This is a genomic window from Caulobacter sp. GW821-FHT10F06, assembly GCF_058809215.1.
The window spans coordinates 111,570-551,303 of sequence record NZ_JBXASK010000004.1; the positions used below are offsets into that span (position 1 = coordinate 111,570).

At 68.1% G+C, this 439,734-nt stretch carries 391 protein-coding genes, 4 tRNA genes and 10 pseudogenes; 184 read left to right on the forward strand and 221 right to left on the reverse strand.

Going from position 1 to position 439,734, the window contains the following annotated elements:
- Position 1 precedes the first annotated feature (1 nt).
- Positions 2-1,753 carry a flagellar hook-length control protein FliK gene (locus AC1RUS_RS09895; RefSeq protein ID WP_492915528.1) on the reverse strand — a complete coding sequence of 584 codons (1,752 nt, stop codon included), beginning with the start codon at positions 1,751-1,753 and terminating at the stop codon, positions 2-4.
- Positions 1,754-2,157: 404 nt separating this feature from the next.
- Between AC1RUS_RS09895 and flgK the strand changes: the two genes are divergently transcribed.
- From flgK to mnmA, 3 genes are read left to right on the forward strand one after another with little or no spacing between them, the layout of a single operon-like run.
- Complete coding sequence (flgK, locus tag AC1RUS_RS09900) at positions 2,158-4,269, forward strand: flagellar hook-associated protein FlgK (protein ID WP_492915530.1); 2,112 nt, start codon at positions 2,158-2,160, stop codon at positions 4,267-4,269.
- Positions 4,270-4,273: 4 nt separating this feature from the next.
- Positions 4,274-5,197 carry a flagellin gene (locus AC1RUS_RS09905; protein WP_492915532.1) on the forward strand — a complete coding sequence of 308 codons (924 nt, stop codon included), beginning with the start codon at positions 4,274-4,276 and terminating at the stop codon, positions 5,195-5,197.
- 44 nt (positions 5,198-5,241) lie between these two features.
- Positions 5,242-6,447, forward strand: a complete 1,206-nt coding sequence (mnmA, locus tag AC1RUS_RS09910) for a tRNA 2-thiouridine(34) synthase MnmA (RefSeq protein WP_492916282.1) — start codon at positions 5,242-5,244, stop codon at positions 6,445-6,447.
- 118 nt (positions 6,448-6,565) lie between these two features.
- Here mnmA and AC1RUS_RS09915 read toward each other — a convergent pair whose 3' ends face one another.
- The 4 genes from AC1RUS_RS09915 to AC1RUS_RS09930 all read right to left on the reverse strand — a co-directional run bounded on the left by AC1RUS_RS09915 (position 6,566) and on the right by AC1RUS_RS09930 (position 9,808).
- Entirely contained in the window at positions 6,566-6,820 is a 255-nt protein-coding gene (locus tag AC1RUS_RS09915) for a hypothetical protein (protein ID WP_492915534.1), read from the reverse strand.
- 89 nt (positions 6,821-6,909) lie between these two features.
- Entirely contained in the window at positions 6,910-8,919 is a 2,010-nt protein-coding gene (locus AC1RUS_RS09920) for a putative bifunctional diguanylate cyclase/phosphodiesterase (RefSeq protein WP_492915536.1), read from the reverse strand.
- A gap of 152 nt (positions 8,920-9,071) precedes the next feature.
- Positions 9,072-9,314, reverse strand: coding sequence for a hypothetical protein (locus AC1RUS_RS09925; RefSeq protein WP_492915537.1), 243 nt, complete (start codon positions 9,312-9,314; stop codon positions 9,072-9,074).
- Entirely contained in the window at positions 9,311-9,808 is a 498-nt protein-coding gene (locus AC1RUS_RS09930) for a winged helix-turn-helix transcriptional regulator (RefSeq protein ID WP_492915539.1), read from the reverse strand. The genes AC1RUS_RS09925 and AC1RUS_RS09930 overlap by 4 nt, the downstream gene beginning before the upstream one ends.
- A 223-nt stretch (positions 9,809-10,031) precedes the next feature.
- On the opposite strand from AC1RUS_RS09930, the gene AC1RUS_RS09935 reads away from it, so the two are divergent.
- Both AC1RUS_RS09935 and AC1RUS_RS09940 read left to right on the forward strand, forming a co-directional pair.
- Positions 10,032-11,216 (forward strand): acetyl-CoA C-acyltransferase, encoded by a 1,185-nt coding sequence (locus AC1RUS_RS09935; protein ID WP_492915541.1) that lies wholly within the window; start codon positions 10,032-10,034, stop codon positions 11,214-11,216.
- A gap of 151 nt (positions 11,217-11,367) precedes the next feature.
- On the forward strand, positions 11,368-11,637 hold the full coding sequence (locus AC1RUS_RS09940; RefSeq protein ID WP_492915543.1) for a GNAT family N-acetyltransferase: 270 nt from the start codon (positions 11,368-11,370) through the stop codon (positions 11,635-11,637).
- Here AC1RUS_RS09940 and AC1RUS_RS09945 read toward each other — a convergent pair whose 3' ends face one another.
- Positions 11,638-13,026 (reverse strand): M20/M25/M40 family metallo-hydrolase, encoded by a 1,389-nt coding sequence (locus AC1RUS_RS09945; RefSeq protein WP_492915545.1) that lies wholly within the window; start codon positions 13,024-13,026, stop codon positions 11,638-11,640. It abuts the gene before it with no gap.
- 183 nt (positions 13,027-13,209) lie between these two features.
- Positions 13,210-13,713, reverse strand: coding sequence for a winged helix-turn-helix transcriptional regulator (locus tag AC1RUS_RS09950; protein ID WP_492915548.1), 504 nt, complete (start codon positions 13,711-13,713; stop codon positions 13,210-13,212).
- Positions 13,714-13,815: 102 nt separating this feature from the next.
- Here AC1RUS_RS09950 and AC1RUS_RS09955 point away from each other — a divergent pair, with 102 nt between their 5' ends.
- Positions 13,816-14,631 carry an SDR family NAD(P)-dependent oxidoreductase gene (locus AC1RUS_RS09955; RefSeq protein WP_492915550.1) on the forward strand — a complete coding sequence of 272 codons (816 nt, stop codon included), beginning with the start codon at positions 13,816-13,818 and terminating at the stop codon, positions 14,629-14,631.
- Between the two features lie 50 nt (positions 14,632-14,681).
- On the opposite strand, the gene AC1RUS_RS09960 is transcribed toward AC1RUS_RS09955, so the two are convergent.
- From AC1RUS_RS09960 to AC1RUS_RS09980, 5 genes are all read right to left on the reverse strand, one after another.
- Positions 14,682-15,248, reverse strand: a complete 567-nt coding sequence (locus AC1RUS_RS09960; protein ID WP_492916284.1) for an OmpA family protein — start codon at positions 15,246-15,248, stop codon at positions 14,682-14,684.
- A gap of 340 nt (positions 15,249-15,588) precedes the next feature.
- Positions 15,589-15,996: a DUF6491 family protein gene (locus AC1RUS_RS09965; RefSeq protein WP_492915552.1), complete on the reverse strand. Its 408-nt coding sequence runs from the start codon at positions 15,994-15,996 to the stop codon at positions 15,589-15,591.
- 129 nt (positions 15,997-16,125) lie between these two features.
- Complete coding sequence (gene clpB, locus AC1RUS_RS09970; RefSeq protein ID WP_492915553.1) at positions 16,126-18,714, reverse strand: ATP-dependent chaperone ClpB; 2,589 nt, start codon at positions 18,712-18,714, stop codon at positions 16,126-16,128.
- Positions 18,715-18,812: 98 nt separating this feature from the next.
- Complete coding sequence (locus AC1RUS_RS09975) at positions 18,813-19,565, reverse strand: M48 family metallopeptidase (RefSeq protein ID WP_492915555.1); 753 nt, start codon at positions 19,563-19,565, stop codon at positions 18,813-18,815.
- A gap of 70 nt (positions 19,566-19,635) precedes the next feature.
- A complete protein-coding gene (locus AC1RUS_RS09980; protein ID WP_492915557.1) occupies positions 19,636-20,079 on the reverse strand; it encodes a thioredoxin domain-containing protein in 444 nt (147 codons plus the stop codon).
- A 141-nt stretch (positions 20,080-20,220) separates the two neighbouring features.
- Between AC1RUS_RS09980 and AC1RUS_RS09985 the strand changes: the two genes are divergently transcribed.
- The gene (locus AC1RUS_RS09985; RefSeq protein WP_492915559.1) at positions 20,221-20,592 is read left to right on the forward strand and encodes a hypothetical protein; all 372 of its coding nucleotides are present in this window, start codon (positions 20,221-20,223) and stop codon (positions 20,590-20,592) included.
- A gap of 4 nt (positions 20,593-20,596) precedes the next feature.
- Here AC1RUS_RS09985 and AC1RUS_RS09990 read toward each other — a convergent pair whose 3' ends face one another.
- Entirely contained in the window at positions 20,597-21,262 is a 666-nt protein-coding gene (locus AC1RUS_RS09990) for a M23 family metallopeptidase (RefSeq protein ID WP_492915561.1), read from the reverse strand.
- 202 nt (positions 21,263-21,464) lie between these two features.
- Positions 21,465-22,130 (reverse strand): O-methyltransferase, encoded by a 666-nt coding sequence (locus AC1RUS_RS09995; RefSeq protein WP_492915563.1) that lies wholly within the window; start codon positions 22,128-22,130, stop codon positions 21,465-21,467.
- A 92-nt stretch (positions 22,131-22,222) separates the two neighbouring features.
- Between AC1RUS_RS09995 and AC1RUS_RS10000 the strand changes: the two genes are divergently transcribed.
- Entirely contained in the window at positions 22,223-22,855 is a 633-nt protein-coding gene (locus tag AC1RUS_RS10000) for a TetR/AcrR family transcriptional regulator (RefSeq protein WP_492915565.1), read from the forward strand.
- Positions 22,856-22,859: 4 nt separating this feature from the next.
- Here the strand turns inward: AC1RUS_RS10000 and AC1RUS_RS10005 are convergent, their stop codons facing one another.
- Complete coding sequence (locus tag AC1RUS_RS10005) at positions 22,860-23,126, reverse strand: hypothetical protein (RefSeq protein WP_492915567.1); 267 nt, start codon at positions 23,124-23,126, stop codon at positions 22,860-22,862.
- 299 nt (positions 23,127-23,425) lie between these two features.
- Here AC1RUS_RS10005 and AC1RUS_RS10010 point away from each other — a divergent pair, with 299 nt between their 5' ends.
- The 3 genes from AC1RUS_RS10010 to AC1RUS_RS10020 all read left to right on the forward strand — a co-directional run bounded on the left by AC1RUS_RS10010 (position 23,426) and on the right by AC1RUS_RS10020 (position 24,788).
- A complete protein-coding gene (locus AC1RUS_RS10010; protein ID WP_492915569.1) occupies positions 23,426-24,067 on the forward strand; it encodes a LuxR C-terminal-related transcriptional regulator in 642 nt (213 codons plus the stop codon).
- Positions 24,068-24,162: 95 nt separating this feature from the next.
- On the forward strand, positions 24,163-24,363 hold the full coding sequence (locus tag AC1RUS_RS10015; protein WP_492915570.1) for a TetR/AcrR family transcriptional regulator: 201 nt from the start codon (positions 24,163-24,165) through the stop codon (positions 24,361-24,363).
- Positions 24,348-24,788: a TetR/AcrR family transcriptional regulator C-terminal domain-containing protein gene (locus tag AC1RUS_RS10020; RefSeq protein ID WP_492915572.1), complete on the forward strand. Its 441-nt coding sequence runs from the start codon at positions 24,348-24,350 to the stop codon at positions 24,786-24,788. Before AC1RUS_RS10015 ends, AC1RUS_RS10020 begins: the two co-directional genes overlap by 16 nt.
- A gap of 4 nt (positions 24,789-24,792) precedes the next feature.
- On the opposite strand, the gene AC1RUS_RS10025 is transcribed toward AC1RUS_RS10020, so the two are convergent.
- A complete protein-coding gene (locus tag AC1RUS_RS10025) occupies positions 24,793-25,710 on the reverse strand; it encodes an AraC family transcriptional regulator (protein ID WP_492915574.1) in 918 nt (305 codons plus the stop codon).
- 192 nt (positions 25,711-25,902) lie between these two features.
- On the opposite strand from AC1RUS_RS10025, the gene AC1RUS_RS10030 reads away from it, so the two are divergent.
- Positions 25,903-26,943 carry an NAD(P)-dependent alcohol dehydrogenase gene (locus AC1RUS_RS10030; protein WP_492915576.1) on the forward strand — a complete coding sequence of 347 codons (1,041 nt, stop codon included), beginning with the start codon at positions 25,903-25,905 and terminating at the stop codon, positions 26,941-26,943.
- Here the strand turns inward: AC1RUS_RS10030 and AC1RUS_RS10035 are convergent.
- Complete coding sequence (locus tag AC1RUS_RS10035; RefSeq protein WP_492915578.1) at positions 26,910-28,400, reverse strand: alpha/beta hydrolase; 1,491 nt, start codon at positions 28,398-28,400, stop codon at positions 26,910-26,912. The genes AC1RUS_RS10030 and AC1RUS_RS10035 overlap by 34 nt on opposite strands.
- A 163-nt stretch (positions 28,401-28,563) precedes the next feature.
- Here AC1RUS_RS10035 and AC1RUS_RS10040 point away from each other — a divergent pair, with 163 nt between their 5' ends.
- The 3 genes from AC1RUS_RS10040 (at position 28,564) to AC1RUS_RS10050 (ending at position 33,701) form a co-directional block, all read left to right on the forward strand.
- Positions 28,564-30,741 carry a TonB-dependent receptor gene (locus AC1RUS_RS10040; RefSeq protein WP_492915580.1) on the forward strand — a complete coding sequence of 726 codons (2,178 nt, stop codon included), beginning with the start codon at positions 28,564-28,566 and terminating at the stop codon, positions 30,739-30,741.
- A 164-nt stretch (positions 30,742-30,905) separates the two neighbouring features.
- Positions 30,906-33,251, forward strand: coding sequence for a glycoside hydrolase family 95 protein (locus AC1RUS_RS10045; protein WP_492915582.1), 2,346 nt, complete (start codon positions 30,906-30,908; stop codon positions 33,249-33,251).
- 57 nt (positions 33,252-33,308) lie between these two features.
- A complete protein-coding gene (locus AC1RUS_RS10050) occupies positions 33,309-33,701 on the forward strand; it encodes a DUF1801 domain-containing protein (protein WP_492915584.1) in 393 nt (130 codons plus the stop codon).
- A gap of 4 nt (positions 33,702-33,705) precedes the next feature.
- On the opposite strand, the gene AC1RUS_RS10055 is transcribed toward AC1RUS_RS10050, so the two are convergent.
- From AC1RUS_RS10055 to prfA, 3 genes are all read right to left on the reverse strand, one after another.
- Positions 33,706-34,275, reverse strand: a complete 570-nt coding sequence (locus tag AC1RUS_RS10055; RefSeq protein ID WP_492915586.1) for a hypothetical protein — start codon at positions 34,273-34,275, stop codon at positions 33,706-33,708.
- A 67-nt stretch (positions 34,276-34,342) separates the two neighbouring features.
- Positions 34,343-35,104 carry a pseudouridine synthase gene (locus AC1RUS_RS10060; RefSeq protein WP_492915588.1) on the reverse strand — a complete coding sequence of 254 codons (762 nt, stop codon included), beginning with the start codon at positions 35,102-35,104 and terminating at the stop codon, positions 34,343-34,345.
- Entirely contained in the window at positions 35,104-36,174 is a 1,071-nt protein-coding gene (prfA, locus tag AC1RUS_RS10065) for a peptide chain release factor 1 (RefSeq protein ID WP_492915590.1), read from the reverse strand. Before prfA ends, AC1RUS_RS10060 begins: the two co-directional genes overlap by 1 nt.
- Before the next feature lie 319 nt (positions 36,175-36,493).
- Between prfA and AC1RUS_RS10070 the strand changes: the two genes are divergently transcribed.
- From AC1RUS_RS10070 to AC1RUS_RS10080, 3 genes are all read left to right on the forward strand, one after another.
- Complete coding sequence (locus tag AC1RUS_RS10070; RefSeq protein WP_492915592.1) at positions 36,494-38,710, forward strand: putative bifunctional diguanylate cyclase/phosphodiesterase; 2,217 nt, start codon at positions 36,494-36,496, stop codon at positions 38,708-38,710.
- A gap of 122 nt (positions 38,711-38,832) precedes the next feature.
- Positions 38,833-39,966, forward strand: coding sequence for an acyltransferase family protein (locus tag AC1RUS_RS10075; RefSeq protein WP_492915594.1), 1,134 nt, complete (start codon positions 38,833-38,835; stop codon positions 39,964-39,966).
- Between the two features lie 89 nt (positions 39,967-40,055).
- On the forward strand, positions 40,056-40,562 hold the full coding sequence (locus AC1RUS_RS10080; protein WP_492915596.1) for a DUF1993 domain-containing protein: 507 nt from the start codon (positions 40,056-40,058) through the stop codon (positions 40,560-40,562).
- Positions 40,563-40,581: 19 nt separating this feature from the next.
- Here the strand turns inward: AC1RUS_RS10080 and AC1RUS_RS10085 are convergent, their stop codons facing one another.
- From AC1RUS_RS10085 to AC1RUS_RS10095, 3 genes are all read right to left on the reverse strand, one after another.
- Positions 40,582-41,202 (reverse strand): DJ-1/PfpI family protein, encoded by a 621-nt coding sequence (locus AC1RUS_RS10085; protein WP_492915598.1) that lies wholly within the window; start codon positions 41,200-41,202, stop codon positions 40,582-40,584.
- Positions 41,203-41,204: 2 nt separating this feature from the next.
- Positions 41,205-41,678: a molybdopterin-dependent oxidoreductase gene (locus tag AC1RUS_RS10090; RefSeq protein WP_492915600.1), complete on the reverse strand. Its 474-nt coding sequence runs from the start codon at positions 41,676-41,678 to the stop codon at positions 41,205-41,207.
- 189 nt (positions 41,679-41,867) lie between these two features.
- A complete protein-coding gene (locus tag AC1RUS_RS10095) occupies positions 41,868-42,542 on the reverse strand; it encodes a LysE family translocator (RefSeq protein WP_492915602.1) in 675 nt (224 codons plus the stop codon).
- A gap of 95 nt (positions 42,543-42,637) precedes the next feature.
- On the opposite strand from AC1RUS_RS10095, the gene AC1RUS_RS10100 reads away from it, so the two are divergent.
- The 4 genes and pseudogenes from AC1RUS_RS10100 (at position 42,638) to AC1RUS_RS10115 (ending at position 45,439) form a co-directional block, all read left to right on the forward strand.
- The gene (locus AC1RUS_RS10100; RefSeq protein WP_492915604.1) at positions 42,638-44,014 is read left to right on the forward strand and encodes an aminotransferase-like domain-containing protein; all 1,377 of its coding nucleotides are present in this window, start codon (positions 42,638-42,640) and stop codon (positions 44,012-44,014) included.
- A 68-nt stretch (positions 44,015-44,082) separates the two neighbouring features.
- Positions 44,083-44,370, forward strand: a pseudogene (locus AC1RUS_RS10105) (MarR family winged helix-turn-helix transcriptional regulator); the annotation flags it as partial.
- A 317-nt stretch (positions 44,371-44,687) separates the two neighbouring features.
- Positions 44,688-44,999, forward strand: a complete 312-nt coding sequence (locus tag AC1RUS_RS10110) for a GNAT family N-acetyltransferase (RefSeq protein WP_492916286.1) — start codon at positions 44,688-44,690, stop codon at positions 44,997-44,999.
- Between the two features lie 53 nt (positions 45,000-45,052).
- On the forward strand, positions 45,053-45,439 hold the full coding sequence (locus AC1RUS_RS10115) for an OsmC family protein (RefSeq protein WP_492915606.1): 387 nt from the start codon (positions 45,053-45,055) through the stop codon (positions 45,437-45,439).
- 138 nt (positions 45,440-45,577) lie between these two features.
- On the opposite strand, the gene ispG is transcribed toward AC1RUS_RS10115, so the two are convergent.
- The 6 genes and pseudogenes from ispG to AC1RUS_RS10145 all read right to left on the reverse strand — a co-directional run bounded on the left by ispG (position 45,578) and on the right by AC1RUS_RS10145 (position 52,219).
- A complete protein-coding gene (gene ispG / locus AC1RUS_RS10120) occupies positions 45,578-46,717 on the reverse strand; it encodes a flavodoxin-dependent (E)-4-hydroxy-3-methylbut-2-enyl-diphosphate synthase (protein ID WP_492915608.1) in 1,140 nt (379 codons plus the stop codon).
- Between the two features lie 209 nt (positions 46,718-46,926).
- Positions 46,927-47,976, reverse strand: coding sequence for a helix-turn-helix domain-containing protein (locus AC1RUS_RS10125; protein ID WP_492915610.1), 1,050 nt, complete (start codon positions 47,974-47,976; stop codon positions 46,927-46,929).
- Positions 47,977-48,134: 158 nt separating this feature from the next.
- Complete coding sequence (ptsP, locus tag AC1RUS_RS10130) at positions 48,135-50,399, reverse strand: phosphoenolpyruvate--protein phosphotransferase (RefSeq protein ID WP_492915612.1); 2,265 nt, start codon at positions 50,397-50,399, stop codon at positions 48,135-48,137.
- 222 nt (positions 50,400-50,621) lie between these two features.
- Positions 50,622-51,014: a hypothetical protein gene (locus AC1RUS_RS10135; protein ID WP_492915614.1), complete on the reverse strand. Its 393-nt coding sequence runs from the start codon at positions 51,012-51,014 to the stop codon at positions 50,622-50,624.
- Positions 51,015-51,120: 106 nt separating this feature from the next.
- Positions 51,121-51,278, reverse strand: a pseudogene (locus AC1RUS_RS10140) (hypothetical protein).
- Positions 51,275-52,219 carry a DMT family transporter gene (locus AC1RUS_RS10145; RefSeq protein WP_492915616.1) on the reverse strand — a complete coding sequence of 315 codons (945 nt, stop codon included), beginning with the start codon at positions 52,217-52,219 and terminating at the stop codon, positions 51,275-51,277. Before AC1RUS_RS10145 ends, AC1RUS_RS10140 begins: the two are co-directional and overlap by 4 nt.
- A 145-nt stretch (positions 52,220-52,364) precedes the next feature.
- Between AC1RUS_RS10145 and AC1RUS_RS10150 the strand changes: the two genes are divergently transcribed.
- Entirely contained in the window at positions 52,365-53,309 is a 945-nt protein-coding gene (locus tag AC1RUS_RS10150) for a carboxylesterase family protein (protein ID WP_492915618.1), read from the forward strand.
- 4 nt (positions 53,310-53,313) lie between these two features.
- Here the strand turns inward: AC1RUS_RS10150 and AC1RUS_RS10155 are convergent, their stop codons facing one another.
- From AC1RUS_RS10155 to AC1RUS_RS10165, 3 genes are all read right to left on the reverse strand, one after another.
- A complete protein-coding gene (locus AC1RUS_RS10155; protein ID WP_492915620.1) occupies positions 53,314-54,039 on the reverse strand; it encodes a helix-turn-helix domain-containing protein in 726 nt (241 codons plus the stop codon).
- A 24-nt stretch (positions 54,040-54,063) separates the two neighbouring features.
- The gene (locus AC1RUS_RS10160; RefSeq protein WP_492915622.1) at positions 54,064-54,528 is read right to left on the reverse strand and encodes a hypothetical protein; all 465 of its coding nucleotides are present in this window, start codon (positions 54,526-54,528) and stop codon (positions 54,064-54,066) included.
- 226 nt (positions 54,529-54,754) lie between these two features.
- Positions 54,755-56,002, reverse strand: a complete 1,248-nt coding sequence (locus tag AC1RUS_RS10165; RefSeq protein WP_492915624.1) for an aspartate kinase — start codon at positions 56,000-56,002, stop codon at positions 54,755-54,757.
- 210 nt (positions 56,003-56,212) lie between these two features.
- Here AC1RUS_RS10165 and AC1RUS_RS10170 point away from each other — a divergent pair, with 210 nt between their 5' ends.
- The 5 genes from AC1RUS_RS10170 (at position 56,213) to AC1RUS_RS10190 (ending at position 59,455) form a co-directional block, all read left to right on the forward strand.
- Positions 56,213-56,728 carry a hypothetical protein gene (locus AC1RUS_RS10170; RefSeq protein ID WP_492915626.1) on the forward strand — a complete coding sequence of 172 codons (516 nt, stop codon included), beginning with the start codon at positions 56,213-56,215 and terminating at the stop codon, positions 56,726-56,728.
- On the forward strand, positions 56,725-57,093 hold the full coding sequence (locus tag AC1RUS_RS10175) for a hypothetical protein (RefSeq protein WP_492915628.1): 369 nt from the start codon (positions 56,725-56,727) through the stop codon (positions 57,091-57,093). Before AC1RUS_RS10170 ends, AC1RUS_RS10175 begins: the two co-directional genes overlap by 4 nt.
- 12 nt (positions 57,094-57,105) lie before the next feature.
- Positions 57,106-57,864 carry a bifunctional 2-polyprenyl-6-hydroxyphenol methylase/3-demethylubiquinol 3-O-methyltransferase UbiG gene (gene ubiG / locus AC1RUS_RS10180; protein ID WP_492915630.1) on the forward strand — a complete coding sequence of 253 codons (759 nt, stop codon included), beginning with the start codon at positions 57,106-57,108 and terminating at the stop codon, positions 57,862-57,864.
- Positions 57,865-57,993: 129 nt separating this feature from the next.
- The gene (locus AC1RUS_RS10185; RefSeq protein ID WP_492915632.1) at positions 57,994-59,031 is read left to right on the forward strand and encodes a YMGG-like glycine zipper-containing protein; all 1,038 of its coding nucleotides are present in this window, start codon (positions 57,994-57,996) and stop codon (positions 59,029-59,031) included.
- A 130-nt stretch (positions 59,032-59,161) separates the two neighbouring features.
- Complete coding sequence (locus AC1RUS_RS10190; RefSeq protein ID WP_492915634.1) at positions 59,162-59,455, forward strand: glycine zipper 2TM domain-containing protein; 294 nt, start codon at positions 59,162-59,164, stop codon at positions 59,453-59,455.
- A 90-nt stretch (positions 59,456-59,545) separates the two neighbouring features.
- Here AC1RUS_RS10190 and AC1RUS_RS10195 read toward each other — a convergent pair whose 3' ends face one another.
- From AC1RUS_RS10195 to AC1RUS_RS10210, 4 genes are read right to left on the reverse strand one after another with little or no spacing between them, the layout of a single operon-like run.
- On the reverse strand, positions 59,546-59,980 hold the full coding sequence (locus tag AC1RUS_RS10195; RefSeq protein WP_492915637.1) for a DUF1178 family protein: 435 nt from the start codon (positions 59,978-59,980) through the stop codon (positions 59,546-59,548).
- Between the two features lie 9 nt (positions 59,981-59,989).
- On the reverse strand, positions 59,990-60,811 hold the full coding sequence (locus tag AC1RUS_RS10200) for a carbon-nitrogen hydrolase family protein (RefSeq protein ID WP_492915639.1): 822 nt from the start codon (positions 60,809-60,811) through the stop codon (positions 59,990-59,992).
- A 12-nt stretch (positions 60,812-60,823) separates the two neighbouring features.
- Positions 60,824-61,078 carry a glutaredoxin 3 gene (gene grxC, locus AC1RUS_RS10205; RefSeq protein WP_492915641.1) on the reverse strand — a complete coding sequence of 85 codons (255 nt, stop codon included), beginning with the start codon at positions 61,076-61,078 and terminating at the stop codon, positions 60,824-60,826.
- 23 nt (positions 61,079-61,101) lie between these two features.
- Positions 61,102-61,884, reverse strand: coding sequence for a ComFC family protein (locus tag AC1RUS_RS10210; RefSeq protein WP_492915643.1), 783 nt, complete (start codon positions 61,882-61,884; stop codon positions 61,102-61,104).
- On the opposite strand from AC1RUS_RS10210, the gene AC1RUS_RS10215 reads away from it, so the two are divergent.
- The gene (locus tag AC1RUS_RS10215; RefSeq protein ID WP_492915646.1) at positions 61,883-62,794 is read left to right on the forward strand and encodes a methyltransferase domain-containing protein; all 912 of its coding nucleotides are present in this window, start codon (positions 61,883-61,885) and stop codon (positions 62,792-62,794) included. The genes AC1RUS_RS10210 and AC1RUS_RS10215 overlap by 2 nt on opposite strands.
- Here the strand turns inward: AC1RUS_RS10215 and AC1RUS_RS10220 are convergent.
- The 3 genes from AC1RUS_RS10220 to mutT are packed head-to-tail and all read right to left on the reverse strand — an operon-like array spanning position 62,791 to position 64,420.
- Positions 62,791-63,804, reverse strand: a complete 1,014-nt coding sequence (locus AC1RUS_RS10220) for a cupin-like domain-containing protein (RefSeq protein ID WP_492915648.1) — start codon at positions 63,802-63,804, stop codon at positions 62,791-62,793. The genes AC1RUS_RS10215 and AC1RUS_RS10220 overlap by 4 nt on opposite strands.
- Positions 63,805-63,860: 56 nt before the next feature.
- On the reverse strand, positions 63,861-64,037 hold the full coding sequence (locus AC1RUS_RS10225) for a Flp family type IVb pilin (RefSeq protein WP_492915649.1): 177 nt from the start codon (positions 64,035-64,037) through the stop codon (positions 63,861-63,863).
- Positions 64,016-64,420 (reverse strand): 8-oxo-dGTP diphosphatase MutT, encoded by a 405-nt coding sequence (gene mutT, locus AC1RUS_RS10230; protein WP_492915651.1) that lies wholly within the window; start codon positions 64,418-64,420, stop codon positions 64,016-64,018. The genes AC1RUS_RS10225 and mutT overlap by 22 nt, the downstream gene beginning before the upstream one ends.
- Positions 64,421-64,713: 293 nt before the next feature.
- Between mutT and AC1RUS_RS10235 the strand changes: the two genes are divergently transcribed.
- Positions 64,714-66,144: a DEAD/DEAH box helicase gene (locus AC1RUS_RS10235; RefSeq protein ID WP_492915653.1), complete on the forward strand. Its 1,431-nt coding sequence runs from the start codon at positions 64,714-64,716 to the stop codon at positions 66,142-66,144.
- 282 nt (positions 66,145-66,426) lie between these two features.
- Entirely contained in the window at positions 66,427-68,640 is a 2,214-nt protein-coding gene (locus AC1RUS_RS10240; protein ID WP_492915656.1) for a PAS domain-containing sensor histidine kinase, read from the forward strand.
- On the opposite strand, the gene AC1RUS_RS10245 is transcribed toward AC1RUS_RS10240, so the two are convergent.
- The 6 genes from AC1RUS_RS10245 to AC1RUS_RS10270 form a co-directional block, all read right to left on the reverse strand.
- On the reverse strand, positions 68,637-70,187 hold the full coding sequence (locus AC1RUS_RS10245; RefSeq protein WP_492915657.1) for a hypothetical protein: 1,551 nt from the start codon (positions 70,185-70,187) through the stop codon (positions 68,637-68,639). The two genes, AC1RUS_RS10240 and AC1RUS_RS10245, sit on opposite strands and share 4 nt — an antisense overlap.
- Entirely contained in the window at positions 70,184-70,930 is a 747-nt protein-coding gene (locus AC1RUS_RS10250) for an ABC transporter ATP-binding protein (protein WP_492915659.1), read from the reverse strand. The genes AC1RUS_RS10245 and AC1RUS_RS10250 overlap by 4 nt, the downstream gene beginning before the upstream one ends.
- 151 nt (positions 70,931-71,081) lie before the next feature.
- The gene (locus AC1RUS_RS10255; protein WP_492915661.1) at positions 71,082-71,630 is read right to left on the reverse strand and encodes a hypothetical protein; all 549 of its coding nucleotides are present in this window, start codon (positions 71,628-71,630) and stop codon (positions 71,082-71,084) included.
- A gap of 91 nt (positions 71,631-71,721) precedes the next feature.
- The gene (locus AC1RUS_RS10260; protein WP_492915663.1) at positions 71,722-72,192 is read right to left on the reverse strand and encodes a hypothetical protein; all 471 of its coding nucleotides are present in this window, start codon (positions 72,190-72,192) and stop codon (positions 71,722-71,724) included.
- Between the two features lie 1,063 nt (positions 72,193-73,255).
- Positions 73,256-74,695, reverse strand: a complete 1,440-nt coding sequence (gene argJ / locus AC1RUS_RS10265) for a bifunctional glutamate N-acetyltransferase/amino-acid acetyltransferase ArgJ (protein WP_492915665.1) — start codon at positions 74,693-74,695, stop codon at positions 73,256-73,258.
- A 24-nt stretch (positions 74,696-74,719) separates the two neighbouring features.
- Positions 74,720-75,673: a peptidyl-prolyl cis-trans isomerase gene (locus AC1RUS_RS10270; protein ID WP_492915667.1), complete on the reverse strand. Its 954-nt coding sequence runs from the start codon at positions 75,671-75,673 to the stop codon at positions 74,720-74,722.
- Positions 75,674-75,974: 301 nt separating this feature from the next.
- On the opposite strand from AC1RUS_RS10270, the gene secA reads away from it, so the two are divergent.
- Positions 75,975-78,740: a preprotein translocase subunit SecA gene (gene secA / locus AC1RUS_RS10275; protein ID WP_492915669.1), complete on the forward strand. Its 2,766-nt coding sequence runs from the start codon at positions 75,975-75,977 to the stop codon at positions 78,738-78,740.
- A gap of 117 nt (positions 78,741-78,857) precedes the next feature.
- Here secA and AC1RUS_RS10280 read toward each other — a convergent pair whose 3' ends face one another.
- Positions 78,858-80,222 (reverse strand): MFS transporter, encoded by a 1,365-nt coding sequence (locus AC1RUS_RS10280; protein WP_492915671.1) that lies wholly within the window; start codon positions 80,220-80,222, stop codon positions 78,858-78,860.
- Between the two features lie 83 nt (positions 80,223-80,305).
- Here AC1RUS_RS10280 and AC1RUS_RS10285 point away from each other — a divergent pair, with 83 nt between their 5' ends.
- On the forward strand, positions 80,306-81,010 hold the full coding sequence (locus AC1RUS_RS10285) for an ArsR/SmtB family transcription factor (RefSeq protein WP_492915673.1): 705 nt from the start codon (positions 80,306-80,308) through the stop codon (positions 81,008-81,010).
- A 25-nt stretch (positions 81,011-81,035) separates the two neighbouring features.
- Positions 81,036-81,146: pseudogene (locus AC1RUS_RS10290) on the forward strand (hypothetical protein); the annotation flags it as partial.
- A gap of 7 nt (positions 81,147-81,153) precedes the next feature.
- Here the strand turns inward: AC1RUS_RS10290 and AC1RUS_RS10295 are convergent.
- The 3 genes from AC1RUS_RS10295 to AC1RUS_RS10305 all read right to left on the reverse strand — a co-directional run bounded on the left by AC1RUS_RS10295 (position 81,154) and on the right by AC1RUS_RS10305 (position 84,469).
- Positions 81,154-81,753, reverse strand: a complete 600-nt coding sequence (locus AC1RUS_RS10295; protein WP_492915674.1) for a methyltransferase domain-containing protein — start codon at positions 81,751-81,753, stop codon at positions 81,154-81,156.
- Positions 81,754-81,836: 83 nt separating this feature from the next.
- A complete protein-coding gene (locus tag AC1RUS_RS10300) occupies positions 81,837-82,895 on the reverse strand; it encodes a DUF2855 family protein (protein WP_492915676.1) in 1,059 nt (352 codons plus the stop codon).
- A 188-nt stretch (positions 82,896-83,083) separates the two neighbouring features.
- Complete coding sequence (locus AC1RUS_RS10305; RefSeq protein WP_492915678.1) at positions 83,084-84,469, reverse strand: carotenoid oxygenase family protein; 1,386 nt, start codon at positions 84,467-84,469, stop codon at positions 83,084-83,086.
- A 92-nt stretch (positions 84,470-84,561) separates the two neighbouring features.
- Here AC1RUS_RS10305 and AC1RUS_RS10310 point away from each other — a divergent pair, with 92 nt between their 5' ends.
- The 8 genes from AC1RUS_RS10310 to AC1RUS_RS10345 all read left to right on the forward strand — a co-directional run bounded on the left by AC1RUS_RS10310 (position 84,562) and on the right by AC1RUS_RS10345 (position 91,634).
- Positions 84,562-85,167, forward strand: coding sequence for a TetR/AcrR family transcriptional regulator (locus tag AC1RUS_RS10310; protein ID WP_492915680.1), 606 nt, complete (start codon positions 84,562-84,564; stop codon positions 85,165-85,167).
- 96 nt (positions 85,168-85,263) lie between these two features.
- Entirely contained in the window at positions 85,264-86,166 is a 903-nt protein-coding gene (locus AC1RUS_RS10315) for an EamA family transporter (RefSeq protein WP_492915682.1), read from the forward strand.
- 226 nt (positions 86,167-86,392) lie between these two features.
- A complete protein-coding gene (locus AC1RUS_RS10320; RefSeq protein ID WP_492915684.1) occupies positions 86,393-87,532 on the forward strand; it encodes an epoxide hydrolase family protein in 1,140 nt (379 codons plus the stop codon).
- 20 nt (positions 87,533-87,552) lie between these two features.
- Positions 87,553-87,969 (forward strand): GFA family protein, encoded by a 417-nt coding sequence (locus tag AC1RUS_RS10325; RefSeq protein ID WP_492915686.1) that lies wholly within the window; start codon positions 87,553-87,555, stop codon positions 87,967-87,969.
- On the forward strand, positions 87,970-88,998 hold the full coding sequence (locus AC1RUS_RS10330; RefSeq protein WP_492915688.1) for a threonine aldolase family protein: 1,029 nt from the start codon (positions 87,970-87,972) through the stop codon (positions 88,996-88,998).
- 115 nt (positions 88,999-89,113) lie between these two features.
- Positions 89,114-89,803, forward strand: a complete 690-nt coding sequence (locus AC1RUS_RS10335; RefSeq protein WP_492915690.1) for a hypothetical protein — start codon at positions 89,114-89,116, stop codon at positions 89,801-89,803.
- Between the two features lie 137 nt (positions 89,804-89,940).
- On the forward strand, positions 89,941-91,050 hold the full coding sequence (locus AC1RUS_RS10340) for a M48 family metalloprotease (RefSeq protein WP_492915692.1): 1,110 nt from the start codon (positions 89,941-89,943) through the stop codon (positions 91,048-91,050).
- Entirely contained in the window at positions 91,047-91,634 is a 588-nt protein-coding gene (locus tag AC1RUS_RS10345; protein ID WP_492915694.1) for a hypothetical protein, read from the forward strand. The genes AC1RUS_RS10340 and AC1RUS_RS10345 overlap by 4 nt, the downstream gene beginning before the upstream one ends.
- Here AC1RUS_RS10345 and AC1RUS_RS10350 read toward each other — a convergent pair.
- Positions 91,618-93,813, reverse strand: a complete 2,196-nt coding sequence (locus AC1RUS_RS10350; protein WP_492915696.1) for a putative bifunctional diguanylate cyclase/phosphodiesterase — start codon at positions 93,811-93,813, stop codon at positions 91,618-91,620. The two genes, AC1RUS_RS10345 and AC1RUS_RS10350, sit on opposite strands and share 17 nt — an antisense overlap.
- A gap of 163 nt (positions 93,814-93,976) precedes the next feature.
- Here AC1RUS_RS10350 and AC1RUS_RS10355 point away from each other — a divergent pair.
- Positions 93,977-94,087: pseudogene (locus tag AC1RUS_RS10355) on the forward strand (hypothetical protein); the annotation flags it as partial.
- 9 nt (positions 94,088-94,096) lie between these two features.
- Here the strand turns inward: AC1RUS_RS10355 and AC1RUS_RS10360 are convergent.
- The 3 genes from AC1RUS_RS10360 to AC1RUS_RS10370 all read right to left on the reverse strand — a co-directional run bounded on the left by AC1RUS_RS10360 (position 94,097) and on the right by AC1RUS_RS10370 (position 95,833).
- On the reverse strand, positions 94,097-94,732 hold the full coding sequence (locus AC1RUS_RS10360) for a carboxymuconolactone decarboxylase family protein (protein ID WP_492915698.1): 636 nt from the start codon (positions 94,730-94,732) through the stop codon (positions 94,097-94,099).
- Between the two features lie 4 nt (positions 94,733-94,736).
- Positions 94,737-95,261, reverse strand: coding sequence for a VOC family protein (locus tag AC1RUS_RS10365; protein ID WP_492915700.1), 525 nt, complete (start codon positions 95,259-95,261; stop codon positions 94,737-94,739).
- 212 nt (positions 95,262-95,473) lie between these two features.
- A complete protein-coding gene (locus AC1RUS_RS10370) occupies positions 95,474-95,833 on the reverse strand; it encodes a phage holin family protein (RefSeq protein ID WP_492915702.1) in 360 nt (119 codons plus the stop codon).
- A gap of 216 nt (positions 95,834-96,049) precedes the next feature.
- On the opposite strand from AC1RUS_RS10370, the gene rpoH reads away from it, so the two are divergent.
- On the forward strand, positions 96,050-96,946 hold the full coding sequence (gene rpoH, locus AC1RUS_RS10375; RefSeq protein ID WP_492916288.1) for an RNA polymerase sigma factor RpoH: 897 nt from the start codon (positions 96,050-96,052) through the stop codon (positions 96,944-96,946).
- A 139-nt stretch (positions 96,947-97,085) separates the two neighbouring features.
- Complete coding sequence (locus AC1RUS_RS10380) at positions 97,086-97,784, forward strand: alpha/beta fold hydrolase (protein ID WP_492915705.1); 699 nt, start codon at positions 97,086-97,088, stop codon at positions 97,782-97,784.
- Positions 97,785-97,916: 132 nt separating this feature from the next.
- On the opposite strand, the gene AC1RUS_RS10385 is transcribed toward AC1RUS_RS10380, so the two are convergent.
- The 6 genes from AC1RUS_RS10385 to AC1RUS_RS10410 form a co-directional block, all read right to left on the reverse strand.
- Positions 97,917-100,619 (reverse strand): TonB-dependent receptor, encoded by a 2,703-nt coding sequence (locus AC1RUS_RS10385; RefSeq protein ID WP_492915708.1) that lies wholly within the window; start codon positions 100,617-100,619, stop codon positions 97,917-97,919.
- 200 nt (positions 100,620-100,819) lie between these two features.
- Positions 100,820-101,629 carry a response regulator transcription factor gene (locus tag AC1RUS_RS10390; RefSeq protein ID WP_492915710.1) on the reverse strand — a complete coding sequence of 270 codons (810 nt, stop codon included), beginning with the start codon at positions 101,627-101,629 and terminating at the stop codon, positions 100,820-100,822.
- Between the two features lie 89 nt (positions 101,630-101,718).
- Positions 101,719-102,858, reverse strand: a complete 1,140-nt coding sequence (locus AC1RUS_RS10395) for a hypothetical protein (protein WP_492915711.1) — start codon at positions 102,856-102,858, stop codon at positions 101,719-101,721.
- 71 nt (positions 102,859-102,929) lie between these two features.
- Positions 102,930-104,594, reverse strand: a complete 1,665-nt coding sequence (locus AC1RUS_RS10400) for an ATP-binding protein (RefSeq protein WP_492915713.1) — start codon at positions 104,592-104,594, stop codon at positions 102,930-102,932.
- 166 nt (positions 104,595-104,760) lie between these two features.
- Complete coding sequence (locus AC1RUS_RS10405; protein WP_492915715.1) at positions 104,761-106,047, reverse strand: adenylosuccinate synthase; 1,287 nt, start codon at positions 106,045-106,047, stop codon at positions 104,761-104,763.
- 123 nt (positions 106,048-106,170) lie between these two features.
- A complete protein-coding gene (locus AC1RUS_RS10410; protein WP_492915717.1) occupies positions 106,171-106,782 on the reverse strand; it encodes an acyloxyacyl hydrolase in 612 nt (203 codons plus the stop codon).
- Positions 106,783-107,055: 273 nt separating this feature from the next.
- Here AC1RUS_RS10410 and AC1RUS_RS10415 point away from each other — a divergent pair, with 273 nt between their 5' ends.
- The 4 genes from AC1RUS_RS10415 (at position 107,056) to AC1RUS_RS10430 (ending at position 111,541) form a co-directional block, all read left to right on the forward strand.
- Positions 107,056-108,033 carry a threonine ammonia-lyase gene (locus tag AC1RUS_RS10415; protein ID WP_492915719.1) on the forward strand — a complete coding sequence of 326 codons (978 nt, stop codon included), beginning with the start codon at positions 107,056-107,058 and terminating at the stop codon, positions 108,031-108,033.
- 3 nt (positions 108,034-108,036) lie between these two features.
- On the forward strand, positions 108,037-108,270 hold the full coding sequence (locus AC1RUS_RS10420) for a hypothetical protein (RefSeq protein WP_492915722.1): 234 nt from the start codon (positions 108,037-108,039) through the stop codon (positions 108,268-108,270).
- Between the two features lie 172 nt (positions 108,271-108,442).
- On the forward strand, positions 108,443-109,645 hold the full coding sequence (locus AC1RUS_RS10425) for a DSD1 family PLP-dependent enzyme (RefSeq protein ID WP_492915723.1): 1,203 nt from the start codon (positions 108,443-108,445) through the stop codon (positions 109,643-109,645).
- 240 nt (positions 109,646-109,885) lie between these two features.
- Entirely contained in the window at positions 109,886-111,541 is a 1,656-nt protein-coding gene (locus tag AC1RUS_RS10430) for a M28 family metallopeptidase (RefSeq protein WP_492915725.1), read from the forward strand.
- 40 nt (positions 111,542-111,581) lie between these two features.
- Here AC1RUS_RS10430 and AC1RUS_RS10435 read toward each other — a convergent pair.
- Positions 111,582-111,689, reverse strand: a pseudogene (locus tag AC1RUS_RS10435) (hypothetical protein); the annotation flags it as partial.
- On the opposite strand from AC1RUS_RS10435, the gene AC1RUS_RS10440 reads away from it, so the two are divergent.
- From AC1RUS_RS10440 to AC1RUS_RS10455, 4 genes are all read left to right on the forward strand, one after another.
- Positions 111,683-113,071: an L-serine ammonia-lyase gene (locus AC1RUS_RS10440; protein WP_492915726.1), complete on the forward strand. Its 1,389-nt coding sequence runs from the start codon at positions 111,683-111,685 to the stop codon at positions 113,069-113,071. The pseudogene AC1RUS_RS10435 and the gene AC1RUS_RS10440 sit on opposite strands and share 7 nt — an antisense overlap.
- A 186-nt stretch (positions 113,072-113,257) precedes the next feature.
- On the forward strand, positions 113,258-113,560 hold the full coding sequence (locus AC1RUS_RS10445; protein ID WP_492915727.1) for a hypothetical protein: 303 nt from the start codon (positions 113,258-113,260) through the stop codon (positions 113,558-113,560).
- Between the two features lie 61 nt (positions 113,561-113,621).
- A complete protein-coding gene (locus AC1RUS_RS10450) occupies positions 113,622-114,374 on the forward strand; it encodes a DUF72 domain-containing protein (protein ID WP_492915728.1) in 753 nt (250 codons plus the stop codon).
- A gap of 212 nt (positions 114,375-114,586) precedes the next feature.
- On the forward strand, positions 114,587-114,895 hold the full coding sequence (locus AC1RUS_RS10455; protein WP_492915729.1) for a hypothetical protein: 309 nt from the start codon (positions 114,587-114,589) through the stop codon (positions 114,893-114,895).
- A gap of 6 nt (positions 114,896-114,901) precedes the next feature.
- Here AC1RUS_RS10455 and yihA read toward each other — a convergent pair whose 3' ends face one another.
- The 5 genes from yihA to AC1RUS_RS10480 form a co-directional block, all read right to left on the reverse strand.
- Positions 114,902-115,570: a ribosome biogenesis GTP-binding protein YihA/YsxC gene (gene yihA / locus AC1RUS_RS10460; RefSeq protein WP_492915731.1), complete on the reverse strand. Its 669-nt coding sequence runs from the start codon at positions 115,568-115,570 to the stop codon at positions 114,902-114,904.
- Complete coding sequence (gene yidC, locus AC1RUS_RS10465) at positions 115,570-117,432, reverse strand: membrane protein insertase YidC (RefSeq protein ID WP_492915733.1); 1,863 nt, start codon at positions 117,430-117,432, stop codon at positions 115,570-115,572. Before yidC ends, yihA begins: the two co-directional genes overlap by 1 nt.
- A gap of 9 nt (positions 117,433-117,441) precedes the next feature.
- Positions 117,442-117,885, reverse strand: a complete 444-nt coding sequence (gene rnpA / locus AC1RUS_RS10470; protein WP_492916290.1) for a ribonuclease P protein component — start codon at positions 117,883-117,885, stop codon at positions 117,442-117,444.
- 140 nt (positions 117,886-118,025) lie between these two features.
- Complete coding sequence (gene rpmH, locus AC1RUS_RS10475; protein WP_012284717.1) at positions 118,026-118,160, reverse strand: 50S ribosomal protein L34; 135 nt, start codon at positions 118,158-118,160, stop codon at positions 118,026-118,028.
- 237 nt (positions 118,161-118,397) lie between these two features.
- The gene (locus tag AC1RUS_RS10480; RefSeq protein ID WP_492915735.1) at positions 118,398-119,375 is read right to left on the reverse strand and encodes an NADPH:quinone oxidoreductase family protein; all 978 of its coding nucleotides are present in this window, start codon (positions 119,373-119,375) and stop codon (positions 118,398-118,400) included.
- On the opposite strand from AC1RUS_RS10480, the pseudogene AC1RUS_RS10485 reads away from it, so the two are divergent.
- A pseudogene (locus tag AC1RUS_RS10485) lies at positions 119,374-119,529 on the forward strand (hypothetical protein); the annotation flags it as partial. The gene AC1RUS_RS10480 and the pseudogene AC1RUS_RS10485 sit on opposite strands and share 2 nt — an antisense overlap.
- Here the strand turns inward: AC1RUS_RS10485 and AC1RUS_RS10490 are convergent.
- The 6 genes and pseudogenes from AC1RUS_RS10490 to AC1RUS_RS10515 all read right to left on the reverse strand — a co-directional run bounded on the left by AC1RUS_RS10490 (position 119,527) and on the right by AC1RUS_RS10515 (position 124,749).
- Complete coding sequence (locus AC1RUS_RS10490) at positions 119,527-120,579, reverse strand: alpha/beta hydrolase (RefSeq protein WP_492915737.1); 1,053 nt, start codon at positions 120,577-120,579, stop codon at positions 119,527-119,529. The pseudogene AC1RUS_RS10485 and the gene AC1RUS_RS10490 overlap by 3 nt on opposite strands.
- 17 nt (positions 120,580-120,596) lie before the next feature.
- Complete coding sequence (locus AC1RUS_RS10495; RefSeq protein ID WP_492915739.1) at positions 120,597-121,235, reverse strand: TetR/AcrR family transcriptional regulator; 639 nt, start codon at positions 121,233-121,235, stop codon at positions 120,597-120,599.
- A 52-nt stretch (positions 121,236-121,287) separates the two neighbouring features.
- Complete coding sequence (locus tag AC1RUS_RS10500; protein WP_492915741.1) at positions 121,288-122,730, reverse strand: flavin-containing monooxygenase; 1,443 nt, start codon at positions 122,728-122,730, stop codon at positions 121,288-121,290.
- 142 nt (positions 122,731-122,872) lie between these two features.
- Positions 122,873-122,965, reverse strand: a pseudogene (locus AC1RUS_RS10505) (hypothetical protein); the annotation flags it as partial.
- On the reverse strand, positions 122,962-123,213 hold the full coding sequence (locus AC1RUS_RS10510) for a DUF2164 domain-containing protein (RefSeq protein WP_492915743.1): 252 nt from the start codon (positions 123,211-123,213) through the stop codon (positions 122,962-122,964). The pseudogene AC1RUS_RS10505 and the gene AC1RUS_RS10510, both read right to left, overlap by 4 nt.
- Positions 123,214-123,372: 159 nt before the next feature.
- The gene (locus AC1RUS_RS10515; RefSeq protein ID WP_492915745.1) at positions 123,373-124,749 is read right to left on the reverse strand and encodes a flavin-containing monooxygenase; all 1,377 of its coding nucleotides are present in this window, start codon (positions 124,747-124,749) and stop codon (positions 123,373-123,375) included.
- Between the two features lie 177 nt (positions 124,750-124,926).
- On the opposite strand from AC1RUS_RS10515, the gene AC1RUS_RS10520 reads away from it, so the two are divergent.
- Positions 124,927-125,424 (forward strand): ASCH/PUA domain-containing protein, encoded by a 498-nt coding sequence (locus AC1RUS_RS10520; protein ID WP_492915747.1) that lies wholly within the window; start codon positions 124,927-124,929, stop codon positions 125,422-125,424.
- 117 nt (positions 125,425-125,541) lie between these two features.
- On the opposite strand, the gene AC1RUS_RS10525 is transcribed toward AC1RUS_RS10520, so the two are convergent.
- From AC1RUS_RS10525 to AC1RUS_RS10545, 5 genes are all read right to left on the reverse strand, one after another.
- Positions 125,542-128,004, reverse strand: coding sequence for a TonB-dependent receptor (locus AC1RUS_RS10525; protein ID WP_492915749.1), 2,463 nt, complete (start codon positions 128,002-128,004; stop codon positions 125,542-125,544).
- A gap of 224 nt (positions 128,005-128,228) precedes the next feature.
- Positions 128,229-128,681, reverse strand: a complete 453-nt coding sequence (locus AC1RUS_RS10530; protein WP_492915751.1) for a chemotaxis protein CheW — start codon at positions 128,679-128,681, stop codon at positions 128,229-128,231.
- A gap of 164 nt (positions 128,682-128,845) precedes the next feature.
- Positions 128,846-128,965 (reverse strand): cytochrome bd-I oxidase subunit CydX, encoded by a 120-nt coding sequence (cydX, locus tag AC1RUS_RS10535; RefSeq protein ID WP_035043223.1) that lies wholly within the window; start codon positions 128,963-128,965, stop codon positions 128,846-128,848.
- 15 nt (positions 128,966-128,980) lie between these two features.
- On the reverse strand, positions 128,981-130,129 hold the full coding sequence (gene cydB / locus AC1RUS_RS10540; RefSeq protein WP_492915753.1) for a cytochrome d ubiquinol oxidase subunit II: 1,149 nt from the start codon (positions 130,127-130,129) through the stop codon (positions 128,981-128,983).
- Positions 130,130-130,143: 14 nt separating this feature from the next.
- Complete coding sequence (locus AC1RUS_RS10545; protein ID WP_492915755.1) at positions 130,144-131,703, reverse strand: cytochrome ubiquinol oxidase subunit I; 1,560 nt, start codon at positions 131,701-131,703, stop codon at positions 130,144-130,146.
- A 123-nt stretch (positions 131,704-131,826) separates the two neighbouring features.
- Between AC1RUS_RS10545 and cydD the strand changes: the two genes are divergently transcribed.
- From cydD to fixJ, 4 genes are all read left to right on the forward strand, one after another.
- Positions 131,827-133,488 carry a thiol reductant ABC exporter subunit CydD gene (gene cydD, locus AC1RUS_RS10550; protein WP_492915757.1) on the forward strand — a complete coding sequence of 554 codons (1,662 nt, stop codon included), beginning with the start codon at positions 131,827-131,829 and terminating at the stop codon, positions 133,486-133,488.
- A gap of 59 nt (positions 133,489-133,547) precedes the next feature.
- Positions 133,548-135,071: an ATP-binding cassette domain-containing protein gene (locus tag AC1RUS_RS10555; RefSeq protein ID WP_492916292.1), complete on the forward strand. Its 1,524-nt coding sequence runs from the start codon at positions 133,548-133,550 to the stop codon at positions 135,069-135,071.
- 152 nt (positions 135,072-135,223) lie between these two features.
- Positions 135,224-136,693 (forward strand): PAS domain S-box protein, encoded by a 1,470-nt coding sequence (locus AC1RUS_RS10560; protein ID WP_492915759.1) that lies wholly within the window; start codon positions 135,224-135,226, stop codon positions 136,691-136,693.
- Complete coding sequence (fixJ, locus tag AC1RUS_RS10565; protein ID WP_492915761.1) at positions 136,686-137,291, forward strand: response regulator FixJ; 606 nt, start codon at positions 136,686-136,688, stop codon at positions 137,289-137,291. Before AC1RUS_RS10560 ends, fixJ begins: the two co-directional genes overlap by 8 nt.
- 85 nt (positions 137,292-137,376) lie before the next feature.
- Here fixJ and AC1RUS_RS10570 read toward each other — a convergent pair whose 3' ends face one another.
- Positions 137,377-137,787: a response regulator gene (locus AC1RUS_RS10570; protein ID WP_492915763.1), complete on the reverse strand. Its 411-nt coding sequence runs from the start codon at positions 137,785-137,787 to the stop codon at positions 137,377-137,379.
- A 163-nt stretch (positions 137,788-137,950) separates the two neighbouring features.
- Here AC1RUS_RS10570 and fixK point away from each other — a divergent pair, with 163 nt between their 5' ends.
- Positions 137,951-138,586 carry a transcriptional regulator FixK gene (fixK, locus tag AC1RUS_RS10575; protein WP_492915765.1) on the forward strand — a complete coding sequence of 212 codons (636 nt, stop codon included), beginning with the start codon at positions 137,951-137,953 and terminating at the stop codon, positions 138,584-138,586.
- Here the strand turns inward: fixK and AC1RUS_RS10580 are convergent.
- Positions 138,583-139,893, reverse strand: a complete 1,311-nt coding sequence (locus tag AC1RUS_RS10580) for an MFS transporter (RefSeq protein WP_492915767.1) — start codon at positions 139,891-139,893, stop codon at positions 138,583-138,585. The genes fixK and AC1RUS_RS10580 overlap by 4 nt on opposite strands.
- Before the next feature lie 130 nt (positions 139,894-140,023).
- On the opposite strand from AC1RUS_RS10580, the gene motA reads away from it, so the two are divergent.
- From motA to mnmC2, 4 genes are all read left to right on the forward strand, one after another.
- Complete coding sequence (gene motA / locus AC1RUS_RS10585; RefSeq protein ID WP_492915769.1) at positions 140,024-140,893, forward strand: flagellar motor stator protein MotA; 870 nt, start codon at positions 140,024-140,026, stop codon at positions 140,891-140,893.
- 143 nt (positions 140,894-141,036) lie between these two features.
- Positions 141,037-141,384, forward strand: a complete 348-nt coding sequence (locus tag AC1RUS_RS10590; protein ID WP_492915771.1) for a hypothetical protein — start codon at positions 141,037-141,039, stop codon at positions 141,382-141,384.
- Between the two features lie 96 nt (positions 141,385-141,480).
- Positions 141,481-142,743 carry a putative hydroxymethylpyrimidine transporter CytX gene (cytX, locus tag AC1RUS_RS10595; RefSeq protein WP_492915773.1) on the forward strand — a complete coding sequence of 421 codons (1,263 nt, stop codon included), beginning with the start codon at positions 141,481-141,483 and terminating at the stop codon, positions 142,741-142,743.
- On the forward strand, positions 142,740-144,506 hold the full coding sequence (mnmC2, locus tag AC1RUS_RS10600) for a tRNA (5-methylaminomethyl-2-thiouridine)(34)-methyltransferase MnmC2 (protein ID WP_492915775.1): 1,767 nt from the start codon (positions 142,740-142,742) through the stop codon (positions 144,504-144,506). The genes cytX and mnmC2 overlap by 4 nt, the downstream gene beginning before the upstream one ends.
- A gap of 319 nt (positions 144,507-144,825) precedes the next feature.
- On the opposite strand, the gene AC1RUS_RS10605 is transcribed toward mnmC2, so the two are convergent.
- The 3 genes from AC1RUS_RS10605 to cpdR form a co-directional block, all read right to left on the reverse strand.
- A complete protein-coding gene (locus AC1RUS_RS10605; RefSeq protein WP_492915777.1) occupies positions 144,826-146,037 on the reverse strand; it encodes an OmpA family protein in 1,212 nt (403 codons plus the stop codon).
- A gap of 199 nt (positions 146,038-146,236) precedes the next feature.
- Positions 146,237-146,311: transfer RNA gene (locus tag AC1RUS_RS10610), tRNA-Val, on the reverse strand.
- A 97-nt stretch (positions 146,312-146,408) separates the two neighbouring features.
- The gene (gene cpdR, locus AC1RUS_RS10615; protein WP_004616083.1) at positions 146,409-146,765 is read right to left on the reverse strand and encodes a cell cycle two-component system response regulator CpdR; all 357 of its coding nucleotides are present in this window, start codon (positions 146,763-146,765) and stop codon (positions 146,409-146,411) included.
- Between the two features lie 152 nt (positions 146,766-146,917).
- Here cpdR and AC1RUS_RS10620 point away from each other — a divergent pair, with 152 nt between their 5' ends.
- A complete protein-coding gene (locus AC1RUS_RS10620; RefSeq protein WP_492915779.1) occupies positions 146,918-147,856 on the forward strand; it encodes an N-formylglutamate amidohydrolase in 939 nt (312 codons plus the stop codon).
- A 6-nt stretch (positions 147,857-147,862) separates the two neighbouring features.
- On the opposite strand, the gene AC1RUS_RS10625 is transcribed toward AC1RUS_RS10620, so the two are convergent.
- Positions 147,863-149,197, reverse strand: a complete 1,335-nt coding sequence (locus tag AC1RUS_RS10625) for a M1 family metallopeptidase (protein WP_492915781.1) — start codon at positions 149,195-149,197, stop codon at positions 147,863-147,865.
- Between the two features lie 605 nt (positions 149,198-149,802).
- On the opposite strand from AC1RUS_RS10625, the gene typA reads away from it, so the two are divergent.
- Positions 149,803-151,638: a translational GTPase TypA gene (gene typA / locus AC1RUS_RS10630; protein WP_492915783.1), complete on the forward strand. Its 1,836-nt coding sequence runs from the start codon at positions 149,803-149,805 to the stop codon at positions 151,636-151,638.
- 1,217 nt (positions 151,639-152,855) lie between these two features.
- Here the strand turns inward: typA and AC1RUS_RS10635 are convergent.
- Complete coding sequence (locus AC1RUS_RS10635; protein WP_492915785.1) at positions 152,856-155,828, reverse strand: TonB-dependent receptor plug domain-containing protein; 2,973 nt, start codon at positions 155,826-155,828, stop codon at positions 152,856-152,858.
- A 516-nt stretch (positions 155,829-156,344) separates the two neighbouring features.
- Between AC1RUS_RS10635 and AC1RUS_RS10640 the strand changes: the two genes are divergently transcribed.
- On the forward strand, positions 156,345-158,732 hold the full coding sequence (locus AC1RUS_RS10640; RefSeq protein ID WP_492916294.1) for a putative bifunctional diguanylate cyclase/phosphodiesterase: 2,388 nt from the start codon (positions 156,345-156,347) through the stop codon (positions 158,730-158,732).
- A 69-nt stretch (positions 158,733-158,801) separates the two neighbouring features.
- On the opposite strand, the gene AC1RUS_RS10645 is transcribed toward AC1RUS_RS10640, so the two are convergent.
- Both AC1RUS_RS10645 and AC1RUS_RS10650 read right to left on the reverse strand, forming a co-directional pair.
- Positions 158,802-159,050, reverse strand: coding sequence for a GlsB/YeaQ/YmgE family stress response membrane protein (locus AC1RUS_RS10645; RefSeq protein ID WP_492915787.1), 249 nt, complete (start codon positions 159,048-159,050; stop codon positions 158,802-158,804).
- A gap of 164 nt (positions 159,051-159,214) precedes the next feature.
- Positions 159,215-159,685 (reverse strand): GNAT family N-acetyltransferase, encoded by a 471-nt coding sequence (locus AC1RUS_RS10650; protein ID WP_492915789.1) that lies wholly within the window; start codon positions 159,683-159,685, stop codon positions 159,215-159,217.
- A 51-nt stretch (positions 159,686-159,736) separates the two neighbouring features.
- Between AC1RUS_RS10650 and AC1RUS_RS10655 the strand changes: the two genes are divergently transcribed.
- Positions 159,737-160,894, forward strand: a complete 1,158-nt coding sequence (locus AC1RUS_RS10655) for an aminotransferase (protein WP_492915791.1) — start codon at positions 159,737-159,739, stop codon at positions 160,892-160,894.
- A 264-nt stretch (positions 160,895-161,158) separates the two neighbouring features.
- The gene (locus tag AC1RUS_RS10660; protein WP_492915793.1) at positions 161,159-161,689 is read left to right on the forward strand and encodes a GNAT family N-acetyltransferase; all 531 of its coding nucleotides are present in this window, start codon (positions 161,159-161,161) and stop codon (positions 161,687-161,689) included.
- On the opposite strand, the gene AC1RUS_RS10665 is transcribed toward AC1RUS_RS10660, so the two are convergent.
- On the reverse strand, positions 161,686-164,265 hold the full coding sequence (locus AC1RUS_RS10665; RefSeq protein ID WP_492915795.1) for a hybrid sensor histidine kinase/response regulator: 2,580 nt from the start codon (positions 164,263-164,265) through the stop codon (positions 161,686-161,688). The genes AC1RUS_RS10660 and AC1RUS_RS10665 overlap by 4 nt on opposite strands.
- A gap of 79 nt (positions 164,266-164,344) precedes the next feature.
- Entirely contained in the window at positions 164,345-165,109 is a 765-nt protein-coding gene (locus AC1RUS_RS10670; protein WP_492915797.1) for an SDR family oxidoreductase, read from the reverse strand.
- Between the two features lie 178 nt (positions 165,110-165,287).
- Between AC1RUS_RS10670 and AC1RUS_RS10675 the strand changes: the two genes are divergently transcribed.
- From AC1RUS_RS10675 to AC1RUS_RS10685, 3 genes are all read left to right on the forward strand, one after another.
- Positions 165,288-165,839: a hypothetical protein gene (locus AC1RUS_RS10675; RefSeq protein WP_492915799.1), complete on the forward strand. Its 552-nt coding sequence runs from the start codon at positions 165,288-165,290 to the stop codon at positions 165,837-165,839.
- A 78-nt stretch (positions 165,840-165,917) separates the two neighbouring features.
- Entirely contained in the window at positions 165,918-166,400 is a 483-nt protein-coding gene (locus AC1RUS_RS10680; RefSeq protein ID WP_492915801.1) for an SRPBCC family protein, read from the forward strand.
- Positions 166,401-166,489: 89 nt separating this feature from the next.
- Positions 166,490-166,789 (forward strand): hypothetical protein, encoded by a 300-nt coding sequence (locus tag AC1RUS_RS10685; protein WP_492915802.1) that lies wholly within the window; start codon positions 166,490-166,492, stop codon positions 166,787-166,789.
- A 29-nt stretch (positions 166,790-166,818) separates the two neighbouring features.
- Here the strand turns inward: AC1RUS_RS10685 and AC1RUS_RS10690 are convergent, their stop codons facing one another.
- Together AC1RUS_RS10690 and AC1RUS_RS10695 are read right to left on the reverse strand one after the other, a co-directional pair.
- Positions 166,819-167,571 carry an extensin-like domain-containing protein gene (locus tag AC1RUS_RS10690; protein WP_492915804.1) on the reverse strand — a complete coding sequence of 251 codons (753 nt, stop codon included), beginning with the start codon at positions 167,569-167,571 and terminating at the stop codon, positions 166,819-166,821.
- Between the two features lie 75 nt (positions 167,572-167,646).
- A complete protein-coding gene (locus AC1RUS_RS10695) occupies positions 167,647-168,369 on the reverse strand; it encodes an extensin-like domain-containing protein (protein WP_492915807.1) in 723 nt (240 codons plus the stop codon).
- Between the two features lie 82 nt (positions 168,370-168,451).
- Here AC1RUS_RS10695 and AC1RUS_RS10700 point away from each other — a divergent pair, with 82 nt between their 5' ends.
- Entirely contained in the window at positions 168,452-169,843 is a 1,392-nt protein-coding gene (locus AC1RUS_RS10700; protein WP_492915808.1) for an MFS transporter, read from the forward strand.
- Here AC1RUS_RS10700 and AC1RUS_RS10705 read toward each other — a convergent pair.
- From AC1RUS_RS10705 to AC1RUS_RS10720, 4 genes are read right to left on the reverse strand one after another with little or no spacing between them, the layout of a single operon-like run.
- Positions 169,840-170,184: a HepT-like ribonuclease domain-containing protein gene (locus AC1RUS_RS10705; RefSeq protein WP_492915810.1), complete on the reverse strand. Its 345-nt coding sequence runs from the start codon at positions 170,182-170,184 to the stop codon at positions 169,840-169,842. The two genes, AC1RUS_RS10700 and AC1RUS_RS10705, sit on opposite strands and share 4 nt — an antisense overlap.
- On the reverse strand, positions 170,177-170,467 hold the full coding sequence (locus tag AC1RUS_RS10710) for a nucleotidyltransferase family protein (RefSeq protein ID WP_492915812.1): 291 nt from the start codon (positions 170,465-170,467) through the stop codon (positions 170,177-170,179). The genes AC1RUS_RS10705 and AC1RUS_RS10710 overlap by 8 nt, the downstream gene beginning before the upstream one ends.
- Positions 170,468-170,487: 20 nt before the next feature.
- Positions 170,488-171,237, reverse strand: coding sequence for a hypothetical protein (locus tag AC1RUS_RS10715; RefSeq protein ID WP_492915814.1), 750 nt, complete (start codon positions 171,235-171,237; stop codon positions 170,488-170,490).
- 46 nt (positions 171,238-171,283) lie between these two features.
- Complete coding sequence (locus AC1RUS_RS10720) at positions 171,284-173,272, reverse strand: methylmalonyl-CoA mutase family protein (RefSeq protein ID WP_492915816.1); 1,989 nt, start codon at positions 173,270-173,272, stop codon at positions 171,284-171,286.
- Between the two features lie 311 nt (positions 173,273-173,583).
- Here AC1RUS_RS10720 and ccrA point away from each other — a divergent pair, with 311 nt between their 5' ends.
- Together ccrA and AC1RUS_RS10730 are read left to right on the forward strand one after the other, a co-directional pair.
- Positions 173,584-174,855: a crotonyl-CoA carboxylase/reductase gene (gene ccrA / locus AC1RUS_RS10725; RefSeq protein ID WP_492915818.1), complete on the forward strand. Its 1,272-nt coding sequence runs from the start codon at positions 173,584-173,586 to the stop codon at positions 174,853-174,855.
- A gap of 182 nt (positions 174,856-175,037) precedes the next feature.
- On the forward strand, positions 175,038-175,352 hold the full coding sequence (locus tag AC1RUS_RS10730) for a GIY-YIG nuclease family protein (RefSeq protein WP_492915820.1): 315 nt from the start codon (positions 175,038-175,040) through the stop codon (positions 175,350-175,352).
- A gap of 187 nt (positions 175,353-175,539) precedes the next feature.
- Here AC1RUS_RS10730 and AC1RUS_RS10735 read toward each other — a convergent pair whose 3' ends face one another.
- Positions 175,540-175,851 carry a MafI2 family immunity protein gene (locus tag AC1RUS_RS10735; protein ID WP_492915822.1) on the reverse strand — a complete coding sequence of 104 codons (312 nt, stop codon included), beginning with the start codon at positions 175,849-175,851 and terminating at the stop codon, positions 175,540-175,542.
- Positions 175,852-176,798: 947 nt separating this feature from the next.
- On the opposite strand from AC1RUS_RS10735, the gene AC1RUS_RS10740 reads away from it, so the two are divergent.
- The 3 genes from AC1RUS_RS10740 to AC1RUS_RS10750 are packed head-to-tail and all read left to right on the forward strand — an operon-like array spanning position 176,799 to position 179,934.
- The gene (locus tag AC1RUS_RS10740; protein ID WP_492915824.1) at positions 176,799-178,274 is read left to right on the forward strand and encodes a M20 family peptidase; all 1,476 of its coding nucleotides are present in this window, start codon (positions 176,799-176,801) and stop codon (positions 178,272-178,274) included.
- Between the two features lie 47 nt (positions 178,275-178,321).
- The gene (locus AC1RUS_RS10745) at positions 178,322-179,428 is read left to right on the forward strand and encodes a Rieske 2Fe-2S domain-containing protein (RefSeq protein WP_492915826.1); all 1,107 of its coding nucleotides are present in this window, start codon (positions 178,322-178,324) and stop codon (positions 179,426-179,428) included.
- Positions 179,416-179,934, forward strand: a complete 519-nt coding sequence (locus AC1RUS_RS10750; RefSeq protein WP_492915828.1) for a CPBP family glutamic-type intramembrane protease — start codon at positions 179,416-179,418, stop codon at positions 179,932-179,934. Before AC1RUS_RS10745 ends, AC1RUS_RS10750 begins: the two co-directional genes overlap by 13 nt.
- A 5-nt stretch (positions 179,935-179,939) precedes the next feature.
- On the opposite strand, the gene AC1RUS_RS10755 is transcribed toward AC1RUS_RS10750, so the two are convergent.
- Positions 179,940-181,259: a DUF418 domain-containing protein gene (locus tag AC1RUS_RS10755; protein WP_492915830.1), complete on the reverse strand. Its 1,320-nt coding sequence runs from the start codon at positions 181,257-181,259 to the stop codon at positions 179,940-179,942.
- Between the two features lie 194 nt (positions 181,260-181,453).
- Entirely contained in the window at positions 181,454-182,026 is a 573-nt protein-coding gene (locus AC1RUS_RS10760) for an SH3 domain-containing protein (RefSeq protein ID WP_492915832.1), read from the reverse strand.
- A gap of 176 nt (positions 182,027-182,202) precedes the next feature.
- Between AC1RUS_RS10760 and AC1RUS_RS10765 the strand changes: the two genes are divergently transcribed.
- Positions 182,203-183,306 carry an FUSC family protein gene (locus tag AC1RUS_RS10765; RefSeq protein WP_492915834.1) on the forward strand — a complete coding sequence of 368 codons (1,104 nt, stop codon included), beginning with the start codon at positions 182,203-182,205 and terminating at the stop codon, positions 183,304-183,306.
- 58 nt (positions 183,307-183,364) lie between these two features.
- Positions 183,365-184,267: a glucosamine inositolphosphorylceramide transferase family protein gene (locus tag AC1RUS_RS10770; protein WP_492915836.1), complete on the forward strand. Its 903-nt coding sequence runs from the start codon at positions 183,365-183,367 to the stop codon at positions 184,265-184,267.
- Here AC1RUS_RS10770 and AC1RUS_RS10775 read toward each other — a convergent pair.
- From AC1RUS_RS10775 to AC1RUS_RS10785, 3 genes are all read right to left on the reverse strand, one after another.
- A complete protein-coding gene (locus tag AC1RUS_RS10775; RefSeq protein WP_492915838.1) occupies positions 184,167-185,378 on the reverse strand; it encodes a glycosyltransferase in 1,212 nt (403 codons plus the stop codon). The genes AC1RUS_RS10770 and AC1RUS_RS10775 overlap by 101 nt on opposite strands.
- A gap of 151 nt (positions 185,379-185,529) precedes the next feature.
- Positions 185,530-187,857 (reverse strand): GH92 family glycosyl hydrolase, encoded by a 2,328-nt coding sequence (locus AC1RUS_RS10780; RefSeq protein WP_492915840.1) that lies wholly within the window; start codon positions 187,855-187,857, stop codon positions 185,530-185,532.
- Between the two features lie 120 nt (positions 187,858-187,977).
- Entirely contained in the window at positions 187,978-188,604 is a 627-nt protein-coding gene (locus tag AC1RUS_RS10785) for a glutathione S-transferase family protein (protein WP_492915842.1), read from the reverse strand.
- Positions 188,605-188,709: 105 nt separating this feature from the next.
- On the opposite strand from AC1RUS_RS10785, the gene AC1RUS_RS10790 reads away from it, so the two are divergent.
- Both AC1RUS_RS10790 and AC1RUS_RS10795 read left to right on the forward strand, forming a co-directional pair.
- Positions 188,710-190,401 (forward strand): acyl-CoA dehydrogenase family protein, encoded by a 1,692-nt coding sequence (locus AC1RUS_RS10790; RefSeq protein ID WP_492915844.1) that lies wholly within the window; start codon positions 188,710-188,712, stop codon positions 190,399-190,401.
- Between the two features lie 163 nt (positions 190,402-190,564).
- Positions 190,565-192,184 carry a serine hydrolase gene (locus AC1RUS_RS10795; protein WP_492915846.1) on the forward strand — a complete coding sequence of 540 codons (1,620 nt, stop codon included), beginning with the start codon at positions 190,565-190,567 and terminating at the stop codon, positions 192,182-192,184.
- A 15-nt stretch (positions 192,185-192,199) separates the two neighbouring features.
- On the opposite strand, the gene AC1RUS_RS10800 is transcribed toward AC1RUS_RS10795, so the two are convergent.
- The 3 genes from AC1RUS_RS10800 to AC1RUS_RS10810 all read right to left on the reverse strand — a co-directional run bounded on the left by AC1RUS_RS10800 (position 192,200) and on the right by AC1RUS_RS10810 (position 193,750).
- Positions 192,200-192,808, reverse strand: a complete 609-nt coding sequence (locus AC1RUS_RS10800) for a TetR/AcrR family transcriptional regulator (RefSeq protein WP_492915848.1) — start codon at positions 192,806-192,808, stop codon at positions 192,200-192,202.
- Positions 192,809-192,881: 73 nt separating this feature from the next.
- The gene (locus tag AC1RUS_RS10805) at positions 192,882-193,529 is read right to left on the reverse strand and encodes a TetR/AcrR family transcriptional regulator (RefSeq protein WP_492915850.1); all 648 of its coding nucleotides are present in this window, start codon (positions 193,527-193,529) and stop codon (positions 192,882-192,884) included.
- Positions 193,526-193,750: a CC0731 family SpdR-regulated protein gene (locus tag AC1RUS_RS10810; protein WP_492915852.1), complete on the reverse strand. Its 225-nt coding sequence runs from the start codon at positions 193,748-193,750 to the stop codon at positions 193,526-193,528. Before AC1RUS_RS10810 ends, AC1RUS_RS10805 begins: the two co-directional genes overlap by 4 nt.
- Positions 193,751-194,059: 309 nt before the next feature.
- Here AC1RUS_RS10810 and AC1RUS_RS10815 point away from each other — a divergent pair, with 309 nt between their 5' ends.
- Positions 194,060-194,257, forward strand: a complete 198-nt coding sequence (locus AC1RUS_RS10815; protein WP_492915854.1) for a twin transmembrane helix small protein — start codon at positions 194,060-194,062, stop codon at positions 194,255-194,257.
- A gap of 26 nt (positions 194,258-194,283) precedes the next feature.
- Positions 194,284-194,862 carry a cob(I)yrinic acid a,c-diamide adenosyltransferase gene (locus tag AC1RUS_RS10820; RefSeq protein WP_492915856.1) on the forward strand — a complete coding sequence of 193 codons (579 nt, stop codon included), beginning with the start codon at positions 194,284-194,286 and terminating at the stop codon, positions 194,860-194,862.
- Positions 194,863-194,865: 3 nt separating this feature from the next.
- Here the strand turns inward: AC1RUS_RS10820 and AC1RUS_RS10825 are convergent, their stop codons facing one another.
- Positions 194,866-195,141, reverse strand: a complete 276-nt coding sequence (locus tag AC1RUS_RS10825; protein ID WP_492915858.1) for a hypothetical protein — start codon at positions 195,139-195,141, stop codon at positions 194,866-194,868.
- A 231-nt stretch (positions 195,142-195,372) separates the two neighbouring features.
- On the opposite strand from AC1RUS_RS10825, the gene AC1RUS_RS10830 reads away from it, so the two are divergent.
- Both AC1RUS_RS10830 and AC1RUS_RS10835 read left to right on the forward strand, forming a co-directional pair.
- Positions 195,373-196,119 carry an electron transfer flavoprotein subunit beta/FixA family protein gene (locus tag AC1RUS_RS10830; RefSeq protein ID WP_492915860.1) on the forward strand — a complete coding sequence of 249 codons (747 nt, stop codon included), beginning with the start codon at positions 195,373-195,375 and terminating at the stop codon, positions 196,117-196,119.
- Positions 196,119-197,060, forward strand: coding sequence for an electron transfer flavoprotein subunit alpha/FixB family protein (locus AC1RUS_RS10835; RefSeq protein ID WP_492915862.1), 942 nt, complete (start codon positions 196,119-196,121; stop codon positions 197,058-197,060). The genes AC1RUS_RS10830 and AC1RUS_RS10835 overlap by 1 nt, the downstream gene beginning before the upstream one ends.
- Before the next feature lie 92 nt (positions 197,061-197,152).
- On the opposite strand, the gene AC1RUS_RS10840 is transcribed toward AC1RUS_RS10835, so the two are convergent.
- On the reverse strand, positions 197,153-197,287 hold the full coding sequence (locus AC1RUS_RS10840; protein ID WP_492915864.1) for a hypothetical protein: 135 nt from the start codon (positions 197,285-197,287) through the stop codon (positions 197,153-197,155).
- 127 nt (positions 197,288-197,414) lie between these two features.
- Here AC1RUS_RS10840 and AC1RUS_RS10845 point away from each other — a divergent pair, with 127 nt between their 5' ends.
- The gene (locus tag AC1RUS_RS10845) at positions 197,415-198,311 is read left to right on the forward strand and encodes a LysR substrate-binding domain-containing protein (RefSeq protein ID WP_492915866.1); all 897 of its coding nucleotides are present in this window, start codon (positions 197,415-197,417) and stop codon (positions 198,309-198,311) included.
- A 3-nt stretch (positions 198,312-198,314) separates the two neighbouring features.
- Here AC1RUS_RS10845 and AC1RUS_RS10850 read toward each other — a convergent pair whose 3' ends face one another.
- Entirely contained in the window at positions 198,315-199,931 is a 1,617-nt protein-coding gene (locus AC1RUS_RS10850) for an NAD(P)/FAD-dependent oxidoreductase (RefSeq protein ID WP_492915868.1), read from the reverse strand.
- A gap of 86 nt (positions 199,932-200,017) precedes the next feature.
- Positions 200,018-200,584 (reverse strand): elongation factor P, encoded by a 567-nt coding sequence (efp, locus tag AC1RUS_RS10855; protein WP_492915870.1) that lies wholly within the window; start codon positions 200,582-200,584, stop codon positions 200,018-200,020.
- 123 nt (positions 200,585-200,707) lie between these two features.
- Here efp and epmA point away from each other — a divergent pair, with 123 nt between their 5' ends.
- The 4 genes from epmA (at position 200,708) to AC1RUS_RS10875 (ending at position 205,107) form a co-directional block, all read left to right on the forward strand.
- Positions 200,708-201,757, forward strand: a complete 1,050-nt coding sequence (gene epmA / locus AC1RUS_RS10860; protein WP_492915872.1) for an EF-P lysine aminoacylase EpmA — start codon at positions 200,708-200,710, stop codon at positions 201,755-201,757.
- A 168-nt stretch (positions 201,758-201,925) separates the two neighbouring features.
- Complete coding sequence (locus tag AC1RUS_RS10865) at positions 201,926-202,975, forward strand: lysine-2,3-aminomutase-like protein (protein WP_492915874.1); 1,050 nt, start codon at positions 201,926-201,928, stop codon at positions 202,973-202,975.
- Between the two features lie 127 nt (positions 202,976-203,102).
- Positions 203,103-203,981 (forward strand): 3-hydroxybutyryl-CoA dehydrogenase, encoded by an 879-nt coding sequence (locus AC1RUS_RS10870; RefSeq protein ID WP_492915876.1) that lies wholly within the window; start codon positions 203,103-203,105, stop codon positions 203,979-203,981.
- Positions 203,982-204,084: 103 nt separating this feature from the next.
- Positions 204,085-205,107, forward strand: coding sequence for an amidohydrolase family protein (locus tag AC1RUS_RS10875; RefSeq protein ID WP_492915878.1), 1,023 nt, complete (start codon positions 204,085-204,087; stop codon positions 205,105-205,107).
- Between the two features lie 177 nt (positions 205,108-205,284).
- Here the strand turns inward: AC1RUS_RS10875 and feoB are convergent, their stop codons facing one another.
- Together feoB and AC1RUS_RS10885 are read right to left on the reverse strand one after the other, a co-directional pair.
- The gene (gene feoB / locus AC1RUS_RS10880) at positions 205,285-207,180 is read right to left on the reverse strand and encodes a ferrous iron transport protein B (RefSeq protein ID WP_492916296.1); all 1,896 of its coding nucleotides are present in this window, start codon (positions 207,178-207,180) and stop codon (positions 205,285-205,287) included.
- Positions 207,181-207,188: 8 nt separating this feature from the next.
- The gene (locus tag AC1RUS_RS10885; RefSeq protein WP_492915880.1) at positions 207,189-207,506 is read right to left on the reverse strand and encodes a FeoA family protein; all 318 of its coding nucleotides are present in this window, start codon (positions 207,504-207,506) and stop codon (positions 207,189-207,191) included.
- A gap of 192 nt (positions 207,507-207,698) precedes the next feature.
- Between AC1RUS_RS10885 and tipF the strand changes: the two genes are divergently transcribed.
- From tipF to AC1RUS_RS10900, 3 genes are all read left to right on the forward strand, one after another.
- Positions 207,699-208,961 carry a flagella assembly cyclic-di-GMP phosphodiesterase TipF gene (gene tipF, locus AC1RUS_RS10890; RefSeq protein ID WP_492915882.1) on the forward strand — a complete coding sequence of 421 codons (1,263 nt, stop codon included), beginning with the start codon at positions 207,699-207,701 and terminating at the stop codon, positions 208,959-208,961.
- An 83-nt stretch (positions 208,962-209,044) separates the two neighbouring features.
- The gene (locus AC1RUS_RS10895; protein ID WP_492915884.1) at positions 209,045-209,770 is read left to right on the forward strand and encodes a methylated-DNA--[protein]-cysteine S-methyltransferase; all 726 of its coding nucleotides are present in this window, start codon (positions 209,045-209,047) and stop codon (positions 209,768-209,770) included.
- Positions 209,767-210,453: a 2OG-Fe(II) oxygenase gene (locus tag AC1RUS_RS10900; RefSeq protein WP_492915886.1), complete on the forward strand. Its 687-nt coding sequence runs from the start codon at positions 209,767-209,769 to the stop codon at positions 210,451-210,453. Before AC1RUS_RS10895 ends, AC1RUS_RS10900 begins: the two co-directional genes overlap by 4 nt.
- A gap of 157 nt (positions 210,454-210,610) precedes the next feature.
- Here the strand turns inward: AC1RUS_RS10900 and AC1RUS_RS10905 are convergent, their stop codons facing one another.
- Positions 210,611-211,177 carry an NnrU family protein gene (locus tag AC1RUS_RS10905; RefSeq protein WP_492915888.1) on the reverse strand — a complete coding sequence of 189 codons (567 nt, stop codon included), beginning with the start codon at positions 211,175-211,177 and terminating at the stop codon, positions 210,611-210,613.
- Positions 211,178-211,315: 138 nt separating this feature from the next.
- On the opposite strand from AC1RUS_RS10905, the gene AC1RUS_RS10910 reads away from it, so the two are divergent.
- The 8 genes from AC1RUS_RS10910 to AC1RUS_RS10945 all read left to right on the forward strand — a co-directional run bounded on the left by AC1RUS_RS10910 (position 211,316) and on the right by AC1RUS_RS10945 (position 219,748).
- Positions 211,316-212,179: a TIGR01459 family HAD-type hydrolase gene (locus AC1RUS_RS10910; RefSeq protein ID WP_492915890.1), complete on the forward strand. Its 864-nt coding sequence runs from the start codon at positions 211,316-211,318 to the stop codon at positions 212,177-212,179.
- Between the two features lie 54 nt (positions 212,180-212,233).
- Positions 212,234-212,659, forward strand: a complete 426-nt coding sequence (locus AC1RUS_RS10915; RefSeq protein WP_492915892.1) for a MaoC family dehydratase — start codon at positions 212,234-212,236, stop codon at positions 212,657-212,659.
- A complete protein-coding gene (locus AC1RUS_RS10920) occupies positions 212,659-213,600 on the forward strand; it encodes a bifunctional riboflavin kinase/FAD synthetase (protein ID WP_492915894.1) in 942 nt (313 codons plus the stop codon). The genes AC1RUS_RS10915 and AC1RUS_RS10920 overlap by 1 nt, the downstream gene beginning before the upstream one ends.
- 210 nt (positions 213,601-213,810) lie before the next feature.
- On the forward strand, positions 213,811-214,902 hold the full coding sequence (locus AC1RUS_RS10925) for a S1C family serine protease (RefSeq protein ID WP_492915897.1): 1,092 nt from the start codon (positions 213,811-213,813) through the stop codon (positions 214,900-214,902).
- A gap of 155 nt (positions 214,903-215,057) precedes the next feature.
- Positions 215,058-215,285, forward strand: a complete 228-nt coding sequence (locus tag AC1RUS_RS10930) for a hypothetical protein (RefSeq protein WP_492915899.1) — start codon at positions 215,058-215,060, stop codon at positions 215,283-215,285.
- Positions 215,286-215,466: 181 nt separating this feature from the next.
- A complete protein-coding gene (gene ileS / locus AC1RUS_RS10935) occupies positions 215,467-218,427 on the forward strand; it encodes an isoleucine--tRNA ligase (RefSeq protein ID WP_492915902.1) in 2,961 nt (986 codons plus the stop codon).
- Between the two features lie 148 nt (positions 218,428-218,575).
- Positions 218,576-219,082 carry a signal peptidase II gene (gene lspA / locus AC1RUS_RS10940; protein WP_492915904.1) on the forward strand — a complete coding sequence of 169 codons (507 nt, stop codon included), beginning with the start codon at positions 218,576-218,578 and terminating at the stop codon, positions 219,080-219,082.
- A 96-nt stretch (positions 219,083-219,178) separates the two neighbouring features.
- Positions 219,179-219,748 carry a DUF3035 domain-containing protein gene (locus tag AC1RUS_RS10945; RefSeq protein WP_492915906.1) on the forward strand — a complete coding sequence of 190 codons (570 nt, stop codon included), beginning with the start codon at positions 219,179-219,181 and terminating at the stop codon, positions 219,746-219,748.
- Between the two features lie 65 nt (positions 219,749-219,813).
- Here AC1RUS_RS10945 and AC1RUS_RS10950 read toward each other — a convergent pair whose 3' ends face one another.
- From AC1RUS_RS10950 to AC1RUS_RS10960, 3 genes are all read right to left on the reverse strand, one after another.
- On the reverse strand, positions 219,814-220,692 hold the full coding sequence (locus tag AC1RUS_RS10950) for a TraB/GumN family protein (protein WP_492916298.1): 879 nt from the start codon (positions 220,690-220,692) through the stop codon (positions 219,814-219,816).
- Positions 220,693-220,817: 125 nt separating this feature from the next.
- Positions 220,818-221,750 (reverse strand): TraB/GumN family protein, encoded by a 933-nt coding sequence (locus AC1RUS_RS10955; RefSeq protein WP_492915908.1) that lies wholly within the window; start codon positions 221,748-221,750, stop codon positions 220,818-220,820.
- Positions 221,751-221,942: 192 nt separating this feature from the next.
- Positions 221,943-222,947, reverse strand: coding sequence for a TraB/GumN family protein (locus AC1RUS_RS10960; RefSeq protein ID WP_492915910.1), 1,005 nt, complete (start codon positions 222,945-222,947; stop codon positions 221,943-221,945).
- Positions 222,948-223,084: 137 nt separating this feature from the next.
- Here AC1RUS_RS10960 and mutL point away from each other — a divergent pair, with 137 nt between their 5' ends.
- On the forward strand, positions 223,085-224,986 hold the full coding sequence (mutL, locus tag AC1RUS_RS10965) for a DNA mismatch repair endonuclease MutL (protein WP_492915913.1): 1,902 nt from the start codon (positions 223,085-223,087) through the stop codon (positions 224,984-224,986).
- Between the two features lie 168 nt (positions 224,987-225,154).
- Here the strand turns inward: mutL and AC1RUS_RS10970 are convergent, their stop codons facing one another.
- Both AC1RUS_RS10970 and AC1RUS_RS10975 read right to left on the reverse strand, forming a co-directional pair.
- Complete coding sequence (locus AC1RUS_RS10970; RefSeq protein ID WP_492915915.1) at positions 225,155-225,922, reverse strand: MerR family transcriptional regulator; 768 nt, start codon at positions 225,920-225,922, stop codon at positions 225,155-225,157.
- Between the two features lie 53 nt (positions 225,923-225,975).
- The gene (locus AC1RUS_RS10975; protein ID WP_492915917.1) at positions 225,976-226,425 is read right to left on the reverse strand and encodes a VOC family protein; all 450 of its coding nucleotides are present in this window, start codon (positions 226,423-226,425) and stop codon (positions 225,976-225,978) included.
- 149 nt (positions 226,426-226,574) lie between these two features.
- Between AC1RUS_RS10975 and AC1RUS_RS10980 the strand changes: the two genes are divergently transcribed.
- Complete coding sequence (locus AC1RUS_RS10980; protein ID WP_492915919.1) at positions 226,575-226,982, forward strand: VOC family protein; 408 nt, start codon at positions 226,575-226,577, stop codon at positions 226,980-226,982.
- On the opposite strand, the gene AC1RUS_RS10985 is transcribed toward AC1RUS_RS10980, so the two are convergent.
- Together AC1RUS_RS10985 and AC1RUS_RS10990 are read right to left on the reverse strand one after the other, a co-directional pair.
- Complete coding sequence (locus AC1RUS_RS10985; protein WP_492915921.1) at positions 226,979-228,217, reverse strand: hypothetical protein; 1,239 nt, start codon at positions 228,215-228,217, stop codon at positions 226,979-226,981. The genes AC1RUS_RS10980 and AC1RUS_RS10985 overlap by 4 nt on opposite strands.
- Positions 228,218-228,320: 103 nt before the next feature.
- Positions 228,321-228,914 carry a GNAT family N-acetyltransferase gene (locus AC1RUS_RS10990; protein WP_492915923.1) on the reverse strand — a complete coding sequence of 198 codons (594 nt, stop codon included), beginning with the start codon at positions 228,912-228,914 and terminating at the stop codon, positions 228,321-228,323.
- A gap of 115 nt (positions 228,915-229,029) precedes the next feature.
- Between AC1RUS_RS10990 and AC1RUS_RS10995 the strand changes: the two genes are divergently transcribed.
- Entirely contained in the window at positions 229,030-230,337 is a 1,308-nt protein-coding gene (locus AC1RUS_RS10995; protein ID WP_492915925.1) for an acyl-CoA dehydrogenase family protein, read from the forward strand.
- A 182-nt stretch (positions 230,338-230,519) separates the two neighbouring features.
- Positions 230,520-231,038 (forward strand): methylated-DNA--[protein]-cysteine S-methyltransferase, encoded by a 519-nt coding sequence (locus tag AC1RUS_RS11000; RefSeq protein ID WP_492915927.1) that lies wholly within the window; start codon positions 230,520-230,522, stop codon positions 231,036-231,038.
- Here AC1RUS_RS11000 and AC1RUS_RS11005 read toward each other — a convergent pair.
- Together AC1RUS_RS11005 and AC1RUS_RS11010 are read right to left on the reverse strand one after the other, a co-directional pair.
- On the reverse strand, positions 231,035-231,460 hold the full coding sequence (locus tag AC1RUS_RS11005; RefSeq protein ID WP_492915929.1) for a DUF4345 family protein: 426 nt from the start codon (positions 231,458-231,460) through the stop codon (positions 231,035-231,037). The two genes, AC1RUS_RS11000 and AC1RUS_RS11005, sit on opposite strands and share 4 nt — an antisense overlap.
- A 24-nt stretch (positions 231,461-231,484) precedes the next feature.
- Positions 231,485-231,868 (reverse strand): VOC family protein, encoded by a 384-nt coding sequence (locus AC1RUS_RS11010; protein WP_492915931.1) that lies wholly within the window; start codon positions 231,866-231,868, stop codon positions 231,485-231,487.
- Between the two features lie 175 nt (positions 231,869-232,043).
- Between AC1RUS_RS11010 and groES the strand changes: the two genes are divergently transcribed.
- The 7 genes from groES to AC1RUS_RS11045 all read left to right on the forward strand — a co-directional run bounded on the left by groES (position 232,044) and on the right by AC1RUS_RS11045 (position 237,296).
- Positions 232,044-232,334, forward strand: coding sequence for a co-chaperone GroES (gene groES, locus AC1RUS_RS11015; RefSeq protein WP_010918572.1), 291 nt, complete (start codon positions 232,044-232,046; stop codon positions 232,332-232,334).
- 59 nt (positions 232,335-232,393) lie between these two features.
- Positions 232,394-234,040 carry a chaperonin GroEL gene (gene groL / locus AC1RUS_RS11020; protein ID WP_492915933.1) on the forward strand — a complete coding sequence of 549 codons (1,647 nt, stop codon included), beginning with the start codon at positions 232,394-232,396 and terminating at the stop codon, positions 234,038-234,040.
- Between the two features lie 191 nt (positions 234,041-234,231).
- Positions 234,232-234,360, forward strand: coding sequence for a hypothetical protein (locus tag AC1RUS_RS11025; protein WP_492915935.1), 129 nt, complete (start codon positions 234,232-234,234; stop codon positions 234,358-234,360).
- Positions 234,361-234,530: 170 nt separating this feature from the next.
- Positions 234,531-234,662 carry a hypothetical protein gene (locus AC1RUS_RS11030; protein ID WP_492915937.1) on the forward strand — a complete coding sequence of 44 codons (132 nt, stop codon included), beginning with the start codon at positions 234,531-234,533 and terminating at the stop codon, positions 234,660-234,662.
- A 40-nt stretch (positions 234,663-234,702) separates the two neighbouring features.
- A complete protein-coding gene (locus AC1RUS_RS11035) occupies positions 234,703-235,017 on the forward strand; it encodes a hypothetical protein (RefSeq protein ID WP_492915939.1) in 315 nt (104 codons plus the stop codon).
- 105 nt (positions 235,018-235,122) lie between these two features.
- On the forward strand, positions 235,123-236,019 hold the full coding sequence (locus AC1RUS_RS11040) for an intradiol ring-cleavage dioxygenase (RefSeq protein ID WP_492915941.1): 897 nt from the start codon (positions 235,123-235,125) through the stop codon (positions 236,017-236,019).
- 128 nt (positions 236,020-236,147) lie between these two features.
- A complete protein-coding gene (locus AC1RUS_RS11045) occupies positions 236,148-237,296 on the forward strand; it encodes a DUF3089 domain-containing protein (protein WP_492915943.1) in 1,149 nt (382 codons plus the stop codon).
- Here the strand turns inward: AC1RUS_RS11045 and AC1RUS_RS11050 are convergent.
- Positions 237,281-237,437 (reverse strand): annotated as a pseudogene (locus AC1RUS_RS11050) (hypothetical protein). The gene AC1RUS_RS11045 and the pseudogene AC1RUS_RS11050 overlap by 16 nt on opposite strands.
- A complete protein-coding gene (locus tag AC1RUS_RS11055; RefSeq protein ID WP_492915945.1) occupies positions 237,438-237,614 on the reverse strand; it encodes a DUF1328 domain-containing protein in 177 nt (58 codons plus the stop codon). It lies immediately after the preceding pseudogene.
- A gap of 105 nt (positions 237,615-237,719) precedes the next feature.
- Here AC1RUS_RS11055 and cobT point away from each other — a divergent pair, with 105 nt between their 5' ends.
- The 5 genes from cobT (at position 237,720) to AC1RUS_RS11080 (ending at position 242,957) form a co-directional block, all read left to right on the forward strand.
- Entirely contained in the window at positions 237,720-239,648 is a 1,929-nt protein-coding gene (gene cobT, locus AC1RUS_RS11060) for a cobaltochelatase subunit CobT (protein WP_492915947.1), read from the forward strand.
- A gap of 41 nt (positions 239,649-239,689) precedes the next feature.
- The gene (locus AC1RUS_RS11065; protein ID WP_492916300.1) at positions 239,690-240,706 is read left to right on the forward strand and encodes an esterase-like activity of phytase family protein; all 1,017 of its coding nucleotides are present in this window, start codon (positions 239,690-239,692) and stop codon (positions 240,704-240,706) included.
- A gap of 262 nt (positions 240,707-240,968) precedes the next feature.
- The gene (locus AC1RUS_RS11070) at positions 240,969-241,262 is read left to right on the forward strand and encodes a hypothetical protein (protein WP_492915949.1); all 294 of its coding nucleotides are present in this window, start codon (positions 240,969-240,971) and stop codon (positions 241,260-241,262) included.
- A 233-nt stretch (positions 241,263-241,495) separates the two neighbouring features.
- Complete coding sequence (locus tag AC1RUS_RS11075) at positions 241,496-241,780, forward strand: hypothetical protein (RefSeq protein WP_492915951.1); 285 nt, start codon at positions 241,496-241,498, stop codon at positions 241,778-241,780.
- Between the two features lie 181 nt (positions 241,781-241,961).
- On the forward strand, positions 241,962-242,957 hold the full coding sequence (locus AC1RUS_RS11080; protein WP_492915953.1) for a phosphotransferase: 996 nt from the start codon (positions 241,962-241,964) through the stop codon (positions 242,955-242,957).
- 79 nt (positions 242,958-243,036) lie between these two features.
- Here the strand turns inward: AC1RUS_RS11080 and rpmB are convergent, their stop codons facing one another.
- Entirely contained in the window at positions 243,037-243,336 is a 300-nt protein-coding gene (gene rpmB / locus AC1RUS_RS11085; RefSeq protein ID WP_492915955.1) for a 50S ribosomal protein L28, read from the reverse strand.
- Positions 243,337-243,552: 216 nt separating this feature from the next.
- On the opposite strand from rpmB, the gene AC1RUS_RS11090 reads away from it, so the two are divergent.
- Positions 243,553-243,984, forward strand: a complete 432-nt coding sequence (locus tag AC1RUS_RS11090) for a DUF3617 domain-containing protein (RefSeq protein ID WP_492915957.1) — start codon at positions 243,553-243,555, stop codon at positions 243,982-243,984.
- Positions 243,985-244,277: 293 nt separating this feature from the next.
- Here the strand turns inward: AC1RUS_RS11090 and AC1RUS_RS11095 are convergent, their stop codons facing one another.
- On the reverse strand, positions 244,278-244,853 hold the full coding sequence (locus AC1RUS_RS11095) for a methylated-DNA--[protein]-cysteine S-methyltransferase (RefSeq protein WP_492915959.1): 576 nt from the start codon (positions 244,851-244,853) through the stop codon (positions 244,278-244,280).
- A gap of 79 nt (positions 244,854-244,932) precedes the next feature.
- On the opposite strand from AC1RUS_RS11095, the gene AC1RUS_RS11100 reads away from it, so the two are divergent.
- On the forward strand, positions 244,933-246,567 hold the full coding sequence (locus AC1RUS_RS11100; protein WP_492915961.1) for an amidohydrolase: 1,635 nt from the start codon (positions 244,933-244,935) through the stop codon (positions 246,565-246,567).
- On the opposite strand, the gene AC1RUS_RS11105 is transcribed toward AC1RUS_RS11100, so the two are convergent.
- Positions 246,564-248,075, reverse strand: a complete 1,512-nt coding sequence (locus AC1RUS_RS11105; protein ID WP_492915963.1) for an MFS transporter — start codon at positions 248,073-248,075, stop codon at positions 246,564-246,566. The genes AC1RUS_RS11100 and AC1RUS_RS11105 overlap by 4 nt on opposite strands.
- Positions 248,076-248,225: 150 nt before the next feature.
- Entirely contained in the window at positions 248,226-248,750 is a 525-nt protein-coding gene (locus tag AC1RUS_RS11110; protein WP_492915966.1) for a glycine cleavage system transcriptional repressor, read from the reverse strand.
- Between the two features lie 131 nt (positions 248,751-248,881).
- Between AC1RUS_RS11110 and AC1RUS_RS11115 the strand changes: the two genes are divergently transcribed.
- Both AC1RUS_RS11115 and AC1RUS_RS11120 read left to right on the forward strand, forming a co-directional pair.
- The gene (locus AC1RUS_RS11115) at positions 248,882-251,428 is read left to right on the forward strand and encodes a helicase-related protein (protein WP_492915968.1); all 2,547 of its coding nucleotides are present in this window, start codon (positions 248,882-248,884) and stop codon (positions 251,426-251,428) included.
- The gene (locus AC1RUS_RS11120) at positions 251,425-251,709 is read left to right on the forward strand and encodes an RNA-binding S4 domain-containing protein (RefSeq protein WP_492915970.1); all 285 of its coding nucleotides are present in this window, start codon (positions 251,425-251,427) and stop codon (positions 251,707-251,709) included. Before AC1RUS_RS11115 ends, AC1RUS_RS11120 begins: the two co-directional genes overlap by 4 nt.
- Before the next feature lie 129 nt (positions 251,710-251,838).
- Here AC1RUS_RS11120 and AC1RUS_RS11125 read toward each other — a convergent pair whose 3' ends face one another.
- On the reverse strand, positions 251,839-253,926 hold the full coding sequence (locus AC1RUS_RS11125) for a putative bifunctional diguanylate cyclase/phosphodiesterase (protein WP_492915972.1): 2,088 nt from the start codon (positions 253,924-253,926) through the stop codon (positions 251,839-251,841).
- A gap of 242 nt (positions 253,927-254,168) precedes the next feature.
- Here AC1RUS_RS11125 and fdxA point away from each other — a divergent pair, with 242 nt between their 5' ends.
- The 3 genes from fdxA (at position 254,169) to AC1RUS_RS11140 (ending at position 256,659) form a co-directional block, all read left to right on the forward strand.
- Entirely contained in the window at positions 254,169-254,510 is a 342-nt protein-coding gene (fdxA, locus tag AC1RUS_RS11130) for a ferredoxin FdxA (protein WP_492915975.1), read from the forward strand.
- 291 nt (positions 254,511-254,801) lie between these two features.
- Positions 254,802-255,317, forward strand: coding sequence for a CarD family transcriptional regulator (locus AC1RUS_RS11135; protein ID WP_035043469.1), 516 nt, complete (start codon positions 254,802-254,804; stop codon positions 255,315-255,317).
- 436 nt (positions 255,318-255,753) lie between these two features.
- Positions 255,754-256,659 carry a beta-1,6-N-acetylglucosaminyltransferase gene (locus AC1RUS_RS11140; protein WP_492915978.1) on the forward strand — a complete coding sequence of 302 codons (906 nt, stop codon included), beginning with the start codon at positions 255,754-255,756 and terminating at the stop codon, positions 256,657-256,659.
- A gap of 114 nt (positions 256,660-256,773) precedes the next feature.
- On the opposite strand, the gene AC1RUS_RS11145 is transcribed toward AC1RUS_RS11140, so the two are convergent.
- From AC1RUS_RS11145 to AC1RUS_RS11155, 3 genes are all read right to left on the reverse strand, one after another.
- On the reverse strand, positions 256,774-257,133 hold the full coding sequence (locus AC1RUS_RS11145; RefSeq protein ID WP_492915981.1) for a response regulator: 360 nt from the start codon (positions 257,131-257,133) through the stop codon (positions 256,774-256,776).
- Positions 257,130-258,287 (reverse strand): sensor histidine kinase, encoded by a 1,158-nt coding sequence (locus tag AC1RUS_RS11150; protein WP_492915983.1) that lies wholly within the window; start codon positions 258,285-258,287, stop codon positions 257,130-257,132. Before AC1RUS_RS11150 ends, AC1RUS_RS11145 begins: the two co-directional genes overlap by 4 nt.
- 127 nt (positions 258,288-258,414) lie before the next feature.
- A complete protein-coding gene (locus AC1RUS_RS11155; protein ID WP_492915985.1) occupies positions 258,415-259,719 on the reverse strand; it encodes a dicarboxylate/amino acid:cation symporter in 1,305 nt (434 codons plus the stop codon).
- A gap of 72 nt (positions 259,720-259,791) precedes the next feature.
- Between AC1RUS_RS11155 and AC1RUS_RS11160 the strand changes: the two genes are divergently transcribed.
- Positions 259,792-259,868: transfer RNA gene (locus AC1RUS_RS11160), tRNA-Arg, on the forward strand.
- 278 nt (positions 259,869-260,146) lie between these two features.
- On the forward strand, positions 260,147-261,139 hold the full coding sequence (locus tag AC1RUS_RS11165) for an MrcB family domain-containing protein (protein ID WP_492915987.1): 993 nt from the start codon (positions 260,147-260,149) through the stop codon (positions 261,137-261,139).
- A 99-nt stretch (positions 261,140-261,238) separates the two neighbouring features.
- Here AC1RUS_RS11165 and AC1RUS_RS11170 read toward each other — a convergent pair whose 3' ends face one another.
- Complete coding sequence (locus tag AC1RUS_RS11170) at positions 261,239-262,231, reverse strand: hypothetical protein (RefSeq protein WP_492915989.1); 993 nt, start codon at positions 262,229-262,231, stop codon at positions 261,239-261,241.
- Positions 262,232-262,753: 522 nt separating this feature from the next.
- Between AC1RUS_RS11170 and AC1RUS_RS11175 the strand changes: the two genes are divergently transcribed.
- Positions 262,754-263,176, forward strand: a complete 423-nt coding sequence (locus tag AC1RUS_RS11175; RefSeq protein WP_492915990.1) for a hypothetical protein — start codon at positions 262,754-262,756, stop codon at positions 263,174-263,176.
- A gap of 199 nt (positions 263,177-263,375) precedes the next feature.
- On the forward strand, positions 263,376-264,554 hold the full coding sequence (locus AC1RUS_RS11180; protein WP_492915992.1) for a DNA cytosine methyltransferase: 1,179 nt from the start codon (positions 263,376-263,378) through the stop codon (positions 264,552-264,554).
- Position 264,555: 1 nt separating this feature from the next.
- Here the strand turns inward: AC1RUS_RS11180 and AC1RUS_RS11185 are convergent, their stop codons facing one another.
- Genes AC1RUS_RS11185 through AC1RUS_RS11195 form a run of 3 tightly spaced genes read right to left on the reverse strand, consistent with a single transcriptional unit; the run spans position 264,556 to position 269,122 of the window.
- Positions 264,556-265,077 carry a hypothetical protein gene (locus AC1RUS_RS11185; protein ID WP_492915994.1) on the reverse strand — a complete coding sequence of 174 codons (522 nt, stop codon included), beginning with the start codon at positions 265,075-265,077 and terminating at the stop codon, positions 264,556-264,558.
- Positions 265,074-266,747, reverse strand: a complete 1,674-nt coding sequence (locus tag AC1RUS_RS11190) for a DEAD/DEAH box helicase family protein (protein WP_492915996.1) — start codon at positions 266,745-266,747, stop codon at positions 265,074-265,076. Before AC1RUS_RS11190 ends, AC1RUS_RS11185 begins: the two co-directional genes overlap by 4 nt.
- 5 nt (positions 266,748-266,752) lie before the next feature.
- Positions 266,753-269,122 carry an ATP-binding protein gene (locus AC1RUS_RS11195; RefSeq protein ID WP_492915998.1) on the reverse strand — a complete coding sequence of 790 codons (2,370 nt, stop codon included), beginning with the start codon at positions 269,120-269,122 and terminating at the stop codon, positions 266,753-266,755.
- Between the two features lie 63 nt (positions 269,123-269,185).
- On the opposite strand from AC1RUS_RS11195, the gene AC1RUS_RS11200 reads away from it, so the two are divergent.
- The 3 genes from AC1RUS_RS11200 (at position 269,186) to AC1RUS_RS11210 (ending at position 271,612) form a co-directional block, all read left to right on the forward strand.
- Positions 269,186-269,893: a hypothetical protein gene (locus tag AC1RUS_RS11200; protein ID WP_492916000.1), complete on the forward strand. Its 708-nt coding sequence runs from the start codon at positions 269,186-269,188 to the stop codon at positions 269,891-269,893.
- A gap of 326 nt (positions 269,894-270,219) precedes the next feature.
- Positions 270,220-271,308, forward strand: coding sequence for a hypothetical protein (locus AC1RUS_RS11205; RefSeq protein ID WP_492916002.1), 1,089 nt, complete (start codon positions 270,220-270,222; stop codon positions 271,306-271,308).
- A 157-nt stretch (positions 271,309-271,465) separates the two neighbouring features.
- Complete coding sequence (locus AC1RUS_RS11210) at positions 271,466-271,612, forward strand: hypothetical protein (protein WP_492916004.1); 147 nt, start codon at positions 271,466-271,468, stop codon at positions 271,610-271,612.
- On the opposite strand, the gene AC1RUS_RS11215 is transcribed toward AC1RUS_RS11210, so the two are convergent.
- Positions 271,609-271,737: a hypothetical protein gene (locus AC1RUS_RS11215; protein WP_492916006.1), complete on the reverse strand. Its 129-nt coding sequence runs from the start codon at positions 271,735-271,737 to the stop codon at positions 271,609-271,611. The two genes, AC1RUS_RS11210 and AC1RUS_RS11215, sit on opposite strands and share 4 nt — an antisense overlap.
- A 61-nt stretch (positions 271,738-271,798) precedes the next feature.
- On the opposite strand from AC1RUS_RS11215, the gene AC1RUS_RS11220 reads away from it, so the two are divergent.
- Both AC1RUS_RS11220 and AC1RUS_RS11225 read left to right on the forward strand, forming a co-directional pair.
- Complete coding sequence (locus AC1RUS_RS11220) at positions 271,799-272,818, forward strand: YiiX/YebB-like N1pC/P60 family cysteine hydrolase (protein ID WP_492916008.1); 1,020 nt, start codon at positions 271,799-271,801, stop codon at positions 272,816-272,818.
- Positions 272,815-273,903, forward strand: a complete 1,089-nt coding sequence (locus AC1RUS_RS11225; protein WP_492916010.1) for a hypothetical protein — start codon at positions 272,815-272,817, stop codon at positions 273,901-273,903. Before AC1RUS_RS11220 ends, AC1RUS_RS11225 begins: the two co-directional genes overlap by 4 nt.
- On the opposite strand, the gene AC1RUS_RS11230 is transcribed toward AC1RUS_RS11225, so the two are convergent.
- The 3 genes from AC1RUS_RS11230 to AC1RUS_RS11240 all read right to left on the reverse strand — a co-directional run bounded on the left by AC1RUS_RS11230 (position 273,900) and on the right by AC1RUS_RS11240 (position 275,963).
- Positions 273,900-274,427, reverse strand: coding sequence for a hypothetical protein (locus AC1RUS_RS11230; protein WP_492916012.1), 528 nt, complete (start codon positions 274,425-274,427; stop codon positions 273,900-273,902). The two genes, AC1RUS_RS11225 and AC1RUS_RS11230, sit on opposite strands and share 4 nt — an antisense overlap.
- 89 nt (positions 274,428-274,516) lie before the next feature.
- Positions 274,517-274,900, reverse strand: a complete 384-nt coding sequence (locus AC1RUS_RS11235) for an MmcQ/YjbR family DNA-binding protein (protein WP_492916014.1) — start codon at positions 274,898-274,900, stop codon at positions 274,517-274,519.
- A 109-nt stretch (positions 274,901-275,009) separates the two neighbouring features.
- The gene (locus AC1RUS_RS11240; RefSeq protein ID WP_492916016.1) at positions 275,010-275,963 is read right to left on the reverse strand and encodes a hypothetical protein; all 954 of its coding nucleotides are present in this window, start codon (positions 275,961-275,963) and stop codon (positions 275,010-275,012) included.
- A gap of 1 nt (position 275,964) precedes the next feature.
- Here AC1RUS_RS11240 and AC1RUS_RS11245 point away from each other — a divergent pair, with 1 nt between their 5' ends.
- The gene (locus AC1RUS_RS11245) at positions 275,965-277,902 is read left to right on the forward strand and encodes a P-loop NTPase fold protein (RefSeq protein ID WP_492916018.1); all 1,938 of its coding nucleotides are present in this window, start codon (positions 275,965-275,967) and stop codon (positions 277,900-277,902) included.
- Positions 277,903-278,275: 373 nt separating this feature from the next.
- Here the strand turns inward: AC1RUS_RS11245 and AC1RUS_RS11250 are convergent.
- Both AC1RUS_RS11250 and AC1RUS_RS11255 read right to left on the reverse strand, forming a co-directional pair.
- Positions 278,276-279,048: pseudogene (locus AC1RUS_RS11250) on the reverse strand (IS5 family transposase).
- A 75-nt stretch (positions 279,049-279,123) separates the two neighbouring features.
- Positions 279,124-280,218: a hypothetical protein gene (locus AC1RUS_RS11255; protein WP_492916020.1), complete on the reverse strand. Its 1,095-nt coding sequence runs from the start codon at positions 280,216-280,218 to the stop codon at positions 279,124-279,126.
- Between the two features lie 1,069 nt (positions 280,219-281,287).
- On the opposite strand from AC1RUS_RS11255, the gene AC1RUS_RS11260 reads away from it, so the two are divergent.
- From AC1RUS_RS11260 to AC1RUS_RS11295, 8 genes are all read left to right on the forward strand, one after another.
- Positions 281,288-281,977: a Tn7 transposase TnsA N-terminal domain-containing protein gene (locus tag AC1RUS_RS11260; RefSeq protein ID WP_492916022.1), complete on the forward strand. Its 690-nt coding sequence runs from the start codon at positions 281,288-281,290 to the stop codon at positions 281,975-281,977.
- A complete protein-coding gene (locus AC1RUS_RS11265; RefSeq protein ID WP_492916024.1) occupies positions 281,974-284,172 on the forward strand; it encodes a TnsB C-terminal domain-containing protein in 2,199 nt (732 codons plus the stop codon). The genes AC1RUS_RS11260 and AC1RUS_RS11265 overlap by 4 nt, the downstream gene beginning before the upstream one ends.
- A complete protein-coding gene (locus tag AC1RUS_RS11270) occupies positions 284,169-285,071 on the forward strand; it encodes a TniB family NTP-binding protein (protein ID WP_492916026.1) in 903 nt (300 codons plus the stop codon). Before AC1RUS_RS11265 ends, AC1RUS_RS11270 begins: the two co-directional genes overlap by 4 nt.
- A gap of 509 nt (positions 285,072-285,580) precedes the next feature.
- Positions 285,581-286,915 carry a hypothetical protein gene (locus AC1RUS_RS11275; RefSeq protein ID WP_492916028.1) on the forward strand — a complete coding sequence of 445 codons (1,335 nt, stop codon included), beginning with the start codon at positions 285,581-285,583 and terminating at the stop codon, positions 286,913-286,915.
- 524 nt (positions 286,916-287,439) lie between these two features.
- Positions 287,440-290,871: a response regulator gene (locus AC1RUS_RS11280; protein WP_492916030.1), complete on the forward strand. Its 3,432-nt coding sequence runs from the start codon at positions 287,440-287,442 to the stop codon at positions 290,869-290,871.
- A gap of 9 nt (positions 290,872-290,880) precedes the next feature.
- A complete protein-coding gene (locus AC1RUS_RS11285) occupies positions 290,881-291,705 on the forward strand; it encodes a CheR family methyltransferase (RefSeq protein WP_492916032.1) in 825 nt (274 codons plus the stop codon).
- Entirely contained in the window at positions 291,702-292,277 is a 576-nt protein-coding gene (locus AC1RUS_RS11290) for a chemotaxis protein CheB (RefSeq protein ID WP_492916034.1), read from the forward strand. Before AC1RUS_RS11285 ends, AC1RUS_RS11290 begins: the two co-directional genes overlap by 4 nt.
- The gene (locus AC1RUS_RS11295) at positions 292,274-293,413 is read left to right on the forward strand and encodes a hybrid sensor histidine kinase/response regulator (protein ID WP_492916036.1); all 1,140 of its coding nucleotides are present in this window, start codon (positions 292,274-292,276) and stop codon (positions 293,411-293,413) included. Before AC1RUS_RS11290 ends, AC1RUS_RS11295 begins: the two co-directional genes overlap by 4 nt.
- An 11-nt stretch (positions 293,414-293,424) precedes the next feature.
- Here the strand turns inward: AC1RUS_RS11295 and AC1RUS_RS11300 are convergent, their stop codons facing one another.
- Together AC1RUS_RS11300 and AC1RUS_RS11305 are read right to left on the reverse strand one after the other, a co-directional pair.
- Entirely contained in the window at positions 293,425-294,327 is a 903-nt protein-coding gene (locus AC1RUS_RS11300) for an aldo/keto reductase (RefSeq protein ID WP_492916038.1), read from the reverse strand.
- Between the two features lie 29 nt (positions 294,328-294,356).
- The gene (locus tag AC1RUS_RS11305; RefSeq protein WP_492916040.1) at positions 294,357-295,241 is read right to left on the reverse strand and encodes an alpha/beta hydrolase; all 885 of its coding nucleotides are present in this window, start codon (positions 295,239-295,241) and stop codon (positions 294,357-294,359) included.
- A gap of 176 nt (positions 295,242-295,417) precedes the next feature.
- Here AC1RUS_RS11305 and AC1RUS_RS11310 point away from each other — a divergent pair, with 176 nt between their 5' ends.
- From AC1RUS_RS11310 to AC1RUS_RS11325, 4 genes are read left to right on the forward strand one after another with little or no spacing between them, the layout of a single operon-like run.
- The gene (locus tag AC1RUS_RS11310; protein WP_492916042.1) at positions 295,418-297,694 is read left to right on the forward strand and encodes a TonB-dependent receptor; all 2,277 of its coding nucleotides are present in this window, start codon (positions 295,418-295,420) and stop codon (positions 297,692-297,694) included.
- 17 nt (positions 297,695-297,711) lie between these two features.
- Positions 297,712-298,776 (forward strand): LLM class flavin-dependent oxidoreductase, encoded by a 1,065-nt coding sequence (locus tag AC1RUS_RS11315; protein WP_492916044.1) that lies wholly within the window; start codon positions 297,712-297,714, stop codon positions 298,774-298,776.
- Between the two features lie 4 nt (positions 298,777-298,780).
- Positions 298,781-300,052 carry an MFS transporter gene (locus AC1RUS_RS11320; protein WP_492916046.1) on the forward strand — a complete coding sequence of 424 codons (1,272 nt, stop codon included), beginning with the start codon at positions 298,781-298,783 and terminating at the stop codon, positions 300,050-300,052.
- Positions 300,053-300,066: 14 nt separating this feature from the next.
- Positions 300,067-301,149, forward strand: coding sequence for a Gfo/Idh/MocA family protein (locus AC1RUS_RS11325; RefSeq protein ID WP_492916302.1), 1,083 nt, complete (start codon positions 300,067-300,069; stop codon positions 301,147-301,149).
- Here the strand turns inward: AC1RUS_RS11325 and AC1RUS_RS11330 are convergent.
- From AC1RUS_RS11330 to AC1RUS_RS11375, 10 genes are all read right to left on the reverse strand, one after another.
- A complete protein-coding gene (locus AC1RUS_RS11330; RefSeq protein ID WP_492916048.1) occupies positions 301,143-302,495 on the reverse strand; it encodes a hypothetical protein in 1,353 nt (450 codons plus the stop codon). The two genes, AC1RUS_RS11325 and AC1RUS_RS11330, sit on opposite strands and share 7 nt — an antisense overlap.
- An 11-nt stretch (positions 302,496-302,506) precedes the next feature.
- Positions 302,507-303,805, reverse strand: coding sequence for a neutral/alkaline non-lysosomal ceramidase N-terminal domain-containing protein (locus AC1RUS_RS11335; RefSeq protein ID WP_492916050.1), 1,299 nt, complete (start codon positions 303,803-303,805; stop codon positions 302,507-302,509).
- Entirely contained in the window at positions 303,802-305,052 is a 1,251-nt protein-coding gene (locus AC1RUS_RS11340; RefSeq protein ID WP_492916052.1) for an alpha/beta hydrolase-fold protein, read from the reverse strand. The genes AC1RUS_RS11335 and AC1RUS_RS11340 overlap by 4 nt, the downstream gene beginning before the upstream one ends.
- Before the next feature lie 4 nt (positions 305,053-305,056).
- A complete protein-coding gene (locus AC1RUS_RS11345) occupies positions 305,057-305,632 on the reverse strand; it encodes a hypothetical protein (protein WP_492916054.1) in 576 nt (191 codons plus the stop codon).
- A 28-nt stretch (positions 305,633-305,660) separates the two neighbouring features.
- Positions 305,661-307,838: a carboxylesterase family protein gene (locus tag AC1RUS_RS11350; protein WP_492916056.1), complete on the reverse strand. Its 2,178-nt coding sequence runs from the start codon at positions 307,836-307,838 to the stop codon at positions 305,661-305,663.
- A 146-nt stretch (positions 307,839-307,984) separates the two neighbouring features.
- Positions 307,985-311,125 (reverse strand): TonB-dependent receptor, encoded by a 3,141-nt coding sequence (locus AC1RUS_RS11355; RefSeq protein WP_492916058.1) that lies wholly within the window; start codon positions 311,123-311,125, stop codon positions 307,985-307,987.
- Between the two features lie 133 nt (positions 311,126-311,258).
- Complete coding sequence (locus tag AC1RUS_RS11360; RefSeq protein WP_492916060.1) at positions 311,259-312,224, reverse strand: FecR family protein; 966 nt, start codon at positions 312,222-312,224, stop codon at positions 311,259-311,261.
- Complete coding sequence (locus tag AC1RUS_RS11365) at positions 312,205-312,828, reverse strand: RNA polymerase sigma factor (RefSeq protein WP_492916061.1); 624 nt, start codon at positions 312,826-312,828, stop codon at positions 312,205-312,207. Before AC1RUS_RS11365 ends, AC1RUS_RS11360 begins: the two co-directional genes overlap by 20 nt.
- Before the next feature lie 183 nt (positions 312,829-313,011).
- A complete protein-coding gene (locus AC1RUS_RS11370; RefSeq protein WP_492916063.1) occupies positions 313,012-313,578 on the reverse strand; it encodes a cytochrome b in 567 nt (188 codons plus the stop codon).
- Positions 313,579-313,787: 209 nt separating this feature from the next.
- Complete coding sequence (locus AC1RUS_RS11375; protein ID WP_492916065.1) at positions 313,788-316,730, reverse strand: TonB-dependent receptor domain-containing protein; 2,943 nt, start codon at positions 316,728-316,730, stop codon at positions 313,788-313,790.
- 454 nt (positions 316,731-317,184) lie between these two features.
- Here AC1RUS_RS11375 and AC1RUS_RS11380 point away from each other — a divergent pair, with 454 nt between their 5' ends.
- Entirely contained in the window at positions 317,185-318,417 is a 1,233-nt protein-coding gene (locus tag AC1RUS_RS11380) for a glycoside hydrolase family 28 protein (protein ID WP_492916067.1), read from the forward strand.
- On the opposite strand, the gene uxaC is transcribed toward AC1RUS_RS11380, so the two are convergent.
- The 3 genes from uxaC to AC1RUS_RS11395 are packed head-to-tail and all read right to left on the reverse strand — an operon-like array spanning position 318,414 to position 323,121.
- Positions 318,414-319,838, reverse strand: a complete 1,425-nt coding sequence (gene uxaC / locus AC1RUS_RS11385) for a glucuronate isomerase (RefSeq protein WP_492916068.1) — start codon at positions 319,836-319,838, stop codon at positions 318,414-318,416. The genes AC1RUS_RS11380 and uxaC overlap by 4 nt on opposite strands.
- 37 nt (positions 319,839-319,875) lie before the next feature.
- Positions 319,876-321,513, reverse strand: coding sequence for a glycoside hydrolase family 43 protein (locus tag AC1RUS_RS11390; protein WP_492916071.1), 1,638 nt, complete (start codon positions 321,511-321,513; stop codon positions 319,876-319,878).
- Positions 321,514-321,540: 27 nt separating this feature from the next.
- On the reverse strand, positions 321,541-323,121 hold the full coding sequence (locus AC1RUS_RS11395; RefSeq protein ID WP_492916073.1) for a rhamnogalacturonidase: 1,581 nt from the start codon (positions 323,119-323,121) through the stop codon (positions 321,541-321,543).
- A gap of 195 nt (positions 323,122-323,316) precedes the next feature.
- On the opposite strand from AC1RUS_RS11395, the gene AC1RUS_RS11400 reads away from it, so the two are divergent.
- Complete coding sequence (locus AC1RUS_RS11400; protein WP_492916075.1) at positions 323,317-324,348, forward strand: LacI family DNA-binding transcriptional regulator; 1,032 nt, start codon at positions 323,317-323,319, stop codon at positions 324,346-324,348.
- Positions 324,349-324,354: 6 nt separating this feature from the next.
- Here the strand turns inward: AC1RUS_RS11400 and AC1RUS_RS11405 are convergent, their stop codons facing one another.
- From AC1RUS_RS11405 to AC1RUS_RS11450, 10 genes are all read right to left on the reverse strand, one after another.
- Positions 324,355-325,860, reverse strand: coding sequence for a CehA/McbA family metallohydrolase domain-containing protein (locus AC1RUS_RS11405; protein WP_492916077.1), 1,506 nt, complete (start codon positions 325,858-325,860; stop codon positions 324,355-324,357).
- A gap of 107 nt (positions 325,861-325,967) precedes the next feature.
- Complete coding sequence (locus AC1RUS_RS11410) at positions 325,968-328,859, reverse strand: TonB-dependent receptor (RefSeq protein WP_492916079.1); 2,892 nt, start codon at positions 328,857-328,859, stop codon at positions 325,968-325,970.
- Positions 328,860-328,971: 112 nt separating this feature from the next.
- Positions 328,972-329,892, reverse strand: a complete 921-nt coding sequence (locus AC1RUS_RS11415) for a FecR family protein (protein WP_492916081.1) — start codon at positions 329,890-329,892, stop codon at positions 328,972-328,974.
- A complete protein-coding gene (locus AC1RUS_RS11420; protein WP_492916083.1) occupies positions 329,889-330,392 on the reverse strand; it encodes an RNA polymerase sigma factor in 504 nt (167 codons plus the stop codon). Before AC1RUS_RS11420 ends, AC1RUS_RS11415 begins: the two co-directional genes overlap by 4 nt.
- Before the next feature lie 103 nt (positions 330,393-330,495).
- The gene (pelA, locus tag AC1RUS_RS11425; RefSeq protein WP_492916085.1) at positions 330,496-331,797 is read right to left on the reverse strand and encodes a pectate lyase; all 1,302 of its coding nucleotides are present in this window, start codon (positions 331,795-331,797) and stop codon (positions 330,496-330,498) included.
- 22 nt (positions 331,798-331,819) lie between these two features.
- Positions 331,820-334,066: a hypothetical protein gene (locus AC1RUS_RS11430; RefSeq protein ID WP_492916087.1), complete on the reverse strand. Its 2,247-nt coding sequence runs from the start codon at positions 334,064-334,066 to the stop codon at positions 331,820-331,822.
- 166 nt (positions 334,067-334,232) lie between these two features.
- On the reverse strand, positions 334,233-337,358 hold the full coding sequence (locus tag AC1RUS_RS11435; protein ID WP_492916089.1) for a sugar-binding domain-containing protein: 3,126 nt from the start codon (positions 337,356-337,358) through the stop codon (positions 334,233-334,235).
- Positions 337,359-337,383: 25 nt separating this feature from the next.
- Positions 337,384-337,674, reverse strand: coding sequence for an HU family DNA-binding protein (locus AC1RUS_RS11440; protein ID WP_492916091.1), 291 nt, complete (start codon positions 337,672-337,674; stop codon positions 337,384-337,386).
- Between the two features lie 37 nt (positions 337,675-337,711).
- Entirely contained in the window at positions 337,712-338,674 is a 963-nt protein-coding gene (locus AC1RUS_RS11445) for a pectinesterase family protein (protein WP_492916093.1), read from the reverse strand.
- A 171-nt stretch (positions 338,675-338,845) separates the two neighbouring features.
- Complete coding sequence (locus tag AC1RUS_RS11450; protein ID WP_492916095.1) at positions 338,846-342,301, reverse strand: TonB-dependent receptor domain-containing protein; 3,456 nt, start codon at positions 342,299-342,301, stop codon at positions 338,846-338,848.
- A gap of 300 nt (positions 342,302-342,601) precedes the next feature.
- Here AC1RUS_RS11450 and AC1RUS_RS11455 point away from each other — a divergent pair, with 300 nt between their 5' ends.
- Genes AC1RUS_RS11455 through AC1RUS_RS11470 form a run of 4 tightly spaced genes read left to right on the forward strand, consistent with a single transcriptional unit; the run spans position 342,602 to position 348,480 of the window.
- Entirely contained in the window at positions 342,602-343,198 is a 597-nt protein-coding gene (locus AC1RUS_RS11455) for an RNA polymerase sigma factor (protein ID WP_492916097.1), read from the forward strand.
- Positions 343,176-344,123 (forward strand): FecR family protein, encoded by a 948-nt coding sequence (locus AC1RUS_RS11460; RefSeq protein WP_492916099.1) that lies wholly within the window; start codon positions 343,176-343,178, stop codon positions 344,121-344,123. The genes AC1RUS_RS11455 and AC1RUS_RS11460 overlap by 23 nt, the downstream gene beginning before the upstream one ends.
- Positions 344,120-347,212 carry a TonB-dependent receptor gene (locus tag AC1RUS_RS11465; RefSeq protein ID WP_492916101.1) on the forward strand — a complete coding sequence of 1,031 codons (3,093 nt, stop codon included), beginning with the start codon at positions 344,120-344,122 and terminating at the stop codon, positions 347,210-347,212. Before AC1RUS_RS11460 ends, AC1RUS_RS11465 begins: the two co-directional genes overlap by 4 nt.
- 11 nt (positions 347,213-347,223) lie before the next feature.
- A complete protein-coding gene (locus AC1RUS_RS11470; protein ID WP_492916103.1) occupies positions 347,224-348,480 on the forward strand; it encodes a pectate lyase family protein in 1,257 nt (418 codons plus the stop codon).
- Positions 348,481-348,488: 8 nt separating this feature from the next.
- On the opposite strand, the gene AC1RUS_RS11475 is transcribed toward AC1RUS_RS11470, so the two are convergent.
- Both AC1RUS_RS11475 and uidA read right to left on the reverse strand, forming a co-directional pair.
- The gene (locus AC1RUS_RS11475) at positions 348,489-349,238 is read right to left on the reverse strand and encodes a class I SAM-dependent methyltransferase (protein WP_492916105.1); all 750 of its coding nucleotides are present in this window, start codon (positions 349,236-349,238) and stop codon (positions 348,489-348,491) included.
- A gap of 67 nt (positions 349,239-349,305) precedes the next feature.
- A complete protein-coding gene (gene uidA, locus AC1RUS_RS11480; protein ID WP_492916107.1) occupies positions 349,306-351,240 on the reverse strand; it encodes a beta-glucuronidase in 1,935 nt (644 codons plus the stop codon).
- 199 nt (positions 351,241-351,439) lie between these two features.
- Between uidA and AC1RUS_RS11485 the strand changes: the two genes are divergently transcribed.
- Positions 351,440-352,027, forward strand: a complete 588-nt coding sequence (locus AC1RUS_RS11485) for a helix-turn-helix domain-containing protein (RefSeq protein WP_492916109.1) — start codon at positions 351,440-351,442, stop codon at positions 352,025-352,027.
- On the opposite strand, the gene AC1RUS_RS11490 is transcribed toward AC1RUS_RS11485, so the two are convergent.
- Entirely contained in the window at positions 352,028-352,750 is a 723-nt protein-coding gene (locus AC1RUS_RS11490) for a DUF6250 domain-containing protein (protein WP_492916111.1), read from the reverse strand.
- 2 nt (positions 352,751-352,752) lie between these two features.
- Positions 352,753-355,425, reverse strand: coding sequence for an exo-rhamnogalacturonan lyase family protein (locus AC1RUS_RS11495; RefSeq protein ID WP_492916113.1), 2,673 nt, complete (start codon positions 355,423-355,425; stop codon positions 352,753-352,755).
- Positions 355,426-355,705: 280 nt separating this feature from the next.
- Between AC1RUS_RS11495 and AC1RUS_RS11500 the strand changes: the two genes are divergently transcribed.
- Both AC1RUS_RS11500 and AC1RUS_RS11505 read left to right on the forward strand, forming a co-directional pair.
- Positions 355,706-357,631: an ATP-binding protein gene (locus AC1RUS_RS11500; protein WP_492916115.1), complete on the forward strand. Its 1,926-nt coding sequence runs from the start codon at positions 355,706-355,708 to the stop codon at positions 357,629-357,631.
- Positions 357,632-357,721: 90 nt separating this feature from the next.
- Complete coding sequence (locus AC1RUS_RS11505) at positions 357,722-359,461, forward strand: hypothetical protein (protein ID WP_492916117.1); 1,740 nt, start codon at positions 357,722-357,724, stop codon at positions 359,459-359,461.
- Between the two features lie 122 nt (positions 359,462-359,583).
- On the opposite strand, the gene AC1RUS_RS11510 is transcribed toward AC1RUS_RS11505, so the two are convergent.
- From AC1RUS_RS11510 to AC1RUS_RS11580, 15 genes are all read right to left on the reverse strand, one after another.
- Complete coding sequence (locus AC1RUS_RS11510) at positions 359,584-360,684, reverse strand: protein-glutamate methylesterase/protein-glutamine glutaminase (protein WP_492916119.1); 1,101 nt, start codon at positions 360,682-360,684, stop codon at positions 359,584-359,586.
- Positions 360,685-360,690: 6 nt separating this feature from the next.
- Positions 360,691-361,548, reverse strand: coding sequence for a CheR family methyltransferase (locus tag AC1RUS_RS11515; RefSeq protein WP_492916121.1), 858 nt, complete (start codon positions 361,546-361,548; stop codon positions 360,691-360,693).
- Between the two features lie 71 nt (positions 361,549-361,619).
- Complete coding sequence (locus AC1RUS_RS11520) at positions 361,620-362,105, reverse strand: chemotaxis protein CheW (protein ID WP_492916123.1); 486 nt, start codon at positions 362,103-362,105, stop codon at positions 361,620-361,622.
- Positions 362,105-363,790, reverse strand: a complete 1,686-nt coding sequence (locus AC1RUS_RS11525) for a methyl-accepting chemotaxis protein (protein WP_492916125.1) — start codon at positions 363,788-363,790, stop codon at positions 362,105-362,107. The genes AC1RUS_RS11520 and AC1RUS_RS11525 overlap by 1 nt, the downstream gene beginning before the upstream one ends.
- A 32-nt stretch (positions 363,791-363,822) precedes the next feature.
- A complete protein-coding gene (locus AC1RUS_RS11530; protein ID WP_492916127.1) occupies positions 363,823-365,637 on the reverse strand; it encodes a methyl-accepting chemotaxis protein in 1,815 nt (604 codons plus the stop codon).
- 20 nt (positions 365,638-365,657) lie between these two features.
- Entirely contained in the window at positions 365,658-366,152 is a 495-nt protein-coding gene (locus tag AC1RUS_RS11535; protein ID WP_492916129.1) for a chemotaxis protein CheW, read from the reverse strand.
- Between the two features lie 14 nt (positions 366,153-366,166).
- A complete protein-coding gene (locus AC1RUS_RS11540) occupies positions 366,167-368,134 on the reverse strand; it encodes a chemotaxis protein CheA (RefSeq protein ID WP_492916131.1) in 1,968 nt (655 codons plus the stop codon).
- On the reverse strand, positions 368,131-368,496 hold the full coding sequence (locus tag AC1RUS_RS11545) for a response regulator (RefSeq protein ID WP_492916133.1): 366 nt from the start codon (positions 368,494-368,496) through the stop codon (positions 368,131-368,133). Before AC1RUS_RS11545 ends, AC1RUS_RS11540 begins: the two co-directional genes overlap by 4 nt.
- Entirely contained in the window at positions 368,493-368,813 is a 321-nt protein-coding gene (locus AC1RUS_RS11550) for an STAS domain-containing protein (protein ID WP_492916135.1), read from the reverse strand. The genes AC1RUS_RS11545 and AC1RUS_RS11550 overlap by 4 nt, the downstream gene beginning before the upstream one ends.
- Before the next feature lie 256 nt (positions 368,814-369,069).
- Positions 369,070-369,768, reverse strand: coding sequence for a response regulator (locus AC1RUS_RS11555; RefSeq protein ID WP_492916137.1), 699 nt, complete (start codon positions 369,766-369,768; stop codon positions 369,070-369,072).
- Between the two features lie 7 nt (positions 369,769-369,775).
- Positions 369,776-372,457, reverse strand: a complete 2,682-nt coding sequence (locus AC1RUS_RS11560; RefSeq protein ID WP_492916139.1) for a DUF4118 domain-containing protein — start codon at positions 372,455-372,457, stop codon at positions 369,776-369,778.
- A gap of 4 nt (positions 372,458-372,461) precedes the next feature.
- The gene (kdpC, locus tag AC1RUS_RS11565; RefSeq protein WP_492916140.1) at positions 372,462-373,034 is read right to left on the reverse strand and encodes a potassium-transporting ATPase subunit KdpC; all 573 of its coding nucleotides are present in this window, start codon (positions 373,032-373,034) and stop codon (positions 372,462-372,464) included.
- Between the two features lie 28 nt (positions 373,035-373,062).
- Entirely contained in the window at positions 373,063-375,129 is a 2,067-nt protein-coding gene (gene kdpB, locus AC1RUS_RS11570) for a potassium-transporting ATPase subunit KdpB (RefSeq protein ID WP_492916143.1), read from the reverse strand.
- 17 nt (positions 375,130-375,146) lie between these two features.
- Entirely contained in the window at positions 375,147-376,859 is a 1,713-nt protein-coding gene (kdpA, locus tag AC1RUS_RS11575) for a potassium-transporting ATPase subunit KdpA (RefSeq protein ID WP_492916145.1), read from the reverse strand.
- A gap of 12 nt (positions 376,860-376,871) precedes the next feature.
- Entirely contained in the window at positions 376,872-376,964 is a 93-nt protein-coding gene (locus AC1RUS_RS11580) for a potassium-transporting ATPase subunit F (protein WP_492916147.1), read from the reverse strand.
- Positions 376,965-377,227: 263 nt separating this feature from the next.
- Between AC1RUS_RS11580 and AC1RUS_RS11585 the strand changes: the two genes are divergently transcribed.
- The 5 genes from AC1RUS_RS11585 to AC1RUS_RS11605 all read left to right on the forward strand — a co-directional run bounded on the left by AC1RUS_RS11585 (position 377,228) and on the right by AC1RUS_RS11605 (position 381,315).
- Positions 377,228-377,422 (forward strand): hypothetical protein, encoded by a 195-nt coding sequence (locus AC1RUS_RS11585; RefSeq protein WP_492916149.1) that lies wholly within the window; start codon positions 377,228-377,230, stop codon positions 377,420-377,422.
- Positions 377,415-378,560: a DNA cytosine methyltransferase gene (locus AC1RUS_RS11590; protein WP_492916151.1), complete on the forward strand. Its 1,146-nt coding sequence runs from the start codon at positions 377,415-377,417 to the stop codon at positions 378,558-378,560. Before AC1RUS_RS11585 ends, AC1RUS_RS11590 begins: the two co-directional genes overlap by 8 nt.
- A gap of 7 nt (positions 378,561-378,567) precedes the next feature.
- A complete protein-coding gene (locus AC1RUS_RS11595; protein ID WP_492916153.1) occupies positions 378,568-379,296 on the forward strand; it encodes a GIY-YIG nuclease family protein in 729 nt (242 codons plus the stop codon).
- 172 nt (positions 379,297-379,468) lie between these two features.
- Positions 379,469-380,401, forward strand: coding sequence for an iron-containing redox enzyme family protein (locus AC1RUS_RS11600; protein ID WP_492916155.1), 933 nt, complete (start codon positions 379,469-379,471; stop codon positions 380,399-380,401).
- 17 nt (positions 380,402-380,418) lie between these two features.
- A complete protein-coding gene (locus AC1RUS_RS11605; RefSeq protein ID WP_492916157.1) occupies positions 380,419-381,315 on the forward strand; it encodes an NAD(P)/FAD-dependent oxidoreductase in 897 nt (298 codons plus the stop codon).
- Here the strand turns inward: AC1RUS_RS11605 and AC1RUS_RS11610 are convergent.
- The 11 genes from AC1RUS_RS11610 to AC1RUS_RS11660 form a co-directional block, all read right to left on the reverse strand.
- Complete coding sequence (locus AC1RUS_RS11610; protein WP_492916159.1) at positions 381,312-382,559, reverse strand: DUF2252 family protein; 1,248 nt, start codon at positions 382,557-382,559, stop codon at positions 381,312-381,314. The genes AC1RUS_RS11605 and AC1RUS_RS11610 overlap by 4 nt on opposite strands.
- The gene (locus AC1RUS_RS11615) at positions 382,559-383,434 is read right to left on the reverse strand and encodes a DUF1206 domain-containing protein (RefSeq protein WP_492916161.1); all 876 of its coding nucleotides are present in this window, start codon (positions 383,432-383,434) and stop codon (positions 382,559-382,561) included. The genes AC1RUS_RS11610 and AC1RUS_RS11615 overlap by 1 nt, the downstream gene beginning before the upstream one ends.
- 161 nt (positions 383,435-383,595) lie before the next feature.
- Entirely contained in the window at positions 383,596-384,066 is a 471-nt protein-coding gene (locus AC1RUS_RS11620) for a nitrate reductase associated protein (RefSeq protein WP_492916163.1), read from the reverse strand.
- A gap of 11 nt (positions 384,067-384,077) precedes the next feature.
- Positions 384,078-384,848 (reverse strand): uroporphyrinogen-III C-methyltransferase, encoded by a 771-nt coding sequence (gene cobA / locus AC1RUS_RS11625; protein WP_492916165.1) that lies wholly within the window; start codon positions 384,846-384,848, stop codon positions 384,078-384,080.
- Positions 384,841-387,525 carry a nitrate reductase gene (locus tag AC1RUS_RS11630; RefSeq protein ID WP_492916167.1) on the reverse strand — a complete coding sequence of 895 codons (2,685 nt, stop codon included), beginning with the start codon at positions 387,523-387,525 and terminating at the stop codon, positions 384,841-384,843. The genes cobA and AC1RUS_RS11630 overlap by 8 nt, the downstream gene beginning before the upstream one ends.
- Positions 387,518-387,871: a nitrite reductase small subunit NirD gene (gene nirD / locus AC1RUS_RS11635; protein WP_492916169.1), complete on the reverse strand. Its 354-nt coding sequence runs from the start codon at positions 387,869-387,871 to the stop codon at positions 387,518-387,520. Before nirD ends, AC1RUS_RS11630 begins: the two co-directional genes overlap by 8 nt.
- Complete coding sequence (gene nirB, locus AC1RUS_RS11640) at positions 387,868-390,324, reverse strand: nitrite reductase large subunit NirB (RefSeq protein ID WP_492916171.1); 2,457 nt, start codon at positions 390,322-390,324, stop codon at positions 387,868-387,870. Before nirB ends, nirD begins: the two co-directional genes overlap by 4 nt.
- Positions 390,325-390,348: 24 nt before the next feature.
- A complete protein-coding gene (locus tag AC1RUS_RS11645) occupies positions 390,349-391,569 on the reverse strand; it encodes a nitrate/nitrite transporter (protein WP_492916173.1) in 1,221 nt (406 codons plus the stop codon).
- Between the two features lie 268 nt (positions 391,570-391,837).
- Entirely contained in the window at positions 391,838-392,965 is a 1,128-nt protein-coding gene (locus tag AC1RUS_RS11650; RefSeq protein ID WP_492916175.1) for a CmpA/NrtA family ABC transporter substrate-binding protein, read from the reverse strand.
- Positions 392,962-393,540 carry an ANTAR domain-containing response regulator gene (locus AC1RUS_RS11655; protein WP_492916177.1) on the reverse strand — a complete coding sequence of 193 codons (579 nt, stop codon included), beginning with the start codon at positions 393,538-393,540 and terminating at the stop codon, positions 392,962-392,964. Before AC1RUS_RS11655 ends, AC1RUS_RS11650 begins: the two co-directional genes overlap by 4 nt.
- Positions 393,541-393,734: 194 nt before the next feature.
- Positions 393,735-393,811, reverse strand: a tRNA-Arg gene (locus AC1RUS_RS11660).
- 294 nt (positions 393,812-394,105) lie between these two features.
- On the opposite strand from AC1RUS_RS11660, the gene ggt reads away from it, so the two are divergent.
- Positions 394,106-395,794 carry a gamma-glutamyltransferase gene (gene ggt / locus AC1RUS_RS11665; protein WP_492916304.1) on the forward strand — a complete coding sequence of 563 codons (1,689 nt, stop codon included), beginning with the start codon at positions 394,106-394,108 and terminating at the stop codon, positions 395,792-395,794.
- Between the two features lie 15 nt (positions 395,795-395,809).
- Here ggt and AC1RUS_RS11670 read toward each other — a convergent pair whose 3' ends face one another.
- Genes AC1RUS_RS11670 through AC1RUS_RS11700 form a run of 7 tightly spaced genes read right to left on the reverse strand, consistent with a single transcriptional unit; the run spans position 395,810 to position 401,121 of the window.
- Complete coding sequence (locus AC1RUS_RS11670) at positions 395,810-396,490, reverse strand: HTTM domain-containing protein (RefSeq protein WP_492916179.1); 681 nt, start codon at positions 396,488-396,490, stop codon at positions 395,810-395,812.
- Complete coding sequence (locus tag AC1RUS_RS11675; RefSeq protein ID WP_492916181.1) at positions 396,487-396,930, reverse strand: hypothetical protein; 444 nt, start codon at positions 396,928-396,930, stop codon at positions 396,487-396,489. The genes AC1RUS_RS11670 and AC1RUS_RS11675 overlap by 4 nt, the downstream gene beginning before the upstream one ends.
- Positions 396,931-396,978: 48 nt before the next feature.
- Positions 396,979-398,472, reverse strand: coding sequence for a sensor histidine kinase (locus AC1RUS_RS11680; protein ID WP_492916183.1), 1,494 nt, complete (start codon positions 398,470-398,472; stop codon positions 396,979-396,981).
- A gap of 9 nt (positions 398,473-398,481) precedes the next feature.
- Positions 398,482-399,219, reverse strand: a complete 738-nt coding sequence (locus AC1RUS_RS11685) for a TVP38/TMEM64 family protein (protein ID WP_492916185.1) — start codon at positions 399,217-399,219, stop codon at positions 398,482-398,484.
- Entirely contained in the window at positions 399,216-400,271 is a 1,056-nt protein-coding gene (locus AC1RUS_RS11690) for a quinone-dependent dihydroorotate dehydrogenase (protein WP_492916187.1), read from the reverse strand. Before AC1RUS_RS11690 ends, AC1RUS_RS11685 begins: the two co-directional genes overlap by 4 nt.
- On the reverse strand, positions 400,268-400,612 hold the full coding sequence (locus tag AC1RUS_RS11695; RefSeq protein WP_492916189.1) for a DUF952 domain-containing protein: 345 nt from the start codon (positions 400,610-400,612) through the stop codon (positions 400,268-400,270). The genes AC1RUS_RS11690 and AC1RUS_RS11695 overlap by 4 nt, the downstream gene beginning before the upstream one ends.
- Positions 400,609-401,121, reverse strand: a complete 513-nt coding sequence (locus tag AC1RUS_RS11700) for a SixA phosphatase family protein (protein ID WP_492916191.1) — start codon at positions 401,119-401,121, stop codon at positions 400,609-400,611. Before AC1RUS_RS11700 ends, AC1RUS_RS11695 begins: the two co-directional genes overlap by 4 nt.
- Positions 401,122-401,199: 78 nt before the next feature.
- On the opposite strand from AC1RUS_RS11700, the gene metX reads away from it, so the two are divergent.
- The 3 genes from metX to AC1RUS_RS11715 are packed head-to-tail and all read left to right on the forward strand — an operon-like array spanning position 401,200 to position 403,804.
- Positions 401,200-402,354 (forward strand): homoserine O-acetyltransferase MetX, encoded by a 1,155-nt coding sequence (metX, locus tag AC1RUS_RS11705; RefSeq protein ID WP_492916194.1) that lies wholly within the window; start codon positions 401,200-401,202, stop codon positions 402,352-402,354.
- Positions 402,351-403,010 (forward strand): methionine biosynthesis protein MetW, encoded by a 660-nt coding sequence (gene metW, locus AC1RUS_RS11710; RefSeq protein ID WP_492916196.1) that lies wholly within the window; start codon positions 402,351-402,353, stop codon positions 403,008-403,010. Before metX ends, metW begins: the two co-directional genes overlap by 4 nt.
- Positions 403,007-403,804, forward strand: coding sequence for an endonuclease/exonuclease/phosphatase family protein (locus AC1RUS_RS11715; protein ID WP_492916198.1), 798 nt, complete (start codon positions 403,007-403,009; stop codon positions 403,802-403,804). The genes metW and AC1RUS_RS11715 overlap by 4 nt, the downstream gene beginning before the upstream one ends.
- On the opposite strand, the gene AC1RUS_RS11720 is transcribed toward AC1RUS_RS11715, so the two are convergent.
- The 3 genes from AC1RUS_RS11720 to AC1RUS_RS11730 form a co-directional block, all read right to left on the reverse strand.
- Positions 403,740-405,251 carry a phospholipase D-like domain-containing protein gene (locus AC1RUS_RS11720; protein WP_492916200.1) on the reverse strand — a complete coding sequence of 504 codons (1,512 nt, stop codon included), beginning with the start codon at positions 405,249-405,251 and terminating at the stop codon, positions 403,740-403,742. The two genes, AC1RUS_RS11715 and AC1RUS_RS11720, sit on opposite strands and share 65 nt — an antisense overlap.
- Positions 405,252-405,355: 104 nt before the next feature.
- Positions 405,356-405,700 (reverse strand): P-II family nitrogen regulator, encoded by a 345-nt coding sequence (locus tag AC1RUS_RS11725; protein WP_492916202.1) that lies wholly within the window; start codon positions 405,698-405,700, stop codon positions 405,356-405,358.
- Between the two features lie 69 nt (positions 405,701-405,769).
- On the reverse strand, positions 405,770-406,549 hold the full coding sequence (locus tag AC1RUS_RS11730) for a class I SAM-dependent methyltransferase (RefSeq protein WP_492916205.1): 780 nt from the start codon (positions 406,547-406,549) through the stop codon (positions 405,770-405,772).
- 81 nt (positions 406,550-406,630) lie between these two features.
- Here AC1RUS_RS11730 and gloB point away from each other — a divergent pair, with 81 nt between their 5' ends.
- From gloB to AC1RUS_RS11750, 4 genes are all read left to right on the forward strand, one after another.
- Positions 406,631-407,377, forward strand: a complete 747-nt coding sequence (gene gloB, locus AC1RUS_RS11735; protein WP_492916207.1) for a hydroxyacylglutathione hydrolase — start codon at positions 406,631-406,633, stop codon at positions 407,375-407,377.
- Entirely contained in the window at positions 407,374-407,829 is a 456-nt protein-coding gene (locus tag AC1RUS_RS11740; protein ID WP_492916210.1) for a cupin domain-containing protein, read from the forward strand. The genes gloB and AC1RUS_RS11740 overlap by 4 nt, the downstream gene beginning before the upstream one ends.
- A 107-nt stretch (positions 407,830-407,936) precedes the next feature.
- Positions 407,937-408,377: a hypothetical protein gene (locus tag AC1RUS_RS11745; RefSeq protein WP_492916211.1), complete on the forward strand. Its 441-nt coding sequence runs from the start codon at positions 407,937-407,939 to the stop codon at positions 408,375-408,377.
- Between the two features lie 60 nt (positions 408,378-408,437).
- Positions 408,438-409,664, forward strand: a complete 1,227-nt coding sequence (locus AC1RUS_RS11750) for an MFS transporter (protein WP_492916213.1) — start codon at positions 408,438-408,440, stop codon at positions 409,662-409,664.
- A gap of 2 nt (positions 409,665-409,666) precedes the next feature.
- On the opposite strand, the gene AC1RUS_RS11755 is transcribed toward AC1RUS_RS11750, so the two are convergent.
- From AC1RUS_RS11755 to AC1RUS_RS11775, 5 genes and pseudogenes are all read right to left on the reverse strand, one after another.
- A complete protein-coding gene (locus AC1RUS_RS11755) occupies positions 409,667-410,554 on the reverse strand; it encodes a LacI family DNA-binding transcriptional regulator (protein WP_492916306.1) in 888 nt (295 codons plus the stop codon).
- Positions 410,531-410,707: pseudogene (locus AC1RUS_RS11760) on the reverse strand (LacI family DNA-binding transcriptional regulator); the annotation flags it as partial. The gene AC1RUS_RS11755 and the pseudogene AC1RUS_RS11760, both read right to left, overlap by 24 nt.
- A gap of 57 nt (positions 410,708-410,764) precedes the next feature.
- A complete protein-coding gene (locus AC1RUS_RS11765) occupies positions 410,765-411,493 on the reverse strand; it encodes a DUF4908 domain-containing protein (RefSeq protein ID WP_492916215.1) in 729 nt (242 codons plus the stop codon).
- 239 nt (positions 411,494-411,732) lie between these two features.
- Entirely contained in the window at positions 411,733-412,458 is a 726-nt protein-coding gene (locus AC1RUS_RS11770; RefSeq protein WP_492916218.1) for a beta-ketoacyl-ACP reductase, read from the reverse strand.
- 85 nt (positions 412,459-412,543) lie between these two features.
- The gene (locus AC1RUS_RS11775) at positions 412,544-413,719 is read right to left on the reverse strand and encodes an acetyl-CoA C-acetyltransferase (RefSeq protein ID WP_492916220.1); all 1,176 of its coding nucleotides are present in this window, start codon (positions 413,717-413,719) and stop codon (positions 412,544-412,546) included.
- 219 nt (positions 413,720-413,938) lie between these two features.
- On the opposite strand from AC1RUS_RS11775, the gene phaR reads away from it, so the two are divergent.
- Positions 413,939-414,601, forward strand: coding sequence for a polyhydroxyalkanoate synthesis repressor PhaR (gene phaR, locus AC1RUS_RS11780; protein WP_492916222.1), 663 nt, complete (start codon positions 413,939-413,941; stop codon positions 414,599-414,601).
- A 49-nt stretch (positions 414,602-414,650) separates the two neighbouring features.
- A complete protein-coding gene (locus AC1RUS_RS11785; RefSeq protein WP_492916224.1) occupies positions 414,651-414,968 on the forward strand; it encodes a hypothetical protein in 318 nt (105 codons plus the stop codon).
- On the opposite strand, the gene AC1RUS_RS11790 is transcribed toward AC1RUS_RS11785, so the two are convergent.
- From AC1RUS_RS11790 to AC1RUS_RS11805, 4 genes are all read right to left on the reverse strand, one after another.
- Positions 414,965-415,276, reverse strand: coding sequence for a helix-turn-helix domain-containing protein (locus AC1RUS_RS11790; RefSeq protein ID WP_492916226.1), 312 nt, complete (start codon positions 415,274-415,276; stop codon positions 414,965-414,967). The two genes, AC1RUS_RS11785 and AC1RUS_RS11790, sit on opposite strands and share 4 nt — an antisense overlap.
- 150 nt (positions 415,277-415,426) lie before the next feature.
- Positions 415,427-416,695: an acetyl-CoA C-acyltransferase gene (locus tag AC1RUS_RS11795; protein ID WP_492916228.1), complete on the reverse strand. Its 1,269-nt coding sequence runs from the start codon at positions 416,693-416,695 to the stop codon at positions 415,427-415,429.
- A gap of 206 nt (positions 416,696-416,901) precedes the next feature.
- Entirely contained in the window at positions 416,902-417,324 is a 423-nt protein-coding gene (locus tag AC1RUS_RS11800; RefSeq protein ID WP_492916230.1) for a hypothetical protein, read from the reverse strand.
- Positions 417,325-417,420: 96 nt separating this feature from the next.
- Positions 417,421-418,158 carry a glycosyltransferase family 2 protein gene (locus AC1RUS_RS11805; RefSeq protein WP_492916232.1) on the reverse strand — a complete coding sequence of 246 codons (738 nt, stop codon included), beginning with the start codon at positions 418,156-418,158 and terminating at the stop codon, positions 417,421-417,423.
- Positions 418,159-418,214: 56 nt separating this feature from the next.
- On the opposite strand from AC1RUS_RS11805, the gene AC1RUS_RS11810 reads away from it, so the two are divergent.
- The 3 genes from AC1RUS_RS11810 to AC1RUS_RS11820 are packed head-to-tail and all read left to right on the forward strand — an operon-like array spanning position 418,215 to position 421,173.
- Positions 418,215-419,906 carry an ArnT family glycosyltransferase gene (locus AC1RUS_RS11810; protein ID WP_492916234.1) on the forward strand — a complete coding sequence of 564 codons (1,692 nt, stop codon included), beginning with the start codon at positions 418,215-418,217 and terminating at the stop codon, positions 419,904-419,906.
- The gene (locus AC1RUS_RS11815; RefSeq protein ID WP_492916236.1) at positions 419,903-420,802 is read left to right on the forward strand and encodes a hydroxymethylglutaryl-CoA lyase; all 900 of its coding nucleotides are present in this window, start codon (positions 419,903-419,905) and stop codon (positions 420,800-420,802) included. The genes AC1RUS_RS11810 and AC1RUS_RS11815 overlap by 4 nt, the downstream gene beginning before the upstream one ends.
- Positions 420,799-421,173 (forward strand): hypothetical protein, encoded by a 375-nt coding sequence (locus tag AC1RUS_RS11820; RefSeq protein WP_492916238.1) that lies wholly within the window; start codon positions 420,799-420,801, stop codon positions 421,171-421,173. Before AC1RUS_RS11815 ends, AC1RUS_RS11820 begins: the two co-directional genes overlap by 4 nt.
- Before the next feature lie 26 nt (positions 421,174-421,199).
- On the opposite strand, the gene AC1RUS_RS11825 is transcribed toward AC1RUS_RS11820, so the two are convergent.
- The 7 genes from AC1RUS_RS11825 to cysS all read right to left on the reverse strand — a co-directional run bounded on the left by AC1RUS_RS11825 (position 421,200) and on the right by cysS (position 428,436).
- On the reverse strand, positions 421,200-422,126 hold the full coding sequence (locus tag AC1RUS_RS11825) for a glycosyltransferase family 2 protein (protein ID WP_492916240.1): 927 nt from the start codon (positions 422,124-422,126) through the stop codon (positions 421,200-421,202).
- The gene (gene thrS, locus AC1RUS_RS11830; RefSeq protein WP_492916242.1) at positions 422,126-424,108 is read right to left on the reverse strand and encodes a threonine--tRNA ligase; all 1,983 of its coding nucleotides are present in this window, start codon (positions 424,106-424,108) and stop codon (positions 422,126-422,128) included. Before thrS ends, AC1RUS_RS11825 begins: the two co-directional genes overlap by 1 nt.
- Positions 424,105-424,359 (reverse strand): membrane protein insertion efficiency factor YidD, encoded by a 255-nt coding sequence (yidD, locus tag AC1RUS_RS11835; RefSeq protein ID WP_492916244.1) that lies wholly within the window; start codon positions 424,357-424,359, stop codon positions 424,105-424,107. The genes thrS and yidD overlap by 4 nt, the downstream gene beginning before the upstream one ends.
- Positions 424,360-424,411: 52 nt before the next feature.
- A complete protein-coding gene (locus tag AC1RUS_RS11840) occupies positions 424,412-424,873 on the reverse strand; it encodes an iron-sulfur cluster assembly scaffold protein (protein ID WP_492916246.1) in 462 nt (153 codons plus the stop codon).
- Between the two features lie 5 nt (positions 424,874-424,878).
- Positions 424,879-425,340: an SRPBCC family protein gene (locus tag AC1RUS_RS11845; protein WP_492916248.1), complete on the reverse strand. Its 462-nt coding sequence runs from the start codon at positions 425,338-425,340 to the stop codon at positions 424,879-424,881.
- A 761-nt stretch (positions 425,341-426,101) separates the two neighbouring features.
- Positions 426,102-426,863, reverse strand: coding sequence for a 3-oxoacyl-ACP reductase (locus tag AC1RUS_RS11850; protein ID WP_492916250.1), 762 nt, complete (start codon positions 426,861-426,863; stop codon positions 426,102-426,104).
- Positions 426,864-427,044: 181 nt separating this feature from the next.
- Positions 427,045-428,436, reverse strand: a complete 1,392-nt coding sequence (cysS, locus tag AC1RUS_RS11855) for a cysteine--tRNA ligase (protein WP_492916252.1) — start codon at positions 428,434-428,436, stop codon at positions 427,045-427,047.
- A 192-nt stretch (positions 428,437-428,628) separates the two neighbouring features.
- Between cysS and folE the strand changes: the two genes are divergently transcribed.
- Positions 428,629-429,264, forward strand: coding sequence for a GTP cyclohydrolase I FolE (gene folE, locus AC1RUS_RS11860; RefSeq protein WP_492916254.1), 636 nt, complete (start codon positions 428,629-428,631; stop codon positions 429,262-429,264).
- A gap of 116 nt (positions 429,265-429,380) precedes the next feature.
- Here the strand turns inward: folE and AC1RUS_RS11865 are convergent, their stop codons facing one another.
- On the reverse strand, positions 429,381-430,265 hold the full coding sequence (locus tag AC1RUS_RS11865; protein WP_492916256.1) for a DUF817 domain-containing protein: 885 nt from the start codon (positions 430,263-430,265) through the stop codon (positions 429,381-429,383).
- A 59-nt stretch (positions 430,266-430,324) separates the two neighbouring features.
- Between AC1RUS_RS11865 and hisI the strand changes: the two genes are divergently transcribed.
- The 3 genes from hisI to AC1RUS_RS11880 all read left to right on the forward strand — a co-directional run bounded on the left by hisI (position 430,325) and on the right by AC1RUS_RS11880 (position 431,727).
- Positions 430,325-430,732 carry a phosphoribosyl-AMP cyclohydrolase gene (gene hisI / locus AC1RUS_RS11870; protein WP_492916258.1) on the forward strand — a complete coding sequence of 136 codons (408 nt, stop codon included), beginning with the start codon at positions 430,325-430,327 and terminating at the stop codon, positions 430,730-430,732.
- A 1-nt stretch (position 430,733) separates the two neighbouring features.
- On the forward strand, positions 430,734-431,360 hold the full coding sequence (locus AC1RUS_RS11875; protein ID WP_492916260.1) for a LysE family translocator: 627 nt from the start codon (positions 430,734-430,736) through the stop codon (positions 431,358-431,360).
- A gap of 61 nt (positions 431,361-431,421) precedes the next feature.
- Complete coding sequence (locus AC1RUS_RS11880) at positions 431,422-431,727, forward strand: ferritin family protein (protein ID WP_492916262.1); 306 nt, start codon at positions 431,422-431,424, stop codon at positions 431,725-431,727.
- Between the two features lie 124 nt (positions 431,728-431,851).
- On the opposite strand, the gene AC1RUS_RS11885 is transcribed toward AC1RUS_RS11880, so the two are convergent.
- Complete coding sequence (locus tag AC1RUS_RS11885; RefSeq protein ID WP_492916264.1) at positions 431,852-434,332, reverse strand: TonB-dependent receptor; 2,481 nt, start codon at positions 434,330-434,332, stop codon at positions 431,852-431,854.
- Between the two features lie 131 nt (positions 434,333-434,463).
- On the opposite strand from AC1RUS_RS11885, the gene AC1RUS_RS11890 reads away from it, so the two are divergent.
- From AC1RUS_RS11890 to AC1RUS_RS11915, 6 genes are all read left to right on the forward strand, one after another.
- A complete protein-coding gene (locus AC1RUS_RS11890) occupies positions 434,464-435,459 on the forward strand; it encodes an RluA family pseudouridine synthase (RefSeq protein WP_492916308.1) in 996 nt (331 codons plus the stop codon).
- Between the two features lie 95 nt (positions 435,460-435,554).
- Positions 435,555-436,250 (forward strand): hypothetical protein, encoded by a 696-nt coding sequence (locus AC1RUS_RS11895; RefSeq protein ID WP_492916266.1) that lies wholly within the window; start codon positions 435,555-435,557, stop codon positions 436,248-436,250.
- 112 nt (positions 436,251-436,362) lie between these two features.
- Positions 436,363-437,208 (forward strand): MBL fold metallo-hydrolase, encoded by an 846-nt coding sequence (locus AC1RUS_RS11900; RefSeq protein WP_492916268.1) that lies wholly within the window; start codon positions 436,363-436,365, stop codon positions 437,206-437,208.
- Positions 437,209-437,277: 69 nt separating this feature from the next.
- Positions 437,278-437,697, forward strand: a complete 420-nt coding sequence (locus AC1RUS_RS11905; RefSeq protein ID WP_492916270.1) for a PaaI family thioesterase — start codon at positions 437,278-437,280, stop codon at positions 437,695-437,697.
- A 107-nt stretch (positions 437,698-437,804) separates the two neighbouring features.
- Positions 437,805-437,894, forward strand: a tRNA-Ser gene (locus AC1RUS_RS11910).
- 25 nt (positions 437,895-437,919) lie between these two features.
- Positions 437,920-439,620 carry a tetratricopeptide repeat-containing sulfotransferase family protein gene (locus AC1RUS_RS11915; protein ID WP_492916272.1) on the forward strand — a complete coding sequence of 567 codons (1,701 nt, stop codon included), beginning with the start codon at positions 437,920-437,922 and terminating at the stop codon, positions 439,618-439,620.
- Positions 439,621-439,734: the final 114 nt, after the last annotated feature.

Here is a 439,734-nt window from a genome sequence, read left to right on the forward strand (position 1 = left end):
TCTAGATGCGAATGTCCAGACCGCTGTCGTTGGCCATGCGAAGGCCCGGCAGCAGGTCCGAGGGGGAAAGGATGATCGGTTCGTCGTTCAGGGCGGCCTGGAAGGCCTTGCCCGTGAAGGCGCGACGGCTGTCGCCGCCCTCGCCGAAGTTGAAGAAGGCGTTCTGGCCGTTCTGATTGCCGCCCTGGCTCGACACGTCGAAGCTCAGGGCGTTGTCGGCGACCGTGAAGCCGGCCTGCGACAGCGCCTGGCGCAGTTCGGCCGACTTGCCGCGCAGTTCGGCCGCCGCCTGGGCGGTGTCGAAGTTCAGGTGGGCGGTCAGGGCGCCGCGCGCGATCTCGATGCGCACGTCGACCTTGCCCAGGCCTTCCGGCGTCAGGGCGACGTCGAAGCGGGTGGTCTTGGCGTCTAGCTTCTTGAGGATGTCGGCCGACAGCTTGGCCACCGTTTCCGGCGAACCGCGCACCTCGGCGGGGCTTTGCGGCGTGACGGCGGCGTTGGCGGCGATCGGGTTCGACGGGGTCGAGATCACCGGCGCGTCGGTCTTGGGCGCGACATCGGTCGAGGCGCCCAGCAGCTCGGCCGACGCCTGGCCCTGATCGCCCTTGCCGCTGTCGCCCTTGCCCGAACCGGCCTGGTCGGCCAGGGCGGCGGCCTGGACGGCCACGGTGCTGACCGGAACGGCGTCGCCGGTGGCGGCGGCCTTGGGGTCGGCCTGGGTCGAGGTCGAGACAGCGATCTTGACCGGAGTTTCGGCGGCGGCCTGGGCGGCGACGGGCGCGGCGGCCTCGGCGGCGAGCGGCGCGCTGTCGACGACGGCGGAGTCGACCACGACCGGAGCCTCGGCGACCGGGGCGGCGACCTCGGCGACGACGGCGGCCAGCGGCGCGGCGACGGGCGCATCGACGACCGGGGCGGCGACGGGCTCGGCGGTCTTGGTCTGGGCCTGGACGATCGGCTTGGCGGCCGGAGCGGCCATGTCGACGACCTCGGGAACCGCCAGCAGGGCTTCCTGCGGGATCTCGATCTCGGCGGTCTCGACCGGCGCGGCGACGGGCGCCTCGACCTTGGCCTGGGCGATCGGAGCGGCGACGACGGCCGGCGTCTTGACCGGCTGAGCCGGAGCGGTGTCGGCGGCGACGGTCGGCGCGGCCAGCAGGCTGGCGTCGACCGGGGAAGCTTGGACCGGAGCGGTGTCGGCGGTCGCGTCGGCCAGGGCGGCGGCGGCCGCGGCGGCCAGGTCGCCCGTGGCGGGGACCTCGACTTGCACGGCGACGTCCTGGGCGGCGTCGCCGACGGCGACCGGGGTCGGCTCGGCTTGCGGCATCATCGCCGCGACCAGCGCGGCGGCGGCCAGGGCGGCGGCGTCGGCCTGACCAGCGGCGGCGGCGGCGTCAGCGTCATCGGCGTCGTCCGCAGCGGCGTCGCCGGCCTTGGTCGCGTCGGTTTTGGCGCCGGCGGCCTTGGCGAGGATCGCCTTGGCGGCGGCGGCGTCGACCGCATCGCCCTTGTCAGCGTTCTTGGCGGCGTCGGCGCGATCGGCGGCTTTGTCGGCGGCGGCGGCGGTCGCGTCCTTGGCCGCGCTCTTTACAGGAGCGCTCTTGGCCGGGGCGTTGCGGGCCGGAGCGGCCGGCGCGTCATCCTCCGCCGTCACGACGGAGAGCAGCGCGTCGAAGCCGTCCGCACCCTGGCCGCCGGCAGCCGGGGTCGGGCTGACGGGAGAAGGAGCGGTGGTGGCGGCGATCACGGTCATTCGTGGTCCGAGCTCATCGAGGGCGACGGTTCATGACGAACACGTCTGGGTTCGGACCTCCTTCAGCAACCGTCGGGCCAACTCGCATTTATTGCGATATGTGTCTGTATTTATTGCGTTTAATGTCTTGTTTACGGGTTGAATCCGCGCCCTTTGTGGCGCTTTTTGCCGAGTCGATCGGGGTTCGAAGGGCTCTGCTTGCCGCGTCGCCCCGCCGCGCCCCCACTTGGCGCCCTCCTTGCGCAATGGTTCTTGCCGAATAACCGGCGAACGGAACCGAATGCCATGAATTTCAATGGCTTAGCACATTTCGAGGGTTACAACCCCTCCCCCGCCCGGCAAGTTTCGCCGGGCAAGGGCGCCCTGTGCGGTTCGCGGATTGCCGAGCGCGCCGGAGACGACGCATGTCATTGAACGCCATCATGAGTACGGCGAACTCGGGGATGCAGGCGGCCCAGACGGGCCTCCGCGTCGTCTCCGACAACATCGCCAACGTCAATACGCCGGGGTACGTCCGCAAGACGGTCAGCCAGTCCAACCTGATCTCCAATGGGATGGGCGTGGGCGTCAATATCGACGCAATCAAGCGCGCCACCGACCGCTTCCTGCAGTCGGCCAGCCTGAACGCCGTGTCCGACTCCAGCCGCGCCTCCGCGCTGGCCACGGCGATGGACAACGCCCAGGATCTGTTCGGCGACCCCAGCGGCGACAACAGCTACTTCTCGACCCTGGACAGCATCCTGTCGGCCTTCTCGTCGGCCTCGGATGATCCGTCCTCGACCCTGCTGCGCAGCCAGGCCCTGACCCGCGTCGACGACTTCCTCAGCGAGTCCAGCCGGATCACCTCCTCGCTCTCGAGCATGGGCAAGGACGCCGACAACCGCATCTCGACCGATGTCGACCGCGTCAACGACCTGCTCAAGCAGATCAACACGCTGAACTCCGACATCACCCGCGCCAAGGTGGCCGGCGCCGACGCCACAGGCTCGGAGAACGTCCAGAGCGGCCTGATCGACGAGCTGTCGACGCTGATGAACATCCAGGTCAGCCAGCGCAGCAACGGCGGCGTCATGGTGCGCTCGACCGAGGGCCTGGCCCTGGCCGGCGACGGCGCGGCCGTGGTCTCCTACCAGAAGTCCAGCACGGCGACCGGCTTCCTGCAGGTCATCCAGGCCAACGGCTCCGACACGCCCGTGGCCCTGAACATCTCCAGCGGCGAACTGAAGGGCCTGCTGGACCTGCGCAACACCGAGCTGCCAGCCCTGACCGACCAGCTGGGCGAGTTCGTCTCGCGCGCCGCCGAGGAGCTGAACCGCGCCTCGAACGCCGCCTCGTCGGTGCCCGCGCCCAACACCATGGCCGGCCGCAACACCGGCCTGGACGAAGCGACCGCGCTGGACCACTTCACCGGCAAGACGACGATCGCCATCACCGACTCCTCGGGCGTCATCCAGCGCCGGGTCGACATCGACTTCGACGCCGGCACGATGACCGTGAACGGCGCGGCCGGCCCGACCTTCAGCAACACCGACTTCATCGCCCAGCTGAACACGGCCCTGGGCGGCCAGGGCTCGGCCTCGTTCAGCAACGGCGTGATGACCCTGAACGCCTCGTCCGGCAACGGCGTGGCCATCGCCGACGACGCGACCAACCCGTCCAGCAAGGCCGGCAAGGGCTTCAGCCAGTTCTTCGGCCTCAACGACATCATCCAGTCGAACGGCTACTCGCCGTACGAGACCGGCCTGACCGCCAGCGACCCGCACGGCTTCACGCCCGGCGACGTCATCAGCCTGCGCCTGACCGATGTGGAAGGCGGCCGCATCCGCGACGTCAACATCGCCGTCCCGGCCGGCGGCACGATGCAGGACCTGCTGGACTCGCTGAACGCCCGCAACGGCGGCGTCGGCGTCTATGGCACCTTCGCGCTCGACGCCAAGGGCCAGATGAACTTCACCTCTTACAACGGCTCGCCGGTGACCCTGTCGGTGGTGTCCGACGACACCGAGCGGGGCACGGGCGGTCCTTCGATCACCGAGCTGTTCGGCGTGGGCCCCACCGAGCGCAGCACGCGCGGCGAGCGGTTCTCCGTCAACACCCTGATGGAGCAGAACCCCGCCAAGCTGCCGTTCGCCAAGCTGGATCTGACGGCCGCCGCCGGCAAGCCGTCGCTGTCGGTCGGCGACGGCCGCGGGGCCCTGGGCCTGGCCAAGGCCGGCGACACCACCTTGAAGTTCTCGGCGGCGGGCGGCCAGGCGGCCTCCACCACCAGCCTGCTGCGCTACGCGGCGGACTTCGGCGGCCTGATCGCCCGCAAGGCGGCCGCGGCCGAAAGCGCCAAGGACTCCACCGCCTCGGTCGCCCTCGAGGTCCAGACCCAGCGCCAGGCGCAGGAGGGGGTCAATCTCGACGAAGAGCTGATCAACCTCACCACCTACCAACAGGCGTTCAACGCCTCCGCCCGCCTGATCCAGGCCACCAAGGACATGTTCGACGTCCTGACCAATATCGTGGGCTAATCCGATGACCCGTGTCTCCACCGGCTCCAACTACAACGTCATGACCAGCAATCTGATGCGGGCGCAGATCCGCCAGAACACCATCGGCGAGCAGGTCTCCAGCCAGAAGATCGCCAGCGATCTGAAGGGGTACGCCAAGAACGCCGAGGTCCTGACCGGCATGCGCAGCGCGCAGGCCAAGATCGACGGCCTGCTGGACCAGACCAAGCTGGTCTCCAACCGCCTGGACATGCAGGAGACCGGCATCAACCAGCTGGCCGACTCCGCCAAGTCGGCGCGCGAGGCGATCGCCAACGCCATGGCGGCCGGCAACGCCCAGACGCTGATGCAGCAGTTGCAGGCCTCGTTCGGCGACGCTGTGCAGGGGCTCAACACCAAGTCCAACGGCAAGTACGTGTTCGGCGGCGCCCAGACGGACATCCCGCCGACCTCGGCCACGACCATGGCCGACCTGACCGCCGCGGCGGCCACCTCGGACCTGTTCCACAACGACGACTACGTGCAGACCAGCCGCATCGACGAGCAGACGTCGGTGAAGGTCGGCGTGCTGGCCGACGACCTGGGCACCGGCGTCTTCGACGCGTTCAAGCAGGTCCAGGCCTTCGTCGACGCCAACGGCCCGTTCACCGGCAACCTGACCGACACCCAGACCCAGTTCCTCAAGGGCATGCTGGGCACGTTCGACACCGCCTATACCGGCGTGGTCACCGAGCAGGGCAAGAACGGCCTGGTCCAGAAGCGCTTCGAGTCCGCCCAGGTCGACCTGCAGGACCAGGCCGACACCCTGACCGGCATGGTCGGCGGCATCGTCGATGTCGACATGGCCGAGGCGGTCACCAAGCTGCAGGCCGCCCAGCTGGCCGTGCAGGCTTCGGCCCAGGTGTTCTCGACCCTGCAGGCTTCTTCGCTGCTGAACGTCCTGAAATAGGGCCAAACCTCGCAAATCCGGCTCCGAGGGGCTATATGGCCGCGATGGACGCCGATCTCGCCCTCTCTTCGCCCGCCGCCGAAGCCGCCCTGTCCGACCGCGCGGTCGAGACGGCGCGCCAGGCCGTCGGCCTGCCTGCCGGCGCGCGGGTGGTGGTGGCGATGTCCGGCGGCGTGGATTCCACCGTCACCGCCGCCCTGCTGCATCGCGCCGGCTACGACGTCGTCGGCGTCACCCTGCAGCTCTACGACCACGGCGCGGCGATCTCGAAGAAGGGCGCCTGCTGCGCGGGCCAGGACATCCTGGACGCCCGCATGGCCGCCGAGCGCATCGGCATCCCGCACTACGTGCTGGACTACGAAAGCCGCTTCAAGGAGCAGGTGATCGAGGAGTTCGCCGACGCCTATCTGCGCGGCGAGACGCCGATCCCGTGCGTGCGCTGCAACCAGACCGTCAAGTTCCGTGATCTTCTGGACGTCGCCCGCGACCTGGGCGCCGAGGCGATGGCGACGGGGCACTACGTCCAGCGCGGCATGTCGGGCAACCGGCCGCAACTGCGCCGGGCCGGCGATCCGTCCAAGGACCAGAGCTATTTCCTGTTCGCCACCACGCGCGACCAGCTGGACTTCCTGCGCTTCCCGCTGGGCGACATGCCCAAGAGCGAGGTGCGTCGCGTCGCCGCCGAGCTGGGCCTGGCCATCGCCGACAAGCCCGACAGCCAGGACATCTGCTTCGTGCCCGAGGGCAAGTACACCACGGTGATCGACCGCATTCGCCCGCAAGGCGCCCTGCCCGGCGAGATCGTCCACATGGACGGCCGGGTGCTGGGCAACCACGAGGGCGTCACCCGCTACACGATCGGCCAGCGTCGGGGCCTCAACGTCGCCGTCGGCGATCCGCTGTTCGTCACCCGCCTGGACGCCGACAAGCGCCAGGTGATCGTCGGTCCGCGCGAGGCGCTGCTGACGGCCTCGCTGGTGCTGAAGGAAGGCAACTGGCTGGGCGGCCAGGACAGCCTGGAAGAGGCCGCGCAGGCCGGCCAGCCGGTGCTGGCCCGCGTCCGCTCGACCCGCGAACCCGTGCCGGGGCGTCTGGCGATGGTCGACGGCGACCTGCGCGTGGTGTTCGACACCCACGAGGAAGGCGTCGCGCCCGGCCAGGCCTGCGTGCTCTACGATCCCGCCGACCCCGACCGCGTGCTGGGCGGCGGCTTCATCGCCTCGACCGTGCGGGCGGAGCTGGCGGTCTAGGCGCTCCGTCGGAGCATGATCCTCGCCCTTCGACAGGCTCAGGGTGAGGATCAGATCAAGCGTCGCAGTCGAACCTCATCCTGAGCCTGTCGAAGGACAAGGATCGTCAGCGCCGACGTCAGTTCGGCTTGGGCTTGGCCATCTCGGGATGGCTGAACAGCACCATCTCCGGTCCGTTGACGAAGCCGTCCTTGTTGGTGTCGGCCTTGGCGAAATCGGCTGGCGCGTTGCCGAACTTCACCCATTCGGCCTTGTCGATCTTCTGGTCCTTGTTGGTGTCGGCCGGGTGGATGAACTTGCCGGGCGCAGCCAGGCTGGCGCTGGCGGCGCCCAAGGTCGAGACGGCGGCCAGGGCGAGGACGAAGAGACGCATGACGGAGGTCCTGTCTGTGATCGGGACCTGCAAAGTGACCCCGCGCCGTGACGGAAAGACGGCGGCCGCGTCACCGAGCGGCAACACCCCTACCCCAGCCCCTGCAACCCGTCCTCGTCGAACCAGATCCGGGCGGCGCGTTGGGCGGCGCTGAGCTTGGCGTCGCGCTGGGCGATGGCGCGGCTGGTTTCCTCGCCCAGATATTCGGCCACGAAGCTGGCCGGCATCGGGCGGGCGAAGTGGTAGCCCTGCATGACGACGCCGCCCAGCGAGGCCACCTTGTCGAGCTGCTCCTGGGTCTCCACGCCCTCGACGATGCAGTCGATGCGCAGGTTGCGGCACAGCTCCAGCACCGTCTTGACGATGTCCTCGCTGGCCCGGTGGTGCTCGATGTCGGAGATGAAGCTGGCGTCGATCTTCAGCTTGTCCAGCGGCAGCAGCCGCACGTGGCTGAGGCTGGAATGGCCGGTGCCGAAATCGTCCAGGGCGGTGTGGACACCCAGGGCGTGGAAGGTCATCAGCGCGGCGCGGGCCTGGTCAAAGTCGCAGACGATGGCCGTCTCGGTGATCTCGAAATCGATGCGGTGCGGGGCGACGTGGCTGGCCAGCACGATGTCGACGATGCGACTGACGGTCTCCATCGAGGCGATGTCGCGGGCCGACAGGTTGATCGACACCCGCATGTCCATCGGCCAGGTCCGCACGGCGGCCAAGGCCTTGGCGACCAGCACGCAGGTGATCTCGGTGATCTGGCCCGAGCGCTCGGCGGCGTTGATGAACACGCTGGGCGGCACCTCGCCCAGCTCGGGACTGGACCAGCGGGCGAGGGCCTCGAAGGCCACGGTGCGCTTGGCGGCGGTGTCGATGATCGGCTGGAAGTGGATGTGCATCTCCGCCTCCAGGTCGGCGCGGCGCAGGGCCTGCTCGACCCGGCCCAGCTCGCGGATGTCGGCCTCGTGGCGCTCGTCGAACACCACCGCCGAGCCCTTCAGGCTCTGCTTGGCGTGATAGAGGGCGTAGTCGGCGCGCTCGAACAGCTGCTCGCTGGTCTGGCCGCCAGTGGGATAGGCGCAGAAACCGATCGAGCCGCCGATCTGGGCGGTGACGCCCGGCAGGCGATAGGGCGCGCGCAGCAGCTCACACAGGTCGCGGCCCAGGCGTCGCATGCCCTCGGCCGACATCGGCGCGTCGATGATCAGGCCGAACTCGTCGCCGCCCAGGCGCGCGGCGAACAGCGGCGGCGAGGCGAAGCTCTGCAGACGGCGGCCCACCTCGACCAGCAGCCGATCGCCCGTGGCGTGGCCGAAGGCGTCGTTGACCGGCTTGAAGCCGTCCAGATCGATGACGCCGACCACCAGGCTGCGCTTGTCGCGCTTGACCCGGGTCATCTCGGCGTCGAGTTCGGTGAAGAAGCGGCGGCGGTTGGGCAAGCCCGTCAGGCTGTCCAGATTGGCCAGACGGTCGTTCTCGTCCGACAGCTGCTGGGCCTGGACGGCCTTCTCGATCAAGGCCCCGCGCGACTCCACCAGGTCGGCGAATTCCTTGTAGTGGGTCAGCAGGATGACGATCATCACCGCGGCCACCACCACCACGTTCATCGCGATGGCCTGGAACACCGGCTGGCCGGTCAGGGCGAAGAAGGCCGTCATCGGGCCCAGCACCAGCAGGGTGACGATCAGGGCGGCGGCCCGGATGTGCATCAGGCAGAAGATGCAGGCGATCACGGTGATGGCCATGTAGAAAGCCACGTGAGCCTTCTGGTAGGCGTCGCCATAGGCGTACAGCGAAAGCGACCAGGCCGTGAAGGCCACGGCCATGACGGCGGCCGAGCCGAGCGTGCCGCCCAGCATCTTGGAGGCGCGCTCCAGGGTCATGACCTGGTTGCGCAGGCTCCACCAGCCCAGCATCCGCCAGCTGCTGGCCAAGGTCAGGATCAGCGGCCCGCTGATGGTCAGGGCCTTGGGCGCGGAGTTGAAATGGGTCAGGGCCAGGGCGACGGCGTTGACCAGCACCACGACGTACATCATCGGCACCTGACGCGAGAAGGCTGTGGCCTGCGCGATCAGAAGCTCTGGCCGCTCCTGCTGGATCGCGAACATGTTCGCGATTCTTCTGAGCATGGTCATCTATGGCGTCCCCCAGATCGAGCTACTGTAGGGAGCCAAGAACTAAATATTTGGTAAGCTCAACTGGACCTGAAAAACGAAGGTTTTCAATTAGACCACCTTGGTCGTGTGCAGAAACGGGGCCGTCAGGGGACCGATTTCACCTCATCGAGGCCGTCCGCCATCTCGTCGAAGGTCATGCCGATCTTGAACAGGCAGTAGCCGGTCTCGTCGACCAGGCGCGCCACGTCGGGGTTGGTGTCGGCCCGTTCGCGGGCGATCGTGAAGCGCCAGTCCTCGGCCTTGGCTTCCGCCGGAAAGGCCGCGCCCGCCGCCGTCACCAGCCGGAAGGCCGGCCGGGCGCGGTGGACGTGGAAGCGGTAGCTCATTCGGCGGCGATCTTCACCGCTTCCAGGGCCTCGCCGACCGTCAGCGGATCGTCGTGGACCACGCGGCTGAGGTCGCGGCCGTCGACCACCTCACCGCAGGCCTCGCAGGCGATGCGCGGGTGGAAGTCGCAGCCGCAGCCCTTGTGCACGAAGTGCACCGGACCCTTGCCGACGCCATAGACGTGCTGGTCGCCCCACTCGGCCATGGTCAGCAGCACCGGCGAAAGGGCCCGCCCCTTGGCGGTCAGCACATATTCCTGGCGCGGCGGACGCTCCGAATAGCGCCGGGCCTCCATCACGCCGTGGCTCACCAGGCTCTTGAGTCGCGCGGCCAGGACGTTGCGGGCCACGCCCAGGCGCTCCTGCCACTGCTCGAAGCGCTTCACCCCGACGAAGGCGTCGCGGAGGATCAGCAAGGTCCACGGATCGCCCACGACCTCGAGGGTGGCGGCGATGCTGCAGCGTTCGTTCGTATAGTCGGCGGTGCGGCCCATTTGCGGAGGTTGAGGCGTTCCGCGAGGGAAAGCAAGAGAGCGTTGCGTTTGAGGATGAACGGTACTAGGTTTTTTATCACAACTGACTCTCTCGGTTGCGACTTGGAAGGCGGCGGCCGACGATCCGCTCGTCACGTCGCCTCCCCTTTGCGCAAACCGCTTGCGCATCGATGCGCCGTCAGGGCCTATTCCGCCCCGAATTCATCAAATCCGGAGACCGTCTATGTCCGCCGATCCCGTCGTCATCGTCTCGTTCGCCCGCACGCCGATGGGCGGCTTCCAGGGCGCGCTGGGCGGGGTCAAGGCGACCGAGCTGGGCGCGACCGCCGTAAAGGCGGCGATCGAACGGGCCCGCGTCTCGGGCGATCTGGTGGAGCAGATCATCATGGGCTGCGTGCTGCCCGCCGGCCTTGGCCAAGCCCCGGCGCGTCAGGCGGCGATCGGCGCGGGCTTGCCCAAGTCGGTCGAGGCCACGACGGTCAACAAGATGTGCGGCAGCGGCATGCAGGCCGCCATCATGGCCCATGACGCCCTGGCGGCCGGCAGCGCCGAGATCATCGTGGCCGGCGGCATGGAGAGCATGACCGGCGCGCCCTACCTGATGACCAAGCACCGGGGCGGGGCCCGCATCGGCCACGACCAGATGTGGGACAGCATGTACCTCGACGGTCTCGAGGACGCCTATACGCCCGGCAAGCTGATGGGGGCCTTCGCCGAGGATTCGGCGGCGACCTACCAGTTCAGCCGCGAGGCCATGGATGACTACGCCACCAAAGGCCTGATGAAGGCCAAGGCCGCCATCGAGGGCGGGGCCTTCAAGGCCGAGATCACGCCCGTCACCGTCGTCACCCGCAAGGGGACCGAGGTCGTCGAGCAGGACGAGCAGCCGCTGAAGGCCGATCCCGCCAAGATTCCGACCCTGCGCCCGGCCTTCAGCCGCGACGGCGGCATCACGGCGGCCAACAGCTCCTCGATCAGCGACGGCGCGGCGGCCCTGGTCATGACCCGCGAGAGCGTCGCCAAGCGCCTGGGCCTGCCGATCGTCGCCCGCGTGGTCAGCCACGCCGCCCACGCCCACGAGCCGGGCCTCTTCACCACCGCCCCCGTGCCGGCCATGAAGAAGGCGCTGAAGAAGGCCGGCTGGGACGTCGCCGAGGTCGACCTGTGGGAGGTCAACGAAGCCTTCGCCGTGGTGGCGATGATCGCCCAGCAGGAGCTGGGCTTCGCGCCGGAGAAACTGAACGTCAACGGCGGCGCCTGCGCGCTGGGCCATCCGATCGGCGCGTCCGGCGCGCGGATCCTGTGCACCCTGATCTCGGCGCTACAGGCCCGGGGCGGCAAGAAGGGTGTCGCCAGCCTGTGTATCGGCGGCGGCGAGGCCACGGCGATGGCGGTGGAGCTGGTCTAGCCACAAAAGATGCTCCCCCTTTGGGGGAGCTGTCGCGGAGCGACTGAGGGGGTCCTCAACAGTCTAGGCCGGAGAGGACCCCCTCCGGCCCTTTGGGCCACCTTCCCCAAAGGGGGAGGATCATATTCAGCGATCCAGGCGTTCCCTCACCATGACCGACACCTTCCGACACAACCCCGAACTGAGCCGCTATGAGCTCGAAGTCGACGGCCTGCTGGCCTTCGCCGACTATCAGCGCAGCGGCCACCGCCTGGTGATCCCGCATGTCGAGGCCGATCCCGCCCTGCGCGGCAAGGGCGCGGCGGGACGACTGATGGAGCAGGTCGCCAGCACGGCGCGCAGCGAAGGCATGCGGATCACTCCGCTCTGCTCCTACGCCGCCGCCTGGCTGAAGCGGAACGATCCGGACCTCGTCGCCTAGCTATTTGGCCGGGGCCGGCGCGGGCGCCGGCGGCGGGCTCTCGAACGATCCGGCCGGTCCCGGGAACACCACCGGGCTCTCCCAGCCGTCGGCCGTGACCGACGAGACGCCGAAGAACCAGTCGTCGATCACCACGTCCTTCAGCGTCGTCGCGGTTCCGGTCGGAACCCAGCGGCTGAAGCGCCAGGTCGGCTCGGTCGTGCCGCGCCACCACACCCGATGCCCCGCCGCGCCCGGCGTCGCCGTCCACGAGACCTTGGTGTCAGGGCTTACCGCACCCTCGATCTTGACGCCCTGCGGCGGCGTCGGGGCCGAGGCCAGCGAGGCCATGGCCACCGCGTTCAGCCGCGTGACCTGGGCCAGATAGGCGAAGTCGACACCCTCGATCACGTCGCCATAGGGCTTGCCGTTCTCGGTGCGCAGATTCTGGTGCTGGCGGTCGTAGTTCTCGGCCGCTTCGGTCACCCGCACCGCCGGATAGCCGGCTTCCAGCAGCGGCACCTGGTCGCCGCCCCGGCCGTAGCGGTCGGTGCGATAGACCATCACCACGTCGAAATTGGTCAGGTAGCGGTCTGCCAGGCCGTCCAGGTAGCGGGCCAGGTTGCGCGAGGGGCTGTCGACCTCGCCGCCGTTATAGCGCCGGCCGTTGGCCTGCTCGGGCGTCTCGACCGCCTTCGTGCCTTCGGAGAACACTCGCACCTGGGTGTTGTTGATCACCCCGCTCTGACCGTGGCTGTTGCCGACGATGTCGTTGTTGAGGTCGGCCTCGACCTTCCAGCCGTTGGCCTTGGCATAGTTGGCCAGGACCTTGCCGCCCAGCAGGCCCTGCTCCTCGCCCGACAGGGCCGCGAACACCAGGGTGGCGGGGAACTTGTGCTTGGAGAGGATCCGCGCCGCCTCGATCACGGCGGCCACGCCCGAGGCGTCGTCATTGGCGCCTGGAGCGTCGCTGGTGAAGTCCATGACGTCGGTCACGCGGCTGTCCAGGTGGCCGGCGATGATGATCACCCGGTCCGGATCGCTAGTGCCTTTCTGGATGGCCAGGACGTCCATCACTTCGGTGGGGTTCGGCACGCGGCGACCGGTCACCGTCTCGGACGGCGTCTCGATGGTCAGGCAGCCGCCGCAGTCCTTGCTGATCGTCTCGAACCGGGTCTTCACCCATCGCCGGGCCGCGCCGATGCCGCGCGTGTCCGACTTGGTGTCCGACAGGGTGTGACGGGTGCCGAAGCCCACCAGCGAGCGGATCGTGCTCTCCAGCGCCTTGGCGTCGACATCGGCGGCGATCACCCGCAGCACCGGCTGATCGGTCGAAGGCGCGGGCGTCTCGGCGGCGAGCACGGGAGAAGCCAGGAACAGGCCGGCGGCGAGGACGAGGGGCAGACGCATGGCGACTCCGGGAAAACCGAGGGCCGGACGTTGCCGCCAGCTTGGGCATTGAGCAAGGGCCTTGCGCGCAACGCCCCCGCACAATCCTTGTCATCCCGGCTGAAGAGCCGGGACCGCCGGAAGCTCGGAGTATGCCGTGGTCCCGGGTCTCCGCTGCGCTGCGCCCGGGATGACAAGTCCTAGCTAGATCGCCACCTTCCGTCGCTCCGCCAGGAACGCCATGCGCTCCAGCGTGTCCGGTCTGGCCGACGGTCCCGCCGCCAGGGTGAAGTGCTCGGGCCCGATCGGCTTGCCGCTGACCTTGTCGACCAGGATCGGCTCGGCCGCCGCGCCGGTCTGCACGTCGACCAGCTGGCTGGCCACGCCCTCGGGGAAGAAGTGGCGGTTGCCGAAGGCCAGCATGGCGCTGAGCACCGGCAGGAAGTCGCGGCCCATCGGCGTCAGCAGATACTCGAACCTGGGCGGCCGCTCCTGGTAGCGGCGCTTCTCGATCAGCCCGTTTTCGACAAGACCGGCCAGGCGCTTGGTCAGGATATTGGGCGCGACCCCCAGGCTTTTCTCGAACTGGTCGAAGCGGGTCAGGCCATGAAACGCGTCACGCAGGATCAGCAGCGTCCAGCCGTCGCCCACGCGATCCAGCGTGCGGCCGACGGGACATTGGGTGGGCGGGCGTTGCGAACTGGCCATGAAAGAAAAATAGGGCAGTCACTTGCGATTAGCAAGTTACCTCCCAGTTATCGTTCACGCCGGACCGATAGGGCCTCGGCAAACTTCTCAGGGACTATCCAGATGAGCACTTCCAACGCCAAGGGCACGGCTGTCGTCACCGGCGCATCCACCGGCATCGGCGCGGTCTATGCCGACCGCCTGGCCAAGCGCGGCCATGACCTGATCCTGGTCGCCCGCGACGAAACCCGCCTGACCGCCCTGGCCGAGCGCCTCCGCGCCGAGACCGGCGTCAAGGTCGAGGTGATCCGCGCCGACCTGACCAGCAAGACTGACCTGAAGGCCCTTGAAGAGCGCCTGGCCAGCGACACCGCCATCGAGGTGCTGATCAACAACGCCGGCATGGCCGGCTTCAGCGGCTTCGCTTCGGCCGACCGCGACGGCCTGGACACCATGATCCAGCTGAACGTCACCGCCGTGACCCGCCTGGCCGCCGCCGCCGCCTCGAACTTCGTCCCGCGCGACAAGGGCGTGATCGTCAACATCTCGTCGGTGGTCGGCCTGCTGCCGGAGTTCAAGTCGCCGGTGTACGGCGCGACCAAGGCCTTCGTGACCTACCTCACCCAGGGCCTGCGCGAGGAGTTCGGCGCCTCGAACGTGCGCCTGCAGGCCGTGCTGCCGGGCGCCACGCGCACCGAGATCTGGGAGCGCTCGGGCATGGACATCGACGCCATCGACCCGGAAACCGTGATGGACGTCGCCGACCTGGTGGACGCGGCCCTCGAGGGCTTCGACCAGGGCGAGCTGATCACAATCCCGTCCCTGCCCAACGCCGGCGATTTCGACGCCTACAACGCCGCCCGCCTGAAGCTGGCCCCGAACCTCTCGCGCCGCCTGCCGGCCGACCGGCTCCGGACCAGGAAGTCGGTCGCGGCATAAGGGAAAACACCGTCGGCGCGGGAGCTCACGCCCGCGCCGACGATCCCCCGTTAGGACAGCACCATCACCACCACGCGGCGGTTCTGGGCGCGGTTCTCGCGGGTGTCGTTGGGGACCACTGGGGCCTCCTCGCCGTACGAGATGGTGGCCATGCGGTTCAGGGCGATGCCGTGCTGGCTGAGATACTTGCGCACCGTCTCGGCGCGCTTCTCGCCCAGTTCCTCGTTATAGGCCGGGCCGCCCGAATTGTCGGTGTGGCCCTGGATCTCCAGATAGACGTTCTTGTTCTCGCCCTTCAGCTTCTCGGCGAAGTCGTTGAGGCGCTGTTCGGCCTCGGGCGAGAGATTGGCGACATTGACCGGGAACTTCACCGAGTCGTCGCTCAGCACCATCGAGTACATGAACTTGCCCTCGGCCAGCTTGCCGGCGGCGGTGGCGCGCTCCAGGGCCTCGCGGGAGGTCTTGTCTAGTTCGCCGATCTGGGCGTCGTGCTGGGTGACCCGGGAGTCGACGGCGCCGACCTGGGTGTTGACGTACTTCTTGGTGGCGCAGCCGCTGACCGCCAGGCCGGTCATGACCAGGCCGGTGACGGCCGCCATCTTCAGGGTTCGCATCATCATGGGTGGAGGTCTCGCAAGTTGATCCGGGGCCGCGCCGGAACGCGACCAGGCAGCTAGGCCGCCAGCTCATCTTGGCCGAAAATGGGCGTGTTCTGGGCCGCTTTGGCGCCAAGCTTTACCATTGGAATCAACGACTTCTATATCCGCGCGCAAGCGCAGGAGCCGCCATCGGGTTCCACAAAAATATCTGCGATTTTCGCGTTTGTCGGGCGCTCGACAGACCCGCCGACACCGTTTCGGCCGCCCGTTCACCCCATGTTGTAGACCTCGAGTCCCGATGCAAGCGCAGCCGGGATTCGACAATTCAGAAAGTTATCCACAGGGCAGCGCTGTCCCCCTAAGGCCGCGCTTTCTTGGGCAGGGCCGCGACCTCTTCGGTGGTCAGCTTGCGCACAGAGGAGACCGGGCAGGTTTGCAGGCCTGGGCCGGCGTTGCGGGTCACGATGTCGAGGCCGGCGGTCGGGCCCTCGCAGATGAAGGACTGGCCGCGCGAGGCCAAGCCCAGGGAATGCACCCAAGACAGGTCGAAGCAGTTGCCGAACATCTGGAGCTGATAGACGTCGCGCACCCCGACCCGGACATAGAGGTTGTGGTCGTCGGCGGCGGCGAAGTTGTTGGCGCTCTGGGCGTGGAAGCAGGCGCGCTCGGGCTTGGGCGGCTTGGACATCTTCGCGGGCTCGGCTTGAGCCGCTGAGCTCAGGGCGACGGCCGCGACGGCGGTCAGGGTGGCGAAGGTGCGGTTCATGGGTGGTCTCCGAGGCGGCGCGAAGACTGCCGCCTATCACTCGAACGCGCCAGTCCGTGACCTTGCGCCTCGGCGTAGCTTTCGGACGCCGGGCGGGCGTCCCGTTCGGAACGCCCGCCTCAACTTGCCCTACTGCAGCGTCGCCTTGCCGATCGCGAGCGCCCCGTCCTGGACGCCGACGGAGATCACGCCGCCGTCTTCCAGTTCGCCGGCCAGAAGGCGACGGGCGATCGGGTCGACCAGTTCCTTCTGGATCACGCGCTTCAGGGGTCGCGCGCCGTAGACCGGGTCGTAGCCCTTGTCGCCCAGCCAGTTCAGGGCCTCGGCGTCCAGCGCCAGGGTCATGCGGCGGTCGGTCAGCAGCTTTTCCACCCGTTGCAGCTGGATGCGGACGATGTCGGCCATGTTCGCGCGGCCCAGCCGCTTGAACAGGATGATCTCGTCGATCCGGTTGAGGAACTCGGGGCGGAAGTGGCCGCGCACCACGTTCATCACCATCGGGCGCACCGCGTCGACATCTTCCCCATCCTCCTGGTTGGCCAGGAATTCGGAGCCGAGGTTGCTGGTCATGATGATCAGCGTGTTGCGGAAGTCGACCGTGCGGCCCTGGCCGTCGGTCAGGCGACCATCGTCCAGCACTTGCAAGAGCACGTTGAAGACGTCCGGATGGGCCTTCTCGACCTCGTCGAACAGGACCACCTGGTAGGGACGCCGACGCACGGCCTCGGTCAGCGCGCCGCCCTCGTCATAGCCGACATAGCCGGGAGGAGCCCCGATCAGGCGGCTGACCGAGTGCTTTTCCATGTACTCGCTCATGTCCATCCGGGTGATGGCGTGCTCGTCGGCGAACATGAACTCGGCCAGGGCCTTGGTCAGCTCGGTCTTGCCAACACCGGTAGGACCGAGGAACAGGAAGCTGCCGATCGGGCGCGAGGGATCCTGCAGGCCGGCCCGCGCGCGGCGAACCGCGTCGGAGACGGCTTCCAGGGCCTCGTCCTGGCCGACCACGCGGGCGCGCAGGGCCAGCTCCATCTGCAGCAGCTTTTCGCGCTCGCCTTCCAGCATCTTCTCGACCGGAACCCCGGTCCAGCGGCTGACCACGGCGGCGATCTGCTCGGCGTCGACAACCTCGGGGGTCAGCGACTTCTGCGTCTGGCCGTCGACGGACTCGGCGGCCGCCAGACGGGCTTCCAGGGCCGGGATCTCGCCGTACTGGATCTGGCCGGCGCGGGCGAAATCGCCGGCGCGCTGGGCGGCGGCCAGGTCGGCGCGCAGACGGTCGAGGGCTTCACGCGCTTGCGCGGCCCCGCCCACCTTGTCCTTCTCGGCCTTCCAGCGGGCGGTCATGTCGTCGGACTGGCCCTGCAGGTCGTCGATCTCGTCTTCCAGCTTTTCCAGGCGCTGGCGGGAAGCGGGATCGGTTTCCTTGCTCAGAGCCTCGCGCTCGATCTTCAGCTGCACCAGGCGACGATCGATCTCGTCGAGTTCTTCCGGCTTGGAGTCGATCGCCATGCGGACGCGGCTGGAGGCCTCGTCGACCAGGTCGATCGCCTTGTCGGGCAGGAAGCGGTCGGCGATGTAGCGGTTGCTGAGCGTGGCGGCGGCGACGATGGCCGAGTCCGAGATGCGCACCCCGTGGTGGACCTCGTACTTCTCCTTCAGGCCGCGCAGGATCGACACGGTGTCTTCCACCGTCGGCTCGCTGACGAACACCGGCTGGAACCGGCGCGCCAGGGCGGCGTCCTTCTCGACGTGCTTGCGGTACTCGTCCAGCGTGGTGGCGCCGACGCAGTGCAGCTCGCCGCGCGCCAGGGCGGGTTTGAGCAGGTTGGAGGCGTCCATCGCCCCGTCGCCCTTGCCCGCGCCGACCAGCGTGTGCATCTCGTCGATGAACAGGATGATCGAGCCCTCGGCGGCCGTGACCTCGTTGAGGACCGCCTTCAGGCGCTCCTCGAACTCGCCGCGATATTTCGCGCCAGCGATCAGGCTGCCCATGTCCAGCGACAGCAGCTTCTTGTCCTTCAGGCTTTCGGGCACGTCGCCATTGACGATGCGCAGGGCCAGACCCTCGACGATGGCGGTCTTGCCCACGCCGGGTTCGCCGATCAGGACGGGATTGTTCTTGGTGCGTCGCGACAGGACCTGGATGGTGCGGCGGATTTCCTCGTCGCGGCCGATCACCGGGTCCAGCTTGCCGTCGCGGGCGGCCGCCGTCAGGTCGCGGGCATAGCGTTTCAGCGCCTCATAGCCTTCCTCGGCATTGGCGCTATCGGCGGTGCGGCCCTTGCGGATGGCGGCGGCGGCAGTCTCCAGGCTCTGGGCCGAGACGCCGGCGTCCTTCAGGACCTTGGCCGCGTCCGCGCCTTCCTTGGCGATGGCGATCAGCAGGCGCTCGGTGGTGACGAAGGCGTCGCCGGCCGCTTTCGCGCCCTTCTCGGCTTCGGCGAACACGCGGGCGGTGTCGGGCTTCATGTAGAGCTGGCCGCCGGCGCCGTCGACGCGGGCGGTCTTGGCCAGCAGGGCCTCGGTGGCGGCGTCCACGGCTTCGGGCCGACCGCCGGCGCTTTGGATCAGGGCGCGGGAAAGGCCGTCCTTCTCCTCAAGCAGGACTTTCAGGAGGTGTTCGGGCGCGAACTGCTGGTGGCCGCGCGCCAGGGCCAGGCTTTGCGCCGATTGCACGGCGTGCTTGGCGCGGTCGGAATAGAGGTCGATGTTCATGGTGTCCCCTGGTTAGGCGGATCGGGACGCCTCGCCTTGATCAAGCACAAGCCGTCCGCGAGGGGGATGTAGGTGTGGCCCATCGGCCACACAAGGCGTCACCAGCCCTTGCTGGAAATATAGGCCTGCAGGGCGGCGATCCGCGAAGCGTCCGAGGGGTGGGTGGAGGCGATCTCGGGCTTGCCCGAACCGCCGCCCGCCTGGGTCAGGGCCTCCATCTTGCGCCACAGGGTCACCGCCTCGCGGGGCCGGTAGCCGGCGCGCTGCATGAAGTCGACGCCCAGGCGGTCGGCCTCCAGCTCGTGCTTTCGCGAGAATGGCAGCAGGAAGAGATATTGGCTGGCGTCGCCGCCGTACGATTTCAAGCCCCGGCCGAAGTCGGAGCCGCCGGCCGCCGCGCCGGCGATGCCCAGCAGCAGACTGGAGGTGCTCTGCTGCGAGGCCCGCTCGGCGGCGTGGTGGGCCACGACGTGGCCGGCCTCGTGGCCGATCACGGCGGCCAGCTGATCGTCGTTGTCGACCAGGTCCAGCAGGCCCACGGTCACGCCGACATGGCCGCCGGGCATGACGAAGGCGTTGGGGGCCTCGTCCAGGAAGACCACATAGTCCCACGGCCGGTCGGCCAGGCCGGCGGCCGCCACCACCCGCTGGCCGACGGCGCGGACGCGGGCGTTCTTGCGGGCGTCGCTGGAGACGTAGCCGGTCTTGAGGGTGTTGGCCCACGCCCTGTCGCTGGCCTGGGCCAGGCTGTCGTCATTGACGATCAGCAACTGGTCGCGCCCCAGTTCGGCGTTGTAGGCGCAACCCGACAGGGCCAGCGCGGCGAGGGCGATAGAGACGGAACGGCGCAAGTGAGGCTCCGGCGGAGTTTGCTTCAGCCTTGATACACAGAACCGCGCCGGGTGAGCAAAGGGGGCGGCGCTAGGCCGGCGCCTTGGCCAGGCCCTGACGAGTCCAGCCGACGATCTGGTCCAGGCTCATCGCGCCGGAGGAGCGGGCGGCGAGCGCGCCGTCGCGGAACAGCAGCAGGGTCGGAATGCTGCTCACGCCCAGCTTGGACGACACCTCGGGATGGGCCTCGGAATTGAGCTTGAGCAGGCGCACAGCCGGCTCCAGACGGGCGGCGGCGGCGGAGAAGCTGGGGGCCATCGCCCGGCAGGGGCCGCACCAGGGCGCCCAGACGTCGACCAGCAGGGCGACGCCTTGGGTCAGGCGGCGATGGCGATCGAACTGCTCGCCCGAGACCTCGGCCGGGGCGCCGGCGAAGAAAGCGGTCTTGCAGCGTCCGCAGCGGCCCGCCGTCGGGTCGCGGTCGTCGGGAACACGGTTGGCCGCGCCGCAGGAAAAGCACACCAGTTGAGCCATGACGTCGTCCTTCGGGTCTCGTCCTTCTGGACCCTCGTCGTCTTCAAATGGGGAGAACACGGAAACGTCCAAGACCGGCGTGTCGCGAGGGTGTGGAACTTACCAACCCGTTAACGCTTCTTGTCTTGCGAGGACAAGCTGATGCGACCCCAATCTGCCGCCCTGATCGTCTGTGGAGTCCTCGGCCTGACCGCGATCGCCGGCTCGGCCTCGGCCTGCTCGGCCCCGGCGCCCGCCCCCGGCGCGGTCGTCAGCGGCCCGGTGCTGGCCGTTCCCAACAGCCAGACCGTCTGCGTGGCCACCGGCTCCGATCCGTCGCAATGGGTGGCCCTGCGCATCGCGGGCTCCGGCCCGGACGTGTCGGTTCCAATGGTGATGGCCGCCGTCTTCGCCAAGCGCGTGTCGTGCCAAGTCGGCGCAGGCGGCCTCGCCCGCTGCACCGTCGGCGAGGAGGATGTCCGCGACGTCCTTCGCCGCCCCACCCTGCGCGCCGTCGCCGTCAATTGGCGCTGAGCGCCTAGGCGCGAACCACCAGCTTCGGCGTGATCAACTCGGCCGCGTTCACGCGTTCGCCGCCGGGCTGCATGACTTCCAGATGCACGTGGTCGGTGATGCCCGGATAGTGGCCCTGAAGGCTTTCGACCCGGCCGATGGGCTGGCCCAGGCGGACGGTCTGGCCAATCTCGACGCCGGGGTTCACGTAGAAGGCGCGCGCCACATAGCCCAGGGCCGGATTGGTGATCTCGACGAACTTCAGGTCGGTGGAGCCGGCATAGGCGTAGCCGATTTTGGTGACATAGCCCGAGATCGGAGCCTTGACCGCCTGGCCGGCCACGGCGGTGTAGTCGACGCCCTCGTGGTTGCGCGAGCCGCCGTCGCGGCGAGCCCCGAACTGGCCGTCGCCGAAGTCGTCGTGGCCGCGGGGGGCCGCGCCGGTCGGGTTGGCGAAGTCGGCCGCGCCGTCGCCGTCGATGTCCGCGCCGCTCCAGACCAGCTCCTTGCGGACGGGCTTCTGGGCCTTGGCGGCCATGTCGTCAAGCAGCCGGCGCATGATCGGCGTAGGCGCATGGCGGGCGGCCTCGGGGGCCTCCATGGCGGCCACCACCATCGGCGCGAAGACGAGGGCCAGCCCGAGGGCGCAGCGCGCCGCGGGGGTGAAGGTCTTCGCGGCGGATGGCGTCATCAAATTACCTTCAGTTGTCGCGGGATCGATTTTCAGGTTTCGGCGTTGCGGTGACCTATTAACCAGATATGGCGAAGACGTGGCGAAGCCACTGCGACCTCTGGCCGCGCCCTCTTAACCGTCAAGCTTGACGGGAATGCCGAAGATGACGTCAAACATCCCGCCAATGCTCAAGTCTCCGTTAGCTTGACCGTGAAGATGCTCAACCGATCCGCATCGAAAGCTCGACATCCTCGGCGAACGGCGTGGAGAGGTAGCCCTGAGAGGGATCGCGCACGCGAGCTAGGTAGTCGGGGCTGTAGTCGGCGTTGTCGGCGACGATGAAGGCGCCCGGGCGCAGGCGGCTTTCCACCAGCGCCAAGACCTCGGGATAGAGCGCCTTGGCGCCGTCCAGCAACAGCAGGTCGATGGACTCGGGCAGGTCGATGGCCAAGGTCTGGAGGGCGTCGCCGACGCGGATCTCGACTAGGTCGGCTAGGCCGCCGGCGTCCAGGTTCTGCTGGGCGCGCGCCACCTTGGAGGGCTCGAACTCGCTGGTGATCAGCCGGCCGCCGCCATTGTCGCGCAGGGCGGCAGCCAGGTGCAGGGTCGAGATTCCGAACGAGGTCCCGAACTCGACTATGGTCCGGACGCCGCCGCCGCGCGCCAGCATGTAGAGCAGCACGCCGGTCTCGCGCGAGACAGCCAGCGGCAGGTCCTTCAACTGGCCGTAGAAGTCGAGATAGTCGGTCTTGGAGCGCATCAGGCGTTCGCGGTCCTGCGGCGACAGGGCGGCGACCGCGGAGTGGGTCGCCGGCGAGGCCGCGTCGGCCGCGGCGAACAGGCGGTCCAGCAGCGGCGCGAGGGGCGCGGAAGTCAGGGTGCTCATGGGGTTTTCCGGATCTGAACGGCGCGTCCTTGCGCCCCCTCAGAAATGCGACTAATTCGTCAGGTTGACTATTCGCATTGCCTGGAGGCGCGATGACCGATCGCCCAAGCCCTCGGATTTCCTCGCGAAAACAGCCCCAGCAGGCCCGTTCGACCGAGCTTGTGGCGGCGATCCTGGAGGCCGCTGTTCAGGTTCTGGCCAAGGACGGCGCCCAGCGCTTCACCACCGCCCGGGTGGCGCAGAAGGCCGGGGTCAGCGTCGGCTCGGTCTATCAGTACTTCCCCAACAAGGCCGCGATCCTGTTCCGACTGCAGAGCGACGAGTGGCGCCAGACCACGGACCTGCTGCGCGCCATCCTGCAGGACACCGGGAGACCGCCGCTGGAGCGCCTGCGCGCCCTGGTCCACGCCTTCGTCCGCTCCGAGTGCGAAGAAGCCCAGATGCGCGTGGCGCTGAACGACGCGGCCCCGCTCTATCGCGACGCGCCCGAGGCCCAGGCCGCGCGAGTGTCGGGGACCGACATCGTCCAGGCCTTCATGTTGGAGGTGCTGCCCAACGCGCCGGACGCCGTCCGGGCGATGGCCGGCGACCTGATCACCACGACCCTGAGCCAGGTCGGCAAGCAGTTCTCGGAAACGCCGCGTACGGACGTAGAGATCGAGACCTATGCCGACGCCATGGCCGACATGTTCCGCGCCTATCTGCTGAGCCTGGGGCGAGCTTGAAGCCTCAGGCGGTGTTTCGGCAGCGCGTTTCCAGATAGCCGAGGGCGGCCAGGGTGGCGGACTCGGCGGTCTCGCGGTCCCCCGTCGACCGGCTGACTTCGAAGCGACGCCAGGCCGCTTCCATGGTGGTGAAGCCCAGCAGCATGGCGCTGCTGACCGCCCGCTCGAACGGTGCGCGGCCGGCGGCGCTCTCGTCAAGGATCCAGCTGAGATCGTCCCGCGCCTTGGCCAGGAAGCGCGCAGCCGCGTCGGCCCCGACCCCGCGGAGCATGTCGTCAAGGCGAGCATCCAGTCCCGCGCGTTCGTCCGGGCCGATGGAGAATGTTGGTTCTGGCAACGTCGCCGCCTCGCCCGCCGGGATCGATCACGCCGTAGCACGGCGCGCGTAAAAAAGTGAGTTATTCATTTTTATCGTGGTCGTTCGGCGACCAGGGCGACGGTGAAAAACGCCTCCCAAGCTGCGTTCTTCCGGAAATTCTTGCAGCTTCGAGGTGCGACATTTGGTGAAAGTGACCGCACGTTGTTTTTTAAGCATGCTCTCCATGGCGATCACGCTGGGAAAGTCTGAGTATGAAACGCGTACTGGTCGTCGACGGCCACCCCCTGGCCCGAGACGGGCTTGGCCTGGTGATCAAGCTCATCTGGCCCAAGGCCAGCGTGATCGAGGCCGGCAGCCTGGCCGAGGCCGAGCGCGAAGCGGTGGGTCGCAAGATCGACCTGGTGGTGCTCGAACCGTTCTTGGACGACGCCCGGGGCCTTTCGGCGCTGATCCTGCTGAGGAAAGCTCTGCCCCGCACGCCGGTCATGGTCTTCTCGGCCAGTCGCGAGATCGACGCCGCCGCCCGCAGCTATCTGTTCGGCGCCGTCGCCCATCTTCCCAAGTCGGCGGCCCTTCCCGAGATCACCGAGGCCCTGCGCAAGGCCGCCAGCGGCGAGCAGACCTTTGTCCAATGCGAGCCCCTGCCGGCTCCGTCCGCCGAGGTGCAGGCCGCCAAGACACACTTGGCCGACCTCTCGGCCATCCAGACGCGCGTGCTGCTGAAGGTCGCCGAAGGCCGCCTCAACAAGCAGGTCGCCTGGGAAATGAACCTCAGCGAGGCGACCATCAAGGCGCACATGTCGGCGATCTTCCGCAAGCTGCACGTGGGCAATCGCGCCCAGGCGATCCTGGCCGTCCATCCCGTGCTGCAGGACAACCGACTGGCCGCCTGACGCGTCGCGACGCAGCGTAAAGGTGGTAAATAGCGCATCGACAGCCTGAAATTGTCTGCATACTGTCGGGCGTCCAGTAAATCGGCAGATCGTCGATGAAGCACCCGCCGCCTCGCACCCGTCGTGGAGCCAAATACGACGCCATACTGCGCGCCGGACGCGCGCTGTTCCTGGCCCATGGCTTCGCCGCGACGCGGGTCGAGCCGATCGCCAAGCTGGCCAAGGTGTCGACCGCCACCCTCTACGCCTACTTCCCCAACAAGAGCGCCTGTTCGAGGTCGTGGTCGCATCGATGATCGCCGAGACCCGGATGACCTTCGAGACCGACGCGCCGAACCTGGACGCCCGGCAGCGCCTGACCCGCTTCGCCGACGTCGGGGTCGACTTTCTCAGCCGGCCGACCATCCGCGCCTTGCATCGCCTGATGGTGGCCGAGGGCGGACGGTTCGGCGAGACCCGGACCTTCTTCGAGCAGGAGACGCGGGCGCGGGCGCGCACCGAGGGCGTGGCCCTGGTCGCCGACCTGGTGCAGCGGGGCGAGCTGGTCGACTGCGACGTCGACCGCGTGACCCGGCAGCTGATGGGCATGGTCGAGAACGACGTTCTGGTCCCAGCCATGCTGGCGGCGGACGACGACTTCGTCGGCGTGGGCAAGGCCCAGGCCAGCGGCGACGCGGTCGACACCATCCTGCGCGCCTACGGGACCGGACGGCAGATCTGAAGGTCTATTCCGCAGCCAAGGGCGCGCGCAGGGCCTCGATGTCGCGCGCCGGCGACAGGCCGTAGAAGCGGCGATATTCGCGGCTGAACTGCGAGGGGCTCTGGTAGCCGACGTTGAAGCCGGCCGCCCCGACGTCCAGCCCCTCGGCCAGCATCAGGCGGCGCGCCTCGTAGAGGCGAAGCTGCTTCTGGTACTGCATCGGCGTCATGTTGGTGACGGCCTTGAAGTGGTGATGCAGCGAGGACTCGCTCATGCCCACCCGGTCGGCCAGGACCTCGATCCGCAGGGGATCAGCGAAGTGCTGGCGCAGCCACGAGACGGCCTTGGCCACCCGCGCGCCCTGGCCCTCGCCCATCGACACCCGCAGCAGCCGCGCGCCGTCGGGGCCGGTCAGCAGGCGCCACAGGATTTCCTGCTCGATCAGCGGCCCCATGGCGGCCAGGTCGGCGGGGCGATCCAGCAGACGCAGGAGGCGCAGCATGGCGTCCAGCAGCTCGGACGACGCGGCGTGGACGGCCACCCCGCGCCGACACTGGGACTGAGCCGGGACCGGCGTCGGGGCCGGAGCGCGGCTGACCAGCTCGGCCAGGCTGACCGGATTGATCGCCATGCCCACGCATAGATGCGGCTCGGACGGGCTGGCTTGGGTGATGCGCGACGTCACCGGCAGGTCCAGCGCCACCAGCAGGCAGTCGCCGACGCCGTAGTGCAGCTCCTCGTCGCCGATGCTCAGGCACTTTCGGCCCTGGACCACCAGCCAGAAGCTGGGGCGCTGGGCCGCGTACAGCGGCTGGGACGGATGATCGCGACGGGTGAGGAACAGGCCCTCGACGGGCGAAGCGGGTTCGAGGCCGCCCGTGGCGTAACGGGTGACGATCTGGGCGAGCTCGCCATACACGTCGAACGGGACGGAGGTGGTCAAAGGCTTGGTATTCCTGGCTTTCGCGACGCTCGCTTTCTACGCCCGCGCCCGTCGGCTGAAAACCGCTTCGACCGCGCTTTGCAGGATCGTGCATGACACTCGGAGGATCGGCGTAACGCCGCCGGCCCGGCGCATGGCAAAGCTGCCGTCGTTGATCCTCCCCGATCGCTCCCCCAATCCAAGGATTTCCCGATGGCCCATGCCAAAGGCTACGCGGCGCCCGCCGCCGGCGCGCCCCTCGCGCCCTTCACCTTCGACCGCCGCGAGCCCAACGAGGACGACGTCGTCATCGCCATCAAGCACTGCGGCGTCTGCCACTCCGACATCCACATGGTCGACAACGGCTGGGGCCAGAGCGTCTATCCGATCGTGCCCGGCCACGAGATCACCGGGGTGGTCACCGCCGTCGGCTCCAAGGTCAGCCGCTTCAAGGAAGGCGACCGGGTCGGCGTCGGCTGCTTCGTCGACAGCTGCACCACCTGCGCCGCCCGCGACCTGGACCGCGAGCAATACATGCCCGGCCTGATCCTGACCTACAGCAGCCCGCAGCCCGGCAGCGACCTGCCCACCTACGGCGGCTATTCCGACCACATGGTGGTCAAGGAGGGCTACGTCCTGTCGATCCCCGACAACCTGGCGCTGGACGCCGCCGCGCCTCTGCTGTGCGCCGGCATCACCCTCTATTCGCCGCTGCGCCACTGGAACGCCGGTCCCGGCAAGAACGTGGCCATCCTGGGCCTAGGCGGTTTGGGCCACATGGGCGTCAAGCTGGCCCACGCCATGGGGGCCGAGGTCACGGTGCTCAGCCAGACCCTGTCCAAGCAGGCCGACGGCCTGGCGATGGGCGCGGACCATTACTACGCCACCAGCGACGCCAAGACTTTCGAGACCCTGGCGGGGACCTTCGACCTGCTGATCTGCACCGTCTCGGCCGGCATCGACTGGGGCAGCTACCTGAACCTGCTGAAGGTGGACGGGACCATGGTGCTGGTCGGCGCGCCGGAAGAGCCCGTGCCGCTGAACGCCTTCGCCCTGATCCCCGGCCGCCGCACCCTGGCCGGCTCGATGATCGGCTCGATCAAGGAGACGCAGGAGATGCTCGACTTCTGCGGCCAGCACAACATCGTCGCCGACATCGAGACCATCGCGATCGACCAGATCAACGACGCCTACAAGCGCATGGCCCGCAGCGACGTGCGCTATCGCTTCGTGATCGACATGGCGACGCTGTAGGCGCAGGCCTCCAGCAGGGCCGCCGCGCCGGGCGCCTCCAGCAGGGCCAGGGCGCGGCGAGCCAGGCTCGTCGGCGACAGATCGCCGGCGGGACGGGCGTTGGCGGGCGCGGCCTCGTACCAGGGGTCGTACAGCGCCTGCCGACGCACCGCCGTCCAGGCCCTCAGCAGGTGGGCGCCCTCAGCGTCGGGCGTCAGGTCGGGCAGCCAGCGTTCGCGCAGATCGCTCCGCATCAGGGCGCGCGGCGACGCAGAGGCGGCGTCGCGCTTCAGGCCCGTGGACGCGCAAAGCACCTCGCCCAGCGCGTGGGACAGACCCTCGGTGCGCAGGCGGGCGGGCTGGATGTCGAGCAGGGCAAGCGCTTGGGCCAGGATCTCACCGTACTGCTCGGGTGTCGCCGCCTCGCCCGTCAGGCCGTCGCTGAGCCCGTGGCCGGGAAGGTCCGGCGCCAGCACTGGACCGCGCAGGCGGGCGGTCGCGGCCAGGGCCGTGCGGTGCGACTCGCCGGGCCCATGGATCACCACCGGCCCCTCGCCCTCGCCGGGCCGGATCCCGACATGCAGCCGGCCCTCGAAGGCGGCGGTGCGGACGTCGACGAAGGCGTGCCGGCGCGAGACCAGCGGCCGGATCGTCACCGGCGGTCCGGCATGGCGGCGCAGGTGGTCGCGACAGGCGTCCTCGGCCTGATCCCAGGTCTCGACCATCCGCGCCCCGGTCGAGGCGGGCAGGTCGGTCAGTCGCTCCAGATGAACCGACAGCGGGTCGTGGCGCGAGGCGGCCAAAAGGCTTGGCGGCGTCAGGCGTCGAGGCAGAGCCGCGTCGGACTCGAAGGCCGCCAGATAGCCGGCGCGATAGGCTGACCCGGCCCGCAGGAAATCCAACGCTTCCTGGTGCAGCTCGGCCGGCGTCCCCTCGCCCCAGCCCAGGCGCTGACCGGCCTCCCAGTCGTTCCACGGAAAGACCAGGCGCTGGTCGCGCAGCCGGTTCCACAGCCAGGTCAGGTGCGCGCCGGAGGCGACGGGATGGAACGGCGGCGCATAGCCGCCGGTGAAAGCCTCGCGTTCCGTGGGCGTCCAGGCGCCATAGCCGTGGGCGGCGACGGCGGCGATGCGGTCCGGATGACGGACGCCGGCGCTGACCGCCAGGATCGCGCCGGTATGGACGCCGTACAGCCCGACCCGCTCCAGTCCCAGGGCGTCGATCAACTCGACCACCGCGTCGGTCAGCCGGTCCAGCGACACGGGCCCGGTGAGCGGCTCGGAGTCGCCGAAGCCCGGCGTGTCGGGCGCGATGCACAGGAAGTCGCGCGACCAGCGGGTCATCAGCGCGACCATGTCGACAGACGAGCGTGGGCTCTGGTGCAGCATCAGCACTGGAAAGCCCGCGCCGGCCATCCGGACGTGGAGGGCGCGGTCGCCGACATCGACGACGTGGCGGGTGACGGCGCGAGAGCTCATGCCCGCAGGAAATCAGTTCGCCCCGCCAGACGCGCGCAAAGGGCGATTTTCCTCGTCAGTCGGAGAGGCTTTGTCCGAGGCGCGGCGAAAATCCAGACGCCGTTTGCGCGGGCTCCAAGCCCGGTCGCCCCTTTCACGCGGGGAAATGAAAAGGGGAACCAAGATGCGCAAGTCCGTTCACTTCGCCGCCACCGCGTTGTCGGTCGTCATGCTCGACGCCTTCGCCCTAGCCGCCCAGGCGCGCCAGGCCGCCGAGCCCACCCAGGTCGAGGACCTGATCGTCACCGCCCAGCGTCGCGAGCAGAACCTGCAGGAGACCCCGGTCGCCGTCAGCGCCTATTCGGCCAAGACCCTCGACCAGCTGCAGATCGCCAAGGTGCAGAACCTGGCCGCCGCCGTGCCCAGCCTCTACATCTCGCAGATCAGCGCCTCGCCCTCGACGGTGCAGATCAGCCTGCGCGGCGCGCTGGACCAGACCGGCGGGATGATCACCTCCGAGCCGCCGGTCGGCATCTATATCAACGACGTCTACCAGGCCCGCCTGTCGGTCGCGAACATGGACCTGGCCGACGTCCAGAGGGTGGAAGTGCTGCGCGGGCCGCAGGGCACGCTGTATGGCCGCAACTCGATGACCGGCGCGCTGAAATACGTCACTCGCCAGCCGGACGGCGCGGGTGGCGGCTCGCTTGAAGTGTCGGCCGGCAATCACGGCCAGGAGCGCTATCGCGGCACGGTCGGCGGGGCCATCACCGACCACGTCGCCGCCACGGCCTCGGGGCTGTTCTCCAAGCGCGACGGCTGGCAGTACGACACCACCCTCAACAGCAAGGTCGGCAAGCGCCAGGACTCCGGCGTCCGCGCGGCCCTGGGCCTGACCGACGTCGGGCCCTATAGCGCCATGATCGAAGGCAGCTACGCCCGCACCGACAGCGAGGGCCAGTACTTCGTCCCGCTGAACCCGGTGACGTTGCAGCCCCTGGCCAACGGACCGTTCGGCTCGACCCGCTCGCCCAACAAGACCGACACCCGCAACGAGCAGAAGACCCTGGCCCTGCACCTCGGCTACGAGGGCGAGGCGGCGACGTTCAAGTCGATCACCGCCTATCAGCGCCTGGACGACCACTGGACGCTCGATTTCTCCGGCGGCCTGACCAACTCGGCGGGCGCCACCGTGGCCGGCTTCCTGCGCGGCAGCGACACGGCCCAGGAGCAGCTGAGCCAGGAGTTCCAAGCCTCGGGCGAGGCCGTCGACGGCAAGCTGCAATGGATCGGCGGGGTGTTCTGGTTCAAGGAGACCGGGACCCAGGTGGTGACCGACACCATCGGCGCGGGCGTCTATGCGGCCTTCCCGATCGCCATCCTGCCCACCACCATCCACGCCCGCTCCGAGAGCAAGGCCGCCTACGCCCAGGCCGAATATGCCTTCAGCGACAAGCTGAAGGGCTCGGTCGGGGTGCGCTACACCGACGACGAAAAGTCGATCAACGGCACGATCCAAAACGGCCTGGCCGCCTTCCCGGCCACCCTGGTCTCGCGATCGAACAAGGCCAACTGGAAGGTCTGGACCCCGAAGTTCAACCTGCAATACGATGTGTCCGACGACGTCATGGCCTACGCCACCGTCTCGCGCGGCTATCGGGCCGGCGGCTTCGTGGCCCTGTCGATCGCCAATCCGTCGATCTTCACCCAGGGCTATGATCCTGAATACGCCTGGTCGTACGAGGCCGGGACGAAGATCGAGGGCTTCGACCGCAAGGCCCGCCTGAACCTGGCGGCCTATGTCGAACGGCTGAAGGACCTGCAGCAGAACGTGCTGCAGAACGGCTCGACCCTGACCCAGAACGCCGCCGAGGCGCGCATCGCGGGCCTGGAGGCGGAGGCGGCTGTGACCCCGTTCAAGGGCGTCAACCTGTTCGCCTCGCTGGCCCTGACCGACGCCAAGTACGAAGAGCTGGACCCCGCCACGGCCGCAGCCCAGGCCAAGGCCGACCACCTGCCGCTGATCTCCAAGGTCCAGGCACAGGTCGGCGGCTCCTGGCGCGTCGAGCCGGAGTCGCTGTCGGGCGGCGCGATCACCCTGGCCGCCGACTACAGCCACCGCTCGCCCCGCTACTCGGAAGCCACCAATTCCGAGGCCGGCCACATCGGCTCGGTCGACCGGGTCAACGCCAGCGTCACCTACGAGTCGCCGGACGGCCACTGGCAGGCCTTCATCCAGGGCCGCAACGTCTTCGACTCCAAGGACTACTATTCGGGCGCGGTCTTCATCCCCGGCCTGATCGTCTATCGCGGCGCGGACGAGCCGGCGATGTGGAGCGCGGGTTTGAAGTTCAAGTACTAGGGAACGCTCGCCGTCCCCAACCCGCGTTCGGGACGGCGTTTTCCACCATCGCCTGACAGCGCGATCATTAGTAAAATCGTTTTCACCAGTTGCGACAACCGTCGCGCCGCGCCTAGAACACCCTCATGATCCGCCCGGAAGCGGCGGAGACGAGGGAGCACGCCATGATCGATCCGACCCGTCGCGCCGTCCTGCTGGCCGGTTCGGCCGCGGCCGCCTTGCCGGGCTTGGCCCGAGCGGTCCCGCTGGAGGCGGCCAGCGACCTGCGCCTTTGGTACCGCCAGCCAGCCAAGACCTGGGTCGAGGCCCTGCCGGTCGGGTCGGGTCGTCTGGGGGCGATGGTGTTCGGCGGGGTTGCCGCCGAGCAGCTGCAGCTGAACGAGAACACCCTGTGGGGCGGCGGGCCCTATGATCCCGTCAATCCGGAAGCCGCGGGCACCCTGCCGGAGATCCGCCGGCTGATCGCAGCGGGCGACTATGCGGCCGCAACCGCCTTGGCCGACGCCAAGTTCATGGCCAAGCCGCTGCGGCAGATGCCCTACAACACGCTGGGGGCGCTGACCCTGGCCTTCCCCGGCCTGACTGAGCCCGCCGAAGGCTATGTCCGCGACCTGGACCTGGACGCCGCTACGGCCCGCACCCGCTTCTCGCACCAGGGCGTGGCCTATTCCCGCGAGGTGATCGCCAGCGCCCCTGACCGGGTGATCGCCGTGCGTCTGAGCGCCGACCGGCCCGGATCGATCTTCGTGGACCTCGGCTATGACAGCCCGCTCAAGCCCGTCATCGGCACGGAAGGCGGCGACACCCTGGTGCTGTCGGGCCGCAATGGCACGCACTTCGGGATCGAGGGCGCGCTGAAGGTCGACTGCCGGGTCAAGGTGATCGCCAAGGGCGGCAAGGTCTCGGCCAGCGACAGGACGGTGTCGGTGCGCGGGGCCGACGAGGTGATCCTGCTGATCGCGGCGGCCACCAGCTATCGCCGCTTCGACGACGTCTCGGGCGATCCGGTCGCTGTCAACAAGGCGGTGCTGGCCAAGGCGGCCCGCAAGCCGTGGGCCCGGCTGCTGGCCGACCATCGCGCCGACCATCGACGCCTGTTCCGCAAGGTGGCTGTCGACTTCGGAACCACCGGCGCGGCCTTGCGGCCGACCGATGAGCGCATCCGCCTGTCGCCGACCACTGACGATCCCGCCCTGGCGGCGCTTTACTTCCAGTACGGCCGCTACCTGCTGATCGCCTGCTCGCGCCCGGGCGGCCAGCCGGCCAACCTGCAGGGGATCTGGAACGACAAGATGAGCCCGCCGTGGGGCGGCAAATACACGATCAACATCAACACCGAGATGAACTACTGGCCGGCCGAGCCGACGGGCCTGGCCGAGTGCGTGGCTCCGCTGGTCGAGCTGGTCCGCGACCTCTCGGTCACCGGCGCGCGGACGGCCAAGGCGATGTACGGCGCGCGCGGCTGGATGGCGCACCACAACACCGACCTGTGGCGGGCCACCGCGCCGATCGACGGAGCCAAGTATGGCGTCTGGCCCACGGGCGGCGCCTGGCTCTGCAAGCACCTGTGGGACCACTACGACTACGGCCGCGACATGGCCTATCTGGCCGACGTGTATCCGGTCATGAAGGACGCGGCGCTGTTCTTCCTCGACGCCCTGGTGGTCGATCCCAAGACCGGCAAGCTGGTGACCAGCCCGTCGATCTCGCCCGAGAACGATCATGGCCACGGCTCGTCGATCGTGGCCGGCCCGACCATGGACCAGGCCATCGTCCGCGACCTTTTCAACGCCTGTATCGAGTCCGCTCGCATCCTGGGCGTCGACACGGATCTGGCCGCCCAGTTCGCCGCCGCCCGCGACCGCCTCGCCCCCTACAAGATCGGCAAGGACGGCCAGCTTCAGGAATGGCAGGAAGATTGGGACGCCGACGCCAAGGACATCCACCACCGCCACGTCTCGCACCTCTACGGCCTGTTCCCGTCCGACCAGATCAGCCTGGACGGCACGCCGGACCTGGCGGCCGCCGCCCACAAGACGCTGGAGACGCGCGGCGACCTCTCGACCGGCTGGGCCATCGCCTGGCGGCTGAACCTGTGGGCGCGGCTGGGCCAGGGCGACCACGCCCACGGCATCCTCAAGCTGCTGCTGGGTCCCGAGCGGACCTATCCCAACATGTTCGACGCCCACCCGCCGTTCCAGATCGACGGCAATTTCGGCGGCGCCTCGGGCATGACCGAGATGGTGCTGCAGAGCCGCAACGGCGCGGTCCATCTGCTGCCCGCCCTGCCCTCGACCTGGCCCAACGGCAAGCTGACCGGCCTGCGTGCGCGAGGGGCCCTGGGCGTCGACGTCTGGTGGAAGGACGGCGGCCTGCAACGGGCGCGGCTGATCGCCGACAAGGCCGGCCGGCACGTGGTGAAGGCCGCGGGGCAGTCACTGGTCGTCGACCTGAAGCGCGGCGAGACCGCAGAGCTGACGCTGCGCGACGGTCAGCTGCGACGCGGCTAGGCGCCGCCGTCTCGACATCGGCCGCCGAGTTGGCAAACTTGGCCGATGGAAAAGCTGATGCGGTTCCCCAGCGCCGTCGCGCGCGCCCCCGAGGTCGAGGCCTGGCTTTCCGGCCCGGACCTTGGCCTGCGCGAGATGGCCCGGCCGTGGTTCGAAGCGATGCGCGACTGCGGAGCCGATGTCCGCGAGCTGCTGCACGACGGCGCGCCGACGGCCTGCGTGGGCGACGCGGCGTTCGGCTACGTCAACGCCTTCAGCGCCCATGTGAACATCGGCTTCTTCCAGGGCGCGGCGCTGGACGATCCCGCGAAGCTGCTGGAGGGAACCGGCAAGCGCATGCGGCACGTCAAGCTGCGTTGGGGCCAGGCCACGGACACCGAGGCGCTAGGCGCGCTGATCGTGGCCGCCTATGATGACATCCGCCGCCGGATCCGCGACGGCGCCGGCTAGCGGCCTAATGCGCCGAAATCTCGATCTGGCCGTCGCGCCAGCGCATCAGCGCCCGCGTCTGGCCCGTCAGCGCCTGGGCGAAGTCGGTCAGCAGCACGGCGTCGGTCGGCAGGCGGTCATAGACCCGCCAGGTGGTGTGGGCGCCCTTGCTGGTGGTGACCAGGGCATAGCCCGAGATCGGCGCCGGGCCGGTGTGGCCGGGCGTCAGGGCGACGGTCAGGTCGGGGATCGGGGTGAGATAGCCGATCGGATCCTTCTTCGAGGCCGGCAGGGCCAGGCGCGCCAGGCCGCTCTTGTCCTCGTCGCCCAGCAGCCGGTAGTCGGCCGAGCCCGCCTTGAACGGCGCCCGCTCGCAGCCCTCGCGCACCCGCTTAAGATCGGCGTCGAAGCTCTGCTTGGTCAGAATGCTCAGCCACAGTCCCAGATGCACATAGAGCGGCGCGGCGACCTGCATGTCGCGCATGTTGATCGGCGCGGCCAAGGCGTCGCCGGTGGTGGCGCACGGCGCGGCGGACGCCGGGGACGGCGCGGCGACCGCGAGGCTGGCGACCAGGATCAGAACGCGGCGAAGCATGACCACCTCAAGGTTGTCCGCTCACGCTATAGGCGCACGGCCGCCCCGGCGAGGACTTTCGCCCGCCTCAGCCGGCGATCAGGGCCGCGCGTTCCTGTGGGGTTACGTGGCGCCAGGACCCTTCCGGCATGTCGCCGAGGGTCAGGGGACCGACGCGGACGCGGAACAGGTCGACGACCTTCCACTCCAGCAGTTCGCACATCCGGCGGATCTGGCGGTTTCGGCCTTCCTGCAGGACGATGCTGAAGCGCTGGTCGGAGATCATCTCCACCTGGGCCGGGCGCAGCTCGCGGCCGTCCAGTTCCAGGCCGAAGCGCATCAGCTCCAGCTTTTCCTCGGTGATCTCGCCCATCACAGCGACGCGGTATTCCTTTTCCAGGTCCGACTGCGGGCCGATGACGGCCTTGGCCACCACGCCGTCTTCCGACAGCAGCAGCAGGCCGCGCGAATCCTTGTCGAGGCGCCCGATCGGCGGCAGCAGGTCGCCGCTGCCGGGGATGGGGCCGTCGCCGGTCCACAGGTTCTGGCGGGTCAGCAGGCGCGCGGCGGGGACCTCGCCGGCCTCGGGCTGGGCCGAGACGAAGCCGACCGGCTTGTGGATCAGCACCGTCAGGCTGGACTCCAGCTTGGCCGTGGCGCGGTCGGCCAGCACCAGGGTCTGGCCGGTGAGGATCTTGCGGCCCACGTCGTCAACTCGCTCGCCGTCGATCGACACCAGGCCGTCGGCGATCAGGGCCTCGGCCTCGCGGCGCGAGCAGACGCCCGACTGGGCCAGCCACTTGTTGACCCGCTGGGGCTCGGCCTCGTCGTAGGTCTTGGTGAAGGCCATCAGTTGTAGCCGTCTTCCAGGGTCGCCAGGCGGGCGGCCTGATCCTCGGCGATCAGCGGCTTGATAATGTCGTCCAGGGCGTCGCCCTCGATCACCCGGGCCAGGTTGTAGAGGGTCAGGTTGATGCGGTGGTCGGTGACCCGGCCCTGCGGGAAGTTGTAGGTGCGGATGCGTTCCGAACGGTCGCCGCTGCCGACCTGGCTCTTGCGGGCGTCCGATCGGGCCGTGTCGAGCGCCTCGCGCTGCATGTCGTAGAGGCGCGCCTTCAGGTTCTTCATCGCCCGGGCGCGGTTCTGGTGCTGCGACTTTTCCGATGAGGTCACCACCACGCCCGTGGGCAAGTGGGTGATGCGCACGGCGGAGTCGGTCTTGTTGACGTGCTGGCCGCCGGCGCCGGAAGAGCGGTAGGTGTCGATCCGAAGGTCGCTTTCGTTGATCTCGATCTCGACGTCCTCGGCCTCCGGCAGCACCGCGACGGTGGCGGCCGAGGTGTGGATGCGGCCCTGGGCCTCGGTGGCCGGCACGCGCTGCACGCGGTGCACGCCGCTCTCGAATTTCCAGCGGCCGAACACCCCGTCGCCGGTGACCGAGGCGATGATTTCCTTGTAGCCGCCCATTTCGCCTTCGGAGACGCTGTCGATCTCGACCCGCCAGCCCTGCAGCGAGGCGTAGCGCTGGTACATGCGGAAGAGGTCGCCGGCGAACAGGGCCGCCTCGTCACCGCCGGTGCCGGCCCGGACTTCGAGGATGGCCGAGGCGTTCTCGTCCTTGTCGCGCGGTGCCAGCATCAGGGCCAGCTCGCGCTCCAGCAGCGGCAGCTTGTCGTCCAGGGCCTGCATCTCGTCACGGACCATGGCGGCCATTTCCGGATCGCCGGCCATCTCCTCCAGCTCGGCGCGCTCGGCCGACAGCTTGGCCAGCTGCTCGACGGCCTCGGCCACCGGACGCAGCTCGGCGTGCTCCTTGGAGAGCTTGACGATCTCGGACCCGTCGGTGGCGGCGCCCATGCGGGCTTCCACTTCGCGGAAACGGTCGAGAACCTGGTCGAGTCGGGCCTGGGGCAGTCGCAAGGGGAAACGTCACGTATCTGAAGGAGAACGGGCGGTCTCTGTACCCCCCCAGCGGCGCGACGTCACCCCGGCGCGGCCCGCCGACTTCGGATAGATCACCGTCTCGGCGACCGCGGCGCCGCCGTTCACCGAAACCTCGACCGGGTCGAAGGGCGGCCTGCCCTTCAGCGCGGCGGCGTTGGGCGTCGACCAAGCCTCGGCCGGCTTGCCGTCGGCGCCGAGATCCCTGCGACAAATTGGCCGTGCCCGATTAGGCCAAGCTTAGGCATTGCTGACGCAGATGGGCCGCAAGTCATTCTGAAATTTGGGCTTTTCAACCATGACGCGTCCAGGAACCCGACTCTCCGCGCCGCTTGCGGGCTTGGCGCTGCTGACGGTCGCGATCCTGGTGACGGTGATGTTCGCCATCGCCGCCCGCGTCGACCACGACGCCCTGCTGCACGACCAGGCCCTGGTCGAGCGCGGCGTGGCCTCCAAGATCATCGAGGTCGAGCGCCTGGTCGCGCCCCAGGCCGTCTGGGACGAGGCCGTCCGCAACCTCGACAATCGCTACTCCGCCGCCTGGGCCAAGGAGAACATCGGCGCCTATCTGGGCCAGTCCGGCTTCGACCTGATCTTCGTCCTCGACCATGGCGACCGGCCGGTCTTCGCCCAGATCTCCGGCCAGGCCGGTCCGCCGATCGGCGCGCGACGGCGGTCCCTGGCCCTAACCACCCTGGTCGATCGCCTGCGAGCCCGCGAGGCCACGCTGCCCCGACTGAAAGGCCCCCGCGAGGACGACGGCCTGATCGGCCGACCCGTGCAGATCAGCACCATGGACGTGCTGGACGGCGACATCTACCTGCTGACCGCCACGCTGGTGCGGCCGGACTTCGGAAAGGTCATGCCCATCCATGCGCGCGCGCCGGTGATCGTCACCGCCCTGAAGCTGGACGCCGCCTTCCTGGAAAGCTTCTCCAACCGCTTCCTGCTGTCGGGCGTCCACCTGCACCGGGGCGACAAGACCAGCCAGGCGCACGACGCCCACGTGCCGCTGCGCGACCAGCGCGGCGAGGTCATCGCCACCCTGGACTGGTCGCCGCCCCATCCGGGCGAGGCCCTGCTGCGCAAGGCGATGCTGCCGATCCTGCTGGTGGTGGGCGGGCTGGGCGCGACGGTGGTGGTGTTCGCCCGCCGCAGCCGCCGGATCGCCGAGGGCCTGATCGCCAGCGAGGCGCGGGCCAAGCACATGGCCCTGCACGACGCCCTGACCGGCCTGCCCAACCGCATCCTGTTCGAGGAACGTCTGCGCCAAGCCATCGACGGCCTGGGCCGACGTCGCGGGGCCATGGCGGTGCTGGCCATCGACATGGACCGCTTCAAGGCGGTCAACGACACGCACGGCCACAATGTCGGCGACGAGCTGATCCGGCTGATGGCCACGCGCCTGGCCGGCATCTGCCGCGCGAACGAGACCGTGGCCCGCCTGGGCGGCGACGAGTTCGCCGTGGTCGCGCCCCATATCGACCCCGCCGGCGCGGCGGCCCTGGCCGACCGCCTGGTCCAGGCCCTGGGCGAGCCGGCCGACCTCAGCTGCGGCCAGGTGTTCGTCGGCGGCTCGGTCGGGGTGGCCCTGATCGACGTGGTCGAGGCCCACATCGGCTCGCAAGAGGCCGCGCGGCGCGCCGACGTGGCCATGTACCGGGCCAAGGACCAGGGCCGGGGCCGCTACTGCTTCTTCGAGGCCGAGATGGACGCGGCGCTGAAGGCCCGTCGCGGTCTGGAAGCCGACCTGCGCCGGGCGATGAGCGACGGCGGCGTCCACCTGGCCTACCAGCCGCAGGTCGACGCGACCGGCAAGGTGATCGGCGTCGAGGCCTTGGCCCGCTGGACTCATCCCACGCGCGGCGCCATCTCGCCCGGCGCCTTCGTGCCCCTGGCCGAGGACTGCGGCCTGATCGACGAGCTGGGCCGCCTGGTCATGCGCCGCGCCTTCATCGACAGCCAGCGCTGGCGAGGCGTGAAGGTGGCGGTCAATGTCTCGGCCCTGCAGATGCGCCAGCACGACTTCCCCGACGACGTCGCCACGCTGCTGGCCGAGACCGGCGCCGATCCGCGCGGCATCGAGCTGGAGATCACCGAAGGGGCGCTGCTGGGAGACGACGAGACCACCCACCTGGCCATCGACCGTCTGCGCGGCATGGGCTTCTCGCTGGCCCTGGACGATTTCGGCACCGGCTATTCCAGCCTCAGCTACCTGCGGCGCTATCCGATCGACAAGATCAAGATCGACCGCAGCTTCATCACCCCGCTGGGCGAGGACAAGGAGGCCGGCGACGTGGTGGCGGCCATCGTCCGCCTGGCCAAGGCCCTGCGCCTGTCGGTGATCGCCGAGGGCGTCGAGACCGACCTGCAGCGCGCCCAGCTCCGCGAGGTGGGCTGCACGATGGCCCAGGGCTTCCTGTTCAGCGCGCCGGTCCCGGCAGAGGCCATCGACGCCCTGATGGCCGGCGGCGGCCATGTGCATCCGGTCCAGGCGGCTTCGTCGGTCGCCTAGCCCAGCCAAAGCACAGCTTTGGCGTGCGCGATCGACCTTGCGAGCATAGGGCGAATTAGCGCTTGTCGCGGGGCCTCGCCCCAGCCCATAGAGCGCTTCGTAACGCCGCGTAGAGGTTGGGCATGGACGCCACGACAGCATCCCGCGTTTCGGACGCGCGATCGTGGCCGGACGCCGCCCACGGACGCTTCGCGGCGCTGGACGCCTTGCGGGCCGTCGCGGCGGTCTGCGTGATCGCCTACCACGTCATCCTGCTCAACAGCTTGTCGATCCCGGCCTGGAGCAGCCATGTGCTGTACCGGTTCGGCCTGGCCGTGCCGCTGTTCTACCTGCTGTCGGCCTTCTCGCTGGCCGTGGGCTATTACGGCCGGATCGACACGGTCGGAGCCCTGGCCCGCTACGCCGTGCGGCGCTACTTCCGGATCGCGCCGTTGTTCTACCTGCTGATCCCGGTGTGGGTCTGCGTAATGTGGTTCAAGTTCGCCCAGCCGACCACGCCCAAGGTGGTGATCGCCAACCTGACCTTCCTGTTCGGCTTCATTCCAGGGATCCACGAGAGCCTCGTCTGGGCCGGCTGGTCGATCGGGGTGGAGATGATCTTCTACGCCCTGCTCCCGCTGCTGTTCCTGGCGGCGCGCGGCGTGGGGTCGAGCCTGGCGCTCTACGCCCTGTCGCTGGTCGCGGCGATCGCCTTTCGCCGGCACGTCGGCGAAGCCACCTCGTACGGCTACATGAACATCGTCACCCAGCTGCCGCACTTCATGCTGGGCCTGGTCGCCTTCCACATCCATCGCGCCGGCATCCTCGACCGGCTGGGCGGCAGACTCGGCCTGCTGGCCCTAGCGGGGATCGCGGTGTGGCCGCTGATGGCGCTGCTGGGACTGGGCCACGTGACGGTCTGGGGCGTCGACGCCGAGCAGTACCTGATCGCCCTGGCCTTTCCGTGCATCGTGCTCTCGCAGCTGGAGACGCCCAGCCGGGCGCTGGTCAATCGCGGCAGCCTGTTCCTGGGGCGACGCAGCTTCAGCCTCTACCTGCTGCATCCGCTGGTGATCGTGGCGGTCATGCCGCTCGTGGCGGGTCTCAAGGAGGCCCAGGGCTCGTACCTGGCGGCGATCGAGGGTTTCGGGATCGTCCTGGCGCTGGTCGTGGCCGGCGCCGCCCTCACCTACCGCCTGGTCGAAGCGCCCGGCATGCGGCTGGGCGGCGCGGTCGCGGCGCGGATCGGCGGCTGGCTGGAAGGACGTCCGACCTGAAATCGGCGGCGGGGCGGGATGCAATCGCGGCGGCTCGCCCCATCTAGGAGGGAACGGCGAAGCCGCCGATCACGTCCAGGAAACCGCCCATGCCTTCGATGCACCGCGCCACGGTCCCCGTTCTCGTCCGGGGCCTGAAGATCCTCTCGACCCTGCTGGACAAGGGCGAGGCCCACGCCAAGGCCACCGATCGCGACCCGTCCGAGCTGACCGGCGCGCGACTGGCGCCCGACATGCTGACCCTGGTCGGCCAGATCCAGCGGGCCTCCGACACCGCCAAGGGCGCCATCGGCCGCCTGACCGACGTGACCCCGCCGCCGATGCCCGACGACGAGGTCAGCTTCGCCGACCTGCAGGCCCGCATCGCCAAGACCATCGCCTTCCTGGACAGCGTCGACCCGGCCGCCTTCGACGGCGCCGACACCCGCGAGGTGACGCTGAAGGCCGGCCCGTTCGAGGCCAAGATGAGCGGCGAGGACTGCCTGTTCGGCTTCGTGCTGCCGAACTTCTACTTCCACCTCACCACGGCCTACGGGATCCTGCGCAACCAGGGCGTGGCGATCGGCAAGCTGGACTATCTGGGCCCGCTGGGCTGATCGAAGAACAGATCTTCGTTCAGGCCGCCTCGGTCTTGGCCGTCGGCAGGAACGGCGTGATCGCCGCTAGGGCGCGCTCGACATAGGCGGCCTTCTCGCCCACCGGCGCGACATAGTGGATGGCTTCCTCGGCGTCGCGCACGCTGGCCAGGCGCGCGATCATCCAGGCCGCCAGGTATTGCGAGGCCAGGCACCCGCCGGCGGTGGCGACATTGCCGTGGGCGACGAAAGGCGCGTCCAGCACCTGGACGCCGGCCTCGATCACCCAGGGTTTGGTTGTCAGGTCCGTGCAGGCCGGCAGGTCGCCGACCAGGCCCAGCTTGGCCAGCAGCAGCGTGCCCGAGCACTGGGCGCCGATCAGCTGGCGTGCCGGATCCAGCTGGAGGCTGGCCAGCAGAGCGGCGTCGTTGGCGATCTCGCGCGTCTTGATCCCGCTGCCGATCAGCACGGCGTCGGCCTGGGCGGCGAACGCCAACGGTTTCTGGCGCTGGATGGTCACGCCGTTCATCGAGGTCACCTCCGAGGTCGGACAGGTGATGTGCGCGGCCCAGCCCTTGGCCTTCATGCGGCCCAGGACACCGGCGGCGATGAACGAATCCAGCTCGTTGAAGCCGTCGAAGGTGAGGATGGCGATCTGCATTTCTAGAACCCTTGCTTGACCTCGAGCGACACCACCGCGCGCGGCGAGCGCGACGGGCGAAGATCGCCGTCGACCACCAGGCGATAGGGACCCTCGCGGGCGTCCAGCGGCTTGCCGTTGACGGTGTCGGCCAGGATCACCGGATTGGCGCGATAGATCGGATCGGTCTCGGCGATCGACAGGATGCTGGAATAGCCGTCCGAGGCCCGGGCGATGACGATCTGGTTCAGATAGCGGCCCATCAGCCGATCGCCCGAGACCACGCCGGCCTTCAGCAGGGCTTCGTGCAACACCGCGCCCTCATAGACGACGGGCTGGCCCTTGACCTGGATCGTGGCCTTGGCGCGCGGCAGGGCCTTCACCTCGGCGGGGCTCAGGACCACGGAGTCGCGGCCGGCCACCGTGACCTTCAGGTCCTGCGCCGCCGCGCCGGTGGCGATCAGCAGAGCGGCGGTCAGGGCGAGCATCAGGCGCATGGGGAACTCCGGACAGACGCGCGATGTGGCGCCGGCTCTCGCCAATATCAAAGGGCTAAATCGATTGTCATCCCGGAAGCCTCGCAGAGGCTGTCCGGGACCCAGGAGCCGGCGCACTGCGGTCGCCCCTGGGTCCCGGACAAGCGCTTCGCGCTTTCCGGGATGACAAGATTGTAAGCGCGCGGAGCCCTACCCGTGCGAGCGCACCACCGGCAGGGCCGGGAGCTCCTGAGCCACCTCGCGCGGGGCCGGCGCGGGCTTGGCGCCGTGCTCGACGAACAGCGGATAGAGCGAGGCGACCAGCAGCACGGCCATGGTGACATTGAATGTCCGCAGCACGGCAGGCCGGTCCAGGAACCGCCGCATGGCCTGGCCGAAGCCGGCCCAGGCGGCGCTGCACGGCGCGCCGACCAGCATGAAGGTTCCGGCCAGCAACAGCACGGTCTGCGGGCCGCTGCCTTCCGGCGTGTAGGTGGTGGCCGCGCCGACCGCCATGGCCCAGGCCTTGGGGTTCAGCCACTGGAAGCCGGCCGCCTGCAGGAAGGTCATCGGCTGGCCGCCCACCGCCTTGTCGTTGACGCCGCTGGCCGTGCCGATCTTCCAGGCCAGCCACAGCATGTAGGCCGCGCCGACCCATTTGAGGATCTCGTGCAGCACCGGGAACGCCTTGAACACGCTCGATAGGCCCCAGCCCATCGCCACCACCATCACGCCCAGGCCGGCGCTGATCCCCAGGATGTGCAGGATCGTGCGCCGGAACCCGAAATTCGCACCGGAGGCCAGCAACATCATGTTGTTGGGACCGGGCGTGCCGGCGGTGGCGAAGGCGAACAGGACGAAGGCGAGCAGCAGGTCGGGGGTCATGGCGACGCTCCACGGCTATGGAATGTCATCGTGATCTTCCCGATTGCTCTACGAGTCAAAAGAAGTATTGTCACGGTGACAATTATGGAGACGGCATGTCGAGCTGGACCCCGACGCTGATCGACAGCGACGCGCCGCTGTACGAGCGCCTGGTCGACGCCCTGCGCGCCGACGTCGCCTCCGGCGCCCTGAGCGCCGGCGCGCGTCTGCCGCCGCAGCGGGACCTGGCCCACCGACTGGGCGTTGGCCTGGGCACCGTCACCCGCGCCTATGTCGAGGCCGAGAAGGCCGGCCTGGTCGAGGCCCATGTCGGACGCGGCAGCTTTGTGCGCGGCGGGGCGGCCCAGCGTTCAGCGCCCGAAGATCTCGGACCGATCAACCTTTCCCAGAACATCGCCCCGGTCGGCCCGGCCGGGAAGCGCATCGTCCAGACCCTGGCGCGGCTGCAGCGGCGCTCCGACCTGATGGACAACCTGGCCTACGCCCCCTCGACGGGGTTGGAGCCGCACCGCCGCGCCTTCGCCGCCTGGCTGACCCGCACCGCCGGGATCGAGGGCGCCGACTGGCGGCGGCTGATCTGCTGCGCCGGCGCCCAGCAGGCGCTGAGCCTGGCGCTGTCGGCCCTGTGCAAACCCGGCGACGAAGTGCTGTGCGAAGCCGCCACCTTCCCCGGCGCGCGCGCCCTGGCCGATCACGCGGGCTACCGGCTGACCGGCGTGGCGATGGACGGCGAAGGCCTGCTGCCCGAGGCCCTCGACCGCGCCGCGGCGAACGGGGCCAAGGTGGTGTTCGCCCTGCCGACTCTGCAGAACCCCACCGGCCGGACCATGGGCGCCGCCCGCCGCGCCGAGATCGTGGCCGTGGCCCGCAAGCGCGACCTGTGGATCGTCGAGGACGGCATCTATGCGGTCTTCGGCGGCGAGCCCCTGCCCGCCCTAGCCGAACTGGCGCCCGAGCGGACCCTGCACATCTCCGGGATGTCCAAGTCGTTGTCGCCCGGCCTGCGCGTCGGCTTCCTGCTGGCCCCGCCGGGCGAGCTCTTCGATCGGGTGCTGCACGCCGCCCGCGTCCAGTTCTACGCCCCGCCCAATTTCGGTGCCCTGATCGCCGCCCAGTGGATCGAGGACGGCTCGGCCGACGCCATCGCCGGCGAGATCCGCGACGAGATGGGACGGCGCCTGTCCCTGGCCCGGTCGATCCTGGGCGCCACGATGGAGACGCCGGCCTCGGCCTTCAGTCCCCACGTCTGGCTGCCGATGGACGAGCTGGCCGCCGAGCGTCTGGCCGGTCGCGCTCTGCGCGGCGGCGTCGAGCTGACCCCGCCCTCGGCCCCTATCGTCTCGCGCGGCGCGATCAGCGGCGTGCGCCTGTGCGTGGGCGCGGCGCGGGACATGCACGACCTGGAACGCGGCCTGCGCATCGTCGCGTCGGCGGTGTCGGACGTGGACGAACGATCGCGCGGCGTGATCTGAAGCAACGTATTGACTCAGTCAAGATAAGGGCTAATTGACTCAGTCAACATACGCCGCCGAGCCTCGCCATGACCCCGACTGAAGACGATATCGCCGCCTTACGCGCCTTCAACCGGCTGTACACGCGCAAGCTGGGCCTGCTGAACCCACACCTGGACGACAGCCCGTTCTCGCTGACCGAGGCCCGCGTCCTCTACGAACTGGCTCACCGCCAGGCGCCGACCGCCGCCGAGATCACCCGCGCCCTGGACCTGGATCCCGCCCAGATGAGCCGCACCCTCAAGCGCTTCGAGGCGCGGGGTCTGGTCGAGACCTCCGAGCACCCCGGAGGCGGGCGCAGCCGCCCGATCGGCCTGACGCCGGCCGGCCAGGCGGCCTATGCCGCGCTGGAGCAGAACACCAAGGACGCGGTCGGCGAGCTGCTCGACACCCTGCCGGCCTGCAAGCGCCGCAGCCTGCTGCAGGCGGCGCAGACGATCCGGCAGGTCTTCGAGCCCGCCGCCGAGGTCATCCTGCGCGATCTGCAGCCTGGCGACCTGGGCTGGATCACCCATCGGCAGGCGATCCTCTACGCCCAGGAATACGGCTGGAACCAGGACTACGAGGCCCTGGCCGCGTCGATCCTGGCGCGCTTCGTCGAGACCTCTTCGATCCGGCCCGCGAGGCCGCCTGGATCGCGCAGGTCGATGGCCGGGTGGTCGGCTCGATCTTCCTGGTGCGCGGCGATACGCCCGGCGTCGGCAAACTGCGCCTGCTCTATGTCGAGCCGGAGATGCGCGGGACCGGCCTGGGCGGACGGCTGGTCGAGGCCTGCGTTGCCCGCGCCCGAGCGGTCGGCTACCAGACCCTGACCCTGTGGACCAACAGCGTGCTTACCGCCGCGCGCCGCCTCTATGAGCGCGCCGGCTTCGTTCTGGTCGAGGAGGAGCCGCACCACGCGTTCGGCCACGACCTGGTCAGCCAGACCTGGTCGCTCGACCTCTAGAGCGCCAAGCCGGACTCACGGCACAAGGGACGGCACGCCGTTCAGGAGTCCCCATGGCCATCGCCACCGCCCGCATCGCCGACGTCCGCTACGCCACGACGATCACCACCGGCAGCCACACATTGACGGCCGACGAGCCCGAACGGCTGGGCGGAGCCGACGCCGGGCCCGCGCCGTTCGACCTTCTACTATCGGCCCTGGGGGCCTGCACATCGATCACACTGAAGATGTACGCCGAGCACAAGGCCTGGCCGCTGGAGGCGCTGGAGGTGCGGCTGCACTATCACGGCGGCGAGACCCCGCCCCGCATCGAACGCGTGCTGGTCCCGACTGGACCGCTGGACGAGGCGCAGCGGACAAGGCTGGCGGATGTGGCGGAGCGCACGCCGGTGACCCTGGCCATCAAGGGCGGTGTGGGGATCCAGACGTCGCTGGGATGAGCTTGTTCTGAGCGTGCGAGATGCTCCCCCTTTGGGGGAGCTGTCGCGGAGCGACTGAGGGGGTCCTCAACGGTCTAAGCCGGAGAGGACCCCCTCCGGCCCTCTGGGCCACCTCCCCCAAAGGGGAGGATCGACGCGCTACTCCGCCGCGATCGCCTCGGCGTCTTGCGCCGCCTTCAGCTCTTCGGCGCGCTTTTCGACCAGCTCGACGATGTGGTCGATCATGCCGTCGTTGGACTGCTTGTGATCGGGTTTGCCGGCCATGTAGATCATGCCCGAACCCGCGCCGCCGCCGGTGAAGCCGAGGTCGGTCATCAGGGCCTCGCCCGGGCCGTTGACCACGCAGCCGATGATCGACAGCGACATCGGTTGGCTGATGTGGGCCAGACGCTCTTCCAGGGCCTCCACCGTCTTGATGACGTTGAAGCCCTGACGGGCGCAGGACGGGCAGGCGATGATGTTGACGCCGCGGTGACGCAGGCCCAGCGATTTCAGGATATCGAAGCCGACCTTGATCTCTTCCACCGGATCAGCGGCCAGCGACACGCGGATGGTGTCGCCGATGCCGGCCCACAGCATTGAGCCGATGCCGATCGACGACTTCACCGTGCCGGTGCGCAGCGCGCCGGCCTCGGTGACGCCCAGGTGCAGCGGGCAGTCGATGCGCTCCGACAGCTGGTGATAGGCCGCCACCGTCATGAACGGGTCGGACGCCTTCACCGAAATCTTGAACTCGTGGAAGTCGTGGTCCTGCAGGATGCGGGCGTGGTTCAGCGCGCTTTCGACCATCGCGTCGGGGCACGGCTCGCCGTACTTTTCAAGCAGGTCGCGCTCCAGCGAGCCGGCGTTGACGCCGATCCGCATCGAGCAGCCGTGGTCGCGGGCCGCCTGGATGACGTCGCGCACGCGGTCGGGGCTGCCGATGTTGCCCGGATTGATCCGCAGGCAGGCCGCGCCGGCCTGGGCCGCCTCGATGCCGCGCTTGTAGTGGAAGTGGATGTCCGCCACGAGCGGGACCTTGGCCTCACGGGCGATGGTCTTGAAGGCGGCCGTCGAGTCGGTGTCGGGGCAGCTGACGCGGACGATGTCGGCGCCGGCCTCTTCCAGCTGGCGGATCTGCTCCAGCGTCGCGGCGGCGTCGCTGGTCAGGGTGTTGGTCATCGACTGGACGGAGATCGGCGCATCGCCGCCGACCTCGACATTGCCGACGCGGATCTTGCGCGACTTGCGACGCTCGATCATGCGCCAGGGACGAACGTGGGTGTGGTCAGCGGCCATGGGGGCAATCTAAGGGGTTTGCGGGCGGAACCCAAGAGCGTCCGTGCCAGAACAAGCATCTCAACCGTCATCCTGGGCCTTGAGCCCGCCCCTCCCTGCGTCGGCGCGCACGGGAACATCGGGTTCAGCCGAGACCGCGACGCGCGTACGTCCGCTCACCTGCGGCGGACAGAGGGGGCCCGGGCACGGGGCCCGGGATGACGCGGTGATTATTGAGGCTGGGCCGGAACCGGCGCCGCGACCGGCTTGATCAGCTTGCTCAGCGCCGTCTGGGCCGAAGTCAGGCGGCCGGTCAGGGCGCCGTTCGAATAGACGTCGAACAGCGAGGGCTCAGAGACCTCGGCGATCAGGCCGTTGGTGCGGGGCGCGCGATAGGCCTCGCCGGCGTTGAGCTGACGGGCGAAAAACACCGAGCCGTCGGCGCCGCGCACCACCAGGGTGGCGGGTTTGCGGGCCTGGATGATCACGCCGGAGCCGTCGCTGGCGGCGGCGCCGTGGACCACGCCCCGGGGCTTGAACGACGAGCCGAGCGCGGCGATCTGGGCCGCGTCGGGAACCGCGCCGCCCGCTTCGGCCAGGGCCGAGGCGCGGGCCTTGGAGGCGGCGGTGGCCGCGTCGGCCGAACCGCCGTTGGCGGCGGCGTCGTCGAGGCCGGGGGTCTTGTAGGGCTCGGGCGTGGTGCTTTCGACCGGGGCCGGCAGCGGCGCGCCCAGCGACACGGCGGAACCCGAAGGCGCGGCCTGGGCGTGCGGGGCGGCGGCGTTGGCGGCCACCTGGGTCGGCGGCGCGTCCTTGGCCATGGCGCGCTGGGCCACGTTCCACAGTAGGATGGCGCCGACCACCAGCAGGCCGCCGGCCAGGATCAGGGCCAGGCGCGGGTCACGCTCGCGACGCACGCCGACCGGGGCGCGCAGTTCGCCGCCGTCGTCGGGCACGTCGTTCTTGAAGCGCTGCACGGCCGCCTCGCCGTCCAGCCCCAGCAGGCCGGCATAGGCCTTGACGTAGCCGATCGTGAACGGACGCGAGGGCAGCTCTTCCAGCCGCAGGTCCTCGAGCGCCTCGATGTAGCTTTGACGGATGCGCGTGGCGTCGGCCACGTCCTGGGTGGTCAGCCCGCGGAAGGTGCGGGCGGCCTTCAGAGCGGCGCCGATATCGACGCCCTCGTCCACCGACGGCTGGCCCACGCCGACAAAGCCCTCGTCGGACTCGGCGTCGGAAACCAGATGCAAGTGCCTCACACTGCCAGTGTCCAGCGGCATGGCGGCTATATCACCCCAAAATTTCGCGTAGCGCGCGAACGCGACGCCCCACCCCAACTTCGTTTGCACGAAGTTCTTAACAATCCTTTGTGGATATCAAAGTAAGTTACGGGATTCAATACACTAACAGCGAAGCTTGGTTAATCTTGGCCTTAAATTCAGACGGCCACGTAGAGCTTGCGCGCCAGGGTTTCGATCTCGCCGCGGAGCGATCCGGCCGACGTCTTCAGCAGAGCCTCGACATTGCGCCGGGCGGCCTCGCGATCGCAGGACAGCACCATCTGCTTGACGGGCCCGATGCCGGCCGGCGGCATCGATAAACGGTCAAAACCCAAGGCCACCAAGGCGAAAGCCTCGAGCGGCCGCCCCGCCATCTCTCCGCACACGGACACCGGGGTGCCGGTATCGAAACAGGCCTGCTGGATGGTCTTGAGCGCGCGCAGGGCGGCCGGCGACAGCGGGTCGTAGCGGTCCGACACCCGCGGATTGCCCCGGTCGGCGGCGAACAGGTACTGCATCAGGTCGTTGGTGCCGACCGAAACGAAGTCGGTCATCGGCAAAAGCGCGTCCAAATGCCACAGCAGGGACGGCGCCTCGATCATCGCGCCGACATCCAGGCGTTGAGGCGCGGGCCGTCCTCGCTTCAGGGCCCAGGCCACTTCCTGGTCGACGAAGGCGCGGGCGGCGCGGAACTCGTCCACATTGGCCACCAGCGGGAACATGATCCGCAGGGGCCGGCCGTGGGCGGCCTTGATCAGCGCGCGGATCTGCATGCGCAGCAGGGCCGGCCGGTCCAGGCCCATGCGCACGGCGCGCCAGCCCAGGGCCGGATTGTCCTCGCGCTCCAGCTCCATGTACGGCAGCAGCTTGTCGCCGCCGAGATCCAGGGTGCGGAAGGTCACCGGCATGCCGTTGGCGGCCTCCAACACCTTTTCATAGAGCGCCGTCTGGGCCTCCAGCCGCGGCATCTCCTCGGCGACCATGAACTGGAACTCGGTGCGGAAGAGGCCGATGCCCTCCGCGCCGGTCTCGCCCAGGATGTCGAGGTCGACGGCCAGGCCCGCGTTCATCAGCAGGGTGACCTTGTCGCCATCCTTGGTGAAGGCCGGGGTGTCGCGCAGGCGGGCGAACTCGGCCTTGCGCTGGGCGCGGACCTCCATCCGGGCCTGCAGCGACTTGACCACGTCAGGGCGCGGGCGGAGCCAGGCCTCGGCGGTCTCGGCGTCGACGACCACGGGGTCACCCTCGCTGACCCGGTCGCGCAAGCCCGCCAGACGGCCCACGCAGGGGATGTCGAGCGCCCGGGCCACGATGCCGGCGTGGCTGGCCGCCGAGCCCTCTTCGAGCAGGATGCCCTTCAGCTTGGTGCGGTCATATTCCAGCAGGTCGGCGGGACCGAGGTTCCGCGCGATCAGGATAGCGTCGTCGGGCAGCTGGCGCACGGCATGGACGTCGCCCGACAGGTGGCGCAGCAGCCGGTCGTTGAGGTCTTCCAGGTCGTGCAGACGCTCGCGCAGATAGGGATCGCGGGCCTGGCCCAGCCGGGCGCGGTGCTCGGAGCGGACGCGCTCGACGGCGGCCTCGGCGGTCAGGCCCGAGCGCACGGCCTCCTGCAGGCCCCGGTTCCAGCCCCGGTCGTGGGCGAACAGGCGGTAGGTGTCGAGCACCTCGTAGCTGGCGCCGACCAGGCCATGCTGGCCGTCCAGCATCTGGTCGATCTGGGTCTGCAGGGCCTCCAGCGCATATTGCAGCCGGGCCTCCTCGGCCAGGGCGTCGTCGGACAGCAACTGCTCGGGCGCCACCGGCTGCTCGTGCAGCACGGCCACGCCGTACGCCAGGCCTTCGGCGAAGCGCGCGCCCTTCAGCCGCTCGGGCTTGTGGGGCGCCAGCTCGACGTCCTTGAGCTCGTCGGCGCCCAGGAGCTCGCTGGAGCTGACCATCTCGGCCAGGACCATGGCGATGATCTGGAGGTCCTCGACCTCCTCGTCGTCATACACCCGCTCGGTGCGGTTCTGGACGACCAGCACCCCGATCGCCCGCCCGCCGCGCAGCAGCGGCACGGCCAGGAAGGCGTGGTACGGGTCTTCGCCGGTTTCCGGACGATACGAGAACGACGGGTGGCTGGCGGCGTCCGACAGGTTTAGCGGCCGACCCAGGCGCATGGTCTCGCCGACCAGGCCCTCGCCGGGCTTCAGCCGGGTGACGTGGACGGCCTCGGGCGACAGGCCTTCGGTGGCGAACAGTTCGAGGTCGCCGGACGCGCGGCGCAGATAGATCGAGCAGACCTCGGCGACCATCGAGATGGCGATGGTGCGCACCACCATGTCGAGCTTGGCCTGCGCGGGGCCGCCCCCGGCCATGGCCTCGCGAATCTGCCGCAGCAGACTGCGTGGTCCCCGAACGGCGATGCCCGATGCCGCCATGCGCACTCCCTCTGTCCGGAGCGATCTAACCCCACTGAAAGCGCGATGGGTTAAGACGCCGCTACGGCTCTTACGGCGCTATAGCAGATTTCGCGGATCGCACAGCGGCGACTGCGCGATGACGCGCAGATTGTATCGGTCGCACGCAAAAAAACGCCGCCCTCTTTCCGGGGGAGAAAGAGGACGGCGTCCAGTTTACGCCTTAGGGATCGGGATCAGACCCTAGCGGCGATAGTCGTGGCCGTAGCGGGTGTCATAGCGAGCGTCGTAGCGGTCGCCGCGGCCATACTGGCTGTAGCGGTTGTCGTACTGGCCGTAGCGGTTGCTCGACTGATAGCCGTAGCCGCTGTTGTAGGCCGGGCGGCTCTGATAGCCGTGGCTGTAGCGGCGATCGTTCTTGTCCTTGGCCGTCGAAGCGCCGATGGCCGCGCCGGCGACCGCGCCGACCGCGATGGCGCCCTTGTCGCCCTTGCCCAGGGCCGCGCCGGCCACGCCGCCGATGACGGCGCCGAGAATGGCCTTGTTGGTCTTCTCGCCGGCGAACGCGCCCGAGGCGGGAAGGATCAGGGCGGCGGTGACGGCGCCGGCGATCAGGGTCTTCGAAACGGTCTTCATGGCGGTTCTCCTTTCGAGAAGCGTCGCCAGGTCCGGAAAGTCCGGTGCGGCGCTGTTGATGTCCGTTTTAGAGACCGCCGCTTGAACCCGATCTGAACGGCGCCGTTCAGGTTCCGGTCATGTTGGGGGCGCGGGGTTTGCGCCAAAGCCGTGCATCCTTCGAGGCCCGCTGCGCGGGCGCCTCAGGATGAGGAGCTCTGTGCTGAATTCCTCATCCTGAGGTGCGAGCCGAAGGCGAGCCTCGAAGGACGCAGGGTGCTTCAAGCGGCAGACACCGCCGCCGGCCGATGCAGCTGCACCGACCACAGCACCCCGGCGAGCATCAATCCGATGGCGACGCCTTCCAGCGGACGCGGCCAGCGGCCTTCGTGCAGGAAGCCGTAGAGCAGCGCGAACAGGGTCTCGAACACGATCAACTGGCCCGACAGGCTGAGCGGCAGGAGCTTGCTGGCCGCGTTCCACAGGCCGTTGCCGATCACCGAGGCGCCCACGGCCACCGCGAAACTGACGCCCCAGAAATAGGCCCAGGCGCCCAGCGCGTGGGCCGCGCCGGTCAGGGCGAAGGCGGGGACCACCAGCACCAGCGACAGCGCGCCGGTCACCACCCCGCTCAGCAGCGACCACTCATGGCTGTTGAAGGTGGTCGTCACCGCCAGCCGGCGGGCGTTCCAGACCGCGTAGACCGTCCACACCGCCAGGGCCAGGACCGCGCCCAGCACGCCCAGCACCAGGCGCGCAACCGGGACGCCCTCCCCGCCCGCGCGGAACACGTCGACATTGATGCAGACCACGCCGGCCGCCAGCAGGGCCAGGGGCGCGGCCAGCCGCCGGATCGGCACGCCCTCGCCGGGCTTGGCGCCGACCAGGGTCACGGTCACCGGCAGCAGGCCGATGATCAGCGACGCCGCCGCCACGCCGGCGTTCTGCACCGCCACCGCCAGGCCGACATAGTAGATCAGATTGCCCAGCAGGCTCAGCAGGGCCAGGTCGCGCCAATCCCGGCCGGTCATCCGCCCGAACACCGCCCTGGCCGTTGGCGCCAACAGCACCATCGACGCCAGCCCATAGGCCAGGTAGCGCCCGGCGGTCATCTGCAATGGCGTGAACGCATGCAGCAGCATCGGCGCCAGGAACACCCCGCCCCAGAATCCGCCGGCGATCAGGCCGCACAGCAGGCCCAGGAAGAGATTGCGAGGGTCGGTCATGGCACAGCTTTAGCAGGCGACGCGACGGCGGGGCTTGGCAAAAGCTCCCACGCTCAGGGCGAAAGCTCTCGTTTGCCCGCGACGGAACCGCCGCGCCGGGGCGTTTCAAAGGCGTTCGCCCAATCGACCCCGCCCGGAGCCCGCCATGAGATCTCGCGCCCTCCCCCGTGCCCTTCTGCCCTCTGTCCTGGCCGTCGCGCTGACCCTGGGCCTGGCCGGCGACGGTCTTGCGCAAGGCCGGTTCCAGGGCCCGCTGCGCAAGCGCCTGGCCGAGCGGCTGGAGGTCAAGCGCGCCCAGGAGGAGCGGCCGATCGACCTGCAGGCTATCGCGCCCGGAGCCCGCAAGTTCACCGAGGCCTACGGCGCCGATCCGGCCCAGCAGATCGACGTCTATGCGCCACCGGGCGCCCGCGACGCCCCGATCATCGTCATGGTTCATGGCGGGGCCTGGAAGATCGGCGACAAGGCCAATACCGGCTCGGTCGAGAACAAGCTCCGACGTTGGCTGCCCAGGGGCTACGTCTTGGTCAGCGTCAACTACCGCCTGCTGCCGACCGCCCAGGCGTACGAACAGGCCCAGGACGTGGCCAAGGCGCTGAACCGAGTCCAGTCGCGCGCCAGCGCCTGGGGCGGCGATCCCGGCAAGATCGTCCTGATGGGCCACTCGGCCGGCGCCCATCTGGTCGCCCTGCTGTCGTCCAAACCCTCGATGGTCGGCCAGCGCTGGGCCGGCACGGTGGTGCTGGACTCCGCGGCCATGAAGATTTCCGAGACGATGAAGGGCCGCCACCCAGCCTTCTATGACGAGGCGTTCGGCGCCGATCCGGCCGGCTGGGCCAAGGCCTCGCCGATGGATCAGTGGACCCCGGACGCCGTGCCGATGATGCTGGTCTGCTCAACGCGCCGCCCCGACAAGCCGTGCGACGACGCCCACGCCTTCCAGGACCTGGCGCGACGCGGCGGCCGCGACATGCCCGTGCTCCCCCAGGACCTGACCCATGCCGACGTCAACCGCACCCTGGGCCTGCCGGGCGCCTATACCGACGCGGTCGAGGCCTACATGCGGGCGCGGATCGGCGAGGCGCAATAAAGCCTCAGCGCGACCGGCGCCACGCCGCCGGCGTGACGCCCAGCGCCGCTCGCATCCGCCGCGTCAGGGCGCTCTGGTCGGCGTGGCCGGTGCGGACGGCGATCTCGGCCACCGACAGCGTCGTGCCGTCCAGCAGCCGCTGGGCCATGCGCAGCCGGGTGTCGGCGAGATAGGCGTGCGGGGTCTGGCCCAGGGCGGCGGCGAACCCCGCGAAGAAGCGGCTCTGGCTCATGCCGGCCTCGCTGGCCAGATCGCGCACCGACAGGGGCTGGGCGTAACGGCTTTCGATCAGGGCCACGGCGCGGGCCAGGCGCGGGTCGAGCCCGCTCTCGCCGCGCGACAGAGCCCGCAGCAGCAGCGGGGTCCACAGGCTGGCGACGCCGTCGTCGATCGGCCCCGCCGCCTCACCGGCCAGATAGTCGAGCAGGCCGCGCACCGGGGCGTCGATGTCCAGGAACACCCGGTCGCGCAGGAAGCCATAGGGCGCGCTCAGCGCCGGTGGGATGTCGACCACAACGAAGAGATTGTCGCCGTCGGCCGCACAAGCGTGGCGGGCCCCGGCCGGAGCCAGCACCGCGCCGGCGGCGTCGACCCGGCCGCCGCGCCCCTCGACGTCCATCTCCATCACCCCGCGTCGGGGCAGGACGATCTGGTCGTGGTCGTCATGCGCGTGCGGCGGCGCGTTGAGGCCGTAACGGCGGAACGAGAGCGACGGATTCCGATGGTCCAAACCGCCCTCTCCTCGCTGACGGGGCTAGCCGTGCCCCGGCTGGGCCAAGGGTTCAGACGCATCTTCGACCAGCCGGCGGGCCTGCGCCAGGGCCGCGTCGATGTCGGCCTCGATGAACTCGACCTCTAGATCGGTCAGCGGGTGCGGGGCGGCGATGGTCTCGCGCAGATAGGTGCGCTTCTCAGGCTCGGTCATCGACCACCAGCCGACGGTGTGGCCTTCCTCAATGACCGCATCGCCCATGGCCAGCAGGTCGTCGGTGTCGAAGATCGGTTGGCCCGGCTTTTCGGGGAACCACTGGCCGTCATCCGGCAGGGCGACGTCGAGCTGCTTGAGCAGCTTGGCCAGCCACGGGCTGACCAGCAGCGGCTTTTCATAGCCGTCGCCGAACTTGGCGCGCAGCAGGAGATCATAGAGCAGCTCCAGCCCAGCCTCGCCCTCGAAGGTGACGGACTTCTTCGCGGGGTCGAAATAGAAGACGTCGGACATGGGTGCTCTCGTGGTCGCTTATCCGCTGATAACGCGACTCGGTGACGTTTGGCGCCGACTTCGGGCGCCGCAGCGCCCCCTCCGTCATGTCGCGTATTCGCGCCATGCCACCTCCCCCGCTTCGCAAGGGAGGAGGACGCAATCTTCTCCTCCCCCGTGAAACGGGGGAGGTGGCGCGGTGTCGATAGACGCCGTGACGGAGGGGGCGTCCCGCCGTCGTCAGCGTTTACAGCTGGTCCAGCCCATACACCGCGTGCAGGGCCCGAACGGCCAGCTCGGTGTAGGCCGAATCGATCAGCACGCTGATCTTGATCTCCGAGGTCGAGATGACCTGGATGTTGATGTTCTTCTCGGCCAGGGCCGCGAACATCGACTGGGCGACGCCGGCGTGGCTGCGCATGCCGACGCCGATCACCGACACCTTCGAGACATCCTCGTCGACGGCGACGTCCTCGAAGCCGATCTCGGTCTGGGCGGCGCGGACGATCTCGACGGCGCGGGCGGCGTCGCGCTTGCCGACCGTGAACTCCATGTTGGCGGTGTCGGCGCTGCGGGCGCGCGACTGCACGATCATGTCGACATTGACGTTGGCGTCGGCGAGACGGCCGAAGATCTGCGAGGAGACGCCCGGATGGTCGGGCAGGCCCAGCAGGGTGATCTTGGCTTCGTCGCGGCTATAGGCGACGCCCGAGACGATGCGCTTTTCCATGATTTCTTCCTCGTCGCAGACGATCGTACCTTGGCCCGGGGCTTCGCCCGGTTCGACGAAACTCGACAGCACCCGCACCGGGACGCGATGGGCCATGGCCATCTCGACCGAGCGGGTCTGCAGCACCTTGGCCCCCAGCGAGGCCATTTCCAGCATTTCTTCGTAAGAGATCTTGGCTAGGCGCTTGGCCTTGCTCTCGATCCGGGGGTCGGTGGTGTAGACCCCGTCCACGTCGGTATAGATGTCGCACGCGCCCTTGACGGCGGCGGCGATGGCCACGGCGCTGGTGTCCGAGCCGCCCCGGCCGAGCGTGGTGATGCGGCCGCCGGCGGTGACGCCCTGGAAGCCGGCGATCACGGCGATCTGGCCGGCCTCGAAACAGGCCTCCAGATTGGCCGGCGGGATGTCTTCGATGCGAGCGCGGCCGTGGGCGGTATCGGTGATGATCGGCACCTGCCAGCCCAGGAACGAGCGAGCGTCGTGACCCATGTTGCGCAGGGTCATGGCCAGCAGGCCGGCGGTGACCTGTTCGCCCGACGCGACGATGGCGTCGTATTCGTCGTCCGACTCGGGAAGACCCGGCGCGGCGCGGCCGGCGCCGTCGGTCCAGGCCACCAGTTCGTTGGTCTTGCCGGACATGGCCGAGACGACCACCGCCACCTTCTTGCCGGTCGCGACCTCGGCGGCGACCAGACGGGCCACCCGCCGGATGCGCTCCAGGTCGGCCACGGAGGTGCCGCCGAACTTCATCACCAGACGAGACACGTCTCTAAACCCTCAATCGACAGCGGTTTTTTCTTGCGCCCACCCGGCCGGATCACTCCCCGCCGCGCAAGCCACGGCCTTCTAGCGGCGCAATGGCGCAACGGCAATGTCGTAGTGGGAGAAAATCAATAGGTCCCTCACCCGCAAACCTTACCAACCCTGGCACCGCCGGAATCTCAACGCTAAAGTGCGAATTGAGAACGAGCACGCATGGACATCTTTGACGCAAAAAATTCCGGGATAGTCGGGGGTGTGGGCCTCATTCTATCCATTTTGGGGCTGCTCGGAACGCTTGTGGGCTTCGTGATCACATGGATCCAACTGAAGCGCACAAAGACGGCGGCAGAAGCCTCATCGGAAGCCGTAAACGCCCTTAAATCACGAATAGCCGACTACGATACGTTGGCTGAGCTCACGCTTGCTATTTCCGCTGCTCGCGAAATCAAACGACACATCGACGGCCAGCAATGGAAGTACGCATTAGATGGCTTAGAAGAGACAAAAATCTTCTTAGTTAGAATGCTGGAATTATCTGGAAATTCCCTAAAAGGTGAAGAAAATTCACTTAAATTGACTATATCTGATCTATCAATGTCAGCTCTATCACTTTCAAAGCAAATTGAGAAAGGAGAGGTAACTGGAGCTCAGAAGATAAGGTTTAAAATTGCCCAATCTCTGGAACTCCTTAACAGGCTAGCGATAAAAGTGCAAAGGGCAGCAAAATGAACGAGAATGATAAAATTAAAGCATCCGCTATATTGGATAGACTTTACACCAGGACAAATGAGGGGAAAATCAATTGGGAGGAAATGTCCAGCAAAAATTCCTATTTTACCAGCATTGGAGATTACACTATACAGCTTTCTCAAGAATACGATGCAGATGCCGATGAGTCTTATATAAAGGTCGAAATCAGAAGATACGACGGAGCACTTATCGATGAAATAGTTCCGGGAAATTTGTACGACCTAGTACCAAAGCCAGACCCCAGCATCAAGTATTGGAAATTGCTAGAAAATATGTACGAATCTGCCAGACGCTATGCGCTTGGAGTCGACAGAGCGTACGACGACATTCTGTCTAAACTGTAGGTAGAGAACTCCATGCCGTCTGCCACCACCGCAGCCCCCTCCTGGTCCATCGATCCCGCCGACGTGGCGCGGTTCTCGGCCATCGCGGCGGAGTGGTGGGATCCGAACGGCAAGTTCGCCCCGCTGCACGTGTTCAACCCCTGCCGCCTGGCCTTCATCCGCGAGCAGGCCCTGGCGCGGTTCGAGCGCGACGCCAATGTCCGCGCGCCGTTCGAGGGGCTGTCGCTGCTCGACATCGGCTGCGGCGGCGGGCTGCTGAGCGAGCCGATGCGCCGGCTGGGCTTCGACGTCACCGCCATCGACGCCTCGGAAAAGAACATCAAGACCGCCGCCGCCCACGCCGCCGAGCAGGGGCTGGAGATCGGCTATCGCCCCGCCACCGCCGAGCAGCTGCTGGCCGAGGGCGCGGGGCCGTTCGACGTGGTGCTGACCATGGAGGTCATCGAGCACGTGGCCGACCCGGGCGAATTCCTGCGCACCTGCTCGCGGCTCTTGAAGCCCGGCGGCCTGATGATCGTCGCCACCCTGAACCGTACGCTGAAGGCCCTGGCCCTGGCCAAGATCGGCGCGGAATACGTGCTGCGCTGGGTGCCGCCCGGCACCCACGACTGGAAGCAGTTCCTGAAACCCGAGGAACTGCGGGCCTTCCTGGCCGGCGAGCCGGTGGAGATGCAGGGCCCGTTCGGCGTCGCCTACAACCCGCTGACCGGCCGCTGGAGCCGATCGAGCGATGTCGACATCAACTACATGATGACCGTCACCCGGGCCTGAACGCCGCCGAGGGCGGGCTGCGGAACCTTAACAGGCGCCGGGGCTTACCCTCCGCACAGGGACTCGAGAAGGATTGGCGGCCCATCGGGGGCAAGGACGTCAGTTCGTTCCAACGAACGGGAGACATCCATGACCATCAACAAGAACATCGCCATGCTTCTGGCGACCACCATCGCTTGCGGCGCCGTCGCACCGGCCATGGCGCAGAGCGCCAGCGCCCAAGCGACCTATCAGGACCGCCTGGACACCTATCGCGACCAGCGCGCCGACTACCGCACCCAGATCGCCGACTACGACGCCAAGCAGCGCGCGTATGAGAACGATCGCGCCAAGTACGAACAGGCGCGCCGTGACTATGACCGCCGCTACGGCGTCGGCGCCTATGACCGTCGCTATCCGGAATACGCCACGCGTTATTCCACCGCGATGTACCGCGACAGCGCCGCCTATCGCGCCGAGCAGGTCGCCTTCGAGCGTGACCGCGCCGCCTATGAGCGCGATCGCCGCGACTATGACCGCCGCCGCGGCGTGGGCGCCTATGACCGCCGCTATCCGACCCTGGCCGCCCGCTTCAACATCGACGGCCGCGGCTACGCCAACAACGGCTCGTACGACGCCCAGCACGAACAGTACGACCGCGATCGCGCCGACTACGAGCGCGCCCGCATCGACTATGACCGCCGCTACGGGACCGGCTCCTACGACCGCCGCTATCCCGACTACGCCACGCGCTACAGCGCGCCGTACGCCGGCAGCTACAACAGCAGCGCCAATGTCGCCTACACCGAACCCTGTCGCCAGGACGCCAAGAAGAACGCCGCCGTCGGCGGCGTGATCGGGGCCCTGGCCGGTGGTGTGGTCGGCTCCAACGCCGCCGCCCGCAACGCCAAGCCGGAAGGCACCGTGCTGGGCGCCCTGGTCGGGGCCGGCGTCGGCGCCGCCATCGGCAACGCCTCGGCCAAGTCCAAGTGCGACACGCGCGGGAGCTATTGGACCTACGAGGAAACCCAGCCCTATCGCGAAGTCGGCTACAACGGCCCGTCCTATGGCTCGCCCTCGGACCGCTGCCGCCTGGCTCCGGCCCCGACCGAATATAACGGCCGGACCGAGACCCGCTACATCCGGGTCTGCCCGGACGCCGAAGGCCGTTATCGCGTCGAAGGCTGACAGCAAGGCTGAAGGCCGTAAAACGGCCTTCAGCCAAGCTTATTTGTCGCCATCCCGACCTTTGTCGAACCGAAGCGCGACCTGTGCGTTTTGACGACAGGGACACCAACAAAAGCAATCGGAGCCCGCCATGCGCGCCCATACCAAAGCTATTCTCGTCGCCATCTCGCTCGGCTTCGCGACCTCGTCGGTGGTCGCCACCTCGGCCGACGCTCGTGAACGCTATCGCATCACGGTCTGCAAGAAGACCAAGGGCAAGAACGGCACCGTCATCGGCGGCCTCACGGGCGGCACGCTCGGCGCGGCCGTCGCCGGCAACGGCGCCAAGACCGAAGGCGCCATCCTCGGCGGCGTGGTCGGCGCAGTCGCCGGCAACCAGATCGCCAAGAAGAAGAAGTGCCACTACGAGTACCGCTACCGCTAACAGCGGTCGGTCGGACCCAACGAAACGCCCCGGTGAGAACCGGGGCGTTTTGCGTTGGACGCCCTCCCTGAAGGGGAGGATCTACGCTGCTCAGTTCACCTCGGTCTTCTTCGGAATTGGCGGCGGCAGGGGCGCGACCTTGATGCCGTCGTCGATCAGGGCCTTGGCCTCGGCGGGGGTGGCTTGGCCGTAGATGCCGCGCTCCTCGGACTTGCCCTCGTGGATGTCGCGGGCTTCCTTGGCGAAGGCGTCGCCGACATTGTCGAAATTCTCCTCGACGTGCCGGCGGACCTCGCCCATGGCGGTCATCATCATCTCGCGCATCTTCGGATCGACTGAGGGAGTCATCTTCTGGGCCTTGGTCCCGGCGACGGCGGGCGACATGATCTGCTTGCTCACGCCGCTCGAGCCACAGACCGGGCAGTCGACCAAGCCCCGCGCGCTCTGATCGTCATAGTCGGACGACGAGCCGAACCAGCCCTCGAACGCATGGGCCTGGTCGCACTGGAGCGCGTACTTGATCATGATCTGGGCTTAGGGACCGACGAAGGCGCGAGCGTTCTTGAGGGCGGGAATGGCGGCGCGCGCCTTGGCGGCGGCGTCCAGGTCGAGATCGGCCATGAGCACGCCGGGCTCGTCATGGTCAAGCTGGCCGAGGATCTCGCCCCACGGCCCGATGGCGATCGAACGCCCCCAGGTGCCGCGTCCGTCCTCGTGGAAACCGCCCTGGGCGGCGGCGATCACGAACGAGCCGGTCTCGATGGCCCGCGCCCGCAGCAGCACCTCCCAGTGCGCCTGGCCCGTCGGGCGAGTGAAGGCGGCTGGTGCGGTCAGGATGGTCGCGCCCTTCAGGGCCAGGGCCCGATGCAGGGCCGGAAAGCGCATGTCATAGCAGATAGTCAGGCCGAACACGCCCAGCGGGGTGTCGACCGTCACCGCCCTCTCGCCCGGTTCGTACGTCGCCGATTCCCGCGCGGTCTCGCCCGTCGGGAGATCGACGTCGAACATGTGCAGCTTGTCGTAGGTCGCCACGATCGCGCCGGTCGGGTCGATCACCGCCTGACGATTGGCGGCCTTGCCGTCCTCGCGCAGCACCAGGGCCGAGCCGATGTCGATCCAGACGTCCAACTCGGCGGCCAGGTCGCGCAGGCCCTGGACGACCAGATCGTCCTCCAGGCTCCGAAGAGACGGCAGCAGCCTGGTCCGGTCCTTCTGCAGCACGTTGGTGCATTCGGGCGTCAGGATGAACTGGGCGCCCTGCTCGGCGGCCTGCCGCACCATCGGCGCGACATGGGCCAGCGCCGCCTCGTGCGTCGCGGGGGTGCGGGTCTGGATCAGGCCGACGCGCAGGCTCATGCCGTGAACCCCTTAGGCGGCAAGGAGGGCGTCCAGCTTGCCCGCGCGATCCAGGGCCAGCATGTCGTCGCAGCCGCCGATGTGCTGCTCGCCGACGAAGATCTGCGGGAAGGTGGTGCGGCCCGAGCGGTCCATCATTTCCTGGCGCAGCTTGGGGTCCATGCCGGCTTCGATCTCGGTGAAGTCGGCGTTCTTTTCGCCCAGCACCTTCAGGGCGCGGGCGCAGTAGCCGCAGAACGGACGGGTGTAGATAGTGACGTGAGCCATGAGTTCCTGAATCTCCTTGGTCCTCATATAGGACGCGCTTGCATTTCTGTAACGCGCGCGACCACGGCGAGTGTCACTTCCGCCGCGCCGGCCGCCAACAATGCCCGCGCGCAGCCCTCCGCCGTCGCGCCCGTGGTCAGGACGTCGTCGACCAGCACGATCCGCCGGCCGATCACCCGATGGCGGCGCGCCTCGGGCACGGCGAAGGCGGCGGCGACGTTGCGACGACGGCCCGAGGCCGACTTGCCGCCCTGGCTGACCGTGTCGCGCTGGCGAATGAGCGCGTCGGGCAGGTAGGCGACGCCGCTGACACGGGCCAGGGGCCGGGCGATTTCGGCGGCCTGGTTGTAGCGGCGGCGCAGCAGGCGGCCTGGGTGCATCGGCACCGGCGCGATGGCGTCGGCCTCCTCCAGCAGCGGCGCGGCGGCGCGCGACAGCCAGCGGGCGAAGAGACCTGACAGGTCCGTGCGATCGGCGTGCTTCAGCTTCAGGATCAGGTCGCGCGAGTGCTCGTCATAGACGCAGGCCGCCCGCGCGCGTCCGAACGCTCGGGGCCTGGCCAGGCACAGCACGCAGCGCTCGACCGTCCCGCTGTCGAACGGCATGGCCGCGCCGCAGCCGTCGCAGACCGGATCGTCGAGAAAGGTGATGCGGCTCCAGGCTCCGGCGGTCAGTCCGCCGCTCAGCGCCGGCCCGCCGTCGAAGGCGCGGGGCGGCAGGACGAGGTCCAGAAAGCCTCTTCCGAGACCCAATAGACGCGGCCCCGCTTTCCATAACGGTTCGGAATCGCCATGTTCCGCGCGCATGACCGCCTCGCCCCTCCTTTTCGACCGCGCCCTTCTGAAGGCCCGGCTCGACCGCGCCGCGCCCGACTACGCCAGCGCCGACTTCCTCAAGCGCCGCGTGGCCGAGGATGTCGTCATGCGGCTGGAGACGATCCTGCGACGCTTTCCGGTCGCCGTCGATCTCGGAAGCCGAAACGGCGCTTTCTCGCAGGCCCTGGCCGAGAGCGACGCGGCCGAGAAGATCGACGTGCTGTTCCAGGCCGACCTGTCGGCGCGGATGCTGGGCGCGGGGAACGGCCTGAAGGTCGTGGCCGACGAGGAGCGCCTGCCGTTCGGCGACGCCACCCTGGATCTGGTCGCCTCGACCCTGTCGCTGCATTGGACCAATGACCTGGTCGGGGCGCTGATCCAGATCCGCCGGGCGCTGCGGCCCGATGGCCTGTTCATCGGCGCGATCTTCGGCGGGGCCACCCTGACCGAGCTGCGCCAGGTGCTGCTGCAGGCCGAGGACGAGGTCAGCGGCGGCGCGGCGTTCCGCGTCTCGCCCTTCGCCGACGCCATCGACGCGGCGGGCCTGCTGCAGCGGGCCGGCTTCGCCCTGCCGGTGGCGGACGTGGACCGGGTGAAGGTGCGCTACGGCCATCCGATCGAACTGCTGCGCGACCTGCGCAGGATGGGCGAGACCAGCGTGCTGCTGGACCGCTCGCGCAAGCCGCTGAGCCGGCGGGTGCTGATGCGGGCCATGGAGCTCTATGTCGAGCGCTTCGCCGAGCCCGACGGCCGCGTTCCGGCCACCTTCGAGATCGTGGCCGTCACCGGTTGGGCCCCGCACGACAGCCAGCAAAAACCCCTGCGCCCCGGCTCGGCCAAGATGCGCCTGGCCGATGCCCTGGGAACGACCGAACAGCCGACGGGCGAGAAGCCGGTCTAGCCCAGCAGCTTCTCGCCGAGCGCCCGGCGCAGGCGAGCGGCGTCCTCGGGGCTGAGCGCGCCCAGCATGCCCTGACGCTCGAGCGGCAGGTGGCCGACGGCCGCGTCGGGGTCGCCGAAGACATAGTGGTCGAACGCCGCCTTCCAGGCCGAGCGATGGGTCTCCGGCAGAGCGCGCAGGGCCAGCACCGCGTGCAGGAAGGCGTCATAGGCCGCGCCGCGTCCCTGGGCCGGCGCCGACCACCAGTAGTTGGCCAGCACATTGACCGGCGCCAGCGAGCGCACGTGGTGCCACCACAGATAGGGGATATAGAGCGCGTCGCCCGGCTCCAGCTCGGCGACCAGGGCGACCTCGAGCGCCTTGGCGAAGCGGGGATATTTCTCGAAATCGGGATCGTCGAACGACACCAGGCTGATCGGCGGACCGCCCGGGGTGCGCTCGAACGGGCCGATATAGAGATCCTTGACGCTTTCCGGCGGGAACAGGGTGAAGCGCCGGCGGCCGGCCACCACACAGGCCAGGTTCTCGTAGGGGTCCTGATGGGCGGCGACGATCACGCGGTTGCCGATCCACAGCCGAGCCTCAACCGACGGCTCCAGCAGCGGATTGGCGTTGGCGGCGCAGAAGCCCGGCAGGTGCCGCTCGGCGGGGATCGACTGGATGGCCAGGCCCAGGGGCCGGGGCTCGGACCTCTGGGCCAGCAGCAGGTCGAAACTCTTGTCGAGATGGGCCGCGCCGCTGCCGAAGTTCAGGCCCGACAGGTCGTCGTTATAGAAGAAGCGCCCGCCGGCCTGCGGCTCGGCGACGAAGGCGGTGACGGGCTCGTGCCGGTCGAAGCTGGACAGATGGGCGAACAGGGCCTCGTCGCCTTGGCGCGCCGCCTGCACCGCGGGCCAGTCCGACACCAGGCCGCGCAGGATCACGGGCTGGCCGGCCGGGACGATGTCGTTGTGGAATTGCTCCGAACTCACGGCGCTGAGTTCACGCGGGGACTTGGCCGTGTGGGTCATGGGCTGACCATAGCCGCCGGCCGCGCAGGTCGTCTCGAACGAAATCGGCGCGGGAGCTAGCTGCCGCCGATGGCGGTCGAGGCCTTGCCGAAGGCGGTGTTCATCTTGTTGCCGATAGCCGTCAGGGCGACGATCAGGGCCACGCAGATGCAGGCCACCATGATCCCCAGCTCGACGGCGGTGGCGCCGCGTTCGTCGCGCCAGAAGGCGCTCAGAGCAGATCGCGCAGCCACGCCACGAGCGGGATGTCCGCCGGCGGCATCGGATAGTCCGCGAGCTTGTCTGGCTTCACCCATGCCATGGCCTCGTGTTCCTTGCGCGTGACCAGGCCCTCCCAGCGGCGCAGCAGATAGAGTGGCATCAGGAGGTGAAAGGACTCGTAACTGTGGGATGCAAAAACGAACGGCGCCAGGCAGGCTTGCGCGACCTTGATCCCCAACTCCTCGTCGAGTTCGCGGATCAGGCACTGCTCCGGGGTCTCGCCGGGCTCGACCTTGCCGCCGGGAAACTCCCACAGTCCCGCCAGCGACTTGCCCTGCGGGCGTTGGCAGATCAGCACCCGGCCGTCGACATCGATCAGGGCGGCGGCGGCGACGAGGACGGTGGGCTTGGTCATGAAACCGGGTTTGGCGCGACCGCGCCACCTTGGCAACCCGTGTGGCGTAAAGGCTTGCCGGGGCCTCGCCCTTGACTTCGCACCTGCAATAAACGATATGGGCCCTGCGTCCATGGACGCTATCGGCGCTCCAGCCGCGTGAGGGTCCCTTTCGGACCAGCCTGTCGAGCGCCCTGAAACTTATCATAGACCGCCCGGGCCACGCGGGGCGCTCCCCAACCGACCCGTCCCATGGACGAGCCGCGCGAGGACCGCGCGCGCCGTCATGCGGCTTTGTCTGAAAGACACCCGACTTGACTCAATTTTCCGATCTCGGCCTCGCCAAACCCATTCTCAAGGCGCTGACCGACAAGGGCTACACCACCCCTACCCCGATCCAGGCCCAGGCCATTCCGATCGTGATGCAGGGCCGCGACCTGCTGGGCATCGCCCAGACCGGCACCGGCAAGACCGCCGCCTTCGCCCTGCCGATCCTGCACCGCCTGGCGGAAGACAAGCGCCCCGCCCCGCGTCGCGGCTTCCGCTGCCTGGTGCTGTCGCCGACCCGCGAACTGGCCACCCAGATCGCCGACAACTTCAAGGCCTACGCCGCCCACCTCGGCCTGACCGTCGCCACCGTGTTCGGCGGCGTGAAGTACGGCCCGCAGATGAAGGCCCTGGCGGCCGGCGTCGACGTGGTCGTGGCCACCCCGGGCCGCCTGATGGACCACCTGGGCGAAAAGAGCGCCACCCTGGGCGGCGTCGAGATCTTCGTCCTCGACGAAGCCGACCAGATGCTGGACCTGGGCTTCGTGGTGCCGATCCGCAAGATCGCCAGCCAGCTGCCCAAGGAACGCCAGAACCTGTTCTTCTCGGCCACCATGCCCAGCGAAATCGGCAAGCTGGCCGGTGAGCTGCTGAAGAACCCGGCCCAGGTGTCGATCACCCCACAGGCCACGACCGTCGAGCGCATCGAGCAGTCGCTGATCTTCATCGAAGCCCAGCGCAAGCGTCCGCTGCTGGCCGAACTGCTGGCCGACAACGCCGTCGAGCGCTCGATCGTCTTCACCCGCACCAAGCGCGGCGCCGACCGGGTGGCCAAGTACCTGGTCGCCAGCGGCATCGAAGCCGCCGCCATCCACGGCGACAAGACCCAAGGCCAGCGCGAACGCGCCCTCGCCGCCTTCAAGGCCGGGCAGGTCAAGGCGCTGATCGCCACCGACATCGCCGCGCGCGGCATCGACGTCAACGACATCAGCCACGTGTTCAACTTCGAGCTGCCCAACGTGCCGGAGTCCTACGTCCACCGCATCGGCCGGACCGCCCGCAAGGGCAAGGACGGCATCGCCATCAGCTTCTGCTCGGACGACGAACGCACCCTGCTGCGCGACATCCAGAAGGCCACGCGCCAGACCATCCCGTCGTTCGACCGCCGCAACGACAAGAGCCTAGCGGCCGCCGCGGCCGTGGCCGACAAGCTGGCTCCGCCGGAGAAGTACGTCGATCCGCGCCGCGCTGACCCGCGCAACAACGTCCCCTCGGAACTGCGTCGCCAGCGCAACCGTCCCGCCAAGAGCGGCGGCGGCAATGGCGGCGGCCAGGGCCGTAACGGCGGCGGTCGCAACGGCGGCCAGAACGCCTCGGCCCAGAACGCCCAGGCCAAGCCGGCCGGCGGCGACTTCCGCGGCCCCAAGCGTGGCGGCGGCGCCGCGCCGGCCGAGAAGCGCTGGAACCCGATCGACTAAATGCTCAAAATGAGTACGTCGCTTTAAACAAGCGACATCTCATGTGACTGAATTGACGGCCATTTTCACGCGCAGGCGTGGAAATGGCCGTTTTTTCGTCCGCAAGCTGAACTTGTCGCAGGGTCTGCCCGTTGGGTCCGCCAGACAGCGCTTGAAACCACGTTCGCTATGAGGTTCAGGTAGCTTTGGGGGCCGGTCCGCACGCCGGCTGGAGGGGACATCCGGATGGCGGAGGGACAGCCGCGCGCCGCACCGACGCTGACCAGGATCGCTGGGGGCGAGATGAGCGAACGCGTGCGCGCGTTCGACTGGTCCAAGACGCCCTTGGGTCCGATAGACGCCTGGTCGCCCAGCCTGAAGCTGGCCGTGGACATGATCCTGGCCACCAATTTCCCCATGGCCCTGCGCTGGGGTCCTGAGCTCTGCCTGATCTATAATGACGCCTACGCGCCGTCGCTGCACGACCGGCACCCGCGCGCCCTGGGCATGCCGTTCTCGCAGCACTCGGCCGACTTCCAGGCCAGCCTCAAGTCGACCCACGACGACATCATGTCGGGCGCCAGCGGCGGCTACGCCTTTGAGAAGCTGCCCCTGAAGCTGCGACGCGACGGCGACGCCAAGTCGCGCATCGGCCACTTCACCATCAGCTACAGCCCCATTCCCGACGCCACGGCGCCGAACGGCGTCGGCGGGGTGCTGGTCACCGCCGTGGAGATCACCGAGGCCGTCGAGACCGAGAAGGTGCTGCGCGACACCGAGAAGCGCTATCGCCTGGCCATCGAGGCGGCCGGCGGCATCGGGGCCTGGGACTGGGACATCCAGGCCAACAAGGTCTATTGCGACGCCGCCTACGCCGCCCTGCACGCCCTGTCGCCGGACTACGCCCAGGCCGGCCTGCCGGTGCAGAGCTTCACGCCGGCCGTCCATCCCGAGGACCGCGACCGCATCCGCGACATCAGCCTGGCGGCCATGGAGACCGGCGGCGACTTCTGCGACGAGTACCGTCTGATCCAGGCCGATGGCTCGATCCGCTGGGTCTATACGCGCGGCAGCTGCTTCCTGGACGCCGAGGGCAAGCCCTCGCGCAACACCGGCGTGGTGCTGGACATCACCGAGCGCAAGGCCGTCGAGGCCGCCCTGCTGGCCGCCCAGGCCGACCTGGACCTGGCCGTCGACGCCGCCCGCATGGGCCGCTGGGATCACAATCCTGACGCCGGCAAGCGGTTCTGGGACAAGCGCGCGCGCCGGATCTTCGGCCTCCGCGACGAGGACGAGAACACCTACGAGACCTACACGCGGCTGATACACCCCGACGACAAGCCCGGCATGGAGGCGGCGATCGCCGCGGCCATGGACCCGACCGGCGACGGCAAGATCAACCACGAATACCGCATCTATCGCCTCGACGACGGCGCGTTGCGCTGGATCGAGACCTTCGGCCGGGCCTATTTCGACGGCGGCGCCTGCACCCGCTTCGTGGGCGTGGTCTCCGATGTCACCGACCGCAAGGAAGCCGAGGCCCACCTGCTGCGTCAGGAAGAGACCCTGCGCCTGGCCATCGACGCGGCCGACGTCGGGGTGTGGGAATTGAACATCGAGACCAACAGCTTGACCTGGTCGGACCGTTGCTACGCCATGTTCGGGGTCGCCCCCGACGAGCCCGTGACCACGGAAGACTTCTACGACCGTCTGCATCCAGACGATCGCGAGAGCGCCCGGCGTTCGATCGCCCAGGCCCTGGACCCGAGCATCCGCGCCGACTACGCCATCGAGTTCCGCGCCATCGGCCGCGACGACGGGGTCGAGCGCTGGATCGGCGCCAAGGGCCAGGCCTTCTTCTCGCCCGACGGCAAGGCCACGCGGCTGCTGGGCGCCACCGTCAACATCACCGACCGCAAGCGGGCCGAAACCCATCTGCGGCTGCTGGTCAACGAGCTGAACCACCGGGTCAAGAACTCACTGGCCACCATCCAGGCGATCGCCGCCCAGAGCTTCAACGCCTCGCGGTCCCTGCCCCAGGCGCAGGAGGCCTTCACCAGCCGCATCGTCGCCCTGGCCGAGGCCCACGACCTGCTGACCCGCGAGAACTGGGAAGGCGCCGAGCTGCACGACATCGCCTCGCGTCTGGCCCTGCTGCACGGCGGCGGGGCGCGGTTCGAGCTGACCGGCCCGTCGATCCGGCTGTCGCCGCGCACGGCCCTGTCGCTGTCGATGGCCCTGCACGAACTGGCCACCAACGCCGTCAAATACGGGGCCCTCTCGGTCCCCGAAGGCCGGATCGTCGTCAGCTGGGACCTGGCGCCCGGCCCCGGCGCCGAGCGGCTGGACCTGACCTGGACCGAACGCGGCGGCCCGGTGGTCAAGCCGCCGTCCAGCCGCGGCTTCGGCTCGCGCCTAATCGAACGCGGCCTCGCGGCGGAACTGTCGGGCGAGGCCTCCATCCAGTTCGAACCCGACGGCGTGGTCTGCAAGATCCGAGCGCTGCTGGACGCTTAGGACGCTGCCCTGAGCACTGTTCCGATCTGCTCGTCCGTACGCCGTAGCGCCATCATCAGCGCGCCGGCGACGATCAGCGGCAGCAGGCCCCAGGTCACGAGGCCCGCCACGGTCAGGCTGGTCGCGCCGGCCAGCAGCATGGCGATGAAGATCTCGGCCAGGGTGGCGAACCACGAGGCGCCGCGACGGCGGCGGAAGTCGGCGCGCTTGCCGGGCTTCTGGTGCCAGACATTGATCAGGCCGCAGCACCAGGCCGACAGGCCCGCGCCGATGGCGGTGACCAGACCCGTCAAGGGCGCGAGCCAGGTCAGGCCGATGATGGGCAAAGCCAGCAGCACGGCCACGGGGATCAGGGCGGCGGCCAGCTTGGCGCGACGCAGGGTGGCGGTCGAGGCGGGCGAGACGGCCAGCAGGTCGGGGGTGTCCTCGGCCGACAGGGTGATCCAGGCCAGGCTTCCAGCCACCTGTCCGGCCAGGAAGACCACGACGCCCGCGCCGCCGGCCAGGGCGCTGGACTGGCCGTGCGAGGCCGAGCGCACCAGCATCAGCGACACCGGGATCAGATAGAGCACCCGCAGCAACACCTGCGACAGCAGGGTGGCGTCGCGGCCGATCAGCCGCAGCTCCTTGCGCACCGTGGCCCGGAAAGCGCCGACGGCGAAGGCCGCGACCGGCTTGGACAGACCGGGCGACCGCCGGGTCGACGCCCCTTGCGCGGCGGCGGCGGAGTCGGAGAACCGGCGGCCCAGGGTCTGGGCGGCCAGCCAGAACAGCGCCACGCCGATCGCCAGCAGGCCTAGCAGCGGCAGGGGCTGACCGATCATGGCCCGCAACGGCAGGCTGGCGGCCGGCGGCGGGGCCAGGCGTCCGCTCGTGGCCTCGTGGGCGATCTGGGCGTAGAGGGTCTCGCTGGCGGCCTTGCCCATCAGGTTGCGGGCCTGGCTGGCCAGGAAGAAGGCCGCGCCGACCAGGGCGGCCAGCACCTGGGCCACGGTGCGCGTGCGGCGCGGGCCGATCAGGGCGAACAGGGCCATGGCCAGGGACAGCCCGGCCGCCGTGGCGATCAGGGCCAGGGCGATCAGCACCCCGAACACGCCGATCCAGCCGGGATGGCCGTAGAGCACCGACGGCAGCAGGATCGGCGTCGCGAAGATCAGGAAGATCGTCGCCACATTGGCCGCCAACCCGATCGCCCGCACCAGCAGCACCTTGGCCGGGGCGATCGGCGAGGAGAACAGCAGGTCCAGGTCGCCTCGCTCGTACAGGGCCTCGGCCGACGCCCCCAGGGTCTGGGACAGCATCAGGGTGAAGACCACCGCGCAGGCCAGGTCGGCCAGCACCACGGCGAGCGGGACGATCGGGATCTCGTGGCCATGCACGCCCAGGGCCAGGAACACGCCGCCGACGCAGGCGAAGGCGAACAGGATCACAAGGCCGATCAGGCCGCCCGCGCCCTTGCCGACCCGACCGGCGCGATAGCCGCGCCACCCCAGGCGCATCTCGTGGGCCAGCAGCCAGGCGGCGCCGGCGGGCTTGAACAGGCTCACGCGGGCAGGCCTTCGGCGGTCAACTGCAGGAAGAGATCCTCGAGCGTGGAATCGCCCGACGCGCCGCCGGTCTGGGCGCGCAGCTCGTCCAGCCGGCCCTCGGCCAGCAGCTTGCCGCCGGCGATGATGCCGATGCGGTCGGCCATCCGCTCGGCCACCTCGAGGATGTGGGTGGTCAGGATCACCGTACCGCCGGCGTCGACGCGAGCCTGCAGCATGTCCTTGACCAGGCGCGCGGCGGCGGCGTCCAGGCCGGTCAGGGGCTCGTCGAGGATCAGCAGCTTGGGATCGTGGATCAGGGCCCCGGCCAGGGCGACCTTCTGCTTCATGCCGCGCGAGAAACCCTCGCAGCGGCGGCGGGCCTCGTCGGCCAAACCCAGCTGGCTCAGCAGCTGTTCGGCGCGAGTCTTGGCCAGGGTCGGGTCGACGTTCCAGAGGCCGGCGACGAACTCCAGATATTCCAGGGGGCTGAGGCGGTCATAGATCATCGCCTCGTCCGGAGCCCAGGCGATCACCGCCTTGGCCGCCGACGGGTCCTTGCGAGCGTCGATGCCGAACACGCTGATCTCGCCGCTGTCGGGCTGGGTCAGGCCGGCGACCATCCGCAGAGTGGTGGTCTTGCCGGCGCCGTTGGGCCCCAGCAGCGCGTAGAGCTCGCCCGCATGGACGGTCAGGTCGAGATTGGACACGGCGGGCTTGGAGAAGGCCTTGTTCAGGCCCCTGACGATCAAAGCTTCGGTCACGCGTCATCCCCCCGCTACTGCAGGGGCATGTGAACGTGATTGGGGGGTTAGGTTCAAGTCGGCACTTGCCCCCTACGGATCGCTTCGCGATCGTCTTCCCCCATAGGGGGAAGATGAGGCGCAGGCGCGGAGGGGGCGAGCCCGCCGCTGCCTAGAACTTCGTCTTGCAGCCTTGCTTGTAGTGCACGCCGCGCAGGAAGCCGCGACGGGCCAGACCGGCGTCGACCACCGCGTTCATGTGCCGGTCGGCCGGGGCCGCGCCGGTCATTTCGCGCACCAGGCTGCGGAACGGGATGATGCTGTTGATGAGGGTCTTGCCGCCGGCCTCGGCCAGCTTGCCGGCGCGGTTTTCGCTATACGAGCCGCCGACCGAATAGTCCGGGCCCAGCACCTCGCTGAGCTTGCGCACCTCGCCCGACAGCTGGACGCAGGTCTTCAGGCCCTTGAGGCTGTAGGGATCGGACAGGGCCTTTTCCAGGATCGGCGGGATCTCGCGCTTGGACATGCCCACGTCGCGGGCCGGCTGCGAGCCGATGTCCACGGCCTTCTTGCGGGTCTCGCCCCAGCGCGAGGTCTCGGGTTCGACCTTGGCCGGCTCGGCCGGTTTCTTCGTCGGACCGGTCTGGGCCTGGGCCACGCCGGCCAGAGACAGCACCGCCGCCACGATCGCCGCCTTACGTCCGAAATTGGAAACGCTCATGGGATCCCCCTACGCCGTCACAGATGAACACCGATAAGGAACGGCAAGCTTGGCAACAGGTTCCATCCTGGCTCGCACGTGCGAGAAACATCTAGTTCGGCGCGGCGGACAACTCCAGGTCGAAGGCCGCGTTCAGGGCGTCGTCGTCGGCCACCACCCCGCCCAAGGCGCTGTCCAGCAAGCCTTCCAGCGCCGACCACACGAAGGCCTGTTGCTCCAGGACGGCGGGCAGACTCTCGGCCTCGAAGCCCGGATAGAGGTCCTCGATCAACCATAGGCCGGTATGCGGATCGAAGCCGAAGCGGCTGCCGATCAGCCGGAACTGGGCGCGCGCCAGGGTCTCGAACAGGGCGTCCAAGGTGCGGGCGCGATCCAGGTCCTCGCCGTCCAGCACCTGGCAGCGCACCTGCAGCCAGCCGTTCTCGGGCAGCAGGTAGAACGCCCCGCCGTCCTCGGCGCCGGAAACCTCCAGGCCGTTGTCGATCTCGGCGACGACATAGCCGGCCTCGCGGCAGGCCTCGGCGACGTCGTCGAGGCTGAAGGGGTGGGTGTCGCGGGTCATGGCGGATCCGATCATCGTTGTGGCGATGGCATACCGCCTGGCGCCCTTCGCCGCCATGGCGTCGCACGCACGGGTTCGCGTCCTCGCCGATTTTTCACCGGCGAGCGTGGGGAGGCGGCGGAGCGTCCGGGCCAGGCCCGGATGAGTGATAGGGGAGTACCGTTTCGGCTTGAGCCGGAGCGCTCCGCGCGATCGTTATCCGATGAGCCCTCGGGGCGCGGGGTCTTAACCCGCTCCCGACTGAGAGGCCCTCGGCGGGCGGAAGGGAAGCGACCCTTCCGGACCGCGCGGGCGATTTCAGCCCGCGCCTGGAGCGCTCGCCGCCGTCGCCGAAGGAGGCTCCCGGATCGGCAACGGTATGAACCGCCAGCCTCCTCGGAAGCCGACTTCGCCACACCGATCCCGCCGGGCCCCTCAGGCAACCGCGCCGAACACGACCCGCTCGACCGCCCCCGCCACCAGTCAGGTCGCCAGCTGGACGGCCTCCCCAGCGGCGGGCCGAGGAGAAGTCTACGGGCGGTTCTGGGAGCGAGGCGTCGATTTTGCAGCGTGACGCTGGACCGCTACGTCAGGCGATTGAAATCGTTGAGCTCGAGGAGCCGCTATGCTCGTGGCGGCGTGGGGACAGCCGCCGACAACAGAAGCTTTGGAGGTCTGCGATGGGTGGGTTTGGGAAGTTCTCCGCGCTTCAAATAAACCTCCGTCATTCCGGGCCTTGTGCCCGGAACCCCTCGTTCAGCTTGCACGTGAAGCGCCAGCGGCGTGCTGAGCACGCCGCCCCTCCCGCACCTGCGGTGGACAGAGGGGTCCCGGGCACAAGGCCCGGGATGACGTGTGTTTTTAGCGAAGGCTTCAACGCCAAACGTCCGCATAGGGTCGGGTGCGGAAACGAGGGCGTGGCCCGAAACCGGACCTTGGTCGCCATGCGGGTCAGCGGACGGGGCGAAGGTCTGTCCTGGTGGGATGGACCGGATCGTCCCGCCGTTACCGCGCTCAGCGCCGCCGGCTTCACCCGGTCGATCGACACGATGTGTTGGCCAGCTTGGGCCGGGGCCGCTTCGCCCTAGCTGCGGTAATCGCCGTTGATCGCCACGTACTGCTTGGTCAGGTCGCAGGTCCAGACCGTGGCCGAGCCCTTGCCGACGCCGACGTCGACGCTGACCTCGAACTCGGCCTTCTTGACGTAGGCGCTCATGGCCGCCTCGTCGTACTCGGCCGAGACCAGGCCGTCGCGAGCGGCGTAGAGGTCGCCGAACTTGACGCTGATGCGCTCGCGCGCCACCGGCTCGTCGGCGCGGCCCACGGCCATGACGATGCGGCCCCAGTTGGCGTCCTCGCCGGCGAAGGCGGTCTTGACCAGAGGGCTTTCGGCGATGGTGCGGGCGATCTTGCGGGCGCTGGCCGGGCTCTCGGCGCCGTTGACGGTGATCTTGACGAACTTGGTCGCGCCTTCCCCGTCACGCACAAGCTGAAGCGCCAGGTCCAGGAGCACCGCTTCCAGCTTCTCGCGGAAGTCGGCCAGGCGCTTGTCGCCGGCGCGGTGGATCTTGGGCGCGGTCGACTGGCCGGTGGCGAACAGCAGCAGGGTGTCGTTGGTCGAGCGGTCGCCGTCCACCGTCACGCAGTTGAACGTCGTGCGGGTATAGAGGCTGACCAGGGTCTGCAGGGCGGCGGGCGCGATGGCCGCGTCGGTGGCCACGAAGGCCAGCATGGTGGCCATGTCGGGCGCGATCATGCCCGAGCCCTTGGTGACGCCGGCGATCTTCACCTCGTGACCGTCGATCAGGGCCGTGGCGTAGGCGCCCTTCGGGAAGGTGTCGGTGGTCATGATCGCCTGGCCGGCCTGAGCCCAGGCGTCGGCGGTCAGGCGGGTCTCCACCTCAGGCAGGCGGGCGGTGATCTTGGCGTCGTCCAGGATGACGCCGATGACGCCGGTCGAGGCCATCATCACGTCGCGCTGGCGGCAATCGAAGCGCTTGCCCACGGCCGTGGCCACGCGGCGCACCGCGTCGGCGCCCGGCTTGCCGGTGAAGCTGTTGGCGCAGCCGGCGTTGACCACCAGGGCCCGCACGTCGGCGCCGCCCGTGGCGGCCAGCTGGCGCTTGCACCAGTCGACCGGCGCCGAGCCGACGCCGTGGCGGGTGAAGACGCCGGCCGCCGAGGTGCCCTCGGCGAAGCGCATCAACAGCAGGTCCTCGCGCTCGTGCTTGTAGAAGCCCGCGCGGCCGGTGGCGATCTCGACGCCGGCGATCGGCGGGATATGCGGGAAAGGCACGGCCAGGGGCGAGATCGCCAGGCCCGGCTTGCCCGGCGCGGCGGCGGCCTTCTTGGTCGAGGCAGGAGCCTTGGCCGCCTCGTCGGACGTGAACGCCCGGCCGGCGCGCTTGAGGGCCGAGGTCAGGGGATCGACCAGGGCGCGTTCCAGCGTATGGCCCACGCGTTCGACGGCGCCTTCGGGCGCGGCGGAATCGGTCTTGTCGGTCTTGGTCGTCTTGCGAGCCATGGGCGAGCCTTGGATCCTGGAAGTCTATTTCTTTTGCGGCGCGGGGGCCGGAGCGGGCGCGGAGGCCGGCGCGGAGCCTTGCAGCTCCGGCGGGGCCGAGGCCGGCTCCTGCGGCGCGCCGGGCACGTCCTGGGCCTTGCCGGTCAGCATGTCGACCTTGGCCCCGCCGCGCAGCTTCTCCAGCAGGTCGCGGACCTGATCATAGGTCAGGAAGCGGACGATCTGCGGACGGGCGGCCTCCAGCGTGATCGGCTCTTCCATGCGCTTGTCCTCGACGCGCAGCACGGCCCAGCCGCCCTCGGTGGCGAAGGGACCGACCAGCTGGCCCTTCTGGGCGTCCTTCAGGGCGCCGGCATAGGCCTCGGGCATCACGTCGACGGTGAAGTAGCCCAGATCGCCGCCGTTGAAGCGGGTGGCCTGGTCGGTGGAGCGCTCCATGGCCAGGGCGTCGAACGACGCGCCGCTGGCCAACAGCTTCTTGATGCTCTCGGCCTCGGCCTGGTTGGCCACCAGGATCTGGCGGGCGCGGATCTCCTCGGAGCGCTTGGACAGCTTCTGCTGCTCGGCGTAGAGGCGGCGGATGGCGTCTTCGTTGACGGCCTTTTCGACCACGCTCTCGACCAGCATGTCGCCCAGGATGCGCTCGCGGGCGGCGGCCAGGCGGCGCTGCGCCACCGGATCCTTGTCCAACTTGCGTTTCAGGGCCTCGGCGGCCAGCAGCTTCTGGTCGATCACCTCGTCCAGGCGCTGGCGGAACAGCTCGCTGGAGATGTCCAGCGGTTCGCCCTCGCTGATCAGGCCCTGCGCCACGGCCTCGCGCTTGACGTCGGAGGCCCAGACATTGTGGCCGTTGACGCGCGCGACGGCGGTGTCGCCCGGCTCGGGCGGCTTCTCGGCGCTCTTGTTCTGACCGCAGGCGGCCAGCACCAAGGCGGCGGCCACGGCGATCCAGACGCGAGTATGGGCAGGTTTCGTCAAGACGGATCTCCGCACAGGTCGTGGCTCGGCTCTAGCGTGGTTTCGGCCCCAGGGGAATGCAACTCGGGCGCTTCTACCAGAAGGCTTTCCGCGAAATTGGGGCGGGGCGGCCACAGAAGTCGAAGAGAGTCGGAAACCTTGGCCTTCGCCACGCTCTATAAGGGGCGCTCGCGTTGACACTGACATGACCGCTGCTTAAGTCTCGCGCGCGCTCAAAGGGCCGAAATAGTCGTGCTGGGAAATGACCTTGCACGATCGCCAACGCCCGGAACGCATAACACTTCACCGGAATTTCGACTTCATGCTCGGCTTCGCCAAAAAGCTTTTCGGCTCTTCCAACGATCGCAAGGTCAAGACGCTGACCGCCCGGGTGGCGAAGATCAACGCCCTGGAGCCTGAATACGCCGCGCTCTCCGACGAGGCCCTGAAGGCCAAGACCGACGAGTTCAAGGCCCGCCTGGAAAAGGGCGAAACCCTCGACGACATCCTGCACGAAGCCTTCGCCGCCGTGCGCGAGGCCGGCAAGCGCGTGCTGGGCATGCGCCACTTCGACGTCCAGCTGGTGGGCGGCATGGTGCTGCACTTCGGCGGCATCTCGGAAATGCGCACCGGCGAAGGCAAGACCCTGGTCGCCACCCTGCCGACCTATCTGAACGCCCTGGCGGGCAAGGGCGTCCACGTCATCACCGTCAACGACTACCTGGCCAAGCGCGACGCCGAGTGGATGGGCCAGCTCTACAACTTCCTGGGCCTGAGCTACGGCGTCATCGTCAACGGCCTCAGCCAGGGTGAGCGTCAGCGCGCCTACCGCAGCGACATCACCTACGGCACCAACAACGAGTTCGGCTTCGACTATCTGCGCGACAACCTCGTCTACAGCGTCGAGGAAATGGTCCAGCGCGGCCACCACTTCGTCATCGTCGACGAGGTGGACTCGATCCTGATCGACGAAGCCCGCACCCCGCTGATCATTTCGGGCCCGACCGAGGACCGCAGCGAGCTCTACAAGACCATCGACGTCCTGATCAAAGAGATGATCAAGGACAAGACCACCTACGACCACGACGAGAAGCAGAAGCAGGTCATCCTCACCGAGGAAGGCCAGGAGCGCATCGAAGAGATCCTGATGTCGGGCGGCCACCTGGCCGAGGACACCGCCGGCCTCTATGACGCCGCCAACATCTCGATCGTCCACCACGTCAACCAGGCCCTGCGGGCCAACGTGCTGTACACGCGCGACAAGGACTACATCGTCAAGGGCGACGAGATCGTCCTGATCGACGAGTTCACCGGCCGCATGATGACCGGCCGCCGCCTGTCGGAAGGCCTGCACCAGGCCATCGAGGCCAAGGAAGGCGCCGCCATCCAGCCCGAGAACCAGACCCTGGCCTCGGTGACCATCCAGAACTACTTCCGCCTCTATACGAAGCTGTCGGGCATGACCGGCACGGCCTCGACCGAGGCCCAGGAATTCGACGACATCTACAAGATGGGCGTCTCGGAAATTCCCACCAACCGCAACATCCAGCGCATCGACGACGACGACGAGGTCTATCGGACCGAGGCCGAGAAGAACCAGTCGATCCTCAAGCAGATCGCCGACTGCCACATGCGCGGTCAGCCGATCCTGGTCGGCACCGTGTCGATCGAGAAGTCCGAAGAGCTGTCCAAGCTGCTGGCCACCTACGCCTGGGAGCGTGACGGCAAGAAGCAGAAGGGCATTCCGCACCAGGTGCTGAACGCCCGCTTCCACGAGCAGGAAGCCGGCATCGTCGCCGACGCGGGCGTGCCCGGCGCGGTGACCATCGCCACCAACATGGCCGGCCGCGGCACCGACATCCAGCTGGGCGGCAATGTCGACATGCGCCTGGCCAGCTGGAAGCAGCAGCAGAAGGGCCTGGGCCTGGCCATCGACCCGGCCGACGAGATCGCCCAGCGCGTGGCGCTGGAAGCTGAGATCGCCGAGGCCAAGAAGCAGGCGCTGGACGCCGGCGGCCTGTTCGTGCTGGGCACCGAACGCCACGAAAGCCGCCGTATCGACAACCAGCTGCGCGGCCGCACCGGCCGTCAGGGTGACCCGGGTCGTTCGAAGTTCTTCCTGTCGTGCGAGGACGACCTGCTGCGCATCTTCGCCGGCGAGCGCCTGGACGCGATCATGCGCACCTTCGGCGTCCAGGAAGGCGAGGCGATCACCCACAAGTGGCTGAACAACGCCATCGCCACCGCCCAGAAGCGCGTCGAGCAGCGCAACTACGAGATCCGCAAGAACCTCCTGAAGTACGACGACGTCGTCAACGACCAGCGCAAGGCCGTGTTCGAGCAGCGCCAGGAGTTCATGGAGGCCACCGACCTCTCCGACATCATCCACGAGATGCGCCATGACGTGGTCGACGACCTGGTCCTGCGCCACCTGCCGCCCAAGGCCTATGCCGAGCAGTGGGACATCGAGGGCCTGACCGAGCGGGTGAAGTCGATCTTCGGCCTGGACCTGCCCCTGGCCGAGTGGGCCGCCGAGGAAGGCATCGCCGACGAGGAGATGAGCCAGCGCATCACCAAGGCGGTCGACGAGTACGCCGCCCAGCGCGAGGAGATCATCACCCCCGACCAGATGCGTCAGGTGGAAAAGAGCTTCCTGCTGCAGATGATCGATCTGCAGTGGCGCGAGCACCTGATGCACCTGGACCACCTGCGCAACGTCATCGGCCTGCGCGGCTACGGCCAGCGCGATCCGCTGAACGAGTACAAGACCGAAGCCTTCAGCCTGTTCGAAAAGCTGCTGGGCGATCTGCGCACCAACACCACCCGCTGGCTGATGACGGTCGAGATCGCCTATGCCGAGCCCGAGCCGCTGCACTCGCCGGAAAACCTGATCGAGGTCCACATGGACCCGCTGACCGGCGAGAACGTCGCGGTGGCCGGCGCCATCCCGGAAGGCCTGTCGCCCGAACAACGCCAGGCCCTGCCGATCTCGGTGCTGCCGGAAGGCTGGGAAAACACCAACCGCAACGGCGCCTGCCCCTGCGGCTCCGGCAAGAAGTTCAAGCAGTGCCACGGGTCGCTGGTCTAGCGACCGGGTACTGAGTTCTGGATTGAGCAGCGCCCGCCCTGGGAAAACCGGGGCGGGCGTTTTCCATCTGATTTGTCATCCCGGCCGCAGCGCAGCGGAGAGCCGGGATGACAAGACTTACAGGCGCTTGGCAGCAGATCGCCCCGCCACCCAGGCCGCGCACACCAGCATCGCCGTCGCGATCAGCCCCGAGGCCCGCAAGCCCGCCACGATCCGCTCCGGACCGCCCGCCGCCACCGCGCCGAACACCGCCACGCCGGCCGCGCCGCCGGCCTGGCGGCAGGCGTTGAGGACGCCGGTGGCCGCGCCCGAGACGTGACGGTCGACGCTGGCCAGCAGGCCGCTGGTCAGGGCCGGGATGGCCAGGCCCATGCCGCCGGGGATCAGCAGGAAGCCGGGCAGCATCTCGAGAAACGCACTCCCCGCCCCGAGACGCGCGGTCAGGGCGTAGCCGCCGGCGGCGATCAGCACCCCGACCGTGGTCACCCGCGCCGCGCCATGCCGCGCCACCAGGCCGCCGCTGAGCAGGTTGGAGACGATGAAGGTGGCCGTCAGGGGCAGGAAGGCCAGGCCCGCCTGGGCCGGCGGATAGCCGACGGCGCGCTGCAGGTAGAGGCCCAGCACGAAGACCAGGCCGTAATAGCTGAAGTTCAGCATCGACCCGACCAGCACCGCCGTCGAGACGGGACGCAGGCGAAACATCGACAGCGGCGCCACAGGATGGGCGCTGCGGGCCTCGACCCACAGGAAGGCGCCGGCCGCGACCAGACCCGCCAGCAGGGCCAGGACCGGCCCCGGATGCCCCCAGCCGCGCCGGCCGCCTTCGATCACCGCCCCGACGATGGCGGTGACGGCGACCAGGGCCAGGGCCTGTCCGGGCAGGTCGAGCGGGACCTTGGCCTTGGGCGGGGCTTCGGGGACCACCGCCAGGGTCAGGACCACGCCGATGGCGCAGAGCGGCAGGTTGACCAGGAACACCCAGCGCCAGTCGAGGGCCGCGATCAGCAGGCCGCCCAGCACCGGTCCGGCCGCGATCGACACCCCGCCGGCCGCCGTCCACCAGCCCACGGCCCAGGCGCGCTTGGCGGCGTCGCCGTCGCAGGCGTGGGCGATCAGGGCCAGCGAAGGCGGCACCAGCAGGGCTCCAGCCGCGCCCTGGGCCACGCGGGCGGCGATCAGAGCGGCGGGACCGCTGGCCAGGCCGCAGGCCGCCGAAGCCGCCGCGAACAGCACCAGTCCCGCCAGGAACACACGCCGGGGTCCGATCCGGTCGCCCAGCGCCCCGGCCGACAACAGCATGGCCGCCAGGGCCAGCACATAGGCGTCGACCACCCATTGCAGTTCGGCCATCGGCGCCTCGAACGCCTTGCCGATGGCGTCCAGCGCCACATTGACGATGGTCACGTCCAGCTGGGTGACCAGGAAGCCGAAGCTGGCGGCGACGACGATCAGCGGCAGGCGGGCGGCGGAAGCTTGGGTCATGGCCTCTCATGCCCTCGGGAGCCCGCGCGACGCTACACGAAAGGCTGAACTGTTCGTCCCGGGAGATCGGCTAGGATGATCCCATGGACGCCAATATCGCCGCTCCCGCCGCCCTGATCGGCGACCCGACCCGCGCCGCGATGCTGCAGGCCCTGCAGGACGGCCGGGCCCAGCCCGCCAGCGCCTTGGCCTGGGCGGCCGGCGTCACCGCCCAGGCGGCCAGCAACCACTTGGCCCGGCTGGTCGACGGCGGTCTTCTGGCTGTCGAGCGCGAGGGACGTCACCGCTATTACCGCCTGGCCAGTCCGGAAGTCGCCCACGCGCTGGAGGTCCTGTCGGTACTGGCCGCGCCGGTCCGCTCGCTGGAGACGCCGCGCACGCCCAAGGCCCGAGCCCTGCGCGACGCCCGCTGCTGCTATGGCCACCTGGCCGGCCGGCTGGGCGTGGGCGTGGCCGACGCCCTGGTGGCGCGCGGCCTGCTGACTCCCGACGACGACAAGCTCTACGCCATCACACCCTCGGGCCGGGCCTGGTTCGAGGATCTGGGGATCGATGTGGCGGCCCTGCGCTCGCCGCGCGGCGTGGCGCGGCAATGCCTGGACTGGACCGAGCGCCGGCATCACCTGGCGGGGCCGCTGGGCGTCAAGCTGCTGGAGCGGATGACGGCCCTGGGCTGGCTGGCGCTCGAGCGCGAAGGTCGGGCCGTGCGGCTGACCGTTGAAGGGCGCCAGGCGTTGAGGGAGCGGTTGGGCGTGGAGCTGGAGGGGGAAGGGTTGCGGGCGGCGTGAGGCGTCCCAACAACCATCAAACCAAGCTTGTCATCCCGGCCGCAGCGCAGCGGAGAGCCGGGACCCAGGGGCCAATGCAAAGCGGCTGCCCCTGGGTCCCGGACAGCCTCTGCGAGGCTTCCGGGATGACAAGATTATAAGTCTCAGAGCTTCTTCAGCACGAACTCGATCGCGCACTCGCCCACCGTCGTGGCGGTCTGGTCGTAGCGCTCCACGCCGATCCGCTTGTTCAGCTCATAGCGGTACGTCGCGTCCAGCAGCTCGATCTTCTTGACCTCGACCGGCTGCTTCAGCCCGGCCAGCAGCTCGGTGACATTGATGCTGGCGCTGGACCACGAGCTCTTCTTGAAGATCGTGAAGGTGTGCTTGTGGTCGGTGTTGTAGGTCGAGGGGAAGACGCCCTGTTCGTAGAGGTCCTCGTCGGGGATCAGGCACACCAGGTGGCCGCCGGGCTTCAGGATCCGCACCCAGTTCTCCAGGGCGTTGCGGGCGTCGACCATGTGCTCCAGGCAGTGGGACGAGTGGACGAAGTCGAAGGTCTCGTCGGCCACGCTGGCCATCAGCTCGGCGTCGCCGTCGGGCAGGTCCCAGCCCCGGCAGCTCTTCATCAGCGGAAAGAACTCGTAGTACTGGCCGATGGTGTCCTGGCCCGCCCCGATGTCGATGCCGTCGCCGACGATGTAGCGGGTGGCGTAGCGGGAATCCTTCAGCTTGTGAAAGACCGACTTGCTGGACTCGTGCATGGCCAACTTCGCTGACGATTTGAGGTGAAGGTCAGGGATAGAGCGCTTCCCCAGACCCGGCAAATCCGATCGGCGAAGCGCGGCTATTTGACCGCCAGGATCTGCCCGGTCTCCGGCGAGGCCTTGCCGTCGAGCACGGCCCGATAGGTGGCCGCGATGGCGTCCTGGCCCACGCCGGTCTCGACCTTCAGCCAGCGCGCCGCGTCGGCGACGAAGGCGCTCCAGGCCGCGCCGTAGCGGCTCTCGAAACCGCCGGGACCCCAGTCCTGCTGGCGCTTCTTCACGCGGTCGGGGGCAAAGAACAGGATCGGGCGCGGCCCCGGCAGATCGCCCGCTCCGCGCTCGGCCTCCCAGTGGGTGCCGCCGACCAGGCAGGAATAGGCCAGGTCGTCCTTGAACCGCCGATGGACAGCGCCCAGCACGCCCGCATCGCCCGCGAAATCGACGAACACCGCCGGCGTCTCGATGGGCGCGGCCGGCAGGTCGGCATAGGTCACGACCTGGTCGTAGAAGCCCAGGCGCTCGACGAAGGCGACATTGCCCGGCGAGGTCAGGCCGACCACCGTCACCCCGCCGCGCTGTTTCAGCTGGAACGCCAGGCCGATCGCGGTCTTGGACGAGGCGCTGGAGAGGATGATCGACTTGGCGCCGAACATGGCGTTCTCGCCCAGCATGTCGTCGATCAGGAAGGCGGTGATGTAGAGCGGCTGCAGCAGCGCCCGATGCGCCTCCAGCCCATCATCGGCCGCCACCGCCGCGTACTGGTTATAGACCGCCGCCAGGTGCTGGCGATGCGGCGCGGCGTCGGCGAACCCGCTGCGCGTCTTGCGGGCCTGCACCGTCAGGTGGCTCGACATCGGGTAATAACCGTAGAAGCGCTGGCCCACGGCGATGTCGGGATGCTCGGACGCCTCGACCGTCGCGAAGCCCCACACCGGCACGCGGCCGAAACCCTCGGCCGCCGGGAAGAAATCCCAGTAGCGCATGGCTTCGCCGAACACGGCGTAGGTGATGTTGTTGGCGGTCAGGGCGAAGCTGTCGACGGCTAGGCGGACTTCGTTTTCGGCCAGGTCGGGGAGCGTAGCGGAGCGGAACTCGGCGGCGCGCAGGTCGGTCTTGGCGACCACGAAATCCCAGGCCATGGCGGCGCTCCTTTTGGTGTTGGGTGGAGGTAAGCGCAGCCCTGACCCAGACGTCAAACAATTGTTCGATGGCATAAAAGCTTGTCATCCCGGCCGCAGCGAAGCGGAGAGCCGGGACCCAGGGGCCAGTGCAGTGCGGTCGCCCCTGGGTCGCGGACAGCCTCTGTGAGGCTTCCGGGATGACAAGATTAGTTGGACACCCAATTCCCGTGAAACCCGAACGGCACCCGCCTCGGGAGCTTGGCGCTCGCCACCGGCCCCGCCGCCACGTCCTGAGCGTCCAGCACCACCAGCTCGCTGATGTTCAGCTGGCCGCGATAGACCACCGCCGTCAGCCAGCCCTCGCCTTCCGGCGCGTCGGCCGAGGCCGGGGTGAAGACCGCCTCCGAGATCGCGTCGCCCTCGGGCACGGTCCAGTCGGTGCGGACGCCGGTCTCCAGGTCGATATGGGCGATGACATTGGAGCGGAAATCGCCGGGCTTGAGGCTTTGGCCGACGAACCAGCCGTGGCGATAGGGCAGGCCCGACAGCCGCTCGTCGAAGCGCGGAAACTCGCCGGCCAGGTCGTCGAGGGCGGTCTCGGTCACCGTTCCCGCGGTCAGGTCGATCGTCCAGCGCATCAGATAGGCCGCCGCGTTCTCGCCGCGCGTACCGTCGGCGTTGGGGAAAAGCGGCGCCGAGGCGTAGCGCATGACGTCGACGATGATCCGCTCACCGTCATCGAAGGCGTTCATCACGTGGAAGACATAGCCCTTGGGGGCCTCGATCCAGCGCAGGCTGGATACGCCCTCGCTGCGGCGCATCACCGCCAGCTGGCCGCCCTTTTCGGGCTCCCAGGCGAAGACCGGCTTGCCGCCCATGGCCCGTTGCAGGCTGCCGGTCAGGGGCAGCACCGGGATCACCACGTAATCGCGGGTGACGGCGAAGTCGTGGATCATCGAGCAATAGGGCGCCTCGAACGTCTCGCGCTTGAGCAGCGTGCCGGCCGCGTCGACCACGCCCCAGCTGACCTTGCTGGACAGCGGCATCGGGTCGTCGGCATAGGCGAAGAACACCATCTCGCCGGTCAGCGGGCAGGTCTTGGGGTGGGCCGTCACCTTGCCGCCAAAGTCGGCGAAGCCTTCTGGCTCCATGTCGCCCTGGCTGACCGTGAAGGGCGCATTGCTCTCGACCAGCGCCATCAGCCGGCCGGCGTGCTGGACGACATTGGTGTTGGCCACCGCCCCGTCGGTGCGGCCGATCACCGAGGGGTCCGAGGTCATCGGATTGCCCCAGCTGCCCCACAGGGCCTGGCCGGCCTCGTGCTCGGTCCTCCACTTGGGCGTCTTCACCCAGCGGTTCCTGTAGCTCACCTTGCCGTCGGCGATCGTGAAGGCGTGCAGCATGCCGTCGCCGACGAACCAGTGATAATTGTTGTCGCGCGGGTCGAACTGCGGGTTGGGGCCATTGCGATAGAGCACGCCCGAAAGGCCGGCGGGCAGCTGGCCCTCGACCGTCAGCACGAAGTCGTCCTCGCTGCGCACTGGCGCGAAATTGCCGCTCAGATAGGGGTTGATGCGAACCTCGCCGTCCATGGTCGATCTCCCTGTCAGCCTCTTCAAAGGCTCGTTGTTTACGGTGTAAATTTATGTTGTAAGCGATTATACGAGTCAACTGGGATTCTTCAGTGCCCCGCGTCCTGTCCTCCGAAGACGTCGAAGACTTCCGCCGCCGCCTGTGCGAGGCCGCCGAGACCCTGTTCGCCGAGCACGGCATCGAGGCGGTGACCATGCGCGAGCTGGCCCAGGCCCTGGGCGTCAGCCCGATGACCCCCTATCGCTACTTCAAGGACAAGGACGCCATCCTGGCCGCCGTGCGCACGGCCGCCTTCGGCCGCTTCGCCGCGGCGCTGGAGGCGGCGACGGACACGTCCGGCGATCCGGTCGCCTGGTCGCGCCAGGCGGGCATGGCCTATATCGACTTCGCGTTGTCGCAACCCCAGGCCTACCGCTTGATGTTCGACCTCGACCAGCCGACCGAGGGCGACTACCCCGACCTGCAGGCGGCGCTCACCCGCGCCCGCCGCACCATGACCGCCCACGTCGAGGCGATGATCCAGGCCGGCCTGCTGGAAGGCGACGCCGAATTGATCGGCCACATGTTCTGGTCGGTGCTGCACGGCATGCTGATGCTGCAGATCACCGGCAAGCTGGCGCCGTCCATCGATCCGCTGGCGCTGCGGCGGCTGGTGTTCTCGACCCTGCTGCGCGGCCTGGGGCTGGCGCGCCCCTGATTTTCAGCATTGTCACCGGAGACAATGTTTCCGTTGCCGCGCCGCACAAGGAGGCCCAAATCCCCGTCAAGCTCAGCTTCGGATAGGATTTGTCCCATGCACAATGCGCCCCTGCCCTTGCGCCACTTCCTGCTGGCGCTGGCCGTGGTGGCGGTGTGGGGCACCAATTTCGTGGTCATCCGCATCGGGCTCGACCATCTGCCGCCGCTGCTGTTCGCCACCCTGCGCTTCACCCTGGTGCTGTTGCCGATGGTGTTCTTCGTCAAGCGTCCGGCCGTGCCGTGGTGGAACCTGGCGGCCTATGGCGTGCTGATCGGCGCGGGGCAGTTCGGCCTGCTGTTCGTGGCCATGAAGGGCTCGATCTCGCCGGGTCTGGCCTCGCTGGTGGTGCAGACCCAGGTGTTCTTCACGATCGGCATGGCCATGAAGATCAGCGGCGAGAAGGTGCAGCCGTTCCAGGTGGTGGCCCTGCTGCTGGCCGCCTCGGGCATCGTGCTGATCGCCGCGCACGGCGGCGGATCGGCCAAGCCGCTGGGCGTGGCCCTGGTGCTGCTGGCCGCCGCCAGCTGGTCGGGCGGCAACATCGTCGCGCGCCAGGCCGGCACCGTGAACATGCTGGGCTATGTGGTCTGGGCCAGCCTGTTCTCGATCCCGCCGCTGTTTCTCATGACCCTGTGGGTCGAGGGCTGGCCGGCCATCGTCCACGGCGTCCGCTCGGCCGACGCCCTGACCTGGGCGGCGGTGCTGTGGCAGGCCGTGGGCAACACCATGTTCGGCTACGCCGCCTGGGGCTGGCTGCTGGCCAGGCACCCGGCCGCCACCATCACCCCGATGGCCCTGATGATCCCGGTGTTCGGCATGGGCGCCTCGGCGCTGCTGCTGCACGAGGGCCTGCCGGCCTGGAAGCTCGGCGCCGCCGCGCTGGTGCTGACCGGCCTGGCGGTGAACATGCTGTGGCCGAAGGTGCGCGGGCGGTTTGTGGCGGTGAAGGCCACCTGAGCTCATCCTATCAACCGTCATTCCCGCCCTTGTGGCGGGAACCCCTGGTTCAGCGGGCACGTGAAGCGCGAGCGAAGTGCGCGCACTTCGCCCCTCCCGCACCTGCGGCGGATAGAGAGGTTCCCGCCACAAGGGCGGGAATGACGAGTGTTTTGGAGGCCAGAGTTTCATTTGACCTCCCCCGCGTCACCCGCCGGACCCTCCCCGCAAAACAAGGGAGGACGCCATGGCCACGCCGTTCGAGGTCGAGTGGAGCCAACAGGCGATCGACAAGGTCCTGGCCCAGGTGCGGGCCTATGAGTTCCCGGTCGCGCCCGAAGGCGGCGGCTGGAACCATGGGTGCGACGCCGAGACGCTGAAGCGCCTGACGGCCTACTGGGCCGACGGGTTCGACGTCGCCAAGGCCCAGGAGACCCTCAACCGCTTCCCGCAATTCACGGCCAGGATCGAGGACCTCGACATCCACTACGTCCACGTCGTCGGCGAAGCCCAGGGCACGCGGCCGCTGCTGCTGACACACGGCTGGCCGGGAAGCCACTTCGAGTTCTGGGACGCCATCGAGCCCCTGGCCTTCCCGTCGCGGTTCGGCGGCGATCCGGCAGACGCCTTCGACCTGGTGATCCCGTCCCTGCCCGGCTTCGGCTTTTCCGGAAAGCCCAAGGCCCCGATCGGCCAGCGGGCGACGGCGCGGCTGTTCAACACCCTGATGACGCAGGGGCTCGGCTACGACCGCTACCTGGCCCAAGGCGGCGACTGGGGCTCGCTGGTCACCTCGTGGCTGGGCCTGGACCATGCCGCGCATGTGAAGGCCATCCACCTCAACATGATCGGCTTTCGCCCGCACGGCCCGCCCGACGGCGGGGCCGAGGTCGCCTGGATCCAGCGCACCGCCTTCGCCATGGACGTAATGGGCGCCTATCTGCGCCTGCAGGTCTCCAAGCCGCAGTCCATCGCCTGGCTGGGGGCCAACAATCCCGTCGGTCAGGCCGCCTGGATCCTGGAGCGCTTCCACGACTGGGCCGACCTGACCCACAAGCCGTTCGAAGCGGTGTTCAGCCCCGACAAGCTGCTGACCAACATCATGATCTACGTGATGACCGGCAGCTTCACGACCGGCGCCTGGTACTATCGCGGCGTGATGGAGGAAGGCGGCGTCACCCTGCCCGAAGGCGTGCGCTGCGAAACCCCGACCGCCTACGCCAACTTCCCCGGCGAGCTGCTCTATTCGGCCCCGCCGCGCAGCTGGGCCGACCGCGCCTACAACATCGTCCGCTGGACCGACATGCCGCGCGGCGGTCACTTCGCGGCGATGGAAGAGCCGGAGCTGTTCGTGCAGGATGTGCGGGCGTGGGCCCGCGACCACTGAGGCCCGCCGGGGAGAAAACCATGAGCAAGATCGAGGGCGGCTGCGCATGCGGCGCGGTTCGCTATGAAATCACCGCGCCGCTGATCGGGGTCGGCGTCTGCCATTGCCGGCAATGCCAGTACGGCAGCGGCGGCGGTCCCAACTATGTGGCCCTCGCGCCCAAGGACGGCCTGACCTTCACCAAGGGCCAGCCCAAGCGCTTCAGCAGCCCCGGCGGCAGCGGCCAGGCCGTGGACCGCGTCTTCTGCGCCGACTGCGGCACGCCGCTGATCTCCGACACGGTCGGCCCGTTCTATCCCGTGAAGCTGGGCAGCTTCGATGATCCGTCGGCGGTGACCCCCAACATCCACATCTGGACCAGCGAGGCCCAGCCGTGGCATCGGATGGATCCGGGCCTTCCGGCCTTCCCGCAGAACCCACCCTTCCCACCGAGCTAGATGACCCAGCCCCCCCGCTACGACTTCGCTTCCGACAATGTGGCGGGCGCCATGCCCGAGGTGATGGAGGCGCTGGTCGCCGCCAATGGGGGCACGGCCTCGGGCTATGGCACGGACCATGTCAGCGCGGCCGCCGCCGACCGCATCCGCGCCCTGCTGGACGCCGACGCCCAGGTGCGGTTCACGGCCTCGGGCACGGCGGCCAACGCCTTCGCCCTGACGGTGCTGGCGCATCCGCATGAGGCGGTGCTGGCCCACGAGCACGCTCACATCTGCACCGACGAAACCGGCGCCCCCGGCTTCTTCGGCCAGGGCGTGGGCCTGATCGGCCTGCCGGGCGCGTCGGGACGGATCGAGCTTTCGGCCCTGGAGGCGGCGCTGGCGCGGCCCGAGGTGTCCTACAACCAGCCGGCCGCGGCCCTGTCCCTGACCACCGCCACCGAATACGGCACGGTCTATGATGAGGCCCACCTGCGCGCGCTGATCGCGCCGGTGAAGGCCAAGGGCTACGGCGTCCATCTGGACGGCGCGCGCCTGGCCAACGCGGTGGCGGCGGGCTTTGACCTCAAGAGCGTCGCCAAGATGGGCGTCGATATCCTGGTGATGGGCGGCACCAAGGCCGGCTCGACCCCGACCGAGGCCGTGGTGTTCCTCAATCCCGACCACGCCCGGCGCTTGGACGCCCGCCTCAAGCACGCCGGCCAGCTGGTCAGCAAGGGCCGCTTCCTGGCCGCCCCGTGGCTGGGCCTGCTGGGCGAGGCCCATGACGGCGGCCCGTGGGCGGCGCGTGCAGGCCACGCCAACGCCATGGCGCAAAAGCTGGCGGCCCTGATGCCCTTCCCGATCCGCCACCCCGTGGAGGCCAACGGCGTCTTCGTCGACATGGACGAGCCCGCCCTGGAGCGCCTGCGCGGCGAAGGCTGGTTCGTCTATCGCTTCCTGGATGGCACCGCGCGGTTCATGTGCTCCTGGGCCACGACGCCCGATATGGTCGAGGAACTGGGCGCGGCGCTGAAGAAGATCGCGTGAAATCCGTCAAAATTTTCCGCAACTTTTAGGCTCGACGCTCCGAAATATTCTCGCTATGCATGCGAAGCTTGACCATTTGACTGCGCGGTCAAGCATCTCGGGGGAGATCCGCTTCGTGTCCATGCTTCGTGCGCTCGCCGTTTCGGCGTGCCTGCTTCTTGCCGCCTGCACCACAACCAGCACTCGACTGGCCGAAAAGGCTCCAGCCCGGCCCGCGCCAGGCGCCCGCATCCTGATCATCCAGCCCGACATCGAGCTTTCGCTGCTGACGGTGACCGGCATTTCCGAGGCGCGGGCCGACTGGTCCAGCCAAGCCCGCGACAACATCAAACGCGAGATCAAGCTGGCCACGCAGGACAAGAAGCACGTCTTCCGGGAGCTGGACCCCGCTACGGTCAACGATCCACGCGCCCTGCAACTGCTGCGTCTGCACGAGGCGGTCGGCAACTCGATCCAGGCGTTCAACTACGGCGCCTATTCGCTACCGACCAAGAAGGGTTTCGACTGGACCCTGGGCTCGGGCGTGTCATCCCTGGCCACGGCCTATGACGCCGACTACGCCCTCTTCATCTACGGTCGAGGATCCTATTCAAGCGGCGGACGCAAAGCGGCGATGGTCGGCATGGCGATGTTGGGCGTAGCCATACCCATGGCCACTCAGCAGGCATTCACTTCGTTGGTAGACCTGCGCACCGGCAAGGTCGTCTGGTTTAACGTCGCCGTGGCTGGGGCGAGCTCGGACATGCGCACCGCCGAAGGGGCCAAGACTTTCGCCGAAGCCCTGCTGAAAGACGCCCCACTCTAATGGCGCCCTCCGCCGTCGGCTGGCGGACGGGGTTGGTCTTGATGATCGCAACGCTGGCCACGACCACCGTGCAGGCCCAGCCACGCGCGCCCCACCTACGCCCGTCCGAGACCTCTGATGAAGGGGGCATTTGGGCCATGACCGACAAGGCCGAACAGCAAGCCCGCCAGTCGGCCGAGCGCAACCGGGACCCGGCCTTGAACGCCTATGTCTCCAGGATCGTCGCCAAGCTTGCACCGGAATATGACGGTGACATCCGCGCCTATGTCATGGACCGGCCCTTCCTGAACGCCACCATGTCGCCCAACGGCTATACGGAGGTGTGGTCGGGCCTGCTGCTGCGCGCCGAGAACGAGGATCAGCTGGCCTTCGTGATTGGGCACGAGATCAGTCACTTCGCCGAAAACCACACGCTCGAAGCCCATCGCGCCCAGAAGTCACGAGCCCAGACCACTCTGGCCTTTCAGGTGGCGGTCACCGTTGTAGCCGCTGGCGTAGCGGTCAACTCAGGCTCGGTTCAGGTCTCCAACGACATCATGCGCACGGCCGGCTCGATCAACGATCTGCTGTATCTGAACCAGATCTCGGCCTATTTCGGCTTCTCGCGCGAGAACGAGAGTCAGGCGGACGCCCTCGGTTTCCAGCGCGCCGTCACCGCCGGCTATGACCCACGCGCCGGGGCGCAGATGTGGCGACGCCAGGTCGCCGAGACCCAGGCCTCCAGCTACAAGAAGGTGCGCGAGCAAGAAGCGCGAGCCAGCATCTTCAACAGCCACCCGCTGACTGCCGAACGTATCGCGGCGTTGGACGCCCTGGCGGCCAAAGCGCCACAAGCTTCCACGACTGACGCTCACGCCTATCGCAATATGATACGGCCGCATTTGTCGGCTTGGCTGAAGGACGATCTGCGCCGTCGCGACCCAGGCCAGAGCTTAGCCCTTATCGAGCGGCTCAGCGCCTTGGGAGAAGATTTGGGCGTACTGGGCTTCTATCGCGGCGAGGTCTATCGGCAACGCCGCCAAGACGATGACCTCGTTCAGGCCCGCAAAGCCTATACAGAGGCCACGACCCACTCCGATGCTCCGGTCACCGCTTGGCGGACCCTCGGCGATCTGGCCGTCCAAGCCGGCGACAAGCCAGACGCTCTCCACGCCTACGAAACCTATCTGGCCCGCGCGCCTCAGGCGGCGGATCGCTGGCTGGTCGAGGCCAGCCTCCAGACGCTAATGCAAGGAAACACCCCATGAAACACCTGCCCCTCCGCGTCGCGGCGATCACCTGCGTTCTGACATTGTCGGCTTGCGTGAGCGTCACCACCGCCCCGGCGGGAGCCTACACCGTGGGGGCCGCGAAGGTGACCCTGGGCCACGAATGGTCGGACATCAGCGCGGTGATGAACGGCCGCCCCCCGAAGGTGCGGCTGCTCTCGATGGATGGTCCGTTGCTCAACCGGCTTTATGTCACCGACGGCTTGGCGCCCGGTGAGTTCATGGTCCGCCCCATCGCGAAGGAACTCCCGACACCGACCTATCGCGCCGGCATGTCGCCCAACGAACTGATCGAGTTCGTTTCCGACAGCATGGCCGCGCTCGACTACCAACGAGTAGAAGTCGAAAACCCCCGTCCGGCCCGTTTTGGGGTCACCTCGGGCGTGCGCTTCGACCTGAAGGCCAAGACCAAGGCTGGGCTCGACATCTCTGCCACCGCCGTGGTGGCGCAACACAAGGAGCGCCTATACGTGGTGCTCTACATCGCCCCCAGTGAGCACTACTACGGCGCCGAGTTGCCCGAGGTGGACACCGTGATCGGCTCGGTCAAGCCCGCCGCTTGATCTGCGCCGCCGGCTTAGCGTTCGGCGCTGAGGCTAGTTCCAGGCTAGCGACGGTCGCACCGCCCTCCGGCCGGTCGACGATCACCTCCAGCAGCCGCGCGATCTCGCTGGCCGGGGCCGGGCGGCTGATGAAATAGCCCTGGATCTCGGCGCAGCCCTGGTCGCGCAGGGCGTTGAGCTGCTCGACGGTCTCGACGCCCTCGGCCGTGGTGACGATGCCCAGGCTCGAACCCAGGTCCAGCACGGCCTTGATGATCGCCAGGGCGTCGCTGTCGTTCAAGATGTCGCGCACGAAGGTCTGGTCGATCTTGATCTTGTCGAACGGGAAGCTGCGCAGATAGCTCAGCGAACTGTAGCCCGTGCCGAAGTCGTCCATCGAGATGCGCACGCCCAGGGCCTTCAGGTCGTGCAGCATGGTCATGTTGGCGGCGTTGTCCTGCAGCAGCACCGACTCGGTGATCTCCAGCTCCAGGCGCTGGGCCGGCAGGCCCGAGGCGGCCAGGGCCGAGACCACGGTGCGCACCAGGCCCCGGTCGCGGAACTGGGCGGGCGACAGGTTGACCGCCAGGCGCACGTGGTCGGGCCAGCGGGCGGCCTCGGCGCAGGCCTCGCGCAGCACCCATTCGCCCAGCTGGACGATCAGCCCGATCTCCTCGGCCAGGGGGATGAAGTCGGCGGGCGAGACCATCCCGCGCTCGGGATGCTTCCAGCGCAGCAGCGCCTCGCAGCCGGTCACGCGATCGTCGCCCAGATGATAGAGCGGCTGGTAGTAGAGCTGGAATTCGCCGGCGTGCAGGGCCCGGCGCAGGTCCAACTCCAGCGCTCGGCGGGCCTGCAGCTGCTCGTCCATGGCCCGCTCGAAGAAGTGGAATGCGCCGCGGCCATCGGCCTTGGCGCGGTAAAGGGCCATGTCGGCCTTCTTCAGCAGTTCGTCGGCGTCGTCGCCGTCGGACGGCGCGGCCGAGACGCCGACGCTGGCGCCGATCATCACCTGATGGCCTTGCAGGTCGAACGGCGCGGCCATGGCCTCGACCACCCGCTCGGCCAGGCGCGTGGCGCCGGACATGTCGGCCAGGCCCGTCTGCACCACCGCGAACTCGTCGCCGCCCAGGCGGGCGACGGTGTCGCCCTCGCGCACGCAGCCCCGCAGACGTTCGGCGGCGATGCGCAGCAGGGCGTCGCCGATCGGATGGCCCAGGGTGTCGTTGACGGTCTTGAAGCGGTCGAGATCGATGAAGTGGACGGCCAGCTGGTCGCCCGAGCGCGCCCGGCGGGCCAGGGCCTCGCCCAGGTGCTTCTGGAACAGCACGCGGTTGGGCAGCTCGGTCAGCGGATCGTAGTGGGCCAGGCGGGCGATCTGGGCCTCGGCGCGCTTGCGGTCGGCGATGTCTTCCGAGACGCCCAGCAGATATTCGGCGCGGCCGTCGGCGTCGGCGATGGCGATCTTCTTGGTGCGTAGCATGGCGAGGGAGCCGTCCTTGCGGGGCGCCAGGTCCTCCTCGATGACCCGCACCTCGCCGGACTCGATAACCTCGAGATCGCGCTCAACATACAAGGATGCGTATTCCGCCGGCTGGAAGTCGGCGTCGGTCTTGCCGATCACCTCGTCACGCGAGAAGCCCAGGATCTTTTCACCGGCGCGGTTGAGCAGCACGTAGCGGTGATCGTCGGCCCGCTTGACGAAGACCATTGAGGGCATGGCCTCGACGACGGCGGTCATGAAGGTCTGGGCGCGCTCGGCGGCGGCCTTGGCGGCGGCCAGCTCGGCCACGCCGCGTCGGTTGGTCTCGTTGGCGGCCTGCAGCAGAGCCAGCACCGTGCCGACCCCGATATAACGACCCTTGTCGGTGACGATGAAGCCGCGCAGCAGGTCGGAGGCGCGGTACGACAGGCTGTCGCTGGTGAAGTCGGCCAGGGCCATGTCGGCGTCGACCACCAGGGGCTCGACGTCCATCAGGGCCGAGATCGGGCGGTTGGCGTAGAGGGCCCGGCCATACTCGGCGGCCATGCGCAGGAAGAAGGCGTTGCGCTCGACCAGGCCGACCGGCCGGTCCTCGTCGTCGAGCACGGGGATGATCAGGGTGTCGGGCTCCTCGCGGAACCGCTCGTAGAGCGTCTTGCCCAGGTCGTCGCGACGCGCCGGCGCCAGGGAAGAAACGGTGTCTCGCAACGTGAACATAGGTACGCCTCCACTGCGCGAGGGAGGGACCATTTCCACGACTAACGCGGTGCTAATGGTGAGGCTTGGCGGCGTTCATTTCGCGAAAACTTCACCGGGGTGTCACAGTGTTTGCGGGGGCGTTTACGGTGAGCGCCAATATCAACCAAAATCCAACAAGACTTGTCATCCCGGCCGCAGCGAAGCGGAGAGCCGGGACCCAGGGGCCAAGGCAGTGCGGCTGCCCCTGGGTCCCGGACAAGCGCTTCGCGCTTTCCGGGATGACAAGATTTGGATGAGGGAACTACCGCCCCGTATCCATGAAATCCCGCGCCTTGAAGCCTTCCGGCGCGGCGACCTCGACCACCGGCTCGGGGCGGTCGTCGAACTCCAGGCGCAGGGCCCGAGCCATCACCGCGTGCATCTCATAGAGACAGGTGATGTAGGTCAGCTCCAGGATCTGCTCGTCGTCCAAGAAGGTCTTCAACGCGGCGAACACGCCGTCGGCGACGCGGCCGCCGTCCAGCACCAGGCCGTCGGCATAGGCCAGCACGGCGCGCTCCCGGGCGTCGAACAGGTCGCTAACCTGCCAGTCCGGCACGGCGGCGATCTTGTCGTCCGACACGCCCAGGCCGCGCAGCGACTTGCAGTGCTGGGAGAACACGAACTGACTGCCGCGCGTCCAGCCGGCGCGCGTCTGGGCCAGCTCGCGCAGCACGGGATCCAGCTTGCGGGCCGGGTCGCGATAGAGGCCAAAGCCGCGCGCGGCGTGGATCAGCACGTCGGGGCTGTTGGCGAACACCGTCCACCAGTCGCCGCGCGTGCCGGTGGCGGTGCCGGGCTGGGCCACCGGATCGCGGTCGCCGAACAGCTGGTCGTAGAGCGCCAGCACCTTGGGATCGCTCACCTCGGCGCGGGGGACCTCGCGCAGGCGCGGCACGCGCTCAGGCCTCCGCCGGGACGCGGCCCGGTTCGTGCCTGACGTCCTCGGCGGTGAACGGTCGCGTGAAAGCCGCGAGCTCCATCATGATGCCGTTGGGATCGGTGAAATAGACCGAGCGGACGAAGACCCCGTCGTGGGGCTGGGCGGCCACGCCCATCTCGCTGTCGTCGTGATTGACCACCATCGGGAAGGTCTTGACCCCGGCGTCGACCAGGCGTTGCCGCCAGGTCTCCAGCTCGTCCTCGGGGACGGAAAAGGCGATGTGGTTCATCGAGCCCACGGCGGTGCGGCTGTCGGCGGGGAACGCCTTGACCGAGGCGATCCCCGGCGCGGCCGGCGGTCCGTCGGCCCACCAGAAGAAGGCCAGGCTGGAACCGCCGCCGCAGTCGAAGAAGAAGTGCTGGCCGCCGTCGGGCAGCTGCACGGTCTTGATCAGCGGCATGCCCAGGACTTCGGTGTAGAACTTCGTGGTCTGCGCCATGTCGCGGCAGACCAGGGCCAGGTGATTGACGCCGGCGATGCTCATCCCGGTTCTCCTCCCGCACGCCGGTCCCATGGCCGGCGCGTCATGGCCTGGAGGTTAGATCAGGATGGAGCCCGTGGGCAGCGTGCCGTTGGGACAGCCGTGCTCGCAAGGCCGCGATCCTCGCCCTTCGACAAGCTCAGGGTGAGGACGAGTTCAAAGCCTTGGCAGTCGAGAACCTCATCCTGAGCCTGTCGAAGGACGAGGTTCTCGCCTCACGCCCGCTCCGACTTCCCATCGCCGATCATCACCTGGCCGATCCAGCTGACCACGCCGACGACGATCGCGCCGAAGATCCCGGCGACCAGGCCCCTGACCACCAGGCCGTCGAGGAACCAGGCCACCAGCCACAGCATCGCGCCGTTCACCACCAGCAGGAACAGCCCCAGGGTGATGATGGTGATCGGGAAGGTCAGGATCACCACGATCGGCTTGACCACCGCGTTGACGACGCCCAGCAGCAGGCCCGCGATGATCAGGGTGGTCCAGCCGTCGGCCGAGATTCCCGGCACGAAGCGGGAGGCCAGATAGAGGCCCAGCGCGGCGAACAGCACACGGAAGATGAAACGGACCATCGCGACTCTGCCTCAGTCTTTAAGCCTGGCCGGAGGATCGCCGCGAAGGCGCGGGCGTTCAAGCCAGGACCGCACGAACGTTCAATACCCGAGCGCAAACGTCGGACATTACAAATGCGTTATCGGACTTAACTTGGCCGCATCGCGTTCCTATCTGACCCTGCGTGAGGGGATGATGGCGCGCGGCCCGCGTGCGGATCCATAGAACTCAAGGGGATTAGTAGCATGGCTGTGAATTCACTTTCCGTGATGTCGCCCGATGGCGGCCTGTCGCGCTACCTGACCGAAATCCGCAAGTTCCCGATGCTGCCCAAGGACGAGGAGTTCATGCTCGCCCAACGCTGGAAAGAGCATCAGGACAGCGACGCGGCCCACAAGATGGTCACCTCGCACCTTCGCCTCGTGGCCAAGATCGCCATGGGCTATCGCGGCTACGGCCTGCCGATCGGCGAAGTGATCTCGGAAGGCAATGTCGGCCTGATGCAGGCCGTCAAGAAGTTCGAGCCCGACAAGGGCTTCCGCCTGGCCACCTACGCCATGTGGTGGATCCGAGCCTCGATCCAGGAATACATCCTGCGCTCGTGGTCGCTGGTGAAGATGGGCACGACGGCCGCGCAGAAGAAGCTGTTCTTCAACCTGCGCAAGGCCAAGAGCCAGATCGAGGCCTTCCAGGACGGCGACCTGCGTCCCGAGCAGGTCAGCGCCATCGCCACCAAGCTGGGCGTGCTGGACAGCGAGGTCATCTCGATGAACCGCCGCCTGTCGGGCCCCGACGCCTCGCTGAACGCCCCGCTGCGTTCGGACAGCGAGAGCGAGTGGCAGGACTGGCTGGCCGACGACGAGCAGGTCAGCCAAGAGACCGTGGTCGCCGAGAACGAAGAGAAGTCCCTGCGGATGACTCTTCTGGAAGAGGCCATGGTCGAGCTGACCGACCGCGAGCGTCACATCCTGACCGAGCGCCGGCTGAAGGACGACCCGACCACCCTGGAAGAACTGGCCGCCCAGTACGGCGTCAGCCGTGAGCGCGTGCGCCAGATCGAGGTCCGGGCGTTCGAGAAGCTGCAGAAGACCATGCGCGAGGCGGCCATCGCCAAGAACATGGTCGAGGCGTAACGACGATCTAGATGCTCCCCCTTTGGGGGAGCTGTCGCGGAGCGACTGAGGAGGTCCTCAACAGCTTAGACCGGAGAGGACCCCCTCCGGCCCTCTGGGCCACCTCTCCCAAAGGGGGAGGATCTATTATAGGGTCGCCATGACCGCCCTCCCCCAACTCCTCCTCCTGCCCGGCCTGCTCAACGACGCCGAGCTGTGGCGCGATCAGATCAGCGGCCTTTCCGACGTCGCGCGCTGCCACGTCCCCGACCTGACCCAAGGCGAAACGATCCGGGGCCTCGCGGAGACGGTGCTGGCCGATGCCGAGCCGACCTTCGCCCTGGCCGGGTTCTCGATGGGCGGCTACGTAGCCCAGGAGATCGCCCGCATCGCGCCCGAGCGCATCGAGCGCCTGGCCCTGCTGGACACCTCGATCCGCCTGGACACCCCCGAGCGCGCCGCCCAGCGCAAGGCGCTCAACAACGCCGCGCGCAAGGGCGGGACATTCCTGGGCATCGGCCAGGCGATCCTGAAGAGCTATGTCGATCCCTCGCACCTGGACGACGTCGAACTCACCACCCGCATCGTCGAGATGACCCAGCGCCTGGGCCGTGAGGTGTTCCTGCGCCAGAACAGCCTGGAGCGCGAGGACGGCGAGGCGGCGCTGAAGGCCCTGCGCGTTCCGCTGACCATCGTCTGCGGCGAGACCGACCAGATCACCCCCGCCGCCGGCCACCGCGAGATGGCCAAGGCCATCGGCTGCACCCACCTGCTGGTGATCCCCAAGACGGGCCACATGACGCCGATGGAGGCCCCGGGACCGGTGAACGGGGCGCTGCGGCACTGGCTGGCGCGATAGGCGATAAACAGATCCTCCCCCTTTGGGGGAGGTGGCCCGGAGGGCCGGAGGGGGTCTTCTCCGGCATACACCGTTGAGGACCCCCTCAGTCGCTCCGCGACAGCTCCCCCAAAGGGGGAGCCTCTCCAGCCTTTAGAAGTTGAAGCGGATGCCCGCGACGTAGCGGCGGCCGAACTTCTCGTACTCGATGGGATAGCGCGACTGGTCGCCATAGCGGCGCGCGCCCTGATTGCTCAGGTTGGAGGCGTCGAAGAAGCCTTCCATGCGCGGGTTGAACTGGTAGCGGGCCGAGAAATCGATCTCCTCGTCGCCGTCCCAGTAGATGTCGCCGTTGTCGACCGGATAGACGCCGCCATTGATGACCCGGTACGTGCCGATCGATTGGCCCCAGGGCGTGCGGTACTGGTAGGCCAGACGCAGGCTCCACTTGTACTTCTCGTACAGCGCCTGGATGTTGTAGACGCCGTCCGACGTGCCCAGCAGGCTGATGGTCCGGGCCGGGACGCCATTGACCGCCGGCAGGTTCACTTCCGACTTGGTCCAGGTGGCCGAGGCGCGCACGCCGAAGCCCTGCATCCATTCCGGCAGGTTCAGGTCCTCGGCCAGCTGCTTGGCGGTGCCCGAATAGAACACCTCCAGGCCTTCCAGGTGGCCGTCGCCGCCGTTGTCGATACGGCTGACCGTGTAGCTGCTGCGATCGATGCCGTTGCTGTTGAGGGTGTCCTTGCCGAACACGCCCGAGGTCTGGACCAGCACGTCCTTGATGTCCTTGTAGAACACGCCGGCCGAGAAGAAGCCCTCGGGGGTCATGTACCACTCGACATAGGTGTCCAGACCGATCTGCTTCTCGGGCTTGGCGTCCGGATTGCCGCCCGAGATCGTCTGGGCCGCGTCGTTGAAGGTGTAGTTGGGGCGCAGGTCGTCGAAGTCGGGACGCGAGGCCGAGGTGGTGACGCCCACCCGCAGCTTGACATTCTCGCGCAGGTTCCAGTTCAGGTGGATGCTGGGATAGACCAGGGTGTCGTCGCTGGAGGTCTTGACCAGGCGGTTGCCGGCCGGGGTCGAACCCGCCGCCGGGAAGGCGACATAGGCCTCGCCGCTGTTCTCGATCTTCTCGACGCGGGCGCCGTAGACCACATTGCCCCAATCGAAGGTGGTGGTGGCCATGGCGTAGCCGGCGGTGATCTTCTCGCTGACCTTCCAGTAGTTGGCCAGGCCGTCGCTATAGACCGCGCGTCCCGCCGCGATCTCGTTCTTCATGAAGTGGTTCGTGAAGCCCTTGTCGGTGTAGCGGAACGTGTAGTTCAGGTTCTGCGAGCCGAGATAGCCGATGGTGTCGGCGAACAGGTTCCAGGCCGGCGCCTCGGCGGCGGCGAAGGTGCGGGTCCAGCCGAACTCGCGCGACTTCTTGGTGCGGTCGGTATAGAGGCCGCCGAACTCGAACTTGGTGGCGTGGCCGAACAGTTCGCCCTCGCGGTCGAGGTCGAACTTGCCGGTCCAGGCGCCGGTGATGTCGCCGCCGTCCAGGAAGGCCATGGTCTGCATCGGGAAGGCGAACGCCTCGATGTCGGTGACCTGGGCGCCCTTGGTGCGCGCCGTGCTGGTTCCGCCGGTCGTGTAGAGCTTGACCGTGTTCACATCGCCGTTGGTGAAGTCGTACTCGATGGTCGGGCGCAGCAGGAAGCTGGACGGGCTCTGGAAGGCGCCCGAGGCGGTGTTGTTACGGCCGTCATTGGTGAAGGTGTAGTTCAGCCGCCAGGACAGGTCCCACCCCGACAGGCTGTGCTCGCCGCCGGCGGTGTTGGTGGTCATGAACTCCTTGGCGTCGCGATAGTCGATGCGGGCGTTGATCCGCGCGCCGTAGACCGTGCCCTTGGTCGGGCTGTTGGCGTTGATGTAGGCGGCGCTGGTGTAGCTGTTGCCGGCCGCGTCCGTCCCCTGGTCCAGGCGGAAGATGAAATTGTCGCGCAGCTCGTCGTCATGGTACAGCGTGTTGATCGTGCTGAAGAAAACGCTGTTGTTGTCGTCGAACTTGTAGTCGATGCGCGTCGAGGCCGAGATGTTCTCCCGCACCAGGCGGTAGTGCTTGTTTTCGTGTTCGCGGGCGAAGTGCTTGGTGGGATCGACGGTGTTGGACAGGTAGGGATCGGTCTCCCAGTTGTCGGTCGCCATGCCGCGCGAATAGTACGAGGCCTGGGCCACGACGCCCAGCTTGCCGTCCGCGAAGATGTTCGAATAGACGAGGTTGGTGTCCAGCTCGGTGCCGTCGCCCAGCTCGACCACGCCCATGCCGAACTTGCCGGTGATCTTGCGGCCCTTGTAGTCGAAGGCGCGGCGGGTGCGGATGTCGACATTGCCGGCGACCGTGTCGCCCGGCATCGACGGCACGACGGCCTTCTGCACGGTGATCATGCTGGCGATGGCCGAGGGGATGTTGTCGAAGCGCGACGAACGACCCTCGGGGCTGACCACGCTCAGGCCGTCGAACGACAGGGTGGTCCAGTAGACCGGCGCGCCGCGCAGGTTGACGTAGCGGGCCTGGCCCTGGTCGCGCTCGATGCCGACGCCGGGCAGACGGCCCACGGCGAAGGCGATGTTCTGGTCAGGCAGGTTGCCGACGGCGTCGGCCGACAGGACGCTGACCAGCGAGTTCGAATTGCGCTGCACCTGCAGGGCGGCCGCTTCGCTTTCCGCCATCGGGCGGCGCGCGGTGATCAGGAGTTCGCTGACCTCGGCGCTATCGGCGCTGTCGGCGGCGGCCGGAGCGACGGCGGCGGTCGCGGCGACTTCGGCGTGCGCCAGCGACGCCAGGCAGAGCGCGGACGCCGCGCCCATCAGAAGAACTCGAATTTGCAATGGAACCCCCTTCGAAAGCGGGGGCAGGGTTAGTTAGCCTCGGTGACACATTTCCGCATTTTGGATTTTAGAATTGTGACACGCGCGCAAAGAACAGCCGCGTGCGGCATGATGGTCACACCCACGTTAGACTGAAGCTGGTCCTGCGAGATCGCCAATCGGCGCAAATTGAGGCGGTTTTACGCCGCGCCGCGACCGCCGTCGTCATCGGCGGCCATGAAGCCCATCAGGGTGTCGATGCGCGCCAGCAGGGCGGCGCGGGCCATGGGCCCGTCGACGCCGGTCTTCATGCAGCTCTCGAGCGCCTCGGCGGCGGCGGTCAGGCGCGGCTCCTTGACCGCGTCGCCCACCTTGCGCAGCTCCAGGGCCTGGGCGGCCAGGGCGCGGCGGGCCTGGGCGGGGTCGGTGTCCAGCGCGCCGGCGGCCGACTTGATGATCCGCAGAGCCTGGGAAAGCCGGGCGGCGACGGTGCCGGCGGCGTCGGCCTTACGCTTGCGCGGGCCCTTGTATTCGGCCGAGTTGAAGCGGCGGCGGTCGGGACCGACATACTGCACCGCCTCGATCCAGTCGCGCGGCTTCAGGGTCACGGCTTCCAGGCGGCGCTCCAGATCCTTGATCGTGAACGGCTTGCGCATGAACTCGTGGATGCCGGCGTCGCGGGCCCCGAAGATGGTCTCGGCGGTGGCCTCGGCCGTGCACATGATGATCGGCGCCTCGCGGCACACCAGGTCGCTGCGGCGGATCTTCCTGGCCAGCAGCAGGCCGTCCAGGCCGGCGCTGGCGTGCTCGACGAAGATCAGCTGCGGATCGACCGTGCGGGCCATCGCATAGCCCTTCTCGATCGTCGGCGCGGCGTAGATCTGCACCCCGCCCAGCTGGCGCATCTGGTCGCCCAGCAACCGCCCGGTCGCCGGATTGGGGTCGACGACCAGCACCCGCTGAACCTTCGCGGAGACTCGCTGGATTGTGCGGATATTGCCGTCGAACACGAGACCTAAGGGCTCCCAGGAGAAGACTCGGGTCCGAACCTAAGGCCCGATCGTAAAAATCAGCTTGATGAACGCCGCGCTTAACCGCGTCAGTTTGTCAGAGAGACGCTCAGGCCGCCCTCGAAATCCTGGAAGATGTCGATGGCCTCGTCGACATCGGCCGTCGGCGTGCGCCCCGGCGGGAAGCGGTAGCGCCAGAAGCTGGCGATGTGGGAGATCACCCCGACCTTTTCCCCCAGCGACAGGAACATGTCCGGCGCGCGCAGCAGGAACTCGCGGAAGGCCTGGGGCCGGCCGTTGTCGATCAGGTCCTCGAAGGCGTCGTCATAGATCTTGATCGACCGCAGCACCGCGTTGCGCTCGACCAGCACCGCGCCCTGCAGGCGGCGGCGGGCTTCGTCGATATAGCGGCCAGTCTCGGTGTCGCGGGCCCCGGTGATGACCAGCTGGCCGATCTCGCCGCCCACGGCCGACAGCTGCGGCCACAGGTGGGTCAGCATCCACTTGTAATAGAGGAAGCCCTTCCAGCTGAAGACGCCCTCCTTGAAGCTCTCGCCCTCCATCACCAGCGTCTCGCGCAGCGGCGTCAGACGCTCGTCGACGTCGGTGGACAGCAGGGCCTCGACCAGGCGGGCCACATGGGCGCCCGAGAAGCGGCCGGAGTCGCGATAGGCCAGCTCGATCAGGCGTGAGATCTCGGAGCTGACGAAGCCCTGCATCAGCTGCAGGTCGCCCTGCGACAGCGCGAAATAGCACGGCGCGATGTTCATGCCGTGGCGGCGCAGGTGCTCGCGCAGCAGGAACGGATCCAGCGACGGCAGCATGTCGATCATGCGCAGGGTCGCCAGATCCCGGGTCATGTCGGAGTGGTCGTTGCAGGCCTCGCGCAGCAGCTCGACCCAGCCGCGCTGACCCACGAAGAACGACTGGCCGCCCAGGCCAAGGTCGCCGCGGTCGAACGGGATGATGATCTTGGTGGCGGTGGGCCGCGCCTCGTCGAACAGAAAGACGTCGTCGTTGCGCAGGCGGTGCTTCACCACCAGGGCGGTGTTGAGGATCTTGTTCCGGAACAGCGGATGCTGGGCGTATTCGGGGCGGTGCTGGCTGTCGGCGGCGATGGCCAGCAGGTTGAGCACGCGGCTGGTCGAGGCCGTGCGCTCAAGGGCGCGCAGACTACGCGTGACACGGTCGGTCGAGCGGACCGGTCTCAGCTTGCGACGCGCTAACAAGATCCGCGATCCCCCAATCAGATAAGGGGTTGTAGCGATCGCAAGCTAAACAATCGCTAATCGGACGCGGATCAGGCGGACAGCCGCGAAGGTTGCGCCGCGCCCTCGGCCAGGCGCGCCACGGCGGTCAGAAGCTGGGCCGGGCGGATCGGCTTGGGATGGGCGTCGTCGAAGCCCTGGGCCAACAGCCGCTCGGCGTCGCCGGCCATGGCGTCGGCCGTCAGGGCCAGGATCGGGATGTCGGGACGCCCCGCCTCGCCGGCGCGGATGCGGCGCACCGCCTCGATGCCATCCATGTCGGGCATGTGGACGTCCATCAGCACCACGTCGAAGCTTTCAACCGCCAACAAGGCCAGCGCCTCGCGGCCGCCGTCGGCGGTGATCACGAACAGGCCGGCCGCCTCGAGGATGGCCCGGGCGACCGTGCGGTTGACGGCGTTGTCGTCGACCACCAGCACCCGCGAGCCGTCGACATAGAAGGCCGGCGGCAGCGGCGCGGGCGCGGGCGGCGCGGCGGTCTTGGGCAGGGCCAGGGCGACGCTGAAGGTCGCGCCCGCGCCCGGAAGGCTGGTCACGGCGATCTGACCGTCCATCAGTTCGGCCAGCTGACGGCAGATGGTCAGGCCAAGGCCCGTGCCGCCGAAGCGGCGCGCCGTCGACCGGTCGCCCTGGGTGAAGGGCGTGAACAGGCCGTCGATCTGGGTCTGCGTCAGGCCGGGGCCGGTGTCGGCCACCGACAGCACCAGCTCGCCCTCCGCCCCCGGCCCGACCGCGATCTCCACGCGCCCGACCTCGGTGAACTTCAGGGCGTTGGACAGCAGGTTCAGCAGGATCTGACGCACCCGCAAGGCGTCGCCCGACACCCAGGCCGGCGTCTCGGGCGCGACCGTCAGCAGCAGCTCCAGTCCCTTGCGGCGGGCGGTTTCGCTCCAGGCCGCCTGGATCTGGCCGGCCAGCTGGCGCACGTCGAACGGCGCGTTCTCCAGTTCCAGCTTGCCGGCCTCGATCTTGGACAGGTCGAGAATGTCGTTGAGGATGGTCATCAGGCCGTCGCCCGACTGGATGATCATCTCCAGATAATCGGCCTGACGCTTGTCCAGCTTGGTCGAGCCCAGGGCGTGGGCCAGGCCCAGCACCCCGTTCATCGGCGTGCGCAGCTCATGGCTCATCATCGCCACGAAGGCCGACTTGGCGCGGCTGGCCTCCTGGGCCTCGGCCTGGGCCCGCTCCAGGGCCCGGGTCGCGCCGCGCATCAGGCGCACGGCGTCCAGCAGGTAGGCGACCAGGCCCGCCAGGACGATCAGCGCCACCAGCTTGTCCCAGCCGTTGAAATGCTTGCCCAGCATCGGCGCGGCGATCAGGGCGATCAGCGGCGCCGGCACGATGGCCAGGGTCGCCGTCCAGCTGATCGTCGCGTACTTCAGGCCCTCGACCAGCAGGCCGAACAGGATGACCAGGGCCGCGAACTTCATGGCGGGCGAGCCCTGCACGGCGCTCAGCGCCGCCATGACCGACCAGACCGTGGCGAAGACGGCGGGCGGCCCCAGTCGGGCCCACGCCATACTCCGGCCGCCCTCGATCGACCTGAGGCCGCGCTCCAGGACCACCAGGCAGCTTTCCAGAACCAGGTTGACCGCGCCCCAGACCAGGGCGGCGACCAGACCGAAATGGAAGAACAGCAGCCCGCCGGCCAGGGTCGTGACGAACAGCCGGGCGGGCCGGCCGCGACGACTCATGGCGAGTGTCGCGCCGCCCAGTCCGTCGTCCAGAGAGTTCCGGAAAGCCAAGCGCTCGGTCCCGCCATGTGAAGCTGCGGGACGCTAAGGCTAACAAGGTTCACCAACCGTTTAACCCTGTGTCGTTTTGACGCGATCAGGGTTGGCGGATCGACGTTTGGGCCGATCAGCCCTGGAACGGATCGCGCATCAGGATGGTGTCGTCGCGCTCGGGGCTGGTCGACAGCAGGGCGACGGGCGCGCCGATCAGTTCCTCGACCCGGCGCACATACTTGATGGCGTTGGCGTTGAGGTCCTTGAACGAGCGAGCGCCGGCGGTGCTCTCGCTCCAGCCTTCCATCTCCTCGTAGATCGGCACGGCGGCGGCCTGGTCGCGCATGCCGGCCGGCAGATAGTCGACCTCGCGATCGCCGATCCTGTAGCCGACGCAGATCTTCAGGGTCTTGAGGCCGTCCAGCACGTCCAGCTTGGTCAGGGCGATGCCGTCGATGCCGTTGATGGCCACCGACTGGCGCACCAGCACCGCGTCGAACCAGCCGCAGCGACGCGGCCGGCCGGTGTTGACGCCGACCTCGCGACCGACGGTCGACAGGTGCTTGCCGACCTCATCGTCCAGCTCGCAGGCGAACGGACCTTCGCCGACGCGGGTGGTGTAGGCCTTGACGATGCCCAGCACGTAGCCCGGGCCCTTGGGACCCATGCCCGAACCGGCGGCGGCCTGGCCGGCGACGGTGTTGGACGAGGTGACGAACGGATAGGTGCCGTGGTCGACGTCCAGCAGAGCGCCTTGCGCGCCTTCGAACAGGATGCGCTTGCCGGCCTTGTAGGCCTGGTCCAGCAGGCGCCAGGCCGGCTGGGCGTAGGCCAGGATCTTCGGCGCGATCTCCATCAGCTGGTCGAACAGGGCCTCGCCGTCAGCCTCCGGCAGGCCCAGGCCGCGACGCAGGGCGCCGTGGTGGCTGAGCAGGCGCTCGATCTTGGGCTTCAGGGCCTCGGGATCGGCCAGATCGGCGACGCGGATGGCGCGGCGGCCGACCTTGTCCTCATAGGCCGGTCCGATGCCGCGGCCGGTGGTGCCGATCTTCTGGCTCGACTGCGCCTCGCGGCCCTGGTCCAGGTCCTTGTGCAGCGGCAGGATCAGGGTGGCGTTGTCGGCCAGCACCAGCAGGTCCGGCGTGATCGCGACGCCCTGCTCGGCGATCTTGCCGATCTCGCTCAGCAGGTGCCAGGGATCGACCACCACGCCGTTGCCGATCACTGACAGCTTGCCCTGCACCACGCCCGAGGGCAGCAGGGCCAGCTTGTAGACCTTGCCGTCCACCACCAGCGTGTGGCCGGCGTTGTGGCCGCCCTGGAAACGAACGACGACATCGGCTCGGTTGGAGAGCCAGTCGACGATCTTGCCCTTGCCTTCATCGCCCCACTGGGCGCCGACGACGGTCACATTGGCCATGGTAGAGATATGCCTTGTCACCTGCCCGGTGACGTCCAGCGGCCCTTCGACAGGACTCGGCCGCAGACGTTTATTCAATTTTGGGCGGCGACACGGGGCCGGTCAAACCGATCCCCCGCGAAGTCAGAAGGCGTAGACCAGCCGAACCCCTACGTCGTCAAGCCCCTGGTTCTTGCCCTGGTGGAAGATCTGGCCGTTCGACAGGTGGGTGTAGGACAGCTCGGTCGACCAGCTGTCGTTGAACCTGTAGCCCAGGGCCAGCTCCGGTTCGAACAGCACCTTCGAGCCGAAATCGATGCGGGTGTAATAGAGGTTGGTGCGGCGGTCGCGCTCGGCCTGGGTCAGGCCCGGCGCGTTGGCGGGCGGCAGGCCGGCCTTGCCGTCGGTATAGGCCAGGCCGAAGCCCGGACGCAGATAGAAGCCGCCCGGCGCGCCCAGCTCGATCGGCCAGTCGAAGCCCGTGGCCACGAAGTTGGACGTGTTCTCGCTGTTGATCGACACGAAGGCGTGGACCTGCGGCTTGCCCAGCCAGGTCAGGTTCTCCAGGCGATCGGTGCGGTAGCCCAGGTGGATGTCGACGCCATCCTCGCGACCGGCGGCGCCCAGGCCCACGGCGTTGCCCAGGAAGGTCACGTCATGCTTGTAGGCGCCGACGAACACTTCGCCCGCCATCGACGGCGCGGCGAAACCCAGCACGGCGGCGACGGCCGTGGCGGCGAACATTGCGGTCTTCATCTGGATATCCCTGAACAGCCCTACCCCGGGGTTATGGCTTGAACGGCGAAGCTCGCAAAGGGTTTCGAAGGGGAAAGAAAACGCCCCCTCCGTCACGTCGCCTATCGGCGCCGCGCCACCTCCCCCGCACGCTTCGCTACGGGGGGAGGAGAATTCAGCTGCTCTTCTCCTGCCCCGTGTAACGGGGGAGGTGGCGCGATGCGAATACGCATCGTGACGGAGGGGGCGTCCGGCGGTCTTCAAATCACGCCCATAAGCCCATACACCTTCACCATGACCGTCTCCCTCGCCGACATTCAAGCCGCCGCCGGACGCCTGAAGGGCCTGGCCGTCGAGACTCCGTTGATCGAGAGCCCCGCGCTGAACGATCGCCTGGGCGGGCGGGTGTTGCTGAAGCCCGAGACGCTGCAGCGGGCCGGGGCCTTCAAGTTCCGCGGCGCCTACAACCGGCTGAGCCAGCTGTCGGCCGACGAGAAGGCGCGCGGCGTCGTGGCCTTCTCGTCGGGCAACCACGCCCAGGGCGTGGCCCTGGCGGCCCAGCTGATCGGCTGCCCGGCCCTGATCGTCATGCCGTCCGACTCGCCAGCCGTGAAGGTGGCCGGCACCAAGGGCTTCGGGGCCGAGATCCGCTTCTACGACCGCTTCACCGAGGACCGAATCGCCATCGCCGACGAGATCGCCGCCCAGCGTGGCTGCGTGGTGGTGCCCTCCTACGACGACCCGCATATCATCGCCGGTCAGGGCACGCTGGGGCTGGAGATCGTCGCCCAGGCCCAGGCCCTGGGCGTCACGCTGGACCGGGTGCTCAGTCCGGTCGGCGGCGGCGGCCTGATCGCCGGGACCTCGACGGCGGTGAAGGGCCTGTCGCCCTCGACCGAGGTCTGGGGCGCCGAGCCCGCCGGCTTCGACGAGACCCGCCGCTCGATGATCTCGGGCCAGCGCGAGACCATCGACAAGGACGCCCGCTCGATCTGCGACGCCCTGCTGACCCCGATCCCGGGCGAACTGACCTGGCCGATCAACAGCCAGACGCTCAGCGGCGTCGTCGCCGTCACCGACGCCGAGGTGGCCGAGGCGATGCGCTACGCCTTCGGGGTCCTGAAGCTGGTGGTCGAGCCCGGCGGCTGCGTGGCCCTGGCGGCGGCGCTGACCGGCAAGATCGATGTTGCGGGAAAGACCTCGGCGATTGTCCTCTCGGGGGGCAATGTCGATCCGGCGCTGTTCGCGCGGGTGCTGGCGGGCGAGATTTAGACCATGCAGACCTACCTCTTTCGTGGCCCCGGCCGGGTGTTCGGCGTCACCAGCGACGCCAGCGGCGCCAACCTGCCCGACCGCTACGCGCCGTGGACGGCGTTCAAGAGCGTCGAGATGATCCGGGGCCAAGCGATGCCCGGTGTGAACGTCGACGAGTGCCTGGACGATATCACGGTGTACGGCTTTCACATCACCGACGCGCACGTGCGGATCACGGAAGAGGCGGCGGGGTAGGTGAATTGAGCGGAACCATCGTGACGCCCCCTCCGTCACGCTGCGTATCCGCAGCGCGCCACCTCCCCCGTTTTACGGGTGAGGAGATGCAAGCTTCTCCTCCCATGCGAAGCGGGGGAGGTGGCGCGGCGCCGATAGGCGACGTGACGGAGGGGGCGTCCACGGGATCAGGATGGAACACGTGAACCTGCCGCCGAACACCGCCCTCCCCCAGACGCCGCTGCTGGTCGTCGACCGCGCGGCCCTCGAACGCAACATCACCCGCATGCAGGCGCTCTGCGACGCCGCCGGGGTTCGCCTGCGGGCTCACGGCAAGACCCACAAATGCTCCACCCTGGGCCGGCTGATCGTCGAGCATGGTGCGGTCGGCCTGTGCGCCCAGACCGTGGGCGAGGCCGAGGCCTTCGTGGCCGGCGGGATCAAGGACGTCCTGGTCACCGCCCCGCCGCCCGCCTGGGCCGGTCCGCGCCTCGCCGCCCTGGCCAAGACCGGCGCCACGATCGGCGTCACCGCCGACGATGAGGGTCAGATCGACAGGTTGTCGGACGCCGCCGTCGCGGCGGGCACGCGGCTGGACCTTGTGGTCGACCTCGACCTCGGCACCCATCGCACCGGAAGTTATCCACAGGGCGCCCTGGCGCTGGCTCGCGCCGCCGACGCCTCGCCCGGTCTGCGCTTCGCCGGGATCCAGGCCTATCTGGGGCATCTCCAGCATATGGACGACGAGCCTGGCAGGAGGGCCGCCGACGAAGCCGCCTTCGCCACGCTGAAGGCCTTGGTCGCCGAGCTGACCGCCGCCGGCCTGCCCCCGCCCGTGGTCACCGGCGGCGGCACCGGCACCCATGCGTTCGACCTGGCCTCGGGCGTGTTCACCGAGCTGCAGGCCGGCTCCTACGCGGTGATGGATGTCGAGTACGATGACTGCGGTCCGCCCGGCGGCGGCGACTGGCCGTTCGAGCCGGCGCTGTTCGTCGCCGCCAGCGTCGTTTCGGCCCGCCACAAGAGCCACGTCGTGGTCGACGCCGGCTTCAAGGCCATGTCGATGGACGGCCCGCCGGCGCGGGTGATCTCCGGCGCGGCGCCAGGCTCGCTGTGGCGACCCATGGGCGACGAGCACGGCATGATCGCCCATCCGTCGATGATCGACGTGCTGAAGGCCGGCGGCCGCGACCCGCTGGGCTTCGACAAGGCCGTGACGGCTGCCGACGCCGATCCGGCACGGGCCTTTCCGGCCGACGCCCCCAAGGTCGGCGAGATCGTCTGGCTGCAGCCGGGCCACTGCGATCCGACCATCAATCTCTATGACGCCCTGCATGTCTGGGACGGGGAGACGCTGGAGCGATGGGCGGTGGATGGGCGACGGATTTCCACCTGAGCACCGGACGCCCCCTCCGTCACGTCGCCTATCGGCGCCGCGCCACCTCCCCCGTTTCACGGGGCAGGAGAAGAGCGCTCTCTCCTGCCCCGTAGCGAAGCGTGCGGGGGAGGTGGCGCGCTGCGAATACGCAGCGTGACGGAGGGGGCGTCGCGGACGAAAGATCGCCCTAGCCACGGCCATGGACCCCGCATACGGTCCGCGCCCAACGACCAGAACTGCCCCAAAAGAGTGGAAACGATGAAACGCCTGCTGCTCGCCACCGCCCTCTTCACAGCGCCCATGCTCGCGCACGCCGCCGACGCGCCCAAGATCGACCCCGGCAAGCTGTCGGCCCACATCAAGGTGCTGGCCTCCGACGCGTTCGAAGGCCGTGGCCCCGCCACCGAGGGCGAGAAGAAGGCCGTCGCCTATATCGTCGACCAGATGAAGGCCATCGGCCTGGCTCCCGCCGGCGACCTGCAAAAGGACGGGACCCGCGCCTGGACCCAGGACGTGCCGCTGGGCAAGTTCGAGATCACCGGCCCGGTCGCCGCCCACGTGATGGTCGGCAATGACCATGTCGCCCTGGCCCAGGGCGAACAGGTCGCCATCCGCGCCGCCATGACCAATGTCGACAGCGTCTCGATCAAGGACGCCCCGCTGGTCTTCGTCGGCTATGGCGTCAAGGCGCCCGAGCGGAACTGGGACGACTTCAAGGGCGTGGACCTGAAGGGCAAGATCGCCGTCGTTCTGATCAACGACCCGGATTTCGAGACCGGAAGCGGCGACTTCGGCGGCAAGGCCATGACCTATTACGGCCGCTGGACCTACAAGTTCGAGGAGGCCGCGCGCCAGGGCGCGATCGGCATGCTGATCGTCCACGAGACGGCCCCGGCCTCGTACGGCTGGGCGACGGTCAAGAACTCCAACACCAACGTGATGTTCGACATCGTCCGCAAGGAGCCGACCAAGAGCCACCCGTCGCTGGAAGGCTGGATCCAGCGCGACGTCGCGGTCGACCTCTTCAAGACGTCGGGCCTGGATTTCGACGCCCTGAAGAAGCAGGCCCAGACCCGCGACTTCAAGCCTGTCGTCCTGACCGGCGCCAAGTTCTCGGCCGACTACAAGGTCAAGCACGAGGTGATCGTCTCCAAGAACATCGCCGGCGTGGTCAAGGGCTCGACCCACCCGGACGAATATGTCGTCTACAGCGGCCACTGGGACCATCTGGGCGTGGGCCTGCCGGACGCCAAGGGCGACAAGATCTATAACGGCGCGGTCGACAACGCCGACGGCATCGCCGCCCTCCTGGAACTGGGCCGCGCCTTCAAGGCCGCCCCGCAGCCGCAGCGCTCGGTGCTGTTCCTGGCCGTCACCGCTGAGGAAAAGGGCCTGCTGGGCTCGGAGTACTACGCCGCCAACCCGCTCTATCCGCTGAGCAAGACGGTCGGCGACCTCAATATCGACGCCCTGTCGGCCGCCGGTCCGGCCAAGGACATCACCACCTCGGGCGACGGCAAGGTCGACCTGCAGGACATGCTGGTGGCCAAGGCCAAGGCCCACGGCCGCTACTTCACGCCCGACCCCGTGCCGCAGGCCGGCCACTTCTACCGCTCGGACCACTTCCCGTTCGCCAAGCGCGGCGTGCCGGCGATCTCGGTCGGCTCGGGCAACGACCTCTACAAGGGCGGCAAGGAAGCCGGCGAGAAGGCCGAACAGGACTACGTCACCAACCGCTACCACCAGCCCGCCGACGAATGGTCGGCCGACTGGGACCTGAGCGGCCAGGCCATGGATCTGGAGCTGTTCTACGAAGTCGGCGCCGACCTCGCCAATTCCCGCGTCTGGCCGGAATGGCAGGCGGGTTCGGAGTTCAAGGACCTCCGCGACAAGTCCAAGGCCGATCGGAAGTAATCTAACTTTTCTTGTCATCCCGGAAGCCTCGCAGAGGCTATCCGGGACCCAGGGGCAACCGCATTGCGGCGGCTCCTGGGTCCCGGCTCTCCGCTTCGCTACGGCCGGGATGACAGGCTATTTGCTCGTAAAGTTCCCCGCATGACAGCCTCCGTCTTCGACCTCTTCAAACTCGGCGTCGGTCCGTCGAGCAGCCACACCATGGGCCCGATGACGGCGGCGGTGCTGTTCGTCGGGCGGCTGCGCGAGGCCGGCAGGCTGGCGATCACCGCGCGGGTCGAGACGCGGCTCTACGCCTCCCTGGCGCTGACCGGGAAGGGCCACGCCACCGACCGGGCGGTGATCCTGGGGCTGATGGGTTTCGTGCCCGCCGACCTCGACCCCGACGCCGGCGAGGCGGCCCTGCTGGAGACGAAGGCCACGCAGTCGCTGTCGCTCGGCGGCGACCACGCCATCGCCTTCGACGAGGCGCGGGACATCGTCTGGCTGGGCCACGAGCGCCTGCCCCAGCACCCCAACGGCCTGACCTTCGTGGCCTTCGACGCCGCCGGCGCCGTGCTGGCCCAGCGCACCTATTTCTCGGTCGGCGGCGGCTTCGTGCGCGACGAGAGCGAGATGGGCCGCAACGCCCCGCCCGAGGAAGGACCGCTGCTGCCGCACCCGTTCGAGAGCGGCGCGGACCTGTTGCAACGCGCCGCCGACGCGGGCCTGTCGATCGCCGGGGTGATGGGCGCCAACGAGCTGGCGCGGATGTCGCTGGACGACATGAACGCGGGCCTGGACCGCATCTTCAACGCCATGGAAGCCTGCATCGACCGGGGCATGCGCGTGGACGGGATCCTGCCCGGCGGGCTGTCGGTGAAGCGCCGCGCCCGCCAGATCCACCAGACCATCCAGGGCCGCATGGAGCGCCAGATCAGCGACCCGCTGGCGGCAATGGACTTCGTCAACCTGTGGGCCATGGCGGTCAACGAGGAGAACGCCGCCGGCGGCCGGGTGGTCACCGCCCCGACCAATGGCGCGGCGGGGCTGGTGCCGGCCGTGCTGCGGTTCTTCGTGCGCTTCCACAATGGCACGCCGGAACAGATCCGCGTCTTCCTGCTGACCGCCGCCGCCATCGGCGCGCTCTACAAGCGCAACGCCTCGATCAGCGGCGCCGAGGTCGGCTGCCAGGGCGAGGTGGGCGTGGCCTGCTCGATGGCCGCCGCCGGCCTGTGCGCGGCTCTGGGGGGCACGAACGCCCAGATAGAGAACGCCGCCGAGATCGGCATGGAGCACAACCTCGGCCTCACCTGCGATCCGATCGGCGGCCTGGTGCAGATCCCCTGCATCGAACGCAACGCCATGGGCGCCATCAAGGCCATCGACGCCGCAAGGTTGGCGCTGCTGGGGGATGGGCAGCACAGCGTATCGCTGGACAAGGTGATCGCCACGATGAAGCGCACCGGCGAGGACATGAACGAGATCTACAAGGAGACCTCGATGGGGGGTCTGGCGGTGGGGCTGTCGGTCAACCGGGTGGAGTGCTGAGCGGCAAGCGCCGTTGAGGACCCCCTCCGGCCCTCCGGGCCACCTCCCCCGAAGGGGGAGGATCTATGCCGCGTTAGATGCTCCCCCGTTGGGGGAGCTGTCGCAGAGCGACTGAGGGGGTCCTCCACTGAACCGGCCGACGCCCCAAGCGTTTCCACCAACCCCAACCCATCCGGAACCTCCCTCATGCGCCTCGCCCTGACCGCCGCCGCCCTGCTGACCCTGTCGGCCGTTCCCGCCCTGGCCTCCAGCGACGCCGCCTGGAAGGACCTGCGCGACCGCTCCGACCGCGCCTGCATCAAGGCCGCCAGCGAGCTGCGCAACACCCGCGTCACCGCCTATGGCGACACGTTCCAGTCGGTGACCGTCTCGACCGTGGAAGGCACGTACCGGCCCAAGCACATGAAGGGCGCGCGCGGCAAGGCGATCTGCGTGTTTGACAAGCGCACCAGCCAGGTCGAGGTCCAGGAACTCCAGCCCCGCCGCTAGGCTCTTGCCGACAACCGCCGCGCTCCTCTAGGGTGCGCGGCGGAACAGGAAGGGAACGAACATGTCCAAAGGCGTGATCCGAGCCGGCATCGGCGGCTGGACGTTCGAGCCCTGGCGCGGCGTGTTCTATCCCGACACGCTCAAGCAGAAAGACGAGCTGAAATACGCCTCGTCCAACGTCACCAGCATCGAGATCAACGGCACCTACTATTCCACCTTCAAGCCCAACAGCTGGCAGAAGTGGCGCGACGAGACGCCCGACGACTTCGTGTTCTCGGTCAAGGCCAGCCGCTACTGCACCAACCGCCGGGTGCTGTCGGAAAACAACGACTCGATGGAGAAATTCCTGGCTCAGGGCCTGGAAGAGCTCGGCGACAAGCTGGGCCCCATCAACTGGCAGTTCATGGCCACCAAGAAGTTCGATCCGGTCGACTTCGAGGGCTTCCTGAAGCTGCTGCCCAAGGAGATCGGCGGGTGCCCGGCGCGCCACGCGCTGGAGGTGCGCAGCCCCACCTTCGCCACCCAGGAATTCTACGATCTGGCCGCCAAGTACGGCGCGGCCATCGTCTACGCCGTCGACGACGAGGAGCCGACCTGGCCCTGCATCGACGCGCCGACCGCCGACTTCACCTATGCCCGCCTGATGTCGAGCAAGCCCGACGAGCCCACCGGCATGACCTCGGACGAACTGGACGGCATCGCCGACCAGACCAAGGCCTGGGCCAAGCGCGGCGACGTCTTCGCCTATTTCATCGCCGGGGCGAAAGTGCGCAATCCGGCGGCGGCGATGGCGCTGATCGAAAAGCTGAAGTAGGGGCGGGCGCCGGACGCCCCCTCCGTCACGATGCGTATTCGCATCGCGCCACCTCCCCCGTTCCACGGGTGAGGAGAAGACGCGACCTCCTCCCCTGTGAAACGGGGGAGGTGGCATGGCGCGAATACGCGACATGACGGAGGGGGCGTCACGGCCGACCGCCAAAACATGGTTAGCCAAACCTTAACCCGGCGCGCGCTAATCTGCCGACCATGCGCCGCGTGCCCGCCCTGATGCTGATGACCTTCGCCTTGGCCGGCACGGCCGGCGCCGCGCCCAAGACCGTGGTCATCGCGCCAAAGCCCGTCGCGGCCGCGCCGGCCACGGCGCCCAGCGTGGTGCTGCAATCGCCGATCCCGCTGGCGTCCAACACGCCGGGCGGCGACGTGGGTCAGTGCCGGGCCAGCTGCGCCCGCGCCTACTATTTCTGCGCGTCGAGCACGGTCGACGAGAACTGTCCGACCGACTGGGCCCAGTGCAAGGCCCGCTGCACCGCCACCTACCGGCGGCTGGGCTTGTAAAGGCCCCTATTCGTCCAGGCAGACCCGGGCGATCTCGGCTCGCAACTCCGGCATGCCCAGGCCCTTCTCGGACGAGGTGGCCAGCACGCGCGGGAAAGCCGCGGGACGCTTGGCGATGGCCTTTAGCGTCTCGGCCGTGACCTTCTCGACCTCGTGGGGCTTCAGCTTGTCGGCCTTGGTCAGGATGATCTGGTAGGAAACCGCCGCGATATCCAGGGCGTCCAGCGCCTCGGCGTCGACCTTCTTGAGGCCGTGGCGGGAGTCGATCAGCAGGTAGACGCGCTTGAGCGTGGCGCGGCCGCGCAGATAGGCCCGGCCCAGGTCCTGGAACTTGCTGACCGTGGTCTTCGACGCCCGCGCGAAGCCGTAACCCGGCAGGTCGACCAGGCGCAGCTTCTCGGCCAGCAGGAAGAAGTTGATCTCGCGCGTGCGGCCCGGCTCGTTGGAGGCGCGCGCCAGATACTTCTGGCCGACCAGCCCGTTGATCAGGCTGGACTTGCCGACGTTCGAGCGGCCGGCGAAGGCCACTTCCGGCGCGATCGGAGCGGGCAGGCCGTCCATCTTGACGGCCCCCATCATGAACGCGACGGGCTGGGCGAACAGCACCCGCGCCGCCTCGATCTCTTCCTCGGTGAAGACGGGATCGGTCGAGGCGGCGAAGTTGGGTTCAGTCATCAGGTGGTCGCAACGCTCTTGCCCTGGAAGCGGGCGATGATCTTGTCGATCGGGTTCTCGACGCCGTAGCGACGCATGATGATGTACTGCTGGAAGATGGTCAGAACGTTCGACCAGCACCAGTAGATCACCAGGCCGACCGAGAACTGCGACAGGGTGAAGGTGAACACGATCGGGAAGAACTGGAAGATCTTCTGCTGCACCGGGTCGGCCGCCGGCGGGTTCATCGACGTCGTCAGCCACATGGTGAAGCCGTATAGCAGCGGCCAGACGCCGATGTGCAGCGGGCCGCCCAGGAACGTGCCGATCAGCGGCGCGGTCGCCGGATCCCAGGGGATCAGGCCAAACAGGTTCATGAAGGTCGACGGATCGCGGGCCGAGAGGTCCTGGATCCAGCCGAAGAACGGCGCGTGCCGCATTTCGATGGTGACCGTCAGCACCTTGTACAGCGAGTAGAACACCGGGATCTGGATCAGCATGGGCAGGCAGCCCATCATCGGATTGATCTTCTCCTTGGCGTACAGCGCCATCATTTCCTGCTGCTGCTTGGCCGGGTCGTCCTTGTGCTTGACCTTCAGCTTTTCGACCTCGGGGGCGATCTTCTTCATCTTCGCCATCGACTCGTAGCTCTTGTCGGCCATCGGGTAGAGGACGAGCTTGAGGGCCACGGTCAGCAGCAGGATGGCCACGCCGAAGTTGCCGACCAGCTTGTAGAACATCTCCAGGATGTTGAAGATCGGGCGGGTGAAGAAGCGGAACATGCCCCAGTCGACGGCGTCGTCGAAGCGCGGGATCACCGATTGCTTGCCGTCCCAGAACTTCCACCACGGCGGCGGCGAGCCGGCGAACTCGTAGCTGCGCAGCAGCGGTACGGTCTTGGCGCCGGCGAACAGGCGGGTGGTCTGGGTCAGGGTCTGGCCGGGGGCCAGCGACTTGGTCGGGCCCACGAAGTTGACGTCATAGATGTCCACCGGGCCGGCCTGGGTGACGCGGTATTGCGCGGTCACGTCCTGGGCCTGGTCGGGGATCAGGGCCGCCAGCCAGTACTTGTCGGTGATGCCGGTCCAGCCGCCCTTTGAGGTGAAGGTCTCGAGCGGCTTGTCCTTCTTCCACTTCTGGTACTTGGACTGCTTGAGATCGTGGCCCTTGCCGTCGGCCGAGCCGAACACGCCGATGGCGCCTTCGTGGACGATGCCGGTCTTGCCCAGCGTCGCCGGGATGCCCTGGCGCTGCACAGTGGCGTAGGGGGCCAGCGACAGGGCGGCGCCGCCTTGGTTGCGGACGCTGTCGGCCACCGTGAACATCGCCTGGTCGTCGACCGAGACGGTGCGGGTGAACACCAGGCCCTGGCCGTTGTCATAGGTCAGCACCACCGGGGTGGTCGGACGCAGCACCTGGCCCGGCGCGGCGGTCCAGACGGTGCGGCTGTCGGGCAGGCCCGGCAGGTTGGCCCCGGCCCAGCCGAAATCGGCGAACCAGGCGTGCTCGGCGCCCTCGGGGCGGAACAGCTCGACCGGCGGGGAATTCTTGGCCGTGGTTTCGGCGTAGCGCTTGAGGAACAGGTCGTCGATGCGGCCGCCCTTCAGCGAGATCGAACCCGACAGGGCCGGGGTGTCGACGGCGACGCGCGGGCTCTGGGCCTTGGCGGCGTCGCGCGACAGCTTCAGCGGCGCGGGCTGGCCGTCCGGGCCAAGCACGACGCCCGGCTGGGTGGCCAGCATCCTGGCTTCGGCCGCCTTCTTGGCCTGCAGCTGGGCTTCCGCCTTCTTCTGCTGCGGACCCAGGACGAAGAACTGGTACCCGATCAGGATCGCGAACGCGCTGACGATGAACATCAACGTGTTTTTGTTGTCGTTCTGCATTGGGATGACTTAACCGGAAACGGAGGGATCGGGCGCGTGAGCGCTAGAAGGGGTGTCGGATTGATCTGCGGAAGCGGCCTGCCGGGCCCGGACTTCCGCGCGATCATGTTCGGCCGCGAGGCTTATCAGCGCGGTTTTCACATCGTCAAGCAAACGCCCCCATTCGCGGCTGCGGGTGCCGCCGCGCGCGATGAACACATAGTCGCACATGGGGCGGCCATGAAGGGGCAACAAAAGACGAGCGGCCTCGCGCAGGCGACGTTTGGCGCGATTGCGCTCGACCGAGCCGCCGATCTTCTTGGTAGCGGTGAAGCCCACCCGGATCAGCGGATCGTCGTCCTGGCGCGGCCGCATCTGCATGAAGACGGCGCCGCGCGACAGGGCCGGCGCCTTGGCGGCCTTCAGGAAGTCGGGGCGTTTTTTCAGACGCTCGATCTTCACGGCGTCGGACATGGCCGCGCCGGCTTGCGTCGCGGTCATGAAAAAAGCCGCCCTTTCCGGCGAAAACCTGAGGTCAGGCTCTGGGAAAAGGCGGCTTTTGTCATGGTCTAAAGCCTCCCGCGAGCGGGAGAAAAGAGCGGGATGAACCGCTCTTAGGCCGTCAGGCGCTTACGGCCCTTGGCGCGGCGACGCGCAACGATCTTCTGGCCGTTCTTGGTGGCCATACGCGCGCGGTAGCCGTGACGGCGGGCTCGCACGAGCTTCGACGGCTGGAATGTCCGCTTCACGAGGTGGCTCCGAGTATAATAGTGGGACGCGAGAACCGTGAGGCCCCGCGAGTGAGGGGCGGTGGATAAGGGAACGGGCGGCGGCTGTCAACCTGAGTCGCTGCGGGGACTTAGGTCCTTTTCCGCGAGACTTGCCCCCTCCGCGCTTCGCGCTCCTCCCCCATAGGGGGAAGATGAAGTGCGCCGTCTCATCTTCCCCCTATGGGGGAGGACGACCGCGAAGCGGTCAGGAGGGGGCTAGGGCGTGATCACGGCCTTGCCCACCACCTTGCGCTCGCTCAGCAGCTCGAACGCCTCCCGCCAGCGCTCCAACGGAAGTTCAGCATGGACGTGCGGCTTGATCACCCCCTCGTCCGCCATCCGCCACACCGCCTCGCCGTTCTCGCGGCCCTTGTCGGGGAATCGGCGGCCGTATTCCCCGGCCCGCACGCCCATCACCGAGAAGCCCTTGATCAGCGGCATGTTGACCGAGACCGTCGGGATCCGCCCGGAGGTGAAGCCGATCACCAGCAGCCGGCCGTCGAAGGCGATGCAGCGGGTGCTCTCGTCGAAGACGTCGCCGCCCACGGGGTCGTAGATCACATCGGCCCCCTCCCCGCCCGTGATCGCCTTCACCGCCTCGCGGAAGCCGCCGGTGACGTTGATGGTCGCGTCGGGGGCGTAGAGGGCCTGGATCGCCGCGAGCTTGTCGTCGGAGGCCGAGGCGGCGATCACTCGAGCGCCCAGCGCCTTGGCCAGGTCCACCGCCGCCAGCCCGACCCCGCCTGCCGCGCCATGGACCAGCACCCACTCGCCAGGCTCCAGCCGCGCGCGGCGGACCAGGGCGACATAGGCGGTCAGATAGGCCGCGCCATAGGCGGCGGCCTGGGCGAACGACAGCCGTTCGGGCTTGGGCTTGAGGGCCTCGGCGGAGAGCACCGCATAGTCCGCGAACCCGCCCAGCCGCGCGCCGCCAACCACCGCGTCGCCAATCTGGAAGTTCGTGACGCCGTCCCCGAGGGCGGCGACCTCGCCCGAGAGGTCCAGGCCCGGCGTGAACGGCGTGGGCGGCTTGAACTGGTATTCGCCCTTGGTCATCAACAGGTCGGGGAAGTTGACGCTGGCGGCGCGGACGCGGACCAGGACTTCGCCGGGACCGGGGGCTGGGGTCGGGACGTCGCGGACGGCGCAGCCGGCGAAGTCTGGGGCGAGGGTTTCGACGACGAGGGCGCGCATGGTGAGTGGCCTCATCCCCTTGGAACCGGAAATAACTTGTCATCCCGGCCGTAGCGCAGCGGAGAGCAGGGACCCAGGGGCAACCGCTGTGCGCCGGCCCCTGGGTCCCGGACAGCCTCTGCGAGGCTTCCGGGATGACAAGAATTTTGGATCATGCCGATGGGCTGGCGGCCCGCTGATCAAACGCCGCCCGCACCAGCCGCGCGATCTCGCGACACGCCGCGTCGGCCGCCGGCACCGCGCCGGTGAACGCCGTGAAGCCATGGGCCAGGCTGTCGTAGCAGCGATAGGTCACCGGCACGCCGGCCGCCTGCAGCCGCTTGGCGTAGGCCTCGCCCTGGTCGACCAGCGGATCGAAGCCGGCCGTGACCACCACCGCCGGAGCCAGGCCCGAGAGGTCCTCGGTCTTGTTGGGCGACAGGCGCGGGTCGGCCGGATTGGCGTCGGGGCCCATATAGTGGCCCATGAACCAGTCCATGATCGGCCGGCTCAGCGGATAGGCGTCGGCATAGGTGGCCATCGAGGCGCTTTCGCTGGCCACGTCGACGGCGGGATAGATCAGCAGCTGCAGGGCCGGCTGAGGCTCGCCGAGGCGCTGCATCTCCTGGGCGACGATGGCCGAGAAATTGCCGCCCATGCTGTCGCCGCCGATCGCCGGCGGGACCTGGGCCGCGCCGAAGCGGGCGGTGTTGTCGCGCGCCCAGCGATAGGCGGCCAGCACGTCGTCCAGCCCCGCCGGAAAGCGATGATCAGGGGCAAGACGGTAATCGACCGACAGCACCGCGGTCTTGGCGATCTTGGCCAGGATTCCGCAGAAGGCGTGGCAGGTCTCCAGGTCGCCGATCACCCCGCCGCCGAAGTGAGCGAAGACGATCAGCGGCGCCGAACTGTCTTGCTCGGCCGGTCGATAGGCGCGCAGCTTGAGCGGGCCGCCGGGACCGTCGATGGACAGCGCCTCGTTGCGGACGCCGGGCTCGGGCGGCCCCGACACGGCCAGCAAGCCCTTGGCGCTGGCGTCGCGGGCGACGTCGGGCGGCAGACTGGTCATCGACGGCAGCTTCTTGGCCGCGTGGGCGAAGAACTGGAAACGTGGGTCCAGGGTTCGCCCGCCTCGATAGACCACCCCGCCGCCGGACATCGCCCGCAGGACCGGGCTGGGCAGGGAGAGGATGGTCTTGAGGACGAACTTCTGGACGTCGGCCATGCGGGCTCCGGGCGGGACTAAAGCTTGGGAAGGGCGGGCAAGCCGCCCAGGATCATCTTGACGGCGAAGTCGGCGGCGCCGGCCGTGTCGACCGGGCGGCGCTCCAGCATCTTGTCGCCGATCTCGCGGGCCACGGCGATGCAGGCGGCGGTCAGGTAGTCGAGGTCGACGGCCGGGGCGTGGTCGAGCTCCAGCACCTTGGCGAAGCCTTCGCGGACCTCGTCGAACACCGCCACGATCTCGGGCGTGGCGCGGGCGTGGGGAATCTGCTCGCCGGCCGGCCGGTTCAGCCGCCAGTTCTCCTGCTCGGTGGCGACGAAGACGAAATAGGCGCTGATCGCGCCGCGCAGGAAGGATTCGAAGTCGACGGCCTTGTCGATCTCCACCCGCAGCAGCGGCCGGAAGCGCCGCGCGCCGTCGTCGGCCAGGGCGTCGAACACCTCTTCCTTGGACTTGTAGTAGTTATAGAAGGTGCCCGAGGCGAGGCCGGTGCGGCGGATGATGTCGCGCACCGTGGCGCCGTCATAGCCCAACTCGCCGAACACCTCGCGCGCCGCGTCGAGGATCGCCTGGCGATTGGCGACCTTGGTGCGCTCGCGCTTGCCGGGCCGGTCGTCGACGACGGGGGCCTTTGGGAAGTAGGCGATATTCGACATGGAACGCGACTCGACGGCGAGGCGATCCTGACGCCCCGTCATGATTTGAGCCTCATTCCGCCGCATGGGGCAAGACCTTCGCCGCTCGCGGTTGAATCGGCAGGGGATTTCCCAGCGCCTTGGCCCGCTTGATCCCGCGCTTAAGCTCCTTGCGCAGATCAAAGGCGTAGGCCCCGCAGTTGATCTGGATCGTGTGGCGGGCCGAGGCGACGTAGTGCGACTTGACCTCCGCGTGCATGGCGTCGCGCTCGGCGGCCATCACCTGGGCGGGCGGCGCGGCATAGCGGCCCGTCAGCCAGGCGGCGATCAGTTTCGACTGCTCCTCGGCGATCGGCATCATGGCGCACAGCGGCTGGACCAGGGCGACCATGAAGAGGTTGTCGAACCTGGGATCGACCATCCGCTTCCACAGGGCGATGTCGTTGTCGGGCGCGGCCAGGGTGGCGTCGTCGAAGAACGGGAAGGTCACCTTGTAGCCGGTGCACCAGATCACCGCGTCGGCCTCGACGCTCGTGCCGTCCTTGAACCGCACCTGCTGGCCGTCGAAGCTTTCGATGTCAGGCTTGATGATCACGTCGCCCGAGCCGATGCGGTTGTAGATCTCGTGGCTGATGGCCGGGTGGCTGGCGCCGAAGTCATGGTCGGGCTTGGGCAGGCCGTGGTCTTCGGGCCGGCCGTGGACGGCGGCGATCTTCTTTTCCAGCATCCTGGCGATCATCTTGCCGGGCAGGATGCGCGTCAGCAGCGGCGGATCCTGGCTGGGATGGGGATTGCCGGCGTCCAGAACCTCCTTGCCGAAATAGCGCGGCACCACCCAGTAGCCGCGCCGCACCGACAGCCACACCTGCTCGGCGTTCTCCTTGCGGCCCAGCTCGCAGGCCAGATCCAGCGCCGAATTGCCAAAGCCGACGATGACCACCTTCTTGCCGCGCAGGTCATGCGGGGCCGATGGGTCGATATAGTGGTGGGAGTGCATCTCCAGGCCGGTGAAATGGCCGGGCGGCTTGGGGTCGGGCCAGCGCGGATCCCAGTGGTGGCCGTTGGCGACGCACAGCACGTCGTAGAGCCGCTTCTCGCCGGTCTCCAGCGTGATCTCCCACAGGCCATCCTCGCGCCGTTTGGCCCAGGTCACCGCGCAGTTGAAGGTGATGTGCTGGCGAAAGCCGAAGTGGTCGACATAGTTGTCGAAGTAGCGGGCGATATGGCTGTGGTGCGGGTAGTCGGGATAGTCGGCCGGCATCGGAAAGTCCGAATAGGCCATCTTGTCTCGGCTGGTGTTGATGTGCAGCGAGCGATAGGCGCTGCTCATGCCGTTGCGGTTCTGGAACACCCAGTTGCCGCCGATGCGGTCGGACGCCTCGAAGCAGTCGAAGGGGATGTTCGCCTCGGCCAGCTGCTTGCAGGTGGCGATGCCGGAAGAGCCCGCGCCGATCACGCAGACCTTGGGCAGGGCGGGATCGGGCGCGCGCTGACGCCCCACGGAACCGTCGGCCATCGAGTTTCCTCCCAGGCGTCAGCCTCCGTCATGCGGAGACTGATCGTTGTTCAGGGATGATGGACCGGCTGTGTCAGAGGTCAACGCTTCCGCTACGAGAAGCCTCCCAAGCCTTGTCATCCCGGAAGCCTCGCAGAGGCTATCCGGGACCCAGGGGCCGGCGCACAGCGGTTGCCCCTGGGTCCCAGCTCTCCGCTGCGCTGCGGCCGGGATGACACGCTATTTTGTGACTCAGAACCCTTTCGTCGGCATCTCCAGCTCGTAGACCGCGTCGGTGATGCTCTCGATCTTCTTGGCGAACAGCGCCTGGGCGTCGTGGAGGCCCTGGTTGTAATAATACGGCCCGAGCCGCTCGGTGATGAAGTCGAGCAGGAACTGGGCGTCGAAGCCTTTGACCTCCAGGTCGAGCTCGTCCTTCAGGTAGCGCGACAGGCCGTCGGCCAGCTTGCCGCGGGTGTCCTTGTCGAGGTCGATCTTGGGCATTTGGGGAGGCTCCGATTCTTTGGGGAGCCTAGCATCTGGCGCCGTTGAGGACCCCCTCCGACCCTCCGGGCCACCTCCCCCAAAGGGGGAGGATCTACGCCGCGAGCTGCTCCCCTTCGGGGGAGCTGTCGCGGAGGTTCGGAGGGGGTCCTCAACGGCCTAAGCCGGAACGGACGACCTCTCAGCGGCTCTAGCCGCCACCGGCAGCCGGTTCCCCGCCGCCCGCGCCCGCTTCTCGCCCTTGGCGATCTCCTTCTTCAGGTCCGCGCAGTAGACATTGAAATCCACCTGAATCGTATGCCGCGCCGAGGCGTAGAACTGCCCCAGGTGCCGCGCCTCGTCCTTCTCCGTGATCCGAACCATCTCCTCGGCCGACGGCGGCGCATAGACGCCCGCCAGATAGCCCGCCGCCAGCTTGGCCTGCTGTTCGGCGAAGTTCACCAGGGTCGGCAGAGGCTGGGCCAGGCCCATGAAGAAGAGGTTCGGCACGTCCGGCTTCATCATCCGCTTGAACAGCGGGAAGCGGTGATCGGCGCCCGGCAGCAGGGACGGATCGTCGAAGAACGGGAAGCTGATCTTGTAGCCTGTGGCGAAGACGATGGCGTCCACTCGCTCGACGCTGTCATCGGCGAAGCGGACGTTCCGGCCCTCCAGCGCCTTGATCGCCGGCTTGAACTTGATGTCGCCGCAGCCGGCTCGCGTGAGGAACTCGCCCGAGACCGAAGGGTGGGCCTCCAGCGGTTCGTGGTCGGGCTTGGGCAGGCCATAGTCTTCCATCCTGCCGATGGTCTTCTTGATCACCGCGCGCGACAGCTTCAGGCCCAGCGCCTTCGGCATCCAGGCCGGCATGGCCGACTTGTCCGACGGCTTGCCGTTCAGATATTTCGGGAACACCCACACACCGCGCCGGGCCGAGACCCAGAGGTTCTTGGCGATCGGACGCTGGGACAGCTCGCTGGCGATATCCATGGCCGAATTGCCCATGCCCACCACCACGACGTTCTTGCCGCGCATGTCGACCGGGTCGAACGGATCCGAATAGGCGTGGGCGTGGAAGGCCGGGCCGTCGAACTCGCCGGGATAGTCGGGGATGCGCGGGTCCCAGTGGTGGCCGTTGCAGACGAACAAGACGTCGTACAGCCGCGTCTCGCCGGTCGACAGCGTCACCGCCCACAGGCCGTCGTCCGTGCGCTTGGCGCGCTCGACCCGGGTGTTGAAGGTGATGGTCGGTCTCAGCCCGAAATGGTCGACATAGTCCTTGAAGTACTGGTGCAGCTGGGCGTGGTGCGGGAAGTCGGGCCAGTCGGTCGGCACCGGGAAATCCTCGAAGGCCAGCCGCCACTTGGACGTGTCGATGTGCAGGCTCTCGTAGCAGGCCGACAGGCCGTTGGGGTTCTTGAAGTACCAGTTGCCGCCGACGTCGTCGGACATCTCGAAGCAGTCGTACGGTATGCCATGGTCCTTCAGCCGCTTGGCGGTCGTGAAGCCGCTGCAGCCCGCGCCGATGACACACGCCTTTGGAAGCTTGCCCGTCATTTCCGCCCTGCCTGACTTATCGTTGTTCAGGAAAGCGTATCAGCGTTATGCGAGCCGTCAAACGTGTCCCCGGCGTAAGGACGCTCCACAGGCGGGTGCGGCCGGGTTAATCCTCCGCTAGGGTCTTCAAGTGGAAACCCCGCGATCCACGATCCGTCCGACTCGAAGGCCCGAACCATGACCCGCCACGAACTGAAGACCTGGCCCAAATATTTCGCCGCCGTGCGGTCGGGCCACAAGCGGTTCGAGATCCGCCGCAACGACCGCGACTTCTCGGTCGGCGACATCCTGGTGCTGCGCGAGTTCCACCCCGAGGACGACGCCTATACCGGCCAGGTCGAGGAGCGTCAGATCACCTTCCTGCTGTCGGAAGAGGACTACGGCGTCATTCACGGCTTCGTGGTCATCGGCTTTGGCGAGGTGATGCCGCATCCCGACGCCCCGGCCGAGGGCGTGCTGACCGCCGACCAGCTGGCGACCTGGCACGAGACGCAGGCCTCGAACGCCGCCCTGCGCGGCGCCGACGCCCGCAAGGTCTCGGCCGCCTACGCCCACCCCACCACCGGTCGCGCGGCGATGAGCGTCGCCGCCGACCGTCATGCGGGCGTGGCCGCCGCCGCCGAGGCGGAAGCCAGCTTCCACGCCGCCGCCGCCAAGATCGTCCGCAAGGCCTGAGGCCCCAAAGAAGGAGCGCGGCGATCGCTCGCCACGCTCCAGGGACCGAGGTGATGGCGGGAGAGGTTCGCCCCCGACGGCCATCACGCCGGGGACGGTCCGATTGCTGGCGGCCGCCTAGAACTTGGACGTCAGCGCCACGCCGTAGGTCCGCGGCTTGCCGGGGAAGCGCACCACGGTGTTGGCGTTGCTGCTGACCGCGCTCCAGTAATATTTGTCGGCCAGGTTCTGCCCCCAGATCGAGACGTTCCAGCGCTGGTCCGCGGCGCCGACGCCCACGCTGCCGTTGACCAGGCCGTAGGCCTTGATCTCGTAGAGCGGGTTGCCCTCGAGATCGGCGTGCGACTTGGACTGGTAGCGGCCGGTGAAGGCCGCCTGGAACACCAGGCCGTTCGACAGGTCCTGCGAGAACAGCGCCGTCAGGCCGCCCTGGAACTTGGGGCTGGAGAGGAACTCGGACCCGTCATAATTGGCCGTCTTGCCCGCGCCGTTCGTGCCCGAATAGCCCTTCACCTCGGTGTGCAGCCAGGTGGCCGAGGCGATCAGGGTCAGGGGCGCGGCGGCGCGCCAGGTGATGTCGCCGTCCACGCCATAGGCGGCCGACTTGGGGATGTTCACCAGTCGCGCCAGGGCGGTGTAGATCGGGTCGGCGAAATAGCCGCTCAGCTGCTTGTCCTTGTAGTCGTAATAGAAGGCGCTGGCGTTGACCTGAACGCGGTGCTCCAGCAGCCCGGCCTTCACCCCGGTCTCGTACGACGTCAGCAGTTCCTGCTTGGCCGGCGCATTCTGGGTGGAGATGTTGGCGGCGTTGATCGGGGTCGAGCCGGCCTTGGCGCCCTTCGACACCGAGGCGTACCACAGCAAGTTCTCGGCCGGCGTCCAGTCCAGCCCCACCCGCCAGGCCAGGTTGTTCTCGTCCAGCGACGATGTCACCTGACCGAAGGTCTTGGTCATGGGATTGAAGGTGTTGCAGGCGCCCTGGGTGATCTGGGCCGGGATCGTCCCGTAGGCCGAGAAGTAGAGATAGCGGTTCACGACGTTGACGTTGGGCAGCATGTTGCCGTTGAAGTCGCGCGAGCAGCCCGCGTAGTCCTGCTTGTCTTCGCTGTAGCGCAGGCCCAGCGACAGCTTGAACGCGTCACCCAGCTTGGTGTCGAAATTGCCGAAGACGCTTGAGGTCTTGGCGGTGATGTTGCCGATGTCCTCGTAGGTCCGGAACGCCTGGCTCATCTGCAGCGCGGTGTAGCCGTTCGAGTTGAACGGCGTGGCCAGCAGCAGGGCGCCGTTGTAGCGGATCAGGCCGACATTGGCGTTCTGGCCCAGCATGGTGCGGTTGCTGTCGAGGATGTCGTCCTTGGCGTAGTAGACGCCGATCAGCCAGTGCGAGGCGTCGGTCGAGCCCTCCAGGTGGAAGTCCTCGGCGAACGACTTGATCCGGCCGCTGGTCTTCTGGACCAGGATCTCATAGGGCGCGCCGCTCCAGTCCGACACCGAGTGGCGCTCCAGGTCGTTGTAGCTGGTCAGCGACACCAGACGGATGTTGTCGCTCAGGTCCCAGTTCACCCGCAGCTTGGCGCCGCCAAAGTCGGTGTTCTCCTTGGCCGGACCGCTTATGCCCAGGCCCGTGCCGATGTCGGCTGAGCGCGACGCCAGCGAGGACCAGTCGGCCTGGCTGGACTTGGTGGGGGCGTGGCTGTTCACATAGGCCACCAGGCCCGGGGCGTTGAACGGGCTGGCGGCCGTGCCCGGCGTGAAGCCGATGGCCTGGGCCGCGACGGTGTCGGAGCCGTTGTGCCAAAGGTTGTACGAGGCGTCGATCGTGAGGTTGGCGCTGGGCTGGAAGGCCGCGCCCCAACGCACCCCGTACCGATGGACCTCGCCCTGCCGATCACCGGGCCGGCTGTTGCTGACCTGCCAGCCCTTGCCGCTGTCCTCGGTGCGGAACGAGACGCGGGCCTGGACGTGGTCGCCCAGCGGCCCCGACAGGGCGCCCTCGACGTTCACGGTGTCGTAGTTGCCCGCCTCGACGCCCGCCCGGGCCTCGAACACCGGCGATGGCTTGGCGGTCACGAAGTCGATCAGGCCGGCGGTGGTGTTGCGGCCATACAGCGTGCCCTGCGGCCCCTTGAGCACCTCGACCCGCTCGAGGTCGAACATCGGGCCGCTGTTCATGATCGGATAGGCGTAGGCGACCTCGTCGACATAGGTGCCCACGGTCGAGGTGGCCGAGATGTTGATGGTGTTGAAACCGATGCCGCGCAGCGTGTAGGTCGGCACGCCCTGATAGCTCTGCGACACCGAGAAGCTGGGCGCCACCGCCGATAGGTCCTCGGGATCGTTGATGCGCAGCCGCTCCAGGGTCTCGCCCTTGAAGGCCTGGATCGGGATCCCGACGGTCTCGATCGATTCCTCGCGGCGCTGCGCGGTGACGACCAGGGTCTCGATGGTGGTGCTCGAACCGGCCTGCGCGGCGGGGGGCGTAGCGGCCTGCCCCTGGGCCACCGCCGGCGAAGCGGCGATCAGCGCGATGACCGACACGCCAAGCATCGGCGCCAACGCGCCCTGAAACTGCGTTCCCATCCCGTTTCCTCCTCATGGCCGCACCTTCGTTGGGTGCTGGCGCATTGCAGCCCCCTCGGCATGCGGGGAGCCGACGAAAGCCTGAGGGCCAGGAGAGTTCGGGAGCAAGCTATCAGATTTGATAGGCCGCCTGGACGCAGGCGCGGCGGGCCCAGGCCTGGAAACGAAAAGAGCCGCCGTCACGGGGACGGCGGCTCCTTGTCGATGTGGTCGGAAACTTGGCTTTAGGCCGCTTCGCTGACCAGCGCCGGGAACACGTCGTTCATGCGCAGATAAGTGATCAGGCGGTTCTCCATCGAGATGATCGCCTGGATGAAGCGCAGTTCCTCGACGCCGATGTCCGGAGCCGGCTGCAGATGGTCGCGCGAGACGGTGAAGGTTTCCGACACGGCGTCCACCAGGATGCCGGCCAGGCGGTCCTGGCATTCCACCACCACGATGACGTGGCGGGTCTCGGGGATGGTGACCCCCAGGCCCAGGCGGTTGCGCAGGTCGATGACCGGCATGATCGCGCCGCGCAGGTTGATGACGCCGCGCAGGTAGGACGGGGCGTGCGGGATCGGCGTCGCCGGAGTCCAGCCGCGGATTTCGCGGACGGTCTTCACGTCGATGCAGAACTCCTGCTCGCCGATGCAGAAGGAGATCAGCTCCAGGGCCGGTTCGGCTTGATCGGTCATATCTCAGGTCCCCTGAATGCGGTTCGCGAGCGCTCGGTCGCGTTGCTCACGCGCCCCAGGCCACGCTGACACAAGAGCCGATCCGCTCTTTAACAACGGTTAACGGTGACGCCGGAAAGGGCGCGCTCGTTTGTCGCGCCCTCCTTTGCTCGGCATCCAGGCGCTCAAGGCTCCGACAAGCCCTCGTCGCCGTCATCCGACAGGTTGAATTCGTACCAGACGCCGTTCAGCACGCCGAAGGCGACGGCCAGGCCCAGGCCCAGGATCCAGGTGAAGTACCACATGGTTTTCTTGCTCCCTCAGTAGAGGTCTGGATTGGTGGACAGGGCGGAGGTGCTGCTGCGGCCCCACAGAACTTTGTAGACCCAGCTGGTGTAGAGCAGGATCAGCGGCAGGAAGACCGCCGTCACCAGCAGCATGATGAACAGCGTCAGATGGCTGGACGAGGCGTTCCACACCGTCAGGCTGGAGCCCGGATTGCTGGCGCTGGGCAGGATGAACGGGAACATCGACAGGCCGACCGTGGCGATGATGCCCACGGCCGAGGCCGAGGAGCCGCTGAACGACATCCAGGCCTTGTCCAGCCGCAGGCCCAGCAGGGCCAGGCCCGCCCCGACGAAGCCCAGCACCGGGAAGACGATCATCCAGCCGTGGCGGACATAGTTGTCGAGCCACGCGCCCGGCGCGGCGACGATGGCCGTGCGCAGCGGGTTGGACGGGCCGGCCGCGTCGGTCAGGCCCTCCAGCCGGAAGCCCATGCCGCCGAAGGCGACGAAGAAGCCGCCGGCCGCGAACAGGACGATGCTGGCCAGGCCGGCGATCTCGCCGAACACCCGGGCGCGGTCGGTGACCGGGCCGGGCTCGGCCTTCACTGTCAGCCAGGCGGCGCCGTGCAGCACCAGCATCGACACCGACAGCAGGCCGCACAGCAGAGTGAAGGGCGTGAACAGGGCCCAGAAGCCGGCGTGGAAGGTCAGGCGCAGGTCGCTGTCGTACGAGAAGTGGCCGCCGCTCAGAACATTGCCCACGGCCACGCCGAACACCAGCACCGGCACGAAACCGCCGGTGAACAGCGCCCAGTCCCAGAACGACCGCCAGCGCGCCTCGGGCCGCTTGGAGCGGTACTTGAAGCCCACCGGCCGCAGGATCATCGCCGCCAGCACCAGGAACATGGCCAGGTAGTAGCCCGAGAAGCTGGCGGCGTAGACCAGCGGCCAGGCGGCGAAGATCCCCGCCCCGCCGGTGATGAACCACACCTGGTTGCCTTCCCAGGTCGAGCCGATGGTGTTGATGACCATCCGCCGTTCCTCGTCGGTCTTGGCCACGAAAGGCAGCAGCGCGCCGACCCCCATGTCGAAGCCGTCGGTCAGGGCGAAGGCGATGAAGAGGACGCCCATCAGCGCCCACCAGATGACCCGAAGGGTCGCGTAGTCGATCGGGAGTTCCATGTCGGTCTCTCCTCTTAAGCGACGGCGGGTTCGGCCGAGGCGGGCGTTCCGAACGCCTCCTGCTCGGCGAACGGGCCCTTCTTGATGGCGCGCACGATCAGCCCGACCTCGACCACCGCCAGGGCGCCGTACAGCAGGGTGAAGAGCACGATGGTGGTCCACAGCTGGGCCACGGTGAGGGTCGAGGCGCCCAGGAAGGTGGGCAGCACGCCTTCCACCGCCCAGGGCTGGCGCCCGACCTCGGCCAGCACCCAGCCCAGCTCGGTGGCGATCCACGGCAGCGGAATGGCGCAGACGGCCAGGACCAGGAACCACTTGGTCTCGTGCTTGCGCAGGGTGACCAGCAGGAAGGCCGTGGCGAAGAGGGCGATCATCAGGAGACCCGTGCCCGCCATGATCCGGAACGCCCAGAACATCACCGGCACATTGGGCACGGTGTCCCACGAGGCCTTCTTGATGGTGGCCGGATCGGCCATGCGTGGGTCGGGCACATAGCGTTTCAGCAGCAGGGCGTAGCCCAGGTCGCGGCGATGCAGTTCGAAGGCCGCGCGGGCGTTCATGTCCTTGGGATTGGCCTTCAGCGTCTCCAGCGCGCCATAGGCCACGACGCCGGACTCGATGCGGTCCTCGGCCGTGGCCACCAGCTCGAAGATGCCCGAGACCGGACGGTCGATGCTGCGGGTGGCGATCAGGCCCAGCACATAGGGGATCTTGACCTCGTAGTGGGTCTTACGGTCGGCCAGGCTGGGGATGCCGAAGGCGGTCAGGCCGGCCGGGGCGGGCTCGGTCTCCCACATGGCCTCAAGGGCCGCGAGCTTCATTTTCTGGTTGTCGGTCAGGGCGTAGCCGCTCTCGTCGCCCAGCACGACCACCGACAGCGACGAGGCCAGCCCGAAGGCGGCGGCCACGGTCATCGAGCGCTTGGCGAAGCCGACGTGGCGGCCCTTCAGCAGGTAGAAGGCCGACACGCCCAGCACGAAGACGGCGGCGATGGTGTAGCCGGCGCTGACGGTGTGGACGAACTTGGCCTGGGCCACCGGGTTGAACAGCACGGCGCGGAAGTCGGCGACCTCCATGCGCATGGTGTCGGGATTGAACGCCGCGCCGACCGGGTTCTGCATCCAGCCGTTGGCGACCAGGATCCACAGGGCCGACAGGTTGGTGCCCAGGGCGACCAGGAAGGTGACGGCCAGGTGGGCGACGGGCTTGAGCTTGTCCCAGCCGAAGAACATCAGCCCGACGAAAGTGGCCTCCAGGAAGAAGGCCATCAGGCCCTCGATGGCCAGCGGCGCGCCGAAAATGTCGCCGACATAGTGCGAGTAGTAGGCCCAGTTCATGCCGAACTGGAATTCCATGGTCAGGCCCGTGGCCACGCCCAGCACGAAGTTGATGCCGAACAGCACGCCCCAGAACCGCACCGTCGTCCGCCAGATCGGACGCTTGGTCATCACGTAGATGCTCTCCATGATGACGAGCATGAACGAGAGCCCCAGCGTCAGAGGCACGAACAGGAAGTGGTACAGCGCGGTCAGCGCGAACTGCAGCCTCGAGAGGTCGATGACGGCGGGGTCCATGCACAGCTCCGAAGCGGACGGCGAATGATCACGCCGACCGAGAGCGACAGCCTGGACCGGTCGGGCCGCGCCGACCTTGATCCAGATCAAGGTCGACAGGCAAAGCTAGCCTACACTCAACCCATGCAAGCTCGTCCAGCGCTTATCGACGACCTTCCCCAGGTCGCGACGAGATTGAAGACCCTGAGCCAGGCCGGCGCCTCACCTCTGCGTCGCGCCCGGCTCCTGGTCCTGCTGGACGGGGCGGCGGCGACAGTCTTCGCCGCCGCCCTCGCTTGCGCCGTCGACGCCCTGGCCAAGGGACGCGGTCTGACCGTCGTCGTCGGGTGGCTGACCCTGCTGGTCGTCGCCTCCGTAGCGCGCGGCCTGATGGGCAAGGCCGCCGGCGAGGCGGGCGCGAAGGCCGCCGCCTTGGTCAAGACCGCCGCCCGCGCCCAGACGGCCGCCGCCCTGCTGACCCGCGCCCCGGACGGGGCGGTGTCGCGCGGCGACGCCACGACCGCCCTCGTCGAGGGGGTCGAGGCGCTGGACGGCCACGTCTCGCGCTTCCTGCCCGCGCGCCTGGCCGCCGCCGCCACGCCCCTGGCCCTGATCGGCGTCGCCGCCTTCGCCAGCCCGATCGCCGCCGCCATCCTGCTGGGGGCGATGATCCCCTTCATCCTGGCCATGGCGCTGGCGGGAACAGCGGCCGCCGCCGAATCGCGCGCCCAGTTCCAGGCGCTGGAACGGCTGTCGGCCCTGTTCCTCGACCGCGTCCGTACCCTTCCCGTGGTGCTGGCCTTCCAGGCCGAGGGCCGGGTCACCCGCGACCTGGCCAAATCCGCCGACGAGCTGGCCGGGCGGACGATCCGCGTGCTGCGCGTGGCCTTCCTGTCGTCGGGCGCGCTGGAGTTCTTCGCCGCCCTGTCGGTGGCGCTGGTGGCGGTCTATTGCGGCTTCAATCTGCTGCGCCTTCTGCCCTTCCCGGTTCCCGAGCAGCTGGACCTGAAGCGCGCCTTCTTCGTGCTGGCCCTGGCGCCGGAGGTCTACGCCCCGATGCGCCGCCTGGCGGCCGCCTATCACGACAAGCAGGCCGCCGAGGCCGCCGCCGCCAGCCTGATCGCCCTGCCCTCGCCCGCGCCGAGGCCCGCCGCGCCGGTCTTCACCGCCCCGCCGCCCCTCCGCTTCGAGGGCGTGAGCGTGCGCTATCCCGACGCCGACGCCCCGGCCGTCGACGGCTTCGACCTCGAGGCTCCCGCCGGCAAGATCACCGTGCTGCTGGGCCCCAGCGGCTCGGGCAAGAGCTCGCTGCTGAACCTGCTGCTGGATCTGGCCCCGCTCAGCGCCGGGACGATCCGGATCGACGGCCGGCCGCTGGACGAGCTGGGCGCGCTGTCGGGCCAGGTCGCCTGGGCCGGGCAGTCGCCGCTGATCGTCGCCGGCTCGATCGCCGACAACCTGGCCCTGGCCAATCGCGACGCGACGCGCGCGCAGATCGAGGCCGCCGCCCAACGGGTCGGTCTGGCCGGCGCCCTGTCGGCCCGCGCCGGGGGCCTGGACGCCCTGCTGGACGAGCGCGGCGGCGGGTTGTCGGGCGGCGAGCGCCGGCGGCTGTCCATGGCCCGAGCCCTGCTCAAGCCCGCTCCGATCCTGCTGATGGACGAGCCGACCGCCAATCTCGACGCCGCCGCCGAACGGGACCTGCTGGACGCCATCCGCGAAACCGCGCGCGGTCGCACCACGCTGATCGCCACCCACTCCCAGGCGCTGGCGGCCCTGGCCGACCACGTCGTGAGGCTGGCGTGAGCGGCTCGCCTCTCCAGACCCTGGTCCGCGCCCAGCGTCGCCAGCAGCGCGAGGCCGTGATGCTGGCCGCCGCCGGCGCGGCCGTGGTCGGCGCGGCCTCGACCATCCTGCTGGGCCTGTCGGGCTGGTTCATCACGGGCGCCGCCCTGGCCGGTGCGGCGGGCCTGACGGCGGCCCAGGCCTTCAACGTGCTGCTGCCCAGCGCCACGATCCGGCTGATGGCCATCCTGCGGACCGGCGCGCGCTACGTCGAGCGCCTCTCCGGACACACCGCCGCCTTGCGGGCCCTGGCCGCGATCCGACCGGTGCTGTTCTCGTCCCTCGCCGCCGCCCCGCCCGCTCAGGCCATGGCGCTTTCGGGCGGCGAGGCCTCAGCGCGGCTGGTGCAGGACGTCGACGCCATCGAGACCCGCTTCGTGCGTCTCTCCGCGCCGTGGGGCGCGGGGGCGGCGGTGGTTTCCGGCGTCACGCTCGCGGCGCTGGCGGGATGGGCGCCGGCCTTGGCGATCCTGCTGTCCGCCGCCGCCGCGATCTTGGCGGCCCGAACCTTGGCTCGCCGCCTGTCGGCTCCCGCCGGCCGCGCGATCCAGACCCGCACGGGCGCCCTGAAGGACGCCGCCGCCAGCCTCGCCGCCGCCGCGCCGGAACTGCGCGCCTATGGCCTGGAAGCCTGGGCCGGCGAGACCCTGGCCGACCGCGCCCGGACGCTGGACGCCGCCCGCCTGGACGCGGCCCGCGCCAAGGGCTGGATCGCCCTGTCGCAAGTGGCGATCCTGGGCCTGGCCGTCGCCTGCGCCACGGCCCTGGCCGCCCCGGCCGGTCCGGCGCTCGCCGCGCTGGCGGGCCTGGCCGCCGCCATGGCCGTCGACGGCGTCATCGGGATGGCCAACGCCTTCGACCAGGACGGCGCCGCCGCCGAGGCCGCCGACCGGCTGGACGCGGTGCTGCGTCACGCCCCCGCCACGACCACCGCGCCGCGCCTGCGCGACCCAGGCCTTCGCCTGCTGGGCCAGGACCTCGCGCCCGGCGAGCGCGTCGCGATCCTGGGTCCGTCCGGAGCCGGCAAGACCACCCTGCTGGAGCGCCTTCTGGCCCTGCGCGCGGTCGAACCGGGTCAGATTTTGGTGGGCGACGCGGACCTGGCGCGGCTGGATCCCGCCGTGGCCCGCGCCGTCTTTTCCTACCTGCCGCAGGACGCCGCCCTGATCGTCGGCTCGGCCCGCGACAACCTGCGGCTGGCCTCGCCCGACGCGCCCGACGACGTCCTATGGGACGCCCTGCGCGACGCCGGCCTCGACGACCGCATCCGCGCGGCGCCAGGCGGATTGGACGCCTGGCTGGGCGACAACGGCGAGCGGCTGTCGGGCGGCGAGCGGCGACGCCTGGCCCTGGCCCGCGTCTATCTGCGCCCCGCACCCTGGCTGTTGCTGGACGAGCCCACCGAGGGCCTGGACGCGACGACCGAGGCGTTGGTGCTGGAGCGCCTGGCCGCGCGACTGGACCGCACGGGGCAGGGCGCGGTGATCGTCAGCCATCGGCCGGCGCCGGTGGGGATTTGTGGGCGGATACTCGCCCCCTCCTGACCGCTTTGCGGTCGTCCTCCCCCATAGGGGGAAGATGAGCCGCGCCGACCTTCATCTTCCCCCTATGGGGGAGGAGCGCCGAAGGCGCGGAGGGGGCCAGTGCAATGCGGCGAGCCTTCGCTATAAGACAACACGATGGAGACGATCACGCGATGACGGCGGTCCGGAAGACCTCCTATCCCCTGTTCAGCGATCCGCGCCCCGGCCCCTACATGGTCGCGGCGGCGGCGGTGGCGGCCAGTTTCGTGCTGCGGCTGTCGCTGGGAGAGGCCTTCACGGCCGCCTCGTCGTTCCTGCTGTTCATCCCCGCCGTTCTGGTCAGCGCCGCCCTGGGCGGGCTGATCTGCGGCCTGTTCGCCACCGTCTTCGCCAGCCTGGCGGTCGGCTGGGTCACCCAGGACGATCCCCAGAACCTGGTCGGGGCCCTGAGCGGGGTTCTGTTCCTGCTGGTCGGCATCGGCATGGCCATCGGCGGCGGCTGGTTCCACGCCGCGCGGCGGCGGGCGGCGGCGACCAACGCCCACCTGCAGTCGATCCTCGACACCGTGCCCGACGCCGTCGTGGTCATCGACCGCGAGGGGATCATGACCTCGTTCAGCCCGGCCGCCGAGCGCCTGTTCGGCTGGAGCGCCGACGAGGCCATCGGCCAGAACGTCAGCCTGCTGATGCCCAGCCCGCACCGCCAACAGCACGACGGCTATCTCAACCGCTACGCCATGACCGGCGACCGACGGATCATCGGCGTCGGCCGGGTGGTGGTGGGCGAACGCAAGGACGGCTCGACCTTTCCGATGGAGCTGGCGGTCGGCGAGACCAAGGGCCCCCGCCCCTCCTATACCGGCTTCATCCGTGACCTGACGGACCGCCAGCGCACGGAGACCCGCCTGCAGGAGCTGCAGAACGAGCTGGTCCACGTCTCGCGCCTGACGGCGATGGGCGAGATGGCTTCGACCCTGGCGCACGAGCTGAACCAGCCCCTGTCGGCGATCGCCAACCTGCTGACCGGCTCGCGCCGCCTGATCGACCGAGGCCGCGAGGCTGACCAGGCCAAGGTGCGCGACGCCATCGACCGCGCCGCCGCCCAGGCCCTGCGGGCCGGCGACGTCATCCACCGCATGCGCGACTTCGTCCGGCGCGGCGCCAGCCAACGCGAGGCCGCCAGCCTCTCCAAGCTGGTCGAGGAGGCCAGCGCCCTGGCCCTGATCGGCGAGAAGGAGCGGCAGGTCGACGTGCGCCTGTCCCTGGCTCCGGCCGCCGACATCGTCTTCGCCGACCGGGTGCAGATCCAGCAGGTGCTGCTGAACCTGATCCGCAACGGCATCGACGCCATGGAGGACAAGCCGCGCCGCGAGCTGGTGATCTCCAGCGACCTGACCGAGGACGGCTGGACGCGGGTCAGCGTCGCCGACACCGGCGGCGGCATCGCCGACGACGTGCTGGAAAAACTGTTCCAGCCGTTCATGACCACCAAGCCGCAAGGCATGGGCGTGGGGCTTTCGATCTCGCGCTCGATCATCGAGGCCCATGGCGGGCGGATCTGGGCCGAGGCCAATCCGCGCGGCGGAACCCTCTTCCGCTTCACCTTGCCCCCGGCCGACCAGGAGGAAGACGTGCATGACTGAGGCGGTTGTCCATGTGGTCGACGACGACGAGAGCGCCCGCGAGTCCCTGGCCTTCCTGCTGGAGTCCGCCGACTTCGAGGTGGTGGCCTATGCCAGCGCGCCGGCCTTCCTGGAGGCCCTGCCCACCGCCAAGTCCGGCTGCGTGATCACCGACGTGCGCATGCCCGAGATGAGCGGCCAGGAGCTGGTGGCCCGGCTGGCGGCGCTGAACGCCCGCATGCCGATCATCATGATCACCGGCCACGGCGACATCCCCATGGCGGTCGAGGCCATGCGCTCGGGCGTCGTCGACTTCATCGAAAAGCCGTTCTCGGAAGGCCGCATCCTCGACGCCCTGAAGCGGGCCCTGGGCGCCATGACCGAGGCCTCGGCCGCCTCCGGCGACAAGGCCGAGATCCTGCAGCGGCTGGAGACCCTGTCCGAACGCGAGCGCCAGGTGCTGGACGGCGTCGTCGCCGGCCACCCCAACAAGGTCATCGCCCGCGACCTGGGCATCAGCCCGCGCACCGTCGAGATCTACCGCGCCAAGCTGATGACCAAGATGCACGCCGACAACCTGGCGGCCCTGGTGCGGATGACGCTGTCGGCGCGGGGGTGATGCTCGACGCCCCCTCCGTCACGATGCGTATTCGCATCGCGCCACCTCCCCCGTTTCGCATGGGAGGACAAAGCGCTCCTTCTCCTCACCCGTAAAACGGGGGAGGTGGCGCGGCGCCGCTAGGCGACGTGACGGAGGGGGCGCTCAGCACCGCCGCGATCCGCCGGCTCAGCGCGTCGGTCACCAGCGGCTTCTCGACGATCGCCATGCGGGATCCGGCCCGCACGCGCTCGGGCCGTCCCGACAGCAGGATCACCGGCGCGCGTTGCCGACGCAGCATCGCCCTCAGAGGGGCGTCGCAGCCCGCGTCGTCGATGACGAAACAGGCCGCCCGCGAGCAGGGTGCGCAGTCCAGCAGCTCGCGCGCCGAGCCGAAGGCGCTGACCCGGTAGCCCTCGGTCTCCAGCGAGAACCGCAGCGCCTCGCGCAGGGCCTCGTCGGGATCGAGCACCACGATCAGGGGATCGCCGTCGCCAATGTCGGGAGCGCCGCACATCGGGCGACCTCATCACAGGCCGCCGAGACCCGCCTTGATCTAGCGCAAGATCGTTCCAGACCGGGCTACGCGGCCCCGCGTAAGTAGAAGGCCTTAGGCGTCGCACCCGAATTTACCGCGCGCCCGGCCAGGCTCAGACATGGGTCAAACACGGACACCTCGCATGCTGTCTCCCCTGGCTCTGAACACCGTTCCAACCGCCCCCTTCGGCTTCACCGGTCCCTGCCTGCGCCATGCGCGCGACGAGGAAATCTTCGGCGAGGGCGAGGCTGCCGACTATGTCTACCAAGTGATCTCCGGCTCGGTGCGCACCTGCCGGCTGTTGCGCGACGGCCGTCGGCAGATCGACGAATTCCACTTCGCCGGCGACTATTTCGGCATCGAGGCCGGCGACGTCCATCGCGTCACCGCCGAGGCCATGGTCGACACCACCGTGCGCATGGTCCGCCGGGGCGCGCTCAGCGACCTGGCCGCCCAGCGCAGCGACGTGGCCAAGGCCCTGTTCCGCCTCACCGTCGCGGGTCTGCAGCGCAGCCAGGACCATGTGGTGATGCTGGGTCGCAAGTCGGCGCGCGAGCGGGTGGTGGGCCTGCTGATCGATCTGGCCGAGCGCTCCGGCGCGCGCGAGGAGCTGGACGTTCCGATGTCGCGCCAGGACATGGCCGACTATCTGGGCCTGACCATCGAGACGGTGTCGCGCACCCTCACCCAGCTGCAGGCCGACGGCGTCATCGCCCTGCCGACCACCCGGCACATCGTGCTGAAGGACCGGGCCGCGCTGAAGCGGCTGCACGGCTAACTCCCCTCGTCGCTCCGCTCCAGGCTCGCCAGGGTCGCCTCTTCCTGGGCGTCGCCGGCGTTGGCGTGGCGCAACCGTTCCTGGCGCAGGGCATAGATCAGAAGACCGCCCAGGATCAGGGTGTTGAGCATGAACGGGCCCCAGCCGATGTGGCGGTAGAGCAGCACGAACAGCGGGCCGAACACCACGTTCAAGCCGTTGATCGCCGCGATCGCGCCGGCCGCCCCGGCCTGGTCCTTGGCCCCGACCGACAGCGAGGCCCCGGCCGTAAAGCCCGGCCGCGCGAAACCGTAGCCCAGGTTGGCGATGGCGAAGCCGATGGCCACGGCGGCGTAGTCCGGCGAGAAGGCGACGACGATATTGCCGACGGCGGCGGCCGCCACGCCCCAGCGCATCAGGTCGCGCGGGCGCATCGAGAACATCCGGATCAGGCCCCACTGGGCCAGCAGCCCCGCCACCGCCCCGGCCGCCATGGCCAGGGTGATGTAGCCCTGGGCCTGCATCGGGGGGAGTTTCAGCTTGTCGATGATCAGGAAGCCCAGGGTCTGGGACTGGGCGGTCTGGCACGAGGCGACCAGGAAGCCGTAGATCAGGAACGGCTTCAGGCGCGGGTCCTTCCATAGCGCCGCGCCGACGCCGCGGAACGGCAGGCCCATCCGTCGGCGCGGCGGGGTGTCGGCGTTGCCGGGCGTGAAGGTCTCGGGCAGGCCGCGCTGGACCACGACCAGCATCACGCCGGCCAGGATGGCGAAGGCGAACATCGGCCCCGCCAGGCCGACGATCGGCAGCACGAACAGCGGCGCCAGCAAAGGTCCCACCACCGTGCCCAGGCCGAACGCCCCGGCCAGGGTGGCCATGCTCTGGGTGCGCTCCTCGCGGCTGGTGCGCTCGGCCATATAGGCCTGGGTGGCCGGGTTGGAGGCCGAGCCGAACAGGCCAAACAGCGCCCGCGCCGTCAGGAACAGGCCGAAGATGATCATTGGCGCGGCGAAGTGATGCAGGCCGGCGCTGACCACGATCGCGCACAGGGTCATGGAGACGCAGAAGCCGGTCATGCCCAGCAGGATCATCGGCTTGCGGCCGCGCAGGTCCGACTGCCTGGCCCAGAACGGCGAGCTGACCGCCCACAGCACCGCCGACAGCGAGAAGATCGCCGCCACCAGCACGTCGGGAATGCCGATCTGCCGGCCGATGGCGGGCAGGACCGACCACATGCCGCTGTTGCCCATGGCCGAGACGACCTGCACCCCGAACAGGATGGCGAACGCGCCCCGGTTGGTCCGGGCTTCTTGTAGGCCGGTTGACATCAAACGATTGTTAGGCGCGTCGGTCCGGCTGTGCAACTCGCCGGGCGACGGGGTCTTTGCGCGGCGAGAACCTTGGATTAAGCATTAATGGCGATGATGCCGGATCAATTCTCGGGGTCGGCCTAACGTCATGTTCCAGATCATCGGCATCGTCCTGCTCTTCGGCCTGGTGTTCGGCAGCTTCATCATGTCCGGCGGCAAGCTGGACGTGATCATCGAGGCCGCGCCTCACGAGCTGATGGCCATCCTCGGGGCCGGCGTCGCCGCGTTCCTGATCGCCAACTCGATGACCACGATCAAGGCCACCGGCGGCGGCTTCGGCAAGATCTTCAAGGGCCCCAAGTGGAAGGCCTCCGACTATCGCGACCTGCTGTCCCTGCTGTTCCTGCTGACCAAGACGATGAAGTCCAAGGGCGTCATCGCCCTGGAAAGCCACATCGAAAAGCCGCACGACAGTTCGATCTTCAACCGCTACCCCAAGATCAGCCACGACCACTTCGCCGTCGACTTCATCTGCGACACCCTGCGGATGATGACCATGAACCTGGAGGATCCCCACCAGGTCGAGGACGCGATGGAGAAGCAGCTCGAGAAGCACCACCACGAGGCCCACGCTCCGGCCCACGCCCTGACCCAGCTGGCCGACGGCCTGCCGGCCCTGGGCATCGTCGCCGCCGTGCTGGGCATCATCAAGACCATGGGCTCGATCACCGAACCGCCGGCCGTCCTGGGCGGCATGATCGGCTCGGCCCTCGTCGGCACCTTCCTGGGCGTGTTCATGGCCTATGGCCTGGTCGGCCCGATGGCCACGCGCCTGGCCTCGGTGGTCGACGACGACCATGCCTTCTACAAGATCATCCAGGCCGTCCTGGTGGCCCACCTGCACGGCAACGCCGCCCAGATCTCGGTCGAAATCGGCCGCGGCAACGTGCCCTCGGAGTCGCAACCCAGCTTCCTGGAGCTGGAAGAGGCCTTGCAGCAGATCCCGAACGAAGCCTGATAGGGCCGACAGAAAGTCTGTCGCACTTGTAATCACGGACGCGTGATCCGGCGCTTGCGCGTCCGTTCGAAACCGGTATCCCTTGAGGGGAAGGTCAGCGTCTCCGCGACGCTGGCCGAACACCTCAGCGCAAGGGATCTCCGATGACCACCGCCGTTCTCCGCAAGCTCCTCATCGCCGGCGTGGCGATCTCGGCCCTGTCGCTCGCCGCCTGCGGCAAGCACGAAGAGGGCGCCGACGCCTCGACGGCCGCCGCCGAAGCCGCCGCCGCGGGCGCCAGCACCGTGACCGACGCCGCCGCCGCCAAGGACCAGGCCTCGGCCGACGCCCTGAAGGCCGCCAGCGACGCCGCCGCCGCGCCGGCCACCGAAGCCGACATCGCCGCCGACGCGGCCGCCACCGGCGCGACCTCGGCCGAAGCCCCCGCCGCCCCGACCAAGGCCCCTGCCACCCCGCCGGCCGCTCCGGAAGAAAAGAAGGCCGCGCACTAAGCGCGGGCTGGATACAACATCACGAAAGGGCCGCTCGCGAGGGCGGCCCTTTTTCGTTAAGCGCCTACGCCCCAGACCGTTTGCTAGACTGTGACCATGGCCCAGCCCGACGACACCTATGATCCCCTGACGCCGGTGCCGGCGGACCGCAGGGCGTTCGGCGCCTTCGACGCCTTCTCGCTGTGGTTCAGCCTGGGCATCGGCCTGCTGGTGCTGCAGGCCGGCGCCTTCCTCGTGCCCGGCCTCAGCCTGGGCGCGGCCCTGGCCGCCATCGTCGCCGGCACCCTGCTGGGCGTGCTGCTGCTGGCCGCCGCCGGCGTGGTGGGCGCCGACACCGGCCTGTCGGCGATCGGGACCCTGCGGCTGTCGCTGGGCGCGCGGGGCGCGGCGATCCCGGCGGTGCTCAACGCCGTCCAGCTGACCGGCTGGGGCGCGTTCGAGATCATCGCCATGCGCGATTCCGCCGACGCCCTGGCCCGGCAGACCTTCGGCTTTTCGAGCCCCTTGCTGTGGACCCTGCTGTTCGGCGTCCTGGCGACGGCGCTGGCGATCCTGGGGCCGGTGTCGTTCGTGCGGCGGTTCCTGCGCGCTTGGGGCCTGTGGCTGCTGCTGGCCGGGGCCGGCTGGCTGACCTGGCGGCTGCTGGCCGACCACGACCTGGCCGCGCTGATGGCCAAGGCCGGGACCGGCGAGATGAGCTTCGGGGCCGGCGTCGACCTTGTGGTGGCCATGCCGCTGTCGTGGCTGCCGCTGATCGCCGACTACACCCGCTTTGGCCGCACGCCGGGCGGCATGTTCCGTGGCAGCGCCGCCGGCTACCTGCTGGCCAACATCTGGTTCATGGGACTGGGCGCGGCCTACGCCCTGGCGGCCGGCGGCGGCGAGGGCGTGCTGCTGACGGCCCTGGCGGCCAGCGGCGGCGGGATCGCCCTGCTGCTGATCGTCATCGACGAGACCGACAACACCTTCGCCGACATCCATTCGGCCGCGATCTCAACGGCCACCCTGGTCCGCCTCAAGCCCGCCCGCCTGGCGCTGGGCTTCGGCGCGCTGTGCACGCTGGTGGCGCTGCTGGCCCCAATGGCCCGTTACGAAGGCTTCCTGCTGCTGATCGGCTCGGTGTTCGCGCCGCTGTTCGGGGTGATGCTGAGCGACCACTTCATCGTCCGTCGCCGTCGCCCGGCCGATGCTCCGCCCACGGATGGCCTGAACCTGCCGGGCCTGCTGGCCTGGGTCACCGGGATCGCCGCCTACCAGGCCCTGAGCCGCCTGGCGCCCGACCTCGGCGCGACCCTGCCGGCCTTCGTCGTCGCCGCCGTCGCCTATCTCGGCCTTCAACGGTTGAAGGCGCGGGCATGAGCCACGCCGACGACGCCTCGCCCCTGGTCTGGAACGACGACGGCCTGCCGCGCTCCAAGCTCTATGGCGACGTCTATTTCTCCAGCGCCGACGGCCTGGCGGAGACCCGGGCGGTGTTCCTGGCCGGCTGCGGCATGCCCGAGGTCTTCGCCGGCCGCGACCGGCTGGTGGTCGGCGAGCTCGGCTTCGGCACCGGCCTGAACATCGCCGCCCTGCTGGACCTGTGGCGGCGCGAGGCCCCGTCCGGGGCGCGGCTGCACGTCTTCTCGATCGAGGCCCATCCGATGAGCCGCGAGGACGCCGCCCGCGCCCTGGCCGTCTGGCCCGAGCTGGGCGAGGCCGCCAGCGCCCTGCTCGACGCCTGGCCGGGCCAGGCGCGCGGCTTCCACCGGGTGGACCTGCGGGCCTTCAACGCCACGCTGGACCTGGCGATCATGGACGTGGCCGACGCGCTGGAAGCCTGGGACGGCGCGGCCGACGCCTGGTTCCTCGACGGCTTCTCGCCCGCCCTCAATCCGGCGATGTGGAGCGAGGACATCCTGGCCGCCGTCGCCGCGCGCTCGGCCCCGGGCGCGCGCGCCGCCACCTTCACCGTCGCCGGATTCGTGCGGCGCGGGCTGCAGGCGGCCGGCTTCGAGATCGCCAAGCGCCCGGGCTTCGGCCGCAAGAAGGACCGGCTGGAGGCCTGGCTGCCGGGCGAGACGCCCGCGCCGAAGCGCCCCGCCAGCCTGGCGATCGTCGGCGGCGGCATCGCAGCGGCGTCCCTGGCCCGCGCGGCGCGCGCCCAGGGGCTGGCGGTCACCGTGATCGACGACGGCGAGGCCCCGGCCTCGGGCAATCCCGCCGCCCTGGTCACCCCGGCCCTGGACGCCGGCGGCGGTCCGCGCGCCGCCCTGCCCGCCCAGGCCTTCGCCCGCGCCGTCGCGCTGTACGAAACCCTGCCCGAGGCGATCCTCGCCCGGGGCGTGCTGCAGCTGGCCGGCGACGACCCGGCCGCCGCCCGTTTCGCCGCCGTGGCCGACCAGGACCTGTTCGAGCCCGGCGCCATGACCCTGCTGCCCTCGGCCGCCGAACGCCTGGGCGAGCCCGCCGGCCCGGCCTTGCACATGACCCAGGCCCTGGTCGTCGAACCCGAGACGGTCGTGGCGGCCTGGCGCGGCGAGGCGCTCGAGGCCAACGTCCACGCCCTGAAGCGCACGCAGACCGGCTGGAAGCTGCTGGACGCGACCGGCGGCGAGATCGCCAGGGCCGACGCCGTCGTGCTGGCGGCGGGCGCCAAGCTCGATGCCCTGGCGCCCGACATCGACTGGCGCCGCGTGCGCGGCCAGGCCAGCTGGACGACGACCGACGGAGCCTCGCCGACGCCCGCCGCGTTCGGCGGCTACGCCGTACCGACCCGCGACGGCGTGCTGTTCGGCGCCACCCACGACCGCAATGACCGCGCGACGGACACGCGTCCCGCCGACCACGTCCGCAATCTGGAAACCCTGGCCAAGGGCCTGCCGGTCCTGGCCGAGCGGCTGACCGGCGCGAGCCTGTCGGGCCGGGCGGCGGTGCGCGCCACGACCGCCGATCACCTGCCCCTGGCCGGACGGCTGGAGGACGGCCTGTTCGTGCTGGGCGGACTGGGCGGACGCGGCTTCTGCCTGGCGCCGCTGCTGGCCGAGCACGTGGTGGCCCGGATGCTCGACATCCCCTCGCCCCTGCCCCGCGCCCTGTCGCATCTGGTGCGGCCGGAGCGCCTACGGAGCCCGCCGCGCTAGTCCGATCACGATCGCCGTGACCTCTGGATCGAACCGTGATCCGATCGCGTTAATGCGACGCTTGGGATGACTCCGAGGGGACCGGGGTGCTGGAGAGCGCCGCCCTGAAGACCATCTCGACGGTGGGTCGACGCCCCCAAATCTGTCGGCCCATTTTCCGACGCCCCTCATGCCCTCTTGGGGTTGTCGGGGATGACGCTCCCGAAACCCCATCGGGAGCGTCTTTTCGTTTGGGGTCGCCCTCGTCTCCCGGCGTTCCGCCCATGAAAAAGGGGCCCGGCCTTGCGGCCGAGCCCCGATCTCTTGTCAGGCGTCGATCTTAGAAGTTGATCGAGATCGCCGAACGACGGTTCAGCGGTTCCTTCACGCCATCGGCGGTGTCGACGGCGGGAGCGCTTTCGCCCTTCCAGTCGACGGCCAGGCTGGTGGCGGCGACGCCCAGACCGACCAGGCCATCGGCGACGGCCTTGGCGCGGCGTTCCGAAAGCTTGGCGTTGTACTTGTCCGAACCCGACTTGTCGGTGTGACCCGTCACGGTGATCTTCGTGGCGCCGCCAGCCTTGGCGTAGTCAGCGGCCTGTTGGACCACCGATTGGGCTTCCGGCGTCAGGACGTACTGATCGAACGGGAAGTACACGACGAACTCACGCGCCTCGTAGGCGACCGGCGCCGGGGGAGGCGGCGGCGGGGGCGGGGGAGCCGGCGGGGGCGGCGGCGGGGGCGGGGGAGCCGGGGGCGGCGGGGGCGGCGGCGGCGAGCCGAAGGTGTAGCGAACACCCAGGGTCACCGAAGCGTCCTTGTACTTGCCGTCGAAGGTGCCGACATTGGTGATGGCGCCCACGCCCGGACCAACGTTCTGAGTCACCGAACCCCAGCTGAGGTCCTTGGTGGCCAGATAGCGGCCGGTCAGGTCCAGGCTCCAGTTCGGAGCGAAGTCCCAAGCCAGGCCCAGCAGGCCCTGATAGGCGAACGCGCGGTCGACGTCGTCGAAGCTGACGTTCTGGAACGGCGCGCCGCCGGTCGGGACGCCGCTCAGCTGGCCATAGACCTTGTTGTGCACCCAGGCCGCGCCGGCGCCGGCGCCGACGAACGGATGGAGGCTCGACTCCGGCATGAAGTCGAAGATGATGTTGGCCATCGCGGTCGTGGCCTTCATCTCGCCGTTGGGCTCGCCGCAGATCGGGCTGGCCGCGGTGCGCGTCGGGCCGGCGGTGCAGAGGCCGACCGGTTGGCCGCCCGTGCTGCTGCCCGTGCCGCGGACCGACTTGATGTCGGAATTGCGATAGCCGTACTCGGCTTCAAGACGCCAGTTCGGCGAGAACTTGTAGCCCAGACGACCAAAACCGGCCCAGTCCTCGTCTTGCGAGAACGTCCAGTTGTAACCGGTCGACGACGTGGCCTTCACGTCCTTGGGCGCGTGGTAGCCGACATCGCCGGCGACATACCAACCGCTCGTCGCGCTTTGCGCGGACGCACCGGAAGCCGCGCAGAGCGCGACAACGGCGACCCCAGCCAGCAATTGGAATTTCATGGTGGTGAACCCTCTCGTGGAATTGTCCTGGACCCGACATTCATCGAACCCAAGGCGACAAACGCGCCACGATCGAAAATGGGTGTGGCCAAAGCGCCACAATCCGTACAGATCGCTTGGAAAGCTGTGGATCACCGCGGAACGCAGCCGCAAGCGGACGCTCAAGCGGTTGGTCAGCCTAGGTTTTCCGGGAAGGAAATGGTGGACGCGACAGGGATTGAACCTGTGACCCCCTCGATGTCAACGAGGTGCTCTCCCGCTGAGCTACGCGTCCGCCGAAGCGGTCCAGGTGGGCCTCGAAAGGCGTCCCGGCCGGGAGGAACGGGGATATAGCGGCGGCCTCCGCGATGCGCAAGCCGCCTTTTTAGGTTTTAGGCGGCCATCATCTTTTCGACCTCGGCGACGAGGTCGCGGAGGTGGACGGGCTTGGACAGCACCTTGGCGCCGGCCGGCGCGCGGTCCTGGGCCGACAGGGCCACGGCGGCGAAACCGGTGATGAACATGATGCGCAGGGAAGGATCGCGGGCGGCGGCCTGGCGGGCCACCTCGATGCCGTCCATGCCGGGCATGACGATGTCGGTCAGCAGCAGGTCCCAGGGATGCTCCAGGTGCTGGACCGCCTCTTCGCCATCGGCGCAGGCCTGGACCTCGAACCCGGCGCGCTCGAGGGCGCGGGCGAGGAAGCCCCGGAGGGAATCGTCGTCTTCGGCGAGGAGGATGCGAGCCATGTCGGTCTGTTTCCGGAGAAATCGTCGGCGTTGGGCGCTTACTGTAACGCGTAGTCTGTAAATCGGGGATGAACCAGGCGTCCTGTCCACAGGAACGCCTGGATCGTCCAAAGGTGTTTGACCACAGGCGGCGCGACTTGCGAATATGACGCATGACCGCATGGGAGCCGATCGCGTCGACGGAGCCGTCGGCGACGGCCGCCCCGCCGTCGGCCGGCCCCGTTCCCGCGCCCGCTCACGAGATTCAGCGCGCGGGCGGCGAGTCGGCTCCGCCGCCCACCGCCCTGGTCTTCGCCTCCCCGCATTCGGGCGACATCTATCCCGCCGACATGATGGCCGCCTCGAAGCTGACCTGCGAGGCGATCCGGGGATCGGAGGACGCCTTCGTCGACCGCATCATCTCCGGCGCCCCGCCCCTGGGCGCGTCGGTGATCCGGGCGCGGCTGGCGCGGGCCTATATCGACCTCAACCGCGATCCCTGGGAGCTGGACCCGGCGATGTTCGAGGACGAGCTGCCCGAATTCGCCCGCGGCCGCTCGGCCCGGGTGGCCGCGGGCCTGGGCGCGATCGCGCGAGTGGCGGGGGAAGGCCGGCAGATCTACGCCCGCAAGCTGACCTTCGCCGAAGCCAAGGCCCGCATCGACCTGGCCCACCGTCCTTATCACGACGCCCTGGACCGCCTGCTGGCCAACGCCCGCGCGACTCACGGCGTGGCGATCCTGGTGGACTGGCATTCGATGCCGGCCGCGGCGGCGCGCGGCCAGCGGGCCCGGGGCGGCGGTCCGTGCGACATCGTGCTGGGCGACCGCTTCGGCGCGGCCTGCTCGCCCAAGCTGACCGGCCTGGTCGAGCGCGAGCTGGAAGCCATGGGCTACCGCGTGGCCCGGAACGCGCCCTATGCCGGCGGCTACACCACCGAGCATTACGGCCGCCCCGCCCGGCGCACCCACGCGCTGCAGATCGAGATCAACCGCGCGCTCTATATGAATGAAGTGACGCGCGAGCCCACCGAGGGCCTGGCCCGGCTGACCGCCGACGCCGAGCGCCTGACCCAGGCCCTGGCGGCCCTGAACGTGTCGGAACTGAAGTAGGACCCGCTAAGGCGCCGGCGCGGCGTCGGTCCCGAACACCCATTCGGCGAAGAGCGGGCGCAGATCCCGGCCGCTGGCGGCCTCCATCGCGCGCTGCAGATCGAGGCTGACCACCGTCCCGCCCGCATGGGCGCGGGTATAGCGTCGCAGGCCGGCCCAGAAGGCCTCCTCGCCCAGCACCGCGCGCAGGCGGTCCAGGAAGAGCGCGCCCTTGCCGTACTGGACCGCGCGCCGCATCGCCAGGTTGGGATAGCGCCCGCTCCAGGCCAGGGGCTTGTCGAAGCCGGCGGCCCGCGCCTTGTCCAGCCGGGCGCGCGCCACGGCCAGCTCGGCGTCGTAAGCGGCGCGACCGTAGCGATGCTCCTTCCAGGCGGCGGTCATGAAGGTGGCGACGCCTTCGTTGAGCCAGAAGTCGTCCAGCGTCGCGCAGGTGACCAGGTTTCCCCACCACTGATGGGCCAGCTCATGCGCGACGGCCCAGTCCTGGGCCGGATCGTCGGCGTGGGTCGGCAACGCCTCGACCCCGAGCACGGCGTAGGAGGCCGCCTCCTGCGCGTCGCGTCCCGGCACCAGAAGCTGGGCGTAGTCGGCGACGGGCAGCGGCGCCCCGGCCTTGGCGGCGAAGAACGCGACCATGGCGCCGGTCTCGCCGAACCGCCGCTTCAGCTCGGCCGGATCGGCCACCGCGCTCAGATAGGAGAGCCTGGCCTTGCCGACGCGATCCTCGGCGCGGGCGAACGGCCCCACCGCGAAGCCGAACAGATAGGCCGAATAGGGCCGGGGCGCGGTCCAGCGATGGATCTCGTCGCCGTCGTCCGTGGGGGTGCGGGCGGTTCTGCGGCCGACCGACAGCGTCTCCAGGCCGGCCGGAACGCGCAGCGCCAGCGAGAACGCCGCCTTGTCGCCGAACCGATCCTGGGCGCAGACCATCCAGTCGCAGGCGAAATAGGACGTATAGAGCGTGTCGCCCGCGCCGGAGAGGCCGCGCGCGGGCCGGCCGTGATAGGTCAGGGCCAGCTTGACGCCGCGCCCGCGCGCCAGCGGCCTGGCCAGCTCGAAGTCCAGGCCCTCGGCGTCGGACCGGACGACGACCGGCGCGCCGTCCAGGGTCGCGCCGTCGATGGTCAGGGCGTTGGGCGAGAAGCTCAGGCGCCGGAGGCCGCGCTGCGTGGCGCGCAACGTGATCACCTCGCGCCCCGCCACCGTCCGGTCGCGGATGTCCGGCGTCAGCGCCAGGTCGTAGCCGACGACGTCGAAGCCCTCGCCGGGCGCGGCGGCGGCCGACGCGGGATGGCTCAGCAGGAGAAGAAGGACCGGAAGCGCGATTCTGGACAGACTCACTGGGGCTCCCTTCGTGGCGACGGCGGCCAGGGAACGAGCGCGGATCACGCGGCCGGGCCGTGCGTTACTCTCCACGTCCGCGCGCGCTTCGACAGTCTCGACGGGCCGTTTCGTCCCCGCCCCGCTCCGCGCCCGATCGTCGCGGGACCGGTACCAAAGCTCAGGCCAAAAAAAAGCCCGGCTCGAAAGCCGGGCAGTTCATTAGGGAGGAAACGCCCAGGAAGGGCAGAAGCGGCAGCGCCGCCTCACAGGTCGTTTATAGGGTGCGGTGCGAAATTGAGCAAGCGTAAATTTGAACGTTAATGTCGATTTTTTCAGAGGGGTTTGAAGAAACCCTTTGCGCAGCAAGGAATAGACGATGACGTCCGGTAAAGCTGTATAAAATCTAAGCATGCTGCACTGCACAATTAGTTGCCCGTGAAACAACCTCTGCCGTGAACAGGCGTCAAACCCCTGCCCATCAAGGCTTTGACGATGACACCGGTTTCCACGAAAAGCCCTTTCATCAGGGATGGGCTGGATAAACGCAGCGCAGTCGCGTAAAAGCCGCGCGCCTGACGCGCACAGCGTCATCCCCGTTTCCTCCCGAAAGTCCGTCCGCTCCCATGTCCATGCGAAATATCGCCATCATCGCGCACGTCGATCATGGCAAGACCACCCTCGTCGACCAGCTCCTCGCCCAGTCCGGCGTCTTCCGCGCCAACGAGGCGACGACGGAACGCGCCATGGACTCCAACGACCAGGAGCGCGAGCGCGGCATTACGATTCTGGCCAAGTGCACCAGCGTCCTGTGGAACGGTGAAGCGGGCGAAACCCGCATCAACATCATCGACACCCCCGGCCACGCCGACTTCGGCGGCGAAGTCGAACGCATCCTGGGCATGGTGGACGGCTGCGTCCTGCTGGTCGACGCCGAGGAAGGCGTCATGCCGCAGACCAAGTTCGTGCTGACCAAGGCGCTGAAGATGGGCCTCAAGCCGATCCTCTGCATCAACAAGGTCGACCGCGCCCACGCCGATCCGGACCGCGTCCACAACGCCGCCTTCGACCTGTTCGCCGCCATCGGCGCCACGGACGAGCAGCTGGACTTCCCGCACATCTACGCGTCAGGCCGCGCCGGCTGGGCCACGCTGGACCTGAACGTCCCCAACGACAACCTCGCCCCGCTGTTCGACCTGATCGTCCGCCACGTGCCGGAGCCGAAGCAGATCGAGAAGAAGGACGAGCCGTTCCAGATCCTGAACGTGCTGATCGAAAGCGATCCGTTCCTGGGCCGCCTGCTGACCGGCCGCATCGAGAGCGGCAAGGCCGTTCCCGGCATGGCCATCCACGCCCTGGACCGCGACGGCAAGGAAATCGAACGCGGCCGCATCACCAAGGTGCTGGCCTTCCGCGGCCTGAAGCGCTCGCCGGTCGACGAAGGCGCCGAAGCCGGTGACATCGTCGCCATCGCCGGCATGTCGAAAGCCACCGTCGCCGACACGCTCTGCGCGCTGGAAGTGACCGAGGCCCTGCCCGCCCAGCCGATCGACCCGCCGACCATCTCGATGACCGTCTCGGTCAACGACAGCCCGCTGGCCGGCCGCGAAGGCGACAAGGTCCAGTCGCGCGTCATCCGCGACCGCCTGCTGAAGGAAGCCGAGTCGAACGTGGCCATCAAGGTCACCGAGACCAGCGAAGGCGACGCCTATGAAGTGTCGGGCCGCGGCGAACTGCAGCTGGGCGTCCTGATCGAGAACATGCGCCGCGAAGGCTTCGAGGTTTCGATCAGCCGTCCGCGCGTCGTGTTCCAGACCGATCCGGAAACCGGCAAGCGCCTGGAGCCGATGGAAGACGTCATGATCGACGTCGACGACGAGTTCTCGGGCATCGTCATCGAAAAGCTCTCGCTGCGTAAGGCCGAGCTGAAGGACATGGGCCCGTCGGGCGCGGGCAAGACCCGCATCCAGCTGGTCGCCCCCTCGCGCTCGCTGATCGGCTATCAGGGCGAGTTCCTGACCGACACCCGCGGCTCGGGCGTGCTGAACCGCGTGTTCAGCCACTACGAGCCCTACAAAGGCGCCATCGACCAGCAGCGCAAGGGCGTGCTGATCTCGAACTCGGACGGTGAGACTGCGGCCTACGCGCTGTGGAACCTGGAAGAGCGCGGCACCATGTTCGTCGGCGCCGGCGAGAAGACCTATCTGGGCATGATCATCGGCGAGAACGCCCGTCAGGACGACCTCGACGTCAACCCGATGAAGGCCAAGCAGCTGACCAACGTCCGCGCCTCGGGCAAGGACGAGTCGATCCGCCTGACCCCGCCGCGCCGCATGACCCTCGAACAGGCCATCGCCTACATCGAGGAAGACGAGCTGGTGGAAGTGACCCCGAAGAACATCCGCCTGCGCAAGCAGATCCTGAACCCGTCGTTCCGCAAGCGCCGCGTCAAGGAAGAGTAGGACCTCAAGGGTTCCAAGACTGAAAAGGCCGCCGCCCCGGAAGGGACGGCGGCCCTTTTCTTTGGGCGTTCAGGCTGGCTTGAAGCCGACCTCCGGCTCGAGAACGCCGAGGCCGCCGCCAGCACGTCAAGGCCGCCTCCTGGTTCGGCGACCTGGCTACGGCCTAGAACATCTCCACGGTCATGACTTCGACAACGCCTGACGCCCAGCCTCGTCTAGCGCCGCCATTTCCGCGCCTGTGGCCGGTGTTGACCGAGACCTCCGCTTGCGCGCGATGGTGATTGACGGTCTGAAGCAGGCAACGGGGCAAACTTCGGCTCCCGATCCTAGTCGGACGTTCCGCCCACTCGACATGATGCAAATTCCACCTAACTCCGCCCCTCCCACCAGCCATGTTTGACAACGGTCGGGGCAGGATGGATAGGCGGGCGAGCTAGGCCCGACAGCGGCTGACCATCTCGAAGGGTCCGGGAGTCTTCAAGCAAATCGCCGATGTAGGCTTGGAGGACGCCAAGCCGGTTTCGAAATTGCAGCAACTCCGCAGCAGTGTTCCTAGCTTGCTGTATTCGTAGAATGCCACCACGCGACGCAACGGCAGACGCCAATGCCTCACTAGATGACTCAGTCGTCAGAAATGTGAGAGGGCCGTGGACGTAATGGTTTCGGTATTCCCGTTCCCGGTCGAAGACTAGCGCACAGTGGCGAAGGTGCTCTTCCCTTTCCGGCGCGTGGTCCGCAGCCAAGGACATCATCGCGTCCTTGAGCTGAACAGGCGTCAAGGGTGCGATGAGGGCCCAAATGCGGCCATCTGGCCCGCCCAAGAATGTCGCCCTGTGAAGTAAGTACCGAAATGACTGCTCGACGTGGTTCCAGAAAACTACCACCTCACCCAACGCCCGGCAGAACTCCTGCTCGCTATCGGTAAGATCGCGCACCAAGCCATCACCCCTCAATAAGTTGGCCTTGCCAGCATCCCACACAGATCAAGCCGAGCCCAGTCAAGCAGCAAGCCACCCCTAGCCGACATCGAGTCCGTCGGCCCTGGGGACCCCGGTCGATAGCGGCGGACGCCACCAGATCCACGACGGGAACGGCGGATCAAAGGTCGTTGACTATCGCCCTGACCCAGCCCCCGACCCCAAACGCAAAAGGGGCGTCCACCGCCTCGGTGAACGCCCCCTCGCCGTCCCCTCCCCTCAGAGGGAGCGTCTAGTTCGCTACCACTTCTTCTCCAGCGTCACGAACGAGCGACGACCCTTCAGGTCGTAGCCATAGGCCGCCGTGCCCAGACGGAACTGGCCCGTCGAGGCGCTGGGGGCTTCTTCGTCGAAGAGGTTCTGGATCCCCACGGTGATCGTGTAGGCGTCCAGCTTCCTGCGCACCGACACCGAGTGATAGGCCGTAAGCTCCGTGTACTGCTTGTAGTAGACGTTCTTATAGCGCGTGGTGCCGGTGATGTAGTCGTAGTCGGTCAGCGAGGCGTAGCGGGTGCTGCCGAAGACGTCGCCCGCATAGTACTCGGTGTCCGAACCCTTGCCGCGGACGTCGACGGTCCAGTTCACCGTCCAGTCGTCATGGGTGAAGCCGGCCTTCAGGTTCGAGGTGAAGTCCGGACCATAGCCCGACGTGGTGCTCGAATAGCCGTAGGTGCGGCCGTTGGAGTCCTCATAGGTGTTGGCCAGGACCTGCACCTTGTCCTGCAGCTGCCAGGAGAAGTCGCCGCCCAGGGTCAGGCGGCCGTAGTCGAAGTCGTGGAAGTAGCTCAGCGACAGGTCGATGCCGCGTTGCCACTGGTTGGCGACGTTGATGTAGCTGTTCTTGACCGAGGTGATGTAGTGCGTGGTCGGATCACGCGTCAGCAGCGAGCAGTAGTCGTTGCTGAGGCCGGTCGGCGACGAGTAGCACATCGACGCGATATTGGCCGCGCCCAGCTGGGTGATCTCGTTCTCCAGCGTGATCTCGTAATAGCCCAGCGCCGCGTTCAGGTTGATGAACTTGGGCGTCCAGATCAGGCCGACATTGTAGCTGTCCGAGGTCTCGGCCTTCAGCACGCCCTTGCCGCCGCCGGCGATCACGAGCGCGCTCGGGCCGCCGCCGGTGTAGTTCTGGGGCACGCCGGCCGCCGCGCAGTTGGCCTGCAGGTAGCTGTTGGTGCTGTCCTGGTAGTTCACGCACGGATCGATGGTGGTCGAGCTGGAATAGCTGGTCTGGTTGGCCAGGTAGAGCTCGTACAGGGCCGGGGCGCGGAACGAGGTGCCCTTGGTGTACTGCAGGCGGACCGACGGGATGACCTGCCAGTTCAGGCCGAACTTGTAGGTCGTGCCGTCGCCGTAGCTCTTGTAGTCGGTGTAGCGGCCCGAGACGCTGAGGTCCAAGCTCTTGACGAAAGGCAGGTCCTTCAGCAGCGGCACGCCCAGCTCGCCGAAGGCTTCCTTGACGCTGTCCGAACCCACGGTGTGGCCGGCGGCGGTCAGGCCCCAGTTGTTGCTGTTCATCGACTCGCGACCGGGCTGGTCGTCGATCTTGTCGTGGCGGAACGAGACGCCGAAGGCGCCCGACACCGGACCGGCCGGCAGGTTGAACAGGTCGCCGTTGACCGAGGCCTCGACCAGGGCCTGGCTGTAGTCGGTGTGGCCGACGTCGACGCCGAACAGGAACTTCTTCTCGGCGTCGGTGAACTGGCCGGCCGCGATGCGGGCGCTGGTCCACGGGATGCCGGTCGAGGGCAGGTCCGAGCACGAACCGCCCGAGATGGTGATCGCCGACTGCTGGCAAGCCACGCCATAGGCCGTCGTGGCCAGGACGCGGTCGTTATAGACCGACGAGATCGAGTAATCGCCCGACGAGTCGCTGTACTGGCCGTAGATGTCCCAGTCCCAGTTCTTCAGCGTGTCGCCGAACGACCCTTTGAAGCCGCCCATGGCGCGGGCGTACTTGACGTCCTGCTTGCTGTCATACGGGATCGAGATGACCGGATAGACCGTGCCGCCCGCGGCGCCGAAGCGGTTGTTGGGGTTGGTCGCGGCCACGGTCGGGAACAGCTGGCGCAGGCTGTCCTGCTCGGACAGGCGGCGATTGAACAGCAGTTCGCCATAGGCCTCGATCGAGTCCGTCAGGTGATAGCCGCCGGTCACGAACAGGCTGGTGCGCTGCACCGGGCTGATCGCCGTGGCGCGGTCCCAGTAGGGCGAGCTGTAGTTGGCGTAGGAATAGGTGTCGGGATAGTTGGCGCGCGCCTGGCGGGCCAGATCGGCGAACGGCGAGTTGTTGCCCTGGGCCGAGGTCGGATAGGTCACGCCCGACTTCAGGTACTGCAGCGAACCGTAGGTCGACGACGAGATGTAGTTGTTGGCCTGATTGTAGCACTTCACGTTGGATGTGCCGTATTCCTTGTAGTCGATGCTCGCGCCGGTGGTCGGGTTGAACAGGTAGTCCGAGGCGCACTTGGTCTGGTCGCGGTCGCCGCGACGCAGGGCCGTCTGCTTATAGAAGTCGCCGGCCACCGTGAGGTAGCCCTTGTCGAAGGTCTTGCCCCAGCTGCCGCTGGCCTGCCAGGTGGCGCCGCCGCCGCCCGAGGCCCACGGGGTGTTGCCGTACAGCTTCAGCGAACCGCCGTTGATGTTGGTCTTGGTGATGTAGTTGATGACGCCGGCCACGGCGTCCGAGCCGTAGATCGACGAGGCGCCGTCCTTCAGGATCACCACCTGCTCGATGATCGAGCTGGGCAGGACGTTCAGGTCGACGGGGCCGACGGTGCCGCGCACGCCGGCCGGACCGACGCGGCGGCCGTTCAGCAGCTGCAGGGTGCGCGTGGCGCCCAGGCCGCGCAGCGAGGCGGTGTTGACGCCCGGGCCGCCGGTGACGACGTAGCCGGTCAGCTCGTTGCCGGCCTGGAACGAGCCCGAGGCCAGGGACGAGGACTGCAGGATCTCGGTGGTGTCGACCAGGCCTTGCAGCGCGGACTCTTCCGAGGTGATCACCTGGATCGGCGAGGCGCTGTTGTAGGCGTTGCGCTTGATGCGCGAGCCGGTGACGACGATGGCCTCGACCTCGGCCGCGGCGGGCGCGGCGGCGGCGGTCGTTGCGCTCGACGGCGTGGTCTCGGACGAGGCCGTTTGGGCCCACACCGACGACGCGGCCGCGAGCCCCGCGATCATGGAGGTGGCCAGGAGAAGACTACGTTGACGCATTACAAAATTGCCCCTGTTGGCACGTGAGAGAGAAGGATCTTTCGCCAAGGCGCGACCCCTTGCTGTTGAGGCCCCCTTACGCGTCCCACCAAGGTCCAACCCACCCCGGCCAGGCCGCGCGCCGAACAAATCGACACAAAGAACCCTATTGGGGCGCAATCACCGCCAGTTCGGCCACTAATTACGCACTATTTGACCATTAATGGCCTCAATCAGCAAAAATATTACTGGTTTGACCTGTTAAATTGCTTCTGGATATTTGAGATTTTCAAATCTGTAGCTGAATCTTGCCAAGACATATCGGTACAGTTCGAAACGATACGAACGAACATTGGTACGTTTCCGGAAGCCGTCCCGCCGCCGCGCCAGCGCCGATAAAACAGGCGCGACATCCAAAAGCGCGAGCTGGACCAGTGGCTTAACCACGAGTTCATCAAAGTCGCCGATGGTGAGGCGGGGGACGTCACGTCCATGGGAAATCGGGACCGCGCCGTGCGTTCAGCCGCCGCAAACTTCATGGGCGAGGGCCGCCTCGCGGCGCTGTTCGCCCGTATGCTGCCCAGCGTGCCGGAAGAGATGGCCGGCCGCGTCCGCATGGAGCAGCTGACCAGCATCCTGCGCCTGACGCCCGTGATGATGGGCGCCAATATCATCATCGCCGTGCTGGTCTCCCTGGCCGGCAGCGCCAGTCCCAACCGCACCGCCCTGACCGTCTGGGCCGGGCTGGTGATCAGCTACGGCCTGCTGGGCCTGCGCGGCTGGCTGGCCGCCAAGCGCCGCAAGGGCGGCAAGGCCACGGTATCGGCGCGCGGCCTGCGCCGCATCGCCATGCAGGCCGGCGTCCTGGGCTGCCTGTGGGGCGCCCTGCCGATCCTGGCCATGCACGCCAACGAGCCCAGCGCGCAGATGCGCATGCTGGTCGCCTCGGTCATCGCCGGCATGATCGGCTGCGGCGGCTTCGCCATGCTGACCCTCCCGCCCGCCGCCATCGCCTACTCGACACCGATGGTCATCGGCTCGCTATATGTGCTGCTGGGCAGCGGCGATCCGGTCCTGCTGGCCTTGGGCGGCCTGCTGATCTTCTGCTACCTCGTCGTCAGCGTCTCGTGCCTGTCGCACGCCAAGGTCTTCGCCGATCGCCTGGTGGCCGGCGAGGAGCTGGAGCGCCAACGCCAGGTGGTCAGCCTGCTGCTCAGCGACTTCGAGGAAGGGGCCAGCGACTGGCTCTGGGAAGTCGACGCCACGGGCGCCCTCACCTACGTCTCCGACCGCATGGCGGCCGCCGCCGACGGCGACAAGCAGGCCCTGATCGGCCGCGCCCTGGCCTCGCTGTGCGGCATGGCCGCCGAGAGCCCGGCCGGCCCGGTGGCCTCGCTGGCCAGCCTGTTTTCCGAACAGAAGACCTTCCGCGACGTGGTCGTGCCCGTGCCGATCGGCGACCAGACCCACTGGTGGTCGCTGAGCGCCAAGCCGATCCACGACCTTGACGGCGTGTTCACCGGCTTCCGCGGCGTCGGCGCCGACGTCACCGCCGCCCGCGAGGCCCAGGAGCGCATCTCGCGCCTGGCCCATTTCGACGTCCTGACCCAGCTGCCCAACCGCCTGACCTTCCTGCAGGCGCTGAGCAAGGCCTGGACCGACCACGCCGACGGCCCCGACAAGGGCGGCTGCGCCGTCCTGTGCCTGGATCTGGACTACTTCAAGGGCGTCAACGACAGCCTGGGCCACCCGGTGGGCGACGCCCTGCTGGTGGACGTGGCCGAGCGCCTGCGCACCTGCGTGGGCGACATGGGCCTGGTCGCCCGCCTGGGCGGCGACGAGTTCGCCGTGGTCGTGGCCCCCGCCCCGCCGGCCCAGATGCTGGGCTATCTGGCCCGCTCGATCGTCGAGAGCCTGTCCCTGCCCTACGAGATCAAGGGCCACAACGTGCTGATCGGGGCCAGCGTCGGCATCGCCATCGCCCCCGTCGACGCGGCCGATCCCGACAGCCTGCTGAAGAACGCCGACCTGGCCCTCTACCGCGCCAAGGGCGACGGCCGCGGGGCCTATCAGTTCTTCGAGCTGTCGATGGACGTGAAGGCCCAGGAGCGACGCGCGCTCGAGATGGACCTGCGCGCCGCCCTGAAGAACGACGAGCTGAAGGTGTTCTTCCAGCCGCTGATCGGCACGCGCGACCACGACATCACCGGATTCGAGGCCCTGCTGCGCTGGCAGCATCCGCGTCGCGGCCTGGTGCCGCCGGGCGACTTCATCGAATGCGCCGAGCAATGGGGCCTGATCGGCAAGATCGGCGAATGGGTGCTGGGCGAGGCCTGCCGCCAGGCGGCCAGCTGGCCCGCGCCCCTGACCGTGGCGGTCAACCTGTCGCCCAACCAGTTCGCCTCGGGCGACCTGGTCGGTCAGGTCAAGCGCGCGTTGGACGCCTCGGGCCTGGAGCCGTCACGGCTGGAGCTGGAGATCACCGAAGGCCTGTTGCTGAACGACACTGCGCGCACCATCGACCAGCTGACGGCCCTGAAGGCCCTGGGCGTGAAGATCGCCATGGACGACTTCGGCACCGGCTATTCCAGCCTGGCCTATCTGTGGCGGTTCCCGTTCGACAAGATCAAGCTGGACCGCTCGTTCGTGGCCGAGATGAGCGACAACGCCGCCATCACCGACATCGTGCGCACCATCACCCTGCTAGGTCAGACCCTGAAGCTGCAGGTCACCGCCGAGGGCGTCGAGACCGCCGATCAGGTGCGGATGTTGGGCGAGATGCACTGCGACCACTTCCAGGGATTCCTGTTCGGCCGCCCGATGCCGGTGGGCGACATCCCGAACTTCCTGGTCAACGACCTGGCCCGGCGCATGCGGCGCGAAAGCGTCGAGGCCACCGAAGCGGACTCGGCGGCCTCGGCGTAATTCAAAAACCCGATAAACTTGTCATCCCGGCTCTCCGCTGCGCTGAGGCGGGATGACAAGATTTTTGTGCTAGCGCTTCTTGAACAGTCCCAGCAGGGCCAGGAGCAGGATCGCGCCGATCGTCGAGATCACCAGGCTGCCGATGAACCCGCCCCAGTTGATGCCGAGCGCGCTGGCCACGAAGGCGCCGATGAACGAACCCACCACGCCGACGATCAGGTTGGTCAGCAGGCCGTGATTGCGCTTCATGATCTGTTCGGCGATCCAGCCGGCCAGGATGCCGATGATGATCGCGCCGATGATGCCTACGCCGCTCATGTGTCTCTCCCGTTAGCCCAGTTGAGCAGCAGGAATGCCGAGCTAAGGCGAAGGTTGCGTCGCCACCGAACTTGCCCCCTACGGATCGCTTCGCGATCGTCTTCCCCCATAGGGGGAAGATGAACCGCGCCGACCTCATCTTCCCCCTATGGGGGAGGAGCGCGTCAGCGCGGAGGGGGCGAGATCGGCCGCTCCATGAACACATCCGCCCGCGCATAGGGCGTCTCCCGCGGCGGCAGGTCGACGAAGCCCATGGCGCGATAGAGGCCCAACGCCGGCGCCAGGCTGGAATTGGTCTCCAGATAGAGGCGCGGCGCGCCCAGGGCCTGGCCCTTGTCGATGCAGGCCTGCATCAGCAAGCGGCCCAGGCCCGTCCCGCGGGCGGCCTCCGACACCGTCATCTTGGCCACCTCGAAGCCGCCGTCCGGCAGGGCCAGCAGGCCCACGCAGCCGATGGCCTCGCCGTCGTCGGTCTCGGCCATCAGGATGTGGCCGCCCTTGTCGAGAATCTTGCCGACCGGATCGTTCAACGCCTCCAGGTCCTTGGCCTCCAGGGCGAAGTATTTGGAGATCCAGGCGGTGTTGAGGTCGCGCCAGGCGGCGGCGTGTCGGGGCTGGAAGGGAACGATGCGCATGGCGTCGATAATGCCGCCAAGGTCGTGCTAGGCAAGCGTCAGGAGTACGCCATGGTCCATCCCGTCTTCGCCGACCTGCCCACCACCGTCTTCGAGGAGATGAGCGGCCTGGCCCGCGAGCTGGGCGCGATCAATCTGGGTCAGGGCTTTCCCGACGACCAGGGCCCCGAGCCTGTCCGCGCCAAGGCCGCCGAGGCCTTGATGACCGACCTCAACCAATATCCGCCGATGCGCGGCCTGCCCGACCTGCGCCGCGCGGTGGCCGAGCATTATCGCCTGTCCCAGGGCCTGGACCTGACGCCGGACGAGATCACCGTCACCTCCGGCGCCACCGAGGCCCTGGCGGCGGCCTTCTTCTCGCTGATCTCGCCGGGCGACGAGGTGGTGCTGTTCCAGCCGCTGTACGACGCCTATCTGCCGCTGGTCCGCCGGGCGGGCGGGGTCCCGAAGCTGGTGGCCCTGCGGCCGCCGCACTGGCGGTTCGACCGGGCCATGCTGGAGGCGGCCTTCAGCGACAAGACCCGGATGGTGGTGCTCAACAGCCCGCTCAATCCGGCCGCCACCGTGACCGCCGACGAGGACCTGGCGCTGCTGGCCGAGTTCTGCGTGGCCCACGACGCCATCGCCGTCTGCGACGAGGTCTGGGAGGCGGTCACCTTCGACGGCCGCCGCCACCGCTCGCTGATGGCTCTCCCCGGCATGCGCGAGCGGACGGTGAAGATCGGCTCGGCCGGGAAGATGTTCGGCATGACCGGCTGGAAGGTCGGCTTCCTGTGCGCCGCTCCGCCCCTGACCCGAGCGCTGGCCGCCGCCCACCAGTTCCTGACCTTCACCACCCCACCCAACCTGCAGGCGGCCGTGGCCTGGGGTCTGGAGCACTATCGCGACTGGTTCACGACCATGCCGGCGGACCTGCAGCGCTCGCGCGACCGGCTGGCGGCGGGCCTGACCCAGGCGGGCTTCCACGTCCTGCCCAGCGCGGGCACCTACTTCCTCAATGTCGACCTGCGCGCGTCGGGCCTTTCGATCGGCGACCGTGAGTTCTGTCTGAAAAGCGTCCGCGACCACGGCGTGGCCGCCATCCCGGTCTCGGCCTTCTACGCCCAAGACCCCGTGACCCACATCGCTAGACTGTGCTTCGCCAAGGCCGACGACACCCTGGACGCGGCGGTCGAACGGTTGGCGGGGGCGCGGAAGGCGCTGGCTTGAGCGGCTCTCGAAGAGCGCCGACCCAAACACTCATCCGATATATTCCGTCATTCCGGGCCTTGTGCCCGGAACCCCTCTGTCCGCCGCAGGTGCGGATGGGGCGTCGCGCCCAGCGCGCCGCTGGCGCTTCACGTGCAAGCTGAACGAGGGGTTCCGGGCACGAGGCCCGGAATGACGAATGGAGTTGAGGCGAGCACACCCCGCCCTCCGACCTTGGCATGCCAAGCGCCAATGCTACCGTGCCCCTCAAAACGGGAGGGCCTAATGACGTCGCCAAGGCTGGAGGAACGCGGCCCCCTGCTCCGCCTGATCGCCGCCACGCCGGCGCTGCTGGACGCCGAGGATGTCGGCGGGGCCGAGCTGGCCGCTGCGCTCGGCCTGGCGGCACCGGTCGCCTGGCCGCCCGAGCATAACGACCCCGACACCCGCGACTGGACGCGCGAGATGCTGCGGGCCCATCCCGACGAGCCCGGCTATGGCAGCTGGTACATCGCGGTCGGCGAACGCCTGGTCGGGGTGTGCGGCTTCAAGGGTCCGCCCAATGACGAGGGCGAGGTCGAGATCGGCTATTCGGTGCTGGAGGCCGAGCAGCGCCAGGGCGTCGCCGTCGAGGCCGCCCGCATGCTGGTGGCGCGGGCCTTCCGCGATCCGCGCGTGGCCGTGGTCGTGGCCCAGACCCTGCCGCCCCTGGTGGCCTCGCAGAAGGTGCTGGCCCGCAACGGCTTCGAGCACGTCGGCGGCTATATCGACCCCCAGGAGGGGCAGGTGATGCGGTTCGAGGTCCGGCGGGACTAGGCTTCGGCCGCCGCCGCGCCGTCCTCGAGCCGGCCGACCGGGGAGCGCGCGGCCAGGACCTGGTCCATCACCGACAGCAGGTTGCGCAGGTCGATGGGCTTGGCCACGTGGGCGTCGGCCCCGGCGGCCAGGCAGGTCTTGATCTGGGCCGACATCACGTCGGCGGTCAGGGCGATCACCGGCAGGTGGGCGAAGCGCGGATCGGCGCGCAGGCGACGGGTGGCCTCCAGCCCGTCCATCACCGGCATGTTGACGTCCATCAGCACGATGTCGACGGGCTCGGACTCCAGCGCCTCCAGCGCCTCCTTGCCGTTCTCGGCCTCGAACAGCTCGCACTCGAACGGGGCCAGAAACAGGCGGATGACCCGGCGGTTGACCGGATGGTCGTCGACCACCAGCACGCGGCAGCCATGCAGGGCGGCGAAGCTGGGTTCGGCCGCCGGCTCCTCGGCGTTGGCGGGCTCGCCGCCAGCCTCGCCGTCGATGGCGGAGTCGGCCAGCATCTCGACGGTGAACGCCGAGCCCTCGCCCTCGACGCTGTCGACGCGGATCTCGCCACCCATCATCTCGACCAGCCGGCGGGTGATGTTGAGCCCCAGGCCCGTGCCGCCGAAGGTGCGGGTGGTCGAGGCGTCGGCCTGGGTGAAGGCGCGGAACAGCTTGGACAGCGTCGCCTCGCTCATGCCGATGCCGGTGTCGGACACCTTCAGCCGGATGCGCTGGCGGCCGGTGACCAGGTCGGGCCCGCAGCTCAGCGTCACCTCGACCTTGCCGGCGTTGGTGAACTTCAGGGCGTTGGAGACCAGGTTGGTCAGGCACTGGCGCACGCGCACGGCGTCGAACAGCAGCAGGCCGGGCGGCACGCCCTCGACGCGGAAGGTCAGGTCGATGCCCTTGTCGCGGGCCGTGGGCTGGTAGCCGCCGATCAGCCGGGCGCAGGTCTGGACCAGGTCGCCGGCGGTGGGGGCGATCTCCAGCTTGCCGGCCTCGATCTTGGAAAGGTCGAGGATGTCGTTGAGCAGGACCAGCAGGGTGTCGCCGCTGTCGAGGATCAGGTCGACCTGGTCGCGCTGATGCGCCGCCAGCGGTTCGGTGCGCAGGGCCTGGGCCAGGCCCAGCATGCCGTTCAGCGGCGTGCGCAGCTCGTGGCTCATCACGGCCAGGAAGGCGGACTTGGCCTTGCTGGCGGCCTCGGCGTGCTCGCGGGCCTCGCGCAGATTGTGCGAGACGCGGCGCTGATAGATGGCCCAGGTGACCCCGCCGGCCACCAGCACCGCCAGCAGCAGGGCGATGATCCCAGACGCCTGGGCCAGCTGGCGATTGAGCTGGACCTCGGCGGCCAGGCGTCGGCTTTCGTCGCGCTTGGCCCGCAGCTCGGTCTCCAGCGCCGAGGACATCTCGGCCACGCTGCGGGCGTGGGCGGCGTCGGTCTCGGCCTGGTCGACGCGGCGCCAGCGCTCCAGCTTGTCGAACGCCGCCGCGCCGCGGCCCTCGGCCTGGTCGATATAGGCCTCGATCAGCAGCTCCGACTGCGGGTCCGGCGCGGCCAGGCCCGCGGAGACCCGGCGCAGGATCGCGAGATCGGCGCGCGCGGCCTCGGCGCGGCCCAGCCGGGCCTCGGCCAGGGTGGTCTTGCGCAGCATCAGCACCTGCAGCCGCTTGGTCGGACGGCGCAGGGCCGGGCCCAGCTCGTTGGCGCAGTCGAGGATCTTGGCCGGGTCGTTGCGGCTCTGGGCCACCATGGCGCAGAGGAAGCGGTCCCAGATCAGCAGGTCCGGATCGTGTTCGGCCTCGATCATGGCGTGGTGGACGCCCGCGAAGCGATCGGCCGCGTCCAGCTCGCCCACCTGGGCGGCCGTGAAGGCGATGTCGTAGATGCGCTCGATCTTGCTCATGTGAAAACCGTCGGACCCGTCCAGGCGCAGGGCCTGGGCCATGTGGTCGAGGGCCCCTTCCTTGTCGCCGATGCGCGACAGCGAATAGGAATGCACCTGATGCAGCTCGGCCAGGACCGGGCGGGCGATGTCGCCGCGCCGCTCGATCTCCTGGGACAGCAAGGCCGCGAAGCGCGCGCCCTCCGCCCAGTGTCCGCGCCGGCCAAGGTCGCGCACCCGCTCGACGGCGGCCATCAGGCGGATGTCGCGCGAGGAGCCGTCCAGATAGCGTTTCCACTTGGCCTCGTCGAAGGCGCGGAAGCCTTTGGTCTCGTGCGTGTAGGCCGTGCTTTCCAGGTCGATCAGGGTCAGCAGGTCGGCGTCATGCTCTTCCTGGGCGACGGCGCGGGCGCGCGCGGCCCAGGCGTCGAAGCGCGACTTCACCTGGTTGCTCTTGTAGGCGTAGAGCACGCGCCACACGCCGTAGAGCCGGCGCGCGCCGTGCTGCTTGAGCGCCTTGCGGCCGGCCCGTTCGATGTCCTCGTCGCCGCGCGGCGGATGGTCGACCTGGGTCAGGTCGATCTCGGCGTACAGCTGGTCCAGCCGGGCCGCCATCGGCGAGACCGGCGCGTCCGTCGCCCCGGCGCCGGCGGCGAACGCCAGGCTCCCGATCAGGGCAAGGGATGCGAGAAGTCGCCGCAAGGTTGGTCCTCTGACTGCGGAGACAACCCTTGGCGCAAGACCATGTACGCTGGGTTAAGCCTGTTCCGGACGGTCGGCCCTAGATCGTCGCCCCGCCGTCCACGACCAGGGCCTGCCCGGTCATGAAGCTGCCCGCCCTGGAGGCCAGGTAGATCGCCGCCCCGGCCAGCTCGTCCGGCTCGCCGATGCGGCGCAGCGGCACGCCCTTGGTCGAGCGCTCCAGGGTCGCCGGATCGTCCCACAGGGCCTTGGCGAAGTCGGTCTTGATCAGGCCCGGCGCGATGCAGTTGACCCGCACGTTGTCGGGACCGAACTCGTGCGCCAGGTTGCGCGCCAGCTGGAAGTCGGCCGCCTTGCTGATGTTGTAGGCCCCGATCACGGCGTTGCCGCGCAGGCCGCCGATCGAGCTGACGATGATGATCGCCCCATCCTTCCGCTCGCGCATCTCCGGCGCGACCATGCCGATCAGCCAGTGATTGCTGATGATGTTGTTGTCGAGGATCTTGCGGAACTGGTCGTCGGCGATCCCGGACAGCGGACCGTAATAGGGATTGCTGGCCGCGTTGCAGACGCAGACGTCGACCTTGCCGAACGCGGCCTTGGTCTCGTCGACCAGGCGCTGCAGGTCTTCCTTGGAGGCGATGTTGGCCGGGACCGCGATGGCCGAGCCCTCGCCATGCTTGGCGTTGATCTCGGCCGCCACCTCTTCGCAGGGCCCGGCCTTGCGCGAGGAGATCACCACCTTGGCCCCATGCTCGGCCATCCGCTCGGCGATCGCCTTGCCGATCCCGCGCGAGGATCCGGTGATGATCGCCACCTTGCCGGTGAGGTCGAAGAGGCCCATGGCGCGCTCCCTGAAACGCTTGTTTGAATTTTCGCCACAGTGTGACGCGGCGGCGGCGCGGTCAAGGCCGGCGAAAAGCGGTCGCGGGCGCGTTTTCAGCAAAGCCTCAGAGTTTGCTCATGTCGCCCGGCGCGGCCCGGTCTAGCCAGGAGACCTCGCTCAGCATGGAGACAAGGCGATGACCGGTTCGATGGAAAACAGCGGCTCACGGTGGGGCGGTCGCCTGCGGATCGCGGGCTGGAGCCTGGCGGCGCTGGTCCTGCTGACGCCCCTGGTGGCGATGCAATTCACCCATGAGGTCAACTGGACGGCCTCGGACTTCGCCTTCGCCGCCGCCTTGATGCTCATCGTCGGCGGGATCTTCGAGGTCACCACGCGACTGACCGCCAACCTCGCCTATCGCGCCGCCGTCGGCGTGGCGCTGGCCACCGCCTTCGCCCTGGTCTGGGCCAATGGCGCGGTCGGGCTGATCGGCGACGAGGGCGATCCGGTCAATCTGCTGCTCGGCGGCGTGCTGGCGGTCGGCGCGGTCGGAGCCTTGCTGGCGCGCTTCCAGGCCCGGGGCATGGCGATGACGATGCTGGCCATGGCGGCGGCCCAGGCGGGGCTGGCCGGGGTCGCCCTGATCGGCGGACGGGGCCTGGACGGCGGCCTCATCGCGGCGCTGGCCACGCCCTGGCTGGCCTCGGCCTGGCTGTTCGGCCGCGCCGCCCGCGACGGCGCGAAATAAAGTTCCGGCGGCGTGTCGGGGAGGCTGGAGTCCGTCCGTCCTTGAGGCGAAAGTCACGCCCCTACGATGGAGACGACCATGGCCCTCGACACCGCCGCCACCGACGCCGACCGCGACCTGGTCATCACCCGCGTCTTCGACGTTCCGGCCGAAAAGCTCTTCAAGTGCTGGACCACGCCCGACCTGCTGCCCAAGTGGTTCTGCCCGCCGCCCTGGTACGTGTCCAAGGCCGTGATGGACGTGCGCACCGGCGGCAACAGCCTGATCGTCATGAACGGCCCCAACGGCGAGGTGGTCGAGAACCCGGGCGTCTATCTGGAGGTGATCGAGAACAAGAAGATCGTCTTCACCGACGCCTTCACCGAAACCTGGAAGCCTTCGGCCAAGCCGTTCATGGTCGGCATCGTCACCTTCGAGGACCTGGGCGACGGCACGACCCGCTACACCGCCGTAGCGCGCCACTGGACCGCCGAGGACCGCGCGACCCACGAGCAGATGGGCTTCAAGGAGGGCTGGGGCATGGTCGCCGACCAGATGGCGGCCCTGGCGCGCACGCTGTAGCGCGGACGATGCTCCCCCTCTGGGGGAGTTGTCGGTGGAACTGGCGCATCGCCTCCCTCGTTGCCCTTCAGCATCAGGGAGCGACCATCATGGCCAAGACCGTCGATCACGAGACCGCGCTGGAAGAGGTCATGACCTTCCTCGACAGCCCGCCCGAGCCCGGCTCGGCCGACGACGCCGTCTTCGGCGACCGTCTGCGTCAGGTGATCGCCGCCTCGATCCCGGCCGATCCCGACGACGAGGACGAAGACCCGCCGGCCCTGACCCTGGACGAGCCCCTACGCCGCAAGCTGGAGGCCGTCGCCAACCGCCGGTCCGGATCACACCCGTTCGGCGAACACCCCGACGGCATCGGCCCGACGCTCGGCATGGACGTCGGCAAGCGCTGAGGCTCCTTCTCCCCTTGTGGGAGAGGGATCTAAGCGCACTTGTTCCACCCGCTCATGTCGAGGTGGAAGTGATCGTGGTGCTCGACGTTGTAGTCGGGGCTGAGCGTGGTCAGGAACACCTTGCAGGCCCCGTCGCGCACACGACGCAGGAACTGGCCCTTGGGGCCCGGATCGGCCCAGTCGCTGGCCACCATCACCTGCGAGCCGTCGGCCAGCTTGAAGCCGGCGATGTCGATGGCGTCGGCCAGAGCGTGCTCGCTGACCGGGCCTTCCGCCTTGCCGTACATCCGCCGGCAGGAATAGCTGCCGTAGTGCTCCAGCCCCACGACGCCCTGGCCCAACAGTTCGTCGGCGGCCGGCTGGACGATCTGGCGCTCCCAGATGGTCAGGGCCAGGGCCTCCTTGCAGACCAGGGGCGCGTCGCCCGGCTCCAGCTTGGCCACGCCGCCCTGGATCTGCACCGCATCGCGAAGCACGCAGAAGCCGCCCTCATCGCGATTGGGGACCTCGGCGAAGGTCACCTCGGCCCGGCTCAGGATGGCGCGGCACAGCTGGGGGTCGGCGCCGGCCCGGGCGGCCTTGATCCGCGTGGCCATGCCGACGGGGTCGACGACGCTGAGCGGCTTCCACGGCAGGTGCTGGTCGGGAATGCTGCGCTCGGCCACCAGCCACATGATCAGCACCAGCAGCCACAGCAATACGAGGCCCGTCAGCCGCGCCAGGCGCGTCTGATGATGAGCATGGTGCTCGATGCGCGGATGGCGCGGTACGCGATAGGCCATGGGGCGGGGGAGCGCCTAGAAAAGGTTAACGCCGCACCAAGCACGAGCTCGGCGACCGTTCAACCTCCAACCGCGTCACCGGCAGAGAGAATACGGACTGTGGTCCAGATGCAGGTGATCGGCGTGGGCGGCGTTGTAATCTGGGCTCAGCACCGCGCCGAACACCTGGCACGCCCCGTCGCGGGCGGCGCGCAGGAAGCGGCCCTCCGGCCCCGGATCGCGGAAGTCGCCGGCGATGGTGAGCCGGCGGCCGTCCGACAACCGCACGCCCGCCACGTCCAGAGCATTGGCGCTGGCGTGCTGGCTGGGCCGCTCGCCGGGGCGGCCGTAGATCGTGCGACAGGCATAGGTCCCGTAATGGTCGACCCGGGTCACCCGCGCGCCCAGCAGATCGAGGGCCGCCGGTGCCAGCACCTGTCGCTCCCAAAGCGCGTAGCTCAGCGCCATCGGGCAGGTCATCACCGGCGCGGCCGGGACCAGGCGGCTCTCGGCGCGCAGCGTGTCGCGGGTCGAGCAGAAGCCCTCCTCGCGCGCTGGCTGCTCGACGAAGCGCACACCGCCCTCGGCCAGAGCCCTGCGGCAGGCGACGGGATCGGCCGCGATCCGCGACAGCTTGCCGGCCGTCGCCAGGCCCAGGGGCTGGCTCAGCGCGAACGGCTTCCACGGCAGGTCCTGCGGCGGGGCCAGGCGGTCGACCAGGGCGAAGAGCAGCATCCCGGCCAACAGCAGGTCGAGGCTCCACGCGCCCAGCTCGGCCAGGGCGACCAGATGCGGCGGAGGCGGCGCGGTCAGCTTCACCCGTGAGCAACGGCCGCGAATGGCGCGGGGTTCACGGCGACGGCTTGGCGCGGCGGCGAGAAAAGGGCATCACCGCCAGCCGATGTCCACGTCCGCCAAGTCCTCTTCCACGGATCGCCCCGCCCTGCTCGATCCCAAGCTGCTGCCGCGGTTCGCGCTGCTGTGCCTGGGCATCTGGCTGAACGCCGCCGACACCCTGGTGACGGCGACGATCATGCCCAGCGTCGCCCGCGAGATCGGCGGCTACCAGTATTTCGGCTGGTCGGTGGCGGCGTTCCTGATGGGCTCGATCGTGGCGGGCGCCTGCTCGGGCAAGCTGTCGATCGCCCTGGGCCTGCGCAAGGCGACCATGCTGGCCGGGATCGCCTACGCCGTCGGCTGCGCGATGAGCGCCCTGGCGCCCGAGTTCGTCACCTTCGTCGTCGGCCGGCTGGTGCAGGGCCTGGGCGCCGGCGCGGTGGTGGCCCTGTGTTACGTGGCCATCACCGCCCTCTTCCCCGAAAGCCTGTGGCCGCGCGTCTATGGCGCCGTGGCGGGCGTCTGGGGCGGCGCGACCTTGCTGGGTCCGTTGTTCGGCGGCCTGTTCGCCGAGGCCGGCTTCTGGCGCGGCGCCTTCTGGCTGTTCGTGGCCCAGGCGGCGATCTTCGTGGTCGCCGTGGCGTTGATGCTGCCCTCGGAAAAGCGCGGCGAGGCTCGCAACAAGATTCCCGGCCTGCAACTGGCTCTGCTGATCGTCGGCGTCAGCCTGATCGGCGCGGCGGGCGTGGTGTCGTCGCCGCTGCTGGCCGGCGTCTGCGCCCTGCTGGGCGTGGTCGGCATGGCCGCCATGCTGGCCGCCAACCGCCGCACCAAGGACCGCCTGCTGCCCCGGTCCGTGTCGGACCTGACCACCGCCACGGGCCTGGGCCTGCTGATCATGTTCGCCTGCGAGGCCGCCGCCATCGGCTTCACGGTCTATGGCCCGGCCTTCATCCAGGCCCGCCACCACGCCTCGCCCCTGCTGGCCGGCTATGTCACCGGCGGCATCGCGGCGGGCTGGACGCTGTGCGCCATGCTGGTCGGCCACCTGCCGCCGGCCCGCGAAGGCCTGGCGATCCGTTCGGGGGTCGGAACTCTGTTAGCGGGCGTGGTCTGGAGCGTCTGGGCGGTCACGCGCGGCGGCCTGGTCGAGACGGGCCTGGCCTTCCTGGTGATCGGCTGCGGCTTTGGCCTGTGCTGGGCGTTCCTGGCCCGTCGGGTGATCGCCGGCGCCCCGGCCGACGAGCAGGCCCTGGCCTCCTCGGCCGTGCCCACCGTGCAACTGATCGGCGGCGCGGCCGGCTCGGCCGCCGCCGGGGCCATGGCCAACCTGCTGGGCTTCGGCGCCGGCGTCCACGAACAGGCCGCCTACGCCGTCGGCCCCTGGCTTTTCGCCGCCTTCACCCCCCTGGCCCTAGTCGCCTTCGCGGCGGCCTGGCGACTGGGGCGGAACTAGGGCTGGGCCGCGACGATCCGCTCGGCGGCGGCCTTCAACGGATCGAGCTCGACCACGACGATCGACCAAAGGATCGACAGGCTTAGATCCTCATAGCCATGGGCAATGCGGTGGCGAAGATTGATCGCGTCTCGCCACTCGATCTCGGACGTCAGCGCTCGCGCGGCGGCCGACAACTTGGAAGCGTTCTCGCCTATGGCCAGCAGGTTCATCGACACCGCGTCCGAGGTCAGAGAATGGGCCACGAACGCGGCTTGATCCATGCCTTGCGTGTAGTCGCGGATCCGAAGCACGGCGTCGCGAATGCGCGAGGCGTACAGGATATCGTCCGCATCACGCAAAGACGGTCTCGCCCATCACGCGGGCCTGCAGCATCTCGTGCAGGCCATCCTCCGTGACCAGATCGACAGGCCGGCCAAACAGCGCCGCCAGGTCCCGCTCCAATCGGAAGAAGCCGAACCCCGGCAGCACGGTCGGCGCGAACTCCACCAGCACGTCCACGTCGCTGTCGGGCCCCGCCTCGCCGCGCGCCGTCGAGCCGAACACGCCCACGCGCTGCACGCCGTAGCGATCCAGCAGCGGCTTGGCCGCGCGCAGTCTGGCGAGGGCTTCGTCGAGGGTCATGGCCCTATCCTACCACGAAATCAGGCGTTCACCCGCGCAACGTCCGGGAGGTCGGCGGCGCCGTGGATGGGCAGGACGACGCCGTCCGCGCGCCAGGCCTCGATGCGCAGGTCGGGCCGGGCCGCCTTGAGGACCTCAAGCGCCTCGAACGCCGTCAGGCCCGTCGCCGCCAACGGCAGGCGGATCAGGTCGCCCGGGTCGGAGCCGACCCGAAGCGACAGGCCGCCGTCGGCCTTGCGCGGGGCGACCACGAAGGCGATCGACGACCAGGCGAGGGGCGCTTTCCAGGCCGGCGAGGCCAGGCCGATGTCGTCGACGACCAGTTCGTCGCGCGGGTTCAGCGCGCGCCAGATCCCCAGGCCGCAGAGCGCGGCCAGCAGGACGACCAGGGCCACGGCCACCACCAGCCTCGGAACGTCGCCGCTCGCCGCCGCCCGCAGGATCACTGTGGTGAGGTCGTAGCCCAGGCTCAGCACGGCCAGCATCGGCGCCAGCCCCCGCAGCCGCACCGGCAGCGAGGTGCGCCAGACGCCGGGCCGCCGGGGCTTGGCGCGGCCGAACCGCGCGGCGACCTCGGGACGCGACAGCAGGCTCATGATCACGAAGATCATGCCCACCACCACTATGCCGTTCCCGGTGTGTCGCCCGGACGGCGCCTGCAGCCAGATCGCCAGGGCCTGCAGGCCGATCAGCACCAGCAGCGTGCCCCCGCTGACCAGCCAGAAGGTCAGGCTGCCGGACGAGGTGTCGGCGGTGCGGGCGCGCGTCATGGCGCAATCTAAGCGTGCGCCGACGCGATTGTCACGTCCCTGCCCTTCAAGCCTCGGTGAGCGCCGTCTGCTCGACCAGCTTGACCACGTCGCCCATGATCTCGGTGATCTTGAAATCCTTGGGCGTGTAGATCCGCGCCACGCCCATCTGCTTGAGCACCAGGGCGTCGGCGTCGGGGATGATGCCGCCGACCACCACCGGCACATCGCCCAGGCCCTCGGCCCGCATCACCCGGATCACCTCCTGCACCAGGTCCAGGTGCGAGCCCGACAGGATCGAGAGGCCTACCACGTGGGCGCGGCTTTCCTTGGCGCGGCGGACGATCTCGTCGGGGGTCGAGCGGATGCCGTCATAGACGACCTCCATGCCGACGGCGCGGGCCCGGGTGGCGATCTGCTCGGCGCCGTTGGAGTGGCCGTCCAGGCCCGGCTTGCCGACGAGATAGGTCAGGGTGCGGCCCAGCACCTGCGAGACCCGCTCGACCTCGGCCTTCACGGCCTCGACATCCTCGGCCTCGCCGGTCGAGACCACGACCGCCACGCCGGTCGGGCCGCGATATTCGCCGAACACCGCGCGCAGGGCGCCGGACCACTCGCCGGTGGTGACGCCGGCCTTCGCGGCGACGATCGAGGGCTCCATGATGTTGCGGCCATCGCGCGCGGCGGCCTGCAGGTCGGCCAGGGCCGCCTGCACCGCGCCGTCGTCGCGGGCCGCGCGCCAGGCCTTGATGCGCTCGACGACGCCGGCCTCGAGGCGCGGGTCGACGGTCTCGATATTGCCCTCCCCCGCCGACAGCGGCGAGGCCTCGGTGTCGGTCCAGCGGTTGACGCCGACCACGGTCATGTCGCCGGTCTCGACCGAGCGCACCCGCTTGGCGTTGGAGCCGACCAGTTCGGTCTTCATGTAGTCGATGGCGTTCTGCGCGCCGCCCATTTCGTCGATCAGGGCCAGCTGCTCCAGCGCGCCCTTCGACAGCTCCGACACCTTGGCTTTGACCACGTGCGAGCCGTCGAACAGGTCCTCGTATTCCAGGAGGTCGGTCTCGTAGGCCAGCACCTGTTGCAGGCGCAGCGACCACTGCTGGTCGAACGGGCGCGGCAGGCCCAGGGCCTCGTTCCAGGCCGGCAGCTGCAACGCGCGACAGCGGGCGTCCTTGCTGAGCGTCACCGCCAGGGCCTCGATCAGGATGCGGTAGACGTTGTTCTCGGGCTGCTGCTCGGTGAGCCCCAGCGAGTTGACCTGCACCCCATAGCGGAAGCGGCGGGCCTTCTTGTCCCGCACGCCGTAGCGCTCGAGCAGGATCTGGTCCCAGAGCCGCGTGAAAGCCCGCATCTTGCAAAGCTCGGTGACGAACCGAACCCCGGCGTTGACGAAGAAGCTGATCCGCGAGGCGACGATCTCGAAGTCTTCCTCGGGAACCTGGCCGCCGGCCTTGACCGTATCGAGCACCGAGATCGCGGTGGCCAGGGCGAAGGCCAGCTCCTGCTCCGGCGTCGCGCCGGCCTCTTGCAGGTGGTAGCTGCAGACGTTCATCGGGTTCCATTTCGGAACCTCGCGATAGCACCAGGCGATCATGTCGCCGATCAGCCGCAGGCTCGGGCCCGGCGGGAAGATGTAGGTGCCGCGCGACAGATATTCCTTGATCAGGTCGTTCTGGGTCGTGCCCTGGAGCAGCTTACGGTCGGCCCCCTGCTCGTCGGCCAGGGCCACGTACATCGCCAGCAGCCAGGCGGCCGGGGCGTTGATGGTCATCGAGGTGTTGGACTGCTCCAGCGGGATCTGGTCGAACAGCGCCCGCATGTCGCCCAGGTGGCTGATCGGCACGCCGACCTTGCCGACCTCGCCGCGCGACAGGATGTGGTCGGGGTCGTAGCCGGTCTGGGTGGGCAGGTCGAAGGCCACCGACAGGCCGGTCTGGCCGCGCGCCAGATTGGCCCGGTATAGCGTGTTGGACTTCTCGGCCGTCGAGTGGCCGGCATAGGTGCGGAAGATCCACGGCGCATCCGGCGCGTGCTGGTACGGCTTGCCTGACATTCCGCGCTTCCCGCTTATCGTTCTTGATTACCGCCGATCATGAACTTGGTTTTGTTGCGGCGCAATATGCGCTGACCTGTCCTTCGAAAACTGTCCAAGCGCGCAGCGCGCCGAGCCGGGACCGCCGGAAGCGTCGAGCCTGTTGTGGTCCCGGGTCGGCGCTGCGCTTGCCCGGGAGGACAGCTTTCAAAGTGGAACCAATGCTGCGCCGCACAAGTTTCCGCTTGCCAGTTTCAAACACTTGTCTCAGCTTCGATTCAAACACCGGCCAGACCGAGCCGGAGACAAGAACAGCGGCGAGGGATGCGAGAATGACCGATGCGCTTGAGACTCCGACGCTGAAGGACCTCTACGAGATCGGCGAGATCCCGCCGCCCTTCCACGTGCCCGCCAACATGTACGCCTGGTCGATCCGCAAGGAGCGTCACGGTACGCCCTCCACCGCCATGCAGGTCGAGGTGGTGCCCACCTGGACCATCGGCGAGGACGAGGTGCTGGTGCTCGTGATGGCCGCGGGGGTCAATTACAACGGCGTCTGGGCCGCCCTGGGCGAGCCGATCAGCCCGCTGGACGGACACAAGCAGCCCTTCCACGTGGCCGGCTCCGACGCCTCGGGCATCGTCTGGGCCGTCGGCGCGAAGGTGAAGCGCTGGAAGCTGGGCGACGAGGTCGTCATCCACTGTAACCAGGACGACGGCGACGACGAGGAGTGCAACGGCGGCGACCCGATGTTCTCCACCAGCCAGCGCATCTGGGGCTACGAGACGCCGGACGGCAGCTTCGCCCAGTTCTGCCGGGTGCAGTCGCGCCAGCTGCTGCCCCGTCCCAAGCACCTGACCTGGGAAGAGGCCGCCTGCTACACCCTGACGCTCGCCACCGCCTACCGCATGCTGTTCGGCCACAAGCCGCACGAGCTGCGGCCGGGCCAGAACGTGCTGGTCTGGGGCGCCTCGGGCGGCCTGGGCGTCTTCGCCGTGCAGCTCGCCGCCGTGGCCGGCGCCAACGCCATCGGCGTGGTCTCCAGCGAGGACAAGCGCGAGTTCGTGCTGTCGATGGGCGCCAAGGCGGTGCTGAACCGCAACGAGTTCGACTGCTGGGGCCAGTTGCCCAAGGTCAACGGCCCCGAATTCAACGACTACATGAAGGAGAGCCGCAAGTTCGGCAAAGCCCTGTGGCAGATCACGGGAAACAAGGACGTCGACCTGGTGTTCGAACATCCGGGCGAGCAGACCTTCCCGGTCTCGGTGTTCGTGGTCAAACGCGGCGGCATGGTCGCCATCTGCGCCGGCACCAGCGGCTTCAACCTGACCATGGACGCGCGGTTCCTGTGGATGCGCCAGAAGCGCGTGCAGGGCAGCCACTTCGCCAACCTGATGCAGGCGAGCGCGGCCAACCAGCTGGTCATCGACCGGCGCGTGGACCCGTGCCTGTCGGAGGTCTTCCCGTGGAAGGACATCCCGCTGGCCCACGAAAAGATGCTCGCCAACCAGCATCTGCCGGGGAACATGGGTGTGCTGGTCTGCGCCCAGCGGCCGGGGCTGCGGACGTTCGAAGAGGTGCAGGAGTTGAGCGGGGCGATGTAGGGGCCGCTTCTTGGCCGGGAGCGAAAGTCTGCTTCCGAGCCTTGTCGGCCTCCGCCCTCGCCCACAACATCTTGTCATCCCGGCCGCAGCGCAGCGGAGCGCCGGGACCCAGGGGCAACCGCGATACGCTGGCTCTTGGCTCCCGGACGGTTTCGCCAGCTCCGGCGTGACACGGGATGCATATGCGCCTTATGGTTGCATTCGTGCCAAGGGAATACTTCGTCTACATCCTCGCCAGCCAGCGCAATGGCACCCTCTATGTCGGTGTGACCAACGACCTGTCGCGGCGGATCTGGGAACACCGCGAAGGTTCGCCCGGCGGCTTCACGCGTAAGTACAGCGTGACAAAACTGGTCTATTATGAGGGGTTCCAGGATATCGACTATGCGATCCGGCGCGAGAAGACGCTCAAACGATGGCGGCGCGCCTGGAAGCTTCAGTTGATCGAAGCAGAAAATCCCCAGTGGCTGGACCTCTATGAAACCCTGAACTGCTGACATACCAACCGCCCAAATTGTCATCCCGAGTGGGTTCGCCAACCAAGGGAGCCAAGGACCGGCGCATCGCGGTGGCTCCTGGGTCCCGGCGCTCCGCTTCGCTACGGCCGGGATGACAAGAATTTGGTGCGGCGAAAGTCTGCTTTCCGTGTTCGCGTCAACTTGTGCCACCGACCCTAGTCGGAAGTTACGGCCTCAGTTCCTTGCGTTGGTATACGTAAAGGCTCAGCGCCACCGGTCGCGTGTCAGCGGGATAATCTACGCGAAGTAGATCTTCCGAAATCGTCCACGGAGCAGGGAAATCTGCGATAATCTCCGCTCCGATGGCGTGGACATCATCGCGATCCTCGTCGGATATCTCGCCGTCGAATATGAACTGGACTTGCACATGCGTATCTCGCCACGCGCATGTCACGCATCTCAGCGAAGCCGTCACCTGAGCCAGCAGTGCGCGTTGCGCCGACAGCAGTAGCCTCACTCGTATTTCCGCAGGGGTCATGGGCACGGATCGTAGAGCCGTGACCGTCCGACTTCCACCCTCAGCAGACCTTCGAACAGCCTCCTCCCCGCGCCTGACACCGCCCCCTAAACCCCTTGGTGGAACGAGAGCTCTGAGTGAGGGCTTCCAAGGGTTTCAGGACGCGGCCCGACCGCTGGGGCGGCCGGGCCGGGCACGGGAATAGGGAGCGCGACGATGAATGCGTTCAGCGCTCCAGATCCTCCCCCTGAAGGGGGAGGCGGCCGAAGGCCGGTGAGGGAAGAACGCATTGAGTCCGCAGGACTTCCCCCTCCGATCGCTGCGCGATCACCTCCCCCTTCAGTGGGAGGATCTGATGGGGATAACCGCGTCCTTATCCAACGCGCCCAACCCTCCCGTATTCTCTTCTCACCTCGTCGCGAGGAAAGGGCGCAAGGCCAGCGACCGTTGCGGCGACGAGGGGTGATCGAGCGGGGTCGGTCGGAGTCGCGCGAGCGGGGCCGGTCGACGTTGAGGGCGGGGGACGCAAACCCGCCCATCGGAGGTCTTGCTGAAGACCTCCGCCCGTCCGAAGGTCCGCTCCGGGTCCCTCCGGAATCGGCGTGGCTTGCAGCCCCAGGGCTGGGTCCGTCGCGAGGAGGACAAGCCCGGGTGGGGCAAAAGGCTGAACAGGCCTGCGCGCCCCGGCCAGAGGGAAAACGGTCACGCGGAGCGGACGGCTTCGTCGAAACGGTACTTATCAAACTCACATCCGGGCGAGGCCCGGACGCTCCGCGACCCTTTCCACCACCCTCGCAGCGAAGGCGCGAGGTCGCGAAACCACGCCTGCCCGCCGCAAATGAAGGATTGGCGCCGCCCCGGCGCCGCGCGCAGAGTGGCCAAGGCGGCGGGCGGCAATTACGATATTGCAGCGTATCGAAACTCGACGCACAGTCGTCCAACAAGCGTTCGGGTGTGGGGAGTTTTCGATGGGTGTCGGGGGCAAGGTCGGTCTGACGGCCGTGGGTCTGGTGCTGGCCGTGGCCGGCGTGGTCGCGGTGCGGACGGCGACGTTCAAGGCGCCCGCCAGCGTCGATCCCGGCGCCGTGAAGCTCGCCCCCGCCCGACCGCTGGACGTCAACAAGGCCGCCGCCAACCTGGCCCAGGCCGTGCGCTTCCAGACCGTCAGCCACCAGGACAAGGCCGATGACCAGCCGGCCGAATGGGACAAGCTGCACGCCTGGCTGCAGACGACCTATCCCGCCGCCCACAAGGTGATGACCCGCGAGGTCATCGCCGGCCACACCCTGGTCTACACCTGGCCCGGCTCGAACCCGGCGCTGGCCCCCATCGTGCTGATGGCCCACCAGGACGTGGTGCCGGTCACCCCCGGCAGCGAAGGCGCCTGGACCCATCCGCCGTTCGACGGCGTGGTGGCCGATGGCGCGGTCTGGGGTCGCGGCTCGATCGACGACAAGGGCTCGCTGGTCACGCTGTTCGAGGCCCTGGACAGCGTCGCGGCCAGCGGCTTCAAGCCCGTGCGCACCGTCATCGTAGTCAGCGGCCATGACGAGGAGGTGCGCGGCGTCGGCGCCGTCGCGGCCGCCAACCTGCTGAAATCGCGCGGCGTGAAGGCCCAGTTCGTGCTCGACGAGGGCATGGCCGTGGTCGCCGACCATCCCGTCACCGGCAAGCCCGCCGCCATCATCGGCACGGCCGAGAAGGGCTATGCCACGATGAAGATCGTCGCGCCGGCCGTGGGCGGCCACAGCTCGGCGCCGCCGAAGGAGACGGGCGTCGCGACCCTGGCGCGGGCCGTGCTGGCCATCGCCGACCACCCCTTCCCGATGAAGTTCCAGGGCCCGGGCGCGGACATGCTCAAGGCCATCGCCCCGCACGCCTCGCCGGCGGTCAAGGTGTTCGCCGCCAACACCTGGCTGTTCTCGCCGCTGCTGGTGAAGGTCACCGCCAAGACCCCGGCGGGCGCGGCCATGCTGCACACCACCATCGCCCCGACCATGCTGAAGGGCTCGCCCAAGGAGAACGTGCTGCCGCAGGACGCCACGGCCTGGATCAACTATCGCATCGCGCCGGGCGACACCTCGGCCAAGGTGATGGCCCAGGCCAAGGCCGCGGTCGGCGACGCGCCGGTGCAGCTGTCGTGGGTGAAGACGCCGGACGAGCCCTCGGCGGTGTCGTCGACCACGTCCGACGCCTGGAAGATCCTGGCGGGCCTGGCCGCCGACGAGAGTAAGGCGCCGGTGGTGCCGGGCCTGGTCACCGCCGGCACCGACAGCGGCTACATGGGCGGGGTGGCCAGCGACGTCTACCGCTTCCAGCCCCTGCTGCTGAAGGTCGACGAGACCAAGATGATCCACGGCACGGACGAGCACATCAGCCTGGCCAATGTCGATCGCATGGTGCGGTTCTACCAGCGCCTGGTGGAGACGGCGGCGTCGCGGTAGGGCGTAGCGACGTGACGGAGGGGGCGCTCCCAGCTAGAAGATTCGCCATGCCCGACGACGCCCACCAGCCCGCCGCCAAGTCCGCGCCCGCCGCCAAGTTCGGCGAGGGCTTCGTCTGGGACGCCTGGTACGTCGCGGCCCTGTCGCCGGACCTCAAGCCCGGCAAGATGGAGCATCGCGAACTGCTGGCCGAGCCGGTGCTGCTGGGCCGCACCAAGGCCGGCGCGGCCTACGCCATTCGCGACATCTGCCCTCACCGCGCCGCCGCCCTGTCGGCCGGCCGGGTCAAGACCGAGGCCGACGGCCGCGAGAGCATCGAGTGCCCCTATCACGGCTGGCGGTTCGGCACGGATGGGGCCTGCGCGGCGATCCCGTCCCTGACCGCCGACAGCGAGGTCGACATCAGCAAGGTGCGGGTGCGCCGCTATCCGATCGTCGAGCAGCAGGGCCTGGTGTGGATCTGGATGTCGTCGGACGCCCGCTTCGACGGCGAGCCTCCGGAGCCGCCGCCGACGATCCCCGGCGTGGTGGGCGGCAAGCCCAAGCTGGTCGACCACCTGGACTACGACATCCATATCGACCACGCGGTGCTGGGCCTGATCGACCCGGCCCATGGCCCCTATGTCCACCAGCAATGGTGGTGGCGCACCACCGCCAGCCAGCACGAGAAGAAGAAACGCTTCGCCCCGTCGGAGGCCGGCTTCACCATGGTGCGGCACGAGCCGTCAAAGAACTCCAAGGCCTACGCCATCCTGGGCGGCGAGCCGCTGACCGAGATCACCTTCCGCCTGCCCGGCCTGCGCTGGGAGCATGTGACGGTGGGTCAGAAGCAGGTGCTGGCCCTGTCGGCGATGACGCCGATCAACGCCGGCCAGACCCGGATGAACCAGATCATGTGGTCGGATCACTGGGCCTTCACGGCCTTCTATCCGATCATCCGCATCGCGGCCCGGGCCTTCCTGCGCCAGGACGGCCGCATCGTCGGCATCCAGAGCCAGGGCCTGGAGAGCAATCCGCCGCTGATGTGGGTGGGCGACGCCGACCAGCAGGCCCGCTGGTACCAGCAGTGCAAACGCGAATGGGCCGCCAGCCGCCGCGAGGGCCGGCCGTTCGAGAACCCGGTCAAGGACACCGTGCTGCGGTGGCGGACCTGATTGGAAAGTACGCTGGGCGCCTGCAGCGCAGCCTCGCGACCCTGCCGACCGCCCGCGGCTGGCTCTGGTGCGCCGGAGTCTCGGCGCTCACCCTGGCCGTCATGGCCGTCATCGGTTTCGCGACCGGCCTCTACCACCTGACCCCGACCCAGCCGGGCCTGGCCCTGCGGCTGCTGACCGTGTTCCTGATCCCGGCCCTGGGCGAGGAGATCCCGTTCCGAGGCATTCTGACGCCGGGCCGCGACGAGACCGCCCGTCCCAGGCTCGAGATCGCCGTCTCCACCGCGCTCTACACCCTGTGGCACGTGGTCGAGGCCGTGACCTTCCTGAAGTCGGCGGCGCAGGTCTTCCTGCGGCCGGACTTCCTGCTGTGCTGCGCCGTGCTGGGCCTGGGCTGCGCGATCATGCGCCGCCAGACCGGCTCGCTGTGGCCGGCGGTGATCCTGCACTGGGCGCTGGTCGTGATCTGGCAGACCTGGCTGGGCGGGATCAGCGCGCTGGCGTGAGCCCTCTACTCCGCCGCGGCCGGCGCCGGCGCCCCCGCCGACCCCCGGCCCAGCGGCGTCCAGGTCCCGTAGGTCAGCGAGCGCAGCAGCCATTCCAGCGGCCCCATCTCGTAGACCTTCAGCCACAGCAGGCTGAAGACCGCCTGGAAGATCCAGATCAGCACCGACACGCCCATCAGCTGGGCGAAGCCGAACTTGTCGTAGAAGCCCAGGCCATAGAACAGGACCGAGGTGATCACCGACTGGCCGACATAGTTGGTCAGCGCCATGCGCCCCACCGCTTTCAGCGCGGTGGCCCACGGTCCCAGCAGGCCTTGGCGGAACAGCAGGGTCACCAGGCCCAGCAGCCCGATCGTGGTCGGCAACCGGCCCAACTCGTAGACGAAGCCGCGCCATTCCATGGTCGTCGGATTGGGCTGGAAGCCGGCGCGCCAGGCCACCGCCGACATCGCGCCGCGCACCAACAGGCCCGCCGCGTAGCCGCCCAGCGCCAGGGCCGCGTAGAAGCCCGTCGACTTCTCGCCGGTCAGCACGCCGGTGCGGAACAACACCACGCCGATCAGCATGAACGACAGCGATTCCAGCAGGAACAGCGGCGCCAGGGGATCCCAGTTGAACTCCAGCCAGGCCTTGGCGCTCCAGCCCAGGACCGACGGGAAATGGGTGCGCTCCTCGCGCTCCTTGGCCCGGGCCTCGGGCGTCGGCACGGATTTCTTGACCACCTCCTCGCGCTTGGCGATGGCGTCGGTCTGCTCCTTGGTGAGCGTCTTGCCCTGGGCCTTGGCGACGATCGCCGTTTCGGCGGTGCGCAGGGTCTCGGCGCGCTTGAGCATCGGCGTGCCCAGGGCCACGCTCATGAACACCAGCATGGCGGCGGCGGCGACAAGCATCAGCCGGTTCTCGGCCTTGCGGAACAGCAGCAGGAACAGGCCCGCCAGGCCGTAGTTGAACAGGATCTCGCCCGGCCACAGGAAGATCGCGAAATTGGCAACGCCCAGCAGCAGCAAGGCGAAGCACCGGGTCAGATAGGCCTGGATCGCCGCCGCGCCCTGGATCTCGTCGGCGCGGCGCAGCATCACCACCATGCCGGCCCCGAACAGCAGCGTGAACAGGCCGCGCATCGAACCGGCGAAGACCACGTCCTGGATCGTGAAGGCGATCCAGTCGGCGGTCGGCCCCACCGGCGTCAGCGGCCGTCCATGGTCCCACGGCATGCCCATCATTGGGATGTTCATCAGCAGGATGCCCAGCACGGCCACCCCGCGCAGGACGTCCAGGTTATCAATCCGGTCGCGCCGACCGATCGGCGCCAGTGTCGTGCTCATCGAAGCCCCCGCCTCGCCGTCTCCCGGACGGTCCACGCCCATCAACCGTCGTTCCGCGAAATCTGGCAAGCGCAAAACCCGTCGGCGATCCCGGAAAGGTCCAGATGCGAAAAAGCCCGCCTGACCGAGGGGACAGGCGGGCTCTCGCTTGAAGCGCCGCGAGGGACGGAAGCGGCGCTCCAGACCGCTATGACTTAGGCGCGGTAGACGTAGGCGCTGGAAACGTAGCCGACGCCGACGCCGTCCTGGCCGACCAGGATCCACTTGCCGTCACCGGTGCGGCCCAGCGCCTGGAAGGTCTGGCCGGCGCCCAGGCCGCCCACCTTGGCGCCGCGGGTCGAGGCGGCGGCGCGCAGGTTCAGGTTCGAGCGGGCGACGAACTTGTCGTTGATCCGGGTCACCGGAGCGGCCTGAACCGAGCTGGCGAAGCGGGTGCCGTCGCTCTTGTACGTGCCGCCGACAGCCTGACGGGCGTCCTTCTTCTGCATCTTGCAGCCGACATAGGAGCCGGCGCCCGCGCCGACCACGGCGCCGATGGCGGTGCCCGTGCCCCGGTCGTTCTTGGCCAGGTTCGAGCCGGCGACGGCGCCCAGCAGAGCGCCGATCACCGCGCCGCCCTCTTGCTTGTGGCCCGAGGCGTTGCAACCGACGACGCCGCCCAGCTTCTGGTCCATGGCGAAGGCCGAGGGAGCCGAAACCAGGGTCAGGGCGCTGGCCGAAGCGGCCAGGGTCAGAGCGATGGTCTTGAAAGTCTTGATGCTGGTCATGTCGATAGTCCTTCGTCCCGTTGAATGTGTCCGGGGTCATCAACCCCGTGAGACAGACCATGACAGGGTGAAGCTGAACGGCTTCGGGGACCGTGCTGACAGAGTTCGTTCATGTGGAAAAAACTTCGCGGCCGGCTAGATTGACTTGAGCCGGGCGCGGGGGATCGGGACGAGACGTGACCTTCAGATCGATCGGCGAAACCCCGCTGGGCAAGGCCTTGGCCTGGTCGGACGCCGACAAACTGGACGTCCGGGCGCTGGCCATCGCCGTCCTGGGCATGACCGTTCCGGTGCTGGCGGGCCTGGCGACGGGACGTCCGGACATCGGCTTCACCATCGGCCTGGGCGCCATGCTGCTGACCGACGCGCCCGGCGCCTCGGACGCCAAGGAGCGCCCCGCCCCGGACTCGGCGATCCTCCCGGCCGCCCTGGCGGTGATCGTCGCCACCCTGATCTGCGCCGAGCCCTCGCCCTGGGCCGACATGGCCATGGTGCTGCTGGCCGGCGCAGGCGCGGCGATCAGCGGCTACAGCCGGCCGGTCGGGGCCGCCGCCATTCGATTCATCATCTATCTGGTGCTCAGCTACACCCTGCTGCAGAGCGCCGGCGCCCATCGCGGGAGCGCCGCCCTAGTCTTCGGGCTCGGCGCGCTGTGGAACATCGCTCTGCGCGCCCTGCTGGCGAGAGCGAAGCCGCTCGAACCGGAGGCGGACGCGCCGCCCTCACGCAAGCCGCCGACACCGGCCCAGCTGCGCGCCCACTGGCGCAAGACCATGAGCCAGCTGGCCGGCTGGCAGTTTCCGATCCGCGTGGTCCTGGGCCTCTCGGCCGCCAGCGTGTTGCGCCATCTCTGGCCCAGCCATCACTATGGCTGGATCGTGCTGACGGTCGCCCTGCTAACCCAGCGTCCGATCGAGCACCTGCCGGTCAAGGTCGTCCAGCGCGCGCTGGGAACCTCTCTGGGCGTGGCCCTGACCTGGCTGACCATGACGGCGATGGTCTTGACCCATGCGTCGCCACACCTCGTGCTGGGTGTCGCGATCTGCATCCTCGCGGCGGCCGCCACCCTGCTGCGACCGCGCAGCTACCTGGCCTATTCTGTGGTCTCGACGCCGGTGATCCTGCTGGTCCTGGACCTGGGCAAGCCGATCCACACCGCCCTGCTGACCGACCGCCTGGCCGCCACCGCCATCGGCGCGGCGATCGTGGTGGGGGCCAACCTGATCCTCGACCTGATGCTGCGGACCACCGCGCCGGCCGGCGGCAAGAAGAGCGTTTAAGCGCGCTCGCCGGCCTGCCATGATGCCCTCGTCAAATCAGGGGGCGGATCGAGTGGGCGTGGTGAAGGACATGTGGCGCGTGGGCCTGGTGCGCGCGCCGCTGAAGGATCTGCTGTCGCCCGGCGCCCTGGCCGAGCAGGCCGTGACCTGGCTCCCCGACGCCGGCCCATTGCGCTTCTACGCCGACCCCTTCGGTGTCTGGAGGGACGGCAAGTTCTACGTCTTCGTCGAGGTCTACGACTATCGCGACCGGGTCGGGGCGATCGAGGTGATGACGTTCGATCAGGACTTCCAGCTGCTGGACCACCAGCCGGCGCTGAAAGAGCCCTGGCACCTGTCCTATCCGTTCATCATCGAGACGGACGGCGAGACCTACATGCTGCCCGAGGCCCACAAGTCCGGACGGCTGACCCTGTATCGGGCCGAGGACTTCCCGACCCAATGGACGCCGGTCCAGACGATCGCGCTGGACCAGGTGGCGATCGACGCCACGCCGATCTTCCATGACGGCCTGTGGTGGCTGTTCTACACGCCGGCGACGACCAAGGCCGACAAGGTCAGCGCCCTGCACGTCGCCTATGCGGAGAAGCTCACCGCCCCCTGGACGCCGCACGCCGGCAATCCGGTGCGCTACGATCCGTCCAGCTCACGGCCGGGCGGCACGCCGGCTGTCGTGGACGGCGTCATCGTGTTGCCGATGCAGGACTGTCGCAAGACCTATGGCGGCGCGATGCGGATGCTGCGGGTCACCACCCTGACGCCGGATAGGTTCGAGGCGACGGCGGACGAACCGATCACCGCTCCATCCAGCTTCGGGCGTTACCGCGACGGCTTCCACACCTTGTCGGCGGCGGGTCCGGTTACGCTGATCGACGCCAAGCGCTTTGAGGTGTCGCCGGCATCGTTGGCGCAGGACGCCCTCCGGGAATGGCGAAAATTGGCGGGGCGGCGGCAGGCTTGAGCGCCGACACGCGCTGGGCCGCGACGGCGTCGAACACCGCCAGATAGTCCTCGGCGATCGGACCGATGCGGTAGCCGTCGACGCGACGCGCCAGAGCCTGGGGATCGGGCGCGGGCTGGGCCAGCACCTTGCGCAGGCCTTCGGCCAGACCCGCCGCGTCGCCGATCGGCGCCACGTGGCCAGCCTCGTCGCCAGTCAGCAACTCGCGAGCGGCCGGCGTGCAGTCGGTGCTGACCACGGGCCGTCCCGCGCCCAGCGCCTCGACGATCACCGCCGCATAGCCTTCGTAATAGGAGGTCAGCAGGAAGGCCCGAGCCTTCTCCAGCCACGGCCGGATATCGGGCACATAGCCGGGCAGCAGCACCCGGCCGCTGACACCCAGCTGTTCGGCCAGGGCCATCAGCGGCTCGCGCTCCTCGCCGTCGCCGACGATCGCCAGCCAGGCGTCCGGATCACCCAGCTTGGCGAAGGCGCGCAGGGCGACCTCGAAGCCCTTCTCCTTGACCAGGCGTCCAGCGGCCAGGATCAGCTTGCCCGTCGCAGGCGGGTTGAAGGCGTGATCGTCATCGTCCAGGGCCGGCAGACGGATGCACTGGGTGACGCGCTTGCCCAGCACGAAGTCGGCGTCGCGGGTCATGCTGGGCGACAGCGAGATCGCCCGGTCGACGCGGTGCAGCTGCCAGCGGGTCTTCAGATTATAGGGAATCTGAGCCAGCCAGCCCCGGCCGTGCCGATACAGCGGCGTGCCGATCTGGGCGACCACGCCGGGGCGCTGGTCGTCGGGCAGGGCGTCGATCTCCGGCAGGATCGGCCAGTGATAGTTGCCGGGCACGAACAGGATGTCGGGCCTGGTCTGGGCCACATAGTCGGCGACGGCCTGGCCCAGCTTGCGGCGCGAGCCGCGACCGCGCCGGATCGGCGGATCGCACTCGACCACCTCGACATCGGCGCCGATCATGCGAGCCAGCGGCCCCTCGCGCGCGCCGCAGAACAGGGTCACTTGCCGCCCCGAAGCCGCCCACCGGTTGGCCAGCCGGACCGCGATGCGCTCGGATCCGCCCAGCGGCAGGTCATGCAGAACGACGGCGATGCTCCGCGCGCGATCGATCATGAAATCGGCCCCCCAGCCAATCAAAGCGGCTGGGATCGCGGGCTATCCGCGGCCGTTAAGACGCCACTCTGATTAGACGCCGCGGCCCGCCGGGCGCCTCAAGCCGGATGGACCGAAGACGGACATTTTCGGAGTCAGGGTATGCTCCCGCCTACCGACCATAGGGCGTCATCGAGGTCGGCCGCTCGGCAGCCTTCGTCGCCCAGGTCTTGTTGGGCGTCGCACTCATCGTGAAGACCAGTTCCCCGCCGGCCAGGATCTCGTCGTGGCGGAGGAAGCCCCGGGCCAGGGGCTTTCCGTTCAGCCGGATCGCGCCGACATAGGGCCGCGCGGCCGACAGCCCTTCGGCCTTGATCGTGAAGCGCTTGCCGTTAGGCAGGACCAGGCCCGCCTTATCCACGAACGGCCGGCCGATGACGTATTCGTTCGAGCCCGGCGTCACCGGGTAGAAGCCCAAGGCCGTGAACACCAGCCAGGCCGACATCTGGCCAAGGTCATCATTGCCCGACAGGCCGTCGGGCGCGGCCTTGTACTGGCTCTTCACGATCTGGTTCAGTCGGGCCTGGGTGCGCCAGGGCGCGCCGGCGAAGTTGTACATGTAGGCCACGTGGTGGCTGGGCTCGTTGCCGTGAATGTACTGGCCGATCAGGCCGGCGATGTCCTCGGCGTGCGAGTAATCGATCTTCGAGTTGTCGAAGTCGAACATGGCGTCCAGCTTCTTTACCGTCGCCGCGTCACCGCCCAGGATCTGGACGATCCCGCCCAGGTCCTGGGGCGCGAACCACGAATATTGCCAGGCGTTGCCCTCGGTGTAGTCGGAGCCATAGTTGATGGCGGTCGGATTGAACGGCTCGCGGAACGACCCGTCGCTCTTGCGGGCCCGCAGGAAGCCGGTCTTGGCGTCGAAGCTGTTGCGCCAGTTGGAAGCCCGCCTCAGGAACGTCGCCGCAATGTCGTCCTGACCCATCGCCTTGGCCATGCGGGCGATGGTCCAGTCGTCATAGGCGTATTCGACGGTCTTGGAGGCGGCTTCCGGCTCCTTGTCGATCGGCGCATAGCCCAGGGCCATGTAGTCGCCCAGACCGCCGTAGGGCGCATAGGTCGCGCTCTTGACCATCGCCTCCAGCGCCGCCTTGTCGTCGAAGCCCCGGATGTCCTTCAGGTAGGCGTCGGCGATCACCGGCACGGCGTGATAACCGATCATTGTCCAGGTCTCCTGGCCGTGGAACTGCCAGACCGGCAGGATTCCGTAGGGGCTCTCGGCTTGCGAGGCGATCAGCGAATTGACGATGTCGCTGTTGCGCTTTTCCGGCTGGACCAGGGTCAACAGCGGGTGCTCGGCGCGGAAGGTGTCCCACAGCGAAAAGGTCGAGTGGAAGGTGAAGTCGCGCTTTCCGACCTTGCCCTCGTGGACCTGGTCGTCGGGCCCGCGGTAGCGGCCATCGGCGTCGGCGAAGACGCTGGGCGCGATCAGCGTGTGATAGAGGGCGGTGTAGACGGTCTTGCGCATATCCGGCGCGGCCTCGATCTGGACGGCGGCCAGCGCCTCCTCCCAGGCCTTGCGGGCGCGGCCGTGCTGGGCGTCGAAGTCGAAGCCTTTCTCGTCGCTGGAGAGGTTGGCGACCGCCCCGTCCTCGCTGACCGACGAGATCGCGACCTTGGCGACCAGCGGCTTGTCGATGACGCCGAAGTCGAACACTCCGACCAGGGCCCGGCCCTGCATCTGGGCGCGGTCGTTGGCGGTGCGGCCCGGCTGGGCGAAGCCCTTGTAGGGGACATCCGTCTCGCGATTGTACAGCGCCTGGCCGACCAGCGGCCGGTCGAAGCGGATGGCGAAGAACAGCTTGCGGCCCGGCGCCCAGCCGCGGGTCTCGCGATAGCCGGTGATCGTCCCGTCCTCGGCCACCCGGATCCGCGACCAGGTCACCTTGCCCGGATAGTTGTAGATCGAGGTGCGCAGGTCGAGCAGCACCTGGGCCCGCGCTCCGGCCTCGAAGGCGTAACGGTGCATCCCGGTGCGCAGGCCGGCGGTCAGTTCAGCGCGGACCTTGGAGTCGCTCAGGGTCACCGCGTAGTAGCCCGGCTGGGCGACCTCGGTGGAATGGCTGTAGCGCGAGCGGTAGCCCGAGCCCGGCTTGTCGCTCTCGCCCATGTCCAGCTTGGCCTCGCCCGAGACCGGGGCCAGCAGGATGTCGCCGAGATCCGAATGGCCCGAACCCGAGAAGTGGGTGTGCGAGAAGCCGATGATGGTCGGATCGCCGAACCGGTAGCCCGAGGCGCGGGCATAGCTCTGCTTGAACGGCAGGATCTCGGTGTCGGGGCTCAGCTGCACCATGCCGAACGGGACCACCGCGCCTGGGAAGGTGTGGCCGTCGCCGCCCGTGCCGATGAACGGGTCCACCGCCTCGTAGGCCGAGGTCTGGGCGAAGGCGGGCGCCGCCAGGGACAGGCAGGCGGTCAGGACCAGGGCTAGGCGCATGGGGATCCTCGGTGGGGGGCGGTGGACTGTAGGGAGCCTGTGCCGGTTCGGCCAACACCCCAATTCTTGTCATCCCGGACAGCCTCTGCGAGGCTTCCGGGATGACAAAGTTTTGGGAGCTTACTCCCCCATCTTGTAGGGCCCGCTCTTCTCCAGCGCCGCCTTCCAGGCCGGGCGGGCGTGCATGCGTTCGATCCAGGCGGCCATGTGCGGATACTCCGGCAGCTTGCCCATGGCCTTGGCGACCTCGGGCACGAAGCTCATCTGAATGTCGGCGCCGGTCAGGACCTCGCCCACGAAGAACTCGCGCCCGGCCAGGTGGTCGTTGACGAACGACAGGTGATTGGAGATCTCGCCCTGGATGCGTGGCTGCAGCGGCGCGCCGCCCTCGCCCAGCCGGCCGACATACATGTTCAGCATCAGCGGCAGCATGGCCGACCCCTCGGCATAGTGCAGCCACTGCTGGTAGCGGTCGTAGTCGGCGCTGGCGGCGTCGGGGGCCAGGCGACCGCCGCCGTGGCGACGGATGACGTAGTCGATGATCGCCCCGGACTCGATGATCGTCAGGTCTCCATCGACAATGACCGGCGACTTGCCCAGGGGATGGACGGCCGTCAGCTCCGGCGGGGCCAGGCGGGTCTTGGGATCGCGGCTGTGGAAGACGATCTCGTAAGGAACGCCCAGCTCCTCCAGCAGCCAGAGGATCCGCTGCGAGCGCGACTCGTTGAGGTGATGGACCTTCAGCATGCGTCTTCCCTTTAATTATCGTTGTTGCTGCGCTGCGGCATTGCTCGCAGGTGCGAAAAGTCTCAGAGTAAAAGAAAACAACTGTTTGGCGCAGGGGAGCAAGCCATGACCGACACGGCGACCGTAAAGACCGACAGCTTGATCCTGCCGGGCCTGACCGGCCTGCTGCGCGAGGCCGCCGACGCAGCCCAGCTGTTCGTGGCCGAGGCCAAGCCGGCCGTGAAGGCCGCCATCACGGGCGCCGACGACAAGATCGACCGCAAGCTCGCCGACCAGAACCAGCATCAGGTTCATGGCTACGGCTGGTACGCCGCCTATGCCGAGCTGATGAACCAGGTCGCCGGCTGGGCCGAGCGGCTGCAGGCGGCTGGCCAGTTCGGCGAGGTTGAGGCCCTGCTGGCCCAGCTGCTGTTCTCAGAATATTGCGCCCAGCTGATCGGCGGCGTACCGATGAACCAGGGCGAGATCGTCCGCCCCGCCCATTTGGTCACCGACCGGGCGGTGATGAACCGCCTGTTCTCCAACGGCCTGATGAAGCTGATGGTCGAGGGCGGCACGCAGGCCGTGAAGACCCGGATCGCCCAGCGACTGGCCGAGGCGCGCGGTCGTCCGACGCTGGAGAACACCGGCCTCGACGAAACCTTCGAGATGATCCGCGACCAGTTCCACGCCTTCGCGGAAGAGAAGGTCACGCCCTTCGCTCACGAATGGCATCTGAAGGACCAGCTGATTCCGATCGAACTGGTCGAGGAGCTGGGCGCCCTGGGCGTGTTCGGCCTGACCATCCCCGAGGAATACGGCGGCAGCGGCATGGGCAAGACCGCCATGTGCGTAGTCTCCGAGGAACTGTCGCGGGCCTGGATCGGCGTCGGCTCGTTGGCCACCCGCTCGGAGATCGCCGGCGAGCTGATCCTGACCGGCGGCACCGAGGCGCAGAAACAATATTGGCTGCCGAAGATCGCCGACGCCTCGATCCTGCCGACCGCTGTCTTCACCGAGCCCAACACGGGATCCGACCTGGGGTCGCTGCGCACTAAGGCCTTGCTGGAGGGCGACAACTACGTGGTGACTGGGAACAAGACCTGGATCACCCACGCCGCCCGCGCCGACGTCATGACCCTGCTGGTCCGCACCGACCCGGCGAACACGGACTATCGCGGCCTCTCCATGCTGCTGGCCCCCAAGCCGCGCGGCGTCGAGAGCGATGACTTCCCCGCCCAGGGCATGAGCGGCGGCGAGATCGGCGTCATCGGCTATCGCGGCATGAAGGAATACGAGCTGGGCTTCGACGGCTTCACGGTTCCGGCCGAGAACCTGCTGGGCGGCGTACCCGGCCAAGGCTTCAAGCAGCTGATGGCCACCTTCGAGAGCGCCCGCATCCAGACCGCCGCCCGCGCCGTTGGCGTGGCCCAGGCGGCGCTGGAGACCGGTCTCGGCTACGCCTTGGACCGCCAGCAGTTCGGCCAGGCGATCTTCGAGTTTCCCCGCGTCGCCAACAAGCTGGCGATGATGGCCGCCGAGATCATGGGCGTACGCCAGCTGACCTATTTCGCCGCCGCCCAGAAGGACGAAGGCAAGCGCTGCGACCTCGAAGCCGGCATGGCCAAGCTGATCGCCGCCCGCGTTGCGTGGGCGGCTGCGGACAACGCGCTGCAGATCCACGGCGGCAACGGCTTCGCCATGGAGTATGTCGCCAGCCGCCTGCTGGCCGACGCGCGGATCCTCAACATCTTCGAGGGCGCGGGGGAGATCCAGGCCCAGGTCATCGCGCGGCGGCTGCTGGATGGTGGGAATTGAGGCTAAAAATAGTCCGTCATCGCCCGGTTTATCCGGGCGACCCAAGCCGCATTGGCCAAGTCCGCTTGGGTCACCCGAACAAGTCGGGTGATGACGACTTTTGAGCGCTTGTTGAGAGGTGGCCGTGCAGCCTAGCCTGTGGCCCGCACTCCAAGGACGCCCCATGCTCGCCACCACCCGCCGCGCCGCCCTGCTCTCCGCCTTCGCGACGACCGGCCTCGCCGCGTTCGGAACCTCGGCGCGCGCGCGGGAGACCGGCTCGGCCGCCGCCGCGATAGACCAGTACGCCCAGGAGGTCATGGCCGCCTTCCCCGACGAGCCGGGCCTGGGCGTCGCCGTGGTCGAGAACGGCGAAATCACCCTGACCAAGGGCTATGGCGTCAAGCGCCTGGGCGCGCCGGCTAGGTGCGACGAGAACACGATCTTCGGCATCGCCTCCAACACCAAGGCCATGACCGCCGCCGCCCTGGCCATGCTGGTCGAGGAAGGCAAGGTGGAGTGGGATGCGCCGGTCACCAAGTACCTGCCCGACTTCCAGATGAAGGACCCCGTTGTCACCCAGCTGATGACCGTGCGCGACCTGCTGGTCCACCGCAGCGGCCTGACCCTGGGGGCCGGTGACCTGATGATCTGGCCCGCCCCGACCCACACCCGCAAGGAGATCGTCGCGGGTCTGAAGTACCTGCCGATCGGCGGTCAGTTCCGCGGCGGCTACGCCTATGACAACGTGCTCTACGTGGCCGCCGGCGAGGTGATCGCCGCCGTCACCGGCAAGCCCTGGGAAGCCTTCATCCAGACGCGGATCCTCAATCCGCTAGGCATGACCGACACGGTCCCCCTGCCCTCGATGGTCGACAAGAGCCGCCGGGCCGAACCGCACTGCCGGATGGGGCCGCCCGTGCGCGGCCTGGGTCCGCAGACGGTGCTGCCCTTCGACGGCAGCTTCGACTCGGCCGGCGCGGCGGGCGGGGTCAACACCACCGCCAAGGACATCGCCAAGTGGGTGCGCGCCCAGCTCGCCCTGGGCGCCCTGCCCGGCGGCGGACGGCTGTGGAGCGAGGCCTCGGCCCGCGAGATGTGGAAACCCCAGACCATCACCAGCGCGTCCGAGGGCCCGACGGCCGACAATCCGGTGCGTCCGTCGATGCAGGCTTACGCCCTGGGCTGGTTCGTGCAGGACCATCGCGGCGAGCGCCTGCTGTCCCACACCGGCGGTCTGGCGGGCTTCATCTCCTATACGGGCCTGCTGCCGGGCCGGAAGTCCGGCATCATGGTGATGACCAACGCCGAGGAAGCCCCGGTGCTGCGGTCGCTGCGCTACGGCGGCCCCGACCGGCTGCAGGGCCGCAAGGATTTCGACTGGATCGCCTCAAGCAAGAAGGTGCAGGCGGAGAACGACGCCAAGACGATCAAGGACGCCGCCGAGGCGGTCACGCCCAAGAGCGGCGGCGCCAAGCCCAGCCTGCCGCTGGCTGCCTATGCGGGCGTCTACCGCGATCCCTGGTACGGCACGGTGACGGTCAGCCTGGCGAAGGGCAAGAAGAAGGGCCAGGAGGCTGGACTGAAGGTCTCGTTCGACAAGACCCCGCTGCTGCAAGGCAAGCTGGTCCCATTCGACGGCGAGCGTTTCATGGCGGTGTTCGACGACCGCACGCAGGAGGACGCCTTCATCACCTTCGACGTGGCGGACGGCAAGGTCGTCTCGGCCCTGGTCAAGGCCGTCTCGCCCCTGGCCGACTTCTCGTACGACTATCAGGACCTGCGCCTGACGCGTCTGCCGTAAACGGATCGACCGCGCCTAGCGGGGCCGCCAGCCGTCGGAGATGGCCATGATCTGGCGGTCCATCGCCGCGGACATCGCCGCGGCGTCGCCCTTGCCGCCGGCGCACGCAGCCGCGCGGTAGTTCCAGGCATAGGCGGCCTTGAGCACGTCGATGGCGACGTCCTGGTCGAGATCGGCACGCACCTCGCCCCGGCGCACGCCCTCATTGAGCACGTCGCGCAGCATGTTGGTCAGCGGTTCGTTGTGGCCATAGGGCGTGACGCCCGGATCGACGCTGGGGCTGTAGGAGGCCGCGATGTGAGCCAGGAACAGCTTCACCCGCCGGGTCTCGAACTCGTAATGGATGGCGAAGATCGAGCACAGGCGGTCGGCCGTCGTTCCGCGCAGGAACGGCACGACGCGATCGAACTCCGCGTAGAGGTCGCCGAGGCGGTGCTCCATGACATGGCTGAGCACCTCAGCCTTCGAAGCGAAGGTCGTGAAGACGCTGCCGACCGAGACACCCGCCCGCTCCGCGATCGCGCGGATGGTGGTTTCCTCGTAGCCGACATCGTTGAACAGATCACGGGCGGCCTCGAGGACCTTTTCCCGCGTCGCCTGCTTCTGATCGTCTCTTACGCCCAAGCCCGTCCCCCTCCGAACACGCTAGCGTCATTTAAATGATCGAGAACGCCCCGCCCCTACGGGGCGTCCCCCATCAGGCGCGAGCGCCCGCGAAAATGACTTTCAGTTGATCCGAAAGTCGCGCCAGCAGAGCGTCCACCGCCCAACCGTCGAAGACGGCGCGGCGATAGTTGGCGACATACACGTCCCAAGTCATTTCAGCCAAGAGCTTTGCGTCAATATCGCTCTTCAGCTGGCCCTGATCGATGCCGCGCTGGGTGACTTCGCCGATCAGGCGGAAGATGTGCTTCAAATCGGTGCGCGCGCGACGCTCAGCGGCTTCGGTGCGGGTCCACGACACCGCGATGCTGGCGCGCAGCAGCGGCAGCTGGTCGAGGTGGAAGCTGTAGGCGACGCCGAACAGGCCCAGCAGGGCTTCGTCGACGGTGCCGGCCGTACGGGCGGCCTGGACCATCTGGGCGTAGATGACTTCGTAGTCGGCGGTCAGAATCTCGTCGAAGAGCTCCGACTTGTCCGAGAAGCTGGCGAACACGGCGCCGGTCGACATGCCGGCGGCCTGGGCGATGTCCCGGATGGTCGCGCCTTCATAGCCGCGCTCGCTGAACAGGCGGCGGGCGGCCGACAGGACGCGTTCGCGCGTGCGCTGCTTGGCCAGGGCCCGGCGGGTCAGCTTGGCAGGCGAGTCGGTCGCCGACTCGATATTGACGGACACAAAGCTCATGCGGCGGCCTCCAGGCGTGCGAGGGCGGCCTCGGCGCGCTTCTCGAATTCAATGCAGTATTCATCGACGACGTTCTGAAGAACGTCGGCGTAGCGGCGGGCGAGCGTGCGCCCATCCTGCGCGGCGTCGCGCAGGTCGGTGATCAGTTGGCGGACTTCCGCCATGGCGTCTTCGCGTTCGGACGCGGAGAACGCGGCGGGGGCGATTGCAGCCTTTGCCATGGTCTTTCTCCTGTCTCTCCGCTGGTGATTAAGCGCTGAACGATCTGCGGGAGGGGATGATCATGTTCAACGAACGCATACTTTGAAATCAGAGCGGCGGGATTATCGCCGTTAAGGTGCGATTGCAACCTTCAAACAAACCCAAAATCACCGAACAGCGGCTTGATGCGACATATATGATACCGGTCGCATTCTGCCAGTGCGACAAATGCACTCATCGAACCTGTTCGGCGAATTCGCTCATTGGACGTCGTTTCGTGAACACGACAACCTATGGCAAAGCCTGGGCCAAACCCCTATCCTGCCGGCATGGACAGACTGTTCGACTTTCTCGTGCCCGCGGTGCTGCTGGCGGTGCTTTCGGCTCTGGGCATGGGCCTGTACGCGCTGTTCCGGGGCGGCGATTTCGGCCGCTCCTACTCCAACAAGCTGATGCGCCTGCGTGTCGTGCTCCAGTTCGTGGCCATCCTCGTGTTGGTGGCCGCATTCTGGTGGCGTACTCGCTGAATTAGAATAACGGCGGTCCGCGACCCATGGTCACGCTCAACAAGATCTACACGCGCACGGGCGACGCCGGATCGACCCGCCTGGTCACCGGAGCCCAGGTCAGCAAGGCTTCGCTGCGAGTCGAGGCCTATGGCGGCGTCGACGAGACCAACGCCTTACTAGGCGTGGCGCGACAACACACCACGGCCGATCCCGAGCTCGACGCCATGCTCGAGCGCATCCAGAACGACCTTTTCGACCTTGGCGCCGATCTGGCGACCCCCGAGCAGAACGAAAAGCCGGCCTGGGAGCCCCTGCGCATCGCCGACAGTCAGGTCGATCGCCTTGAGCATGAGATTGACCGCCTGAACGGCGAGCTTTCGGCCCTGACCTCGTTCGTGCTGCCGGCCGGCTCGCCCGCCGCCGCCGCCCTGCACGTGGCGCGCACGGTCTGTCGCCGCGCCGAGCGGGTGGCGGTGCAGTTGTCAGAAACCGAAGGCGAAGTCGTCGGAAGGCCGGCGCTGAAATATCTCAACCGGCTGTCGGACCTGCTGTTCGTCGCGGCCCGATGGGCCAATGACAAGGGCGCGGCCGACGTACTGTGGAAGCCCGGCGCGACCCGCTGAGGTCTACTTCCTGGCGGGCGCCGGAGCCGGGGTCGCCGCCGGAGCCGCCGGCGTGGCGGGCTGGCCATTGATCGGCGGCACGTTCAGCGGACGACGCGTCAGGGTCTCGATCGAATAGATCGTGCCGCACTTCATCCACTTGCCCGCCCAGGCGCCGCCACGTGCCTCGCAGCGCTCCTTCGGCCACACCCACATGTAGTGATAGGCGAACACGCCCGCGCTGCTGAGCAGGAACAGGCCGACGAAGATGATCTTCAGGCGATTGAAGGTGCGGTTCATGGCCCGCGTCTTTAGTAGCCGGTCTAGAGCCTGACCAGTCCTTTCGCGCGTCCGTTTAGCGATCGCGCGCGTTGGTGCGGGCGGACGCCGTCCGCGAAGTGTCGTACATTTGTTTGAACCCAGCGCGTGAAACCAGTTTACGCTTACGCGAAGGGAAACTTGCGTTGCGGTGCAAAAAGGGTAATCCCGTGCCCACGCAGGAGAAAACGCAGCCTGGAGGCGTGAAACCCGATGAAGGTCCTAGTCCCGGTTAAACGGGTTATCGATTACAACGTGAAGGTTCGCGTGAAGGCGGACCAGACGGGCGTCGATCTGGCGAACGTCAAGATGTCCATGAATCCCTTCTGCGAGATCGCGGTCGAAGAAGCCGTGCGCCTCAAGGAAAAGGGCGTGGCGACCGAGGTCGTCATCGTCAGCATCGGCCCGGCTCAAGCCCAGGAAACGATCCGCACGGCCTTGGCCATGGGCGGCGATCGCGGCGTGCTGATCACCACCGACGCCGATCCCGAGCCGCTGGCCGTCGCTAAGCTGCTGGCCGCCGTCATCGCCGAGGAAGTCCCAGGCCTGGTGCTGATGGGCAAGCAGGCCATCGACGGCGACAACAACGCCGTCGGCCAGATGCTGTCGGCCCTGCTGGGCTGGCCGCAAGCCACCTACGCCTCGGCCATCGAGGTCACCGGCGCCGCCGCCAAGGTCACCCGCGAAGTCGACGGCGGCCTGCAGGTGCTGGACGTGGATCTGCCGGCCGTGATCACCGCCGACCTGCGCCTCAACGAGCCGCGCTACGCCAGCCTGCCCAACATCATGAAGGCCAAGAAGAAGGAGATCGCCAGCAAGGCGGTCGCCGACTACGGCGTCGATGTCGCGCCGCGCCTGAAGGTCCTGAAGGTCACCGAGCCCGCCAAGCGCTCGGCCGGCATCAAGGTGGAAACCGCCGCTGACCTCGTCTCCAAGCTCAACACCGCGGGGGTGCTGTAATGGCCGTTCTCGTCGTCGCCGATAACGACAACGCGCACCTGCGCGATGGCACCCACAAGACCGTCACCGCCGCCCTGAAGCTCTCGGGCGACGTGGACGTGCTGGTCCTGGGTTCGGGCGCCAAGGCCGTGGCCGACGCCGCCGCTAAGATCAGCGGCGTCCGCAAGGTGCTGCTGGCCGACAGCGAAGCCCTGGGTCACGGCGTGGCCGAAGCCGAAGCCGACGCCGTGCTGGCCCTGGCCGGCAATTACGACGCGATCATCGTGCCGGCCACCTCGGGCGGCAAGAACTTCGCGCCGCGCGTCGCCGCCAAGCTGGACGTCGCCCCAATCTCGGAAATCGTCGAAGTGGTCAGCGCCGACACCTTCGTGCGCCCGATCTATGCCGGCAACGCCCTCGAAACCGTCCAGTCGTCGGACGCCAAGAAGGTGATCACCGTCCGTCCGACCGCCTTCGCGGCGGCGGAAGAAGGCGGCTCGGCCTCGGTCGAGACCGTGGGCGGCGCCGACGCCGGCAAGACCCGCTTCGTCAGCGAAGAGATGGTCAAGTCGGACCGCCCGGAACTGGCCGCGGCCAAGATCGTCGTCTCGGGCGGTCGCGCCATGGGCTCGGCCGAAGAGTTCCAGCGGGTCATCGAGCCCCTGGCCGACAAGCTGGGCGCCGCCGTCGGCGCCTCGCGCGCGGCGGTCGACGCGGGCTACGCCCCGAACGACTATCAGGTCGGCCAGACCGGCAAGGTCGTGGCTCCGGCGCTGTACATCGCCATCGGCATCTCGGGCGCCATCCAGCACCTGGCCGGCATGAAGGACTCCAAGGTGATCGTCGCGATCAACAAGGACGCCGACGCGCCGATCTTCCAGGTCGCCGACTTCGGCCTGGTCGCCGACTACAAGACCGCCGTGCCCGAACTGATGGACGCGCTCACCGCGGCCGGCAAGTAAGGCTTCGGCTCCAAGGAATAGCGAAAGGCCCGGAGGCGACTCCGGGCCTTTTTGTTTGTGCCTAGGGGGAGCGCGCGGGTCGCGCCGCGGCATCAGCGGGGGCTCTTGGGCGTGATCCCTTCGGCCCAGCGCAGGTCGTCGTGCAGGATGGCGTTCGGCGGAACCTTGGTGATGACAGCGGAGATCAGGGCGAGCGTCGCCGCGCCCGCGAGAAGCAGGAGTTTCATGGGGTGTGTCCCTGAGGTCTTGTGTGGGTGGGGTGCGGCCGCAGGGAGAAGATGCCGCCGAACACCGGTCTTTACGAACGATAGGTTCTGCGCGAACTTGTGAGCCTGGCTAACAACTCGGCTCGCCATGCGCCTCCCACCCTTCCCCGCCCTGACCGCCTTGGAAGCCGCCGCCCGGCACCGCAGCTATAGCCGCGCTGCCGACGAGCTGTTCGTCACCCACGGGGCGGTGAGCCAACAGATCCGGAAGCTGGAGGCCGAGTTCGGCGTCTGCCTGTTCGTCCGCCAGGGCAACAGCATGGAGCCCACCGCCACCGGTGCAACCTTGGCGGCCAAGGTCGCCGAGTCCCTCGAAACCCTGAGAGCCGGCGTCGACGGCGCGCGGCGGGCGGCCAGCGGTCCGATCGTGATCAGCACCGGCGCGGCGTTCGCCACCCGCTGGCTGGTCACCCGCCTGGCGCGGGTCTCGGCCGAGACCGGCGAGCCGGACCTGACCGTGCGGGTCGAGGACCGCGTCGCCGACCTGCAGAGCGACGGCGTCGACGTGGCCCTGCGCTTCGGCCTAGGTCCCTGGCCGGGCGCGCAGTCGGCGCTGATGTTCAGCGAGCGCCTGTTCCCGGTCTGCAGTCCGGCCCTGCTCGAACGCCACCCCATCGAGAAGCCGGAGGACCTGCTGACCACCCCGCTGCTGCGCCACACCGCCCTGCCTTGGAGCGCCTGGTTCCGAGCCATGGGGCTGGAGACGCCGCAGTTGCCGCCCAGCCTGGGCTTCGACGACACCTCGATGATGCTGGACGCCGCCGCGCAAGGGCTGGGCGTGGCCCTGGCCCGCAGCGGCCTTTCCGAGCGCGACCTCCGCGACGGCCGGCTGGTGCGCCCTCTGGCGGGCGAGGTCGATGTCGAAACCGGCCATCACTTCGTCTGGCGGGCCGACAACCCCAAGCTGGCCCGCATCCTCAAGCTGCGGGACTGGTTCCTGGCCGAGACGGCCAACGCCCGGGGCGAACCGGCGATGGCCTGCTGAGCGTCAGGCCGCCCTATACGCCGCCGCCACGGCCTCGGCCACCTTGATGCCGTCGATGGCCGCCGAGAGGATGCCGCCGGCATAGCCCGCGCCCTCGCCGGCCGGGAACAGGCCGGCGGTGTTGAGGCTCTGGAAGTCCTTGCCGCGCGTGATCCGCACCGGCGAGGAGGTGCGGGTCTCCACGCCCGTCAGCAGCACTTCGGGATGGTCGTAGCCGGGGATCTGGCGGGCGAACACCGGCAGGGCCTCGCGCATGGCCTCGATGACGAAGGGCGGCAGGCATTCGGACAGATCGGTCAGGGTCACGCCCGGGCGATAGGACGGGACCACCTCGCCCATCTCGCTGGAGGCCTGGCCGGCCAGGAAGTCGCCGACCTTCTGGCCTGGCGCGCTGTAGCTGGAGCCGCCGGCGACATAGGCCAGGGACTCCCACTTGCGCTGGAACTCGACGCCCGCCAGCGGGTGGCCGGGATAGTCGCGCTCGGGATCGATGCCGACCACGAAGCCGGAGTTGGCGTTGCGCTCGTTGCGCGAATACTGGCTCATGCCGTTGGTCACGACGCGGCCGGGCTCGGAGGTCGCCGCCACCACCGTGCCGCCCGGGCACATGCAGAAGCTGTACACCGTGCGGCCGTTCTTGCAGTGGTGCGACAGGGTGTAGTCGGCCGCGCCCAGGATCGGATTGCCGGCGTTGGAGCCGAACTTGGCGCGGTCGATCCACGACTGCGGATGCTCGATCCGCACCCCGATCGAGAACGGCTTGGCCTCGATATGGACGCCCCGGTCGTACAGCATCTGGAAGGTGTCGCGGGCGCTGTGGCCGACGGCCAGCACCACATTTTCGGTTTCCATATAGTCGCCGGTCGACAGATGCAGTCCCTTCAGTCGGCGCGAGCCGTCGGCCTGTGTCTCGATGTCGAGGTCGTCGACGCGGTGGGTCCAGCGGTATTCGCCGCCCAGGGCCTCGATGGTCTCGCGCATGCTCTCGACCATCGTCACCAGGCGGAAGGTGCCGATGTGCGGATGGGCCTCGGTCAGGATCTCCTCGGGCGCGCCGGCCTTGACGAACTCGGTCAGCACCTTGCGGCCCAGGTGGCGCGGGTCCTTGATCTGGCTGTAGAGCTTGCCGTCCGAGAAGGTGCCGGCCCCGCCCTCGCCGAACTGGACGTTGGATTCCGGGTTCAGCTCGGACCGGCGCCACAGGCCCCAGGTGTCCTTGGTGCGCTCGCGCACCACCTTGCCGCGGTCGAGGATGATCGGCTTGAAGCCCATCTGGGCCAGGATCAGGCCCGCGAACAGGCCGCAAGGCCCCGCGCCGACCACCACGGGGCGCGAACCGGCGAAGTCCTTGACCACGTCGTAGCGGTATTCGGTGTCGGGGGTCGGGCGCACGTGGGGATCGCCCTCGAAGCGGGCCAGCACGGCGGCCTCGTCCTTCACCGTCACGTCCACCGAATAGACCAGCAGGATCGCGGCCTTGCGGCGCGGGTCGTTGGCGCGGCGGGCCACCTTAAAGTCGATCAGATCCTCGGCCGCTACGCCCAGGCGCGCGACGATGGCCGGCGCCATGGCCTCCGGCGGATGGTCCAGCGGCAGCTTCAGTTCGGAAATGCGCAACATGGCGGGGATTTAGCGGGAACGAGGGGCCAAAGCAAAAGGCCCGGGGCATGCCCCGGGCCTTCGGATCGTCGGATCGCTGGAGGACCTTAGTCCTTGGCGCGTTCCTGGTAGCTGTTGTCTTCGGTCAGGATGACCACGCGGGTGCCCACGGCGATGTACGGCGGGACGGTGGTCTTGACGCCGTTGCTGAGCAGGGCCGGCTTGTACGACGAGCTGGCGGTCTGGCCCTTCACCGACGGTTCGGTGTCGACGACTTCCAGGATCATGGTGCGCGGCAGTTCGATGGCGATCGGCACGTCGTTGTGCGTCGACAGCTGGACCGTCATGTTCTCTTGCAGGTAGGGCGCGGCGTCGCCGATCACGTCCGCCGTGGCGGTGACCTGGTCGAAGCTCTCCGGGTTCATGAAGTGGAAGCCGTCGCCGTCCTGGTACAGGAAGGTGTGGTCGCGCTGGTCGACGAAGGCGCGCTCGACCTGCTCGGTCGTGCGATAGCGCTCCGAAACCTTCACGCCATCCGAGATGCGGCGCATGTTCAGCTGGGTCACCGGGGTGCCCTTGCCGGGGTGGATGTTGTCGACGGTCAGAACGACATACAGACGGCCGTCCATATCGACGACGGCGCCCTTGCGGAGCGAGCTGGCGGCTACCTTCACTTCGATAAGTCCTTAGGTTTTCCGGGCGCTGCCCGGAGAGCGGCCCGAATGGAGTAGAGATCTTGTGACCGCCCTCCTATAGCGAACGCGGCAAGATCGCCAGTCTCTGTTGCGGGAGGCCCCGTGGCCGCCGATACGCCTTCGCCCTGGTGGACGCCGTCGATCCACGCCGATCGCCGGCCCTTCCTGCTGGCCCGCAACGCCATCACCCGCGCCGTGCGGGGCTGGTTCGAGGGCCAGGGCTTCGTCGAGGTCGAGGCCGCCGCCCTGCAGGTCTCGCCCGGCAACGAGGCCCACCTGCACGCCTTTTCCACCACGATGCTGAGCCTGGCCGGCGAGCCGGACCAGACCTTCCACCTGCACACCTCGCCCGAATTCGCCTGCAAGAAGCTGCTGGCGGCGGGGGAAGAGAAGATCTTCGATTTCGCCCGGGTGTGGCGCAACCGCGAGCGCGGGCCGCTGCACCATCCCGAGTTCGTCATGCTGGAATGGTACCGGGCCGGCGCGCCGTACGAGACGCTGATGGACGACTGCGCGACCCTGCTGTCGATCGCCGCCGAGACGGCGGGGACCAAGGCTTTCGCGTTCCGGGGCATGAGCTGCGATCCCTTCGCCGCGCCGGAACGGCTGAGCGTCGCCGAGGCGTTCGCGCGCCATGCGGGCGTGAACCTGCTGGCCAGCCTGGGCGCGAGCGGCGAGACCGACCGCGACGCCCTGGCCGCCTCGGCGCGGGCGGCGGGGATCCGGGTGGCCGACGACGACAGCTGGGCCGACGTCTTTAGCCGGGTGATCGTCGAGAAGGTCGAGCCCAATCTCGGCCAGGGCCGGGCGACGATCCTGTGTGAATACCCCCTGGCCGAGGCCGCCCTGGCGCGGCCCAAGCCGGGCGATCCGCGCGTAGCCGAACGCTTCGAGCTCTATGCCTGCGGGGTCGAACTGGCCAACGCGTTTGGCGAACTCACCGACGCAGCCGAGCAGCGCCGCCGGTTCGAGGCCGAGATGGACGAGAAGGCCCGGATCTATGGCGAGCGCTACCCCATCGACGAGGACTTCCTGGCGGCGCTGGAGATCATGCCGGACGCGTCGGGATCGGCCTTGGGCTTCGACCGGCTGGTGATGCTGGCGGCGGGCGCGCAGCGGGTGGATCAGGTGATGTGGGTGCCGGTGGCCTAGACCGGAGAGGACCCCCTCCGGCCCTCTGGGCCACCTCCCCCAAAGGGGGAGGATCTACGCCGAGCAGATGCTCCCCCTTCGGGGGAGCTGTCGCGGAGCGACTGAGGGGGTCCTCAACGGCCTCCGACATTGCTTCCAAGGCCCTTTTGGCCCATATCCCCGCCCCTCATGTCCCCCGCCAGCACCCTCCGCAGCGCAGCCGCCCTGGCCGACGCCGGCCTGATCGCTCCCGAGCGGTTGCCAGCGCTGGAGCGCGTGGCGGCGCAGTATGCGGTGGCGATCACGGCGGACATGGCCGCGCTGATCGAGCCGGCCAACGCCGCCGACCCCATCGCCCGCCAGTTCGTGCCGCAGACCGCCGAGCTGGTCGGCGCGCCTGGCGAGGACCCCGACCCGATCGGCGACCTGACCCACAGTCCGGTCGAAGGGATCGTCCATCGCTATCCCGACCGGGTGCTGCTGAAGCCCACCCACACCTGCGCGGTCTATTGCCGGTTCTGCTTCCGCCGCGAGATGGTCGGGCCCGAGGGGCTCAAGACCCTGTCGCCGGCCGAGCTGGACGCCGCCTTCGCCTATATCGCCGCCCGTCCGGAAATCTGGGAGGTGATCGTCACCGGCGGCGATCCGCTGGTGCTGTCGCCCCGCCGCATCCGCGACATCGGCGAACGGCTGGCGAAGATCGACCACGTGAAGGTGGCGCGCTTCCACACCCGCGTGCCGGCCGTCGATCCGGCGGCGATCACCGACGAGATGGTCGCGGCGCTGAAGGCCTCGGGCAAGGCGGTCTATGTGGCCCTGCACGCCAACCACGCCCGCGAGCTGACGCCGGCCGCCCGCGCCGCCTGCGCCAGGATCGTCGACGCCGGGATCCCGATGATCAGCCAGACCGTGCTGCTGGCCGGGATCAACGACGACGCCGAGACCCTGGCCGACCTGATGCGGGCCTTCGTCGAGACACGGATCAAGCCCTACTACCTGCACCATCACGACCACGCGCCGGGCACCAGCCACCTGCGCACCAGTCTCGAGGCCGGCCAGGCGCTGATGAAGGCCCTGCGCGGCGACGTCTCGGGCCTGGCCCAGCCGACCTACATCCTCGACATCCCCGGCGGCCACGGAAAGGTCCCGATCGGCCCGCGCTATCTGGACGGCGGCGCAGTGGAAGATCCGCGGGGCCAGGCCCATCCCTATCCGCCCATCGGCCACGGCGAGGGTTAGCGCGGCCGTTCCGCGCTGCGGCGCAGCAAAGCCTGGACGAGAGTGTGGTTTCTCGTGCTAGAAACGGCGCCACAATAGAAGGCGCGGACGAAGAACCGCCGCCGTATCAAGCGAAGGCTTGGCGTTCATGAGTGATATCAAGACGGTCGGCGTAATCGGCGCGGGCCAGATGGGCTCCGGCATCGCGCATGTCTGCGCGCTCGCGGGCTACGATGTCGTGTTGCACGACGTCTCGCGGGACCGCATCGACGCGGGCCTGGTGCTGATCGAAAAGAACCTGGCCCGTCAGGTCGGCCGCGGCATCATCGACGACGCCGCCATGGCCGGCGCCCTGGCCCGCATCAAGCCCGCCGAGGGCCTGGAGCTGGTCGGTCAGGCCGATCTGGCCATCGAGGCGGCCACCGAGAACGAAGAGACCAAGAAGGCCATCTTCCGCAGCCTGCAGCCGCACCTGAAGCCGGACACCCTGCTGGCCTCCAACACCTCGTCGATCTCGATCACCCGCCTGGCCTCGGCCACCGATCGTCCCGAGCGGTTCATCGGCCTGCACTTCATGAACCCGGTCCCGCTGATGAAGCTGGTCGAGATCATTCGCGGCATCGCCACCGACGTGCCGACCTATGAGCGCGCCGTGACCTTCGCCCAGTCGCTGGGCAAGATCACGTCGAACGCCGAAGACTTCCCGGCCTTCATCGTCAACCGCGTGCTGGTGCCGATGATCAACGAGGCGATCTACACCCTGTACGAGGGCGTGGGCACGGTCGACGCCATCGACACCGCCATGAAGCTGGGCGCCAACCATCCGATGGGCCCGCTGGAACTGGGCGACTTCATCGGCCTGGACACCGTGCTGAGCATCATGAACGTGCTGCACGAGGGTCTGGCGGACAGCAAGTACCGTCCCTGCCCGCTGCTGGTGAAGTACGTGGAAGCCGGCTGGCTGGGCAAGAAGGCCGGCCGAGGCTTCTACGACTATCGCGGCGAGACGCCGGTTCCGACGCGCTAGCAACCGGGCGCCGCGCGGCGAGCGCGGCGCAAGCCTCCGTGAGACCTTGGCGTAACGCCGGTATCGCGCCTACTCTGCCGTCCTCACGGGGCGGGGGACGGGCATGGGTCGATCTGGAAGAGTCATCGCGATCTCGACCGCCCTCTGGGCCGGCGCGACGATGTCGGCCTTGGCCGCGCCGCGCCAGCCGGTCATCGACATGCACATCCACGCGGACACGGCCGATTCCGAGGGTCCGCCGCAGCAATATGTCTGCACGCCCTTCCCGGCCTGGAAGCCCATGGACCCCGGCCGCGGCGGCCTCGACGCCTACGTCCAGGGCATGTTCATCGCTCCCGATTGCCCCAAGAAGGTGCGCGGGGCCGCGACCGACGACGAGCTTCGCCAGCGCACGATCGAGATGCTGCGCAAGTACGACGTCTACGCCATAGCCGGCGGCGACCCGAAGATCGTCGAGCGCTGGCGGCAGGACGCGCCCGACCGCATCCTGCCCGCGATCGGCGCCAGCTCGCCCGACAAGCTGCCGTCGGTGGCCGAGATCCGCCGGCTGCACGCCGAGGGCAAGGTCAAGGCGCTGATGGAGCTGACCTTCCAATACGCCGGGATCGCTCCGACCGACCCGCGCATGGAGCCCTACTGGGCGCTGGCCGAGGAGCTGGACATTCCGGTCGGCATCCACATGGGTCCGGGGGCGCCGGGCGTCACCTACTTCGCCACCCCGAACTATCGCGCCAGCCTGTCTGATCCGCTGTTGCTGGAGCCGGTGCTGGTGGCTCATCCCAAGCTGCGGGTGTTCGTGGTCCACGCCGGCTGGCCGATGAAGGAGCGGATGATCGCCCTGATGTACGCCCATCCGCAGGTCTATGCCGAAATCGGCGTGCTGGCGGGCCTCTATCGGGACGCCGACTTCTACCCGTATCTGAAGGGCCTGATCGACGCCGGTTTCGAGGATCGCATCCTCTACGGCTCGGACCAGATGGTGTGGCCCGACCTGGTGGGCGTGGGGATCGAGCGGATCCGCAAGGCGCCGGTGCTGACGGCGGCGCAGAAGCGCAAGATCCTCTACGGCAACGCCGCGACGTTCCTGCGGATCGACCCGGGCGGAGTGGGTGGAAAGCCCCACTGATCGCCACCCATAAATCCCGTCATCCCGGGCCTTGTGCCCGGGACCCCTGGTTCAGCTTGCACGTGAAGCGCCGGCGCTCAGCGCGGCTCCCATCTGCACCTGCGGCGGAGAGAGGGGTTCCGGGCACAAGGCCCGGAATGACGATGCTATGAATTGCGACCGAGGACTGAAGCGCGCCTACCCCGCCCCCATCGCCACGGCGATGTGGTAGGTGGCGAACGAGGCCAGGTAGGCCAGGCCGGTCATGTACAGGAACATCACCGTCGGCCAGGTCCAGCTGTTGGTCTCGCGTTTGACCACGCCCAGGGTCGCCGCGCATTGCGGGGCGAAGATGTACCAGGCCAGGAACGACAGGGCGGTGGCCAGAGACCACTTGCCGGCCAGCAGCACGCCCAGCTTGGTGCCCGCATCGTCGTCGCCGCCGACGGCGTAGACGGTGCCCAGGGCGGCCACCGCCACCTCGCGGGCGGCGAAGCCCGGGATCAGGGCGATCGTCATCTGCCAGTTGAAGCCGATCGGAGCCATGACCGGCGCGATGAAGTGGCCGATGCGGCCGGCGAAGCTGTAGTCGATGGCCGGGCCCGTCGCGCCCTCGGGCGGATAGGGGAAGGTCGACAGCACCCAGACCAGCACCATCAGCGGCAGGATGATGCGGCCGGCGCGGTTCAGGAAGATCTGGGCCCGGGTCCACAGATTGATCAACACGTTGCGCGGCTCGGGCCAGCGATAGGTCGGCAGCTCCATCATGAAGGGCTCGACCGTGCCGCGCCAGAAGACGCTCCGCAGGACGAACGACACGGCCAGGGCGCTGACGATGCCGCCAGCGTAGAGGCCGAACATCACCAGGCCTTGCAGGGACAGCACGCCCCACACAGTCTGGTGCGGGATGAAGGCCCCGATGATCAGGGTGTAGACCGGGATGCGGGCCGAGCAGGTCATCAGCGGCGCGACCAGGATGGTGGTCAGGCGGTCGTGCTTGTTGTCGATCACCCGCGTCGACATGATCCCGGGAATGGCGCAGGCGAAGCTGGACAGCAGCGGGATAAAGGCCCGGCCGTGCAGGCCCGCCCCGCCCATGATCTTGTCCATCAGGAAGGCCGCGCGGGCCATGTAGCCGCTGTCTTCCAACAGCAGGATGAAGAAGAACAGGATCAGGATCTGCGGCAGGAACACCAGCACGCTGCCGACGCCGGCGATCAGGCCGTCGGCGATGAAGCTGGCCAGCAGGCCGTGCGGCAGGACGTCCGACACCCAGCCGGCAAGGGCCGCGAAACCGCCATCGATGGCGTCCGCAGGGACCGTGGCCCAGGTGAACACCGCCTGGAACATCACGAACAGCAGGGTCAGCAGGATCGCCAGGCCCGCCGCCGGATGCAGCAGCACGTTGTCGATCTTGCCCGTGACGGTGTCGGGACGTTCGGGCGGCTTCACGCAAGCCTTGAAGATGCGCTGAGCCTCGGCGTGGGCGGCGCGGATCTCGCCGGCGTCGGGCTCGCGCCAGGTGTTGGCGGTCTCGCCGGCGTGGCTGATCGTCAACGCCTCGACCTGAGCGATCAGCTCGTCCAGCCCGCGCTTGCGGGTGGCCACCGTGGTGACGATCGGCGCGCCGACCTGGGCCGACAGCTGCTCGAGGTCGATCCGCAGGCCCTGACGCTGGGCGATGTCGAACATGTTGAGGGCCAGGACGAACGGGCGGCCCACCTGCTTGAGCTCCAGCGCCAGGCGCAGCACCAGCCGCAGGTTCGTGGCGTCGGCCACGCAGATCAGCACCTGCGGAGCCTCTTCGCCGGCCAGACGGCCCAGGATGGCGTCGCGGGTCACCGCCTCGTCGGGGCTGCGGGCGCGCAAGGAATAGGTGCCTGGCAGGTCGAGCACCCGCAGGGTGCGGCCGCTGGGCGCTTGCAGCACGCCTTCCTTCCGCTCGACGGTCACGCCGGCGTAGTTGGCCACCTTCTGGCGGCTGCCGGTCAGGGCGTTGAACAGCGCCGTCTTGCCGGAGTTGGGATTGCCGACCAGCGCGATGCGCGCCACGGCGGGCGTGGCCTGGACGGGGGGAGGCGTGATGACGCCGATGTCGGTGCTCAAGACTGGGTCCCGTCGAACTTCACGGTGACGGCGCCGGCCTCGCGGCGGCGCAGGGCCACGCGGGTGTCGTCCACCCGCACGGCGATCGGATCGCGGCCGAACAGTCCCTCGTGCAGGACCTCGATCCGCGCGCCTTCCACGAAGCCCATCTCCAGCAGGCGTCGCTCAAGCTCTTGGGCTTCCACGGCCTCGGCCGCCCCCGTCTCGCCGGTGACCCGCACGATCACGCCGCGCGCGCCCTTGCGCGCCGCGCCGAGCGAACGCTCGGCGAGAGCAGGATCAAAGCTGGAATCGAAGGCAAGGGCGTCGGACATGACCGCTCCGCGAAAACTTGCGAGTGATTATCAGTCCACGGCGGCGCTGTCGATGCGGCGATCTAGCCAGGTTGAGTTATGGTGCAAAAGACTCCCGAGGGGCGAGGCGTATCGGCGCAGGCGCGTTAATATGTTCGACTCTTGGAACTCGGACCGGTCTGATTGCCTGTAACGATTCGTGTGGACGTACTGATGCGACGGCTGATGCTGGGGCTGCTCACGGGCGCCTATCTTTGTCTGGCTCTGATCATCTCCCTGGTGCTGTGGCGCACGGGGGCGGCGCCGGCTGTCGGTCTGTCCGCCTTCATCGGCACGCTGGGCCTGTGCTTCGCGTTCCATGGCCTGATCGCCAACGCCTTCGACGGCGCCCGCACCCGCATGGACCTCGACACCGTGCGCGAGGCCCACGCCATCCTGCTGGACCAGATCGAGAAGATCGACGCGCGCATGACCGAGCTGGTCGACAGCGTCGCCCAGGACGCCCAGCGCCGCTCCGAGGAGCTGTCGAGCGAGGTCCACCAACTGGAAGACCTGATCGCCGGCATGAACGAGCGGCTGGAAAACCAGCTGACCCACCAGGTCGCCGCCGCCCGCGTCGAGGTTCGCGGCCGCACGCCGCAGTCGAACGTGATGCTGGAAGTGGTGCAGGACGCCCTGGCCGAGAACCGCGTCGACCTCTACCTGCAGCCCATCGTCAGCCTGCCCCAGCGCCGGACCGTCTTCTACGAAAGCTTCTCGCGCCTGCGCGACGAGACCGGCCGGGTGATGATGCCCGCCGAGTACCTCGCCGTCGCCGAGCCGGAAGGCCTGATGACCGCCATCGACAACCTGCTGCTGTTCCGCTGCGTGCAGATCGTGCGCCGCCTGGCCAAGCAGGATCGCAAGGTCGGGATCTTCTGCAACATCTCGCTGGCCAGCCTGGCCGACGAGACCTTCTTCCCGCAGTTCCTGGAATTCATGCAGGCCAACAAGGATCTGGCCGGCGCGGTAATCTTCGAACTGGGTCAGGCCGCCTTCGAGCGCCGCGGCGCCGTCGAGGCCCGCCACATGTCGCGTCTGGCCAGCCTGGGCTTCAGCTTCAGCCTCGACAAGGTCAGCGACCTGGACCTGGACTTCCAGGACCTGGCCCGCGCCGACGTGAAGTTCCTGAAGGTCGGCGCTCAGATGATGCTGGACCAGCTGCAGGAAGAGGACGGCAAGCTGGTCATCGCCTCGCTGCCCGACCTGAACGCCAGCGACTTCGCCGCCTTGACCCGCCGCTACGGCATTGAGGTGATCGTCGAGAAGGTGGAAGCCGAAAAGCAGATCGCCGAGATCCTCGATCTCGACATCGGCTACGGCCAGGGCCACCTGTTCGGCGAGCCGCGCGCCATCCGCGACGCCGTGCTGGCCGAGGCCGAGCCGCCCGTCGACTTCATGCGCAGCGCCATGCGCCGCCGGGCCTCAGGCTGGTGACAGTTTTGGGTACCCGATCGCAAGCATCGGAATGACCCGCTGACCTGACGGGCGCATCGTCTTCTCAACAGAGGAGACATCCGATGACCGCTTCGATCTACCCCACCGACGACGCGCGCTGGGAGGCCATGCGCGCCAAGGACCGCGCCGCCGAAGGCGCCTTCTACATCGCCGTGCGCACCACCGGCGTCTATTGCGTGGCCAGCTGCGGCGGGCGTCCGCTGCGCAGGAACGTCGAGTTCCACGACAGCCGAGAGAGCGCCCGCGCCGCCGGCTTCCGGGCCTGCCTGCGCTGCAAGCCCGACGTCGAGCGGGAAACTCTTCGCCACGCCACCGTCGCCACTAGCCTGGGCCTGGCGCTGGTCGCCCGCTCGGCCAAGGGCCTGCGCCTGCTGACCCTGGGCGACGACGCGGCCGCCCTGACGGCCGACCTCGAAAAGCGCTTCCCCGCCGCGCGGTTGGTCGCCGATCCCGAAGGCCTGGCGGCGGAACTGGCCGCTGTCGCCCGACTGATCGATCATCCCGAGGCGGGCCTTGCCCTGCCGATCGACGACCAGGGCACCGACCTGCAGAAGGCCGTCTGGGCGGCGCTGCGCGCGATCCCGGCCGGCCGGACGGTGTCCTATGCCGAGCTGGCCCGCGCTATCGGACGACCCAGCGCCGCGCGGGTGGTGGCCAACGCTTGCGGGGCCAATCCGCTGGCGGTGGTCACGCCCTGCCACCGCGTGGTGCGCGCCGACGGCGGCCTGTCGGGCTACCGCTGGGGCGTCGAGCGCAAGGCGGCCTTGCTGGCGCGCGAGGCGGCGTGACTCTGGACTGGAAACGCATCGCCGCCGAACTCGACGCGCGCGGCTGGGCCCTGACCGGTCCGCTGCTGACGCCGGCGCAGTGCGCGGACCTGGCGGCGCTCTACGACCAGCCGGGCCTGTTCCGCAGCAAGGTGGTCATGGCCCGGCACGGCTTCGGCAAGGGCGAGTACCAGTATTTCGCCTATCCGTTGCCGGCGCCGATCCAGACGATGCGCGAGAGCCTCTATCCGCCGCTGGCCTGGGTCGCCAATCGCTGGGCGACGCGGCTGGGCGAAGAGCGCCGCTTTCCAGAGACGCTGGACGAGATGATCGAGCGCTGCCGCGAGGCGGGGCAAGTCCGGCCGACGCCGCTGATGCTGACCTACGGGCCGGGCGACTACAACTGCCTGCACCAGGACCTCTATGGCGACCACGTCTTTCCGCTGCAGGCGGCGTTCCTGCTGGACGAGCCCGGTCGCGACTTTACGGGTGGGGAGTTCGTGCTGGTCGAACAGCGCCCCCGCCAGCAGTCCGCGCCGCAGGTCGTGCCCCTGACCCAGGGCCAGGGCGTGATCTTCGCGGTGCGCGAGCGACCGGCGGAGGGGACGCGGGGCGTCCACCGGCGGGTGCTGCGGCACGGGGTCAGCGAGATCCGATCAGGGCGGAGACGAACGCTGGGGGTGATCTTTCACGATGCGACGTGAGGTGGCTGGCGCCGGACGCCCCCTCCGTCACGATGCGTATTCGCATCGCGCCACCTCCCCCGTTTCACGGGGCAGGAGAAGAACGCTCCCTCCTCCCCTGTGAAACGGGGGAGGTGGATCGGCGCTATCAGCGCCGAGACGGAGGGGGCGTCCGGCGCTAGCCGATCGGCGAAACCCCAAACAACATCCGGTGCAGCACCAGCACGAACACCGCATAAAGCGCCGTCCCCGCCACCACCATGATCAGGTCGGCCACCGGCTTGGCGGCCACCGGCGCGGGCTCCCGGCGGCCCAGGGCCGAGATCAGATCAACCACTGCCCACACGAGGAACGATCCGAACAGCAGCACCGAGGCCTGGTCGCCATTGGCCAACAGATGGCCCGTCGACCACAGGATGACGCCGATCAGCATCGGATGGCGCACCGCCGCCTTGATCCGTCCCACCGGCCCGTTCGAGCCCGCCAGCAGGATGAAGGCGATCCACACCAGGCCCAGCGCCGCGTGGCGTCCCCAGGCCGGCGGGTCGTAGAGCTGCGGCGCGGCGGGGCGATAGAGGGTCCAGCCCCAGATGATCAGGCCCAGCCCGACCGCCGCCACCAGGGAATAGAGGCCCTTCCAGCGTCCCGGGTTGGCGGCGACCTGGGCGTCGCGGAAGGGGCCGGCGAGGATGCGCACCGAATGGATGGCGAAGAACACCGCCAGTCCCAGGATCAGAATGGTCATCGCGCCCTCCCCGGCTTTGCCGCGAGGATAGTCATGGAACGCCGGTCTTCGAAAGCGACCTCTTGAAACCGGCCCAGCAAGGCTCAGTTAAGCCCTCCAGCGTTGACGCCCCCGCCCCTGACCGGTACCGCCGCCCCCATGATGGATTTCCCAGAACGCCTGTCCGCCCTTCGCGACCTCTACGACATCGTCCTGTGCGACGTCTGGGGCGTGATCCACAACGGCGTGCGAAGCTTTCCGGAAGCCTGCGACGCGCTCACCCAGTGGGGCGCGACCGTCGGGCCGGTGGTGCTGATCTCCAACGCCCCGCGTCCGTCGCACGACGTGGTCTCGCAGCTGGACAGCCTGGACGTGCCGCGATCGGCCTGGAGCGGGTTCGTGACCTCCGGGGACGCCACCCGCGCCCTGCTCGAGGCGCGCGCGCCGGGCAAGGTCTGGCGGATCGGCCCCGACCGCGACGCGCCGCTCTACGACGGTTTCGATCTCGACCTGACCGGGACCTGCGAGGACGCCGACTTCATCGGCTGCAGCGGCCTCTATGACGACGAGACCGAGATCCCCGAGGACTATCGCGACCGCCTGACCGTGGCGGCCAAGCGCGGTCTGACCTTCATCTGCGCCAATCCCGACCGCGTGGTGCAGCGCGGCGACAAGCTGATCTTCTGCGCCGGCGCCCTGGCCGACCTCTATGAGAGCCTGGGCGGCGAGGTGATCATGGCCGGCAAGCCTTTCGGGCCGATCTACGACCTGGCTATCGCCAAGGCCGAGGCCCTCACCGGCAAGCCCGTCGACCGCTCGCGCGTGCTGTGCATCGGCGACGGGGTCATCACCGACGTGCTGGGTGCGCAGAACCAGAAGCTGGCCTGCCTGTTCATCGCCAAGGGCATCCATGGCGAAAAGGCCATCGGTCCCGACGGCCTGTTGAACCCCGAGGCCGTGCTGGCCCTGCTGGCCGCCGAAAAGGTCGGGGCCACGCACGCGGTCGGCGATCTGGTCTGGTGATCGCCAAACCAGCCGCTAAGTTCGACCGCGAAAATTAGAAGGCGCCGCAGGACCGTGATGCAGGGTTTGTTTCTCGAGGATCTGACCGTCGGCCAGAGCGCCGAACTGGTCCGCGACGTGGGCGAGGCCGACATCGTCGCCTTCGCCGACGTGACCGGCGACACCAATCCCGTGCACCTAGACGCCGACTATGCGGCGACCACGTCCTTCGGCGAGCGCATCGCCCACGGCATGCTGTCGGCGGGCTACATCTCGGCTCTGCTGGGCACCACCCTGCCGGGTCCCGGCGCGGTCTATCTGTCCCAGACCCTGAAGTTCCTGCGCCCTGTGAAGATCGGCGTCGCGGTCACCGTCCGCGCCACCGTCACCGCCATCGACGCCGCCAAGGCCAACGTCACCCTGTCGACCGTCTGCCTGGTGAACGGCAAGAAGGTGGTCGACGGCGAGGCCGTGGTCCTGGTTCCGCGCAAGGCCGCCTGATGACCCTGAAGATCGTCCACGGCTGGAAGGACCTGCCGCCCGAGGCCAAGGGCGCCGCCGCGGCGCTGGGCAATTTCGACGGCGTGCATCGCGGCCACCAGCAGGTGATCGCCGAAGCCGCCAAGGCCGCCAGCGCCCTGAAGGTTCCGCTGGGGGTGATCACCTTCGACCCGCACCCGCGCCGCCTGTTCCGCCCCACAGAGCCGGCCTTCCGGCTGATGACCATCGAGCAGCAGGCCCGCGTGCTGGCCGGCATGGGCGTGGACATCCTCTATCTGCTGCCGTTCGACTTCCAGATGGCCAGCTTCTCGGACAAGGAGTTCGTCGAGCAGGTTCTGGTCGAGGGGCTCGGCGTCAAGCACGTGGCGGCCGGGTTCGACATCTCGTTCGGCAAGGGCCGCACCGGCAGCGCCGACGGCATGAAGGCCTATGGCGACCAGAAGGGCTTCGGCGTCTCGATCGCCGAACCGGTGGCGGGCCGGGCGGGCGACAAGTTCTCGTCGACCAGCGTCCGCGACGCCCTGCGCGACGGCCATCCCGAGGAGGCGCACCGCATCCTGGGCCGTCCCTTCGCCATCGAGGGCGTGGTCCGGCGCGGCCAGCAGCTGGGCCGCCAGCTGGGCTTTCCCACCGCCAATGTCGAGATCGTCGACTATGTGGTGCCCAAGCTGGGCGTCTACGCCACCCGCACCCGCCTGCCCGACGGCCGCGAAGTGCCCGGCGTCGCCAACCTGGGCAACAACCCCACGACAGGCATCGTCGAGACCCGCCTGGAGACCTGGCTGTTCGACTTCGACGAGGATCTCTACGGCCAGGTCATCGAGACCGACCTGATCGCCTTCCTGAGGCCGGAGCTGAAGTTCGACAGCCTGGAGCTGATGGTCGAGCAGATCCACCGCGACGAGGCTCAGGCCCGCGCGATCGTGGCGCCGGGGTTCTGACTCGCTAGATCCTCCCCCTCTGGGGGAGGTGGCCCGGAGGGCCGGAGGGGGTCCTCCCCGGCATACTCAGTTGAGGACCCCCTCAGTCGCTCTGCGACAGCTCCCCCAAAGGGGGAGCATCTTGAAGCGTCAGCCATTCCCCCAATCGGCGATCCCCCTACCCTCCGCCCAGCGCTGCTGTTAACCTCCGTTAACCACTGCGGGGGCGGGATGTTGAAGGCGCGCAAGTACGAGCATTTCGCCAGGGCCAGGCGCCCGGCGCCCGCGCGGCATCACCACGAGATCCTGGCCTATCCCGACAACGCCCAGTTCGTGTTCGACACCGGCAAGGCGCTGGAGGTCGAGGGCGGCTATTGCGCCCTACCTGACGGCGACCTGCTGGACGCCTATTCCAACGCCGTGGTCCGCGCCGTCGAGGTGGTGGGGCCGGCCGTGGTGCGGGTCCATCCGATGCTGGAAGACCCGCGCATGCAGGGCGTCGGCTCGGGCTTCGCCTTCGCCGACGGGGGACTGATCCTGACCAACAGCCACGTGGTGCAGGGCGCCAACCGGTTCGTGATCATCACCGCCGAGGGCCGCAGCCTGACCGCGCGTTGCGTGGGCGACGATCCCGACACCGACCTGGCCGTGCTGAAGATCGACCAGGGCGTCAGCCTCCCGGTCGCCAAGCTTGGAAATTCCAAGAAGCTGCGGCGCGGCCAGCTGGTCATCGCCATCGGCGCGCCGCTGGGCTTCGAGGCCACGGTGACCACCGGCGTGGTGTCGGCGCTGGGCCGCTCCCTGCGCGGCGAGCGCGGCCGGCTGATCGAGGACCTGATCCAGACCGACGCGGCGCTGAATCCCGGCAACAGCGGCGGGCCGCTGGTCAATTCCACCGGCGAGGTGGTCGGCATCGCCACCGCCGTGATCGCCGGCTACCAAGGCCTGTGCTTCGCCGTCGCCGTCAACACGGCCACCTATGTGATCAAGGAACTGCTGGAGCACGGCTTCGTGCGGCGCGGCTCCATCGGCCTGATCGCCCAGCAGGCGCCGATCCCGCCGGCCCTGGCCAAGGCCACCGGCGTCTCCCAGCCCTATGCGGTGTTCGTGGCCCATGTCGACGCGGGCGGTCCCGCCGCCAAGGCCGGCCTGCGCGAGGGCGACCTGCTGATCCAGGCCGGCGACCAGGTGCTGACGGGCCTGGACGACCTGCTGCGCGCGCTGGACCATCACAGCATCGACAAGCCCACGGCGTTCACGGTGATCCGCGAGGGCAAGCTGATGACCGTGTCGATCACCCCCCGCATCCGCAAACGCACCTGATTTCGCGCCTCGGCCTGTGGACAAGTCGCTATTCACGGTGACCGCGCGGTTAGGCATTTGTTCGCGGTAGACGCGTACATATGTCGCAGATACACTTTTCGCGTCATCAAGAGGCGAGTGCGATGCGCTACTGGTTCAGGGCCAGGGAACTGTTCATGCAGAAGGGCTGGCGCCCCGATCGCAAGGCCGTTCCCTATGCGATCGCCCCCGTCACCTGGCAGGGCTGGACCCTGACGGCCCTGTGGGTCATCGCCATGACCGTCACCCTGGGCGCGGCGGCCATGCAGAGCGTGCAGGCCTTCCTCTATGCCAGCTTCGCCACCTGGTTCGGCACCGGCGCGGCGCTGTGGATGCTGCGCGGACGGGTCAAACCGGCGCGATAGCCGCCAAGGCGGTTTGTGCCCGGCGCGCGGCTCTGCTATCCCCCGCGTCATGACTTTCGTTCGGAAAACCTCGCGAATTATCCGCCCGGCGTGACGCTGCCGGACGAGTTTCCAGCGCGCGCCGGGTTCAACACCCTCGCACCTCGTTTTTCCGAACTTCCAAAAGCTGGATAGCTCTCCCATGGCCGACGACGCCACGCCCGCCCGCGACTATCGCGAAACCGTCTTCCTTCCCGACACCCCGTTCCCGATGCGCGGGGGCCTGCCCAAGAAGGAGCCCGAGATCCTGGAGGGCTGGGCCGCCCTCTCCGACAAGGGCCTGTACGGCGCAGTCCGCGCCAAGCGTCAAGCCGACGGCGCGCCGCTGTTCGTGCTGCACGACGGTCCGCCCTACGCCAATGGCGCGATCCACATCGGCCACGCCCTGAACAAGACGCTGAAGGACTTCGTGGTCCGCTCGCGCTTCGCCCTGGGCTACGACGTCGACTACGTGCCCGGCTGGGACTGCCACGGCCTGCCCATCGAGTGGAAGATCGAGGAAGAGTTCCGCGCCAAGGGCCGCCGCAAGGACGAGGTCCCCGCCGAGGAATTCCGCACCCGCTGCCGCGAATACGCCGGCGGCTGGATCGAGGCCCAGAAGGTCGAGTTCCAGCGCCTGGGCGTGCTGGGCGACTGGTGGAACCGCTACGCCACGATGGACTATCGCAGCGAGGCCACGATCGTCGCCGAGTTCCACAAGTTCGCCGCCTCGGGCCAGCTCTATCGCGGCTCCAAGCCGGTGATGTGGAGCCCGGTCGAGCGCACGGCCCTGGCCGACGCCGAGATCGAGTATCACGACCACGTCAGCCCCACGATCTGGGTGAAGTTCCCGGTCAAGGTCTATGACGAGGAGCACTATGCGCTGTCGGGTAATCCGGCTGGCGACAACGTCTTCCGCCTGGCGCCCAACGACGCCAGCGTCGTGATCTGGACCACCACGCCGTGGACCATCCCCGCTAACCGCGCCATCAGCTTCAACCCCAAGGTCGAGTACGGCCTCTATGAGGTGGAAGCCATGGAGGAGAACCTCGAGTTCGCCCCGTGGTCGAAGGCCGGCGACCGCCTGATCATCGCCGACAAGCTGGCTGAGGACGTGCGCAAGGCCGCCAAGGTTGCGACCTGGCGCCGCGTCGAGCCCGTCGATCCGACCGGCCTGGTCTGCGCTCACCCGCTGGCGCAGTTCGACGAAGGCTTTGCCTTCGACGTGCCGCTGCTGGCCGGCGAGCACGTGACCGACGACGCCGGCACCGGCTTCGTCCACACCGCCCCGGGCCACGGCGCGGACGACTACCTGGTGTGGCTCAAGAGCGGCTACGCGCTGGACTCCATCCCCGACACCGTCGACCCCGACGGCGCCTATTACCCGCACGTGCCGCTGTTTGCGGGCCTGAAGGTCATCGAGACCGAGGGCAAGAAGGCCGGCAAGTTCGGGGCCGCCAACGGCGCAGTGATGGACAAGCTGATCGAGGCCGGCAACCTGCTGGCGCGCGGCCGCGTCGAGCACAGCTATCCGCACAGCTGGCGCTCGAAGGCCCCGATCATCTTCCGCAACACCCCGCAGTGGTTCATCCGCATGGATCAGCCGCTGGAGAGCGGAAAGACCCTGCGCGAGACCGCCGTCCAGGCCATCGCCGACACCGCCTTCCACCCCGACGCCGGCCGCAACCGCATCGGCTCGATGGTGGAAAGCCGTCCCGACTGGCTGGTCAGCCGCCAGCGCGCCTGGGGCACGCCGCTGGCCATGTTCGTCGACAAGGACACCGGCGCGCCACTGATGGACGAGGCCGTCAACGCCCGCATCCTGGCGGCCATCCGCGAGGGCGGTGCCGACGCTTGGTTCACCCGTCCCGACGCCGAATTCCTGGGCGAGACCTATGACGCGGCCCAGTACGAGAAGGTTGGCGACATCCTCGACGTCTGGTTCGACAGCGGCTGCACCCACGCCTTCACGATCGAGGGCCGCGACGATAGCGCCTGGCCGGCTGACCTGTACCTCGAAGGCTCCGACCAGCACCGCGGCTGGTTCCAGTCGTCCTTGCTCGAAGGCTGCGGCACCCGCGGCCGCGCGCCCTACAAGGCGGTTCTCACCCACGGGTTCACCCAGGACGAGAACGGCGAGAAGATGTCCAAGTCCAAGGGCAACACCGTCGAGCCGCAGACCATCACCAAGGAAAGCGGCGCCGAGATCCTGCGGCTGTGGGCCGCGATGGTCGACTATTCGGAAGACCAGCGGATCGGCAAGACCATCCTGGCCACCACCACCGACGCCTATCGCAAGCTGCGCAACACCACGCGCTACCTGCTGGGCGCCCTGGCCGGCTTCGACGAGGCCGAGCGGGTCACGAACTACGCCGACTTCCCGCCGCTGGAGAAGTATATCCTGCACCGTCTGTGGGAGCTGGATCGCGACGTCCGCGCCGCCTACGAGGCCTATCGCTTCGCCGATGTGACGCGGCCGCTGATCGAGTTCTGCCAAGGCGACCTGTCGACCCTGTTCTTCGACATCCGCAAGGACAGCCTCTATTGCGACAAGCCGACGGAACTGCGCCGCCGGGCCTATCGCACGGTGCTGGACTACGTCTTCGAGCGCCTGACCATCTGGCTGTCGCCCCTGACCAGCTTCACCATGGAGGAGGCGTGGCAGACGCGCTTCCCCGAGGCGGGCTCCAACAGCCTGCGGGTGATCCCGGCGACTCCGGCGCAGTGGGAGAACCCCGCTGAGGCCGCCCGCTGGGCCAAGGTCGAGACGGTGATGTCGGTGGTGACCGGCGCGCTGGAAGTCGAACGCCGCGAAAAGCGCATCGGCTCGGCGCTGGAGGCCGCACCGGTGGTTCACGTCGCCGACGCCGACCTGCTGGCGGCTTTCGACGGCCTGGACGCGGCTGAGGTGTTCCGCACGTCTTCCGCCACGCTCGTAGCCGGCGACGGCGGCGCGTTCACGACCGACGAGGTCAAGGGCGTGTCGGTCGATCCGGTCCAGGCCGAGGGGAACAGGTGCGCCCGCTCGTGGCGCATCCTGCCCGAGGTCGGAACCGATCCGCGCTATCCGGAGCTTAGCCTTCGCGACGCCGAGGCCGTGGCGTGGTGGGACGCGCAAAAATAGCCGTCATCCCACGGGCGTCCGCAGGACGATCCGGAGGGACCCAAGCCGCGTCGGCCAATTCGGCTTGGGTCGCCCGGATAAACCGGGCGATGACGAACTTTTGGGGTTGTGGCTCTCTATGCGGAGCCATTGGGAGGCGACGCGCTTCGTGAAGAACCTAAACATCACCCGCCAAGGCTGGATCGCCTATGCCATCGCGGCGGTCACCGTGGTGCTGGACCAGCTCAGCAAGCTGTGGATCCTGCATGGCCTGGATCTGCCGGCCAAGGGTACGGTGCTGGTGCCCGGCCCGATGGACCTGACCATGGTCTGGAACACCGGCATGAGTTTTGGCCTGCTGGGCGCCCACGACTGGGGGCGCTGGCTGCTGACCGGCTTCTCGACGATCGTGGTGGTCGCCCTGGCGATCTGGGCCCGCAAGGCGACCAAGCCGCTGATGGCCATCGGCCTGGGCATGATCATCGGCGGGGCCATCGGCAACAATCTGATCGACCGGGTCTTCTACGGCGCGGTCGCCGATTTCATCGACGTGCGCGACCTCTACTTCCCGTGGATCTTCAACGTCGCCGACGCCGGCATCTCGGTGGGGGTGGCGTTCCTGCTGCTGGACAGCTTCCTCACCGGTGAGGAAAAACTGGTCCATCCGACCGATTAACGCCGCAATCGCGAGAGAGATTGGCGCCCGCGCCGTGATGTCGTATCGAGAGCGTCCAAAATTCTGGCGGGGGGCCGCCAACGGAGCACGGGTTTCATGAGTTTCAATCGGGTCGCGACCCTGAGCGTTCTGGCCGCCGTCGCCGCCACGAGCCTCGCCGGTTGCCAATCGGCCTCCAAGGCTCTGGGCATGAGCAAGGTGGTTCCCGACGAGTTCCGCGTCGTCACCAAGGCCCCGCTGGTGGTGCCGCCCGACTACGCCCTGCGCCCGCCGGCCCCCGGCGAGCCCCGCCCGCAGGAACTGCAGCCGGAAAGCGCCGCCCGTCAGGCCCTGGTCGGCCAGAGCATGGCCGCCGGCCGTTCGGACGGTGAGAAGCTGCTGGTCGCCCGCGCCGGCGTCGACAAGGCCGACCCGCTGATCCGCTTCGTCGTCGACGATGAAACCGGCGACTTGGCCCACAAGGACGAGAGCTTCGCCTCCAAGGTGATGTTCTGGAAGAAGGACAAGTCGGCCCAGGTGGCCGCAACCGCCACCGAGACCGGCGCCAACGCCCCGGTCGTGGTCGACGCCGCCGCCGAGGAAGCCCGCCTGAAGGCTCTGATGGGTCCCGGCAAGGTGGTCATCAGCCGCGAGAAGCAGACCCGGATCAAGCTGCCGGGCCTCTAGGCTCCAGCGACATCGTCGAATTTCAGCCGGCCCCGGAAGCTCCGCTTTCGGGGCCGGTTTCGTTTTCAGTCGGCATCCACCGCCGGGGTGCGCACGACATAGCCGCGGGCCCGCAGCTGGTCGAGCACGCCCTGCTGGCGCAGCAGGGGGATCAGGCCCACCAGCGCCACCGCTCCCTCGCTCCGGTCCAGCGCGCCAGCGATCTGGTCGGCCAAGGCGGTCTCCTGGTCCTCGATCGAGTTGTTCAGCGCCTTCATCGACTGGACGCAGGGATCATAGGTCATGGTCCGCGAGACCAGCGCGCGGATGTCGCCTCGCGCCCAGGCCTCGGCGCGGACCCGCGCCGTCGACGCCAGGTCGCGCTTGGAAAGCACCCAGCGCAGGCAGACCAGGCCGTCGCGATCGCTCTTGGAGAAGCTGCCCTTCAACCCGTTGCGGACCTGACCGTGCACGGCGATCGGCTGGGCCCGCAGCGCCTTGGCGCGGGCCATCAGCACATCGGGACCGCCGTTGAAAGTCTTGGACCGCCTCTGGATCTCACCATTGATCAGCAGGGCCGCGAAGTTGGGCCGATAGGCGGTGTAGAAGCTCACCGGCTTCTTCGTCAGGGCCGCGACCTCGGTCAGGCGCGCGCGCTCCTCGGGTGTCAGCTCCTCGATCCACGCGCGATCGGCCTTCAGCGTCTCGGCCGAGAATTTCGTCTTGGCGGTGGAGTCGGCATAGATCAGCCGGCGGCTGGCCTTGACCCGGCGCTCGAACGCGGCGGCGTCCCATTGCGAGGTCGGCGGGACCTTGCCCGACAGGCCCAGCACCCAGACCTTGGCGTCACCCTTGGAGACGCTCCACCAAGCTGGCCCCGGCGTCCTGGCGTTGACCACCAGGGCCTCGACCAGCACGGGCTCGCCCGTATCTTCCTGCGCGGCCAGCGAAGACCCGACAAACACCGCCGCCAAGGCGATCCAAGACGATCCAAGACGATCCAAGACGATCCAAGACGATCCAAGACGATTTCACAGCGCCCCCAACACGCAACCTTGGATTACAGGTTGGATCGCGAAAGGCGAGCGCGTCAATCCCCCGGCGTGCGCACCGTAACGCCCTTGGCGCGCAGCTGGTCCAGCACGCCGCCCTGGGCCACCAGACCGCGCATCGAGAACAGCGCCACGGCGTGGCCGGGGGTCTTCAGGGCTTCGGTCAGGGCGGCGACCTCGTCGGCCGTCCCTCGTCGCTCCATGTCGCTCATGCCTGGAAGGGCCCGCATGCAGCGCTGGAAGTTGCGCGGACCGCTGATCGCCCCACGGACGTCGCCCTGGGCCCACGCCGCAGACGCGGTCCGGAAGGCGCCGCTGCCGGCCTCGACCTCATTGAGCACCCCTTCCAGACAAAGCTTTCCGGCCTCTTCGGAGTGATCGCGCACCGCCGCCTTGACCAGAGGCATGGCCTTGTAGACCCCGGCCAGCCGCGTCTTGACCCTGTGCTTGCGAGCCAGCTTCTGGACCGTGCGCTCCGGCTCGCCCGGGTCCAGCTTGGAGACCTTCTGATAGTCGATGCCGATCATCATCCCGGCGCCGAGCGGACCCCACTCCCTGTAGCTGTCGGGCGCCTTGCCCAGCTGGGCGCGGACCTTGGCCAGGCGCGGCGCCAGCTCGGGCGCGGCCTGGTCCAGGGGCTGGTCGGACTTCAGCTTGCCGCGCAATTTCAGCATGGCGGGAATGTCGGTGATCCCGGCCCGACCGACCGGCGGCAGGATCAGGGCGAAGGCGCCGTCCAGCCGACGATCCAGCACCGAGGTGTCCCAGCTTGCGCCCTTCGGCATCGAGGCCAGCGTGCCGAGGATGTAGATCGTGGTGTCGGCGTCGGACACTCGCCACCAGGCCGGGCCCGGCAGCTTGGCGTTGACCACCAGCGCGTCGACCAGATTGGCCTCGGGATCGTCGATCGCCTGGGCGTGGGCGGCGAGCGGAGCCAGGCTGAGCGCGGCGATCAGGGCGAGACGTTTCATGCGCGCGGTTCCGTGGCGTTTCAGCAGCATTGCGACATGCGGTGATCCTTGCGGCGAAAGCTTGGCCTCACAAACCCTGTCATCCCGGGCGAAGCGCAGCGCAGACCCGGGACCACGGCAAGCGCGGCGTTTTCCGCCGGTCCCGGCTCTCCGCTTCGCTGCGGCCGGGATGACAAGCTTTTTTGAGCTGGGTTACGGTGTCGGATCGCCCGGCGTCGTCACCTTGAAGCCCTTGGCCTTCAGTTGATCCAGCACGCCGTCTTCGGCCAGCAGCGAGCGCAGCTCGATCACCGCCACCGCCTTGCCGGGCGCCTTCAGGGCCGAAGCGATGGCCTTGACCGCGTCGTCGCGGCCGTCGCGCAGCTCACGGGCGATCGACGGAGTCGAGGCCAGGCAGCGCTGGAAGCCGCGATCGGCCGACACAACCGTCCGCACCTCGCCCCGCGCCCAGGCCTCGGCCGTGCGCTTGATGCCGCCGTCGCCGTTCTCGGCCTGGCGCAGGCCGGCGTCCAGGCACAGATGCTGCAGCGGCTCGGGCGCCTGGGCCAGGGTCTTCACGGCCCCGACCAGGCTGTAGCCGTCCAGGTTCTGGATGCGCGGCCGCTTGGCGATCGACTTGTCCTTGGCGATGTCGCGGATCCTGTCGGTGACGCTGCCCAGGCTGATCGAGATGTTGCCGCCGTCTTGCGAATTGGCGACCAGGAAGCCCGCGAAGGCCGGCTTGATCTCGTCCATGCTGTCGGGCTTTTCCTTGATCGCCTTCAGCCGCGCCTCCAGTCGAGCCCGCAGGTCGGGCGGCAGGGTCTCGCGCATCGGGCGGTCCATGATGAAGATCTTCCGGCCGCCGATGGCCAGGGCGACGATCCGCACCACGCTGATGTCGGCCTCCTGGCCCATGATCAGCACGTTGGCGCCGTCCAGCCGGCGACGCAGCACCGAGTCGTCGACCTCGATCTTCGACGGGACCATGGCCGGCACGCCCAGCACGTAGACGGTGGTGTCGGCGTCGCTGACCTTCCACCAGGCCGGGCCCGGCAGGCGAGCGTTGACGATCAGCTCCTCGACCATGTTGGCCTGCGGATCGACACGCTTCAGGTCGATCGGCCCGGAACTGTCGACGGCCTGCTGGGCGAAGGCGGCTGGCGCGGCCAGCAGGGCCAGGGCGCCGGCGAGGGCGGCGAAACGTCCGGTCGTCACTATGTACTGTCCTCAAAGGCGGGCGGAATCGATCTAGGATGATCGGTCTTCGCCAGTTGGACCGGGCCAAGCAGGGCCGGTCAAATTACGATGACGCAATGCGAGGCCCCAGCGCCCGCCTCGCCGGAAAGTTGACTATGCCGATCCGCCGCCTCCCGCCCGAGACCGTCAACCGCATCGCCGCCGGCGAGGTGGTGGAACGGCCCGCCAGCGCCATCAAGGAGCTGGTCGACAACGCCGTCGACGCCGGCGCGACCCGCATCGAGGTGGAAGCCCACGGCGGCGGCCTGACCCGCATCCTGGTGGCCGACGACGGCATGGGCCTGTCGGCCGAGGAACTGCCGGTGGCCATCGAGCGACACGCCACCTCCAAGCTGGCCCCCGACGCCGACGGCCTGTGGGACCTGCTGCGCATCCACACCATGGGTTTCCGGGGCGAGGCCCTGCCGTCGATCGGCTCGGTGGCGCGGCTGTCGATCAGCTCGCGCGCCAAGGGTCACAGCGACGCCCACTCGATCCTGGTCGAGGGCGGCCAGGTCGGCGATGTGGCTCCCGCCGCCTTCCCGGGCCCGCACGGGGCGCGGATCGAGGTGCGCGACCTGTTCTACGCCACCCCCGCTCGCTTGAAATTCATGAAGTCCGAGCGCGCCGAGGCCCTGGCGATCACCGAGGAGATCAAGCGCCAGGCCATGGCCCATGAGGCGGTCGGCTTCTCGCTGGACATCGACGGCCGCCGGGTGCTGCGCCTGCCGCCCGAGCACCCCGGTCCGCAAGGTCGCCTGGCCCGGCTGTCGGCGGTGCTGGGTCGCGACTTCCAGGACAATGCCATCGAGATCGACCAGACCCGCGACGGCGTGCGGCTGACGGGCTTCGCGGGGCTCCCCACCTACAATCGCGGCAACGCGGCCCACCAGTACTTGTTCGTCAACGGCCGGCCGGTGCGCGACCGACTGCTGCAAGGCGCCCTGCGCGCGGCCTATGCCGACTTCCTGGCCCGCGACCGCCACCCGACGGCCGCGCTCTATGTGTCGCTCGACACCGCCGAGGTCGATGTCAACGTTCACCCGGCCAAGGCCGAGGTGCGGTTCCGCGATCCGGCGCTGGTGCGCGGCCTGATCGTCGGGGCGCTGCGTCATGCCCTGGCCGGCGCCGGGCACCGGGCCTCGACCACGGTGGCGACGGCGGCGCTGGACAGCATCCGCGCCCAGGGCGGCTCGCCGTTCCAGTTCCGGTCCGAGCCCTCGCCCGCCGGCTTCTCGGCTTGGCGAGAGGGCGGTTGGACGCCGCCGACCCAGCGACCGATGACCTTGCCAGGCCTGTCGGAGGTGTCGGCGCGGGTCGAACCGGGCCTGGGCGGCGAGTTGGCCGAGGTGGTGCGCGAGGCCTATGCCGGCGTCGCCTTCGCCGATACTCCGTCTACGGATTATCAAGGCGGCGCGCCGGTATTCGATCCGGTCGATTTCCCGCTGGGCGCGGCCAGGGCCCAGGTGCATGAGACCTATATTGTCGCCCAGACCCGAGACGGCATGGTCATCGTCGACCAGCACGCCGCCCACGAGCGGCTGGTCTACGAGCGCATGAAGGGCGAGATGGAGACCGGCGGCGTGGCCCGCCAGACCCTGCTGCTGCCCGAGGTGGTGGAACTGGATCCGGCCGAGGCCGAAAGGGTGATCGCCCGGTCCGAGGAGTTGGCGGCGCTGGGTCTGGTGCTGGAGAGTTTCGGCCCCGGCGCGGTGCTGGTGCGCGAGACGCCGGCCCTGCTGGGCAAGACCGACGCCGCCGGCTTGGTGCGCGACATCGCCGACGACCTGGCCGAGAACGGCCAGGCCCTGGCGCTGAAGGAACGGCTGGAAGAGGTGTGCTCGACCATGGCCTGCCACGGCAGCGTCCGCGCCGGGCGGCGGCTCAATGGCGCCGAGATGAACGCTCTGCTCCGCGAGATGGAGGCCACGCCCCATTCGGGCCAGTGCAACCATGGACGGCCGACCTATGTGGAACTGAAGCTGGCCGATATCGAGCGGTTGTTCGGGCGGCGGTAGACGGCTGGCGCTGGACGCCCCCTCCGTCACGCTGCGTATTCGCAGCGCGCCACCTCCCCCGTACGCTTCGCTACGGGGCAGGAGAAAAACAGCTTCACCCTCCTGCCCCGTGAAACGGGGGAGGTGGCGCGGCGCCGATAGGCGACGTGACGGAGGGGGCGTACTGCGTCAGACGCGTTCGGCGAACACCCGCATCGCCTCGGCCAAGTACTCCGTCAGCCCAGGCGACACCGCCTCGTAGCGCTGCGTGAATTCCGGCACGTCCAGGTACATCCGCCCCAGCCCCGCGAACGCCGCCGGCTCGGGCTTGCGGTTCCAGGCCTTGGCGACCCAGTTCCAGTGCCGTTGCATGATCGTCCTCACAACCTCGCTGTCGGCCGGCAAACCCTGGGTCAGCGCCCGCGCCAGGTCATGCTCGATCGCCTTGGCCTCTTCCTGGAACCCCGCGCCATCACGGGGAGTCCAGCCCTTCATGCCGGCCTTGGACTGCGCGATCCGCTCGGGCATGTCGCCGCCATAGGTTTCCACCAGCCACGCCTCGTGGGCGGCCTGCTTTTCCGGGGAGAACCCCAGGAACATCTGCTTGTCATCCATCGTCTCGTCTCCGTTCAAGGTTTCGAGGGTCTGGTCGATCACCCGCACCAACCGGTCATAGCGCTGGGCCTCTGCGGCCAGGCGCGCGCGATGGCCGCGCAGGGCGGCCGCCGCGTCGAAGCCGGGATCGTCCAGCGCGGCCTGGATGTCGCGCAGGGGCGTCTCCAGTTCGCGGTAGAACAGGATCTGCTGCAGGCGCAGCAGGTCGTCCCGGCTGTAATAGCGATAGCCGTTGCTTCCCACGGAACTGGGACGCAGCAGGCCCAGGGCGTCGTAGTGGTGCAGGGCCCGCACCGAAACGCCCGAAAGCTTCGCCATCTGCTTAACCGTGTAGGCGCTCAAATCGTCTTTCCTCTCGATGGAGATCATCACTGAGGTCTGACGCGGCGTGAGGGTCAAGCGGGCAGGGTCTGGGCCAGTTCGAAGATGTTGTTCCAAGGGTCGGCGAAGAAGGCGATGCGCACGTCCCGGCCATGGGCGTCGAACGGTTCGCCGACGATGCGAACCCCGCGACGCTTCAGCTCGGCCACGGACGCGTCGACGTCCTCGACGCTCAGGCACAGGTGATGCCAGCCGGCCGGGGCGAGGCTGTCGTAGAGGCCTTCGAACGACGGCCGGGGCGTTGCGCCGGGACCGGCCATCAGCTCGACGCGGAAGCCGTCGTCGGCTGCCGCGGCCAGGAAGCCGAACGTCATGCCCCCACTTTCCCAGCGCTGCGCCAGCCGGAAATCCAGCACGCGGGCGTACCAGTCCACCGCCGCATCGAAGTCGCTGACGCGCAGGCCGGCGTGGTCCCAGCGCCAGGACGAGAACGGACCAGGCGCGTCGGCGGCGGGAGAGGACATGGCGAAGCTCCTTGCGAGGCGGCAGGGTCTCCGATCGGCGTCGGCCATGCACGGGCGGGATCGGCGACGCTCGCCTGGCGGCCTGTCGGCCATCGAACCGCATCGTCGCCCCGACGTTCTAACCCCGGACATCCTCGCAGGAGCCCATCATGCAAGTCCAACGCGGTCGGCTGATCGACCACATCCACCTGCGCGCCCGTGACCTGGAGACCACCAAGCGGTTCTACCGCGCGGTGCTGGAGGCGGTCGGCGTGCCGTTCAACGAGGACGAGCGCCATCTCGACGCCGACGAGCTGTGGATCGACGCCGGCGAGCCGGGCAGCCACGTCCACCTGGCGTTCCAGGCCGAGGACCAGCAGACGGTGAAGCGCTTCTACGAGGCGGGTCTGGCGGCCGGCGGCAAGGACAATGGCGGGCCGGGCGAGCGGCCCTACCATCCCGGCTATTACGCGGCGTTCCTGTGGGATCCGGACGGCAATAATATCGAGGCGGTGTTCCACGGTCCGGCCGAACGTTCGGCGAAGAGCGTGGTGATCACGGCGACGGCGCCGGGTTAGGCCGCGTCGCGGGCCTGGCCGATCGGCGCGCCTTCGGCCTGCAGCACAGGCGTATCGAGGAAATCGGTGATCGCCGGGCCGTGCACGCGGGCGACGCCGCCTGCGCGGCAGGCTTCCAGTTCGTTGGCGGTGCGGACGCCCGCCACGCACTGGGCTACGCCCTTGCCGCGATAGGCGGTTTGGCGCTCGACGAACTTCAGAATCGCCTTCAGCCGTTCATGCTCGCTGTCGTCGGCCAGGCTCAGCGTGACGCTGTCGATCAGCTCGGGCGGCAGGTTGTGCACCGGGAAGGTCGGATCGACCACATTGAGGTCGAGGAAGGCGAAGCCGCTCTTCAGGAAGGCCCGCATCTGCTGCACCAGGCCCAGCGAGGCCTCGCGCGGCGTGCCGTGGACGCTGGCCCCCAGGCGCTGCTGCATGTCGAGCGGATAGCGCGACAGGCGGCGCTTGTAGGCTTCCTGCGAGGACGGTGTGGTCAGGTTCCAGAACCCGAACGGCAGGTAGAAATCGCCGAACGGCGAGGCCTTGAACACCGCCTGAGCGTCGTTGAGGCAGGCCAGGTCGCGTGTCAGCAAGGCCGAGTCCTGCTCGGGCGGCGCGCGGTTGAGATCGGCGCGCAGGCCGATGACCGAGCCCACGAAGGCGTTGGCGTGCAGATCATAAAGACCCCACCAGCCGGTCTCGGACGGCGGCGGCGGCTCCTTAGGCTTCGCGACAGGGGCCGGAGCCGGAGCGGCGGGCTTCGCGACCTGGACCGGCGCGACAGGCTCGGCGACAGCGGCGGTCGCCGCAGCGGCGGCCTCGGCCTTGGCGGCGGCGGCTTCCTCGCGGGTGCTGGGCACGGCGCGGATGGCGTCGGCGGTGATCACCTGGACGCGGCCGGCAGCGCCGCCATAGCCATCGCCCGCGACGAGGCCGGCCAGTTCGGCCTGGGTCAGGCTGGCGAATTTCAGGACCGAGGTCTCGTCGCCCTCGAAGGTCATCAGGCAGACCTGGCCCACGGCGCGGCCGGGGAAGAGCTGGCCCTCCAGCTCGGCGGCCAGGGCCTGCATCTCGACCGCATCCAGCTGGGCCACGCGGTTGTCAGCCAGCACGAAGGCGAGCGGCGCGACCGCCCCGAAGCGGCGCGGCGCCGTCCAGCGGGCCTTCAGATAGATGTCGGCCGCCTCCTGCGCCCTGGCGGCAGGAAAAGCGTCGTCACCGATGAGCAGCCGAAGGCAGGCGATCGCAGTCATGGACCGCGACGGTAAGGTCGAATGCTCGACAATTCGTTACACGTATTGGTGGAACGTCGTTATCCTTACCGCCTCGGTCGCGACATTTGCGCGCACGTCAGGTCTAGACGAAGCTTTCCATCAGACGGAAGTCCAGCCGTTGCTTGACCCCCGGCCAGTCGGCGTCGGTGATCGAGAACACGGCCGTGTCGCGCACGTGGCCGGTCCAGGTGATCTTGTGATTGCGCAGCACGCCGTCCTTGTCGGCGCCCAGCTTCTCGACCGCCGCCTGGCTGCGGGAGTTGCGCACGTCGACCATGAACTCCACGCGGATCGCGCCGGCGCTCTCGAAGGCGTGGGCCAGCAACAGGCGCTTGCTCTCGGGATTGATCGGGCCCGAGCGCGCCTCGGGGTGCAGGAAGGTCGAGCCGACCTCCAGGCCTTTGTGCAGGCGACGGATGTTCAGATAGCTGGAGGTGCCCACCACCTTGCCGTCCGACAGCCGGCGGATGGCGAAGCCGATGCGCTCGCCGCGCTGGGTCTCACCCTGCAGCGCGCCCCACCAGTCCTCGAAGCCCTCGCCGCAGCCGTTAGTCGACATGATCTCCCAGCTCTCGGGATCGCAGTCGATCGCGCCGCGCAGTTCGTCGCGCAGGGTCGGGGTGATCGGTTCCAGCCGGACGTAGCGGCCTTCGAGGGGGAGAATCTGGATGTCCATGCGGCTGAGTTTGCCGCGAGGCGATAACCGCCCGCAAGCCCGCTTGCCGTTTGCGTCAGCCCGGTGTTACAACCACTTCAAACAAGCGTTTGAAGAACAGGGATTGGGAAGCGCCATGGATTTCGACATCTCCCCCAAGCAGCGTCAATTCCTCGATCGCGTCACCGCGTTCATGGACGAGCACATCGTGCCGGCCATCCCGCGCTATGAGGCCGAGATGAACGTCATCGGCCAGGAGCGCTGGAAGGTGGTTCAGGTCGTCGAGGAGCTGAAGGCCAAGGCCAAGGCCGCCGGCCTGTGGAACTTCTTCATGCCGCCGCACAGCGGCCAGACCCATGTCGACGACACCTTCCAGTTCGAAGGCGTGCAGCTGACCAACCTCGAATACAGCCTGATCGCCGAACAGCTGGGCAAGGTCGGCTTCGCGTCCGAGGTCTTCAACTGCTCGGCGCCCGACACCGGCAACATGGAAGTGCTGATGCGCTACGGCACGCTGGAACAGAAGGAGCGCTGGCTGCGCCCCCTGATGAACGGCGAGATCCGCAGCGCCTTCCTGATGACCGAGCCGGACGTGGCCTCATCCGACGCCACCAACATCGAGACCCGCATCGAGCGCGACGGCGACCACTACGTGATCAACGGCCGCAAGTGGTGGTCCTCCGGCGTGGGCGATCCGCGCTGCAAGGTCGCTATCGTGATGGGCAAGACCGATCCCGACAACGCCAGCCGCCACCAGCAACAGAGCCAGGTCCTGGTGCCGCTCGACGCGCCGGGCATCGAGATCGTCCGCATGCTGCCGGTGTTCGGCTATGACGACGCCCCGCACGGCCACGCCGAAGTGATCCTGAAGAACGTCCGGGTGCCGATCGAGAACGCCCTGCTGCTGGGGGAGGGCCGCGGCTTCGAGATCGCCCAGGGCCGCCTCGGCCCCGGCCGCATCCACCACTGCATGCGCACCATCGGCACGGCGGAGGTCGCGCTGGAAAAGATGGTCAAGCGCCTGATGAGCCGCAAAGCCTTCGGCAAGTACATCTCCGACCACTCGGTGTGGGAAGAACGCGTCGCCGACGCCCGCATCGACATCGAGATGTGCCGCCTGCTCTGCCTGAAGGCCGCCGACATGATGGACAAGGCCGGCAACAAGTCGGCCCGCCTGGAGATCGCCATGATCAAGGTCGCGGCCCCGCGCCTGGCCCTGAAGATCATCGACGACGCCATACAGGCCCACGGCGGCGGCGGCGTGACCACCGACTTCGGCCTGGCCAAGGCCTATGCCGGCATCCGCACCCTGCGCCTGGCCGACGGCCCGGACGAGGTGCACCAGCGCACGATCGCGCGGATGGAGTACGGCAAGTACGGGGACCTGGCCTACAAGCAGAAGGCCGAACGCGAGGCGGCTCTGCAGGTGGCGGGGATTCGGTAGGCGGCTGACACTGGCCCCCTCCGGATGCTGCGCATCCTCCTCCCCCATAGGGGGAAGATGAGCAGCGCCGACCCTTATCTTCCCCCTATTGGGGAGGAGCGCCGCCGGCGCGGAGGGGGCAAGTCTAAGCGTCACGCAAGAAGCGGAAAGACGCGCCGCGATCATCGGGTGATGATCGTTGAATGACTCGGCCGCAAACCCTTCGCCTGGACCGCCTCCCCTCGCCCATCGGCGAGATCCTGCTGGTCACCGACGAGGCCGGGGCGGTGCGGGCGCTGGATTTCCATGACTACGTCCCGCGCATGACGCGGCTGCTGCGGCTGCACTACGGCGACCAGCCGCTCGCGGACGGGGCTGCGCCGGCCGCGATCCGCCAGGCGCTGAGCGGCTATTTCGACGGTGGGTTCGAGGCCCTCAACACCATCCCCTGGACCACCGGTGGCACCGCCTTCCAGAACGCCGTCTGGCGCGCGCTGGTCGACATTCCGGCAGGCCAGACCTCGACCTACGCCGCCCTCGCCGCGCGGATCGGCAAGCCCGCCGCGGTGCGCGCGGTCGGCGCGGCCAACGGGGCCAATCCGATCGCGATTCTCGTGCCCTGCCACCGCATGGTCGGCGCTGACGGCTCGCTGACCGGCTATGGCGGCGGGCTGGAGCGCAAGGCCTGGCTGCTGGCCCACGAGGGCGCGCGGAAACGCTAGGCGATCATGCCGCCGCGCACGACCAGCCGGCCGGCGTTGAAGAACGGCAAGCTCAGTGTGATCCCGATCAGCACCTCGAAGGCGATATTGCCGAGGTTGAACTTGCCGCCGGCCCGGTCGAGCATCAGCGACACGCCCCGACCGAACGCCGCGCCGAACCAGGCCAGGGCCAGAACGAAGGCCATGGTCGCGCCGACGGCGGGCTGGTAGCCCAGATACATCGCCGCCCCGGCGTGGGAGAGCACCAGCAGGCCGCCGAAGGCCCGGCCTTCCGACAGCAGCGGGGTCGGCGCCGCCTCGCCCTCGGCCAGGCCGGCCAGGCCCAGCACCTGGGCCGGCCGCGCCAGGGCGATCCCGCCCAGCGCGCCGCCGATCACGCAGGCGATGACGGCCAGCAGCAGGGACAGGGCGTAACTCGACATGCGCGGCGCGCTCCTTGAGACCGATCAGGCGGGCGCGTGACAGACGGCTTCGACGTTGAAGCCGTCCGGGTCCAGCACGAACGCGCCATAATAGTGTTCATGGTAATGTGGGCGAAGTCCGGGCGGACCGTTATCGCGTCCGCCGGCCGCGATGGCGGCGGCATAGAAGGCGTCCACCAGATCGCGGGTCCTGGCGTGAAAGCATACGTGCAGGCGGCCCGAGGTGTCGCCGCCGCCCGAGATCCAGAATTGCGGACGCTCGACGCCGTAGCCGGTCACGTCGACGCCGTTCGAATGCTCCAGAGGCACGGTGTAGAGGCGCTTGATCCCTAGCGGCGCGAAGGCCGCGTCGTAGAACGCCGTGGATCGCGCGAAATCCGTCACGCCGAACCCAAGGTGATCGAACATTTCCGGCCTCCCCCTTAACCGCGATCGCAAAAAGTTCGCGGGTCTCCTGCTTGACTCCCAAGGGGGTCGGACCTAACTCAAGCCCCGCGTTGGCACTCAAGGGGATGGACTGCTAACAGCAGCGTTTCCCCGCCGACGAACCCTTTATCGAAAACCGTCCCGACGGAGAACAACAATGAAATTTCGTCCCCTGGGCGACCGCGTCCTCGTGAAGCGCGTCGAAGAAGAAACCAAGACCAAGGGCGGGATCATCATCCCCGACACCGCCAAGGAAAAGCCGCAGGAAGGCGAAGTCGTCGCCGTCGGTCCCGGCGCGCGTAACGACAAGGGCGACGTCGTCGCTCTCGACGTCAAGGCTGGTGACCGCATCCTGTTCGGCAAGTGGTCGGGCACCGAAGTGAAGGTCGACGGTCAAGACCTGCTGATCATGAAGGAAAGCGACGTTCTGGGCGTGGTCGAGGCCTAAGCCCTCCTCCGTCCGAACTGCTTTCAACTCCAGTTTCTCTTTAAGAAGGGCTCATACACATGGCCGCTAAAGACGTTTATTTCTCTTCGGACGCGCGCGACAAGATGCTGCGCGGCGTCAACATCCTCGCCAACGCGGTGAAGGTGACCCTGGGCCCCAAGGGCCGCAACGTCGTGATCGAAAAGTCCTTCGGCGCCCCGCGCTCGACCAAGGACGGCGTCTCGGTCGCCAAGGAAATCGAACTGGCTGACAAGTTCGAGAACCTCGGCGCGCAGATGATCCGCGAAGTCGCCAGCAAGACCAACGACAAGGCCGGCGACGGCACCACCACCGCCACCGTCCTGGCCCAAGCCATCGTGCAGGAAGGCCTCAAGTCGGTCGCCGCCGGCATGAACCCGATGGACCTGAAGCGCGGCATCGACAAGGCCGTCGGCATCGTCGTTTCCGAGATCAAGGCGTCGTCGAAGAAGGTCACCACCAACACCGAAATCGCTCAGGTCGGCACCATCTCTGCCAACGGCGACAAGGAAGTTGGCGACATGATCGCCAAGGCCATGGACAAGGTCGGCAACGAAGGCGTCATCACGGTCGAAGAAGCCAAGACCGCCGAGACTGAACTCGACGTCGTCGAAGGCATGCAGTTCGACCGCGGCTACCTGTCGCCGTACTTCATCACCAACGCCGACAAGATGGAAGTTCAGCTCGAAGAGCCGCTCATCCTGCTGTTCGAAAAGAAGCTGTCGTCCCTGCAGCCGCTGCTGCCGGTGCTGGAAGCCGTCGTTCAGTCGGGCCGTCCGCTGGTGATCATCGCCGAGGACGTCGAAGGCGAAGCCCTGGCGACCCTGGTCGTCAACAAGCTGCGTGGCGGTCTCCGCGTCGCCGCCGTCAAGGCTCCGGGCTTCGGCGATCGCCGCAAGGCCATGCTGGAAGACATCGCCATCCTGACCGGCGCGCAAGTCGTGTCGGAAGACCTTGGCATCAAGCTCGAGAACGTGTCGCTCGACATGCTCGGCAAGGCCAAGAAGGTCTCGATCACCAAGGACGACACCACCATCGTCGACGGTATCGGCGAGAAGGACGCGATCGAGGCCCGTATCGCCCAGATCAAGCGCCAGATCGAAGACACCACGTCGGACTACGACAAGGAAAAGCTGCAAGAACGTCTGGCCAAGCTGGCCGGCGGCGTTGCCGTGATCCGCGTCGGCGGCTCGACCGAAGTCGAAGTGAAGGAAAAGAAGGACCGCGTCGACGACGCCCTCAACGCGACCCGCGCGGCCGCCGATGAAGGCATCGTCCCGGGCGGCGGCACCGCGCTGCTGAAGGCTTCGAAGGCTCTGGACGGCCTGACCGGCGACAACGCCGACCAGACCGCCGGCATCGCCATCGTCCGCCGCGCCCTGCAGGCCCCGATCCGTCAGATCGCCGAAAACGCCGGCGTCGAAGGCTCGATCGTGGTCGGCAAGGTCCTGGAAAGCACCAGCGCCTCGTTCGGCTTCAACGCCCAGACCGAGCAATATGTCGACCTGATCGCCGATGGCGTCATCGACCCGGCCAAGGTCGTCCGCACCGCTCTGCAAGACGCCGCTTCGGTGGCTGGCCTGCTGATCACCACGGAAGCCGCGATCGTCGAAGCCCCCAAGAAGGGTGGCGGCGCCGGTGGCCCTCCGGGCGGCGGCATGGGCGGCATGGGTGATATGGACTTCTAGTCCAGACACTCAGCCAACTGCTGAAAAGACGAAGGGCGGTGCCGAAAGGCTCCGCCCTTTTTCTTTTGGCCGTCAAAAAATTACGACACTGACGCGAGTGTCAAAATATTTAATCCTCCGGACGCATCCAAAACGGCTATATTTTCGTTTCTTTGTCACAAAGTGCAAAAAGGCACTGACGGGAGACGGAAATGCCCACGCGCCGCGTCCATCACATCAGCCATCAACGCCTGCCCCGCGTCGGTCTGGTCGTGTTCGCCGTGAGTCTGTGGCTGGTTCTGGGCCTGCTGAGCCAGGCCGCGTTCCAGCTGATCGGCTGATCCAGAAGTTCAACGCGCCTTGGCTGACAGGGCACGTCCGCGCGTCCGGCTTTTCGCGAGAGGACCCGTTCGCGCCCGCTGCCATGTCGGCTCAAAACGGCTTGTCCCGTCAAGCATCCAACTCGCTCGATCGGCGTTAACCCTTCCAGCAAGGCTTGCAGGAGGGTGGCATGGCGTTCGTGCGTTTGACATCGACCTATCGTCGTCGCCGGATTTCGCGGACGAAGATGGTGGTGCTGGGCGTCTCGGCCTGGCTGGCCCTGGGCCTGATCAGCCAGGCCGCGTTCAACCTGATCGGCTGAGTCCTTTGCGCCCAGCCGCGGGGACGGCTACACCCCAGGCATGTTCCGCCAGCGCCCCGACACCGACCTGATCGTTCAAGGCTGGGTGGTCGGCGTGATGGTCGAGGTCTCGGGCGAACCCGGGCCCGTCCGGCACTATTTCGGCGTCGGCAAGGCCGATCGCGCCCAGGCCGAATGGGCCGCCGTCGACCTGGCCCTGAACGCCGGCGCGGTGGCCTCGAGCCCCTTTCGCGGCGTCGAGCCGGTCGAGGCCATCCGCGAGATTGTCGCCTATCGCATGCGCGAACTGGGCCTGAAGCCCGGCGAGATCCGCGCTCTGGGCGACAAGTTCCCGCGCCGCTGGCTGCCTGTTTGACGCCACGATCGGGGCCTCGATCGTAGCCGGGCTGAAACCTGGCCGACACATGGCCGGAACCATGGTCCGGCATCTGGTGCGGCGTTCCGTCACTTCAGAGCCCGCATGTCCGATCCCAATCGCCGCCGTCTCCTGTCCCTCGCCGGGCTCGCCCCGATCGCCGTGGCCGGCCTCGCCACCGCGCCGCGCGCCGCCCAGGCGGGCGAGCGCCTGACCCTGACGCCGCAGGTCACCCAGGGGCCCTACTGGTTCGATCCCAAGCTGTTCCGGTCCGACATCACCGAGGGCAAGACCGGCGTGCCCGCTCGCGTGGCCCTGACCGTGCTGGGTCCCGACGGCGCGCCGCTGAAGGGCGCGCGGGTCGACATCTGGCACTGCGACGCCGGCGGGGTCTATTCCGGCTATGAAGGCCAGGGCGACGACCACAGGACCGCCACCAAGGGCCAGACCTATCTGCGCGGCGCCCAACTGACCGACGCGTCCGGCGTGGCGGCGTTCAAGACCATCTGGCCCGGCTGGTACGAGGGCCGCACCCCGCACATCCACGTCAAGGTGTTCCTGGACGCCAGAACGGCCCTGACCTGCCAGATCTTCGTGCCCGACGCGCTGAGCGAATACCTGTTCGAGAACATCCCGGCCTACAAGCGCCCGCGCAAGCGCGACACGCTCAACAGCAATGACGGCATCGCCCAACAGGGCGGCCAGGCGATGGTGGCCAGCATCAAGGAAACCCCGACCGGCTATGACGTCGCCCTGACCGTGGCGGTCGATCCCGCCGCCGACTGGAAGGACGAGGGCTTCGGCCCGGGCGGTCCCGGCGGGCCGCCTCCGGGTGGCATGGGCCCGCCTCCGGGCGATCGCAATGGCCGCCCGCCCGGTCCGCCTCCCGGCGGCTTCCCGCCCGGCGGCCCCGGCGGGCCTCCGCCAGAAGGCATGGGTGGCCCGCGTCGCGAGGCGCTCACGGGCGAGGCGCGACTGAAGGCCATGGTGCCCGGGATCTAAGAAAGGCTGTCATCCCGGGCGAAGCGCAGCGCAGACCCGGGATGACAACGTGTTTTGGGGATTGGCGCGCGTCGCCGTTTCCACCATTCTTCCTCCAAACGCGCGTTTGAACGCATGGGGAGAAGACGATGGTGAAGATTCTGGCCGCACTGGGCCTGACGGCGGGCCTCGCGCTGATGACACCCGCCTTCGCCCAGGCCCCCGCCCCCAACGACTACGCCAAGACCGAGAACTGGCTGTGCCTGCCCGGCCGCGCCGACGCCTGCGCGGTCGACCAGACCGCAACCATCGTCGCCGCCGACGGCAAGACCACGGTCGAAGCCTTCAAGCCCGCCGCCAATCCGCCGATCGACTGCTTCTACGTCTATCCGACGGTCTCGACCGATCCGGGCGACTACAGCGACATGAGCATCGACCAGGCCGAGCGCTCGGTGGTCGAGCAGCAGCTGGCCCGTTTCGCCGGCCAGTGCCGCCTGTTCGCGCCGATGTATCGGCAAGTGACCCTGGCGGGTCCGCGCAAGGCGATGATGGGTCAGCCGGTCGTCGACGGATCCCTGGGCCAGGGCGACGTGCGCGACGCCTGGAACTACTACCTGACCCATCAGAACAAGGGCCGGGGCGTGGTCCTGATCGGCCACAGCCAGGGCTCGCGGGTGCTGCTGCAGCTGATCAAGGACGAGGTCGACGGCAAGCCGGTCCAGAAGCAGGTGATCTCGGCCCTGATCCTGGGCATGAACACCCCCGTCGACGCCCAGGGCCGCTATGGGACGCTGCCGCTGTGCACGAGCGCCGACCAGATCGGTTGCGTGGTGACCTATGTGTCGTTCCGCGCCTCCAGCCCGCCGCCGGCCAACAGCCGGTTCGGCAAGACTGATCCGGCGGGCCTGCGCGCCGGCTGCGTGAACCCGGCCGCGCTGCTCACCGGCAAGGCCTCGACCGAGAGCGCGGCGCTGCATTCCTATTTTGGACAGAAGCCGATGGGTTCATCGGGCAAGCCGCCGCTGCCGTGGAGCAAGGACCAGGCCGTGACCACGCCGTTCGTCTCGACGCCGGGCCTTGTGTCGGCCCGCTGCGTCAGCGAAGGCGACTTCACCTATCTGTCGGTGAGCGTGAACGCCGACCCCGCCGACCCGCGCACCGACGACATGGGCGGCGACATCATGATCGGCCCCATGACCCTGAAGGACTGGGGTCTGCACCTGATCGACGTCAATCTGGAGATGGGGGATCTGACGGCCTTGGTGGCCCGGCAGTCCAAGGCCTATCTGGCCCAGTGATCCTCCTCCCCTGCGAAACGGAGGAGGTGGCGCGCCGCGAATAGGCGGCGTGACGGAGGGGGCGTCGTGCGGTGGCCGCGCCCCCTCCACCGCTTCGCGGTCCTCCTCCCCCGTTTCACGGGGGAGGAGAAGATATTCGATCTATTTCGCGACGGTCTTGAACACTGTCGCGCCCAGAACCAGCATCAGAACGACGCCGATCAGGAAGACGACGAACAAGATCTTGGCGACGCCCGCGGCCGCGCCGGCGACGCCGGTGAAGCCCAGGGCCCCGGCGATCAGGGCGACGACGGCGAGAATGATGGCCCACTTCAGCATGGCGCTATTCCTTGTCTGTGAAGCCAGCAGCGCTTCTGACATTTCAACCCTCCAGAACGCGCGGCGTTCCTTGTCTTCGCCGTCTTCCGCCGGTAACCCGTAGGCATGGCCTCCAAGCCCGAAAGCCCGACCGAACCCTTCAAGCGCGCGCTGGCGCACGCCGCGCGCTCACTCGCCGAGACCCCGGACCTCGAGGTCGTGTTCTCGGGCGACGGTCCCATGCTGCTGGGCAAGCGGGCGGTGCTGCCGCACCCGCCGCGCGACCTCAACAGCAAGGAGGCCGCGCGCATCCGAGGCCTGGCCGACCAGATGGCCCTGCGCCTGGCTCACCACGACAGCGTGGCCCACGCCCGCGCCCGTCCGTCCTCGCCGGACGGCCAGGCCGCGTTCGAGTCGATCGAGCAGGCGCGGCTGGAAGCCATCGGCGCCAACGCCCTGGGCGGGGTGCGCGGCAACCTGACCGCCGCCCTGGAGGCGCGCCTGGAAAAGCAAGGCCTGACCCGCGCCGTCGCCACCGACATGCAGTCGGCTCCGATGGCCGAGATCCTGGGACTGATGGTGCGCGAGCGCCTGACCGGCGACGCGCCGCCCGACGGCGCCAAGGCCCTGGTCGATATCCTGCGCGCCGACATCGAGATGAAGGCCGGCAAGGACCTGGACCGTCTGGCCGCCGCCATCGACGACCAGGCCGCCTTCGCCCGGGTGACCCGCGAGATCCTGCGGGATCTCGACCTCGGCGAGGAGATGTCCGAGGCCACCGAAAGCTCCGACGAGGACGACGGCGAGCAGGACCAGCAGAACGAGAACTCGGACGAGGACGACGGCGAAGGCGAGGGCGAACAGCCCGAGGGCTCCTCGCCGCAGGAGACCGAATCCTCCGACCGCGAGACCGAGGCGGGCGACGAGGAGACGGTGCAGTCCGACCAGGAAGGCGAGGCCGAGGAAAGCGACGAGACCCCGGAAATGGGCGACGGCGCCAAGCCGGCCCGTCCCGACACGAGTCCCGCCCAGCCCGGCGAGCCGGCCTACAAGATCTTCACCAGCGCCCATGACGAGGTGGTGCCGGCCGATGACCTCTGCGACGCCGAGGAGCTGACCCGGCTGCGGGCCTATCTCGACCAGCAGCTGTCCGCGCTTTCCAGCGTCGTCTCTCGCCTGGCCAACAAGCTGCAGCGCCGCCTGCTGGCCCAGCAGAACCGCGCCTGGACCTTCGACCTCGAGGAAGGGATGCTGGACGTCGCCCGCCTGACCCGGGTGATCATCGATCCCACCGCGCCGCTGTCGTTCAAGCAGGAAGAGGACCAGGAGTTCCGCGACACCGTCGTCACGCTGCTGATCGACAATTCCGGCTCGATGCGAGGCCGGCCGATCATGGTGGCCGCCGTCTGCGCCGACATCCTAGCCCGCACCCTGGAACGCTGCGGCGTCAAGACCGAGGTGCTGGGCTTCACCACCCGCGCCTGGAAGGGCGGCACGTCGCGCGACGAGTGGGTCAAGTCGGGCAAGCCGCCGGCTCCGGGCCGCCTGAACGACCTGCGCCACATCATCTACAAGGCCGCCGATTCCCCGTGGCGCCGGGCCCGCAAGAACCTGGGCCTGATGATGCGCGAAGGCCTCTTGAAGGAAAACATCGACGGCGAGGCCCTGATGTGGGCCCACCAGCGCCTGATCGGCCGGCCCGAAGCTCGCCGCATTCTGATGGTGATCTCCGACGGCGCGCCGGTGGACGACAGCACCCTGAGCGTCAATTCGGGTCACTATCTGGAGCGCCATTTGCGCCAGGTCATCGCCGAGATCGAGGGCAATAGCCCCGTTGAGCTGATCGCCATCGGCATCGGCCACGACGTCACGCGCTACTACCGCCGCGCCGTCACCATCGTCGACGTCGAGCAGTTGGGCGGCGTGCTGGTCGAGCAGCTGGCCTCGCTGTTCGACGAGGAACCCCGGGCGGTGAAGAAGGCGCGCGGCCTGCTGGCCCCGCTGCCGACCGTGCAACCCCAGGCCCCGAAGGCCGCCAGCAAGGTCCCCGCGTGAGCACTCTGAGGCTGGGTCTGGTCCTGGCCCTGGCCGCCGGCATGCTGGGCCACTGCGGCCGCAAGCCCGCGCCGCCGCCCCTGCCGATCGTTCCGGTCAAGGCCGGTCCCGAGATCGCCCTGCAGACCGCGCCCGTGCCTCTGGACACCTCCAACCCGGCCAAGACCACGCTGGACGGCGGCTTCACCTATGCCGGCGGCCTGGTCATCACCAGCAACGAGACCAGCCGCCTGCATGGCCTGTCGGACCTGGCCATCGCGCCAGACGGCTCGCTGGCGGCGATCACCGACGACGGCGACTTCTTCCAGGCTCATCTGCAGCTCGACGACACGGGACGTCTGGTCGGTCTAACCGGCGGCAAGCTGGAGCCCCTGCGCGGCCTCGACGGCCAGCCCCTGCAGAGCAAGGAGCAGTCGGACGCCGAGGGCCTGGCCATGCTCCCCAACGGCGACCGCCTGGTCAGCTTCGAGCGCAATCACCGCGTCTGGCTCTATCCGTCGACTGGCCCCGGAACCTGGGGAACGCCGCGCGCCGTGGCCAAGCCCTCGACCGTCTTCCCCGACAACGAGGGCATGGAGGCCATTGCCGCCTATCCGGTCGCCGGTCCCGATGCCTATCTGGTGGGCGGCGAGGAGGGCGAGGTGTGGCTGTGCCGCCTGTCGGCCGCCTGCCAGTCGATCGCGCCGCAGCAGGGACCGGACTTCACCTGGGGCCTGACGGCCATGGCGGCGTTCAACGGCAAGGCCGTGGCCACCCTGCATCGCGGCTACGACCCGATCCGCGGCTGGCGCGCCATCCTGCGCTTCGTGGCCGACCCGACCGCGCCGGCCAACCGCCAGATCCAGACCGCCAGCCTGCATCTCGAAGGCTCGACCACGCGCGACAATTTCGAGGGCCTGGCGCTGAGCAGCGCGCCGTCGGGCGCGACGCGCATCTACCTGCTGTCGGACGACATGGCGATCGGCAACCAGCGCACCCTGCTGCTGGCCTTCGACTGGGTCCCACCGCCCCCGCCGCCGCCCGCTCCGCCGATCCGGAAGCCCGTGCGCCGGCGCTAGGCGACTCGAGGCTGGCCTTGTCAGGCTCGGCCTGATCGTCAGCTTCTAGGGACGGCCATCGCCGATCCCTTGCCCTACAAGGGTTTGCCGCTCCCGACAAAGGTACCGGTAACATTTTTCTGCTGCGGCGCAATATCGCACTTGCAATGACACCGGTGTCACGACATAGTGCAGACGACGGTTGACGAGGCGAGATCCAAGCGCCGTCAGAGGAACGCGTCGGGAGGAGGTTGACCCCAACCCCCTTTCCGGGACTACGAAAATGATCCGTCTTATCGCTCTGGCCATCACCGCTCTCATGGCCGTTTCCGCTACCGCCGCCAGCGCCACCGAACTGACCGTTCGCGTCGCCGGCAAGTCGGTCCCCCAGATCCACGCCGACCTCGTCGACGCCGCCAAGACGGTGTGCCGCGAGGATGTTCCCAATGCGGACCTGATGCCCTACTGCGTCCGCGAAGTGACCCAGGCCGCCATCTACAAGGTCGGCAGCCGCGAGCTGATCGCCTATGACAAAGCCAACGCGCGCCAGACCTACCTGCTGAAGATCAGCCGCTAAATCCAGCGTTCCCAGTTGCGTACGACCACCCGCGAGGCGCCCTGCCTCGCGGGTGGTTTCGTTTTGGGGCGCCTGTCAAAAAAATCAGTGTGCATCGCAACATAATCATTGATCAGTCAAAAAGGCCGCGCTAAGGATTCTCCTCGACGGCCAAACAGGCGAGACCGGGACGGACCGTCAGAGGAACGCGTCGGGAGGAGGTTGAACCCAACCCCCTTTCGTGGACTACGAACATGATCCGCACCATCGCTCTGGCCGTTTCGGCCCTGGCCGTCACCGTCGCCGCCCCCGTTTCCGCCGCCGAACTGCGTGTCAAGGTCGCCGGCAAGTCCAGCGAACAAGTCCGCGCCGACATCGTCAAAGCCGCCAGCAGCGTCTGCTGGGCCGACGTCCGTGGCGAAGCCATGGCCGGCTACCTGTATCCGGCTTGCGTCCGCGCTTCGGTCAACGACGCCCTGGCCAAGATCAGCAACCCGTCGCTGACCGCCGCCAACGGCTCGACCGTCTCGGCCCGCTAAGCCGACCGCGTCTTTCAGTAAGCGTACCAGTAAGCGTATCCAAACCCGGCGCGGCTCAGTCGCGCCGGGTTTTGCTTGTCCGGACCCCGGCCTCGCTCGAGGCTGACACGATAAATATACCCGGATAATATTGACTCTTATTTCGCCCGGGTAAATATGGCGCTCCCTTAGGAGCCAAGCCATGACCCTGCCCGACGAAAAGCGCCCCGCGACCAAGCGCGGCCTCCTCGCCGTCTTCGGAACCTCGACCCTGGACGCCATATCGCCGGTGAGCGGCGGCCTGTCGGGCGCCCGTGTCCATCGCATCGAGGTCGGCGGCGGCGTCTATCTGCTGCGCCTGGACGGCCCGAGCGACGGTCTGCGCGATCCCGTTCGCAGCCACGCCTGCATGCGGATCGCCGCCCAGGCCGGCGTCGCGCCCCGCGTGCTGCACGCCGACGACGAGGCCGGGGTGGTCATTACCGACTTCGTCGCCGCCCGGCCGCCGTCCGGATCGCGCGCCGAGCTGATCGCCCAGCTGGGCCGGATGGTCCGGGCCCTGCACGACACGCCCGCCTTCCCGCCCCTGGTCGACTATCTGGACGGCCTGGAGCGGTTGACGGACCAGGCCGTGACCTCCGGCCTGCCCTCGCCCAGGACCATCGCCCAGGCCCGCGCCGTGCAGGCGGCGCTGTCGGCCGCCTACAGGCCGCTGACGCCGGACCTGGTGTCCAGCCACAACGACCTCAATCCAGGCAATATCGTCCATGACGGCGAGAGGCCGTGGCTGGTCGACTGGGACGCGGCCTTCCTGGCCGACCGCTATGTCGACCTGGCCGCCCTGGCCAATGTCTATGGCCGCGAGCCGGCCGATGAGGCGGCGCTGCTGGCGGCCTATTTCTCGGTCCCAGCGCGCGAGGATCAGCAAGCGCGGCTCTATCTGGCCCGCCAGATCAGCCACCTCTTCCACGCCATGGCGTTCCTGAACCTCTGCGCCGCCGAGCGCCCCCACGCCCGGCTGGCCGATCCGCCGGCCGACACGCGCTCGCTGGCCCAACTCCACGCCGCCCTGGGCTTGGGCGAGCCCGTGCTGAACACCTGGAACGGCCGCGTCGCCTACGGCCTGGCGCACCTGGCCGAAGCCCTCGCCGGCGTCGCCAGTCCCTGCTTCGCCGAGGCCACCCGGCTGGCGCGGTAGCAGCGCAGGACTTCAGACGCAGAAAAGCCCGCGAAGATCGCTCTTCGCGGGCTTTTCGGTATTCGATCGTGATCGACGCTTAGGCGGCGATCGCGGCGGCCTTGGCCTTCGCCTTGACCTGGGCCTTGATCTTCAGGGCGCGCGGCGACAGCTGCTCGTCCTTGGCGCCCAGCAGGAACACGTCCAGGCCGCCCTTGAAGTCCAGGGTGCGCAGGGCGGCGTTGCTGATACGCAGCTTGAAGGTCTGACCCAGCGAGTCCGAGGCCAGCGTGGCCGGCGACAGGGCCGGCAGGAAGCGGCGCTTGGTCTTGATGTTCGAGTGGCTCACATTGTGGCCAACCATCGGACCGATACCGGTGAGTTCGCAGCGGCGCGACATGGGACTACCTTGGCTGGGCGAAACCCGAAGGCTCCGCGGCATGAATTTCGGGGCGCGAAGGGCGAGCCGCCGCGCGAGAGCGGGCGATATAGGCGAAGGGGGCTTGCCGAGTCAAGGCTGGAAGCCCCGCGCCAGGTGACTGGCGCCTCAAGACCGCCTTCAACCGCAGTTCATCTGGCGCTTTATATAGGGATGTCCATGAAGGAACCCACACGCATGCGTCTGATCGCCCTCGCCCTGACCGCCGCCGGCGCCGCCTTGGCCGCCAGCGCGAGCCTCGCCGCCGCCCCGGCCGCGACGACGATTCTCCCCGGCCATTGGGAATACAGCTATCGGATCGGCCCGATCCCGGCCGGCGACGAGTCGCGCTGCCTCAAACAGGCCGACGTCGAGCAGTTCGCCAAGGGCATCTGCACGCGCAAATACACCTGCGACTACGAGACCCGCGTGGTGAAGGACGGCAAGATCAGCCTGAAGGGCACCTGGACCGACAAGAAGGGCCGCGTCGCTCCGGTGACCGCGACGGGCGGCTATACCCCCGAGAGCTTCCGGATGGACATCAAGCTGAAGACCGTCAACGGCCTGCCCCTGGCCGGGGTGATGGACGCCAAGCGGGTCAGCGCCACGTGCCCGGCCGACGCCAAGTGACGCCAAGCTTGGCCGGCCATCGCGGAACCGTTTGTGGTTAATCCGAATTAAGATACAATAGCTTGTAGGGAACAAAGGCCGAATTCGCGAACGTCGCCGATTCGGTCCTGATTCGTTTCGCCCCTGTTCGCGAGTCTCGCGCGCGGCGTTAACGGGGGTGTTCCCGTCTTCTCCATGCATGTGTCATCCCGGCCGAGCGCGAAGCGCGCCGAGCCGGGACCGCCGGAAGCTCCGAGCTTGTTTCGGTCCCGGGTCTGCGCTGCGCTTCGCCCGGGATGACAACCAATCAGCTTTTAAAACCCCCGCGGCGGGGCCACCGAGAATTCCAAGTCGAACAGGGTCGGGACCTCGCTGGTTCGCGCCCGCTCGATCGTCAGCAGCTGGGCCTTGGTGTTGGTCCCGCCCGGAGCCGAGAAGCCGCCCATGCCCCCGGACGCCGCCAGCACCCGATGGCACGGCACCACGATCGGCCAGGGGTTCTCGCCCAGGGCCTTGCCGACGGCCCGCGCGGCGCCGGGATCGCCCAGCGCCCTGGCCACCTCTCCATAGGTCGAGGTCTCGCCCGGACCGATGGCGCGGGCGATGGCGTAGACCCGGCGATTGAAGTCCTGGACCTCGCCCAGATCCAGCGCGATGTCGGTCAGGTCGTCGCGGCCGCCGGCCAGCAGGTCGCGCACCCGCTCGATCAGCCGTTCGATCTCGGGCGTCGGCGGCGCCTCGACGGCGTCGGGAAAGCGCTTGCGCAGCCTGGCCCAGGCGGCGCCGGGTCCGGCCTCGGGCAATTGCATGCCGATCAGGCCGACATCGCCCCAGGCGACGCCGCAACGGCCGATCACGGTGTCGAAGAGTGCGAAAGACCGTCCCTGCATGGCTCATTTATAGCATCGCGGTTGCGGCTTTCGAGCGGCGCCCTACGATTTCCGTTTCTTGCTGTCGGGGATCACCACCATGCGCCACATCGCCATCGCCGCCTTGCTGGCCGCGACCAGTCTCTCCTCGGCGCACGCCGGCGACATCCTGATCTACGGCGGGCCGATCCACACCGGGGTCGACAAGGCCCCGCAGGCGCAGGCCGTGCTGATCCGCGACCAGACCATCCTGTTCGTCGGCGACCTGGCCGGCGCGAAGGCCAAGGCCGCCAAGGACGCCCGTGACATCGACCTGAAGGGCGCGACCGCCTTCCCGGGCTTCGTCGACGCCCACGCGCACCTGACCGGCATCGGCCTGCGCGAGCTGACCCTGAATCTGGACAAGACCGCCTCGGTCGCCGAACTGGTCGCCACGGTGAAGGCCTATGCCGCCGCACACCCCGAGGGCGCGATCTATGGCCGGGGCTGGATCGAGACCCACTGGCCCGAGAAGCGCTTTCCCAACAAGGCCGACCTCGACGCCGCCGCGCCGGGCCGGATCATCGTGCTGGGCCGCTCGGACGGCCACGCCTCGGTCGCCTCCAGCGCCGCCCTGGCCAAGGCGGGCGTCACCGCCGCCACACTCGCCCCGACCGGCGGCCAGATCCTGAAAGGCGCCGACGGCCAGCCCGACGGCATGCTGATCGACCATGCCCAGGCCCTGGTGAAGGACGTCATCCCGCCGCCCTCCGACGCCATCAAGCGCCAGGCCCTGGAAAAGGCCGGCCAGCTCTATGCCTCGCGCGGCTGGACGGGCCTGGGAAACATGAGCGTCGACGCAGGCGACCTGAAGCTGCTGACCGCCCTGGCGGCCGAGAAGAAGTTCAGCCTGCGCGTCGACAACTACATGGACCCCAGCGGCGCGGCCGAGGTGCTGGCCAAGGGTCCGTTCGAGGACGCCACCGGCCTGATCCGCACGCGTGGGATCAAGCTCTATATGGACGGAGCCCTGGGCTCGCGTGGTGCGGCGCTGCTGGAGCCCTATAGCGACGCCGAGGGCCTGGGCCTGCAGCTGACCGAGCGCGACAAGGGCCTGGCGCTGATGAAGCAGGCCAAGGCGGTGAAGGCCCAGGTGGCGATGCACGCCATCGGCGATCGCGGCAACCGCATGGTTCTGGACTGGTTCGGGGAGACGCTCGCCGGCGACACCACCGCCCGCTGGCGCATCGAGCACGCCCAGATCGTCTCCGACGCCGACCTGCCGCGCTTCAACAAGCTCGGCGTCATCGCCTCGATGCAGCCCAGCCACGCGATCGGCGACCTCTATTTCGCCCCCGCCCGCCTGGGCCAGGCGCGGCTGCACGAGGGCTATCGCTGGAAGGACATGCTGGACAGCGGCGCGGTCGTCGCGGCGGGTTCCGATGCTCCGGTCGAGGTCGGCGATCCGCGCATCGAGTTCTACGCCGCCGTCTATCGCCACAGCCTGGACGGCTTCGCCAACGCAGACTGGCACCTGGAAGAGGCCGTCAGCCGCCAGCAAGCCCTGAAGATGCTGACCTCGGCTCCGGCCTACGCCGCCTTCGCCGAGACCCGGCGCGGCACGCTGGAGGCCGGCAAGAGGGCCGACGTCACCGTGTTCAGCAAGGACCTGATGACGGTGGCTCCGGCCGAGATCCTGACGGCGCAGACGGTGCTGACGGTGGTGGACGGCGTGGTGGTGTTCGAGCGCCCCTAGCCCGCGCGGCCCTTGCCGCTGAGCTCGGCGCCGGCGTCTTGGTCGAAGCGGCGGTTCCAGCTCGTCGCCGAGGCCGAGATCGCCGTGACGATCAGGAAGGCCAGGCTAAAGTCCGAAAGCTTGGGCGAGGCATGGCCGCCGGCCAGCATGCCGACATGCAGCGCGCCGGCCCCGACGCAGATGCCCATCGACAGCATCAGCTGCTGGAAGGTGGCGTAGAAGCTGGTGGCCGCGCTCATCCGCTCGGGCGGGATTTCGTCGTAGGCGATGGTGTTGTAGGCGGTGAACTGGAACGACATGAAGAAGCCGCTCGTCATCAGGGTCAAGAAGATCAGCGGCGTCGGCCAGCCGGGCCGAAAGAAGCCGCACACCGCATAGCCGGCGCTGGCGGCCAAGCCCGCGACGATCATGCTGGCGCGGAAGCCGAAGCGCTTGAGGATGCGCGGCGCCAGGCCCTTCATGGCCAGCGAGCCGATGGCCCCGGCGATGGTGATCGTGCCGCTGGCGGCGGCGGTCATGCCAAAGCCCAGCTGCAGCATCAGCGGCAGCAGGAACGGCTGGGCGCCCTGGGTGATGCGGGTCAGCGAACCGCCGATCACCGACAGCCGGAACGACGTCACGCGCATCAGCGAGAGATCGAGGATTGGCGCCTCGCGCCGGCGGGCGTGGCGGACATAGAGCGCGCCGGCGACCAGGCCGACGACGATCAGGGCCAGGGCCTGGGGCAGCTCGCCCGTCCGGCTGGTCATCTCGAAGCCGAACAGCAGGCAGCCCAGCGACACGCCCGACAGCAGGAAGCCGACCAGATCGGCGCGGGCGGGCTTTTCGCCGCGCACCTCGTCGATGAACAGGCTGACCAGGGCCACGCCCAAGAGGCCGATCGGTATGTTCAGGTAGAAGATCCAGCGCCAGTCCAGATAGGTGACGATGAAGCCGCCGATCGGCGGACCCAGGATCGGGCCGATCAGGGCGGGCATGATCAGCCAGGAGGTCGCCGAGACCATGTCCTGCCGCGACACCGACCGCAGCAGCACCAGCCGCCCGATCGGGATCATCATCGCCCCGCCCATGCCCTGCAGGAAGCGGGCGGCCATCAGGAACGGCAGGCTGCCCGCCACACTGCACAGGATGGAGCCGGCCATGAAGATCAGGATGGCCAGGCGGAAGACGGTCTTGGAGCCGAAGCGGTCGGCGAGGCGACCGCTAGCCGGAATGAAGATCGCCAGCGCCAGCAGATAGGAGGTCAGGGCCGAGCTCAGGCTCGGGGCCGGCACGCCGAAGTCGCGCGCCATGGTCGGCAGGGCGGTGGCCAGTACGGTGGCGTCCATCTGCTCCATGAACAGAGCGCAGGCGATGATCAGGGCCACCACGCGATAGGACCGCGTCTTGGGGTGATGGTCCTCTCCGGGCGGGCCGGGCGCGACGGTCACGCCGTCGGCGGCCGGTACGATGCCGTCGCGGATCTCGGAATTGATCGACGCCAGACCGCGCCGTCTCAGCCTCACCATCCTAGCGCGCGGCCGGATCGGGGTGACGGGAGAACGGCAGACGGGTGTTCAGGCACAGGCTTTACTCGACAAGCGACGGCGTTTCCCCAGCGTCACATAGGCTCCGCCTCGCCCTCTCGATAGGGGGCTAGGCGGATTTCCGTCGTCCGCCTATCCGGCCTCGGCCGGAGTCAGGGCGATGTCGACCATGATCTCGCCCGAGATGGCCTCCAGCGCCGCCTGGACCGCGGCCGCCTTCAGGGCGGGCGGCAGGCGCAGGCGGGCCTCCATGTGGAACAGCGGCGCGCCGGAGTGCGGCTCGACGCTGAGACGGCTCTCGAAGGTCTCGATATTGGCGTCCAGGTCGCTCAGCGCTTTGGTCACCTGGTGCACGATGCCGGGACGGTCCTGGCCGACCAGGCTGAAGTCGACCGCGTCGCCCGCGACGCCGGCGACTTCGATGGCCGGCGCGATGCGCACCTCCAGGCCTTGCGCGTCGACTTCCTGGACAGCGGCGCGCAGCCGTTCGACGCCGTCGGCTTCCAGCTCGACCAGCACCGAGCCGACATAGAGCCCGCCCAGCCGGCTGAGATGGCTCTCCAGCCAGTTGCCGCCGGCCGACAGCACCGCGCGGGCCAGGGCCTGGGTCAGGCCGGGGCGGTCGCTGCCGATGACGCTCAGGATCAAGGTGGTCATGGTCGGGTCTCAAGATCGACGGAGGCGTGGGAGGGGGCCACGGCCGTCGGGCGCAGTCAACGGTGGCCTGGAGAGACCTTCCGCGCGTTACCTGTCTTGCCTCCCACCGATTCCCGCACCACGTTGAAACCATGAGCGACCGTTCAGCCGGCCTGGCGCCTTCCAAGCTCACCGCGGTCCTGGGCCCGACCAACACCGGCAAGACCCACCTGGCCGTCGAGCGGATGCTGGGCCACGCCTCGGGCATGATCGGCCTGCCGCTGCGCTTGCTGGCCCGCGAGATCTACGACCGCATCGTCAAGCTGCGCGGCAAGGCCAGCGTCGCACTGATCACCGGCGAGGAGAAGATCACCCCGCCGCGCGCCAGCTATTTCGTCTGCACGGTCGAGGCCATGCCGCTGGGCCGCGAGGTCGACTTCCTGGCCATCGACGAGATCCAGCTGTGCGCCGATCCCGAGCGCGGCCACATCTTCACCCACCGACTGCTGCACGCCCGGGGCAAGTTCGAGACCATGCTGCTGGGGGCCGGGACCATGGCCCCGCTGGTGCGCCGCCTGCTGCCCGACGCCGAGATCGTGTCGCGCGAGCGGTTCTCCAACCTGTCCTATGCCGGCTCCAAGAAGCTGACCCGCCTGCCCCGGCGCAGCGCCGTCGTGGCCTTCTCCACCGACGCCGTCTACGGCATCGCCGAGCTGATCCGGAGACAAAGGGGTGGCGCGGCCGTGGTCATGGGCTCGCTCAGCCCCCGGACCCGCAACGCCCAGGTGGCCCTCTATCAGTCCGGCGAGGTCGACTTCCTGGTGGCCACCGACGCCATCGGCATGGGCCTGAACATGGACGTCGACCACGTGGCCTTCGCGGGCCTGCGCAAGTTCGACGGCGTGCGCACCCGCTGGCTACACGCCCAGGAGGTGGGCCAGATCGCCGGCCGCGCTGGGCGCTACACCCGCGACGGCACCTTTGGCGTGACCGGCGACTGCGAGGAGATGGACGAGGATCTGGTCGAGAGCGTGGTCAACCACCAGTTCGAGCCGATCATCGCCGCCGAGTGGCGCAACGCCCGCCTGGATTTCGGCTCGCTGCCGCTGCTGTTGAAGTCGCTTGCCCAAGGTCCCGGCCGCGCGGGCCTAACCCTGTCGAACGAGGTGCTGGACGAGCGCACCCTGCGCAAGCTGTCCCAGCACGACGACGTCATCGCCCGCTGCAAGGCCGACCGCTCGGCCCTGATCCGGCTGTGGGACGTGTGCCAGACGCCGGACTTCCGCAAGACCACCGACGACGACCACCAGCGCATGGTCAAGACGCTGTTCGACGACCTGACGACGGGCAAGAAGCGGCTGCCGGAGGACTGGATCAACAGCCAGTTCAAGGCGCTGGACCGCACGGACGGCGAGATCGACAGCCTGGCCGGCCGCTTGTCGGGCGTGCGGACCTTGTCCTACATCGCCAACCGCCCAGACTGGCTGGCCAATCCCGCCCACTGGCAGGGCCTGACCCGTCAGCTGGAAGACCGGATCAGCGACACCCTGCACGAAAAGCTGATGGCCCGGTTCATCGACCGGCGCACCAGCGTGCTGATGCGCCAGCTGGGCGAGCGCGAGACCATGCTGGCCGGCGTGGGCCAGGACGGCGCCGTGACCGTCGAGGGCCATGTCGTGGGCCATCTGGCCGGCGTCACCTTCACCCCGGAAAAGGGCGCCAGCGCGCTGGAGGAAAAAGCCCTGCGCAACGCCGCCGTCCGCGCCGTGGGTCCCGAGATCGCCAAGCGCCTGGGCGCCTTGGCCGGCGAGGCCGACGACGCCTTCGCGCTGAGCCCCGACAGCGCGATCCTGTGGCGCGGCGAGATCGCCGGGGTCGTCCGGCCCGGACTGCCGCTGCTAGCGCCCCGCGCCCGGCTGCTGGGCGATCTGGGTCCCGCCGCCGTGCGTGAACGGGCCGAGCGGCGGCTGGACGCCTTCCTGGCCGCCGAGGTCGACCGCAAGCTGGCGCCCTTGCGCAAGCTGGAGCGCGCCCTGGCCGGCGGCGAACTCAAGGGCCTGCCGCGCGGCTTGGCCCACCGTCTGCTGGAAGCCGGCGGGGTGCTGGACAAGCGGCCGTTGGATCCGGAGCTGAAGGCTCTCAGTCAGGCGGAGCGGCGCACGCTGAAATCGCTGGGCGTGCGCATCGGCGCGTTCAGCCTGTTCCTGCCCGCCGTGATCCGGCCCGAGGCCATCGCCTGCGCCCGTGCGCTGAGCCCCGGCGGCTGGCGCGGCGACCTGGCCAAGCTGGCGCCCCTGCCCAAGCCCGCGCCGTCGGTGCGCGACCTGGCCGCCAGCGGCCTGCGAGCGGTGGCGGGCTTCACGGTCCCGGTCGAGGCGCTGGAGAAGCTCGACGACCTGCTGCGCGCCGAACAGAAGCCTGGCGGCGTGGTGCTCAGCGACGCGGCTCTGACCAGCCTGGACTGGACGGCGGCCCAGGGCTCGGCCGTGCTGCGGGCGCTCGACTATACCCCCGCCATCCGGCCCAAGTCTGACGCGCCGATCATCTGGAAACGGCGAGGCGCGGCCAAGCTGGAGCAGAAGCCTGTTCAGGCCCGTCCGGACTCGCCCTTCGCCGCCTTGGCCAAGCTCACCGAGCCGCCCCCACGTCGCAAGAAGCCGCGTCGGCGCAAACCCGCCACCCAGAAAGCCGCCTCGTGAGCGAGGGGGCCGACGACGCCTGCCGCGCCGACGTCTGGCTGTGGCGCGCGCGGTTCTTCAAGACACGGTCGCTGGCCTGCCGGTTCGTCGAGGAAGGCCGGATCCGCCTGACGCGCGGCGGGGTCGAGAGCCGGGTCGACAAGCCGTCGCGGTCGCTGAAGGCGGGGGATGTGCTGGTGTTCGGCCTAGGCGGGCGAGTGATCGCGGTGCGGGTGCTGGGGTCGGGGGAGCGGCGCGGGCCGGCGAGCGAGGCGCGGGAGCTGTATGAGGCGGTGGAATAGGCCGTAGATTCTCCCCCTTTGGGGGAGGTGGCCCGGAGGGCCGGAGGGGGTCCTCTCCGGCCTATCCAGTTGAAGACCCCCTCAGTCGCTCCGCGACAGCTCCCCCAGAGGGGGAGCATCTAGTAAAACTCAGCTCTTAAACCCCGCCAAGAACCCCGGAACCTCCGCCGCCGGCATCGGCCGGCCAAAGTGATACCCCTGCACCTGGTCGCACCCGTACCCGATCAGCTTCTCCAGCTGTTCGGCGTCCTCGACGCCCTCGGCCACCACCTTCATGCCCATCGATGACCCCAGGGTGATCACCGCTTTCACGATGGCCTCGTCCTCGGCGTTCTGGACGAAGGACTTGTCGATCTTCAGGCGGTCGATCGGGAACTGGCGCAGGTTGGCCAGGCTGGCGTAGCCGGTGCCGAAGTCGTCCAGCGCGATCATCACCCCGGCGTCGTGCAGCCGCTTGACGGTCTCGCTGACCAGGTCCGAGCCCCAGCCCATATAGACGTTCTCGGTGACCTCGATGGTCAGGCGATCGCACGGCACGTTCCAGCGGGCCAGGCGCTCCTGCACCTCTTCGGCCAGGCGGCCGCTGCGGAACTGGGCGGCGGAGATGTTGACGGCCACCCGGCCGAACTCGACCCCGGTGTCGAGCCAATCGCGCATCTGCTTCAGTGCCGCCTCGAAGGCCACATCGCCCAACTTCAGCGACAGATCCTGGTCCTCGAAGGCCGGCATGAACCGTACGGGCCCGAGCACGCCCTGCTCGGGGTGCGCCCAGCGCATCAGGGCCTCGAAGCCGACCACGCCGCCGCCGGAACAGACGTCGACCACCGGCTGGTAGTGCAGCACGAACTCGCCGGCCTCGATGCCGGCCCGCACGTCGCGCAGCAGCTCGATTCGCTGCTCCAGCTCCGAGCGCATCGACGGCTGGAACAGCACGCTGCGGTTCCGGCCCGCGTCCTTGGCGCGGTAGAGGGCGATGTCGGCGTTCTTGATCATGTGCGCGGGATCCGCATCGGGATCACCGTGCAGGGCTGCGCCGATGCTGGCGCTGCAGGTGAAGCTGCGGCCGCCGTGCTCGATCGGACGGCGCAAAAGGTCCTGCAGCGTGCGGATCGGGCGCAGCATGTCGGCCTCGCCGTGCAGGCCGCGCAGGATCACCGCGAACTCGTCGCCGCCCAGTCGCGCCACGGTGTCGTCGGCGCGGAAGGCGTGGCGCAGCATGTCGGCCACGCGCTTGAGCAGGGCGTCGCCGGCGTCGTGGCCCAGGGTGTCGTTGATGTCCTTGAAGTGATCGACGTCGATCATGATCAGGCCGAACATCTCGCCCAGCAGCTCCGAGGCGCTGACCGCCTCCTGGAACCGATGCTGGAAGAAGGCCCGGTTGGGCAGGTCGGTCAGGGTGTCCTTGAAGGCCAGGGTCTCGACGGCTTCCGTCTGGCGGCGGCGGTCGGTGATGTCCTTGAACAGATTGACCAGACGCTCGGGACGGCCGTCGGGCCCGATCAGCACCTTGCTGGCCGACCGCACCCAGGTTTCGATCCCGTCGTCGCGGTTGAGGCGGAACTCATAGACGCCCGTCTCGCCCGGCTTGCGGCCGGCGACCAGGGCCGCGATGCGGTCGCGGTCGTCCAGATGGATGATCTCCAGCGGATCGCTGCTGAAGCGGCACCATTTCTCCAGCTCGGGCGTCGCGCCGGAGAACAGCAGCTCGCGGGTCTTCATGTCGTATTCGCGGACCAGCAGGCCATCCAGCTCCAGCGCCATGCGCAGGCGCTGCTGGTCGCGCTCGGCGCGCAGGGTCGCCTCGGCGTAGCCGGTGACGTCGCGGGCGGTGACCATCACCGCATAGGGCTCGGAGCCCTCGTCGCGGCAGGCGGAGAACTCGGTGCGCCAGATGCGCTGGACGCCGTCGTGGTCGAGCGACGGCAGATAGCGCGAGAAGGCCTCGCCCTCCTCGGCGCACTTCATCAGGCACAGAGTGTCCTCGGCCGCCACCAGGGCGCGGCGCGCGTCGACGCCCGGCTTCAGGTCCGGGGCCAGACCATGGGCGATCCAATCGCGACTCACAGCGAGCAGGCGCAGATCGCGGTCCAGCAAGGCCGCGGCGAACGGCAGCTGACGCACGAACTCGGAGAACGCGGCGGCGCGCGCATCAGCCAAACGGGCGGGCCCGACCGCGGGCTCGTCCGACCGTCTGGCCTCAACGGTCGTCTTGATCATGATGTCGGGTTCTCGACCTTGTTTTCTTTAAGCGTTTCCTCGCTCGAAGAATGACGTTATTTTGGATAAGAAATCATGAGCGACAAGATGACCTGTCGTCGCGCCCCGGCGCCCTGATCGACGCATCTCTGACGGCGCGACCAGAAATCCTGCGCGCCCAGGCGGTCAAGCCGCATTGACAAGCGGGCCCGCGCCTTCGAAAACGCCCGCGCCGAACGCCGTCAGCACCAATCGAGTTCTCGATGACCTACATCGTCACCGACGCCTGCATCAAATGTAAGTTCATGGACTGCGTCGAGGTGTGCCCGGTCGACTGCTTCTATGAAGGCGAGAACTTCCTGGCCATCAATCCGGACGAGTGCATCGATTGCGGCGTCTGCGAGCCCGAGTGCCCGATCGACGCCATAAAGCCCGACACCGAGGACGAACCGGACGGCAAGTGGCTGCGGATCAATTCCGAATACGCCAAGGTCTGGCCGAACATCACGGTCAAGGGCGTGCCGCCCGCCGACCGCGAGGCGTTCGAGCGCGAGACCGGCAAGTTCGAGAAATATTTCAGCGAAAAGCCCGGCAAAGGCTCCTGATCCGCGCGGGTTGGGCCCCGGAATCGGCCGCAACCCTTTCATGAAGCTGAATTTTATGATATTGTCGCAGCCAACGTCACGGTTGCGGCGATCGCAGCTGTGCGTTTTTTGTCGAAGAGCCGTGAAGCCGGCGCGCCCGATCGAAGGCGAAGGGTGTCTTAAAGGTTAATTCCAATCTCTTGTCTGGCTTGGCTCCCGCGCCCCGATTTCGCGGACGATGAGCCGTCGCCAATGGCGGAGATGGAACGACGGTTTTCCGGGCCCCGAGGGCCCGCATTGATGAGGACGAACATGAGCAAGAGCGGTCTGGAATTCTCGGTCGGCGATCACGTCGTCTACCCCGCGCACGGCGTGGGCAGCATCCAGGGCATCGAGACCCAGGAAGTGGCCGGGATGTCGCTCGAAGTCTACGTCATCACCTTCGACCACGAGAAAATGACACTCCGCGTCCCGACCAAGAAGGCCAAGACGGCCGGCCTGCGTCCGCTGGCCGAAGGCAATGTGGTGTCGCAAGCCCTCACCACCCTGAAGGGCCGCGCGCGCGTGAAGCGCACCATGTGGTCGCGTCGCGCCCAGGAATACGAAGCCAAGATCAATTCGGGCGACCTGATCTCGATCGCCGAGGTCGTCCGCGACCTGCACCGCGCCGAGAACCAGCCGGAACAGTCCTATTCGGAGCGCCAGCTCTATGAATCGGCCCTGGACCGCATGGCCCGTGAAGTCGCCGCCATCGAGCGCATCGATCGCGAAGCCGCCATCGGCATCCTGACCAAGTCGCTGGTCAAGACGGCCGCCGCCGCGGCCTGATCCCAGGCTAGACGGACTAAAGATCAGAACGCCCTCCGCCTCACGGCGGGGGGCGTTTTTCTTTGCGCGCGGAAGGTCGAACCGCGTGAATTCCCCCTTCCGCAGGTCATGACGTGATAGGGTGTGATCACGGCGCTGGACGCGCCGACGACGAGTCCCGATCCGCTTGGCGGAACGTCTCGATCGCACCCCGGAAAGGGGCTTCCATGATCCATCGACACGGCCGGCGCTCGCCGGCCTTCTAGCCTCGCATCAAGACGCAGTGCTCGACGCCCGGCGGCTCCGCCCGGGCGAACGTGGGCGCGCGTCCCTTTCCCACGACAAGACGGACGGCCTCCCGAAGACGACGCGCGACGCGCGCGAGCCCAGGGCCATACCGTCCCTGCTCCCGGCCTCCCAACGACATCGGCGCGTTCCAGCGTCCAGGAATACCAGCGTGATCGCATACCTTGTCCTGGTTCACCGCTATCCCGAGCAGTTCAAGCGCCTGTTCCGCGCCATCCACGCCCCTGAGAACCACTATGTCATCCACGTGGACAAGAACTCCGGGCCGGCGCTGCGGGCCGAGATCGCCGACTTCCTGTCGGCCTATCCGAACGCCGCCCTGCTGGAGAGCCGCAAGGCGCTGTGGGGCGGCTACAGCCTAGTCGACGCCGAACTGCGTGGCATGGCCAAGCTGCTGGAGATGGGCGCGACCTGGGAGTTCTTCATTAATCTCAGCGGCCAGGACTTCCCGCTGAAGAGCCAGGCGGCGATCACCGCCTTCCTGACGCGCCATCGCGGCCAGGAGTTCATCAAGACGGCCGACCAAGCCCTGGCGCGCCCCGACACCATGCACCGCGTGCGCAAATACGTGGTCGAGCTGAGCGCCCGCATCCTGCGCACCCCGATCAACCGACGCTTCCCGCGCGGCGCCACGCCCTTCATCGGCAATCAGTGGATGATCGTCAGCCGCGCCTTCTGCCAGTTCGTCTGCCATGACCGGGCGGCCGATCGGTTCAAGGCCTTCTATCGCAACACCCTGATCGCCGACGAAGGCTTCTTCCAGACGGTGATGATGAACAGCGACGTCCACGGCCGCGTTGTCGACGACGACCTGCGGACGATCGACTGGGTGCCCGACGGCGACGTCAAGCTGCGCCCCCGAACCTTCACCATGGCCGACGCCGCGCGCCTGACGGCCAGCCCCGACCTCTTCGCCCGCAAGTTCGACGCGGACGTCGACGCCGACATCCTCACCCTGCTGGAATCCCGCCTGCGCGACGCTGACCTGCCTGCGCTCCGCGATGTCGGCCCCGCCGACGGCAAGGCGCTGGCCGACGTGGTGCTCGAGGGCGCCTGAAGGCGCGAGAGGGGGACTTGGCGCCCCCTCGACAGCCTCAAGGCGGAGCTCAATCGCCATCACGGTCTGCGGCAGACTTTGCCGCTTCACGTCTAGCCCAAAACCTTCAGCGGCTCATGCCGCGGCGCCGAACCGGCTGATCGCCTGGCCCAGCTGGCCGATATTGATCGGCTTGCTCAGCACGCCGATGTCCTCGAACCCCCGGCGCGGCAGGTCGCCGTAGCCGGTGGCGAAGACGAACGGCACGCCGCGCTCGCGCAGGGCCTCGGCGACGGGGAACACCATCTCGCCGCCGATATTGACGTCCAGCACCGCGCCGTCCGGCAGGGCCTGGGCGCCGCTCAGCCAGTCCAGGGCGTCGCCGACCGCGCCGAACGAACCGGCGATGGCGAAGCCGAGATCGCCCAGCAGATCTTCGACCATCATCGCCACCAGGGCCTCGTCCTCGACGATCATGATCCGCTTGCCGCTCATGCCCGGGCCACCCGCACCGACAGCGGCGCGCGCAGGGTAAAGCTCAGGCCTTGCGGTTCGAAGACCATCTCCGCCGATCCGCCCAGGTCACGGGCCAGACCGCGCTTGATCAGCCGAGAGCCGAAGCCCTCGCGCTCGGGCGTGCGGGTCACCGGCGGTCCGCCGCGTTCGACCCAGTTCAGGACCAGCTGCTGCTTCTCGGCGGCCTCCTCGCCCAGGCTCTCGATCTCCCAGTCGATGGCGACATGGCCGCCGGGGGTCGACAGCGCCCCATACTTGGCGGCGTTGACCAGCAGCTCGTGCAGGGTCATGTGCATGGCCACGGCCGTCTCGGGGCTGATGTCCATGGCCGGACCGCGCGCCGTCAGCCGTCCGCCGTCCAGACCGCCGAACGGCTCGGTGGCCGTCGCCAGGATCTTGTGCAGGTCGGCCCGGCCCCAGGCCTGGCGGGTCAGCATCTCGTGCGCCCGCGACAGCGCCATCAGCCGGGCCTCGAACGACTCGGCGAAGGCGGCCTGGGACGAGGCCGTGCGCAGGGTCTGGCTGGCGATCGACTGCACCGAGGCCAGGGTGTTCTTCACCCGGTGGTCCAGCTCGCGCAGCAGGAAGGTGCGGCGCTCCAGCGATTCGTTGAGCGAGGCATACAGCCGGCCGCTCTCGAGGGCGGCGGCGGTGGCGCGGGCCATGACCTGCAGCTTGGCCACCACGTCGGGGGCCGGCACGTGGTTCTTGGCCCAGTAGGCGCCGATGGCCGCGATCGGATCGTCGGGCCGCACCGGCGTCATCACCAGGCTTTTGACGAAGGTCGGGCGGTAGGCGTCGTGTGGGACGCGGTCGTCCTCGTAGATGTCGGGGATGACCACGGTCTGCTTGTTCAGCATCGCCCAGCCGGAGATGCAGGCCGTCAACGGGAAACGGCGGCCCTTCCACAGCGGGCCGATGGCGTCTTCGTCCAGGTACCAGCAGTCGCCCTTGTCGCGCAGGACGAAGGCCACGCCGTCGGCGCCGGAGATCTGGCGGGCGGATGAGCGCACCACGGCGGCGACGTCGTCGATCGTCTTGGCGCCCGAGAGCGCCTCGATGGTTTCGACCAGCGTCAGCAGCGCCGTTTCAGGCTGTCTGCTCGACGTCTCTTCGGTCGCCATATCCAGCATTCATCTAAGCCTGGAAGCACTCGCTCGAAGCGCGAACCTAGCATGACCCGGCGAGGCCACAAGCCGGAGCCCTGGCCAAGCTTTGACTATTTTGGGTTGTATGGTTAACCCCCTATGGGGTGCAATCCTAGGCGGCGTCAGGGTTTTGCTGGACCAAATCCTGAACGGGAACCGGCCCGCGATGCAACTCATGCGACAACCGGTCGCGGTCGAGCGCGCCCTCCCAGCGGGCCACGACCAGGGTCGCGACGCCGTTTCCGACCAGATTGGTCAGGGCGCGGCACTCGCTCATGAACCGATCGACGCCCACCAGCACCGCCAGAGCGGCGATCGGAATGTCCGGAACCACCGCCAGGGTGGCGGCCAGGGTGATGAAGCCCGCCCCCGTGACTCCGCTGGCGCCCTTAGACGTCAGCATGGCCACGCCGAGCAGGCTCAGCTCCTGCCAGATCGTCAGGTGGGTGTTGGTCGCCTGGGCCAGGAACAGGGTGGCCAGGGTCATGTAGATGTTGGTGCCGTCGAGGTTGAAGCTGTAGCCGGTGGGGATCACCAGCCCGACCACGGACTTCTTGGCGCCCAGCCGCTCGAGCTTCTCCATGATCTGCGGCAGGACCGACTCGGACGAACTGGTGCCCAGCACGATCAGCAGCTCCTCACGGATGTAGGCCAGGAACCGCAGGATCGAGAAGCCGCAGGCCGCGGCGATGCTTCCCAGCACCACCAGCACGAAGATCAGGGCTGTCAGATAGAAGGTCGCCACCAGCGCGCCCAGCTGGACCAGGGCGTCGATGCCGTACTTGCCGATCGTGAAGCCCATGGCCCCGAAAGCGCCCAACGGCGCGAACTTCACGACCACGTGGATGATGCCGAAGAACAACTTGGACAGATCCTCCAGCGCGCCGGCGGCCTTGTCGCCGAACTCGCCCAGCCGCGTGCAGGCAAAGCCGGTCAGCACCGCGATCACCAGCACCTGCAACAGGTTGCCCTCGGCGAACGCGCCGAAGAAGGTGTCGGGGATCAGGTGCAGCAGATAGGCGACCAGCCCCTCGCCGTGCTGGGCCTTGGCCAGGTAGCCGGCGGCGATCTTGGGATCCAGCGCGGCCGGATCGATGTTGAAGCCCCTGCCCGGCTGCACCGTGCGCCCGACGATCAGGCCGACGGCCAGCGCCAGGGTCGAGACGACCTCGAAATAGAGCAGCGCCTTCACGCCCACCCGGCCGAACGCCTTGATGTCGCCCATCCGCGCGATGCCGCCGGCCACGGTGCAGAAGATCACCGGCGCGATCACCAGCTTGACCAGCTTGATGAAGGCGTCGCCCAGCGGCTTCAGCGCCACCCCGACCGTCGGCCACAGGGCCCCCACCAGGATGCCGAGCGCGATGGCGATCAGAACCTGTACGTACAGCGATTTAAGGCGTCCCAGCAGTCCCATTCCGTCCCCCGTCCGGACGGGGTTCGCAAGCCCGCCATCCTGCGCTATTGACCCCGAGCCCGCGCAACGCGCGGTCCAGTAGCTCAGCAGGATAGAGCAGCGCTTTCCTAAAGCGAAGGTCGGGGGTTCGAGTCCCTCCTGGACCGCCAGGGCGCTCTCCGTGTCGGGACAACCTAACGCTGACCCTACGCCAACCTAACACTGGCCATAATGAGAGGCGTTCTCAATCACTTGGCCGTAACGGTAGCATTGCGCCAACAACGGGCTCTGACGCACGTCCAAGAAGCCGACGTTCAGCGGCTTACTCTCACGGCGGATAAGCCTGGGGTAAAACGTCCGACGTGATCGGCGCAACGGCCGTTCGCGAGCGTGACCGGGCGTTGAGGCCGACGTAGCTAGATGTGTTAGCGTCGTGCGGGGGTACACGATGCGTGAAGTGTTTGAGCAGTTTGTTCAGGAGTACCCGCGACGGCCCGTCAGAAACGACGGCACCTTTGCTGGCAACCCGCTTAGAGACGTGGTCGAGACAGAGCTGGTCAGCGCAGTGAAGGCTGCGCTCGGCGACCGGGCGAAACGCTACCTTTTTCGCGGAAGTGTTGGAAAAGGCGACTGGACACACACGCCGTGGGTCGTGGTGCTGGACCCGGCTGTCACGACTAGCCCTGAGCGGAATTACTACGTCGTCTACCTACTGAGCCTAGGATGCGAGCGGCTCTATCTATCGCTTGCCCAGGGCTGCACGACACTTAAGGACGCAGTCGGCGTGCCGAAGGCGAAATTGGAGCTAGGGCGGCGTGCGGCGGTGATGCGTGCCCGCGCTCGACCGCTCGCCAGGAGGCTGGTCCAATTGGATATGGACCTGAGTGTGGACAGGACAGTCTGGCGCGGGAAACTGTACGAGGCGGGGTCGGTTTTCGGGAAAGTATACAACACACGCAACCTGCCATCAGACGCAGACATGATTGCCGACCTGGTTGAGGCGCTGGACATCTACGCGCATCTCAAGCGAGAGGGCGGCTGGGCCGCCGAGGACAGTATCGTTGAGGAAGCGGAGACTGACGAAATCCCGAACAAGGGGCTGGTTCAATCCAAAACCTATCGACAGCACCGAACGATTGAGCGGGATCGCGGCCACTCACGCGCAGTGAAAAAGCAGCAAGGCACCCGCTGCCGTGGCTGCGGCTTCGAGATGGCGGAAATCTACGGCGAAGACGCGGCGGGCTTGTGCGATGCGCATCATTTGGTGCCACTCAGTTCCTTGCACGACGGGGTGACGGTCACCTTCGACCCGGTACGCGACTTCGCGGTTCTCTGCCCAAGCTGCCACAGGGCCGTTCACCGAATGAGCGACCCGAGCGATCTGGAAGCGTTGCGCATGGCTGTGAGGTCGGGTGCGCTCGCGTCATTGCTGGAGCGCTAACCACCCCTGCCGATTTGGAGGCCTGCATAGCCGGCGGGGCCGCGCCATAAGCCGAAGCTGGCTCGCCTTCAGAAACCGTACATTCCAAGCCTACAAGTTTCAGGCCTGAAAGTCTGCGGAGTGCCGAACAACTCCGATCAGGCGGCGAAACTCGGCATCGTCCCTGTCAGATTTCCAGAAGTTGATGAACCGACAAACGATTTGGAGATTGCCCCATTCGTAGTGACCATCGCTATCAATCCTGTCGAGCGAGCAACACAGCTGCGGATCACCCTCGCCGGTGAAATTTAAGCGCAGGCCTGTAATTGCACAAAGCCCTTCTTGAGCATCGAAGAGGTCGGAAATGTAGCCCTCGAGCTCAATCGCGCTGGCGAACCGAAAGTGTTTGATCTTCAAGTTCTTTAGGACTTGCTGCCCGTTTGCTGCAGCGGCGGTATCACGAGCGCCAAGCGCCATCGTCGCAAAGGTTTTCTGACGCGCATTGAAGATGGTGCCGGGGTTCTTTCGCGACCCAACCTCTGTTCTCTCCCGCCACTCGGGCTGTTGGTGCCACCCCGATAGGTCACCTCCCTCGATGAGGGCGGTCGCATAGCCGGCATAGTCCTCACCTAGTCTCTGCAGCGTCGCTTCAGTGACCAGAAAATCCGGTGCCTTAGGATGGATCGCTCCCCATTCGAGCGGCTGACCAAGCTTGTTCCTGTTGGACCAGGGCTGTGCAGGTTTGCGATAGTAGTAGATGCCTGCCGGCTTCCCCGGTGCCACGCCGGGATCCACGCCTAGTTCGATGATCGCGGGACTATCGGTTGTGACTGTCCACCAAAGAAATTTTCCGTCCTGATGTAGCCAGAGATCATCGGTGCTGTTGGTGATGATTGTTCCGAGATTGAACCAACGGCCGGCAACGGACCTGGTTGGCGCGATTCCCTTTTGGGTTTTCAGATTGGCGAGGCAGAAATCGATGTACCCAGCCTTGTCACCGCCGGCCCAAAAGGGGTGCACCAATTCATCTTGCATCGTGACGATCTGGTGCCGCTCAAGGCAGGCAGGCCAAGCAAAGTTTCGGTACCCAAAATTAGCGACATAGACCTTCAAAAGCCCCCCCGGGGAAATTCTGACCAACGTAAAGCGACTGGCTCCTTTCGGTAACGTGACAAGCTTAGGCTCCACGCTTTACGAACTTTCCGCAAGGTTCCGACGGAGCAATCCTGTTCACTCAACCCCCAGCGATGAGGTTAGCCGGCCATTGGAAAACAGCCGACCAACCCATGCCGCTACAGTTTCTGGATCGCATTCAGAATAGCGCCGCAGCCATGGTTGCGGCGTTCTACCAGCAATGCAGCGTCGGTCGCGCTTGCTGCATGTTGAGAGGTCATTCGGCCGAGAACGTTCGAAATCAGAAGTGCCGAAATCTCGTCCGTCATAACGCCTCGATCATATTGCTTATACCACGTATGCAGATGTTCCTTCGCAACGTAAGGAACCATAAATTCATATTCTCGCATCGGATGATGCCTTTAGTTTGCCGAAGCAGGATCGCCCTTCTCCAAATTACTGAGTTACGCTTTGCCCTCCGGAAGGGTCTGCGGTCGGGAGTTAGACTGGGGTGAGTGCGCGGTGATCAAACCCACGAAAGCCGAGCTAGATATGTCGGCGCGACGCCTGCTCAATTTCTTAGAGCGCAATCGCGCTGACGCCGTGCTTGATTATCCATTCTCAGGATCGTTCCCGACCAACGCTTGTGAAGGCGTGTCGGCCATCCTCCGCTACCTTTTCGAGGATAAGTACGGTCTGGAGAACGTTCGCGTCCTAAAAGGAAGTGACACTTCGGGCTATCAACACCATTTTTGGGTGATGGTCGGCGACCTGATCTACGATCTGACCGCGCAGCAATTTGACGACCGGGAGCCGATTATCGGGGCATTGGCCTCGACGCTGCATATAAAGACGTTCCCTAACTGGCAGGTTGAACCAGAGGGGAATTGGGTCGAGCGGGCACCTATCGTTCGGGCTTATCGCGAGAGCATCATCCCATTCTGATTACGTAGCGAATGGACTGGCTACGGGAACGCCACAAACCGCCGTTGGCTTGCCTCCAAGAAGCAGACGTTCAGCGAATGGTCACAGGGGCCGTCGTCATCGCCAATGGCGGGATGGCCGATGCTCGTCCTCTGGGAATGTGAGATAAGGTCGAATCGTGATGTGGAAGATCGCCACACGTTTCCTGGAGAGCTGACCCATGATGCGCGCCGTAGAGCTTTTCGCCGGCGCGGGCGGTCTCGGGATGGGCATTTCGCGCGCCGGCTTCAAGCCGGTCGAGATCGTGGAGTGGAACCGGTACTGCCGCGACACGCTCGAGGACAACCGACGGCTCGGCGCTGAGCTGCTGAGCGCTTGGCCCGACACGGTGCTGGGCGACGTCCGTGACGTTGACTTCCGCAAGCATCAAGATCGCGTGCAGCTCGTTTCGGGTGGGCCGCCCTGTCAGCCATTCTCGGTGGGAGGCAAACACCGCGCCCAGACCGATGCGCGAGATATGTTTCCAGAAGCGGTTCGGGCTGTGAGGGAGATCCGTCCCGCCGCTTTCGTGTTTGAGAACGTCAAGGGCCTGACGCGGACAACGTTCCAATCGTACCTGGAATACATCGTGCTACAGCTGCAGTACCCCGAGCTGGTGGCAAAGACCGATGAGGATTGGGGAGACCATCTGCGCCGGCTGGAACGCCACCACACCGGCCGCAAGGGCGATCAGAGTCTTGAGTATCGCGTCGTTTGGAATGTCCTGAACGCGGCCGACCACGGTGTTCCTCAAAAACGCGAGCGGGTTTTCTTCGTGGGCATTCGTTCCGATCTCGAGATCCAATGGTGCTTCCCGCGCCCAACTCATTCGCGCGATGCCTTGGCCTGGTCTCAGCGCGCGAGCGGGACCTATTGGGAGCATCACCGGATCGCTCGCGGAGAGCGAGCCGTCAGTGCGACCATGGCTCGACTGTCTGAGCGGGCCGCCGATGCGGCTTCGGACATGCTACCCTGGCGCACGGTTCGCGATGCGATCTGCGATCTGCCTGATCCCGAGCATCGCCCTGAGGCGGCGCGAGCAATCGCCAATCACGCATTTCAGCCCGGCGCACGCTCCTACGCGGGTCACACCGGCAGCCCGGTCGACGAGCCGGCCAAGACGCTAAAGGCCGGCGTGCACGGAGTGCCTGGGGGCGAGAACATGGGCGTGTGGGCCAACGGTCGCCTCCGTTATTTCAGCGTCCGCGAAAGCGCGCGCCTACAGACCTTCCCCGACAACTTCGTCTTCCGGGGGTGTTGGTCGGAAGCCATGCGGCAGCTAGGCAACGCCGTACCCGTGGAGCTGGCTGAGGTCGTGGCCCGGTCGATCCACGCCGTCCTGCCTGACCAGGCGATCTAGGTCAGTCGAACCACACGCAGCGCTCGATCCCAAGACGCCGCGCGGCGTCTTGCACCATGGCCCGGGACGTCTGGCTTGTGAAGCGAGGCGCGGCGCGGAATAGCACCGCGACAGAGGCGACGCCGTCGCCGTGGCCGCGCTCGAACAAGGAGCCCAGCAGGATCTTCCAATCGTCCGCGCGCCCCCAGGCGACCGACAATCCACCCGTTAGACGCAGGCCGTGGGGCTTGATGAAGATGTGGACGATATCCTCGGGCGGCCGTTGAACAAGTCTCAGGACCTGCGCTTGGTATCCGACGAGCTTCTCCCGCCCGAAGCCTTTCAACAGGGTGTCCTTGATATAGACTCGAACGGCGCGCGCATTCATGTGGCGCGAAAGGACCCCGCCGATGGCCTCACTATCTGTCCACTGGGTGTAGTGGCGTGACTTTTCATTGCTCGATAGCGAGCTCCAATCAAGCTCCTCGGCATGCTTCCAAAGGCGAGCCCGTACTTCCTCGCGAACCTCTTTGGGCAGACTCACTGGATGCTTCCGTGCGGGAGGTTTTCGGGAAATTCAAAGCGGGGCAGATCAAGGGTCGGGTCACCTTCCCGCAAGAGCAACGAAGCCTGGTCGCGGACCCATTCCATGAGGAATGAGCCGGCTGACTCATCGGAGAAGCGCACCAGTCTACCGCCCAGCGGCAGGCGTTCAGTTGGCGCGTTACGCGTCGCTCCGCGCTCTAGTTCGGCGACCTCGGCCAGGCGACGCAGATCGGTTACGAAGTCGAGAACCACGACCTTGTCCTTGCCCTTGGTTACTCGCAGTCCGCGGCCGAGCTGTTGAACGAAGATTCGCCGACTATGGGTTGCACGCATGAAGACGATCAGATCAACGTCGGGCACATCCATGCCCTCATTGAATAGATCGACAGTGCAGAGTATGTCGATCTGTCCGCTCTTGAAGCGCGAGAGCAGTCGATCGCGATCACGGGGCACCATGGTCCCGTTGAGGCTTTCGACCCGCAGACCAAACAAGCGCAACATGGCAGTGAAGTGGTCGGCATGCTCTAGGCTCGGCGAGAAGACGAGACCAGAGCGGCGTCCTTCGTCGCGGAAGCTTTCGGCCACCAGACGCGCGGCTTCCTCATCGCGCGTCGGGATAATCAGGCGCTTGTTGAGTTCGGTGAGGGTATATCCGAACGCCGAGGTTTGCTGAACCATCTCCCAGTCGAGATCATCGGCGAGCAGGCGATAGTCGACCTCGCTGAGGTAGCCGAGCTTCAGGCCATCTGCGATCCCAAAGCGGACCAGGGGCTGTCCCAGCAATTCGTCGATGTCAAACTCGTCGCCACGCCAGGGCGTGGCGGTCACGCCGGCAAGGCGCGGCGGCGCGAGCCGCTCGATCACCTCGCGATAGGTGCGCGACCCGATGTGATGAGCTTCGTCGACGAACACGGCGTCAAACTCGGGCAGGCTGTCGATCCGACTTGCCACGGTCTGCACGGTGGCGAAGGTCACCCCCTCCCAGAAAGCCGGCTCCTCCTCGGGCGCGAGAAGGTGGGTGGCGACCGACTTGGGCAGCTGCGCCCAGAAACCGATCTGAAGTTGGCGAACCAGCTCGCGCTTGTCGGCCATCACCAGCACGCGTCGGTGGGTCAACACATCAGCCTCGAACAGACGCGCCACGACCTCGGCCATCACCACGGTTTTGCCCAGACCAGTGGCCAGAACGATCTGGCCACGCCCTGTCTCCTGCAGAGCATCGAAAAGTCGCTCACAGGCTTCTTGCTGATATGAACGGAGTTCGCGAGCGCTCGGCGGCTTCTCGGGCGCGGCTCGAACCATCCGCATGAGCTTGTCAGGATTGAGCAGATGGACTTTGAAGCCAAGACGCTCGACCCGCGCCAGCTCTTCAACCAGAGCGTTTCCGGCTGGACGGCTGGTAGCCAGGGCCAGCTGGTGGGCGCCATAGAAACGACTGGCAGTCACAACCTCCTCAACGGCGGCCTTGGGCGGGGCCGAGGTGCTGGTGAACTTGCACTGCACCACCCAGACGACCCCTTGCTTAACCGCCACGACGTCGGCGCCCATGTCGCCGCTGCCGCCCACGATACGCACATCGTGGAAGCCCGAGAACACGAACGCTCTCGCGACGTCGCGCTCAAAGGCCTGCCAGGGACCGTTCAACAGTCGGCGTTCATCGAGGAACATCCCGCTCAAAGTACTTCCCGATCGGGTCTGAGCAACGCGACCGACATTAGTCCTCGCACCAGATCCTCCTTGCGCGCCGCTCCAAGCATGGCTGCGTCAGCCTCAGCCAGCCAGGTGGCGTCGGAGATTAGCGATTTAGCGCGATCGACGACCTGTTGCCGGGCCCGGTCAGTGAGCTGCGGATCACCATAGTCGAGCACCGCGTAGGCCGTGTCCCAGTAGGCGCCGTCGAAGAACAGCGCCGGGAAGCCCTCGACCAAACGACCCAGCACGCCACGCGGCGCTGCAGTGAGGAAGGAGCCGTCTCCGACCGCGCCGGCGGGAGCGACACCCTTGCGCGCCAGAGCGCGCATGACCTCGCCCTGCTGATCAACCGTGAGCGCGTCGAAGAGGCGCGCGCGGTCCTCGGTCGAGGCGTTGAGCAGCACCGCCTCAGCCATGCCGGCCAAGGCGTCGTTGGCGTCGAGCGCGATGACACGTCCGTCCAAACTTGCGGTCTGGGCATAGGCGGCACGGAGGGACGCCAAAATCGCGGCTAGAGTTGGCGGCGTCGCGCCGTTGCGGACGTATTCATTGGAGAGGATCGCCAGCTCGAGCAGCAACGCGTCCAATGGCGTCAGGGTGATCGAACGGAATACCTCCGACCTAGGTCGATAGAGGAAGTGGTAGGTGCGCGTGGCCATGTCCCCCATGACCAGGGTCCAGGCGGCGTCTGGCGCAATGTCCGGGTCCTGGACCGCGCATTCGAAGGCCTTCACCGTGAAGGTCTGACCGATCGTTGCGTAGACGTAACTGCGCGACAGGCTCGGGCTCTCCACGCGAGCCTTGCGGTGGTCGACGACCTCGACGGGAGGAGGAGCCGCCTCACCGAGATCGACGACGGGATCATCGACCAGATCGCCGAGCAGCCCAGGGGGCATATCGTCGTCGTCCGTTGCCTCGACGGAGGGGTCCTCCCTCAGCAGACGGCGCTCGGCCTCTTCGATCAACCGCCACCAGTGCTTGTCGGTCTGAAAGTCCGGATGTCCCGCATGAAACTTCTGCCCAAGCTCCTTGGCGATGGCGTTCTCTGGGCAGACGAGCAGACGGGTGAAGCCGCCAGCGACGTTGCTATGCGGGCGCAAACGCCGAAAGGCCTTATATAGCCGGAACAAGGGGCTAAGATTGGGCGGATAGCCGAGCTCGCGGGCCTTTTCCGGTCTGAGAGGCCCCTCCCCCCTGATAGCCCTAACCATTTCCTCCCAGGCCGGGTCGGAACGATCAAACCGCTCCTTGGCGAAATTCACCCGACAATGGTCGATATGGATTTCTCCAACGAGGCGACCGCGGCGACTCTGATCGTCGATGGGATATTCGGGCTCGTCACCGTTGTCTCCGCGCCAGACGAAGAGATCCTTGCTTCCAAGCTCGATCTTGCGGCCATTCCTTACGAAATCGAGGCCGTAGTCGATGACGTCGGCATAGCGTTGCAGGCCGATCCAACCATGGATCCGCCTAGCGCGGCGGCGAAGGGATTCGCGGCTTTCGCAGATTGGGCAAACCGACGGAATTGGGTCGGTGACCGGGATCCAATTCATGCACGAGGAGCAGTGGAGCCGGTCGCCAAGAGGATAGTTCAGTGGCATCACCGCGTGGACCTCGCCCAGGTCCGGCAGGGTTGCGGAGCGATCCTCGTTCCAAAGACAGAACCGGCGCGGCGTTACAATCCTGTTGTTGAGATAGAGCTTGAACTCTAGCGGCAACCCGCCGGGCCGCAGCATCGCCGAGTAGGCCTGGGACAGGCGACCGCGCAGCTGTGCCTGGTTGGCGGACTTCGCCAGCCATTGACGCTGGGCCGGCTTGAGACGACGAACGACGATCCTCGTGCCGTGCGCCAACGGGTCGGACTTGGGCCCAGTCAGGTGAGCGGTGCGAAAGTTCCCTTGCCGCTGCAGACGATCAAAGTCGATTTCCAGTCCATGCCATTCAGCGTCGCCGGAGCGGGTGGTCCAGACTTCGGTGGTCAGGCCCAGGCGCGCGGTGGCGATGTTGAAGCCCATGCCGAAAAGGCCAAGATTGTCGGTGGGATTATTGCCCGACCAGCCGGCCTTCACGGCCTTGGCTAGATCCTCAGTCGACATACCCGGACCGTTGTCGATGATCTGAACGACCGCGTCCTCGCGATCGGCCTCGGGCAGGTTCACCTGAACGAAGGGGTCGGCGATCGCCTCGCCGCGACGCCCGGCGTGGAGAAAACCATCGATAGCGTTATCAACCAACTCGCCCACGCATCGCCACTGCTCGAGGTTGATTTCCCCAAGCATGGGAAGGACCCGTGGCGACGGCGAGAGATCGAACTCCTCTTCGTTGACAGCGGGCGGCGCGGTGTCAGTCATCATGATCTCGCTTATGAACGCGAGTGGATGCTAGCCTAACTCGCGGGACGGGTGGGAACGGAAATGAGTGACGGCAGCGACGAGGAGTTGGCTCCCTACATGGCTCGCATGGGTCCGGTGCTGGAGGCCACGCTTGGCCGCCTAGCGGCGACAAGTTTCAGAGCCGATCCACTTAGCGGCGCGCGTTATTCGCGCCTGACCAGCATCATCGGCTCGGCCTACAAGCGTCATGGCCAAATACTAGGACGGGCGATCCTGGAGCGCCTGAAGGATTCCAGTCGCCACGCTGTTTGGACCGAGGACAAGTTCGCTCTCTCGCCGGCTTCGCGTGAGGCTCTCGAGCGGCGGCTTCCGCCCGTGGCCTATCGAACCCTAGCTCTGGCGTACGGCGAGGGTGAGCGAACCATTCCCGTTGATCTCATCGTACACGAGCCGAGCGCCAGGCGGATCCGCGCCTACAACGTCACGCGAGGAAACGGCGTATACGATGCCGGCAAGAAGCGGGCGGTCGTGGGCGAGGCGTTGCGCACGCAGATGCACTTGGCCGACTACGCCAGATCTAATGGCCTATCGGTCGACACAGCCGAAGCCTACGTGATTTCCTACTATGGTTTGCGCGCGGCCCCTGAGCCCTACTCTCTAATCGGCGACGAGCTTGATGATCACTTCGGGTTCGCTGTCCGCAGCGCAGTCGAATCTGTCAACGACGCGCTTCGCCGAGGTCTCCATCGTCTGGTAGACGACGCGGGCGGTTCCGAGCTCACGGGCTGAAGCATAGCCCTCTGGCTGGCTAGCGCCATTTTCTGCCGTTGGCATACCTCCAGGAAGACGACATTCAGGTAACCAATCCTGCCAATCGAGCTCCCAGGCCTCGAAGGCCTCTTAGCCTCGCGCTGGCGCAACCAGCCGCCTAGCCAACACACAGCCGACGATCCACTCTCCATTGGGATCGTCGCAACGCCGGGGGAATAGTGAGCGCCTTTAATCGCGCCATCGCGGTTCACATCGACACGCCGAGCTGGCGGTCTCAGCCACCGGAATTCAGGCACCCTCTCCCACGCCCCCTGGCGGCGTTGCGAGGGCCGTATCCCGTTCACTTGCTTGAGTTGCTGCTCCGTATTGGCGAGCACACGACGCCGGTGCTCAATATTCAGTCCGGTGTCGCCAGGATGTGGCCGCTTCTGCGGTATTTGCACGCCATCTCGGACAGCCCGCAATTGAAATTCCGAAGCGCTTGGAAAGAAGTCGATGCGCATCAGAAGGCAATCGCGAGTGACGACTTCGGCGTCGGCCTCGGAATGTCCGTGCTCTATAGCGCGTTCGATTATGCAGCCTGTGTCGACGGGCGCGCCTTTCTGCACCGTATGAACAGCCTCGGGCTGCTGGCATCGTCCAGTGGACTGCCCCCAAAGGTTGGCTCGATGAAGATGGCGGACTTCGCCGCAATGGACCAGCGAGGCAAGACGCACATCATTGAGGTCAAGGGAACACAGAGTTCCGACTCCGCGCTCGCGAAGGCAATGGCTTCCGGCCAAGATCAGAAACGCTCCCTGGTCTTCGGCACCCCCGCTACCGAGCGGAGGGTAGTCGGCCAGCGACTCGTGGTGGGCTCGCTGCTCACATTGGAAACTAGCTCCCGCGGCGCGCAGACGACCGTGATGGATCCGGCTCCAGAGGAGGAAGAGGCCGTCGAAATCTCTTCGACCATCAAACTCCAGGAACTGCGCGAACCGCTCATCCGCATGCAGGTGGGCCGACTGCTGGGGGCGGCCGGTGCCTTCCGGACATCAGTGGCAATCACCGAGATCGACCGACCGGGCTTGCCTGCGCTGGAGGGGCCGGGTCAACGCGACCGGGTTCAAGGTGCCATTGGAGAGGACACCGCGCGACTGCAGTCATTTGAGTCCAATGGCGAGACTTGGCGCGGAGAGGAGGCGGTAGTCCCGCTTCTCGGGCCGCTCGACGCGGGAAATCGCATCTATCGCCGGGCCCGCTTGCGCCAAGGCGTAAGCAGTGGACTACTCAGCGAACTACAGGAGGGCGGAGGGCGGACGGCGCTCTTCCAGGACGCCTATCCGGCAGTCGACGGAAGGATGAAGTCGCCCAAGCCCGAGAGCGGTGAGGCCGAGGCAGCACTCGTTCGACCAGGGATTTCGATATCAAGCATCGAACTATTGATGGACTAGCGACAACCGCGCCATTGCGGGCATTGATATTCTGCTAGGAATCGCAGGCATCCTGCGGTCAGTCGAGTTCTTGGTCGCTTTGATCCACAGGTAGGTAAACGGGCCGCACCGGCATGGCGCGGCCCTTTTGCTATCCGCCTCAAAGATCTTCGTTCCAATGCGCCAGGAGCTGCCTTTGGCTTGCTTCCAGGCAAGGTCGACGCTGGCGGCCTACCAGGACCTCTTGACCGAGACGGTCTGGGCCGCGGTCCGCGACAATCCGCCAGGCCGAATCGAGACCTTGAGCGGCCTGCTGCCCGCCTAGTCCGGCCGATTCGTCTCGCGGCCCACGCGATCAGTTGCGATCTCCTCGGCGATCATCTGCGGGGTAATGCCGTAAGCCTGGGCCAGGCCCAGACTGAAGGCCTCCAGGTCGTGGTCGAGGGCCATGGCCGTGGGTCCCGCCCCGGTCTAGCTTAGGCGTAACGCCGTCCTTTAGCAGCCCAGCCCCATGACCGAGTCAGACACCCTCGCCCCTCAGCGCTGGATCTTCGATGCCCGCCGGCTGCGGCCTGGTGATGTCGTTCTCGAGCGCGCCGAAGGCAAGCAGAGCGACCTGATCGCCGCGGCGACGGGCGGCGACTACAGCCACGCCCTAATCCTGGTCGACGGCGGCGACTTCATCGAGGCGGTCCAGGGCGGCTCGCGAACGATCTCGGTGGTGCGGGTAGTGATCGACGATCCTTCGCGCTGGCGCGTGCTCCGCTATGTCGGTCATGGCCAGGGCAGTGCGGCCATCGCCGATGCAGCCGTGATCTTCGCGCGCAATCTCGTCTTCCGGCCCTATAATCTGAAGGGTGCGATCGCGTCGGTGACGCCGTTCCGTCCCAGCGAGAACGTCGCGCTCTTCTGCTCTCAGCTGGTGGCCGAAGCCTATCAACGCGCCGGCGCGCACGATTTGGGGGACCCCGACCGCATTACGCCCGCGAGCCTGGAGAAGTCGTCCGCCTTCGCCGAGGTGACGCTGGCACCGCTCCTGCCCGCACCGTTCGACCTGCCCAGCGATCGTGCGGTCGGTTACGCCGACACGACCATGGAGCGGGAAAACCTCCTGGCCCAGGCCGCCTTCCAGACGGTGGCGGCCGACCTCGGCGTTTTGGAAGCCAGCCATGGTACCGCGCCGTGGCCGCCAGGCGGCTTGCCGGACCTCGTCCATCTTTTCGCGGTCTGCGACCCGACGCTGGGACGCCCCTTGGCCCAGCGCGTTCACCAGGTTCTCAAGGACGGCGGCTACTACACGTTCTTCACCGCCGAGCTGAAGGCCGATCTCCTCGCCCGCGCTCCCAATGCGCCCCTGGAGGTGGTGCGCAACTGGGCCGTCAGCCACAAGCGATCCAAGAACAACGCCGAGCAATCGGCGGCAATCGCCGCGCGCCGTTCCTGGCCGTTCTGGGTCGCCCACGCCCGACTGCACACCAGCAACACGCGCTTCTTCGCCAGCCTGATCGCCAAGTCCAGGTACGGCCAATGACGCCGCCGCCGATGGAGTGCTTCCGCATCGATGAAGGCGGCTATACCGGTTTTGACCTGCTCAACGCCGACCAGCGCTTCCAAGGCGCAGCGGCGATCGCGATCCAGGACGACGAGGCCGCGCGGCTGATCAAGGCCCACTTCCCCAAACTCAAGGCCGAGGAACTGAAGTACCGGTCCCTCTCGCGCCGGCCGCCGAACCACCCGCGCCTGCTGGCCCTGATGCAGGACGTCCTGACGTCCCACAAGTGCGTCACCTATGTCTGCGACAAGCGCTACCTGTTGACGCTGATGTTCCTCGATTACGCCGTCGAGCCCTTCTATTACGCGCGCGGGCTGAACTTCTACGAAGACGGCCAGAACTACGCCCTGGGCTCGCTATTGATGGCGGCCGGCGCCGGCTTGCTAGACGGGCCGGCGTTCGACGCAATGCTGGCTGCTTTCCAGCGCGCGGTGAAGGACAAGACCCCGGAGACGCTGGACGCGCTCGTCGCCGCCGTCCGAGCCACCCGTTGGCGCGAACTGCCCGAAGCGCTGGGACCGCTGGCCCAATACGCCGCGCCCGAATGCCTGACCGCGATCGCCACGCCAGGCGTGTCGACGGATGCGGCGCTGATCGTGCTGCAGGCGCTGATTTCGCGGATGGAAGCCATGACGCAGGGCCCCTACCGGGTCGAGCATGACCAGTCCAAGAACCTGGCCACCTACCACGCCCTGATCCAGCGCTTCATCGACCATGACCAAGCCGTCGAGCTGCGTCAGTCGGACATCGCCAGTTTCAAGTTCCCGCTGAAGCTGACTGAGGTCGTGCAGGTCGACTCCAAGACCAGCCCAGCCGTGCAGCTGGCTGACGTGATGATCGGGGCCGCGCTGGAGGCGGCCAACACCCTGACCGGCCACCGGACCGGAGGCCTGGATCCGCTATCGGTGCTGAGCCTCTACCGGCCCGACCAGTTCATCCATATGATCCCCGACATCGACTTCGACACGCAGAAGCGCTTTCGCAAGGGCACGCAGGCGGCCGAGGTCATCGACTACTTCTCGACCCACTTCGCCGATCCGTATGACGGGCCTGGCAGGTCCTAGACCTCCGCTGCCTCGGGCGCGACCGACGACTGACGCGGCAGCAAGCCACGCGCGTCGATATGCACGACCACGCGCTGGCAAAGGCGGCTGAGCCGGGTGGCGCGCCGGGCTAGCCCGATCATGGCCTGGGGCTGGACGTGGTTGTAGCGCTCGCGCAGCGCGCCGTTCAAATGACCAACCTCGGTGAACCGGATCCCCATCGGCGTGAACTGCATGCGGGCATGGGCCATGGTGTTGCGCAAGGACGCGCTGGCTTCGAAGCGTTCCAGGAAGCTGAGGCCGAAATCGCGATAGGGCTGGAGCGGTCCGGGCGCATTCAGGACCGCGCGCAGATATTGAAGACGGTCGTGGAGCATGCGGGGGTACTTGGCCAGCAACGGCCTGTAGGCCGGATGCCACGAACAGCGAATGATCGTGTGATTCAGATGGGTCTCGATGAAGCCCCAAGCCGAGACGATGACGCCACGATAGAGCATGGCCGCCAAATCGTCCGGTTCGTCGGTCCAGGGATTGATCTCGACCATGCAGTCGAAGCGCCCAGGGTCACGCCGCGCCCCCGGCTCCGCCATGCCACGAAAGGGTCCGCCTTTGGCCAAGCGTTGGGACAGGTCCATTATCGCACCCTCGCTTCGCCGCATGCGTACAGGCGCTTTTGATCTAGCCCCGCGCGCCGGTTTCGCCGATCCGCGCCATAGACCTCGCTGAAGGCGGCCGCCAGCATCTCGGCCATCAGATCGGCGTCGACGCCTTGCAGACGCACCAGGGTCACGCCGGTGGCGCGGCGACGGCCAGGTTCGACGGTGACGTTGTCGCTCTGGGCGATGGCCCTGGCCTGGTCGCTGCGGCTGAGTTTGAGGACGGCCCAGCCGGCCGCGGGCCAGCCCAGGGTGGCGAAGGCCTTGTCACCGATCCGAAACTGAACCGCGTCGAGCACCGGACGAACCTGGACACCGGTTCCCAGGCTACGGGCAAGATCGGAGAAGGCTTCAGGCGTCATGACGATCCTCACGCGGAGCGATGTCCTTGAAGGCCATGAGTCGCGCCGTGACGGCAAAACTGCCGGCACGTCACGTCAGGAGCGGTCGCAAGCGCCTCCGGGCGCGATATCAGCGCTTGCGCGAAGCCTTCACCGAGGCTCCGACCGACCGGACCGGCTGGTGTCCAGCCGGAGCCAAGGCCATCCAGATGTCTACGTCATGGATTGCCCCCGAGAAGACGTCTTCAACGGTCACGATCGTTTCAAAAACATCGGTCGCCGAGACGGTGACGGCGACGTCAATGCCCAAGCTCTGACCGGCTTGCACGACAGCCGCGCGCTCACTGGGGGTGAGCGGGAAATCCAAAGTGACCCTCTTCAGGTCCAGGGTGGTGTTCGGGGCGATCGTCGCGCTGAAGGCGCCGGACGTGAAGGGCTGGCTGCCGCGACCTTTGCCAGTTGCTGCGACGCGATAGGTCAGAACCGCCGACCAGGTCACGTCAAGCGCCGGCGAGGCGCCGTTATTCCGCAAGGCCACCATCAGGCGCGGCTTGTTATCGGCGTCGTCGATAAAAAGCTGGACCGCTTCGAACGAAAGATAGCAACGCGTCTGGGCTTGGCCGATTTTCCGGTTGTCGGCATTGGATCGCCTGGACAGTTCCAAGGCGCCGAGCAGAGCCAGAAAGCCTACCGCGGCGACCCCAAGACTCCAACAGGCTATGGTGTTGGCCGTGTCACTGTTTTTCACCGCGCGTTCGGCGGCCAAGGCCGCGCGCCATTGGGCGCAGAGGTCGGCGCTGTCGTGGGAAGGATCGTTGTAGCACTCGATCTTCGTCAGGTCCGGATAGGCCCTGTAAGGCTGTTCCTTGGGCGCCTGCGGCGGGGGCGGCGCCGGCTTTGCAGGTGGCCTCGCGGGCGTCTTGGCCTTGGTCTCGCCGCGGCCCACACCGGCTTGCGCCTTGCCGGGCGTTGCGTTGACCTTTTGCACTGCGGTGGCGGGGACGTCCGGCACGCCGGACACGGCCTGCTCGTCAGAGCGGGCTGACACGGCCACGGCGACCGTCAGGCCGCAAACCAGGGCCATAATGGCCAGGCTCCAGCACGATCGGGCCTGTCGGCGCACCATCTTTCCTGGCATTGAGACCTCCGTTGCAGTCAGGGCCAATCTAGAGAGCGATCGCGAGGCGGTGGAAGTCATGATCACTCAAACACCTAATGGCCACGTGGAGCGATATCTCCAACAGTACCTGAGCGCCGCCCACGCGCCGGGCTTCGCCGTGCTTCTGACCGGACCTTGGGGTGTGGGCAAGACCTACCTAATCTCAAACCAAGCGTGGCCCCAGGATGGTGGCGGCCCCAGGATCGTTAGGATCAGCCTCTACGGGCTGGCCAGCCGCCATGAGATCGACCAGGCCCTCTCGCTGGCGCGCTATCCGTGGCTGGCCGAGCCGCGCGTCAATGAGCGCCCACGACATGGCGATCCTGTCCGGGCCGTGCGGACCGATTTCGATCGCGTTCCAACCATGGCCTCGGGATCCGACACGACCGCCTATGTCTTCGATGACCTTGAGCGCTGCGGCATGCCCATCAAGGACGCGCTCGGCTACATCAACAACTTCGTCGAGCGGGAAGGTCGAAAGGTCATTGTCCTGGCCAACGAGACGCCGCTCCTCAAGCGGAAGGTTCGTGCGTCCTACTTGGCGGCCAAGGAGAAGGTCATCGGCCGGACCTTTGCCATCAAGCCGGACTTCGACGCCGCGTTCGAGGCGTTCCTGACGCAGATAGATGACGAGGCGGCCAGAACGTGGATGGGGTCCGTCAAATCGGAGATCCGCAGTCTCCACGACCAATCCGGAACGGAGAACCTGCGTATCCTGCAGCAGACGATGTGGGATTTCGAACGCCTCTATCGGGGCTTGGCCACGCGACACCGGGAAAAGGCTGAAGCCCTTGAGGCGCTCATGCGGCTTTGCTTCCCGCTAGCGTTCGAACTCAAGTCCGGCGATTTGCAAGCGAGCGATCTATACGGACGGATGGCGGCGCGTTTTGGAAGCCTGTTCGGCGACAAGGCCCCAAGCCCGCTGCAGGTGGCGGCAAAGAAGTACGCCGGTGTGTCGCTTCATGACTCGATCCTGCCCGATGATCTCCTCGAAGAAATCCTCGTCAACGGCTTGGTTGACGAGGCCGCGCTCGCGGCCGCGCTAGACAAGAGCTCATGGTTCGTCACGGACGAAGAGCCGGCCTGGCGGACCGTGTGGTATTCGAGCGAACGCAAGGCGTCTGTCGTCGAGGCTGCGGCCACCAAACTACTGGCGCAGTTCGAGGCGCGCGAATTCGTTCGCTCTCCCGAGATCCTTCACGTGTTCAGCCAGATTCTGAAACTTAGCCGCCTGGAGGTCACCCCCTGGTCGCTGCAGGAAGCGCTCGACGAGTGCCGGCGCTATGTCGACGATTTGAGGTCTTCCAACCGCTTGGAGGCTCCAGCCGACAGTATGGACGACCTGGTGGGGCAGTCGGGAGCTTATGGTCTCGGCTTCGAGGGTAAGGACACTCCAGAGTTCCAGGCGTTATCGGCCTACCTGAGCCAAGAGCGCGTCCTGGCTGAACAGGACCGCCATCCTGAGCAGGCCGCTACCCTGGTCGAGATGCTCAAGGCCGACCCATCCGCCTTCATCCATCAAATCGCGCCAAGGCATGGCGCTGAGGCCCGGTTCGCCCGGTCCCCTGTCTTAGCGACGCTGGACGCTGATGCGTTCGCGGCTGCTCTCATCGAGCTGGATCCACTGGCGTTTCGCGAGGTTTTGCTTGGCTTGGCCAACCGATACGACCACAGCGCTTTACGCCGAGAGTTGGCGGCGGAGCTACCTTGGGCCAAGGCGTTACAACAGGCGCTCCTGGATCGCGCCAAAACCCTGCGTGTCTTCGATAAAAAGCGCGTCACCGAGAATGTGACCTGGATCCTGGCCCCCAAACTTCGGGCAGCCGAAGACACCCCCGAGCCGGCACCAGACACCGGCGCTTAAAACCCACGCTCGGCGGTCAAGGCCCCTCCCGGATACAGGGTCGTAAACGGGTCTGGTTGGCCAGGGACCAAGGCGCTGAATTCTGTGCAACGGCCCCGCGAGCCGAGAGGCCGAACACGGCCACGATTAGCGTCGCTCCGAGCGGCGCCTTATCCAAGTCGGCAACCCGTCGGACCGGCCTCGCAGGCGCACCGGTGCCCGCTCAAGAGGAATGAAGCCTGCACAGGAGCCCGCGCCCGGCGCGGGCGGGAGGCGGCGTCGAGCAACCGGCGGCGTGCCACAAAGCTCGTCTTTGAGGCTAGCCCGCAGGGTCGCACCCAAGAGAGCGGCGTCCAAGCGGCGACGTCAGACTTGGGCTAGGGCGAATCCACATTCAGCGCAGCCAGAGCATGATGGCGGCCAAGTGCACGAAGGCGAGGTAGTGAGCTGCCAAGCGGTCGTATCGGGTTGCGAAGCGCCTGAAGTGCTTGAGCTTGTTGAAGCAGCGCTCGACACGGTTTCTGAGTTTGTAGACGACCGGGTCGTGCGGGATGGGCGCCTTGCGCGAGCGGGTTGAAGGGATGACGGCGAGCGCGCCGATCTCGTCGAGATGCTGGCGTAGGCTGTTAGCGTCATACGCCCGGTCGGCGAGGACGGCCTTGGGTTTGTGGCCGCGGAGGAGGACCGGTACGGCGAGTATGTCGTGGCTCTGGCCCGGGGCGATGAGCAAGCGAACCGGTCGCCCGAGGCTGTCGCAGGCCATGTGAACCTTGGTGATCAGTCCGCCTCGGGAACGCCCCACAGCCGGATCGAGACCCCCTTTTTTGAGCCCGAACCTCGGCCGGTGGTCGCCTGCTGATGGGCCCGGACCAAAGTCGAGTCCAACATCAGATACTGGTTGTCCCGATCCTTGATCAGATCGTCGAACACCTTTTCCCAGACGCCAGCCTTCGCCCACCGGGTGAAGCGGGCGTGGACTGTCTTCCATTTGCCATAGCGTTCTGGGAGATGCTGCCAAAATGCGCCCGACCGCAGCACCCACAAAACCCCGTTTACAAACAGCCGGTTGTCGGCGCCGCTACGTCCGGGATCACCTATCTTGCCGGGGAGCAAAGGTGCGATACGCGCCCACTGCGCCTCGTTCAGTTCGTACCGTTTCACACCCATCACATGCCTCCGCCAAAGCGGAGACCTATGAATCACGCATCACACATCGCGTGAATCCCTGAATGTGGATTGGCCCTAGTCGTCCCTGGCCCAGCCGGCCGCCCCTTCGCAAAACTCGCAGCCCGTCTGGTAGCTGAACTCCAGATCGCCGCCGCCCAATTGCATCTCGGTGCAGAATCCGCAGACCCCGATCGTGTCCGAGGCGGCCAGGCATGCGCTGCAGATGTAGTGCTCGTGATGCTGCACGACTGTGTGGTAGCCGGTGCAGTGGGCGCAGTTCTTCTCCTTGAAGTCGATGTAGTCGTCCGGCCCGACGTTCTCGGTGTCAAGAATCTCGGCGAGTTGTTCGGCGTCGAGCTTGTGCCCGCAGGTCTCACAGGCGTGGTCGGAGCCGCCCCAGGCGGTGAGCTTCAGCATCTCACCGCAGATCTTCCCCGGGCATTCGATCGTGACCAAGGTGTCGCCAACCTCGCAGACCAGGCAATGCAGCCCGCTGACTTCGTCCGAAATCGGCGTAACTCGTGCAGCGGCGAACCCACATCCCATGCACGCCCGGAAATTCACACCCTTCTTCTTGGCTTCCACGATCGCGGGCTGGACGCCCTCGAACACGGCCGAAAGAAAGGCGCGATGCCCCTTCATGGCGAATCGAACGTCGCCGACCTTCCTAGCCACCCAGGGAAACTGCCCGGTCCAGTCAGAGAGCAGCCGCTCCAGGTGATACCAGCCCCGGCATTGTTCTAGCGCGATGGCCTGTTGGGCGTCGGACCCCGGCTCAGCGCCGTGGACGAAATGGATCATCCGATTGCGATGCGTGGAGATGGTATCGAAGACCTGCTCAGCCTCCTTTGAAATCGCCACGCCGGCGATGTTTCTGAGTCGGCCTATCGCCTGGCGCGGCGTGACCGTCTTGGCCTGCCCTTGCAGGAAGGCGTTGTGCTGGGCGCTATCGGGGTTATCGACGACCAGCGCCCAATGCTCGCGCATCAGCCGGGCTTTGAGAAACAGCTCAACCGCCGTCGCAAAGTGAATGGTCGAGAACTTCGGGCTGTCCTGAAACTCGGCGATGGCACGGTCTAGAAACTCAAAGGCGCTCTCCACAAGACCTTGCACGATGGTCTCGTGAGGCGGCGGCGGCGCAAAACGTTGGCGTCGGTGGCGATTGCTCATGGATGGGATTGTCGACGCTAGGCCGTTGGCGGTCCAGCCCACTTGAGAGCGGCTATCGGTGAGCACCACTTCAACAAGCGATCGGCCAAGACGGGGGAGTTCAAGGACGAGGACGAACATGTCGTGTTGGCGCGCCGGCCGCGATTCGAACGAACGTGGTGCCTCCTAAAGCGGACCTGACCAAGGTCAGCGATGAGTCAGGCCTCGCCGGTCGCGGGATGAGCGAGACATGCGCCTTGGCCGCCGCCCGAAAGCAGACCTTCCGAAGTCGGCGATGCGTCAGATCGGGGCGACTGAAAGCACTAACACGCCCAGGCCGTCGCAATGCTCTTGCCGCCTTTTCGCCGCGTGGGGCCAGATCATCCATCTGGCTATACAGTAGCGAGCGCTTGATCAAATTGGCCAATCGCCCGTGCGTCGATTCTCGAAAATTCAATGTCTAATCGAACGATTAAAGTTCATTCAGAGCAATTGGCGCCCGAGACCATCTTCTCGGCCTATTTACTGAGTACTTCGGCAAAACGTGATAAGCACCGATAGCTATGCCCCATGGGGCATAGGCCAAATCTCGCTGCACATTGCCTTGCAAAGACTCAAAATTTCAATCTGAATTCACACCACTTGGATGGATCGACTGACCTTCGACGCTCACGCGCGGAGACAGCGATCCCGTGCGCCAAGCGCAATCAGTGTGAAAGGAAGATCGATGAGGCCGAGCTAAACCCCGCGCCACCTGGCGGAGAAGCTGGGCCCGAGAAAGCTGGAACTTTCCCGGGCGCCGGTTCCGGAGCGAATCCGTAACGCGTTAGCAGCGAGCGGAACTCTCTCCCCACAAACCGACGGAGTCAACGGCCCTGCTGGGCCGATCCTTGAAACACGTCGGTGCTCCGCCTCTTCGAAAACAGGAGAGGACCAAATGAACGAGAACTCACCTAGCCACTTCGGACCAAATTCGGAGCCAGTGGCGCGATCGCTGTCGTCGCGGGCGTCCCTGCGAGACACGATCCACGCATCACTCAAAAGGCCGCGCTGCGGACCTGCCGGCTCAATCGAGCCGGCATCGGCTACCTTGGTCGTCACGCCCGACGGCAGTTCAATGCGCAGCGTCCTGACCGGTCGCCGGGTTATCGTCACCGGCTTCTACAACAGCAGAAAAGCCGGCCGCGCCCTTCCCTTCGAGGGCATGAACGAGGCCGCGCTCCTCAAGTACTGCGAGGTGGACACCCGCGTGGTGGACTACCTCTCTCAGCCTTTCCGCTTCGAGTTTGTGATGGACGGCAAGAAGCGCATCTACGTTGCGGACTGCGCGCGACTGTTGGACGACGGGACCGTCGAGGTCATCGAGGCCAAGGGGGATCGCAACAACCTTGGAGATGCAGACTACGTCCAAAAGCTTGATCGCGTGCGAGAGCTCTGCCTGGAGCTAGGCTGGCGCTTTAAGATTGTTACCCGCCGGCGACTTTTCGAGCCCGCGGCGATCCACGCCAACGTGGAGTTCGTTCAGTCACGCCGGCACGCGGTCGTTGACGCGTTGCGCGCGCATCAAGCGGTCGAGCGGATCAGGCTGGATGGTGGGCGCAGCTCCCTTGGTCGCCTCTCCGAGCTCTGGGAAAACTGGCAGATCGGCTTAGCGACCCTTCAATCGATGATGGTTCGCCGGCGGCTCGCGATCGACATCGCGCAGCCAATCTCCCGAGACAGCTGCGCGAGCCTAATAGGTGACGCGCCCCCGACCCTTTTCGGGAGTGCGGTGAGATGAGCATTTTGATCCGATTCAAGGCCGGAGAGACTTGGTCATTTCGCGGCAGGCGCATTCGATTTGAGTGCGAGATGGGTAATGGGCGGCTGTTCTTTCGCGACGAAGACACGCTGAGCGCCTTCCAGGTCGAAGACGAAGATGGCTCACCCTGCGCCCCATCCACCGACTGGGCGGTAGAAGCCTACGCCGGCGGCGACCTGAAGCGAGAGCGTGACTTCTCCGGCCCGCTCGAGCGCCGCCAAGCGGCGCTCCAAGACATTGATTTTGAAACCGCCCAGCAGAAAGATCCGCAGTCCATACTCCGCCTGCGCGTACTAACGGCCTTGGACCGACTTCCTGAACTTCCGCGCAGCGATCGCGCCGTCGGCTTGGCGATCTCCCGCCTTTGGGGCGCAGATCCAGATTTGGCGGCAAGGTTTCCGCGAAAACCCTCACCCAAGAGCGTTCGTCGATGGCTTGATGAGCGAGGCGCACCTGGCGAACGCCACCTCAGCCTTATGGTATCGAGAGCGGGACGCGTTAAGCGCAAGAAGCGTCTGCCATCAGACATCCACGCCGTTATGCACGAGGCCGCTCTTTGGTATTGGTCCAGTCGGAGATGGTTGATTGACGATGCCTATGCCCGTTGCGTTGCCGCCATCATCGAAAGCAACGGCAAGCGTAAGCTGGAGGGTCTGCCCCCTCTAAAAAAGCCCTCTGACGAGTGGTTCCGGCAAGTCGTTCGCGGGCTTGAGTGTTATGAAACCGTCCGTGAAAAATACGGCGCCCGCGCAGCCAGTATGCGCTTCAAGCCGTGCGGCAAAGGGACTGAAGCCACCAGAATTCTTCAGATCGGCGTTATGGATCACACGGTGCTCGATGGCGTCGCTGTAATCGATGCAGACTACATGCTGCCCGCTGGTCGGCCATATCTCACCGTAGTCGCTGACGTCTTCAGCGGGTGCATCGTTGGATTTTACATTTCATTTGAGCCGCCTTCGATTCACTCCGTAATCGAGTGCATCAAGCGCGCTAACCAGCCAAAGACGAACCTATTATCGAGCGCTTCTAAGTTTCCGATATTGAGAGATATATTTGGATACTTTGACGAGGTATTTTTTGACAATGGCAAGGAGTTTGCCGGCGCATCGATGCACGACAGTGTCGCGGACATGGGCCCCTCTCTTCGTTTAGCGCCAATCGCTTCACCAACCTACAAGGCGATTGTCGAGCGCTTCTTCGGAACACTGAACACAATATTAAACCGAAAACTGCCAGGCGGTATATTCAAACCCGAACTCCTGCGAGAATTTGGCTACGATCCGTTTAAGGATGCAGTTCTCACCCTCGATCAACTCGAAGAACTGATATGGGATGCCTTGGTCATCCACCACATCAATCCTCCAGACCGAGAGCACATACCGAGAGCTCAGGTCTGGGAAACAAGTGCGCTCCACGATGGAATACCTGTCCTAGACGACCCTTCTGAACTCGACAAACTGCTGGGAAAGACCAAACACCCCTGTCTGGTTACCCGCTCTGGAGTCGAACTCTTCGGGCTGATCTATCACGACCCTAAGGAGGTCGCCGGGTTGCTGGAGGATCTCGCCCCCAGGGAACCAATGAGAGCACGAAGAAAGGGCTCTGCAACCGCTCGGGTGAAGGTAAAGTACAATCCGGCGAACATTGCCGAGATCCACGTCTGGAATAAAGTCACCAATCGATACGTCACTCTGCCTTGCGACCAAGAGAGATACGCGGCCGGGGTATCTCTATGGCACCACAGAAAACTGCAAGAGTGGGCCAAGCTCAAAGGGCTCAGCTTCAGCAGCGAACACGACCGGTTGCTCGTTCAGGCCCAGCTGATCCAAAAACTCGAGGAGATGGGGCCAAAGCTACGCGGTAAGGAGCTCAGGGCATTCTCCCGCTTGAGCAATTCGCCGAAGCTACGCGCCAAGCTTAGCCCAGACATCGCCATCGCCTACGCGCAGTCGCGGCCGGATGGCCTGTCGCCCGTGCTCATTCCCCACGAGACCATGGCCGCTGATCGCAGCGATGGTGGGCAAAAGCCATCCCGGCCAGCGCCGAGGAAAAAGCCGAAGGCCAAACCTCCCAGTCGCAAATCCACCCGCGTGAATGATCAGCGAAAGCCCGAGACTGGCGGCACGCCTGATTTCTCTGTGGACCTCTCCTCATGGAAGGAGGCGGACCTATGAGCGCCGAACGCATCGTCGCCAAAATGGCGCTCTTTGATCAGATCTACCTGCCCTACCCGCCTCACATCGCATTCCACAACGAGTGCAAGTATCTGCTGGAGCTGGGCATCGCGACGCGTGGGCGGCCGCAGAAGGGGATGCGCGCGCTGGCGCCATCTGGCTCCGGCAAAACGTCCGCCGCTCTATCTTTCATCCGGCAGTATCAAGCTAAAAATCCCAGAACCCAAACTAGCGTTCCGATCGTGTATGTGGCGCTTGAGCGGGCCGCGACCGCCAAGAAGCTGATGATCTCCATCCTCGAATATTTCGGGGATTCATACGCGGCCCACGGCAATGAGCAGGCCCTAAAGAAGCGCGTGATCGCATGCTTTCAGCGCTTCGCAACCCTTCTGTTGATCATCGACGAGGCCCAGCACCTCAACTATCGCGTCTACGAAAAGAACGACGTGACCGACAGCCTCAAGCGTCTTCTGGACGAAGGGGTGGTGCCGATCGTTTTCATAGGAACCAAGGACGCTGAGGATCTCTTCACTCGAAACGTGCAGCTCTCTAGTCGCCTGATATCTCCATGCGACTTCGAGCCGCTCGACCTCAGAGTCCAGGCCGATCGCAGCCTGTTGAGCGGATACGTCACGCTGCTGGATCAGGCCCTCGTTGAAAAACGAATCCTGCCCAATTCGAGCGGACTGGCAGATCCCGCGATTCTCACACGGCTCTTTCTGGTCGCCGACGGCGTTATCGGCCGCGTGTCGCGCCTCCTCACCGTGGCGCTTGAGATCGCGCTCCGCCGCGGTGCGGAACAGATCGAATGGCAAGACCTCGCGCTCGCAGTCGATCGCTGGGCCATTCCCAACGGCCTTACCAGCAAGAACCCGTTTTTGCAGGAGGATGCCCTGTGAGAACGACCGATGGTCCGGCTGTCATCGTCGATGACGGCCGCGTGCTCTTCCCCCTGAAGCCATACGAGGGAGAGAGCTACTTTGGGTTCACCACGCGTCTGGCAAGTTGGAACTGCTTCGAGAGCCGGCGACATTTCCTTCGAGCGGTAGGGTTTGCGCGGACGGTCGCTACCGATCTGCACCAGGCCCTCAATGACGATGGCTCTCTTGCCTGGCGCATGGGCCTAACTCACGACGAACTAGGCGCTCTCGTGGCCCGCAGCCTTGGCGATGACTATCGCCGCGAGCTCCATTGGAACAAGAGGCGCATCTCTCCCAAGGGCCTTTCCGTGAGTCTCCACCACAGGTTCGCATGGTCCATCGCCCGCCTACCGCATTGCCCATCAACCTGGGACTTACTCGTGGGAAAGTGTCCGTCCTGCAGCCACGAGCTGGGTTGGCCGGCCGCCCGAGAAGTACACCTATGCGAAAGTTGCGACTTTGATCTTCGGAGGGCCAAGACAGAGAAAGTGCCGCATGCAGCCCGTCAGGGGCTGGCCTTCCTCGCCGACCTTGCCGTCGTGGCGCCAAACGCGACGATAGCTCCCGATCTGGGCCTCCCAGTCGCTTTGGCCGGCGAGCGGCGTGTAGATGTTTTCCGCCTCATCTACCTGGTCGCTCGCGTCCTTGCGAAGTGGAAGGCGCTTCGCACGTTCGACAAATCCTCATCAGTTGCGCAGACCAAATACCTCGCCGAGGCCGTGGTCCTTTTTCACCAGTATCCGTACTCGCTTGACGAGTTCTCTGGCCCCGCACGAGGTCGGGAGATGCCGATGCTCAGTAGAATGCGCCTAGGTGTCGCACACGCTCCTGAATGTCTGCGCATGTTCGACAGACTTCTTTCGGATTGGGAGCCCTGCCGTCACGGCATCCAGCGCCTGAAACGTGAGCGCGAGGCGGCTGACTGCCTGACTGTCCGCGAGGCTGCGGAAGTCATGAGGATCGAAAACCGCGGCGTCCGCACGCTCGTGGACAGCGGTCTCCTCACCCCCGTAAATACACGGGGGAGCGAGCGAAAATACGACTGGTTGCCGAAGGATACGGTGACGAGGATCGCAGCCAGCCTGGCTCGGCGAGCCTCTGTTCGGGAGTTTTCTCGGACCTATCAAATCCCAGTCGGCGGCGTACTCCAGCTATGCGGCGCCGGACTGCTAACGGAGAATGCTTGCCCCTTTGTCGGTGCATTTCATCCTCCGCCGCAACTGGACGAGCAGGACGTCTCCCGGTTCGTCTCGCGCCTGCAGTCGGTTCTCCATTTTACGCCATATGGACTTGAGACGGTGTCGCTTGAGGACACCTTCCACGGGATTGGAGGCCAGCCGAAGCCTTGGAGCACGATTATTGGCGCCGCGCTCGGCCGCGATCTGAAGCTTTACGCCGACGATGGCATGGGCGGTCCTCTACGTATCAAGGACCTGCGTATTTCAAGGGAGCTAGCTCGCGCGCTGGTTTGCGGCCAGCGACAGGACCTCCTCAACATACCGGCGCCCATCTCGGCGTCGCTAACCCAGCAGACTTTCAGCCGCGGCGAAGCCGAGCAGTACCTCAACTGCTTTCCGAGGGATCTGTCGTGGCTACTGTGCAACGGCCATCTTGGCGCGGAGCTCCCAGCGGCGGCCATCGAACAGTTTGGCCGCGAGCTGATTTCGTCGCGCGAGATCGCATGGCGCTGGCGGGTATCCCCGACCATGCGTGACAGCCTCAGTGCTGATCAGGGCATAGCGAGATGCCTGGGACCCTTTTGGCAAAGGCGAGAGGTCGAGGAGCACTTCGCCGAGCTGTTCCCGCAAGGTGGAGCAGCATGATGTGAGCTTGCGGCAGATTGGCCCCGTTGCCGGGGCGTGGATCCAATGATCCGGCGGCCGAAGCCGTATCATTGGAATACCGCATAGGCGCGCGGCCTTCAAGCAAAGCTCGCCGCGCACCGATTGGGTCAGTGTTAGGTTGTTTAGGGGCCCCTTTGGGCCAGCGTTAGGTTGTTTGCTTGGTTTGTACCGTTGTCCGGTTTTCAACGATTTCAATTACTTGCCTGGACAGACCCAACTTGGAGCGACAAACGCGATGGAACCTTTGCCTTTGCGGACCGTTACACGGACCGCGCGAGGGGCGCGCGGTCGGGGGTTTCCGGGTGTTTGTCGAGTTTTTGGCGTCGCCGAGCGTAGGCGAGAACAGTCCAGAGTCGCGGAGCGTAACGGCGCTTTTCCCTGTCCCAACGGCCGCTGCAGTCCCGGTCGCGCCGCCGGCCGGAGCTCGCTGAGCCCGCCTAATCGTTCGCTTCGCGGCCTTGGCCGAGCGAGCCGTGTCGAACACCCTTCATCTTGAGAATCCCATGTCGCTGATCGAACCGCGTGGCGCGCTGTCCCCCCGCTCGAAAGTGGAAAGCTGGACGACGCTGGGTCTGGCGCTGGTGCTGGCCTTCTTCCTGATCAGCGGCGTCATCGCCTATCGCAACATCGAGGTGCTGCGGGTCAACAACGAGAAGATCCGGCACACCCATCAGGTGCTGATCTCGATCGACGACTTGCTGTCGACCACCCAGGACGCGGAGACCGGCCAGCGCGGCTATCTGCTGACCGGCAACGACCGCTATCTGGAGCCCTATCAGAGCGCGGTCGCGGACGTGATCTCGCGGATCGAGACCGTCCGGTCGCTGACCAAGGACAACCCGACCCAGCAGGCCAATCTCAACAAGGTCCAGCGCCACCTCGACGCCAAGCTGGCCGAGCTGGAGGAAACCATCGGCCTGCGCCGCACCAAGGGCGTCGAGGCTGCGCTGTCGGTCGTCACCACCGATCGCGGCAAGGTCGAGATGGACGCCGTCCGCACCCAGCTGGACGTGATGCGGCAGGAAGAAAACCGCCTGCGTCAAATCCGCGTCGCCGAGATGGACGCGGCCTATGGCACGGCGCTGGCCAGCGGCGTGCTGTCGGGCCTGCTGGGCGCGGCGCTAACGGCCGTCGTCTACGTGCTGATCCGCCGCAGCACCCGGGCTCGCGCCCGTCAGGAATGGCTGCAGTCGGGCCAGGTCGGACTTTCCGACGCGATGATGGGCGACCAGTCGGTGGCCGAGCTGAGCGACAGCATCCTGAGCTTCCTGTCGCAATATCTCGGCGCTCAGGCCGGCGCGCTGTTCAAAGGCGAGAGCGGCCAATTCTACCGCGCCGCCGCCTTGGGCATCGCCGCCGACGCGGATGTTCCGCTGCGCTTCGGCGTCAAGGAAGGGCTGCTGGGCAAGGTCGCCGCCGACGGGCGGACGATGGTCGTCCGCGACGTGCCCGAGGGCTACCTCACCATCGGCTCGGCGCTGGGCCGCGACAAGCCGCGGCATCTGGTGCTGGTGCCCGCCCATGCCGACGAGATGGTCAACGCCGTCATCGAACTGGGCTTCCTGCACGCCGTCGACGATCGCGTGATCGAGCTGCTCGACCAAGCCTCGGCGTCGATCGGCATCGCCCTGCGCTCGGCGCGCTATCGCTCCGAACTGCAGAACGTGCTGGAGGAAACCCAGCGCCAGGCCGAGGAGCTGCAGGTCCAGAGCGAGGAGCTGCGGGTCTCCAACGAGGAACTGGAAGAGCAGGGCCGGGCGCTGAAGGAATCGCAGGCGCGGCTGGAGCAGCAGCAGGTCGAACTGGAACAGACCAACAGCCAGCTGGAGGAACAAGCCCAGACGCTGGAAACCCAGCGCGACGAGCTGGAGCGGACCGGCGCGGCGGTGGCCCTGAAGGCGCGCGAGCTGGCCCAGGCCAGCCAGTACAAGTCCGACTTCCTGGCCAACATGTCCCACGAGCTGCGCACGCCGCTGAACTCGCTGCTGATCCTGTCCAAGCTGCTCAGCGACAATCCCGACGGCAATCTCTCGGGCGAGCAGGTCAAGTTCGCCCAGACCATCGCCTCGTCGGGCAATGACCTGCTGGTGCTGATCAACGACATCCTCGACCTGTCGAAGATCGAGGCGGGCCATATCGAGGTGCGCCCCGAGAGCGTCGCGGTCCAGCGTCTGACGAACGACCTGCGCCAGCTGTTCCAGCCGGTGGCCGACGAGCGCAAGCTGGACTTCGAGATCGAGGTCGCCGCCGGCGCGCCGGCGCTGATCGAGACCGACCGCCAGCGTCTGGAACAGATCCTCAAGAACCTGCTGTCGAACGCCTTCAAGTTCACCGAGACCGGCGGCGTGCGGCTGAAGATCTCGCCGGCGGGCGCCGACAGCCTCGCCTTCGCGGTGACCGACACCGGCATCGGCGTGCCGCGCGAGCAGCAGGACAGCATCTTCGAAGCCTTCCGCCAGGCCGACGGCACCATCAGCCGTCGCTATGGCGGCACGGGCCTGGGCCTGTCGATCTCGCGCGAGCTGGCCCGCCTGCTGGGCGGCGCGATCACGCTGGCGAGCCGGCCCGGCGAAGGCAGCACCTTCACGATCACCATCCCGCGCGCCTACGACCCGGCGCGCGTGGGACCGCGCGAGCAGCCCCTGCCGGTCGAGGTCGCGCCCGCCATCGCCGCGCCGGCGCGGTCGCGGCGCGCCAAGCCCTTGCCCCAGACGGTCGAGGACGATCGCGATCAGCTGACCAACGGCCGCCGCGTGTTGCTGATCGTCGAGGACGACGACAAGTTCGCCAGCATCGTGCGCGACCTCTCCCACGAGATCGGCTTCCACTGCCTGGTGGCCGGCACGGCCGAAGAGGCCCTGAAGCTGGCCAAGCAGTACAAGCCCAGCGCCGTGGTGCTGGACGTGGGCCTGCCCGACGAGTCGGGCCTGATGGTGCTGGATCGCCTCAAGCGCGACGACGCGACCCGTCATATCCCGATCCACGTGGTCTCAGCCAACGACCACAGCCAGACCGCCCTGTCGCTCGGCGCGATCGGCTACTTGGTCAAGCCAGTCAAGCGCGACGAACTGGCCGAGGTGCTCAAGACCCTGCAATCGAAACTGGCCAGCACGGTGCGGCGGGTGCTGATCGTCGAGGACGACGCCGTTCAGCGCGAGGCGGTCGGCAGGCTGCTGACCTCTGGCGATGTCGAAACGATCGGCGTCGGCACCGCGGCCGAGTGCCTGGAGCAGCTCAAGCAGAACACCTTCGACTGCATGGTGCTGGACCTCTCCCTGCCGGACGCCTCTGGCTATTCGCTGCTGGAGACGATCAGCCAGGACGGCGGCCACGCCTTCCCGCCGGTCATCGTCTATACCGGCCACGATCTGTCGGCCGACGACGAGCAGCGGCTGCGCCGCTATTCCAGCTCGATCATCATCAAGGGCGCCAAGTCGCCCGAGCGCCTGCTCGACGAGGTGTCGCTGTTCCTGCACCAGGTGGTGTCCGAGCTGCCGCCCGAGCAGCAGAAGATGATCCAGAAGGCCCGCAACCGCGACGCCGTGCTGGAGGGCCGCCGCGTGCTGATCGTCGAGGACGACATCCGCAACGTCTATTCGCTGTCCAACGTGCTGGAGCCGCGCGGGGCCGTCGTCGAGATCGCCCGCAACGGCCAGGAGGCGATCGCAGCCCTGGCCCGCTCGGCCGAGGATCCCTCGCGCGCCATCGACCTGGTGTTGATGGACGTGATGATGCCGGTCATGGACGGCCTGACCGCGACGCGGCAGATTCGCGGCGACGCCAAGTGGGCCAAGCTGCCGATTCTGATGCTGACCGCCAAGGCCATGCCCGACGACCAGGAAAAGTGCATCGCGGCCGGCGCCAACGACTACATGGCCAAGCCCATCGATGTGGACAAACTGCTGTCGCTGGTCCGTGTCTGGATGCCCCGGTGAGCGTGATCCGTGCCTGAAGCCATCGAGGACCTTGAGATCCAGCTGCTGCTGGAGGCGCTCTATCAGCGCTATCACTACGACTTCCGCCACTATGCCCGGGCGTCGATCAAGCGGCGGCTGGTCCAGGCCCGCGACCAGCTGGGCTTTGCCAGCATCTCGGCGATGCAGGAGCGGGTGCTGCACGATCCAGCCGCCCTGCCGCGCCTGCTCGGCTACCTCACCGTGCAGGTCAGCGAGATGTTTCGCGACCCGTCCTACTTCCGGGCGCTGCGCGAGAAGGTGCTGCCGCACCTTCGCACCTATCCGTCACTGAAGGTGTGGATCGCCGGCTGCAGCGAGGGCGAGGAACTCTATTCCCTGGCCATCCTGTTCCGCGAGGAGGGCCTCTACGAGCGGACCCTGTTCTACGCCACCGACATCAATCCGGCGGCGCTGAGCGCGGCGGAGGCCGGCGTCTATTCGCTCGACCGTATCCGCAAGTTCACCGAGAACCATCAGAAGTCGGGCGGCAAGTCTTCGCTGTCGGACTACTACACCGCCGCCTATGGCCGCGCGGCCTTCGACAAGACGCTGCGCAACCGCGTGGTGTTCTCCGACCACAGCCTGGTGACCGACGCCGTCTTCGCCGAGATGCACCTGATCTCGTGCCGCAACGTGATGATCTATTTCGATCGTCCGCTGCAGGACCGGGCCATCGGCCTCTTCCGGGACTCGCTGGCGCGCAAGGGCTTCCTGGGCCTGGGTTCGAAGGAGAGCCTGCGGTTCTCCAGCCATGTCGCGGCCTTCTCCGACTTCGTGCCGGTCGAAAAGATCTATCAAAGGCGCGAACCGTGAGCGGGGAGCCGATCAGAGCGGTCGTCCTCGGCGCGTCGGCCGGCGCGGTCCAGGCGCTGCTGACCATCCTGCCCGCCCTGCCGGCCGACTACCCCTTGCCCTTGCTGGTGGTCGTCCACGTGCCGCCGGATCGCGACAACATGCTGGTGCCGCTGCTGCAGGCCAAGTGCGAGATCGCGGTGCGGGAAGCCGAGGACAAGGAGCCGGTGACCGCCGGCGTGGTCTATTTCGCCCCGTCCGACTATCATCTGCTGGTCGAGACCGACGGCAGCCTCGCCCTGTCGACCGACGAGGCGGTGAACTATTCGCGCCCGTCGATCGACGTGTTGTTCGAAAGCGCCGCCGACGCCTATGGACCCGGGCTGGTCGGCGTGATCCTGACCGGCGCCAACCACGACGGCGCCGCGGGCCTCAGGGCGATCGTCGATGCGGGCGGCGCGGCGCTGGTCGAGGACCCCGCCGGGGCCTATGCGTCGGCCATGCCCCTGTCGGCGCTGGAGGCCTGTCCTTCCGCGCAACGCATGAACCTGGATGCGATCGCGTCCTACCTGTCGAGTTTGAGGACCGCATGATGGTCGCGGAAAAGCCGATCAACTTCCTCCTCGTCGATGACCTCGAAGAGAACCTGCTGGCGTTGGAGGCCCTGCTTCAGCGCGAGGGCCTGACCTGCCTGAAGGCGCGCTCGGGCGAGGAGGCCCTCGAGCTTCTGCTGGTGCACGACGTCGCCCTGGCGCTGCTGGACGTTCAGATGCCCGGCATGGACGGCTTCCAGCTGGCCGAATACATGCGCGGCAACGAGCGCGCCCGGCATATTCCGATCATCTTCGTAACCGCCGGCACCGCCGACAACCTGCGCCGCTTTCGCGGCTACGAGGCTGGCGCGGTCGACTTCATCCAGAAGCCGATCGAGGCCGACGTCCTGCGCAGCAAGGCCAACGTCTTCTTCGACCTCCATCGCCAGCGCCAGCAGATCGAGCGCCAGCGCGACGAACTGGAGGCCGCCGCCCAGGCCCTGCGGCGGGCCGATCGCCACAAGGACAGCTTCCTGGCGGTCCTGGCCCATGAACTGCGCAATCCGGTCGCGGCGCTCAGCGGCGGCCTGCATCTGCTGGCCAAGGACCTGTCGCCCGAGCGCTCGCAGGACATCCGCACCCGGATGGACCGGATGCTGATCCACCTCTCCCACCTGGTCGACGACCTGCTGGACGTTTCGCGCGTCAGCCAGGGCAAGATCTCGCTGAAGAAGGAGCGGGTGGCGCTGGGCGACATCCTGCAATCGGCGATCGAGGCCAGCCAGCACATCATCGACGCCGGCGGCCACACGTTCACCGCCGAGATCCCCGACGAGGCGATCTGGCTGGACGCCGACCATACGCGCCTGGCCCAGGTGGTGGCCAACCTGCTCAACAACGCCGCCAAGTACACGCCTTCGGGCGGAACGGTGTCGCTGGTCGCCAGCGCCCGCGACGGCGTGGCCGAGATCCGGGTCACCGACACAGGGGTCGGCATCCCGCCGCAGATGCAATCGCGGATCTTCGAGATCTTCGCCCAGGTCGAGGATCACCTCGCCAAGGCGCAGGGCGGCCTCGGCATCGGCCTGGCGCTGGTCAAGCAGTTGGTCGCCCTGCACGGCGGCGCCATCGACGTGGAGAGCGCTGGCCAGGGCATGGGCAGCACGTTCACGGTCCGGCTGCCCATTATCGACTAGCGCGACCGGCCTCAGGGCAGAGAAACGCCCCGGCTTGCGGTCAGCACGGCGTACCACTGCTGGCGACTCATCCGCACCGTCAGCGCCTCGGCGGCCTGACGGATGCGCGCGACGCTTTGCGACCCGACGATCGGGATCGGTCGGGCCGGATGGGCCATGATCCAGGCATAGGCCACGGCCGCGCGGCTGACGCTCTGTTCGGCGGCGATGGCGTCCAGCGCGACGATCACGGCGCGGGCGCGATCGTCCGTCCCCTCGCCGCCCAACCGTCCGCCCCCTAGGGGCGACCAGGCGAGCACGCCCAGGCCTCGCTCCAGCGCCTGGTCGAGAATGCCGTCCGACAGCGGATCGATGGCCAGGGCCGAGAACTCGGGCTGGATGCTGGCCAGCGGGAAGTCGAGATGCGCCTGGAGGGCCGCGACCTGGGCGGGCGAATAGTTGGAGACGCCGACCTCGCCGATCTTGCCGGCCGCGCGCAGTTGGCTCAGCACCTCGGCGACCTCGGCCGGATGGGCCAGGCTGTCGGGCCGATGGATCTGGTAGAGGTCGATGCGCTCGACGCCCAGCCGGGTCAGCGAAGCCTCGCAGGCCTCCGTCAGATAGAGCGCGCTGGAATCGTAGGGCGCGCCGGGAATGATGCCGCCCTTGGAGGCCAGCACCATCCGCTGGCGCAGATGCGGCGCCTGGCGCAGCACCGCGCCCAGCAGAGCCTCCGCCGAACCGAAGCCGGCCGGGGTGTCGACGCCATAGATGTCGGCGGTGTCCAGCAGGGTCAGGCCCGTGTCGAGGGCCGTCTCGACCAGGGCCTGGGCGGCGTCGACCGACTCGCCCTTGAAGCGCCACATGCCCCAGGCCAGCGGCGACACCTCCAGCGCGCTGCGGCCCAGGCGACGGGTTTGATCGGGAAGGCTCATCGGACTCGGACCTCGGGAAGAAAACAGGATCAGGGCTTAGCCGCGCCGAGCGCGTTCAGCCAGGTCAGGAAGAGACTTGGCCACGCACCGACCGATGAACCCGCCGGGGTTCGCAGGCCAAAGCCATGGCCGCCGCGCTCGAAGACGTGCAGCGCAGCCTCCGCGCCGGCGGCCCGCCAGGCCTTGAACGCCTCCAGGCTGTTGTCGACCGACACGCGGGGATCGTCGGCGGCGTGGAAGAAGAAGGTCGGCGGCGGCAACTTGGGCGCGCCGCGATAGAGCATCGCGCGCGGCGAGGCCGGCACGTTGAGATAGGCATAGCCCAAGCCGAGAAAGTCGATGCGCAGCGGCGCGGCGTCGGCCTCGTCCACCGGTGCGTAGGAGACCTCGGCGGCGCGGCTGGCCAGGGCTCCGGCGATCGTGCCGCCGGCCGAGAAGCCGAGCACACCGATCCGGCGCGCGCCGGTGCGCTTGGCCAGCAGCCGCAAGGCCCGCGCCGCGTCGTCCAGCATCACGTCCGCGCCCTTGGCCCAGCCCTCGCCCGGCAGCCGGTAAAGCAGCCCGCCGGCCGCGATCCCCGCGCCCGCCAGCCAGCGGCAGACCTCCTCGCCCTCCTTGTCGAAGACCACGCGGTTGAAGGCCCCGCCCGGGATCACGAGAATGGCGGTGTCGGACCCGCCCGCCGGCCGGTGAAGACTGAGGCGAGGCTCGCGCACGCCGGAGATGTCGCGACCCTTGCGGCCTTGGTCCTCGACCTCGCGCGCGGTCTCCTGGACCGTGACGCCCTCGCCGCCGGGCGCGCCGGCCGGCCACAACTTCAGCATCTCGGTTTCGATGCGCGGCGCGGCCTGGGCGGCGGCGGTCGCGAGACCGGGCGCGGCGAGCGCGGCGGCCAGGAGGGTGCGTCTGTCCATGGGAAGCTCTCCTTAGATCCTCTTAGAGCGACGCCGTAGCAGAGACCGGCTGGTCACCGCTTTTCGAATTCCTATTAATCCTATAGGAAAATATGAGTATCGATATTCCATTCCCTCAAGCTAAGCCCCGGCCGCACGCCGCCAGAGAGCGGTCCTAGTCACCTTGGGGGTGTTTGATGTCGTTGTTCCGTCCCGCGTCTCATCGCGCGATCCTCGCCGCCGCGCTTCTCGCCGGCTCCAGCGCGCCCGCCCTGGCCTGGGCCGCCGATGCGCCCGACGCGTCCGACACCCGCCTGGACGAGATCGTCGTCACCGCCCAGCGCCGCTCGGAGAACGTGCAGAAGGTGCCGATCGCCGTGACGGTGATCACCGGCGAGGACCTGGAAAAACGCCAGACCTTCTCGGCCGAACAGCTGGTCCAGCAGGTGCCGTCGCTGACGTTCCGCAAGGGCACGACCAACGTCAACTCATCGCTGAACATCCGCGGCATCGGCACCACCTCGTTCTCGGCGGGCTCGGAGCCGGCCGTGTCGACCGTGGTCGACGGCGTCGTGTTCGCCCGCTCGGGCCAGGCCTTCTTCGACTTCTTCGATGTCGAGCGCATCGAGGTGCTGCGCGGCCCGCAGGGCACGCTGTTCGGCAAGAACGCCTCGGCCGGCGTCGTCTCGATCGTCACGCGCCGCCCGTCGGCGACGACCAAGGGCTTCGCCGAAGCCAGCTATTTCGAGGGCGACGAGTATCGCCTGCGCGCCGGCGTTTCGGGCCCGATCAGCGACACGCTGCGCGGCGGCGTCACGGCGGTCTATGGCAAGTACGACGGCTCGGCGACCAACGTCTATGACGGTTCCAAGGTCAACGGCTACGAGCGCGTGGGCGTGCGCGGCAAGCTGGAATGGACCCCCAGCGACGACCTGACGGTCAGCCTGATCGCCGACACCGTCAACGCCGTCGACAACGGCTCGGCCGATGTCATCGGTTACGCCACGCCGGGCGACGCGATCATCGCCCAGGAAGCGCCGCTGAAGGTCGGCCCGAGCAACCGCGACATCAACAACGACGTTGCGCCGGTCACCAAGGACAGCAGCTGGGGCTATTCGGGCCAGGTCGACTACAAGCTGGGCGACTACACCCTGACCTCGATCACCGCCTGGCGCGGCTGGGGCAACACCGAGGTCCGCGACGGCGACTACACCTCGGTCCTGGGCTGGCGGACCGGCACGGCGTCCTCGCGCGACGTCGGCGTGCTCGACTTCCACCAGTTCACCCAGGAAGTCCGGCTGGCCTCGCCGACCGGCGGTTTCCTCGATTACGTGGTCGGCGCCTTCTACTACAAGACCAAGCAGGACAACTATTTCAACCGCACCAACGTCGCTTGCACCAGCACCACCCTGGCCGGCGGGGTCTGCGCCACCGGTTCCTCGACCTTCGCGGTGACCTCGAACGGCACGGCCAATTTCACGACGGAGCTGGAGAACTACGCCGGCTTTGGCCAGGCCAACCTGAACTTCAGCAAGCGCCTGCGCGGCGTGGCCGGCCTGCGCTGGTCGCATGACCAGATCAGCTTCGACTTCCAGCGCGTCTCGGCCTTCCCGACCGCAACGGCGGGCGTGCGTCCCACCTTCACGGCCGCCGGGACCACCACGACGGACGGCGTCTCGGGCCGCGTCGGCCTGCAGTACGACTTCTCCGACGCGGTGCTCGGCTACGTCAACTACTCGCGCGGCTACAAGGGCCCGGCGATCAACGTGTTCTTCAACATGCAGGCCTTCGACACCCTGCCGCTGGAGCCGGAAACCTCGGACGCCTATGAGGCCGGCCTGAAGAGCACCCTGTTCGACCATCGGCTGGTTCTGAACCTGGCGGCCTTCACGACCAAGTTCAAAGGCTTCCAGACCACCAACTTCGACACCGTGGCCGGCACCATCGTCAGCCGCCTGGTCAACGCCGGCGAGGTCTCGACCAAGGGCCTGGAAGTCGACGCCGTCGCCCGTCCGGTCAAGAACCTGACCCTCAATGGCGGCGCCAGCTACACCGACGCCAAGATCGAGCGCTTCTTCTGCCCGGCCGGTTCGCCCGCCACCTGCTCGGCCGTCAACGGTCAGCCGCTTGGCACGCCGAAATACCGCTGGAGCCTGGCTGCGGACTACCGCATCGAGACCGCCGCCCTGCCCTTCGACATCGGGCTGAACACCTCGGTCTCGCACCAGGGCGCCAGCCGACCCAACGCCAACAACCCGGTGCTGGGCCCGGCGCCCGAAGGCTTCGACCTGTGGGACGCGACCGTCAGCCTGCTGGATCGCCAGGACCGCTATCGCCTGGCATTCATCGTCAAGAACATCGGCGACGAGTTCTATACGACGGCGAAAATACCCAGCACCTATATCCGCCAACAAGTGCCGCGTGATTCCGAACGCTATGTCGGCGTCAGCCTGCGCGCCAACTTCGGCCGATAAGACCAGGAGCTCCCAGCTTGACCGCACCGTGTGAAGTCTCGTGGTTCTCGGCGCTCTGTGACGACGACTACGAATTTCTCGGCGTCCCCGACCCCGCGCTGCGGTCGAGCTGGGAACACTGCCGCAACATCGCCCTGACGGCCGAACAAGGCGGGTTCGACAACCTGCTTCTGCCATCGGGCTATGGCCTGGGGATCGACACCCTGGCCTTCGCGGCCGGGATCGCACCCCTTCTCCAGCGGATGCGCCTGCTGGCGGCGGTGCGGATCGGCGAGGTCTGGCCGCCGCAACTGGCCCGCCAGCTGGCGACCATCGACCAGATGCTGGGCGGCCGGCTGACGGTGAACATCATCTCCAGCGACCTGCCTGGCGAGACCCTGGCCAGCGGTCCGCGCTACAAACGCACCGTCGAGGCCATGGCCCTGCTGCGCGCCTTCCTGAACGGCGAGAGCGTCGATTTCGACGGCGAGTTCTACAAGCTCAAGCTCGATCCGCCGCGTCTGCGCACCGTGTCGGGCCGCGCCCCGGCCTTCTATTTCGGCGGCCTGTCGGAGGACGCTCGCGAGGCGGCCGCCGAGGGCGCCGACGTCTATCTGATGTGGCCCGACCGCCAGGAGGTGGTGCGCGACACCATCGCCGACCTCGCCGCCAGAGCGGCGAAGCGCGGCCGCAAGCTGAAGTTCGGCTATCGCGTCCACGTCGTCGTCCGCGACACCGAGGAAGAGGCCCGCGTCGCCGCCGACCGCCTGCTGTCACGCCTGGATGCGGCGACCGGCGAGGCGATCCGCAACCGCTCGCTCGACAGCCAGTCGTTCGGCGTCCGCCGCCAGGCCGAGCTGCGCGAAGCGGCCGCCGGCGACGGCTTCGTCGAGGACAATCTGTGGACTGGCATCGGCCGGGCCCGCTCGGGCTGCGGCGCGGCGATCGTCGGCGATCCCGACCAGGTGCTGGCCAAGCTGAACGCCTATCGCGACCTCGGGATCGAGGCCTTCATCCTGTCGGGCTATCCGCACCAGGCCGAGGCCGATCTCTTCGCCCGTCACGTCCTGCCCCGCCTCGACCACGCCCCGCTGGAGCTTTGAGGCCATGACCCTTGGCGCACCCTCGCCCGCCCCAGCGGCGGCCGGACCGATCGTGACACGACGCTGGCTGCTGCTGGGCTTCATGGTCGCGGCCAACATCCTCAACTATGTCGACCGGCAGGTCATCGCGATCCTCAAGCCGATCATCGAGCAGGACCTGGGCTGGACCGACGCCGACTACGGGACTTTGGCAGCGATCTTCCAGTTCTCGGCCGCCGTGGCCTTCGCCTTCACCGGCTGGATTGTCGACCGCCTGGGCGCGCGCCTGGCCGCGCCGGCCGGCGTGCTGACCTGGAGCCTTGCGGCCATGGCCCACGGCGCGGCCACCACGCTCGGCCAGTTCGGCTTTGCGCGGGCGGCTCTTGGCGCGACGGAGTCGATGGGCACGCCCGCCGGGGTCAAGGCGATCGGCGCCCTCTTTGCGGACCGCATGCGCTCGGTGGCGTTCGGCATCGCCAATGGCGCGGCCAATATCGGCGCCATCGTCACCCCGCTGGTCCTGCCGTTCCTGGCCATCGCCGTCGGCTGGCGCGCCTCGTTCGTGATCGTCGGCGCGCTGGGCCTGGTCTGGGTCGGCGCCTGGTTCTTCGCCGCCCGCAAGAGCGACCTGCCGCGCGAGGCCCGCGATCCCACCGACAAGGGCCAGGTCCGCGCCATGCTGGCCGACCGCCGCACCTGGGGCCTGGCCGGCGCCAAGGCGATGTCGGACCAGGTCTGGTGGCTGATGCTGTTCTGGGCTCCGGACTTCTTCCACCGTGTGTTCGATCTGACCATGAAGGAGCTGGGCCCCGCCCTGGCCGGCGTCTACGGCCTGGCGGCCCTGGGCTCGGTGGGCTCGGGCTGGATCGCTTCACAACTGCTCAAGCGCGGCCATAGCCTCAACACCGTGCGCAAGGGCTCGATGCTGGTCTGCGCCCTGCTGGTCACCCCGGTGCCGCTGGCCGTGCTGGCCCACAACCACTGGATCGCGGTGGCGCTGCTGGGCCTGACCCTGGCCGCTCACCAGGGCTTCTCGGTCAATGTCTTCGCCACCATCACCGACGTCATCCCCAAGGCCCGCGTCGGCACGGTGACCAGCTTCGGCGCCCTGTGCGGCAACTTCGCGGGCATGGGCATCGTCTATCTGGCCGGTCGCATCCTGACCGCCGGTCTCGGCTATCTGCCGCTTCTCCTGATCGCGGCGGTCTCGTATCTGGTGGCCCTGGGCTGGCTGCAGCTCTGGATTCCCCGTCTTCAACCGCCGCAGGACACGGTCCTCGACGGCGCTTCTTCATAGTGAGCTTGAGTAAGATGACGCAGCAGGTGCGCTTCGGGATCGTCGGCGCGGGCATGATGGGGCGCGAGCACATCCGCAACCTGGCCCTGCTGCCGCACGCCAGGCTGACCGCCCTGGCCGACCCGACCCCCAGCTCGCTGGAGTGGGCGCTGACCGAGGGGGGCGACCCGACCGTCGCCACCTTCGACACCGCGAAAGCCCTGGCCGCCAGCGGGCTGGTCGACGCCGTGATCGTCGCCTCACCGAACTTCACGCATCGCGAGGTGCTGGAACCGCTGTTCGCCGCCGGCCTGCATATCCTCTGCGAAAAGCCGCTGTGCACCACGCTGGAGGACGCCCGCTGGGCGGTCGATCGCGCCAAGGCCCACGAAAAGGTGTTCTGGACCGGCATGGAGTACCGTTTCATGCCGCCGGTCTCGGCCTTCATCGACCGGGTCCATAGCGGCGAGATCGGCCGGCTGGTGCAGCTGTCGATCCGCGAGCATCGCTTCCCGTTCCTGCCCAAGGTCGGCGACTGGAACCGCTTCTCGCGCAACACTGGCGGCACCATGGTCGAGAAGTGCTGCCACTTCTTCGACCTGATGCGGCTGATCGTGGGCGCGGAGCCGGTGCGGGTGTTCTGCTCCGGCGCCATGGACGTCAATCACCTGGACGAGCGCTACGACGGCCAGACGCCCGACATCATCGACAACAGCTTCACCGTCGTCGATTTCGCTGACGGCCAGCGGGCCCTGCTCGACCTCAACATGTTCGCCGACGGAGCCGAGAACCAGGAAGAGATCGGCGCGGTGGGCGACATCGCCAAGCTGGAGGTGTTCATCCCCAGCGGCGACGTGGTCCTGAGCCCCCGCGTCGGCTTCCTGCAGCCCAAGCAGGTCACCCGGACCCACGTCGCGGTCGACGCCGCCGCCCTCGAGGCCGGCTCACACCACGGCGCGACCTTCCACCAACTGGAAGCCTTCCTCGCCGCCGTGAACGGCGACGGACCGGTGCTGGTCACCGCCGAGGACGGCCTACGCGCGGTCGCCATCGGCGTCGCCGCCGAGATCAGCGCCCGCGAGAAACGCGTCGTGACGATGGCCGAGCTCGGCTACTGATCCGAAGCCGCACGCGCGGCGTTCAGGGCCTTGAGAATCGCGCTCGACAACACCTCCGCCGAGCCCTTGGCGTAGGACGAGTTCATCGCCTCGTAGGTGATCTTGTCGTAGCTGGCGGCTTCCGGCATGTACTTGGCCGCGCCATCGACCATGGTCGCCACGATCGTGTGGGCGAACGGCGAGTCCCGCTTGATCGCCTTGCCGGTGTCGCTGGACAGCTCGGCCTGCACGCCCGCCACCGCGATGTCGCCCAGCCGCAGAACCACGAACGGCGCCGGCATATCGGCGGCGGGCTTATAGTCATAGGTCCTGGTCGGGCGCAGGTCGGCCAGCGCCTTGGGCCGCTCCTGTCCCTTCAGCGTCACTGCGCCGCGCGTCACGCCGACGAGGGCGACATCCGTCCGCTCACGGATCGTCTGGCTGGTTCGGATGACATCTTGGGCCAGGCGCTCGCCCAGCAGGTCGACCAGCAGATAGCCTTGGGCGCCGATATCGACCTGGTTCTGGCGGCCGTCCTTGTCGGCGACCGCCCGCCTGGCCTTGAACAGCGGCGCCTGGTCGCCGGCCGCGCCGATCAGGAAGAACGAGACCAGACTCTCGCCATAGAGGGTCTCCACCCGCCGCATGGCCGCCCCGGCCAGGTCGCCGGTGATCGCCTTGCCGCCGTCCGCGACGATCGACTGGTCCATCACCGAGGGCTGGACCGCGTAGTTGGCCAGGATGGCGATGGGCTTGGCCTGAAGGTCCTCGATGCGGATCACCGAGAGCTCCTTGTCGGACGCTCCAGCGCTGTCGATGCCCAGCCAGAAGCCCTCGGGCGTGTGCTGGTCGCGGTTGATGTTGACGTCGCTGACGCCTCGACCGAAGCCGAGCCGCGCCGGGCGCAGACCGCTGGCGGCCGTCGTCGCGGCGCCTTTCAGGGCGTCGGCCACGGCGCTGCGGAAGATCTCGTTCCGGGTCTTCTCGGCGGCGGAGTCCAGGCCGGGGAACGGTCGCCCCGCCGGCATGATGTGGGGAGCCGAGAAGGTGTGGCTGGCGCAGATCAGCACGTTGGTCGGCTCGACGCCCGTCGCGTCGGCGACCACCGCCTTCATCGCCGCCACCTCGTCCTCGCCGATCGAGGTCAGGTCGACCACCGCCAGGGCGACGCGCGGGCCGTCGCCCTGCACGACCAGCACCCTGGCCTGCAGCGGATCGCGCAGCACGGAGAAGCCCTGGATCGGCAGCAGATCGGCGGCGATGCGGATCTCGGCCCGGCCGGCGCCCGCCCGCAGTTCGGCGCGAGCGGGTGAGGCGGTCCATAGGGCGAGGATCGTCGCCAGCAGGAGGGCCAGGGTTCTCATCATCGATCTCTCGCTCAACGCCGCTGCGTGACGATCATCTCGACCAAGTTGTCGACGATGGCGTCCTCGGCGCAGCCGCGCGCCAGGGGGCTGCCGTTGACCTCGAAGATCGGCCGGTCATAGGCCGCGTCGTCGGCGATGTAGCCAATGCGGTCATTGGCCAGGGTGACCATGATGGTGTTCGCCAGCGGCGAGACCCGACGCAGATGCTCATAGATGTTGGTGACGACCTCGCCCGAGACGCTGGCCAGGGCGACGTCGTCGATCAGGATCAGGCCTAGCCGCAGTGTGACCTCCGGAACCTCGACCTTGGTCATGCCGGCCATCTGGTTGAGAGGCTTCTTTGTCGGACACGCGACCTCGCGGGCGTCGACCGCCAGGCGCGCCGTCGACGACAGAGCGTCGATGCCGCGCGCGACACGCACCACCTCGGCGCCGACCATCACCCCCTGGGCTTCGGCGGCCTGGTGGCCGGGGGCCGGATCGGGAGAGCGGCCGCCCAGGCCGACCTGCGGGAAGACACGGGGGTTCTGATCGCCGCCCGCCCCCATGGTCCACAGCGCCACCGCGCCGTCGCCCAGGTCGTCCTCGACATAGCGCTCGGCGACGCCCGACAGGTCGCCGCCCAGCTCGTTGGAGCCGAAGGTGGCGACGTTGTGGACGGCGTAGTTGAACAGCACCGCGATCGGCTTGCCCGACGGCTCCTCGAACCGGGCGACCCACAGGGTCTTGTCGGACGGCCCGTCGGGACTGAAGCCCAAGGCCCAGCCCTTGGCGGAATAGGCGTCGCGGTTGACGTTGACGTCGACATGGCCCCGCCCGACGCCGTAGCGCGCGGGGCGGGCCGAAGCCTTGGCCTGCTTCAGCGCCGCGATGATCTTGTCGTAGGTCGCCGCCGCATAGGCCCGCGACTCGGGGCCGACCGGATGGGCCAGGGCGCCGGGCGAGACCTCGCCGATCCGAGGCGCGCTGTGATCGTGGGTGGCGGTGATCATCACCCCGGCGAACGGCACGCCGACCTCACGCGCGATCCGCTGGCGCAGGGGCGTCATGTCGCCAACCTCGATCAGGTCCAGCGCCACGATCGCGGCTCGGTCGGCGCCGCTTTCCAGGTAGAGCGCCCGAGCGAAGATCGGATCGTGAACCCGGGCGAACGTCCCGCCGCCGATGGGATTGAGGGCGGTCAGGTCGCTGGGCGTGATGTCGACCTTGGCCGCGCTGGCCCGCAGGGGATCGGCGGCCAGCGCGGTCGTCGCCGTCGCCCAGGCCAGGGCGGCGGCCAGCAGCAGGGTCTTCATCGGCGGCTTGCTCATCGATGCTGGGCCAGCAGCCAGTCGCGGACGCCGTCGATGGCGTAGGCGATGCACCAGGTGTTGACGTGATTGCTTCCGCCGTTGTCGGGCTGACCCGGCGGAACGACGGTGCCCTTGCGCAGGGCGACATACTGGATCGGCGCGCCCTGGGCCCGGATCGCGGCGACATCGGCGACGAATTGCGCGGGCGTGGCCGTTCCATCCCAGACCGCCCGGGCGACCTTGGCCCCCTCGCCTTCGAGCACGGCGGTGATGGCGTTCTGGCCGGGATAGGCCTTCAGGTCGCCCTGCGAGACGATGATGAAGAGCTTGTCCCTGGCCAGCGGCTTGACCAGGGCGGGATCCCATTGGCCCGCGACGATCAGCGAAGCGGCGAACAGGTCCGGGTGTTTGATGTTCATCGCGATCGACATCATCGCGCCCATCGACTGGCCGGTGGCGTAGAGCCGGTCATGGTCGATCCGATACTGGCCGGCCACCTGCTCGACGAGGTGGACGGTGGTGTCGAGCAGGCTGGTGGCCTCGGAGGCGTCGTTGACGACGACCGTCTCGTACTGCGGGGCCAGGACGAAGGCCTGCTGCCGCGCCTGCTGGGCCGGACTGGCCCAGGCCACCGCACCCAGGCCCTGAACCAGGGTGGTGTCGACCGCCGCGCTGACCGTGCCGGCGTCGTGCATGAACAGCACCAGCGGATAGGTCTTGGCCGGGTCGTAGTTTTTGGGGACGAAGAGATTGTAGCGCAGGGTGTCGCCAGTCTTCGGGTCCTCGAACACCAGCGGCTTGAAGTCGTCGACGATCAGGTTCCGCGTCGCGCTGGTGGTGATCGCGGTCGGGCTGGCCGGGTAGACACGGCCCGAGGCTGCGGCGACGGGCTTGGCCTGAACCACGGACGCCTTGGCCGGCTTGCGCGTCGTCGATCGTCCAGCCTGGACCAACAGCAGGGCGTCGGGATCGTCCGGCGACAGCTCGACGATGATGTAACGGCCGCCGCTGGGCTTGGTCGTGAGGTCGGGCGTGGCGTTGGCGTACACCCGTACGATCGTGCGCCCCTCGACCGTGAAGGTCGCTGGCGTCAGCTTGGCGCCGTCGATCGGCTGGTCGTACTCAAGCGCCACGGCGACCAGCTTCTGACCCTCGCCGAACACCTGGGTGATGGCGGTGGCGGTCTTCACGTCTTGAGCCCAGGCGCCGAAGCCGACCACGGCCGCGCTGGCCGCCAAGGCGAGCGTTTCTCGTCGTGAACGCATCACCCTAGTCCTGCACCACGATACGGCCGGCGCGCCAGACGCCGTCGGCGTCGCGGCGGGTCACGGCCGTGGCGGTCACGCCGGGCTTGGCGAAGGCGCGATCGTGCAGGTCGTAGGCTATGACCTTCAGGTCCGCCGGAACCTGGATCAGGCGACCGCCGCCCGGATAGGCGACGTCCAGCGTCAACCCGGCGTTGGTCCTGCTCACGGCCTTGACCGTGCCGTGGGTGATCGAGGTGGCGGGCTGGGGCATGGCGTGGGTGCCGACCTCCGGCCGGTAGCCCGGCTCGAACAGGCGCAGCTCGTTGGCCCGCCCGGTCGTGGCGTCGACATCGGCGTTGATCGTTGCCACGAAGTCGCCGGGCTTGATGGCGTCGGCCGGGATCGTGTGGGCCGTGGCCACCGTCCAGCCCTTGGTCATGGCCACGACGACGACCTTGTCGTCCTTCTCGCGCAGGGTGACGTCGGTATCGCTGTAGGCGACCACCGCGCCGGTGTGGCCTTGCGGGTGCTCGATCGCCTGGGCGTGGGCCGCCAGGGGCGCGAGCAGGAGGGCCGCCAGGGCCAGCGACTTCAGCATGGTCGTCTCCGTTCGGATCGAGAGTGGGTCACCAGGCGTCCTGGGTGGCGTAGAAGCGGCGCCAGAAGTCGAGCTTCGCCGGGCTGGCGGCGACGGACACCGGCTTCCAGTCCTCGCCCAGTTTCATGACGGTGTGGGCGGCAGGGTCGAAGGGCCGCCAGGCCGGCAGGCCCTCGCCGTTCGGATCGCCCCGCTTGATGATGTTGGCCCAGTAGGACGACATGCGGTCGGCGACAGCGCGGTCTTCCTCCGTCCACGGCAGGTCGGTAGCGTAGAGGTTGCCGAAGACGTAGTTGATCTCCGAACCGTGATAGGCCCCGCGCATGTCGTGGCCCGGTCCGGGCGGGGCGTGCGCCCACCAGTAGGTGTAGATCGCCTGCTTGGAGCCCTTGGCCCGCTCGGTCGCCCACAGATAGGTCGAGACGCGGTTGTTGTCGTAGGCGGCCGCGTTGCTGGCCAAGGCGGCTTCCTCGTCGGTGGTGGCCGGATAGAGCCGCAGGAACTCATCGGTCAGCGAGCCGTACTTGCCGCGCGCGGCCTGGACGTAGTCGGCCAGCCGGACACTGACCTGGGGCATGCCGGCGCGCGGCGGACCGGACCGGGCGCGCAGGCCGGCGAAGGCGGTCGTCGGGACCGCGCCGGTCTCGTCGCGATTGTTGCCGGTCATCACCACGACATCGTTGAAGGCGTGGTTCGCCAAGGCGGCGTCATAGGTGCTGGGAATGACCCAGCCGTCCTGCACCGGCCGGAACAGCGGCGGCTTGCCGGTGGTGCGGGTGTCGACACTGGTCTCGACCGTGTCGCTGCCCTCGATCAGCTTCTGCCAGGGCATGGCGCGCAACTCGGCGACGGTGCTCGCGCCATGGGCGCTGGCATAGGCCGCGCCGGCCGCCTCGGCCGCCGCCTTCTGGCGGTAGGACACCGACAGGAAGCGCAGGTCCGGATCGCGGGGATAGCGCGAATGGCTCTGGGCGATGGCGCGCTTGAAGAGGCCCTTGGCCAGCGGCGACATCGACAGGAAGCCCACCGATCCGGCGCCCGCCGACTGGCCGGCAATTGTCACTTGGTCGGGATCGCCGCCGAATGCGGCGATGTTGCGCTGGACCCACTTGAGCAGCGCGATGTCGTCGAGCAGGCCGTAATTGCCCGACGCGCCGTGGCCGGACTCGGCGCTGAGCTCGGGCGTCGCCAGGAAGCCCAGCGCGCCGAGACGGTAGTTGAAGGTGACGACGACCAAGCCTTTGCGGGCCAGGCCCTCGCCGTCGAACTCGGGATTGGCGCCCGTGCCGTTCAGGAAGCCGCCGCCATAGATCCAGACCAGAACCGGCCGCTTCTCGGACGCCGAGGCCGCGCCGGTCCAGACGTTGGCGGTCAGGCAGTCCTCGTCCATCGGCGCAGTCAGCGGCGGGCCGCCGCCCTGCAGCTGCGGGCAGAGCGCACCGAAGCTTTCGGCCTTGCGCACACCCTCCCAGGCGGCGGGCGGTTCAGGCGGACGGAAGCGCAGCGGGCCGACCGGGGGCGCGGCGTAGGGAATGCCCTTGAAGACGGTGACACCGGCGTCGCGCCCGTCCGCGCCGGACAGCGCTCCGGTTTCGACGCGCGCCGAGGCGATCGACACCGGCTTGGCCGCCAGGCCCGTCACCGCGCCGCTTGCCAGGACGTGGCCCTTCATGGCCTGGGTCAGGGCCTCGAAGCTCAGCGTCGGATCGTTGGCCAGGACGGTGTCGAGCGCGAAGACCTGCAGCAGGTAGGGCTGCTTGCCGTTTCCGTGCGTGTGCGGCCCCGCATAGGGCTGGTTGGCGCCATGCACGTTGACGCCGTAGACCGCGCCCGCCGGCGGCGTCTCCAGGCCAGCCGGCAGGGTCGTGACCTTGGCCGGGATGTTGAACAGGGTCAGGTGGATGGTCGTGCCCGATGCGACCTTGCCCTGCATCACCGCCACATAGGATCGCGTGCCGGCCGGTCCCTTGCTCCAGGCCAGGCCCGGAAAGCGGTTGGAGCCGTATTGGGTGTTGTCGATCGGCATGTCGGCGCCGTTCGCGAAGGCCGGCGTCGTCACGGTCAGGCTCGCGCCGCCGCGCGCCGGAAGGATCTCGGTCAGCAGGGCCGGCGCGTGGCCGATCGAGGGAGCCGACTGGGCCCAGCCGCTGGCGGGCGTCAGGGCCAGCAAGGCGGCGATCGCCACGCCCGCGCGAAGTCCAAGCATCGAAACCGTCCTCGTTCGGCCGGGGCGACTGCGCGTCCGGCCTAAAGCAAAAAAGTCCGAGGCGACGATCGGGACGCGCTTGCGGCGCGCCTTGAAACCGTCGCCTCGGGGCAGGACCCGGAAGGCGAAACGTTCCGGGGGGAGGATTAGAACTTCATCCGCGCGCCGATCGTGACGTAGCGGCCGGTCGGATCGTCGCCGATGGCGAAACCGCCGAACTGGCCCGGGATGGTGGCGGCGCCGAAGAAGGCCGTGGGCGGCGGATCGGCGTCGAACAGGTTCTGGATGTTCAGGAAGTACTCGGCGTTCCCGAACGCATCCTTGGGCTTGAACGTCAGGTTCAGGTTCGTGGTCTGGAACGGCTTGACGTAGTTGTTCAGCCACACCTGGGTCGGGTCGGCGCTGTGGGTGAGCGAGCTTCTCCAGCGTTGCAGCAGGTCGACCGTCAGGCTGTCGGTGACCGCGTAGCGCAGGAAGCCGGTCAACCGCCATTCGGGGCTGGCCTGCAGGCCGTTGGTGCCGAAGGCGCTGCCGGCGGCGTCGATCGTCACCAGGGCCGGCGTGCGGTAGTAGATGTGCGGCTGATAGCTGGCCAGGCCGCGCAGCGACAGGGCGTGTCCGGCCAGGTCGGTCGAGAAGTTGGCCTCGAAGTCGACGCCGTTTGTCTCGATCTCGGCGATGTTGATGACCGTCGACACCCAGCCGGTGACCAGGTTGCCCGCCGAGGTGTTGGTGTAGCCCAGCGGGCGGGTCTGCAGCGCGCAGTACGGCGAGGAGCCGCCGCTGTCGTAGCAGGCCTTCTGGATGGTCGGGTTGAAGCCCTGGATGCTGGTGATCGCGTCGGTGATCTTGATCCAGTAGGCGTCGATCGCGAAGCTGAGGCGCGGCAGAGCCTGCCAGACCACGCCCACCGTGCTGGTGTGACCAATCTCGGCGGTCAGGTCGGGATTGCCGGCCGAGACGCCCGGCACCGGCGAGGTGCCGGCCGTCAGGCCCGGGGTCAGGCCGGTCAGCTCGTCCTTGTTGGTCAGGGCGTTGGTCGAGGACGGCGCGAACAGATCGTCGAGCGTCGGCGCGCGGATGTCTCGCGACCGCGTGGCCCGCACCCGCAGGGCGTCGGTGATATGCCAGTCGGCGCCCAGCTTCCAGGTCCAGTACTCGCCGCTGGTCTTGTAGTCGGTGAAGCGGGCCGCGCCGTTGATGTTCAGCGACTGGACCAGGACGACGTCGCGCAGCAGCGGCACATCGGCTTCGACCGCCACTTCCTTGACCGTGTCGCTGACCTCGGAGCGCTGGGCGAAGGTGTTCTGGTAGAGGGTCTGGCTGGCCGTGCAGTTGTAGCGCAGGCCCGCGCAGTTGACGCGGTCGGTCGGCAGGGCGTCGCTGAACGAGTGGTAGGTCAGCTTGCGCCACTCGCCCGACAGGGCGACGTTGACCGGGCCGGCCCAGGTCGCGAACGGCGAGCCGCCGATCTCGGCCGTGAAGTCGTCCAGGCCGGTGTTGGCGATCATGTGCGTGCTGCCCATGATATAGGCCATGGCCGCATCGCTGGCCGAGGTCGGCCCGAACACGTTCAGCGGCACGCAGTTGGAATAGGCGCTGTTGCTCAGCGCGGCGTAGCAGACCGTCTGGCCGGTCGCCGGATTGACGACGGCGTCCAGGGCCGCAGCCAGGCGCTGGTTGTTTGGGTTGTTGTTCAGCGTGGTCTTCAGCCGTGCCGAGCCGTGGGTGTAGTTCAGGCCCCAGGTGTAGTCGCCCAGCTTGCCGTCCAGGCCGGCATTGATCGTGTACTGACGTTCCTCGGCGACCGGGTTCAGGCGTGCGGCCTGGTCGAACATCCGGTTGAACGCGAAGGTGGTCTGGCCGGCCGACGCGAGCTGGGTCTGGTAGGCCGAGGCCAGGAAGGCGTTCGAGCTGCTCATGGTCACGTTGCTGAGCAGCGGCGGCGTCAGGTACTGCGAGTTCTCCTTCGAATTGAAGGTTCCCGACACATAGGCGTGGACGCTGTCGGCCAAGTCGTAGTCGAACCGGCCATAGGCCTGGTGGCTCTCCAGCGGCGCCTTCAGCGAGGAGTCGTAGTAGCCGCCCGCGCCGCCGACCTGGCAGCAGGTCGAGCCTGCGATCGCCGTCCCGTTCACGAACGGGCTGAGCACGCCATTGGCGGCGAAGTACTGGTTGGCCAGCACACCGCTGGTGATCTTGCCGCCGAACGGAAAGTTCGACAGGTGCACGTCGCTGTAGAGCTGGTAGGGCGCGGCCGCCGTGCCGGCGCCGCTGACGCTCTGCTGGTCGAACCACGGACGATCTGAACGGCGGGCGACGCCCTCGTCGTTGCGATATTCGTAGCTGGCCTCGAAGTGGCCGCGCTCGCCGATGTTCGCGCCGAACGCGACGCCGATGCTCTGCTGCTCGGCGTCGCTGTACTTGGACACCCCGGCCTGGGCGTTGAGCTTTAGGCCGTTGAAGTTGCGGTCGGTGATGAAGTTGACCACGCCGGTCACGGCGTCGGAGCCGTAGACGGCGGAAACGCCGCCGGTGACCGTGTCGACGCGCTGCAGCAGCATCTGCGGGATCATGTCGACATCGACGATGCCGTTGACCGAGGTCGGCGGCACGCGATGGCCGTCGAACAGGATCAGGTTGCGCACCGAACCCAGGTTGCGAAGGTTCAGCTGGTTGGCCGCCGCGTTGCCGCCGGCCCCGCCGCCCACGCCGGCGTTCGGATTGCCGTACTGGTTGCGCGGGCTGGAGAACACCGGAAGCAGGTTCAGGCCGTCGGCGATGGTGGTGGGCTGGACGCGCTGGATATCGTCGGCGGGAACCACCGTGATCGGGTTGGGGCTGTTGTTGCCGTTACGAATGACGCGCGAGCCGGTCACCACCACCTCGGTGACGGACGCGGCGTCGTCGGCCTGCGCCAGGGCCGCGCCGGGTTCGGCGGCGCCGGAGCTCACGGGCGTCGCGTCACCCTGGGGGGACCGGGCGCCGGCCTCGCGCAGGATAATGACCGAGCCGTTGTCGGAAGCCACTTCAAGCGTCGTGCCGGCCAGGAAGGTCTTCAGGGCGGCGCGCGCGTCCTGGCGGCCCTTCAGGGCGGGCGTAACGACGCCCTTCAGCCGCGCGGCCGGGGCGATGATCTGAACGCCCGCCTGGCGCGCGAACATCGGAATGGCGCTGGCGGCCGGGCCGCTCGGAATGTCGAAGGCGCGTTCCTGAGCGACCGCGCTGGTGGCCGTCAGAAGCACGGCCAGCGACGCTCCACAGAACATGCGTGAATAGCGTTTCATCGTTTCCCCCTAGTTGGGCTGGCGCCCGTTTGTTTTGGGAAGAGATGCGCCGTGGGGATGTTTCCCCCCTTTTTTTCGGCGCACTTTTTTCACTTGAGACTGTTTTTCGCCGCGGCGACGCCCTTGGCGTGGCTTAGCGGACGATGTGGACGGCGTCGTCGCCGTTGACGGTGCGCGCGCCGAACGACACCGCCACCGCCCGCGCGAAGCCGCTGGGATCGCTGGAGGCGTAGAGTCCGGTCAAGGGCTCGGCCGCCAGGGCCGGATCGTCGATGACGATGCGGGTCGACGAGTAGCGGGCGAACTCAGACGCCGCCTCGCCCAGGGTCTCGCCGTTGAACGCCAGCAGCCCGTCCTGCCAGCTCAGGCGACGGGCGACCTCGTCGGCGTCGAGGGTCACGGGCGCGATGGCGTGCCGGACTTCAGCGCCTTGGATCGGGCCGACGGCCGCGGCGTTGGCGGCCACGACGAACGGCGCGGGGGCGCCCTTGCAGGTCATCTCGATGCGGCCTGACTTGACCATTACGCGCACTGGGCCCTGGTCGTCCTTGCGCACCACGAAGCTGGTGGCGCCGCCCCGCAGCTTCACGTCGCCGGCCTCGACCGTGAAGGGCCTGGCGGGATCCGGCGCGACATTGAACAACGCCTCGCCGGAGAGCAGCTCGACATCGCGCGCGCGGGGCGAGAAGCGGACCTTCACCAGCGAGGCGGTGTTGAGCGTGACGTTCGAGCCGTCGGGCAGCGGCACCCGCCGCACCTCGCCCTTGGACGATTTCAGGATCAGCGGCGCGCTCCACGACCGCGCGCCCAGGACGGCGACGCCGCCGAAGGCCGCCGCCAGCCCGCCGGCCAGAATCCGCCGGCGCCGCATGCTCGCGCCCCGCACCGCGTAGGCCGTCTCCAGCGTGGTTCGCCGCGCCTCGTCCGCGCGCGCCATGACGGCGTTGGCCCGCGCGAAGGCGCCCTGACGGCGCACGTCGCCGCCCAGCCAGGCGTCCAGGTCCTGGCGCTCGGCGTCGGTCAGAGGACCACGATCGATGCGCGCCACCCAGCCGGCGGCCGTTCGATCGATGTCTTGGCTAGTCTCTCGTCTGGTCACGCGCGAACCGGGAGCGGATGGTCTCCATCATAGATGCGCCAGATCCGGATTTCCCGCCACGGCCGTAGAGATTTATCAGCAGGCTCACCGCCTTGGCGACGTGCTTCTCGACGGCCTTTTCCGAAAGCCCCAGGCGGGCGGCGATTTCCTTCTGCGACAGACCCTCGACCTTGCGCATCCGGAAGGCCTCGCGGCGCTTGTGTGGAAAGAGAGCCAAGGCCTGGTTGAGCAGCCGAAGCTCCTCACGGCCGGCCACCTGGCGTTCTGGCGACAGTTCGTCGGCCAGGCCCACGGCCTCGAGGTTCTCGACGGCGGTGATCGATATCACCTTGGCGCGCCGGGCCTGGCGCAGGATCAGCGACTGGGCGGTCTGGAAGAAATAGGCCTTGGGGTGGTCGATGTGGGCCACCGAGCGCAGGCTCGATAGGCGGGCGTAGCTTTCCTGGATGAGGTCGTCGATGTCGATCGGCAGTTGCCGCCGCTTGAGCAGCCAGCACCGCAGGGCCGGCTCGTGCGGCAGGATGTGACGCGACAGCCAGATCGCGCGCTCCGGATCGAAATAGGAGGGACTTTCGGACGCCTGTTCCGACGCGGACCGCTGCACGGGCGCTATCCTCCCAACTCGATCGAACCTCCCGCCGGCGCCAGGGACCAGAGCCTCTGAACCGGAGACCGCGAGCGCTCGATCATTCGATGTCGCCGCGCGGTCCGCCTTCAACATGCTCAGGACACGGCCGCCAAGGGCCATTCAAACGGTGGAGGCGATCATTGATTGTCCGAACCGCGCTCAGTCCGCGACGCGCCTGCGCGGCAGTAGCGACATGCGGTCCAGCACGCCGTCGCGATTGACGAACCTGTGCTTGAGCGCTGCGCCGATGTGCAGGACGAGCAGCGCCGCCATGGCGAAACCCAGCACCTTGTGCAGGCCCATGATCGATCCGGCGAACTGCTTGCCCTGCATCACGGGCAGGAACGGCGCGTGCCAGCCCAGGACGTTGATGGCGTGCCGGGTCGGCGCGGCCGAGCTGACCCACCAGCCCAGGAACGGGATCAGGATCATCATGAAATAGAACGCTGTGTGCACGGCCGAGGCCGCAGCGCGCTCCCATTTGGCGTTGCCATCGGAGGCCGCCGGCGGCGGGCAATAGAGCCGCCAGGCCAGTCGGACCACGCTCAGCACCAGAACGCTGAATCCGATCGACTTGTGCAGATTCAGGACCGTCCTGTGCAGCATCGCTTCGGAATTGGCGGAGACGACCGCCAGCACGAGATTAGCCAGGATCAGCACGGCGATGATCCAGTGCAGCAGCGCGGCGACCCGCGTGTAGCGTTCGGGAGCGATCGGCTCGGACATGGGCTTCTCGGCTATCGGCGTTTTGTCGGAAGCCTCGCCCTTAGCATGACGCCGGCCGCGCGGACCTCGGCGGCCTCATAACTTATAGCCCCGGCGACAAATCGAACGCCCGCGGCCTCTCACGACAGCGCGCAAAAAAGTGGCCGGCGCTTTCACGCCGGCCATAGGGGAGGTTCGTGGATCGCGCGGAGACCTCCGCGCGAACAAGGCTAGAAGCGCGCGGTCACGCTGGCGTAGACCACGCGGCCCTCGACGTCGTAGGTCGCCGAGAAGGTGTTGTTGGCGGGAGCCGAAGACCCGACGATCGGCGGGTTCTTGTCGAACAGGTTCCGCACGCCGGCGGTCAGCGACAGGTCCTCGGTGACGTCGTAACCACCCGTCAGGTCGAAGTAGCTCTGGGCCTTGATCACCGGGGTGGTCAGCGTCGCCTTGTCGGGGAACGCCGCGCCCAGGCGCTTGGGCAACAGATAGGTGTCGACCGTCACTTCGCCGATATAGCGGTGGCGCAGGCTCAGCGTGGCCGGACCCGAGCGCCAGGTGACGCGCGACATGCCCTTCCAGCGCGGGATCGGCTGGCCGCAGGTGGGACCGAAGGCGCCGACGCAGTAGTTCTTCGTCGCGGGCAGCGCCTGCACCGGGGTGGCGGTGAACTCGTCGGTGTAGGTGAAGTTGCTGCCCAGATCGATCCGGCTGGCGCCGAACGGACCCCAGGCGAGGTTGAAGCGATAGCTGCCGTCGAAATCCAGGCCCGAGGTCTTCAGGCCGCCGGTGTTGCCGTTGGTGGTGGTGACATAGCCGGGCGCGGCGATCTGGCCAGTCAGGGGATCACGGGTGATCGCCTTGCAGAACACGCTGTTGGCGTCCTGGACCGTGTTGTAGCAAAGGCTCAGCGTGTTCGCGATGCCGCCGCCGAGCGGCGCGATGGCGCCGTCGAGGTTGATCTTGAAGTAGTCGACGCTGAGGGCCAGGCCCGACAGGAAGCGCGGCTGCAGCACCAGGCCGAAGGTCGTGGTGTCCGACTTTTCCGGGCCGACATTGGGATTGCCGCCCGACACCTGGTTGATGAAGGTGTTGGGCTGGACCGCCAGGGTGAACACCGCGCCGGTCGGCACGCCGGTGGCGACGCAGATCGCCCGCACCGCGGCCGTCTGCTGCGCAGTGGGCTGACGGCTGGAGCACGGGTCGACCGCCGAAGGGCCGCTGGTGGTGTTGCCGCCGAACAGTTCGCCCACGTTCGGGGCGCGGATGGCGTGTTGGAACTGGCCGCGCAGGGTGACATCCGAAACTGGCGCATATTCGCCGCCGACCGAATAGGTCCACACGCCGCCGACGCCGGCCAGATCATAGTCCGAGTAGCGGAAAGCGCCGTTGGCGCTGGCGCGCTTGCCCAGTGGCGAGTCCAGCAGCAGGGGCACGCGCACTTCGCCGTAGATCTCCTTCACCGACTCCGAGCCCTTGGTCGGCAGGGCGGCGTTGAAGCCCGAGACGTCGCCCGAGGCCAGGAAGCTGTCCGGCACGAACCGCGCCGAGGCCTTGCGGTATTCGGCGCCGGTGCTGAAGTCGACCGGGCCGGCCCAGGTGTCGAACAGCTCGCCGGCCAGGCTGGCGGCGACGACCTGCTGTTGGGATTCGGTGTAATTGGTCGACGAGACCGCGATCGAGGCCGCGCCGGCCGGCGACAGGTTGGCGCCGAAGATGTTCAGCACCGGAGCCGCGCCGCCGACCGACAACAGGCCCGCCTGGAACTTGCTAAGCGAGGCCGCGCCGCCGGAGATGCTGGTGTCGGTGGTGCGGGTGTAGGTGTAGTAGGCGTCGTACTTCAGGTTCCGCAGGAAGCCCTCTGACACGCTGCCCAGGTCGCCGCGCACGCCGATCGCCGAACGGAAGGCCGAACGGTCGGCGGTGTTGGTGCGGTTGCCGACGTCCGGCAGGCGACGGTTGACGTTGAGCACGGCCAGACCGTCTCCCGCCGTCGTCGTCAGCGAGGACGTGCCGTTGGTGACGCGGGTCGTCCCGGTCTCGCGCAGGTCCAGCTGACGCATCACTTCCTGCAGCTGCGGCGTCAGGTAGGGATTGTTGGTGTTGATCAGGAAGTTGCCGCCGATGCCGCTGGGCGGCAGCTGCATCGAGACGCGATTGTTGCTGTAGTGGCCTTCGGCATAGCCGGTGACGCGCGAATTGAAGTCGTAATGGCCCGAGAAATTGGCCATCCAGCGACGCTGGGGAATGACCAGATAGGCCGCCGGGCCCAGGTCGTAATCGTCGCCGGGCGTCACGGCCGGACGGGCCACGGTTCCCGCGTCGTTGAAGGTGAAGCCACGCGAGGTGATGCCGCCCAGCCCCGCCGCGATCAGCGCCGCGTCGAGCCCGGGGTTCGAGGCCGAGGAGCCAACTGTCGGGATGTTGGCGAACCGGCCGTTGGGAATGGTGCCGCTGCCGCCGAAGATCAGGCCCGGACGACCGCCGGCCGTCAGACAGGTCTGGCCCGCCGGAATCGCCAGCGGCGTACCCGGACGGGTGCTGCTGTAGGAGGCGGCGGTGACGCAGCCGTCGGCCATGCTGGGCGTGGCCCAGCCGCCGCGATCGCCGCGCGTATAGCCGCCGCGATCCAGATAGTTCAGCGACACGACGACATTGCCGCGGTCATCGCCGAAATTGCTGCCGAAGGTCAGGTCCGCCGTATAGGTCGGAGTGCTGGTGTGGGTGTCGGCGCGGGCCTCGGCGGTCAGTTCAACGCCCTGGAAGTCGTCCTTCATGATGAAGTTGACGACGCCGGTGATGGCGTCCGAACCGTAGACGGCCGACGAGCCGCCAGTGACCGTCTCAACCCGCTTGATCAGCGCGGCGGGCACGGTGTTGATGTCGGTGGTCTGGTCCGGACCGGTCAGCGTGAAGCGCCGGCCATTGACCAGCACTAAGTTCCGCTGCGCGCCGAAGCCGCGAAGGTTCAGCGTCGCCGTACCGCCCGGCACGGTGTTGGCGGTCGGGCCGTTGTTCTGCGAGCCCAGGAACTGCGGCGTGTCGTTGAGCAGCGTCTCGACGTTCTGCGTGCCCGACAGTCCGATCTCCTCGGCCCCGATCACCGTAACGGGCGTGGGGGCCTGGAAGCCGCGCGCGGCGAGGCGCGAACCGGTGACGATGACTTCGGTCACGGTCTCGGCGTCGGTGCTCGCGGGCGTTTGGGCCTGAGCCTGTGCCAGCGCTGGCACAAGAGAGGCGGCGACCAGAGCGATGGCTGTTTCGCAGCCAGAGAATAGGCGTGTTTTACGGATCATTGTCCTGCGTCCCCTCCTAGGTACCGCTATCATTTGCGGCGATTGAGCGAACGCTAAAACGTAATTCCAATATATGCAATAGGTCTCCATAGATTGATACTAGGTTGCAAAGGGCTCGGCTATGTCTCGCGCCTTGCAAAGCTATCCGGGAGGTTGCGTGGTTGAGCGTGTGGGATCGCCGGGTCCGTCCAGGCGGACGCTGGTCGTCGGCGCTGCAGCGACTCTTGCTGCTCCTGTCGTCGCCCATGCGGATGCCGACGCCTGGGCGACCGCCCGCGCGATCCAGCGCAACGCCCGCCCTCCGGTCTTCCCATCGCGACAGTTCAGCATCGTGGACGCCGGGGCTGTCGCGGGTGATGTCGACGCCAACAGCGCGGCCTTCGCCAAGGCTATCGACGACTGCGCGGCGGCGGGCGGCGGCCGCGTGGTCGTGCCGTCCGGGACCTGGACGACCGGTGCGATCCGCCTACGGAGCGGCGTCGAGCTGCATCTGGCACAGGGAGCCATCGTCGCGTTCAGCACCGACCCGGCCCGCTATCCGATCGTCGCTACGCGATGGGAAGGCGTCGAGCTGATGAACTATTCGCCGCTGATCTTCGCCGACGGCGAACGCGACGTGGCGGTCACCGGCAGCGGCGTTCTGGACGGCCAGGGCGCGGCCTGGTGGTCATGGAGCAGCGGTGCGCAATTTGGCTGGCGGCCCGGCCTGCCCGACCAGCGCAAGGCCCGCGACGCCCTCTTCCGCATGGCCGAGCAGGGCGTGCCGGTCGTCCAGCGGTTCTTCGGTGACGGCCACTATCTGCGGCCGATGATGCTGCAGTTCCAGAACTGCCGGAACGTACTGGTCGAGGGCGTCACCCTGCGCGACTCGCCGTGCTGGACCATCCACCCCGTGCTCAGCCGCAACGTCATCGTGCGCGGCGTCACCGTCGTGGGCCACGGCCCCAACACCGATGGCTGCAATCCGGAATCGGTCGACGGCATGCTGATCGAGCGCTGCAGCTTCGACAGCGGCGACGACTGCATCGCCATCAAGTCCGGCCGCAACGCCGATGGCCGACGTCTGGCCCGGCCGACCCGTAACATCCTGATCCAGGACTGCGTGATGAAGGACGGCCACGGCGGGGTGGTGATCGGCAGCGAGGTGTCCGGCGGCGTCGACGGCGTCTTCGTCCGGCGCTGTCGGATGGACAGCGCCAATCTCTGGTACGCCCTGCGCTTCAAGAACAACGCCATGCGCGGCGGCGTCATCGAGAACATCCACTGCCGCGACATCGAGGTCGGCCGCGTCTCCAAGGCGGCCATCCTCTGCGACTTCAACTACGAGGAAGGGGCGAAGGGCGGCTTCACGCCGGTGCTGCGCAAGCTGCGCATCGAGCGGATGACCGCCACGGCGGCGGCCCAGGTGCTGGACCTGCAGGGTCTGCCCGCCGCGCCGGTGCGCGACATCGTGCTGAGCGACTGCCGCTTCGACGCCGTCACCCGGCCCAGTGTCGTGACCCACACCCAGGGCCTTCGCTTGGAGAACGTCCGCATCAACGGCCGCCGCGTCACGACGCTTTAGCGAGGCCTGTCCAGCTTATAAGCCTGCTTAGGCAGGTTGTACGTCAGGTCGGTGATGAGCTCCTGGGCTTCGACGACGTCCATGCGGTGCTCGGCGACCATGCGGGCCAGGAAGCTGCTGTCGACGCGACGGGCGACATCATGGCGGGCCGGGATCGACAGGAAGGCGCGTGTGTCGTCGTTGAAGCCGACGGTGTTGTAGAAGCCCGCCGTCTCGGTGACCTGCTCGCGGAACCGCATCATGCCTTCCGGGCTGTCGTGGAACCACCAGGACGGGCCCAGCTTCAGCACCGGATAGTGGCCGGCCAGCGGGGCCAGCTCGCGGCTGTAGCTGGTCTCGTCCAGGGTGAACAGGATCACCGACAGGCGCGGATCGTTGCCCAGCTTGCTGAGCAGCGGCTTGAGCGCCTTGACGTATTCGGTCTGCACCGGGATGTCCGCGCCCTTGTCGCGGCCGTGCGAATTGAGCAGCCCGACATTGTGGTTGCGGTGCGAGCCGGGGTGGATCTGCATCACCAGACCGTCCTCGAGGCTCATCTTGGCCATCTCGGTCAGCATCTGGGCGCGGAACAGCTCGGCCTTCTCGGGAGTGACCTCCCCCTTCACCAGGCTGAGGAACAGGGCCTCGCTCTCGGCGTCGGTCAGGTCGGCGGTGGCGGCGGTCGGATGGCCGTGATCCGAAGAGGTCGCGCCGGCCTCGATGAAGGCCGCGCGGCGGATGCGGTGGGCGTCCAGATAGCCCTTCCAGCTGAACACGTCCTGGCCCGAGACCTCGGCGAAGCGCTCGAAGGCGCGTGGGCTGCGCTCGTCCTCGAAGTCGATGACCGCGTCGGGACGATAGGCGGTGATCACATGGCCGCCCCAGCCGCTGTCGCGGATGGCCTGATGATGCTTCAGCGTCTCGTGCGGGCCTTCGGTGGTGGCCAGGGTCTCGATGTTGAAGCGGTCGAACAGGGCGCGCGGCCGGAAGGCCTCGGTCGCCAGGGCCTCGTTGATGGTGTCGAAATAGAGGTCCGAGGTCTCGGCCGACAGGAAGACCTCGAAACCGAACACCTGGCTGAAGACGTGGTTGAGCCAGATCCACGACGGCGTGCCGCGGAAGAGGTGGAAATTGCTGGCCAGCAGCCGCCAGGCCTCGCGCGGATCGGTGTCCGGCACGCCCGACTTGGAGCGCACCTTCAGCGCGTCCAGCGAGACGCCCTGGCTGTAGAGCATGCGGAAGAGATAGTGGTCCGGCGCCAGCAGCAGGTCGGTGGCGTCCTGGAACGGCGCGTTGGTTGCAAACCAGCTGGGATCGGTATGGCCGTGCGGGCTGATGATCGGCAGGCCCTTGACCGTCGCATAGAGCTCCCGCGCGATCCCGCGCGTCCGCTCGTCCGCCGGAAACAGCCGATCGTCATGGAAATTCAGAGGCCTGGGCATGGGTGTCTCGAGCGGAAAAGTCTGATGGAGTTGAGCGTTAGGGAGTGACGCGCTTGACGCTCACCCAGTCGAAATCGGCGACGCCCTGCGCGGACTGGGCCGGATCGCCATAGGAGAACAGCGCGGGCCGCGCGCCCTTCCACCAGCTGAAGCGCGGCAGCATCGCTCCCCCGACCTCGACGAAATGCCTGCCGCCATCGAGGCTGTAGCTGTAGCGCGCCGCCTGGTCGGCGACGGCCACCCGCAGGTCCACGGCGCCGGTCGACAGGACCGGCCCGAGGGTCTCGACGCCCAACGACGAGAAGACGATGCGGCGCGCCCCGTCCTTCTGGAGGACTCCGATCGAACCGATCCCCGCGCCGAACATGGCCAGCCCCGCCCGCTGCCCCTCGACCAGACCCAGCGCATCGAGGCGAGCGGTGATGACCGAGCGCTCGCTCTGCAATGACTGGGTCAGGGTGTTGCGGGCGCTGACCAGATTGACCGCCGGACCGGCCGCCAGACGCAGGAAGCCCGGCCTCTGGGTCAGGCTCCAGCGGCTGTCGTCGGGATTGTGGTTCCACTCCCACTGCGGCCCAAGCCGGGCGCCCGCGAAGCTGTCGGAGGTCTGGGGCGAGACCGGCGCGAACCGCCCGCCGACATCCGGCATGGCGTGCCGGGAGACGGGTTGACCGGCGGTAGCCTGCGACCCAGCGCCCGGGATCGGCGCGCCGATGAACGGCCAGTCGTCCTTCCAGACCAGCGGCTGCAGGTGGACGATGCGGCCATAGGCGCCGGCGCTGTTGAAATGCGCGAACCAGCCCTGGCCGGAGGGGGTCTCGACCCAGCCGCCCTGGTGCGGTCCCTTCAGCGAAGACTGGCCCGGAACCAGCACCTCGCGATGCTCATAGGGTCCCCAGATGGTCTTGGAGCGCAGCACCGCCTGCGGACCGGTGTCGACACCGCCGATCGGCGCGAAGATGTAGTAATAGCCGTTGCGCTTGTAGAGCTTGGGCCCCTCCAACACCGGCAGGGCCTTGGGGTCCTCGACGATCACCGTCCCGGCGTCGAGCACGCTCTTGCCGTCGGGCGCCATGCGATGCAGCACCAGCGGCCCCGCGCCGACCTTGCCGTGCACCAGATAGGCCTGGCCATCGTCGTCCCAGAACGGACAGGGATCCTCGAACCCCGGTCCGGCGACCACCGCGACCGGCGCGCTCCAGGGGCCTTCGACGCGGCTCGCGGTCGACATGAAGATCCCCTCATAGGGGGTCGCGAAATAGACGTAGAACAGCCCGTCATGATGGCGGATCGACGGCGCCCAGACACCGCCGGCATAGCGCTGGCCCGAGGTCCGCTGGTCGCGTGGCGTCCGCGCGCCGGCGTCGTTGGTCGGCACGGGACCGGGAAGATCATATTCCGGCGCGAAGGGAAGCCTGGGCAGCACGTGGCCGGCGATGGTCCAGTGCACGAGATCCTTGGACGTCAGGATCGGCACGCCCGGCGAGAAGTGGAAGCTGGAGGCGACCAGGTAATAGGTCTCGCCCACGCGAATGACGTCGGGGTCGGAATAGTCCGCCGCCAGGATGGGATTGCGATAGACGGCAGGCGCCTTCGGCGCTGCGAACGCCGGCGCGAAGCTCGCCACCATGGTCAGGGCAAGCCCTAGCGCCGCCCCTGTTCTCATCCCGCGCATCGCGCCCATCCTGGTCAAGACCCGGACCTAGAAGGACTGGCTGGTCAGGCCGTCGATGCGACGATCCTCCAGCCAGCGGCTGCCGAACGACCGGAAGTTGGTGACCTGATCCAGCTTGAAGCCAGGCCCCTTGGGCAGGCGCAGCCGGAAGAAGTCGGCCTCCTCGACGTCGTTGAGCCAGAAGGCCGGGCGCGCGTCCGGGGCCTCGGTGACGATCTCGACGTTGCTCATCTCGATGTTGCGGGCGTGGCGGATGAAGAAGCCGCTGGCCGGCAGGTCGCCGAACATGTCCGGGTCCGGATAGGCCTTGTCGGCTTCGGGCGGCTGGCGCTGGGCCAGCTCGGCCGAGCCGCCGCCCAGGGAGTGGAAGTAGACGTCGCTGATCTTGACGTCCTCGACCGGATGACCGGCCACGCCAGCGATGATCGAGGGCTGCGGGGTCGCGCCATAACTGACGATGTTCTGGATCACGATGCGCCGCAGCTTGCCCACCGGAATCCCGGCCGGACCGCGCATGCGACTGCCCAGGCGCAGGAACAGCGGCGGGAAGCCCAGGCCGCGCATGGTGATGTTGCTGATGGCGATGTCTTCGGTCAGCGCGCCGTCCATCGTCTCCAGAGCGATGCCGTAGCAGTGGTCGAACACGCAGTTGGTGATGGTGACGTTCTTGAAGCCGCCGTTGGACTCGGTGCCCAGCTTGATGCGGCCATAGCCGTGGAAGCCCGGCGGCATGGTCTTCCACGTGCCGTCGATCACCGAGCCCATCTCGTAATTGCCGGTCAGGAAGCAGTCGGAGATCGTCAGGTTCTCGGTCGGACGAGCATAGCCCAGGGCGAACGAACTCTTGGGACAGATGCCGTCGTCCCACGGCGAGTTGATGGTGCAGTTGGTGACGCGGACATTGCGGCAGCAATCGATGTCGAGGCCGTCGCGGTTGGTGTCGACGATCAGGTTGTCGATGGTCATGTTGTCGACGCCGGTGGCTAGCAAGGCAAACCAGCCGCCTTGCAGGATCTTGAAGTCGCGCAGCAGCACGTTGCGGCAGTTCTTCAGGGCGATGGCCTTGTCGCCGACGCCGGGACCGGAGACGTCCGGCGGATCGTCCGGGAACCGGTGGCCGCGGGTCAGGCCCCTGCCCCAGATCAGGCCCGATCCGACGATGGCGATGTCGTGCAGCCCCTCGCCGAAGATCAGGCTGTTGTTCCAGTGGCTGTGACCATAGTCCTGATAGGCGTTGCCGGCGCCCGGACCCGGATCGTCATAGCCATTTGGCGCGACGCCGTTCGGCGCGGCCGCCAGGACCACCGCCCCTTCGCCCAGATGCAGGGTGACGCCGCTCTTCAGACGCAGGGTGTAGCAGGCGTAGGTTCCAGGCGGGAAATGTACGACGCCGCCGCCGAGCGCCGCCACATGGTCGATCGCCTTGTTGATGGCTGGAGAGTCTATGGTCGCGCCATCGCCGACCGCGCCGAAATCGCGGACGCTGACCGCGAGCAGAGCAGCGCCGGGCATGGCGGAGGACGGCGCGGCGGCCTTGGCGACGGGCGGCGCGAGCGCGGCGGAGCCTATCAGGCCGCCCAACATCAGCCCTCGTCTATCCATCGTCATCGCACCCTCCCAATCGCCCGTTTTTCGGGTCTGGGGCCATGCAAACAATCCGGCGGCGATCGTGTCAACGCGTTTTCGTTACCGGTATCATTTATTATGCCAGCGCTAGCAATAAGGCCAGAACGCTTAAAAGCGGTTGGGATTGCGATTTAGCCCCGTGCCGCTATTCCTTCCTGTCAAAGGGAGTCTCAGATCATGATCGGCGCCGATCCGGCCGCGAGCATTTCGGTGACGATCGACGACGTCGCCCGCGCCGCCGGCGTGTCGATCCGCACCGTCTCGCGCGTGCTCAACGACTCTCCGAAGGTGGGCGAGGAAACCCGTCTGGCGGTGCAGGCGATCATCACCGAGCTCGGCTACAGTCCCAGCTCCCGCGCCCGCGCCCTGGCCTCGGGCCGCTCCTATCTGATCGCCGTCGTGCAGGACGATCCCAACGCCCACGTGATCAGCGTCCTGCAACGCGGCATCGTCGAGGTCTGCTCCCAGCACGGCTACGAACTGGTGGTGCACCCGGTGCGCTTCAGCGATCCGGACGTGGCCCTGAACATCGAGAAGTTCGTCCAGCGCTCACGGGTCGACGGTCTGATCGTGCTGCCGCCGACCTCGGAGATCGCGTCCATCCCCGAGCGCCTGTCAGCCATGGGCGTGCCTTCGATCGGCATCGCCTCGATCGCCATGCCGTCCTATCCCTGCATGCTGATCAGCAACGAGCGCGCCGCGACGGCCGAGCTCGCGCGACATCTGCTCGACCTGGGCCACAGGCGCATCGCCATGATCGAGGGCCCGGCCCATTTCCGCTCGGCCCAGGAGCGCAAGGCCGGCTTCCTGAACGCATTGGACGCCTCGGGCCTGCCGCTGGAGCTGCACCTGCGCGACGGCGACTACGGCTTCGAGAGCGGCCTGGCCGCGGCCGCTTCACTGCTGGCCCTGGAACGGCCGCCGACCGCGATTTTCGCCTGCAACGACATCATGGCCGCGGCGGTCGTGAAGACGGCGCGGGAGACCGGGGTGTCGATACCCGACCAGCTTTCCGTGGCCGGCTTCGACGACGCTGACCTCGCCTCGATGACATCGCCGGCCCTGACCACCATCCGCCGCCCCCTGCGCGACATGGCCATGACCGCCACCCAGCAGCTGCTGGCGATGATCACTGAGCGTCAGCTGGGTATGCCCGACCAGACCGTGGGCCTCACCCTGGTCCGCCGCCAATCGACGGCACCGCTCTAGCCAGCCCTACTTTACAGACAGGAAGATCGGGTTGGCGTAGAACCACAGGTCCGACCACGGATCCTCGCCCAGCGGATCGGGCTGTGGCTCGAGCTCCGAACCGCTTGTGCCGCGCACCCGCACATAGCTGGATCGGCGCACGTCCTTGAGCACATAGACCATCGACAGCACCTCGCCCTCGCGCGCCCAACTGGCGGGGGTGAAGCTGCGGACGACACGGGTGGTGGGATTGAGGTCGAGCGCGCGGTCGGCCGCCGGACCCATGATGTCGCCCTGGATCAGGTCGATACGCGCGACCTGGGGCGAGAACCCGCCGAAGTTCTTGCCGGCCGGATCGCGCACGCGGATGACCACCGCCACGTCGCCACCCGTCGGAACCTGCAGCTCGCCGCCGATCTCCGCCTTGCGCGCGCCGTCGACGGTCATGGCCGTGACGTCGACCTCGGAGACCAGGTCGCCCAGCGTCACGAACACCCGGCCATTGCGCAGACCGTCCAGCACGTCGTCATAGGTGCGCGCGGCCTTTACATAGGTCTTGGAATATTCACCGGGCCAGAAGTCGCTGCCGCCGTCGGTATAGTGGCGGTGCGAGTCCGAGGTCGAGGTGATCCACCAGCGACGGCCCTCGCCCAGCATCGAGTCCCAGAACCCGCCCAGCCGCGCGGTCATCTGGTCGAAGCCGCCCAAGGTCGGCGAGCGCGAATAGCCGCCCCGATCGCCCTTGGGATCCAGCGTCCCATCGCGCTTGAGGCTCGAAGCCTGATGACCCGGCGCGCCCTCCATGCCAACGGCGACATCGGGCGCGGTGTCGTTCCAGTTCCGCAGTTCCGACGGCGAGACCAGTCCATAGCGTCCGACCTCGGTGGCGGTGCGCGAGGGGTGGTTGGCGATCACCACCGGCGGCCGGGGCAACGCTTTCATATGGCGCAGAGCGTCCAGCATGAAGGCTTCCTGGTCGCGCGCGGGATCGGCCGGCCAGGGTTCGCGGCGATTGTAGTTGCTCTCGATGCCGAACAGCGCGTCGCGCTCGGCGTCGGAGCGCGGCAGGATCACGCTGGAGTGCTCGGCCGCCGGCGTGTCCAGCTCCATGCCCCAGAACTGCAGCACGCCCTGCGTCTCGCGCCGCGAACGCACCAGCTCGGGATAGGCTTCGTCGCGGTTCAGCTTGGAATGGTTGGGGCCGCCGTGGTCGGTGGCGACCATCCAGGCCAGGCCGTGGCTGGCGGCCTGGCGGGCGTTGGTGGTGATGGGATTGCTGGCGTCCCCGGCCTTGACCAGCACCGGCGGCTGGCCCGGCTCGGCCGAGGGTTTCACCGAAACGCTGAACCAGCTGTGCACGTGGTGGTCGCCCGCCAGCCAGCGCCGCTCCGACGGCTTGGCCGGGCGGACGGGTTCGTGCTTGGGTGCGACCGGCTGGACGTGGTGGCCGGGGTGAGCCGCCACCGGAACCGGCGCGGCCGAAAACAGACCCAGGACGGCGATGAGGGCGGCGTTCGAAGACGTCTTTTGCATACTCACAGCCTCTACCGGCAAATCACGACACTCTGTCTTGGAGCTTCGCAAAAAAGCGACCCGCGCGAGGGCTCGCGCGGGTCAGTTCAGGGGATTGTCGGAAAGATCTAGAACTTGGCGCGCAAGCCCAGGCTCACGGTGCGGCCGTACTTGGTGTAGCCGCCGAACCAGCCGCCCTTGACGAACTGCCACTGGGCCGCGTCGGTCAGGTTCTGGGCCTCGACCGCCGCCGTGATCTGAGGCGTGATCTTGTAGCTGACGCTGGCGTCCAGCGAGCCGAAGGCGCTGTCGTTGAGCGCCGACAGGCCCGCCCCGCCGACGTCCTGCAGCACGTCGTCTACCCAGCTGTAGCTGGCGCGGGCCGCGAAGCGGTCCTTCTCGTAGAAGCCCGTGACGTTGAAGCTGTTCTTGGCGACATTGACCATCTCGTCCTTGAGGGTCGGCGAGTAGGTCGCTTCGGTGTCGGTGTAGGTATAGTTGGCCAGGAAGCCGAGGCCGTCGAACGGGGCCGGCAGGGCCTTGAACAGGTGCTGATAGGCCAGCTCGAAGCCCTTGATCGTCGCTTGGCCGCCATTGGTCGGCGAGGTCAGCTGATAGGTCTGGCCGTCGACGACGATGTTGGTCTTCTGGCTGTAAACGAAGGTCGTGATGTCCTTGTAGAAGGCGCCGGCGATCAGGGCGCTGCCGGGGGCGAAGTACCACTCGAGCGTCGCGTCATACTGCCAGGCCTCGAATGGCCGCAGCAGCGGATTGCCGCCGACCGCCGTCAGCACCGTGCCCGACGAGTTGAGCGTCAGGCGCGGCGCCAGATCCGCCAGTGACGGCCGGGTGATGACCTTGGCCGCCGCGACGTGCGCCTGCAGGGTGTCCGACAGCTCCAGAACGAAATTGGCCGTCGGCAGGACGTCCTCATAGGTCTTCTCGTAGCGGACCGGCGTCGCCGTCGTGCCGTTGTCGGCATAGCCGGCAGAGACCTGCTTGGTCTGCGCCAGGCGAACGCCGACCTGCCCTCGCAGGGCGGAGCCGAACAACTTGGAGTCAATGTCGGTCAGCGCGTAGGCCGCGCCGATGTCTTCCGACACATGATACGAATTGCGCTGGTCGGCGCGGGCCGTGCCCTTCTGGGTCTTGTCGGCCAGGGCCCAGAAGGCCGCTGGGTCGGGCATGGCCCAGGTGGTCGGGAGGGTTCCGTCGACGTCGCCCAGGAAGTCGCTGACGGGGAAGGCGTCGAAATACTCGGCGCCAAAATACTTGTTGGCCAGGTTGGTGGTGTAGTTGATGTCGGCGCGATTGTAGTCGCGCGAGCGCTCGCGGTACTTCACGCCGAATTGGACGCGCGTCAGCGGGCCCCACGCCACCGGACGCTCGGCGTCGAACTGGATGGCGGTCTCGTCGTCGGTCGAGTCGTTGATCCGCCACTCGATGCGACGGAACGGCAGCAGCGACGGATTGCTGAGATCGGCCGTCAGCAGCTTGACGCTGGGCACGGCGTCGTCATCGGCCTTGGTCATGGCGAACGTCGTCTGGCCGATCGTGCCCAAAAGACGCGTGCGGGTAATCGGGTTGGACGTCTCCGAATAGGCCCGCGCATAGGCGACGTCGGCGGTCAGAGTCCAGTCGTCCAGCTTCTGACGGATCTTGCCGGCCACCATCAGGTTGTCGTGAGCCAGGTCGCTGACCTCGCGGCCGATCTGGGTGGTCGAGGTTACCGTGCCGCCGACGAGAGTGTTGTCCTTGATCACCGCCGAGCCGGGAACCAGCGTCGCGACGTTCTGGTCCACCGAATAGGTCAGCTCGTCATAGTGGTCGTCCAGCTTGGTGTAGCTGGCGTCGAAGGTCACTTCGGTCTCTTCGCTCGGACGGTATTGCGCCGACAGCACCACGCCCTTGCGTTCGCGATCCTCGCGCTCGAGGGTCGGACGGATGGCGGTGGGATAGAGATTGATCCCTTGCGCGATCAGGCTCTTGCCCAGGGTCGTGGTCGGATCCGAATAGCTCCAGCCCACGCCGGTGATGCGGTCCTGGCGCAAGGTGCGCTGGTCATAGACCGCAGCGGCCAGCACGCCGAAGGTCTCGGCCTCGTTGGTCCAGCTGACCAGACCAGAAACGCGCGGATCGGTCTTGTCGGCCAGTTCGGGCATGCTGGCCGTTGCCGACAGGGCCACGGTGCTGCGACCCAGGTCCAGCGGGCGGAAGGTCTTGATGTCGACAACACCGCCGATCGCGCCTTCGTCCAGCGAGGCCAGCGGCGTCTTGCCCACTTCGACACCGGCCACCAGCTCGGACGGCAGGGTGTCGAAGCGGAACTGGCGGCCGCTCTGGCCGCTGTCGCGCATATTCTCGTTCACCGCGGCGCTGCGGCCGTTCAGGGTGACGATCTGGAAGTTCGGGCCCAGCCCCCGGACGCGGACGAATAGTCCCTCGCCTCGGTCGCGGGTGATGGCCACGCCCGGCACCCGCTGCAGGGCCTCGGCGATGTTGTTGGACGGGAACTTGCCGATATCCTCGGCCGAGATGCCGTCGACCACGTTGGTCGCCTTGCGCTTCTCCGACAACGCGCGGGCCAGCGAGTTGGCGAAGCCGCCGGTGACGACGATCTCCTCGACGGTGCTGGCAGCCTCCTGCGGCGCCTCGGCGAGCGGGGCGGCGGCTTCGGCGCGAGGCGCAGGCGCGGTCGAGATCTTCTGGACGGCCGGACGCAGGATGGCCGCGCCGCCGCTGCGGACATAGGTCAGGCCCGTGCCGCGCAACAGCTGGGTGAGGCCGGTCTCGACGTTCAGCTCGCCGTTGACGCCGCCGGTGCGCTTGCCCGCCAGCAGGGCCGGGTCGGCCAGGACCTGCATGCCGGTGGCGCGCGAGAAGGCCGGCAGGGCCGAGGCCAGGTCACCCGCCGGAATGGCCAGGACGGGCTTGGGCGCGGGCGCCGCCAGGGCGGGCGCGGCCGTCAGCAGGGCGACGGCGGAGGCCGCGCCGAGCAAGGTCCAGGTCTTGAAGGTCATCGCGTCATCCCCGAATTCGCGCGGCGCGTTCGCCGGCTTCGGCGGTGAAGACGTCGGTCGACGCCGATCCAGGACAGGGAATTTTGTGAAGTTTCCGCGACGCCGAGACGAGTCAGCGGGACAACGCCAGGCTTCCGGCCTGTTCGCGCACCTTGAAGCCGTGGACCAGGGCCAGGTTGCGGACCAGGACCTCGGGCTCGTCCAGGCGGAACCGCCCGGCCACGCGTCGGCGGCCGAGGGCGGGATCCTCGATGACGATCGGCGTCGTCGAGGCCCGGTTCAGCCGCTCGACCAGCCGCGCCAGCGTCACGCCGTCGGTCTCCAGCCAGCCTGAGCGCCAATCGTCCGCCAACGGATCAAAGGCGTGCGGACGCGAAAGCCGACCGGCCTTGGCGAAGGCCTGCTGGCCCGGCGTCAGGTCGGCGGTGCGGCGGATCAGGCCCGCCGGCGCCAGGCGCACTTTGCCGCGATGCACCGACAGCTCCAGCTTGCCATCGCCGCGCTCCAGGTCGAAGGCCGTGCCCAGCACCCGGGCCGAGCCCTCCGGCGCGCTGACCGTGAAGGGGCGCGCGGCGTCGTGGGCGACATCGAAATAGGCCTCGCCGGCGACGAGGCGGACCGCGCGTCGATGCGCGCCGATCCGCGCCTCCAGCGTGGTGGCGCCGTCTAGGGTCACCTTTGAGCCGTCGGCCAGGGCCACGGTGCGGATCCGGCCTGGCGCGGTCCGGAACGTCACGGGCTCCACGGTCATCAGTTGCAGCTGCGGCCAGGCGACGATCAGGGCGACCGCGCAGGCCGCCAGTCCCCCGGCAAAGGCCGCGATCGGCGCCCAGGCCGGCCGCCGGATCGAACGGCGCTGAACGCTGAGGGCCATGGCTTCGGTCAGGGCCGTGTCCTGGGCCGTGGTCCACAGGCGATCGAAGGCCTCTCCGTTGGCGGGATCCGCGCGCCAGGCGTCGAAGTCCTCGTCGCCTTCCTGGCGGTCGAGGCGACGCGCCACCCAGACGGCCGCTGCTTGTCGGGTCCGGCTCATGGGCGGCCTCCCGCGCGACGCTCGGCCTTGGCCATCTCGCGATGCAGCTGCTCCAGCGCCCGCACCACATGCTTTTCGACGGCCGCCTCGTTCATGTTCAGCTCGACGGCGATCTGACGGGTGGAGTGGCCGTGCAGCCGTCGCCGGATGAAAACGTCGCGCCGCAGCGGCGGCATGGCGTCCAGCGCCTTTCCGAACACCTCGACCTTCTGGCGATGCATCAGGATCTGCTCCGGTGCCGGGGCCTCGCAGGGAATGTCGTCGTCCAGCGCCTCGACCGCTCGGCGGCTGCGATGGCGGAAATGGTCGCGGACGAGGTTCAGCGCGATCCGGTAGCCCAGGGCCGCGCGATCGACGACCGTCCGCGCCCGCTCGTAGGTCATCAGGCGCAGCAGGGTTTCCTGCACCAGATCGTCGGCGGCGGCGGGATCGCGCGTGCGGCGGACGATGAAATGATAGAGGTCGTGGCGCTGGGCGCGCAGGCTGGCGAGATCGGTCATCCGCGCCCGCCATCGGCGCAGGCGAGACGAGCGGAAACAGGCGAGCCTCTCGAAACCATGAGCGGCGCCTAGCACGGGTTCATGACAGTTTCGCCCGCGCCGGTCAGGGCGCGGGGTGGGCGAGGCTCCATTTGGCGTAGAGATCCAGCGCCTTGCCGGGGCCTGTCCCGTACCAGGCATAGCCCTTGCGGCGCTCGGGCGAGAGATCGTCGGAGTCGTCGTGCAGGGTCTTGTCGCGATCGCCGAACACCGGCTTGCCGCTGTCCATGGCGTAGAACCGGGCCCAGACCGGCGGCGCGTCGGGCTTGTCGACCAGATGGCGGCCGGTCGGGGAGTCGGCCCAGGCCTTGTCGCGCAGGGCCGCGGCCTTCAGCCAGGCGATCCCGTCATGGACGGCCGACACCTCGGCCGGCGACGGCTTGGGCAGTTCCATCAGATAGACCAGCAGATCGGCGCTCTCGGCGCTCGACAGCGCCGCCGGCTCGAAATTGCGCCCCGCCACGGGCTTCAGGGTCAGGGCGTCGTGCTGCTGCCCCCACACGGTCCGGCGACCACCGACGCGGATCTGGGCCGCCAGGATGCAGGCCCGCCCCCGGCCGGCCGCCGCGCGCGCCTCCGACCGCAGTTCGGCCGGCACGAAGGCGTAGGCCGCCTCGCCCTCGCCGACCTCGGTCAGCAACGAGACCGCCTCGGAAACCGCATTGTCGTTGAAGGTGACCGCGTCATGATAGCCGCCCTCCAGGGGCCAGACCTGGGGCCAGCCGCCGTTGGGAAACTGGGCGGCCAGCAGGTAGCGGACACCGCGCAGGAAGCTGGCCCGCCAGGCCTTGCCGTCCTCGCCCGGCGCCTGGTCGATCACCTTGGCCAGGAAGCGCAGTTCGGTGATCGTGGCGTTGTTGTCGAGCGTGCCGACATAACCCCAGCTGGGATCGCGGGCGGCGTCGAAATCAGCCTCGCCCAGGTGCTTGGAGTTGTTGTCGGCGCCATAGGCCTGGCCCGGCAAGCGCAGCTCGCCGGCGCGGTTCTGGTTCTTGCTCCAGCCGCCCGCCGGGGTCTGGAAGCTGACGATCACATCGGCCACATGGCGCGCCTCGGCGCTGGCGTACCAGGCCGGCTCGCGGTTCAGCGGCATGCCGTTGCCCTGGCCGCCGTGAGCGGTCTCGGGCAGAGGCGGCGGTGTCGCGCCAGGCGCCAGCTCGGCGGCGAGAGCGGCGCGGTCGGCCCGCTCCTGGGCCTCGGATCGAGCGAGATAGCGCTTCCAGGCCGCCTGCTCGCCGGCCGGCAGGGCGGCCACCCTCGCCGTGTTCAACGGCGGAGCGGGACTGTTGATCCCGATCACCGCCGCCTGGGCTCCGGTCGCCACCAGGCTGGCGCCGGCCAGCAGCATCGCCATCCATCGGGTCATGTCGAACGCTCCGTACAAGGGATCACGGCAGAGGCTTGAAGCCCTCGGCCCGCACTGTCCACTGGCCATTTTTCGGGAAGCCTGGCGCGGGGCCGGACGAGCCGTCCCAACCGCCGGCCATCATCGCCACGGCGGCCAGCAGCGAGCCGTTGGACGGGAAATAGGTCTCGGCCGCGCGGCGATAGCCCGGACCGTCCGGCCCCGCCGCCTCACCCGACGCAGCCTTGGGCGCGAAGGCCTGGGCGTGTTCGTCCTGGTGCACGCGGGGCGTCATGCCCGACACGCCGAACTTGTTGTTCCTGGCGTCGTAGAACAGCCAGTCGACCGCCTTCTCCGGCTGGTTCAGCCGCGCGGCGGTCATGGCGATCATCGGATAGTCCCAGCCCCAGGTCTGGCGCAGGTCCCAGTCGGTCTCCACCGCCTTGAGGGTGCGCCGCATGGTCTCGCGATCCACGCTGCGTCCGGGCAGCAGGCCGTAGGCCATCAGGAATGAGGGGTGGTCGCGGTTCATGCACTTGGGATCGACGGCGTGGCCCGAGCAGTCGGTCGACCGGGCCACGTCCCAGAAGTCCGGCGTCGACTCGGCGGGCAGGTAGAGGCCGTCCTTGACCGCCAACGGGGCCAGACCGCGGATCACCGCATCCCACCCGGGCTTGCGAGCCAGACCGGCGCGCTCGCGCCAGGCCTGCGCCGTCTCCAGGCCCCAACGGTAATATTCCAGCTCGAAGGCCGGATTGAGGGTGGTGAAAGGGTCGTGGTTTTCCTGCACCGGGATGATCGGCGGGCCCAGGACGAAGCGGCCCTTGGCGTCGCGATGCGGGAAGCTGGCCAGCAGTTCGGCGGTCTCCGAGACCAGTTGGCCGTACCTCGCCAGGGTGGCCTTGGTGGGTTTGTCGCGCCAGATCAGCTCGGCCATGTAGATCGGATGCGGCTGCTGCCACATGATGAAGGGCGAGACCTTGCTGGGGCTGTCGACGCCGTCGGGGCCGACCATCTTGGGCCACCACGCGCCCTTCAGGCCATGGCTGGCGGCTCGGGCCTGGGCGTCCTTCAGGTGGCCCGAATACCAGGGCAGGCTGCGCTCCAGCAGTTCGGGTCGATTCCACAGCGCGAACTGACCGGCGTGCCACGGATGCATCTCGAGATGGAACTTGCCGTTCCAGCTGTTGGAGAACAGCCCCTCCTCCTGGGGCGGCACCTCGCCCGCGCCGTTCAAGGCCATCAGGTATTGCGACAGCACTACCCGCCGCTCCAGTTCGGCGGCGCGCGGATCGCGGCTGCCGCTGAAGTCGACGGCCGCACCCTGGGTCCAGAACGCCTTCCAGTGCTCGCGCACCGCCTGGTCGGCGGCGGCCTGGACGGGCAAGGGCGGCAGGGCGGCGCGCGAGAAGGCGACCTCCAGGCCCAGGGTCCGCCCCTTGGCCTTCGGCGCCACCTTGAAGGCGTGCGGACCGTCGGGCGTGAAGCTGGCGGCCTGCTCGGTGCGCAAGGCGGCGAAATAGCGGGTCTGGTCGATCTGGCGGCTGACGCTCAGGCTCGTCGGGCCCTGCCCCGTCACCGTGGTGACGTGCGCCGACGGGTTGGACCAGTCGGAGGGATCGGGATTGAGGGTCTTCGACACGCCCGGGAACTTCACCGACAGGCCAAGCCGTCCCTGAGCGACCAGGGCGGAGTCGATATCGACCACGATCATGTCCAGCACCGGATGCACGCGCGTGCGCACCGTCACCGCCTCGCCGTCATAGACGAAGCGGCTGGTCAGCACGCCGGTCCACAGGTCCAGGGTCTGCTCGGTCTGCTGGATCTGATCGAAGGCGGCCGGCGCGCCGGACTTCGAACGCAGGTCCAGGGCGACGCGTCCCAGCGAGAAGCGGTGCGGGTTCTCGCGCAGCCAGGCCAGGGCCGGACGGGCCTCGGCCTCGTTCCAGTCCTTCATATAGGCGAAGGGCTGCTTGATCCCGCGAACGTCGATGGGCGTCGTGCCATCGGCATAGGTGTAGCCGTTGGGATTGGGAAAGCTGTGCCAGGCCCACTGAGCCTCGGTCAGCAGCGGCGCAAGGCCGGAATAGGCCTCGGGAAAGGTCTGCAGGCCGGTGATGTCGGCGGTGAAGCCGATATTGCCGTTGCCCACCATCAGCGGCGCGGAGGGATCGACCTTCGTCAGCCGCACATCATGTCGGCTGACCAGGGCGTGGCGATCGATGGGCTGGGCGAGGGCCGGCGCCGCGAGGACAAGAAGGGCCAGTCCGGCCAAAAGCGCGCGTCGCATCGTCTACTCCCGAACTCTTGTGTCTTTGATGGCACGCAAGCTTCGCCGCGGCGACAGGCCTTACGGCTCTGCCCTAGCGCGCTCTTTGTTTCATTTTATAGGAATATTTCTCATATTGTGAAAGCCAGAACCCGCGCATTTCCGTCGTGGCCCAAAGCCGGGTTCGCTAGACCTCGGCCAGCCACCCGATCGCGTTCGTCAGCCAACGGCGTTGCAACGGCGCGACCATGTCGGGCAGGCGATGGACCAGCACGCGCATGCCGTCCTTGCGGGCGACGAAGCTGGCCGCGCCGTTCTGGCGGTCATGGTCGCGGCTGTAGGCGGCGATGACCTCCAGCCCTTCGCCTTCTATCAGCAAGCCGTTGGACGGCTGGCCCTCGACTTGATGCAGGACGCTCATCGCGCGGTCCGCGGGAACGCCGGCGAACGTCGCGTGTGAGCGGACGTAGTTCCAGTTGCCCATCCAAGGCGCCCGCAGGCCGCCCACCTGACCAGCATAAGCGAAGAGGCCCAGCCCCGCGAGTTGCCTGGCCACCCCCTCGGCCAAGCCGTCTTCCTGGACCATGGCCAGCAGCGGCGTCCCGGCCTTCACGGCGGCCAGCACCTCGGGCGGCAGCTCGCCCAGCACCAGCGCTGGCTTCTCGCCCTTCTTCGGCTGAGCCTCCAGGCCGGTCTCCTCGCCGACCTGCCGACGGGCGATCTCGTCGCTCTTCAGGCCCGAGGCGATGACGCCGTCATAGCGGACGCTGGGCCTGAAATCCTCGACCGAGACGTTCGGCGTCGCTTCCAGCTGAATGCGCAGGGTCTTGGCGATGCCCGACACGCCCAGCCGCAGCTTGCGCGCCGGCGGCACGCCCGGCCCGGTCGCCCACAGTTCGCGCTCGGAGACCACTTCGCCGAGCGAGACCTTCAACCGGTGCAGGCCCTCTCGCGCCAAGGCGGGCGTTCGGAGGCGCTCGGCGACCAGATAGCTGAACTGGTCCGGCGACTGAGTCGGCGCGGGATAGCGTCCGACCACCGCCTCGCCCCCGTTGGATGAGATGAGACTGACGACGATCTCGCCGCTGGCCGGCTTGCCGGTGTCGTTGAGCAGGTAGAGATCGAGTTCGGCCGCCTCGCCTGTCGCATAGGCCAACCGGCGGGGCTTGGCGATCGCCATCACTGGCCGCAGACTTTGGCTCAGCAGGGTCGGGTCAGCCTTGAAGTAGCGCAGGGCGTCGACGATGCCCGAATGGTTCTCGATCGCCGTGGTCTCCCATCCCGAGATGGCGGCGACGTCGACGGTGTCGCCTATCCGGATGTTCTCCAGGTAATTGCGCCAGGACTCGTAGGCCTTGGCGCCGATCGACAGGAACAGGCCCTCGGTGGTCGGGAACGCCTTGCGGAAGTTCCAGCGATCCAGATAGGCGCTGGTCTTCTCGACGATGACCTTGTGATCCTCCAGATCGTAGCTCTTGCCGCCGTGGGCCAGGATGTCGGCGACCATCTTCACGTGGTTGTCGGCCACCGCACAGCCCTGCATCTCGCCGAACTCGACGATGAACGGCTTGCCGGTCTGGCGATGGATGTAATCGTCCTTGGACTGATAGAACTTGTCGTACCACTGGTCGCCGGCGCCCTGGTGCTCCACCCACCAGCCGCCCCATTCCTCGACGTCCGAGCGGTAGTAGTGGTCGCTGTAGGGCAGATACATCGCCTGGGCCGCGCCGCGCTTGACGAAGCCGTCGTTTAGGATGACCGCCCGGCTGGGATCGATATCGTGGATCGCCTTCAGAACCGCCTGGACGTCGGGATTGGCCAGGTTCGCGCCGATCTCGTTCTGCAAGGTGTACTGGACCAGCGACGGATGCGAGCGGAACGCCCGGGCCATAGCCTGGCATTTCTCGACCATGAACTGGCGGCTAAAGGCGTCGGCGGCCGACAGGCTTTCGCCGGGCTTGAGGTCGCGGCCCACGGCGTGGCGGCCGCCGCCGGGCTCCATCACCCGCAGCAACCCCATCTCGTCCATGGCCGCGAAGACCTCGGGCTTGCCGACGTTGCGGTGGAAATGCAGCGCGTTGAGTCCCAGGGTCTTGGCCGAGGTCACCTCGCGCCGCGCCAGCTCCGGCGTCGGCCACAGACCATTATAGCCCCAATAACCCCAGGAGATCGCCGAATAGAGCCGCACGCGACGGCCGTTCAAGCGCAGCAGGGCGTCGCTCCCGACGCCGTCGACGCCGAACCAGCGGAAGCCGAAGCGGACCTCGCGCGTATCGACCTCGCCCTTACGCTCGCTCCAACGGAACCGCAGGCGGTAGAGATTGGGCGTGTCCAGGTCCCAGAGCTTGGCGCTGGGCGCGTAGACCGTGAACCGCGCGCGCAGACGGTTGGGCGCCAAGGCTTGCAGGTCTTCCAGCCGGATGTCGGCGGCGACCAGACCGCCAGAGCGGTCGTCGAAAAGTTCCAGCCCGGCCTTGCGGCGCAGCGTCGCGAGCTTGGCCGGGCTGATCGCGTTCTCCAGCGCGATGTCCATAAAGCCCGTGACCCGGCGTGGTTCCGGCGTGTTGAGCACCCAGGCGTCATCGATCCGCGCCGACAGCGGATGCAGGCTCAGCGTCAGGCCCCGATCCAGGCCGCCGAACCCATGCGAGGCGAACAGCTTCACCTTGCCCCAGGCCATGGTGGTGCTGTCGCGCCAGTCGAACCGGCCGCCGGGATTGGTGATGCGGATGGCCAGCCGGTTGGCCTCGCCGGGCCGCATGGCGGCGGTAAGATCGCAGCTGAACGGCAGCTCCGACATGATCGAATAGCCAACCAGCCGTTCGTTCAGGAACACCTCGGCCCGCAGGCGCGCGCCGCGCAGGTTCAGCATCACCCGCTTGCCCTTGGCGGACGCGGGAATGTCGATCGCCTTCGACCACCACGACACGCCCTTGTAGGCGCCGTAGCGCGGCACGTCGTCGTCCTCGGCGTAGCGATACTCGTCGGCGCCATAAGGGCGCGTGCCGAACGCGCCCCACAGGTGCTGCTCGACCGTGGTCGGCAACTGGACAGTCAGGGCGTCCGGCGCGGCCAGGCTCGCCCAGCCGCCGGTCGGCGGATTGACCGGCAGGGTCGCGAGGTCGACTGCGCTGGGCAGGTGGATCGCGTCGTCCTTCCACGGCGCGGCCTGGTCGATCCACAGCCGCCAGCCGTCGTCTGCGATCGCCAGCACGTCCCGGGAGCTTGCCCCATCGGCCAAGGCCGAGGCGGGCGCGAGCGCGGCCGCGGCGACGCCGCTGGTCGCCAGGAACTGTCGGCGGCTGAAATCCATCTTACTCTGTCCTGGTTGGCGGTCGTCAGCCGTTGTCGGCGTTCAGGTCGCTGAGCAGCAACCTGTCGGGCTGGAAGACCACGATGCGCTCGCCGCCAAGAATGGCGGTCTGGCCGTTGCGGGGATTGGTGACGCCATAGCGCCGGCGATCGCGCACCGACAGCCGGCCGACACCCGGCACGATCACGCTGTCACCCGAAAGCAGCGCGTCGCGGATGCGGGCGACCAGCGAGCTGGCCAGCATGTCGACCAATTCGTTGTCGAGCGTCCGGGTCGCATCGGCCAGGGGATGAAGAACCTTTCCGCCAACCAGCATTCTCAGGCCTCCCTCATGCAAAACGGTCACGTCCCGATCAGGGCCGCCAGGGATCGGCGCCGCCGAAGAACCGCTTGCGGCTCCAGGCCTTGGCCTCGGTCTTGGAGAGCTGTCGACTGCGCGGCGCGCGGGTCGACGGGCTGGCGCCAGGTCCGGTGGAGGCGAACTCCAGATAGGTCGCGGTCGAGAAGGTGTCGGTCTTGCCCGGCGTCCATTCGCGCCAGCCCTCGGGATGCAGGGCCGCGTCGATGCGGGTGCGCAGGAAGACCACAGTGGCGTAGGGCCGCCAGGCGCGGCCGAAATAGAGGTTCTTCACGCGCGGGTCGGCGGTGATCCGGCAGCGATCGAAGACATAGGCGCTGTCCTGATCCGGCGTCAGCTTGCTCTGGGCGGTGATCATCACGTCGTCATGGGCGATGCCGTGGATGTGGCAGCGTTCGAACAGCGCCTTGGCGTCGCCGAAGATGAAGTCGACATGGCCCTCGACATAGCAGTCGCGAAAGAGTTGGCGGCTGGGCTTGCCCTTCTTGCTGGCGGCGTAGAGCGTGTCCTGGGCGCCCAGCAGACGCACCTTGTCGAGCACCGCGCGATCGGCCGTGATCGCCAGGGCCACGGCCTGGGACGGGCGCTCGTCGCGCAGGTGGTAGTCGTTCTGGATCGTCAGGTTGCGGGCCCGAAAGCCGTCGCCGCTGACATTGACAGAGGACGATTTGAAGGTCCCGCCGGCCGTCAGGGCGCCGTCGCTCCAGACCAGCACCACGGCCTCGGGATTCTTGCCCTCGCCCAGCAGGCGCACGTCCGGCTTGGCCACGACCAGCTTCTCGCGATAGACGCCCGGCGCGATGCGGATCGTGCCGCCCTTGGCCGGCAGGGCGTCCACCGCCGCCTGGACGGTGGCGTAGGCGCCCTTACCGGAACCGCCCACATGCAGGTCGGCCGCGACAGCGGAGCCGGCTAGGCCGAAGAGCCAGGCCAGCAGGGCGAAGAACACGGATCGCATTGTCTTACTCACGGGATCGGATGGAGGCGAAGCGCGGCGTGCGTTTGAGTCAGTATAGTCTAACGAGGGCCCGGCCTGCCTCGCCCTTCAAAGGCGACGTCGAAGAAGAACAGGCGGCGCCGGGGAAGGACCGACGCCGCCCAAGTGACCTCCGGGAGGAGGTGTGGGGACCTAGAACTTGTAGCGAACGCCGACCCGGTAGTTCGGACCGCTGGCGCCGTACGACTGGATGACCGGGTCGCTGTAGCTGAAGCGTTCCGACTTCTCGTCGGTGATGTTCAGGGCCTCGAACGTGATGTTGACCTGCTTGATCGGCGAGTAGCGCATCGAGAAGTCGACATTGGTCGTCCCCTTCGAACCGCCGAACTCGTTGATCAGCGGGCTGTCGCACGCCGAACCGTTGGCCTGCAGGCCCGGATCGCAGTTGCCCGCCGTCAGCGGATAGGTCGTGTAGTAGGCGTCGCGCTTGGCCATCGAGACGCGGGCGTTGAACTTCTTGGTCTCGTAATAGACGGTGAAGTTCAGGCCCTTGGGCGAAGCGCCCAGCCAGGGGCCCTTGCCGTAGGTCGGCGGTTTGGTGACCACGCCGGTGCCGGCGGTCTGCGTGCCCGGATCGAGGATGTAGGTCAGCTCGGTGTCCAGCTTGGTCATGTTGAACTGGACGCCGAGGTTCTTGAAGTACCAGGGCAGGAAGGTCAGGTCCTGCTGGAAGTTGAACTCCCAGCCCTGCAGATAGCCGCCCGGCGCGTCGCGAACCTGACGAGCCAGCATGGTGTTGTCGGCGTCGATATAGGCGCGGCGCAGGACGTCCCCGCCGGTCAGGGCCGGGAACTGCAGCTTCAGCTGCTCGATCGCCTCGGCGTCCAGGAACTCCGACAGCGGCGCTTCGTAGAAGACCGTCTGCGGGAAGCTGTCGATGTCCTTGCGGAAATAGCCCAGGCTGATCAGGCCGCCCTCGGTGAAGTACCACTCGGCGGCGACGTCGAAGGCCTTGCCGCGGAACGGCGACAGCTTGGTGTTGCCGACGGTCAGGGTGCCGCCCGTCGAAGAGCCGTCGCCCGGGATGCTGATGCCGGTGATGGCCGGCGACAGGTTGCCCAGCAGCGGGCGGGCCATGACCTTGGCGGCGGCGACGCGGATATAGAGGTTGTCCCACGCTTCCCAGGTCAGGTTCGCCGACGGCAGGGTGTCGGTGTAGCTGTTCTCGCCGGTGATCTTGCGGCCGGCCGTGGTCTCGCCGACGGCCAGGACGTCGGTCTCGGCCTGACGGACGCCGACGTTGCCGAACAGGCGACGACCGCCCCAGACGTCGTAGTTGAAGCCGAACTGCACATAGTAGGACAGGTTCTTCTCGCCGACCTCGAACGAGGCCGAGCGGTTGCGCTTCCGGGTGATGCGGAAGTCGCCGTACTTGTTGATGCAGTTGCAGTCGAAGCCGAAGACGCTGCTGAACGCCTCGAGGTTCGGCGCGAAGAAGCTGGTCGTCGTTCCGGCCGGGACGTCCAGGCCCTGGCCGAAGTCGATCACCTGGCCCAGCGAGGCGACCGAGACCTTGGCTTCCTTCTCGGTCGGGTTCAGCAAGTCGCTGTTGCGCTCGTACTGGTCGGTCGAGAAGTTGAACTCGCGACGGGTGATGCCGCCCTTGATGGTCCAGTTGTCGTCAAGATCGTAGGTCAGGTCGATCTTGCCGCCCTTGTAGTCGTTGATCGTGGTGCGCTGGTAGTGGCGCATCGCCGAGAAGCCCTTGATGATCCCCCACTTGGCGGGATCGGCGGCGTTGAAGCCGGCGTCGAACTTGGGCATGCCCGTCGCGCCGCGCTCGTCGAAGACGAACGGCTCGGCGGCGTCCATGTAGTTGAACTCGACCAGGGTGCCCTTGTTCTTGTTTTCGGAACGCGACGCGCCGACCGAGACCTGGGCCTTGAAGCGGTCCGAGAACTCATGGTCGAGGTTCACCGACGCCTGGCGGAAGTCGGTGGTGTAGGCGCCCCGGTCGGCGCCCGAGCGCCAGTCGACATTGCCCAGCTTGATGTATTCGGCGTTCTGGCCGACCACGTCGACGTCCAGCACCTTGACCGACGGACGGCCGATCAGGTCGCCGCGGAACGGCAGCGACGAAGCCGGACCGGCGTAACCCGGCGACAGAGGGTTGGTGTAGTAGTCGTAGGCGTCGAGATTGTAGGGGTTGTAGCTGTAGGCGTAGCCCGCGAGCGGCGTCGTGCCGTTCATCGACTGGCCGCAGTCGGTGCCCGGGGTCAGGTCGGTCTCGTCGGCAAAGGTGCAGGTGCCGGGATAGAGCGCGCGACGCTGGGCGTCGGTCATGGCGGTGCCGGCGCGCGCCGTCGCCGTGGGCGTGTTGGCGCCGTACGAATAGCTGGCGTTGGTGTTGTTGCGGTTCAGGCCGACCGGGCCCAGCTGGTAGTTGGTGCTGACGCTGTCGAACTTCGAATAGAGGCCGTCCACCGACAGGCGGGTGCGTGAGCCCAGCTGCAGCTGGAACGAACCGGTCAGGCCCAGGCGCTCGGTCGAGACGTCGCGTTGCGAGATCGACGGCAAGGCCGGGAAACGGACCAGGGAGTTGTTGCAGCCCGGGCTGGTGGCGGTGAGGCCCGCAACGCCCGACGCGACCGTCGCGGCGCAATTCGGATAGAGCTTGGCGTAGGCTGCGGGATCCGAGCCCGTCATCTCGGCATAGGCGGCCGGGTTGGCCATCGGGTTGTAGTAGTTGGCCGGATTGGCCTTGTACGTGTCCAGAGCCGCGCCGGTCAGGGTGGTCGGGATCAGGGCGGTGAACACGGTGCCGGTCGGCGCCGCGAACCCGGCGCGGCCAGGCAGCTCGTCGCCCGTCCAGGTGCTGCCGCGATAGACATAGTCGGACGAGCCGGTGCCGCGCGCGTAGTTGTCGTCTTCGGAATTGCGCTTGGCGTAGGCTCCCGAGAGCAGGACCCCCATCTTGCCGTCGAACCACCGCTGCGAGACCAGCGCCGTGACGCGCGGACTGTGCTTCTTACCGTTGCGGTAATAGGAATCCTCGGCCGAGAAGGCCAAGGCGCTGTCCTTGTAGTCGAACGGCTTGCCGGTGATCAGGTCGACGGTCGCGCCCAGCGAGCCTTCATCGGCCTCGGCCGACGACGACTTGCGAACCCGCACCGAGCTGAACAGCTCCGAGGCGAAGGCGTTGAAGTCGAAGGCGCGCGAGCGGTTGGGGCTGCTGCCGGCGTCGTTCGCGCCGCCCGTCGACAGCGCTTCCATGTTGTTGATGCGAACGCGGCTGAAGTCGCCGCTCAGGCCGCGGACGCTGATCGTGCGCCCCTCGCCATTGTCGCGGTCGATCGAGATGCCGGGCAGGCGCTGGAGGGATTCTGCCAGGTTCGAATCCGGGAAGTCGGCGATGTCCTCGGCGTTGATCGCGTCGAGCATGACATCGGAGTTCTTCTTGACGTTCATCGCGCTGCGCAGCGAGGCGCGGTAGCCCGAGACCACCACCTCGCTGACGGTGTCAGCGGCGGGAGCCGCTGGCGCGGTCTGCGCGTGGACCTGCCCGGCCAGGGTCAGGCCAGCTGCGACGATCAGCGTTCGAATGGAAATGGTTGAAGCGCACATGACGGCGCGACGCGACGTAGACATCGTTTCCCTCCCTGTAGAGCGCGGCCCTTGGAGGCCGTCGTGACCGGCTTTTTGATACCGGTGTCATCTGACATAAGCATGTTGCGAAATGGTCGAAAAGGGGAAAAGTTACCGGTAACTTGATGACAACGTTAGACAAAAATTCCAATTTTGGAGGGCGACATAAACGACGATTTCACGCGCCCGATCCGCACGAAAAAACGTGAGATCTCCGAAATTTTCGACGGCGCATTGATCGGGAAGGGGATCGACCGCATCGTCCCGGCAAAATCGCAAGGCCGTGAAGGCCGGGGAGCGCCGGTGTCTAAGGCGGAGCGGCCACAGCTTCGAATCGTCGGGGGAGAGAGCTGGCGCGATCATCCCGCCTATTCGACGGTCTATGCCCGCGAGTGGCGCGACCTGTGCGCCTTCCTGCGCGCCAGGTTCGGACCAGGGCCGCCGGAACCCGAGGACATCGCCCAGCAGGCCTTCTTCAAGCTTGGCGAACAGACCGCCGACCGCGACCTGGAAAGCCCTCGCGCCTTCGTCTTCCGCATCGCCATCAACCTGATGCTGGACGGTCGCCGCCACCTGCAGCGCGTGCGCCAGGCGCTGGACACGTCCGCCCCCGTGCTGGAAGGCGAGGAGGATCCCGGGCTCGAAAGAGCCCTGATCGCCAAGCAGCAGGTCCGGCTGCTGGAGAAGGTGGTGGCCGGCCTGCCCGAACGGCATCGGCTCTATCTATCGGCCAACCGGATCGACGGGATCAGCTTCGCCGAGATCGCCCGACGCTTCGGCGTCTCGGAGTCCCTCGTGCGCAAGACCATCGACGAAGCCACGGCCGTCTGCCAGCGCGCCGTGCTTCATGGAACCATCGACTATCGAGGATTGTCGCGTGAACGAAGCCGTCGATCCTGATTCCGCCATCGGACGGCAAGCCCGGCAATGGGCCCTGGCCGTGGTGGGCGAGGACTTCCCACCCCAGCGCTCGACCCAGTTCCAGGCCTGGCTGAACGCCGACCCGCGCCACCTCTCCGCCTATGAGCAGGCCGAGCACACCCTGGTCCTGTTGTCCGAGATCAAGGTCCCGGCGCGAGCGGCCCGGCGGATCGCGCCCCGGGTCTGGGCGGGCATGGCCGTGGCCGCCAGCCTCGCCGTCGGCGTGGTTCTGGCGCTGCCGCCGGCCGCCCAGGAGACCGCGCCCGGCGAGAGCCGCCAGATCGACCTGCCCGACGGCAGCCACGCCAGCCTCGCGCCCGGCTCCAGCCTGAGGCCCGCATCCCGTTTCTCCCGCCGCGCCTATGTCCTGCAGCGCGGCGAAGCCTTCTTCGAAGTCGCCCGCGCCGAGGGACGTCCGTTCACCGTGGCGGCCGGCGAGGCCAAGGTCCGCGTCCTGGGCACCCGCTTCGACGTCCATCGCGGCGAGAGCGGCCGGGTCAGGGTCGAGGTCGAACAGGGTCTGGTCGAGGTGTCGCGGCCACGCGCCGGCGACACGCCGGCCTCCGCACGCCTGGGCGCCGGACAGGGCGCCGTGCTCGACGCCTCCGGCGTGCTGACCTCTCCCCTGGCCGATGCGGATCAGGCCGGCGCCTGGCGCCGGGGCCGCATGACCTATGTCGCCACGCCGCTGGGCGATGTGGTCGCCGACCTCAACCGACAGGGCCTGGTCCGACTGAGGATCGCGCCCGGCGCGGCGTCGCTGAAGGTGACGGCTGGCTTCGCCGCCGACCAGACGGAGCGGTTCGTGGCCAGCCTGCCGGCGAGCCTTCCGGTGAAGGTCACGACGGGCGCCGATGGCGTTCTCGACATCACGCGCGCCGAGCCTCGCGCCCTGCGCCGATGACCTTCCGGACAGCGGTCGGCTCTGCGGCGACCCTCGCCGCGCTCGCCCTGGCGACGCAGGCGACCGCCGCGCCGCGTTCGGCCGTCTATGCGTTCAGCCAGCCCCGCCAGCCCCTGTCGACGGCGCTGTTGACCCTGTCCGACCGCACCGGCCTGATGGTGATCGCCCCCGACGCCCTGATCTCCGGACGATCCGCGCCAGCCCTGACCGGACGGATGACGGCCGAGGCGGCGCTGGCGAAACTGCTGGCCGACGCGCCTCTGGGGTTCTCCATCACGCCCGGCGGCGCGGTCAGCATCTTCGCGGCTCGGCCGATCGCCCGCGCCGCGCCACCGCCAACCAGACCTCCGCAGTCGACGCCTACGGACGACACGCCATCGCTGATGCCGCCAGTCAGGGTCACGGCGATCCGGCTGGCCGACGCGCCGCTCAGCCTCAAGCGCACGACGCCCGCGCCGATCGACATTCTGACGGAAGAGGACATTGCGCGATCCGACGTCGACGGCCTGGGCGACGCCATGCGGCAGCTGCCGGGCGCCGCGCCCCTGTCAGACGCCGGCGAAACCCGGCAGGTCGCCGTGCGCGGCGCAGCCTCGCGGTTCACCCGGGTGCGCCTGAACGGCATGGAGACCCTGGCCACCTTCGGCGGGGCCAACGCCGGCGGCGGCACCAATCGCGGCCGGGGGTTCGACTACAACGTCTTCGCGGCCGACCTTTTCCGGCAGATCCGGCTGCAGAAGACCGCCTCGGCCGACATCGACGAAGGCTCGCTGGGCGCGACGGTCGACCTGCGCACCCGCTCCCCCTTCGACCTGCCCCGGCGCAGCGCCATGATCCAGGTCGAGCAGGGCTATAACAGCCGGTCCCATCGTTTCGTCCCGCGCGCGGCTGTCGTGTTGTCCAGGCGTAGCGCCGACGATCGCGCCGGCCTGCTGGTCTCGGCCAGCTATTCGCGACGCTCGATGCTCGACACCGGCACCAACGCCGGCCAGTGGCAGTCGGGCGACGCCCTCGCGCCTGGCTTCGGCTCCGCCACCAGCCCCGTCGGCCTGGCGGCGGTCAACGCGGCCCTGCATGCCCGCATCCCGCGCCTGGAGCTGATCGACATCGACCAGACCCGGCTGGGCCTGACCGCCGCCGCCGAGTGGCGGCCGTCCGACCGCACGCGCGTGTCGCTGGACCTGATCTATTCCACGCTGCGCTCGACCCGCGACGAGTTCCTGCTGGAAAGCTTCACCTTCCGCACGGCGGGTCCTTGCGCGGCTCCGGCCTCGCCCGCCTGCGGGATCAATGCGGTGAACGTCGCGGAGGCGGTGATTCAGACGCCGCGCCCCGGCCTGCCGGTGCTGATCGCCGGAACCTTCGACAATGTCGACGTCAAGTCCGAGGCCCGTCACGACGAGCTCAGCACCATCTTCCGGCAAGCCACCCTGTCGGCCGAACAGGACCTCGGCCGAGGCGTCCGGGCCAAGGCCCTGCTGGGCTTCAGCCGCTCGGACTTCAGCAATCCCGTGCAGGACACGCTGCATCTGGACCAATACGACGTGCAGGGCTTCCGCTACGACTTCCGCCACGCCGCCCAGCCGGTGATCGACTTCGGAAGCGCCGCGCTCGACAGGGCTCCGGCCTGGTCGCTGGCCGAGTTTCGGGTCGACCCCAACTGGGTCGACAACAGCTTCAAGACCGCCAGCCTCGACCTCAAAGGCCCGATCGACCAGCTCGAGTGGCAGGCCGGCCTGCTCTACAAGGACTACCACACTCAGGGCTCGGCGCTCTCGCGCTCGGACGGCGGCATCGCCAGCCTCAACACCGTGATCCCCCCAGCGCTGAGCGCGATTGATCTGTCGACCTATGCCAGGCTGGTCGGTGGCGGGGTCTCGTTCGGCGTCCTCGATCCGCCTGGCACCTGGCTGGCCCCGGACGTGCGGACGGCGATCGCCGCCTTCCAGCGACAGTGCGGCGGCGGGGGATGCGAAGCCTTCCGCCTCAGCGTGGGCCCTGTCGCGGCCTTGAACTACGCGGTGGGCGAGCGCGACCTGGCCGTCTACGCGCAGTTGGCCTTGCCCCGAACGTCGGGCCGCCGGGTCTGGGGCGATGTCGGCGCGCGGCTGGTGCAGACCGAGCAGAGCTCCACCGGCCTGGAGGTCACCGCCGGCGGCGGGCTGGCCGTCTTGACGGCCAAGCGCACCTATCAGGACCTCCTGCCCTCGCTGAACCTCGTCTGGGAACCCGCCGAGACCGTGACCGTCCGCCTGGGCGCGGCGCGGGTGATGGCCCGGCCCGACCTGCGCAGCCTGCGTCCCGGCGTCACGCTGTCGACCACCAGCTGGAAGGTGATCTCGGCTGGCAATCCCGACCTGCGCCCCACCCGCGCCACCACGCTGGACGCTGCGATCGAGTGGGACTTCGCCCCGGGCGCGGCGCTGTCCGTGGCCGCCTATCACAAGTCGATCGCGTCCTCGACGCAGTCCACCGTCACTCGGCCCGCGCTGTTCTCGACCAACTCCTACGGCTTGCCCGACAGCGTCGCGGTCCTGGCCTGCGGCGGCGCGATCGGCTGCGACCCGGCCCTGCCGATCTGGCAGTTCATCAAGCCCGTCAACGCCGGGCCGGGCGCGCTCAACGGCCTGGAGGTCAGCCTGGTCACCCCGTTGGGAGCGCCCGGAACCCGCCTGGCGTCGTGGCGGCTGCAGGCCAGCGGCGCCTATACCCGCACCCGGATCGATTATCTCGACCCGGACGGCGAGATCTGGCCCGCGGAGGACGCTTTGGGCGGGCCGCGCGCGACGATGAGCATGGCGCTCGCCTATCAAGGCAGCCGCCTGGACGCCCGCCTGGCCGTCAATCATCGAAGCCGCTACCTGACCGCGATCCCCGCCCCGACCGGCGGCGACGCCGACGGCGTCAGCGCCCTGACGACGATGGAAGCCTCGGCGCGGTGGACGGTGTCCAGCCGTCTGATCCTGACCCTGCAGGGCTCGAACCTGACCAACGCGGCGCAGCGGCAATTCACCGATCGCACCGAGATTCCCAATTACCAGCACCGCACTGGCCGCGAGATCCGGGCGGGGCTCAAATACAAGCTCTAGGAGGACTTCGCATGCGGGATGACCTTTTCGCGCGCCGCGCGGCGATCGCCCGTCGCCAGCTGTTGGCCGGACTGGCCGTAGCGACGGCGGCGCCGAACCTGGCGCTGGCCGCGCCGGACGTGTTCAAGCCGCAGGGCTGGGCGTCGGCCAACGGCGGCAGCGGCGGAAAGGTGCTACGCGTCACCAGCCTGGCCGGCGACGGACCAGGCTCGTTCCGCGACGCCGTGGCCACGCCCGGTCCGCGCACCATCGTCTTCGACGTCGGCGGCGTGATCGATCTCAAGCGCCACAACATCGCGATCAAGGAGCCCTTCCTGACCGTCCTGGGCGAGACTGCCCCCTCGCCGGGGATCACCTTCATTCGCGGTGGTCTGTCGATCAGCACCCATGACGTGATCCTGCGGCACCTGCGCGTGCGAGCCGGTCGCGACGGCGCGCCCGCCCGCAGCGGCTGGGAAGTGGACGGCATCTCCAGCTCCGGCGCGGCCGACCTGACCGTCGACCACTGCTCGATCAGCTGGGCGACCGACGAGAACCTGTCGGCCTCGGGACCGCGCTTCGACGGCGGGCCCGGCGTGGAAGCTTGGCGAAGCAAGACCTCGCGCCGAGTGACCTTCAGCAACAACTTCGTCGCCGAAGGCCTGTCCCACGCCAGCCACGTCAAGGGCGAGCACTCCAAGGGCAGCCTGATCCACGACAACGCCACCGAGGTGCTGATCGTCGGCAACTTCTACGCCCACAATCTGGAGCGCAATCAGCTGTTCAAGGGCGGCGTCCAGGCCGTGTCGGTGAACAACTTCGTCTACGACCCCGGCACGCGGGCGATGCACTACGCCCTCAACGCCGGCGAATGGGTCGGCCATCCCTGGCAGGTCGGACAGCTGGCCCTGGTGGGCAATGTCGTGCGCGGCGGCGCCTCGACCGAGCCACGCCTGCCGTTCCTCATCGTCGAGGGCGAGGGCGACCTCGATCTCTATGCCCGGGACAACCACCACACCTATGCCGACGGCCGACCGATGGAGGCCCTGCGCATCCTGCCCACCACGCCCCTTCCTAAGGTCGTCGCCCTGGACAAGGCCCCACTGTGGCCCAAGGGCCTCAAGGTTCTGCCCTGGAACAAGGTCGAGGCCAGCGTGCTGGCCAACGCCGGCGCCCGCCCCTGGGACCGCGACGCCACCGACCTGCGCCTGATCCGCGAGGCCCGCGAAGGAACCGGCCGCGTCATCGACGACGAAGCCGAGGTCGGCGGCTATCCGCCGGTGGGGTGACCGAGCCCCTATTTGGGCTTGCGGAACTTCAGGACGAACTTGTCGGTGTGGCCGGCCACCGAGCCCTCACGGACGGGAAGGTCGCCGGCGTCGGCAGGGTTCTTCAGGAGGTCGGACTCGGCTTCCAGCTTGAAGCCGGCGGCGAGGATCTCGCGCTTGGCGGTGGCCACCTCGATGCGATGCAAGGTCGAGGTGACATCGGCGGGCGAGCCGACCTTGGCGTTGTGGTCCTCGACGAAGAACACGCCGCCCGGCTTCAGCGCCGCGAACACCGCCTTGTTGAAGGCGGCGATGTCGGCGGTCGGACCATTGTGCAGGTCGTGATAGTTCTCCGAGGTCCAGACCACGTCCAGCGGCTCGGGCACGGCCAGCTTGGTCATGTCGACCGAGATCACCGTGACGTTGGGATTGGCCGCCGCCACGGCGTTGATGGCGTCCAGACCGCCCGGACGCGCGGCGGCGCCCAGGGTGGTGACGGCGTAGACCTTGCCCTTCTCGCCGACGGTCTTGGCGAAGATGCGGGTGTAGTAGCCGCCGCCCGGCAGCAGGTCGGCCACCTTGTCGCCCGGCTTTATACCGGCGAAGGCCACGACATCGGCGGGCTTGCGATTGACGTCGCGCGCCTTGTCGGCGTCGGGTCGCGAAGCGTCGGCGACGGCGGCCGCCACGGCGGGCGAAATCTTCTGGGCGGCCGAGGCGGCGGAAGCCACCGCGGCGACGGCGAAGGCGGCGATCAGGACGGGGGCGGCGCGGCGCATGCTGGAGTCCTTGCGGGTGACGACGCGCGCACCTTCACAGCTTTTCCGACCGTGGCAAGGCCCGCCGCTACAGCGGCGCGGGCTTGCTCCACAGCGCCTTGGCGCGATGCGCCGCCAGCTTGGGCCGGCGGTCGCGGGTGAAGAAGCCCTTATGGTTCAGCGCCCCCACCCGCATGATGCTTTGCGAGGTGCGAAAATCGGCGAAGGCCCAGGGGTGCGCGCCGAAGATGAACGGGAAGGTCTCCAGCACCCGGATGTACATCTCGATCATGTCGGCCTGGTATTCCTCGGTCCACATCTCGGGCGGATGCGAGTGCATGCCGGCCACGGCGTCGGCGCCGAACTCGGTGAACATGATCGGCTTACCGGGATGGCGCGCGCGCAACTTGGCGATGTCCTTCTTCAGCGCCTCCTCGGCCAGGTCCAGCTGGCCCGACAGGGCGTACCAGCCCTGGTAGGAATTGACGCAGACCACGTCGCCCAAGGCCTGCCAGTCGGACGAGCCGCCCTGGACGCTGACGATGGTCACCGGCCGCGTGCCGTCCAGCTGGCGGGTCAGGTCGAACAGCGGCGTGAAGAACTTCAGGCCCGTCTCGTTGCCGCCCGGCGGCTCCGGATCGACCGTGTGGAAGGGCTTCACCAGCGGCTCGTTGGCCAGCGACCACATGATCACGCAGGGATGGTTCTTGTCGCGGCGAACGAGGTCGACGATGTCCTGCTTCAACTGGTTGAAACGGGCTTGCTGGATCTCGGGCGGGTCCATGAACACCAGGCTGACGGCCGGGGTCTCGTCGATGACCAGCAGGCCGTACTCGTCAGCCAGCATCATCGCCTCCTCGCTGTAGGGATAGTGCGAGGTGCGGAAGCTGTTTCCGCCGATCCACTTCAAAAGCTCGAAATCGCGGATGATCGAGGGCACGTCCAGGCCCCGGCCATGAACCGGGAAGTCCTCGTGCTTGCCGAAACCGCGCAGGAAGATCGGCTTACCGTTCAGCAGCAGATTGTCACCCTTGGCCTCGATCGTCCGTATACCGATCTTCAAGATGTATTCGTCGGATTCCGCGCCGTTCTCGAGGCGGATTTTCAGGGTGTAGAGGTGCGGGTCATTCGGGCCCCAAAGGCGCGGCGACTTCAGAGTCACCACCGTCGAGCCCTTGCCGGCGGACAGGGAGACCGTCGCCTTTTCCGAGCGCTTGTCGTCGGAGATCGTCACCGTGGCCTTGCCGGACCAGGGCGCGCTGGCTTCCAGGTCGATCGAGATCTTGCCGTCCAGCGTGGTCTTCACCGTCACGTCGTGCAGGTGGACGTCGGGTGTGGTGAACAGCAGCACCGGCCGGTGGATGCCGGCATAGGGGAAGAAGTCGTAGGCCGTCTGCGGGAAGTGGGCGGTGTGCAGGCGGACCTTCGACGTGTCCGGGGCGGCGGGCACCCGGTCCAAGCGGATCTTATTCTCGACCAGCACGGTCAGGACGTTGTCGCCGTCCAGGTTCACCGCGTCGGTGACGTCCAGGGCGAACGGCAGGTGGCCGCCGACATGGCCGCCGACGGCCTTGCCGTTCAACCAGACCTTGGCGGTGTAGTTCACCGAGCCGAAGCGCAGATGGATGCGCTGGCCGGCCCAGGCCTTGTCGACGCGGAAGTCGGTCTCGTACCAGGCCGAGCCGACATAGTTGCGCACGTCGTCGAAGATGTCGTTCCAGCTGCTGGGCACCGGGATCAGGCGGAAGTCCGTCAGGCCCCTCTGCCAGGCCTCGGCCTCGCCCACGTCCTTGGGATCGGTCTTGAAGCGCCAGGTGGCGGACAGACTCTTGGTCGAGCGGGTGGCGCTTTCGTGGGGATAGAGCAGGCTGGGAGCCCCAGGCCGCGGCGCGGGCCTGGCGACACGGGCCTCGGCCTGGCCGGCCGCCGCGGCGGCGCCCGCAAGGGCCATGCCGGCGGCGCCGACCGCGCCGCGTCGGGTGACCGTGCCGCGTTGAGCTTGCGTGCGCGCGTCGTCCGCCATCGTTTCCTCCTTCGACTTGTTCTTCGGCCGCCTGACCGTCGTCGATAGAGCGGAAGCGTAACAAGTGGCCTGTCCAACAACAAGCCGTCGCGCAAAGTGGCTTGGCCAATTTTGCCTTGAGCTGGAGAGCCGGAAGCCGGGCTCCGATCATGACCGGGAATCAACTGGCGCGGGCGGGCGAAGGCTGGAACATGGAGGCATGATTCTCAGCGTCGAAACCGAGCCCCAGAAGAAGCGCCGCCCGCCGATCGGCCAGCGCATCAAGTCGCGTCGCAAGGCCCTGCACCTGACGCTGCAGGAGCTGGCCGATCGCTCTGGCCTGTCCAAGCCGTTCCTGTCCCAGGCCGAGCGCGACCTGACCACGCCGTCGCTGATGTCGATGTTGCGACTGGCCAAGGCCCTGAACGTCGAGGTCGCCTATTTCATGGAGATCCCGCAGGCCAAGGACGTGGTGCGCCGCGCCGACGCGCCCCAGGCCATCGTGGTCGACTCGCCGGTGGCCTATTTCGACCTCGCCTCCAGCCTGCCCGACCGCAAGCTGGACATCGTGCTGATGCGCATCCCGCCGGGCCACGCCTTCCCGGTCGACACCCGCAACGGCGAGCACTTTCGCTATGTGCTGGAGGGCGAACTGCACGCCCAGGCCGGCGACATCCATACGGTGCTGAAGGCCGGCGACAGCATGCACTTCGACGCCCGCGCGCCGCACACGGTGGAGAACCGCACCGACCACGAGGCGGTGCTGCTCTATGTCGGCACGCCCAGCGTCCTGCAGCGCGGCGAGTAGCTAGCGCGGCTTCAGGGCGAAGACGCCGAAGTCGCGGATGCGCAGGTGACCGCGGGTGGTGCGCAGGGCGAACCACCCCCGGTCGTAGGGCGCGGCGTCGCGGTATTCGAACACCTTGCGGTCGTCGCGCCAGTACTGGATCAGCCCACCGAACGCGATCAGCCGCACCGTCTGCCAGGCGTTGGGGACCAGCAGATCCTCGGGCCCCTTTCGGTCGTTCTCCGGCAGCAGCGGTCGATCGCCGTCGCGGCCGACATAGCGCCGAAAACGGGTGGTGGTGTTGGCGTTGCCGCCTTGGCCCACATAGTAGGTCTGCAGTTGATCGTAGTCGGCGAAGGCTCCGCTGCGCGGCCGAGCGATCAGGTCGGTTGGACTGCGCGGGTCCGTGGCCATCCAGAAGGCGTTCAGATCGCTGACCCGGTCGTTGGGCCCGCCGGCCGACACCGCCTGGGCCTGGTAGCGGATCATCACCGGCCCGATCAGCTCGCGCCGGAACCAGACCGAAAGCCCCTCGGGCGTATCCAGCTCCAGCACGCCGTTGGCGGCCTCGACTCGGGCGGGTTTTTCGGCCTCGACCAGCCAACGATCGAGTCCTCGCCGAAAATCGTCCGAATAGAGACGTTTTCCGATCTTCCACGGCTCGACGGAGTCCGCCACGGCTCGATCCACGCCGACAAGAGCGCTCGCCGTCGCCAGAGCCAGGGTCTGACGGCGCGACAGCATGGCTAGGTCCAGGCCGCCGGCAGCGGGTGGGGGATGGCTTCGCCAGCCAGGTCGAGCACTTCGATCATGTTCAGCGACCATTGCGAGGAATGGTTGGTCGAAACGCCCGGCAGCTCCTCGATCGGGGCAAGAACCGCCGGTCCGCCGACCTGGACGGTGGCCAGGGACAGGCTGCTCGATCCGTCCTTCTCGACCAGGAACTCGCTCCAGGCGCGCCGGGCCAGGCCCGGATCGCCGGTCATCTTCGCGGCATAGGCGGTCAGGCGCGCGTGCCAGACGGGATAGCCGAACACCCGGTCCTTGGCGGTCGGTCCCAGGGCGGCCATGCGCGCGGCCTGGGGCGCGTTGTAAAAGGCGCAGAAGCGGACCCAGGCCTTGGTCCAGGCCGGATGGTCGATCAGCGTCGCCAGCTCGAACACGAACTCGGCCCCGCCCATGATCGTCACCAGGTGATAGCTGGAATTGAACGCGCCGCCGATGTCGGTGAGGGTCGCCGTCGCCGGGTCGTAGCCGAAGCCTGGCCCCGAGAACATGCCTTGCGGCGAGGCCGAGATCGCGTCCAGGCCCTTGACGATCTTGTCGCGCCAGCGCGTGTCGCCGGTGCGCTCCCACTGGGTCATCCAGTTGCTGGCGAAGGCGAACCAGTCGGGACCGCTGCGGGCGTGGGTAGGCTGGTCGGGCTTCTTGAGGATCTTGCGCAGCGGGTCGACGGCGACCAGGGCGTGATCGGCGTCGACCATCGAGGCCATGATGTCGCCGGTCCGGGCGTCGGCGGTCAGATAGTAGTAGTGGCGGCGCAGCAGGGCCTGACTGATCCGCGCCTCCTTGGCTCCATCGCCCCAGTGGCTGACATTGTGCCGCGAGCCCAGACCCTTGAATGGGCCCAGGTGATAGGTGTCGACCTCGCTGGTGTGGCGGGTCATGGCCTCGGCCAGGCGGAACAGGTCGGCGCGGCCCGAGCGCAGATAGGCGCTCCAGAACCACAGGTCGGGCACCAGCTCACTATTGGCCCAGGCGTAGCCGCCGACATCGTAGCGCCAGGCGTGACGGTCGTCGTCATAGGTGTGCATGACGTCGCCGTGGTCCCAAAAGCCGTACCAGCGGCGCTGCTCGACCTCCTTCAGATAGAGGGCCAACAGCTTGTCGTGGGCGTCTTCCAGCCTGGCCTTCGACGGGTCGGTGCGGTCGGGGAGGCTCCACGCCCCGAAGAGATTGCAGGCCTTGTAGCGCTGGGGCGCGCAGACCAGCAGCGGCGGGGCGCGGGTCGCCTCGGCCATCTGGGCCAGCACCGCGCGGGCCGGGGTCGAGGGCGTGAACCACAGCGAGATCTCGCTGGTGCGGGCGACGCCCAGCGGCGTGCTGTGGCCCTCCTCGACGTCCTCGTACTGGATCTCCAGGCCATGGGCCTTGTCGCTGTAATGGCGCAGGTCCATCGGCTGGGCGCGCGGCGACCATAGCCACAGGGTCACCGTGGCCAGATCGGTGGTCGCGCCGTTGATCTCCAGCTCGGTCGGGTGGCGCTGCCAGAAATCGCGCAGACCGAAGGCGACGCCGCCGGACGGGCCGCCCAGATAGCCCAGGCCGCTGGACCGTCCGCCCTGCCCCGCCAGCAGCCACGAACTGCCCTCGCCGGTGCGCTTGCGGACGTCGAAATGGTCGGCGTCGCCCTGGAACAGCGAGAAGTCGTTCCAGGCCGGCACGGTGAGCAACTGGGCGCGGGTCTTGGCGTCCATCTCGGCCAGGCTGGGAACCGGCTTGCCGTCCAGCTGGTCGGCGAAGCGCTTGGCCAGGGCGAATTTCGCAGGCTGCCAGCCCGGCAGGTTACGCACCGCCTCGCCCCACAGACCGTCTTCGGCCCCTGAGAAGCGGACATGGCGGTTGTGCAGCTCGTCCGTCAGTGGCGCGTCGAACCGCACGCCCAGGCCGGAGATGAAGTCGGTCCTGGCGTCGCCGTCGAAGGTGAAGGTGTGGGCCAGGGTGACGCCGCCGCCGGCCGCGACCGCGATCCGCACGCTGAACGGCAGCCACTCGCGCCCCGCCGGGCCGCGATGCACGCCATCCAGCCGCACCACCGCCCGCACGGGCCCGGACTGCTCGACGGTCGCCGAGGCGATCTGGCTTTCGAAGCGATCGGTGCGCTGGACGTCGGCCTGGGAACGGTCCTGCCGCAGGCAGACGAGGCGGCCGTTGCGCAGGGCCTCTCGGCCGCCGCGCGTCACCGACGGGATCAACGTCGAACCCTTGCGCGCGACGCGCACGACCAGCTCGCCAGTGGTGATGGCGATCTCGTCGGCCGTCGAGTTCACGCTTACCGGCGTCGAAGGCTTGCCCGGCTTACCCGGCTCCACGCGCAGTGTCTCGGCGGTCAGCGGCCCGGCGACGGCATGGCCCGTCCACTTCAGCGAGCCGTCCGGCCAGTAGGCCAGGGGCCAGGTCTGCAAGGGAACGTCGACGCCGCCCGCCGACGCCTTGAGGGCGGCCGAAGGCTTCAGCGCGCCGCGCGGCCAGGGCGCGCCCCAGACGGTCGCGCCGTCCACTCGGCGAGGCGCGCCGCCCAGCCATTGCAGATCGACGCCCGACACGGCTTGCGGCTTGGACGTCGCCGGCGAGGCGGCCACGGCGGCGCCCAGGCCGACCGCGCCTTGCATCAGGTTGCGGCGGGACATGCGGGTCATCGGCGTTCTCCCGTCCTGGCCGTCCGTGTTTCCGGACGATCCAGGGATATGCGGGCGCTCTCCAGCGGGCCCACCGTCGCGGAAGTCCTAACAGCGCCAAGGCGACCTCGCAACGGCGTTTCACATTTCGACATACAGTCCCATTTTACGGGAATTTGACTCGCCCGTCACGACGCACCGGCCACTTAAGAGTCTTTTCAATCAAGCGTGAGCTTATGTCGCGGCGGGTCCGCTCATCGAAGACATCGCAGCAGCGTTGTCCAGAAAGGGCTCCCGAGCAGTGAACGGCAAAACCTCCGGCGATCAGGGCGGCTACGGCGCGCTCGATATCCTGGACGCCAGCCAAGACTGCGCGTGGATCCTGCGGTTGGACGGCTCCATCGAGCACGTGAACCAGCGCGCCCAGGCCATGTTCCCCGCCGAGTCCGTCGACCTGACGAACTGGCGCGGCATCTGGCCCGAGGAAAGCCGCTTCTCGCTCGACCGCTCGTTTACATTGGCGCTGACGGGTCAGCTGGCCCGCTTCCGCGCTTTCCTGGGCGTGGCCCAGCACAGCCGGGCCTATTGCGACACCACCATTTCGCCGATCCGCGACCGCGAGGGTGCGGTGATCCGGCTGCTGGCCACCGCCCGCGACGTCACCCAGGAGGTCGAGACCCAGGGCTTCCTGAAGACCGTCATCCAGCTGCTGCCCTCGCCGCTGACGGTCAAGAACGTCGAGGACGGCCGCTACGTCCTCATCAACCGCGCGGCGGAAGACGCCCTTGGCCTGATCGCCGAGGAGGCGATCGGCAAGACCGTCGGCGAGGTCATGGACGCCACGATGGCCAGCCGCCTGGTCCAGAGCGAGGCCCGCGTGCTGCGCACCGGCGAGATGCATGTTTCCGAGGAGAAGATCGGGATCGGCGACGACGACGCCCCGCGTTATTTCCTGACCAAGACCCTGGCCACCTATGACGACGTTGGCGCGCGCCACCTGATCACCCTGGGTGAGGACGTCACCGCTCGAAAATCCGCCGCCGCCTCGCTGCGCGTGGCCTTGGAGCAGGCCGAACAGGCCAGCCAGGCCAAGACCGCCTTCCTGGCCAATATGAGCCACGAGATCCGCACGCCGCTGAACGGCATCGTCGCGGGCGCTGACCTGCTGGCCAAGGGCGAGCTGACGCTGCGGGCGCGCGAACTGGTCGACATCATCCAGAACTCCGGCCGCAGCCTGGAACGTCTGCTGTCGGACATCCTTGATTTGGTGCGCATCGAGGCCGGCCAGGTCGTGGTCGAGAACGGTCCGTTCCCGCTGGGCGACATGACCCGTTCGGTCGCCGCCCTCTGCGCCCTGCGCGCCGAGGAAAAGGGCGTGGTCGTCGAGACCCACATCGCGCCGGCGGCCGACGTGACCGTCATCGGCGACGGCGCACGGCTGCGCCAGGTGCTGACCAACCTGCTCAGCAACGCCGTAAAGTTCACCGACCAGGGCCATGTTACGCTGGACGTCACGCTGTCGCCCGACGGCTCCGCGCGGTTCTCGGTCACCGACACCGGCATCGGCTTCGACGCCGCCACCAAGGCCCGCATCTTCGACCGCTTCCAGCAGGCCGACGTGTCATTCACCCGCCGGTTCGGCGGCACGGGCCTGGGCCTGTCGATCTCGCGCGATCTGGTCGAACTGATGGGCGGAAGCCTGTCGTGCGACAGCGTTCCGGGCAAGGGATCGACCTTCTGGTTCACCCTGCCCCTGGCCTCGCATCACCAGACGCCTGACGCGCCCGCCTCGGAAGAACCCGCGCCGCCGACCGCCGGCGTGCCCCGTGTGCTGGTGGCCGACGATCATCCCACCAACCGCAAGATCGTCGAGCTGATGCTGGCCGATTTGGCCGAGATCTTCACGGCCGAAAATGGCCGCGAAGCCGTCGACGTCTACAAAGTGGCCGGCCCCGACCTCGTCCTGATGGACATGCAGATGCCGGTCATGGATGGTCTGGCCGCCGTGCGCCAGATCCGCGCCCTGGAAGCGCGCGACGGCGCCGACCGCGTTCCGATCATCATGCTGACCGCCAATGCGCGGCCCGAGCATGTCGCCGCCAGCCGCGAGGCCGGGGCGGATCTGCACCTGGAAAAGCCGATCACCAGCGCCATGCTGTTCGCCGCCATCGGCAAGGCCTTCGAGGCCGCCCAGGCCGAGCCGGAAAACGTCGCGATCGAAGCCTGATCGTCGCGATCTTTACCCGAACTTCGCACATCCGTCCGATACTGGATCATCTGAAAAACATTCGGCGATTTCATGGGTTTGGCATCATCCTTGGCCGTTTCGGCCACGACGCTCTCGCCGTCCCAGGGGTCGGAGATCGGCGCGCGCCTCGAAGCGGCGCGCCTGGCCGTCGAAGGCCGCTTTCTTGAGGCCGGCGACGTTTTGTCGCGGGCCGTCGAAGGCGTCGGAACCCTGATCGCCTCGCTGGACCGGATGCGCGAGAATCTCGACGCCGAGACGGTGACCAACACCACGGCCGACCTGGCCAAGGCGGCTGAAACCCTGAAGTCCCTGCCCGACAGTCTGGACGCTCGCCGCACCCGCGTCGGCGACCTCGTCAAGGTCGGCGATGGCCTGGGTGCGTGCATCGAGGAGATGCGCCAGCACCTGGCCTATCTCCGGGTCTTCGCGATCAACATCAAGATCACCTCCGGCGGCATCGTCGCGGCCGGTCCCGAATTCGCGATCTTCGCCCAGGAGATCTACGACTGCATCGAGATGGGCCGCGCTCAGCTGGACGCGTTCAACGCCGACCTGATGAGCCTGGACAGCACCCTTCGCGGCGCCCTGGCGCACGAGCATGACCTGGCCCGCAACTGTGTGGCCCTGCTGCCCGCCGTGCCCGACGCCCTGACCGCCAGCGCCTCGGCCATCGCCGGCCATCACGCCAAGATCTCCAGCGTCGCCATCAGCGTCGCGGCCCTGGCGCGCGACGTCCAGAAGAAGGTCGGCGGCGGCCTCGCGGCCCTGCAGATCGGCGACATCACCCGCCAGCGGATCGAACACGTCCAGGCGGGCCTCGGCTATCTCGACGATCTCCAGGGCCAGGGCCTGTCGGACGACCAATACGAACGCGCCTGCGCCTTCATGCATCGGCTGCTGTCGGTTCAGCTGGCGGCGACGGCTGAGGACTTCCACCGCGATGTCTCGCGCATCGGGCTGAACGTCATCGGCATGGCCGCCGACGCTTCGGAGATCCTCCGTCTGCGCGATCTGGCCTTCGGCCAGGCGGACGGCGCCGAGACCAATTTCCTGCGGGGCCTGGAAGGCAACGTCACCCAGGCGCTTGGCCTCGTCGGCAACATGACCGCCGGCGAACAGGCCGCAGAGGATGTCAGCCGCTCGGCCGCCCTGGCCGCTCGCGAACTGACCGACCGCATCGCCGGCATCCAGAACATCCGCGCCGACGTGCAGATGATGGCGCTGAACACCACGCTGAAGTGCAGCCGTATCGGCGAGACCGGCAAGCCGCTGGGCGTCATCGCAGTGGAACTGCGCCAGCACGCGATCCACCTCGAGAAATCGGCCGCCCACACCCTGACCTCGCTGGACGGCCTCTCTTCGGCCGCTGAGGCCCTGGGCCGTCGCGAGACCAACGAGGCCGACGAAGGCAAGGCCGCCGCCGCGGCCACGGTGCTGGGCGGCGCGGTCGCCCGGATTTCGAAAGCCGGTGACGGGGTCGAAAGCGATCTGGCCGCCGTGGCTCGCCAGGGCGCCGACGTGGTCGACATGCTGCGCCGCGCCGCCGACCGCTTCGACTTCCACAAGCAGATCGGCTCGGTCCTCGACCAGGCCGCCGCCGACCTGATGGACCTGTCGGGCGAGTACGAGATCGCGACCGACGACATCGCGCCGGCCCTGCGTCCGATCATGGCCAAGCTGGCCAAGCAGTACACCATGGCCCAAGAACGCGACGTCCACCGCGCCATGACCGAACAACTGGGCGACGACGTCCCGGCACCGGTCGCCGCTGCGGCGCCGGCGGAAGATCCTGACGACGTGCTGTTCTAAAATTAGGCGTCATCCCGGAAGCCTCGCAGAGGCTATCCGGGACAGCGGCGCGCGCTGAGTTTTCGGCGGTCCCGGCTCTCCGCTACGCTGCGGCCGGATAACAGACAGCCTTGGCGACGAACCTACCGGTTGGCCGCCCGCAGCACTTCCATCGTCAGGTTCTGCAGTGGGACGATCCGATCCACGCAGCCCAGCGCGATGGCTTCCTTGGGCATGCCGAACACGACCGAGGTCGCCTCGTCCTGGGCCAGGGTGAAGGCGCCGGCCTGCTTCATCTCGGCCATGCCGCGCGCGCCGTCGTCGCCCATGCCGGTCATGATCACGCTGACGGCGTTGGAGCCGGCCGAGCGCGCGCCCGAGCGGAACAACACGTCCACCGACGGCCGATGGCGCGAGACCAGCGGCCCGTCCTTGACCGACACGTAGTAGCGGGCGCCGGAACGCTCGAGCAAAGTGTGCTTGTTGCCCGGCGCGATCAGCACCCGGCCGCGCCGGACGGTGTCGCCGTCCTCGGCTTCCTTGACCTCGACCGCGCACAGGCTGTCGAGCCGCTTGGCGAACGAGGCGGTGAACTTCTCGGGCATGTGCTGGACGATGACCATGCCCGGCGAGTCCGGCGGCAGGGCCTCGAGCAGCACGCGCAAGGCCTCGGTGCCGCCCGTCGAAGCGCCGACGCAGACGATGGTCTCGGTGGTGCGCGCCATGGCCCGGGTTCCGGTGGGCGGCGGCAGCATGGCGTCGGCGGTAAGCTTCTTTTCCGGCTCGTGCATCGAGCGGGCCAGCTGCGGCGGCGGACGCCTGGCCCCCGCCACCTTGGCGCCGGCGGCGGCCTTCACCGCGTCGCAGATGCGGATCTTGGATTCCAGCAGGTGGTCGGCCACGCCCATCTTGGGCTTCAGGATAATGTCGACCGCCCCGGCCTCCAGCGCCTGCAGCAGGGTCTCGGATCCGACCTCGGTCAGGGACGAGCACATCACCACCGGGATCGGCTTCTGGGCCATCAGCTTGCGCAGGAAGGTGATGCCGTCCATGCGCGGCATCTCGACGTCCAGGGTGATGACGTCGGGGATTTCCTCGGCGATGCGCTTGGCGGCCACGAACGGATCGGACGCGACGCCGATCACCTCGATCTGCGGGTCGGACTCCAGCACCGCTGCGAGAGTCTGACGCACCGTGGCCGAGTCATCAATGATCAGAACACGGATCTTGTTGGCCACGGGCATGGGTTTCTACCGCTTCTGGAAGACCGTGTTGGCGATCTGGACGACGGGCAGGTCAATCCCGACGATCGACTCCGAGTGACCCAGGAACAGATACCCGCCGGGCGCGAGATGGTTGCACAGCCGGCTCAGCACCTTGGCCTGGGTCGGCTTGTCGAAATAGATCAGGATGTTGCGGCAGAAGATGATGTCCAGGCCCATCTCGACCGGATAGGCGTCGTCCATCAGGTTCAGGCGCGCGAAGCTGAGCTTGCTGCGCAGGTTCGGCTTGATCCTCACCTCGTTGCGCGACGGGTCGCGGGCGCGCATCACATATTGCTGGCGGCGCGCCATCGAGACCGGCTCGATCATCTGCTCGGAGAACCGCCCGGCGATCGCCTGGTCCAGCACCTCGGTGCAGATGTCGGTGCACAGGATCGAATAGTCGGTCCCGCGCTGCTTGGCGCAGAACTCGTCCATGATCATGGCGATGGTGTAGGGCTCGGCGCCGGTCGAGCAGGCCGAGCTCCAGATCTTGATCTCGCGCTTGCCCTTGGCCGCCAGGGCGGGAAGGCCCTTGGCGACTAGGAAATCGAAATGGGCCGGTTCGCGGAAGAACTCGGTCTTGTTGGTGGTCACCGCATCGATCAGGTGGATGACCTCCGACGCCATGCCGTCCTCCTCGAAGAGGTAGTGGCAGTAGGCGTTGACGTCGTCGATGCGGGTGGCGCGCATGCGGCGGCGCAGGCGGCCTTCCAGCATGGTGCGCTTGTTGGCCGGCATCTTGATGCCGCTGTAGTCCTGGATGAAGTTGGCCAGGCGCTGAAAGTTCCTGGCGCTCAGCTGCTGTTCGGCCTGGGGCGCCTGGAGGGCGGCGGATGTCGACACGGGCTTCTCCGGTTGCGGCGCGTCGCGCCGCGAAGACTGTGAGCGGTCCTTTCTGGACCGCCCCGTTTTTCTTAGGCCGCCTGGCTCAGGACGGCGGCTTCCTGGCTGGTCAGCAGGCGCTCGAGATCGAAGATCACAACGAAGCCGCCCTTGCCGTCCGGGGTGGCGCGACGGACGACGCCCTTGATGTATTCCGAGCGCCACGGCACGCCGATGTCCGGCGCGGTTTCGATCTGCTCGTTGGCGACCGACACGACCTCGATGACGCGATCGGCGACCAGGCCCAGCGACAGAACGCGATCGGCCAGCGGCACGTCCAGCACCAGCACCCGCGTGGTCGCCGTCGGCGCGATGCGCGGCAGGCCCAGCTTCAGGCGCAGGTCGATGGTCGGGGTGCCGCGACCGCGCACGTCGGTCAGGCCCAGCAGGTAGTCGGGCCCTTCCGGGATGGCGAACGGCGCCTGGTAGTCGAGGATCTCGCGCACATAGGCCACCGAGACCGCGAACACTTCATGGCCAAGGCCCAGGGTGACGAACTGGCTTTCAGTCGAGGCCATCAGGCGTATTCCCGGAAATCGGCGTCGTCGGCGTCGGGGCCGCCGCTGGTGAGGTCGAGGGCGAAGCCGGTGGCGCGGGCCTGCTGGGCGGCCACGGTCTGGCGCGGCGCCGAGGCGGCGGGCTTGCGCAGGGTTGGGGCGGCGGCGCGCTTGGCGGCCGCGCGGGTGACCGGGCGACGGACCGGAGCACCGTTGGCGCTGGTGCGGAAGTAGGCGATCGAGGTCTGCAGCTCCTCGGCCTGGGCGGCCAGTTCCTCGGAGGTCGCCGACATCTGCTCGGACGCCGAGGCGTTCTGTTGGGTGACCTTGTCCAGCTGCTGGATCGCTTCGTTGATCTGGCTGGCGCCGATGTCCTGCTCGCGGCAGGCGGCGCTGATCTCGGCGACCAGTTCGGCGGTCTTGCGGATGTTGGGGACCAGGGTGGTTAGCATCTCGCCGGCCGACTGGGCCGCGCGCACGGTGTCGGACGACACGGCGCCGATTTCGGTGGCGGCGGTCTGCGAACGCTCGGCCAGCTTGCGCACTTCCGAGGCGACGACGGCGAAGCCGCGACCATGCTCGCCGGCGCGAGCGGCCTCGACGGCCGCGTTCAGGGCCAGCAGGTCGGTCTGGCGGGCGATCTCCTGAACGATGGTGATCTTCTCGGCGATCGTGCGCATGGCTTCCACGGCGCGGTTGACCGCTTCGCCGCTGACTTCGGCGTCCTTGGCCGACTGGCGGGCGATCTTCTCGGTCTGGGCGGCGTTGTCGGCGTTCTGCTTGATGTTCGAGGCCATCTCTTCCATCGAGGCCGAAGCCTCTTCGGCCGACGAGGCCTGTTCGGTGGCGCCTTGCGAGACCTGCTCGGAGGCGGCCGAGAGTTCCTGGCTGCCAGCCGAGACATTCTCAGACGCCGAGATCGCGTCGGAGACCACGCCGCGCAGGCGCTCGATCATGATGTTCACATGGCCCAGCAGGTCGCCGATCTCATCCTTGGTGGTGATGTCGACAGTCCGGGTCAGGTCGCCGTCGGCCACCGCCTTTACGGCGTCCGAAGCGCGGTTGAGGCCCTTGCTGACGGCCATCGAGATGTAGATGGCGGCTCCGGTCGCGATCAGCAGAGAGATCGCCGTCAGGGCGATCAGGCTGTTGCGGACGTTGGCGAAGTCTGCGTCGGCCTTGTCGGTGGCGGCGTTCAGCTGTGCTTGCGACAGCTCGACCAGTTCCTGCACCTGGGCGCCGGCCTCGGTCACCGCCTTGCGGCCTTCGCCCATCGACAGGGCGGTGGCCTCGACGTCGTGATTGGTCAGGGTCAGGTCGTAAATGCGGCTATGGGTCTCGATCAGGCGGTCCCAGGCCGAGCCCAGAGCCTGCCACCGGGGCTTGCCCTCGGCGGTCGCGAGACCTTCGGCCTTGGCCAGCAGGGTTTCAAAGGCCTGCTTTTCCTTGGTGATCGAGGCCTCCAAGGTCTTCACCTCTTCGGGGGTGTCGACCAGGACCATGTTCTTTTCCGCCCGCACTACATTGAGCAGGTGGATGTTGAGCTGCTGGGCGGCCTGCAGGCGAACCGCCGGGCCGTCGACCATCGCGTTCATGGCGCGATTGGTCGACGATAGGCTGTTGATCCCGAACAGGGTCGCGGCCAGCAGAAGGGCGATGATCAAGCCGAAGGCCAGACCAAGTTGCAATTTGATCGTGAAGCGCATGGTCGTGGTCCTTCAGCTGATGATCGGGATCGTCAGTATTCGGTGAAGTCGCTGTCGTCGTGATCCGGGCCGCCTTGGCTCAGGTCCAGGGCGAAGCCCTGGGCGCGGGCCTGCTGGGCGCGCACGGCGCCGCGGGCGGGAGCCTTGCGCGTCGCGGGCTTGGGCGGCGCGGCAGCGGCCTTGGCGGCGCGGGCGGGCGCCAGGCGGACCACTGGGGCCGGCTTGCGGACCGGCTGGTTCGACAGGCGGAAGTAGGCGATCGAGGTCTGCAGCTCCTCGGCCTGGGCGGCCAGCTCCTCGGAGGTCGCCGACATCTGCTCGGAAGCCGAGGCGTTCTGTTGGGTGACCTTGTCCAGTTGCTGGATCGCTTCGTTGATCTGAGAGGCGCCGATGTCCTGTTCGCGGCAGGCGGCGGAGATCTCGGCGACCAGTTCGGCGGTCTTGCGGATGTTGGGCACCAGGGTCGTCAGCATCTCGCCGGCCGACTGGGCGGCCTTGACGGTGGCCGAGGACACTTCGCCGATTTCGGTGGCGGCGGTCTGCGAGCGCTCGGCCAGCTTGCGCACTTCCGAGGCGACGACGGCGAAGCCGCGGCCATGCTCGCCGGCCCGGGCGGCTTCCACCGCCGCATTCAGGGCCAGCAGGTCGGTCTGACGAGCGATCTCCTGCACGATGGCGATCTTCTCGGCGATGGTGCGCATGGCGTCGACGGCGCGGTTGACCGCTTCGCCCGAAACCTCGGCGTCCTGCGCCGACTGGCGGGCGATCTTCTCGGTCTGAGCGGCGTTGTCGGCGTTCTGCTTGATGTTCGAGGCCATCTCTTCCATCGAGGCCGAAGCCTCTTCGGCCGACGAGGCCTGCTCGGTGGCGCCTTGCGACACCTGCTCCGAAGCCGACGAAAGCTGTTGGCTGCCGGCCGAGACGCTCTCGGAGGCCGAGACGGCGTCGGAAACCACGCCGCGCAGGCGCTCGACCATGCGCTCCAGGGCCAGGCCCAGGGTGTCCTTGTCCGACAGCGGCTTGGCTTCGACGGTCAGGTCGCCGTCGGCGATCTGGTCGGCGATGCCGGCGGTGGCGCGCAGGTTGGCGGTCATGCGGCCGACGGTGTCGATCAGGTCCTTGATCTCGTCGTTGGTGCTGACCTTGGCGGTGAAGGCCAGGTCGCCCAGGGCGACGGCGTCGGCGACGTCGGCGACCTTGCGCAGGCCGCGGCTGATGGTGGTGGAGATCCACCAGGCGGCGGCGCCGGCCAGGATCAGGGCGACGATGGCCGCGCCGATCAGCACGTTGCGGGTGCCTTCAAAGGCCTTCTGAGCCGAAAGCTCGGCGGCCTTCAGGTGATCTTCCTGGAGATCGACCAGCTCGCCGGTGGTCTTGCGCAGCAGGGCCGTGATCTGGCTGGAGGACGGAGCCTGCGAAACCTTGGTGGCCTCTTCGTTCTTGTTGTCCATGGCCAGCTTGCGGACATCGGCCTCGATCGGCGAGTACTGGTCCCAGGCGCTCTGCAGCTCGGCCCACTTGGCCTTGTCGGCGACCGGCGCGGCGGCGGTCGACTCGGCCAGCTGGCCTTCGAACTGCTTGCGGAACTTCAGAATGTCGGCTTCGTAGCTCTTCATCTTGTCCGGCTTGGTCGCCAGGATCAGGTTCTTCTGCGAGCGCACCATCTCGACGAAGGACGTCTTCAGGCGCTGGGCGTCGGCCAGCTGGGTCACCGGACCCGCCAACACGGCCTTGAGGTTGTTGTTCAGCGAGCCGAGGCTGACCACGGCGAAGATCGTCGCGCCCATCAGCATGGCGATGAGCAGGCCGAACGCGATGCCGAGCTTGAGTTTGATCGTGAAGCGCATGGTTTAGGTCCGGTCCCGGCTCAGGATTGAAGAGCGTTGATAGGCGTGACGGTGGCGGTCGATTGACCGCGCGCCGCGAAGATCTGGTCGAGGTCTGGAATGACGATCAGGTCGCCGTTCCGACGGGCCAGCAGGCGAATGAAGTCCGAGCGCCAACGCAGGCCCACACGCGGGGCCTCCTCGGTGACGGCCCGGTCGATGGCGGTGACCTCGTGCACCTTGTCGGCGCGCAGGCCGATCAGGGTGGGCTCGCCGTCCAGGTCGTACTCGATGACGACGATGCGGCTGTCGATGGTGGGCGCGGCGGCGTCCATGTCGAAGGCCAGGCGCAGGTCGACCAGCGGGATGACCCGGCCACGGAAGTTGATGACGGCGCCGACGAAGGGCGGCGCGCCGGGCACGTCGGTCTCGGGCAGCAGGTCCAGGACCTCGCGCACCAGACCGGCCTCGAGGGCGAAGGTCTCGCCGCGCAGGTCGAAGGTCAGGGCCTCGATCAATCCGGTTTCGGGGGTCATGTCCGGGCCCTTCCTCAGCTGGCCGCGCGCAGGGGCGCGTCGGGACGTTGGCCGGCGGCCACCAGGTGGCCGATGTCCAGGATCAGGGCGACGCCGCCGTCGCCCAGGATGGTGGCCCCCGAGAAGGCGCCGACCTCGGCGTGGAAGCCCGACAGCGCCTTGATGACGGTCTGGTGGTCGCCAAGGATTTGGTCGACGACCAGGCCCACGCGTTCCTGGCCGGTGGAGACCACGACGATCTTCTGGTGGGCGTCCGGCTGCAGGCCGGTGGCGAACATCTGGCGCAGGCGAATGAACGGCACCAGCTGGTCGCGCAGGGTGATCAGGCTGCGGCCCGTCGAGCGCAGGTCCTGCTCGACCGACAACTCCACGCACTCCTCGACCGAGGCCAGCGGGATGACGTAGCGGCTGGTCCCGACCCGCACGAGCAGGCCGTCGATGATCGCCAGGGTCAGCGGGATGCGCAGCGAGACGACCGAGCCCTGGCCCGGCGTGCTGGTCAGGTCGATCGAGCCGCGCAGGCCCTCGATGGTGCGCTTGACCACGTCCATGCCGACGCCGCGGCCCGACAGATTGGTGATCGCCGCCGCCGTCGAGAAGCCGGGCGCGAAGATCTGCTGCAGCAGTTCGTTGTCGCTCAGCACCTGGCCGGGTTGGATCAGGCCGTTCTCCTCGGCCTTGGCGCGGACGCGGGCGCGATCGACGCCACGGCCGTCGTCGGTGATGGTGATGACCACCTCGGCGCCGGACTGACGGGCGGCCAGCACGATGTGGCCGGTCTCGGGCTTGCCGGCGGCCAGGCGCTGCTCGGGCGTCTCCAGGCCGTGGTCGGCGGAATTACGGATCAGGTGGATCAGCGGATCGGCCAGGCGCTCGATCACCGTCTTGTCCAGCTCGGTGGTCTCGCCTTCAGTCGACAGCTCGATGGTCTTGCCGGTGTCGCGGGCCAGGTCGTGAATCAGGCGGCGGAAGCGGCCGAACAGCTGAGCGATCGGCACCATGCGCACGACCATCATGGTGTCGCGCATTTCCGAGGCCAGGCGCTCGATCTCTTCGGCGACGGCGCGCAGGGCGATGTCGCTGCTGGAGGCGGCCAGTTGTTTCAGGCGCGACTGGGCGATGACCAGCTCGCCGACGCGGTCCATCATCTCGTCCAGGCGCTCGGCCGGGACGCGGACGGTGTCGCCGCTGGCCTTGCGACCTTCGCTGGCGGCGGCGGGGGCCTCGTCATTGGCGCTGGCGACGGGCGCGGCGACCACGTCCGCCACGGCCGTGGTCTCGGCGACGGCGGCGGGCGCGGCGGTCAGGTCCTGGATGTCCAGGGTCATGTCGTCGATCACGAAGATGAAGACATCCTCGATCGCGTCGCGGCCGTGCTTGGTGACCAGGGTCACGTCCCAGGCCAGGTGGCATTCGGTGGGGACAAGGTCGTCAAAGGCGGGGACCGCGTCGGTGACGGCCACGACCTGGCACTCGCCCAGCTCGCGCAACTCGTCCAGGAGCGGCAGGGGGCGGGTGCCGTTGAGCAGGGCGTCAGCCGGCAGGCTGAACTTGACGCGCCAGGTGCTGAGGGCCGGGGCGGCGGGCGCGGCGACCTCGGCCGGCTGACCGGCGCCCTCGACGACGCGATGCAGCTCGGCCAGCAGCGCCTCGCCGGTGGCTTCCGGAGCGGGACGGCCCTCGGCCAGGGCGCGCATGTGGTCCTGGCAGGCCAGGACGGCGCCGACCAGTTCGGACGTTGCGGCGACCTCGCCCTTGCGGACGCGGTCGAAGGCGGTTTCGCAGTGGTGGGTGAAGGCGGCCAGGGCGTCGAAGCCGAACATGGCCCCAGAGCCCTTCAGGGTGTGGAGGCCGCGAAACACCGCGTCGACGAGGTCGCGATCGCCGGGACGGTGCGCCAGGTCCAGCAGGCCCTGCTCGATGTCCTCGAACAGCTCCTGGGCTTCCTGGCGGAAGATCTCGACGGGATCCTGACCGCTCACTTGGCCAGCACCTTCTTGACGACCCGCACCAGCTGTTCGGGATCGAAGGGCTTGGTCAGCCAGCCGGTCGCGCCGGCGGCTTTCGCCTGCGCCTTGATCTCGGCGTCGGACTCGGTGGTCAGGAACAGGATCGGCACGCCCGCGCCGGCCGGGCGCTGGCGCAGCTCGCGGATCATCGCCAGGCCGTCCATGACCGGCATGTTCAGGTCGGTGACGATCAGGTCAAAGCCGCCGGCGCTGCCCTTGTCCAAGCCGTCCTGGCCGTTCACCGCCTCGGTGACGGCGTAGCCCTCGCCGCTCAGGGCGATCTTGATCGCCTGCCGGATGCTCGCGGAGTCGTCCACGGTCAGGATCGAGGTCATTGGGCGGTTCCTTGTAGCCAGAACTTGGCGCGGTCGGAGGTTTCGTCGTCGAGGAAGCCGCCGCGCTGCAGCACCTCAAGCACCGCGCCCGAGGCAGGCTGACGTAGCGTAAAGTCTCGACCAGCTTCAGCAGCCTTGCGGCGAGCGGCCTCGATGAGTTGGACAAAGGTCAGATCGGTCTCGGTCAGACCATCGATGTCCACGACAACGGGTCCATCTTCAGACAAGGCGGCCCCAAGCTCGTCGTGAGCTTGCCCGATATTCAAGATTGTCACATCACCGGCAAACGAGATCGGCGCGCGCTCAAGATCAGCCAATAACATCGGCCCCCGCAACAAATAAATATCGGCGTTATCTGAGTATGATTTCTACTTATGACTTTGTGGGGGCGTGATTAAATTAGGGTAAATCGGACAACCTGTGGGGGAGCGACAATATGTCACGACCAGCGCGCAAGGCGCCGACCCCGCTTTTCACAAGCTAAAGCAATGATTTCCGTGTACGGATTATATACGCAAGCCCTTACAGGGCGTGGCTTTGACGAGCGCTGTCAAAGACTTTCGAGGACCGGATCTATGCCTCGTCGGCGATGAAACGGTAACCAACACCGGGTTCGGTGAGCAGAATTTTCGGAGCCGAAGGGTCGGTTTCCAGCTTCTGGCGCAGCTGGCCGACGAAGACGCGCAGGTACTGGGTGTCGTCAGCATGGGCAGGACCCCACACCGACACCAGCAAGTCCTTGTGCGTAAGGACCTTGCCGCGTCCCAGCGCCAGGCGCGACAGCACCTCGTACTCGCGGGGCGACACCTTGACGATCTCACCCGCCCGCGAGACGCGCCTCATCTCAAGGTCGAGCTCCACCTCGCCGGACCGGATAGGGCCTTGCGGTCCGCGCACATCGGCCCGCTGACGCAGGGCGACCCTTAGCCGCGCCAGCAGTTCGCCGACGCCGAAGGGCTTTTCGACATAGTCGTTGGCGCCGCGATCCAGGGCCTCGATCTTCTCGCTCTCGCGGTCGCGGGCCGACAGGATCAGGATCGGGCCGGCGTAGAAGGCTCGGGCCTTGGTCAGCACCTCGCGGCCGTCCATGTCGGGCAGGCCCAGGTCCAGCACCACGGCGTCGGGCGACCACAGGGCGATCCCGCGCAGGCCTTCCTGCCCGCTGTCGGCGCGCAGGGGCTCATAGCCGGCGGCGTCCAGTGCCGGGCCCAGGAACCGATGGATCTGCGGTTCGTCGTCGATGACCAGGATGCGGGGTCGAAGCGCGCTCATCGGCCCTTCATAGCAGATGATGCGGCGTGGCGACGGCCTTGGGCAGGCTGATCAGGATGCGAGTGCCGCGCCCGTCATGGATCGGGCTGGCGGCGGCGATGCGCCCACCCATCGCGTCGATGAAGCCCTTGGAGATCGCCAGGCCCAGGCCCGAGCCCTGGACGCGATCGCTGCTCTCTTCCAGCCGGCGGAACCTCTCGAACACCTGGGCCAGCTCGGCGGTGGGAATGCCCCTGCCCTCGTCCTCGATGCTGAGCACCACGTTCGATCGGTCCTCGTAGGCCGCCAGTTCGATGCGCGTGTCGGCGGCGCTATAGGCGATGGCGTTTTCCAGGATGTTGACGATGGCCTGCTCCAGCAGGCTGGCGTCGACCTGGATCAGGCTGAGCTCGCCCGGGTAGTCCCGCGCGACGACCCTGCCCGCGAGACGTCGTTCGACCCGCTCGGCGGCGGCGTTGAGCACGTCGCGGGCGTCGGTCCAGTCGGTGCGCAGACGCAGGGCCCCGCCCTCCAAACGGGTCATGTCCAGCAGGTTGCCGACATAGCGGTTCAGCCGCTCAGCCTCCTCTCGGATCGAGACGATCAGGTCGTCACGCACCTCGGGCTTTAGGGTCTTGCCGTAGTCGATCAGGGTGCTGGAGGCGCCCAGCACCGTCGACAGCGGCGTGCGCAGGTCGTGGCTGATCGAGTTGAGCAGGGCCGAGCGGAAACGGTCGGCCTGGCGGAGGCTTTCGGCCTCGACCGCCTCGGCGGCCAGGTCCGCGCGCTCCAGCGCCACCGCGCCCTGTTCCAGCAGGGCCAGGACCAGACGCTCGCCGTCGGAGCCTGGGGTCATGGCGCCCGCCTCGATGCCCGCCACGCCCGAGCGCGATCGCACGCCGTCCAACGGCCAGAAGGTCCAGGTGGTGTGCGGCAGGGTGCCGGTGCCAAAGCCGGCCGCCTCGCCCTTCTCCCAGGCCCAGCGGGCGGCGGCCATGGGTCCGGCGTCCAGCGCGGTCAGGGCCGTGGGCGCGGCGGCCACCACTTCCAGCTCGCCCTTCGACGGCAGCAGCACGATGGCGCGGGCCCCGGCGGCGGCGGCGGACTGCTCGGCCAGGGCCAGGGCGGCGGCGTCGCGATTGGCGGCGCCCGACAGGGTGCGGCTGGCGGCCAGCAGGGCCGAGACCGCCGCCGCGCGGCGCTGGGCGTTGTGGGCCTGGTCGCGCACACGGCCCGCCAGACCGCCGGTCGCCAGGGCCACGGCCCAGAACACGATCAGGGTCAGCACATCGGTCGGCGCGCCGATCTCCAGGCTGTAGCGCGGCGTCAGGAACAGGTAGTTGTAGATGATGAAAGCCGCCGTCGCCGCCGCCAGGGCCGGTCGCCGGCCATGGATCACCCCGGCCGCCAGCACCGCCGCCAGGAAGATCATCCCCACGTCGACCGGTTCGAAGGTCGTATCCAGCACCCAGGCCAGGGCCGTCGCCACGGCCACGAAGCCGGCGCTGACCAGATAGCCGCGCCAGCCGCCCGGCGCGCGCGGCGGCTTCGCCGGCTTGACCGGCGCGCGCGAAGCCTCGGTGACCACATGGATCGCCTCGCCCCGCGCCTCGCGCAGCAGGGCCGCCGCCAGGGACTTGCCCAGTCGCGCACGCCAGGCGCTCTCCACCGACTTGCCGATGACGATCTGGGTGATGTTGTTGCGCCGGGCGTGAGCCATCACCGTGGCGACGATGTCGCCGCCCGTCAGGGTGATCGTCGAACCGCCCAGCTGCTCGGCCAGTTTCAGGGCGCTGTGCAGGTGGCCAGCCGCCGACGGGCCGGCGCTGGGACGGTCGGGCCGCTCGATGTGGGCCACCGTCCAGGGTGCGTCCATCATCATGTCGGAAAGCCGCCGTCCGGCCCGGACCAGCGAACTGGCGATGGCGTCGCCGCCGACCAGAACCAGTATCCGCTCGCCCGCCGCCCAGGGCCCCTCGACGCCCTTCTCGCGCATGGTGGCGACCAGCTGGTCGTCCACCGTCTGGGCCGCGCGGCGCAGGGCCAGTTCGCGCAGGGCGGTGAGGTTCTCGACCTTGAAGAAGTTCTCCGAGGCCAGGCGCGCGGTCTCAGGCACATAGACCTTGCCCGCCGCCATCCGCTCGCGAAGCTCGTCGGGAGTGATGTCGACCAGTTCGATATCGTCGGCCCGCGACAGGGCGCTGTCGGGCACCGTCTCGCGCTGGCGCACGCCGGTGATGCGCAGCACCACGTCGGCCAGGCTCTCCAAGTGCTGGACGTTCAGCGTGGTCCAGACATCGATGCCGGCCGCCAGGATCTCCTCGACATCCTGCCAGCGCTTGGGGTGGCGCGAGCCCGGCGCATTGGAGTGGGCGTATTCGTCGACAAGAAGCAGCTTGGGCCGATGGGCCAGCGCCGCGTCGATGTCGAACTCCATCAGCACGCCGCCGCGATGGTCGATCGGCTTGCGGGCCAGGACGTCCATGCCGCGCAGCAGGCTCTCGGTCTCGCGGCGGCCGTGGGTCTCGACGACGCCGATCAGCACGTCCTGGCCCTCGGCCTTGCGACGGCGGGCGGCGCGCAGCATCTCGTAGGTCTTGCCGACCCCGGGCGCCATGCCCAGAAACACCTTCAGGCGCCCCCGGCCGGCCCGGTTGGCAGCCGCCAGGAGCGCCTCCGGGTCGGGGCGTTTGGGTGTGTCAGCCGCCAAGCCATCAGCCCTTTGGTAGAGCGTCGAGCGCCCGGTTGACCGCCAACACGTTCACGCGCGGCTGGCCGATGAAGCCCAGCAGGCGGCCCTGGGTCTTGGCGTCGATGGTCGCTTGAACCGTGGCGACCGGTAGACCTCGCGTCTTGGCGATCCGCTCAGCCTGTAAGCTGGCATAGGCCGGCGAGATATCCGGGTCGAGCCCGGAGCCCGAGGTCGTCACCGCGTCGGCGGGGATCATCCGGCCGGCCGCCTCGGCCCGCAAGGCGTCGGCGTCGGCCTTGACCCGCTCGGCCAGGGCCGGATTGGTCGGCCCCATGTTGGAGCCGCTCGAGGCCGAGGCGTCATAGCCGCTGCCGGCCGCCGACGGACGCGGGTGCAGATATTCCGGCTTGGCGAAGGTCTGGCCGATCAGGGCCGAGCCGATCACCGCACCCTTGGCGTCGCGCACCAGGCTGCCATTGGCCTGGGCCGGGAAGGCCGCCTGGGCGACGCCGGTGATGGCCAGCGGATAGGCTAGTCCCAGCAGCAGGGTGAACAGGGCCATCGAGACGAGGGCGGGGCGAAGATGGGAGAGCATGGAAATCAGAATCTCCGAGAGCTGCAGCTTAAGCCAAGCCGAGCGAGGATACGATCATGTCGATCAGCTTGATGAAGGCGAACGGGGCGACCAGGCCGCCGAGGCCGTAGACCAGCAAGTTGCGGGACAAGAGCTTGCCGGCCCCGACGGCGCGATACTTCACGCCTTTCAGCGCCAGCGGGATCAGGGCCACGATCACCAAGGCGTTGAAGATCACCGCCGACAGGATCGCGCTCTGCGGGCTGTGCAGCTTCATGATGTTCATCGCGCCCAGCGCCGGCAGCGAGACCACGAACATCGCCGGGATGATGGCGAAATATTTGGCCACGTCGTTGGCGATCGAGAAGGTCGTCAGGGCGCCGCGGGTGATCAGCATCTGCTTGCCCACCTGGACGATCTCGATGACCTTGGTCGGATCGCTGTCGAGGTCGACCATGTTGCCGGCCTCGCGGGCCGCCTGGGCGCCGGTCTGCATGGCCACGCCGACGTCGGCCTGAGCCAGAGCCGGCGCGTCATTGGCGCCGTCGCCGCACATGGCCACCAGTCGGCCCTTGGCCTGCTCGTCGCGGATCAGACGCAGCTTGTCCTCGGGCGTGGCCTCGGCGAGGAAGTCGTCGACGCCGGCTTCGGAGGCGATGGCGGCGGCGGTCACCGGGTTGTCGCCGGTGATCATCACCGTGCGCAGGCCCATGCGGCGCAGATCGGCGAAGCGTTCCTTGACGTTGGGCTTCACGACATCCTTCAGGTGGATGACGCCCACGAGCACGCCGTTCTCGCTGACCGCCAGCGGCGTGCCGCCCGAGCGGGCGATGCGATCGACGGCGGCCACGACTTCGGGCGGGACCATCTTCCGATCCAGGGCGAGCGACTTGTACACCGCATCGACCGCGCCCTTGCGCCAGGACATCGAACCCGCGTCCAGACCCGACTGACGGGTCGAGGCGGTGAAAGCGATCGACGTCGCGCCGGCCGGGATCTCGATCACCACGCCCTGGTTGCGGCCCAGTTCGACGATCGAGCGGCCTTCCGGCGTCTCGTCGGCCAGTGAGGCGCTGACGGCGGCGCGCAGGGCGGCGTCGGGGCGCACGCCGGGGGCGGCGATCACCTCGGTGGCCATGCGGTTGCCGAAGGTGATGGTGCCGGTCTTGTCCAGCAACAGGGTGTCGACGTCGCCAGCGGCTTCGACAGCGCGACCAGACGTGGCCAGCACATTGACCTTCAGCAGACGGTCCATGCCGGCGATGCCGACGGCCGAGAGCAGCCCGCCGATGGTCGTGGGGATCAGGGTGATGAACAGTGCGCCCAGCACCAGCGGATCCAGGGCCACGCCCGAGAACTTGCCCAGGCCCAGCAGGGTGACCACCGCGATCAGGAAGATCAGGGTCAGGCCGGCCAGCAGCACGGCCAGGGCGATCTCGTTGGGCGTCTTGCGACGGTCCGCGCCCTCGACCATGGCGATCATCCGGTCGAGGAAGGTGTTGCCCGCCTCGGCCGTGACCCGCACCTTGATCCAGTCGGAGACCACCGTGGTGCCGCCGGTGACGGCCGAGCGGTCGCCGCCGCTCTCGCGGATCACCGGCGCGCTTTCGCCGGTGATGGCCGCTTCGTTGACGCTGGCCATGCCCTCGATGATCTCGCCATCGGTGGGCACCACGTCGCCGGCCTCGACCAGGATGATCTCGCCGACGCCCAGCTTGTGGGCCGGCGTGGGCAGGATGGTGCCGGTCTTCTCGTCGATGATCAGCTTGGCCTTGGTGGTCACGCGGGTGGCCCGCAGGCTGTCGGCCGCCGCCTTGCCGCGTCCTTCGGCGACGCTCTCGGCGAGGTTGGCGAACAGCACCGTGGCCCACAGCCAGCCGGCGATCTGCACCGCGAAGCCCGAGGGCTGGTGGGCCGCGATGGCCGCCGCCGCCGACAGGGTCGACAGCAGGGCGACGATCCAGGTGGCGAAGATCACCGGGTTGTTGGTGAGCTTGCGCGGGTCGAGCTTGATGAAGGCGTCGCGGCCGGCGCGGGCCAGCATCGAGCCGGAAAGACCGCCCGCCAGGGGCGGAGCCTTGCGGCCCTCCCCGGCGTCGAAATCGATGGAAGTCATGACAATCGCCTTTGCGATCAGTGCGTCTGGGCGATCGTGGCGAGCATCTGGAAGTGCTCGACGATCGGACCCAGCGCGAGAGCAGGGAAGAATTGCAGGCCGCCCAGGATCAGGATCACCCCGATCAGTAGGCCGATGAACAGGCCGCCGTCCGTGGGCAGGGTCCCGGCCGAGGGAGCCAGCTTGGGCTTGGCCGCCAGGGCGCCGGCGATGGCCAGAACCGCGACGATGGGGGCGAAACGGCCCATCAGCATGGCGATGCCCAGGGTGGTGTTCCACCACGGCGCGTTGGCCGTCAGACCGCCGAACGCCGAGCCGTTGTTGGCCGTGCCAGAGACGTAGGCGTAGAGGATCTCCGACAGACCGTGCGGCCCGGCGTGCATCAGGCCCTTCAAGGCCTCGGGCAGGACGGCGGCGACGGCCGAGAAGCCCAGCATCGACAGCGGGATCACCAGCACCGCCAGCATGGCCAGCTGGATCTCGCGCGCCTCGATCTTCTTGCCGAGATATTCCGGCGTGCGGCCGACCATCAGGCCGGCGACGAACACCGCCAGCAGGGCCATCACCACCATGATGGCGATGCCCGAGCCGATGCCGCCAGGCAGGATCTCGCCCAGTTGCATCAGGAACATTGCCACCCCGCCGCCCAGCGGCATCAGGCTGGAATGCATGCCGTTGACCGAGCCGCTGGAGGCGCCCGTGGTCATGGCGGCCCAGACGGACGTGGCCGGCGCGCCGAAGCGCACTTCCTTGCCTTCCATGTTGATCGAACTGTCGACATGGGCCGCCAGCAGGGCCGGCGCGGGCTGGGTTTCGGTCACATAGATCGCGGCCGCGCCGGCGGTCAGCAGGATCGCGGCGGCGACCACCAGGGCGCGGATGTCCTTGCGGGCCATAGCGCTGCGGCCGAAAGCGAAGAACGCCGCCCAGCCCAGCAGGTTGATGGACACCGCCGTGATCAGGTTGGTGAGCGGGGTCGGGTTCTCGAACGGGTGGGCGGAATTGACGTTGAAGATGCCGCCGCCGTTGATGCCCAGCTGCTTGATGGCCAACTGGCTGGCCGTGGCGAACAGCGAGATCTTCTGCTCGCCGCCTTCCAACGTGTGGGCCGTGACGCCCGCCGCCAGAGTCTGGGGCACGCCCAGGGCGACCAGCACGATCGACATCACGATGCACAGCGGCAGCAGCACGTAGAGGGTGGTGCGCGTGAGATCCGCCCAGAAGTTGCCGACGCCCTCGCCGCGCTTGGCGATGAACGCGCGAGCCAGGGCGGCCGCGATCGTCGCGCCGGTGGCGGCCGAGACGAAGTTCTGCACCGTCAGCACGATCATCTGGCTCAGCGTCGACATCGTCGTCTCGCCGCCATAGCTCTGCCAGTTGGTGTTGGAGACGAAGCTGGCCGCGGTGTTGAACGCCAGGTGCGGCGAGACGCCGGCGAAACCCTGCGGGTTCAGCGGCAGCACGCCCTGCAGGCGCAGCACGCCATAGACGACGAAGAAGCCCACGGCGTTGAAGGCCAGCAGCGCGCCGGCGTACGAGAACCACTTCTGGCTCTTGGTGGGATCGACCCCGCAGGCCGAATAGAACAGGCGCTCGACCGGACGCAGCACCGGGTCGAGCCAGGTGCGTTCGCCGTTCCAGACGCGGGACATATAGACGCCGAGCGGCCAGGCGATCGCGATCGCCAGGCCCAGCGTCAGGGCGATTTCCGCCCAACCTTGCCAATTCATGGAATGGATCCGTCAGAACCGGTCGGGCCGCACGAGGGCCACGATCATGTAGGCCGCGACGACGATCGCCCCGGCTCCCCAAAGCACGCTCACGAGCAGGGTCATCACACGCGCCTCAGCGCGGCGGTGAAGGCGACGAAGGCCAGGAACGCCCCCGCCCCAAACGCCAGAAAGATCAGGTCAGCCATCGCTCGACCTCCGTTGTTGATCGGAGGGAGACACCACGGACGGCCGTAAAGGCTCCATGCGGAAGCCCGCCCCGCGCATAAGGGCGGCGTAAAGATCGGGCGCTCCTCCCGAGGAAAGCATCTGCCGCAAGAACATAATGAGAACTGGACATGGCGCCGCAAGGGCGCCAGCGTGGCGCCATGGCTGATTCACCGACCACCATCGACCGCATCAATCTGCGCCTGTCACCCGAGACGTTCGCCGCGATCGACCGCTCGCGTGCGGCGCGGCCGGGCCACGTCTCGCGCAACACCTGGCTGACCGAGGCGGTGGCGGAAAAGCTGGCGCGCGAAGCCGCAGACGCTGCGCCCAGCGAGGATCGCCGTCATGGGTAGCTATTACGAGTTCTTCGCCGGCGGCGGGATGGCTCGCGCCGGCCTGGGCGCGGCCTGGACCTGCCTGTTCGCCAACGACTTCGACGCCAAGAAGGGCCTGATCTACCAGGCCAACTGGGGGGCTGGCGGCGAGCTGGCCATCGGCGACGTGCGCCAGCTGAGCGCCGACGCCCTGCCCGGCCACCCCGACCTCGTCTGGGGCTCGTTCCCCTGCCAGGACCTGTCGCTGGCCGGGGTCGGCGCCGGGCTCAGCGGTGAGCGTTCCGGCACGTTCTATCCCTTCTGGGACCTGATCCACGGCCTGGCCCGCGACGGCCGCGCGCCGGCCCTGGTGGCGGTCGAGAACGTGTGCGGAGCGCTCACCTCACATGGCGGCAAGGATTTCGAAGCCATCTGCCGGACCTTCGCCGAGGCCGGCTATCGCTATGGCGCGCTGGTCATCAACGCCGACCTCTTCGTGCCGCAGTCGCGTCCGCGGCTCTTCGTGATCGGCGTCCGCGCCGATGTCGAGATCGCGCCCGAACTGCTGTCGCCCGAGCCCGTCGCGCCGTTCCACACCCGGGCCCTGACCCGGGCGGTGGAAGCCTTGCCCGCGACCGTCCGCGCGCCCTTGCTGTGGTGGAACGTCCCCACGCCCGAACGCCGCGCCAACACCTTCGCCGACCTCATCGAAGAAGAGCCCGACAGCGTGGCCTGGCACACCCAGGCCGAGACCAAGAAGCTGCTCGACATGATGTCGCCGGTGAACCTGGCCAAGGTGGAAGCCGCCAAGCGCGCCGAGCGTCGCATGGTCGGCGGCGTCTATCGCCGCACGCGCGTCGACGAGGCCGGCCGAAAGGTGCAGCGCGCCGAGGTCCGCTTTGACGACGTCGCCGGCTGCCTGCGCACGCCCGCCGGCGGCTCCAGCCGCCAGGTCATCCTGGTGGTCGAGGGCTATCGTGTCCGCTCTCGCCTGATCTCGGCCCGCGAGACCGCCCGCCTGATGGGGCTGGACGACCGCTACGTGCTGCCGCGCCGCTATAACGACGCCTACCACCTGACCGGAGACGGCGTGGCCGTGCCCGTGGTGCGCCATCTGGCCCGGCATGTCTTCGAGCCCCTGACCGCGGCCCTGGTCAGCGACCGAAAGGTCGCTTGAGCGGGCGATGGCCGACCTCTTCCCCCATCTGGCGCGGCCGGACGGCACGAACGTGCCGCCGTTCGAGACCGAAGATCTGCGCAACAACCTCGCGGCCTTTCTCGATGCGCCGTTCGACGATCCTTCAGGCGCCGGCCTGCGGGTCGGGAACTACAAATGGGGCGTCTACGCCTTCTTCGATTATGACGGCGAGCCAATCTATGTCGGCCAGACCAACGAGATGCTGCGCACCCGCATCCGCCGCCACCTGACCAACCAGCGCACCGACGCGGTGGCGATGTCGGTGCTGGACCCGTTCGAGGTCTACGAGATCGAGGTGTGGCCGCTGCCGCAGTTCCAAGCCGTCGGCGGCAAAGATGTCGACGCGCGCCAGCACCTGGACGCGCTGGAGCGGCTGATCACCCAGCAGGCGATCGAGAACTCGCAGTTTGGGGCCATCCTCAACGAGAAGGATCCGCCGCCCGGCCGGCTGGCGGTGGTCGCCCCGCCCTCGCATCGCGCCCGCATCGTCTCCGATCGCGTCTTCGAGTTGCGCTCTCACCCCGACTTCCGCCTCGCCCGTCGCGCCCTGATCATCTCGCGCCTGGCGCAGGTGATCTCCGAGCGCAAGGTGCAGGGCGGCCTGCGCCGGGTCCTCCAGACCCAGGCCAAGCGTTTGCAATGGCTCGCCGAGCGCCGCTACGAGGCTCTGGGCGGCGCCGCAACGGTGCAGACCGAAGGCGATGAAGACGCCTGAGCCTGTCGCTCGTCCAAAGCCAAGCCTTTGAAACTGAAGCCTTCGTCTGGCGTCCGACTTAGGAACGTCCGACGCCGAGGTTCGTTTGCCTCCCGCTGGCGAATGCGCCGGGCCGGACGGAAGAGGTCGCGAGCAAGCGTCCGGCTTCCCAATGCAGCTACGGAGTTCGATCGTGTTTGGTGGTGAACGTCTGTCCCGTCTGGGATCCTTCAGCCCGCAGTTTCCCGACGCCGAAGGCCTGCATCGCGGCCTGGCCCACTGGAACCATCGCCGGCTGGCGGTGGCGACGCCGTCCGACGACTGGCAGGCCGACCTCGACGACGACGCGCGCATGCGGCGGATCGAGGGCGCGTTCATCGAGTCCTTCCGAGCCCATGTCGCACCGCTCGTCGCCGATGTTCCAACGGACGCCGACGCCTTCATCGCCTGGTTCGAGGCGTTGAAGAACCATGGCCCCGGCCAGTGGGATCCGTTGTTCGACTGGCTGGAAGGCGCGGCGAGCCTCGAGGACATCAAGTGGTTCCTGACCCAGGAAGCCGCCGGCGAGGCCGGGTTCGACGACCTGGTGGCCATGACCCAGGTCAAGGTCCTGGATCGCGCCAAGCTGGAGCTGGCCCGCAACTACTGGGACGAGATGGGCCGCGGCAAGGCCAGCGGCATGCACGGTCCGATGCTGACCCGCACCACGGCGCAGCTGGGCCTGACGCCCGAGATCGACGCCACCCTGTGGCAGTCGCTGTGCCTGGCCAACACCATGACCGCCTTCGCCACCACCCGTCGCTATGTCTACCAGTCGATCGGCGCCCTGGGCGTCGTCGAGCTGACCGCTCCGACCCGCGTGGCCTGTGTCGACGCCGGCCTCAAGCGGCTGGGCGTTTCGCCCGAGGCTCGAAAGTATTTCGCCCTGCACGCGGTGCTGGACGTCGAGCACTCCAGGGCTTGGAACGCCGAGGCGCTGCATCCCCTGGTCAGCGATGATCCGTCCTGCGCCAAGTTCATCGCTGAGGGCGCCATGATGCGCCTGATCTGCGGCGAGCAGTGCTTCGACACCTATCGCGCCCATCTGTGGGCCCATGCGCATCCGCTGGTCTATGCGGCGGAGTAGCGGCCACGGCCGCGCGCATGGCGTCGTATGATGCGATCATCGTCGGCGCCGGTCCGGCCGGGCTGACGGCGGCGACCTATCTGGGCCGGTTTCGCCGCAAGGTGCTGGTGCTCGACGGCGGACCGTCGCGGGCCAGTTGGATCCCCGAAAGCCACAACACCCCCGGCTTCCCGCACGGCGTCGGCGGAGACGCCCTGCTGTCGCGCATGGGCGAGCAGGCGAGCCTCTATGGCGACGAACGCCTCGCCGCCCGCGCTCGGACCCTGGTCCGCGCGGGCGATGGTTTCGAACTGACGCTGGAGGATGCCGGAACGGTTCGCGGGACATTCGTGCTTCTGGCCACGGGGGTGGTCGATCGGCTGCCGCCGCTGGACGATATCGACGCGGCCATCCGCGCGGCCCGCGTGCGCATCTGCCCGATCTGCGACGCCTATGAGGCCATCGACCAGCGGATCGCCGTGCTCGGCAACGGTGACCTGGGCGCACGCGAAGCGATGTTCCTGACCACCTATTCTTCTCAGGTGACCCTGCTGCACCTGGGCCAACCCTCCGACCTGAGCGACCCGGCGGCGCTGGCCGCGCGCGGCATTGAGGTGCTGTCCGTCGATCTGTCGGGCCTGTCCGTCGGCCCAGGTTCGGTGGTCGTGTCGTCGCCAGGGCGCGAGCCTCGCGCTTTCGATTGCGTCTATCTGGCGCTGGGCTGCGAGATGCAGAGCCGTCTGGCCGTGCAATGGGGCGCGGCGCACGACGCCGAGGGAAATCTGCTGGTCAACGGTCATCAGGAGACCTCGATCAGCGGCCTCTACGCCGCCGGCGACGTTGTGCGCGGCCTCAACCAGATCGCGGTCGCCACGGCCGAGGCGGCCATCGCCGCAACCGACATCCACAAGCGCTTGCGGACCCTGGAAGCCTAAGCCTGATCCAGCGCCAAGGCGTAGCGCCGGCAATGCTCCAGATAGGCCGCTTCGTGGGCGGCGATCAGCTCGACGACGCTCGACCAGAGCCAGGACGGGGCGTCCAGGGTTCCGGAGCGGTTCCGCGCCAGCTCGGCCGCCCAGCCGCGCCGGGTCGCCTCGTCCATCTGCCGGCCGTGGGCGTCACCGACGACGCGAGCCAGGGACTTGGCGGCGTCCATCGCCTCAGCCGGCGACAGGCCGACGATCTCGATCTTCATGTCCTGCGGCATCAGCTCGCGCAGCACCACCGACTTGCCCAGCAGACGCCCGGCCGCCATGCGCTGGCCAAGATTGGGCGACAGGGCCAAGGCCCCGGCGACGATGCGCTCGGCGTTGTCGCGCGGCATGACCGCGTCCGGATCGCGCGGCGCCGCGGCCTTCACGGCCTCCTTGATGTCGAGGAAGCAGATGTCCGGCTTGCCGTCGCCGCCGTCGACCTCCAGCAGCACCGCGTAGCGCAGCCGCCCCAGCGAGCTGCAGCCCTTGACCCAATAGGCCGCGTCGAGCAGCCGGATCTGATCCTTCTTGCTCCGCGACTTCAGGCTGGTCACCAGATCGCGAACGGGGTCGCTGAGGCAGATCTGCTCGATCTCGGCGCGTTCGGTGCGGGTGACCGGCCAGAACCGCTTGCCGATCGGGATCACGGGCGTGGCGCCGCTCAGACGATCCGAAGCCAGGTGCTTCCACGTGCGTCGCTCGGCCTCGCCCAGTACGGAGCCGATCATCGGCGGATGCGGGGTCTCGGTCTCGAAGTCCTGGGCCAAGGCGTCTTCGTAGCCCTCGATCATCGCCTCCAGCATCTGGGCGGTGATCACGCCGGGCAGGTCGGAGCCCCGCGCGGCCGAGGCCAGGGACAGACCAAGGCGGATCAGGTCGTGAGCCGGATTGCCGATCACTGTCTGGTCCAGGTCGCGGATCTGGATGTCGACCCGGCCCTTGGCGTTGGCCAGGGGGCCGAGATTGCCGATGTGGCAGTCGCCGCAGATCCACACTGGCGGCCCGGCCGGCAGGGCGCTCTGGCGCGCCTCCAGCCATTCGTAGAATTTCACGGTGCTGCCCCGCACATAGGCGTGAGCCGAGCGCGCCATCTTCAGGTTTCGGGTGCGGGTCAGCACCTGGGCCCGCGCGCCGTGGCGAGGCGCCCTGGCGGCCTTGGCCGCGCGGGCCGCCGCCGCGCGCGTGGGGCTTGCGGTCTTGCCCATCAGCCGATCTCCGAAGGGGGTCTGATACGTCGAAAGGCGGCCTCGACGAAGCCGAACAGGCCGAACGCCACGAGGCCCACGGCCACAAGGCCCAGCACCCAAGAGCCGAAGGGCTGCTGTTCGACCGCCTGCAAGGCGCCGCCCCAACTGCGCGCATCGCTGCTCTGGGCGTCCAGGCCCGCCTCGATCAGAAACAGTCCCGCCGGCAAGGTCGCAAGGCCCCGCGCCCCGTAACCGACCTTGGCCAGCGGCACGACCCACCGACAGACCTTGTCGCTGCACTTCAGCCGTTTGGAAAAATCCTGCGCGACGCCTTGAACGATATTGCCGGCGCCGACGCCTAGCATCACCACGCCGGCCAGAAGCAGCAGCAGGTCGCCGTGCGGCAGCGCCAGAACGGCGGCCGCCGCGCCGTGGGCGGTCTGTTCCTCGTCGGCCTCGCCGACGTCCTCGAATTGATCAAGAAGCTCCAGCGCCGACAGCGCCAGGCCGCCATAGATCAGGCCGCTGATCCCCTGCCCGAGGCGCACGGCCCAGGCCTTGGGCGAACGTCCGTGGCGATCGGCGTCGAACACCGCCTGCAGCACGCGCCAGCCCGCGAAGCCCAGAAGCCCGAGCGCCACGGCGGTGATCAGGACCAGACCCAGCGGCCATTCCGCCCAGGCGGCCAGCATGGCCCTTGCGCCGTGCGCCCGAGGCGTGACGTCGGCCGCCGCCAGCATGACGATCCCGCCCAGGCCCAGATAGACGAGGCCGCGCGCGGCATAGCCCAGGCGCGAGGCCCATTCGAGCGCGGTCGTCAGGTCGAAGCGACCCGCCAGGCGCCGGATCCCGCCGCCCACCTCGCCGATCTGCAACGCGCCGCGCGATCCCACCGTGCCTCCGCCGTCCACCCCGCAGACAGTCCGAAACGGACGGGGGACGGGCAAGGTCAACGGCGCACGGCCAAGCCTGTTCCGTCCACGACGACGCGGGAGCTAAACCCAGGCAAATTTGACTGGCGCGCGACGCCGCCGTCACGGGCTTGCACCGCCCGCTAGCGCCGCAGCAGACCGAACTCGTGCAAAGCCGGCTCGAAATTGTCGTTGTCGTGGCCCGGCCGCGTCAGCTTGAAGAGGGTGAACCGCTGCAAGGGCGTGATGGCGCGCCACTGCTCCAGAGTCGGCGCCGCCAGGTCCAGCTCTTGGACCAGGCGCACCAGCCGCTCCGGCACGCTGTCGGTCTGGTCCCAGATCGGATGGGGATCGACGGCCAGGTCCGCGGGCGGCTCGTCCGCCCGCAGCGCGATGATCTCCAGGACGTATCGTCGATAGTCCCTCACCTCGGCTTCGTCGCCGCACGGCCGCTCGACCAGTTGCTGGCGCTCCGGCCGTTCGAACCGGCTCCATTGGCGCAGGGTCAGCTTGATTCCAGCCAGGTCGAGCTTGAGGCGCACGATCATCGGGATGCAGCGCAGGCTACCGGCGAAATCCAGTTCGAAGGCGAAGATGGTCTGGTCCTGGGTCATGGCGGGCTCCTCTAGCCAGCGGCGCGCGCGAGATCGGAGATGACGGTCCGGGCGTCCCAGGCCTGGGACGCGACCTCGCCGACGACGATCAAGACCGGTCCGCCGCGGGCGCCCATCAGTCGATCGGCCAGGGTGGCCAACGTCGCGCGATAGAGGCGGGCCTCGTCTCCGCCGGCCTGCTCGATGGCGACGGCGGGGGTGTCCGGCGAACGGCCGGCCGCGATCATCCGTGCGCTGAGCGCTCCAGCGACCTCGCCGCCCATGTAAACCGCCAGGGTCGCCTCCGGATCAGCGGCGGCGCTCCAGTCGCCCGACAGCTCGCCCGCTTCCAGCCGCGCGGTCGTGAACACCACCCGGCGCGCCTCGCCGCGATGGGTCAGGGGGAAGTTGAACTGGGCGGCGGCGGCGCAGGCGGCGGTGACGCCGGGCACGACCTCGACCGACACCCCGTGGCCGCGCAGGAATTCCGCCTCCTCGCCCACCCGGCCGAAGATCGACGGATCGCCGCCTTTCAGGCGCACCACGCGCAGGCCCTTGCGGGCCAGCAGCAGCATCAGTCGGTTGATCTCGTCCTGGTGCATGCTGGGCTTGCCCGCCCGCTTGCCGGTCTGGATCCGCACGCAGCCGGCCGGCGCCAGGGCGATGGCGTCGTCCGAGATCAGGGCGTCGTAGAGCAGGGCCTGGGCGCTCTCGACCGCCCGCAGCGCGCGCACGGTCATCAGGTCGACGGGACCGGGACCCGCCCCGACCAGCAGGACACGGCCGGACTTGGGATCAGACATGGGCGGGCTCCTTGGCGGAAGGGATAGGGGCGGCGGCGGCGATCATCCGCGCGATCTCAGGGCGACAGGACCCGCAGTTGGTTCCCGCGCCGGTGACCGCGCCGACCGCGTCCGGCGTGACGGCGCCGTCGACGATGGCGGCCTGCACAGCCTTGGCGCCGACCTTCAGGCAGGCGCAGACCAGCGGCCCCTTGTCGACCGAAGCGCCCGGCGGGCGGCCAAACAGCAGGGCCGAGCGGGCCTCGGCGTTCAGGACCGACTCGGCGAACAGCTCGACCAGCCAGTCGCGCGGCGGCAGGCGACCCGTTGTGGTCATGAACAGCACTGCGGCCAGGCGGCCATCGCGCACCCAGGCCTCGCGGCGCGCGCCGGTGGCGGCGTCGTCATAGGCGACCAACTCGCCGGTCAGCCCCTTGGAGAGCGCCTTGCGCACCGCCTCGCGCTGGGCCGCGTCGCCGCGCCCGGCGAACTCGTGTTGCTGGCAGGCGTCCTGCGGGATGCGGCGCCAGATCAGGTCCTGACCGGCCGGGACACCCAGAATCTCCCGCGACAGGAAGAAGCCCTTCCAGGTCTCGCGATAGGCGCGGATACGGGCGGGGGTGTGCTTGAACTCCGGCTGGCCCGAGGTCGGATCGACGTTCGGCGCGATCAGGGCGTTCGAGCGGCCCGACGGCGCGAAGGCGTCGGTCCAGTGCATGGGCATGAAGAGGCCGCCCGGACGCTGGCGGTCGGTGATCCTGGCCACGGCCACGGCCTCGCCGCGCGCGGTCAGGACTCGGGTCAAGGCGCCGTCCTTGATCCCGGCGGCCTCGGCGTCGGCCGGATGCATCTCGACGAAGGGCTCGGGCGCGTGTCGACACAGGTCCGCCGCCAAGCCGGTGCGGGTCATGGTGTGCCACTGGTCACGGATGCGGCCGGTGTTGAGCGCCATTGGATAGGCGTCGCTGACCGCGTCGGCGGGACCGCGCGGCCGGGTCGGGACCATGCGGGCCCGGCCGTCCGGGGTCTGGAAGCGTCCGTCGACGAACAGGCGCGGCGTACCCTGCCCGTCCGTCTTCACCGGCCATTGCACTGGCTTCAAAGCCGCGTAGCCGTCCGGGCCGATGGCGGTCAGGCCCGACAGGTTCAGCAGCCGGCCCTCGTTCTCGTACGCGGTCAGCCGCGCCCATTCGCGGAACAGGCTGGCCTGGTTGGCCCAGCCGAAGCCGTCGAAACCCATGGCCTGAGCCACGTCGGCGATGATCCGCCAATCGGCGCGCGCCTGGCCCGGCGCGGGAAACAGCGCCCGCTGGCGCGAGATGCGGCGCTCGGAATTGGTGACCGTGCCGTCCTTCTCCCCCCAGGCCAGGGCGGGCAGCTTAACGTCGGCGAAGGCGGCGGTGTCGGTCTCGGCGATGCAATCGGAGACCACCACGAAGGGACACTTGGCCAGGGCTTCGCGCACCCGGGCGGCGTCGGGCATCGAGACCGCCGGGTTGGTGGCCATCACCCAGATCGCCTTGATCCGTCCGTCATGGACGGCCTCGAACATGTCGACGGCCTTCAGGCCCGGCTTGCGGGCGGTGTCGGGCGCGCCCCAGAAGCGGGCGACGCGGTCGCGGTCGGCGGGGTCGAAATCCATGTGGCCGGCCAGGGTGTTGGCCATGCCGCCGGTCTCGCGTCCGCCCATGGCGTTGGGCTGGCCGGTGATCGAGAACGGACAGGCGCCCGGCTTGCCGATCCGGCCCGTGGCCAAGTGCGCGTTGAGGATCGACAGCCCCTTGGCGACGCCCTGGGTCGACTGGTTGGCGCCCATCGAGAACAGGCTGACGGTCCTGGGGTTGGCGGCGAACAGATCGTAGAAGGCCAGCAGATCGGCCAGGGCCGCGCCGCAGTCGGCGGCCACGGCGGCGGGCGATTGATCGAGCTCGGCCAAGGCCCCTTCGACGGCGTCGAACCCGTTCACATGCTCGGCGATATAGTCGCGATCGATCGCCTCGACGCGGATCAGGTGGGCCAGAAGGCCGTTCCACAGCCGCACGTCGCTCTGCGGGGCGATGGCCAGGTGCAGGTCGGCGCCCTCGGCGGTGTCGGTGCGGCGCGGGTCGATGACGACATGCTTCTGACCGCGCGCCTTGGCCGCCTCCATGCGCCGGAACAACACCGGATGGGTCCAGGCGGCGTTGTGGCCGCTGAACACCACGAGGTCCGCCAAGTCGAGGTCTTCATAACAGCCCGGCACCAGATCGGCGCCGAACGCCTGCTTGTGAGCCGCCACCGCCGAGGCCATGCAGAGCCGGCTGTTGGTGTCGATGTTTCCCGAGCCGATGAAGCCCTTCATCAGCTTGTTGGCGGCATAGTAGTCCTCGGTCAGCAGCTGGCCGGAGACATAGAAGGCGACGCTGTCGGGGCCATGCTTGGCGATCGTGTCCTTGAAGCGCTTGGCCACCAAGGCCGTGGCGTCGGACCAGCTGGCCGGCTTGCCGCCGATGGTCGGCTCCAGCAGCCGGCCCTGCAACCCGACCGTCGCGCCCAGCGCCGCGCCCTTCGAGCACAGCCGGCCCAGATTGGCCGGATGGGCTTGGTCGCCCGCCACCGACATCGTCCGGGTTTCGCCCACGACACCGGCCACGCCGCAGCCCACCCCGCAATAGGGGCAGGTGGTCTTGACCGGGATCGGGGCGACGCCGTCAGCCATCGATGGACGCTGCGGCCAGGCTGAGCAGCAGGCGGCCATCGCGGACCTCGAGTGGCACGACAGGCGTGCAGCCCTTTCCCTTGTCGGCGCCCATCGGCTCGCCCGACGCCAGGTCGATCGCCCAGTTGTGCAGCGGGCAAGCCACCGCGCGGCCGTGGACGATGCCCTGGCTCAGCGGACCGCCCTTGTGCGGACAGGCGTCCATCAGGGCGAAGACCTCGCCGTCGCCGGTGCGGAAGATGGCGATGTCGCCGCGCGGGCTTGTCACCCGCCGCGCACCGCGCCGGGGGATGTCGGTGACCGCGCCGACGTCGATCCAGACAGGGGTTTTGACGGGCGCGTTCATGCGGGGGCGAACTCCATCCGGCGGCTCATGGGCGTGAATTCCTCGTTGTGGCGGCCAGCCACGCGCTCGGCCCACGGGTCGATCCGGGCAAAGCGCTGCGAGAACACGAAGCGGTCGTAGAGGGCCTTGCGCTGGTCGGGATCGGTGACCTTGGCCTGGATGCTCTCCAGGCCGACGCGGGCCATCCACTTGTAGACCCGCTCCAGGTACCAGCCCTCTTCGCGGTACAGCTGCATGGCTGCCGCGATCACCCAGACCGCCTCGTCCTCGGAGGCCACGTGGGTCAGCACCTTGGTGCCCTGGATGTGCAGGCCCGCCGCGCCGCCGATATGGATCTCGTAGCCGCTGTCGACGCAGACCACGCCGAAGTCCTTGCAGGTGGCCTCGGCGCAGTTGCGGGGACAGCCCGACACCGCCAGCTTGACCTTGGCCGGAGCCCATGAGCCCCACAGAAACTTCTCCAGGCGGATGCCCAGACCTGTGGAATCCTGGGTGCCGAACCGGCACCAGTCGCTGCCGACGCAGGTCTTCACCGTGCGCAGGCCCTTGGCGTAGGCGTGGCCGCTGACCATGCCGGCGGCGTTCAAGTCGGCCCAGACGGCCGGCAGGTCATCCTTCTTGACGCCCAGCAGATCGATCCGCTGGCCGCCGGTGACCTTGACCGCCGGAATGGCGAACTTGTCGGCGACGTCGGCAATGGCCCGCAGCTCGTCGGGCGTGGTCATGCCGCCCCACATGCGCGGCACCACCGAATAGGTCCCGTCCTTCTGGATGTTGGCGTGGACCCGCTCGTTGATGTAGCGCGACTGCTTGTCGTCCCGGTACTCGCTGGGCCAGGCGCAGAGCAGGTAGTAGTTCAGGGCCGGACGGCACGACGAACAGCCGTCGGGGGTGGTCCACTCCATCGCCTGCATCACCGCCGGCATGGATTTCAGCTCCAGCGCGACGATGGCCTGACGAACGTCCGAGTGCGGACGATGCGTACATTTGCACATCGGCTTGGGGCCGGTCTGGGCCTTGAAGGCGTCGCCCAGGGTCAGTTTCAGCACCTGCTCGACCAGGGGCGTGCACGAGCCGCAACTGGCCGAGGCCTTGGTCACCGCCCGCACGTCGTCCAGGCTGGAGAGGCCCTGGGTCGTGATGGCCGAGGTGATCGCCCCCTTGCAGACGCCGTTGCAGCCGCAGATTTCCTGCGTATCGGGCATGGCCGCAACGGCCGCATTAGGGTCCAGGCCGGACAGCCCCTCGGTGATCGCTTGGCCGAAGATCAGGGTCTCCCGGATGTCGGTGACCGTGGTCCCGGCCCGCATCAGGTCGAAGTACCAGCCGCCATCGACCGCATCGCCGAACAGCACAGCGCCCGCGACCTTGCCGTCCTCGATCACCACCCGCTTATAGACGCCGCGCCCGGCGTCGCGGAACACGATGTCCTCGCAGCCCTCGCCGCCGGCGAACTTGCCGGCCGAGAACACGTCGACGCCCGAGACCTTCAGACGCGTCGACAGCACCGAGCCTTCATAGGCTCCCTCGCCGTCCGTCAGGCTTTCGGCCAGCGAACGGCACATGTCCCAGATGGGCGCGACCAGGCCGTAGCACTGGCCGCGATGCTCGGCGCACTCGCCGACCGCGAACACGGCCGGATCGGAGCAGCGCATGCCGTCGTCGACGACCACGCCGCGATTGACCGCCAGGCCCGCTTCGCGCGCCAGCGTCGCGTTGGGGCGGATGCCGACCGCCATGACCAGCAGGTCGCAAGGCAGCACCCGGCCGTCCTTCAGCTTCAGGCCGGCGACCCGGCCGTCCTGGCCGACGATCTCCTCGGAGTGCGCGCCCAGCACGGTCTCGACGCCGCGCTCCAGGAGCGCCTCGCGCAGCAGGAAGCCGGCGCTTTCGTCCAGCTGGCGCTCCATCAGCACGTCCATCAAGTGGACGACCGTGGCCCCCATGCCGCGTCGGGCCAGGCCATAGGCGGCCTCCAGGCCCAGCAGGCCGCCGCCAATGACGACGGCGCGCGCGCCCGGCTTGCCCGAGGCCGCGACCATGGCCTCGACATCGTCCAGGTCGCGAAATGTGACCACGCCCTTGAGGTCCGAGCCCGGCAATGGCAGGCGGAAGGGATCCGAGCCCGTCGCCAGGATCAGCTTGTCATAGGGCAGCGCCAGGCCGCCTTCAGCGAGAACCGATCGGCCTTCGAGGTCGACACCCACGACCGCGCGGCCCGCGTGCAGGGCGATGCCATTGTCGCGGTACCAGGCCTCGTCATTGATGACGATGTCCTCGAAGGTCTTCTCCCCGGCCAGGACCGGCGAGAGCATGATGCGGTTGTAGTTCACCCGCGGCTCGGTCCCGAAGATCGCGATCTCGTAGCGGTCAGGATCGCGCTTGAGGACTTCCTCGACCGCCCGGCAACCGGCCATGCCGTTGCCGATGACGACCAGCTTTTCCTTGGTCATGTCTTTGCTCTTCACGAGAGGACTTCAGACGCGCACGGGGCGGGCGTCGGCGTGCAGGGTCGGCCAGACGGCGCGCCAGCGGTTCTTCAAGCCCAGCAGCGCGAACAGGGCGAACAGGGCCAGGGCCGCGAAACCCAGGAAGCCGAACTGATAGGAACCGGTCGCCTTCTTGGCCATGCCCAGGGTCGAGGCCAGGTAGAAACCGCCGATGCCGCCGGTCATGCCGATCAGGCCGGTCATGACGCCGATCTCCTTGCGGAACCGCTGCGGCGCCAGCTGGAAGACCGCGCCGTTGCCCGCGCCCAGCGCCAGCATCGAGAACATCAGCACCGCCAGGGCCATCCAGGCGGACGGCATCTGGAAGCTGGCGGTCGCCATGCCCAGGGCCGCCAGGGCGTAGACCACCGTCAAGGTGCGCACACCGCCGTGACGGTCCGCCAACGCCCCGCCCACGGGCCGGATGAACGACCCGGCGAACACGCAGGCGGCGGTGAAGAAGCCGGCCTTGACGGGATCGAGGCCATATTCGGAGTTGAAGTAGATGGTCAGCGAGGAGGCCAGGCCCACGAAGCCGCCGAAGGTGACGGCGTAGAGCAGCATCAGCCACCAGGCGTCGGGGATCTTCAGGACGTCGAGATACTCGGCCAGCTTCTTGGGCGCGGGCTGGTCGGGGGCGTCCTTGGCCAGCAGCATGTAGACGACGAAGGCGACGGCCAGCGGCAGGGCGGCCAGGCCGATGACGTTCTGCCAGCCAAAGGTCTTGGCCAGGATCGGCGCGAACAGCGCCGCCAGCGCGGTGCCGGAGTTGCCGGCTCCGGCGATGCCCAGGGCCAGCCCCTGATGCTCTTGCGGGTACCACCGTGAGGCCAGCGGCAGAGCGACGGCGAACGAGGCGCCGGCCACGCCCAGGATCAGCCCCAGGGCCAGCACCTCATGGTAGGAATGCAGCCCGACGGCCCAGGCCAGGGCCAGACCGGTCAGCACGATCAATTGGCTGATCATCCCGGTGCGTTTGGGACCGATCCGGTCGACCAGCACGCCATTGACCAGCCGCAGGAAGGCGCCGGCCAGCACCGGCACGGCGACCATCAGGCCCTTCTGAGCCGGGTCGAGGTGGAAGTCCTTGGCGATGGCCACGCCCAACGGGCCCAGGATCACCCAGACCATGAAGCTGAGGTCGAAATAAAGGAACGCGGCGAACAAGGTCGGCGCATGGCCGGCCTTGGCGAAGTCACGGAGATTCATGGGATCAGCCCTCGGAATGCGTGTCTGCGAGAGGGGCGCCAGCGCCCGACGGGTGGCCGCATCCGAGCGGTCGTCTCTTGCAGCCACGAACGCCGTTGTCCGAAGGCCTGACGTTAGTGAGGGATCAGAAGCCGGGCGCTGTCATCCGCCATGCCGCGACGCGGGATGATCCAGGCCCACATCGCGCGATTGCACGGCAAACAGGCGACCGCCCTGCCCGAAGCATGAGCACATCGCCGCGCTTGAACGGGATTTCGGCGGCTGGAGCCTAGGTCGAGGCCCGGCCGATCGTGAAGCCGGCGGCATAGGATCGGGCGTCGCCGGGGTCGAACGACAGGCCGTCGAACAGGGCCGGCGGCGAGGTGACGACGTCGGCGAACACCATGGCCGGCTCCAGGATCGGTCCCAACGAGAGCGCCGCCTCGCGAAAGAGATCGGGCCGATAGACGCGATCGGCGACCGCCTCGAGGTCGAGATCGCGCCCCACCTGCCCCCAGCGCGCCATCTGCGACAGGAACCACAGGGCATGCTCGCGTCGCGGCAGGCCGGCCGCATCGCGATGGAAGACGATCTCGGACTGAAGCGCCCGCGACAGCGAGTCCGGATCTGCGCCGACATGCTCGGGACGCGACAGCAGCGAAACCAGCTCGGCGTGATTGCCCGGCGCGTCGGCCCAGGCCGAGGCGCGGATCAGCGCGCGCAGGACCGCCCTCAACTCGCCGGGATGGTCTCCGGCCCAGGCCGAGGTGACGCCAAACACCTTGTCCGGCGCACCCGGCCAGAACTGCGAGGCCTTGATCAGCACCTCGCCCAGACCCTGGGCCATCGCGACGGCGTTCCAGGGCGCGCCGACGCAGAAGCCGTCGATCTCGCCCGACCGCAGGTGCTCGACCATGCGCGGCGGCGGCGTCACCACCAGGCGCACGTCCTTGTCCGGGTCGACCCCCGCCTGCGCCAGCCAGTAGCGCAGCAGGTAGTTGTGCATCGAGTGCGGGAAGACCACCGCGAAGGTCAGGATCGGCGCGTGCTGGTCGCGGAGGCGCGCCACCAGCTGGGCCAAGGCCTTTGCGGTGACCAGCGGCGCGGCCATCGCCTCGGGATCGATCTCGCGCAGCGTCGCCGCCAGCTTGGTCGAGACGGTGACGGCGCTGCCGTTCTGGTTCAGGGCCAGCGGCGCCAGCATCGACTCGGCGGCCAGGGCCATCGGCGCCAGCATGTGAGCCCCGTCCAGGGCCCCGACGCCGACCTTGTCGCGGATCGTCGCCCACGAGGCCTCGCGGCTCAGCGCGACCCCCAGCCCCTCCTCGGCGAAGAAGCCCTGCGCCTTGGCCACCACCACGGGCGCGCAGTCGGTCAGGGGGATGAACCCCAGCGTCAGGTCGGCCAGCCCACTCACGACGCGTCGCCCTTCAGCACGCCGGCGAAGGCCAGCAGGTCGGCCGCCACCTGGCCGATCGGCTTGCCCCGGTCCATGGCCAGCTTGCGCAGCAGGCGGTAGGCGCCGTCCTCGTCCAGGCCTCGCTCCTTCATCAGCAGGCCCTTGGCGCGCTCGACCGTCTTGCGCGACTCCAGGTCGGCCTTGGCCTTGGCGAGGTCGCCGCGCAGCTGCTGGGTCAGGGCGAAGCGGCTCATGGCCACGTCGAGGATCGACCGCACGCGCCCCGGCGCCAGGCCGTCGACCACATAGGCCGCCACGCCGGCCCGCACGGCCTGCTCGGCCAGCCCCGGCTCCGAGCGGTCGACGAACATCACCACGGGACGAGGATTGTGCTGGCCGGCTTCACGCAGGCTCTCCAGCGTATCGCGATCGGGACTGTCGGCGGCGATCACCACGACGTCGGGCGCAAAGGCGGCGGCCTCGCGCTCGTCGAACACGGCCGCGCGACGCACCTCCAGCGGCTGCACGCCTTGCAGCCCCTCGGCCACCAGGGCGGCGCGCGTGGGATCGGGATCGATGACGAGGACGCGCATCAGGCTGGCCTAGTTTCATCCGGTTGTCGGCGGGAGCGACATATCATCGTCGCCCGACAATCGGCGAACAACCGCCCAAGCCCCGCGCAACGGCGCCCAAAACTTCGGCTTCAACCATCGCCCGAGACCAGGCGCACGACGTCGGCAGCCGTTGGGCGCCAGCGATTCTGAGTATCTTGGATTGTCAGAGAAAATGGCGCGCCCGGAACGATTCGAACGTCCGACCCTCAGATTCGTAGTCTGATGCTCTATCCAGCTGAGCTACGGGCGCGCACTGCCTTTCGGCGAGGCGGGGGAGATAGCCCGTTCATTCCGGGGACGCAAGCCCGGTTCGGCGGTTATTTCGAAAAGTTTTCGACGACCGGCGCTCCGCGAGCGGGCGCCCGTCGCGCGGACCCAGACGGGCTGGCGGTTTCGGCGTGCTGGCGCGTCGTCCGTACGTGACAGCACCGCTGGTTTGTTGTCCATGTTCACCCCTGCCATCGGCGCCCCCCGGGTCGTCGCCTCCATGGAATTGGTCCGCATGCGTCGCCTGCCCCTGATCGCCCTGATGTCCGCGCTGGCCATGTCGGCCTGCGCCCAGACCCTGACCGCGCCCAAGCCGATGGCCAGCGCCGTCGCGCCGGCGGCGACCACGCCGAGGGGCTTCGTGGCGGCGGCCAATCCGCTGGCGGTGGAGGCGGGCCTGCGGGTGCTGCGCGATGGCGGCAGCGCGGTCGACGCGGCGGTGGCCATCCAGGCGACGCTGAGCCTGGTCGAGCCGCAGAGCTCGGGCCTCGGCGGCGGGTCGTTCATGACCTACTACGACGCCAAGACCGGTAAGGTGACGGCCTATGACGGCCGCGAGAAGGCTCCGGCCGCCGCGACGCCGGACCTGTTCCTGGGAACCGACGGCAAGCCCCTGCCCTTCGTCACCGCCCTGCTTTCGGGCCGTTCGACCGGTGTGCCTGGCGCGGTGGCCATGCTGGCCCAGGCCCAGAAGGAGCATGGGGCGGCCAAGTGGAGCACCCTGTTCAAGGACGCCGAAACGCTGGCGACCGACGGCTTCGTCGTCAGCCCGCGCCTGGCCGGCATGATCAACAGCCCACGCGTGCCGGAAAACAGCGCGCCGGACGTGAAGGCCTATTTCACCAAACCCGACGGCCAGCTGTACCAGGCCGGCGACGTGCTGAAGAATCCGGCCTACGCCGCCACCCTCAAGCGCCTGGCCGCCGAGGGTCCCAGCGCCCTCTATGAAGGCCCCATCGCCCAGGCCATCGTCGACAAGCTGCACGAGGGTGCGACGCTGCAGAGCGCCATGACGCTGCAGGATCTGAAGGCCTATCGCCCGCGTTCGGCCGACGCCCTGTGCAGGCCGTGGAAGGTCTACACCGTCTGCACGCCCAACCCGTCGTCGAGCGGCTTGGCGGTGATCCAGGCGCTGATGATGCTGGAGCACACCGACATCGGCGCGCGCGGCCCCAAGGACCCGGTCGCCTGGACCCTGCTGGCCGAGGCCGAGCGGGTGATGTACGCCGACCGCGACCGCTATGTCGGCGACCCCTCGTTTGTGAAGGTGCCGGTCGACGGTCTGCTGGACCCGGCCTATGTCGCCGAGCGCGCCAAGCTGATCCACGACGTCGCCGGCCCGGCCCCGAAGTTCGGCTATCCCAAGGGCGCGCCCAATGTCGGCGTCGACGCCACCAAGGAACCGGGCGGCACCACCCACTTCGTGATCAAGGACCCGGCCGGCAACGTGGTGTCGATGACCACCACGGTCGAGAGCATCTTCGGCTCGGGCCGGATGGTCGGCGGCTTCTTCCTCAACAACCAGCTGACCGACTTCTCGTTCTCGCCGACCGAGAAGGACGGCGCCCCGGCCGCCAACGCCGTGGCCGGCGGCAAGCGCCCGCGCTCGTCGATGGCCCCGCTGATCGTGCTGGACGACAAGGGCAAGTTCCTGGCCGCCGTCGGCTCGCCGGGCGGCAACGCCATCCTGTCCTATAATCTCAAGGCCATGGTCGGCCTGTTCTACTGGAACCTGTCGATGCAGGACGCCATCGCCCTGCCCAACATCGTCTCGCGCGGCGACAACTTCTCGGGCGACGCCGAGATGTTCGGCCCCGACATGGTGGCGGCGCTGAACGCGCGCGGCGTGATGATCAAGACCGGCCAGTACGAGGGCTCGGGCCTGCACGGCGTCATCGTGCGCCCGGGCGGGGTGTTGGAGGGCGGCGCCGATCCGCGTCGGGAAGGCGTGGCCAAGGGCCTTTAGGCCCTCTGGCGCCCCCTAGAACAGCCGAGCCTGCAGCCACAGGATCGCGGGATAGACCGACAGCCACGTCCAGAAGAAGCGGTTGAGGCCGAACAGGCAGGCGTTGGCCAGGTGGAAGGTCGCCGCGATCACCAGCCCCGCGATCAGGGTCTCGCGCGACAGCAGGGTCAGCGGGAAGCCGAGCTCGAACAGGATCACCGCCCAGGACATCGCGCGCAGCAGGCGCGGGCGGTCGGCCAGACGCCGCAGCCTCTCGCTGACGGGATAGGCCGAGAACTGGAAGACGTCGCGCAGGGCCCGCCCCGAACGCCAGTCGGGGTTCGCAACCTTCACCCAGCCGGAGATGACGTAGGACAGCACCAGCTGGGCGCCGAGATAGCCGAAGAAGAGCTCCTTCCCCTGGGCGATCGGCGTCAGGCGATAAAGCGCCAGGCACCACAGGGCCAGTAGCCCCATGCGGTCGCTGCCGCCGTTATAGGGCCCCTCGAAGCGCTGGAGGATCAGCAGCGACAGGCCGGCCAGCCCGACCAGCGGCCAGGGCGAGGCGACGCCGAGCATGGCCAGCACGCACAGGCCGGCGCGCGCCACGAACAGCACGCGCTCGCGCCGGAAGCCGCGCAGGTGCTCCGCGCTTTGCTGAATCAGAGCCAGGGCCAGCAGCGTTTCGGTCAGGCGGGCGGCGCTCTCGAGGCTCATCGGACAGCGATGTCCGCGAACCGGCGCGGCGCGGGCTGGTAGAGCACCTCGCGCTCGACGGTCTCCGCCTCACGGCTGAGGAAGACCAGCCGGAAGCACAGCAGGGCGTCGGACGCGGGGCTATCCGGCCCACGCGCCAGATCGGCGGCGATGCGCTGGAAGATCTCGTCCTCGCTGTGGTCGGTGGGCTGGGTGGTCAGGCGCTCGGCGCAGCTGACCAGGAACAGGGTCTCGTTCCAACGCGGATTCCAGACCAGGCGCAGCAGCATCGTCGCCGGCGAAATCCGCTCGGGTCGCGGCCTGAACTCGCGCCAGTCGGCGGCGATGTCGCCCGGCGAGGCCAGCAGGGCGTATTCGATGCGTGGCGAGGGTGCGATCACGTCGAAGAAATTCCAGGACGGGATCAGCGCCGGCAGCAGGAGCGAGAGCGGCTTCAGCATCATCCCTCCTCCCTGGGATTGGGCCCGGCGACGAGCGCGTGAAGGCCGTCAGGTCTCATCCGGCGCGGAGGGCGCCAGGGCTGGCTCGGCCACGGGTTCGGGAACGCCCGCCAGCGACAGGTCGAACACCGAACCCCCCGAGCCGGTCTCGACCAGCACCAGGTCGCCGCCATGGCCCTGGGCCAGCTCGCGGGCGATCGCCAGGCCAAGACCCGTGCCCCCGCGCCGCACCGACCCGACGAAGGGCTGGAAGAGGTTGGCCTGGGCGCGCTGCGGCACGCCGGGACCGTCGTCCGACAGACGCAGGATCGAGAGGCCGTCGCCGCGATGCAGCTCGATGAACACCCGGCCCTTGCCGCCCCGGTCCGGCGCGCCCTCGATGGCCTCGCGGGCGTTGCGCAGCAGATTGGTCAGGATGCGGTGCAGCTGATCGGGGTCGGCCAGCACCTGCTCGCGCGGATCGATGACCGTCTCCAGGGCGACACCGCCCGGCGCGAGGCCGGAGTCCTCGGCGGCGCTGTCGAGGGCGGCGCGCAGCGGCGTGGGCCGCACCACCGGAGCCGGCTCCTTGGACTTGCCATAGGCCATGACGTCGCTGGCCAGGGTGATGGCGCGGTCCAGGGCCCGTTCCAGGCGCGGCAGGGCCTGGGCCACCTTGGGATCGCCCAGGGCGGCCAGACGGTCCGAGGCCATCTGGGCGCTGGTCAGCATGTTGCGCAGGTCGTGATTGATCTTGGCCACCGCCTCGCCCAGGGCCGCCAGGCGGGCCTTCGACGCCAGCGCTGTCAGCAGGTCGGTCTGCATGCGATCCAGCTCAAGTTCGGCGCGGCCGATCTCGTCACGACGGGTCGAGACGACGATGCGGGCCTCGGGATCGGCCGGATCGGCGCGGAACTGCTCCATGGCGCGGGTGATGCGCTGCATGGGCCTTACCAGGAAGATGTTCAGGAACAGGTAGACCAGCAGGCCCGCTAGGCCGGCGACAAAGACCGTGATCGCGGCCAGGCGCCAGAAATAGGCGATCAGCTGGGCCTTCAGCGGAGCGTCGGGAAGCACCACCTCGACGAACTCGGCCTTGCGATAGCGCGGCTCGGCCATCACCCGGACCATGCTGGCGGGCGGGCTGGTCAGGGTGAAGAACGGGGCGGCCAGCCATGAGCCGGGGTTCTGCCGGCGCAGGTCGACGAGATAGGGCGTGGCCATCGGGTTCTTGGGCGGCAGCACCAGGCGCCGGGCGCCGTCCACCTGCACGGCCACCGTCACCGCCCCGGCCTGGTCGAACAGCTGGCCGGCGACCGCGTCGCTGACTCGCAGCTCGGGATCGGACTCGGCGATGGTCGAGGCCAGTTCGCCGGCCCGCACGCGGTCCAGCAGCCACTGCTCCTCGTAATAGGCCAGGGTCGGCGGCAGGATCATCAGACCGGCCAGGGTGACGACGAAGGCCGTGAACAGCAGCAGGCGCGCCGACAGCCCGCGCGGCCACGGGAAGCGGCGCTTGCCCGGCGGGGTCAGGTTCTCCGGCGGCGAGACCGTCTCGGTCATGGAACTGGGTTACTTCACGTCGACGTCGGGAGCAACGCGCGCCCGCCGCCAATGGCGCCACAGCGGCGGCAGAAACGCCAGAACGCCCATGCCGATGATGGGCACATAGATCCGTGGCGACAAAAGGGTTTCCAGCGACACAGGACCGCCCTGGGCGAAGACGTGGCCCAGGCCTGCGCCGATGCCGGCATAGACGAACGAGCTTGGGATCATGCCCAGGAACGAGGCCGCTAGGAACGTCCGCACCGGGATGGACATCAGGCCCGAGGCGACATTGACCAGCAGCAACGGAAAGGCCGGGATCAGGCGCAGGGTCAGCAGGTAGGAGAAGGCGTTGGCCTCGAAGCCGCGTTCGATCCGCAACAGCAGCGGATTGTCCCAGCGCCGCAGAAAGTCCGCGAAGGCTGTCCGGCAGACCAGGAAGACGACGGTCGAGCCGCCCGTGGCGCCGGTGACCGCCGCCGCCCCGCCGCCGATCGGACCGAACAGGAAGCCGCCCGAGAGCGACAGGATCAGCGCTCCGGGCAGAGAGACCGAGACCGTCGCCACATAGACGCCGATATAGATCAGCGCGCTGAGCAGGGGCTTCTCGCGGGCGAAGGCCTGCAGCCCCTCGCCCCGGGTCCGGAGCTCCTCAAGCGACAGATGTCCCGCCACCCCGCTGGCCAGCGCCCAGACGAACAGCGCGACGAGCACCGCCAGGGGCCCGAAGCGTCGCAACAGCGTCAGGGCTCGGTCGCGGGTCATGCGCCGACCGCGTCCTCGACACAGGCGAAGCCGTCGGCCCGCAGGCGCGCCGAGAGCTCGCGCTTGATGCGGACCACCAGGCCCGGACCGCCATAGACCAGCGCTGAATAGAGCTGCACGGCCCGCGCGCCGGCCCGGATCTTGGCGTAGGCCCCGGCGCCGTCGGCGATGCCGCCCGCCCCGATCAGGGCCGTCCGGCCGGCCGCCGCCGCATGGAAGCGCTTGAGCACCGCCGTCGACGGCTCCAGCAGCGGCGCGCCCGACAGGCCGCCGGCCTCGCCCTTGGCGGCCGAGGTCAGGGTCTCAGGCCGGGCGATGGTGGTGTTGCTGACGATGATCCCGTCCAGGCCGTTGGCCACGACGGTCTCGACGATGGCCTCGACCTCGCCGTCCTCCAGATCGGGCGCGACCTTCAGGAAGATCGGATAGTCGCTGGTCGAGCTGGCCCGCAGCGTGGCGCGGGTTTCGGCCATGCGGCCCAGGAGTTCCTCCAGCGCCGCCTTTGTCTGCAGGGCGCGCAGCCCCGGCGTGTTGGGCGAGGAGATGTTGGCGGTGAAATAGTCCGATAGGCCCCACAGGCGGGTCAGGCCGGTGACATAGTCTTCAATCCGGTCGGTCGCGTCCTTGTTGGCGCCGATATTGGCCCCGACGAAACCGTGACGGCCGGCGCGCTTGGACAGGCGATCGGCAAAGGCCTCCAGGCCCTCGTTGTTGAAGCCCATGCGGTTGATCACCGCCTTGTCCTGCGTCAGGCGAAACAGACGCGGACGCGGATTGCCGGCCTGGGGCAGCGGCGTGACGGTTCCGGCCTCCACGAAGCCGAAGCCGGCGGCCAGCATCGCGTCCGGAACCTCGGCGTTCTTGTCGAAGCCGGCGGCCAGACCGACGCAGCTGCTCAGGTGCATGCCGGCCAGGGTGATCGACAGGCGCGGGTCGGGCACGCCGCCTTCGCGTGGCCCCAGTCCGGCCTTCAGGCCCTTGATCGCCAGGCCATGGGCGTCTTCCGGATCGAAGGCGTGCAGCGCGCGGGCGGCGAGGTCGTGAAGGCTCATGCGGTAAGAACGCCCAACTGGGGCACGCCGTCGGCGTGGAGCTCAAGATCCTTGCGGGTCACGACCTCGGACGCCAGCAGGGGCCGATAGAGATGCGGGAACAGCGCCCCGCCGCGCGAGGCCTCCCATTTCAGGGAATCGCCCAGACCCTCGGCCTCGACGCCCAGCAGCACCAGGTCGGCCTGGCCGGCGAACCACTTGGCGGCGGTCTCCTGGGCCTGGTCGGCGCCGGACAGGTGGATGAAGCCGTCGGCCAGATCGACGGCCGAGCCCTCGAAGCGGCCGGCCGTCTCCGCCGCGGCCCACTCGGCGCGGGTCATGATCTTGTAGATCAGGGTCATTCGCCGCCGACTCCGCCGTGCTCGGACACATAGAACAGATGCTCCAGCACGGGCGGACCGCCAGAACCGAACGCGAAGACCACCGTGGTGGCTGTGGGAAACCGGCCCCGGATCTTGTTGAAGCTCACCGGCTCGGCCCCGCCCTGGATGGCCAGCCGCAGGGCCAGCTCGTGGAGGCCGGGGTTATGGCCGACGATCATGACGGTTCCGAACGGCTCGCCCTCATCCTCCAGCGCCGTGACCACCTCTTCGGGCTCGGCGTGATAGAGCTCGCGGCGGAACTCGGCGTTGGCGGTGGGAAAGGCGTCCAGCACGGCCGCCGTCGTCTCGCGGGTCCGGCGGGCGCTGGAGGCCAGCACCAGGTCCGGCGTCGCGCCGTGCGAGGCCAGCAGACGCCCCATCAAGGCGGCGTCGTCGCGCCCTCGTTCGGTGAGGCCACGCTCGAAGTCGCCGCCCGTGGCGGCCTGCCGTTCGGCCTGGCCGTGGCGCATGAGGATCAGACGGTCCATGCGACCTCCATAGCCTCCAGGCGGCCTGGCCGGAAGCGGGCGGTTGACACCTTCTTCGCCAAGCGGTCCAAGGCGCACATGGCTGATCTCGATTTGGCCTCGTCCGCGCTCAACGATGGCGGAACCTGGCGGTTTCCGGCGACAGAACCCCTGCGCCTCGATTCGGGCGGCGTCATCGCGGGGCTCGAGGTCGCCTACCAGACCTATGGCAGGCTCAACGCCGACCGCTCAAACGCGGTCCTGATCTGCCACGCCCTGACGATGGACCAATATGTCGCCTCCTCGCACCCGACCACGGGCAAGCCGGGTTGGTGGCCGCGACTGGTAGGCCCCGGCAAGCCGCTGGATCCCGAGCGGCATTTCATCATCTGCTCGAACGTCATCGGCGGCTGCATGGGCTCGTCGGGCCCGGCCTCGATCAATCCGGCCACCGGCAAGCCCTGGGCCCTGTCATTCCCGGTCATCACCATCGCCGACATGGTCCGGGCCCAGGCGATGCTGGTCACGGCGCTGGGCGTCGAGACCCTGTTCGCCGTGGTCGGCGGCTCGATGGGCGGGATGCAGGTCCAGCAGTGGGCCGTGGACTATCCCGAGCGGCTGGCCAGCGCGGTGATCATCGCCTCGGCCTCGCGACACTCGGCCCAGAACATCGCCTTCCACGAGGTGGGGCGCCAGGCGATCATGGCCGATCCCGACTGGCGCGGCGGGGCCTATGCCGACCATGGGACGCGGCCCGAAAAGGGCCTGGCCGTGGCGCGGATGGCCGCCCACATCACCTATCTGTCCGAGCCGGCCCTGCAGCGGAAGTTCGGCCGCGAGCTGCAGCGCGACGGCCTGTCGTGGGGCTTCGACGCCGATTTCCAGGTCGAGAGTTATCTGCGCCACCAGGGGGCCAGCTTCGTCGATCGCTTCGACGCCAACAGCTATCTCTACATCACGCGAGCCATGGACTATTTCGACATCGCCGCCAGCCACGGCGGCGTGCTGGCCAGCGCCTTCACCCGGGCCCGGCACATGCGGTTCTGCGTGCTGAGCTTCACCACCGACTGGCTCTATCCCACCGCCGAGAACCGCCACATCGTCCGCGCGCTTACGGCGGCCGGCTGCCGCGTGGCCTTCGCCGAGATCGAGAGCGACAAGGGCCACGACGCCTTCCTGCTGGACGAGCCGGTGATGGACGCGGCCCTGGCGGGCTTCCTGGGATCGGTCGAACGCGAGCGGGGGCTGGCTTGAACGTGGCGCGCGAAGATTTCCGCGAGATCCTGCGGCTGGTGCGGCCCGGGTCGCGCGTGCTGGACGTCGGCTGCGAGGAGGGCGCGCTGCTCGACCTGCTGGCCCGGGAGAAGCAGATCGACGGCCGGGGCCTGGAGATCAGCGCCAGCGGCGTGGCGGCCTGCATGGCGCGGGGCCTGTCGGTGGTGCAGGGCGACGCCGACCAGGACCTGGACCACTTCCCGGACAAGACCTTCGACTACGCGATCCTGTCCCAGACCCTGCAGGCCACCCGCCAGCCACGCCACGTGCTGGACGAGCTGCTGCGCATCGCCGACCGGGCCATCGTCTCGTTCCCCAATTTCGGCCACTGGCGGGTGCGCTGGTCGCTGCTGAGCCGCGGCCGGATGCCCGAGACCAAGGCCCTGCCCATGCCCTGGTGGTCGACACCGAACATCCACCTGTGCACCCTGGTCGACTTCCTGGCTCTCACCGACGACCTCAATGTCCGGGTCGACGCCTGCGCGGCCTTCGCGGGCCAGGGACCGGCCCGTCCGATCGATCCGTCCAGCCCGCTGGAAAACTGGCGGGCGGAGACCTGCCTGTTCATGCTCAGCCGAAATGGCGCCCCCGCCAGGGAACCTCCGCCGGCTTCAGGCGATCTCTTCGACGGATGAAACTCCGGCTGATGACCTACAACGTCCACCGCTGTGTGGGCACCGACCGCGCTCTCGATGTCGAACGCGTGGCGGAGGTCATCGCGGCCGAAAATCCGGACGTGGTGGCGCTTCAGGAGCTGGACGTCCTGCGCCGGCGCACCAAGCAGGTGGATCAGGCGCACCGCCTCGCCGAACTCCTGAAGATGAAGTCGCACTTCCACCCGGCCATGGCGGTCGAAGAGGAACTGTACGGCGACGCCATCCTGACCGCCCTGCCCGAGCGCCGGATCAAGGCCGCCGGCCTGCCGCTCTACAAGCGCATTCCCGGCCTCGAGCCGCGCGGGGCGCTGTGGATCGAGGTGATGGTCGGCGACACTCCGGTGCAGATCATCAACACCCACCTGGGCCTGGTGCCGCAGGAACAGAAGCGCCAGGCCGCCGCCCTGATCGGCGAGCGCTGGATGGCCTCGGAAGCCTGGACCGCGCCGGGCGTGCTGCTGGGCGATTTCAACGCCACGCCCTACTCGTCGACCTACCGGATGCTGCGCACCGCCCTCCGCGACGCCCAGACGCCGGGCGCGACGTGGAACAAGCCCGCCACGGCGACCTTTCCGTCCAACTTCCCGTTCATGCGCATCGACCACGTCTTCCTGACCAAGGGCCTGGAAACGGTGAGCGTGCGATCGCCCTACGATTCACGGGCTCGGGTGGCCTCCGACCACCTGCCGCTGGTGGTCGACCTGGAGATCACGGCTGCAGGTGGTCCGGCAACGCCGGCGGCGGCGCTGTCAGGCGAACCAGATCCCGTTTGAGGCGCTCGCGGCGGCCCCAGGGTCGCCAGGCGTCGTCGGGCGAGATGGCGTCGCCCAGGTTCCAGTCGGCGATGAACTGCTGGACGCCGGTCAGCTTGCGCACCGGCACGGGCTGCAGCCGGCGCGGCGGGCCGCCCTTGACGTCCAAGGCATGGATCGCCGCCGCCAAGCCGCCTTCCGTCTGCATGGCCTCCAGCACATCGATCGCGTCACGATTGATGAAGTGGCCGATCAGCCGGCCCAGGAAGGCTCGGATCACCTCCTTGTCGAGATCGTCCTTCGCCTCGATGGCCAGGTCGCATTCGGTGTCGAGACCGATCGAGCGGTTGTTGAGGTTGGCCGAGCCGACTCGCAGCATCCAGTCGTCCATGATCGCCACCTTGGAGTGGACGATGATCGGCCCGCCCTTGGGCGTGTGGGCGCTGAAGGCCGAGAACCGCTTGTGGACGTCGATCGATCGCAGCCGGTTGATCGCCGAGGTGCGGGCGCTGTCCATGGTGATCTGGTCGAAATAGCTGGGACTGCGCGCAGGACCGACCGTGACCACCTCGGGACCATCCGGCTCGGCCAGGCGCTCGGCCAGGGCTTCGACGATGATCGGCGAGGTCAGGTACTGGTTCTCCAGATAGATCAGCCGCTTGGCCGCACGGATGCCGGCCAGGTGCAGGCCCATGCTTTCGGTGATCTCGGGCAGATGCTTCCAGGCGGCCTGGGTGCGGGCGATGGCGACATCGACGCGGCGCAGGTCGGGCAGCAGGCCTTCGGGCCAGGGCGTTTCCTCGGGCCGTTCCGGCTGCGTCAGGGCCTCGCCGGTGGCGTTGCGCCAACGGTCGATGAACATGTCGCCCAGGGCCTGGGCCGCGCGACCGTCGACCAGCATGGCCACCTCGTGGCGGGCCGGATAGTGGCGACCGGTCGGCAGGCGGCGGCGGGGATCGTTGTCGAGGTGCTCGCAGGTGTCCCAGCGATCCACCCCGATGTCGCCGCCGCTGAGCAGGGCCGCCGCGCCGTCGATGACGACCACCTTCTGGTGATGGCAGGCCGAGTCCGGCAGTGTGTTGTCGAGTTGGTACTTGACCCGCGAGCCGGCGAAGAAGGCCGCGCCGCGCTGGGGTCCGAACAGCTGCGAAGCGGCGATCGGGAACGGCATGTCCCAGGTCAGGATCCGCACGTCCAGCGCCGGGTTCAGCGACGCCTGCCGACGCAGGATCAGGCCGATGCGGTCGGCGTGCTGGGGGTCGCGGCTCTTCTTGACGCGATCAGGATCCAGGCGCGTCAGCGGGTCGAACACCCAGGCCAGGATCCAGATCGAGCGCTTGGCCGCCAGCAGCAGCGGCTTCAGCGCGTCGAAGGTTTCGTCGTTGTCTATGAACAGGGCCAGCCGGTCGGCGGGCTCGACTCGCCAGCAACTGTAGCCGGGTCGAAAGACGGAAGAACGCTCGTCCATGACGCTCCTAGGGCGGTGAGACTCGACAACGCACGGACCCAGATTATGGCTCCGCTTGCGCCGAGTCTTCCGACCGAGTTCGCCTAAAAATTCGAAGTGAGCGCCTAGCCGGCGATGGCGGCGGCGTCGCGTTCGCCGGTGCGGATGCGCAGGGCCTGCTCCAGATCCATGACGAACACCTTGCCGTCGCCGATCTTGCCCGTGTTGGCGGTGCGCTGCAGGGCCTCGACCACGGGCTCGACCACGTCGGTCGGCACGGCGATCTCCAGCTTCACCTTCGGCAGCAGCTTCACCTCGTATTCGGCGCCGCGATAGACCTCGGTCTTGCCTTTCTGCCGGCCGTAGCCGCGCACTTCCGTCACCGTCAGGCCCGACGCGCCCGCCTCCGTGACCGCCTCGAGCACCGAATCCAGTCGGCTCGGCTTGATGATGGCGACGATCATTTTCATGGCGCGGCTCCCGCGGCTGACAGTTGTTACAAAACCCAAGCTAGGCCCCGAATGCGGCGCCTCCAAGTGTCATCCGTCTTCAACGCGCGCCGGCGCCTTTTGAACAGGCGCCTTGCGCGCGGGCGCGGGCCCGGCCGGGCTGGGGGCCAGGACGCCCGGCGCGAACACCCGGACCCGGGCGCGATGGCCGCGCGGCTTGACGGCGAAGGTCTGCTTGACCGCCTCCATCAGGATCAGTCCGGCGAAGCGCGGCCACAGGCGCGCGCCGACCTGCTCGAAACCCTCGGCCCAGCCCGCCGCCATCGGCAGCGGCGGCGCATAGAGGGCCCGCGTCCAGCCGGCGGGCTCCAGCTCGGCGTCGCGGATCAGGCGCTCCAGCTGGCTGCGGCTGAAGGGTCGGCCATGGCCGAAAGGCGTGCTCTCGGCCCCGGCCCAGACGCCGTCCCGCGAGGCGACGGCCACGATCAGGCGGCCGGTCGGCGCCATCACCCGGCCGATCTCGGCCAGGACGGCGGCCGGATCGTCGGCCTCTTCCAGCGCATGGACCGCCAGGACGCGGTCGAACATGGCGTTGGGCAGCGGCAGGGCGGTCTCTTCGACCAGGCAAGCCTGGTTTCGCTCGCCCAGCGGCCAGACCTCGACGCCCTGCGTCGCGGGCATGGCGGCCACCACGCGGCGGGCGGCCTTGCGGGCCGAATCAAGGAACGGCGTCGCATAGCCCACGCCCAGGACGTCGAGGCCCCGAGTGTCGCCCCAGGCCTCATCGACCTTGCGCGCCAGCATCAGCCGCGCGGCGCGGCCCAGCGGGGTGGCGTAGAAGGCTCTAAGGTCCAGCACGTCGCGACGCATTGAGTCTCCAGGCAGGCGAGTACATCTATGTAGGCGTTGGCGCCGTCGGCGTCACCGCCTCCCGCAACCGCAAGGCCGCTCATGTCGCTGACCGTCCACCAATTTCCCTGCCTGTCCGATAACTATGGCTTTCTCGTGCGCGACGAGGCCACCGGGAAGACGGCGACAATCGACACGCCCGACGCCGACGCGATCCTGGCGGAGCTCGACAAGCTGGGCTGGAAACTGGACCTGATCCTCAACACCCACTGGCATCCCGACCACGCCGGCGGCAACGCCGCGATCCAGGCCGCCACCGGCGCCACGATCATCGGCCCCAAGGAGGTCACCCGAATCGCGCCGCTGGATCGCGAGGTGGTCGAGGGCGACAGCGTCGCGCTGGGCGAGACCCTGTTCACGGTCATCGACACCGGCGGTCACACGCTGGGCCACATCGCCTATCACGACGCGGCCGACTCGATCGCCTTCGTCGGCGACACCCTGTTCGCCCTGGGCTGCGGCCGATTGTTCGAGGGCACAGCCGAACAGATGTGGGGCTCGCTCTCCAAGCTGACCGCCCTGCCCGACGCCACCACGGTCTATTGCGCCCACGAATACACCGCCTCGAACGCCCGCTTCGCCCTGTCGGTCGACGATGATCCGGCCCTGAAGGCCCGCGCCGAGCAGGTGTTCGCCGCCCGCGAGCGCGGCGAGCCGACGGTGCCCACCTCGATCGGCGCCGAGAAGGCCACCAACCCCTTCCTGCGCGCCCCGCTGCTGCGCCCCGGCCTGGAGCCCGCCATGGCCTTCGCCGAAATCCGCGCCGCCAAGGACGGCTTCCAGGGATGAGCGTCGCGTTGGGCATCTCCGGCGACCTGGGCGCCAAGGAAATCATCCGCATGCTGGACATGCAGCCCCATCCCGAAGGCGGTTGGTATCGCCGCACCTTCGAGGACGCCCCCGGCGAGGACGGCCGCCCAGCCTCGACGGCGATCTACTATCTGCTGGAGGCCGAGCAGATGTCGGCCTGGCATCGGGTCGACGCGGTCGAGATCTGGCACTATCACGCCGGCGCCCCGATCTCGATCAGCCTGTCGCCGCCCGACGGCAAGGGCGTGACGGCCCATGTTCTGGGTCCGGATCTTCGCGCCGGTTGCCGTCCCCAGATCGTTGTGCCGACCTTCTGGTGGCAAACCGCTGTCAGCCTGGGGGCCTGGACCCTGGTCGGCTGCACCGTCGCCCCCGGTTTCCGCTTCGAAGGCTTCGAGCTGGCCCCGCCGGACTGGCGTCCCACGCCCTGACCGGACTCGTTTCGGGTACCCCGAGGCGATTTACCGCACCCGCTATGCAATCCTTTTCATGCCGGTTCGCGGTACTAGGTTCGGCGAACCAGGGGTGGGTGCTTTTTATGTCTGACGACTACCATGACGCGCGCGCAGCGGTGCGCAGCGCCACGGACTACATTTTGCGTTGGGTCGAGATCTCCAACGAGGCCCATGGCGTCGATATCGTCTATTCGCTGGTGTTCACCACGCTCTGGGCCGGCAATGTCTCGCACCTGCGCGGCCGGGTCTATTCCGAGATCGACGACATCCCGCCCGACGACGAGCGCCGGCCGATCACCATTCGCCAGGTCGCCGATTCGCTGGGCCTGCCCTACGAGACCGTGCGTCGCCGCGTCGTCGAGATGCTGGAGCGCGGCGTCGCCAAGAAGATCGGCCGCGAAGGCTTCATCGTGCCCGGCGAGGTCCATGCCCGCCCCGAGATGCTGAACGCCCTGCGCCGCTCGCACACCAGCCTGCTGCGGTTCATGAAGGAGCTGAAGGTCCTGGGCATCGAGGCCAACTGACGGCCGCTCGCGCGCCGCGTCTCGACATGGCAGCCTGACGAGGCAGAGCGGGGCGGAAGCATGGAACAGGATCAGGGCGTGCGTCCGCGCGACATCCGGCGACTGCGCTGGCTGACCGGCCTGATGTTCCTGATGTTCGCGATGACCACCGATGCGGTCGGCGTGATCATTCCCAGCCTGATCCGCACCTTCGGCCTTTCACTGGCCTCGGCCAGCGCCTTCCACTACGCGACCATGGCCGGCGCGGGGCTGGCGGGCGTCGGCCTCGGCTTCCTGGCCGACCGACTGGGACGCGCGCCGACCATCGTCCTGGGCCTGGCGCTGTTCGCCGCCGCCTCGATGGTCATCGCCGCGACCCGGACCTTCGGCGTGATGCTGGTCCTGCTCTTCGCGTCGGGCGCGGCCATCGCGATCTTCAAGACCGGAGCCATGGCGCTGATCGGCGACCTGTCGCGATCGACGCGCGAACACACCGCCGCGATGAACGCCGTCGAAGGCTTCTTCGCGGTCGGCGCGATCCTGGGGCCGCTGATCGTCGGCGGCCTGCTTGAGGCTGGCGCCTCCTGGCGCTGGCTGTACGTCATCGTCGGCCTGCTCTGCCTGGGCCTGATCGCCGTCACCCTGCTGGCCCGATTCCCCGTCCGCGCCGCCTCCCGGCCGGAGGCCGTGACCCTGGGCGACACCTGGGCGGTGGCGCGCGATCCCCACGCCCTGACCTTCGGCCTGGCGGTGATGCTGTATGTCGGGGTCGAGACGGCGGTCTATGTCTGGCTGCCCACCCTGCTGACGGCGCGCGGCGCGACCGCCGGAGGGACGGCCGCCTACGCCCTGTCGGCCTTCTTCGCCCTGCGCGCCATCGGACGCTTCGCCGGAGCCTGGCTGCTGACCCGCCTGACCTGGACGCGGATCCTGGCGATCAGCGCCTGCGCGGTCCTGGCCTGCTTCTGCGGCGCCCTGGTGGGCGGCCTGGAGGCGGCGACCGTGCTGCTGCCGCTGTCGGGCCTCTTCATGTCGGTGATCTATCCGACCCTGAACTCCAAGGCGATCAGCGGCTTTCCCAAGGCCCGGCACGGGGCGGCGGCCGGGGTGATCCTGTTCCTGACCTGCGCCAGCGCCGTCGCCTCGCCCCTGGCCATGGGCGCGCTGGGCGACGCCTTCGGCGGCTCGCGGCCCGGCTTCCTGCTGGCGGCGGTCATGGCGGCGCTGCTGGCGGCGATGGCGATCGCCAACCTCATCTTCGACCCTAGCCGCCACCGCCTGTCCCAGCGCGAGGCGAGCGACTACTGAACTCAGGTGGTCGACCGGACGATCAGTTCGGCTGGCATGGTCGTGGACGGCGTGTCCTCGCCGCCGATGCGACGGAACAGCAGATCGGCCATCTTCCGGGCGCCCGCCTCCAGGTCCTGACGGACGGTGGTCAGGGGCGGCGTGCCCTGCCGGGCCAGGGCGATGTCGTCGTAGCCGACCACCGCGACATCCTCGGGCACGCGACGGCCGGCGTCCGTCAGCGCGCGGATGGCGGCCAGGGCGATGACGTCCGACACCGCGAAGATCGCGTCGAAGATCACGCCGGAGCGGATCATGACGCAGGCCGCCTCATAGGCGTTGTCGACCGAGAACGGCGCGGGCACGATCAGAGCCGGATCGATCGGCAGGCCGGCGCTCGCCAGCGCTGTCAGATAGCCTTCGCGACGAAGCGCCGCCTCGGGCGCGTCGGAGGCTCCCAGAAAGACGATGCGCTGGCGGCCGGACCGGACCAGGTGCTCGACCGCCGCCTTCGCGCCGCCGATGTTGTCGCCGCCGACGCTGCAATAGCGTTGGTCGGGCAGGTGTCCGCCCCAGACCACCATCGGCCGGTAGGTCTGGGCCGCCAGGTTCAAGGCTTGATGCTGGTTGCTCTGGCCGATGATCAGCAGGCCGTCCGCCCGCTGGGATTGGATCAGGCGATCCAGCCATCCCGGCTGCGGCGAGGCTACCTTGGTCAGCAGCACGGCGTAGTCGCGCAGGGTGAGCTCGTCGGCCAGGCGACCGACCATTTCCAGAAAGAACGGATCGGAGATCAGCTGCCCGGCCTCGTGGCCGAGGGGAATCACGACGCCGATGGTGTTGGTGCGGCGCAGCCTCAGGCTGCGGGCCGACTGGTTGACGACATAGCCGCTGGCCCTGGCCAGTTCCACGATCTCCTCGCGCAGAGCCTTGGGAATCAGGGTGTTGCCCGCCAAGGCCCGCGAGACGGTCGATATCGACACGCCCGCCATGCGCGCGACGTCCGCCATCTTCAGGCGGCCGCGTTCGGGAGACGATGGGTCGACGGGTTCGTCGGTGCTCATGAAGCGCCACAATAGACCGCTGCGGCCCAGGGAAAAGCGCTGTTTCGGTCGTTAGGGTTAGCGGTTGACGACCTTGATGATCCGCTTGGATGACGGACGTCCCGCCACGCCCTGTCCGGGCGCGTAGGTGACGATCAGCGCGCCGTTCTTGAAGGCGGCGCCGGGCTTGTCGCCCTCGGCCAGCAGCACGCGCATCACCTTGTTGATGTCCGAGCGATCGCCCTTGCGGACCATGCGCTCCAGAGCCTCGGCGGCGATGGTGGCGCTGTCGGCGATCAGCACAGAGGTTTCGGGACGGGCGTCCTGGACGGTCTCGAACGGAATCTGCCTCTGAGCCGCGCGGGTCACCCGGGTGGAGGCCTGGTACAGGCGCTGGAACAGCACGTTGATCGACAGCACGGCCGGCGGCTGCAGGGACTGGGCCTTACCGCTGAGCGCGGCGGCGGCGCCGTTGGGGCTTTCCTCGGTGAAGAGGATCATCCCGCCCAGCTTGGTGGCGCGCAGCACCGGCTCGCCCATCTCGTTGCGATAGATGACGTCGCCGCGCGAGGCCGGTTGCGGCGACAGCACCCAGATCTCCGGGCTGTTGTCGAATTTCAGCAGCGGCATCGACGAGGCGCGGTCCAGAACGAAGGCGCTGCCGGTCTCGGAGACGTAACGGGCCACCGGCGGCGGAGCCGGGCGACGCGAGGCGGAAAGACCGTGGTGACCGAGCAGCGCGTCGCGCAGGGACTGGGCGGCCTGCTGGGCGCTGGCCGGCGAAGCGATCGCGAGGATGGCGATCATCGCGAGGACGCAATTCGCCCTCCAGTCGCCCTTCTCCGCCATCGAACTCTTCATGCGACCGTCTTGCCCGCCGACTAGGGCGAATCTTGGACGGCCGGTCCCATGAACTCGTCGAACGCGCAGCCGTCGCCTCATGGCCAAGGTTTCACGATGAAACCATCGGATCGTCAACCGTAACAATGACGGCCCGCTCGCCAGGCGACCGGGCCGTCTCTGGGTTGGATCGTCCGTCGAGACCGCTAGGCGGCCATGTACTGTCCGCCGTTCAGGGACAGGGTGGCGCCGGTCACGAAGCCCGCGCGCTCGCCTGCCAGGAACGAGACCATGTCGGCGATCTCCTCGCCCTTGCCCAGGCGGCCGACGGGAATGCCGCCGATGATCTGGGCCAGCACGTTTTCCGGCACGGCCGCGACCATCTCGGTGTCGATATAGCCAGGGCAGATCACATTGACCGTGACCCCCTTCTTGGCGTTTTCCAGGGCCAGGGCCTTGGTGAAGCCGATCAGCCCGGCCTTGGCGGCCGAGTAATTGGTCTGGCCCATCTGGCCCTTCTGGCCGTTGATCGAGCTGATGTTGATGATCCGGCCCCAGCCGCGATCCCGCATGCCCTCGATGACCGGGCGGGTCATGTTGAAGGCGCTGTCCATGTTGACCCGGATGACTTCCGACCACTGCTCGTAGGTCATCTTGTGCAGCATGCCGTCGCGCGTGATGCCAGCGTTGTTGATCAGCACGTCGACGGGGCCAAGCTCGGCCTCGACCTTCTTGACCGCGGCGGCGCAGTCGTCGAACGAACCGACATTGCCCTTCACGACCATCACGCCCAGGGACTTGGCGCAGGCCGCGGCGGCCTCTTCATTGCCGGAATAGCCGGCGGCGACCTTCATGCCGTCGGCGACGAGGCGCTCGCAGATCGCGCGACCAATCCCCCGCGTGCCGCCGGTCACGAATGCAACTCTCGTCATGTGTCTCTCCCGATTTTTCTTATGGTTCGCGTGATCGCCGCGCCAGGGCAAGCGCCCTGACGCTGCGTCAACGCGTTTTATTTCGTCAGACAGCCTCGACGCACATGGCCACGCCCATGCCGCCGCCGATGCACAACGTCGCCAGGCCCTTCTTGGCGCCCGAGCGCTTCATCTCGTGCAGCAGGGTGGTGAGGATGCGCGCGCCGGACGCGCCGATCGGGTGGCCGATGGCGATGGCGCCGCCGTTGACATTGACCTTCGAGGTGTCGAGGCCCAGTTCGCGGACGACGCACAGCGACTGGGCGGCGAAGGCTTCGTTGCTCTCGACGAGGTCGAGGTCGGCGACGGTCCAGCCGGCCTTTTCCAGGGCCTTCTTGCTGGCCGGGATCGGACCCGTGCCCATGATCTCCGGCTCGACGCCGGCATTGGCCCACGAGGCGATCCGGGCCAGAGGCTTCAGCCCGCGCTTGGCCGCCTCGTCGGCGCTCATCAGGACCAGGGCGGCGGCGCCGTCATTGAGGCCCGAGGCGTTGGCGGCGGTGACCGAGCCGTCCTTGGTGAAGGCCGGACGCAGGCCCGAAATGGCCTCCAGGGTCACGCCGTGGCGGATGAACTCGTCCTTGTCGACCACGGTGTCGCCCTTGCGGCCCTTGACGGTGACCGGCGCAATCTCGTCGTCGAACTTGCCGGCCTTCTGGGCCGCTTCGGCCTTGTTCTGGCTGGCGACGGCGAAGACGTCCTGGTCGCCGCGGGTGATCTGCCAGCGGCTGGCGATGTTCTCGGCGGTCTGGCCCATGTGATAGCCGTGGAAGGCGTCCCACAGGCCGTCCTTGATCATGGTGTCGACGAACTGCAGGTCGCCCATCTTCTGGCCGCCGCGCAGGTTCTGGGCGTGGGGCGCCTGGCTCATGCTCTCCTGGCCGCCGGCCACCACGATATTGGCGTCGCCGGTCTGGATCTGCTGGGCCGCCAGGGCCACGGCGCGCAGGCCCGAGCCGCACAGCTGGTTCAGGCTCCAGGCCGGGCTCTCGACCGGGATGCCGGCGTTGACCGAGGCCTGGCGGGCGGGGCCCTGGCCGGCGGCGGCTTGCAGCACCTGGCCCAGGATCACTTCGTCGACGTCGGCGGCGGTGATGCCGGCGCGCTCGATGGCGGCCTGGATGGCGACCTTGCCCAGCTCGGAGGCGGGCAGGCTGGACAGGGCCCCGTTGAACGAACCGACCGGCGTGCGGGCGGCGGAAACAATGACGATGTCGCTCATGGTGGAAGCTCCCGTGACGGTCTGGCAGGACGCTCTAAGGGTCGTGGCGCCCGTGTTTTTGCAGTGCGAAAGCAACATGCATTTTCGCACCCTGTTCGTCACGACGCCATTTTCACCACCTATCGAGCGCTGGAAGTGTTCTGACCACTGGCGTCATGCCTTAGCATTCGCGATAGTGCGTTGCGAAAAGCGGGCGACACCGCTGTCCTAGGGAACGAAATGTCCGAGAACCCTGAAAAAGGCGAAACGGCCGCCAGCGGTGAAAAGCCGACCGGCCAACGCGTGATCATCAAGAAATACGCCAACCGTCGCCTCTACAACACCGCGTCCAGTTCGTACGTCACCCTCGAGCACCTGTCGGACATGGTGAAGGAGGGCGTCGACTTCGTGGTCTATGACGCCAAGTCCAACGACGACATCACCCGCTCGGTCCTGACCCAGATCATCTTCGAGGAAGAGAACCGGGGCGGCGGCCAGAACCTTTTGCCGATCCAGTTCCTGCGCCAGCTGATCGGCTTCTACGGCAACTCCATGCAGGCCTTCCTGCCCAGCTATCTGGAGATGTCGCTGGAGAGCTTCACCAAGCAGCAGGAGCGCATGCGCACCCAGTTCGCGGGCATGACCCCCGGCAAGATCCCGCCGCTGGGCGTTGGGGTCTACGAGGAGCAGGTCCGCCAGAACATGGCCCTGTTCGACCGGGCCATGAAGATGTTCTCCCCCTTCGCCTATGCTCGTCCCGAAGACGGCGGAGCCGCCGCCCCCAATGCGCCGGAACCGGCTCCGGCCGCGCCCGCCCCGCCCAGCGAGGACTCCCTGGCCGATCTGAAGCGCCAGCTGGAAGCCATGCAGCAGCAGATCGAGAAGCTGGCCACCAAGCCTTAACCACGCCGGCACAGTCGTTCTTAACGGTCGGGGCCCTAGGCTCTTCACCATGAACGGCCCCATCGACCCCTTGCGACGCGCCGGCCCGGCGCGTCGGGCGCTTCCGGCGCCTCGGGACTCCCATCGTCGCGAAGACGAGGAGGAAGAGGTCGTCTATGTGCGCGAGGAGCAACCCGCGCCACCGCCCCGCAAGGAAGGCTTCGCCGCCTTCGCCGCTCACCTGATGGGTCAGCCTGGTCAGAAGCGCGGCCTGCGCGGTGGGCAGGAAGTGCTCGACTCGGCGCGTTCGACCTATCTCGGGACGGAATATTCCGGCGAGGCCGACCGTCGTCCCAAGGCGGGCCTGCTGAAGAAGACCGAGATCTAGCCTTCCAGGCGCGCCAGCCGCGCCTCCAGCTCGGCCACCCTGGCCTCCAGCGCCGCAATCCGTCGGCCCTGCGCGTCGGTCGGATCGGGCGGCGCCCGCACCCCGGCCCGCAAACCCGCCTCGGCCGGCGACACGCCCAAAAGTTCAGCGAAAGCCGTCAGTTCCTGCCAGGACAGCTCACGCTGGTCCTTGAAGGCCAGGGCCAGCTCGGCCTCGGTCATGTGGGCCACGGCGGCCAGGACCGCCCGACTGAGGCCGCGTTCGGCCAGCCGCGCATCGTACCATGACTGGTCGAAGAACAGCGCCATCAGGCCGCGCCGCCGTCCCGGCCGGCTTGGCGCCAGTCTTGCTTAATCGTTGGTGAATTCATCGCCGACGAGTGCTCCCATGCTGACCGCCGCCATCCGCTTCCTCGACATCGCAGTGGTGACCCTGATCTTCACGGCCCTGACCTAAGGCTAGCTGTTCTCCAGCAGCATCATCGTGCCTTGGCCACCGTCGGCGCAGATGCTGACGATGGCCTTCTCGCCCTTGGGCCGGGCCGCCAGTTCCTTGACCGCCTGACTGAGGATGCGCGCGCCCGTCGCGCCGAACGGGTGGCCGACCGCCAGGCTGCCGCCGGTGGGATTCATCCGCTCGCGCGGGAAAGCGCCCAGGTCCGCCGTGACGCCCGCCTTGTCCTCGACGAAGGCCGGCGTGGTCCAGGCCGCGATATGCGACAGCACCTGGGCCGCGAAGGCCTCATGGATCTCCCAAAGCCCGATGTCGCCATAGGTCAGGCCGTTACGGGCCAGCAGGCGCGGCACGCCGTAGGCCGGAGCCATCAGCAGCCCTTCGTGGCGCAGGTCGATGGCGGTGACCTCATAGTCGACGACCTTCACACGCGGCGTGCCCTCGGGCAGACGCGCCAGCCCCGCCTGGGACGCCACCCAGATCGCCGCCGCCCCATCGGTCAGGGGTGAGGAATTGCCAGCCGTCAGCGTGCCCTTGCCGCTGGTCTTGTCGAAGGCCGGACCCAGCTTGGCCAGCTTCTCCAACGTGGAGTCCTTGCGCGGGATCGTGTCGCGCTTGACCACGCCCAGCGGGATGACCAGGTCGTCGAAGAAGCCGGCCTCCCAGGCCTTGACCGCGTTCTGGTGGCTCTCGAAGGCGATCTGGTCCTGGTCGGCGCGGGCCAGGCCCCATTCCTTGGCCGTGATCTCCGTGTGCTCGCCCATCGACAGGCCCGTGGTGCGGTTGGCCACCTTGGGGATCCACAGCTTCAGGTCGGACGGCTTCAGCTTGCCCAGATGCGCCAGCTTCTGGCCGACCGTCTTGGCGCTCTGGAAGCCCTTCAGCCAATCGGAGAAGGCGATGCTGGCGCCCACCTGCACCCGGCTCATGCTTTCGACGCCGCCGACCAGGGCCAGATCCCGGCCGCGTCCGTCGATCATGCCGGCCGCCTCGATCACCCCGGCCATGCTGGTCGAGCAGGCCATCACCGTCGAGAAGGCGGGGATGGTCGCGTCGCCGCCGGCGTCCAGCAGCACTTCACGGGCCAGGTTGCTGAAGGTCAAGTTGGGGATCACCGTGCCCCAGATCGCGAAGTCCGGCCGCGCCTTGGCCAGCATGGCCTGGACCACGGGAACCGACAGGCCGATCGCGTCATAGGCGGCCAGCGATCCGTCGACCTTGGCGAAGGGCGTGCGCACCCCGGCGGCGAGCCAGATGTCGGTCTTGTCGGCCATGGGAGGTTCCGATCCTGAAGCTTTACGAGGCAGTCAGCAGATCAACACCAATCCGGGGGGTCTTGTCGATTTCCGCCTTGGCCAACGCGCCGACGAACACGGCTTCGCCGCTTCAGGCGGCATGGACCGCTGAGGTGCTGGGGAGACAGGGAATAGGCTGCGCGCCCCTCTTCCTCTCGATGGAGGAAGGGTGAGGTCATTCGAACCTAGTGATCGCCGAAATCTACGTCGCGGCGGGCGGCGACGATGGTGACGATGAAGCCGGCCAGGACGTCCAGCAGGACCATGGTGGTCAGCAGGAAGAAGGTCGACGTGGCGAAGGCGGGAGCCAGCAGGAACTCGACCAGGCAGCCGATGAACAGCACCATCGACAGCGAGTGGTTGATGATCGCGATCTTGCGGCTGGTGGTCGACTTCAGGAGTTCGACGAACAGCACCACCAGCGAGGCGGCCAGCAGCAGGTCGCTGAGGCTGACCGCCCAGTCGACCCGCGAGGTCATGTGGATGGTGAACAGGGTCTCGGTCAGGCGTGCGTGCGCCTCGGTCGACTTGAAGGCCCCGGTCAGGGTCAGAGCGATCAGATTATAGACCAGCACCGGCAAGGCCAGCAGCGGAACCGCAGCGAACATAGGACGTCCCCCTTTGGCGTGAGCTGAAGACCTCATGCCATGGTTAAGCCGTAGCGGTTATTTTGGTTTCGGTGAAGCCGCCTCGCCTGTCGCGAGTTACGCCTCGTCGACGCCCTGAGGATTGCGGGCCCGGGTCTGCAGCCACATCACGCCCAGCAGGTCGGACACCGAAGCCTTCAGCCGGCCGAAGTTGGTGTATTTCGACACCCCGCTCTCGCGATGCCGGTGGTTGACCGGCTGGAACGCCACCTCATAGCCCTCGCGCAGCATCAGGGCCGGGATGTAGCGGTGGATGTGATCGAAGTACGGCAGGCGCAGGAAGGCCTCGCGGCGGAAGGCCTTCAGGCCGCAGCCGGTGTCGTTGGCGGTGTCGTGCAGCAGGCGCTTGCGGACGCCGTTGCCGAACCTGGAAGCGAAGCGCTTGGCGCTGCTGTCCTGGCGCTTGACCCGCTCGCCGCCGACCAGGGCCAGGGTGGCGGGACCGGCGGCCAGGGCCTTGGCGAGACGGGGCGCGTCGGCCGGATCGTTCTGGCCGTCGCCGTCCAGGGTGATGATGATCGGCGCCCGGGCGGCGAGAACGCCGCTGCGTACGGCGCGGCTCTGGCCCGAGTTCTTGCGGTGGCCCAGGACGCGCAGCTGCGGAATCTCGGCCTTCAGCGCCACCAGCAGAGCCTTGGTGTCGTCGCGGCTGGCGTCGTCGACGAAGATGATCTCGTGGTTCTCGCCGGCGAAGGCGGTCGCGATCTCGCGGACCAGGGCCGGCGCTGCGCCGCCCTCGTCGAAGACGGGCACGACGATCGAATAGTCAGGCGTGGCGGAGGCGGCGGCGGTCATCGCCCTCTCATACCGGAAAAATCGCCACACGAAAGGATCGTGCTATTCCATGCGCCATGACGCTTGAATCTCGCCTGGATGACTGGAGCCGTGGCTGGCGCGGCCCGTTGTTCGCCGCGTTGGTGGCCCTGATCGCCGGCCTGCCCGGCCTGTTCGCCATGCCGCCCCTGGACCGCGACGAGTCGCGCTTCGCCCAGGCCACCGCCCAGATGCTGGAGACCGACGACCTGGTGGTCATCAAGTTCCAGGACCAGCCGCGCTTCAAGAAGCCGGTCGGCATCCACTGGCTGCAGGCGGCCAGCGTCTCGGCGTTCTCGGCCGCCGAGAACCGGGGCATCTGGGCCTATCGCATCCCGTCGCTGCTGGGCGCGATGCTGGCGGCAGCGGCCTGCGCCTGGGGCGCGGCGGCGTTGCTGGACCCGCGCACCGGCCTGCTGGCCGGTTCGATCCTGGGGGCCACCTTCCTGCTGTCGACCGAGGCCTTCATCGCCAAGACCGACGCGGCGCTGTGCGGCTCGACCACCCTGGCCATGGGCGCCCTGGCGCGGATGTACGCCGACCATCTGGCCGGCGGGAAGCCCAACAACTGGACCAAGCTGGCCTTCTGGGCCGGACTGGCCGTGGCCGCCCTGATCAAGGGTCCCGTCGGCCTGTTGACGGTGCTGATGGCCGCGCTGGCCCTGTGGGCCTGGGACCGCAAGGGCGCGTGGCTGAAGGACCTGGGATGGGGCTGGGGCCTGATCCTGTTCGCGGCCATCGTGCTGCCGTGGGCGATGATGATCACCGTGGCCACTGACGGCGCGTTCTGGGGCACGGCGATCGCCGGCGACCTGGCGCCCAAGATGGCCGGCGGTCAGGAGGGGCATGCCGGTCCGTTCGGCTATCACGCCTTGATAACCCCGCTTCTGACCTATCCGGCCACCCTGTTGCTGCCGGCCGGCCTGGTAATAGCCTGGAAGGGCCGGGCCGAGCCGGGCGTGCGCTTCGCCGTCTGCTGGCTGGTCCCGACCTGGCTGATGTTCGAGCTGCTGCCGACCAAGCTGGCCCATTACACCCTGCCCGGCATGGGCGGTATGGCCATGCTGATGGCGACGGCCGTGCGCGAGCCGCTGGGAAATCTTGTCCGCCGCCTGGGCGCGGGCCTGACCGTCTTCGTTTCGCTGCTGCTGGCCGCCGTGGCGGTGTACGGCATGAAGATGTTCGGCCAGGGCGCCGATCTGATCTGGACGGCTCTGACCGTGATCCTGCTGCTGGCGGCCGGCGCGACGGGCGCGATCCTGCTGCTGCGCCGGCAATCGGCCCGCGCCCTGGTGATCTCCGGCGCCCTGGGCGTCGCCGCCCACGCCAGCCTGGTGGGCGGACTGCTGCCGCACCTGGAGCCGCTCTTCCTCTCCAAGGACATCGCCGACGCCCTGGATCGCGCCAAGCTGTCGCCGCGCTCGGGGGCGCCGGGCCCCGTGGCGGTGACCGGCTATTCCGAGCCGAGCCTGGTCTTCCTGCTGGGCACCGCCACCGAGCTGACCAATGGCGAGAACGCCGCCCAGGCGATCGTTCAAGGCCGGCCGGCCGTGGTCGAGGGCCGCGAGCAGGCGGTGTTCCTCAAGGCCCTGGCGGCCGAGGGCCTGACGCCGCGCCCCGTCGCCGTGGTCCAGGGTCAGAACTATTCCGACGGCGACAATGAGCGCCTGACGATCTATCGCGGCGAGCCGCAGGAGACGCCGGAGCCCGAACCGGAGGATCGCCCATGAGCCGCTTCATCCAGATCGTCGAGGTCGGGCCGCGCGACGGTCTGCAGAACGAGAAGCTCTCGCTGTCGGTCGACGAGAAGCTGGACCTGATCCGCCAGCTGGAGGCCGCGGGCGCGCGGCGCACCGAGGTGGTGTCGTTCGTCAATCCCAACCGCGTGCCGCAGATGGCGGGAGCGGAGGAGATCATGGCGGCCCTGCCGTCCGACCTGACCCATTCGCGCATCGGGCTGGTGCTGAACATGCGCGGCTGGGAACGGTGCGTGGCGGCCCAATGCGACGAGGCCAATGTCGTCGTCTGCGCCACCGACGGCTTCGGCACGCGCAACCAGGGCTCGACCGTCAGCCAGCAGATCGACGCCTTGGCCGGCATCGTCGAGCGCCAGGCGGTCGAGGGCGGGCCACCGATCACCGCGACCATCTCGGTGGCCTTCGGCTGTCCGTTCGATGGCGAGGTGTCGGAAGATCAGGTCGTGGCCATCGTCCGCGAAGCGGCCGCCCTAAACGTGCCCGAGATCGCCATCGCCGACACCATCGGGGTCGCCGATCCCTGGACCGTCCGCAAGCGGATCGAGGCCGTGCGCGCCGCCGCGCCGGACGCCCGGCTGCGGATGCACTTCCATGACACCCGCAACACCGGCCTGGCCAACGCCTTCGCCAGCGTCGAGGCCGGAGTCGATGTGCTGGACGCCTCGGTCGGCGGCCTGGGCGGCTGTCCGTTCGCGCCGAACGCCACCGGCAATATCGGCACCGAGGATCTGGTCTACATGCTGGAGCGGGCCGGGTTCGAGACCGGATACGATCTTGAGGCGTTGATCAGGATCGGGCGTGCGATCAGCGAGCGCCTGGGCAAGGCGCCCGCCTCGTCCCTGTCCCGCGCCGGAGGTTTCCCCGCATGACCCGCCTAGCCGCTCTCGCCGCCGGCGCCGCCCTCACCCTGCTGGGGGCCTGCGCGACCACGCCCGCCGCCCAGGCCGGCGCGGTCTGCGATGTCACCGTGAAGTTCGGTAGCTACGGCATGGGGATTGACCGGACCTTGGCCGACAGGGTCGACGCGGCGACCAGGGCCGATCGCGACCTGGCCCGGGTGGAGCGCAAGCCCTGGGGCCGCGAGGGCGAATACGACCTGTGTTTGTCGGCCAAGCCCGGCCGCAGCGCCACGGCGATCTATCAGCGCTATCGGGCCATGTTGCCCGGCAAAGCGCTGAAGGCCCCGACCTCGATCACGGGTCCGAACGGGCTGATGTACGAGACGATCGCGCCGATGTGACGGAGGGGACGTTCAGCGGTGGCTGATTAGATCGGGCGGCCGGTGAGCTTCCACAGCAGCGGACGGCACACCGACATCAGCATGATGGCCGGGGCCAGGAACACGGCCAGGGCGTAGCGCTGGAGGGTGTCGGCGCGCTTGATGAAGTAGCGGGAGAGGCCCACGCCCTTGTGGAACTCGACCTTCACCGGATGTTCCAGGCTGGTGTGGCCCAGATGGACCACCTGGGCCTTGGGCTGGAAGATCACCTCGCCGCCGGCCTGCCGGGCGCGCCAGCACAGGTCGATGTCCTCGACGTGTAGGAAATAGCCTTCGTCGAAACCGTCCAGGGCCTCGAAGTCGCTGCGGCGCAGGGCGAAGCAGGCGCCCGAGATCGTCGGCATGGGAACCGGCGAACGCGGAAGGGGTTCGGTTTCCCGATGGATCTCGAAGCCCGACAGTTTGGAATAGCGCCGGGTCAGATGCCCGAAGCTGAGCAGGGTCGTGATCGGCGTCACCTCGCCGCGACGACCGCCGCGCTGCTCGGTGCCATCGGTGTTCATCACCCGCGCCCCGACCACGGTCGGGGTCGGCTGGCCGCGGAAGGCCGTGACCAGCGCCGCGATGCAGCCGGGCTGCAGGTTGGCGTCCGGGTTGATGAAGATGACGTATTCGCCCTTGGCCGTCGTGGCGCCCATGTTGGCGCCCCGCGCAAAGCCGACATTGCCGTGGCCCTGCTGGAGCACGACGCGCGGTTCGGTCAGGCTCAGGGCGCGCAGCATGTCGGCGTCACGGGCCGACGAGCCGTTGTCGACGATGACGAACTCGTCGACCAGCGGCTCGTCCAGCACGTGCCGGATGCTGTCGGACAGCGCGTTCCCCGTCCGGTACACGACCATCACCACCGATATGTTCGGCTTCGCCGGACGAGCGCCGACGGCAAGGGTCGTAAAGGACGGGAGAATGCTGTTCATCAGGCAAGCGCCGCTTCTGGGGTCGGCATGGTCAGGCCTCGCGCTCGGGCAAGATCGGGCGGCGTCGCTTCGGCGGTGAGCACGCGTACGGCTTCGTCGAGCGACAGGATGTTCTGCCCCTCTCCGCCCAGACGACGCAAGGCCACCTGCCCGGTCTCCGCTTCTTTACGCCCCACCACCGCGATCACCGGCACCTTTGCGAGACTGTGCTCGCGAATCTTGTAGTTAATCTTCTCATTACGCAGATCGACCTCCGCGCGCATCCCCAAAGACGTCAATCTCTCGACGACCTGACGAGCATAATCATCGGCGTCGGACGTGATAGTAGCCACGACCACCTGCGTCGGCGCCAGCCAAAGCGGCAGATGTCCGGCGAAGTTTTCCAACAGAATGCCGATGAACCGCTCGAAGGACCCCAAGATCGCCCTGTGCAACATTACAGGGCGCTTTTTGGAACCGTCCTCCGAAACGTACTCCGCGTCCAGTCGTTCCGGCAAAACAAAGTCAAGTTGCAGCGTCCCGCACTGCCAGACACGACCAATCGCGTCCTTCAGCGAGAACTCCAGTTTCGGGCCATAGAAGGCGCCTTCACCTGGCTGATCAACCAGACGCTCGCCCGCCGCTTCGGCGGCCGTGGCCAGGGCGTGTTCGGCCTTGTCCCAGACCTCGTCGCTGCCCGCGCGCAGCTCCGGACGCGTCGAGAACTTCACATCGTGAAGGTTCATGCCCAGGTCGTTATAGACGCTGCGCAACAGTTCGATGAACCGGGCGCTTTCCTCCGTGACCTGCTCTTCGCGGCAGAAGATGTGGGCGTCGTCCTGCGTGAAGGCCCGCACCCGCATGATGCCGTGCATAGCGCCCGAGGGCTCGTAGCGGTGGCAGGCGCCGAACTCGGCCATGCGCAGCGGCAGTTCGCGATAGCTCTTCTGGCCGACATTGAAGATCTGGATGTGGCCCGGGCAGTTCATCGGCTTGACGGCCAGAACCTCGCCCTCGGCGCTTTCGCACATGAACATGGCGTGGCCGAACTTCTCGGCGTGGCCCGACTTCTCCCACAGGCTCTTGTCGAGGATCTGGGGCGTCTTGACCTCTTGATAGCCGGCCGCGTCGAGGCGACGGCGCATGTAGTCCTCCAGCGCCCGATAGAGCGTCCAGCCCTTCGGGTGCCAGAAGATCATGCCCTTGCCCTCTTCCTGGATGTGGAAGAGGTCCATGGTCCGGCCCAGCTTGCGGTGATCGCGCTTCTCGGCTTCCTCGATGCGCTTCAGATGCGCTTCCAGGTCGGCTTCGGAGGCCCACGACGTGCCATAGATGCGCTGGAGCTGGGCGTTGTTCTGGTCGCCGCGCCAGTAGGCGCCGGCCAGCTTGGTCAGCTTGAAGGCCTTGCCCACCGCCTTGGTGGACGGAAGGTGAGGCCCGCGGCACAGGTCCTTCCACTTCTCGCCCTGATGATAGACCGTGATCGTGTCGCTGGCCGGCAGGTCGCGGATGATCTGGGCCTTGTAGCTTTCGCCCATGGCTTCGAAGTCGGCGATGGCGGCGTCGCGGTCGACTTCCTCACGGCGGATCTTCTCGTCGCGGTCGACGATCTGGCGCATGCGCTCTTCGATCTTGGGCAGATCGTCGAGGCTGAACGGCTCGTCGCGGGCGAAGTCGTAATAGAAGCCGTCCTCGACGTTCGGACCGATCGTGACCTGGGTGCCGGGGAACAGTTCCTGCACGGCCTCGGCCAGAACGTGGGCGGTGTCGTGACGGATCACCTCGAGGGCGTCGGGCGACTCGCGCGTGACGATCTCGATCTTGCGCTCGCCGGTCAGCAGGTCGGCCGTCAGCGGACGGTCAAGGTCCAGCAGGACGCCGTCCAGCTTGATCAGCAGCGCCTTCTTTTCCAACGACTTCGAGATCGCGGCGGCGACATCGCGCCCGCTCGAGCCGTCGGGATATTGACGGGACGAACCGTCAGGGAAAACCAGGTCGATCATTCTTCACATATCCACTTTCGTGGCGTGACGCGCGGCGGAGGCGGGTCGTACCCCGATCCTCCTAACGGATTGCATCGGCAAATCCGTCGCAACGCCAGCCAAGACCCTTTTGCGGGTCCGTAGTCCTTGAGCGCCTGCGCCGCATACTCCGAACAACTCGGCATAAAACGGCACTGACGCCCGATGAGGGGCGAGAGCGTCAACTTGTAGGCCCTGAGGCCAAGGTCGACGGTGCGTTCGTAGAAGGTCATGCCAGCGCAGCGATTGTTGCAGCGTGCTTATCGCACCCGCGAAAAGCCGCAATCAAGCGGCGCCGGCGCTGCTAGTTCGAGTTTCCGCCTGCGCTGTGGCGCGGGAGACAGCCTCGACCGCCGCTTCGAACGCCAAAAGCGTCGAGGCGTGACGGGCGGGATAGTCCTTGACCGGCTCCAGCACGGCGAGCTCCGAAAACCGGCCCGCAGGAGGCGAACCGTTCGTCTTAAGCATAGCGCGTAGGGAATCTCGCGCAAACGCGATCTCGGAAAGATCGGCGCCGACGATGTTCGCGCCCAGGATCGCGGCCGAGGCCTGGCCCAGGGCGCAGGCCGAAACGTCCTGCGCGAAGTCGCTGACGCGACCATCGGTCACGCGGACATCGACGACGATCCGGCTGCCGCAGAGCTTGGAGCTCTTCTCCGACGAGGCGTCGGGCGCGGCCAGACGCCCGGTGCGCGGGATGTTCGCGACCAGGGTCAGGATCTTGGCGCTGTAGAGCTCGTCGATCATCGGACTTAGGTGGGGATCTTCTGGCGTTCGGACCAGAGGCGTTCGGCGTGATCGCGCAGGGCCTCGCCGATCTGGGTGTAGGCGGCGCGCAGCTTGCGGCGCTCGGCCTTGCTGACCCAGCGCACCAAGGGGCCCATGAACAGCTCGCCGTTCGAGAAGGTCGCGTTGGACGGGCCCATGCTCTCGATCTCGATATAGCGGATCGCCGTGACGAAGCCGCCCATGCGGCTGCTGCGCCAGTGCAACTGCTCGTAGGGCACCCAGTCCTGGACAACCGGCGAGATCACCCGGGCAGGTTCGCCCTCCAGGGCCTGCTCGATCGTCAGGGCCGTGCCGATCTTCATCTGGCCCTCGGCCTTGCGATGGATCGGATTCCAGTCGCCCCAGGTCGAGAAGTCGGAGATCAGCTCCCAGACCAGCTCGGCGGGGGCCTGGACGCCCGTGCGATGTTCTACGGCTCGTTGCATGGCGGGCTTTTAGCATCAGGGCGCGGCAGACATAAACCCCGTGGGAGACGGCGAGACGGTCATCCCGGGTCTTCGCCGCGCTACGCCCGGGATGACAGAGAAAGGAACACACGGGTTCGCGTCCTCGCCGGTTTGCGCGGCGAGTGTTGGGGAGGCGGCGGAGCGTCCGGGCCAGGCCCGGATGAGTTTTAGGGGAGTACCGTTTCGGCCGTGGCCGGAGCGCTCCGCGCGGTCGTTATCCCTCTGGCCGGGGCGCGCGGGTCTTGTTCAACCCTTTGCCCCACCCGGATTTGTCCTCCTCGCGACGGACCCAGCCCTGGGGCTGCAAGCCACGCCGATTCCGGAAGGACCCGGAGCGAACCTTCGGACGGGCGGGGGTTTGGCCTTCCCCCGATGGACAGGTTTACGTCCCCTGCCCTCTGAACCCGTACAACCGCCCCCGTCGCGCGTTTCGGTCGCCAGCTTCGCGCCCTCCCCTGCGACGGGGCGAGCAGAAGTATGCTGCGGGTTTGGCGGGGGCGGCGTCGATTTTGGATCGTGACGCTGGGTGCGGCGGTTAGGGCGTTGAAGTTGTTGGGGCGGAGGGGGCGCTATGCTCGCAAGATTGCGGGGGTAACTAGATCCTCCTCCTCTGCGGGAGTGGCCCGAGGGCCGGAGGGGCAGCGCGGCGCTAGCCCAGATCGCGCCAGGCATTGCATATGCCGGCGCTGCCCCCTCAGTCGCTCCGCGACAGCTCCCCCAGAGGGGGGGGGCATCTTCAGCTAGTCCCGCACCAGCCCGCCATCCACCACCAGGTTCTGGCCCGTCACCGCCCGGCTCCAGGGCGAGGCGAAGAACAGCACCGCGTCGGCGAACTCGGCCGGCGTCGTCACCCGGCGCAAGGGCGTGCTCTGGGCGATCAGGTCGAAGATCGCTTCCGGCGTCGCCGAGCTGGCGTCGGTGGTGCGCAGCAGGCCGCCCGACAGCATGTTGACGGTGATTCCGCCGGGGCCGAGATCGGCCGCCGCCGTGCGGGTCAGCGACAGCAGCGCGGCCTTGGCGGCCGTGTAGTCGTGATAGGGCACCACCGGGTTCTGGAAGAGGTTGGTGCCGATATTGATCACCCGCCCGAAGCCGGCGTTCTCCATCGCCGGAGCCGTGGCCTGAATCAGGTTCAGCGCCCCGCGCACGGACACGTCCAGCTGGCCCTGGAAATCCTCCCAGGGGATGGTCTGCAGGGTATGGCGGCCGTCGCCGTTGAAGCTGAAATCGCCCAGAGCGTTGTTGACCACCGTGGTGACGTGGCTCCCGAAGTGCTCGGCGGCCTCGTTGACCAAGCGGCGGATCTCTTCGCGGTCGCTGACGTCGGCCTGCAGGGCCACGGCGCGGTCGCCCAGTTCTTCCGCGAGCGCCAGGGCGGCGGCCTCGCTGCGGCGATAGTTGATCACCACCGACGCGCCCTGGTCGGCGAAGGCCCGGGCGATGGCGGCGCCCAGCCCCCGACCGGCGCCGGAGACCAGGACGATCTGTTCGTTCAACTGCATGGGCGGGGTCCGGTTGGCTACAAACAGTGACGCAATAATCCAGGTGTCATCCCGGAAGCCTCACAGAGGCTGTCCGGGACCCAGGGGTCTGGGCAAAGGCCTTGCGGTTCACCTGGGTCCCGGACAAGCGCTGCGCGCTTTCCGGGATGACAACGGTGGGGGACTTCTAAAGAGGCCGAGATCAGTCCTTCATGCGCCACGTCGCCCCGGCCGGACCGTCCATGACCACCACGCCCAGGCCGTCGAGTTCGGCGCGAATGGCGTCTGCGGCGGTCCAGTCCTTGGCGGCGCGGGCCTCGACCCGGCGCTTGAGCAGGTCTTCCACCTGGGCCTTCAGGTCGTCGGAGGCGTCGCCCTCGAACCAGCTGTCCGGGTCGGCCTGCAGGAAGCCCAGCAGGGCGCCGGCCTCGATCAGCCTGGCCTTGTTGGCGGCGATGGCGACGGTGTCGCCGGCGGTGACGGCCCGCTCGATGGCGCTGGAGACCTCGAAGAAGCACGAGATCGCCTGCGGCGTGTTGAGGTCGTCCTCGAGCGCGGCGATCACCTCGGCCGGAGCCTCCATGGCCTGGTCCATGGGCGTGTCCTTGGCGCGGCGCAGGGCGCCGTACAGGCGGTCCAGCGCCTTCTTGGACTGCTCCAGCAGCTCCGGCGTCCAGTCCAGCGGTTGGCGGTAGTGCGCCGACAGCAGCGCCCAGCGGATCACCTCGCCCGGCGTGGTCTTCAAGAGCTCGTGGGGCAGGATGACGTTGCCCAGGCTCTTGGACATCTTCTCGCCGGACATATCCAGGAAGCCGTTGTGCAGCCAGTAGTTGGCCAGGACCGGCAGGTCGTGGGCGCAGCGGCTCTGGGCCACTTCGTTCTCATGGTGCGGGAAGGTCAGGTCGATGCCGCCGGCGTGGATGTCGATGGTCTTGCCCAGCGCCTTGTCGATCATGGCCGAGCATTCGATATGCCAGCCCGGACGGCCCGCGCCCCAGGGGCTGTCCCACTCGGGCTCGTTTTCCTTGGACGGCTTCCACAGCACGAAGTCGGCGGGGTGGCGCTTGTAGGGCGCGACCTCGACGCGGGCCCCGGCGATCATCTCGTCCAGGTCGCGGCCCGACAGCTCGCCATAGTCCGGGAAGGACTGGGTGTCGAACAGCACGTGGCCCTCGGCGGCGTAGGCCTTGCCGTTCTCCACGAGTTTGCCGATCATCTCGACGATGGCGCCGATGTGCTCGGTGGCCTTGGGCTCCAGGGTCGGACGCAGGGCCAGCAGGCCGTCGGCGTCGGCGTGATAGGCGGCCAGGTAGCGGTCGGTGATGACCTTGATCTCGACGCCCTCGTCGAAGGCCTTCTTGTTGATCTTGTCGTCCACGTCGGTGACGTTGCGGGCATAGACCACCGCGTCCTCGCCATAGATGTGGCGCAGCATGCGGAACAGGACGTCGAACACGACAACCGGGCGGAAGTTGCCGATGTGGGCGTGATTATAGACCGTGGGCCCGCAGACATACATCGTCACCCGGCTCGGATCGGCGGGAACGAAGGCGCGCTTTTCGCGCGTCAGGGTGTCGTGGAGCTTCAAGGTCATGAGAAAAACTGATCTGCCTGACGTAACGAGAGGTGTTGCGAGGGGTTGAATGGGTCCCATATAGCTAGTGGACACACGGACCACACCTCATCTTTTCGACGAGCTGTGCCGTAGCTGTGAAACGGGTGGCACGCGTCATTCCAGGACGACAGGCGTCCTGGCGCAACTCAGCCCGTGGAAAGACCTCCGAAAATGGACGCCCTGTCCCGCGAGCGAACCCTGATCGGCTCTGACGCCGGTCTTGATCTTGAACCCGCCCAGCGCCCCACCCGCGACGAGGCCATGGCTGCGGTCCGAACCCTTCTGGCCTGGGCGGGCGACAATCCCGACCGCGAAGGCCTGCTCGACACGCCCCAGCGCGTGGTCGACGCCTATGGCGAGTGGTTCGCCGGCTATCACGGCGATCCGGCCAAGGAGCTCTCGCGCACCTTCGAGGACGTGCAGGGCTATGACGACATGGTCATGCTGCGCGGCATCGACGTGCAGAGCCACTGCGAGCACCACATGGCGCCGTTCCTGGGCAAGGCCTGGGTGGCCTACATGCCGACCGGCAAGGTCGTCGGCCTGTCAAAGCTGGCCCGCCTGGTCGAGATCTTCGCCAAGCGTCTCCAGACCCAGGAGACCATGACCATGCAGGTGGCCGACGCCATCGAGGACCACCTGTCGGCCGCCGGCGTCGCCGTGCTGATCGACGCCGAGCACCAGTGCATGAGCACCCGCGGCGTCCACCACCACGACGTCTCGACGATCACGACGCAGTTCCGCGGCGTGTTCAAGACCGACAAGATCCTGCAGCAGCGGTTCATGGATCTGGTGACGCGGAAGTAGTTCAGGCCGTGCGTCCTTCGAGGCTCGCCTAGGGGCGAGCACCTCAGGATGAGGAATTCAGAAAACGGTCCTCATCCTGAGGTGCGAGGCGCAACCGAGCCTCGAAGGACACACCGCTAAGCCGCCGCCCGGATCCCCTCGCGGATCTTCGCCACGCAAGCGTCCTCCGGGCGGTGGACCAGGCTCACCAGCACGAAGCTGATCAGCATCAGCAGGTACCAGGCCCCGATCTTCTCGATCGACACCATCGACCAGCCGTCCTTCTGGCTGGGATAGATCCACGCGCCGGCGAAGGTGCCGAGGTTCTCGGCGAACCAGATGAACAGCGACACCAGCAACAGGCCGACGATCATCGGCATGCGGCGCGGCTTGAGGTCGGGCGTGAACACGAACCAGCTGCGCCCGAACAGCACCGCCGACAGGGCGAACAGGCCGATGCGGATGTCGGGGCCGAAGTGGTGGGTGAAGAAGTTCAGATAGGCCAGGCCCGCCAGGATCCAGGCGCTCCAGAACGGCGGGTAGCGGATGAAGGTGATGTCGAACAGGCGCCAGGCCCGGGCGATGTAGCTGCCGACGCAGGCGTACATGAAGCCGGTGAACAGCGGCACGCCGCCGATCCGCAGGCTGCTGGGCTCGGGATAGATCCACGAGCCGTGCGAGGTCTTGAACACCTCCATCAGCGTGCCGACCAAGTGGAAGATGAAGATCACCGCCGCCTCGTCCCAGCGCTCCAGCTTCAGGGCCAGCAGGGTCGCCTGGATGGCCAGCGAGGCCAGGACCAGGAAATCGTAGCGCGCCAACGGGGCGTCCTTGGGCCAGAACAGGTAGGTGGCGACCAGCAGGGCCAGCATCAGCGCGCCGAACAGGCTGGCCCAGGCCTGCTTGAGGCCGAACAGCAGGAACTCGTAGGCGCGGCCATGCCAGGGCGACCGCGCCGCCCACGGCCGAGCCCGGACATCCAGCGCCGCCACCCCGGCCTTGATGCGATCCTTGAGGTTCATCGATTCTTCCCTGAGGCGAGGCTAGCCCAGAGGGGGCCGTCGGCGCCATATGTGGCGCCATGAGCACGTCCCTGTTTCCCCACGCCCACGACAAGCACGCCCTGGAACGGGGCGATCAGCTGGCGCCGAGCTTCAACGCCGACGGGCTGGTGGTCGCGGTGGCGCAACACGCCGACACCGGCGAGATCCTGATGCTGGCCTGGATGAACGACGAGGCCCTGAAGCTGACCGTCGACACCGGGATCGCCCACTATTTCAGCCGCTCACGAAGCGAACTTTGGAAGAAGGGCGAGACCAGCGGCCAGCTGCAGGTCGTCGAGGAGCTGCGCGTCGACTGCGACCAGGACGCCGTCCTGATCAAGGTGCGCCCGCAGGGCGACGGCGGGGCCTGTCACGTCGGCTTCCGATCCTGCTTCTATCGCGTGTGGGAAGACGGCCGTCTGGTCGAGCGCGAGGACAAGGCCTGACATGACCCCGGTCCAAGCCCTGCTGGCCTTCGGCGTCGCCGCCGGCCTGCTGACCATCACGCCAGGGCTGGACACGGCGCTGGTGCTGCGCACCGCCGCCACCGAGGGCCCGCGGCGGGCCTTCGCCGCCGCCTTGGGCATCGGCTTGGGCTGCATGATCTGGGGCGTGGCCGCCTCGGTCGGGGCCGGCGCGCTGCTGACCGCCTCGACGATCGCCTACACCGCCCTGAAATGGGCGGGCGCGGCCTATCTGGTGTGGATGGGGCTGAAGATGATCCTCAAGCCGCGCGACAGTTTCGAGCCCGGCGCGGTGACCCCGACCGGCGGCGGCGCCATGGCCTCGCTGCGGCGCGGCCTGCTGACCAACCTGCTCAATCCCAAGGTCGGGGTGTTCTATATCTCGTTCCTGCCGCAGTTCGTGCCGACGGGCGTCAACCCGGCCGCCTTCGGCGTGCTGCTGACCGGCGTGCACGTGGTGATGGGCCTGCTGTGGGCCGGACTGCTGATCGCCGCCACCGCCCCGCTGGCGGGCCTGCTGCGCGAGGCCGTGGTGGTCCGCTGGCTGGACCGGGTCAGCGGCGGCGTCTTCATCGCCTTCGGCCTGCGCCTGGCGCTGGAGCGGCGATAGTCACGGCGCCGCTTGGCCGGTTCGCGCGTTAGGTCATCCAAGCCAACAGGATGATGAACGCATGTCGAGCGAAGACCTTCATGTTCCCCGCGAAAAACTGAGCCGCAAGACGCTGAACCGCCACTACGCCATCACCTCGCTGATCGAGGAGTTCGAGGCGGTGGACTGGTATCGTCAGCGTGCGGACGACTGCGACGACGCCGAGCTGAAGAAGATCCTGCTGCACAACGCCCGCGAGGAGCTGGAGCACGCGGCGATGGTTCTGGAATGGCTGCGCCGCGACGATCCGGAGACCGACGAGCAGCTGCGCGAGTACCTGTTCAAGGACGGCTCGATCGCGGGGCGCGAGGAAGAGGCGACGAAATAGGTCGCAAAATAGCTTGTCATCCCGGCCGCAGCGAAGCGGAGAGCCGGGACCCAGGGGCCGCCGCAGTGCATTGGCCCCTGGGTCCCGGACAGCCTTTGCGAGGCTTCCGGGATGACAAGGTTTTTTACCGCTTGATCGAGAACCCAACCCCCACGAAGCGCGGCTTGCCGGCGATGAAGGTCGGGATGCCGAAGCTGTCGCCGGTGTTGCCGGCGTCCTTCAGGTACTGCTTGTCGAGCAGGTTCTCGGCGAACACCTCCAGCTTCCAGCGATCGTCCAGCGCGCCGTAGCCCATCCGCAGGTTCAGCAGGCCATAGCCCTTCTGGAACTCGTCGACGGCGGTGTCGGGGAAGGTGCCGCCCGACTGCAGGTCGGCGCGGTCGTTGTTGTCGTCGAAGAACACCTTGGAGCGGTAGGTCCAGGTCGGGGTGGCGAAGAGCTTGCCCGACAGCCACGGCTTGCTGAACGCCGCGCCGACTGAGAAGGCGTGGTCCGGCGACAGGCGGAACTGGTTGCCCTTGCGCAGGCCGCTTTCAAGGCGGGCGTGGTTGTAGGCGTAGGTCGTGAACAGGGTCAGATCGTCGGTGGCCCGCAGGTTGGCCTCGCCCTCGAAGCCGTAGGCCTTGGCCTCGCCGGCGTTCAGGGTGACGGTCTGCGCGCCCTGGCGGAAGGTCGTGGCGAAGTTGTCGTAATTGTACTGGAACACCGAGGCGGCCAGGAACAGGCGGCCTTCCATCACCCGCGTCTTCACGCCGGCCTCGTAGGAGTCGACCGTCTCGGCGTCGATGACGCTGAAGCGGGCCGGGCCGTTGGGCGTCGCCGCCCCGGCGGTCGAGATGGTGTCGGGACGACGGCCACGGGCGTACGAGGCGTAATAGCTCAGCGTGTCCGAGGCGGCGTAGCGCGCCACCAGGCGCCAGGTGACGCCGCTGTCGTCGATGGCCTTGGACGACAGGTCGCCGTTGTTGGTGGTCGGCTGGGTGATCAGGCCGACATTCGGCAGCACGGCGTTGTTCACGGCGTTGGGCTGGGCGGCCAGGAACAGATTGGTCGCCGTCGGGGCCGCCAGCAGGATGCCCAGGATCGAGCGGCCGTTCTGGTTGGTCGAGCGGAACGCGGCTTCGCGGTCCTCGCTGGTGTAGCGCAGGCCGCCGGTCAGCTCGAGCTTGTCGGTGACCTTCAGCGTGCCGTCGGCATAGACGTCGTAGGCGGTGTTGTCGGCATAGTTGGCGAATTCCTCGCGGTGCACCGACTTCAGGTTCGAGACGATCCCGGGCGCCAGCGAGGCGGGAATGCCGAAGCCCAGCTGCAGGATGGTGGCCAGATAGGTCGGGTTGGTCAGCACGGCCAGGGGCTGGGGATTGGGACGGCTGATGCCCAGGGCGCTGTTGCCGGCCAGCAGGGCCAGCACCAGGCGCTCGTCGAACTGGCCGGGGATGCGCCACGAGCCGGTCTCGTGGAAGTAGTTGGCGCCGACGAAGCCGGTGAAGCGGCCGCCGTTGTCGTAGTTCAGGCGCAGCTCCTGGCTCTGCTGGCGGCCCTTGGCGTCCTCGGCGAAGGTGATGATCGGCAGCGACGAGCCGTCCGGATCGAACACCTCGGTCGAGTGGAAGGCGCGGGTGGCGGTGATCGACGACAGGCTGAGCGCGTCGGTCAGCTGGTACTCGGCCAGGGCCGTCAGGCCGTAGACGTTGCGGTCCAGGCCCAGGGGCTTGCCGCCTTCGAAGCCCGCGCCGGGGCTGAGCGTGGCGCTGGAATTGGACAGGCGGTCGCCCAGGGCGGCGCCGGTGATCGGGTCGGTCGGGTTGAAGGTGCGCGACTTGAAGGCCGTGCCGGTGGTGTCGTCTTCCTGCCAGTTGCCGATCAGGTCGACCTTCAGCTTCTCGGTCGGCTCCAGGTGATAGGCGATGCGCACCGCCGTGGTGCCCAGCGAGTTGTAGGCGTCGCCGCCGGCCGCGTCGTCCACATAGCCATCGCGCTGCTTGGACCGAACCGCGAAGCGCAGGGCGCTGCCGTTGTTGAACGCCAGGTTGGCGACGGCCTCGCCCATGACGTAGCCCTTGCTGCCCGTCTCACCGGCCAGGCTCCAGTCCGAGCGGGTCGGATCGGCCTTGTTCTGCACCAGGTTCACCGCGCCGATCAGCGCGCCGCGGCCAAACAGCGTCGATTGCGGTCCCTTGGCCACCTCGATGCGCTCCATGTCGAACAGCTCGACATACGAGCCGCGCGAGCGCGAGATCGGCACGCCGTCCTGATAGATCGACACCCGGGTCTCGTCGGTGGCCGAGCCGCTGTCCGAGGTGATGCCGCGCATCACGAAGCCGGAATTGTTGTTGGACTGGTTCTGCACCACGAAGCCGGGCGTGAAGGCCGACAGCTGGTCGAACTCCTGGACGCCGATCTTCTCGAGGAACTTGCCCGAATAGGCGGTGACGGCGATCGGCACCTCGACGCGGTCCTGGGCGCGCTTCTGGGCGGTGATGACGACGGCGTCCAGCGCGGTCGGGTCGTTGGCGGAGGTTTCCTCGGCCAGAACGGGCTGGGCCACGGCCAGAGCCAGAAGGCTGGCGGCGGTCATCAGCGAGGTGGTGCGGAAGGCGCGCATCGACTATCCCCTTTCGAATGCAGGCTTGAAATCAAGTTTCGGCCGTAGGGGCGCTCCATGGCGGGTGCGCGACGGTGTTGTGACGGAGCTGTGAAACGGTGGCGCTCAGGGACGATGAGGTCGAGGAAGAGCTGGACCTCGTCCCGGAAGGCGAAACCTTCATCGAAGCGCGCCTCGAAGACGCCCAGGCCGGCCAGCGCCTGGACAAGGTGCTGGGCCACGCGCTCGACGGTCTCTCCCGCGCCCGGCTGCAGGCCCTGATCGCCGAGGGCCGCCTGACCTTCGCGCCCGAGACCGGCGAACCCCGCCTGGTCAAGGACGGCTCGGCCAAGGCCCAGGCCGGCCTCTACCGCGTGACCGTGCCCGCCCCGATCGCCGCCGAGCCGACGCCCGAGGACATCCCGCTGACCGTCCTCTACGAGGACGCCTACCTGATCGTGGTCGACAAGCCGGCCGGCATGGCCGCCCACCCGGCGCCCGGCAACTATACCGGCACCCTGGTCCACGCCCTGCTGCACCACTGCAAGGGCAGCCTGTCGGGCGTCGGCGGCGTGGCCCGGCCGGGCATCGTCCACCGGCTGGACAAGGAGACGTCCGGCGTGATGGTCGCGGCCAAGACCGACGCCGCCCACCAGGGCCTGTCGGCCCTGTTCTCGACCCATGACATCGACCGGCTCTACATCGCGCTCACGCGCGGCGCGCCCCATCCGGCCAGCGGAACGATCCAGACCCAGCTGGGCCGCTCGCCGCACGACCGCAAGAAGATGGCGATCCTCAAGAGCGGCGGCCGTGAGGCCATCACCCACTACCGCGTCGAGGAGACCTTCGGGCCCAGCGACAAGCCCGTGGCGGCGCGGGTGGCCTGCCGGCTGGAGACAGGCCGCACCCACCAGATCCGCGTCCACATGGCCAGCAAGAGCACGCCTTGCCTGGGCGATCCCGTCTATGGCGCGTCAGCCCCGACCGCCGCCGTGCGCGCGGTGATGGACGAGGTCGGCTTCTCCCGCCAGGCGCTGCACGCCGCCGTGCTGGGCTTCGTCCACCCGATCACCGGAGAGACCCTGCGGTTCGAGACCCCCCTGCCCGCCGACATGGCGGCGCTGGAAGCGGGGCTGAAGGCGCTGTGAGTTCGTCCGGCCTTGCGGTCCGGTAACAAAAGCGCCCTAATTCGGCTGACGTGACGGCCTAAGTGTCTAGAGTGCAGCGTTCCCGGAAAGCCAAGATGACCTCGACGCGACCGATCCTCGGCATCCTGGCCGCCCTTGCCCTCACTGCTCCGGCGCTCGCCCAGACGGTGACGAGCACGGACGAAGCCGTTCCCACGGCCGCCCACCGCGTCGACGCCAAGACCGCCGCCGAGGCCGAGAAGCTGCAGGCCGCCCAGGCCGAGGCCGCCGCCAAGGCCCCGCCGGCCAAGGTGCTGACCACCGACGAGCAGATCGCCGCCTTCCTGGCGACCTCGCCCGCCATCCGCCAGGTCGACACCGCCAGCGGCGTCGTGCGCGCCGACGACGGCGAGCCCGAACCGCGCAAGATCCATGGCTCGGCCGGTGTCACCGTCGGCACTGGCGGCTATCGCAGCGCCTATGTCTCGACCCTGATCCCGATCGGCGAAAGCTCCACCCTGGGCATCGCCTATTCCCAGACCGACCACGGCAAGAACGGCGTCTACCTGCCCTACGACGGCTACGGTTACGGCGGCGGCTATGACGGCGTGGGCCTGAACCGGGGCGGCCGCTGGGGTCGCGGCGGCAAGAGCCAGTCGGTGGCCGTCTCCCTGGCCGTGGGCACGGACCGCGACCGTCCGCCCGAGGGCTGCGCCCCGGCCTTCCGCGCCGACGGCCATTATGTCGAGCCGCTGTGGGCCACACAGATGCGCGGCGACCAGAACCCCTGCCTGCTCGGCGAAACCCGCTGAAGCCGCGTCCGCGCCGCCCGGCTGAACAATAATCGGCTCAGCCCCGCCGGCGTTCGCTGATGTTTAACGGCTTGCGGGCCAGGATGACTCAATCGGGACATCAGGCGTTCGCATGCAGCCGGAAATCATTGCTCACCATCACCCCGCCACGGGGACGGTGACCTATCTCGTCGTAGATCCGGCCACGCTCCTGTGCGCGATCGTCGATCCGGTCCTGGATTTCGATCCGGAGACCCAGGCCACCGACACCAGCTTCGTCGATGCGATCATCGCCGAAATCCGCGCCCGCGACATGGGTCCGACCTGGATCCTTGAGACCGGCCTGCACCAGGCCCACCTGTCGGCGGCCGGCCACCTGAAATACGAGACCGGCGCGTCGGTCTGCATCGGCGCCGGGGCGATAGACAGCCTCAAGCGCCTGGCTCCGGCCATGGGCGAGCACGGCGTCGACCTCGACGGCTGGGACTTCGACAAGCTGGCCCAGGACGGCGAGGTCCTGCCGATGGGCGGGATCGAGATCACCGCCCACGCGGTCAATGGCCGCCTGCCGGGCGCCGTGGCTTACCAGATCGGCGACGTGGTCTTCACCGGCGATGTGCTGCTGGCTCCCGAGCTGGGCGCCGGGCGCGCCGACCTGTTCGGCGCCGACGCCGCGGCCCTCTATGCCGACGCCCGCAAGTTCCTGTCCCTGCCGGGCGACACCCGCCTTCTGGCCGGCTGGGAGGCCGCCGAGGGCTCGGAAGCCACCACCGTGGCCCAACAGCGCGCCAATAACGTCCAGCTGCGCGACGGCGTCGACCTGGACGCCTTCGTCGCCGCCCGCCAGGCCGCCGACGCCGCCCTGCCGCCCCTGCCTTACGCCGCCGAGGCCCTGCGCGTGGCGATCCGCTCGGGCAAGCTGCCGCCCGAGGGCGAGGACGGCCGCCGCTTCCCGCCGACCGATATTCGTTCTCTTTAAAAACGCACTTGCGCCGACGGCGCTTCGACGGGCATATTCTTCGCACGCGAAGAATATGGAGAACGCCGCATGGCTGAAGATTTCAGCGCGACCCTGACCGAGCGTCAGGCCGGCAACCTGCCCGACCTGCTGGGCCTGGAATGGCTGGAAGCCCGCTCGGGCTATGTGAAGGGCCGCTTCACGGTCGGCCCGCATCACATGGCTCCCAACGGCTTCCTGCACGCCGCCAGCGTCATCGCCCTGGCCGACAGCGCCTGCGGCTATGGCTGCGTGGTCTCCCTGCCCGAGGGCGCGACCAGCTTCACGACCATCGAGCTGAAGTCCAACTTCCTGGGCACGACCCGCGAGGGCGGCGTTCTGTGCGAGGCCAGGCTGGTCCACGGCGGCCGCCTGACCCAGGTCTGGGACGCCGTGGTGACGGCCGAGGCGACCGGCAAGACCATCGCGCTTTTCCGCTGCACCCAGATGGTTTTGCACCCCAAGGCCTGACCGCGACAGAAAGCCCGCAATAGGGACTTGCGTTACCGCGACGACGCCGCTAGGTATCGCGCCCTCGACCTCGGGCGGCTCCAAAACGCTCCCGAAAAGGCACCCATGGAGAGGTGGCAGAGTGGTCGAATGTACCGCACTCGAAATGCGGCGTGCCTGGAAGGGCACCGTGGGTTCGAATCCCACCCTCTCCGCCACTACCCCTCTTAAATCGTCCTGCCCATGAGCACGGAACGGCCGCCGCACCCCCTGATCGCCCAGGCGCGCGACCTGCTGAACCGGGGTCAGGTCGAGCCCGCCCTGGCCGCCGCGCGACGTCGGCTGGGCGAGGCGGCTCACGATGTCGACGCGCTGGAAATCCTCGCCCTGATCCATCAGCAGCGCGGCCAGACGGTCGAGGCGATCGCGGTGCTGGAAACGATTATCGCGCTGGCCCCGCGCCTGGACTGGCCGCGCGACGACCTGGCGATCCTGCTGGCGGGCCTGGGCCGCAAGGCCGACGCCGAGATCGCCGTCCGCGCCGCCCTGGCGCTCAATGACCGCAATCCCCAGGCCCACGCCATGCTGGGCACCCTGCTGACCGAACGCCGCGACCTGCCCGGCGGCGAGGCGGCCTTTCGGCGCGCCCTGGCCCTGGTCGGCGACCATCCGCCCACCCAGACCGCGCTGGCCGCCAACCTGATCGAGCAGGGCAAGCTGGAGGCCGCCGAGCCGCTGCTGGCCCGCGCCGACGCCCTGGCGCCCCGCGATGGCCAGACCCTGGCCCACTGGTCGCGGCTTAAGGAGCTGGCCGGCGATCTTGCCGCCGCCCGCGCTCTGCTGGACCGCGCCCAGGCGACCGGCCTTGACGTCACCCTGCGGCGCGTCGTGCTGCTGGGCCGCGAGAAGCGTCACGCCGAAGCCCTGGCGGTGATCGAGGCCGCTCACGGCCGCGCGGGCGGCGACGCCCTACTGGAAGCCGGCCGATTGAAGGAGAAGCTGGGCCGCCCCGCCGAGGCCTTCGCCGACTTCGTCGAGGGCAAGGCGCGCCTGGCCGCCCGCGATGGGCTTGCCTATGACGGCGCGGCCGTGGTCCGCGAGTTCGAGACCCTGGCGCGGCTGGTCCAGGCCCGGGGCCGGCTGCCCGGCGCGCTGGTCCGCGAGGGCCCGCAACCGATCTTCGTGTTCGGCTTCCCGCGCTCGGGCACGACGATGGTCGAGCAGGTGCTGTCCAGCCACTCAGCCGTCGCGGCCGGCGGCGAGCTGCCGTTCGTCACCGAGATGGTCTCGCACCTGGAAGGCGCGCTGGGCGGGCTGGAGGCGCTCTGGACGCCCGGTGTCGCCGAGACGCTGCGCGACCTCTATCTGGATCGCGCCCAGGCCTTCGGCCTGCTGGACGGCGGCCAGCCGCTGTTCACGGACAAGATGCCGCTCAGCGAGGTCTGGACGCCGATAATCCGCGCGGCGTTCCCAGAGACCAAGCTGATCCGCATGGTCCGCCATCCGCTGGACACGGCGGTGTCGATGCTGTCGCACAACCTGACCCACGGCGAGTTCTGTGGCTACCGGATCGAGGACATCGCAACCCACATGCGCGCCGTCCACGCCCTGACCAAGACCTATGCGGCGACGCTGGGCGAGACGGCGCTAAACGTGCGCTATGAGGATCTGGTCGCCGACCAGGAGGGCCAGACCCGGCGACTGCTGGCGCATCTGGACCTGTCGTTCGCACCGGCCTGCCTGCGCTTCCACGAGAACCGCCGCTACGCGCCCACGCCTAGCTACGCCCAGGTCAGCGAGCCGCTGAACGACCGCTCGATCGGACGGTGGAAGCAGTATCGCGATCAGCTGAAGCCGCAGATCGACGCCTTGGCGGACGTGATCATCGACCTGGGATATCCTTCTCCCCTTGTGGGAGAAGGTGTCGACGACGTCGACGGATGAGGGGTCGCGCGGGCTAGTCCGGATAGGGCTTTCAACCCCTTGTGTCTTGGATCTGAGTTTAAAGTGGTGATGCGGGCGGCTGTTAGCAGCAGCCGCCCGCCGCGACCTTGAGCC

Coding starts and splice junctions, on each gene's coding strand:
- AC1RUS_RS09895 (WP_492915528.1), bottom strand. CDS start 1,753: ATGACCGTGATCGCCGCCACCACCGCTCCTTCTCCCGTCAGCCCGACC.
- flgK (WP_492915530.1), top strand. CDS start 2,158: ATGTCATTGAACGCCATCATGAGTACGGCGAACTCGGGGATGCAGGCG.
- AC1RUS_RS09905 (WP_492915532.1), top strand. CDS start 4,274: ATGACCCGTGTCTCCACCGGCTCCAACTACAACGTCATGACCAGCAAT.
- mnmA (WP_492916282.1), top strand. CDS start 5,242: ATGGACGCCGATCTCGCCCTCTCTTCGCCCGCCGCCGAAGCCGCCCTG.
- AC1RUS_RS09915 (WP_492915534.1), bottom strand. CDS start 6,820: ATGCGTCTCTTCGTCCTCGCCCTGGCCGCCGTCTCGACCTTGGGCGCC.
- AC1RUS_RS09920 (WP_492915536.1), bottom strand. CDS start 8,919: ATGTTCGCGATCCAGCAGGAGCGGCCAGAGCTTCTGATCGCGCAGGCC.
- AC1RUS_RS09925 (WP_492915537.1), bottom strand. CDS start 9,314: ATGAGCTACCGCTTCCACGTCCACCGCGCCCGGCCGGCCTTCCGGCTG.
- AC1RUS_RS09930 (WP_492915539.1), bottom strand. CDS start 9,808: ATGGGCCGCACCGCCGACTATACGAACGAACGCTGCAGCATCGCCGCC.
- AC1RUS_RS09935 (WP_492915541.1), top strand. CDS start 10,032: ATGTCCGCCGATCCCGTCGTCATCGTCTCGTTCGCCCGCACGCCGATG.
- AC1RUS_RS09940 (WP_492915543.1), top strand. CDS start 11,368: ATGACCGACACCTTCCGACACAACCCCGAACTGAGCCGCTATGAGCTC.
- AC1RUS_RS09945 (WP_492915545.1), bottom strand. CDS start 13,026: ATGCGTCTGCCCCTCGTCCTCGCCGCCGGCCTGTTCCTGGCTTCTCCC.
- AC1RUS_RS09950 (WP_492915548.1), bottom strand. CDS start 13,713: ATGGCCAGTTCGCAACGCCCGCCCACCCAATGTCCCGTCGGCCGCACG.
- AC1RUS_RS09955 (WP_492915550.1), top strand. CDS start 13,816: ATGAGCACTTCCAACGCCAAGGGCACGGCTGTCGTCACCGGCGCATCC.
- AC1RUS_RS09960 (WP_492916284.1), bottom strand. CDS start 15,248: ATGATGCGAACCCTGAAGATGGCGGCCGTCACCGGCCTGGTCATGACC.
- AC1RUS_RS09965 (WP_492915552.1), bottom strand. CDS start 15,996: ATGAACCGCACCTTCGCCACCCTGACCGCCGTCGCGGCCGTCGCCCTG.
- clpB (WP_492915553.1), bottom strand. CDS start 18,714: ATGAACATCGACCTCTATTCCGACCGCGCCAAGCACGCCGTGCAATCG.
- AC1RUS_RS09980 (WP_492915557.1), bottom strand. CDS start 20,079: ATGGCTCAACTGGTGTGCTTTTCCTGCGGCGCGGCCAACCGTGTTCCC.
- AC1RUS_RS09985 (WP_492915559.1), top strand. CDS start 20,221: ATGCGACCCCAATCTGCCGCCCTGATCGTCTGTGGAGTCCTCGGCCTG.
- AC1RUS_RS09990 (WP_492915561.1), bottom strand. CDS start 21,262: ATGACGCCATCCGCCGCGAAGACCTTCACCCCCGCGGCGCGCTGCGCC.
- AC1RUS_RS09995 (WP_492915563.1), bottom strand. CDS start 22,130: ATGAGCACCCTGACTTCCGCGCCCCTCGCGCCGCTGCTGGACCGCCTG.
- AC1RUS_RS10000 (WP_492915565.1), top strand. CDS start 22,223: ATGACCGATCGCCCAAGCCCTCGGATTTCCTCGCGAAAACAGCCCCAG.
- AC1RUS_RS10005 (WP_492915567.1), bottom strand. CDS start 23,126: ATGCTCCGCGGGGTCGGGGCCGACGCGGCTGCGCGCTTCCTGGCCAAG.
- AC1RUS_RS10010 (WP_492915569.1), top strand. CDS start 23,426: ATGAAACGCGTACTGGTCGTCGACGGCCACCCCCTGGCCCGAGACGGG.
- AC1RUS_RS10015 (WP_492915570.1), top strand. CDS start 24,163: ATGAAGCACCCGCCGCCTCGCACCCGTCGTGGAGCCAAATACGACGCC.
- AC1RUS_RS10030 (WP_492915576.1), top strand. CDS start 25,903: ATGGCCCATGCCAAAGGCTACGCGGCGCCCGCCGCCGGCGCGCCCCTC.
- AC1RUS_RS10035 (WP_492915578.1), bottom strand. CDS start 28,400: ATGAGCTCTCGCGCCGTCACCCGCCACGTCGTCGATGTCGGCGACCGC.
- AC1RUS_RS10040 (WP_492915580.1), top strand. CDS start 28,564: ATGCGCAAGTCCGTTCACTTCGCCGCCACCGCGTTGTCGGTCGTCATG.
- AC1RUS_RS10045 (WP_492915582.1), top strand. CDS start 30,906: ATGATCGATCCGACCCGTCGCGCCGTCCTGCTGGCCGGTTCGGCCGCG.
- AC1RUS_RS10050 (WP_492915584.1), top strand. CDS start 33,309: ATGCGGTTCCCCAGCGCCGTCGCGCGCGCCCCCGAGGTCGAGGCCTGG.
- AC1RUS_RS10055 (WP_492915586.1), bottom strand. CDS start 34,275: ATGCTTCGCCGCGTTCTGATCCTGGTCGCCAGCCTCGCGGTCGCCGCG.
- AC1RUS_RS10060 (WP_492915588.1), bottom strand. CDS start 35,104: ATGGCCTTCACCAAGACCTACGACGAGGCCGAGCCCCAGCGGGTCAAC.
- AC1RUS_RS10070 (WP_492915592.1), top strand. CDS start 36,494: ATGACGCGTCCAGGAACCCGACTCTCCGCGCCGCTTGCGGGCTTGGCG.
- AC1RUS_RS10075 (WP_492915594.1), top strand. CDS start 38,833: ATGGACGCCACGACAGCATCCCGCGTTTCGGACGCGCGATCGTGGCCG.
- AC1RUS_RS10080 (WP_492915596.1), top strand. CDS start 40,056: ATGCCTTCGATGCACCGCGCCACGGTCCCCGTTCTCGTCCGGGGCCTG.
- AC1RUS_RS10085 (WP_492915598.1), bottom strand. CDS start 41,202: ATGCAGATCGCCATCCTCACCTTCGACGGCTTCAACGAGCTGGATTCG.
- AC1RUS_RS10090 (WP_492915600.1), bottom strand. CDS start 41,678: ATGCGCCTGATGCTCGCCCTGACCGCCGCTCTGCTGATCGCCACCGGC.
- AC1RUS_RS10095 (WP_492915602.1), bottom strand. CDS start 42,542: ATGACCCCCGACCTGCTGCTCGCCTTCGTCCTGTTCGCCTTCGCCACC.
- AC1RUS_RS10100 (WP_492915604.1), top strand. CDS start 42,638: ATGTCGAGCTGGACCCCGACGCTGATCGACAGCGACGCGCCGCTGTAC.
- AC1RUS_RS10115 (WP_492915606.1), top strand. CDS start 45,053: ATGGCCATCGCCACCGCCCGCATCGCCGACGTCCGCTACGCCACGACG.
- ispG (WP_492915608.1), bottom strand. CDS start 46,717: ATGGCCGCTGACCACACCCACGTTCGTCCCTGGCGCATGATCGAGCGT.
- AC1RUS_RS10125 (WP_492915610.1), bottom strand. CDS start 47,976: ATGCCGCTGGACACTGGCAGTGTGAGGCACTTGCATCTGGTTTCCGAC.
- ptsP (WP_492915612.1), bottom strand. CDS start 50,399: ATGGCGGCATCGGGCATCGCCGTTCGGGGACCACGCAGTCTGCTGCGG.
- AC1RUS_RS10135 (WP_492915614.1), bottom strand. CDS start 51,014: ATGAAGACCGTTTCGAAGACCCTGATCGCCGGCGCCGTCACCGCCGCC.
- AC1RUS_RS10145 (WP_492915616.1), bottom strand. CDS start 52,219: ATGACCGACCCTCGCAATCTCTTCCTGGGCCTGCTGTGCGGCCTGATC.
- AC1RUS_RS10150 (WP_492915618.1), top strand. CDS start 52,365: ATGAGATCTCGCGCCCTCCCCCGTGCCCTTCTGCCCTCTGTCCTGGCC.
- AC1RUS_RS10160 (WP_492915622.1), bottom strand. CDS start 54,528: ATGTCCGACGTCTTCTATTTCGACCCCGCGAAGAAGTCCGTCACCTTC.
- AC1RUS_RS10170 (WP_492915626.1), top strand. CDS start 56,213: ATGGACATCTTTGACGCAAAAAATTCCGGGATAGTCGGGGGTGTGGGC.
- AC1RUS_RS10175 (WP_492915628.1), top strand. CDS start 56,725: ATGAACGAGAATGATAAAATTAAAGCATCCGCTATATTGGATAGACTT.
- ubiG (WP_492915630.1), top strand. CDS start 57,106: ATGCCGTCTGCCACCACCGCAGCCCCCTCCTGGTCCATCGATCCCGCC.
- AC1RUS_RS10185 (WP_492915632.1), top strand. CDS start 57,994: ATGACCATCAACAAGAACATCGCCATGCTTCTGGCGACCACCATCGCT.
- AC1RUS_RS10190 (WP_492915634.1), top strand. CDS start 59,162: ATGCGCGCCCATACCAAAGCTATTCTCGTCGCCATCTCGCTCGGCTTC.
- AC1RUS_RS10195 (WP_492915637.1), bottom strand. CDS start 59,980: ATGATCAAGTACGCGCTCCAGTGCGACCAGGCCCATGCGTTCGAGGGC.
- AC1RUS_RS10200 (WP_492915639.1), bottom strand. CDS start 60,811: ATGAGCCTGCGCGTCGGCCTGATCCAGACCCGCACCCCCGCGACGCAC.
- grxC (WP_492915641.1), bottom strand. CDS start 61,078: ATGGCTCACGTCACTATCTACACCCGTCCGTTCTGCGGCTACTGCGCC.
- AC1RUS_RS10215 (WP_492915646.1), top strand. CDS start 61,883: ATGACCGCCTCGCCCCTCCTTTTCGACCGCGCCCTTCTGAAGGCCCGG.
- AC1RUS_RS10210 (WP_492915643.1), bottom strand. CDS start 61,884: ATGCGCGCGGAACATGGCGATTCCGAACCGTTATGGAAAGCGGGGCCG.
- AC1RUS_RS10220 (WP_492915648.1), bottom strand. CDS start 63,804: ATGACCCACACGGCCAAGTCCCCGCGTGAACTCAGCGCCGTGAGTTCG.
- mutT (WP_492915651.1), bottom strand. CDS start 64,420: ATGACCAAGCCCACCGTCCTCGTCGCCGCCGCCGCCCTGATCGATGTC.
- AC1RUS_RS10240 (WP_492915656.1), top strand. CDS start 66,427: ATGAGCGAACGCGTGCGCGCGTTCGACTGGTCCAAGACGCCCTTGGGT.
- AC1RUS_RS10255 (WP_492915661.1), bottom strand. CDS start 71,630: ATGAGCGTTTCCAATTTCGGACGTAAGGCGGCGATCGTGGCGGCGGTG.
- AC1RUS_RS10260 (WP_492915663.1), bottom strand. CDS start 72,192: ATGACCCGCGACACCCACCCCTTCAGCCTCGACGACGTCGCCGAGGCC.
- argJ (WP_492915665.1), bottom strand. CDS start 74,695: ATGGCTCGCAAGACGACCAAGACCGACAAGACCGATTCCGCCGCGCCC.
- secA (WP_492915669.1), top strand. CDS start 75,975: ATGCTCGGCTTCGCCAAAAAGCTTTTCGGCTCTTCCAACGATCGCAAG.
- AC1RUS_RS10280 (WP_492915671.1), bottom strand. CDS start 80,222: ATGACCCAAGCTTCCGCCGCCCGCCTGCCGCTGATCGTCGTCGCCGCC.
- AC1RUS_RS10285 (WP_492915673.1), top strand. CDS start 80,306: ATGGACGCCAATATCGCCGCTCCCGCCGCCCTGATCGGCGACCCGACC.
- AC1RUS_RS10295 (WP_492915674.1), bottom strand. CDS start 81,753: ATGCACGAGTCCAGCAAGTCGGTCTTTCACAAGCTGAAGGATTCCCGC.
- AC1RUS_RS10300 (WP_492915676.1), bottom strand. CDS start 82,895: ATGGCCTGGGATTTCGTGGTCGCCAAGACCGACCTGCGCGCCGCCGAG.
- AC1RUS_RS10305 (WP_492915678.1), bottom strand. CDS start 84,469: ATGGACGGCGAGGTTCGCATCAACCCCTATCTGAGCGGCAATTTCGCG.
- AC1RUS_RS10315 (WP_492915682.1), top strand. CDS start 85,264: ATGCACAATGCGCCCCTGCCCTTGCGCCACTTCCTGCTGGCGCTGGCC.
- AC1RUS_RS10320 (WP_492915684.1), top strand. CDS start 86,393: ATGGCCACGCCGTTCGAGGTCGAGTGGAGCCAACAGGCGATCGACAAG.
- AC1RUS_RS10325 (WP_492915686.1), top strand. CDS start 87,553: ATGAGCAAGATCGAGGGCGGCTGCGCATGCGGCGCGGTTCGCTATGAA.
- AC1RUS_RS10330 (WP_492915688.1), top strand. CDS start 87,970: ATGACCCAGCCCCCCCGCTACGACTTCGCTTCCGACAATGTGGCGGGC.
- AC1RUS_RS10340 (WP_492915692.1), top strand. CDS start 89,941: ATGACCGACAAGGCCGAACAGCAAGCCCGCCAGTCGGCCGAGCGCAAC.
- AC1RUS_RS10345 (WP_492915694.1), top strand. CDS start 91,047: ATGAAACACCTGCCCCTCCGCGTCGCGGCGATCACCTGCGTTCTGACA.
- AC1RUS_RS10350 (WP_492915696.1), bottom strand. CDS start 93,813: ATGTTCACGTTGCGAGACACCGTTTCTTCCCTGGCGCCGGCGCGTCGC.
- AC1RUS_RS10365 (WP_492915700.1), bottom strand. CDS start 95,261: ATGAGCATCGCCGGCGTCAATCACCTGGCCCTGGTCTGCCGCGACATG.
- AC1RUS_RS10370 (WP_492915702.1), bottom strand. CDS start 95,833: ATGGTCCGTTTCATCTTCCGTGTGCTGTTCGCCGCGCTGGGCCTCTAT.
- AC1RUS_RS10380 (WP_492915705.1), top strand. CDS start 97,086: ATGACCGCCCTCCCCCAACTCCTCCTCCTGCCCGGCCTGCTCAACGAC.
- AC1RUS_RS10385 (WP_492915708.1), bottom strand. CDS start 100,619: ATGGGCGCGGCGTCCGCGCTCTGCCTGGCGTCGCTGGCGCACGCCGAA.
- AC1RUS_RS10400 (WP_492915713.1), bottom strand. CDS start 104,594: ATGAGTCGTCGCGGCCGGCCCGCCCGGCTGTTCGTCACGACCCTGGCC.
- AC1RUS_RS10405 (WP_492915715.1), bottom strand. CDS start 106,047: ATGGCCAATGTGACCGTCGTCGGCGCCCAGTGGGGCGATGAAGGCAAG.
- AC1RUS_RS10410 (WP_492915717.1), bottom strand. CDS start 106,782: ATGAAGACCGCAATGTTCGCCGCCACGGCCGTCGCCGCCGTGCTGGGT.
- AC1RUS_RS10415 (WP_492915719.1), top strand. CDS start 107,056: ATGACCGTCTCCCTCGCCGACATTCAAGCCGCCGCCGGACGCCTGAAG.
- AC1RUS_RS10420 (WP_492915722.1), top strand. CDS start 108,037: ATGCAGACCTACCTCTTTCGTGGCCCCGGCCGGGTGTTCGGCGTCACC.
- AC1RUS_RS10425 (WP_492915723.1), top strand. CDS start 108,443: ATGGAACACGTGAACCTGCCGCCGAACACCGCCCTCCCCCAGACGCCG.
- AC1RUS_RS10430 (WP_492915725.1), top strand. CDS start 109,886: ATGAAACGCCTGCTGCTCGCCACCGCCCTCTTCACAGCGCCCATGCTC.
- AC1RUS_RS10440 (WP_492915726.1), top strand. CDS start 111,683: ATGACAGCCTCCGTCTTCGACCTCTTCAAACTCGGCGTCGGTCCGTCG.
- AC1RUS_RS10445 (WP_492915727.1), top strand. CDS start 113,258: ATGCGCCTCGCCCTGACCGCCGCCGCCCTGCTGACCCTGTCGGCCGTT.
- AC1RUS_RS10450 (WP_492915728.1), top strand. CDS start 113,622: ATGTCCAAAGGCGTGATCCGAGCCGGCATCGGCGGCTGGACGTTCGAG.
- AC1RUS_RS10455 (WP_492915729.1), top strand. CDS start 114,587: ATGCGCCGCGTGCCCGCCCTGATGCTGATGACCTTCGCCTTGGCCGGC.
- yihA (WP_492915731.1), bottom strand. CDS start 115,570: ATGACTGAACCCAACTTCGCCGCCTCGACCGATCCCGTCTTCACCGAG.
- yidC (WP_492915733.1), bottom strand. CDS start 117,432: ATGCAGAACGACAACAAAAACACGTTGATGTTCATCGTCAGCGCGTTC.
- rnpA (WP_492916290.1), bottom strand. CDS start 117,885: ATGTCCGACGCCGTGAAGATCGAGCGTCTGAAAAAACGCCCCGACTTC.
- AC1RUS_RS10480 (WP_492915735.1), bottom strand. CDS start 119,375: ATGCGCGCCCTCGTCGTCGAAACCCTCGCCCCAGACTTCGCCGGCTGC.
- AC1RUS_RS10490 (WP_492915737.1), bottom strand. CDS start 120,579: ATGGCCGACGTCCAGAAGTTCGTCCTCAAGACCATCCTCTCCCTGCCC.
- AC1RUS_RS10495 (WP_492915739.1), bottom strand. CDS start 121,235: ATGTCGAATATCGCCTACTTCCCAAAGGCCCCCGTCGTCGACGACCGG.
- AC1RUS_RS10500 (WP_492915741.1), bottom strand. CDS start 122,730: ATGGCCGACGGTTCCGTGGGGCGTCAGCGCGCGCCCGATCCCGCCCTG.
- AC1RUS_RS10510 (WP_492915743.1), bottom strand. CDS start 123,213: ATGCCCAAGATCGACCTCGACAAGGACACCCGCGGCAAGCTGGCCGAC.
- AC1RUS_RS10515 (WP_492915745.1), bottom strand. CDS start 124,749: ATGACGGGCAAGCTTCCAAAGGCGTGTGTCATCGGCGCGGGCTGCAGC.
- AC1RUS_RS10520 (WP_492915747.1), top strand. CDS start 124,927: ATGACCCGCCACGAACTGAAGACCTGGCCCAAATATTTCGCCGCCGTG.
- AC1RUS_RS10525 (WP_492915749.1), bottom strand. CDS start 128,004: ATGGGAACGCAGTTTCAGGGCGCGTTGGCGCCGATGCTTGGCGTGTCG.
- AC1RUS_RS10530 (WP_492915751.1), bottom strand. CDS start 128,681: ATGACCGATCAAGCCGAACCGGCCCTGGAGCTGATCTCCTTCTGCATC.
- cydX (WP_035043223.1), bottom strand. CDS start 128,965: ATGTGGTACTTCACCTGGATCCTGGGCCTGGGCCTGGCCGTCGCCTTC.
- cydB (WP_492915753.1), bottom strand. CDS start 130,129: ATGGAACTCCCGATCGACTACGCGACCCTTCGGGTCATCTGGTGGGCG.
- AC1RUS_RS10545 (WP_492915755.1), bottom strand. CDS start 131,703: ATGGACCCCGCCGTCATCGACCTCTCGAGGCTGCAGTTCGCGCTGACC.
- cydD (WP_492915757.1), top strand. CDS start 131,827: ATGCAAGCTCGTCCAGCGCTTATCGACGACCTTCCCCAGGTCGCGACG.
- AC1RUS_RS10555 (WP_492916292.1), top strand. CDS start 133,548: ATGCTGGCCGCCGCCGGCGCGGCCGTGGTCGGCGCGGCCTCGACCATC.
- AC1RUS_RS10560 (WP_492915759.1), top strand. CDS start 135,224: ATGACGGCGGTCCGGAAGACCTCCTATCCCCTGTTCAGCGATCCGCGC.
- fixJ (WP_492915761.1), top strand. CDS start 136,686: ATGACTGAGGCGGTTGTCCATGTGGTCGACGACGACGAGAGCGCCCGC.
- AC1RUS_RS10570 (WP_492915763.1), bottom strand. CDS start 137,787: ATGTGCGGCGCTCCCGACATTGGCGACGGCGATCCCCTGATCGTGGTG.
- fixK (WP_492915765.1), top strand. CDS start 137,951: ATGCTGTCTCCCCTGGCTCTGAACACCGTTCCAACCGCCCCCTTCGGC.
- AC1RUS_RS10580 (WP_492915767.1), bottom strand. CDS start 139,893: ATGTCAACCGGCCTACAAGAAGCCCGGACCAACCGGGGCGCGTTCGCC.
- motA (WP_492915769.1), top strand. CDS start 140,024: ATGTTCCAGATCATCGGCATCGTCCTGCTCTTCGGCCTGGTGTTCGGC.
- AC1RUS_RS10590 (WP_492915771.1), top strand. CDS start 141,037: ATGACCACCGCCGTTCTCCGCAAGCTCCTCATCGCCGGCGTGGCGATC.
- cytX (WP_492915773.1), top strand. CDS start 141,481: ATGGCCCAGCCCGACGACACCTATGATCCCCTGACGCCGGTGCCGGCG.
- mnmC2 (WP_492915775.1), top strand. CDS start 142,740: ATGAGCCACGCCGACGACGCCTCGCCCCTGGTCTGGAACGACGACGGC.
- AC1RUS_RS10605 (WP_492915777.1), bottom strand. CDS start 146,037: ATGAAATTCCAATTGCTGGCTGGGGTCGCCGTTGTCGCGCTCTGCGCG.
- cpdR (WP_004616083.1), bottom strand. CDS start 146,765: ATGGCTCGCATCCTCCTCGCCGAAGACGACGATTCCCTCCGGGGCTTC.
- AC1RUS_RS10620 (WP_492915779.1), top strand. CDS start 146,918: ATGACCGCATGGGAGCCGATCGCGTCGACGGAGCCGTCGGCGACGGCC.
- typA (WP_492915783.1), top strand. CDS start 149,803: ATGTCCATGCGAAATATCGCCATCATCGCGCACGTCGATCATGGCAAG.
- AC1RUS_RS10635 (WP_492915785.1), bottom strand. CDS start 155,828: ATGCGTCAACGTAGTCTTCTCCTGGCCACCTCCATGATCGCGGGGCTC.
- AC1RUS_RS10640 (WP_492916294.1), top strand. CDS start 156,345: ATGGGCGAGGGCCGCCTCGCGGCGCTGTTCGCCCGTATGCTGCCCAGC.
- AC1RUS_RS10645 (WP_492915787.1), bottom strand. CDS start 159,050: ATGAGCGGCGTAGGCATCATCGGCGCGATCATCATCGGCATCCTGGCC.
- AC1RUS_RS10650 (WP_492915789.1), bottom strand. CDS start 159,685: ATGCGCATCGTTCCCTTCCAGCCCCGACACGCCGCCGCCTGGCGCGAC.
- AC1RUS_RS10655 (WP_492915791.1), top strand. CDS start 159,737: ATGGTCCATCCCGTCTTCGCCGACCTGCCCACCACCGTCTTCGAGGAG.
- AC1RUS_RS10660 (WP_492915793.1), top strand. CDS start 161,159: ATGACGTCGCCAAGGCTGGAGGAACGCGGCCCCCTGCTCCGCCTGATC.
- AC1RUS_RS10670 (WP_492915797.1), bottom strand. CDS start 165,109: ATGGGCCTCTTCGACCTCACCGGCAAGGTGGCGATCATCACCGGATCC.
- AC1RUS_RS10675 (WP_492915799.1), top strand. CDS start 165,288: ATGACCGGTTCGATGGAAAACAGCGGCTCACGGTGGGGCGGTCGCCTG.
- AC1RUS_RS10680 (WP_492915801.1), top strand. CDS start 165,918: ATGGCCCTCGACACCGCCGCCACCGACGCCGACCGCGACCTGGTCATC.
- AC1RUS_RS10685 (WP_492915802.1), top strand. CDS start 166,490: ATGGCCAAGACCGTCGATCACGAGACCGCGCTGGAAGAGGTCATGACC.
- AC1RUS_RS10690 (WP_492915804.1), bottom strand. CDS start 167,571: ATGGCCTATCGCGTACCGCGCCATCCGCGCATCGAGCACCATGCTCAT.
- AC1RUS_RS10700 (WP_492915808.1), top strand. CDS start 168,452: ATGTCCACGTCCGCCAAGTCCTCTTCCACGGATCGCCCCGCCCTGCTC.
- AC1RUS_RS10710 (WP_492915812.1), bottom strand. CDS start 170,467: ATGACCCTCGACGAAGCCCTCGCCAGACTGCGCGCGGCCAAGCCGCTG.
- AC1RUS_RS10715 (WP_492915814.1), bottom strand. CDS start 171,237: ATGACGCGCGCCCGCACCGCCGACACCTCGTCCGGCAGCCTGACCTTC.
- AC1RUS_RS10720 (WP_492915816.1), bottom strand. CDS start 173,272: ATGTCAGGCAAGCCGTACCAGCACGCGCCGGATGCGCCGTGGATCTTC.
- ccrA (WP_492915818.1), top strand. CDS start 173,584: ATGACCGATGCGCTTGAGACTCCGACGCTGAAGGACCTCTACGAGATC.
- AC1RUS_RS10730 (WP_492915820.1), top strand. CDS start 175,038: ATGCGCCTTATGGTTGCATTCGTGCCAAGGGAATACTTCGTCTACATC.
- AC1RUS_RS10735 (WP_492915822.1), bottom strand. CDS start 175,851: ATGACCCCTGCGGAAATACGAGTGAGGCTACTGCTGTCGGCGCAACGC.
- AC1RUS_RS10740 (WP_492915824.1), top strand. CDS start 176,799: ATGGGTGTCGGGGGCAAGGTCGGTCTGACGGCCGTGGGTCTGGTGCTG.
- AC1RUS_RS10745 (WP_492915826.1), top strand. CDS start 178,322: ATGCCCGACGACGCCCACCAGCCCGCCGCCAAGTCCGCGCCCGCCGCC.
- AC1RUS_RS10755 (WP_492915830.1), bottom strand. CDS start 181,259: ATGAGCACGACACTGGCGCCGATCGGTCGGCGCGACCGGATTGATAAC.
- AC1RUS_RS10760 (WP_492915832.1), bottom strand. CDS start 182,026: ATGACCAGCATCAAGACTTTCAAGACCATCGCTCTGACCCTGGCCGCT.
- AC1RUS_RS10775 (WP_492915838.1), bottom strand. CDS start 185,378: ATGATCGATCGCGCGCGGAGCATCGCCGTCGTTCTGCATGACCTGCCG.
- AC1RUS_RS10780 (WP_492915840.1), bottom strand. CDS start 187,857: ATGCGCCTAGCCCTGGTCCTGACCGCCTGCCTGTCCCTGGCGGCGCCC.
- AC1RUS_RS10785 (WP_492915842.1), bottom strand. CDS start 188,604: ATGCTGAAGGTCCATCACCTCAACGAGTCGCGCTCGCAGCGGATCCTC.
- AC1RUS_RS10790 (WP_492915844.1), top strand. CDS start 188,710: ATGACCGACACGGCGACCGTAAAGACCGACAGCTTGATCCTGCCGGGC.
- AC1RUS_RS10795 (WP_492915846.1), top strand. CDS start 190,565: ATGCTCGCCACCACCCGCCGCGCCGCCCTGCTCTCCGCCTTCGCGACG.
- AC1RUS_RS10805 (WP_492915850.1), bottom strand. CDS start 193,529: ATGAGCTTTGTGTCCGTCAATATCGAGTCGGCGACCGACTCGCCTGCC.
- AC1RUS_RS10810 (WP_492915852.1), bottom strand. CDS start 193,750: ATGGCAAAGGCTGCAATCGCCCCCGCCGCGTTCTCCGCGTCCGAACGC.
- AC1RUS_RS10815 (WP_492915854.1), top strand. CDS start 194,060: ATGGACAGACTGTTCGACTTTCTCGTGCCCGCGGTGCTGCTGGCGGTG.
- AC1RUS_RS10820 (WP_492915856.1), top strand. CDS start 194,284: ATGGTCACGCTCAACAAGATCTACACGCGCACGGGCGACGCCGGATCG.
- AC1RUS_RS10825 (WP_492915858.1), bottom strand. CDS start 195,141: ATGAACCGCACCTTCAATCGCCTGAAGATCATCTTCGTCGGCCTGTTC.
- AC1RUS_RS10830 (WP_492915860.1), top strand. CDS start 195,373: ATGAAGGTCCTAGTCCCGGTTAAACGGGTTATCGATTACAACGTGAAG.
- AC1RUS_RS10835 (WP_492915862.1), top strand. CDS start 196,119: ATGGCCGTTCTCGTCGTCGCCGATAACGACAACGCGCACCTGCGCGAT.
- AC1RUS_RS10840 (WP_492915864.1), bottom strand. CDS start 197,287: ATGAAACTCCTGCTTCTCGCGGGCGCGGCGACGCTCGCCCTGATCTCC.
- AC1RUS_RS10845 (WP_492915866.1), top strand. CDS start 197,415: ATGCGCCTCCCACCCTTCCCCGCCCTGACCGCCTTGGAAGCCGCCGCC.
- AC1RUS_RS10850 (WP_492915868.1), bottom strand. CDS start 199,931: ATGTTGCGCATTTCCGAACTGAAGCTGCCGCTGGACCATCCGCCGGAG.
- AC1RUS_RS10865 (WP_492915874.1), top strand. CDS start 201,926: ATGTCCCCCGCCAGCACCCTCCGCAGCGCAGCCGCCCTGGCCGACGCC.
- AC1RUS_RS10870 (WP_492915876.1), top strand. CDS start 203,103: ATGAGTGATATCAAGACGGTCGGCGTAATCGGCGCGGGCCAGATGGGC.
- AC1RUS_RS10875 (WP_492915878.1), top strand. CDS start 204,085: ATGGGTCGATCTGGAAGAGTCATCGCGATCTCGACCGCCCTCTGGGCC.
- AC1RUS_RS10885 (WP_492915880.1), bottom strand. CDS start 207,506: ATGTCCGACGCCCTTGCCTTCGATTCCAGCTTTGATCCTGCTCTCGCC.
- tipF (WP_492915882.1), top strand. CDS start 207,699: ATGCGACGGCTGATGCTGGGGCTGCTCACGGGCGCCTATCTTTGTCTG.
- AC1RUS_RS10895 (WP_492915884.1), top strand. CDS start 209,045: ATGACCGCTTCGATCTACCCCACCGACGACGCGCGCTGGGAGGCCATG.
- AC1RUS_RS10905 (WP_492915888.1), bottom strand. CDS start 211,177: ATGACCATTCTGATCCTGGGACTGGCGGTGTTCTTCGCCATCCATTCG.
- AC1RUS_RS10910 (WP_492915890.1), top strand. CDS start 211,316: ATGATGGATTTCCCAGAACGCCTGTCCGCCCTTCGCGACCTCTACGAC.
- AC1RUS_RS10920 (WP_492915894.1), top strand. CDS start 212,659: ATGACCCTGAAGATCGTCCACGGCTGGAAGGACCTGCCGCCCGAGGCC.
- AC1RUS_RS10925 (WP_492915897.1), top strand. CDS start 213,811: ATGTTGAAGGCGCGCAAGTACGAGCATTTCGCCAGGGCCAGGCGCCCG.
- AC1RUS_RS10930 (WP_492915899.1), top strand. CDS start 215,058: ATGCAGAAGGGCTGGCGCCCCGATCGCAAGGCCGTTCCCTATGCGATC.
- ileS (WP_492915902.1), top strand. CDS start 215,467: ATGGCCGACGACGCCACGCCCGCCCGCGACTATCGCGAAACCGTCTTC.
- AC1RUS_RS10945 (WP_492915906.1), top strand. CDS start 219,179: ATGAGTTTCAATCGGGTCGCGACCCTGAGCGTTCTGGCCGCCGTCGCC.
- AC1RUS_RS10955 (WP_492915908.1), bottom strand. CDS start 221,750: ATGAAACGTCTCGCCCTGATCGCCGCGCTCAGCCTGGCTCCGCTCGCC.
- mutL (WP_492915913.1), top strand. CDS start 223,085: ATGCCGATCCGCCGCCTCCCGCCCGAGACCGTCAACCGCATCGCCGCC.
- AC1RUS_RS10975 (WP_492915917.1), bottom strand. CDS start 226,425: ATGTCCTCTCCCGCCGCCGACGCGCCTGGTCCGTTCTCGTCCTGGCGC.
- AC1RUS_RS10980 (WP_492915919.1), top strand. CDS start 226,575: ATGCAAGTCCAACGCGGTCGGCTGATCGACCACATCCACCTGCGCGCC.
- AC1RUS_RS10985 (WP_492915921.1), bottom strand. CDS start 228,217: ATGACTGCGATCGCCTGCCTTCGGCTGCTCATCGGTGACGACGCTTTT.
- AC1RUS_RS10990 (WP_492915923.1), bottom strand. CDS start 228,914: ATGGACATCCAGATTCTCCCCCTCGAAGGCCGCTACGTCCGGCTGGAA.
- AC1RUS_RS10995 (WP_492915925.1), top strand. CDS start 229,030: ATGGATTTCGACATCTCCCCCAAGCAGCGTCAATTCCTCGATCGCGTC.
- AC1RUS_RS11000 (WP_492915927.1), top strand. CDS start 230,520: ATGACTCGGCCGCAAACCCTTCGCCTGGACCGCCTCCCCTCGCCCATC.
- AC1RUS_RS11005 (WP_492915929.1), bottom strand. CDS start 231,460: ATGTCGAGTTACGCCCTGTCCCTGCTGCTGGCCGTCATCGCCTGCGTG.
- AC1RUS_RS11010 (WP_492915931.1), bottom strand. CDS start 231,868: ATGTTCGATCACCTTGGGTTCGGCGTGACGGATTTCGCGCGATCCACG.
- groES (WP_010918572.1), top strand. CDS start 232,044: ATGAAATTTCGTCCCCTGGGCGACCGCGTCCTCGTGAAGCGCGTCGAA.
- groL (WP_492915933.1), top strand. CDS start 232,394: ATGGCCGCTAAAGACGTTTATTTCTCTTCGGACGCGCGCGACAAGATG.
- AC1RUS_RS11025 (WP_492915935.1), top strand. CDS start 234,232: ATGCCCACGCGCCGCGTCCATCACATCAGCCATCAACGCCTGCCCCGC.
- AC1RUS_RS11030 (WP_492915937.1), top strand. CDS start 234,531: ATGGCGTTCGTGCGTTTGACATCGACCTATCGTCGTCGCCGGATTTCG.
- AC1RUS_RS11035 (WP_492915939.1), top strand. CDS start 234,703: ATGTTCCGCCAGCGCCCCGACACCGACCTGATCGTTCAAGGCTGGGTG.
- AC1RUS_RS11040 (WP_492915941.1), top strand. CDS start 235,123: ATGTCCGATCCCAATCGCCGCCGTCTCCTGTCCCTCGCCGGGCTCGCC.
- AC1RUS_RS11045 (WP_492915943.1), top strand. CDS start 236,148: ATGGTGAAGATTCTGGCCGCACTGGGCCTGACGGCGGGCCTCGCGCTG.
- AC1RUS_RS11055 (WP_492915945.1), bottom strand. CDS start 237,614: ATGCTGAAGTGGGCCATCATTCTCGCCGTCGTCGCCCTGATCGCCGGG.
- cobT (WP_492915947.1), top strand. CDS start 237,720: ATGGCCTCCAAGCCCGAAAGCCCGACCGAACCCTTCAAGCGCGCGCTG.
- AC1RUS_RS11065 (WP_492916300.1), top strand. CDS start 239,690: ATGCTGGGCCACTGCGGCCGCAAGCCCGCGCCGCCGCCCCTGCCGATC.
- AC1RUS_RS11070 (WP_492915949.1), top strand. CDS start 240,969: ATGATCCGTCTTATCGCTCTGGCCATCACCGCTCTCATGGCCGTTTCC.
- AC1RUS_RS11075 (WP_492915951.1), top strand. CDS start 241,496: ATGATCCGCACCATCGCTCTGGCCGTTTCGGCCCTGGCCGTCACCGTC.
- AC1RUS_RS11080 (WP_492915953.1), top strand. CDS start 241,962: ATGACCCTGCCCGACGAAAAGCGCCCCGCGACCAAGCGCGGCCTCCTC.
- rpmB (WP_492915955.1), bottom strand. CDS start 243,336: ATGTCGCGCCGCTGCGAACTCACCGGTATCGGTCCGATGGTTGGCCAC.
- AC1RUS_RS11090 (WP_492915957.1), top strand. CDS start 243,553: ATGCGTCTGATCGCCCTCGCCCTGACCGCCGCCGGCGCCGCCTTGGCC.
- AC1RUS_RS11095 (WP_492915959.1), bottom strand. CDS start 244,853: ATGCAGGGACGGTCTTTCGCACTCTTCGACACCGTGATCGGCCGTTGC.
- AC1RUS_RS11100 (WP_492915961.1), top strand. CDS start 244,933: ATGCGCCACATCGCCATCGCCGCCTTGCTGGCCGCGACCAGTCTCTCC.
- AC1RUS_RS11105 (WP_492915963.1), bottom strand. CDS start 248,075: ATGGTGAGGCTGAGACGGCGCGGTCTGGCGTCGATCAATTCCGAGATC.
- AC1RUS_RS11110 (WP_492915966.1), bottom strand. CDS start 248,750: ATGACCACCTTGATCCTGAGCGTCATCGGCAGCGACCGCCCCGGCCTG.
- AC1RUS_RS11115 (WP_492915968.1), top strand. CDS start 248,882: ATGAGCGACCGTTCAGCCGGCCTGGCGCCTTCCAAGCTCACCGCGGTC.
- AC1RUS_RS11125 (WP_492915972.1), bottom strand. CDS start 253,926: ATGATCAAGACGACCGTTGAGGCCAGACGGTCGGACGAGCCCGCGGTC.
- fdxA (WP_492915975.1), top strand. CDS start 254,169: ATGACCTACATCGTCACCGACGCCTGCATCAAATGTAAGTTCATGGAC.
- AC1RUS_RS11135 (WP_035043469.1), top strand. CDS start 254,802: ATGAGCAAGAGCGGTCTGGAATTCTCGGTCGGCGATCACGTCGTCTAC.
- AC1RUS_RS11145 (WP_492915981.1), bottom strand. CDS start 257,133: ATGAGCGGCAAGCGGATCATGATCGTCGAGGACGAGGCCCTGGTGGCG.
- AC1RUS_RS11150 (WP_492915983.1), bottom strand. CDS start 258,287: ATGCTGGATATGGCGACCGAAGAGACGTCGAGCAGACAGCCTGAAACG.
- AC1RUS_RS11155 (WP_492915985.1), bottom strand. CDS start 259,719: ATGGGACTGCTGGGACGCCTTAAATCGCTGTACGTACAGGTTCTGATC.
- AC1RUS_RS11165 (WP_492915987.1), top strand. CDS start 260,147: ATGCGTGAAGTGTTTGAGCAGTTTGTTCAGGAGTACCCGCGACGGCCC.
- AC1RUS_RS11180 (WP_492915992.1), top strand. CDS start 263,376: ATGATGCGCGCCGTAGAGCTTTTCGCCGGCGCGGGCGGTCTCGGGATG.
- AC1RUS_RS11190 (WP_492915996.1), bottom strand. CDS start 266,747: ATGTTCCTCGATGAACGCCGACTGTTGAACGGTCCCTGGCAGGCCTTT.
- AC1RUS_RS11195 (WP_492915998.1), bottom strand. CDS start 269,122: ATGACTGACACCGCGCCGCCCGCTGTCAACGAAGAGGAGTTCGATCTC.
- AC1RUS_RS11200 (WP_492916000.1), top strand. CDS start 269,186: ATGAGTGACGGCAGCGACGAGGAGTTGGCTCCCTACATGGCTCGCATG.
- AC1RUS_RS11210 (WP_492916004.1), top strand. CDS start 271,466: ATGCGCCAGGAGCTGCCTTTGGCTTGCTTCCAGGCAAGGTCGACGCTG.
- AC1RUS_RS11215 (WP_492916006.1), bottom strand. CDS start 271,737: ATGGCCCTCGACCACGACCTGGAGGCCTTCAGTCTGGGCCTGGCCCAG.
- AC1RUS_RS11220 (WP_492916008.1), top strand. CDS start 271,799: ATGACCGAGTCAGACACCCTCGCCCCTCAGCGCTGGATCTTCGATGCC.
- AC1RUS_RS11225 (WP_492916010.1), top strand. CDS start 272,815: ATGACGCCGCCGCCGATGGAGTGCTTCCGCATCGATGAAGGCGGCTAT.
- AC1RUS_RS11230 (WP_492916012.1), bottom strand. CDS start 274,427: ATGGTCGAGATCAATCCCTGGACCGACGAACCGGACGATTTGGCGGCC.
- AC1RUS_RS11235 (WP_492916014.1), bottom strand. CDS start 274,900: ATGACGCCTGAAGCCTTCTCCGATCTTGCCCGTAGCCTGGGAACCGGT.
- AC1RUS_RS11240 (WP_492916016.1), bottom strand. CDS start 275,963: ATGGCCCTGGTTTGCGGCCTGACGGTCGCCGTGGCCGTGTCAGCCCGC.
- AC1RUS_RS11245 (WP_492916018.1), top strand. CDS start 275,965: ATGGCCAGGCTCCAGCACGATCGGGCCTGTCGGCGCACCATCTTTCCT.
- AC1RUS_RS11255 (WP_492916020.1), bottom strand. CDS start 280,218: ATGAGCAATCGCCACCGACGCCAACGTTTTGCGCCGCCGCCGCCTCAC.
- AC1RUS_RS11265 (WP_492916024.1), top strand. CDS start 281,974: ATGAGCATTTTGATCCGATTCAAGGCCGGAGAGACTTGGTCATTTCGC.
- AC1RUS_RS11270 (WP_492916026.1), top strand. CDS start 284,169: ATGAGCGCCGAACGCATCGTCGCCAAAATGGCGCTCTTTGATCAGATC.
- AC1RUS_RS11280 (WP_492916030.1), top strand. CDS start 287,440: ATGTCGCTGATCGAACCGCGTGGCGCGCTGTCCCCCCGCTCGAAAGTG.
- AC1RUS_RS11295 (WP_492916036.1), top strand. CDS start 292,274: ATGATGGTCGCGGAAAAGCCGATCAACTTCCTCCTCGTCGATGACCTC.
- AC1RUS_RS11300 (WP_492916038.1), bottom strand. CDS start 294,327: ATGAGCCTTCCCGATCAAACCCGTCGCCTGGGCCGCAGCGCGCTGGAG.
- AC1RUS_RS11305 (WP_492916040.1), bottom strand. CDS start 295,241: ATGGACAGACGCACCCTCCTGGCCGCCGCGCTCGCCGCGCCCGGTCTC.
- AC1RUS_RS11310 (WP_492916042.1), top strand. CDS start 295,418: ATGTCGTTGTTCCGTCCCGCGTCTCATCGCGCGATCCTCGCCGCCGCG.
- AC1RUS_RS11320 (WP_492916046.1), top strand. CDS start 298,781: ATGACCCTTGGCGCACCCTCGCCCGCCCCAGCGGCGGCCGGACCGATC.
- AC1RUS_RS11325 (WP_492916302.1), top strand. CDS start 300,067: ATGACGCAGCAGGTGCGCTTCGGGATCGTCGGCGCGGGCATGATGGGG.
- AC1RUS_RS11330 (WP_492916048.1), bottom strand. CDS start 302,495: ATGATGAGAACCCTGGCCCTCCTGCTGGCGACGATCCTCGCCCTATGG.
- AC1RUS_RS11335 (WP_492916050.1), bottom strand. CDS start 303,805: ATGAGCAAGCCGCCGATGAAGACCCTGCTGCTGGCCGCCGCCCTGGCC.
- AC1RUS_RS11340 (WP_492916052.1), bottom strand. CDS start 305,052: ATGCGTTCACGACGAGAAACGCTCGCCTTGGCGGCCAGCGCGGCCGTG.
- AC1RUS_RS11345 (WP_492916054.1), bottom strand. CDS start 305,632: ATGCTGAAGTCGCTGGCCCTGGCGGCCCTCCTGCTCGCGCCCCTGGCG.
- AC1RUS_RS11350 (WP_492916056.1), bottom strand. CDS start 307,838: ATGCTTGGACTTCGCGCGGGCGTGGCGATCGCCGCCTTGCTGGCCCTG.
- AC1RUS_RS11355 (WP_492916058.1), bottom strand. CDS start 311,125: ATGAAACGCTATTCACGCATGTTCTGTGGAGCGTCGCTGGCCGTGCTT.
- AC1RUS_RS11370 (WP_492916063.1), bottom strand. CDS start 313,578: ATGTCCGAGCCGATCGCTCCCGAACGCTACACGCGGGTCGCCGCGCTG.
- uxaC (WP_492916068.1), bottom strand. CDS start 319,838: ATGCCCAGGCCTCTGAATTTCCATGACGATCGGCTGTTTCCGGCGGAC.
- AC1RUS_RS11390 (WP_492916071.1), bottom strand. CDS start 321,513: ATGCGCGGGATGAGAACAGGGGCGGCGCTAGGGCTTGCCCTGACCATG.
- AC1RUS_RS11395 (WP_492916073.1), bottom strand. CDS start 323,121: ATGACGATGGATAGACGAGGGCTGATGTTGGGCGGCCTGATAGGCTCC.
- AC1RUS_RS11400 (WP_492916075.1), top strand. CDS start 323,317: ATGATCGGCGCCGATCCGGCCGCGAGCATTTCGGTGACGATCGACGAC.
- AC1RUS_RS11405 (WP_492916077.1), bottom strand. CDS start 325,860: ATGCAAAAGACGTCTTCGAACGCCGCCCTCATCGCCGTCCTGGGTCTG.
- AC1RUS_RS11410 (WP_492916079.1), bottom strand. CDS start 328,859: ATGACCTTCAAGACCTGGACCTTGCTCGGCGCGGCCTCCGCCGTCGCC.
- AC1RUS_RS11415 (WP_492916081.1), bottom strand. CDS start 329,892: ATGAGCCGGACCCGACAAGCAGCGGCCGTCTGGGTGGCGCGTCGCCTC.
- AC1RUS_RS11420 (WP_492916083.1), bottom strand. CDS start 330,392: ATGACCGATCTCGCCAGCCTGCGCGCCCAGCGCCACGACCTCTATCAT.
- pelA (WP_492916085.1), bottom strand. CDS start 331,797: ATGACCCGATGGATGGCGATGCTGCTGGCCGGCGCCAGCCTGGTGGCG.
- AC1RUS_RS11430 (WP_492916087.1), bottom strand. CDS start 334,066: ATGCGACGCGCGCTTTTGGCCGGACTGGCCCTTCTTGTCCTCGCGGCG.
- AC1RUS_RS11435 (WP_492916089.1), bottom strand. CDS start 337,358: ATGGATTTCAGCCGCCGACAGTTCCTGGCGACCAGCGGCGTCGCCGCG.
- AC1RUS_RS11440 (WP_492916091.1), bottom strand. CDS start 337,674: ATGCTGGTTGGCGGAAAGGTTCTTCATCCCCTGGCCGATGCGACCCGG.
- AC1RUS_RS11445 (WP_492916093.1), bottom strand. CDS start 338,674: ATGCGATCCGTGTTCTTCGCCCTGCTGGCCTGGCTCTTCGGCCTAGCC.
- AC1RUS_RS11450 (WP_492916095.1), bottom strand. CDS start 342,301: ATGTCTACGTCGCGTCGCGCCGTCATGTGCGCTTCAACCATTTCCATT.
- AC1RUS_RS11465 (WP_492916101.1), top strand. CDS start 344,120: ATGACCTTCCGGACAGCGGTCGGCTCTGCGGCGACCCTCGCCGCGCTC.
- AC1RUS_RS11470 (WP_492916103.1), top strand. CDS start 347,224: ATGCGGGATGACCTTTTCGCGCGCCGCGCGGCGATCGCCCGTCGCCAG.
- AC1RUS_RS11475 (WP_492916105.1), bottom strand. CDS start 349,238: ATGCGCCGCGCCGCCCCCGTCCTGATCGCCGCCTTCGCCGTCGCCGCG.
- uidA (WP_492916107.1), bottom strand. CDS start 351,240: ATGGCGGACGACGCGCGCACGCAAGCTCAACGCGGCACGGTCACCCGA.
- AC1RUS_RS11485 (WP_492916109.1), top strand. CDS start 351,440: ATGATTCTCAGCGTCGAAACCGAGCCCCAGAAGAAGCGCCGCCCGCCG.
- AC1RUS_RS11490 (WP_492916111.1), bottom strand. CDS start 352,750: ATGCTGTCGCGCCGTCAGACCCTGGCTCTGGCGACGGCGAGCGCTCTT.
- AC1RUS_RS11495 (WP_492916113.1), bottom strand. CDS start 355,425: ATGACCCGCATGTCCCGCCGCAACCTGATGCAAGGCGCGGTCGGCCTG.
- AC1RUS_RS11510 (WP_492916119.1), bottom strand. CDS start 360,684: ATGCCCGTGGCCAACAAGATCCGTGTTCTGATCATTGATGACTCGGCC.
- AC1RUS_RS11520 (WP_492916123.1), bottom strand. CDS start 362,105: ATGGCCTCGACTGAAAGCCAGTTCGTCACCCTGGGCCTTGGCCATGAA.
- AC1RUS_RS11525 (WP_492916125.1), bottom strand. CDS start 363,790: ATGCGCTTCACGATCAAATTGCAACTTGGTCTGGCCTTCGGCTTGATC.
- AC1RUS_RS11530 (WP_492916127.1), bottom strand. CDS start 365,637: ATGCGCTTCACGATCAAACTCAAGCTCGGCATCGCGTTCGGCCTGCTC.
- AC1RUS_RS11535 (WP_492916129.1), bottom strand. CDS start 366,152: ATGACCCCCGAAACCGGATTGATCGAGGCCCTGACCTTCGACCTGCGC.
- AC1RUS_RS11545 (WP_492916133.1), bottom strand. CDS start 368,496: ATGACCTCGATCCTGACCGTGGACGACTCCGCGAGCATCCGGCAGGCG.
- AC1RUS_RS11555 (WP_492916137.1), bottom strand. CDS start 369,768: ATGAGCGCGCTTCGACCCCGCATCCTGGTCATCGACGACGAACCGCAG.
- kdpC (WP_492916140.1), bottom strand. CDS start 373,034: ATGCTCTCCCATCTTCGCCCCGCCCTCGTCTCGATGGCCCTGTTCACC.
- kdpB (WP_492916143.1), bottom strand. CDS start 375,129: ATGACTTCCATCGATTTCGACGCCGGGGAGGGCCGCAAGGCTCCGCCC.
- kdpA (WP_492916145.1), bottom strand. CDS start 376,859: ATGAATTGGCAAGGTTGGGCGGAAATCGCCCTGACGCTGGGCCTGGCG.
- AC1RUS_RS11580 (WP_492916147.1), bottom strand. CDS start 376,964: ATGACCCTGCTCGTGAGCGTGCTTTGGGGAGCCGGGGCGATCGTCGTC.
- AC1RUS_RS11585 (WP_492916149.1), top strand. CDS start 377,228: ATGGCTGATTCACCGACCACCATCGACCGCATCAATCTGCGCCTGTCA.
- AC1RUS_RS11590 (WP_492916151.1), top strand. CDS start 377,415: ATGGGTAGCTATTACGAGTTCTTCGCCGGCGGCGGGATGGCTCGCGCC.
- AC1RUS_RS11595 (WP_492916153.1), top strand. CDS start 378,568: ATGGCCGACCTCTTCCCCCATCTGGCGCGGCCGGACGGCACGAACGTG.
- AC1RUS_RS11605 (WP_492916157.1), top strand. CDS start 380,419: ATGGCGTCGTATGATGCGATCATCGTCGGCGCCGGTCCGGCCGGGCTG.
- AC1RUS_RS11610 (WP_492916159.1), bottom strand. CDS start 382,559: ATGGGCAAGACCGCAAGCCCCACGCGCGCGGCGGCGGCCCGCGCGGCC.
- AC1RUS_RS11620 (WP_492916163.1), bottom strand. CDS start 384,066: ATGACCCAGGACCAGACCATCTTCGCCTTCGAACTGGATTTCGCCGGT.
- cobA (WP_492916165.1), bottom strand. CDS start 384,848: ATGTCTGATCCCAAGTCCGGCCGTGTCCTGCTGGTCGGGGCGGGTCCC.
- AC1RUS_RS11630 (WP_492916167.1), bottom strand. CDS start 387,525: ATGGCTGACGGCGTCGCCCCGATCCCGGTCAAGACCACCTGCCCCTAT.
- nirD (WP_492916169.1), bottom strand. CDS start 387,871: ATGAACGCGCCCGTCAAAACCCCTGTCTGGATCGACGTCGGCGCGGTC.
- nirB (WP_492916171.1), bottom strand. CDS start 390,324: ATGACCAAGGAAAAGCTGGTCGTCATCGGCAACGGCATGGCCGGTTGC.
- AC1RUS_RS11645 (WP_492916173.1), bottom strand. CDS start 391,569: ATGAATCTCCGTGACTTCGCCAAGGCCGGCCATGCGCCGACCTTGTTC.
- AC1RUS_RS11655 (WP_492916177.1), bottom strand. CDS start 393,540: ATGCGCGTCCTCGTCATCGATCCCGATCCCACGCGCGCCGCCCTGGTG.
- ggt (WP_492916304.1), top strand. CDS start 394,106: ATGTCGGCCTGCGCCCAGACCCTGACCGCGCCCAAGCCGATGGCCAGC.
- AC1RUS_RS11670 (WP_492916179.1), bottom strand. CDS start 396,490: ATGAGCCTCGAGAGCGCCGCCCGCCTGACCGAAACGCTGCTGGCCCTG.
- AC1RUS_RS11675 (WP_492916181.1), bottom strand. CDS start 396,930: ATGCTGAAGCCGCTCTCGCTCCTGCTGCCGGCGCTGATCCCGTCCTGG.
- AC1RUS_RS11680 (WP_492916183.1), bottom strand. CDS start 398,472: ATGACCGAGACGGTCTCGCCGCCGGAGAACCTGACCCCGCCGGGCAAG.
- AC1RUS_RS11685 (WP_492916185.1), bottom strand. CDS start 399,219: ATGACCCGCGACCGAGCCCTGACGCTGTTGCGACGCTTCGGGCCCCTG.
- AC1RUS_RS11690 (WP_492916187.1), bottom strand. CDS start 400,271: ATGAGCCTTCACGACCTCGCCGCCCGCGCGCTGCACGCCTTCGATCCG.
- AC1RUS_RS11695 (WP_492916189.1), bottom strand. CDS start 400,612: ATGACCCTGATCTACAAGATCATGACCCGCGCCGAGTGGGCCGCGGCG.
- AC1RUS_RS11700 (WP_492916191.1), bottom strand. CDS start 401,121: ATGGACCGTCTGATCCTCATGCGCCACGGCCAGGCCGAACGGCAGGCC.
- metX (WP_492916194.1), top strand. CDS start 401,200: ATGGCTGATCTCGATTTGGCCTCGTCCGCGCTCAACGATGGCGGAACC.
- AC1RUS_RS11715 (WP_492916198.1), top strand. CDS start 403,007: ATGAAACTCCGGCTGATGACCTACAACGTCCACCGCTGTGTGGGCACC.
- AC1RUS_RS11720 (WP_492916200.1), bottom strand. CDS start 405,251: ATGGACGAGCGTTCTTCCGTCTTTCGACCCGGCTACAGTTGCTGGCGA.
- AC1RUS_RS11725 (WP_492916202.1), bottom strand. CDS start 405,700: ATGAAAATGATCGTCGCCATCATCAAGCCGAGCCGACTGGATTCGGTG.
- AC1RUS_RS11730 (WP_492916205.1), bottom strand. CDS start 406,549: ATGCGTCGCGACGTGCTGGACCTTAGAGCCTTCTACGCCACCCCGCTG.
- gloB (WP_492916207.1), top strand. CDS start 406,631: ATGTCGCTGACCGTCCACCAATTTCCCTGCCTGTCCGATAACTATGGC.
- AC1RUS_RS11740 (WP_492916210.1), top strand. CDS start 407,374: ATGAGCGTCGCGTTGGGCATCTCCGGCGACCTGGGCGCCAAGGAAATC.
- AC1RUS_RS11745 (WP_492916211.1), top strand. CDS start 407,937: ATGTCTGACGACTACCATGACGCGCGCGCAGCGGTGCGCAGCGCCACG.
- AC1RUS_RS11750 (WP_492916213.1), top strand. CDS start 408,438: ATGGAACAGGATCAGGGCGTGCGTCCGCGCGACATCCGGCGACTGCGC.
- AC1RUS_RS11765 (WP_492916215.1), bottom strand. CDS start 411,493: ATGATCGCCATCCTCGCGATCGCTTCGCCGGCCAGCGCCCAGCAGGCC.
- AC1RUS_RS11770 (WP_492916218.1), bottom strand. CDS start 412,458: ATGACGAGAGTTGCATTCGTGACCGGCGGCACGCGGGGGATTGGTCGC.
- AC1RUS_RS11775 (WP_492916220.1), bottom strand. CDS start 413,719: ATGAGCGACATCGTCATTGTTTCCGCCGCCCGCACGCCGGTCGGTTCG.
- phaR (WP_492916222.1), top strand. CDS start 413,939: ATGTCCGAGAACCCTGAAAAAGGCGAAACGGCCGCCAGCGGTGAAAAG.
- AC1RUS_RS11785 (WP_492916224.1), top strand. CDS start 414,651: ATGAACGGCCCCATCGACCCCTTGCGACGCGCCGGCCCGGCGCGTCGG.
- AC1RUS_RS11790 (WP_492916226.1), bottom strand. CDS start 415,276: ATGGCGCTGTTCTTCGACCAGTCATGGTACGATGCGCGGCTGGCCGAA.
- AC1RUS_RS11795 (WP_492916228.1), bottom strand. CDS start 416,695: ATGGCCGACAAGACCGACATCTGGCTCGCCGCCGGGGTGCGCACGCCC.
- AC1RUS_RS11800 (WP_492916230.1), bottom strand. CDS start 417,324: ATGTTCGCTGCGGTTCCGCTGCTGGCCTTGCCGGTGCTGGTCTATAAT.
- AC1RUS_RS11805 (WP_492916232.1), bottom strand. CDS start 418,158: ATGACCGCCGCCGCCTCCGCCACGCCTGACTATTCGATCGTCGTGCCC.
- AC1RUS_RS11810 (WP_492916234.1), top strand. CDS start 418,215: ATGACGCTTGAATCTCGCCTGGATGACTGGAGCCGTGGCTGGCGCGGC.
- AC1RUS_RS11815 (WP_492916236.1), top strand. CDS start 419,903: ATGAGCCGCTTCATCCAGATCGTCGAGGTCGGGCCGCGCGACGGTCTG.
- AC1RUS_RS11820 (WP_492916238.1), top strand. CDS start 420,799: ATGACCCGCCTAGCCGCTCTCGCCGCCGGCGCCGCCCTCACCCTGCTG.
- AC1RUS_RS11825 (WP_492916240.1), bottom strand. CDS start 422,126: ATGAACAGCATTCTCCCGTCCTTTACGACCCTTGCCGTCGGCGCTCGT.
- thrS (WP_492916242.1), bottom strand. CDS start 424,108: ATGATCGACCTGGTTTTCCCTGACGGTTCGTCCCGTCAATATCCCGAC.
- yidD (WP_492916244.1), bottom strand. CDS start 424,359: ATGACCTTCTACGAACGCACCGTCGACCTTGGCCTCAGGGCCTACAAG.
- AC1RUS_RS11840 (WP_492916246.1), bottom strand. CDS start 424,873: ATGATCGACGAGCTCTACAGCGCCAAGATCCTGACCCTGGTCGCGAAC.
- AC1RUS_RS11845 (WP_492916248.1), bottom strand. CDS start 425,340: ATGCAACGAGCCGTAGAACATCGCACGGGCGTCCAGGCCCCCGCCGAG.
- AC1RUS_RS11850 (WP_492916250.1), bottom strand. CDS start 426,863: ATGCAGTTGAACGAACAGATCGTCCTGGTCTCCGGCGCCGGTCGGGGG.
- cysS (WP_492916252.1), bottom strand. CDS start 428,436: ATGACCTTGAAGCTCCACGACACCCTGACGCGCGAAAAGCGCGCCTTC.
- folE (WP_492916254.1), top strand. CDS start 428,629: ATGGACGCCCTGTCCCGCGAGCGAACCCTGATCGGCTCTGACGCCGGT.
- AC1RUS_RS11865 (WP_492916256.1), bottom strand. CDS start 430,265: ATGAACCTCAAGGATCGCATCAAGGCCGGGGTGGCGGCGCTGGATGTC.
- hisI (WP_492916258.1), top strand. CDS start 430,325: ATGAGCACGTCCCTGTTTCCCCACGCCCACGACAAGCACGCCCTGGAA.
- AC1RUS_RS11875 (WP_492916260.1), top strand. CDS start 430,734: ATGACCCCGGTCCAAGCCCTGCTGGCCTTCGGCGTCGCCGCCGGCCTG.
- AC1RUS_RS11880 (WP_492916262.1), top strand. CDS start 431,422: ATGTCGAGCGAAGACCTTCATGTTCCCCGCGAAAAACTGAGCCGCAAG.
- AC1RUS_RS11885 (WP_492916264.1), bottom strand. CDS start 434,332: ATGCGCGCCTTCCGCACCACCTCGCTGATGACCGCCGCCAGCCTTCTG.
- AC1RUS_RS11895 (WP_492916266.1), top strand. CDS start 435,555: ATGACCTCGACGCGACCGATCCTCGGCATCCTGGCCGCCCTTGCCCTC.
- AC1RUS_RS11900 (WP_492916268.1), top strand. CDS start 436,363: ATGCAGCCGGAAATCATTGCTCACCATCACCCCGCCACGGGGACGGTG.
- AC1RUS_RS11905 (WP_492916270.1), top strand. CDS start 437,278: ATGGCTGAAGATTTCAGCGCGACCCTGACCGAGCGTCAGGCCGGCAAC.
- AC1RUS_RS11915 (WP_492916272.1), top strand. CDS start 437,920: ATGAGCACGGAACGGCCGCCGCACCCCCTGATCGCCCAGGCGCGCGAC.